General features: G+C 37.6%; 233 protein-coding genes, 5 tRNA genes and 2 pseudogenes. 131 read left to right on the top strand and 109 right to left on the bottom strand.

Features of this window, described 5'->3' with window-relative positions; all coding sequences use genetic code 11:
• The 5 genes and pseudogenes from ACFIJJ_RS01205 to ACFIJJ_RS01185 all read right to left on the bottom strand — a co-directional run.
• Positions 1 to 4,949: Vomp family autotransporter (locus ACFIJJ_RS01205; protein ID WP_375645697.1), on the bottom strand; the 4,949-nt coding region annotated here is incomplete at its 3' end.
• A gap of 383 nt (positions 4,950 to 5,332) precedes the next feature.
• A complete protein-coding gene (locus ACFIJJ_RS01200; protein WP_375645696.1) occupies positions 5,333 to 5,689 on the bottom strand; it encodes a hypothetical protein in 357 nt (118 codons plus the stop codon).
• A 329-nt stretch (positions 5,690 to 6,018) separates the two neighbouring features.
• Positions 6,019 to 6,276, bottom strand: a pseudogene (locus tag ACFIJJ_RS01195) (hypothetical protein); the annotation flags it as partial.
• Positions 6,277 to 6,676: 400 nt separating this feature from the next.
• On the bottom strand, positions 6,677 to 12,442 hold the full coding sequence (locus ACFIJJ_RS01190; protein ID WP_375645694.1) for a YadA-like family protein: 5,766 nt from the start codon (positions 12,440 to 12,442) through the stop codon (positions 6,677 to 6,679).
• 630 nt (positions 12,443 to 13,072) lie between these two features.
• Complete coding sequence (locus tag ACFIJJ_RS01185; RefSeq protein WP_375645693.1) at positions 13,073 to 19,159, bottom strand: Vomp family autotransporter; 6,087 nt, start codon at positions 19,157 to 19,159, stop codon at positions 13,073 to 13,075.
• Positions 19,160 to 20,445: 1,286 nt separating this feature from the next.
• On the opposite strand from ACFIJJ_RS01185, the gene ACFIJJ_RS01180 reads away from it, so the two are divergent.
• On the top strand, positions 20,446 to 20,715 hold the full coding sequence (locus tag ACFIJJ_RS01180; protein WP_375621941.1) for a hypothetical protein: 270 nt from the start codon (positions 20,446 to 20,448) through the stop codon (positions 20,713 to 20,715).
• Between the two features lie 319 nt (positions 20,716 to 21,034).
• Here the strand turns inward: ACFIJJ_RS01180 and ACFIJJ_RS01175 are convergent, their stop codons facing one another.
• Entirely contained in the window at positions 21,035 to 22,246 is a 1,212-nt protein-coding gene (locus tag ACFIJJ_RS01175; RefSeq protein ID WP_375645692.1) for an MFS transporter, read from the bottom strand.
• A gap of 1,884 nt (positions 22,247 to 24,130) precedes the next feature.
• On the opposite strand from ACFIJJ_RS01175, the gene ACFIJJ_RS01170 reads away from it, so the two are divergent.
• From ACFIJJ_RS01170 to ACFIJJ_RS01160, 3 genes are all read left to right on the top strand, one after another.
• Positions 24,131 to 25,321, top strand: coding sequence for a hypothetical protein (locus tag ACFIJJ_RS01170; protein ID WP_375645704.1), 1,191 nt, complete (start codon positions 24,131 to 24,133; stop codon positions 25,319 to 25,321).
• Entirely contained in the window at positions 25,318 to 26,523 is a 1,206-nt protein-coding gene (locus tag ACFIJJ_RS01165; RefSeq protein ID WP_375621943.1) for an ATP-grasp domain-containing protein, read from the top strand. Before ACFIJJ_RS01170 ends, ACFIJJ_RS01165 begins: the two co-directional genes overlap by 4 nt.
• 926 nt (positions 26,524 to 27,449) lie before the next feature.
• Positions 27,450 to 28,670 (top strand): MFS transporter, encoded by a 1,221-nt coding sequence (locus ACFIJJ_RS01160; RefSeq protein WP_375645690.1) that lies wholly within the window; start codon positions 27,450 to 27,452, stop codon positions 28,668 to 28,670.
• A gap of 474 nt (positions 28,671 to 29,144) precedes the next feature.
• Here ACFIJJ_RS01160 and ACFIJJ_RS01155 read toward each other — a convergent pair.
• Positions 29,145 to 29,234: transfer RNA gene (locus ACFIJJ_RS01155), tRNA-Ser, on the bottom strand.
• Positions 29,235 to 29,519: 285 nt separating this feature from the next.
• Here ACFIJJ_RS01155 and rplU point away from each other — a divergent pair.
• The 4 genes from rplU to ACFIJJ_RS01135 all read left to right on the top strand — a co-directional run bounded on the left by rplU (position 29,520) and on the right by ACFIJJ_RS01135 (position 35,956).
• Positions 29,520 to 29,996, top strand: a complete 477-nt coding sequence (rplU, locus tag ACFIJJ_RS01150) for a 50S ribosomal protein L21 (RefSeq protein ID WP_375645689.1) — start codon at positions 29,520 to 29,522, stop codon at positions 29,994 to 29,996.
• A gap of 12 nt (positions 29,997 to 30,008) precedes the next feature.
• Entirely contained in the window at positions 30,009 to 30,278 is a 270-nt protein-coding gene (gene rpmA / locus ACFIJJ_RS01145) for a 50S ribosomal protein L27 (protein ID WP_375621946.1), read from the top strand.
• A gap of 1,435 nt (positions 30,279 to 31,713) precedes the next feature.
• A complete protein-coding gene (gene ptsP, locus ACFIJJ_RS01140) occupies positions 31,714 to 34,245 on the top strand; it encodes a phosphoenolpyruvate--protein phosphotransferase (protein ID WP_375621947.1) in 2,532 nt (843 codons plus the stop codon).
• A 1,621-nt stretch (positions 34,246 to 35,866) separates the two neighbouring features.
• Positions 35,867 to 35,956: transfer RNA gene (locus tag ACFIJJ_RS01135), tRNA-Ser, on the top strand.
• Between the two features lie 341 nt (positions 35,957 to 36,297).
• Here the strand turns inward: ACFIJJ_RS01135 and pgi are convergent.
• The 3 genes from pgi to ACFIJJ_RS01120 all read right to left on the bottom strand — a co-directional run bounded on the left by pgi (position 36,298) and on the right by ACFIJJ_RS01120 (position 42,423).
• Complete coding sequence (gene pgi, locus ACFIJJ_RS01130) at positions 36,298 to 37,962, bottom strand: glucose-6-phosphate isomerase (RefSeq protein WP_375645688.1); 1,665 nt, start codon at positions 37,960 to 37,962, stop codon at positions 36,298 to 36,300.
• Between the two features lie 190 nt (positions 37,963 to 38,152).
• Positions 38,153 to 41,287 carry an efflux RND transporter permease subunit gene (locus ACFIJJ_RS01125; protein WP_375621949.1) on the bottom strand — a complete coding sequence of 1,045 codons (3,135 nt, stop codon included), beginning with the start codon at positions 41,285 to 41,287 and terminating at the stop codon, positions 38,153 to 38,155.
• On the bottom strand, positions 41,284 to 42,423 hold the full coding sequence (locus ACFIJJ_RS01120) for an efflux RND transporter periplasmic adaptor subunit (RefSeq protein WP_375645686.1): 1,140 nt from the start codon (positions 42,421 to 42,423) through the stop codon (positions 41,284 to 41,286). The genes ACFIJJ_RS01125 and ACFIJJ_RS01120 overlap by 4 nt, the downstream gene beginning before the upstream one ends.
• 367 nt (positions 42,424 to 42,790) lie before the next feature.
• On the opposite strand from ACFIJJ_RS01120, the gene ACFIJJ_RS01115 reads away from it, so the two are divergent.
• The 4 genes from ACFIJJ_RS01115 (at position 42,791) to ACFIJJ_RS01100 (ending at position 47,857) form a co-directional block, all read left to right on the top strand.
• Positions 42,791 to 42,867, top strand: a tRNA-Arg gene (locus ACFIJJ_RS01115).
• A gap of 718 nt (positions 42,868 to 43,585) precedes the next feature.
• A complete protein-coding gene (locus ACFIJJ_RS01110; protein ID WP_375621951.1) occupies positions 43,586 to 45,259 on the top strand; it encodes a formate--tetrahydrofolate ligase in 1,674 nt (557 codons plus the stop codon).
• 186 nt (positions 45,260 to 45,445) lie between these two features.
• Complete coding sequence (rpsU, locus tag ACFIJJ_RS01105; RefSeq protein ID WP_100128225.1) at positions 45,446 to 45,679, top strand: 30S ribosomal protein S21; 234 nt, start codon at positions 45,446 to 45,448, stop codon at positions 45,677 to 45,679.
• Between the two features lie 1,611 nt (positions 45,680 to 47,290).
• Positions 47,291 to 47,857: an SH3 domain-containing protein gene (locus ACFIJJ_RS01100; protein ID WP_375621952.1), complete on the top strand. Its 567-nt coding sequence runs from the start codon at positions 47,291 to 47,293 to the stop codon at positions 47,855 to 47,857.
• Positions 47,858 to 47,903: 46 nt separating this feature from the next.
• Here the strand turns inward: ACFIJJ_RS01100 and irrA are convergent, their stop codons facing one another.
• Entirely contained in the window at positions 47,904 to 48,416 is a 513-nt protein-coding gene (gene irrA / locus ACFIJJ_RS01095) for an iron response transcriptional regulator IrrA (RefSeq protein ID WP_375621953.1), read from the bottom strand.
• Positions 48,417 to 48,647: 231 nt separating this feature from the next.
• On the opposite strand from irrA, the gene fabA reads away from it, so the two are divergent.
• From fabA to fabI, 3 genes are read left to right on the top strand one after another with little or no spacing between them, the layout of a single operon-like run.
• Positions 48,648 to 49,157, top strand: a complete 510-nt coding sequence (gene fabA, locus ACFIJJ_RS01090) for a 3-hydroxyacyl-[acyl-carrier-protein] dehydratase FabA (RefSeq protein WP_273722474.1) — start codon at positions 48,648 to 48,650, stop codon at positions 49,155 to 49,157.
• A 57-nt stretch (positions 49,158 to 49,214) separates the two neighbouring features.
• Positions 49,215 to 50,435, top strand: a complete 1,221-nt coding sequence (fabB, locus tag ACFIJJ_RS01085) for a beta-ketoacyl-ACP synthase I (RefSeq protein WP_375612835.1) — start codon at positions 49,215 to 49,217, stop codon at positions 50,433 to 50,435.
• 47 nt (positions 50,436 to 50,482) lie between these two features.
• Entirely contained in the window at positions 50,483 to 51,301 is an 819-nt protein-coding gene (fabI, locus tag ACFIJJ_RS01080) for an enoyl-ACP reductase FabI (protein WP_375621954.1), read from the top strand.
• Positions 51,302 to 53,239: 1,938 nt separating this feature from the next.
• Here fabI and gpsA read toward each other — a convergent pair.
• From gpsA to acnA, 11 genes are all read right to left on the bottom strand, one after another.
• Positions 53,240 to 54,247, bottom strand: a complete 1,008-nt coding sequence (gene gpsA / locus ACFIJJ_RS01075) for an NAD(P)H-dependent glycerol-3-phosphate dehydrogenase (protein WP_375621955.1) — start codon at positions 54,245 to 54,247, stop codon at positions 53,240 to 53,242.
• A gap of 397 nt (positions 54,248 to 54,644) precedes the next feature.
• Positions 54,645 to 55,433, bottom strand: a complete 789-nt coding sequence (gene cyoD / locus ACFIJJ_RS01070) for a cytochrome o ubiquinol oxidase subunit IV (RefSeq protein ID WP_375645685.1) — start codon at positions 55,431 to 55,433, stop codon at positions 54,645 to 54,647.
• Positions 55,433 to 56,101 (bottom strand): cytochrome (ubi)quinol oxidase subunit III, encoded by a 669-nt coding sequence (locus ACFIJJ_RS01065; protein WP_375621957.1) that lies wholly within the window; start codon positions 56,099 to 56,101, stop codon positions 55,433 to 55,435. Before ACFIJJ_RS01065 ends, cyoD begins: the two co-directional genes overlap by 1 nt.
• Positions 56,098 to 58,116 carry a cytochrome o ubiquinol oxidase subunit I gene (cyoB, locus tag ACFIJJ_RS01060; RefSeq protein ID WP_375621958.1) on the bottom strand — a complete coding sequence of 673 codons (2,019 nt, stop codon included), beginning with the start codon at positions 58,114 to 58,116 and terminating at the stop codon, positions 56,098 to 56,100. The genes ACFIJJ_RS01065 and cyoB overlap by 4 nt, the downstream gene beginning before the upstream one ends.
• A gap of 75 nt (positions 58,117 to 58,191) precedes the next feature.
• The gene (gene cyoA, locus ACFIJJ_RS01055) at positions 58,192 to 59,163 is read right to left on the bottom strand and encodes a ubiquinol oxidase subunit II (protein WP_375645684.1); all 972 of its coding nucleotides are present in this window, start codon (positions 59,161 to 59,163) and stop codon (positions 58,192 to 58,194) included.
• Between the two features lie 130 nt (positions 59,164 to 59,293).
• Positions 59,294 to 59,746: a type II 3-dehydroquinate dehydratase gene (aroQ, locus tag ACFIJJ_RS01050; protein WP_375621959.1), complete on the bottom strand. Its 453-nt coding sequence runs from the start codon at positions 59,744 to 59,746 to the stop codon at positions 59,294 to 59,296.
• Between the two features lie 53 nt (positions 59,747 to 59,799).
• Positions 59,800 to 60,930, bottom strand: a complete 1,131-nt coding sequence (gene recF / locus ACFIJJ_RS01045; protein WP_375621960.1) for a DNA replication/repair protein RecF — start codon at positions 60,928 to 60,930, stop codon at positions 59,800 to 59,802.
• Between the two features lie 20 nt (positions 60,931 to 60,950).
• Positions 60,951 to 62,072: a DNA polymerase III subunit beta gene (gene dnaN, locus ACFIJJ_RS01040; protein WP_375621961.1), complete on the bottom strand. Its 1,122-nt coding sequence runs from the start codon at positions 62,070 to 62,072 to the stop codon at positions 60,951 to 60,953.
• A gap of 187 nt (positions 62,073 to 62,259) precedes the next feature.
• Positions 62,260 to 63,831 (bottom strand): chromosomal replication initiator protein DnaA, encoded by a 1,572-nt coding sequence (gene dnaA / locus ACFIJJ_RS01035; protein WP_375621962.1) that lies wholly within the window; start codon positions 63,829 to 63,831, stop codon positions 62,260 to 62,262.
• A 701-nt stretch (positions 63,832 to 64,532) separates the two neighbouring features.
• Positions 64,533 to 64,799, bottom strand: a complete 267-nt coding sequence (rpsT, locus tag ACFIJJ_RS01030) for a 30S ribosomal protein S20 (protein ID WP_273790272.1) — start codon at positions 64,797 to 64,799, stop codon at positions 64,533 to 64,535.
• 237 nt (positions 64,800 to 65,036) lie between these two features.
• On the bottom strand, positions 65,037 to 67,724 hold the full coding sequence (acnA, locus tag ACFIJJ_RS01025; protein ID WP_375645682.1) for an aconitate hydratase AcnA: 2,688 nt from the start codon (positions 67,722 to 67,724) through the stop codon (positions 65,037 to 65,039).
• A 297-nt stretch (positions 67,725 to 68,021) separates the two neighbouring features.
• Between acnA and ccmA the strand changes: the two genes are divergently transcribed.
• Genes ccmA through ACFIJJ_RS01000 form a run of 5 tightly spaced genes read left to right on the top strand, consistent with a single transcriptional unit; the run spans position 68,022 to position 70,943 of the window.
• Positions 68,022 to 68,633 (top strand): heme ABC exporter ATP-binding protein CcmA, encoded by a 612-nt coding sequence (gene ccmA / locus ACFIJJ_RS01020; RefSeq protein WP_375645681.1) that lies wholly within the window; start codon positions 68,022 to 68,024, stop codon positions 68,631 to 68,633.
• An 11-nt stretch (positions 68,634 to 68,644) separates the two neighbouring features.
• Positions 68,645 to 69,310, top strand: coding sequence for a heme exporter protein CcmB (gene ccmB / locus ACFIJJ_RS01015; protein WP_375621965.1), 666 nt, complete (start codon positions 68,645 to 68,647; stop codon positions 69,308 to 69,310).
• Positions 69,311 to 69,356: 46 nt separating this feature from the next.
• The gene (locus ACFIJJ_RS01010; protein ID WP_375621966.1) at positions 69,357 to 70,136 is read left to right on the top strand and encodes a heme ABC transporter permease; all 780 of its coding nucleotides are present in this window, start codon (positions 69,357 to 69,359) and stop codon (positions 70,134 to 70,136) included.
• The gene (locus ACFIJJ_RS01005) at positions 70,124 to 70,348 is read left to right on the top strand and encodes a hypothetical protein (RefSeq protein ID WP_375621967.1); all 225 of its coding nucleotides are present in this window, start codon (positions 70,124 to 70,126) and stop codon (positions 70,346 to 70,348) included. The genes ACFIJJ_RS01010 and ACFIJJ_RS01005 overlap by 13 nt, the downstream gene beginning before the upstream one ends.
• Before the next feature lies 1 nt (position 70,349).
• Positions 70,350 to 70,943, top strand: coding sequence for a DsbE family thiol:disulfide interchange protein (locus tag ACFIJJ_RS01000; protein WP_375645680.1), 594 nt, complete (start codon positions 70,350 to 70,352; stop codon positions 70,941 to 70,943).
• A gap of 290 nt (positions 70,944 to 71,233) precedes the next feature.
• Here ACFIJJ_RS01000 and ACFIJJ_RS00995 read toward each other — a convergent pair whose 3' ends face one another.
• Genes ACFIJJ_RS00995 through ACFIJJ_RS00985 form a run of 3 tightly spaced genes read right to left on the bottom strand, consistent with a single transcriptional unit; the run spans position 71,234 to position 74,397 of the window.
• Entirely contained in the window at positions 71,234 to 72,214 is a 981-nt protein-coding gene (locus ACFIJJ_RS00995; RefSeq protein ID WP_375645679.1) for an Hsp33 family molecular chaperone, read from the bottom strand.
• Positions 72,215 to 72,250: 36 nt separating this feature from the next.
• Entirely contained in the window at positions 72,251 to 73,186 is a 936-nt protein-coding gene (gene argF / locus ACFIJJ_RS00990) for an ornithine carbamoyltransferase (RefSeq protein WP_375621970.1), read from the bottom strand.
• Complete coding sequence (locus ACFIJJ_RS00985; protein ID WP_375621971.1) at positions 73,183 to 74,397, bottom strand: aspartate aminotransferase family protein; 1,215 nt, start codon at positions 74,395 to 74,397, stop codon at positions 73,183 to 73,185. Before ACFIJJ_RS00985 ends, argF begins: the two co-directional genes overlap by 4 nt.
• Positions 74,398 to 74,881: 484 nt before the next feature.
• Here ACFIJJ_RS00985 and ACFIJJ_RS00980 point away from each other — a divergent pair, with 484 nt between their 5' ends.
• Together ACFIJJ_RS00980 and ACFIJJ_RS00975 are read left to right on the top strand one after the other, a co-directional pair.
• Positions 74,882 to 75,418 carry a GcrA family cell cycle regulator gene (locus ACFIJJ_RS00980; RefSeq protein WP_375621972.1) on the top strand — a complete coding sequence of 179 codons (537 nt, stop codon included), beginning with the start codon at positions 74,882 to 74,884 and terminating at the stop codon, positions 75,416 to 75,418.
• Positions 75,419 to 75,960: 542 nt separating this feature from the next.
• On the top strand, positions 75,961 to 76,110 hold the full coding sequence (locus tag ACFIJJ_RS00975) for a hypothetical protein (protein ID WP_375621973.1): 150 nt from the start codon (positions 75,961 to 75,963) through the stop codon (positions 76,108 to 76,110).
• A 216-nt stretch (positions 76,111 to 76,326) separates the two neighbouring features.
• Here the strand turns inward: ACFIJJ_RS00975 and ACFIJJ_RS00970 are convergent, their stop codons facing one another.
• The gene (locus ACFIJJ_RS00970) at positions 76,327 to 76,917 is read right to left on the bottom strand and encodes a Smr/MutS family protein (RefSeq protein WP_375645677.1); all 591 of its coding nucleotides are present in this window, start codon (positions 76,915 to 76,917) and stop codon (positions 76,327 to 76,329) included.
• Positions 76,918 to 76,969: 52 nt separating this feature from the next.
• Entirely contained in the window at positions 76,970 to 77,662 is a 693-nt protein-coding gene (locus ACFIJJ_RS00965) for a Tim44/TimA family putative adaptor protein (RefSeq protein WP_375645676.1), read from the bottom strand.
• A gap of 167 nt (positions 77,663 to 77,829) precedes the next feature.
• On the opposite strand from ACFIJJ_RS00965, the gene ACFIJJ_RS00960 reads away from it, so the two are divergent.
• Together ACFIJJ_RS00960 and secB are read left to right on the top strand one after the other, a co-directional pair.
• A complete protein-coding gene (locus ACFIJJ_RS00960; RefSeq protein ID WP_375621976.1) occupies positions 77,830 to 78,324 on the top strand; it encodes an FxsA family protein in 495 nt (164 codons plus the stop codon).
• Between the two features lie 142 nt (positions 78,325 to 78,466).
• Positions 78,467 to 78,943 (top strand): protein-export chaperone SecB, encoded by a 477-nt coding sequence (secB, locus tag ACFIJJ_RS00955; RefSeq protein WP_375621977.1) that lies wholly within the window; start codon positions 78,467 to 78,469, stop codon positions 78,941 to 78,943.
• Between the two features lie 67 nt (positions 78,944 to 79,010).
• Here secB and ACFIJJ_RS00950 read toward each other — a convergent pair whose 3' ends face one another.
• Entirely contained in the window at positions 79,011 to 81,311 is a 2,301-nt protein-coding gene (locus ACFIJJ_RS00950; RefSeq protein WP_375621978.1) for an NADP-dependent malic enzyme, read from the bottom strand.
• A 191-nt stretch (positions 81,312 to 81,502) separates the two neighbouring features.
• Between ACFIJJ_RS00950 and mutS the strand changes: the two genes are divergently transcribed.
• Positions 81,503 to 84,247 carry a DNA mismatch repair protein MutS gene (mutS, locus tag ACFIJJ_RS00945; protein ID WP_375645675.1) on the top strand — a complete coding sequence of 915 codons (2,745 nt, stop codon included), beginning with the start codon at positions 81,503 to 81,505 and terminating at the stop codon, positions 84,245 to 84,247.
• 1,025 nt (positions 84,248 to 85,272) lie between these two features.
• Here the strand turns inward: mutS and ilvD are convergent.
• The 4 genes from ilvD to ACFIJJ_RS00925 form a co-directional block, all read right to left on the bottom strand.
• On the bottom strand, positions 85,273 to 87,111 hold the full coding sequence (gene ilvD, locus ACFIJJ_RS00940; protein WP_375645673.1) for a dihydroxy-acid dehydratase: 1,839 nt from the start codon (positions 87,109 to 87,111) through the stop codon (positions 85,273 to 85,275).
• A gap of 257 nt (positions 87,112 to 87,368) precedes the next feature.
• Positions 87,369 to 87,620 carry a hypothetical protein gene (locus ACFIJJ_RS00935; protein ID WP_375621981.1) on the bottom strand — a complete coding sequence of 84 codons (252 nt, stop codon included), beginning with the start codon at positions 87,618 to 87,620 and terminating at the stop codon, positions 87,369 to 87,371.
• Positions 87,621 to 88,107: 487 nt separating this feature from the next.
• Entirely contained in the window at positions 88,108 to 88,359 is a 252-nt protein-coding gene (locus ACFIJJ_RS00930) for a DUF1150 family protein (protein WP_375606172.1), read from the bottom strand.
• Between the two features lie 26 nt (positions 88,360 to 88,385).
• Positions 88,386 to 88,817 (bottom strand): Hsp20 family protein, encoded by a 432-nt coding sequence (locus ACFIJJ_RS00925; RefSeq protein ID WP_012754518.1) that lies wholly within the window; start codon positions 88,815 to 88,817, stop codon positions 88,386 to 88,388.
• A gap of 122 nt (positions 88,818 to 88,939) precedes the next feature.
• Here ACFIJJ_RS00925 and nth point away from each other — a divergent pair, with 122 nt between their 5' ends.
• From nth to ACFIJJ_RS00875, 10 genes are all read left to right on the top strand, one after another.
• Positions 88,940 to 89,680 (top strand): endonuclease III, encoded by a 741-nt coding sequence (nth, locus tag ACFIJJ_RS00920; protein ID WP_375645672.1) that lies wholly within the window; start codon positions 88,940 to 88,942, stop codon positions 89,678 to 89,680.
• A 154-nt stretch (positions 89,681 to 89,834) separates the two neighbouring features.
• Positions 89,835 to 90,038: a 50S ribosomal protein L35 gene (gene rpmI / locus ACFIJJ_RS00915; protein ID WP_375621984.1), complete on the top strand. Its 204-nt coding sequence runs from the start codon at positions 89,835 to 89,837 to the stop codon at positions 90,036 to 90,038.
• 33 nt (positions 90,039 to 90,071) lie between these two features.
• Positions 90,072 to 90,473, top strand: coding sequence for a 50S ribosomal protein L20 (gene rplT / locus ACFIJJ_RS00910; RefSeq protein ID WP_012754515.1), 402 nt, complete (start codon positions 90,072 to 90,074; stop codon positions 90,471 to 90,473).
• Positions 90,474 to 90,567: 94 nt separating this feature from the next.
• Entirely contained in the window at positions 90,568 to 91,650 is a 1,083-nt protein-coding gene (pheS, locus tag ACFIJJ_RS00905; RefSeq protein WP_375645671.1) for a phenylalanine--tRNA ligase subunit alpha, read from the top strand.
• 32 nt (positions 91,651 to 91,682) lie between these two features.
• Positions 91,683 to 94,097, top strand: a complete 2,415-nt coding sequence (pheT, locus tag ACFIJJ_RS00900; RefSeq protein ID WP_375621986.1) for a phenylalanine--tRNA ligase subunit beta — start codon at positions 91,683 to 91,685, stop codon at positions 94,095 to 94,097.
• 288 nt (positions 94,098 to 94,385) lie between these two features.
• A complete protein-coding gene (locus tag ACFIJJ_RS00895; RefSeq protein WP_375621987.1) occupies positions 94,386 to 95,294 on the top strand; it encodes a metal ABC transporter substrate-binding protein in 909 nt (302 codons plus the stop codon).
• Positions 95,291 to 96,121, top strand: a complete 831-nt coding sequence (locus ACFIJJ_RS00890) for a manganese/iron ABC transporter ATP-binding protein (protein WP_375621988.1) — start codon at positions 95,291 to 95,293, stop codon at positions 96,119 to 96,121. Before ACFIJJ_RS00895 ends, ACFIJJ_RS00890 begins: the two co-directional genes overlap by 4 nt.
• The gene (locus ACFIJJ_RS00885) at positions 96,118 to 96,984 is read left to right on the top strand and encodes a metal ABC transporter permease (protein ID WP_375621989.1); all 867 of its coding nucleotides are present in this window, start codon (positions 96,118 to 96,120) and stop codon (positions 96,982 to 96,984) included. Before ACFIJJ_RS00890 ends, ACFIJJ_RS00885 begins: the two co-directional genes overlap by 4 nt.
• Positions 96,981 to 97,886: a metal ABC transporter permease gene (locus ACFIJJ_RS00880; protein ID WP_375621990.1), complete on the top strand. Its 906-nt coding sequence runs from the start codon at positions 96,981 to 96,983 to the stop codon at positions 97,884 to 97,886. The genes ACFIJJ_RS00885 and ACFIJJ_RS00880 overlap by 4 nt, the downstream gene beginning before the upstream one ends.
• Positions 97,887 to 98,296: 410 nt before the next feature.
• The gene (locus ACFIJJ_RS00875) at positions 98,297 to 98,683 is read left to right on the top strand and encodes a YbaN family protein (protein ID WP_375621991.1); all 387 of its coding nucleotides are present in this window, start codon (positions 98,297 to 98,299) and stop codon (positions 98,681 to 98,683) included.
• A gap of 437 nt (positions 98,684 to 99,120) precedes the next feature.
• Here ACFIJJ_RS00875 and pncB read toward each other — a convergent pair whose 3' ends face one another.
• From pncB to aroA, 5 genes are all read right to left on the bottom strand, one after another.
• A complete protein-coding gene (gene pncB / locus ACFIJJ_RS00870) occupies positions 99,121 to 100,425 on the bottom strand; it encodes a nicotinate phosphoribosyltransferase (protein WP_375645669.1) in 1,305 nt (434 codons plus the stop codon).
• A gap of 133 nt (positions 100,426 to 100,558) precedes the next feature.
• Positions 100,559 to 109,129, bottom strand: coding sequence for a GH36-type glycosyl hydrolase domain-containing protein (locus ACFIJJ_RS00865; protein ID WP_375645668.1), 8,571 nt, complete (start codon positions 109,127 to 109,129; stop codon positions 100,559 to 100,561).
• 227 nt (positions 109,130 to 109,356) lie between these two features.
• The gene (gene rpsA, locus ACFIJJ_RS00860) at positions 109,357 to 111,057 is read right to left on the bottom strand and encodes a 30S ribosomal protein S1 (RefSeq protein WP_026500132.1); all 1,701 of its coding nucleotides are present in this window, start codon (positions 111,055 to 111,057) and stop codon (positions 109,357 to 109,359) included.
• A 131-nt stretch (positions 111,058 to 111,188) separates the two neighbouring features.
• Positions 111,189 to 111,836: a (d)CMP kinase gene (gene cmk / locus ACFIJJ_RS00855; RefSeq protein WP_375621994.1), complete on the bottom strand. Its 648-nt coding sequence runs from the start codon at positions 111,834 to 111,836 to the stop codon at positions 111,189 to 111,191.
• On the bottom strand, positions 111,833 to 113,161 hold the full coding sequence (aroA, locus tag ACFIJJ_RS00850) for a 3-phosphoshikimate 1-carboxyvinyltransferase (RefSeq protein WP_375645666.1): 1,329 nt from the start codon (positions 113,159 to 113,161) through the stop codon (positions 111,833 to 111,835). The genes cmk and aroA overlap by 4 nt, the downstream gene beginning before the upstream one ends.
• Before the next feature lie 187 nt (positions 113,162 to 113,348).
• Between aroA and ACFIJJ_RS00845 the strand changes: the two genes are divergently transcribed.
• Both ACFIJJ_RS00845 and ACFIJJ_RS00840 read left to right on the top strand, forming a co-directional pair.
• A complete protein-coding gene (locus ACFIJJ_RS00845) occupies positions 113,349 to 113,729 on the top strand; it encodes a TIGR02300 family protein (protein ID WP_375621996.1) in 381 nt (126 codons plus the stop codon).
• A 116-nt stretch (positions 113,730 to 113,845) separates the two neighbouring features.
• A tRNA-Ala gene (locus ACFIJJ_RS00840) sits at positions 113,846 to 113,921 on the top strand.
• A gap of 1,588 nt (positions 113,922 to 115,509) precedes the next feature.
• Here the strand turns inward: ACFIJJ_RS00840 and ACFIJJ_RS00835 are convergent.
• Positions 115,510 to 116,097, bottom strand: a complete 588-nt coding sequence (locus ACFIJJ_RS00835; RefSeq protein WP_375621997.1) for a hypothetical protein — start codon at positions 116,095 to 116,097, stop codon at positions 115,510 to 115,512.
• A 112-nt stretch (positions 116,098 to 116,209) separates the two neighbouring features.
• Positions 116,210 to 117,391, bottom strand: a complete 1,182-nt coding sequence (locus ACFIJJ_RS00830) for a DNA recombination protein RmuC (protein ID WP_375645665.1) — start codon at positions 117,389 to 117,391, stop codon at positions 116,210 to 116,212.
• Positions 117,392 to 117,481: 90 nt separating this feature from the next.
• On the opposite strand from ACFIJJ_RS00830, the gene def reads away from it, so the two are divergent.
• From def to truA, 3 genes are read left to right on the top strand one after another with little or no spacing between them, the layout of a single operon-like run.
• A complete protein-coding gene (gene def, locus ACFIJJ_RS00825) occupies positions 117,482 to 118,018 on the top strand; it encodes a peptide deformylase (RefSeq protein ID WP_375645664.1) in 537 nt (178 codons plus the stop codon).
• A complete protein-coding gene (gene fmt, locus ACFIJJ_RS00820; protein ID WP_375622000.1) occupies positions 118,018 to 118,947 on the top strand; it encodes a methionyl-tRNA formyltransferase in 930 nt (309 codons plus the stop codon). Before def ends, fmt begins: the two co-directional genes overlap by 1 nt.
• Position 118,948: 1 nt before the next feature.
• Positions 118,949 to 119,692, top strand: coding sequence for a tRNA pseudouridine(38-40) synthase TruA (gene truA, locus ACFIJJ_RS00815; protein ID WP_375622001.1), 744 nt, complete (start codon positions 118,949 to 118,951; stop codon positions 119,690 to 119,692).
• A 31-nt stretch (positions 119,693 to 119,723) separates the two neighbouring features.
• Here the strand turns inward: truA and ACFIJJ_RS00810 are convergent, their stop codons facing one another.
• A complete protein-coding gene (locus tag ACFIJJ_RS00810; RefSeq protein ID WP_375622002.1) occupies positions 119,724 to 120,587 on the bottom strand; it encodes an LOG family protein in 864 nt (287 codons plus the stop codon).
• A 106-nt stretch (positions 120,588 to 120,693) separates the two neighbouring features.
• Between ACFIJJ_RS00810 and dapD the strand changes: the two genes are divergently transcribed.
• The gene (dapD, locus tag ACFIJJ_RS00805) at positions 120,694 to 121,542 is read left to right on the top strand and encodes a 2,3,4,5-tetrahydropyridine-2,6-dicarboxylate N-succinyltransferase (RefSeq protein WP_375614320.1); all 849 of its coding nucleotides are present in this window, start codon (positions 120,694 to 120,696) and stop codon (positions 121,540 to 121,542) included.
• A 578-nt stretch (positions 121,543 to 122,120) separates the two neighbouring features.
• On the opposite strand, the gene lepA is transcribed toward dapD, so the two are convergent.
• The 5 genes from lepA to dnaK all read right to left on the bottom strand — a co-directional run bounded on the left by lepA (position 122,121) and on the right by dnaK (position 132,079).
• The gene (gene lepA, locus ACFIJJ_RS00800; protein WP_375645662.1) at positions 122,121 to 123,926 is read right to left on the bottom strand and encodes a translation elongation factor 4; all 1,806 of its coding nucleotides are present in this window, start codon (positions 123,924 to 123,926) and stop codon (positions 122,121 to 122,123) included.
• Positions 123,927 to 125,374: 1,448 nt separating this feature from the next.
• Positions 125,375 to 126,289, bottom strand: coding sequence for a DMT family transporter (locus ACFIJJ_RS00795; RefSeq protein ID WP_375622004.1), 915 nt, complete (start codon positions 126,287 to 126,289; stop codon positions 125,375 to 125,377).
• Between the two features lie 32 nt (positions 126,290 to 126,321).
• The gene (argB, locus tag ACFIJJ_RS00790) at positions 126,322 to 127,227 is read right to left on the bottom strand and encodes an acetylglutamate kinase (protein WP_375622005.1); all 906 of its coding nucleotides are present in this window, start codon (positions 127,225 to 127,227) and stop codon (positions 126,322 to 126,324) included.
• 1,658 nt (positions 127,228 to 128,885) lie between these two features.
• Positions 128,886 to 130,028 carry a molecular chaperone DnaJ gene (gene dnaJ / locus ACFIJJ_RS00785; RefSeq protein WP_375622006.1) on the bottom strand — a complete coding sequence of 381 codons (1,143 nt, stop codon included), beginning with the start codon at positions 130,026 to 130,028 and terminating at the stop codon, positions 128,886 to 128,888.
• A 158-nt stretch (positions 130,029 to 130,186) separates the two neighbouring features.
• Positions 130,187 to 132,079 carry a molecular chaperone DnaK gene (dnaK, locus tag ACFIJJ_RS00780; protein ID WP_375645661.1) on the bottom strand — a complete coding sequence of 631 codons (1,893 nt, stop codon included), beginning with the start codon at positions 132,077 to 132,079 and terminating at the stop codon, positions 130,187 to 130,189.
• Between the two features lie 969 nt (positions 132,080 to 133,048).
• On the opposite strand from dnaK, the gene ACFIJJ_RS00775 reads away from it, so the two are divergent.
• Positions 133,049 to 133,603 carry a copper chaperone PCu(A)C gene (locus tag ACFIJJ_RS00775; RefSeq protein WP_375622134.1) on the top strand — a complete coding sequence of 185 codons (555 nt, stop codon included), beginning with the start codon at positions 133,049 to 133,051 and terminating at the stop codon, positions 133,601 to 133,603.
• Positions 133,604 to 133,708: 105 nt separating this feature from the next.
• On the opposite strand, the gene lysM is transcribed toward ACFIJJ_RS00775, so the two are convergent.
• Positions 133,709 to 134,164, bottom strand: coding sequence for a peptidoglycan-binding protein LysM (gene lysM / locus ACFIJJ_RS00770; protein ID WP_375622008.1), 456 nt, complete (start codon positions 134,162 to 134,164; stop codon positions 133,709 to 133,711).
• Positions 134,165 to 134,550: 386 nt separating this feature from the next.
• Here lysM and ACFIJJ_RS00765 point away from each other — a divergent pair, with 386 nt between their 5' ends.
• The 6 genes from ACFIJJ_RS00765 to thpR all read left to right on the top strand — a co-directional run bounded on the left by ACFIJJ_RS00765 (position 134,551) and on the right by thpR (position 139,596).
• Positions 134,551 to 135,273: a response regulator transcription factor gene (locus tag ACFIJJ_RS00765; protein ID WP_375622009.1), complete on the top strand. Its 723-nt coding sequence runs from the start codon at positions 134,551 to 134,553 to the stop codon at positions 135,271 to 135,273.
• Between the two features lie 39 nt (positions 135,274 to 135,312).
• Positions 135,313 to 137,097 (top strand): stimulus-sensing domain-containing protein, encoded by a 1,785-nt coding sequence (locus ACFIJJ_RS00760; RefSeq protein WP_375622010.1) that lies wholly within the window; start codon positions 135,313 to 135,315, stop codon positions 137,095 to 137,097.
• A gap of 23 nt (positions 137,098 to 137,120) precedes the next feature.
• Positions 137,121 to 137,585 carry an HPr kinase/phosphatase C-terminal domain-containing protein gene (locus ACFIJJ_RS00755; RefSeq protein WP_273722417.1) on the top strand — a complete coding sequence of 155 codons (465 nt, stop codon included), beginning with the start codon at positions 137,121 to 137,123 and terminating at the stop codon, positions 137,583 to 137,585.
• A gap of 136 nt (positions 137,586 to 137,721) precedes the next feature.
• Positions 137,722 to 138,120 (top strand): PTS sugar transporter subunit IIA, encoded by a 399-nt coding sequence (locus ACFIJJ_RS00750; protein ID WP_273722416.1) that lies wholly within the window; start codon positions 137,722 to 137,724, stop codon positions 138,118 to 138,120.
• A 17-nt stretch (positions 138,121 to 138,137) separates the two neighbouring features.
• Positions 138,138 to 138,431, top strand: a complete 294-nt coding sequence (locus tag ACFIJJ_RS00745; protein ID WP_375622011.1) for an HPr family phosphocarrier protein — start codon at positions 138,138 to 138,140, stop codon at positions 138,429 to 138,431.
• Positions 138,432 to 139,056: 625 nt separating this feature from the next.
• Positions 139,057 to 139,596 carry an RNA 2',3'-cyclic phosphodiesterase gene (gene thpR / locus ACFIJJ_RS00740; protein ID WP_375622012.1) on the top strand — a complete coding sequence of 180 codons (540 nt, stop codon included), beginning with the start codon at positions 139,057 to 139,059 and terminating at the stop codon, positions 139,594 to 139,596.
• 106 nt (positions 139,597 to 139,702) lie between these two features.
• Here the strand turns inward: thpR and grpE are convergent, their stop codons facing one another.
• Entirely contained in the window at positions 139,703 to 140,365 is a 663-nt protein-coding gene (grpE, locus tag ACFIJJ_RS00735) for a nucleotide exchange factor GrpE (protein WP_375622013.1), read from the bottom strand.
• Positions 140,366 to 140,489: 124 nt separating this feature from the next.
• Entirely contained in the window at positions 140,490 to 141,560 is a 1,071-nt protein-coding gene (gene hrcA, locus ACFIJJ_RS00730) for a heat-inducible transcriptional repressor HrcA (RefSeq protein WP_375622014.1), read from the bottom strand.
• 359 nt (positions 141,561 to 141,919) lie between these two features.
• On the opposite strand from hrcA, the gene rdgB reads away from it, so the two are divergent.
• Both rdgB and hemW read left to right on the top strand, forming a co-directional pair.
• Entirely contained in the window at positions 141,920 to 142,567 is a 648-nt protein-coding gene (rdgB, locus tag ACFIJJ_RS00725) for an RdgB/HAM1 family non-canonical purine NTP pyrophosphatase (protein WP_375622015.1), read from the top strand.
• Positions 142,564 to 143,763, top strand: a complete 1,200-nt coding sequence (hemW, locus tag ACFIJJ_RS00720; RefSeq protein ID WP_375645660.1) for a radical SAM family heme chaperone HemW — start codon at positions 142,564 to 142,566, stop codon at positions 143,761 to 143,763. Before rdgB ends, hemW begins: the two co-directional genes overlap by 4 nt.
• Before the next feature lie 1,604 nt (positions 143,764 to 145,367).
• Here hemW and dapE read toward each other — a convergent pair.
• The 3 genes from dapE to ACFIJJ_RS00705 all read right to left on the bottom strand — a co-directional run bounded on the left by dapE (position 145,368) and on the right by ACFIJJ_RS00705 (position 148,321).
• Entirely contained in the window at positions 145,368 to 146,540 is a 1,173-nt protein-coding gene (dapE, locus tag ACFIJJ_RS00715) for a succinyl-diaminopimelate desuccinylase (protein ID WP_375645658.1), read from the bottom strand.
• 223 nt (positions 146,541 to 146,763) lie between these two features.
• A complete protein-coding gene (locus ACFIJJ_RS00710) occupies positions 146,764 to 147,510 on the bottom strand; it encodes a M48 family metallopeptidase (protein ID WP_375645657.1) in 747 nt (248 codons plus the stop codon).
• 31 nt (positions 147,511 to 147,541) lie between these two features.
• Entirely contained in the window at positions 147,542 to 148,321 is a 780-nt protein-coding gene (locus ACFIJJ_RS00705) for an alpha/beta hydrolase (RefSeq protein ID WP_375622019.1), read from the bottom strand.
• 196 nt (positions 148,322 to 148,517) lie between these two features.
• Here ACFIJJ_RS00705 and infC point away from each other — a divergent pair, with 196 nt between their 5' ends.
• Together infC and ACFIJJ_RS00695 are read left to right on the top strand one after the other, a co-directional pair.
• Positions 148,518 to 149,036, top strand: coding sequence for a translation initiation factor IF-3 (gene infC / locus ACFIJJ_RS00700; RefSeq protein ID WP_026500140.1), 519 nt, complete (start codon positions 148,518 to 148,520; stop codon positions 149,034 to 149,036).
• Between the two features lie 592 nt (positions 149,037 to 149,628).
• Positions 149,629 to 151,395 (top strand): ABC transporter ATP-binding protein, encoded by a 1,767-nt coding sequence (locus ACFIJJ_RS00695; protein WP_375645656.1) that lies wholly within the window; start codon positions 149,629 to 149,631, stop codon positions 151,393 to 151,395.
• Between the two features lie 1,325 nt (positions 151,396 to 152,720).
• Here the strand turns inward: ACFIJJ_RS00695 and ACFIJJ_RS00690 are convergent.
• Both ACFIJJ_RS00690 and ACFIJJ_RS00685 read right to left on the bottom strand, forming a co-directional pair.
• Positions 152,721 to 157,379: a translocation/assembly module TamB domain-containing protein gene (locus tag ACFIJJ_RS00690; RefSeq protein WP_375645654.1), complete on the bottom strand. Its 4,659-nt coding sequence runs from the start codon at positions 157,377 to 157,379 to the stop codon at positions 152,721 to 152,723.
• Entirely contained in the window at positions 157,379 to 159,343 is a 1,965-nt protein-coding gene (locus ACFIJJ_RS00685; RefSeq protein ID WP_375622022.1) for an autotransporter assembly complex family protein, read from the bottom strand. The genes ACFIJJ_RS00690 and ACFIJJ_RS00685 overlap by 1 nt, the downstream gene beginning before the upstream one ends.
• A gap of 408 nt (positions 159,344 to 159,751) precedes the next feature.
• Between ACFIJJ_RS00685 and ACFIJJ_RS00680 the strand changes: the two genes are divergently transcribed.
• On the top strand, positions 159,752 to 161,284 hold the full coding sequence (locus tag ACFIJJ_RS00680; protein WP_375645653.1) for a YifB family Mg chelatase-like AAA ATPase: 1,533 nt from the start codon (positions 159,752 to 159,754) through the stop codon (positions 161,282 to 161,284).
• A gap of 11 nt (positions 161,285 to 161,295) precedes the next feature.
• Here the strand turns inward: ACFIJJ_RS00680 and ACFIJJ_RS00675 are convergent, their stop codons facing one another.
• Positions 161,296 to 162,213, bottom strand: coding sequence for a transporter substrate-binding domain-containing protein (locus ACFIJJ_RS00675; protein WP_375622024.1), 918 nt, complete (start codon positions 162,211 to 162,213; stop codon positions 161,296 to 161,298).
• 898 nt (positions 162,214 to 163,111) lie between these two features.
• Between ACFIJJ_RS00675 and gyrB the strand changes: the two genes are divergently transcribed.
• From gyrB to tsaE, 11 genes are all read left to right on the top strand, one after another.
• Positions 163,112 to 165,544 (top strand): DNA topoisomerase (ATP-hydrolyzing) subunit B, encoded by a 2,433-nt coding sequence (gene gyrB, locus ACFIJJ_RS00670; RefSeq protein ID WP_375622025.1) that lies wholly within the window; start codon positions 163,112 to 163,114, stop codon positions 165,542 to 165,544.
• A 118-nt stretch (positions 165,545 to 165,662) separates the two neighbouring features.
• Entirely contained in the window at positions 165,663 to 166,445 is a 783-nt protein-coding gene (ubiE, locus tag ACFIJJ_RS00665) for a bifunctional demethylmenaquinone methyltransferase/2-methoxy-6-polyprenyl-1,4-benzoquinol methylase UbiE (protein WP_375622026.1), read from the top strand.
• 2 nt (positions 166,446 to 166,447) lie between these two features.
• Positions 166,448 to 168,034, top strand: coding sequence for a 2-polyprenylphenol 6-hydroxylase (ubiB, locus tag ACFIJJ_RS00660; RefSeq protein WP_375622027.1), 1,587 nt, complete (start codon positions 166,448 to 166,450; stop codon positions 168,032 to 168,034).
• 69 nt (positions 168,035 to 168,103) lie between these two features.
• Entirely contained in the window at positions 168,104 to 169,525 is a 1,422-nt protein-coding gene (gene coaBC, locus ACFIJJ_RS00655; protein WP_375645652.1) for a bifunctional phosphopantothenoylcysteine decarboxylase/phosphopantothenate--cysteine ligase CoaBC, read from the top strand.
• Positions 169,526 to 171,115: 1,590 nt separating this feature from the next.
• Complete coding sequence (locus ACFIJJ_RS00650; RefSeq protein WP_375622029.1) at positions 171,116 to 171,835, top strand: sulfate transporter family protein; 720 nt, start codon at positions 171,116 to 171,118, stop codon at positions 171,833 to 171,835.
• A 985-nt stretch (positions 171,836 to 172,820) separates the two neighbouring features.
• The gene (gene accD / locus ACFIJJ_RS00645; protein ID WP_375622030.1) at positions 172,821 to 173,741 is read left to right on the top strand and encodes an acetyl-CoA carboxylase, carboxyltransferase subunit beta; all 921 of its coding nucleotides are present in this window, start codon (positions 172,821 to 172,823) and stop codon (positions 173,739 to 173,741) included.
• 4 nt (positions 173,742 to 173,745) lie between these two features.
• Positions 173,746 to 175,065 (top strand): bifunctional folylpolyglutamate synthase/dihydrofolate synthase, encoded by a 1,320-nt coding sequence (locus tag ACFIJJ_RS00640; protein ID WP_375645651.1) that lies wholly within the window; start codon positions 173,746 to 173,748, stop codon positions 175,063 to 175,065.
• Between the two features lie 43 nt (positions 175,066 to 175,108).
• Complete coding sequence (locus ACFIJJ_RS00635) at positions 175,109 to 176,107, top strand: complex I NDUFA9 subunit family protein (protein ID WP_375645703.1); 999 nt, start codon at positions 175,109 to 175,111, stop codon at positions 176,105 to 176,107.
• Positions 176,108 to 176,820: 713 nt separating this feature from the next.
• Complete coding sequence (gene ahcY, locus ACFIJJ_RS00630) at positions 176,821 to 178,218, top strand: adenosylhomocysteinase (RefSeq protein ID WP_375645649.1); 1,398 nt, start codon at positions 176,821 to 176,823, stop codon at positions 178,216 to 178,218.
• Positions 178,219 to 178,252: 34 nt separating this feature from the next.
• On the top strand, positions 178,253 to 180,718 hold the full coding sequence (locus ACFIJJ_RS00625) for a PAS-domain containing protein (protein ID WP_375645648.1): 2,466 nt from the start codon (positions 178,253 to 178,255) through the stop codon (positions 180,716 to 180,718).
• A gap of 51 nt (positions 180,719 to 180,769) precedes the next feature.
• Positions 180,770 to 181,249, top strand: coding sequence for a tRNA (adenosine(37)-N6)-threonylcarbamoyltransferase complex ATPase subunit type 1 TsaE (gene tsaE / locus ACFIJJ_RS00620; RefSeq protein WP_375645647.1), 480 nt, complete (start codon positions 180,770 to 180,772; stop codon positions 181,247 to 181,249).
• Positions 181,250 to 181,959: 710 nt separating this feature from the next.
• Here the strand turns inward: tsaE and trxA are convergent.
• From trxA to ACFIJJ_RS00590, 6 genes are all read right to left on the bottom strand, one after another.
• A complete protein-coding gene (gene trxA / locus ACFIJJ_RS00615; RefSeq protein ID WP_375645645.1) occupies positions 181,960 to 182,283 on the bottom strand; it encodes a thioredoxin in 324 nt (107 codons plus the stop codon).
• 174 nt (positions 182,284 to 182,457) lie between these two features.
• Positions 182,458 to 185,934: a double-strand break repair helicase AddA gene (gene addA / locus ACFIJJ_RS00610; protein ID WP_375645644.1), complete on the bottom strand. Its 3,477-nt coding sequence runs from the start codon at positions 185,932 to 185,934 to the stop codon at positions 182,458 to 182,460.
• Positions 185,931 to 189,053: a double-strand break repair protein AddB gene (addB, locus tag ACFIJJ_RS00605; protein WP_375645643.1), complete on the bottom strand. Its 3,123-nt coding sequence runs from the start codon at positions 189,051 to 189,053 to the stop codon at positions 185,931 to 185,933. Before addB ends, addA begins: the two co-directional genes overlap by 4 nt.
• Before the next feature lie 385 nt (positions 189,054 to 189,438).
• Positions 189,439 to 191,013, bottom strand: a complete 1,575-nt coding sequence (locus ACFIJJ_RS00600) for a peptide chain release factor 3 (RefSeq protein WP_375622035.1) — start codon at positions 191,011 to 191,013, stop codon at positions 189,439 to 189,441.
• Positions 191,013 to 192,674 (bottom strand): lysine--tRNA ligase, encoded by a 1,662-nt coding sequence (locus ACFIJJ_RS00595; RefSeq protein WP_375645641.1) that lies wholly within the window; start codon positions 192,672 to 192,674, stop codon positions 191,013 to 191,015. The genes ACFIJJ_RS00600 and ACFIJJ_RS00595 overlap by 1 nt, the downstream gene beginning before the upstream one ends.
• A gap of 373 nt (positions 192,675 to 193,047) precedes the next feature.
• Positions 193,048 to 194,283, bottom strand: coding sequence for an argininosuccinate synthase (locus ACFIJJ_RS00590; RefSeq protein WP_375622037.1), 1,236 nt, complete (start codon positions 194,281 to 194,283; stop codon positions 193,048 to 193,050).
• A 171-nt stretch (positions 194,284 to 194,454) separates the two neighbouring features.
• Here ACFIJJ_RS00590 and ACFIJJ_RS00585 point away from each other — a divergent pair, with 171 nt between their 5' ends.
• The gene (locus ACFIJJ_RS00585; RefSeq protein WP_375645640.1) at positions 194,455 to 195,096 is read left to right on the top strand and encodes a LysE family translocator; all 642 of its coding nucleotides are present in this window, start codon (positions 194,455 to 194,457) and stop codon (positions 195,094 to 195,096) included.
• 786 nt (positions 195,097 to 195,882) lie between these two features.
• Here ACFIJJ_RS00585 and rlmN read toward each other — a convergent pair.
• From rlmN to lptC, 6 genes are all read right to left on the bottom strand, one after another.
• Positions 195,883 to 197,109 (bottom strand): 23S rRNA (adenine(2503)-C(2))-methyltransferase RlmN, encoded by a 1,227-nt coding sequence (rlmN, locus tag ACFIJJ_RS00580; RefSeq protein ID WP_375645639.1) that lies wholly within the window; start codon positions 197,107 to 197,109, stop codon positions 195,883 to 195,885.
• A gap of 42 nt (positions 197,110 to 197,151) precedes the next feature.
• Positions 197,152 to 197,655, bottom strand: a complete 504-nt coding sequence (locus tag ACFIJJ_RS00575; protein ID WP_375622040.1) for an invasion associated locus B family protein — start codon at positions 197,653 to 197,655, stop codon at positions 197,152 to 197,154.
• 1,840 nt (positions 197,656 to 199,495) lie between these two features.
• Entirely contained in the window at positions 199,496 to 199,960 is a 465-nt protein-coding gene (gene ptsN / locus ACFIJJ_RS00570; protein ID WP_375622041.1) for a PTS IIA-like nitrogen regulatory protein PtsN, read from the bottom strand.
• A gap of 915 nt (positions 199,961 to 200,875) precedes the next feature.
• Positions 200,876 to 201,670 (bottom strand): LPS export ABC transporter ATP-binding protein, encoded by a 795-nt coding sequence (lptB, locus tag ACFIJJ_RS00565; protein ID WP_375622042.1) that lies wholly within the window; start codon positions 201,668 to 201,670, stop codon positions 200,876 to 200,878.
• Between the two features lie 6 nt (positions 201,671 to 201,676).
• Positions 201,677 to 202,276: an LptA/OstA family protein gene (locus ACFIJJ_RS00560; RefSeq protein ID WP_375622043.1), complete on the bottom strand. Its 600-nt coding sequence runs from the start codon at positions 202,274 to 202,276 to the stop codon at positions 201,677 to 201,679.
• 71 nt (positions 202,277 to 202,347) lie between these two features.
• A complete protein-coding gene (gene lptC, locus ACFIJJ_RS00555; RefSeq protein WP_375645637.1) occupies positions 202,348 to 202,992 on the bottom strand; it encodes an LPS export ABC transporter periplasmic protein LptC in 645 nt (214 codons plus the stop codon).
• A 184-nt stretch (positions 202,993 to 203,176) separates the two neighbouring features.
• Between lptC and ihfB the strand changes: the two genes are divergently transcribed.
• The 7 genes from ihfB to ACFIJJ_RS00520 all read left to right on the top strand — a co-directional run bounded on the left by ihfB (position 203,177) and on the right by ACFIJJ_RS00520 (position 208,827).
• On the top strand, positions 203,177 to 203,455 hold the full coding sequence (ihfB, locus tag ACFIJJ_RS00550) for an integration host factor subunit beta (protein ID WP_273790186.1): 279 nt from the start codon (positions 203,177 to 203,179) through the stop codon (positions 203,453 to 203,455).
• 7 nt (positions 203,456 to 203,462) lie between these two features.
• On the top strand, positions 203,463 to 203,759 hold the full coding sequence (locus tag ACFIJJ_RS00545; RefSeq protein ID WP_375622045.1) for a LapA family protein: 297 nt from the start codon (positions 203,463 to 203,465) through the stop codon (positions 203,757 to 203,759).
• Positions 203,760 to 203,931: 172 nt separating this feature from the next.
• On the top strand, positions 203,932 to 204,864 hold the full coding sequence (locus tag ACFIJJ_RS00540) for a class I SAM-dependent methyltransferase (RefSeq protein WP_375622046.1): 933 nt from the start codon (positions 203,932 to 203,934) through the stop codon (positions 204,862 to 204,864).
• 2 nt (positions 204,865 to 204,866) lie between these two features.
• A complete protein-coding gene (locus ACFIJJ_RS00535; RefSeq protein ID WP_375622047.1) occupies positions 204,867 to 205,715 on the top strand; it encodes a TrmH family RNA methyltransferase in 849 nt (282 codons plus the stop codon).
• Positions 205,712 to 206,215, top strand: coding sequence for a signal peptidase II (gene lspA / locus ACFIJJ_RS00530; RefSeq protein ID WP_375645636.1), 504 nt, complete (start codon positions 205,712 to 205,714; stop codon positions 206,213 to 206,215). The genes ACFIJJ_RS00535 and lspA overlap by 4 nt, the downstream gene beginning before the upstream one ends.
• Positions 206,216 to 207,077: 862 nt before the next feature.
• Entirely contained in the window at positions 207,078 to 207,851 is a 774-nt protein-coding gene (locus ACFIJJ_RS00525) for a Bax inhibitor-1/YccA family protein (protein ID WP_375622049.1), read from the top strand.
• Between the two features lie 112 nt (positions 207,852 to 207,963).
• Positions 207,964 to 208,827: an endonuclease/exonuclease/phosphatase family protein gene (locus ACFIJJ_RS00520; protein ID WP_375622050.1), complete on the top strand. Its 864-nt coding sequence runs from the start codon at positions 207,964 to 207,966 to the stop codon at positions 208,825 to 208,827.
• Positions 208,828 to 208,832: 5 nt separating this feature from the next.
• Here the strand turns inward: ACFIJJ_RS00520 and polA are convergent, their stop codons facing one another.
• The 6 genes from polA to ACFIJJ_RS00490 all read right to left on the bottom strand — a co-directional run bounded on the left by polA (position 208,833) and on the right by ACFIJJ_RS00490 (position 215,632).
• The gene (polA, locus tag ACFIJJ_RS00515; protein ID WP_375645635.1) at positions 208,833 to 211,739 is read right to left on the bottom strand and encodes a DNA polymerase I; all 2,907 of its coding nucleotides are present in this window, start codon (positions 211,737 to 211,739) and stop codon (positions 208,833 to 208,835) included.
• A gap of 299 nt (positions 211,740 to 212,038) precedes the next feature.
• Positions 212,039 to 212,746, bottom strand: coding sequence for a DNA polymerase III subunit epsilon (dnaQ, locus tag ACFIJJ_RS00510; RefSeq protein WP_375622052.1), 708 nt, complete (start codon positions 212,744 to 212,746; stop codon positions 212,039 to 212,041).
• A 4-nt stretch (positions 212,747 to 212,750) separates the two neighbouring features.
• Complete coding sequence (gene coaE, locus ACFIJJ_RS00505) at positions 212,751 to 213,338, bottom strand: dephospho-CoA kinase (protein ID WP_375622053.1); 588 nt, start codon at positions 213,336 to 213,338, stop codon at positions 212,751 to 212,753.
• Positions 213,335 to 214,207: a shikimate dehydrogenase gene (locus tag ACFIJJ_RS00500; RefSeq protein WP_375645633.1), complete on the bottom strand. Its 873-nt coding sequence runs from the start codon at positions 214,205 to 214,207 to the stop codon at positions 213,335 to 213,337. The genes coaE and ACFIJJ_RS00500 overlap by 4 nt, the downstream gene beginning before the upstream one ends.
• Positions 214,200 to 214,796, bottom strand: coding sequence for a Maf family nucleotide pyrophosphatase (locus ACFIJJ_RS00495; protein WP_375622055.1), 597 nt, complete (start codon positions 214,794 to 214,796; stop codon positions 214,200 to 214,202). Before ACFIJJ_RS00495 ends, ACFIJJ_RS00500 begins: the two co-directional genes overlap by 8 nt.
• Positions 214,793 to 215,632, bottom strand: a complete 840-nt coding sequence (locus ACFIJJ_RS00490) for a pyruvate, water dikinase regulatory protein (protein ID WP_375622056.1) — start codon at positions 215,630 to 215,632, stop codon at positions 214,793 to 214,795. Before ACFIJJ_RS00490 ends, ACFIJJ_RS00495 begins: the two co-directional genes overlap by 4 nt.
• 551 nt (positions 215,633 to 216,183) lie before the next feature.
• Between ACFIJJ_RS00490 and rho the strand changes: the two genes are divergently transcribed.
• From rho to ACFIJJ_RS00460, 6 genes are all read left to right on the top strand, one after another.
• The gene (gene rho / locus ACFIJJ_RS00485) at positions 216,184 to 217,449 is read left to right on the top strand and encodes a transcription termination factor Rho (RefSeq protein WP_012232634.1); all 1,266 of its coding nucleotides are present in this window, start codon (positions 216,184 to 216,186) and stop codon (positions 217,447 to 217,449) included.
• A gap of 31 nt (positions 217,450 to 217,480) precedes the next feature.
• A complete protein-coding gene (mnmE, locus tag ACFIJJ_RS00480) occupies positions 217,481 to 218,788 on the top strand; it encodes a tRNA uridine-5-carboxymethylaminomethyl(34) synthesis GTPase MnmE (protein ID WP_375622057.1) in 1,308 nt (435 codons plus the stop codon).
• A 106-nt stretch (positions 218,789 to 218,894) separates the two neighbouring features.
• Positions 218,895 to 220,763 carry a tRNA uridine-5-carboxymethylaminomethyl(34) synthesis enzyme MnmG gene (gene mnmG, locus ACFIJJ_RS00475; protein WP_375645632.1) on the top strand — a complete coding sequence of 623 codons (1,869 nt, stop codon included), beginning with the start codon at positions 218,895 to 218,897 and terminating at the stop codon, positions 220,761 to 220,763.
• Positions 220,763 to 221,410: a 16S rRNA (guanine(527)-N(7))-methyltransferase RsmG gene (gene rsmG / locus ACFIJJ_RS00470; RefSeq protein ID WP_375622059.1), complete on the top strand. Its 648-nt coding sequence runs from the start codon at positions 220,763 to 220,765 to the stop codon at positions 221,408 to 221,410. Before mnmG ends, rsmG begins: the two co-directional genes overlap by 1 nt.
• A gap of 6 nt (positions 221,411 to 221,416) precedes the next feature.
• Entirely contained in the window at positions 221,417 to 222,214 is a 798-nt protein-coding gene (locus ACFIJJ_RS00465) for a ParA family protein (RefSeq protein WP_375622060.1), read from the top strand.
• Positions 222,215 to 222,253: 39 nt separating this feature from the next.
• Entirely contained in the window at positions 222,254 to 223,150 is an 897-nt protein-coding gene (locus tag ACFIJJ_RS00460) for a ParB/RepB/Spo0J family partition protein (protein WP_375622061.1), read from the top strand.
• A 23-nt stretch (positions 223,151 to 223,173) separates the two neighbouring features.
• Here the strand turns inward: ACFIJJ_RS00460 and ACFIJJ_RS00455 are convergent, their stop codons facing one another.
• The 7 genes from ACFIJJ_RS00455 to dapF all read right to left on the bottom strand — a co-directional run bounded on the left by ACFIJJ_RS00455 (position 223,174) and on the right by dapF (position 229,247).
• Complete coding sequence (locus ACFIJJ_RS00455) at positions 223,174 to 223,641, bottom strand: hypothetical protein (protein WP_375645631.1); 468 nt, start codon at positions 223,639 to 223,641, stop codon at positions 223,174 to 223,176.
• Positions 223,642 to 223,837: 196 nt separating this feature from the next.
• Positions 223,838 to 224,335, bottom strand: coding sequence for a hypothetical protein (locus ACFIJJ_RS00450; RefSeq protein ID WP_375622063.1), 498 nt, complete (start codon positions 224,333 to 224,335; stop codon positions 223,838 to 223,840).
• A gap of 2 nt (positions 224,336 to 224,337) precedes the next feature.
• Positions 224,338 to 225,099: a hydroxyacylglutathione hydrolase gene (gene gloB / locus ACFIJJ_RS00445; RefSeq protein ID WP_375645629.1), complete on the bottom strand. Its 762-nt coding sequence runs from the start codon at positions 225,097 to 225,099 to the stop codon at positions 224,338 to 224,340.
• Between the two features lie 62 nt (positions 225,100 to 225,161).
• Positions 225,162 to 225,848: a septation protein A gene (locus ACFIJJ_RS00440; protein ID WP_375622065.1), complete on the bottom strand. Its 687-nt coding sequence runs from the start codon at positions 225,846 to 225,848 to the stop codon at positions 225,162 to 225,164.
• Positions 225,845 to 227,098 carry a signal recognition particle-docking protein FtsY gene (gene ftsY / locus ACFIJJ_RS00435; RefSeq protein ID WP_375645628.1) on the bottom strand — a complete coding sequence of 418 codons (1,254 nt, stop codon included), beginning with the start codon at positions 227,096 to 227,098 and terminating at the stop codon, positions 225,845 to 225,847. Before ftsY ends, ACFIJJ_RS00440 begins: the two co-directional genes overlap by 4 nt.
• A gap of 14 nt (positions 227,099 to 227,112) precedes the next feature.
• The gene (mtaB, locus tag ACFIJJ_RS00430; protein ID WP_375622067.1) at positions 227,113 to 228,396 is read right to left on the bottom strand and encodes a tRNA (N(6)-L-threonylcarbamoyladenosine(37)-C(2))-methylthiotransferase MtaB; all 1,284 of its coding nucleotides are present in this window, start codon (positions 228,394 to 228,396) and stop codon (positions 227,113 to 227,115) included.
• Positions 228,396 to 229,247 (bottom strand): diaminopimelate epimerase, encoded by an 852-nt coding sequence (gene dapF / locus ACFIJJ_RS00425; protein WP_375645627.1) that lies wholly within the window; start codon positions 229,245 to 229,247, stop codon positions 228,396 to 228,398. Before dapF ends, mtaB begins: the two co-directional genes overlap by 1 nt.
• Positions 229,248 to 229,472: 225 nt before the next feature.
• On the opposite strand from dapF, the gene ACFIJJ_RS00420 reads away from it, so the two are divergent.
• The 8 genes from ACFIJJ_RS00420 to lpdA all read left to right on the top strand — a co-directional run bounded on the left by ACFIJJ_RS00420 (position 229,473) and on the right by lpdA (position 240,604).
• Positions 229,473 to 230,018, top strand: a complete 546-nt coding sequence (locus ACFIJJ_RS00420; RefSeq protein ID WP_375622069.1) for an AprI/Inh family metalloprotease inhibitor — start codon at positions 229,473 to 229,475, stop codon at positions 230,016 to 230,018.
• 97 nt (positions 230,019 to 230,115) lie between these two features.
• Complete coding sequence (gene zapE / locus ACFIJJ_RS00415; RefSeq protein ID WP_375645701.1) at positions 230,116 to 231,315, top strand: cell division protein ZapE; 1,200 nt, start codon at positions 230,116 to 230,118, stop codon at positions 231,313 to 231,315.
• Between the two features lie 288 nt (positions 231,316 to 231,603).
• Positions 231,604 to 232,566, top strand: a complete 963-nt coding sequence (gene mdh / locus ACFIJJ_RS00410; protein ID WP_375645626.1) for a malate dehydrogenase — start codon at positions 231,604 to 231,606, stop codon at positions 232,564 to 232,566.
• Positions 232,567 to 232,654: 88 nt separating this feature from the next.
• Positions 232,655 to 233,851, top strand: a complete 1,197-nt coding sequence (gene sucC / locus ACFIJJ_RS00405; RefSeq protein ID WP_375622072.1) for an ADP-forming succinate--CoA ligase subunit beta — start codon at positions 232,655 to 232,657, stop codon at positions 233,849 to 233,851.
• A 3-nt stretch (positions 233,852 to 233,854) separates the two neighbouring features.
• On the top strand, positions 233,855 to 234,757 hold the full coding sequence (gene sucD / locus ACFIJJ_RS00400) for a succinate--CoA ligase subunit alpha (RefSeq protein WP_375622073.1): 903 nt from the start codon (positions 233,855 to 233,857) through the stop codon (positions 234,755 to 234,757).
• Positions 234,758 to 234,922: 165 nt separating this feature from the next.
• On the top strand, positions 234,923 to 237,922 hold the full coding sequence (locus ACFIJJ_RS00395) for a 2-oxoglutarate dehydrogenase E1 component (protein ID WP_375622074.1): 3,000 nt from the start codon (positions 234,923 to 234,925) through the stop codon (positions 237,920 to 237,922).
• Positions 237,923 to 237,954: 32 nt separating this feature from the next.
• Positions 237,955 to 239,166: a 2-oxoglutarate dehydrogenase complex dihydrolipoyllysine-residue succinyltransferase gene (gene odhB, locus ACFIJJ_RS00390; protein ID WP_375645625.1), complete on the top strand. Its 1,212-nt coding sequence runs from the start codon at positions 237,955 to 237,957 to the stop codon at positions 239,164 to 239,166.
• Positions 239,167 to 239,197: 31 nt separating this feature from the next.
• Positions 239,198 to 240,604 carry a dihydrolipoyl dehydrogenase gene (gene lpdA, locus ACFIJJ_RS00385; protein ID WP_375645624.1) on the top strand — a complete coding sequence of 469 codons (1,407 nt, stop codon included), beginning with the start codon at positions 239,198 to 239,200 and terminating at the stop codon, positions 240,602 to 240,604.
• 1,143 nt (positions 240,605 to 241,747) lie between these two features.
• Here the strand turns inward: lpdA and ACFIJJ_RS00380 are convergent.
• A complete protein-coding gene (locus tag ACFIJJ_RS00380; protein ID WP_375645622.1) occupies positions 241,748 to 242,986 on the bottom strand; it encodes a saccharopine dehydrogenase NADP-binding domain-containing protein in 1,239 nt (412 codons plus the stop codon).
• A gap of 53 nt (positions 242,987 to 243,039) precedes the next feature.
• Complete coding sequence (locus tag ACFIJJ_RS00375; RefSeq protein WP_375645700.1) at positions 243,040 to 244,137, bottom strand: carboxynorspermidine decarboxylase; 1,098 nt, start codon at positions 244,135 to 244,137, stop codon at positions 243,040 to 243,042.
• 167 nt (positions 244,138 to 244,304) lie between these two features.
• Here ACFIJJ_RS00375 and ACFIJJ_RS00370 point away from each other — a divergent pair, with 167 nt between their 5' ends.
• From ACFIJJ_RS00370 to mnhG, 7 genes are all read left to right on the top strand, one after another.
• Positions 244,305 to 244,802: a BA14K family protein gene (locus ACFIJJ_RS00370; protein WP_375645621.1), complete on the top strand. Its 498-nt coding sequence runs from the start codon at positions 244,305 to 244,307 to the stop codon at positions 244,800 to 244,802.
• Between the two features lie 229 nt (positions 244,803 to 245,031).
• Positions 245,032 to 247,953: a monovalent cation/H+ antiporter subunit A gene (locus tag ACFIJJ_RS00365; RefSeq protein WP_375645620.1), complete on the top strand. Its 2,922-nt coding sequence runs from the start codon at positions 245,032 to 245,034 to the stop codon at positions 247,951 to 247,953.
• Positions 247,953 to 248,294 carry a Na+/H+ antiporter subunit C gene (locus ACFIJJ_RS00360; RefSeq protein ID WP_375645618.1) on the top strand — a complete coding sequence of 114 codons (342 nt, stop codon included), beginning with the start codon at positions 247,953 to 247,955 and terminating at the stop codon, positions 248,292 to 248,294. The genes ACFIJJ_RS00365 and ACFIJJ_RS00360 overlap by 1 nt, the downstream gene beginning before the upstream one ends.
• On the top strand, positions 248,294 to 249,916 hold the full coding sequence (locus ACFIJJ_RS00355) for a monovalent cation/H+ antiporter subunit D (RefSeq protein WP_375645617.1): 1,623 nt from the start codon (positions 248,294 to 248,296) through the stop codon (positions 249,914 to 249,916). The genes ACFIJJ_RS00360 and ACFIJJ_RS00355 overlap by 1 nt, the downstream gene beginning before the upstream one ends.
• Positions 249,913 to 250,398, top strand: coding sequence for a Na+/H+ antiporter subunit E (locus ACFIJJ_RS00350; protein ID WP_375612748.1), 486 nt, complete (start codon positions 249,913 to 249,915; stop codon positions 250,396 to 250,398). The genes ACFIJJ_RS00355 and ACFIJJ_RS00350 overlap by 4 nt, the downstream gene beginning before the upstream one ends.
• A complete protein-coding gene (locus ACFIJJ_RS00345; protein ID WP_375622081.1) occupies positions 250,395 to 250,676 on the top strand; it encodes a K+/H+ antiporter subunit F in 282 nt (93 codons plus the stop codon). The genes ACFIJJ_RS00350 and ACFIJJ_RS00345 overlap by 4 nt, the downstream gene beginning before the upstream one ends.
• Positions 250,673 to 251,083 (top strand): monovalent cation/H(+) antiporter subunit G, encoded by a 411-nt coding sequence (gene mnhG / locus ACFIJJ_RS00340; protein WP_375645616.1) that lies wholly within the window; start codon positions 250,673 to 250,675, stop codon positions 251,081 to 251,083. Before ACFIJJ_RS00345 ends, mnhG begins: the two co-directional genes overlap by 4 nt.
• A gap of 16 nt (positions 251,084 to 251,099) precedes the next feature.
• Here the strand turns inward: mnhG and ACFIJJ_RS00335 are convergent, their stop codons facing one another.
• The 4 genes from ACFIJJ_RS00335 to ACFIJJ_RS00320 form a co-directional block, all read right to left on the bottom strand.
• Positions 251,100 to 251,492 (bottom strand): MliC family protein, encoded by a 393-nt coding sequence (locus ACFIJJ_RS00335; RefSeq protein ID WP_375622083.1) that lies wholly within the window; start codon positions 251,490 to 251,492, stop codon positions 251,100 to 251,102.
• Between the two features lie 17 nt (positions 251,493 to 251,509).
• On the bottom strand, positions 251,510 to 251,905 hold the full coding sequence (locus ACFIJJ_RS00330) for an MliC family protein (RefSeq protein WP_375645615.1): 396 nt from the start codon (positions 251,903 to 251,905) through the stop codon (positions 251,510 to 251,512).
• A 415-nt stretch (positions 251,906 to 252,320) separates the two neighbouring features.
• Entirely contained in the window at positions 252,321 to 253,454 is a 1,134-nt protein-coding gene (gene aroB / locus ACFIJJ_RS00325; RefSeq protein ID WP_375645613.1) for a 3-dehydroquinate synthase, read from the bottom strand.
• Entirely contained in the window at positions 253,429 to 254,061 is a 633-nt protein-coding gene (locus ACFIJJ_RS00320; protein WP_375622136.1) for a shikimate kinase, read from the bottom strand. Before ACFIJJ_RS00320 ends, aroB begins: the two co-directional genes overlap by 26 nt.
• A 260-nt stretch (positions 254,062 to 254,321) precedes the next feature.
• On the opposite strand from ACFIJJ_RS00320, the gene ACFIJJ_RS00315 reads away from it, so the two are divergent.
• The 3 genes from ACFIJJ_RS00315 (at position 254,322) to ACFIJJ_RS00305 (ending at position 257,084) form a co-directional block, all read left to right on the top strand.
• Complete coding sequence (locus tag ACFIJJ_RS00315) at positions 254,322 to 255,260, top strand: site-specific tyrosine recombinase XerD (RefSeq protein ID WP_375622086.1); 939 nt, start codon at positions 254,322 to 254,324, stop codon at positions 255,258 to 255,260.
• A gap of 78 nt (positions 255,261 to 255,338) precedes the next feature.
• Positions 255,339 to 256,295: an acetyl-CoA carboxylase carboxyltransferase subunit alpha gene (locus ACFIJJ_RS00310; protein ID WP_375622137.1), complete on the top strand. Its 957-nt coding sequence runs from the start codon at positions 255,339 to 255,341 to the stop codon at positions 256,293 to 256,295.
• Positions 256,296 to 256,334: 39 nt separating this feature from the next.
• On the top strand, positions 256,335 to 257,084 hold the full coding sequence (locus ACFIJJ_RS00305) for a murein L,D-transpeptidase family protein (protein ID WP_273790140.1): 750 nt from the start codon (positions 256,335 to 256,337) through the stop codon (positions 257,082 to 257,084).
• 1,581 nt (positions 257,085 to 258,665) lie between these two features.
• Here the strand turns inward: ACFIJJ_RS00305 and ACFIJJ_RS00300 are convergent.
• The 3 genes from ACFIJJ_RS00300 to ACFIJJ_RS00290 all read right to left on the bottom strand — a co-directional run bounded on the left by ACFIJJ_RS00300 (position 258,666) and on the right by ACFIJJ_RS00290 (position 262,732).
• A complete protein-coding gene (locus ACFIJJ_RS00300; protein ID WP_375622087.1) occupies positions 258,666 to 259,727 on the bottom strand; it encodes a CobW family GTP-binding protein in 1,062 nt (353 codons plus the stop codon).
• Between the two features lie 406 nt (positions 259,728 to 260,133).
• Positions 260,134 to 261,231 carry a D-alanyl-D-alanine carboxypeptidase family protein gene (locus ACFIJJ_RS00295; protein ID WP_375645612.1) on the bottom strand — a complete coding sequence of 366 codons (1,098 nt, stop codon included), beginning with the start codon at positions 261,229 to 261,231 and terminating at the stop codon, positions 260,134 to 260,136.
• A 694-nt stretch (positions 261,232 to 261,925) separates the two neighbouring features.
• Positions 261,926 to 262,732, bottom strand: coding sequence for a lysophospholipid acyltransferase family protein (locus ACFIJJ_RS00290; protein WP_375645611.1), 807 nt, complete (start codon positions 262,730 to 262,732; stop codon positions 261,926 to 261,928).
• A gap of 129 nt (positions 262,733 to 262,861) precedes the next feature.
• Here ACFIJJ_RS00290 and thiD point away from each other — a divergent pair, with 129 nt between their 5' ends.
• Entirely contained in the window at positions 262,862 to 263,716 is an 855-nt protein-coding gene (thiD, locus tag ACFIJJ_RS00285) for a bifunctional hydroxymethylpyrimidine kinase/phosphomethylpyrimidine kinase (protein ID WP_375645610.1), read from the top strand.
• A gap of 1,704 nt (positions 263,717 to 265,420) precedes the next feature.
• On the opposite strand, the gene ACFIJJ_RS00280 is transcribed toward thiD, so the two are convergent.
• Positions 265,421 to 265,495, bottom strand: a tRNA-Gly gene (locus ACFIJJ_RS00280).
• 186 nt (positions 265,496 to 265,681) lie between these two features.
• On the opposite strand from ACFIJJ_RS00280, the gene ACFIJJ_RS00275 reads away from it, so the two are divergent.
• The 7 genes from ACFIJJ_RS00275 (at position 265,682) to ACFIJJ_RS00245 (ending at position 273,432) form a co-directional block, all read left to right on the top strand.
• Positions 265,682 to 266,659 (top strand): ABC transporter substrate-binding protein, encoded by a 978-nt coding sequence (locus ACFIJJ_RS00275; RefSeq protein ID WP_375622091.1) that lies wholly within the window; start codon positions 265,682 to 265,684, stop codon positions 266,657 to 266,659.
• Positions 266,660 to 266,722: 63 nt separating this feature from the next.
• Entirely contained in the window at positions 266,723 to 267,619 is an 897-nt protein-coding gene (locus ACFIJJ_RS00270) for an ABC transporter permease (RefSeq protein ID WP_375645608.1), read from the top strand.
• On the top strand, positions 267,612 to 268,406 hold the full coding sequence (locus ACFIJJ_RS00265) for an ABC transporter ATP-binding protein (protein WP_375622093.1): 795 nt from the start codon (positions 267,612 to 267,614) through the stop codon (positions 268,404 to 268,406). Before ACFIJJ_RS00270 ends, ACFIJJ_RS00265 begins: the two co-directional genes overlap by 8 nt.
• Before the next feature lie 4 nt (positions 268,407 to 268,410).
• A complete protein-coding gene (holA, locus tag ACFIJJ_RS00260) occupies positions 268,411 to 269,451 on the top strand; it encodes a DNA polymerase III subunit delta (RefSeq protein WP_375645607.1) in 1,041 nt (346 codons plus the stop codon).
• Positions 269,452 to 270,055: 604 nt separating this feature from the next.
• Complete coding sequence (locus ACFIJJ_RS00255) at positions 270,056 to 270,988, top strand: prephenate/arogenate dehydrogenase family protein (protein WP_375645606.1); 933 nt, start codon at positions 270,056 to 270,058, stop codon at positions 270,986 to 270,988.
• A 1,082-nt stretch (positions 270,989 to 272,070) separates the two neighbouring features.
• Positions 272,071 to 272,925: a YihY/virulence factor BrkB family protein gene (locus tag ACFIJJ_RS00250; RefSeq protein ID WP_375645604.1), complete on the top strand. Its 855-nt coding sequence runs from the start codon at positions 272,071 to 272,073 to the stop codon at positions 272,923 to 272,925.
• 30 nt (positions 272,926 to 272,955) lie between these two features.
• The gene (locus ACFIJJ_RS00245; protein WP_273790302.1) at positions 272,956 to 273,432 is read left to right on the top strand and encodes a YaiI/YqxD family protein; all 477 of its coding nucleotides are present in this window, start codon (positions 272,956 to 272,958) and stop codon (positions 273,430 to 273,432) included.
• A 2-nt stretch (positions 273,433 to 273,434) separates the two neighbouring features.
• Here ACFIJJ_RS00245 and ACFIJJ_RS00240 read toward each other — a convergent pair whose 3' ends face one another.
• On the bottom strand, positions 273,435 to 274,130 hold the full coding sequence (locus ACFIJJ_RS00240) for a TlpA disulfide reductase family protein (RefSeq protein ID WP_375622097.1): 696 nt from the start codon (positions 274,128 to 274,130) through the stop codon (positions 273,435 to 273,437).
• A gap of 32 nt (positions 274,131 to 274,162) precedes the next feature.
• Between ACFIJJ_RS00240 and argH the strand changes: the two genes are divergently transcribed.
• The 5 genes from argH (at position 274,163) to ACFIJJ_RS00215 (ending at position 280,632) form a co-directional block, all read left to right on the top strand.
• A complete protein-coding gene (argH, locus tag ACFIJJ_RS00235) occupies positions 274,163 to 275,563 on the top strand; it encodes an argininosuccinate lyase (RefSeq protein WP_375622098.1) in 1,401 nt (466 codons plus the stop codon).
• Positions 275,564 to 275,614: 51 nt separating this feature from the next.
• Positions 275,615 to 275,794, top strand: coding sequence for an LPS translocon maturation chaperone LptM (locus tag ACFIJJ_RS00230; protein WP_375622099.1), 180 nt, complete (start codon positions 275,615 to 275,617; stop codon positions 275,792 to 275,794).
• An 8-nt stretch (positions 275,795 to 275,802) separates the two neighbouring features.
• Positions 275,803 to 277,083 carry a diaminopimelate decarboxylase gene (gene lysA / locus ACFIJJ_RS00225; protein ID WP_375645603.1) on the top strand — a complete coding sequence of 427 codons (1,281 nt, stop codon included), beginning with the start codon at positions 275,803 to 275,805 and terminating at the stop codon, positions 277,081 to 277,083.
• Between the two features lie 126 nt (positions 277,084 to 277,209).
• The gene (locus tag ACFIJJ_RS00220; RefSeq protein ID WP_375645602.1) at positions 277,210 to 279,639 is read left to right on the top strand and encodes a TIGR02302 family protein; all 2,430 of its coding nucleotides are present in this window, start codon (positions 277,210 to 277,212) and stop codon (positions 279,637 to 279,639) included.
• A 222-nt stretch (positions 279,640 to 279,861) separates the two neighbouring features.
• The gene (locus ACFIJJ_RS00215) at positions 279,862 to 280,632 is read left to right on the top strand and encodes a class I SAM-dependent methyltransferase (protein ID WP_375622102.1); all 771 of its coding nucleotides are present in this window, start codon (positions 279,862 to 279,864) and stop codon (positions 280,630 to 280,632) included.
• Between the two features lie 903 nt (positions 280,633 to 281,535).
• Here the strand turns inward: ACFIJJ_RS00215 and ACFIJJ_RS00210 are convergent.
• The 3 genes from ACFIJJ_RS00210 to tsaD all read right to left on the bottom strand — a co-directional run bounded on the left by ACFIJJ_RS00210 (position 281,536) and on the right by tsaD (position 285,225).
• On the bottom strand, positions 281,536 to 282,216 hold the full coding sequence (locus tag ACFIJJ_RS00210) for a response regulator transcription factor (RefSeq protein ID WP_375622103.1): 681 nt from the start codon (positions 282,214 to 282,216) through the stop codon (positions 281,536 to 281,538).
• Between the two features lie 893 nt (positions 282,217 to 283,109).
• Positions 283,110 to 283,544, bottom strand: a complete 435-nt coding sequence (locus ACFIJJ_RS00205; RefSeq protein ID WP_375622104.1) for an EVE domain-containing protein — start codon at positions 283,542 to 283,544, stop codon at positions 283,110 to 283,112.
• A gap of 586 nt (positions 283,545 to 284,130) precedes the next feature.
• On the bottom strand, positions 284,131 to 285,225 hold the full coding sequence (gene tsaD, locus ACFIJJ_RS00200; protein WP_375622105.1) for a tRNA (adenosine(37)-N6)-threonylcarbamoyltransferase complex transferase subunit TsaD: 1,095 nt from the start codon (positions 285,223 to 285,225) through the stop codon (positions 284,131 to 284,133).
• 286 nt (positions 285,226 to 285,511) lie between these two features.
• Here tsaD and ACFIJJ_RS00195 point away from each other — a divergent pair, with 286 nt between their 5' ends.
• The 4 genes from ACFIJJ_RS00195 to ACFIJJ_RS00180 all read left to right on the top strand — a co-directional run bounded on the left by ACFIJJ_RS00195 (position 285,512) and on the right by ACFIJJ_RS00180 (position 290,941).
• Positions 285,512 to 286,696: a COG4223 family protein gene (locus ACFIJJ_RS00195; RefSeq protein ID WP_375622106.1), complete on the top strand. Its 1,185-nt coding sequence runs from the start codon at positions 285,512 to 285,514 to the stop codon at positions 286,694 to 286,696.
• An 11-nt stretch (positions 286,697 to 286,707) separates the two neighbouring features.
• Positions 286,708 to 288,267: a heme biosynthesis protein HemY gene (locus ACFIJJ_RS00190; RefSeq protein ID WP_375645600.1), complete on the top strand. Its 1,560-nt coding sequence runs from the start codon at positions 286,708 to 286,710 to the stop codon at positions 288,265 to 288,267.
• A 147-nt stretch (positions 288,268 to 288,414) separates the two neighbouring features.
• Positions 288,415 to 289,161, top strand: a complete 747-nt coding sequence (locus ACFIJJ_RS00185; protein ID WP_375622108.1) for a glutamine amidotransferase — start codon at positions 288,415 to 288,417, stop codon at positions 289,159 to 289,161.
• A 724-nt stretch (positions 289,162 to 289,885) separates the two neighbouring features.
• A complete protein-coding gene (locus tag ACFIJJ_RS00180; protein ID WP_375645699.1) occupies positions 289,886 to 290,941 on the top strand; it encodes a DUF2125 domain-containing protein in 1,056 nt (351 codons plus the stop codon).
• A gap of 1,307 nt (positions 290,942 to 292,248) precedes the next feature.
• Here the strand turns inward: ACFIJJ_RS00180 and ACFIJJ_RS00175 are convergent.
• The gene (locus ACFIJJ_RS00175; RefSeq protein ID WP_375645599.1) at positions 292,249 to 296,958 is read right to left on the bottom strand and encodes an NAD-glutamate dehydrogenase; all 4,710 of its coding nucleotides are present in this window, start codon (positions 296,956 to 296,958) and stop codon (positions 292,249 to 292,251) included.
• A gap of 276 nt (positions 296,959 to 297,234) precedes the next feature.
• Here ACFIJJ_RS00175 and ACFIJJ_RS00170 point away from each other — a divergent pair, with 276 nt between their 5' ends.
• The 4 genes from ACFIJJ_RS00170 to rpsP all read left to right on the top strand — a co-directional run bounded on the left by ACFIJJ_RS00170 (position 297,235) and on the right by rpsP (position 300,435).
• On the top strand, positions 297,235 to 297,891 hold the full coding sequence (locus tag ACFIJJ_RS00170) for a carbonic anhydrase (protein ID WP_375612226.1): 657 nt from the start codon (positions 297,235 to 297,237) through the stop codon (positions 297,889 to 297,891).
• A gap of 230 nt (positions 297,892 to 298,121) precedes the next feature.
• Positions 298,122 to 299,690: a signal recognition particle protein gene (gene ffh / locus ACFIJJ_RS00165; protein WP_375622139.1), complete on the top strand. Its 1,569-nt coding sequence runs from the start codon at positions 298,122 to 298,124 to the stop codon at positions 299,688 to 299,690.
• A gap of 24 nt (positions 299,691 to 299,714) precedes the next feature.
• Positions 299,715 to 300,044, top strand: coding sequence for a chorismate mutase (locus tag ACFIJJ_RS00160; RefSeq protein WP_375645698.1), 330 nt, complete (start codon positions 299,715 to 299,717; stop codon positions 300,042 to 300,044).
• 16 nt (positions 300,045 to 300,060) lie between these two features.
• Positions 300,061 to 300,435 carry a 30S ribosomal protein S16 gene (gene rpsP / locus ACFIJJ_RS00155; protein WP_375645598.1) on the top strand — a complete coding sequence of 125 codons (375 nt, stop codon included), beginning with the start codon at positions 300,061 to 300,063 and terminating at the stop codon, positions 300,433 to 300,435.
• A gap of 134 nt (positions 300,436 to 300,569) precedes the next feature.
• On the opposite strand, the gene ACFIJJ_RS00150 is transcribed toward rpsP, so the two are convergent.
• Positions 300,570 to 300,785 (bottom strand): DUF1674 domain-containing protein, encoded by a 216-nt coding sequence (locus tag ACFIJJ_RS00150; RefSeq protein ID WP_375612228.1) that lies wholly within the window; start codon positions 300,783 to 300,785, stop codon positions 300,570 to 300,572.
• A gap of 83 nt (positions 300,786 to 300,868) precedes the next feature.
• Here ACFIJJ_RS00150 and htpX point away from each other — a divergent pair, with 83 nt between their 5' ends.
• The 3 genes from htpX to ACFIJJ_RS00135 all read left to right on the top strand — a co-directional run bounded on the left by htpX (position 300,869) and on the right by ACFIJJ_RS00135 (position 305,110).
• Positions 300,869 to 301,915, top strand: coding sequence for a zinc metalloprotease HtpX (gene htpX, locus ACFIJJ_RS00145; protein ID WP_375622110.1), 1,047 nt, complete (start codon positions 300,869 to 300,871; stop codon positions 301,913 to 301,915).
• A gap of 47 nt (positions 301,916 to 301,962) precedes the next feature.
• Positions 301,963 to 303,327, top strand: coding sequence for an RsmB/NOP family class I SAM-dependent RNA methyltransferase (locus tag ACFIJJ_RS00140; protein ID WP_375645596.1), 1,365 nt, complete (start codon positions 301,963 to 301,965; stop codon positions 303,325 to 303,327).
• Positions 303,328 to 303,391: 64 nt separating this feature from the next.
• Positions 303,392 to 305,110, top strand: coding sequence for a heparinase II/III family protein (locus ACFIJJ_RS00135; protein WP_375645595.1), 1,719 nt, complete (start codon positions 303,392 to 303,394; stop codon positions 305,108 to 305,110).
• 967 nt (positions 305,111 to 306,077) lie between these two features.
• On the opposite strand, the gene ACFIJJ_RS00130 is transcribed toward ACFIJJ_RS00135, so the two are convergent.
• From ACFIJJ_RS00130 to ACFIJJ_RS00120, 3 genes are all read right to left on the bottom strand, one after another.
• Positions 306,078 to 306,230: a DUF1127 domain-containing protein gene (locus tag ACFIJJ_RS00130; protein WP_273790070.1), complete on the bottom strand. Its 153-nt coding sequence runs from the start codon at positions 306,228 to 306,230 to the stop codon at positions 306,078 to 306,080.
• 345 nt (positions 306,231 to 306,575) lie between these two features.
• Positions 306,576 to 308,195 (bottom strand): bifunctional phosphoribosylaminoimidazolecarboxamide formyltransferase/IMP cyclohydrolase, encoded by a 1,620-nt coding sequence (purH, locus tag ACFIJJ_RS00125; RefSeq protein WP_375645594.1) that lies wholly within the window; start codon positions 308,193 to 308,195, stop codon positions 306,576 to 306,578.
• Positions 308,196 to 308,814: 619 nt separating this feature from the next.
• Positions 308,815 to 309,597, bottom strand: coding sequence for an SURF1 family protein (locus tag ACFIJJ_RS00120; RefSeq protein ID WP_375645593.1), 783 nt, complete (start codon positions 309,595 to 309,597; stop codon positions 308,815 to 308,817).
• Positions 309,598 to 309,894: 297 nt separating this feature from the next.
• On the opposite strand from ACFIJJ_RS00120, the gene rpmB reads away from it, so the two are divergent.
• From rpmB to ACFIJJ_RS00105, 3 genes are all read left to right on the top strand, one after another.
• The gene (gene rpmB, locus ACFIJJ_RS00115; RefSeq protein ID WP_375622115.1) at positions 309,895 to 310,212 is read left to right on the top strand and encodes a 50S ribosomal protein L28; all 318 of its coding nucleotides are present in this window, start codon (positions 309,895 to 309,897) and stop codon (positions 310,210 to 310,212) included.
• 76 nt (positions 310,213 to 310,288) lie between these two features.
• A complete protein-coding gene (locus ACFIJJ_RS00110; RefSeq protein ID WP_375622116.1) occupies positions 310,289 to 310,972 on the top strand; it encodes a VUT family protein in 684 nt (227 codons plus the stop codon).
• Positions 310,973 to 311,123: 151 nt separating this feature from the next.
• Positions 311,124 to 311,345: a HaeIII family restriction endonuclease gene (locus ACFIJJ_RS00105; protein WP_375645591.1), complete on the top strand. Its 222-nt coding sequence runs from the start codon at positions 311,124 to 311,126 to the stop codon at positions 311,343 to 311,345.
• Positions 311,346 to 311,424: 79 nt separating this feature from the next.
• Here ACFIJJ_RS00105 and cobT read toward each other — a convergent pair whose 3' ends face one another.
• The 3 genes from cobT to ACFIJJ_RS00090 all read right to left on the bottom strand — a co-directional run bounded on the left by cobT (position 311,425) and on the right by ACFIJJ_RS00090 (position 315,138).
• Positions 311,425 to 313,320 (bottom strand): cobaltochelatase subunit CobT, encoded by a 1,896-nt coding sequence (cobT, locus tag ACFIJJ_RS00100; RefSeq protein ID WP_375645590.1) that lies wholly within the window; start codon positions 313,318 to 313,320, stop codon positions 311,425 to 311,427.
• 14 nt (positions 313,321 to 313,334) lie between these two features.
• Positions 313,335 to 314,315, bottom strand: coding sequence for a cobaltochelatase subunit CobS (gene cobS / locus ACFIJJ_RS00095; RefSeq protein WP_375608469.1), 981 nt, complete (start codon positions 314,313 to 314,315; stop codon positions 313,335 to 313,337).
• A 202-nt stretch (positions 314,316 to 314,517) separates the two neighbouring features.
• Complete coding sequence (locus ACFIJJ_RS00090) at positions 314,518 to 315,138, bottom strand: J domain-containing protein (RefSeq protein WP_375639821.1); 621 nt, start codon at positions 315,136 to 315,138, stop codon at positions 314,518 to 314,520.
• A 124-nt stretch (positions 315,139 to 315,262) separates the two neighbouring features.
• On the opposite strand from ACFIJJ_RS00090, the gene ACFIJJ_RS00085 reads away from it, so the two are divergent.
• Positions 315,263 to 315,535 (top strand): BolA family protein, encoded by a 273-nt coding sequence (locus ACFIJJ_RS00085; protein WP_375622119.1) that lies wholly within the window; start codon positions 315,263 to 315,265, stop codon positions 315,533 to 315,535.
• Positions 315,536 to 315,553: 18 nt separating this feature from the next.
• On the opposite strand, the gene ACFIJJ_RS00080 is transcribed toward ACFIJJ_RS00085, so the two are convergent.
• Positions 315,554 to 316,522 carry a tyrosine recombinase XerC gene (locus ACFIJJ_RS00080; protein ID WP_375645588.1) on the bottom strand — a complete coding sequence of 323 codons (969 nt, stop codon included), beginning with the start codon at positions 316,520 to 316,522 and terminating at the stop codon, positions 315,554 to 315,556.
• 3 nt (positions 316,523 to 316,525) lie between these two features.
• Positions 316,526 to 317,347: a SapC family protein gene (locus tag ACFIJJ_RS00075; protein ID WP_375622121.1), complete on the bottom strand. Its 822-nt coding sequence runs from the start codon at positions 317,345 to 317,347 to the stop codon at positions 316,526 to 316,528.
• A gap of 131 nt (positions 317,348 to 317,478) precedes the next feature.
• Here ACFIJJ_RS00075 and rimM point away from each other — a divergent pair, with 131 nt between their 5' ends.
• The 7 genes from rimM to ACFIJJ_RS00040 all read left to right on the top strand — a co-directional run bounded on the left by rimM (position 317,479) and on the right by ACFIJJ_RS00040 (position 323,596).
• Complete coding sequence (rimM, locus tag ACFIJJ_RS00070) at positions 317,479 to 318,036, top strand: ribosome maturation factor RimM (RefSeq protein ID WP_375622122.1); 558 nt, start codon at positions 317,479 to 317,481, stop codon at positions 318,034 to 318,036.
• 281 nt (positions 318,037 to 318,317) lie between these two features.
• Positions 318,318 to 319,016 (top strand): tRNA (guanosine(37)-N1)-methyltransferase TrmD, encoded by a 699-nt coding sequence (trmD, locus tag ACFIJJ_RS00065; protein WP_375622123.1) that lies wholly within the window; start codon positions 318,318 to 318,320, stop codon positions 319,014 to 319,016.
• A gap of 210 nt (positions 319,017 to 319,226) precedes the next feature.
• A complete protein-coding gene (gene rplS, locus ACFIJJ_RS00060; RefSeq protein ID WP_375645587.1) occupies positions 319,227 to 319,667 on the top strand; it encodes a 50S ribosomal protein L19 in 441 nt (146 codons plus the stop codon).
• Between the two features lie 477 nt (positions 319,668 to 320,144).
• Complete coding sequence (gene sdhC / locus ACFIJJ_RS00055) at positions 320,145 to 320,546, top strand: succinate dehydrogenase, cytochrome b556 subunit (protein ID WP_254492571.1); 402 nt, start codon at positions 320,145 to 320,147, stop codon at positions 320,544 to 320,546.
• A gap of 18 nt (positions 320,547 to 320,564) precedes the next feature.
• Entirely contained in the window at positions 320,565 to 320,951 is a 387-nt protein-coding gene (gene sdhD, locus ACFIJJ_RS00050; protein WP_273790057.1) for a succinate dehydrogenase, hydrophobic membrane anchor protein, read from the top strand.
• 6 nt (positions 320,952 to 320,957) lie between these two features.
• Positions 320,958 to 322,802, top strand: a complete 1,845-nt coding sequence (sdhA, locus tag ACFIJJ_RS00045; RefSeq protein WP_375622125.1) for a succinate dehydrogenase flavoprotein subunit — start codon at positions 320,958 to 320,960, stop codon at positions 322,800 to 322,802.
• A gap of 14 nt (positions 322,803 to 322,816) precedes the next feature.
• Entirely contained in the window at positions 322,817 to 323,596 is a 780-nt protein-coding gene (locus tag ACFIJJ_RS00040) for a succinate dehydrogenase iron-sulfur subunit (protein WP_273790055.1), read from the top strand.
• 1,397 nt (positions 323,597 to 324,993) lie between these two features.
• On the opposite strand, the pseudogene ACFIJJ_RS10280 reads toward ACFIJJ_RS00040, so the two are convergent.
• The 6 genes and pseudogenes from ACFIJJ_RS10280 to ACFIJJ_RS00005 all read right to left on the bottom strand — a co-directional run.
• A pseudogene (locus ACFIJJ_RS10280) lies at positions 324,994 to 325,690 on the bottom strand (integrase); the annotation flags it as partial.
• Positions 325,691 to 326,922: 1,232 nt separating this feature from the next.
• The gene (virB11, locus tag ACFIJJ_RS00025) at positions 326,923 to 327,984 is read right to left on the bottom strand and encodes a P-type DNA transfer ATPase VirB11 (RefSeq protein ID WP_375622128.1); all 1,062 of its coding nucleotides are present in this window, start codon (positions 327,982 to 327,984) and stop codon (positions 326,923 to 326,925) included.
• The gene (virB10, locus tag ACFIJJ_RS00020) at positions 327,959 to 329,116 is read right to left on the bottom strand and encodes a type IV secretion system protein VirB10 (protein ID WP_375645586.1); all 1,158 of its coding nucleotides are present in this window, start codon (positions 329,114 to 329,116) and stop codon (positions 327,959 to 327,961) included. Before virB10 ends, virB11 begins: the two co-directional genes overlap by 26 nt.
• A complete protein-coding gene (gene virB9, locus ACFIJJ_RS00015; protein ID WP_375606008.1) occupies positions 329,116 to 329,922 on the bottom strand; it encodes a P-type conjugative transfer protein VirB9 in 807 nt (268 codons plus the stop codon). Before virB9 ends, virB10 begins: the two co-directional genes overlap by 1 nt.
• 13 nt (positions 329,923 to 329,935) lie before the next feature.
• Positions 329,936 to 330,637, bottom strand: a complete 702-nt coding sequence (locus ACFIJJ_RS00010; protein ID WP_375645584.1) for a virB8 family protein — start codon at positions 330,635 to 330,637, stop codon at positions 329,936 to 329,938.
• Positions 330,634 to 330,777 carry a TrwH protein gene (locus ACFIJJ_RS00005; RefSeq protein WP_375622132.1) on the bottom strand — a complete coding sequence of 48 codons (144 nt, stop codon included), beginning with the start codon at positions 330,775 to 330,777 and terminating at the stop codon, positions 330,634 to 330,636. Before ACFIJJ_RS00005 ends, ACFIJJ_RS00010 begins: the two co-directional genes overlap by 4 nt.
• Positions 330,778 to 330,845 lie beyond the last annotated feature (68 nt).

The raw sequence follows: 330,845 nt of genomic DNA, 5'->3' as shown, positions 1-330,845 counted from the left end.
CCAGCACCAAGAGCAAATGCGGATTGTCCACGCCATGTGCCGCTACCAAATGAGACACTCAAAGATCCCGGCTCGTCAAAGTAACGTAGGTTGGATACTGCTAAACCAACGGCGGCTGCTTGCCTTGCCTCTTTGCGCACGCTCTTAATATCATAACTTAAAATATTAAACTTCATATCTGTATATCGGTCAGACCGATCAACAGCATCATCAATGGCATTAATAACAATATTATCCACCCGACTATCCGTATATTTTTTTGCATCATCGAGAACAATTTTCATCTGTTGTTGAGTGTAATCATGCAGTTGACCACCATTCACCGCTTCTTTCGAGTCCTTCTCAATACGGCCATCCGCAACATTATCAATTAAAACAGGTTCACTGGAATCTCCACCCTCTAAAGTGATCCTATTAGTTTTGTTTCCTTCTCCATCTTTATCATAGTTAACCGCACCATCTGCGACTGAAATTTCAATATCTTGTATATGTTGATGGATATTATCTACTCTGTTTTCAATTGTGTCTACCCTGTTTTCAACTTCTGTGACCTTCTTGTTCGTCTCCCATAGCTGTCCTCCATTTACAACTTCTTTTGAGCCTTTTTCAACTTTACCATCAGATACATTATCAATCTTGCTCGCTTTACCTTTATGACTAGCGTCATACATTCCTTTCTGTTCATTCCAATTTAAACCATTGGACGAGACATTGTTTTCAACATTTTGAATGCGGTCGTTTATCTTAGACATACTCTCACTTACGCCGTCAAAAGCACTGGCAACGTTATGATAATTCTTCTTTTCACCAGAGCTCCCGTCAGCCTTGAATTGTACTATCTTAAAAGTAGGAGCAGTCCATTCTCCATTATTATAGCCAGCGCCACCACCAAAATACGCAGCCAATTGGTTGCTCATAAGATAAAGTTGCGAACCATTTATAGCATCGGTTGAATTTTCAGTAATATCTCCATTGGCAAGAAACTTAATTTTGCTATTGGTTCTTCCCTCTCCATGCTGTGCTACAAATGCCTGCTCATCACCGTTCCACAACAAGGCGTCCCCTTTAACTTCTTGAGTAATATTCGTGATTTTTTCATTGACATCGTTTACCACATTCGTCAGATGCGTATTCACACTCTTCACATTTGCATCAAGACCTGTCAAAGCTGAGCCAACGTCATAATAGTTGGCTTTTGCCATCTGACCATCTGTATCAATAACAGATAAACTATATTTTGGTCCTTTAAAGGCACTATTCTTGAATGACGCACCACCACCAAAATAATTTGCTATATCTCCAGATATTTTATTAATTTGGTTCCCATTGATTGCATCATGCGATCCTTGCGCAATTATGCCATCTTTAACATTATGGAGAGCAACAGGGTCTTGGTTATCTACCCCACCTAAAGTTACGCTACCATAATTAATGGCACCGTTTTCTTTATCGTAGAGAACTGCAGCAGCTCTTGTGAGATTAATATCATTAGAAATCATCTCTATACTTTTATCAAGCTGGGCTTTGTTAACAGCTTCATCACTCCACTCTGCAGCTTTTACACCGGAAATTGTACGAGCATCACCAGATTCGTTTGCAACATTGATTTCTATACCACCTGTTGACTCACCAATGGTGATAGCACCTTCATTCTCTTCCTGCTTAACGAGGCTATTTTTTGTTGCATTCGTAATCTGATTTTGAATATTCGTGATAGAAGCATCAACAGCATTAAAAGTAGATTCAAAACCATTATGTGGCTTACCCTGAATAGTGTAAGTGGGAGCCTTACCGTTAGATACATCTGCACCACCACCAAAATATTGAGATGTATTTTGAGAAATTTTTGCTAGATTATTCGTAACAGTGGTAACATTCTGATTAGTAACAAAAAGTTGTGAACCATTTACCGCATCGGTTGAATTAGCAGAAATGTCTCCATTGGCAAGAAACTTAATTTTGCTATTGGTTCTTCCCTCTCCATGCTGTGCTACAAATGCCTGCTCATCACCGTTCCACAACAAGGCGTCCCCTTTAACTTCTTGAGTAATATTCGTGATTTTTTCATTGACATCGTTTACCACATTCGTCAGATGCGTATTCACACTCTTCACATTTGCATCAAGACCTGTCAAAGCTGAGCCAACGTCATAATAGTTGGCTTTTGCCATCTGACCATCTGTATCAATAACAGATAAACTATATTTTGGTCCTTTAAAGGCACTATTCTTGAATGACGCACCACCACCAAAATAATTTGCTATATCTCCAGATATTTTATTAATTTGGTTCCCATTGATTGCATCATGCGATCCTTGCGCAATTATGCCATCTTTAACATTATGGAGAGCAACAGGGTCTTGGTTATCTACCCCACCTAAAGTTACGCTACCATAATTAATGGCACCGTTTTCTTTATCGTAGAGAACTGCAGCAGCACTTGTGAGATTAATATCATTAGAAATCATCTCTATACTTTTATCAAGCTGGGCTTTGTTAACAGCGTCATTAGCATTTACAGCTGCCTTCACACCAGAAATCGTCCTATCGTTGCCTGCATTATTTGCAACATTGATTTCTATACCACCTGTTGCCTTACCTATGGTGATAGTACCTTCATTCTCTTCTTGTTTAACGAGGCTGTTTTTTGTCGCATTCGTAATCTGATTTTGTATATTCGTGATAGAAGTATCAACAGTACTAAAAGCAGATTCAAAATCATTATGTGGCTTACCCTGAATAGTGTAAGTGGGAGCCTTACCGTTAGATACGTCTGCACCACCACCAAAATACTTTGATATATTTTTAGCAATTGTTGTCAGATTATTTGTAACAGTGTTAACATTCTGATTAGTAACAAAGAGCTGCGAACCATTCACTGCATCGGTTGAATTTTCAGTAATATCTCCATTGGCAAGAAATTTAATTTTGCTATTTTCTTTGTCTGCTCCATGCTGTGCTACAAATGCCTGCTCATTATTACTCCACAACAGAGAATCTTTAGAGACACCATCAATTTTCTGAGTAAACTCATTAGCTACATGTGTTAAGCGGCTATTCACATTGTTGATATTGTCATCAAGCCCTGTCAAAGCTGTACCAACATTATTATGGTCCTTAGTTACTGCTGCACCATCTTCAGAAATGTGCGATAAATGATAGTGCGGACCAAACAAGATACCGTCGTGAAAGTCCGCATCACCACCAAAAATGACTGCTACATCTCGGGATATTTTTTCAATCTGGCTACCATTAATTGCATCATGCGATCCTTGCGCAATCATGCCATCTTTAACATTATGGAGAGCAACCGGTGCCGTAGTCTTATCACCACCCAAAGTCACGCTATTATAATTAATGGTGCCATCTGCATTTTTATCATAAAGAACCGCAAAGTTATTTGCTTCTTTAATGACCTTAATACTGTCCGTGATATCTGCAATTTCACCATCAAGTTGTTTTTTATTAACGGCTTCATCATCCTTAACTGCTTCTTTCACACCGGAAATTGCACGAGCATCACCTGATTTGTTTGCAATATTAATCTCTGTGCCTTCTATTTCCTTACCGATGATGATACGATTTGTCTCTTCTTCTCGCTTAACAAGGCTATTGCTTTTTATAGTGTCAACAACATCTGCAATCTGACCATCGAGCTGTTGTTTATTAACAGCGTCGTTATTGTTTACAGCAGCCTTCACACCGGAAATTATCCTATCTTCACCCGATTTGTTTGCAACATTGATTTCAGAACCACCTGTTTCTATACCAATGGTGATACGACCTTCTTCTCCACCATCTTGCTTAACAAGACTATTTGCTGCTATTTGATTTTTTATCTCTTGTAGCTGCGCAAAATTCACTGCATCATCAGGTTCTTCCCCAGCTGCCACTCCTGTAATCTGCTTATTGCCAGCATTAATACCATCCACAGTTATACCAGCCCCATTAGCAAACAGAATGCCATCATCACTTATAGAGCTTCTTCCAGCGGTAACTCGTTCCACTTTAATATTCTCAGCTAGATCAAATTTTACATTATTGTCTTCCTCACCTTTTATAATCGTAAGGTTGCCACTTGCCGCTGACAAATCTACAGTATCTTTTATACCAACGGCTTTAGCATTTTCACCCCCAACAGACAAACTCCAACCTTGGTCTACGTATTTTTGTAATGATTTTAACTGCGCAACATTCACAGCATCAGTATCATAAGTACCAGCTGCCACCCCTTCAAGCTGGCGCGTCATCTGATTTACATCATTACCAATAGTTGCTGGACCCGCATTACTTTTCCATACTTCATTCTCTAGCTTTGACGGGCTTTTAGTGAGAAAATCGAAACCGTAAGCACCCGGACCCGCCTTACTCGAAGAACCGTCCCCAAGAATAACCTTTCCATACGCCCGCGTTTCAGGCCCAGACCCTATAGCAACAGTTTCATCACCATCAGCCCTCACTCGTAAAGAATAAGCATTTACGAATGCATCTCTATTATCATCTTGGTTATTATATCCGGCATCTGTTGCGATATTACCTAGTCCTAAAGCGTGCGCTGTAGAGTCTATAGCTACACTTTTCCCCTTTTCCGTATATTTCTCTGGATCTAAAATAACAGCGCCACCCACTGTAAAGATATTTTGTGCATCTTTCCATACAAACCTTCCGTCGACTGTTAAAACATTTATGGCAGAATTATCCCCCCCCATACCACTTGTATAATTATTATAAGCAGAAAGAGTACTTTGCGGATAAACCACGGCAGCATTCTTCACATTTTCAAGAGATGCTTTTGTTAAATCGAGATTTGCTGAAAAAACAGGAGCAGCATTCGATAAAAACAAGGCAACCGCAGTTCCCAACGAAGCTACTTTAAACAATGATGATCGACGATGTGAGCGAGAAAAACTCAAATCACGCAGATTTTGTGTAGTATATAATTTTTTCATAATACCCCCTTCATAATAATAGATTAAAAACACAAAAAAGGTATGCTCTAGAACTCTAAAGCTTTCTTATTTTCTTTGCGTGTTCCTGCTTTTACAGCGTGTTTTAGGACATAAATAAAATTAAGACATAAACTGTTGTTTCTACAGTGTCTTTAGAGGGTAACTAGGGGCAGGTTCGTGAAAGTCAATTTGAGGAAGGTAAAAAAATACTTAATATTAGAATGGATTTCGTTTTTCTATCAAAGGTTTTGTGTCGTTTTTAGCTTTGATCTCTTTGAAAAAGGTATAATTTTTTGTGCCTATTAATCATCCGCTTAGGCATCAGTTTATTTTTCGTGAATAAGATTTTTTTATTTCATAAGAGGATTTATGAAAGCTTTTTACTAAAATGCCCCATCTATATCCTTACTAATAGTAATGTGTCTCGTTGCTGTATCCTGTTTTACAAAAATACTCACTGCTACTTGTTCTTTTATTCCCTTCAGTTGTGAAAAATTTACTGCATCAGTATTACTAGTTCCTTCTGCAATATTTGTTACTTTTTTACTTGCCGCATTAATACTACCGGTGGTTATTTGCAAACCATCAGTAATTACTAAGTCTGTTGCATCGACTGTTGTTTTCTCTCCTAATGTTATGCTTTTCAATGCTATATCATTCGCAAAACCAAATATGAGATTATTTTCATCGTCCTTATCTCTTTTAACCCTGAAGTTACTTCCTCCCGATGAAAAATTCATTGTACTATCTAGCACCCATATCTTTAGCTGCCTCACCAGAAATAGACAGTTTCCACCCTTTTTTTCTTATGACTTCTTCTAAATCTTGCAACTGTCTCAGGTTCACTGCATCGGCAGATTTGCTATCAGCTGCTACGCCTATAATTTGTCGCGTTATGTTCTTACTAGGAACACCAATACTTACTGAAACTTTCGTACTTTTCCATTGAGATTAGGTGTTTTTAGCCAGTCCTTGCAGAACAGACGTATCCCCAAAAACGCCAGCAGTCCTACCAGACACAGAGCTGTTCCCGATAGCCCCCCATCAACCATCACTTTAGAATAGGAACCTAAAGCGATACTTCCAACCCCTTTTGCTTTTGAATAGAAGCCCATAGAAATAGCTTCTTGAGCAAATGCTTATGTACGGAGTGACCAAGAGCAATCGAACCATATTCTAAAGCTTTAGAAACAGCTCCTACTACTGTTGAATAATCACTCTTCGAAAGAGTATAATCATTTTCCCCGTGTTCGCTCTTCTTATTATATTCACCACCTACTGCGACACTGCTTTTCTCTAAAGCATGAGCCATATTGCCTACAGCAACGCTCCATTATTTTTCCGTTTGCGCTCCACTACCCTAAAGCAATACTTGTGTTTGGAGTACGTTGCATATCTGTAGAGCGTTGCATTATAAAGCATACGTTTAAAACTATACGAAAATAAAAGCTAAAACTGTCTTCTTTTAATAAAGGGTATATTCGTATTTACATTGCTTGAAGCATTTTAATAAATCAAAATAATAGCAATCAATTTTTTGAATCTTTACCACTAAGCTCTTTTATTCTCAACAAAAGTTGTCATAGGCTTTTTATATTCGGATTTTATATAATTACGGGAGTTTTATACATTTAGAATAGCTTTAGAGAGTTCTGGAAGAAAGTAAAAAATTTGCCCTTTTCTTAAATAAGAAAAAGGCAAATCAATTTTATGGATTTAGTCGTTTATTAGTTGAGTATCACATTAACCCCTGTACTTATACCCCAGTGACCTCCAGAAGTGGTAATTGACAAGTTGGAACCAATATCACCGTTCTCTGAAGTATAACCTGCACCAAAAGCAAAAGCAGATTGACTACGCCATAAACCACTACCAAATGCGATTGTTAATTTTCCAGGAATATCACTATAGCGTAAACCAGCTACCGCTAAACCAACAGCTGCTGCTTGTCTTGCCTCTTTTCGAACATCCTCAACAGCATAACTTAATGTCGAAAACTTCATATCCGTATACGAATTAGCCCCACTAACTCCATCTTTTACAAGATGAGAAATTTGCTCATCCGTATACTTATTGGCACTTTCAAGCACAAAATCCATCTTATCTTTTAATTGACCACCATTAACCGCTTCTTTCGAATCTTTTTCAACCCTTCCATCGGCTACATTGTCTATTAATACTGGAGAACTGTCATCTCCACCAACTAATGTAACTTTATTGGTCTTTTTGCCCGTTTTTTTATCTTTATCGTATTGTACAGATCCCTCCGTAACTTTATTTTCAATATCCTTGACCTGATCTGTAATCATTTGCTGAGTTTCCCAAAGCTGTCCTCCATTCACAGCTTCTTTTGAATCTCTGTCTACCTTGCCATCCTCTACATTGATAATCTTACTTGGACTCTTAACACCCTGAGCATCAACATGAGATGCATCATAGCTTCCTTTTTCTTCATTCCAATTCAGACTATTCGAAGAGGTACCCTTTTCAACTTCTTTTATACGATCGTTGATAGTGCTCATGCTGTCATTAACAACATCAAATGCTTCAGAGACACTATTACGCTCCTCTTTATCACCTTTCGTACCATCCTTATTAAAGACCTGAACGGTGAATTTTGGTCCTTGCCAGTTTCCTTCCTTATCATAACCAGCTCCTCCACCAAAATATGAGGCAAATGTCTGTTGAAGAGTATAAATCTGACCACCATTAATCGCATCAGTCGAATCTTCTGATATCTTTCCTTTCGCAAGGAACGTGATCTTGCTGTTTTCCTTGTTACCTTCTTTCTCATGCTGTGCTACAAACGCACCTGCATCATCACTCCACAACAACGCATTTTGCTCAATGTTGTCTGAAATCTCATTATGAAGATTCTTGAAAACCTTATTTACACCGGCAAACGCGGCTGCAATGCTATCATAATCCTCCTCTACAAAGCTTCCATCTTCTTGGAAAGTCATTATCTTGAAACCTGGAAGCGCCCAGCCATCACCATCATATTTAGCATCACCACCAAAATACTTTGCTAGCGACTGATTCAGATCATAAATCTGTCCGCCATTAACCGCATCACTCGAGCCTGATACTATAGAGCCAGCCGCAAGTGATGTGATCTTGCTTGCTTTTCTGTCATCACCTTTCCCATGCAGAGCGACAAAAGCTTTGTCACCATCGCTCCAAGATAAAGAATCTTGTGCAACTCCCTCTGAGACCTCCTTAATGCGAGCGTTCACATTCTTGATATTCTCATCAAGCCCTTTAAAGGCAGAACCAACATCGGTATGCGGTTTATCTGTTACTTCACCACCTTTATCAATACTGGATAAATTATAAGTTGGCCCTTTAAAAGCACCATCCTTAAATTCAGCATCTCCACCCAACAATTTTGCTATATCCATTGAAAGAATGTGAACCTGTCCTCCATTGATAACATCCGTTGAGTTTTCCGCAATCGATCCGGCGGCTACATTATGGAGCGCAACAGGTGTAGCATCCTTCCCTTTCCCAAAAGTTACATTTGTATAATCAGTTTGATTATCTGTTGTTTTATCGTAAAGAACAACAGAAGAACTATCCGACAGAAGGGTATCAGAAAGATCCTTCAAACCTTTATCAAATTGTTCTTTGTTCACAGCTTCATTGGCTTTTTCTGCTGCCTTTACACCAGAAAGAGTTCGATCCTTACCACCCTTGTTTGCGATATTGATTTCACTACCTTCTACTCCTTTACCAATGTTGATAACATCTTCATTTTTCGTAACAAGCAAATTACTGATTACATCGCTGATCGCAGTTTGAACCTTTGTGAAAAGTTTACCCACACCTGAAAATGCATCTGATACATTCTTATAGCTTGATTCAGCTTCAGTGCCATCATCATTGATAATTTTTAGCTTAAAATCAGGAACTTTCAATTCCCCATCCTTATATTCAGCGTCATCAGAAAAATATTTTGCAACCTTATCGCCCAGTAAATAAAGTTGAGAACCATTTACGGCATCCATCGATTCTTTCGTAATATCTCCTACAGCAAGCGATGTGATTTTACTTGCCTTTCTGTCATCACCTTCCCCATGCTGGGCAACAAAAGCTTTGTCAGCATCGCTCCAAGATAAAGAATCTTGTGCAACTCCTTCTGAGACTTCCTTAATGCGAGCATTCACATTCTTGATATTGTCATCAAGTCCTTTAAAGGCAGAACCAACATCGGTATGCGGTTTATCTGTTACAACACCTTTTTCATCAATATTCGATAATTTATACTCTGGTACTTTAAAGTTTTTGCCATCAAAGGATACATCTCCACCTAAAATTTTTGATAAATCCTCAGTGATTGTATGAAGCTGATCGCCATTAATCGCATCACTCGAAGCTGATATTATAGAACCTGCGGCAAGCGATGTGATCTTGCTGTTTTCCTTTTCTCCATCTTTTTCCCCATGCTTGGCTACAAAGGATTGTTCTTTACCATCCCACAACAGAGCATCGCCTTGGACAGATTCTTTGATATTCGTGACTTTGTCATTAAAATCATTAACGATGTTCTGCACATTCTTATTCACAGTCTGGAAATTCTTATCAATTCCGTCAAAGGCTTCTGCTACATTATTGTAGGTTTTTTCTTCAACTTCAATTTCATTGCTCTCTGAGTTGAAAACTTTGAGTTTGAAGGTTGGTTTGTTCAATACGCCATTCTCATACGTAGCATCGCCGCCAAAATATTCTGCAACTTTGTTGCCCAGTGCATAAAGCTGGGAACCTGTTATAGTTTCGTGCGAATCTTTCTCTACCTTACCATCAGCGACATTAACAATCTTGCTCGCACCCTTCTCACCATGAGCAGCATTGTAGGCACCACCATCACCTACACTGCCATCCCAATTTAAACTATTCGAAGAGAGGTCATTTTCAAATTCCTTTATACGAGCATTCACATTCTTGATATTATCATCAAGTCCTTTAAAGGCAGAACCAACATCGGTATGAGATTTATCTGTTACTTCACCTTTTTTATCAATATTCGATAATTTATACCCTGGTACTTTAAAGTTTTTTCCATCAAAGGATACATCTCCACCTAAAATTCTTGATAAATCTCCAGTGATTGTATGAAGCTGACCACCATTAACGGCATCTGTCGAATTTGTGCTAAGATCTCCACCCGCAAGACCTGTTATTTTTTTACCTGCAGCATCAATACCATCCGCTATTACTTTGGGACCATTTTCAATGGTTAATCCCGTTTTATCTAAAGTGACGCCTTTTAATTTTACACTGTTCAATGTGACATCTTGTGCCAAATCAAATGTTATTTTTTTGTCTTTATTGTCTGTTGTATCACTATTTTTAATCTCAAAGTTTTTGCTTCCAGAAACCAAATTTAATATATCACCCGGCTGAAAGTTTGAAACAGCCTTATCATTAAGAGAAAGTGTCCACCCTTGTGCTACAAATTCTCTTAATTTTTTCAGCTGTGCAATGTTGACGGCATCAGTGTCTGCATAACCCGCTGCTACACCTGTAAGCTGTCGTGTTATCTTATTCGGAGTATCACCAACACTAAAAGCTCCTTGAGTGCTCTTCCATATCACACCATCATCCGTTGACTGGCTCCCTATGGAAGGATCATAGCCAACTGCGGACACTGAGTTACGAGAAACAGATTTATAACCCACAGCAACACCACCCTCAGGAAGTACTTGTACATTTGAACCTAATGCCATACTATTTTTAGCTGTTGCGGCTGAAAGTCCACCTAATGCAATACTATTTTCACCAGATGCATTTGCAAAACCACCTAATGCGATACTATTTTCACCAGATACATTTGCAGAACCACCTAATGCAATACCATTGTCGGCAGTTGCACTTGAAAGCTTACCTATAGCAATACTTTCTTGCCCACCTTTTCCCTCACTGGCAGCAATTGTAATGCTCTCCGTTTCGGCATGCCATTTAAAAACACTATCATCAGCGGCTTTTTTAATCTCATTGTGAAGATTTACATAAGACTTACCCACACCCTCAAAGGCTTTTGCTACATTTGGAAAACTTTCTTCTTCAATCTCACTCGTCTCAGGATTTAAAGTTTTAATTTTGAACTCTGGATTATCCCATTGACCATTCGTAAATTTAACACCACCGCCTAAATATCCAGCTATATGGGTAGCTACAACATTCAACTGACTACCATTTACCGCCTCTTGTGAATCTGCACTAAGATCACCAGATGTAACACCCGTTACCTTTTTATTTCCAGCATCAATACCACCGGTGGTTATTTTCGGACCATCAGTAACTACTAAGCCCGTGGCATCGAAGGTATTTGTACCTGCTTTTAAGCTTGTTAACGTAATGTCTTGAGCCAGATCAAATTTTACTTTATTGTCATCTTCGCCCTTTGTAATATTTAGGTTGCTACTTCCAGCAGAAAAATCTACCGCGCTATCCATAAGAACAGTTGTAGCATTTTTATCTCCAACAGAGAATTTCCAACCGTTTTGTCTTACAACTTGTTCTAAGTCCTGCAACTGTCTAAGGTTCACTGCATCGGTAACATTAGAACCAGCTGCTACGCCTGTAATTTGTCTGGTTATACCCTTACTATAATCACCAACACTAACTGAGCCCCGCGTACTTTTCCATTGCGCCTCAACGTTTGTTGCAGACCCCTGCAACAAAGAAGTGTAGCCAAGCTCACCAGCAGCCCTATCAGCTACAGAATCGCTTCCTAGAGCAACACCTTCCGCAACCGTCACATTAGAGCTAGCGCCTATAGCAATTCCCTGCGGCGCCTGCTCCTGTGCATATGCATTGTACCCCATAGCAATCGCTTCATTTGCATAACTATGTGCTTTACTACCGAAGGCTATTGAAAAATCACCTAATGAAGCTGTTCTCTCTTTTTCATCATAACTATCGGTTAGAGAAGAACCGATTGCAATGCTATTTTTAGTATTTCTACTACTACCGGCTAAAGCAGTTAAGCCGATTGCAATCCCTTGGTCAGCCTTCGTCTGCGCTACCTGCCCGTAAACAATAGCATCATGAGCTTCTCCCTGAGCTCGTTCACCATGGACAAGAGGATTACCCAAATTCTCATCCCTAGTTATCTGATCTCCCTTTACAACTCTTGGAGTTAAAGCTGCTCTTGTGATTTTTTTACTTCCAACATTCATATCAATTGAACGTATCGAATCGCTGGTTTCTGCCAAAACATTCACTATAGGACTATAATCGCTTACACCAGTAAGAGTTTTGGTTAAAAAATTTGCATAGTCATCAGCAACACTTACCTTGGATGTCAAAGCAACATTCAGCGCTGTTAAATAATTTTCCTGTGATGAACTAGAAGAATCCAAATCATTCGAAAAAACAGGGGAAATACTGGCTAAAAGTGCCGCTATTGAAGTCAAGGGTAGGACTTTAATAAAAGGAAAACGGGAAAATTTTAAATTGCTCCCTGTTAATTTTGTATATAATTTTTTCATAATGAACTCCCCAATGAAAGAAATAACTATAAACACAAAAAAGACACATTTAAACGCTATAGAGCCTTTTAAAGTTGTTTTTTCTAAATGTATTCAAAAATTTAGTACCTGACTGAAAAGATAAAGAAGTTGTTTTTAAGGTTAATGCGTTTTGCTCTTTTACATTTCCTAAGAAAGTAAATTTTTTTGTGGTGATTTGTTTTTTTAACTTTTAAGCTTATTGGTTGTTTTTTGCAAGGGATAGAGTTAATTTAGTATATTGTTTTATAACTTCTTCCAGTAAAATTGAAATACATTTGAATGTGTACTTTTATCTTAGTAGAAAACTTTTTAATAGATTTGTAGAGAGCAAAAGGGTTTTTTCTATCTGTAGAGTGCTACAGATTTTTCAGATTTAAAAATTAAAGAAGAAAATAATGAACTTATAATTTATGAAAAAACTTATTATCTTATTTTGAAATAAGAAGTTCATTTTGTTGAAAGTGTATAGGTTTTTTCTGTTTTTTAAACCTGTATTTGTCGTTATAGCGCTTATCAATTTATATATATAATTTTTACATACGTAACAACAATTCACCCCTGCCTCATGAGACAGGGGTGAAAAGGAATTTTTATGTATTTTGTTTATTATCAGTTCAATGTCATATTGAATCCCGCACCTACACCCCAATGACCTCCAGAAGTCGTTGCGGATATATTAGAGCGGTATTTTCCATTTTCTGAGGTGTAACCTGCACCAAAGGCAAATGCAGACTGACTACGCCATAAACCAGTACCAAATCCAACGCTTAATTTTCCAGGTGTATCATTGTAGCGTAAGTTAGACACCGCAAGACCAATAGCCGCTGCTTGTCTTGCCTCTTTTTTCACACTCTCAATACTGTAGTTTAAAACGTTAAACTTCATATCTGTATATTGTTTAGACTGATCAACAGCATCATCAATCGCATCAATCACAATATTATTAACCCGTTGATCTGTGTAGTGCTTGGATTCATCAAGAATAATCTTCATCTGTTCTTTAGTATAGTCATGGAGTTGACCACCATTTACAGCTTCTTTTGATCCCTTCTCAATTTTACCATCAGCTACATTATCAATCATAACAGGTTCACTAGGATCGCCACCCGCTAATGTGATTTTATTAGTCTTTTTGCCGTTTTCATCTCTGTCATAACGAACAGCGTCCTCAGCAATATCATTAACTTTGTTTTCAATATTGAAAACCGTTTCACCAATATCCGTAACCGTAGTGGAAATATTGTCGACTCTGTTGGTAAGATGCTTCACATCTTTTTCGACACCCGTGACACGTTCATTGGTTTTCCAAAGTTGCCCACCATTAACTGCATCTTTCGAGCCTTCTGCAATTTTACCATCAGCTACATTGATAATTTTATTTGGCTTGCCATCGCGACCAGCATCATAGGCTTTTTCTTTATCATTCCACTTTAAAGCATCTGAATCGACCTTGTTGATAACATCATTAATACGGTTATTTATGTTTACCATACCGCCATTAATGCCACCAAGTGCTTCAGCAACATTATTGTAGTTTTTCTCCTCCCCAACAGTACCATCGGCATTAAATTGAGAAATCTTGAAATTAGGAGCGTTCCATTTTCCATTATTATAGCCAGCACCACCACCAAAATACGCAGCCAATTGGTTGCTCATGAGATAAAGCTGGTTACCGGTAATGGCATCGGTTGAATTCGCAGCAATTCTGCCATCTTTAACATTAAGGAGAGCAACTGGTCCGACATTGTTCTTGCCACCCAAGGTCACGCTACCATAATTGATACTACCATCTTCATTTTTATCGTAGAGAACTGCTGCAGCACTTGCAAAATCAATATCTTTAGAAATTTTCTCTATGCTTTTATCAAGTTGGTCTTTGTTAACAGCTTCATCACCCTTCTCTGCTGCCTTAACACCAGAAATAGAACGCGCTACACCAGCATATCCTGCAATATTGATCTCAGTACCAGCGGTATCCTTACCAATAGTAATAACACCTGATGCACCTCCATCTTGCTTAACAAGACTATTTTTTACCACATCGGAAATCTTATTATCAATCTTATGGATAGAAATATTCACACCAGTAAACGCATCTGTAACATTATTATATGCCTTATCCTGAATAAGGAAGGTTGGCTCTACACCGTTCAGTACATCTGTACTGCCACCAAAATATTTCGATGTATTTTCAGCAACTTTTTTAAGATTGTCAGTAACAGTTGTAACCTTCTCATTCGTAGCAAAAAGCTGTGAACCATTTACAGCATCTGTGGATGTTCGAGAAATCGTTCCATCTTTCACACCAGAAAGAGTTCTTTCTTCACCACCTTTATTTACGAAGCTGATTTTAGTACCACCGGTTGCTTTACCCACAGTAATAAGACCATCTTCTCCCTCTTGCTGAACCAAACTATTTTCTGTGATATTAGAAATTTGATTGTGAATTGCGCTAAAAGTATTGTTCACACCTTCAAAAGCATCAGCAACATTCGAATAAGGCTGCTTAGAGGAAGTGCCATCAGCCTTGAATTGGATAACTTTGAAAGTGGGAGCATGCCAATTACCAGCGTCATCATACCCAGCACCACCACCAAAATATTTAGCAACATCATTTATTGCATAGAGCAAATGCTGATTAACATGCCTGATGTTCATATTAAGCCCTGACAAAGCCGATCCAACATCATTATGTTCCATCTGTTTTTCCTGGCCATGTTCATCAATAGTAGTTAAATTATATCTCGGTCCTCTAAAGACTCCATTCTCATAGCTAGCACCACCGCCAAAATAATTCGCAATCTTATCACCCATCTTATAAAGTTGAGAACCGTTTATTGCATCTGTTGAATCTCCTGAAATATCGCCATCCGCAAGGAACTTAATCTTACTATCTGTCTTCCGTCCATTTGGTCCATGTAGTGCAACAAATGCACTCTCAGAACTGCTCCACAATAAAGCATCTTTAGAGAGCCCCTGAATTTCCTCAGTAAAATTATTGACTACATGTGTTAAACGACTATTCACATTTTTGACATTCGCATCAAGCCCTGTCAAAGCATCACCAACATTTTCAAAGGTTTTCTGTTCTACGTTACCATCTGCAGACACTTTAGATAGATTATATCTAGGGCCTACAAAAGTACCATCCTGAAATGCTGCATCCCCACCAAAGAATTTTGCAACATCTCCAGATATCTTATTGACCTGACTACCATTTATCGCTTCTGTTGAATCTTCTGAAATCTTTCCATTTTTCACACCTGCAATGAGCCGCCCTCCATCAGTACCTGTAATATCAATTTTCGTACCGCCTTTTTCTTTACCAATGGTAATAAGCTTTTCGCCCTCATTCCACTTAACAAGACTATTTTCTGTTACCTTGTTAATCTGACTATAAATATCTGTGATAGAAGTATCAACAGCAGCGAAAGCATCCGTTACATTGTCGTGTTTTATATTCTGAACAGTAAAAGTTGGTTTGATACCATTAAGTATATCTGTCTCCTCACCACCAAAAAAATCCACTATATTAGTAATATAACTAAACAGCTGACGACCATTTATTGCTTCTGTTGAATCGGAACTGACTTTTCCAACTGCAACGCCAGAAATAATTCGCTCTCTGTTTTCATCGTTTGTAATATCGATTTCGATACCACCTTTTTCGGCACCAATAGTAATAAGCTTCTGATCTTCACGCCATTTAACAAGGCTATTATCTTCTATTTGATCTTTTATGTCATTCAGCTGTGAAACATTTACGGCATCATTCTCATTAGTACCCTTTTGCACTCCTGTAATTTTTGTATTAGCAGCAAAAATACCACCCTTCGTCATGTTTGGACCATTCTTGATCATGAAACCGGCATTACTCATTCTGCTATCCCCTGTTTCTACACGACCAACTTTAATATATTCGCTTAAATCAAACTTTACTTCATTGTTATCACCTCTGGTAATTTTTATATTTGTATTCTCACTCTCATTATCATCATCGTCCTTCTGCTTAACTGCAACAAACTTTACTGTACTTCCTGCCCCAACATCTGTAGCATTATCACCATCAACAGAAAGCTTCCAACCCGTTTTAATTCCCGCTGTAACATCTTTCAGCTGCTTAAAATTCACAGCATCGGTATCATCAGTTCCGTTAGCAACTTTTGTGATTTTTTTATTGTAAGCATCAATACCATCAACAGTTATGCTTGGTCCTCCATCAACAAACGTAAAGCCATCGTTGCTCATAATGCTGTTGCCTGTCGTAACACTCGTGAGCTTAAGAGTATCATTCAAAGAAAATGTAACTCTATTATTATTGTCTTTTGCAATTTTTATATTTTTGCTTCCATCATCACTCGCACCCGCAACAAGATCTACTGTACTCCCAGCTTTAACATCTGTAGCATTGTTCCCATCAACAGAAAGTTTCCAGCCATTTTCTGCAAGTGTTTTTACATCTTTCAGCTGTTTATAATTCACCGCATCTGTATCTTCTTCCCCCTTAGCTACTCCTGTAATTTTTTTATTACCAGCATTAATACCATTTAAAGTTATGCTTGGTCCATTACCATCAATAAACGTAAAGCCATCGTTGCTCATAATGCTGTTGCCTGTCGTAACACTCGTCAACTTAAGAGTATCACTCAAAGAAAATGTAACTTTATTACTGTCTTTTGCAATTTTTATATTTTTGCTTCCGTCTTCACCCACAGCCGCAATAAGGTCTACTGTACTCCCAGCTTTAACATCTGTAGCATCGTTACCATCAACAGAAAGCTTCCAGCCTCCTGCCTCTGATATCATTCCTTCTATTTTTTTAAGCTGTGAAAAATTGACAGCATCGGTATCTTCTTCCCCTGCCGCTACCCCTTTAATCGTTTTATTACCAGCATGAATGCCTTGAACAGTTATGCTCGGCCCCTCGCCATTGTTAAATCTAAAGCCAGCAGCATCCATAACGCTCTCTCCTGCTGTGACAGTCATTACATTAATATCATCAGACAAACCAAATTCTACAGTATTGTCACCGTTTTTGGTAATTTTGATATTCGGGTTACTTTCGCGACCAGCTGATTGCAAATTTACCACACCGTTTGGACCAATATGCGTAGCATCTGCACCATTAACAGAAAGTTGCCAACTTGTTTTGAAACCATCTTTTACTTCTTTCAGCTGTTTATAATTCACTGCCTCATCATCTGCAGTCGCATCTGCCACCTTTGTAATCTGTTTATTGCCAGCATCAATACCATCAATAGTCATCATTGGCCCACGATCAATAATAAAACCATCATCACTGATAGAGCTTTGGCCTGTGGTGACTTTTGTAAGTGTGAGAGTATCACTTAAAGTAAATTCAATTTTATGCTTAGTGCCTTCAGTGTTTTTTGCAATCTTTAAGTTGTTTTTTCCTTTGTCGTTTTTACTTTTCACTGAAAAATCTATTATACTTCCTGGATTCACGTCTGTAAGATCGGTATCGTTAGCAGAAAGTTTCCAGCCCCCTCCCCCTGCTATAACTTCTCTCATAGCTTTTAGCTGCGCCACGTTTACCGCATCGGTATCTTCTTTACCAGCAGCTACACCGGTAATTTGCCGTGTTAAAGTACCGTTGCCATCATTACCCTCAGCCCCTACTTCACCAATACTAAAAGCACCTGCTGTACTTTTCCATGCAAGACCGCTCTTTTGGTTCGAGACTGTACCTGTTGCAGGATCATAAGCCTCGACACCTTTTGCTCTTCTAGAAACAGAACCACCCCCTATAGCAACACCATCAGTCTGAAAGACCTGCGCGTTTACACCAATAGCAACCGCATCATCCTTCTCAGTGTAAGCATAGGTACCTATAGAAATCGAATTTTCACCTTTTGCTGTTACTTTTCTATTAGGATTAACCTCTTCAGTTCTGTCAGAGCGCCTCCCCCCTATTGCAATAGAACCTGAACCTAAAGCTTCAGCATCTGTACCTATAGCAATCGTATAACTCTTTTCTGCCTTCACCTTTGTACCTAAAGCAATACTATTTGTACCTAATGCAGTTGCAAGCCCTCCAATAGCAACTGAAGATTTCCCCGACGCCTCTGATCCCACGCCCATAGCAACACTTGCTATACCTCCTGCAAGCGCAGAAACACCAAAAGCTTGTGCACCACCAGCCTTTGTAGTTGCACCAGCACCAAATGCTGTTGAATAATTCCCCGTTGCAGAAGAACCACAACCGGTTGCAAAAGAATAAACACCAAAAGCCTCAGGCATTGCATTAAAGATACCACCAGTGGGTGTTCCCATATAACCATTAGTGCTATCACTTACTACCCCATCACCAACCCAAGTAACCTTTTCGGTGGTCGTACCATAAGGACTACGACCTCCAAAAACTTTCTCACCAACAAATCTCTCATATTGCTCCTCTGCAGTTATTCGACTATTATTACTGACCCCTTGTTGTTGTTTGCCGCCACGACCGATAACATTGTCTGCACCACAGAAATCATCATCACCTGCAAAAACAATACTGCCATGACTACCGTGTAGATACTCAACCTGCGGCATATTAGAGCTTTTAACCGTTTGTCCTGTTATCGCAAGGTTTGCTGCAAAAACAGGAGAAACACTCGATAAGAGTGTCGCCATTACCGTACTAAGAGAGACAACTTTAATTAAATTTGGTGTGGAATATTTTTTTTTCATAAGAACCTCCTCCAACAGAGTTCAACATCATCACAACGCGCGAAAACACACATGGCAAAACCCTTAGTTTGCGCACTTCAAAAACCAATAAATCAAGACAAAACTCTCCCCCTTACGATACCGCTATCTTTACGGCATCGCCCTAAATCTCTGCAACAACATCGAATCTAGAAAAGTCCCCAACCCTTTTAGCTAGAGGGATTCAAGCTAAAAAATCAATAAAAACACAAGACTTTGAAAATATACCATAATCTCCATTTAAAAATACTGCGATTTATCTCTTAACAAAATAGTTTCACTAAAGGGCAATTCTACTTTTCAAATAAAGCGCATCAGCAAAATGGCAAGAGTGTAAAAAATAATTTTTTATAAATTTGTAAAAATACTTCTCAATAAAATAGCAGTTCTTATAAACACAAATTTATGATTTTTTTAACTTATAGCACAATGTAATAGATAACGATTATCATGATAATCTCACTCTTTGTTGCGAGATAATCTGTTTCAATATATAATTGCATATCTTTGAAAGAAATCTTTCTTAATATAATGATGCACGCTCTATAAAAAGTTCCAACGTGCTCATCTTGTCCTCTTCATAAAAAGACAAAAGTGCTATAAATGATCTTTCGTTCTTCTCGCGTATATGTCTGTTACCCTTCTATAGGAACAAAACATCGTCATTGTATTTTCACTGTTGTATAAATTTTTTAAATATCACAAATCGAAAAGAAGCTGTTTTTTAGCTTTTCTCCCACATAAACCACTGTACTTGCACTGTTGTCAACATCTTTTCCCTCAACCAACAAACATTTCAGAAATGACACTATATTAGCTTCTTTTTTAATCAATTTGTTTGTTAAGCAAAATAATTGGTATTCTACAAAAAATGAGATTATCATTCGTTATTAAAAAGTTAGACGTTTACAAACCCTGTTTGCTTATTTTAATATATTAATGGCATTGATTTAGCTGTAATTGGCAATAGAGATTTTAAGGTGTTTTGTTTATCGTCAGAATAATCCTCCTCTACGCACATTAAAAGCCTTTTGGAAATGTATTTTATGCTATAAGTTCTATAGTAAACACATTGCCACCCATATTTACAATTGAGCGCTTCAAAATCTTGGAGTAATAAAATCTTTAATAGGCATTGATTTAAAAGCGCGTATTTTGCAGAAAATTGACAAAACCATGAGGTTCGTATACATGGCAATTTTAAGTGATGATAGTGGAGTGATACTTAAAAAAGCTGCATGGAAACCCGCAACGTTGAGGAATTAAGCATGACCTCTTTATGCGATAAAGAATTGTCTGACACACTGGTTGGTCTTTATGACGACTATCAACGCGGTTTCGACATTGGAGAAGAGCTTAAATTGTGCGTGGATTTGGCGTTATCTCTTGAATTGGAACTCAGTATTCATCGTTTAAGTGAAACAGATGCTGTTTTAAAAAAAGAGATTGTGCAAACCTTGCATCGTCGTAGAAATACCCATTCCAATGAAGATGAAATTGATACAATTTTTCATATGGATTTTGAAAAACGAAAATAATACAATACTCTCCCCATATGATACGATATTACCTCAGTGCTTTACTTTCTACTACGCTTAAACAAAAAACTTTCAAGAAGATTTAAAGTGTTACGTTTTCGCCTTCTTAACAATAGTGAGATGAATTAAAGAAACGCATCAATTCTTTTAGATCATTATCAAAAAATAGAGAGTATTCTCTATTATACATCAATTTATGCTTTGTTCATTAAGCACCAACTTTTACATTTTCTCAACTCTCCTTTAAAAGCAAAATATGAAATGTGCTGCAGCGTAAATGTTTATAAAATAGCGTATATTGACCACTCTTAAACGTAATTTATTGTTTTTCATGTTTATAAAACAGCACTATGAGTATTCCAACAAACGCAACAATGCTTTGAAAAAAATATATCGATTGAGGTGATATGCTACTGTTATCGCTTGCCATAATGAGGTAGACTCCGAGGATCAAGCATCCAGAGATACCATTAAAACTTGCCTGCAATCTTCCTTGGTATTCAGGATCACAAGAGAGTTGTGATAAAGAAATCGAAAGAGCCCAACTCGAAAGTCCAAATCCAATCATAAAGTAAACAGGAAAAACAACAAAATTGTGTGTATTAACAGATAGAATAGCGAGGCCAATAGCCATAAAAGCTAATAAAATGGCTAATGTTTTCCTGATAGATAAAACTTTACAAAGAAGTGGTGAAAAAAACGCACCTGTCAATACGCCCATAGAATAAAGCACCTCAAATATTGCAAAGATACTGCTATCTGCATGTAAAACCTCTTGTATATAAGGAACGAGAATAACAGGAATGGTCATCAAAAGAGTCATAATAATCATCTGGCTTATATAAGGTACAAAAAGAGCCGGATTCTGTTTAAAATAATGAAGGGATGCTGTATAATTTTCCCACCAATTTTGCTGGTTTTGATTTTTAGATCTTCGGTTTTTAGGTACCTTCATTGCAAAATTAAATAAACCAGCAAGGATAAAGAATATACCACCTATTAGAAGAGTTCCTTTTATTCCTGCATAGGCGAGTATCAATCCACTTAAGCCCATACCTACGATTGTGCCAAGTTCATAAACCATATCGATGGTCGCATTTGCATTGATGAGCTGTTCCTTCAGCACAATACTTTGAATTAAAGAAATAGCTGATGGCATATAAAAAGGGATAAAAATACCCAAAAGAGCAGATAAGACCATCAATTCAATTTCTATACCAAAATGCCAAAGCATTACCCAGCTTACGATTACCAAACCTCTCACAAGATTTGAAATAATAATCTGCGTTTTACGATTATATTTATCTGCCAATATGCCAAAAATAGGCGCAAAAATAATGCCAGGCGTCCAAAGAAAAAGCATCATCAACGCTACACCACGGATTGAGCCCGTCTGATTGTAAGCGAGCCATGACAATGTAATATAATTTAGTCCACTTCCAAATGTAGCAAATAAGCCGCTCAAAGTAAAATAGAGAAAAGTTCTATTTTCAAATAAAGCAATGCGTTCCTTCAAATTTGAAGTGAACATAAACTATCCTTTAAAATAAATACCAGTTGATATGCATCATACATCCTGTTTAAAAACATGCATTCTTACAATTTTCATTTTAGATCATTAAATTTAAGAAAACAAAATTTCTTTTTTGAGACTTTTACAATTTTCGCGCTGATGTATAATTAATTCTTCTATGAAAAAAACATTTATGCACAAAAACAAAATTAATATTTTATGTGCGTTTTATTCAGAAGCTACACCTTTATTATGTAAAACAATTTTACGGTATGGAAGCTTCACTCACATTATTGTCCTTATTATTCCGTGCACTAAAATATGCTCGAGTATATCCTTCCATGTCGTTCTTCTATCACCACACTTTGGCTCTAAAAGAATAAACACACTATTATCCTCACGATAAATATTGATAACTTTTCTACTCCCCTTCTCTAAATCTTTTAAAACAAACCCATTACAGTTAGTTTTCCAAATAATTTTTTTCAATAAAAGAGAGTTTTTCTTCGTATTTTAAGTTTAAACTATTCCTTTTCTGCAACCGCTCCAGTACTGTAGTGGGCGATAAATGAAGATAAAATATAATATGGGGTCTTGGAATAGATTGAATTTAATTTAACGACACTTTCAAAAGAAAGCTCTCGAGCATAAAAATAAGCAAGACTAGAATAAACAGATCAATCGCTAATTAATAAATTTTGCAATGAAGCTAAGGAAGGTTCAATAATTTCAAGCGTATGTTTGCGTCTATCTGTCTTGCTAAGAGTGCTAAAAGCAACGGATCAGTTGCTTTTCCATTATCTAAATATCTCTAATTTATGGATTATTTCTATACTAAGAACTGTGTTAAAAATTTGTATTATATGTTTTTCTGTTGAGTAATGACGAGAAATTTCTTTGAAGAACCATATGGAGTTATAAACTTTTTTTCAAGATACATTCTGTCTATATACTCTCCATAAGTTAAATTGTTTTTTGTCTAAAATCTTTTAATGTTCAATAAGGTGTTTTTTAACTCGTCTCTAAACAGAAAAACACAATACTCCCGCATTTGTATAACTTATTAACTTTATGATAAATGGCGATATATAGACTTAGTTTTAAGATAAGGTTATATTTTAGACAACTTAAAATGAGATTAAGTATTTGTAAAAAATATATTTTTTGTTCACACTCCATAACCTTCCATTTTCTAATGAATTCTAGTAGAATTTCTGAGGATTACTCCTATAGCGTCGTGTAAGCGTATAAAAATGAGTTCGATCTAGATATATTATTGCCCCTAAGGGCTGAGACTGGATGCCGCTCCATAGGAATTTAATGAAATCAACTCTATCTTTTCTCAAACCACTGCCCTCACTATAAGCATTTGATATCCAATCCCGTCAAAAAGCAGCAGAGCAATTCTCAGAAAACATCGCTGAGATATTGAAATATGTCTTGCAAAAGCGTTTGAATCAAATGTTTCACTATATCTTTCGGTATATTCATAAACTGAAACTAAGAATATTATAATAAGCCTTCAAATAACGAAGTTTATTGTCACAACAACATCTAACAACGGTCAAAAGAAAAACCTCAACCTTGAGTATAAACAAAATCAACTTGAAAGCGCAAAATATATCTCTAGGACATAGTTATATTCGTTATCTGGCTTTCCCCTTATTGGCAAGCCTCCCGCAACAGACGCAGTAAAAATACCAACCTCTATCGCTATTCATTCTCCTGAATAATAAGCTATCACTACCATAGACATCAGCGTTCAAATTTTCCCTACCAAAAAACTTGACGTGCCCAGTAATATGTGTGTGTATTTATTATTTGTAAACATGTATGCTGATTTATAATACTGTGTGTTTTTAAGAGATTCTGAAATGGGGGGATAATGTGCACAAACAACTGATGTTTCGGTTTTATGGGCTTGTTGTCCTGCTGTATCTTTCTGATATGGTTTTATTTTTAAGTAATCTGTGGAATGCTTATCGCATAACATCCTCATCGGTTTTCCTAGGCGTAACCATGGCCTTGGGAACTCTTATGCCCTATCTTTTGAAAAAAAGCGGACTTGTGCGCATTAAAGCCTCACTGCGGTTGGTCGATTTATACAAAAGGCGGATCATTATCTATAGCCTTCTTTTATTGATTGCTCTTTTCCATTACGCTGATTCCCCCTTTGGTTTTATTGCTGTCTCTATCTCTATCGGCTATCTCTCTTTGATTACCTTAAGCACACTCGAGACTTATAATACTAAACTAGCACTTAGTGGTTATATTAGCGCCCAAAAGGCTTCCCGCATTATGCAAACAGTGGTGCAAATTGGTGCATTTTTGGGAGCAGCACTGAGTGGTTATCTCTTAGAAGCGACCAGCCCTCGAGGGGCAGCAGCTGAAATCGGTTATAATGGTTTGATTGTGACACTTTGTGTGTTTGACATCATTATAAGCCTTATAGCCGGATATATTATCTTTTGCGATGAATATAACGCTACAGATACCACAGCACTTACAACTGGTAAGAAGCCAGCACCTACACCGCAAGCGGATGGGCTCTCCCGTGAGCTTAAACTTTTATGCGTCTGCATAGGACTTATTGGCTTTCATATTTGCGCTTATAATACGCTGGCAACTATTCTTTTTCAGAGTGTGAAAAATTTTGGTTCTGAATATTATGGGCTTTGCAGTGCGGTTGCAGGCGTGGGCGCTTTTTTGGCTGCTTTTATCAAAATCCCTCGTTTTGAATTTATTCTCCCAGCCCTTATGTTGAGCATGGCTGATCTTATTTTTAGCACCACACAATCGCCCTATTTGGCTGTGGTCTTTTGCTTTTTTATTGGCTTTTCAATGAATACCATGCGAATTAATGCCCGCAAACATACGATTGAAGCAACCAAAACAGAGGCTCAAGCAGAGCTGGTGGGAAGCTATAGCGGTATGCTTTATACTCTCTCCCAGTCGGCAGGTTATGTTATCCTTGGTCTTCTTACAAGCTCTGCCCTTATGGGACCTCAAGCAGCTGTTTATCTTCTACCCCTTATAGGGCTAATAATCTTTATTTATGTTCTTTTCCTTTTATCACAGCGGAACAAAGTATGAGAAAACCTATTCTTATTGTCGACCCTTTCTCCACTGGTGCCCTCTATGGCCCTGCTTTGAAAAAATTAGGCTATGCTTGTTATGGTGTTGTCTCTCAAGCAGCTCCTTTTTCACACTTTATGCTTTCTTATCAGGGAAAGGGCATGGCAGAAGCGAAGCTTCATAGTGTCGATGAGATAAAGAAACGCTTTCCTATCGGCACGATAGAGGCTGTAATAGCGGGTGCCGAAAGAGGTATCTATTGTGCAGAGCAATTGGCGGCTTATTATGGTTGTCTTGGGAATAACCCCTTGACTACCGATTGGCGACGGAAAAAAGCAGCGATGCAAAAACGTCTTTGTGAAAATGGTTTATCTTACATCCGATCAAAAATTCTTACAAAAAACGATTGTACTCTCGATGGTTTTGAAAGCCACAGCGGCTATGTGGTAAAGCCAAATGATTCTGCAGGGAGTGATGGTGTTTTGTTTTTCTCTAATCTTGAGGAAGTATTAACGTGGACCTCTGAAATCGACTGGAAGAAAAAAAATGTTTTTGGCGCACCTAACGAGGCCTATTTGCTCCAAGAAAGATTGGAGGGAGAGGAATACATCGTTGACGCCGTTGTAAAGGGAGAGGCTATAAAAATATGTAGTTTGTCACGATATAAAAAAGGTATTCATAATGGAAGTGCTTTTGTTTATGAATCGCTTGATGTGCTTGATGCTCAAGATCCCTCTTATGCCCCTCTTATCTCTTATGCAAAACAATGCATTCGCGCGCTGGGAATTGAATATGGACCTGCGCATATGGAAATCATGCAAACAGCTCGTGGTCCAGTGATGATTGAAGTAGGAGCCCGCCTCCACGGAGGAATTGCACCCACCTTGTTCACGCATTGCTATGAAGATGGTTTACTTGAAAGCTCCGTTAACCTTATTGCAGGCGTGTTTTCGCAAACACCAAGTCGCTTTAAGAAAAAAGGGCGTATTATCTTCCTTATCAACGAGATCGACAGTCATATTATAAAAGATGTTAATGTATGGCGGCAAAAGCTTCATTCTTGGGAAAATGTGGTTCATTTTATGCTCTTTTTTAAAGAAAACGAGCCCCTCCCCCTAACCATCGATTTAAATACCTGTCCAGCTATTATAGCAATTTGGGGACACAGTGATGATGAATTATCAGCTTTGGAGAGGATCATTCGTAGCAATTTCTTATAAAATACAGCAAGGGGGAGAAAAACATGGATTCAGAAGCGCAATCAATTGAAAATATAGACAAATATTAAAAATGGAAGCAAGTCATTTTTAAAGAATTCAATGCAACCATGAATAACAAAAACAGACCTTTTCCTTGTCTATTCGGGATAAATGAATACCCAAAAAACATGCTTAGATTTAGGCTCACAAAAAGTTGACCGCAAAAAGTACTATAGAAAACCTTATAAATTATTGCGATAACTATAAGAGCTTTGGAAAAAACATCTTTTATTACTTTCGAATCCCCCCATACAAAAAAGTTGAAGTTTATAGAGAGAATTTTGGGTCCATACTTAAAGATTTTCAAACGCTTGACAACAGAAAAGGCCCAAGTATATACTTCAAAATATGGATAGCCCTCTATGAAAATTCTGCTTTCATGGCGAACCTATATCCATAGTTTGCAATACACTATCTCATATAAACAGAATAAGTAGAAAAATTTCTATATTTATTTGACTTTCAAGCCCAGATGGTTTTTTCTCATTTGCTCAGTACAGAACAAAAAGAAAAAAATGTCTCCATTGTAGAAAAAAACTTGAACCTTTTGATATTATTATAAAATCCACCTTTTTATGGGAATATGACAATCCAAAGAATAAAGAATGGATGCAATATTTCTTACAGGATAATAGTACTGCCCCCCACCTTGCCCATATCTTACAATGGAGTACAATAATGACTAAGTTTCCTAGAATTAAACAAAAGTATATATAATGATTCTACAAAGTATAGAATTCATGCTGATAGATGCCTTGCAAAAATAAATACCTACAACGCATTTGAACTCAAATTTTATGAAAAACTCGAATTTAGTACTGAACCATATTCGACAATGGAGAAAATCATAAAATGGCTTGAATCCCTGTTTGAGAGAGAGAAAGTTATTGCGTAATTCTGTTTTTCTTATGATTGTGATTGGTTGTTTGACGAGTTTTTGTGCTAGTGGTGTATTATCTATTGGCCTTTCTTTGTTACAATTCCAAGATACAACGGGAGAAGCGTCTGCTACTTTAAATGTTGTTAATTTAATCGCAATTGGAATTGCTGGCTTATGTTTGGGAAACGTGTTGGCGCACTATCAAGGCTTTATAATTGGGTTTTATAGTCAAATTATTTGCGCTTGTTTATTATCTTTCTTATTATTTATGAACAATCCGGTGCTTATTTTATTTGTATTTTTTTTACTTTCTCTCTTGATGGGGGCAGATAACCCAAATAACAATAGTGCCTTGAATCAGCTGGTTCCCGCTCCCAAACAAAAAGCTGGAATTTTTGCATTTTACACTAGTTGCTGTCAGTTTTTTGTTATTATATCCCCATTGCTTATATATTTTATAATTGCGCATTTGGGGCACAAAATAGCCATAGCCTTTATTGTATTTATCTATCTTTTGAATGCCTGCTTATGGTTTCGTATAAAGTCTATACAACAACTAAACAGAGTAAAAGAGCTATTAAAAAAGCCATCTCAAAAAGCTTATGGAGTTGGTTTTAGATGCCTTTGGCGGATTTCTGCGTTGCGGTTTTTAACGATTAATCGTATTTTGAATAATTCTCTCTATACGGGGCCTATTGTTTTATTGCCACTTGTTCTTGCTTCTATAACATCAGATAATATAAAATTTACAGCTATTCAAAATTCTATTTTTTCTTTGTCAGCACTGGGTTTTGTGATCAATGGTCTTATCTCATCTTATTATTTACGGAAATTTCCATCTTTAATTCGTTTTTTTGTATGGGGAACACCGGCTTTTGCCGTGATCGCAATCTCTTTTGTTTTATATTTAAATTTTACTCAATATTCCCTTTATATTATGGGGTTTTTATTAGGTATTGGGCAATTTTATTTTAGGATATCGGGAATAACAATTGGACAAGCTATCACACCTAGTGAAAATTTAGCCGAGGTGATTTTGGCAGGCGATGCCAGTGTACGCATCATAACAGCTTTATTCTCTATTGTGCTTTTATATGCAGGAAAATTTTTTTCATTTTCTATATTATACGTCCTATGTGTATTTATAGGCTTTTGCGCCCCTTTATTTATTTTGCACGGACTATCTATTTACATACAAAGCTTAAAGATAAAAGAAAGCGCCGCATGAATGATATTCAATTATTATATTACGTCAGCCTTTTTTTGATTATCGTATAGATAAAAATGTTGTACAAATATTCATGACATTAATTTTCAATAAGCACATTGCGTGAGAAAAGCTGAGGTGTTCGTTACCTCTCATGTGGATAAAACGCATTTAGCCCGTTAATCAACGAAATTGCAAATAGCACTATGATCACCATTAATTCTAAAAGCTCTACCAGAAGTTAGTGATAATGGCAAAAATCCTTTAATGATATTTGAAGAGATCGTTTATGCTAGATCAGGTTATCTAAAGATCGAGAGAAGAGGAGCTTAGAAATTATAAAATTTATGGAAATTCAATAGTAATTTCTAAGTGTACATAATGACAGGCATAGCTCGGCGCGAACTAGTCAATTTCAAACAATAAAAAATCCTGCAAATGCTGAGCTTTTTAAACTATGTCATATCAAGCATATGAAAGTTCGTTTTAAATTAATGGCGGAGAGAGAGGGATTCGAACCCCCGATAGAGTTGCCCCTATGCCGCATTTCGAGTGCGGTGCTTTCAACCACTCAGCCATCTCTCCATAATAAAGCGAAACAAAAATCGGCACTATTTGAGTATATAAGGGGTAGATAACCTTCAATTGTTTTTGGTACAACCTTTTTTTCTTTTTTATGGGACTTTATTGACAGAGAATAGAAATTCCTTCATATATACAAAATATAAGCGTGGGGAAATCTGCGCATATTTGTGTTGAAGAAGGTTTTAACCTTCTTCAAGATCTATTACGACTGATAAAAAGCAGCCTATTTTCCCTTATTTTAAGGCAGAAATTAAATAAGAGCTGGAGTGAACGGAAGGATAAAAAATGTTCGCAGTCATTAAAACTGGTGGTAAGCAATACCGCATTGTTGCTAATCAAGTGGTAAAAGTTGAAAAAGTTAGTGGAAATGCGGGTGATGTTGTTGAATTCAATGACATATTAATGATTGGGCAAGAAGGTAATGCAGTTATTGGTACCCCAGTCGTTGCTGATGCATTGGTGACAGCTGAGATTTTAGAACAGACACGTGGGCGCAAGGTTATCGCATTTAAGAAGCGCCGTCGTCAAAATTCTAAACGCACGCGTGGCCATCGTCAAGAATTTACGAGGCTTCGTGTTTTAGAAATTTTAATGGGTGGTTCAAAACCTAAAAAAGCAGCTGCGAAACCGATAAAAGAAGAAGCAACTGCCCCAAAAGAAACAAAAGCAGCTGCTGTTGAGAAGACAGTTAAAAAAACGGCTGAAAAAAAGACTACGTCGCAGAAGAAAGCGTCTGTAGCGTCAAAGAGTAAGAAAGATTAAAGGAGAGCGTCTATGGCACATAAAAAAGCTGGTGGTTCCTCGCGTAATGGTCGCGATTCAGAATCGAAACGTCTAGGCGTTAAAAAATTTGGTGGTGAAACCGTTATTGCCGGAAATATTATTATTCGCCAGCGTGGTACACGTTGGCATCCTGGCAACAATGTCGGCATTGGAAAAGATCATACGCTTTTTGCATTATCAAATGGCAAGGTTTCTTTTCAACGCAAAGCGGGTAATCGTTCCTACGTTTCAGTCATTCCTATGGTGGAGGCAGTAGAGTAATCTGTAACACTCTCTAGCAATCAACAGGATTTCATTGAATTATAGTTGTGGTTTTATAAGTATTAAAAGGGAAAGATAGAGTCTCATCTTTCCCTTTTTGCGTTGGTACTATAATAAATGTAGAAGATATACGAAAAAGGTAGAATTGAGGAAATGGCTTTTCTCAATGAAGGAAAAAGTTTGTGCGATGTTATGTTAGTATTTAGTACTGAACATATTGATATTATGATAGAATTTGTTGATAAATTTCTGTATAATAATAGTGAGAGAGACTTTCTTTTTATGTATGAAGAAGTGTCTAGTGATTTCTTATAAGAGAAGCAGTTTGTTTTCAGAAAATTATGAGAAATTTAATGAGAGCATTCTTTATGTAATCATTTTGATAAAGATGGGGCTTTTTATCGGCATTGTGGTATTGATGAGTTGTCATACTGTTTTTAGGTGGTAGTGTGGATAGGTGGGACTATTCATTTAAAAAGACATAGGGATAAAAAATCCATAAGAAGGCAGCCAAAACTACTTTGAAAGTGACGTGCATTAAGGGGCTTTCGGTAAATCGAGAGTGAAATTATATTTTTAAGGAGGACGGTGTTTAAAGATATAAAAATAACCAACGTGCAATCAGCGCCCTTCAAGAATATTTTTTCTGATTTCACTATTATTGTGTATTGTTGAAAATAAATAAGCATAAGAGCTAGGGTTAAGGCAATAATTACTTTTCATTTTTGTACTTTATTTATCTCAGTTATCGAAATATCTAGAAAATAAGATGATTTGTAGAATTTTTCTTGATTTTAGTAGTTGGTGATGGTGCTTGGGGGATGTTCGTACTTTGCAAATGTGCGACAGAGGGCATTGTGTATTTTCGATATTGATTGAAGTAAAGGTGTAGCTTAAAATACATAAATATTATATATTGAGGGTTTGATATCATAAGATGGGCAGCACGGAATTTTAAAGATGGTAAGTTGCATGGAGCAATTTGTAATTATGTCATGAATTTATAAAGAGGGATAATAGGTTAAATAAACTTTGAGGAATCAATTAAAATATTAGCTGAAGTTACGGATGATTGGGAAGTATGCTTTCTTGTAAGAAGAATAATGAAAAGTTATGTTGAATAACTTAGGATAATGAGAGCATTTTGAAAACATAGTTTTTCAGGTGATTGGTGCTGTAAAAAACGGGGTTTTGTCTTTGTAAAGTAAAAGAGTAAGAGGCAGACTTACTTATGATGATTTTAAGCACTTCGCTAGGTAATAATATCCAATTGTTTTATCGGTTATATTGAGGTATCTAAGCACCTCACTTAGCTATATTCCGTAAAATATAAATAAAGCTGTGGTGGTATTTATAGATTGTATTTTGGGAAATGCAGCTTTGAAAAGGAATGTGTCAGAGATATTGGTGTTCAAATGTGAGGCAATTTGAATTCATGATGAGATATGAGAAAGCAGAAGCAATGAATGTAGATTTTGCTGATGGTGAAATCTTGTCTATAAGATCTGTACAACTTGCAGCTGCTTTTGATCATAAAAATGATGCAATTTATGCTGCTGCTGAATTGCTTGTGCAGGTTGGTGCAGTTGATAAGTGTTATCTGGCAAGCATGCTTGCACGTGAAGAAACAACCAATACTTGGCTTGGAAATGGTATAGCCATTCCTCATGGTATGGCTGAAAATCGTGATTTAATTATCAAGGATGCTGTTGCTGTTATACAGGTTCCTGCTGGTGTTGAGTGGCATGATGGAAAAAAAGCACATTTGGTTATTGCCATTGCAGCGTGTCCAGATCGCTATAGAGAAATTTGTAAGAAATTGACGTCTCTTTTATTTGATAAAAAACAGCTTGAAGTACTTGCAACAACTATGGACAAACAGCAAATTGTTACAACTTTGTTTGACCAAGATATGAAGATAGAAAAAACTTTTATTGGTGACCTTTCGGTGTGTCAGGAATGGACTTTAGATTATCCAAGTGGTCTTCATGCACGACCAGCTTCTCTTTGGGTTGATTTTGCAAAAAAGGCTCAAAATTCTATCAGAGTTCGCCATGGTCAATATACCGTTGAAATGAAAAATTTGGTTGGTTTATTGCAATTAGGAGCAAAAAACGGTGATGTTCTGATTTTTTCTACAGATGCTGCAGAAGGAACACAACTTCTCAATGATGCCATTGCTATTGCGAAAAAAGTGAGTATTAGTGAAAAATGTCTGATGAGAGCAATGGAATCTCAAACAAAGGCTTTTCATGGTTGGTATCCACGCTCTATGCAAAAAGGCATTTCTGGTGTTGGAGCGAGTTCAGGATTAGCATTTGGTAAGATTTTTGTTTTAAGGCAAAATGATATTTCCATAATAGATCAGCCAATTGATTTTGCAGCTGGTGCAGCATGTCTTGAAAATGCTCTTACAAAAACAAAACATAAAATGGCATCTGTGATTTCTGATATTACAGTGCGTATGGGAGCAGATTCTGCTGCGATTTTTTCTGCGCAAATGGTTTTGCTTGAAGATGAAAATTTAATAGCTCAAGCTTGTCGTTTTATAGCGGAAGGTCATGGTGTCGCTTGGTCTTGGGATAGAGCGGTTCGTCAATTTTCAGATATGTTTTTTAAGGTAGATAATCCTTTGTTAGCAGCACGTGCTGTTAATTTAGTTGATGTTGGTCGACGTGTTTTAGGTGAAATCAATCCATCCTATAAATCGTTCTTTTTAAATGATATTCCACATGGTGTAATTCTGGTTACAAATGACCTTTCTCCTTCTGATGTAGCACAACTTGATTGTACAAGGGTAAAAGGATTAGCAACAGCATGGGGAGGTCCATTATCTCATACAGCTATTTTGGCGCGTACTCTTGGTATTCCAATGGTGGTTGCTGCAGGTGATGATATTTTAGCGATTCAGTCTGATATTCAGGCTATTATTGATGGCGATAACGGATTTATTTACCTTGATCCTACGCTTGAAGACGTTGAAGATGCTCAAAGGCATATTGATACTGTTGCGCAAAAACGTGTCAGTGAAATAAGTGCGTGTAGATTACCAGCGCAAACGATAGATGGTCAAAGAATTCGTATCATGGCTAATGTCAACTACGCAAATCAGGTTCCTGTTGCGCTTGATTTGGGGGCTGAAGGTGTTGGACTCATGCGCACGGAATTTTTGTTTTTAGAGAATCCATATATTCCGGATGAAGAGCTACAATTTAATATATATCGGGCGATGATTACAGCTGTAGGAGATAAGCCATTAATTATTCGTGCGCTTGATATTGGTGGAGATAAACAGGTTACGCATTTACATTTATCTAAAGAGGACAATCCTTTTTTAGGTGTTCGAGGAACGCGGCTTTTGTTACGTCGACGTGATCTTTTGGTTCCTCAATTACGTGCTTTATATCGAGCAGCAAAAGAGGGCGGAGATCTATGGATTGTGTTTCCGATGGTCATGTCTGTTTCAGAGATTGTCGCTATAAAAAAGATTGCAGAGGAAATCCGCAACGATATTGATGCACCAAAATTAAAACTTGGTATTATGATCGAAGTTCCAGCAGCGGCTATTATGGCAGATGTATTAAGCGCCTATGTTGATTTTTTTTCAATTGGAACCAATGACCTAACACAGTATACAATGGCTGTTGATCGGCAAAATCCGTACCTTGTGTCTGAAGCTGATAGCCTTGATCCAGCAGTTTTGCGTATGATTTATCAGACTATTCAGGGAGCTGCACAACATAAGTGTTGGGTTAGTGTATGTGGTGGTATGGCTGGAGATCCTTTTGGTGCAATGATTTTGACTGGATTGGGAATTCATGAGCTTTCTATGATATCTTGCGATATTTCTCCAGTAAAGGCGTGTTTACAGACTCATAGTTTTGAAGATATGAAAATTTTAGCACAAAAAGCATTACAATGTGAAACTGCACGAGCTGTACGTGCTCTAAGCAAGGATATAAGGTGATAAAGAACATTAAGGGAAAAGAACGAGCTCATTTTGCACAGTAATCAGATCTTTAGTGCTGTAAAACATTATCCTTTAAGACGATTATTAACAACATATTAATTTATAATGGTAATTTATCGTTTTACATAATGAGAGCTCTAAATATCGTAAGGTTTGTTCGTTTTAAATTTCTCTATATTCAATTAATAAAAATTATTCTTTTATACATTACAAGGAGGAGTAATGTATGGATAAAAACACTTTAGGAAAGAATAAATGCCTTTTATGCATTCTCTTAAATAGCAGGGGATGTTGTAACATTAGGGGATAAATAGCGTGATCGTACTTGGCTTTTCCTTTTTATTTAAGAAAAGATGATGCTATCCAATAAATTTTATACCACTCATAGACACCGTATGAGGTAGATGTGACAAGCTTTAAGAGATGTTTTTTAACAAACGTGTGGATGAGAAAAAAATATATTTTTAGAGTATTCTGTTTTGTTATGAGACCATATCCCACTTAAAGAATGCGATAATCAAAAGTATGAAGTAATACGTACTCTCTTTTAAATAATGGAGACTACTTTAGATATTTTGAAAACTGTAAAGCTGAATTTAAAAATATATGGTAAAAATGAAAACAGGTTTGCATTTTTATGATTTTGTATTTGACCAAAATGAGACTATTTTTTCATTTCAGAAAATAAGATATATTCATACATATTAAATTAAAAATGCAAAGTTTTTTTGTCTGAATTTTATTTTCTTTAGTATCAACTAAATATAGAAGTGTGACATTGAATAGAGGATTTAGAGTAGAGCTTATTATGTAATCCTATGAAAGAGAAGACTGACACCATCACACTATTTTACAACTCTCAATGTTGCAAAAATTCGTGCTATTTAAAAAAATGCATAAGAGGCACTTATCCTCTCTTAAAATGTTCTTCCCCCACATATCATCCCTTCCTATGACGCATAAGCAAGTGATTTTAATTCATTCAATATGAAAGGGGGTCTGATGAGAAAAATTTACGATATTCGAGGTTTTTATGATGTGTAAACGATAATTTATCATTATAAGTCAATATATTATATATTGTCTTAAACATAAAAGTGATTAGCAGGTAGATCTCATTTCAAGAAAGAGTTGTTTGTAATCAAAGTTATAGTGATTAAGGACTTTCATCCTTGGAGACAAGAAGGAGGTTGAAAATGATTTTATTGAAATGAAATTTATTATCTGAATAAACAATTTTAATATTAGGGATATAAGAAGTTTATATCGTTATTATTCTATTTATTATTAGGGTAATCAATGGTGTGAAGCGAGAGGTATTTAATGATTTGGTTATGTAAAACCATGGATTGTATGCCAATTTTAAGAGAAGTATTTTTTTGTGAAGCAGAAAGTGCGTAAATGAGCATGAAAGTTTATAACTGGTGACAATTTTTTTATTCCCATTATTGTATTCTACAAACCTATCCACGAAAAAAGTTTTTTCTTAAAAAGAAGGGATGTGCTTGTTATTCAACAGATATAAGCTATTACTTTAATAAATGAATTTGTTTTTTGGGTTTTGAATGTGTAGTTTAGACTTGCACGTTATTTCTTTCTGGGTATAGTGCAAACTTCTGGAGAGGTGGCCGAGTGGTTGAAGGCGCACGCCTGGAACGCGTGTATATGGGAAACCATATCGAGGGTTCGAATCCCTCTCTCTCCGCCACAGTTTATAAAGCGATATTATTAAAACTGTCTTTAATCGTAGCTTGCCGGTTGTAGATTGCCAGCGGGTTTTGTATAATTTGACACTAGTTTTTGTACCAATTTATTTTTTTTCAAAGAGTTTTAAAGGTGTTCTCAAAGGGTCTTCAAAGACCACTCAAAGGTCTTTATCGTTTTGCGAATAAATTCTCATTTTTACAATTTTTACACTTTTTTGATTTTCTGTTATATAAATCTAATCCAGATAATAAGAGAACGCATAGTAAAATTAAAGAATTATCTCATATTTCTTTCTCATTCTACTTTTGCTTAGTTAGTACAAAAACTACTGTAAAATTATATTTATTTTGCACGTCTTGCCTGAATATGTGCCAGCAACCCTAATGTTGAACTATCACGATTATCCGCTTTACTTTCTCCACGAAGAATTGGTAGTAACTCGTTTGCTAATTCTTTACCAAGTTCAACACCCCATTGATCAAATGAATTAATATTCATTAAAATCCCTTCAACAAAAGTACGATGTTCATAAAGCGCAATAAGACGACCGAGTGCAAAAGGTGTTAATAAATCTTGAACCAGCGTAATACTGGGACGGTTTCCTTTAAAACTTCTATGAAGTGCTAAATGATCTGCCTCACCCTCATCAACTCCATTTTTTATCAAGATATGCCGAGCATCTTCAATACTACGCCCCTTCATCAATGCTTTTGATTGTGCCAAACCGTTTGCTAGCAACATCTCATACATAGAATGTAAATTTTTCTCATGCCCTTTTATAAACAAAATAAATTCTACAGGAATAATATCTGTTCCTTGATGCAGAAGCTGAAAAAAAGCATGTTGACTATTTGTTCCTGAAGCCCCCCAAACAATTGGACCACTTGAAAAACTTAATGGTTTTCCATCCAGCGAGACTTGCTTACCATTTGATTCCATATCAAGCTGTTGTAAATAAGCTGGAAAATGTATTAAACGCTGTGCATAAGGAATAATCGAACGTGATGAATAACCACAAATAACACGGTGCCAAAACCCTAAAAGAGCAAATCGAATAGGAATATTTTTATGCAAAGGCGCTATTTTAAAATGTTGGTCCATCTGCAAGGCGCCTTTCAGAAATTGGCGAAAATTCTGCCCTCCTATTGCTAACATAACAATAAGACCGATAGCTGACCAAATTGAATAACGCCCTCCAACCCAATCCCAAAATTTAAAAACTCTTGTGGAATCTATGCCGAATTCTGCCACTTTATCAAGAGCACTTGAAACAGCAACAAAATGCGTACAAACGGCTTCTTCTCCTAAATGTGAACAAATCCACTGACGTGCAACTTGAGCATTTACCATTGTTTCAGCCGTTGTAAAAGTTTTAGAAGAAATGATAAACAGCGTTGTTGCTGGATTTAAAACAGAGAGAATATCAGAAATATGCGCACTGTCAGCATTAGAAACAAAATGACACTGTGGACCATCATGATAAGGTTTTAAGGCGTATGTGACCATTACAGGACCAAGATCAGAACCACCAATACCAATATTGACAATATCACTTATTCTCTCGCCACTGCTTCCCTTATAGCTGCCATCACGCACCTTTTCAGAAAATCTTTCCATATCTTCAAGGACGTCTTGAATATCACGAATAAGATTATGACCATCCAACATGAAAATTTCAGCAGCAGGTAAACGTAATGCAATATGAAGAACTGAGCGTTTTTCCGTTGTATTAATCGCCTTACCAGAAAACATTGCATCACGCCGGCCTAACACATCTGCTGCGACCGCTAAATCATCTAAAAGTTGCAATGTTTTAAATGTCACCCCACATTTTGAAAAATCGAAAAGAAGATCATCAAGTCTGAGGGAAAAATGGGAAAAACGCTGTTCATCTTCTACAAAATGCCGACGAATATCATAAACCCCATCCTTTGCGGCATGGTTTCTTAAAGCTTTTAATGTGGCTTCAAAAGCCTTTTCATTTCGAATCGAAAAGCTATCTCCCATAAGGTTATCCTATACAGTTATTGATAATGAAATCTATGCCCAAACAATAACAAAGCAGAAAGCATCTCCTTTATTGCTCGCTATTTTCACTGCTCACATAAAAATGAAGGAATATACAAAATATAAAGGATAAGATCCGAAAATGATATTTTTACAAGAATAAACTTTCAAATCTTTTCTATCATACACATCATTTAACTTGATTGAGTTCTTTTGTTAAACGTAAATCTTCTTCTGCTTTTGGTCTTATAAAACGCCCTAAAAAAAGATAAACAACCGGTGTAACATAAAGCGTAAAAATAGTTGCTAAACCTAAGCCACCAACAATAACCCAACCTAAAGCTATACGAGCTTCTGCGCCAGCACCTTTGGCCAAAACCAAAGGAATACCTCCTAAAATGGCACAAATCATTGTCATACAAACTGGACGAAGGCGAATGTTTGCTGCTTCTTCTACGGCTTCACGCACACTTCTTCCCTGATCGCGTAATTGATCTGCAAATTCAACAATGAGAATACCATTTTTTGCCATAACACCAATTAACAAAATTAATCCAATTTGGCTGTAAATATTAAGACTTACACCACTTAATAGCATAGCAATTACAGCACAACCAATCCCTAATGGGACAGTGGCCATGATAATGAATCCTGAAATAAAGCTTTCAAACTGAGCAGCCAAAATCAATAAAATAATCAAAAAAGCAATGCCAAAAACAATCATAAAATTGGAAGATGTTTCATTAAGCGTTTCGGCTTCCCCTAAGGGAACCAAGTAGGTCCCTTTTGATAACAAAGGAGAAGCAATTTTCTGTACAGTTTGGTAAGCTTCCCCTAAAGCGATATCTGGAGCAAGATTTGCGCTTAAAATAACAGCACTCATGCGTTTTTCCCGTTTTAATTGAGGAGCAATAGCTTTTTCATGTAAACGCGCAATAACCGATAAAGGAACATATCGATTGTCTTTGGTTTTTAAAAAAATATTTTCTAAATCGCTAGGACTCTTCATAGAATTTGTACGCGATATCAATTTAACATCGTAAGAATGATCATCCACGTTAATGGAACCAATCTTTTTACCATCCAACATTGTTTGTAATGTATCGCCCAAATTGGTGATATCAATCCCTAAATCGGAGGCTTTTTTTCGATTGATTTCAATAAAAAATTGCGGTTGTGTTGCATCAACAGTAAGACGTGGGCGAATAAAACGCGGATCATCTTGTAAAGTACTCACCAGCTTATCAGCAATAGGTTGTAATGTTGCATAATCATTGCCAAGAATTGCAAATTGTAATCCTTGCCCAGTTCCTCTCACACCCAAAGAATTTCCCTGCGCAGCAAATACAAAAACTGCGGGAAACTGTTTAACCTTTGCATTAACATCTTTCACGATTTCTTGCTGACTACGTAACCGTTTATCCCAAGATGAAAGCAATAAAATCAAAAAAGCAGTATTGGGTGAACCACCAGCACCCGCGATAGAGTAACTGTTAGCAATCTCCCCTGCATCACGTAATGGCTGTAGACTTGCTTCAATTTGCTCTATTTGCTCGTTCAAATATTGTGTTGAAATACCTTGTGGTCCATTAATAACCAAAAAGATCACAGCTCTGTCTTCTGCTGGCGTTAATTCCTGTTGTAGCTTCGTATAGCCTCCAACACAAAGACCCGCAAAAATAAGTGAAGCAAAAACAACAGCCCAAGGCTTTTCTAAACACTTATGCAAACTGTAAGTATATGCCTTATGAAAAAAAGTACCTAATTTATATAAAAAAGCAAAATGATGGGACTCTTCCTCTTTCTCCTCAATATGTTCTTTGAGAAAACGCGAAGCCAACATGGGACAAAGCGTTAAGGCAACAACTGAAGAAAGCAAAATAGAAATTGCCAAAACAAAACCAAATTCTCTAAAAAGACCTCCAACTTGCCCAGGAAGAAAGGAAATAGGAACAAACACAGCCACTAATGTCAGTGTTGTTGCTAAAACAGCAAAAAATACTTCACGTGTTCCTATCACCGCTGCTGCTCTGGAACCTAATCCCATGTTGCGCCACCGAACAATATTCTCAAGAACAACAATGGCATCATCCACAACAAGCCCTGTTGCTAAAACAAGTCCTAAAAATGTGAGAATATTCAATGAAAATCCTACAAGATAAATAGCTGCAATGGTACCAATCAAAGCAACAGGAAGAGATACAGCAGGTATCAGCGTTATACGAATGTCTCTGAGAAAAAGAAAAATGACCAAGATAACGCTCAAAATAGCAATGACCAACGCAACTTCAACCTCATGAAGAGCGCTTTTAATAAAAACTGCATCGTCATTAATAACGTCTATATGTACAGAAGAAGGAACAATACTTTTGAGATTATCAACAACGGCTCTTACACCTTCAGAAATATTAAGAGTGTTGGATTGTGCTTTACGCACGATACCTAATCCAATACCTGTCTTTCCATTAATACGAAGAATAACCGTTTCTATATCCGGCGATAAAGTAACATGCGCAACATCACCAAGATGCACATGAGGCTTTAAAACAACTTGTTCAAAAGATTCTGGTGTTGTTAAACGTGCAGTAGCACGCACAACTAAAGTTTGTTTAGAATTGCGTAATGATCCTACTGGCACATCCGTTGTCATATCAGCAAGAACACGTGAAATATCTGCTACAGTTAATCCATAACTTGCAAGTTTTGCTTGATCTATATCAATCTGAAAAATCTTTGTGCGAGCACTATCGACCTGTACATCACCAACACCATCAACAGCAGAAATTGCATCAACAATCTGATCGTTTACAATCGTGGTTAAATCATCAACACTCATTGTTGGTGACGTCACAACCAAATACATCATGGCAGCAGCATTCGAATCTGCTTTAATAATCAAAGGCGAATCCGCATCTTTCGGTAAAGAATAGGTAATACGGGAGAGAGCATCACGAATATCAGATGCTGCAACATTCAAATCAACACCAACATTAAAATTAATCTGTACACGGGAGCGCCCAAAAGAAGACGTTGAAGAAATCGTCTTAACACCTGAAACACGAGAAACGGCATCTTCTATAACTTTTGTAACTTCACGATCAATTGTTTCTGCCGACGCACCAGAAAACACCGTCACAACCGTCGTTACGGGAGTATCAACATCGGGTAATTCTCTTACATCAACATTTAACCATGCTGCAAATCCTGCAATGATGATCATAGCATTTAAAACAAAAGTAAAAACCGGTCTGCGAATAAATAAGGTAATGAGACCACCTTGCTCGGCCTGTGACATCGGCTGTTTTGTGCTCAATTCTTGGCTCATTGTATATCCGTTCCGTAAACTGCTGGTAATTGCTGTTGATGAGACTTTGGATCATCAATCGTTACTTTACTTCCTGGATAAAGCATTTGTACTCCTTGAATGACAACTTGATCACCATTTTCTAGAGGTGCTTTTACGAAAACTTGATCTGCTTTATGCTGAATAATTGATACGGGTATAGCCTCTACTTTCCCTTCTCTCACACGCCAAACGAATGACCCTTTACTATTCCATTGAACTGCAAGAGGATTAACGACAGGAAAAGAACCACCATGAAATTGCAAGGCAACAGAAAAAGACATACCAGACATGAGCGTATCTTTTTCATTATTGATTTCAACCTGAGCATGAAGTGTGCGACTTTCTGGATCAACGATATTATCAATCGCATAAATATGACCAACAAAAGATTTATCTGGCTGCGCGATTAACGTTGCCGTTACCTCATCTCCTTTATGGATGCGCGACACATATCGTTCAGGGGCCCATATATCGACCAAAATACGTTCTCTATTCTCAATACGGCCTATTACAGTATTAAGGGTCACGTTATTCCCCGCATCAACGGGCAAAATACCAACAACTCCAGGAATCGGTGCTCGAATTGTTCGCCGATCGAGATCTAATTCAGCATTACGCAAAACTAAATTTGCGTTATCCAACTCTAAGCGCGCCATAATTTCTTGAACTTCCGTTGCTGTATTGCTGGCGCGTAATTTAAGAATGCGCGAAAGCGTTAACGCATTGTTATCACGTTGCACTTTTGCTTTTGCAGCCGCTATTTCTTCTTTTTTAGAATCAAGCTTTGCAATCACATCATCGGCTTGTACTTTTGTACCCGCTGATACAAAAAGCTTATCAATAACACCTGAGGATAAAGGGGTAAGCTCGACTTCTGCAAGAGCTTTTCCACTCCCAAGAACGTTAAGTTGTTCATAAAGATCTTGAACTTTTACAAGATCAACGACCACATTTACCGGTGGCCTTCCCATTTTTTCATTTGAATCTTTATCCGATACTCTTGTTTTATCCACCATAGAAATGGGTTGGTCTGCACTCTTTTTTCCAGCCCAATAAGTAACCGTTAAAACAACGATTAAAAACACTAATGGAAAGCTCTTTTTTAATAACGCCATACATCCGCCCTTGCTGTGTCATGTTCATCTGAAATAGTTTTCAACAGTAATATCGGCGTTTTACACAAAAACCCAACAGCGGGTGTGTATATCTTACCCCCACCGCAAAAAACACATCTCATCTCTGCTTGACTATCTTTCATAGATTAAAACGTCAAGTTAACTATCGTTCATATTGCTTTGTATGGTCATGACAAAAAAATGTTCATATCAAAACCAACTGAAGCCATAATATCTTATATCCTTTTTTAAAATATATCATAAAAAAGAGAGATTTTTTTTATGACGACTCAAGTTTCACTTGCATTTCTTTAATGAAACGATTAGGAACCCTTTGTCTTAGACAATGTAAAAAATTGAAATGTATGCACCCGTAGCTCAGCTGGATAGAGCACCAGACTACGAATCTGGGGGTCAGGAGTTCGAATCTCTTCGGGTGCGCCATTATCAACAATATCTTCTTAATCAACAATATCTTCTTATAAAGCAAACTTTTTAAATTCTTTATTTTGTGATTTGTTTTTTTGTATTTTGTTATTTCATTCTGTTGTGAGTCTTTTTTGCTAGAATAAAATATTATGAGTCCTTCAATTCAGCTTTAAGGCGTTTTTATTAGCTAATAATCGTAGCGATTGCATGAGTAGCGTGTGTTGTTATTTTCTTTTTTCAATCTATGCGCTTATTTTTGATCTCTTCCGGATTATACTCTCTAATCAGTTAGGTAATTTTTTACGTGCTTATTCTAATTGTTCCATAACTAGATATTTCTGAATATTTTTATTCCTAGCAGTTCCATCTTAAAAGGGACTTCAGATGTGCCGCCATAAATTCCGGTGTACCACCATGTAAAACTTTTTTAATGTGTTATTGGAAAGAATAAATAAACTACTTCTCAAACGTACCACTATAAAACACTTATGGTATCCATTAATATCATCAGCATTTTGTTGCAAACCACAGCTTCTTTTCGCAATATTTTTAATTGAATTAAACGTATTTTTACTGCTTAAAAGCAAAGTTGATTCTTTAGCATTATCTCTTGCATGGCATATCATCAACTTCTATGATATCTTAATGTTTTCTGTTCTCTATGAATTTTTCTAATTAATCCATGAGGTACAGATCTCGAACATTAATAAAAGCTAAGTTAAAGAATTTTTCCATGCCTAAAACAGATATTGAAATTGCTCGCACTGCTAAAAAGCAACATATTGTTGAAATTGCACAAAAAATTGGTATCTCACATGAAAATCTCATTCCTTATGGCCATGATAAAGCTAAAATTTCTTCTGAATACATAAAATCGCTTAATAAAAATCCAGATGGTAAACTTATCCTTGTCACAGCTATCAATCCCACACCTGCTGGAGAAGGCAAAACAACAACAACAGTTGGACTCAGTGATGCTCTTAATCTTATTGGTAAAAAAACAATAGCTACCTTGAGAGAACCGTCTTTAGGTCCCTGTTTTGGTGTAAAAGGTGGTGCTGCTGGTGGTGGTTATGCGCAAGTCATTCCAATGGATGACCTTAATTTACATTTTACCGGTGATTTTCATGCTATTACAGCTGCTCATAATCTTCTTGCCGCAATGATAGATAATCATCTTTATTGGGGAAATACTCTAAACATTGATCCACGTCGCATTGTTTGGAAACGCGTGCTGGATATGAATGACCGTGCATTGCGCGATATTGTTATTTCATTGGGGGGCATAACAAATGGTTTTCCACGCCAAACAGGTTTTGATATTACTGTTGCATCAGAAATTATGGCGCTTCTTTGTCTCTCTGAAAATTTAGAAAACCTTACACAAAGACTCAAAAAAATTATTGTTGCTTATCGTTATGATAAAACGCCCATCACCGTTGCTGATCTCAATGCGGAAGGTGCAATGGCCGTTCTTCTTAAAGATGCTATACAGCCCAATCTCGTACAGACAATTGAAAATAATCCTGTTCTCGTTCATGGAGGACCTTTTGCCAACATTGCTCATGGTTGCAATTCAGTTATAGCAACAAAAACTGCTTTAAAACTTGCTGATTATGTTGTCACCGAAGCAGGGTTTGGAGCAGATCTGGGAGCAGAAAAGTTCTTCAATATTAAATGTAGGCAAGCAGGTATTGTACCAAATGCTACAGTGATCGTCGCAACTATTCGTGCATTAAAAATGAATGGTGGTCTGGATAAAAATAACCTGACAGAAGAAAATATTACCGCTTTAGAAAAAGGAGCAGCCAATCTTTTACGACACATAAAAAATATGAAGCACTACGGTATTCCTTGTGTTGTAGCTATCAATCATTTTGACAGCGATAGCGATGCTGAAATAAAAACATTACAAAAAATAGTTGCAACAACTGGACACAAAGCTATTATCTGTAAGCATTGGGAACAAGGTGGGAAAGGCGCTATAGAACTTGCACAAGAACTCGTTACCTTGATTGAAAAGCACGATTCTGATTTTAAAGTTCTCTATCAAGATGATATTCCCCTCGTTCAAAAAATTAATTGTATTATAACAAAGCTATACGGTGGGCGTGGCGCCATCATCTCTGCCCCTATTCTCAAACAACTTGAAACTTGGGAAAAAGAAGGTTTTGGCGCCTACCCTATTTGTATGGCAAAAACACCTTATTCTTTTTCTTCTGATCCCAAGCAATATGGTGCTCCTGTTGATTTTGAAATTCCTATACGAGAAGTTCGTCTCTGTGCGGGAGCCGGCTTTATTGTGGTCATTTGTGGAGATGTTATGACCATGCCGGGACTACCCCATTATCCCACGGCTGAAAAAATTCATCTTGACGAAAATGATCAAATACAAGGGCTTTCATAAATTTATAACCGTAAACTCTATCATTCATTATAAAAAGCATTTTATTGCAAAAAGAATAGAATTTTAAAAAGCGATATAGACAAATGTCTTATTTATATGATATAAGCAGTTGTCCTTTTGGATATGCCTTTAAAAGGACGTAGGTTTTTCCTATCATTTATGACTCTGAAAAAAGCAGGATAGATAGTGCAAGTACTCGTTCGTGATAATAATGTTGACCAAGCGCTCCGTGCGTTGAAAAAAAAGATGCAGCGTGAAGGTATCTTCCGTGAAATGAAAATGCGTAGTTATTATGAGAAGCCGTCTGAGAAGCGTGCTCGTGAAAAAGCTGAAGCTATTCGTCGTACACGTAAGCTTGCTCGTAAGCGTGCGCAAAGAGAAGGTTTTGTTAGTAACGGACGAGCTGTTGCGGTAAAGTAATACACTTTATGATATTATGTAACTGTATCAGCAATAGATAATAAGCTACTAGAAAATTTTATCTTTATAGGCGATTGTAATAAAGTGCTTATGTGTGGGCTTTGTGTACAATGTTATCTAATATGTTAGTTATTTGAATAATAATAAAGTTTCTATCATAGAGATGTTTTTTATTTCACTCTATATATTTTAAAAAATAGATAGCAAACTACACTTTAGATATTTAAGCGACTTTTTTCTATGTGAATTGAGTATGAGGTGTTTTATTATCATTTTTTGCTATAACTTTTTTCCTTCTGGATATCTCTTAAATAGCTTGCTTCTTATGTACAAGTTTCATGATGAATTTTGTCATTAAATATTCTACATCTTTCGATCATCCTAGGTCTGATTACAAAACAAAAATAACTATCGCAATATGCAATTGTGTGTAAGATATATGATATCAAATTCATAATCCTCTTTCCCTTCCGTTATGTAACAAAACGATATAATTCCATAACTTTTATATCTCTTGACTCTGTCTCTTCTAAAGGATGACGAATTTCAACCACTGCACTACAGATTTTTTCTTGATAAATTTCTTTTATCTATCACTTATGTAATTCCCCTTATAAATGTATCGAATAAGCCTTTCTATTTCATTCAACTTTCTTCTATACTGAGTTAGAGAAAAAGAAAATTGATAATAAACAGAGAAAACTCTGTTTTTTAATATGGATGAATGTGCCTTTTATTACCATTTTTGATGGAAATATTTTTAAAATTTAAATAACGAGTTAAAGTTTTTAATGCGGAGATTTGTTATTATAAGTAATCATTTTTCATATTAAGTAATAATTCTTAATAACATAAAATTTCTCAACACCTTCTCATATTGAATCAATGAAGATTATTTTCTTGTACATCATAAGCGGGATTCGTACGCAAATAGAATAAAAGCTATTTAAGAAAAAACAAAAAGGCTTCTTATGAACACCATAAATAATAGGAACTGCATAACATTGAAAGCTGGTAAATAGAACGATGAAGCCCGCTTATCTACTAATACGGATAAGCATTATCATGGCATAAGATTATAGCAAATTTTATAAAATGGATTATCACGAAAAAGTGTCCTGTTAGCCCTTCATATATCAATCTACTCTATAATGTTGCTCATATTTTTACGCTTAAATGTTTCATTCATCGTATTATTTGGTTCATTTGAAATTTCTTTTCAAGCTATACAATAACCCCTTCACTGAACAGTTTTTTGTTCATAATATGTATACCTATATTTTTATTTCGAAAAATAAACCCAGAAAAGAGATACAACACTTCAACCCTAATCTACTGCACAAAAATTGCTACGATCCAAATATACTTTACTATTTTATTACGTATGCATATAGCTCCATAAAAATCCAATTTTATTTACAGTTATTTTCTCATAAACAAGATATGCACTAAGAAATACAAGCTTTTGTTTTCCTTATTTTGATATTTTTGTAGCAATTTTCTAATCGTTTAGATCTCTTTAACGAGCAGTGTGTCATACTTTTTATCAGTTTCCAGTCTTATCTTTCAGATTTTAAATTTCCAATATATGATGAAATAAAGGAGTTCGGTGTGCAAAATTCTCGTTGGTTTCGCGTTTCAATACTCGCATCATGTATCTTAATAGCAACAGTCATTGTATTCGTTTCACCTCATTTGTTGCATGCACAAACATTTAATCAAAATTTAGGGCCCAGTGGTTTACCACTTCCGCGATTTGCTTCGATTAAACCCACCAGCGTTAATGTACGCGTCGGACCAGGAAGCAACTATTCTATCATTTTTACCTACAAAAAGAAGGGCTTACCTATTGAAATCATTCAAGAATATGATCAATGGCGCAAAATTCGTGATGCAGAAGGCGATGAGGGGTGGGTGTATCAATCGCTTTTATCGGGAAAGCGAACTGCTATAACTATTCCATGGCAAAAAGATAAAACTAAAAGACTAATGCTACGAAAAAATCCCACCGACAACGCAGAACTTGTGGCAGAAGTAGAACCTAATGTCATTGGTAATATCCGCCAATGTGATGGACAATGGTGCGAATTAAATATTAATAATACGCGCGGATGGCTTCAACAACCACAGTTATGGGGAATCTATCCTGATGAAAAAGTAAAAGTAAAAGGCTGGTGAATACTCAAACTCAACAAGTTTAATTTTTATTCCTCATTGAATATCCTCACTGCCTATCACAAGATCGATTTTTTGGTTTCAATCGCACGATTAAATCAACATGTGAAATTTCCATACCTTCTGGTGGCTTAGGCAAATTTCTAATAATGGGAGATTCTTCCAAATTGTAAGGAATATCAAGAATACGATTTTCACCTTCTATATAAAAATGGTAGTGATCAGAGGTATTGGTATCAAACCAAGTTTTTGAGCCTTCTACGGCAATAATCCGTAATAATCCCGCTTCCGTAAATTGATGAAGCGTATTATAAACCGTTGCTAAAGATACAGGTACACCTGCCCTCACCGCTTCCTCATAGAGCTCTTCAGCAGTAATATGACGATTTCCTTGAGAAAAAATCATATGTGCAAGTTCCAACCGCTGACGTGTTGGACGCAGACCATTTTGACGCAAACGTTTTTCTAACATAGAAATGGAATAATATTGCACAATTTTTCCACACTCTTTTGTGCACTGTTGCTCTTCATTCATATCTAAATTGTCTGCACTCACTGACATATTACAAACCCAAATATATTCCTGCTAAATAAGATCAAAATACAAAAAAATGGGAATAGTATGGTGTAATCTTGTATTCCATTTTTAAATAATTACCTATGTAGAATACATAAAAAAAGGCTTTTGTCATTAAAAATGATATAAAATCATTTCCCTCTCTTTAAAATTTGCTCTAAAAGTAGGTTGGGAAAAGCGCAGAAATAAAGATATATGGAAATAAATGGAGTAACAATGGCTGAACAAAAGTCTCGCTACACTTATGAAGAGCTTCTAAGCTGCGCTCGCGGCGAAATGTTTGGTAGAGGTAATGCGCAATTGCCAGCACCGCCAATGTTGATGATTCATCGAATCACTCAAATTAGTGAAACTGATGGTAAATACGATAAAGGAATGGTTCGCGCCGAATTTGACATTACACCAGACATGTGGTTCTTTAATTGTCACTTTATAGGCGATCCCGTCATGCCAGGATGTCTCGGACTGGATGGTATGTGGCAATTAACAGGTTTTTTTCTTGGTTGGCTAGGCGAACCAGGAAAAGGAAGAGCGATATCAACAGGTGAAGTAAAGTTATCAGGGATGGTAACTCCACAAACTAAAATTCTTGAATATGAAATAGATTTTAAGCGTATTCGACGTGGAAATTTAGTCTTAGGAATAGCTGATGGGTGGCTAAAAGCAGATGGAGAGACTATTTATAAGGCGAATGATTTACGCGTTGCTTTATTCAAAGAAGATTGAACGTTATTTCCGTCAGAAAGAACTTTTCACTATTCTATATGGAACGAGGAGGTATGAATGCGTCGAGTTGTTGTAACCGGAATGGGAATTGTCTCCGCGATTGGAAATAACCCTGGAGCTGTTTTAACCAGTTTACGCGAAGCAAAATCCGGAATTTCTTACGCACCTCAATATGCCGAATTAGGCTTTCGTAGTAGAGTTTATGGCAAACCTGATATTAATATAGAAGAACTCGTAGATCGACGTGCTCTACGTTTTCATGGGCGTGGAACAGCATGGAATCACATCGCTATGGATCAAGCAATTGCTGATGCGGGTCTAGAACCGCATGAAGTATCGAACGAACACACGGGTATTATTATGGGTTCTGGAGGTGCTTCAACACATTCAATCGTAGAAGCTGCTGACATTACACGCCAAAAAGGTCCAAAACGTGTTGGACCTTTTGTTGTCCCTAAAGCGATGAGTTCTACAGCATCTGCAACATTAGCAACTTTCTTTAAAATAAAGGGGATCAATTATTCAATCTCTTCAGCTTGTGCTACCTCCAATCATTGTATTGGTAATGCTTACGAAATGATTCAATATGGTAAACAGAAGCGCATCTTTGCCGGTGGCTGCGAAGATTTGGATTGGACACTCTCTGTTTTATTCGATGCCATGGGCGCTATGTCCAGCAGATATAATGACACCCCTCACAAAGCTTCACGCGCTTATGATGTTAATCGTGATGGTTTTGTCATTGCTGGAGGGGCTGGCGTTTTAGTCCTTGAAGATTTAGAACTTGCTAAAGCACGTGGTGCAAAAATCTACGGAGAAATCGTTGGATACGGTGCGACATCCGATGGACATGATATGGTTGCCCCATCAGGAGAGGGAGCGGAGCGGTGCATGCGCATGGCCCTTGCAACAGTCAATAATAAAATTGATTATATCAATCCCCATGCGACAGCAACTCCTGTTGGTGATCCTCCTGAGATAGAAGCTATCCGTCGTGTCTTTGGAGCAGGTGATCAATGCCCCCCTATTTCAGCTACCAAATCTCTAACAGGACATTCCTTGGGAGCAGCAGGTGTTCACGAAGCAATCTATACATTGTTAATGATGAATCATAATTTTATTTGTGAAAGTGCCCATATTGAAGAACTTGATCCAGCTTTTGCTGATATGCCTATCGTTCGTGAACGACGTGATCATCAACAACTGAATACCGTATTGTCAAATACTTTTGGCTTTGGCGGTACCAATGCAACGCTTGTTTTCCAACGTTATGTATAAACAAAAGTTCTTAGTAATTGAAAAAATACGGTCTTACGGAGAATAATATGAAAGGTTTGATGGAGGGCAAACGCGGCCTTATTATGGGAATTGCGAATGACCATTCAATTGCTTGGGGCGTTGCCTGTCAGCTCGCACAAGCAGGAGCTGAATTAGCGTTGACTTATCAAGGAAATGCTTTTGGAAAACGTGTTCATCCCCTAGCAGATAAACTGGGCTGCAAATTAGTGTTAGAGTGCGATGTTGAAAAAATTGAAGACGTTGACTACGTCTTTGAGCAACTTGAAAAAGAATGGAAAACAATTGATTTTATTGTCCATGCCATTGGTTTTTCAGATAAAAATCAGCTAAAAGGGCGTTACGTTGATGTTACAACACGTGAAAACTTTAAACGCACGATGGTGATTTCAGCTTATTCCTTTACTGAAATTGCCCAGCGCGCCGGTAAGCTTATGCCCAATGGAGGAACACTTCTAACTCTTACCTATGGTGCTTCACAGCAAGTCGTCCCTAATTATAACATCATGGGCGTTGCTAAGGCCGCTTTAGAAGCTATGGTACGTTATTTAGCAGCGGACTTTGGTCCTCAAAATATCCGCGTCAATGCAATTTCAGCTGGTCCTGTTAGAACCTTAGCAGGTAATGGTATTGCAGCTGCACGTGCAATATTTTCACATCAACGCCGTAATGCCCCATTACGTCGTACCGTAAATATTCATGAAATTGGAAAATCTGCTCTTTATCTACTCTCTGACTTATCATCAGGTGTTACAGGTGAAATCCATTATGTTGATTCAGGCTATAACATCATGTCTATGCCAATACTTGAAGAACTAAAAAAAAGTGACGATTCTCAAGAAGGATAATTTTTATTTCATTGCACTAAAAAATAAAATCAATCATGTGCATAGTGCTTTAATCGGGTATTGAGTACTTTCTCAGCTATATAACAGTGTATTGACTTATAATAATATGACGTAAGGCATGTGTACAAGTGTTTGTAAGAATAAGTGAATACAAAACCAGATGTACGATGCCTTGTTTCGCAAAATATTTTATAAAAAGCCGGAATATTTCTTCAATTCATGGTTAATAAAGTTTGTGTTTTATGACGTCATTTACCTTACTAAAGTATACGCTTTTGCCATTGCTTATAAATCAATATCCAACCCTCATGTCACCGCAGTTTGAAACAGAGATTAGAGAATTATTAAAATCCTTAGTTTCAGCTGTTGTGTAGCAAATTGAAAAAAATATTTCTACCGTTTGATTTATTCTTGAAACGCAAATACAATCTAATTTAGGAAGAATATGAAGGCGTAAAGAAATCAATCGTTAATTTTACTATTATTCTTTAATGAGATTTTACGATTTTAAAAGCATCTACATCAATGTTTTTTTAATAATGGAGATTACTCTTTACCTCACACTTTTATTTTACTCGTTCTTTAATGAAAGCGTTTCTCTGATATGTCAGGTAAAATAGAACACCCAAAAACACTATAGCTGTTGCTCCTTCATGCATTTTTTTAAAAGATATCTCTCAATGCACGCCATTCCATTTCACAATGGTACCTGTAAAACGTATAAAAAATCCCTGTGAAGTATATAAAATCCTTTTTTTATCACCATTTTAATGTTTATACAGATGACAAACTGACACCGTCATTTTACTTGCCATGTGTTGAAACAACACTTGACACTTGAGATGATTCATTAGAAGTATTTTTAATAATTTTTATCCATATACTAACCCGCTTGTGACAAGAAAACACATATTTTTTAATTAACTCAATACAAAAATAAAATAAATTATTCATATAAATCAATTTATTATCTTTATAATCACATTATTTTTTAGTTTAACTGACAGTCACAAACAAGTACAATAACATTTTCTCAATCTTAGACTTTCAAAGTTATAATTCCAAAAATCATTTCTTGCATATAAAAAACAGAATTGACATGTGAGAAAATAAAAGGCTTAAATATCTCTACTGAACAGCTTCAAGTGCCAAGAGCTGTTTCACAACATTTGGGGGGTAATGGTGCTCGTCTTCCTCCTTCATAAACGTAAAGATGGGGATGTGCACAATGGCTTTATCGTTATACTATTCACGGTCATCGTTGCGAAGTGGACTTGGGAGTTTTAAGAGAGAGGTCTCTTTAAAACAAGAACATGAATATACAACAGCAATCGTGTTTTTTTGGACGTTCTATTTTACCTGACACATCAGAGAAATGCTTTCATTAGAAAATGAGAAAATAAAGGTGTGAGATAATCTCTATTATTTAAAAGATATTGCTTTAGATAGCGTAAAACTGAATTTAAAAATGATTGTAGAAATGGGAACTGGTTTTCATCTTTAAAATTTCATCTTCTTCTCAAAATAGATTGTCTTCTTGTTTTAAAGAATTACAAAAACAGAGATACACAATATCCCTGCCCCGATATTCTTAGCTTATACGTTACATAAATAAGATGCTTCTATCTAATGAGTCTTGTATTATTCTGTTTGCAAATATCATTGTGAGATGAATTTAAGAGACAATAAAAATATCTTGTTCATTACATTACATAAACATGTGTAAGTGGAAACGATAATTTATCTTCAAAGAGATAGCTCTTAGACAAAAACCAAAACTTTTATATTTCAGCCATGTTTCATAAAGAATCGAATGATATGAATCTATAACTTGCTGGAATATGACTGTCTTATACAACCATCAATACAATCTATTTTATATGTCTATCATAGCATGTTTCTATTTTTTACGATTGGAATTATTAAAAAAACAGAACATCATTGTATTTCGTCCTTGAGGGTGCGGTTTAATAATGTGTTTGCCGCTTCAGTTATGTTTTTACCACAATAGAGAATTTGATAAATTTGTTCTACAATGGGCATTTCTACCCCAATACGCTGCGCCAACATATGTACTTCCTTGGTATTTAAATATCCTTCCACAACCTGACCAATTTGTTTTTCCGCTTCTTTTATATCTATTCCTTTACCAAGCAGTATTCCAAAACGGCGATTACGCGACTGATTATCAGTACACGTCAAAACCAGATCACCTAAGCCTGTCATTCCCATAAATGTAGAAAGTTCAGCACCCATAGCCCCCCCTAAACGACTGATTTCAGCTAATCCTCGTGTGATGAGAGCTATTCGGGCATTTGCCCCAAATCCCATGCCATCTGATATTCCCGCACCAATAGCAATAATATTTTTGACTGCTCCCCCTAATTGAACACCAATCATATCTGAGCTTTTATAAACTCTAAAACTTTTGTCACAATGAAAAAGTTGCTGCAATTCTTTACCAAATACATCATCAGACGCTGCTATCGTCATTGCAGTAGGCCAACCTATAGCCAGTTCTTTAGCAAAAGTGGGTCCAGAAAAAACAGCTAAAGGAATTTTTTCACCTAAAATCTCACGAGCAACTTCTTGTAAGAAACGTCCTGTACCATGTTCTAAACCCTTCGTTGCCCAAATAACACGTGAATGCTGATCCAAATAAGGTTGAACATTATACAAAACTTGATGAAATACATGACTTGGAACAGCAATTAATATATTGTGACTTGCTGTTATTGCAGTTTCAAGCGAAGCTTCAAGTAATAAATTTTCAGGAAATCGAATATCGGGTAAATATACTTGATTACAACGTTGTTCCTGTAATTCTTTGATATGTTGAGGATCATACCCCCAAAGTAAAACACTATGACCATTACGGGCAACAGCAATCGCTAATGCAGTACCAAAAGAACCAGCACCAATAACTGTCATTGCAACGGTTTTCATTAAATTTTCTGATTATTCTCTAAATTTTTGATTTCAATTGCATATTATTATTACAATAATTTTAATGCTATCTTTAATATAAATTCTTTAAATCTAAAAATATTACTGCTTCGTAGCTTTTTTATCTCACACAATATAAAAACTTGTTTCGCACATTCTCTTTCTTTGTAGTAAATTTTACAAACATCACTTTTTGTATATTCTACAAATAGCTATTTGTCTCAAAAATTAAAGCTTGACTAAATACCCCACGGACTTTCTCTTTTAAACTAAAAGTATATTCAAAATCATGATACTTATTCCACTGATATCTTGTACTTATCTCCTTTTTTATATCCTACGAATTTCTTCTACGAGCTGATACATACCGCATCAGCTCCATAGATATTTCTAACAACTACTTCACAGGAAACTGCGTATTTTGATCTTGCTCCATGGGCATTTCTGAACCAGGTGCTTGATCTACAGGAGTTTGCGTACTTAGACCCTGCCCCATGGGCATTTCTGAACCAGGTGCTTGATCTACAGGAGTTTGCGTACTTAGACCTTGCCCCATGGGCATTTCTGAACCAGGTGCTTGATCTACAGGAGTTTGCGTACTTAGACCCTGCCCCATGGGCATTTCTGAACCAGGTGCTTGATCTACAGGAGTTTGCGTACTTAGACCTTGCCCCATGGGCATTTCTGAACCAGGTGCTTGATCTACAGGAGTTTGCGTACTTGCACCTTGCTCCATCGAAACTTCTGAGCTCTGTATCTTTTCTGGCTGTTTTCTTACGGATATATCTTTGTTTGATAACTGCTCAGACACTGAAGAATCATCTCTACTTGATATTTCCGGTTCAATAACACGCCCTGAACCACCCATCATATTATAATTCAAATGAGAAATAGCCCACCAAGTTCCCCCAATAATAACAAAAACGCAAATAGCAGCAAACCACAACGCGCTTAAATTCCACTTGGCATCTGGACCAGAACTTAAATGTAAAAAGAAAACAATTTGTACGATAATCTGAATAATCGCCATCCCAATAAGATATGCAACCTTTGTACTAATTGCCCAACTTTCCATCATCCCATACATCACAGGAATAAAAGAACCCAAGGTGAAAAATACAGCCAGAATAAAACCAACCAAATAGGAACCAGTACTGGGACCATGTGTTTCATTTTGCATGCTCATCACAACGCTCCTAATAGATAAACCATGGTGAAAACACCAATCCATACAATATCAAGTAAATGCCAAAAAATGGAAAGACATGCTAAACGTGTTTTATTATCCTGATCCAAACCATTACGACGAAGATGAAAAAACATCACAACCATCCAAAGAAGACCAACAGTTACGTGAAGACCATGAGTGCCAACCAAAGCAAAAAATGCTGACCAATAAGCAGAGAGAATTTCCCGTCCAAAAAGCTGTAAACCTGTTGCAGGATCAATACCCGCATAAGCATTTGGATCGAAATAAAAGACCTCATTCAAAAGTTCATGAAATTCGTAAAGTTCCATACCAATGAAGCAACACCCCAATACAAAGGTAATAGCCATCCATAAACGCACACCACTGATGTTATTTTTATGTGCTTGTACCATTGCAAAGCCATAAGTGACGGATGAAAACAACAAGAAAGCAGTCTCAACCAAAACAAACTTTAAATCTATAAACTCATTGCCCGCTTTACCACCGCCATAAGAAGCAGAAAATACAGCAAAACTTGAAAATAGTGTCGAAAACAAGATTAAGTCTGAAAGAATATAGACCCAAAAACCAAACGTCATTACCGAGCTACTATCGTGGTGAAGTTCATCTATAGTACTCGCGTTATTCATTGTTACAGCACTCATACTGTCACTCCTTGTTCTTTAAGAACAGCCGTAAAGGCATCTTCAGTTTTTTGCACTTCTTCAGCTGGAATATAGTAACCATGATGATCACCTGTTAATGAATGACACACAAGCGTTGCAATAAAACCAACCAGTCCAACCGCAACAAGCCACCAAATATGCCAAACAAGCGCAAAACCAACAACTAATGAGAAGAAACCAGCAATAATTCCAGCCGATGTATTTGATGGCATATGAATTTTTGTAAATCCACTTGTCGGCCGTTGATAACCACTTTTCTTCATATTCCAATAAGCATCATCAGACTGTATCTTTGGAAGGAGGGCAAAATTATAGGAAGGAGGCGGTGAAGAGGTAAACCATTCAAGTGTACGTGCATCACCCCAAGAATCATTTAATGTTACCGGTAAGTGACCTTTATGCTTAATACCGTACCAAATCGCCAAAACAACCTGTAACACAAAACAAAGGATACCAAGTAAGATAATACAAGCACCTAATGCAGCAATAATAAACATCGGCTGCCAACTAGGTTCCATGTAATGCTGAAGACGACGAGTCGCCCCCATTAAACCAAGCGCATAAACAGGGAAAAAGGCAAGGTAAAAACCAATAAACCAACACCAAAAAGATGCAATACCTAGTATGCGATTTGGTTTATAACCAAAAACTTTTGGAAACCAAAATGCAATCCCCGCTAAATAAGCAAAAACCACACCTCCAATAATTGTATGGTGGAAATGTGCTATCAAAAAAAGCGAATTATGAAACTGCCAATCAGCAGGGACAATAGATAATAAAACACCAGTTAATCCACCACCAACAAATGTAAAGATCATGCCCATGCACCAAAGCATCGGAGGCTCAAAGCGAATTCGACCTTTATACATCGTAAGCAACCAATTAAAGACTTTTACACCTGTTGGAACTGCGATGATCATTGTCGCAATACCAAAGAAAGTATTCACAGCTTCACCGCCACCCATTGTGAAAAAATGATGTCCCCAAACAAGAAGCGAAAGAATCAAAATAACCAACATGGCCCATACCATCGAAGTATAACCAAAGAGGCGTTTTGAAGAAAACGTTGATACAACCTCGGAAACAATTCCAAAAGCAGGAACAACTAAAACATAAACCTCAGGATGACCAAAAATCCAAACATAGTTAATCCATACCATCGGATTTCCGCCACCAACATTAGAAAAGAAATTCATGTTCAAATAACGATCACATGCCAAGAGTGCAAATGCTACAGCCAAGACAGGGTAAATGACTAAAATAAGAACATTGCTGACAAAAGCACTCCAACAAAAAACAGGCATTCTCATCATTGTCATTCCAGGAGCACGCATTTTAATCATCGTTGCAATAAAATTTACTGATCCCATTGTTGTTGCAATACCAGAAAGCTGAAGGGACCATAAATAATAATCTACCCCTGTATCTGGACTCGTTTGCAATTCTGTAAAAGGTGGATACATCAGCCAACCACCACGACCAAAATTACCAACACCTAGGGATATGTTAATCAATATTGCCCCCGCAGCCGTAATCCAAAAACCTAGATTATTTGCAAAGGGAAAAGCAACATCACGCGCACCAATTTGAAGGGGTATAAGATAATTAAAAAGACCAAATAAAATAGGCGTGGCCATGAAAAAAATCATGATCGTACCATGCGCCGAAAAAATTTGATCAAAATGCTCAGGGGGCAAATAACCTGCTGTTTCACTCCCAAGAGCTAAAGCTTGATGCGTTCGCATCATAAGTGCGTCCGCAAAACCGCGAACAAGCATAATAATTCCAAGAACGATGTACATAATACCTATGCGTTTATGGTCAACCGTTGTAATCCAATTTCGCCATAGAATCCCCCACCACCCAAGTGCTGTTAAAGCAATAACAGCAATTAAACCAACCAAAACAATCGCAATACATGTATACAAAACGATCGGTTCATGTGCAAGCGCATGAAAAGCACCTGCCGTAGGATCTGTAAGTCTTCCAAACATTTCTCAACCCATTTCAAATGAAATTCAAGTTTAAAAGAAACCTTTGTTAAAAGGGCTCTTTACTTTATTGACTCTTTAAATAACATCAGGATCAAACACTGAACATAGTGCACCCCATAGCGTCTGAGCAGCAGCACGTTTCATTAAATCTTCATTACATACCGTCTTTTCATCGACACATCGATTAACAACACGATAATAAAGCCGCTTCTCAACAGGTGCAAAATAACGAACTTCAGCATCTTTTTCCTTCGCAGCAATATCACCCATACGAGGCGCAATAGAAAGTTGACGATAAGATGCACGATCAAGTACTCGACCATTAGCCCGAGCTTTTACGATCCAATCCTCAAAATCCTGCAAAGACACAGAATGCCACTTAAACCGCATACTCGAAAAACCATCACCACTGTAATTTGCTGAGGCTCCTTTGAATACTCCTTGCTCTTCAGCGACCAAATGCAACTTAGCATTCATCTGCGGCATAGCGTAAAGAACTGTACCCAATTTGGGAACCCAAAAAGCATTGACAGAATTCTCTGACGTTAATTGCAATAAAACTTGACGTCCTTCAGGCGCATAAATCTCATTAATCGATGCAACACCATATTCAGGATAAATAAAAAGCCATTTCCAATCAAGAGCAACAGCATTAATCTGTAATGGCTTTCCTTCACCCACAACTTCCACTGGAAGAGGATTTGTAGGTTCAAGCTTATAGGTATAATAAGCTGTTAATGAACCTAAAACCATTACAATTACAACTGGAATACCCCACATCAATGCTTCAATTTTATTTGAATGCGCCCAATCAGGAGAATAGTCCGCTTTCATATTCGATGCACGATATTTTATAGCTAAAAATACCACACTCACCATAACTGGGATGACAATACAAAGCATCACCACCACACAAACAACGATCAAAATGAGCTGTTGACGTGCAACATAACCTGATGGCTGTATAACATCAATTTTACAACCAGACAAAAGCAGTGCTCCCCCTAAAATCACAAGCATTTCTAATTGTCTAACAAAGCTTTTCACCTTTATTTACCCCCGTCATACGCACTAAAAATTGTCATAAATATATACCTCACATTGTACAGATTTGAAAATAATTATCAAGAGAATTCAATGCCTATATTACTCTTATTAAACGCCTACTCTTTATCTATCACAATTTAATTGTTTTGCTTAATTGTTTTGCAATATACTCAAGTGCAAACCAATATCCATCACCTCCACACCCAGTTATGACAGCGTCTACACCTGCAGATGTATAAGAATGGTGACGAAAAGCTTCACGCTGATAAATATGAGATAAATGAACTTCTACTTTCGGCCCTGAAAACATTTTTAGGGCATCAAGAAGTGCAACAGATGTATGACTGTAAGCCGCTGGATTAATGATCAATCCAGAACTTGCCTCTATTGCTTCTTGTATCCATGCTACTAATTGCCCTTCACAATTACTTTGATAAAAATTTATTATAATATCATTTTTTTTTGCCCATTCTCTGCAAAATTTTTCAATATCTTCTAGAGTTTCAGTTCCATAAATTTCTGGCTCACGTTGACCTAGAAAATTTAAATTAGGACCATTTAAAATCGTTATTATCTCTGACATAGCAAGCCTTTTCTTTTAGACCTATCACTTATAAAAAAATATTTAGCATGTTTTTACGGCAATAAAGCTCCATCCTTAATTTCAAAAAATTCTGCGCGTCCTTTTATGTCATCAAATAAAAGACGATCTGTACCTGTCATAAATGTTTGTACAGCTAAATCATCAAGAATATCAAATAAAGCAGCACGTCGATGCGAATCAAGATGGGCTGCCATTTCATCAAGAAGAAGAATGGGAGCTCTTTCCGACATCATACCTGTTAGACGTGCATGACACAAAATTAAACCTATCAGCAGCGCTTTTTGTTCACCTGTTGAACAAGATGTTGCTGCTCTATTTTTATCAGCATAAAAAATTTGCAAATCTGCACGATGTGGTCCTTCTAACGTCCGACCAGCAGCACGATCTATTGCGCGATTATGCCGTAATCGATCACAAAATTGTTCTTCAACTTCAGTTGCTGATATTTCACTAAGAGCTGTTTCCAAAAAACCATCAATTTGCAAAAAAGCTCGTGGAAAAGGTATCTGTGATGGCATTTGTGTAAACATGTCATTTAAAAGACGAATAACATCAACACGCGCCGCAGAAATAGCTATCGCCAGTTCTGCCATCTGCTTTTCTAAAGCATCAAACCAAGCACAATCTTCATTTCCATCTAAAAACAAACGATTACGTGCGCGCATAGCTCTATCATAATCGGCTATGCGGCGCCTATGTAAGGGATCAATCGCCAAAACCATACGATCCAAAAAACTACGGCGCTCAAGTGAAGGACCTGTAAAAAGACCATCCATAGACGGTGTTAGGACACTAATATGACAATAATCTGTTAGGCAATCACTCGACTCATTCACACCATTAATATGGACCTTTCGACTGTTATCGCTAACCTCGAAAGCTGTACCAATCTTTACTTCACCATAAAGAGCGCATTCAAGACGCGCAAATACAACAAATCCTCCACCACCATCTACAAAGCTAACGTCAGAATAAACAGCACGCCGCAAACCACGGCCAGGAGAAAGAAAAGATAATGCCTCTAAAAGATTCGTCTTACCAGCACCATTATGGCCAGTAAAAACCACATGCTGACCAGAAAAATGAATATTGAAAAAAGAATAATTGCGATAACGTAAAAGCTTCAGCTGCCTCACTGCCACTTTGTGCACATGACTGGCCATACATTGCAAAACAACCGCCCCTAAACGCGAATAGGCATCAGTACATAGAGCACATCCACATCATCATTATCACGAATCAGAGCGGGTGCTCCAGCCTCAGCCAACATAAAAACCATCTCATCGCTTGAAAGCTGCCCAGCAATATCCAAAAGATAACGTGAATTAAACCCTATCTCAAGCGGTTCAGATGCATAAGTTACTGATAATTGATCTTCTGCACTGCCCGAATCTGGGCTATTAACAACAAGCCTTAACTGTCCATGCTCAATCGTTAATTTAACTGCACGCCCCCGATCACTTGAAATCGTTGAAACACGATCAACGGCAGAAGAAAAGTCCTGCCTATTAACAATTAATTCTTTATCATTTCCAAGAGGGATAACACGTTGATAATCTGGAAATGTTCCATCAATTAATTTTGATGTAAAAATCACAGAGCCTATAGAAAAACGAATTTTTGTCTCTGAAAGCTCTATACATACATCGCTATCATTTTCTTCTGAAAGAAGTTTTTGCAATTCTCCTACAGCTTTACGGGGAACAATGACACCGGGCATTCCTTCAACTCCCGAAGGAGCTTCCATCTCAACTTGTGCCAAACGATGACCATCAGTTGCAACCAAACGCAATTTCAAAACACCATCATTAATAATATGGAAATAAATACCATTAAGATAATAACGGGTCTCTTCAGTAGAAATAGCAAATTGTGTACAATCAAGTAAATGTTTTAAGCCTGACGCCGATAAAGAAAAACGACAACCAAACTGCCCAGGAAGCGACTCTGGAAAATCTGCCTTCGGAAGACATTGAAGCTGAAAATGTGCACAACCCGAAACAACAGACATTGTACCTGCTTGATTCTCATCGACGGACAACACAACCTCATTGCTATCAGGAAGTTTTCGAATGATATCATAGAGCAAATGTGCTGGAACAGTTGTTGCTCCAGCTTGTTTAACATTAACTGCAAAAGATTCCGTAACCTCTAAATCAAGGTCTGTTGCTTTTAACTGCACACGGCCATTTTCTGCATCAATCAGCACATTCGATAAAATAGGAACAGTATTACGGCGCTCTACCACACGGTGAACCCGACCAAGAGACTTGAGAAATTGACTGCGATCAACTGTAATACGCATAAAAGCCCCGTATGATTTACTAAAAACTATAAGAATTCTTTAGAATTAAAGAATAGACCCTCTTTAAAGAATCGCCTGTTAAAGTCTATTAAACCTCTCTTAAAATGGCAAGTCACTCCTGCATAAGAAAAAATAAATCTTTTCATTAAATTCTTTAAAGTCTCTCCAAAGAAAGAAACGATAAACACTATACAGCCTGTTCTCCAATCAACCGCTTAAGCAATTCAAGTTCCTTAGCCAAGGTCTGATCACCACAAACCAAATCTTCAATTTTACGCACAGCGTGTAAAACTGTCGTATGATCACGCCCACCAAAACGACGCCCAATTTCTGGCAATGAGCGAGGAGTTAATACTTTTGCTAAATACATTGCAACTTGCCGTGGTTTCACAACCGTACGTGTTCGACGATTAGATAACAAGTCCTGTTTAGAAACATTATAATGGCGTGCTACCGTACGCTGAATTTCTTCAATCCGAATGCGCTTAGGTTCACCAGGACGTGTCAAATGACCTAATAACTCATCAATCCGCTCTAAAGATAAATCAGACTCAAAAGATTGACGAAACAAGAGCTGATTAAATGCACCTTCAATATCACGCCCAGACCCTAAAACCGTTTTCGCAATATATTCCAAGATATCATCAGAAATTGATACCATGCCATCATCTTGTTGTGCCACCTTCAACCGCTGGCGCAACATTTGCAAACGCATTTCATAATCTGGTGCTTCAATTTCAAGAGCTACCCCTCCCTGAAGACGAGAGCGAACGCGAAGATCAAGCGATTCTAATTCTGCTGGTGGACGATCTGCAGCGACAACAACCTGTTTTGCACTATCAAGCAACATATTAAGCAAATGGCAAAACTCGTGTTGTATCGACTTACCCTGCAAAAACTGCATATCATCAATAATCAAAAGGTCGATATCACGAAGCTGTTCTTTAAAAGAAAGAGCATCATTATCACGAATAGCTGTTGCAAAACGCCACATAAAATATTCAGCAGTTAAATAAATAACGCGCGCAGACGTTAAACGCTTCAATGCAGAAGCAGCAATCGCTTGAAGCAAATGTGTTTTTCCTAAGCCAACAGATGCGTGAATAAAAAGAGGATTAAAACGTAAAGCACTTTTATGCCCCTCCGCAATGGAACGCGCAGCTGCTAAAGCAACACGATTAGAAGCCCCCTCAACAAAACTTCCAAAAGTATAGCGAGAATCAAGCGGAGATCCAAAAACTCCCGTTTGAGAACTCTTAACTAAATGCTCTGCGCAACTTTCAATAAAAGATGAAGTCGCCTGCTCCTCTAGCACAACAGGAGGAACACTTCTTTTACAAACGACATCTCTTGAAACGCGTTCCATACCACGAACAATAACTTCAACACGGAGAATTGCTGAATTCTCTTGTTTCCATAAATGAGTCAAAAGAGAACCATAGTGATTATTAATCCATGAACGTAAAAAAGCAGTAGGAACAGAAAGCTTTACAAGAGTATGACTATATTCAGCAAGCTTCACGCGCCCAAACCAACTGGTATAAGCCTCAACACCAACCTGCACCTTCAATTGCGCCATAACACGTATAAAAGCCGCCGCACTTTCTTCCTCTGAAACAATAGAATGCCCTATAGGAGCATTTCTACAAACGTTCTCATCACTCTCCGTCATCCTATTCTTTATTATGTTCTCTGCCGACAGGATATTTACCGAAACCCTTTTAAAGGAACTAACTTTAGAGTTCAATTTATCCACCATCTTCCATCCTGATAAAAATAAAATTTTGTCCTGCCAAACAGCTAAAATAAATCTAGCGAAGGCAAAACGCCCTACCCCAAATAAGATTACTCACCCTCCCCTAGGATAGCCTCATCACAACCCCACTAACAAAGATGACCAATAAGATTTACTTGCACTCATGATATGACCTACCCTTCTAAAATGGTAAACATATCTATTAAGAAAACTAAAAAACTGTCAGAAAACCTCTCCAACACAAAAACTTCGAAAAGCCTAAATCAAAACATCTTGTATTCAACAAAATACAGAATAATGTGCTGATTGACCCCTTCATGCTTTTTAGTCTTCATAAGAACCATACAAAACAGCAGCGGTAAAATGCAAGAGGTCAAAATAAAATCAAAAAAACCGAAAAAAATGCTTATATCAATGAAGACTGAAAAAAATATTGATTCAATTCATTTTTTTTCTCTAAATTTACCAATAATTAAAGAATCTCATCAGATTTAAAAAAAAAAATAAAATGCTTGACAAAAAAGACTCTGTAAAAATCCACAAAGCTTGTGGATAACCATACTCCCCCCCCTATAAACTTTCTCTCCTTTTTCAAGGGGAGAATCATTATCGATTCTTATTTTCAATAGAAACTTTTTGAAACAATAAACAAAAAGCCAGCATCCATAAGGATACTGGCTTTTTTATCAATAAAGGAAAAAAGCTTAAACGCTGAGAGCCTTCAAACGTTTAGCTAAACGCGATACTTTCCTCGCAGCAGCATTTTTATGAAAAACCCCTTTAGAAACTGCACGCATAATTTCAGGCTCAAAATTCTTAAATGCAATCTCTGCAGACGCCTTATCGCCACCCGCTAAAGCATCATCAAACTTACGTATAAAAGTACGAACGCGTGAACGGCGGGCCTTATTAACCTGTGTGCGCGCCGCAACCTTGCGCACCGCTTTTCGAGCAGAAGGTGTATTCGCCATAAATATAATCTCTCTTTCAACACCTTGGTAAAATGAGTCTCAATAACAACTCTACCAATATAAATAAATCCAACCCAAGCAAAACTATAAAGCTGCCTATAACTGTGTGGTTTATAGCGCAATCCCAAAGCTAACGTCAATTAGATTTTCAAAGATAGTCATAAAAAAACGAAGCCAAACTCTTTGATCCGCAACTGTATAGCTTAATAATAGATATTTCTTAACAAACAAAAGAATTTAAACGGCTAACTTACGTAAGACATATTGCAAAATTCCACCATGATGCAAATAATCTAGCTCATCTTCAGTATCAACACGGCACAATAATGGAACGGTTTTTACCTTACCATCAGAAAAAGTAATTTTCGCTACAGTCTTTTGACGAGGTTTCAAGTTATGAATCCCTTCAATTGTTACCTTTTCATCTCCCTTTAAGCCTAAAGATTTCCAACTTAGCCCCTCTTCAAAGACAAAAGGGACAATACCCATACCAACAAGATTAGAGCGATGTATCCTTTCAAAAGATTGCACAATCACCGCTTTGACACCAAGAAGATTGGTCCCCTTGGCAGCCCAATCGCGTGATGATCCATTGCCATATTCAATACCAGCAAAAACAACGAGCGGAACACCTTCTTGTTTATACGCCATTGCTGCATCGTAAATGGTTTGTTCTACCGCTGACGGATAATGAACCGTATAACCTCCTTCTCGACCATTTTCCCCTAACATGAAATTACGAATGCGAATATTGGCAAAGGTCCCACGCACCATAACTTCATGATTCCCACGACGCGTTCCATACTGATTAAAATCAGCTACTTTAACACCATGATCCATTAAATATTTTCCGGCAGGAGAAGCTGCTTTAATAGAACCAGCAGGAGAAATATGATCCGTCGTGATTTTATCACCAAATAAACCTAAAATCCGTGCATCTCTAACATCTGGTAAGATATCAGGTGTTTTCTGCATAGCATCGAAATAAGGTGGATTGCGTACATAGGTGGATTGCTCATCCCAAGAATAGGTAGAACCCGTAGGAATCCGAACTTTTTGCCAATTTTCATCTCCCTTAAAGACATCTGCATACTTTTCGGCAAAAACCTTACGCGTGACATTTTTTTCGATAAACTCCTGTATTTCTTGAGAAGTTGGCCAAATATCTCTTAAGTAAATCGGTTGACCATCTGAATCTTCACCAAGAGGTTCCTTGGTTAAATCTTTACACACTGTCCCAATGAGCGCATGTGCAACAACTAACGGTGGTGAAGCTAAATAATTCGCTTGCACATCAGGGGAAACACGCCCTTCAAAATTACGATTTCCTGAAAGAACCGCAGATGCAATTATACCATTGTCATTAATCGTTTTGGAAATAGCTGGATGCAAAGGACCAGAATTCCCAATACATGTTGTGCATCCAAATCCTACTAAGTTAAATCCTAATGCATCTAAATCTTTTTGCAGACCCGAATTTTGAAGATAAGCTTCAACGACTTGTGAACCGGGTGCAAGAGAAGTTTTTACCCATGGTTTGCTCTTGAGACCCTTTGCCACAGCATTTCGTGCCAAAAGACCCGCTGCAATAAGAACACTTGGATTCGATGTATTCGTACACGACGTAATCGCAGCGATCACCACATCACCGTGACCAAGCGTATATTCTTCACCCTCGACCTGATAACGTTTATCTTGTCCAGAAGTCTTCTTATAGTCTTCGACCAATGCCTTCTCAAAACCCTGCCCAACATTTTCCAATGCAATACGTCCTTCAGGACGTTTAGGACCAGCCATAGAAGAGACAACGGTTCCCATATCTAATTCAATTGTATCACTAAAAATGGGATGAGCCACCATTTCATCATGCCACATCCCTTGTGCTTTGGTATAAGCTTCCACTAAGGCAATCCGATCTTCATCACGCCCTGTCATATTGAGATAACGCACTGTCTCCTTATCAATTGGGAAAAAACCACACGTTGCTCCATATTCAGGGGCCATATTTCCAATCGTTGCCCGATCAGCAAGCGTCATATGCTCTAAACCAGGACCAAAAAACTCAACAAATTTACCGACAACACCTTTTTGGCGTAACACTTGGGTCACCGTTAATACAAGATCGGTGGCGGTTACACCTTCTTTAAGTTTCCCTGTTAGACGAAAACCAATCACTTCAGGTAACAACATAGAAACAGGTTGGCCTAACATTGCCGCTTCTGCTTCAATACCACCAACACCCCAACCTAAAACACCCAAACCATTCACCATAGTCGTATGCGAATCAGTTCCCACACAGGTGTCAGGATAAACCGTCTCACACCCCTCTTCCTTCTTCGTCCACACGCATTGTGCTAAATATTCTAGGTTAACCTGATGACAAATCCCTGTTCCTGGAGGAACAACACGAAAATTTTGAAAAGCTTGCTGCCCCCATTTAAGAAAACGATAGCGCTCACCATTGCGTTCATATTCATGTTCAACGTTTTCCTTAAAAGCCATGGAATTGCCAAAAGCATCAACAATAACTGAGTGATCAATGACGAGATCAACGGGAATCAGAGGATTGATTTTTTCAGCGTTACCGCCAAGTTTAACCATAGCATCACGCATTGCAGAAAGATCAACAACTGCTGGAACACCTGTAAAATCCTGCATAAGAACACGTGCAGGACGGTAAGCAATTTCTGCCCCAGCGCTCCCTTTGTAGTTTAACCACTTAGCAACATTGAGGATATCCTCTTTTTTAACTGTGCGACCATCTTCAAATCGCAATAAATTTTCGAGAATAACTTTCATCGAAAACGGCAAACGAGAAACACCTTCAAGTCCGTTCTTCTCCGCTTCGATCAAGCTATAATAAGTATATTCTTTGTCACCAACATTTAATACTCTGCGACAATTAAAGCTATCAATTTGAGTCATGACTGTCCACCCTCATACTATAATCACCCAATTTCCAGGAATGAACAACACAAACTACGAGTCAAGGTCGCAGCTTGAGCGCAGACGCAATTACCTCCGCTATCCATTTCCCCCTCCACCCGCTCATAGGCAAATGCGGAAATCAGCGCCAGAAACCATTTTACACCAGATATTGATGTAAGGTACCCCTTATAGAACTATTTCTAGAACTATTCTAGGTACAATTGCATAAAAAATGTGTTTTTTATTCTATAATGCACTAAAGAATATGAAAATAAAAACAAAATAGGCAATCACATGGTGTTATCAGGCAAAGATCTAGCCGCTTACAGAAACGAGGAAATTCTGTTTCAAGGTCTTTCTTTTTGTTTATTTTCACAGCAACTTATGACAATCACCGGTCCTAATGGTATCGGAAAGTCTACATTACTCCGAATCATTGTCGGTCTTCTTGAAGCTGCTGAAGGTCATATAATCCTTAAAGACCATGATCAAATATACCCTGTTGCAACTGCCTGTCATTATCTTGGTCCTCAAAATGCTATGAAACCTCTCTTATCTGTCATTGATAATTTGCAATTTTGGGCAGATTTTTACGGTCAACATTTACATTTTGCGCATGACGCTCTTGCCGATATTGGTCTTTCTAACCTTGAACATTTACCTTTTAACGCTCTGTCAACTGGACAACAAAGACGCGCAGCTATTGCTCGCCTTTTGCTCTCCTATCGTCCTATTTGGATTTTAGATGAACCAATATCTGGGCTTGATAACCATGCTCAAAAACTCCTTGCTCGTATTTTCCAGCGTCATCTCAATCAAGGTGGTATGATTATCGCCGCGACTCATAGTTCCCTAGGTATTCCAGAAAACCATAAAATCGCTTTGGAAAAATTTTTACCTCTTTAAGAAAGAATAAAATGAAAGCACTGTTCTGGCGTGATCTTAAACTATTATTAGCACCACAAGCCTCTCCACTAACAGGACTATTGTTTTTCATCGCTGTTGTTATCATAACCCCCTTTGCCATTGGACCAGATCCCAAAACTCTTGCACAAATAGGACCAGGTATATTGTGGTTTGGAGCCCTTCTTGCAGGGCTCCTCAATCTGAACAAACTTTTCCAAATCGATCGCGATGATGGTAATCTCGACCAATTTATCCTTTCAGGACAAAGACAAAGTTTTACACTAATTGTCTTTACCAAATGTCTTGCCCATTGGGTAGGAACAATGCTTCCTCTTATTTTTGCTACACCTATTTTAGCCCTCATGCTCCATTTAGATGTAGTAATAACTTTTACAACAATACTTACCCTTTTATGCGGAACACCAGCCATTATTTTTATTGGCGCTATAGGAGCAGCACTGGCAACCTCATTGTTGCAAAGTACCCTTCTTATTTTCATCATTATCTTGCCATGGATCATTCCAATTATGATTTTTGGTGTTTCAGCTGCTACAGCTCCAACAAACCCAAATGCCTCTTTTCTCACATCCCTAGCTCTTCTTGGCGCTTTTTCACTTCTTTTGAGTCTTTTTAGCTCTTTTGTTGCTGCGATAACGCTTAAACTTTTATCAGAATAATAAAAGATGATTGCCGCATAGCAAAACTCTGCCTATTATGAATTTTATGAATGAAATAATGCGCACATATAAAATCAGGTCACTCCCTATAAGTTTTACCCGTTTCATGAAAATAAGCAAAATGATTTTGCCTTGGTTAGCCAGCATAACATTGTGTGTCCTTATCTTAGGGCTTATTCTTGTGATGCATTCCCCTGATGACTATCAACAAGGCATTACTGTTAAGATTATGTACCTTCATGTTCCCTTTGCGTGGTTGTCTACATTCTGCTATGTAACGATGAGTGCAGCGGCATTAGGAAATCTGATTTGGAAATATCATCTTGCTGATGTGGCACTTAAGTGTGGAGCGCCGATTGGGGCAATTTTTACCGCCTTAGCTCTCATGACAGGAGCACTTTGGGGGCGACCTACATGGGGAACATGGTGGGTCTGGGATGCACGATTAACATCAGTTTTAATTCTGCTTTTTATCTATCTTTCCATTATCCTGCTTGGACGAGCTTTCGATAACCCAATAAAAGCCGCGCGCGCTACTGCAATTCTTACACTTGTTGGATTTGTTAATATCCCTATTATTAAATTTTCCGTTAATTGGTGGAATACATTGCATCAACCAGCATCATTGTTACGCGCTGGAGGACCAACAATCGACAATGCTATGTTATGGCCCCTCATAACAATGCTCTTTTGTTTCATCTTTATGTTTATTACGCTCTATTTGATGGCTATGCGAAATGAAATCAATCATCGTTATATCCAAATACTTCAGATGAAAAAATCCCGTCGTGCACAACAACAGGACTCTTCATCATGCTCGACCTAAATGGCATCCAAAGCGGACTTTTAGGAAATCTATCTTTGAAAATTGATTTTTTCCTTGGAACCCTTAAACACGAGCAAATTGTTGTTTTAAGCTATACGCTCTCTGCAATATCCCTCTTATGTCTCATTGGATATATTCTTTACAAAGCTCTATGCCAAAAAAAAATTCTCAAACAGCTAAACCAAAAAGAGCTGTCTCAAAAAGAAAAATAGAATGAAAAACATCTCTCTAAAACTTAAAAAAAATATATCTTTGCCTGTTTTGTTTGTTCTTTTTGGACCATTTGTGCTTTTTCTTCTGCTCATGGTGTTTTTTTTCAATTTTATGGGTAAAAAACACCCTCAAGATCCTTCTCTCCTCCCAAATGCATTGGCTGAAAAACCTGCCCCCAATACTTATCTTCCCCTCCTTGATAAGGAAAGTTATCTCTATTCAAAACAGTTTAAAGGACGTGTCACATTGGTCAATTTTTGGGGTTCTTGGTGTTTACCCTGTCGCGAAGAGCATCCTCTTCTTATGAAAATTGCACAAGATAAACGTTTTGATCTAATTGGCATTAATTATAAAGATAACAAAGCAAACGCCCTGCGCTTTTTAAACAGTTTTGGTAATCCTTTTAAATTTATTGGCTTTGATGATTCAGGATATACAGCTATTGACTGGGGGGTGTATGGACCACCAGAAACCTTTCTCTTGAATAAAGAGAGTATTATTATTGCCAAACATGTTGGTCCCTTAACATGGCAAATTTATCAAAAAAAAATTCTCCCTAAAATTGAACAAGCGATCGTAACAGAAGACAAATAAAATATCGACATATTGATTTTAAATAATTTTTACCATTTTTATCTATTAAATGAAAACATCGAATACTATGAGATTTTTTTAAATTTCTTTATGTTGAATTAAAAAAATGTTTAAGAAAAGGCTAAAAATACTTTTTATGAATCATCTAAATATGAAAATAATTGGCATACATCGAAAAAAGCTAAAGAAAGAAATATTCTAGAGATTCATATTAGCTATGCTTAAACTTTTATGACGTGAATAAAATAAGCTTTTATTGCAATCATCATTACTTAATGAAAAATGTTTGATTATGTTTTTTCTTCCAAAAATTCTTGCGCTATAAAACGATACGTTTTTGAGCAAAATTCACATGTAACTGAAATATATTTATTTTGAACCATTTTATTGCGTTCATCAATAGGAAAGCCTTCTAGGATTCCTTTAATTTTTTCGCGTGAACAAGAACATTGATCAACAAGAGAAAAAGAATTAAAAACTCTAACACCTTGTTCATGAAAAAGACGAAACAATAACTGTTTACTACCAACTTGAGGATCCGTTAATTCTGCACTTTCAATCGTTTTCATGAGCATTTTGGCTTCTTGCCATTGGTTATCCAATTGGGTGTGGTTTTTTGTTTCTTCTCGCTTGTAATGAGACGATGCTTGGGGCAAAAGTTGGGTCAAAATACCTCCAGCGCGCCATCTTTTCTGCGGTTTTCCTTGTTGATCACGATTAATTAATATAGCAACAGCCAGACGGATATCGGTAGGAATTTGTTCTGATTGATCAAAATAAGTGCGAGAAGCTTCTTGTAAATTTGATCCATCTAATGCAACTATCCCTTGATAGGGTTGCATATGGGGACCTTGATCAATCGTGAAAGCTAAAGTGCCTTTTCCTAAAAGTGTTTCTGAAGAGGTTTGATCACTGTCTATTGCTTGTTTCAGCTGTTCTTTATCAAAACGAGCGTATCCACGTAAACTGGAAGGAGGCGAAAAATCGCACACCAACATATTAACCGGTCCATCGGAATGGGTTTGTAGAATAAATTTTCCCGTAAGCTTTAGAGAAGTTCCAAGCAGAACCGTTAAAAGTAAAGCTTCTGCCAGAAGATAAGAAACCGGTTCAGGATATTGATGTCTGTTAAGAATAGAATTTAAAGTTTCCCCAAGTTGTACGGTACGTCCACGGATATCAAGTTCTTCGACTTGAAAGGGAATAACATTATCATCTTCATGCAAGAAATTGTTGTTGAGAGAGGCTTCATCTTTAGCTTGTTTACTCATAGCTTTGCCTTTTTTATATAATTTGTTGTAGGGTGGCTATTTTGTAGAGAAAAACGCATCTTGTAAACACCAAGAAAGAATTGCTTTTTGAGCATGAAGACGATTTTCCGCCTCATCGAAAACAACAGAGTGCGGTCCATCAATCACAGAATCAACCACTTCTTCACCACGATGAGCAGGAAGACAATGCATAAAAAGAGCATCAGGTTTTGCTAATTTCATGAGAGATTCATTGACTTGATAAGGCTGAAAAATAGAACGACTGCGAGCACGAAATTCTTGTCCCATGGAGACCCATGTGTCGGTCATAATACAATCAGCATCTTGAGCTGCTTTTTGGGGATCATGGGTTAGCATAAGATGTGCTCCCCGCTCACGTGCCCAATGTATAAATTTTTCCTGTGGTTCACTGCCCTTTGGAGTAGCAATACGCAAATGAAAACCAAAAAGAGCTGCGGCTTCAATTAAGGAATGGAGCACATTATTACCATCCCCCATCCACGCAAATATTTTGCCAGCAATTGGCCCCCGATGCTCCTCATAGGTTAAGATATCTGCTAGAATTTGGCAAGGATGTGTATCATCTGTAAGGGCATTAATGACAGGAATTTGTGCATATTGTGCCAATTCGAGCATACGTTGGTGTTTCGTTGTTCGCAATATCACAATATCCACAAAACGGGATAAAACGCGCGCCGTATCAGCTATGGTTTCACTATGACCAAGTTGCATCTCTGAACCCGTGAGCATGATCGTATTTCCCCCCATCTGGCGCATACTGATATCGAATGAAATACGGGTTCGTGTGGATGGTTTTTCAAAAATCATCGCGAGTGTTTTACCTATAAAAGGTTTTGAACCTTTTCCTGCCTTAAAAGATGCTTTAAGAATTTTTGCATAATCAATTAGTGCGCGTGCCATTGCTGGCGTTAAAATGGATAAATCCGTGAAATGACGAAGAGCATTTGTCATATGTGTGATATTTGTCTTTCTTTATTTATTTGCGAAAGATAGGAAATTGCTTTTTCAATACGATGCAAACTTTCATCTATTTCTTCTTCCCTAATGATAAGAGGAGGCAATAAGCGCACAACATTGTTGTTGGCTGCAACGCTTAAGAGATATTCATTTTCCAAAGCATTAACGACAAGATTTGAAGGCACAACACATTGAATACCTAACATAAGCCCCATCCCCTGAACTGCGCAGATAATATCAGGATAGATATTGAGAATGTGCAAAAGCCCACTTTTTAGTTTATCACCCATGCGCTGAACATGGATGAGAAAACTTGGCTCTAATAAAATATCAAGAATACTATTTCCTACAGCCATTCCAAGCAAATTTCCTCCAAAGGTTGATCCATGCGTTCCAGGTATCATACTTTTTGCAACTTTATCCGTTGCAAGGCAAGCGCCCAATGGAAATCCACCTCCTAGTCCTTTTGCGAGGGTAAGAATATCAGGCGTGACATCACTCCATTCATAAGCAAAAAGCTTTCCTGTTCGTCCCATGCCCGTTTGCACTTCATCCAAAATCAACAACAGACCATTATCATCGCATATTTTACGCAAAAATCTTAAATATTCATGAGAAACCGTTCGTATTCCTCCTTCTCCTTGAATAGGTTCAATAAGAATAGCGGCGGTATTTTTATTAATAGCGTTACGCAAAGCGACTTCATCACAAAAAGGTACTTGAATAAATCCACCAGCTTTAGGTCCAAAGCCTTCAAGATACTTTTCATGCCCAGTCGCAGCAAGTGCTGCAAGTGTACGTCCATGAAATGCCCCTTCAAAAGTAATTATTTCAATGCGTGCTGAATGACCAGTAGCATAGTAATAATGACGTGCCGTTTTGAATGCGCACTCCAATGCTTCAGTGCCTGAATTGCAGAAAAAAACCTTATCCGCAAAACTATTTGCACAAAGCCGCGTGGCAAAAGATGCTTGTTCAGGAGATTGAAAAATATTAGAAACATGCCAAAGTTTTTCAGCTTGTATCTTGAGCGTATCAACCAATTTTGGATGTGAATATCCTAATGCATTAACAGCAATGCCAGATGTGAAATCAAGATAATGGTCTCCTTTATCGGAAATAAGCCATACACCATGCCCCTGTTCAAAATGCAAATTTCGTCTTGCGAAGCATTCATAAAGTGGTTGTATAGAGACAGCATCCATCATAATTTCCTTTATATTTTAACCTTTTCAATATATACAAAGCAATACTACAAATGAAACAGCATGGTACATTTCGTTACGGTGCTTTCAACATTTCATTACGATTAATGATTAGACCTATGGAATAGATCATTACACCAATTGAAAAAAAGTCAATAAAGCTTCTACAAATAAGCATTTTGAGAAAAAGCCTTAAACAAAAGTAAAAGTTTAGCCTATAATTGATTTGCAAGTTGGGGAAAACATTCTAAATAAACTCTTCAAGAGTTAAAGACTCTTGTCATAGAGTGAGTGCATATTGTAATTTACAATATAATAAGCAAGATGATGTGTTTTGATTTGTAAGTCCACAGGTTGGGTGATTTTCTTATGCTCGCTTAGAGTGTAAAGTTCTTTCATTCAGCGTAATGAAAACATTATTTAAACATTTGAAGATGCAACGGGGGAGAGCATCTTAGTGACGTAATCGGAATGGAGTACTGGTATGGGTTGGACATGTGAACGCGTTGAGCTTCTTAAAAAGCTTTGGAGTGAAGGGTTAAGTGCAAGTCAAATTGCTGCTCAATTAGGGGGGGTCAGCAGAAATGCAGTCATCGGCAAAGTACATCGATTAAAGTTACCAGGACGTGGTAAGACAGCACAAGGAAGCACACGTGTGCAAAAAACTCCCGTGGGAAGCAGCAGCCCGTCATCTCCACGTGTGCGTCGCAACACATCCACGGTATCGCCAATAAACACATCATCTGTAAGTATTGAAGAAACAGCTTTAAAGACAGAATTTATAGTGGAAGATGTAAAAGAAGTTGATATATCCACAAAATCCAATGTCGTTGTGCCTATATCACGTCAACTTAATCTTCTACAATTGAGTGAAAATACATGTAGATGGCCGGTTGGCGATCCATTATCAGCAGATTTTCATTTTTGTGGTGCCGATTCTGATGAAAATAGCCCCTATTGTGCCTTTCATGCTAAGCTAGCATTTCAACCAATATCTGAAAGACGTCGGATAAGAGTATAATACCCACGGTAGAATCTCATATTCTACGCCTTCTGCGCTTCGTTATTAAATTTCCGACTATCGGATTAGTATGAGAAAGAAATTTATGAAAACGGGGCTTTTAATATTTCTTCATAAACTATTCAACGAAACTGTATCTTTTGGTGCTACTGCGCAGCTATGTGTTGTAAAGTTATATTTCTGTTCATTTTCACGATTCTCTTTAATTTAGTTGTACTGCTGTTAACACTATCCATAGCAATATCTTTTGAATAAGACAGTTTCTCAATTTCTCATGTTTTTATTCTTCGTGTATTTAATAGAGTCATGCTATGGTTTATAAAAATAATTTATCGCTTTGCAACCTGAATGAGGTTCATCTATATCTCTCTCATTCTAAGTCTTCTTATATTGAATTAATCAAATTTTTTCGTTTGCACATCACAAACAAGATGAGAGCCGTGTAGAGTAAAAACACTTAAAGAAAAGCATGCCTTTATAAATGCTTTCAAGTGCCAAGGGCTTAAAGAATTGTCGCAACATTGGGAGATATGGAAAAGTGTATGATGATGCCAGCTTGCTCTTTTATTAAGCATAAAGATAGGCGTGCTTCATGGATTTATCATTATACCCTTCACGAATGCCGTCGCAAAATAGGATTGGGAGTGTTGAAAGATGTTTCTTTAAAACAAGCCTGTGAATATATGCAATGACAATGTCGTTCTGTTTTGCGTGAGGGATGTGTCCCCATTAAAGAACGCGATAAACAAAAGCGTGAAGTAATACGTAGAATATAAAATAATATCTTTATAATTTTTTATAAAAAATTATAAAGAAGAGAATATTGTATTCAAGGCTCTTACGAAATATACGAAAACAATAAATTATAAGTATGAATAAATATTAAACCTAGAACGACCACAATAACATCAATTTCCTTCTTCCGACACAAAACGGCGCAACCAAACATAAAGCGCACCTTCTCCGCCATGCTGACGCGCTGCTTGCTCAAACGCATGGACATAATATCGAAAAGCTGGTGTTGATAACCAATACGGAACAAATCTATATAAAGCTCCATCGCTCCCAACTGATCGGCCTTTTCCTGTAATCACAAGGACATAACGCAATCCTCTCTGCTGAGAAAATTGTAGAAATTTTTTTAAGAAAAAATAAGCTTCTTCCTGCATATAACCATGGAGATCAAGACGCGCCTCAAGAGGATAACGACCTTGAGAAATTTTATGATGTGCAACATGATCAAAGAAATGAATCTTATGCGCTTGTGTAACACCCTTCTTTTCTCTTTTAATCATTGTGGAGTGTTGTTGATTTTCACGAGACACTGGAGGATTTTGAGTTACGCGCTGTTTTTTATCATTAATATTTGCAATATTTTCTGAAACAGAAGAGGACATCTTACCATGAAGCGGTGTTGTCGTACGACAAACCATCTCCCATAAAAGGCGATCTTGTGAAGCCAATAAACCTCTTTTTTGTCTCCATTCATTTGAGGACATTTTCATTTCTCATAAATCATTGAGTGCTTATGGAAAAAACACCAAAAGTACTTTAATTTTCATCTTCTGTAGCAAAAAGCTTCCAGTTTGGATCTGACGATAAGCTATTGCGAACAAAAGTCCAAATATCCTTAATTTCTACAATAGCATCAGGATCACCATCTATACGCTCGCCCTGTTCATTATAAGTAACAGAAATCATCTCACTGACGATACGTATCGTTAAAAGTTCATCCTTTTCTTGTATTGCCGCCGCGACAAACTCGATCTTATTAATTCCAACGAAAGTGAACTCTATTCTTTCTTTATTTTTTTCTCGTTGCTCAATAGCCGTACAAAAACTCTCAAAAACATCCTGACAAAGCAAGCTTTTAAGTTGATTGCGATCACCTTTGGCAAAAGCTGTTACAATCATTTCATAAGCAATTTGTGCACCTTTTATAAAAAATTGAGGAGAAAAATGAGGATCAATTCTATGCAATTCCCGCAAATTTTTATTCAAAATACTTCCCTGTGGTGAAATTTTATCAATTTCACTAAAGTCGTCTTTTTGTGAATTTTTCTGATGAGGGAACGAAACAATATTATCAGCCGTTTCTGCTTCAACTTGTTTTTTAGAACGACGTGAATAAGGATCAAAGGGTGGTTTTTCAAACCCAATTCGTTTCCCTAATACATTACGGAGTTGCACAAAAATAACAACCATAACAACAAGAGCTATGACAAGTATAACGTCAAATTCCATAGGCGCTATCAATCTCCAAAGCTTAAGTCTCTAATAAACATTGCAGTCAATACCATTTATCAATAAATATGTAAAATAAGGAATCTTATCATTCAAATATTTTTATAGATTTAAACGGAGTGCTCTTAAGAATTTCTCCCCCTACTCATCCAGAAGGAAACTTTCATGTGATAAAACTTTATTCTATAAATCCTCGTTTTTTTGTTGTTATCTTTCTTTGCATTCTTTTAATCGAGATTGCTGGTTTTATCTTTGTTGGTCAAGAAATTGGTATTTTGGCAACTTTGAGTTTGGTTATTCTCACAACCATAGTTGGGGTTGTTTTATTGCGAATTCAAGGGATTAGCCTTTTAAAAAACATACAAAATGAACTTATTCAAGGACGCACATTAGAGAATAATATTATTAATGATGCTTTCATCCTGTTTAGTGCAATTTTACTTATTCTTCCCGGCTTTGTAAGTGATCTCTTGGGAATATTACTTCTTATTAAACCTATTCGCTCTGTTGTTTGGCATTTCTTTGCATCATTAAAAAACAAAATGAATCCCAATGCTAAAAGAAAAAATGACTCTGAAAAAATAATTGATCTTAAAGCAGAAGATTACACAATTCATGATACTACAGAATCTCCATGGCGCAAAAATGATGATAACCATTGAAATGCCTAAAAAATCTGTAACAAACTAAAAAAATATTCAAGATAAAGAGCGCATTTCTTGCAACCTTTTGCAAGGCGTGATAACCAATCTAGTCTTTAGATCTAAAATAAATATACATATTATAATGAGAGAGGTTCGTCGTATGGCCGAAGGTGAAATGAATAACAGTAGTGGAGAGCCGGTTTTTGCTGTATTAACTCAATATTTAAAAGATTTATCATTCGAAAACCCAGGGGCTCCTCGTTCATTGCGTGCACGTGAAAAATCACCACAAATTGATATCAATATTAACGTCAATGCTAACCCAATTGGTGATGATAATTATGATGTCGTTTTGTCTCTCTCCGTCAAAGCCAATGATGAAACTGAAACCTTATTTCATGTAGAACTGATTTACGGTGGTGTTTTTCACCTTAAAAACATTCCACAAGAACATGTTATGCCTCTGGTCTTTATTGAATGTCCCCGTCTTTTATTTCCATTTGCTCGCCAAATTATATCTGATGCTACTCAAAATGGTGGCTTTCCACCTTTGTGGATTGATCCTATTGATTTTGCAGCACTCTTCCAAAAGCGTCTTTCTGAAGAACAAAAAGACAATCAAATACAGCCTTCTTAAAAAATTTATTCTTTTGTTATCAAAAAGCCCCTTGATATATTATTGGTATATTAGGGGTTTTTTTCCTTTAGACGACTTTTGCGGCATGATAAGCCGCAAGCATTGCAATATTGACAACATCTGTATCGCTTCCACTAAACGGTACAATTTGGACAGATTTTTCCAATCCAATTAAAATAGGACCAATGATGGTTGCTTCACCAAGTTCTTGTAACATTTTGCTTGCAATGGAAGACGCATGATATCCAGGCATAACCAAAATGTTAGCGGGCTCCGTTAATCCCATAAATGGATATTGCTGCATCAATTTGGGATTGAGTGCCACATCAGCACTCATTTCTCCATCAAACTCAAAATCAACTTTGCGTTCATGCAAGATATTAATCGCATCCTGAACTTGCTGTGTCATCTGCCCGTTCATATAACCAAATGTAGAAAATGCTAAAAATGCTACCCGTGGTTGATATCCAAATCCTCGCACAAAAGAAGCTGCTTGTTCAGCTATATCCGCAAGTTCTTCAGCATTAGGATTTTCATAAACAGCTGTATCCGTAATAAACACAGTTCGTCCACGGCAAATAGCCATTGAAATACCAATCAATCGTTCTTTTGGTTTTTCATCAATTGCACGACGTATATCGATCAACGCTGTTTCATAATTGCATGTCACCCCTGTAACCATTGCATCAGCATCTCCTAGTGCCACCATACACGCAGCAAAATAATTGCGATCATTATTGATACGATGATGACAATCACGCAACAGCCAGCCTTGACGCTGCATCTTTTTATAAAGATAATTCGCATAAGCATCTGTACGGCAAGAAAGCTTAGCATTCATAATAGAAATACCTTCACGCTCCAGATCAATTCCAGCGATAACAGCCGCTTCTCTTACTTGATCTTCACGACCAACCAAAATCGCTTGTCCTAATTTTTGATGAACATAGGAAACAGCTGCCCGCATAACTTGCTCTTCTTCACCTTCTGCAAAGACAATTTGTTTTGGCACTTGACGAACATGGTTATAAACCTCACGCATTATAGAGGAAGTAGGATCACGTCTCGCATTCAAATCGCGCTCATAGGCCTCTAAATCATCTATGTTCTTTTGCGCAACACCGCTTTCCATTGCTGCTTTTGCTACCGCTATTGAAACAACCGTAAATAAACGCGGATCAAAAGGAACAGGGATGATATAATTAGGACCAAATTTTAATCGCTTTCCATGATAAGCTTCTGCAACGCTGTCAGGCACTTCTTCATGCGCTAAATTAGCAAGAGCCTTTGCCGCAGCAATCTTCATGTCTTCATTAATAACTCTTGCACGCACATCAAGCGCACCACGAAATATATAAGGAAAACAGAGAACATTATTAATCTGATTTGGATAATCGGAACGTCCTGTTGCGACAATGGCATCATGACGCACTTGCATAACCTCTTCCGGCGTAATTTCTGGATCGGGATTAGCCATAGCAAAAATGATGGGCTGGGGGGCCATGGATTTTACCATTTCAGGAGTAAGAGCACCTTTAGCAGAAACCCCAAAAAATATATCTGCACCTTCCATTGCTTCCATAAGCGTACGTTTATCTGTTTGAATAGCATGCGCAGATTTCCACTGATTCATTCCCTCTTTGCGACCTTTATAGACCACACCCTTTGTATCACATAATATGATATTTTCGGAACGAAAACCCATCGCTTTAATCAGTTCAATACAAGCAATCCCTGCAGAACCAGCACCATTACAGACTAACCGCGTATTTTGCATATCGCGCCCTGTTAAAGTCAAAGCGTTGAGAACACCAGCAGCAACAATAATTGCTGTACCATGTTGATCGTCGTGAAAAACAGGTATATTCATTACCTCGCGTAGGCGGCTTTCAATCATAAAGCACTCTGGCGCCTTAATGTCTTCAAGATTAATTCCACCAAAAGAAGGTTCTAAATGGCGCACCAAATTGATAAAACTTTCTGTATCGTTTATATCAATTTCTAAATCAATGGAATCAATATCCGCAAAACGCTTAAACAGCACTGCTTTTCCTTCCATGACCGGCTTAGAAGCAAGTGCACCTAAATTGCCTAACCCTAAAATAGCTGTACCATTTGAAATAACAGCAACAAGATTGCCTTTTGCTGTATAATCATAAGCTAGCGCTGGATTTTGAGCAATTGCCTTAACTGGAACCGCAACACCTGGTGAATAAGCAAGTGCTAAATCATGCTGTGTTGCCATAGACTTTGTTGGAACAATCTCAAGCTTTCCTGGTCGACCACGACTATGAAAATCTAGAGCTTCTCTTTCGCTCGCACTGTAAACCGTTTGAGATATTTTCTGATCCTGCTCGCTCTTTTTCATCTCACTCTATCTTCTCCAAAAACAGTGTCAATTTTGCATTGATAATGCGTATAATCATCCAATTTTTAAAATTTGATTCATATATCAAAAATCGCTATTCTTGCCTTAGCAAATCTAATGATGCGTTTCAATTTAGAGATAAATAAATAAAAGAGTAAAATTTTTACTTAAAGGGAACAGGCTACGTACAAATGGATAAAAAAAACAACTATAAAAATAATTTAATTCCACAGTCTGGCTCCTCATCTGCTCTCCCTCAAGAACGTCTTACTCCTATGATGGAGCAGTATATAGAAATTAAAGCCGTCAATCATGATTCCCTTCTCTTTTACCGAATGGGTGATTTCTATGAATTATTTTTTAATGATGCAATTGAAGCTGCTCAAGCTTTAGGAATCACACTCACAGCACGTGGAAAACATTTAGGACAAGATATTCCTATGTGTGGTGTTCCCGTTCATGCGGCAGATGATTATTTGCAAAAACTCATTGCTTGTGGTTATCGCGTTGCTGTTTGTGAACAAACAGAAGATCCTGCTGAAGCGAAAAAACGTGGCTCAAAATCTGTTGTTCGGCGTGATGTTGTTCGTCTTGTAACACCTGGAACAATAACAGAAGAAAAACTCCTTGATCCAACACGCGCAAATTATTTGATGACACTTTCCCGTATAAAAACCAGTGATGGAGAGGAGTTTGCTCTTTCTTGGATTGATATCTCAACAGGCATATTTCGTGTAACAGAAAGCCGCCAAGAAAAACTTTTGGCAGATATTATGCGTGTGGATCCAAAAGAAATCATTGTTGCTGATTCCTTTTTCCATGATAAATCTCACAAATCGCTTTTTAATGTTCTTGACCGTATTGTTTCACCTCAACCTGCTTGTCTCTTTGATGCACTCACCGCTGAACGCGATATTTGCAATTATTTTAAGCTCTCAACTCTTGAGGGGATTGCCGATTATTCACGCTGTGAACTCTCTGCAATTGTAGCGGCTATTCGTTATATCGAAAAAACACAAATCACACATCGTCCTCCTCTCATGCAACCTGAGCGCCAAAATGAAAGTGCGACTCTTTTTATTGATGCTGCAACCAGACTAAGCCTTGAACTTATTCGTACGACATCAGGTCAACGGGATGGAAGTTTATTAAAAGCTATTGATCGCACTGTAACAGGAGGAGGATCACGCCTTCTTATTGATCGCCTTATTGCTCCCCTCACCACTCCTTCAGCGATTGATACGCGTTTGGATTCTATCGATTTTTTTCTACGTAATCCTTCTCTTGCAGAAGCGATAAAGCTTATTTTAAAGGGGGGACCAGATATGCCTCGCGCCGTTTCACGTTTGGCTCTTGGACGAGGAGGCCCCCGTGATATGGCGACAATCCAGCGCGGTTTTGAAATTATTCGCGAATTGCATCAACTTCTTGATAATGAGCTTCTGCCTCAAGAAATAAGTGGTGTACAACAGGTATTTTCAAACTTACCCACTGCTTTATACTTTCATTTAGAACAAGCATTAGCTGATGATCTCCCACTCCTTAAACGTGATGGAGGATTTATTCGTTCCAATTATCATAAAGAGCTCGATGAAATGCGTGCTTTACGTGATGAATCTCGCCGTATCATTGCTGAACTTCAAGCGCAATATGCCCAAGAAACAGATATTAAGACGCTTAAAATAAAGCATAATAATATTCTAGGTTATTTCATTGAAGTAACCAGCACACAAGCATCTTCCCTTACAAATAATCCACAAGCTAAAGCACGTTTTATTCATCGGCAAACAATGGCAAACGCTATGCGTTTTACGACAACAGAGCTTGCTGACCTTGAAAGCCGCATTGCCCATGCTGCCAACCACGCATTGACACTTGAATTAGAGATCTTTGATATTCTTGTTCAAGAAATTACCGAACAAGTTGATTTTATTCGTAAAGCCTCTGAAGCACTTGCCATTTTAGATGTCTCTGTCGCTCTAGCGCATCTTGCTGAAGAACAAGGATATTGCCGCCCTAAAATTGATCATTCACTGACCTTTCATATTACAGCAGGACGCCATCCTGTCGTCGAGCAAGCACTCCGTAAACAAGCCGCAGAACCTTTTATTGCCAATAATTGTGATCTCTCTGTGAAAGAAAATCAGCAATATGCAGCAATCTGGCTTTTGACAGGGCCTAATATGGGAGGGAAATCAACTTTTTTGCGGCAAAATGCTCTTATTGCTATTATGGCGCAAATGGGGTCCTTCGTTCCAGCAACTTCAGCACATATTGGTGTCGTTGATCGCCTATTTAGTCGCGTTGGGGCTTCCGATGATCTTGCAAGGGGGCGCTCAACCTTTATGATGGAAATGGTTGAAACAGCAACGATTCTCAATCATGCTAGCCACCATTCCCTTGTTATTCTTGATGAAATAGGACGTGGAACATCAACCTTTGATGGACTTTCTATTGCTTGGGCTGCTGTTGAATATCTCCATGAAGTTAACCATTGTCGTGCTATTCTTGCTACCCATTTTCATGAAATGACTGCACTTACCGAAAAACTTGACAGACTGCATAATGTAACCATGAAAGTCAAAAACTGGGATGGTGATGTAGTTTTTCTTCATGAAATCACACCAGGAGCGGCTGACCGTTCCTATGGTGTACAAGTGGCAAAGCTTGCTGGACTTCCCCCAGCCGTTATTACACGAGCAACAGATGTACTCCATCAATTAGAACAAGGCGAAATGGCTGGAAAAGGACATAAACTCATTGATGATTTACCACTCTTTTCTCTTAAAGCAACATCTCCCGTCAATGAAGCAAAAAACAAACATTGTGTACTTCACGAAGCTTTAAAAAATATCCATCCCGATGAACTCTCTCCTAAACAAGCTTTAGAAGCAATTTACCACCTCAAACAGCTTGAAAAGAGTACCCCCCTATAGAAAACAAATGCTATTTTTTATTAAAAAGCTCTCTTAATAGGAGATAACGTAACCTTTTTTGCTATGCCACAGCACAAACAGTTATTTACCGTATTCCCATTGCTTTTCTACATAATCTATTTTGATAAGTGTAATTGCCTATAGGCAAAACCCTATGCATTATATTTCATATTGCCTTAGATTAATATTGGCTCTTATACAAAAATTGCTCAACATCGACTATTTTTACAAGATTGTCTTTTTTTGTAAAGATTGTCATGAAATCTCCTCCACCTTGCAAATACGCCATATTTAATGAATTATGCTTTTTCACGATCAATATTATTGTTATCATAGCAATATTTTTAGTTTAAAACTGTCAGTGTTGGAATACCACCCTTTGCATAATAAATTCATGAATAATGGATCTCGCATTTTCTTCAAATTTTAAATTATAAAGAGCTCTTTTACTGTTTTCATATGAAACATATAATTAGATATATCACAGCTGTACTTTATTTTCATAAACATCCTTCAACTCCTTCCCACACCTTAATGGATAAGAATTTTCATTCGAATCAAGTCTGCAAATAGTCCAGCTTCTAACGGATTTTCCTTGACTTCCTAATCATGTGCTTCTCTTAAACTCAAAGCTTTACAAACAAGTCTAAGAATATTCACCACACACTAAAAACACACTTAATATTTAAGGAAGATGCCGTATATCACAGTCCTAAATGACAGTGTTTTACGGTACAACAAGATAATGCTACCAGTACAATAAATATCTTCCATAAATATGAGAACAGGAAATTGTAATTTCGTATAAGATTGGAATATGATATGAAAAGTAATGATACTGTATCTATCTTACATAGCTGCTAAAATAAGCAATCCGCAGCTGCTTTTAGTTGTATTGATAGCTTTTTAATCATACTCATCCATGACTCGAAATATTCTGATAAGTTCATAAACTCATAAAATAATTAGCTCAGAATATCGTGCAAAAGATGCAAAAAATCAGAGTACTGTCTCTATTCAACTCATCAAATATTACGTACTGCACCTTTTGAAGCAGATGTAGTCATCGCTGCATAAGCTTTGAGAGCCTTTGAAACTTTACGCTGACGCTTCTCAATCGGTTGCCAAGCGCCTTTTCCTTTTGCTTCCATCTTAGCACGGCGCTGCTTCATCTCAACGTCATCCACCAACATATGAATTCTACGATTTGGAATATCAATTTCTATGATATCCCCTTCTTCCACTAACGCAATTTCTCCTCCTTCCGCAGCTTCTGGAGAAATATGTCCTATCGAAAGCCCTGAACTTCCTCCTGAAAAACGTCCATCCGTAACAAGTGCACAAACCTTGCCTAATCCTTTAGATTTGAGATAACTCGTTGGATAAAGCATTTCTTGCATTCCAGGTCCACCACGTGGACCTTCATAACGGATTAAAACAATTTCACCTGTTTTAATCTTATCAGTTAATATAGCTGAAACAGCTGAATCTTGGCTTTCAAAAATTCTTGCCGGACCTTTAAAAGTTAAAATTGATTGATCAACGCCTGCTGTTTTTACAATACAGCCATCTTTTGCAAGATTTCCATAAAGAACTGCCAATCCTCCATCTTGTGAATATGCATGTTCTCTATCGCGAATCACACCTTTTTCACGATCAAGATCAAGGGTCTCATAGCGACAAGATTGGCTAAAAGCTGTCTGTGTTGGAATACCGCCAGGAGCAGCACGATAAAATGCATGAACTGTTGGCTCATTAGTTTGCTTTACATCCCAATGGTAAAGAGCTTCTTTCATCGTTTTTGCATGAACCGTATAAGTTGATGTATCAATGAGTCCCGCCGCATCCAGTTCGCCTAAAAGCCCCATAATACCACCAGCGCGATGAACATCTTCCATATGTACATTCGCAACAGCAGGAGCAACCTTACATAAAACAGGAACACGACGTGAAAGATGATCAATATCCGTCATGGTAAAATCCACCTCACCTTCTTGCGCCGCGGCTAAAAGATGCAGTACTGTATTGGTTGATCCCCCCATGGCAATATCAACGGTCATTGCATTTTCAAAAGCCTTGCGTGAAGCAATAGAGCGCGGCAAAACTGTTTCATCATCTTTTTCATAATAACGTTTAACCAATGCTACAATCTGTTTTCCAGCTTCTTCAAAAAGCATCCGTCGATCTGCATGTGTTGCTAACATTGATCCATTTCCAGGAAGAGAAAGCCCCAATGCTTCCGTTAAGCAATTCATGGAATTGGCCGTAAACATTCCTGAACAAGAACCACATGTAGGACAAGCAGCCCGCTCCATTTCAGCAACTTCTTCTTCTGAATTTTGTTCTGAAGCTGCTGCGACCATGGCATCGACCAAATCAACCGTTAGATCTTGATCCTTCCATTTAATCTTACCTGCTTCCATAGGACCGCCAGAAACAAAGATTGTCGGAATATTCAACCGTAAAGCAGCCATTAACATACCAGGCGTAATTTTGTCACAATTAGAAATACAGACAAGTGCATCCGCACAATGTGCATTAACCATATACTCTACGGAATCAGCAATGATTTCACGTGAGGGCAAAGAATAGAGCATTCCATCGTGCCCCATCGCAATTCCATCATCTACAGCAATGGTATTAAATTCTTTCGCAACACCACCGGCAACAGCTATCTGTTGTGCGACTAATTGCCCAAGATCTTTTAAATGGACATGCCCTGGTACAAATTGTGTAAAAGAATTCGCAATCGCAATAATGGGTTTACCAAAATCAGTATCTTTCATCCCTGTTGCACGCCAAAGTCCGCGGGCTCCTGCCATATTACGCCCGTGGGTCGATATTCTTGAACGGTAAGAAGGCATTATTTTTTTCCCCTTAAATAATTCCATTTTGCTTGTTGTGCTGTAACTTCATTATAAAAACAAGAGCTTTAATATTCAAAAGAGCAAAATACCTCGTACTGAGGCATTTGAAGCACAAAATTAAAAGCTCTGCATAAACTTTTTCATAAAGCCTTTGTTTTTTTCTTACCTGTTAATCAACATCTAATCCCTGTGCAAGTCCACGTTTGAGACAAATATCAAAAATGCTTCAGTGTGGCACGAACTGTTCCAGATTTTTATATACCAGATTTTGTGGGTATATTACATCTATCTGTTTGCGTAATTTCTGGAACAAGAAGACAGTGTAATTTGGAAAGAACATAAAGGCGTAATGGTAAAAACCTATCATCTCCTGACAATTTAGCTTTACACCTTTCAAACGCATTCATAGAAATATCTTTTAAATAATGATGAGGCATTGTCTCATGTTTTTGTTTTTCACACTCTTCAATGGAGTTAGTCCCTTCAGGAAGAACAGAACGCCCCAAACAAATATACTTGTATTACTAATTCACGCATTCATTTTAAAGAAACATTTTTCAGTGCGCTCGGATCCATTTCACAACAGCGTCCATGAATAGTATAACAAACCCTGTGAATCATATAAATTTAAAGGCAGCATCTTCATCACTTATGAAGAAGCAAACAGACACCATCATGCATTTTACCCATCCCCAATATTACAAAGTCATTGACAATTAAGACAATTCACAAAAAGCATTTTTATTCCTTTCTTCAAGTGTTTTTATCCACATGACTCTCCTTGCTTATGACATTACAAACAAGTGATTTTAACTGTTTTAATATAAGAGGATTTAAAATGAGAGAATTTTACGATATTCGGGACTATCTCCCATTGTAAAAGCTTAATTATGAATATAAATCATATCTCATTATAACTATAACTCATATTATACCCTTTATGAGAACAACGGATAGAATTTATAAAGGAGTCCGTTTTTCTCGTAAGGGCATCTAGTGCAAAGTTACAATTTGTAGTTCATGCTCATTGGCTCCAGCAAGAGCGATAGAGCGTTCATCGGATAAAATAATAGGATAACCTGTTTCACCAAAGAGAGCCCATATGGTAATGCCTGGAGTCATTGGTGGAAGATCTGGAAAGTTTTTAGCCAAATCATCAGTACAAACTTTTTTTAAATAGGCAATCTGTCCCGCATCAGAGTAGGCTGTGTTCTGAAACGATAAGTTTTGTTTATGTTCTCCCATTTCACTATTCCTTTACGCCTTAACTTTTATGACTCACCACTACTGACTTTAATTGGAATCTGTTTTATTTCTTTTTTTAATTTTGGTTGATACAGATTAATTGATAAAAGACCATTTTTCAACTCGGCATTTGTAACATGCATCCCTTCCGCGAGAACAAAGGTTCGCTGGAATTGTCGCGCAGCTATACCGCGATATAAATATTGATGATTTTGGTTGTCTGTTTGTTTACCATGAATAACCAATTGATTATCATCGAGCAAAATATTAAGATGATTAATCTTAAATCCAGCAACAGCCAAAGTTATCCGGATATGATTTGCATCATCATTTTTATGCAAACGTTCAATATTATAGGCTGGGTAAGCCTCATCAGCTTTACCGATACGTTGCAATATTTTTTCTACGGTTTCAAACCCTAAAAGAAAGGGATTGGAGAAAGGCGTCACATGTGTCATTCATGAGTATCCTCTTTGAAAAGCGGCGTTACTTGACCAAACTCTATATAAAATGTTCGCTGCATTCCTCTCATATGGCGAGCGTAAATGATAACTTCAAGAGAGAAGATTAAGAGAGTTCAATGACTCAACGTACCATAAAATTATCAAAAGCGCGAAATTTATCTGGTACATTATATAACAAAGATGAAATTGCAGAAATATTTCGCCGTTTTTCTGTGCAACGCCCTACGCCTAAGAGTGATCTTATCTATACAAATATTTTTACGCTTTTGGTTGCCGTTGTACTTTCGGCTCAAGCAACAGATGTAAGCGTTAATAAAGCGACAAAAGAATTATTTCGCCTTGCTGATCAACCAGAAAAAATGGTTGCATTAGGGGAAGAAGAAATAGCAAATCATATCCGTTCAATTGGTCTTTGGCGAGCAAAAGCACGTAATGTTTATGCGCTTTGCAACTGTTTAATTAATCAATATGGCGGTCAAGTACCCGATACGCGTGAAGCACTCATGGCCCTTCCTGGAGTGGGGCGCAAAACGGCTAATGTGGTCTTGAATGTTGCTTTTGGTCAGCCTACATTGGCAGTAGATACACATATTTTTCGTTTAAGCAATCGTCTTGGTTTGGCGCCTGGAAAAACGCCAGAAATTGTTGAGAAAAAATTATTAAAGATTATACCGGTTCATTATATTCGCCATGCGCATCATTGGCTGATTTTACATGGTCGCTATATTTGTCAAGCCCGTAAACCACAATGTACGCAATGCATTATTGCCGATTTATGTAAAGCAGCCAGCAAAACAAATGCTATTCCGGCACCTTTGGTTGAGCTTCAAGGCAATGGAGCGCCCATTTTTTTGTAATACGGTCTTGCTATTTTGTGTATACTAGCTTATGAAACCATTTCTGAAACCGCCCGGCAGGGCATGCCGTGGCTGTTTAAATGCTTGTTCAAGCGTTGGTCCGCTTGAGTGAATAAAATGTTTGATTGAATCAATTAATGTATGGAGTAGCAAAATGCCCAAGATGAAGACCAAATCATCCGCTAAAAAGCGGTTTAAAATCACTGCGTCAGGCAAAATTAAAGTAGCAGCTGCTGGTAAGCGCCATGGCATGATTAAGCGTTCGAATAAATTTATTCGCGATGCACGTGGAACAATGGTTTTGTGTGAAAAAGATGCTAAAAAAGTCATTCAGCATTATTTGCCGAATGGTATTTAAACCTTACGCTTTTGATTTTGAGGAGATTATAATATGGCTCGTGTGAAAAGAGGTGTGACAGCACACGCTAAGCACAAAAAAGTTCTTAAACAGGCTGAAGGTTTTTACGGTCGTCGTAAAAATACCATTCGTGCAGCTAAAGCAGCGGTTGATCGTTCAAAGCAATACGCTTATCGTGATCGCAAAAATAGGAAACGTACTTTCCGTGCTTTGTGGATTCAGAGAATTAATGCAGCTGTTCGTGCAGAAGGTTTGACTTATGGACGTTTTATTGATGGCTTATCAAAAGCCGGTATTGAGGTTGATCGTAAGGTTCTTTCAGATATAGCAATCCATGAGGCAGAAGCATTTTCTGCTTTAGTTGCTTCGGCAAAAAAAGCTTTAGAATATTTAAAAGATACGACACCTAATGCTTTCGAAGGCGCTGTCAAATAAGCCAGTCGTGTTCTCTTAAAGCATTCATTTATTCGAGGTCCCGTGCTGGCTATTGCGAGTACGGGTTTTTCTTTATTAAAAAATAGGCAAAAATATGAATGATATTGAGCGTCTGGAACAAGAAATTTGTTTAGCCTTAGAGGCAGCAGGTGATGAACAAGCACTTGAAGAAGTGCGTATTGCAGCATTGGGTAAAAAAGGTAGTATCTCTGAAAAATTAAAAGAATTAGGAAAAATGGATGCTGGCGAACGCCATAAAGTTGGACCAGTTCTTAATGGATTAAAAAATCGTATTTTAGAATTATGGGCGCAAAAGCGTGATCTTCTGAAAAGACAAGCAATGGATGCTCGTCTTTCTCGTGAAACGGTCGATGTTACCTTGCCTGTTCGTTCTTCTCCTATAGAACGGGGGCGTATTCATCCTATTTCACAGGTGATTGAGGAAATCATTGCCATTTATACAACGTTGGGTTTTTCTCTTGCAGAAGGACCAGATATTGAAACAGACTATTATAATTTTACGGCATTGAATTTTCCTGAAGGGCATCCAGCGCGTGAAATGCATGATACCTTCTTTTTTAATGTTGATAATACAGGGAAGCGAAAATTATTGCGGACTCATACATCACCCGTGCAAATTCGCACACTGGAAAAACAACAAGCACCGATACGGATCATTATTCCTGGAAAAACTTACCGTATGGATTCGGATGCAACACATTCACCCATGTTCCATCAGGTCGAGGGTCTTGTCATTGATAAAACCTCCACCATTGCTCATATGATGTGGCTACATGAAACTTTTTGTAAAGAATTTTTTGAAGTTCCCTCTGTAAAAATGCGTTTTCGTCCCTCCTTTTTCCCTTTTACCGAACCATCTATGGAGGTAGATATTCAATGTGATCGTTCTGGTTCAGAAGTAAAGTTCGGAGAAGGACAGGATTGGTTGGAAATTTTAGGATGCGGAATGGTGCATCCCCAGGTGTTGAAAAATGTTGGTTTAGATCCAGATGAATATCAAGGTTTTGCATGGGGTATGGGCATTGATCGTATTGCCATGTTGAAATACGGTATGCCTGATTTGCGAGCTTTTTTTGATGCTGACCTGCGTTGGTTAGACCATTATGGCTTTCGTTGCTTTGATATGCCTGCTTTTTTTCCTAATAAAAATGTGTGATCTTAGTCATCGCTTTCATGTGAGGTTTTAAAATGAAGTTTACATTGTCGTGGTTAAAAGATCACTTAGAAACAAATGCATCTTTGAATGAAATTTGTGAAAAATTAACCGCTATCGGTCTTGAGGTTGATCACGTTGATGATCGGTCTTTTTTAAAAGGTTTTGTGATTGCAAAAGTTTTAACAGCAATAAAGCATCCTGATGCAGATAAACTTCAAATTTTATCAGTGGATACAGGAACTGCTACACCTGTTCAAGTTGTCTGTGGAGCACCAAATGCACGAGCAGGTCTTGTTGGTGTTCTAGCACTACCAGGCACTTATATTCCAGGACTTGATGTAACATTATCTGTAGGAAAAATCCGAGGTGTTGAAAGTTTTGGGATGATGTGTTCACAAGCAGAGCTTGAATTATCAAATGAACATGATGGGATTATTGAACTTCCAGAAGATAGTCCTATTGGAGGTTCATTTGCAGCTTATGCTGGTTTAGATGATCCGGTCATTGATATTGGTTTGACCCCTAATCGTTCCGATTGCACAGGTGTTCGTGGTATTGCACGTGATCTTGCCGCTACAGGAATCGGACAATTAAAAGAATTGTCTTTACCAAAATTTGATACTGCTTTTGAAATGCCTCTCGATGTTTCATTAGATTTTTCGCAAGATTCATCATTATGTTTAGGTTTTGCTTGGCGTGAAGTGCGCAATGTTCAAAATGGTGCATCACCACAGTGGATGCAACAACGTTTGAATGCAATTGGTTTGAGACCGATTAATGCGCTTGTTGACATGACCAATTACATCAGTTTTGACCTTGGTCGTCCACTCCATGTTTTTGATGCAGATAAAATTAAAGGTAATTTGTGTGTACGTTGCGCGCATGAGGGAGAGCAGCTTCAAGCACTGAACGGAAAAATCTATCATCTGGGCGTTCAGAATTGTGTCATTGCAGATGACGAGGGGGTTGTTTCGATTGCCGGTATCATGGGCGGTGAAAGAACAAGTTGTGATGAAAAAACACATCGCGTTATTATTGAATCGGCGCTTTGGGATGCTCAAAGCATTGCACAAACAGGGCGAACATTAGGTCTTATCAGTGATGCACGTTATCGATTTGAACGAGGTGTTGATCCGGCTTTTATAGAAACAGGACTTGAGATTGCAACAGAATTGGTCTTACGTCTTTGTGGTGGTGAAGTATCTAAAAAGAGGATCGTTGGCTATCAGCAACAAGAAATCAAACAGATCGCTTTTCCTTTTGCTGAAATTAAACGTTTAACAAATTTGGAAATAGAGCCTGAAAAAGTCATCTCTATTTTAACAAAACTTGGATTTTTCGTTGAAGGAAAAGGAGATGTCGTTACGGTAAAAGTACCATCATGGCGCCCTGATATTATGGGTAAAGCCGATTTGGTGGAAGAGGTTATGAGAATTTATGGGTTAGATAAAATTAAACCTATTCCTTTGGAAAACTTTGCAGAAAGAAAAGATCAAATTTTAACATGCGCACAAATTCGTTCACGTGCTACACGTTTGGCTCTAGTGCAACGTGGTATGAAAGAAGCGGTAACATGGTCTTTTATTTCTGAAAATCAAGCTCTTGCTTTTGGAGGAGGTCAAGAAGAGCTTAAATTAGTTAATCCTATTGCTGCTGATATGTCAGTAATGCGTCCTTCGCTTTTACCTGGTTTGATTATGGCAGCACAGAGAAATGCTGATCGTGGTTTTTCTGATCTTGCTTTGTTTGAAGTTTCTAACATTTATGAAGGCGATACCCCTGATAAACAACAGCGTGTTGTTAGCGGAATTCGTCGCGGAACAGAGCAATTTAAAGGGGCTGGGCGTTTTTGGAATGGAAATGCAACCGCAGTTGATGTTTTTGATGCTAAAGCAGATGCTTTAACTGTCTTAGAAGCATGTGATATGGATATTGGGAAAGTGCAGATTGAAGTTGGAGCACCGGATTGGTATCATCCTGGTCGTTCAGGTGTCATAAAACTTGGATCAAAGATTATTCTTGGTTTTTTTGGTGTTCTTCATCCTGCTACATTAGAAACGTTAGATGTCAGTGGCCCTTTATGCGGCTTTGAAATTTTTCTAGATCGAATTCCAGAACCAAAGAAAAAAACGACCAAAAGCCGTCCTCCTTTGAAACTCTCACCTTTTCAAATGGTACGACGTGATTTTGCCTTTATAGCGGATAAAACTGTTGCCTCTTCTCTTATTATTCGGGCGGCAAGTGGAGCCGATAAAAAACTTATTCATTCAGTGCAGGTTTTTGATATTTTTGAAGATTTAAGCTTTGGTGAAGATAAAAAATCTGTTGCAATTGAAGTAACTATTCAGCCCATAGAACGGACTCTAACAGATGAAGATTTAGAAAAGCTTGCCTCAAAGATCGTGGATAATGTTACCAAAATGACAGGTGCATATTTACGCTACTGAGTATTCTCATTTTTTATGAGATATTTTACATGAAGTAGGAGCATTTTTGCGTGCTCCCTTTTTGTTTGGCATTCAAGAGCTATAGAGCTTTTTGAAGACTCCTCCTTACCAAAGCAAGCTGCTTAAATCATCAATTTTTTCAATATGAAAAAATTGTTTTTAAACATCTTGAAAAGTTATTTTTTCTCTTAATCCTTCATTGCAAATGTAAAAGATAACTGCTATTGCTAAATGATAATGCAAATTATTTGCAATAAAAAGAAGGCATATAAAGGAAAGAGAGAATCAATGAACGTAAGAACGTTTTTCACCATAGTTTTTGGAAGTGTTATTTTTTTTACACCCAATTTTGCTTTGTGTGCTGGTAAATTTAAAGCTGTTACGACATTCACTATCATTGCTGATATGGCACGCAATGTAGCAGGTGATGCCGCTGATGTTGAATCCATTACAAAACCAGGTGCGGAAATTCATGAATACCAACCCACCCCACGCGATCTTATGCGTGCTCAGGGAGCTAACCTTGTATTGTGGAATGGTTTAGAGTTAGAGCTTTGGTTTGAAAAATTTTTTCAAAATATCAAGGATGTTCCAAGTGTTGTTGTTTCAAAAGGTATTGTCCCCATTAAAATTGGTGAGGGCCCCTTTAGTGGTAAACCCAATCCTCATGCGTGGATGTCACCGACCTCTGCTTTGATTTACGTTGATAATATTCGCGATGCTTTTGTAAAATATGATCCTGAACATGCTGAAATTTATAAACAAAATGCTGAAGTTTATAAACAGAAAATTCGTGCAACGATTGATCCAATTAGGGCTGAATTAGAAGCCGTACCGCAAGATAAGCGTTGGCTTGTGACCAGTGAGGGGGCTTTTAGCTATTTGGCACGTGATTTTGATCTAAAAGAACTTTATTTATGGCCCATCAATGCTGACCAACAAGGAACACCACAGCAAGTCAAGCATGTTATTGATATGGTTCGCAAATACAATATTCATGCAGTTTTTTCTGAAAGCACTATTTCCCCTGCGCCTGCTAAGCAGGTTGCCAGAGAAACAGGGGCTAAATACGGCGGTGTTCTTTATGTTGATTCTTTAAGTGAGAAAAATGGTGAGGTCCCCACTTATATTGATTTATTACGTGTCACGAGTGGGCGTATTAGCAATGCTTTAGTAGAGGGAGTAAAAAGCCAATGACGGAATGTGGAATATTTGCCCAAGGGGTAACGGTAACTTATCGTAATGGACATACAGCTTTACGCGAAGTGAATTTTGAAAGTCCAAAGGGTTCTATTACGGCATTGGTTGGTGTTAATGGATCCGGTAAGTCAACGTTATTTAAAGCGATTATGGGGTTTGTACGCCCCTCAAAGGGAAAAATTCGCATGTTTGATTTGCCCGTTGATGTGGCTTTGAAAAAAAATCTTATTGCTTATGTTCCTCAAAGTGAAGATGTTGATTGGAATTTTCCTGTCTTGGTTGAAGATGTTGTATTGATGGGGCGGTACGGTCATATGAATTTCTTTCGCTATGCCCGTACACAAGATTATGAAGCCGTTCGTATTGCCTTAGAACGCGTTGATATGCTGGCTTTTGCCAAGCGCCAAATTGGAGAACTTTCTGGTGGACAGAAAAAGCGTGTTTTCCTAGCGCGCGCTCTTGCGCAGAAAGCAAAAGCTATTTTATTAGATGAGCCATTTACAGGGGTTGACGTTACAACAGAAGATAAAATCATTGCTTTGTTACAAGATCTTCGTAAAGAAGGAGCAGTGATTTTGGTTTCAACTCACAATTTGGGTTCTGTTCGCGAATTTTGTGATCATACAGTTTTAATAAAAGGAACTGTTTTAGCTTCTGGATTAACAGAAAAAATCTTTACAAAGGAAAATCTGGAGAAAACTTTTGGAGGGTCTTTGCACCACCATATTTTTGATCTTCAAAGCACAAAAAAAAATGATGTTTTCATGGGAAGAAAGCAGTCTGCAGTTTGTGAAGATATTGAAAGAGTGGAGCACGTTGCATGACTTCTTGGTTGCTTGAGCCACTGAGCTATCAATATATGGTGAATGCAATGTGGGTTTCTGGGTTAGTTGGGTGTGTTTGTGCCTTTCTTTCGGCTTTTTTGATGTTAAAAGGTTGGTCATTGATTGGTGATGCACTTTCCCATTCGATTGTTCCTGGTGTAGCAGGAGCTTACCTTTTAGGGTTACCTTTTTCACTCGGCGCTTTTTTTTCTGGTGGTCTTGCAGCAGCAGCAATGCTCTTTTTTAACCACCGGACAAAGCTTAAAGAAGATACCATTATTGGGCTCATTTTTTCTTCCTTTTTTGCCTTTGGGTTGTTTCTCAAATCATTAAAACCAATGGCTGTTAATATTGATACGATTGTTTTGGGAAATATTTTAGCAGTTAGTTCAACAGATATTCTACAATTGGCTTTTATCGGCTTTGTTTCATTGCTTATATTGCTTTTGAAATGGAAAGATCTTCTTGTTTCGTTATTTGATGAAACGCATGCGCATGCCATTGGATTAAACGTAAAATTTTTAAAGATTCTCTTTTTCACATTGCTTGCCGCTTGTACCGTTGCTGCGATGCAAACCGTTGGAGCGTTCTTAGTCATTTGTCTTGTCGTAACGCCTGGAGCAACAGCCTATCTTTTAAGTGATCGTTTCGTAAATGTCTTGATTATTGCAGTTGTAATTGGAACATTCACAAGTGTCTTGGGTGTTTATGTAAGTTACTTTTTGAATGCACAAACAGGGGGGGTTGTAGTGCTTTTTCAAGCATCTTTATTTGTTTTGGCTTTTATTTTTGCTCCTAAACATGGGTTTATTGCTGCGCGCTTACGCATAAATGCGGCAAAAAAGGGTGTAATATTATCATGATTGATCAATTACTGCTTCCGTTTCAGTTTTCTTTTATGCTTAAGGGTATGCTTATTGTCATGATTCTTTCTATTCCCATGGCGATGCTTTCCTGTTTTCTTATTTTGAAAGGATGGGCGCTGTTAGGCGATGCTATTTCTCATGCAGTTTTTCCTGGTGTTGTTGTTGGTTATATGACAACACCATGGGTAATCGCATTTTTAACTTCTTTGCCATTTGCTTGGTTTCAGCATATGCGTCCAGAGAATATTACAATGACTTTGATTACTTGCGGTGCTTTTGTTGCGGGAATGGTGTGTGCATTATTAACAGGTTTTTTAGGGAGCAATAGCCGTATCAAACAGGATACAGTGATGGGTGTGGTCTTTTCTTCAATGTTTGGTTTGGGGCTTGTTTTAGCCACGTCTATTTATAGTAACTTAGATTTGAATCATATTCTATTTGGTAATCTCTTGGGTGTTAACTGGCTTGATATAACGCAGACCGCGATTATTTCTGCTATTGTCACTTTTATTTTAGCAGCAAAATGGCGCGACTTTATGCTGTATATTTTTGACACAGTTCAAGGACGTGCAATGGGGTTACCAATATCTCTACTCCACTATACTCTTCTAACGATGATTTCTCTTACAATTGTTGCAGCTTTGAAAGCTGTAGGTATCGTGCTCGTTATTTCTTTACTGATAGCACCAGGAGCAATTGCCTATCTTGTCACAAAGCGGTTTTCTTTTATGTTAATGATCGCGATACTTGTTGCAGCTTTTTCTGGTTTTTTAGGGATTTATCTCAGCTTATTTATCGGCTCTGATTCTGCTTCCACAATTGTGTTGATCTTGACGTTGATTTTTATGGCTATTTTCATGATGATTTTTTTTCGTCGAAGCACAGTTCAAGAGACTTGAAAGTGTTAAATTTCATGCATATCAGCCATGCATTTTTATATATTGTTTCTCACTTTTATTTTAATTAGAGTCTGGGGTGCTAGGTTATTTTTCCTCCTAATATCTAGCAGGTGAATGCAGTAAATTTTCTCCCCCCCCCAAGACTGCATTCTTAATTAAGAGGCTGCATTGATTTTTTCTGCAGCCTTTTTATTTTTTTGTTTTTCTAAAATCTCTCCTCTTTTCTTGAAATCATTTAAAATGATTATAATATTGTGTAAGCTATTCGGTATTTTCAAGGAACTTATAACAGAAAAGACGCTTACGCATGAAGGAGTAGAGCGTAATTGTGCACTCAGACATATAAACAGAAAAAAACAGATACAATGTTTTTGTATAGGGTTTTGCGTAGAGGAAAATAGTACGAGAGAATGAAAAAAGATTTCAAGATATCGCACCCTTTGCGTATCTGCTATTATATAGCAGGGTGGGCAATGGTTATATTAGGTATTATCGGTATCGTATTACCTATTATGCCAACTGTGCCTTTTTTATTGGTTGCCTCATGGTGTTTTACGCGTTCTTCTCCACGTTTTCATCAATGGTTGAATAATCATCGTATTTTTGGTCCCCCTATTAAACGATGGGAAGAGAAAAAAGCTATCTCTCCATTTGTTAAAATTTTTGCAGTGATGAGTATGACGGGGGGATTTTTATCCTTTTTTGTGATGATACATCCTCCTTTATGGATTTCTTTACTCGTTACAGTTATATTATTGTTGATTGCTATTTACATTGTAACGCGTCCATCTTCATAGGGATAGAAAAGGCGTTATGAGATACTCTTTTAAACTTTAACTTATTTATAAGAACTATTGAGAGAAGGAATTTTCTTTCAAGTTTTAAATATAACCTCTCCATATCCAAGATGCATATGAAACAAAATGTTCGTGCGCTTTCATTTAACATGCAAAATCATAGTAGCCATGCCATAAACAAAATTATTTATGACAAAGATATAAGGCATATAAACCTCCTTGGCATGTTAAATATTTTAATGCGTAGTGAATATTTTGAAATCCTATCTGTCGAGTCTTACGTCAGTAAATCGCATGTGTGGAAAGTCAAGCGGAATCGGTTAGACAAGCAGTCAAACTTTTTACAAACCAGCAAGGGCTAAAAACCCTCATCCTTAGAGAGATCAACTTTATAGAAAATATGATGAGTCAATATATCCGTTTTAAAAAGCTGGAAACTATATCTTTATAGGTCTAGAAACTCGGTTTTTATTACCGAAAAAATTAAGATAACGTTGTACTTCTTTTGAATCACCGATCGTTTTTTCAGGATTATCTGAAAGTTTCACGGCTGGTCGACCATTGGCATAGGTCACCTTACAAACAAGGGAAAGAGCGTCAAGAGTTTCGATTTCCTGAGGTGCACAGCCTGTAAAGTCATTGGTAAGATCCGTGCCCCATCCAAAACTCATGCGTACTCTATCATGGAAATGATGATAGGTTTTTTCAATTGTATTGACATCAAGAGCATCAGAAAAAATTAAAAGTTTTTTGCATGGATCTTTTCCTTTTTCTTTCCACCATTGAATAATACGTTCGCCACCTTCAATAGGGGGAGCACTATCGGGTCTAAAACCCGTCCAATCAGCGACCCAATCTGGTGCATTGCGTAAAAATGCTTCTGTACCAAAGGTATCAGGTAAAACAATGAGAAGATTTCCACCATAATAACGGTTCCAATCTTGCAAGACTTGATACGGAGCTCTGCGTAATTCATCATCGTTGTTGCTGAGAGCCGCAATAACCATAGGCAATTCGTGTGCATTGGTTCCAAGAGCTTCTAAATCCGTATCCATGGCAAGAAGAACATTAGAAGTTCCAGTAAAAGAATTGCCAATACCTTCTTTTAATGCTTCCACACACCAGCGCTGCCATAAAAAAGAATGGCGGCGCCTTGTCCCAAAGTCAGATATTTTAATATCAGGCAATTTTTTGAGACGTTCAACTTTACTCCACATTTTTGCTTTAGCACGCGCATAAAGTACATCAAGAGCAAAACGATCTAGTTTTCTGAGAGCAGCACGTGAACGTAATTCACTTATAATAGCAAGAGCTGGAATTTCCCACATAGAACTATGAGCCCACGAACCATAAAAATGAAGAATATACTGGCCATCTTTACGGGTGAGTTCGTATTCTGGGAGTTGAAAATTCTCAAGCCACTGAAGAAAATCCGGCTCAAAAATTTGTTTGCGTCCATAAAATGTATTACCAGCAAGCCAAATCATTTCTTTTTTTGTAAAGCGCAAACTAAGAGCATGATCAAGTTGAGAACGTAATTCACTCTCATCAATATCATCGGCAAGACGTATTGTTTTAGAGCGATTTATGAGGGAAAAAGTAACATTAACATTAGGATATAACCCCCAAATCATCTGCACCATTAGAAGTTTATAAAAATCCGTATCGAGAAGTGAACGAATAATGGGATCAAGTTTCCAAGTGTGATTGTAAACACGTCTAGCAATATCCGGATGATTCATAACCTTTTTCTTTCAGTTTCATAAAATCTAAAATATTATGCACCAACACGGCTAATATAGGCGGTGCAATATAACAACTCCACAGTTTTGGGAAAGAATAAAAAAGTTTGCTCTCTTTTTTCGTCTTTCATCTTTAAGATTTGACAATACGTATAATTTCATGCTGACCTGTTTTTTGTAACTTTATCCCTGTATGAACTTCGGTATATTCTTTGCTATTAACATAGAGCATATTTTTAGGTCCCCATTTTACTTTAATGCTATAAACGGCATCATAAAACTTCATTGTTGCTTCATATTTTGGCCAAATAGAGGGTAAATGTGGCTGCAAAAATAATAGGTCTCCCTGACGCTGTATTCCAAGAATAGCTTGTGTTGCGGCGCGATAAAACCAACCGGCTGAACCTGTATACCAAGTCCAACCGCCTTGACCACATCGTGGTTCAACAGCATAAATATCTGCAGCCATCACATAAGGTTCAACACGATAAATTTCAGGATCTTGTCCATGGGTAATTGGGTTTATCATAGAAAATAAAGCATAAGCTTTATCGTTTTGTTCCATTGCAGCCAACGCAAAAATACTCCAAATGGCACCATGCGTGTATTGACCACCATTTTCTCGAATGCCTGGAGGATAACCTTTTATATAACCAGGCTCGAGCGTACTTTTATCAAAAGGCGGCCAAAAAAGGCGAATGAGTCCGCTTTTTTTATCATAGAGCTGTTCCAGCATTGATGTCATTGCTTGTTTTTGACGTTCAGGCGATGACATTTGAGAAATGACAGCCCAAGATTGAGCAATGGTATCAATTTGGCATTCATCATTGATTTTAGAGCCAAGAGGTGTTCCATCATCAAAATAACCACGTCGATACCAAGCACCATCCCAACCGTTTTCCTCTAGGGATTTTGTTAAATGTTCAAGGTGTGTACTCCATATTTGCATATGGCTGTTATCACCACGTTTTTTGGCTAAAGGGATAAATGCTTGTAATGTGTACCCAAGAAACCATCCTAACCAAATGCTTTCACCTTTTCCTTCCACACCGACCAAATTCATGCCATCATTCCAATCCCCACCTAAAATAAGAGGGAGACCATGTGGTCCGCAGCGTTTAATGGCAAGGTCTAAAGCTAAAGCACAATGTTCATAAACTGTTGCAACCTTTGAGGATTGGATAGGTTGAAAATAAGCATCCTGTTGCCCACTTTTGAGAACATCACCTTCAATAAAAGGAATGAGCGTATCAAGAAAGGCATTATCGCCAGTGGTATTGACATAAAGAGCTGTTGCATATGCAAGCCAAACGATATCATCAGAAATGTATGTGCGAACACCAGCATTTGTGTCAGGCAACCACCAATGTTGCACATCCCCTTCAAGAAACTGGTGCGCTGCAGCATTTAACAATTGCTCATGTGCTAACTGTGGTTTCAACAATAACAAAGACAAGCTATCTTGTAACTGGTCACGAAAGCCAAATGCACCACTCGCTTGATAAAAGCCCGCACGTGCCATGATGCGGCATGCATAGATTTGATAGGGAAGCCAATGATTGACCATAAGATTAAAAGAAGAGTCAGGTGTTTTGACTTGAAAAGGAGAAACAAAATCACTCCATTGTTGTTTTTGTTTTGTGAGCAGAATTTCAAAATCACTTGCACGTGCTTGATTGAGTAATTTTTCAGCTTCTTGCCTATTTGCAGCACTGCCAAGATAGAAGATGATTTCTTTTGTTTGCCCTGGTTGAAGATCAATATCATAGGCAAATGCTGAACAAGGATCACATCCTGCTTCAATGGTATTTGAAAGAGCACCGGCTTTACGGATTGCATTTGGACGTGTTACGGTTCCCGTTGCACCAATAAATTCAGCGCGATTGGTCGTCGTGCTGGTTGGCATTTCGGATGCTGATAAAAATGTAACTTGTTGAGATTTCTCGATGTGATAGGGATTTTGAATAAAATATGCACCCCATCTGGCCTCATAAGAGGAAACAATAAAGGGGGCATATTTTGTACGGACATTTCCTAAAACCCATTCAACATAATTATAAAGGCGTAAACTGCGTGGTTTTTTCCCTTCATTCGTAAGAATAAGACGTGAAAAGCGAATAGGCTTTTCGGGATCAAGTGTATGGGTCAGCTCCAATGCGATTTCTGAATGTGTCGATTTAAAAGTTGAGAATCCAAACCCATGACAAGCCTCATAGACAATATTTTCATCACATTCAACAGTAGAAACAGGTGAAAAACGTTTTAAAGACTGGCGATCAACCAGATAAAGAGCTTCTCCTGGTCGGTTAGACGTTGGATCATTCGCCCAAGGAGTTAGTTGATAATCGCGGCTATTGTTAGCCCAAGTAAAAATTGCACCTTCAGCAGAGACATGAAAACCAAATCTGTGATTAGCAATAACATTAATCCACGGATGCGGTGTGGTGGTACGTCCACGAAGACGTATTACATAATGATTATGCTGATTAAAACCACCATAACTATTCCAATATCTGAGATCTTCTCCATTTGGGAGAAAAGAGGAGGGTTTTTGTTGGCTAATAAGACCAATAGAAGAAAAAAGATTCTGTTCAGTTTGTGTTGTAAATTGCTTTCCTTCGTTATATCTCGGCAAGTCTAATTGATTATAAGATTCTTGATAATTTTTACGAATTGTGAGATTAAAATCATTCTTATCAAGTCGTTTAAGTTGTTCAGATAAAGAACCATTTTGGGCATCAAGAACGATACGCGCTGATGCAAGAAGCGTTTTAAAACTCTGTTCACTCATTTGATCGCGTCGAAGCATGAAAATATGTTGGCGTTCATCTGCTTTTTGCGTGTGGTGATAATAAGATTCACAGACCCACTCAAGAGCGCGTTGTGTACTTTGTATATAGGAAAATGTTTGTTCATTAAGAATGACTAAATCAACAATGAGTCCACGCATATACCAATATTCGTGTGCTTTAAGGAGTTCGCGCAGTACAGCTATATTTCCCTCGTTATTTAACCTAAGAAGACAGAGTGGATTGTCTCCTGAGATAGACATGGGCCAAAGATCAGACTGTTTTCCTAGCGTTTTTGCTAATATTTCAGAAGGAAGACGCCACGTTCGTTCTGGATAGATAAGCGGTGTTGCATATTTTTGATAGATAATAGCTTCTTTAAGCTGGGTTCCACTCTGATACAGTGCGACTTGTGAGCGCGTCCATGCCATTGAAAGTTCTTTTTGAAACATATCAGGTTGTCGATAATGTTTAATATGATTATTTAACGCTTCTTTTGTATGTGCAGCAAAAGTCCAAAAAATAAGTTCTGCTTTGCCATGGGCTGGAATTTTTATACGGCATCGCAATGACATAACAGGGTCAAGAACACAACCTTGACTGTTATTGAAACGAGCATTTTGGTCAAATGCAGCAGGACGATGAATAGATCGCCCCCGCCCAATAAACAGAGAGCGATCTGTTTCAGCTTCTGTCTCTTGGAGAATATCTGTTGTACTAGAAACAAAATGGGCAACATAGATTTCAGGATCACTAGGCGAGCGTTTGCGCCTTTTGACAAAAATTGTTTTACCTTCTTCAGTAATTTCTGTCTCTATAAACATACGGGAAAAAACAGGATGAACTTGGTCTGTATCCATTGTGGCAAGTGCTAATTCACCATAAGAAGTCACTTCAATGAGTCGGTCTTTATTTGTCGTATTCATCAGTTGAATACGTCTACCTTCGCCACATCCTTCAGATGTAATAAGACATTCAAGTGTTGATTTAATACCATCAACCATTTTTGTATATTCAGCCTTTTCATCTGTAAAAATGCTGACAGCGTCTTCTTCAATAACACGTGTTGGCTCACCAGTAACAGACCACCACCGTCCACTATGCGTATCACGTAAGAAGAATAAAGTACCTTGTTGATCTTCTGTTGCATCAGGAATAAAGCGCGTAATCGCATAATCGTGCCAACGGCTGTAACCAGAACCATTCGCTGTTAACATGGTAGAATAAAAGCCATTAGACAAAAGTAAAGTTGCTCGTGGTTTGAGTAACGGGTTTGTAATAATGCGCAAAGGGGCTGCGTCAAATTCTTGAGACTTATTGCGCATACGATTAACAGCTTTGGTATGAATAATAGGAATGAGATGAGGCGCTCTTTCCTGTAAGAGCAATTGTGTTGCTTCAATAACGGGATCACGGTGAAAACGATCACGCATTCGCCCTTGAAAAATAACATTGTTAAGAGCAAGGATAGACATGCCATGATGGTGCGCATAATAATTGCGTACAATGGCGTATTTTTCCCCTGTTTTCACACGTGTTGGAGTAAAATCAACAGAGTCATAATAACCATATGTTCCTAAAGCTCCAAGATCACGGAGTCGTTTTAAATTAGCGACAGCGCAAGCAGGAGCATATTGTGCCGCTAGAAGGCTGGCATAGGGAGCAATGACAGCATTGCGTGAAAGACCACGTTGGAGTCCGAGGTTTGGAACACCAAAATGAGCGTATTGGTAATTCATTAAATGATCGCGAGCATTAAATGCGGCTTCTGAAATACCCCATGGCAATTCCCGTTTATGGGCATATTGTATTTGACAACGAATAATCAATCGATTTGTTTGATCTAGGAGAGACCCTAAAGGTTCATGCATTACGAGAGATGGCATAAGATATTCGAACATTGATCCAGACCATGATAGGAGCGCACCTTTTCCACCTATGGGGATGAGAAGTCGACCAAGACGAAACCAATGTTTAAGTTTTATATCTCCTTTTGCGATGGCAAAAAAGCTTGCAAGACGTGCTTCTGAAGCAAGTAGGTCATAACAATTTTCATCGAGTTTGTTTTCTTGCACACGATATCCAATGGATAAAAGGTGCCGTTTAGGCTGTTCTAAAAAGTCAAATTTCATATCAAAGGCTATTTGCCGTGCCGCTATAGCCAACCTGTTTAGTTTTTTACATAATTTTTCAGTATCACAATGAGCAGTCGCATCATGATGATGAGCGTTACAGGTGTCGATAAGGCATTTAGCCCAAGAAAGCGCACGAGCAGATTCTATCGTTTGAATTTTGTGGTCAAGTTCACCGACTAAGTGCACAATATCATGGGCTGCAAGTGAAAGATCCATGATGTGAGAAGGAATCGTATTTTCTTGTTCTATAAAAGTGAAGATAGAATCATGAAAACGAGTGATGTTTTCTTCGATTTTTTGGCGTAAAGAGCGTAAACTGGGTTGATGATCTGGAATTTCTCTGACCGTTTCTTCAAGAATAGCAAGAACATCCGATAAGCCTTCTCGATCACTTTGAAAAAAAACATGAGGTTTTTCAGCCCATTCATTTAAGGCAGAAGAGAGTGTTACCAAATGACCGGCAAGATTTCCTGAATCAACGGTTGATACATAAGTAGGCAAAAGAGGCCTGAGTGTATCCGTTTCATACCAATTATAGAGATGACCGCGGAACTTTTCCATTTTTGCAAGAGAGCGTAATGTACATTCAATACGGGTAATGGTCTCTTCAAAACCAATCCAACCAAAATCACGTGCAGCAATTATAGAAAGGAGATAAACCCCAATATTCGTAGGCGATGTACGTTGAGCAACAAGAGGTTCAGGATCTTCTTGAAAATTATCGGGAGGCAAATAGTTGTTTTGTTCGTTGACAAAGGTTGCATAATAAAGCCATGTCCGCCGTGCAATAGAACGGAGTTTTTTTTCATCTTTTGAAGAAAGATAAAGGCTATCTTGAAAAGTTGAAGGTTGACTCACAATCCAAGCAATGAAGGGTGAAAAAAACCATGCTATCCCAAAAGGTAAAGCAACCAAGCTTGCAAAACTATCAGAAAAAAGAGGGAGTGCTATAGTAAGAATACCAATAAGTGATGCTGGTGCCATTGTAAAAACATAGAAACGCAAACTATTGGGCATTGATTTTGTTGCAGCAGAAGTTTTCCATTCAAGAAGATGCTGTTTTGAAATCGTCATACGATAGAGTGTACGAATAATCGCATCGGTCATAAAATACGCCGAATGAGCAAGAAACGTCGTTTTAAGAAATATATCAGCGCTTGTAAGAGCAATTTTGTTCCAAATTAATTGAAAATGTCCACGCAAAGCATGATCTATATTGGATGAGACAAGCGTTTTTAATACACATAGAATGGGTGAAATGAAAGCGCTAAACAACAAGAATAATTGCCAGACGATTGCACTCTTTAATGGCAAAAGAGTCCATCCTACAAATGCTGCGATTAACCACATAAGTGGCGTAAGAGAACGACGTAAATTATCCTGCATTTTCCAACGCGTCACGGAACTTATTTGACGGTGGGAAAAAAGATAAGGCAAGAGCTGCCAATCACCGCGGATCCAACGATGATAACGCATAACATCAATATTATAAGTGGTTGGATAGTCTTCAATGACTTCTATGCTACTTACTAGAGCAGTACGAGCATATCCCCCTTCTAAGAGATCATGACTAAGAATAGTATTTTCTTTAATTTTGCCATCAAGTGCTTGTTCAAATGCATCAATATTATAAAGACCTTTACCAATAAAGGTACCTTCTCCTAAAAGATCTTGATAAGTATCAGAAACAGCAAAAACATAAGGATCAATGCCACGGTTGGTAGAAAAAACCCGTTGGAGAATTGATGTTTTTTTTCCTGTTGTAAGCGAAGGAATAATGCGCGGTTGCAAAATGCTATAGCCTTTTACAACCTTTCCACTTTGCGGATCAAAAACGGGATGATTGAGTGGATAGTTAAGCTTTCCAACAAGTTTTGTGACGCTCTCTGGAGTAAGACGTGTATCACAATCCAGCGTCATAACAAAACGGCAATCCATAGGAAGATGTGGATTGGGAGGATAAAAGCTTGTATTTTTATCGCCTCTTAAAAGCCGATTGAGTTCATGAAGTTTTCCCCGCTTTCGTTCCCATCCCATCCAACATTTTTCGCTTGTATTATAAAGGCGTCGGCGATGTAAAAGGAAAAAAAGAGGAAGTTCATCACGATGATAACGATTATTGAGTTTATCAATATTCTTTTGCGCATAGTGTAATAAATCAAGATCATCTTGTGTTTCTTTTAATGGAGCATCCACCCAATCTGTAATGAGTGCAAAATGAATGGCTCCTTTAGGATTAGAAAGATAGTGCACTTCAAGATTGTGCACTTGCTCATCAATATCATCGTGTGATGTCATTAAAGTAGGCACAACAACCATTGTCCGTGCATGTTCGGGAATACCTTCTTTATATTCATAACCAATGAGCTGTCTTGATGGGACAAACCACGAAACAACAGTATTAAATAAAGCAAAAGCAGCATCGATAGCAGGAAAAAGCGCCAATCCAGTAAAGCAAAAAGACATCCATTGTGTCATGCCAGATAGCTGTAAAAGGGCGTAAATTACCAGCAAAAGAGTGAGCGTCAGAAAAGAGACAGGCACAGCAATAACTCTCAATTTTGAGCAACAAGAAGTGCGTGTCCATTTTATGAAAAAAGGCGGGCTATATCCACAAGCCTTTTCAAATATGCCACGACCATCATCAACAAGGTACCACCCCACATAAGAATGATGAGGCATATCTTTAGAAGTGGAATTTGCCATTTCTACAACTTTATGTGCAACTTCCAGTTCACTAAGAGGCGAAAAGCGAGAAACTTTTTCAATGACTTGTCGATAAATATTGCGTGAGTGAGCATCAATTTCAGAAAAATCACTATTTTTACGCAAAATAGAATCGACACAACTCACTGTTTCAAACCATGCTGTCCAATCAACATCATCTATAGCTTTAAGAGCACGGATAATATTACCCATGGTCACACCATCTGCTGCTTGTCGGGTATGTTCATCGGCTGTTGCAATCTCTAAGCTACTGCTTTGGCTTTTCAATTGCTTTTCAAGCCAAGTTAATGCTACGGTTGAATCGACAGATGCACTGCGCAGGCGATAGAATAAATGTGCTGAAAAAGTTGAATCAACAGTAAATGGTTTATACTGCGTAAAAAGAGAGTGTAGATTTGTTTTATTTTCTACAAGAGAAATTTTATCAGCTACTTGACTAGCAAGATGGCGCATATGTCGCGCTTTTTCGATACGTACTGAAAGACGACGGACATTTTCAATGAGCAGCATTTGCATAACAGAAGGAAGAGCCCACAATTCACCAATTGTGAGCGCACAAACTTCTTGAAATCCGTTGGTCATAGCAGTGAGTGTCTCTTGTGAAAAGCTGCTATCGGTATGCGCAATATAAAGCCAAGTTAAAGCAAAAATTCGTGGTATTCCGGCTTTATGTGTAGAAAGAGGCAGTTGCTTTATGAAGGACTTGGGTAGATTACGACGCAGCTTTTGTATGGTTTTATCAATGGTGTAATGATTATCAATGAGCCATTGAGCAGACGGTGCGATGGTTTCATCATTTCGGGCAGCAAAATCACTGGTATGAAAAGCATGAAGAATAACTTTAGCATTTTCATTCAATCTCTTGCGAAAATCTCCTACTCCTTCATATTCAGGGAGTAAAATTTCTTTACCAGAAGCTATATCATGCCCTAAGTTATAAAGATCTTCCTGTACCTTATAAATTGCACGAAGAGGAAAATCCGTATTAATAAAATGATCTTTTTTCTCTTTTTGAGAAAAAAAGCACTTTATGAAAGGTCTTATGCACGTCATAGTGTTCCATTGTTATTCAATTACATTGTTTTTTATTTAAATTTTAAGCATTTTATCTGAATAGTGAACCGTTGTTAGACAAAAAACAAACTTTTTGTTTTTATTTGCAAGCATTTATAATTTTTGTTTCAATAATTTAAAAATAAGCAGACAATTTTTTTTAGAAAATAAAAAGGTCACTCCTAATGAGTGACCTTAATAATAACACCAACTTTAATGATTGATGATTAATCTTGTTCTTGTTTTTTCAAAGCTGCACCCAGAATATCACCAAGAGAAGCACCTGAATCTGTAGAACCATATTGTGCAACAGCTTCTTTTTCCTCTGCAATTTCTAAAGCTTTAATCGATACTGAAATTTTACGTGTTTTTTTATCAAATGCTGTGATGCGAGCATCAACCTTTTGCCCAATTGCGAAACGCTCAGGACGTTGCTCATCACGATCACGCGCAAGATCAGCACGCCGAATGGTTGTCTCAAGGTTGTGGTCAATCAATTTCACACCAATGTCATTGTCGTTAACAGCAATCACTTCGCATGTTACAACTGCACCTTTTCGCAATTCGCCGGAAGCAGCGGCTTCTCCAACTTTATCGCTGGAAAGCTGCTTAATTCCAAGAGAAATGCGCTCTTTTTCAATGTCAACATCAAGGACCACAGCTTTAACGATATCGCCTTTATTATAAGTATCAATAACTTGTTCACCAGGACGGTTCCAATCAAGATCAGACAAATGAACCATACCGTCAACATCGCCTTCAAGCCCAATAAACAGACCAAATTCTGTTTTATTTTTAACCTCTCCTTCAATTTGCGAATTGACAGGAAATTTATTGGCAAAAGCTTCCCATGGATTTTCAAATGTTTGTTTTAAGCCAAGAGAAATACGCCGTTTAGAAGGATCAATCTCAAGAACAACCACTTCTACTTCTTGTGATGTAGACAGAATTTTTCCAGGATGAACATTTTTCTTTGTCCAGCTCATTTCAGAAACATGGATCAGCCCTTCGATTCCTGGTTCAATTTCAACAAAACCACCGTAATCAGTAATGTTGGTAACAGCACCCGTAATTTTTTTACCAATCGGATACCGGACACTGATGCTTTCCCAAGGATCACTTTCAAGCTGCTTCATTCCAAGAGAAATACGGTGCGTATCTTGATTAATGCGAATAATCTGAACTTTAATCGTTTGGCCAATTGTGAGCACTTCAGATGGGTGATTAACACGCCGCCATGCCATATCTGTAACGTGCAAGAGACCATCAATCCCACCAAGATCAACAAAGGCACCATAATCTGTAATATTTTTCACCACACCTTCAACGATTTGGTTTTCTTCAAGATTTTGTACGATTTCTGAACGTTGCTCAGCGCGACTTTCTTCTAAAACAGTGCGGCGTGAAACCACAATATTGCCACGACGACGATCCATCTTCAAAATTTCAAAGGACTGTGAATTATGCATGAGGGGTGAAACATCACGAATGGGACGAATATCAACTTGGCTGCGAGGCAAGAAAGCAACGGCACCATCAAGATCGACTGTAAAACCACCTTTTACTTGGCTAAAGATTACCCCATCAACGCGCGCACCAGCATTGAATTTTTCCTCCAAACGGACCCAACTTTCTTCGCGCCGTGCTTTTTCACGCGATAAAACAGCTTCACCCATCGCATTTTCAATGCGTTCAATGTAAACCTCAACTTCATCGCCAACTTGCAAAGAACCATCTTTTGCTTTAGCTCCAAATTCTTTGAGAGGAATACGTCCTTCGACTTTAAGACCAGCATCAATAATGGCCATGTCTTTTTCGATTGCAATAACACGACCTTTAACAACAGATCCTTCATTAAGATCATTAGTTTGAAAAGATTCTGTTAAAAGGGCTTCAAAATCCGCTGTTGTGGGATTGTATTGTGACATAAGAACTCCTAATATATACCTTGTGTTATAAGGTATGAGCGCTAGGTTAGTGTTAACATAAGTAACTCCCTAGCCTTTTCCTTGAATAAAGGAAAGAAGTTAGCGCTAGGCTGGAAGTTACCTTAACGAATTTATCCAATTATATGCATTTTTATGATTGGATCAACAAAACTGCATGCAATTTCAAATGTTGCTTCTATACTCAATTCTGACGTATCAAGCAAGTGGGCGTTTTTTGCTGGTTTTAGTGGACTTTGTTTGCGCGTTATATCGCGACTGTCGCGCTGTTCAAGTTGAGCTAGGATTTCATGATAATTTGCTTGAACACCTTTTTTTAAAATCTCTTGGTAGCGGCGTTTGGCGCGTGTTTGAACATTGGCTAGAATATAAAACTTGATATCGGCATCAGGACAAACAATCGTTCCGATATCACGCCCATCAAGCACACAGCCAGGCAAAACTTTAGCAAAGTCGCGTTGTTTTTCGACAAGAACTTTGCGTACAGCAGGGTTAATTGCTATTTTTGAAGCCGCTTCACCAAGTTCATGAGAAGAAAGAAGAGAAGGATTTAAAGTATTAAAATCAAGTTCTTTAGCGTAAATAAGAGCATTATTTTCATCATCAAGAGCTAAATTTTGTTGTAAAAGCGCATGAGCAACTCCACGATAAGTAAGACCAGTATCGAGATGGCGAAGGCGATAATGCGCAGCAATTTTGCGTGCTAAGGTTCCCTTGCCTGAAGCTGCAGGTCCATCAATGGCGATAACAAAAGGCTTCAAACGATTTTTCCCCCAAGTTGTTTTATAAAAGGAATAAATTCTGGAAAGCTCGTAGCGATCATTCGTTTATCATCAATGGTAACAGGTTTTTCTGACACAAGCCCAAAAATGAGAAAACACATAGCAATTCGATGATCAAGATGTGTGCAGACATGTCCACCGCCCAAACCTTTGGTAGAACCGTTCCCATAAACAACAAGAAAATCTTGACCTTCTTCACAGTCTACGCAATTAATTTTTAATCCTTGAGCAACAGCAGACAATCGATCTGATTCTTTTACACGCAATTCTTCAATTCCTAGCATAACTGTTTTACCTTCTGCAAAGGCTGCTGCTACTGCCAAAGCAGGATATTCATCAATCATCGATGGAGCACGTTCTTTGGGCACCGTAACACCTTTAAGAACCGATGATTTTATCCGTAGATCGGCAACATCTTCTCCACCTGTTTGGCGTTGGTTCAAAAATTCAATTTGAGCACCCATTTCCCACAATGTTTCGATAAGTCCTATTCGAGAGTTATTTATCAAAACATTTTCAATGGTGATATCAGAGTCTTCTACAAGAAGGGCTGCGATAATTGGAAAAGCAGAAGAAGAAGGATCCCCCGGAATATGAATCGTTTGCCCAGTAAGATGGGGTTGACCATTAAGATGAATCAAACGCGCACCTTCGTTATCTTTTTCTATTTCAAGTTGCGCACCGAATGCTTTTAACATTTTTTCCGTATGATCTCGTGTCAGAACCGGTTCAATAACAGTTGTAATGCCGGCGGTATTGAGTCCAGCAAGCAGGACTGCTGATTTAATTTGGGAGGAAGCTATTGGAACACGGTAGCGAATCGGATTAGCCATTTTCGGTCCATAAAGTGTTAAAGGAAGGTGATCGTCGTGCGTTGCCTCAATTTCAACCCCCATGAGACGCAGAGGATCAAGAATACGTCCCATTGGACGTTTAGAGAGAGATGCATCACCAATAAAGGTTGTTTTCATATGATAGGGGCCAACCATTCCCATAACCAAACGAGCACCTGTTCCAGCGTTTCCAAAGTCTAAAGGTTTTTGTGCAGATAAGAGGCAACCATTCCCTGTTCCTCGTATGACCCAAACGTCATCTTTTTTAATAATACAGGCGCCCATAGCTTGCATAGCAGCAGCTGTATTGAGTACATCAGCGCTTTCAAGTAATCCGTGGATATATGTCTCACCACTTGCTAATCCTCCCAATATAAGAGAACGATGGGAGATTGATTTATCTCCTGGTATTTGAATTTTTCCAGAGAGATTACTCGACTTATAGGCCGTTATAGGGATTGCTTTTTGCATGGAAATTCTATTTAATTCTATCTAACTTTTATGAAATTATGCATCCTTTAGCACATGCTTTAAAGGACGTCATGAGAAAATCTATGCGGAGCAATGTATTTATCTTTGACAAAGGCATTATTTTTCGATTAAGCACCATAAAATTCATCTTTTAATGGAATAATAGTTAATCAAAGAGGCACGGCTTATGGCAAAACAAGAACTCGGAACTAAACGTGTTGATCCAGAAACAGGAAAAAAATTTTACGATCTAAATCGCGATCCTATTGTGTCACCTTATACAGGAATTTCTTATCCACGTTCTTATTTTGAGGTTGCGGCAGCTGAAGCAAACAACGAAGAAGAAGTTGATACTGAAGAGCTTGATACAGCACTTGAAAAATCTGCTTTTATGCTTCTTGAAGAAGTTGATGATGATTCTAAAGATGACGATCTTCCTGATTTGGAAGATGGTGATGTAGACCTCGGTGATGACGATGATACATTTTTATCTCATGATGATGACGATGAGGATGATGACGTTACTGATATTCTCGGAGGCGGTGTTTCTAATGATGATGATGCTTAAGAAAAATAACAGAAAGTATCTTTTCCATTAAATACAAATTCTTCTTGATCTTCAATTTTTCTCACTTTAAAAAGTTGGAATTGTATATTGTTCTTTTGGGAAAATTTGTTTTTATAGGGGCTATAGCTCAGCTGGGAGAGCGCTTGCATGGCATGCAAGAGGTCAGCGGTTCGATCCCGCTTAGCTCCACCAAAAGGATCAGTGATCAGCTCTTTTATCAAGAGCATCAGTTATAACGAGAATGTGAAATCAATTTAAAAGGTTTATATGCTCTGTAACCATTGTTCCAGTAGCACGTTCCTTGCTTTAATGCTACCATTATGCGTTTTTAATCATTTGTTGGATTGTAAAGTTTTACTTTACATAACAATGAAAAGAGATCATTTTTTATGCTTTACACAGAAATAAAAAAGGGGCTGTTTAACTGACACCTTATATTTTAAAGGACAATATTTAAATCCTTCTTCACCACAAAATCATAATCTGTTGATTATCGATATCCTTTTAAAGGTAAGAAGTACCTAAACAGAGATTTGGGAATAGAAGATTAAGATATATTTTCCAATTATTGCGAATCAGGACTCTTGTTGAATATTTTTAGTCTTATCAAATGTCTTACCAATTTTAAAAAATACTCCATTGAATAGCGTTCATCTGCTCAATACTGAAGTATGTTAATGATTAAACAACATATTGATTTATCATGATAAATTATTAATATATTAAATAATAACTCCGAACAGAGTAAACTTCTCTCATCATAAGCCTTCACATACATATTGAATTAATAAACTTTGTTTCCTTACACGTCTCAAACGAGGTTGAAGGTGTAGGAGAAAAGCGGTGCCATCATTATATTTTCAATCTCTCATGTTGCAAAAATTTTTATAAGAGGCATTTTTAGTCCTTTCTTGATGTTTTTATCCACATGCCAATTGCACTTTATGTACAAGCCAATGGTTTTTCTTGATTAAACATCAAGAGATTTAAAATGATAGAATCCTAAGCTATTTAAAACTCTTAATTCAATATGAATAAAGAAATATTATTGTTATAAAATAATGATTTGTAGTAAAAAACCGTTTAAGAAAAGAATAAAAATGCTTTTCATAAATATCCTCAAATGCAAGCGCTATCACAACACTGAAGGCTTGTTTGTTACTTCACAGATGCTATAGACAATTCCTGTCTTGAATATTTTTATGTGTAAAGTTGTATATACCTTATCATCCTATAAATGACAGTGTTTTACAACATGGAAAGATAACTTTTTTCAATTAAGCTGGACAGGCAAAATGAATGGATATACTTCATAATATTAATCTTTTGGAAGGCTGTACCCCCTTTTATACAAAGCAAAGTTTTTATGAAACGATGCTCTTTCGTTTAATGCATTTTTCGTTTTTTATATTGAATTTTTTACCTCTTTATAATGCTGAAATCGCATTTTTTGATTGCTATTTTAAACGCTTAATAAAAATAAAAAAGAGATTATCTTTTAAAAATTTCTGTCAACAATCTGTGGTATTTAGCCCAGCGCTAAATGGAAGATTGTTTCCATTGTAAATTCTTTGAACAAAGAGGATAACAATATCGAGAGTGTGCACAAATGTATTGTGTATTGTAAAAATTTTCTGTCGCTTGAGTTTACTCTATTCAATAACAATTTATTTTATTCGAAAACCGGAAAAACAAGACAGCCTTATCGCACCATAAGAAATTTTGCGCTCAAATGATTTTACCACATCAATTCCCTAATTGATATTTTCAAAAATCTTCCCTAACGCCACCCACATCTCTTTAATTGCCGTTCATAGAGCTTCGATATTCTCGCCATGCGCTGTGCTGCCTGTGACAGTGCAACAGTGACACGCCCCCCACTACGCGCATAAGCACTATGCCCCATATGATAATTTAAATAAAGGCTATATGCATCATCAAATCTCACACCATTGCGTTGAACACTTTGGCGATGGTACCAAGCAATAAAATCAGCAGAATCTGCAAAATTCGTACGCCATGCAAAAGATTTGCCTGTAGAGCGAAGATACATTGCCCATGTACTGTCAAGCGCTTGAGAATAACCATAGGCTGTTGATCGACGCTTCCATGGAATAAAACCAAGTAGTTTTTTGCGTGGAGGACGTGCATTGTGACGAAAGCTCGATTCCATCTTAATGGTTGCAAGAATAATAGGCATAGGAATCCCATAACGCATTTCTGCTCTTTGAGACGCCCTTCCCCAATTATCAAAAAAACCATTTTTTTGTGCTAAAATAGCACAAGCATTATTTGTGTGGGTGGGAGTGGTTGTTGCACAGCCCTCTAGCAGAAACACCAATGCCCCTAAAAACAAAAGGTGTCGCATATTCTCTATTCCTCTCGTTTAAGAAATAAAACAAGATAGAGATACTAAAAAATGATTACCAATCAATAAAGAGCGTGATCTAACTTGTGATATTTAAGAAGATTGTTTTGCGTTATTCCTCATCAACCAAACGCAATGTTTGTGACTGAGCGGATGTTGTCATTTTTGTTGGCTCAGAGTAATTTTCTTTTAATTCGAAAGTTTCAATGCGATTTGCCCGTTTCATAATTTTGGAGGATGATATTAAAATACCCTCTATATCTTCACCTGCTTTGTAAAAGTGCTTCTGTAATGCACGAACACGCATATCCATTCGTCCAAAATCTTCCATCAATTTTGCTACTTCTGATTGAATTAAATGCGCTTGTTCACGCATCCGCGCATCTTTCATAATGGTTTGTACCACTTGGACAGAGAGCATCAACAAAGACGGTGAAACAATAATTATATGGGCTCTATTGGCTTTTTGTACCAATGGCTCAAAATCTTCATAAATTGTTGCAAAAATCGATTCCGATGGCACAAAAAGAAAAGCCGTGTCATGGGTTTCTCCAGGAATCAAATATTTTTGTGCAATATCACGGATATGAACTTCCATATCGGTACGAAATTGGCGTTCTGCCTCTTGACGCTCTTGCGTTGATGCGGCTTTACGCATAGCATTCCAAGCCTCTAGAGGGAATTTAGCATCAACAACAAGAGAAGGTGCTTTATTGGGCATATGAATCAGACAATCTGGGCGCTTTCCGTTGGAAAGAACAGCCTGAAAAGCATAGGCATTTGCTGGTAAGGCATCAGCAATAATTGCTTCCATCCGCCCCTGACCAAAGGTACCACGTGTCTGCTTATTGCTTAAAATGGATTGCAACTGAACAACTTGTCCCGTAAGCGATTGAATATTATTTTGTGCCGCATCAATCACTGCTAAACGTTCTTGCAAACGATTCAAATTTTCATAAGTGGATTTAGTCTGCACCTGAAGTGTTTGACCTAAGCTTGTTGTCATTCCATTGAGTTGCTCACTGAGTGATTTATTCAGTTCAGCTTGCCGTTGACCAAAAATTTCCGCCATCGTTTGCATTCGCCCTTGCATTTCAGCTTGTGTTTTCAGCAAGGTAGCCATCTGCATTTGTGCCTCACGCGCACGTTCAGCAGTTTCTTGTTCCAAAAATGTTCTTTTTCGATGAGAATGTATCAGCATAAAAAATGCCAAACAGACAAGTGTAAATAAAAGTAAAACGATTAATTTAGAAAAAAACTCACCAGCGAATATAGAAAAAAACGAATCAAACATAAAGAGTAATATAACGCTCTTATGATAAAAAAATGCAAGAATCCGTTATTCAATATTGACCAATAAAAAACCATTGATTAATCTCTACTTATGCCAATGAGATCTTTAGTTACTTTACCTGATCCGATTTTACGGGAAGTGTCCAAACCCGTTGAGCGGGTTGATGCAGCTCTCCAAAAACTTGCGGATGATATGTTGGAGACCATGTATAATGCTAAGGGCGTTGGTCTTGCGGCTATTCAAATTGGTATACCACTACGTATGTTGGTTATAGATGTCTCTGGAAATTCTGAAGATGAGCAGAAAAAACCACTTGTTATTATCAACCCTGAAATTTTATGGCTTTCAGATGAGCGTAATATTTACAAAGAGGGTTGTCTTTCTATTCCTGACTATTTTGCAGAAGTGGAACGTCCTAAACGCCTTTGTGTTCGCTATCAAGATCGTGAAGGAAAGCAGATAGAAATTGAAGCAGATGATCTCTTGGCGACTTGCTTGCAGCATGAAATTGATCATTTAGATGGGCGCCTTTTTATTGATTACATTTCAAAGATCAAACGCGATATGGTGATACGGAAATTTAAAAAACGCGCAAAAGAAAAAAACATGCAGGAAGCAGTTTTGTAATGGCATTACGGTTAAGTTTTATGGGAACACCAGATTTTTCTGTTCCCATTTTGCATGCTTTATTGGATGCTGGTCATGATGTTGTTGCTGTTTATAGTCAACCTCCTCGTCCAGCAGGACGTCGGGGGCTGAAATTAATCCCCTCAGCTGTTCACACCGCAGCAGAAGAAAAATCTATTCCTATCTTTACGCCTCAAACACTTAAAACAGCCGAACAACAAGAGAAATTTGCAGCACTTTCTGTTGATGCTGCTATTGTGGTGGCTTATGGACTCCTTTTACCTAAAGCTATTCTCGAAGCACCGCGTTTTGGTTGTTTTAATGCCCACGCTTCACTCTTACCACGTTGGCGTGGTGCTGCGCCTATTCAACGAGCAATTATGGCTGGTGATAAAGAAACAGGTATCATGATCATGAAAATGGATGAAGGACTTGATACGGGGCCTATCGCTCTTTCTCGCTCCATCCCCATTACTGATAACACCACCACTGCTGAGCTTTCAAACAGACTTTCACATATTGGCGCAGAACTTATGGTAGAGACTTTATCAACTCTTGAAAAAGGACAACTTAAACTGACCCCACAATCAGAGGAAGGCATTACCTATGCGGCCAAAATTAGAAAAGAAGAGACCCGCATTGATTGGACAAAACCTGCAGAGTTTATTCATAGGCATATTCGCGCGCTCTCTCCCTCTCCTAGTTGCTGGTGCAATATGAATATCGGTGGACGAGAAGAACGTGTAAAAATTCTTGAAAGTCGCTTAACAACAGGTCCTTCTCTTGAAATTGGACGGATAGAACCAGATTCTTTGATTATCCATTGTGGGCAAGGACGGATAGAAATAACCTCTCTACAAAGATCTGGCGGTAAAATTCTTGAGTGCGCAACATTTTTGCGAGGCGCTCATATTTCTGCTGTTTTTTAAGATGCCACGTTTTAAACTCACTCTTGAATATGATGGTTCAAATTATGCTGGTTGGCAGCGTCAAGCAGAACTTCACACGATACAAGGAGCTCTTGAACAAGCGATTTTTTGCTTCAGTGGACAACAATTAACCATAACAACAGCAGGACGAACGGATGCAGGAGTACATGCTACGGGACAAGTTGCCCATGTTGATTTCATAAAAAACTGGCCCCCCCATACTGTGCGTGACGCGCTCAATGCTCTTTTACGTAAACAGGGAGAAGCGATTTCAATCTTAAACGTACAAAATGTCCCTGATGACTTTGATGCACGATTTTCCGCTGTAAAGCGCCATTATCTTTTTAAAATTCTCAATCGCCGCTCTCCACCAGCTCTAAATGCCAAACGCGTATGGTGGATACCAAAGCTTCTTAATGCTGAAGCCATGCATGAAGCTGCGCAAAAACTTGTCGGACAACATGATTTTACCACTTTCCGTTCAGCACATTGCCAAGCCCAAAGCCCTATTCGCACCCTTGAACGTCTCGATATTCAAAGAGAAGGTGAAGAAATTTTTCTTTATGCGCAAGCTCGTTCTTTTCTTCATCATCAAATCCGTTCATTTGCAGGAAGCCTCATGGAAGTGGGTATTGGACGTTGGACAGCTCAAGATCTTGAAGCAGCTCTTCACGCTAAAGATCGTAAACGTTGTGGTGTTGTTGCCCCCCCTTCAGGACTTTATTTAACCAAAGTGGAATATTAATTATCCTTCAAGAGTTAACGCCTCAAAACTGTTAAGGCAGCTTATAAAAAGAACGAATTTCTTCAAACGCTTCTGCTGCTGTATTGACAAATTTCATAAAATTAACATCACTGGGAGAGATCGTACCTTGTGCAGACAAATACTCAAAGTTGATAGCATTGCTCCAAAATTCTTTGCCAAACAATAAAATTGGTACCTGTTTCATACGCTCCGTCTGTATTAAAGTTAACGTTTCAAACAGTTCATCCAGAGTCCCAAATCCTCCAGGAAAAATGGCTAATGCTTTCGCCCGTAATAAAAAATGCATTTTTCGTATCCCCAAATAGTGAAAATTAAAACACAAATGCGGCGAAACATACGAATTAGGCTCTTGCTCATGTGGTAAAATAATATTCAAGCCAATTGTTGGAGCACCAACATCACAAGCACCACGATTTCCCGCCTCCATGATCCCTGGTCCGCCCCCTGTAATAACTACAAATTCACGATATTGTGTCGTAGCAGAATAGAGTGAGCACAAACGTGCAAACTCTCTTGCTTCATCGTAATAATATGACATAGCACGCAAATTTTTCTTTTGTGTTTCATTCTTTGCAGCCCACGCTGCTTGCCCAGGTTCAGGAATACGCGCACCACCAAACAAAACAACTGTTGATTGAATATTATATTCTTTAAGGGTTATTTCCGGCTTTAAAAATTCAAGACTAATACGTTGTGAGCGCAACTCTGGACGCATCATAAACTCTTGATCGATATAGGCTAAACGATAAGTAGACGAACGCACCTGTACTGAATTAGAGACTTTATGGATTTGTTGTAGCGTATCCTTCGCATGGAGAAGTGGTGTCCAGTTTTCTTGCTCCCTTTTTCTTTTTTCTTTACAGCCTTTTTTCATGCACCTGTCCTACTTCCTCATCGTTTTATTGACTGAAAACATTTCTTCGCGTAAGTCATAGAGAATAAATCTTGAAGCTTTCAACTTGTTTAACGGAACTATGTTCATGATCAATCTCACACAACTTGAAATCATTATCGAAAAAGCATTTGATGATCGTGATTCTATTGATACTACCACAAAAGGTGAAATTCGTGAGAGTGTCGAACACGCATTGAATCTTCTCGATAAAGGTGCAATTCGCGTCGCAGAACGACAAAAAAACGGACAATGGCATGTTCATCAATGGTTGAAAAAAGCTGTTTTGCTCTCTTTTCGGCTTAACCCTATGCAAATTATTGCCGGTGGTGTAAATGGAACACATTGGTGGGATAAAGTTCCTTCAAAATTCTCTGGTTGGCAAGAAGCAGATTTTAAAAGTGCTAATTTCCGTTCCGTTCCTGGAGCCATTGTGCGCCATTCTGCTTACATTGCACCAAACGTTATATTGATGCCATCCTTTGTCAATCTTGGTGCTTTTATTGATGAGGGCACAATGGTTGATACATGGACCACCGTTGGTTCTTGTGCACAAATTGGTAAACATGTCCATCTTTCTGGCGGTGTTGGTATTGGAGGTGTTTTAGAACCATTGCAAGCAAATCCAACCATCATTGAAGATCATTGCTTTATCGGTGCGCGCTCTGAAATTGTTGAAGGCTGTATTATCCGTGAAGGTGCTGTTTTGGGAATGGGAGTCTTTATTGGAAAATCAACAAAGATTATTGATCGTACAACAGGTGAAATTTTTATTGGTGAAGTACCAGCCTATTCAGTGGTTGTACCAGGTTCTCTCCCCGGAAAACCTTTACCAAATGGTGAAGCAGGCCCAAACCTTTATTGTGCTGTTATTGTAAAACGCGTTGATCAAAAAACACGAGAAAAAACATCTATTAATGATCTTTTACGTTCTTAGACACAAGATTAATGCATAATAATATTGCTTCGTTTTTTAACTTGAATAATAACCTCGAATACAAGGATTCTCTCATTTTAAATCCTTTCATAGTGAATCAATCACTATCATTTCCTTGCTCGTTACAAACACAGTTGGTGTGTGGGCAAAAAATACTTTAAGAAATAGAGTAAATACCTTTAATGAATTCTCTCAAGTGATAAGGACTGTCATAATATTTTGAGCTGAAAAAGAGTATAATGGGTGCGCTTTGCGCCTTTCTGACGCGTAAAGGCGGTAATGCCAAATGGATTTTATATCATTCACAGTGTATTTTACATTATATTTTGTTACAGTCCCCGTTGTGAAATGGAGTTTGATGTATTGAGAAATGTTTCTTTGAAACAAGTGCACAAATATGCAACACAAACGTATTTTGTTTAAAGCATTCTGTTTTACGTGAGCAACATGACACAATGAAAAACACTATACCCAAAAGTGTGAATATTGCGCAATTTCCATTAAAAAGCACTCTTGAACAACGGAACCAACCGACAAAAGCAAAACACAATCAATGAAGGAAAATACTCCTTTTTTCATTATTTGTTCATTTTGAGCGCTTGAATAAATGCCGATTGTGGAATTTCTACTTTTCCAAATTGGCGCATCCGCTTTTTGCCTTCTTTTTGCTTTTCCAAAAGTTTGCGCTTACGCGTAACATCACCCCCGTAACATTTCGCTGTTACATCTTTACGCAAAGCACGAATCGTTTCGCGCGCTATAACTTTACCACCAATAGCCGCTTGAACTGGAATCTGAAACATATGCTGAGGAATAAGATCTTTCAGTTTTTCGCACATTGAACGCCCGCGCTTTTCTGCAATCGTGCGGTGAACAAGCATCGATAATGCATCAATAGGCTCTCCATTCACCAAAATAGACATTTTAACTAAATCACCTTCTGCATAATCTGTCATTTGATAATCAAAAGAAGCATAACCCTTGGAGATTGATTTTAGCCGATCATAAAAATCAAAAACAACTTCATTCAGTGGTAAATCATACGTTACCATAGCACGGGTTCCAACATAGGATAACCCAACCTGTACCCCGCGCCGCTCTTGGCATAGCTCTAAAATTGACCCAAGATAATTATCAGGAGTCATGATTGTCGCCCGAATCCATGGTTCTTCTATGGAAGAAATTTTAACCACATCAGGCATATCCGCTGGATTATGTAACTCTTTAACAGAACCATCATTCATATTCATGCGATAAACAACTGAAGGTGCTGTCGCAATTAAATCCAAATTAAACTCACGCTCTAATCGCTCTTGAATAATTTCAAGATGCAGAAGTCCTAAAAAGCCACAGCGAAAACCAAACCCCAAAGCCGCAGATGTTTCCATTTCAAAAGAAAAACTCGCATCATTTAAGCGTAATTTGCCCATGGCTGCACGCAAATCATCAAAATCAGCAGCATCAATTGGAAAAAACCCACAAAAAACAACCGGTTGCGCAGGCTTAAAACCAGGTAAAGCATTTTCACAAGGACGGCGCTCTTCAGTAATCGTATCCCCAACCCGTGTATCTGCTACCTCTTTGATAGAAGCAGTGATAAAACCAATCTCGCCTGGTCCTAACTCATCAACCTGTACCATTTTAGGTGTAAAAACCCCAACGCGCTCAACTGGATATTTTGCACCTGTACCCATCATACGAATGGTTTGGCCTTTTTTTAAAATACCATCTATCACCCGTACCAAAACAATGACACCAAGATATGCATCATACCAGCTATCAACCAGCATTGCTTTCAAGGGATTTGCAACATCGCCTGTACGTGGAGGTGGTAATTGTGCAACAATTGCCTCCAAAACATCAGGAACACCCAAACCTGTTTTTGCTGATATTTCTACTGCTTGAGATGTATCAATGCCTATCACATCTTCAATTTGTTCTTTAACTCGCTCAGGTTCTGCTGCTGGAAGATCAACCTTATTGAGAACAACAACCAACTCATGGGAATTATCAATGGCTTGATAAACATTTGCTAACGTCTGCGCCTCTACACCCTGGCTTGCATCCACCACCAAAAGAGAGCCTTCACAAGCTGCCAGTGAACGCGAAACCTCATAAGCAAAATCCACATGACCAGGTGTATCCATAAGATTTAAAATATAGGTCTCACCATTCTTGGCTTTATAGCGTAAACGTACCGTTTGTGCTTTAATAGTAATTCCACGTTCACGCTCAATATCCATGGAATCGAGTACTTGTTCTTTCATCTCACGTGTATCAAGCCCACCTGTTATTTGAATCAAACGATCAGCTAAAGTGGATTTGCCGTGATCAATATGCGCCACGATGGAAAAATTACGAATATAATTACGATCTACTGTCATATAAGGCGATTTAGCAAAGAATAATACAAAACGCAAAGACCAATTATGCTCTAGCTCCTTACAAAAGAATATAAACCAAAAAAGCTTCTCAAAACACAACTTCTCATAGCCTAAACAATAAGGCTTTTGTTTGCGAAATTAAATACAAAAGGTCCTAAAATGATCTTTTCACATCTTGTTTGATGACTCATATGCTGTAATAAGCCAGTACCATCACATACTTTGCTAATCTCCAATATTGCGACGATCCTTTACACTTGAAAAAGTTTATCAGAGATATACTTTTCTTGCACAGTCTTTACCCACATGCCCCCCACTCATTCACTTGTGACGTGTAAGCAAGTGATTTGGATTGATTTAACATGAAAATGATTTGACGTGAGAAAGTTTTACAGTATTCAAGGTTCTAATTCAATGTAAATAATGCTATATTATCATTATAAATCAATGTATTATCATATTTATATGATAGGCGTATATATCACTTAGGATTGCAATAAAATTCGTAAGAAATGCTTTTTTATTTGTACGCAATAATCTGCTTTTTTAGCAATCTTATATAAAATAACATGAATATCGAGAGAGTTTCTTCTCAATTTTTAAAACTTTAGAAATATGCTCTATTGAGTGATGTTTTATATACTTTTTATACAACTCCTTCCTTCCTCCATTCAATATAAAACACACCAATCCTCTTCGATTCATTGGATAACGCATTGATTTATAATGATCGTTTATTGTTTTGCAATTTAAATTAAAGCTCTGAATATCGCGAGCTTCTCTCATTTTAAATCTTCTCATAATGAATCAATAAATTTTTTGCTCCCCCATTATAAAACAGAGCTAGTGTATGGATAAAAACGTTTAAGAAATGAGTAAAAATACCTCTCTCTTTCAAATGCCAAAAGCTATCGTAATATTGAGAACAGATAAAGAAAATGCTCGTGCCTTTTATTTTAAGTAAAATGATGATGCTCTGTGATTTTTCTATACTTCATGCAAACCGTCAATGAATATAATGTATATTGAGAAAATTATCTTTAAAAAAACGCTTTAATGTACAACGTTATGGGGATACTTTGGGCGTTCTATTTTGCGTGAGAAGCGTAACTCTATTAAAGGACAAAAGAAATAACGTGCGACAGTGCGTAATTTTCATTATTCAAAAACATTACCGTAGATGTTTTTGAAAGTTGTTAAAGCCGAATTTAAAGATGAGCGTTAATTTTTACCTTTATATCACCTCATGCTTTGGCTCAATGAAGGTTGTCTGCTCGGTTCAGAAATCAGACAAACAGATAGAAGCATACTATTTCTCCAATTTGGTATGCAAAAGCTGGAATAACTTATAGAACTTCTTAATCATCTGAATATTAAAAAAGCTCCAAAAATGAAAACTCTATAAGCAAAAAGCTCATGCAATAAAATCACAATAAAAAAATGTATAGCTAATCAATTTTTTTAATTGCTTTATTTTTTTTACGCCATTGTGAAGGTTGTAATTCAGCCACAATGATTCCAATCAGAATAAGCAAACCGCCCAATAAAGCTAAGGGAGATAAATGTTCTCCAGCCAAACGCCCAACAATACCAGCCCATACCGGTTCACCTGCGTAAATGAGTGTCGCACGCGTAGGGGAAATAGACTTTTGTGCCCAATTCATAGCTAATTGAATGATGGCACTCATTAATGCCAATCCTATACCAATATTAAACCAAACCCACGAAAATTCAGGAATGCTTTCTCCCATCAAAGGCATACAAGCAAATGAAAAAAAACCACTAAAAAATAACTGAATAATGGTCACACGCCGACTATCAACCTTGTTCGCAAAAATTCCGATGAGTATAACTTCTGCTGCAATCGCTAAAGCGCCTAACAAAGTTAAAATTTCGCCTTTTGAAAAATCAAAATTTCCCGGCTTTTGTCCTGAAATAAATACAAGCCCAATAAAAGCGAAAATAATGCCAATCCAACAAGCTAAACGGGGAGGTTTTTTAAAAGCAATCCATTGCAAAATTGGAACCATAGGTACATAAAGCGCTGTGATAAAAGCCGACTGACTACTAATAATCGTTTGAAGTCCAGCTGCTTGAAAAGCATAACCCAAAAACATGGCTAAACCAATCGCCATCCCAGCGAAAACTTCATAAACAGTTATCCCTTTTATAGAGCGCCAAAAAACTACCCCACATATAAGAGATGCAACAATAAAACGAAATCCAACAAAAAACAGAGGACCGCTATAGCGTACCGCAATGTGAATGACTAAAAATGTAATGCCCCACAATATTGTCGCAGTAAATATTGCCAATTCTGGCTTACTTAATAAAGGATATTTAAACTGTTTTAGACTCACCATGAAAAACTTTCTCTTCCAATTTTCCTCACAATTTATGAAACAATAAGCGTTCCAACTCCCTGTTCGGTAAACAGCTCTAGTAAAACAGAATGAGGAGTTTTACCATTTAAAATGACAACACCTTCCACGCCATTTTGAAGGGCTTTTATACAAGTCTCTACTTTTGGAATCATCCCTCCTGAAATTGTCCCATTTTTAATAAATTTCTCAGCTTCAGAAACTGTCAATTCTTTTAAAAGTTTACCCTGTTTATCCAAAACACCAGGAACATCAGTGAGAAATAAAAGGCGTTTAGCCTCTAATGCACCAGCAATAGCTCCAGCAAAAATATCAGCATTAATATTATAAGTTTTACCATCGCGTCCTGGAGCTACAGGAGCAAGAACCGGTATCATTTCAGAACATGCTAAAAGATCTAGCAATGTGCGGTCAACTTCAACAGGCTCACCAACAAACCCCAAATCTAAAACACGTTCAATATGCGAATCAGGATCAATAACAGTTTTATAAGCCTTTTCGGCAAAAACCATATTGCCATCCTTGCCGCATAATCCTATTGCCCATTCACCCTCAGCATTGATGAGAGCAACAATTTCTTTATTTATGGAACCCGCTAAAACCATTTCAACCACTTCAACGATCCGCTCATCGGTTACCCGTAATCCGTTTTCAAATCGTGATTCAATCCCCATTTTCATTAAAATTTTAGCAATTTGAGGCCCACCACCATGAACAACAACAGGATTAATCCCCGATTGCTTTAATAGAGCAATATCACGCGCAAATGCTCGTCCCAAAGCAGGATCACCCATAGCATGGCCGCCATATTTTACCACGACCGTTTCATTTTCATATTTTTGCATATAAGGTAAAGCAGACGATAAAAATGCTGCTTGTTTTTCCAAAACATCTACATCATCGTTTTTAGCATCATCCATCAATAGAGCCCTCCTCATCACTTTTTACCATCTCTTAATGAAATTTAGGAAAAGTGAAAACAATAAAACCAAGCTTTACTCTATCCATCCCCCTGAAAATCGTCAATTTTCTTTTAATTTACGAAGATGAAACACAAAAAACGTCCTTTAAAAATTGACAGCAAAAAATTAAACAAAATAGGCGTAAAAAAACGTCATTATTTTATGATCTTATATATAAAATTGAAAAGCAAATTTTTTAAGCTACGCTGTATATTTAACTCATTAGTTTATCCCTATGGATACTTAACAATGAATAAGAATATATACAACCATTGATTTTGTAAGATAAAAATAAAGTTTCTTATAATAATAAAATTAACATATTACCAAGCTAAGAAATCGCTCAACCACTTTATAGTTTATCTCAATAAACTATAACTTTGGTTTTAAAAATTTGACTTTTTTCAATCATTAAACATGAAAAAATATCAACTGAACGCTCCTTATGAAGAATCATAATAATTTATCTTTTTATATCGTAAAATCGAAAAAAGGCTTTGCAAAATTATCATATATTGTGATTTTATTGCGATAGCTCTTCAGAAGCATCTTTGTAAAAGCATTTAATTGTTTAGATTACTCTCTTCGTAAGATTTGATAAAATTTCTCATTTTCATGATCTGTCAATAATTTTTTCTTTCTGCATAGCGATACATACTTGAATTATTCAATGTTTTTTAGAATTTTTTAATTCTATTAATGTATTGTTTTAATTGTATTATTTTATGAAATATCACTCATCAATTTCAATAATATATCGTGCTATTTTCTAAGCATATTGTGCTATTTTTATTGTATTTATTTTTTCTTTTCTAAAGTACCTCCCCCTTTCTCACCACCAAATTTTTATCATGCCAATAAATTCAACTAGGTGAATCCCATGAAATCTGTTTCTCCAAAAGAGAGATGCATCAAGCATCTCAAGACATATTTTGTTATGTCTTCTTTAGTATTCAACATGCATTATCCTATTTCATAATTTCTTTGGAACAAAATAAATCTGATTATAGCGTTTTTTTTATCTGAAAGAAGTATTTTTGACATCAGAAATACAAAACTAAATCCGCATTTAAAAAGACATGATTACTGCTAAAAGCTGAGATGGGCATGTAAAAGCTATTCCGAATAAAATAACCCTTATTTTAAAGGAAGCAGTGATTAAAACTATGAAAAATGCCAAAAATAAAATCGGTTATAAGAAGTTGATACTTTATTTGAAATAAGATGGTTTGCCTAACAGCTTATTTAGCGTTTCTTGGCAAGCTTCTACCTATTTTACAGTTTTGTTATAGGGCCTTTAAAAAGAAATTTTGAGTAAAAAAATAAATACAAAAAATACTGAATGCATAAAGGCGTTTATCATGACACTAGCAATATTTATTATCAATCACTCAATTGCGTTCTTATATGGATAAGCCCTTTTTAAAATGTCATAGACATTCAAAAATAAGACTTATCCATAAAACACATGAAATATAAAAACTATCAGCAACAGGAGTTTATCCTAAATTAGCTGTCTCTCTCTTTTCTTTTTAAAGATTATGAGACAATAGAAAGCTTAATGAAAATAACTTTCCCACAGTTCTCTCTAATTATTTTGAGAATATTCACATATTTTAACCAGAAAGATTTTCAAAAAATTCTTTCATACGTGAAAAAAAACCATGTGATTGCGGTGAATTCTCATGATTTGAGAGCTTTTCAAATTTTTGCAACAATTCACGTTGTTCTTGCGTTAATTTCTGCGGTGTCTCAATCGTGATATGGATGTAAAGATCACCCCTTGCTTGCTGACGGCGCAACATGGGCATACCTTTGCCTTTAAGGCGGAATTGACATCCATTTTGTGTCCCTTCTGGAATCTTAACGCGTGCTTTAACACCATCAAGGTCAGAAACTTCAAACTCTCCTCCTAAAGCAGCTGTTACCATTGAAATAGGAACGCGACAGTGAAGATCTGCTCCTTCTCGCTGAAAAAACTCATGCGGTTTAATGGAAAGGAAAATATAAAGATCACCATTGGGACCACCACGAAGACCAGCATCACCCTCACCAGAAAGGCGAATACGCGTTCCATCTTCAATACCAGCTGGAACATTTACGCTCAATGAACGTTTTTTCTCTATACGCCGTGTTCCCTGACACTTGGGGCATGGATCCGTAATAGTTTCACCACGTCCATGACATGAAGGACATGTTCGCTCAATAGAAAAGAAACCTTGTGCTGCACGCACACGACCAGAGCCATGACATGTTCCACAAACTTGCGGCTTAGAGCCTTTTCTCGCCCCTGATCCTTCACAAACATCACACGTGACGGAACTGGGAATATTAATTTCTGCAGTTTTTCCTGAAAATGCCTCTTCTAAAGTCACTTCCATATTATAACTCAAATCTGCACCACGTTCGCGACTATCACCACGCTTACGGTGTGTCCCTCCCATAATCTCACCAAAAAAGTCTTCGAAAATATCCGCAAATCCACCACCAGCAGCAAAACCGCTAAAGGGATTTGCTCCCCCTTGACCACCACTATTTTCAAAGGCCGCATGGCCAAACCGGTCATAAGCAGCACGCTTCTGGGGGTCTTTAAGAACTTCATAGGCTTCGCCAATTTCTTTGAATTTTCGCTCTGCCTCTTTATCCCCCGCGTTTCGATCAGGATGATATTGCATTGCCAACTTACGAAAAGCAGATTTCAACTTTTTATCATCGCATTCACGAGTCACGCCAAGAATTTCATAATAGTCAACCTTCATCATGTATTCCTGATAGTTTTTCTGTCATCCATCTTTATGGATAATATTGCTTTTAATTTATATTTTTAGCAACAAAGTTGCAACTTATCTCAAATAATAAAGCCCAGCCTTATATTTCAAAGGCCGGGTTTATAAATTAATCAACACATATGCTGACACTATTTCTTCTTATCATTAACTTCTTCAAAATCAGCATCGACAACATCATCATTCTTTGTCTCTGTTTCAGTATCAGCGCTCGCTGCTTGTGAGGCTTCGTACATAGCCTGTCCAAGCTTCATACTGACTTCTGCTAATTTTTGCATCTTTGTTGTTACTTCTTCCGTATCACTTCCTTCAAGCGCAGATTTCAAATCAGATATTGCTGTTTCAATCTGTCCCTTTTCTTCAGCTGATACTTTATCGCCATATTCATTGAGCGATTTTTCAGTTGAATGAATAAGAGCCTCCGCTTGATTTCTAGCTTCAACACCTTCACGGCGTTTTTTATCCTCAGCCGCATGCTCTTCTGCATCCTTTACCATTTTTTCAATATCAGCATCACTTAAACCACCTGATGCCTGAATACGAATTTGATGCTCTTTCCCTGTTCCCTTATCTTTGGCCGAAACATTAACAATACCATTCGCATCGATATCAAAAGTAACTTCAATTTGAGGTATACCACGTGGTGCTGGAGGAATACCAACAAGATCAAATTGAGCCAATAACTTATTATCACTTGCCATTTCCCGTTCACCTTGGAAAACACGAATCGTCACAGCACTCTGATTATCATCAGCTGTCGAAAAAACTTGCGATTTTTTTGTTGGGATAGTGGTATTGCGCTCAATAAGGCGTGTGAAAACCCCACCCAAGGTTTCAATACCCAAAGATAAAGGCGTTACATCTAGCAACAACACGTCTTTTACATCGCCTTGCAATACACCTCCTTGGATGGCAGCACCCATTGCGACCACTTCATCAGGATTAACACCTTTGTGGGGATCCTTACCAAAGAAGCTCTGCACGACTTGCTGAATCTTGGGCATACGTGTCATACCACCTACTAAAACAACTTCGTCAATTTCACCAGCCTTTAATCCAGCATCTTTCAACGCAGCTTTACAAGGCTCGATGGTACGCTGCACTAAATCATCAACGAGAGATTCAAATTTTGCCCGAGTCAATTTCATTGTTAAGTGCTTGGGACCTGATTGATCTGCCGTGATAAATGGTAAATTGATTTCTGTTTGCTGTGACGAAGAAAGCTCAATCTTTGCTTTTTCTGCCGCTTCTTTTAAGCGCTGTAAAGCTAATTTATCATTTTTCAGATCAATTCCTTGCTCTTTTTTGAATTCATCTGCAAAATAACCAACTAGGCGCATATCAAAGTCTTCACCCCCTAAAAACGTATCCCCATTGGTTGATTTAACTTCAAAAACGCCATCTCCAATTTCAAGGACTGAAATATCAAATGTACCACCACCAAGGTCGTAAACAGCTATTGTCTTTCCGTCTTTTTTGTCCAAACCATAAGCTAAAGCAGCAGCAGTTGGCTCATTAATAATCCTTAAAACTTCAAGTCCAGCAATTTTACCCGCGTCTTTCGTAGCTTGACGTTGTGCATCATTAAAATAAGCAGGAACCGTAATAACCGCTTGTTCAACTTTTTCACCAAGATAAGATTCTGCTGTTTCCTTCATCTTTTGCAAAATCATAGCTGAAATTTGTGATGGAGAATATTTCTTACCCGCTTCTTCAACCCATGCATCACCATTGTCACCTTTAACAATTTTATAAGGAACAAGTGCTTTATCTTTTTCAACCATAGGGTCATCAAAACGGCGCCCTATCAAACGTTTAACTGCAAAAACTGTCCCTTCAGGATTTGTCACCGCCTGCCGTTTAGCAGGCTGCCCAACAAGCCGCTCCCCCCCATCAGTAAAGGCAACAACCGAAGGTGTTGTTCGCGCTCCTTCTGAGTTTTCAATAACTTTTGCGTTTTTGCCATCCATAACAGCCACACAAGAGTTCGTTGTCCCCAAATCAATACCAATTACTTTTGCCATATTATAATCTCCATTCAGCAAGCTACCTCAACCTTCATAAAGCATCTTTTTAAGATAGCTCCTCATAACACCTAAAGCCCGTATATTGCTTCAAGCAACATAAATAAATAATAAACTGCAAGTCGCAACAAGCCTTGCTGCCTCGTATATAAGAACAGGCTTTTATTGCTACAAGAGAATAATGAGAGAAACATCTCCAAAATAAAAAATTTATTTTAAAATAGGCACTCTAATGACCCATAAATACCATATTTATGAGAGACTTGAGATCATAATATATTTTTCTTGTAATTCTCAACAAATATATTTTTCTATAAAAATTAAAAAAATAAAAAGAGTGATTGCACTCTCGCTCTTGATCTTCTCATCATTGATAAAATCATACTTCCATAAAAGCTTTTTAAAAGGCGAATAATTTATATCACGAATATTATAAATTTTCCTTGGACTAACATAGTCATCATATCTAATGCTCACATCCGTAAAGGCATTATCTATCGATCTCCTTTCAAAAATTCTCTTTCTAACGGTCTCATTGTTTGCGGCTATTTGAAAGCTGTGCTTTAAACTCACCTAAAGCGTTTTTTCTTAACTGTATAATTTTGAACTTTAAAAATATATAAAAACGCCTCTGTATAAACGCTTTAAAACGCCAAAAGCTGTCATAATATTAAAATTGGTAAAGTGGTTGATGATTGTTTTGTATTATATCTTCATTAAGTAAAATAGTGATGCATCATAGATTTTATACCATTTACAAATACTATTTATGAGATGAACACGGAAGCATTGAGAGGTGTGTTGTCATTGTAAACCTTACTGTCTTCTTTTAAAATCCAAGAATTCTATGATTTTTATTCTCATATTCAAATCAATTTCATTTTAGCATTTCTTTCTTTTATTTTAAACAAAAGCTCTGCTAAAATAAAAAATATTCAAAGTGTGAATCTTATGAAGGAGGGTAAATCAATGATGATATCTATTATTAAGAAAATAACAAATCTCATCTTTAAGAATATAATACATACACAATATCCATACAATAAGGTTATCATAAATATCGTGTGTGCTCTTCTCTTTGCTGGTATAACCCTGCCTGCAAGTGCTCAGCAATATAAACTTGGCGACATAGAAATTCTCAATCCTTGGACACGCGAAACACCTAGAGGTATAAGAGTTGGTAGCGGTTATCTCTACATTATTAATCACAGTAATACCCCAGACCGTTTGGTTGCTATTTCCACAAACGGAGTAAAAACAACAGAGATACACTCTATGGCTGTCGTTAATGATATTATGAAAATGGAAAAAATGCACAATGGCATTGAAATTCCTGGAAATGGAGAAATCACGCTTAAGCCTGGCGGTGATCATATTATGTTTATGGGGATTTCAAAACCATTCAAGTTAGGTGATAAAATTAGCGCAAAATTGACATTTGAGAAAGCAGGAACCATTGATGTTGATTTCTCTGTAAACGCTATGAAAGCACCATCACCTTCTAAATCCTCTCTTGTTCACTAAGCTCCTTTTATTATAAATACACACTTTATAAGAAGCGTGAAATTTTTTTACGCTTCTTTATTTTTTGTTTAATGCCATCAGTAAAAAATTATCCCCTTTGATGAATTAACTATGGTCAATTTCAGGAATACGTAAAACTTGTCCAGGATAAATTTTATCGGGAGATTTTAGCATTGGCTTATTGGCTTCAAAAATAAATGTGTTTTTATTACCTTGCCCTTTTCCATAAACCTCTTCAGCAATCTTCCAAAGATTATCACCCGATTTAACCTCATAAAAGCGAGAAGTTTTTCTAGGCGTTGTATCTATGACCTTTAATTGATCAACATCTACAGAAGAGATACCTTGTGTATTGCCAACAACCAGCAGTGCTTTTTCAAGTGTTTCCCTGTCTGGAACTTCACCGCTTAAAATAGCTTTACCGTCTTCAACTTGAATATTTACTTTTTCTGTACCGAGTTGAAAATGATCAAATGCTCTTTTAAAATCCTTTTCTTTTGGTTCATGGTCCCCAATACCTAACTTTTCCCCTACAGTTTTAATAAAATTAAAAAATCCCATTACGACCTCCTTTCGTGTAGCAGAAACAAATTTTTGTGCATATATTGCCACATTCTTTTCTTTGCTCTTAAAACACATAGGCAGATTTTCTAAACTTCAACAATCAAAACTATACCTGTTCAATTATGGAACAAGGACAATAATAAACTTTGTAATAAACCTTGATAAAAAAAGCCTTTATGAAAATTTTCTCTCAAATGAAGGGATCTTAATCGACGTAGAAACATTATAAATTATGAAAGCAAAACAAGATTTTACAGTAATGACAAAAGGTTTTTTACTTTGCTACAATTTGTATCATATTTGTTTTGCAAAAAAAATATGAACTCCCATATAAATAAGTGTGGGTAATTTGCTACCACAGCAATAGAAAGGTCTAAGAAACCATGAAAGATACACCAACAATCACGCAAACGATTGTACTTGTTGATGATGATCGCAATATTTTGACATCTTTGTCTTTTGCGCTTGAGACAGAAGGATATCGGGTTGAAAGCTATACAGATGGAGCATCTGCACTCAAGGGTCTCACACTTCACCCTCCACACTTAGCTATTTTTGATATTAAAATGCCCAGAATGGATGGGATGGAACTCTTGCGTCGTTTGCGTCAAAAATCTGATCTTCCAGTTATTTTTCTTACCTCTAAAGATGATGAAATTGATGAATTATTTGGTCTCAAAATGGGAGCTGATGATTTTATTACGAAACCTTTCTCCCAACGTCTTCTTATTGAACGCGTGAAAGCTATTTTACGCCGTTCTAATGCACGTAACCAACCGCTTGCTACAGGAACTTCTTCCACCTCTTCTCTCAAACGTGGAGATCTTGTGATGGATCAAGAACGCCACACCTGTACATGGAAAGATAAACCTGTTATTTTAACCGTTACGGAATTTTTGATTCTGCAAACCTTAGCACAAAGACCAGGAGTTGTAAAAAGTCGTGATGCTTTAATGGATGCTGCTTATAGTGATCAAGTCTACGTAGATGATCGCACCATTGATAGTCACATTAAACGTCTGCGTAAAAAGTTTAAACAAGTGGATGATGATTTTGCAATGATTGAAACACTTTATGGTGTAGGTTATCGTTTCCACGAGGTATAAAACTATTTTGTCGCAAAAATTTGAACGGCAATCAAATCGATGACAGACAATTCTCAACTGGAAACTTTACAAAAAACAACCGTTAATGGTACATCCTCAACGCCATTTCTTATGTTTGCTCGTTTGCATCTTCGAACACAACGTCTCTTTAGACAATTGCTTTTTTCCAGCCTTACACGTCGCATTGTTATATTAAACATTGCTGCTCTTGCCGTTTTAGTTACAGGAATTTTATACCTTAACCAATTTCGCGATGGTTTAATTGAAGCAAAAATTAAAAGTTTATGTACCCAAGGAAAAATTATTGCTGGGGCTATTGCTGCTTCTGCAACAGTAGATACAAATTCTATCCTCATTGACCCCCAAAAACTCTTAGAGTTACAGACTGGTGAAAGCGTTACACCCGCCCCTCAATCAACCGATTCTTGGGATTTTCCTATTAACCCTGAGCAAGTTGCCCCTCTTTTACGGCGTCTTATTACACCTAAAACAACAAGAGCACGTATCTATGATCGTGATGCTACTCTCCTTCTTGATTCGCGCGTTCTTTATTCTAGTGGAGAAGTTTTTAGTTATGATTTACCCCCACTTAAAACAGAACAAAACATGTGGGATCGCCTTACTTCATGGTATTCAAGCGCATTTTATGGCAAAGGTATTGCTCTTGACAGAGAACAAACAAAAACCAGTGGTATTGCTTATCCAGAAGTGTACCGCGCATTAAACGGATCTCTTGCTACGGCTAAAAGACGCAACAGACAAGGGCAATTAATTGTTTCTGTTGCCGTTCCTGTTCAACGCTATCGCGCAGTGGTTGGAGCTCTTCTTCTTTCAACCACGGGTTCCGATATTGATAACATTGTAAAGGGAGAAAGACTGGTTATCTTTAAAGTTTTTGCCGTTGTAGGTAGCGTACTTTTGGTTCTTTCTCTCTTTTTGGCCCATACGATTGCCCATCCATTAAGTAAATTATCTGCCTCGGCTAATCGAGTGCGTAATGGCAATAATCAGCGTGTAGAAATTCCTGATTTTTCAATGCGTGAAGATGAAATTGGTCACCTTTCAACTTCTATTCGTGATATGACCAACGCCCTTTATATGCGTATTGAAGCCATTGAACGCTTTGCTGCGGATGTAAGCCACGAATTAAAAAATCCTCTCACCTCTCTACGCAGTGCTGTTGAAACGCTCCCTCTGGCTAAAAATGAAGAAGCACAAGAGAAATTGCTGGAAATCATTCAACATGATGTGCGCCGCCTTGATCGGTTGATTACAGATATTTCTGATGCATCGCGGCTCGATGCAGAGCTTGCACGAGAAACCGCAGAGATTGTTGATATGACACCGCTTTTGGAAAGTCTTGTTCATGCTGTTCAGGAAGTGTATCGTAATACGCAAACCATTGATATAAGCCTTAATATTGTCCCACGTCCTCATGGAAAAGCCTATCTTGTATTGGGACATGAACTCCGTTTAGGGCAAGTGATTTCAAATCTTCTTGAAAATGCGCGCTCTTTTATTCCTTGGAATCGTGGCAAAATTTGCATTACTATGAAAAGTCATGCTTCAACCCTTATTTTAACCATTGAAGATAATGGCCCAGGTATTCGTTCAGAAAATATTGAACGCATTTTTGAACGTTTTTACACAGATCGACCAAATGAAGATGCTTTTGGGCAAAACTCTGGACTTGGCCTTTCTATTAGTCGGCAAATCATCGAAGCTCATAATGGGACAATTACAGCCGAAAATATTATTGATCCTACACTTGGGAAGTGTAAAACTGGTGCACGTTTTACTATTATGCTTCCGCTTGCTAAATAAATCTTTTATCCAAAGTAAAAGACATGAAAACAAAATGTGAAATACTCCACGCAAATTGCCTTCAACTAGGCGGCAAGGGGCTGTTAATTATAGGTCCATCGGGTTCAGGAAAATCAACCCTCACCCTTTCTTTGCTTGACCGCGCTGAGTGGTCAAAACGTGAAGCGAAGCTTATCAGTGATGATTATACAATGTTGCGTGCGGAAAATGGAAAGCTTCACGGATACACTCCTGATAATTTAGAGGGCGGCATCGAGATTCGTGGCGTTGGTCTTTATATGATAGAATTTGAAAAGCACACAACTATCGATTGTGTTATTTTTCTCGGTCCGGAATATGAACGTTTTTCCACAAATAAAACTTTTCAATTTGAAAATTTGCACATTCCTCTTTTAAAACTTCCCTCTCTTCGTGAAGCCGATTGTACTGCCATTTGTCAAGCTATTGAAGCATTTTTGTTTAGAAAAATATGGCAAAAATCTGTCTAATTTTTTTCTAAAGATAAAAAAATCACAATTTTTGCCTTTTTTTTGCAAATTTTTCTTGGCAGCAAGATAAAGCCTTGTACAATGTCTTTCCCACCAACTATGGTTGGGTCTTATTAGTTAACAGGAGTTTGCGTAAATGATTGGACTCGTGCTTGTAACGCACGGTGAGCTGGCTGTCGAATTTTTACATGCCGTGGAACATGTTGTTGGAGTACAAGAAAAGTTCGCAACAATATGCGTTTATCCCGATGACGATATAGATCAGCGCCGAGGTGATATTATAGCCGCAGTAACCGATACAGATACGGATCATGGCGTCATCATATTAACAGATGTGTTCGGTGGAACACCATCAAATATAGCTATTCCTGCTATTGAAAAAGGACGCGTTGAAATGATTGCCGGTGTTAATTTGCCCATGCTTATTAAACTGATTTCTATTCGCAAATGTCCTGATATTTCATTATCAGACGCGTTAAGAATAGCACAAGAAGCAGGGCGTAAATATATTAATGTACCAAGTATGACTTTATAGCGGATAATAAAATACCAATGTTTTCCAAAGATACCCTCCCATGTATAAGTCGTCATTTCAATATCTGTAATAAACGTGGGTTGCATGCACGTGCTTCTGCAAAATTTGTACAAACTGTTGACAATTTTAATGTTACTGTTGAAGTTGAAAAGGATGGAAAAATTGTTGGCGGATCATCAATTATGGGACTTATGATGCTAGCGGCTTCATCCGGTTGCAACCTCACCATTCGTGTTTCAGGACCAGAAGCAACAGATGCTCTTAATGCTCTTGAAAAGCTCATCAATAACAACTTTGGAGAGGACAACTAGTGCTTTTTCATCATAAAAAAGGATGATGATTCTTAGAAAATAGGAACTTTCTATCATTATTTTGAATTTTAATTTCTCTTCCCGCTTTTATACCAATATTCATATCCATTATAGATTGACATAATTATCATAAATGTAAAAGCTTATAGTAATTTTGTTATGCAAGAATTTTTTTCTTTTCCTAACATTATTTGGCCCATTTGAATAGTTTTGCGTATTATGGCTATTTCCCAACTTAATCATATCATTAAACATTTACAAAAAAGAGAACTCTTCACCTTTGTATGAGAATATGCTTTATTTTAGGCTAAAGATAAATGTTAAAATAATTTCGCACATCAAAAATCTATCAATTTTTCTTATTTTCTGCTCACTTTGTAGCCTTTATAATACACAAGTAATCTTCCATTGCACATCATTGTGATATAGATCATGAAAATGCAATTCTTATCAATGTCATAACCATTTTCTTAAAACGAATAAGCTTTGTACTCTCATAATTATAGTAAGCATTTTTTAGACATTCTTTTTCTATACTATTGCCTTGTTTTCTGTGGTACGTGCCCCGCCCTTATTATCTATATTGCGCTTGGGATAGCATCTTTCATTATAAGGAGATAATATCATGGGTCGTCTATTTAGTGCTCTTCAGATTCCTCAACAAACAACAAAAGCCCTCGTATCATTGCAAAATGGCTTACCAAAAGCACAATGGATCAACCCGCAAAATTTTCATGTAACCTTATCTTTTTTTGGCGAAGTTGAAAGCTCCCTAGAAGATGAAATTATGCATACCTTTAACACTATAGAACTTCCTTCTTTTACGCTACAGATAAAGGGCTTTGAAGTTTTTAGTTCAGAAAATGCTCCCCATTCTCTTGTGGTTCGCATTGAACCTTGTGAAAAGCTTACTCTTTTACATGAAAAGATGCAATATATCCGGAATAAATTAGAGTTAAAGCCTGATGAAAGACTCTTTATTCCGCATATCACTCTTGCACGAATATTTGATATTAATCTTAAAGATCTTTCTTCTTATCTATCTTCTCGAGATGATTTTTCGCTCCCTCCTTTTGAAGTTGATCATTTTGTTTTATTGTTATCGGCCTCTCCCTTAAATAAGACTCCCTATATTGTAAAAGGAAGTTGGGCGCTTCAAAGATAAAAGGGTGTTTATAACACCCTTTAAAAACCCTTTAAGAAAAGACTTCATATATGTGTAATTGCAGGGAATGCTGCATTTTATGTTGGAGATTTATTATTGAAGTATTTTAAGCCGAATCAGCTTCAACAGAAGCTTCTTTTGCTCCTCCTTTAGCTACACCCACTATAGCTGGACGTAGCACCCTTTCCCCGATAATATAACCTGCCTGAACCACTTGTTGAACAGTATTATCTGGAACATCAGCATTGGGAATTTCAAACATCGCTTGATGAAAGTGAGGATCAAATTTTTGCCCCTCTGGATGAATTTTTTGCACCCCATGACGTTCCAATGCTGCCATCATGGCACGTTCAGTCATTTCAACGCCTTCTGCCAATGATTTCAAACCAGCATCACTCTCCCGTGCACCTTCTGGAATCGCTTCCAAAGCACGATTGAGATTGTCAGAAACCGATAACATATCCCGTGCAAAATTAGCAATGGAATAAGCTCTTGCATCCGCCACATCTCGCGCAGTACGACGTCGAAGATTTTCCATATCTGCAGCAAGACGTAAAAGCTGATCTTTCAGTTCTTTATTTTCATCCTGCAAAGATGCTAAAGGATCACTGATCTCATTGTTTTCTGTTTCAACGGCTTCGTGTTCCTCTGTTTTATGCGTTTTTAAAAATTCATCGGCTGCCTGTTTAAGTGTATTACGATCAGCTGGATTTTTTAAATTACAATTTTCAAATGAAGCGTCAGTAAATTTGTTTTTTTCATCAGACATAAAAATTTTATTCCTTCATAAGATTCGTTATTCTCGATATCGAAATTCTACAGACAAAAATCAAGGGGTAGCGATGTATATAATACAATGAGCTTTTATAGTACAAATACTTACTTGCATCGTTTTAACGCAATAACTGTGACACAAGTTGAGCTGTATAATCAACCATGGGCACAATCCTTGCATAATTAAGCCGTGTAGGACCAATAACACCTAAAGCACCAATGACTCTTTGTTGTGAATCTCGATAAGGTGCTACAACTAAAGAAGAACCAGAAAGAGAAAATAACTTATTTTCTGAACCAATAAAAATTCTAACCCCAGAACCTTCATCCGTTAAATCGAGAAGTTGTGCCATACTTTCACGCGTTTCAAGATCATCAAACAAATGGCGTAATCGTTCTAAATCTTCTTCTGCTTTCACATCTTCAAGTAAATTGCTACGCCCGCGAACAATGAGGTGTATTTTATGATCAGCACCTTCTCCTCCCCAGAGAGCTAATCCCGTTTCAACAAGATGATGCGATAAATCATCAAGCGCAGCCCGTGTTTCTGCGCATAAGCGGGTAATTTCCTCTTTAGCTTCATTCAATGTGCGCCCTTGGATATGGGCATTGAGAAAATTCGTTGCTTCCGTCAATTGTGCATGGGTAACCCCTTCTGGCAAATGAACAATACGATTTTCAACTTCACCTTGTTGAGTCACCAAAACGGCAAGAGCGTGCTCCCTATCAAGGCGCACAAATTCAATATGTTTCAATGTTCCTTCTTGTTTTGTTGCTAAAACAAGCCCTGCCCCACGTGAAAGATCTGAAAGAACTCGACTTGCTTGAACAAGAAAATGTTCAACCGATTGTGCATGACCAGACTCTTTGACTTGCATTTCAATATTTTCTCGCTCTTCGTTTGGCAAATCACCCGCTTCCATAAATGCATCAACAAAAAAGCGTAAACCTGATTGTGTCGGCATTCGACCCGCAGAAACATGTGGTGCATAAATCAAACCGAGATGTTCAAGATCACTCATCACATTGCGAATCGTCGCAGGCGATAATGTCTGTTGTAAAAGCCGCGAAAGATTACGTGACCCTACAGGTTCACCATCATTAAGATAAGCTTCAACAATATGGCGAAAAATATCACGCGAACGTTCATCAAGATATTTTAGTTCATTATCAATAGTTTTGTGCTTCATCACAATTGTTTCACTACTTTTAAAATCCTCATCTCTTATATAAGTTTTGCCAAGGTTTGGTCAAATAGTCTAAAGTAGTATAAAAACATATTATCCTATTGAGCTGTAAAATGCTACCTTTCAAAGTGATGCTTGATAAATTACGCAGGGATATTTTTTGTTAGAGTGTGTGAGAAATATAAGATAAGAGTTGATCTGTAAAGTGGTCTGCTGTAGGGACTTGTCAAGAGAATCTCGATTGATTAAAAACCGCTGTGAATAGACAATTCACCCTTTAGAGCAAGCAGAATGTGTATATGAGCATTTAAGTCGGTTTTTAGCACAAAAATAATTCCCCTTTCATTTTTGGAGAAATCTATATGAGAAGCATAGCAGATACAAAACTTGTCATTGCTACACATAACACCGGAAAATTGCATGAAATCACTACTTTAATTACACCTTTCGGTTTAATAATACAATCGGCAAAAGAACTGGGCTTGCCAGAACCAAAAGAAACGGGAAAAACATTTGAAGAAAATGCTTATATTAAAGCTTTTTCAGCAGCAAAAAAAACAGGACTTCCTGCCCTCTCTGATGATTCAGGCTTAGAAGTAGATGCATTGGAGGGTGCGCCAGGCGTTTATACCGCTGATTGGGCAATTCAAGCCGATGGTACACGTAATTTTCCAAAAGCTATGAAAAAAATAGAAAATGAACTCCAAAAAGTCGGAGCACGAGAAAAAAGCCAACGAAAATGCCGTTTTATATCCGTCATTTGCATTGCATGGCCTGATGCTCATGCAGATTACTTCCGTGGATGCGTTGAAGGAACGTTCATTTGGCCTCCACGGGGAGATAAAGGCTTTGGTTTTGATCCTATTTTTTTACCCGATGGATGTGAAAATACCTTTGGAGAAATGTCAACAGAGCAAAAACACAACTGGAAACGTAATGATATTCCCCCTCTTTCACATCGCGCACGTGCTTTCAAACTTTTGGCAGAAAACCTTTTAGCATTCTCATGAATGAACCTTTTGGCATTTACATTCATTGGCCCTTTTGTGCAGCTAAATGTCCTTATTGTGACTTTAATTCGCATGTTCGCATCCATGGTGTTGATCAACCACGTTTTGTCACCGCCTTTAAGCGCGAAATAGAAACACAATACCACAAAATAGGCCCACGCCATATTACAAGTATTTTTATTGGTGGAGGAACCCCCTCTCTTATGGAGCCACAAACTGTCGATGCCCTATTGCAAGCACTTGCAAAAAAATGGGTAGTCGATGATAAAGTTGAAATTACATTAGAAGCCAATCCATCCAGTGTGGAAGCAGAACGCTTTCGTGGATACCGTGCGGCAGGTGTTAATCGCTTATCTCTAGGAATACAAGCGCTCAATGATAAAGCATTGCGCAAACTTGGCCGACTCCATAATGTGGAACAAGCTCTTTGCGCCATTACTTTAGCGCGACAAATTTTTCCACGTTTATCCTTTGATCTCATTTATGCCCGCCCCGAACAAACTCTTGAACAATGGAAATCTGAAATTTCCCAAGCAATTGATTTGGCAGCAGACCATCTTTCTCTTTATCAATTGACGATCGAAGAAGGAACCGCCTTTAAACGCCTTCATGATGCAGGAAGACTTATCCTCCCCCCATCAGAGCTAGCCGCAGATCTATATCATCTTACCCAGGAAATAACAGCACTGCGTGGACTTCCTGCCTATGAAATCTCAAACCATGCAATGCCCGGTGCTGAATCAGCACATAATCTTCTTTATTGGCGTTATCACCAATATGCAGGCTTTGGTCCAGGAGCACATGGACGTTTCATTGAGAACGCACCAAATCATTCCTCTGCCTGTTCAAAAACATCATTATCACACCTTAAAAACCGTGAACGTTATGTCACAATAAATGAAAAGCATCCCGAACAGTGGCTTAATTTGGTAGAAACAACAGGACATGGCTGTATTGAAACAGAACAATTAACCCCTGAGCAACAGGCAAATGAAATGCTCCTTATGGGGTTACGCCTATGCGAAGGCTTAGAACTTATACGCTATGAAACCTTAAGTCCCAAACGCATCCCTATGGAAAAACTGATCGAGTTACAACACCAAGAATTGATAGAAATGGTCGATAACCAACGCTTAAAAGCAACAGCCAAAGGACGTATTGTTCTTGATCACATCATCAGCCAACTCGCAAACTAAATTTTCCATAACAACATATTGATTTTATGCCATAATTATCATTTTTTATAGCAAAAGCGAGACTGAAATATCGTAAGATTCCCTTATTTTAAATCTGTTTATAGGCAATTAATTACAATCATTTGCTTACACCTTAAAAATAGAGAAGCATGTGGATAAAAACTATAAAAAAGGAGTAAAAAGGCCTCTTATGAACACCCTTAAGTGCTAAAAGCTATTGCAATATTTTGAGCTAGAAAGTGTATGGTGCTCTAACTTTATTTTTCATAAACATAAAGATGGGGAGGCATTATAGATTTTATATTACAACATTCATAAGCACCGTAGTAGCACAAATGTGACAAACCTTGAGAAAATTTCTCTAAAACAAGTACGTGAATGCATAATACGATAATGTATTGTTTTTTATGAAATCGTGGCACCATTTAAAGAACCAGAGAAATAAGCATGAAACCATGCATCAATTTCTGATTATTTAAAAAGATATTACTCTAGATAATTTTGAAAACCGTAAAGCTGAATAAAAAAGAAAGTAAAAAAGCACGCTGATTTTCACCTTTATACCTTTATATTTTCCCTCAATCAGGTTGTGGTTGTATGTCTGTTTCAGAGATTACAAAAATAGATATACACAATGCTTTTATCCTATTCTGTTATATAAAAGCTGTTATCGCAAAAAATACTGAACCAATATTTATTTGAGATACGCGGCTGTATGATCGGTATTGGTTTATAGGCCACAGTAAAATCATGAGTTTTATTAAACAAATAATGCACTCAAATGGCAAATATACCAGATATGAATCGAGATTGCTTTGTTAGCGAGCGAAACGTCATTAATCCCATATGATCTTACTTGTATGCGTACATGCTTATGAGTGTCTATACGCGTCCTTTAAGGTTGTTTTATTAAAAAATTGAGAATAATACTAGGACAGTCTTTGATTAAAGAAATCAACGTGCTGCTACAAAAAACTCTGTGTATCTTTATCATAGCCAAGATTAAAGCTGATTAAATAAGCTCACCTTCTATCTCGTAATGATTTTGCAACGGAAGTTCTTGGGGACAAAAAAAGCAAGGTAAATATATGAAATAAAACAAACTTAAAGCGCTTTTCCTATAGTCTTTATTCTAAGAGAATCTAATTGAAATAAGAGGTACCTTTTGTGAGAGCGCAGAAACCATATTAAAACATGAGCTGTGAATGAGTGCATTTATGTTGTACGAACTTTTTACAATAGTAGCATGTTTTTGTGCGTCTTTATAGCTTCAACCTGTCACCACACAATGATGATATAATATTCATTGTTTTCCATATATGATTGCGTGTGACTTCCTTTCTACACTTTAAAGAACGAATATTTTCAATCCAATATGGTCTAAACAATTCTGCTTCTTCAAGCAGGTCTCTTTTGCCTTTTCAATTATGTAATTCACTTAACTAAAGACTCTACAGGCAAGAATCCCAACTTAAGAATATTCATCACTTACTCTAAGACTACTTAATATATTAAGTTTTACGAGTCTCGTATCACCACACCTTAAATGGCAATATCTTATAGCACAACAAGATAAAGGTATTTTTGAACCAGCAACCTTTTCTTTATGCAAAAAATTCAATAATAAAACGCTCATAAATAGTAGTAAGAGTTTCCACTGCATCAAGGGCAACACACTCATCTACCATATGCATCGTTTGCCCTGGTAAGCCAAATTCGACCACTGGGCAATAATCCTTAATAAATCGCGCATCTGAAGTACCACCAGAAGTGGAACATTCTGGTACACTCCCTGTTACACTTTTAATAGCATTAGATAAAATTTGAATGAGTTTATCATTTTTAGTCAAAAAAACATCTCCTAAACTTGGAATCCATTCAAGCTGATAAGAGGGATATTGATCGCTCTTGTTTTTTGATTGCACCAAAGCAAGACGCTTTTCAATTTCCTTCATCAGTGTTTCTTTTGTCCAAAGATCATTGTAACGTATATTAAAACGAACTGTTGTCTGCGCTGGAATAATATTGACTGCCAAATTACCAGTATCGATGGTTGTGAGCTCTAAATTACTGGGTTGAAAATTCTCTGTCCCTTTATCTAAAGCAGTTTGTGTCAATGCTTGAATAAGCTTACTTGCCAAAGGTAAGGGATTGGCAGCCCGCTCTGGAAAAGCAACATGACCTTGGCGACCCTTCACGGTAATGACACCAGAAATCGATCCGCGGCGACCAATTTTGATAATATCACCAACAGTCTTTACGCTTGTTGGTTCTCCCACAAGAGCCGCAGTCCATTTTTCGCCTTTTTTTTCTGCCCATTTGAGAAGTTTTACCGTACCATTAACAGCAGGCCCCTCTTCATCACCAGTAATTAAAAGGCTTACCCTTCCTTTAATGGGTCGTTTCTCAAGAACTCGCGCTAGAGCCGCAATAAAACAAGCGATTCCACCCTTCATATCAACAGCACCCCGCCCATATAATTTTCCCTGATCTATGACAGCTTCAAAAGGTGGATAAGTCCAATCTTCCAATGCGCCTGGCGGTACAACATCCGTATGACCCGCAAACATAAGATGGGGTCCTTCATTTCCCATTTTTGCATAAAGATTTTCAACATTATCTGTATTTTTATCCGTAAAAATAGGGCGCTCGACGTGAAATCCCATTTTGTTCAAAAATTGTTCCAAAGTTGATAAAGCCCCTGCTTCATGAGGTGTAACAGAAGGACAACGAATAAGTGCCTGTAATAGCTGAAGTGGATCTGTAAGAACAGACATAAAAAAACCTTCCCATTTTTTATAAGTCATCGGAACTTAGGGTTATTACGCTGAATTACAAAAAAGATAAAGCAAAACATTGAAGACACTCAGCAAACCAAGCAGGGGAAAACAATCGTGCTGAGAGCTTCAATGGCTTCCTCATTATGCATTGAGCAAGCACACACTCAACAAAACACTCAACAAAAAGTTCCGTTAAATATTGCCTTCATTTGAAAGTTTTTTACGCCTCTAAATTATATGAATCAAAATTAATGGCATGCAGTCTAGGAGCATTTTCTTTCAACCAAGCACGATATGTTTTACTATCAGGACATAGCTCTTCACAAAGAGCCCAAAATCTTGGTCCGTGATTCATTTCAACAAGATGAGCAACTTCATGGGCAACAACATACTCAACAACTTCTTTTGGTGCCATAATAAGGCGCCAAGAAAAAGAAAGACGCTTATCGATTGAACAAGAGCCCCAACGACTTCTCGTATCTTTATAACAAATGGATTTGACTTTACGCTCTACCTGATGAGCATAATGTGCCACCAAAGGCGTTATAATAAGTGCTGCTTGTTTTTTCAAAACGTCAGCAATGCGTCTTGGGAGGTATTCTAATTGACCATAAACAATAATTTCAGGCCCTTGCTCCGCATCTGCTGTAACAATTTCTGTTACCCCACGTCCCTCTCTATGCTTGATGGTATGAGAAACACCCAATAAGGGAATTGTCGCCCCCACTTTGAGATAAGCATTTTTATGAGAGATTTGTACATGAGCAAGACGTGCCTCAATCCAAGACCGATGTTTTTCAATAAAATTTTCAACCGCATAGAGATTTATTGCTGGTGGTGTTGTTACACAAATCTCCTGACTTCTGGCATCAATACGTAAGGTAAGACGGCGCGCATACTTATTTTCCCGCACCCGTACAGGTACAGAGCGATCAGAAAAAATAAAATGCTGTTTAGAAATGCTCATATATTTTTATCTTCATCAATAAATGTACCCCTTATTTTGCATTAATCTGATTAATCAAAGATCTCAATACTGTTTCAAGGCAATCTAAATCTTGTGGACGAGAAAAGCGATGATCTGCATCACGAACAAGTGTCAATGTTACATCATGGAGAGGTAAATGATCAAGTAAAGTCAATGTATGCTGATAGGGAATATCTTCATCTTCCATCCCTTGTAGAATATGGACTGGACACCCAACATCAATGCATCCTTTCATAACACAATTTTCGCGCCCATCTTCAATTAATGTTTTTGTAAAGGGCATTGGCTCTGTATCATCAACTGCAGGTCGTTCAATATAGCCTTTTTCCTCCAAAATCTTCCATTCTTCTGGTCCTAATTTTGGTTCCACCAATGTTTGTGTAAAATCAGGCGCTGGAGCAATCAATATCATGCCAGCAAGCTTCTTATTTTTCTGTGCTAGCATCATAGCAAGCCTTAGCGCAATCCACCCCCCCATAGAGGAACCAATCAAAATTTGTGGACCCTCACAATAGGTTTCAAAAGTCGCTAAACTTTCCTTAACCCAACGCGAAATTGTTCCTTGAAAAAAATCACCTTCAGATTCTCCATGTCCAGAATAATCAAAACGTAAACAAGACAAATCATTCTTCTGAGCAAACTGATCAACCAACGTTGCCTTACTTCCTAACATATCGGATTGATAGCCAGTAAGCCAAACCAAACCTGGAGATTGGCGCCCCTTGCGATAGCGTACTGCAAGTGCGGTGTTCTCAAACGAAAAAAACTGACAAGGAATATTTTGATCCATGATTCTTTATCCTCCATAAAACAATTTCTGTAAATTAAGAGAAAAACTTTTATAATCTAAATCATTCCAAAAAGTAATAAATCAAATAATGAAAATAACACGAATTATAGTTGTTTTTAGGTGCATAATTGTATATTAAATTAACTGTAGTTGAATCAAAATTTAAGGAGCATAAACCATTCGTAAACCGTTTAAAATGACACCTACCCAAAAAGACGGACCACGTTCAAATCAGGATATTCGGGTACCTCATGTTCAGCTTATCAATGATGAGGGACAACATCAGGGGGTTGTTGCGATACAAGAAGCTCTTGCTATGGCTGCAGATGCGGGACTTGATTTGGTTGAAATTGTACCAAATGCGGAGCCACCTGTATGTAAAATCATCGATTTGGGAAAATTAAAATATCAAACCCAAAAAAAAGCTGCTGAAACACGTAAGAAGCAAAAAGTCATCGAAATCAAAGAGATTAAGATGCGCCCAAATGTTGATGTCCATGATTATGGAGTCAAACTCAAGGCTGTTCATCGCTTTATTGATCATGGTGATAAAGTAAAGATTACTTTGCGTTTTCGTGGTCGTGAGATGGCTCACCAAGATCTTGGATTAAAGCTTCTTCAACGTGTGAAAGAAGATACAAGTGAAATTGCCAAAATCGAATTGGAGCCAAAGCTTGAAGGCCGGCAAATGATGATGGTGATAGCACCTAAATAGTTTTGCATTGGAATAATATTCGCATGCAATTCATCAAATGAGCGTATAGCTAAATTTAGAAGCACCACATGGAATTTGTTGTGGTGCTTTTAGGGGTTTTATAAGCGTGTATAAATCCTTTTAATAGTGCTTTCTCGATTTATAAGGAGAATTCGTTATTTTATATATTAAATGAGAGAACCCAAACATCTTAAGATCTTCTCGTTTCAAGCTCTTTCTATATGAATCCAACAAAATAATTCTGTTTGCACATCACAAACAGAGATAATGCATACATAAAATTATTAAAAAAAGCAGAAATGCCTTTTGTGAACCATTTCAAGTGCCAAAGGCTATTACAATATGGAAATTAGTAAATAATAATGATGGGACTCGCCCGTACTTTTTATTTAACTAAAGATAGTGATAAACAACACCTTTTCGTTCTACCTTTCACAGAGATTTTGCACTGTATTTCTTTACGCTCGCCGTCGTGAAATTGATGGATGAACCTTGAAAGAAAAGGCTATTTTTGTACAAAAGATTAATGGATTTTTTTAATTAAGAGTGCATCAATCTTGCATAAAACAACAAGAAAATATAGAAGCACTTTATGGACAAAAAACAAATTTCCTCTTTTGATAAACATCTTATTATCCGTCTTTTGCGAGAAAATTTTCATAAACATGCGCGTTGGTACAGTGCGGCTATTTTCTCAATGATCATCATTTCTGGTGCAACTGCAACGAGTGCATGGATGATGCGTGATGTTGTTAATCAGATTATTGATGCGCAAAATTTTCCTATGATCGTTTTAATTTCTAGCATCATTGCTTTTATCTTTATTCTCAAAGGAGTTGCAACTTTTTCCCAAACTTATTTTCTAAACAAAGCCGGAAATAGTATCATTGCTGAACAACAACGCAAAATTTTTGCCCGACTTATGGAACAAGGAGTCTCTTTTTATCATAATAACACTTCATCTGATCTTCTTGTTCGCGTAACCCACAATGCTACAGCTGTACGTAATATCATTGATACTATTATCACAACTTTTGTACGTGATTTGCTTTCCGTTAGTGGTTTGTTGCTTGTCATGTTTATTCAAAACTTTATATTAGTTTCCATTACTTTAATCATAGGACCACTAGCTTTTTTAGGCGTTCGAATGGCTTTAAAACGTGTTCGCCGCCTTATGGAAAAAGAGCTCCTTTCACTTGGTGAAATTATAAAAATCGTACAGGAAACTGCTGTTGGCATTCGAGTCATTAAGGCTTTTTCACTAGAAGAAGTCATGAAGAAAAGAATGGATAAAGCTATTTGTGATGTTGAAAAACAAACAAATAATATTGCAACACTCGAAGCTATTACAAATCCGATTATGGAAACACTCACAGGTGTTGCCATTGCTGGTATTATCTGTTTTTCCGGTTACCTTGCAACCCAACGCGCAGGTGTTCAAGGTGAATTTATGTCTTTTATTGTTGCTTTACTTTTAGCTTATGAGCCCGCAAAAAGACTAGCAAATGTACGTGTAAAAATTGAATCTGGATTGGTCAATATCCGCACGATGTTTGAAATACTCGACCATCCTCTTACAGTTATAGAACATAAAGAAGCTAAAGATCTGAATAAAACGCAAGGAGCTATTCGCTTCGAACACGTTTCTTTTGCATACACTGAGAACAAAATGGTATTGAAAGACATCAACCTAGAAATAGAAGCTGGAAAAATGACAGCATTGGTGGGACCATCAGGTTCGGGAAAGTCTACCTTTATTAACCTTATTATGCGACTCTATGATCCCACAAAAGGACGCATATTAATTAATGATCAAGACATCCGCTACACAACATTTCGCTCTCTGAGAAACCTGATGGCCTATGTAGGACAGGATACTTTTCTCTTTCAAGGAACTGTTAAATATAATATCGGGCTTGGAAAAGAAGGGGCTAGTGATGACGAAATTATCGAAGCAGCAAAAGCAGCAAATGCTCATGACTTTATTATGCGTTTGCCAAATGGTTATGATACACAGATAGGTGATAATGGCTGTAATCTTTCAGGGGGGCAAAAACAACGACTCGCTATCGCTAGAGCAATGATTCACGATAGTGAAATTCTGATTCTTGATGAAGCAACAAGTGCGCTCGATTCACACACCGAAGCACAAATTAATGAAGCCATTCACCACCTTACTAAAGGACGCACAACGATCATTATTGCTCATCGCCTTTCAACGATTGCTCGTGCTCATAAAATTGTGGTCATACAAAATGGACAACTGATTGAACAAGGTACTCAAAAAGAATTGCTCGCAAAAGAACATGGGTTTTATAAAAAACTTCATAATATCCAGTTCAAAAAACATACCCCCTAATTTCTAGATCCTTAAATAAGATTTGAAATAAAAAATGGATAGAAGGTAACACCCCATTTGTGGAACAGAAATGTTACCAAGGAAAAGTGTTACTTCAATCAAGGATTGGCAAAAAATTTACGGCTTATTAAGATATAAACTTTTTGAATTTAGATGAAAACTTCACCCGCTTATTTTATGAATGCCATTGATTTTAATAATGAAACTTGAGAACAAAAACCTTTATCCTTTACTTACACAAATTATAAAATATTCGTAAATATTGTGAATCCTAAAAGAAGGATAGCATCAAGTTTAAAAAAAATTGCTGTGGATTATGATAATGAATCTGGATCGATATCACTTTTTTCTGTATTGATAATTTTTTCTCCACACATCTTAAAGGACAAAGTTTCTTATCCCATCTGATCTGTAAACAGCCCAAATTCTTATCGAATTTGTTCTACCTGATAACGACTTATGTGATTTACTTATACAAGGCTCAACGAACAAACCCTATTCTAAATATTCACCTCGCGCTTTCAATGGCAATATATTGATTTATAAAAATAATTCATTTTTGCATGTTGAATGAGAGTCTAGAATAACGTAAGATCCTCTTATTCCCAACCTGTTTATATTGAATCAATCAAAACCACTTGCTTGCACATAACAAGCAGGATGAATGTATGGATAAAAACTGTACAAGAAAGGACTAAAAATGCCTCTAATGTATCATCTTAATGCAGAGGCTATAGCAACTACCAACGAGTTGGAAAATATAACGATGTGCCACCATAAGCGTAAAGATGGAGGGAGCAAATGGAGTTAGCGTTATACCATTCACGAGCGACAGCGTGAAATGAGCTTGGAAGCAATGAGAAATATTTCTTTAAAATAAGCGCGTGAATTTGCAACACAATGGTGTTCTGCTTTGAGGGCTTTCGTCATAAGAAAAGTGATCTCATTCAAGAATACAATAAACAAAAATGTGAAATAATAGGTCATTTTCATTATTATAAAAATATTGCTTCAACTGCTTTTGAAAATAAAATCTATACCCTATGAATTCTACATTATACTCTTCAGACAACAGCATGAAATGGAATTGAGAATGAGGTATTTCTCTAAAATAAATATATAGCAGCAAAATAACATACTATCTTTCGTGAAGATTTTGTCCCTTTAGAGAATCGCATAAACAAAAAATCGAATATTTCAGATAGTTCTCTTCACGCCTCAACAAAAAGCTTCTTCTTTTACAGGATTTCTAGTCTATGCCTCCTTCCTCAGATTTAGAAATGAGAGACAAAAAACGAAGAAATTGTTTTTTTAAAATTCAATCTTTAATAATCTCTTTCATAAAAGAGACCTATACTAGAATTTTGTTCATTTCCTATGGCACCTTTAGCTTTGAGATGACGCGAAATATCTAAATTAATTGTCCCTTTCGTCATTCCATCAGACCCTGCTTCAAAGCCCAAATAAATATTATTGTGTATGTAGCGTCCAATACGTAAGCCTGTATTCCCCTTCTCATTAACGATAACATCAAGATCATCAAGTCCAATTTTAGTTCGTAAAGTATTCAACAAAGATGTACTAGAACTACCTGCAAGATCAGCCGCTGCTGCTGCAAGTTGAGCAATCTGAAATGGTGATAATTCATTAAGAGAGCGTTTAAAAATCAAACGCGCCAAAATCTCATCCTGAGGCAAATTTGGTTGTGATGAAAAATTAATATCAAGATTATCAACCGTCCCACTTACAGTTACAGTGACGCGAATATCACCACTGTTATTGTTGGTTACAAAATAAACCGTAGGATTAAGATTACCACTAAAACTCGCTTGTCCTTGATCAAAATTAAGACGTTGCGACAGGATATCAAAACGTCCACGAATCATTCTAAATTCACCAACTGGATGCACATCATTCAATGGACCTGCTAGATTAATGCGTCCTCCCAGTTCTGCATCTAAGCCTTTTCCGCGTACAAAAAATTGATTGCGTGCTGTAATACGCATATTTGATAGCACGACAGATGAAGATTCTTGTGTAACTATACGGCTTTTGCTTTTGTTCGTATTCTTAACATCAGCACGTTCAAGTGTTGTTTGAATCGATTTAGTTAAATTCTTATTTCTAACATCAAGAAATTTTGCACTTTTAAAATGATCAGGAACAAAAACTTCAGCTTTTTCAACGATGATATCACCACCAAGAACAAGACTATTTAAAAAATGGCCTGTCATTGTCATCTCACCTGATAATGTTGCCAGAATCATAGAACCATCATTATAATTGGCATTATCAAGATGAAATAGCAAATCTGTCTCTAGACCATTAGAGATACGACCTGAAGCAGAAATTCCTCCCCCCTCAAACGAAGAAGCTGAAGCTTTTTCTATAAGGATATGATCACCTTTCAATTTGCCTTCAATTGTTATATTATTTAATCCTACATTTGTTTGTGAATCAAAAAAGCTACCGTCGCCTATAGAAATATTTCCTATCAATTGTGGCTTTGATAATGACCCATTAAGAGCTGTATCAATTCTTGCTGTACCCGTTATATGTGCACCACGCTTAGCTAATAAGAGATTAACAAAATCAAGAGGCATTATCCCTTTAACGTTTAATTTTGCCTCTGAACCATTAAGAGATACAGGCCCATGGATGGAAAGATCTAATCCTTTATCTCCAGTAGCTATCATATTTTCAATATGAAATGTCGATTTTTTATAAGAACCACGAGCATTTATATTGATTGACATCGGTCCTTTATGCGTCATAGCGGTTAAACTTTGACTAGAAAGCTCAAAATGAGCAGATGGATCCTTCATTGTTCCGCCAATATCAACTTTACCTATCACTGTCCCATCAAGCGCTTGTCCTGCAATAAAACCATTCGCCAAACGTGCAGATAAATTTTGCAAATTAATATGAAGATCAAGCGCATTTTTCTCTAGAGATACACGCCCCTGAGCTTGTGCTTGTACTCCTTCTCCTGTTAAATTTGCATTCAAAGTAAGATTTTGATCTACAGTGTTTCCCGTAGCAGAAAGAGAAAAAGGCATAATTTTTTTATCTTGAAAAGCAACGGTTGTCAGTCCCTCACCTTTTATATCGTAAGTTATATCAGGTTTTTTTAAATGACCACGAATCATAACCTGCCCTGTTACACTCCCTGCTGCACCAAGATCGGATTTCCACAAATTGACTAAAGTAGCAGGAAGGGCATTCATTGTAAGTTGTAAATTCAGGGTATCTTGAATATTTCCTGCTAAGATGATGTTGCCCCCATTTATTGCAATTCCTAATTCATTGATTGTCATTCCATCTTTATCAAAAGAGATTATAGATGGCTTCGGCAATGTTGCATGAAAAGTATGTTGTTTTAAGTCCACAGCTTCAATTTGCACTTCTCGTTTTATACTTTCTGGAAGTTCCTCAACCATTAAACGACCAGAAAGCCGTGCATTGAGAGTATCATGCAACATCGCCTGGACAGTAAAAACCGTTTGTCCATTATTCCTATCAGCGTGAGCATTTAAACGATTGACCATTACTAAAGGTGTTTGAATATGTTCTGCATTGATAACTCCTTCAAACTGAGTCATGCCAAAAGGATCGAATATGTCAGCATCTATTGCCAATTTTTTTATTTTATTCTTGGAAAAATTCAAATGGTTAACATGCGCCTTCACATTGGTTTTTTGTCTGCCATTTTGTTCATCAAAAATAAAATCTCCTTTTACTTTTCCACTACCATCCTGCAAAAATAACGCTGAAAGTACGGAAATATCATCGGCATCAATATGCAGCGCTCCTTTCAAAAAACCGCCAAGTTGTTGAGAAAGATCACCCGTTATTTTTGCACTTCCCCCCCTAATATCGATATTTTCAAGTTTTCGAATTTTATGAGAATCTTCAAAAGAGGCCGATAAATGCAAAGGTTTCTTAGCAAAAATCCCTTCACCCTTTACCACCCCCGTTAAAGAAGTAACTGATGCCGTATTATCTACAAATGCATCTATGTTAAATGTTGTGTTTTGAAGTTTCTTCCCCATGAAAAACGCTTCAGCCACATTAGCACGTGTATTGAGTCTTATATGGCGATTGCGCCCTCTCGCCGTACTTTGAATTGTAAGTGCACCACTTATCTTCGGATCTAATTTGGACAAATCAGATATTTGAGCAGATAATTCCATTTTAGCGCTTTCATCTGAAAAATAACCATTAGCCTTTATGTTTGTATATTGATTTTTCAAATTCCAATGACGTAAAGTGAAGCCCTTTGTATTTCGAGCAGCTCCACCTGAAAGAGTAGTATTTCCTTTGAATAAACGATCAAAAAACTGCATGCCTATTTTCATATCGTCAGCCATTCCTGATAATTGGAGATCAAAAATGCCACTCAATAAACTGATCGTTCCTTTGGCTTTAATATCTGCACTACCAGAAAGTGATTGTTTACTGAACACTTCCAAAGGAGTTAATGTTTGAGCTTTTAAACCGAGATCGCCTTTAAAAACAAAATTCTCCATTGTCCCTTTTAACCAAGAAGAAAAACCCTGAGCCGTAACACTCAGATCATGAATCAAAATTGGTTTGTTCGAAACAATATCCGTATCTAAATGCACATGAACCGCTTGGCTTAAATTTTCTACTAACGCTCCCTTAATCTTTTTAACCCCTTGAAGCGTCCCTTTAACCTGAACACCAACATGACGAGAAGCTGCATTATCAAGATTTTCGCTTACTCCTCCCATATCAAAAATTGCATCACGAATATAAATATTTTTATTGCTTAAATGACCTACAACCAACCGCCCATTCCAAGATTGTTGCCCTTCGCGACCATAGTCAATGTTCAAAGCAAGAGTATTCGCAGGTTTTGGCACTTCTGATATAGGTAAATGAATAGACTCCTTTTCGTTATCAAGAGCCATTTTGCCATCAACAAAAAGCCGTCGCAAGAATCCATCGGCGGCTATTTCAGCATTGGCTATAACATTCATTGCTTTGTTCTGAATAACCATCTGATCAAGGTGTGTCACACCTTCTTTTGTTCTTCTTGCCTTTGCTTTTAATGTTATATCAGATTCGAAGAGACTACGATATTGAACAGGTATTAAAGGGCTCAGTGTTCCCTCTAATTTCGTAGAAAAACTCTGTCCTTCTGGAACGCTTGCAAGAATAACATTACCATCTAAAATAGAATGATGATCGGATTCTAAAGAAAGTTTGATAACCAAATCATCAAAAGTACCATCACCTTTCACGACGAGACTTAATGCTGGACGTTGTTCAATGTTAAAAATATTCGCCAAAATACCATTTTGTGGTTCGTTAGCAGAAATATCAATTTTAGCTGTACGATTACTATCAGATATCTTGGTGAGAACAGAAAAAGAACCCAGTGTATCTAAACGATGCGCCGCTATATCGATATCAAAATTACCACTAGCCAAAGTGAATTTGCCTTTTAAGGACATATCAGCAGAAAAACCAAAAAGATTCTGTTCAAATGTCACATGTTGAGCTGTAAGTGTATTGATAGAAAGAGCAAGTGGCAATTTTGGTAAAGAGAACTTACCCGTCTCAAGGGAAGAAACAAAAGAAGAATTGCCTTGCGGTTTGCGTAAAAATGTAACCTGTTCTGCCGAAAGCTGGTTAATATCCATCCGCCCTCTCAGCAACGCTAGACGATTCCAATCCATTTTAGCATTGGTAATTTTAAGCCAAACCCCTTTTTTATCACTGACAGTAATAGTATCAATTGATGTTTGAGAAGACAGTATCCCTTGCATATTGTGTAAACGAACTTGACGATTAGGCGCTGAAAGCTTTCGTTCAATTAAAGAAACAAACCATGAGCGATCATCTGTTTTCATTTCGCTAGAGGGAAGAATGTCTCCTCTTTGCGCAAAAACAAAACCACCCACCCCAAAAAACAAAAATACAAAGAAGAAAGCTGATAAACGTACACCTTTTTTCATTAAAATGCTTGCCCTATACCCACATAAAAACCAATGCGAGGGTCACCCTTCTCTCTCTTTAAAGGAAAGGCTAAATCAACGCGTAAAGGACCAAGACCCGTCATATAACGACCTCCTATACCGGCTCCCCATTTAATTTTTTGAGAAAAATCAAAATTCGCCTTTTCCCCTACTAAACCTCCATCAAGAAAACCGACAAACCCTATTTTATCATTTAAAGAAACACGCAATTCTGCTGCCCCCTCAATAAGCGACCGTCCACCAACAACCGCATCATCTTCTGTTTTGATACCAATATTACGGTAAGCATAACCACGAACAGAGCCCCCACCACCAGCAAAAAAAAGCGTACTTGCGGGAACTTGTGCTGTATCATTCCCAAGAATTGTACCAAGCTTCGCCCGTGCAGCAACAACAAAACGACCCCCTTCATCCAACGCCCAATAAGAACGACCTTCTGCTGTTACTTTTGCAACAAAGTTGCTAAAACGCATCTCATAAAAAGGCTCAATGAAAACTTCACCATATAAACCTTTTGTTGCATTAAACTTACTATTACGACTATCGTAAATCAAACCGCTAGGGAAACCTATTGTTGTAAAATTACGGCTCCCAAAATAGATATCACGTGAATAACCATTTGAAACTTCTACAGCAGCCTGTCCCGATAGATTACCATTGAAAATATGCGTAATACCTAATTTTCCTTTGATGGCTTTTGTCGTATAATTTTCTAAAACATCTTGTTGTATTTTTAATTCTGACCTGAGATCTGTATCTGGCGTGAGTACACCGGGCTTTACAAATGTGCCACCGAAAAGATAATCAAAATTTTTAAAATTATATGATTGCTTTTTATTGCTACCAACACCACTTATTTTTGTTTCAATTTTAAGAGTCTCTGCATGACCAAAAAGATTGTTATGCATCCAATAAGTCTCAAAACCAGCACCGTCTAAAGTTGAATAGCTACCGCCTACACCAAAACGACGCGGTTTACGTTCTTGTACAACAAGCGTAAGCGGTAAACGTCCATCTAGATTAATAGTATCAGCCTCACGTATATTGATAGCACGAAAAACACCAAGGCGCGCAAGACGTTCATTTGCCTTAGCTAATGCATCGGAATCGTATATCTGTCCTGGTTTTAATCCGGTCATCCACGCGATATAAGCTGAATCTACACGTGGTTTCTTACTTATATTACGCACGCTTAAAGGACCATAATAAGCCTTTTGTCCAGGACTAACAACAATCCGTCCTTCAACACGCAACGCAGCATGGTCAGCCACGACTTCACTCTTCATAATTTCAGCTTTAGCATAACCTTGTTGACGCCATCCTTCTATCGCCCATTTTTCTGCTTTCAAAATGGTTTCAGATTTAGCAATAGCCCCAACTTTATAGCCCAATTCTTCAATTGTGGGCATTTTATGCGCTTTACGTTTTTCAAACGGAGCTACTTTATCAATATTGGCAATACTAAAAACATATTGTGGACCAGCATTAATTGTAATAACAATATTGGATTGTGCTGGAAGTTGAGTTACCGGACTTAAATCAGCGACTTCTAAGCCATTAATTTTAATACTAATAACACCACCATAGCGTCCATCAGCATAAAGAGCTGAAAGAATTGCTCGATAATCTGAACGCGCCTTCGCTAGCAAACCAGAAGAACTGGCAGATGCTTTCTCTTTATCAGCAACAAGAGAAGAAACAGATTTAACTATTTTTATACCTTCTAATGGTGCACCTGGCGGTGCAACAACATCAACTTTATAAAATTTCTCTGTACTTTTGGCATAATGTGAAGAAGAATTTGTTTTCTTTTGACCAAAAAGAGGGATGCCGAAAAAATCAAATGCAGCAAGTGGCTGTGGAAAAGTAAAAGTAAAACACAAACCTATAAATACACAGCGCACAGTCCCTGATTTTAACAAAATTCTTGTCTGGTATACCATAAAATCAGATACCTTATAATACACTTTGCATCTACTACGCTTTAAATAATATAAAAATAAGAAAGGTAAATATAATTACTTTGCACATTTTACACGTTTTATCACATCAAATAACACTCTGCGATACATAACGTTATCCTCCCCTTATATTTTCATAAAATTCTGTACTGTTGTATAACACGAACAGCCTCATTCTTTTTTTCTTAACATATTTATTTAGCTTATTATAAATGTTTTATTGCGTTCCATATCATCATGGTTAAATTTGTACAAATGACTTTCTATGGGAATGCTAAAAAACTGCCCACGTATATAGTTCTCTCTATAAAAAAAGCTATAGAGATGCTTCTTGATTTTTATAAATAGATATGATTGTCTCTACCAAGTCTAAAGGGGGAAAATAAATAAATGATCGCACGTATTACAACTGTTGCTTTTCGCGGTCTAGAAGCCATTCCTGTCGATGTACAGGTTATGATTTCGTCTGGTAAAATAGGAATGGCTATTGTTGGATTAGCCGATAAGGCAGTCGCAGAAAGCCGTGAACGTGTACAAGCAGCCCTCCACGCTTGTGGACTTTCTATGCCTACTAAACGAATTACGATTAATCTTGCACCAGCTGATTTGCCTAAAGAGGGATCGCATTACGATTTGCCGATCGCCGTAGGCTTAATGCTTGCTATGGGAATTCTCCCTCCCGAAGTAGCACAAGACTATATCATTTTAGGGGAATTATCGCTGGATGGTTCACTTACCGCTGTTAATGGTGTTTTACCAGCTGCCATGACAGCTTTATCACTCGATAAAGGACTGATTTGTCCCTTCCAATGTGGACCTGAAGCTGCTTGGGCAAATGCAGAAATAAATATTCTTGCCCCAGAGACTTTGCTCACTATAGTCAACCATTTCAAAGGAACCCAAATTCAAAAACGTCCACAACCGCGCCAATATACTATCGAAACTGAACTTCCAGATCTTTGCGAAATCAAAGGACAAAAAACAGCTAAACGTGCCTTAGAAGTTTGTGCTGCTGGACGCCATAACCTTTTGTTTGTAGGTCCCCCTGGTGCTGGAAAATCTATGCTAGCGCAACGCTTACCTTCCATTTTGCCACCTCTTGATAGCCGTGAGCTTTTAGATGTCTCTCTGATTGCTTCTATTACAGGAGAAACGGTTCATAATACCATTTCACTTCATTGCCCCTTTCGTTCCCCACATCATTCTGCTTCCATGGCCGCAATGATTGGTGGAGGACTTAAAGGACGACCAGGAGAGGTCTCCCTTGCTCATAATGGTGTGTTATTCCTTGATGAATTGCCTGAATTTTCTCCACAGGTTCTTGATTCTCTTCGTCAACCTTTAGAAAGTGGGGAGTCAGTTATCGCCCGCGCTAATCACCATATTAGCTATCCTGCCCGCTTCCAACTCATTGCCGCAATGAATCCTTGCCGTTGTGGTATGGCAGGCGAAAAAGACCATGTTTGCGCTAAAGGAATACGCTGTCAAATCGATTATCAGTCCCGTATTTCTGGTCCTCTGCTTGACCGAATTGATTTACGGATTGATGTCCCTGCTTTGACGGCTATGGACCTTATGCAACCAGAAAAATCAGAAAAAAGCTGCGATGTTGCCAAACGCGTCGCACGGTGCCGTACCATTCAAGCTAAACGTTTTTCAACAATGGGGTTTGATCATATTCGTACCAATGGCGATTGCCCTGCCAAAATTATAGAACAGATTGCCATTCCTGATAAAAGTGCGACCATACTCTTACGAGATGTGAGTGAAAAAATGCACCTCTCTGCACGCGCTTATCATCGCATTCTCAAAGTTGCACGCACAATTGCTGACCTTGACGGATCAGATACTCTTTCACGCTATCATCTCGCAGAAGCTATTTCCTATCGACTAGGCGCAGAAAGATTAACAGCCCTTAATTAAAAAACTATTCATCAATAAAAACTTATTGGAAAATAACGCAAATAAAGTTCTGTAAGTTTACCATCTTCTTCTAGTGATTTCAGCGCATAATTGAGTATATCAACCAATTTTTCATTTTTTTTTGCAACAGCAAGCTGCATTCCTTGTCCCAATAACTGTGGTGCCATATATGCCCCCCCAACAAAATGGCAACAATCAACAGATTTTTGTTTTTTGAACCATAACGATAAAGCAAATCCATCATCAAAAATAAGGTCAATTTTACGCTCTTGTAATGCTTTATAAAGCTCTTCTCTCTTTTTAAATCCTTGCCATTTGGCTTCAGGAAAATAATAATGAAAGAGCTGTTCGTGAACACTTTTTGACAAAACACCACTGGTTAAATGTATTAATTGATCGCTTATTGGCTCATCAAGATTTAAAAGTCGAGAAGCAACAAATCGCGCTGGAAAGCGCAAATATGACTTTGTAAAAACAAGATCTTGCTGAGTTTCATTTGTTTCTTTTAAACCCGCAATAATAACTTCTGCACCACCATTTTTCACATGCTCCACGAGCTCTTTCCAAGGAACAACTTCTACCTCACAAAGTTTCTCTAATTTTAATTTTGAGCAAATAGCACGCAATAAATCGATATTATAACCTGCAAGATGCCCCGTTTGATCAAGAAAATTAAAAGGAGGAAAATCAAAAGTTGTTACAAAACGCAAACGAACAATATCCGTTGTATCAGGTTGTACCAAATGTTCATGCGAATCAAAAAAAGAAGGTAAGTTTCCAACTATTTTAGCTTCTGCATAAGAGAAAAATAGAAAACCCCCTGCTACAAATAAAATACGAATAAAAATATTGTATAAATTATTGAGTAAAAAGTACCGTAAACGCAATTGAAGAAGTTGTTTTACATATATAGGTTTTCTTATTTTCAAAATCTCTCCCCCATTTTCAAAGCTAAGATGTAACTCTTCTCAGTTATTATCTAATGCACTTCACCAAAATATCTGGCGCTTAATCAATAAAATTCTTGCACTTTTCTAAAACTGTTAAAAATTTTCATATATTTTTTTAAAATACATTGAAAATGCTTCTTAAAAAAGTGCGTGAATAAGCCGCACAATGGTGTTTTATTTTGAATAAGAAATGTAACCTCCATGGACAGGAATAATGCAAACAAATATACACAATATTCTCACCTCAATTTAACATACAAAAAGTTAAAAAACTTAGAGAACGCGTAATATTAACTTCATTAAGATTGAAGATTGATTTATAAGTAAGAAAGTAAAAGCTTCGTTAGTGTAACATAAAGATGCACAACTAATTTTGAAATATTATGCATATGCAAAAATAAACAATAATATCACTCTTCACATAATTTTAAAATTTACGTTTAAAGTTTACGTAAAGCGTAATTGACCTCATCCTGAAATTTTAAAGGAAAAGGATTCGTACCAACGTTGTTCTGTAAACAGTCAGCTTCTCTCGATAAATTACGCTTTTAATTTCTTTAGTCTTCCCATTGTAATTCACTTAACTAAAGGCTTTCAAGCCCTGCCCTGAATATTTACCACGCACTGTAAAAATACTTAAATATATCAAACAGTTGCTTAATTGTCTTATATTATCACCCTAAATGACGATATTTTACTGTATAATGGTGTTATATCATTTCATCATTCTTTCCATTATATATCGACAGATATTGAATCTAGATCTGATATACGGTAAATGTTTAATGTGGTTATTCCATAAATAACTGATCAGAACATTGAGCTTTAAAAAAAGCGGATAAAATATTGTAAATTGAACACAGGAATGGACTAACTTATGAGTGATGAAATAACCTCACCAGCACAAAGCAATGACTATGATGCCGCGTCTATCAAAGTTCTCAAAGGTCTTGATGCTGTACGCAAACGTCCTGGTATGTATATCGGTGATACTGATGATGGATCGGGTTTACACCATATGGTCTATGAAGTTGTAGACAATGCTATCGATGAAGCTTTAGCAGGTCATGCTACTCTTGTAAACGTCACACTCCATGCTGATGGTTCTTGTTCTGTTCGTGATAATGGACGTGGAATTCCGACAGATATTCATCCAACAGAAGGTATTTCTGCCGCTGAAGTTATTATGACACAGCTTCATGCCGGCGGAAAATTTGATCAAAACTCTTATAAAGTTTCAGGTGGATTGCACGGTGTTGGTGTTTCTGTTGTGAATGCATTATCCGTTTGGCTTAAATTGCAAATCAAACGCAATGGTAAAGTTCATGCAATATCATTTACCCACGGGGTGGCTGATGCTCCATTAAAAGTTGTTGGCGATTGCGATCAAGAAAGTGGAACAGAAATCAGATTTTTACCAAGCTCTGAAACCTTTACTATGGTTGAATTTGATTTCGAAACTTTGGAGCGCCGTTTACGGGAATTGGCCTTTCTAAATTCTGGGGTTCATATTCTTCTTGTTGACGAGCGTCATGCTGATATTCAATCAGTTGAATTGCATTATGAAGGTGGATTAACGGAGTTTGTCAAATATATTGACCAATCAAAAAAAGCTCTCCTTGATAATCCCATTTATATTGCAAGTGAAAAGGATGGTATGAGCGTTGATGTTGCCCTATGGTGGAACGATTCCTATCATGAGAAGGTTTTGTGTTTTACCAATAATATTCCTCAGCGTGATGGTGGAACTCATTTGATAGGTTTTAGAAGTGCTCTTACACGCCAAATTAATGGCTATGCTGAATCTTCAGGTATTGCCAAAAAAGAAAAAGTGAACTTAACCGGTGATGACTGCCGTGAAGGATTAACAGCTATTCTTTCTGTCAAAGTTCCTGATCCGAAATTTTCTTCACAAACAAAGGACAAATTGGTTTCTTCTGAAGTGCGCCCTATTGTTGAAAATTTGGTCAATGAAGGGCTTTCGATATGGCTGGAAGAACATCCTAATGAAGCAAAGCTTCTCATTAGTAAAGTGGTGGAAGCTGCAACAGCACGTGAAGCAGCACGCAAAGCACGTGAACTCACAAGGCGAAAAGGAGCGCTTGATATCACTTCTCTACCAGGAAAGCTTGCCGATTGCCAAGAACGTGATCCTGCAAAATCAGAAATCTTTATTGTTGAGGGGGATTCAGCTGGGGGGTCAGCAAAAAGTGGGCGTTCTCGTCAAAATCAAGCAATTTTACCCCTCCGTGGTAAAATCCTCAATGTAGAACGAGCACGTTTCGACCGCATGCTCTCATCTGATATGATCGGAACACTTATTACAGCTCTTGGAACGTCTATCGGTAAAGATGAATTTTCACCGGATAAATTACGTTATCATAAGATTATTATCATGACAGATGCGGACGTTGATGGAGCCCATATTCGCACTCTTCTACTCACTTTCTTTTTTAGACAAATGCCTGAATTGATTGAACGTGGACATCTTTATATTGCTCAGCCTCCTCTTTATAAAGTATCGCGTGGAAAATCTTCCCAATATATTAAAAATGAAGCAGCGTTTGAAGAATTCTTGATCGATACTGGATTAGAAGAAACAGCGCTTGAGCTTTCAACGGGAGAAGTTCGTGCAGGGGCTGATTTGTATCAACTCGCGAAAGATGCTCGTATATTACGTCAGCTTTTAAATGGTCTTCATACCCGTTATGACCGCAATATTGTTGAGCAAGCAGCAATTGTTGGTGCTTTTAATCTTGAAGTCTTTGCAACACAAGAAAAAGCGCAAAAAATAGCAGATACTGTAGCACACCGCCTTAATCTGATTGCTGATGATATGGAACAAGGTTGGAGTGGACGATATACAGAAGATGGAAGTTTATGTTTTGAGCGTATTTTGCGTGGTGTTAAAGATGTTGTTACGCTTGATGTGGGACTTATAAATTCAACTGACGCACGTCAAATTGATCGCATTTCCCAAAATTTTCTCGACATATATCATCCTCCTGTTCTTTTACGTCGCAAAGATAAAACAGAGCATATTTTTGGTCCTATGAGCCTTTTAGAGAGCATTTTTACAAACGGTAAAAAAGGTGTTACTCTTCAACGTTATAAAGGTCTTGGGGAAATGAATGCTGAACAACTTTGGGAAACAACGCTTGATCCCAATGCACGTTCTCTTTTACAAGTAAAAATTAATGATGCAACCGATGCAGATTCACTCTTTTCTCGTCTCATGGGTGATGAAGTTGAACCTAGACGTATTTTTATTCAAGACAATGCCTTAAGCGTTGCCAATCTTGATATCTAAAGGTACTCTTCTGTTTTTGGCTGTGTAAATGTCGTAGTTTTATACGTTGTTTTTTCGTAGTTGAACATTCCCTCTCTATTTCATTTACGATAAAAGAAAAATAAGGAAGATCATATACATGGCAATTGAAACAGAACGTGTAGGAACTAAGGGTGGTATGGAGCACTCTTTTGGTTTTACAAGAGTAGATGAAACACAAAAACAATCCATGGTGGATGGTGTGTTTCATTCTGTCGCTGAAAATTATGACAAGATGAATGATATCTTATCCTTAGGGCTACACCGTGTGTGGAAAAACTCCATGATTGCTTGGCTTTCCCCACCAGCACTTTCTCATTGGAAAGTTCTTGATGTCGCTGGCGGTACAGGTGATATTGCTTTTCGTATTCTTAATGCTTCACGCCAAAAAGCCCATGCTACAGTGCTTGATATTAATGGCTCAATGCTCAGCGTTGGCAAAAAACGCGCACAAAAAAATGGTCTTGCCCCTCTGATTGATTTTGTTGAAGCCAATGCAGAAAATCTCCCCTTTGAAGATCAAAGCTTTGATGCTTACACGATTGCTTTTGGAATTCGCAATGTTCCTCATATTGATCAAGCTCTTAGAGAAGCTTTTCGTGTTTTAAAGCCCGGTGGACGTTTCTTATGTTTAGAATTTTCAAATGTCGAAATGCCTCTGTTGGATAAAATTTATGATCTTTGGTCTTTCCATGCTATCCCTAAGCTTGGTCAATTTATTGCAAATGATGGCGATGCTTATCGTTATTTGGTTGAATCTATCCGCAAATTTCCTAAGCAAGATGATTTTGCCCATATGATCAAGCATGCGGGGTTTTCGCGGATATCATACCGCAATCTCACCGGTGCGATTGCAGCGCTGCATTCAGGTTGGAAAATTTAAAAATGGTGCAAATTTCCCCTTACTTTCAATTGATGCGTGCAGGATGGGTTTTAACGCGTGAAGGTGTTTTAAGTGCTCTTCCTCATGATGATCTTCAAGGATTTCCAGCGCTATGTCATCGTATAGCGAGTGCATTAGCACGACGCAAAACAAAAAAGAAACAGCGATCTGAAAATATTTCGTATGCCATTAATAAGCTTGGACCCTCTTACATAAAACTTGGTCAATTTCTTGCAACAAGGCCTGATATTGTCGGCCGTGATATTGCGGAAGATTTATCACAACTACAAGATCGCGTCCAAACATTTTCTTGCACCGCCGCTATTGCTCAAATTGAAAGTTCTCTTGGTCGCTCTATTGATGATTTATTCATAAACTTTTATCCCCCTATTGCCGCCGCTTCTATTGCTCAAGTTCATCCAGCTGAATACAGTGATGAAACTGGCCATAAGAAAAAATGTGCTGTAAAAGTTATTCGTCCCAATATCAGAGCACGTTTTTCTAAAGATCTTAGAGGATTCTATCTCATTGCTCATTTACAAGAGCGCTATATCCCTGCCTCTCGAAGGCTTCGTCCTGTTTGTGTGGTGGATACTTTAGCACAAACAACACGGCTTGAAATGGATTTACGCCTAGAAGCAGCAGCTATATCTGAAATGGCTGAAAATATTCAACATGATACAGGCTTTCGGGTTCCACGTATTGACTGGGAACGGACAGGACGTAATGTCCTTACAATGGAATGGATTGATGGTATAAGAATATCCGAAATTTCCAAACTTAAAGAAGCTGGATTTGATTTGAAAGCGCTCGCTATTACGCTTATTCAATCTTTTCTTCGCCATACACTGCGCGATGGTTTTTTTCACGCCGATATGCATCCTGGTAATTTATTTGTAGATGAAAAAGGATGTATTGTTGCTGTTGATCTAGGCATTACAGGAAGGCTTGGCAAAAAAGAAAAGCATTTCCTTGCTGAAATTCTTTACGGCTTTATTACCCGCGATTACCATCGGGTTGCACGTGCCCATTTTGAGGCAGGTTATGTTCCTTCACACCATAATATTGAAAGCTTTGCACAAGCCAACCGCGCTATTGGCGAACCAATTCACGGACAATCAGCGCAAAGCATTTCCATGGCTAAATTGCTCACTTTATTGTTTGAAGTCACTGAATTGTTTGACATGCAAACGCGACCTGAACTTTTATTGCTGCAAAAAACGATGGTTGTCGTGGAAGGTGTTGCCCGCACATTAGATCCCACTTTTAATATGTGGAAAGCTTCTGAACCCGTTGTCAAAGAATGGATTAGTAAAAATTTAGGACCCGTAGGCGTTGCAAAAGACTTTAGTGAAGGAGCACAAGCTCTCCTTTCTCTGGCACGCAAAACACCACAATTGGTTCAAAATTTCCAACGGATAGAAGAAGATTTCAATCAAATGAGAAAAACAGGTTTTAATCTTTCTCCTGCTACCCTAAAACAACTTGCTGTGGAACAAAGTCGTAGAAACCGTTATGGTCGTTATAGTCTTTTCATCATTGCACTTTGTTGCGCTTTTCTTACTTTTTACTTTTTTCATCTTTTCTAATCTCCTTGATATGTTAAAAATATCAACAATGAAATCATTGCAATCATTTTTATTTCTTGGAGGTATTTTATGGCCAGTATTACCATTCGTAACCTGTCTCCTGAAACCAAAGAAGCTTTACGCGTACGCGCCGCGCAAAATGGTATTTCTATGGAAGAAGAAGTCCGACGCCTTTTAAGCAACCCCACTCCTCTCACCATACAACCCCTTTATGCTAGCGCTGTTGAATCGCAATCATTGAAATCAAAATCACTTCTTCTTATTATTGGTGGAAGTATTGCATCCTATAAAGCACTTGATTTGATTCGCCGCTTACAAGAACGTGGAGCACACTTAAAAGTCGTGATGACAAAAGCAGCGCAAAAATTTATTACGCCTTTAGCCGCTGAAGCTTTAAGCGGTGGTACTGTATATACTGATTTATTTTCACGCGAAGAAGAACACGATATCGGACATATCCGATTAGCACGTGATGCTGACCTGATTATTTTAGCTCCTGCTACAGCCAACCGTATTGCAAAAATAGTCAATGGCATAGGAGATGATCTGGCTGATTGCATTCTTTTAGCGGCACGCTGCCCACTCTTGATTGCACCCGCCATGAATCCGTCCATGTGGGTGCATCCAGCAACTATTCGTAATGTTGCACAATTGCATGCAGATGGCGTTCATATCATTGGACCAGAAATCGGAAATATGGCTGAACGTGACGAGATAGGATATGGACGTATGAGCGAACCTTTAACCATTGTCGCTGCCATAGAGAATCTTTTGAATGGGCATGAAAAACCTCTCTCTGACCGCCATTTCATCGTTACCTCTGGCCCTACCCATGAACCTATTGATCCAGTGCGTTATATTGCTAATCGGTCTTCAGGTAAACAAGGTCATGCCATCGCAACCGCTCTTGCACATTTGGGTGCAAAAGTAACACTTATTTGTGGACCTGTTAATCTTGCAGACCCACAAGAAGTAAAAACCATTCATGTTGAAACAGCACAACAGATGTTAAAAGCCGTTCAAACCGCATTGCCTGCTGATGGTGCCATTTTTGTTGCCGCTGTTTGTGACTGGCGCAGTCAAACGCAGTCTTTACACAAAATTAAAAAGGATGCTCATAAAACACCACCATCCCTTCATATGGTTGAAAATCCTGACATTTTAGCAACGATTGGACACGCTCCAAACCGTCCTTCATTGGTCATTGGTTTTGCTGCTGAAACATGTGATATCATTGCTAATGCGCAAAAGAAATGTGTTGAAAAAGGAGCTGATTTCATTCTTGCTAATGATATTTCTCTTCAACTAGATGGTACAAGTGTCATGGGTTCTGATACAAATCAAGTTTATCTCGTGAGTAGAGAAAAAGTTGAACAATGGCAACATATGAGTAAACAACACGTAGCGCAAAAATTAGCAAACGTGATTGTATCATTTTTTGCCCCCCAAACACCTACTCCTCATGAGGGAAATATACCACTTTGCAAATAATAACTCTTCAAACGCGTTGATATTAAAACACCTTATAAAATAGAACTGACAATAGGTATCTATCTCTATTAGTATATAATATTTTGATTTATAATGATAATCTAGCATTGTTCATATTAAATTAGAATCCCAAATATCGTAAGATTCTCTCATTTCAACTCTCTCTCATGTTGAAACAATAAAAATCATTTTCTTGCACGTTGCAAACAAGGACAACCGTATAAATACAAAACGTTTGAGAAAGGACTATCGCCCTATAATGAACCGTTTCAAAAGCTAAGACTTGTCGCAACATTGAGGGTAAGTATATGATGTGCCAGCATGCTCTTTTGTTAAGCATAAAGATAGTGGCTACCCCCTTAAGTTTTATAATCTTCATGGGAGCCTTATCCTTATACAATTCACGGGCACTGTTGCGAAATGGGGGTGACGAGCGTTGAGAGATGTTTCTTAAAAAAATCCCATCTTACCCTAACCTTCATAAAAAATAGAATCTTTGCACCCCTGTCTCTCCAGCTTATAAAAAACAAGCTGGAATCATCGTTTGCTATCCTTCAGTTTTAAGAAAGCTCTTGCATTGAGGAAAATTTATAAAAAGCATTTTTTTCTTAAATGTTTTTTATCTCTATATTTGTCCTATTTATGATGTGCAAATAAATGATTGTTTTGATTTTGACAGTGAAGATTTAATTTCCATATTGGTGATTCTTATTCAAATTAAAGATGATAAATTCTCTTCATAAATTAATGGTGTTATTATCTAAAAATTATTTGATACAGTGCACCACTTGTATGAAAAGTGCTTCAATGAATTCTTACTTTATTGCACTTATAGCTCTTAAAGTTCAAAATCTCATCATTTTTAAGCATCAGTGACATCTCTCTTTCTTTACTTCTTCTCAAAAAACTGCCTGTTATGAAATACTTATAGTTAATCGTTTGAAATTTTTTATTTTCCTATTGTGATATTACATGAATCATTCTGTTGCCTAAAATCAGAATATTTCCGTAACTAATACGTAAACTTTACCCTTATTCCATTAACCTCAATAGTATTTTAAATAGACGCGAAAACCAAGATGCGCCATGCCAAGCGATAAAAAAGTACAGATTAGGATATCGTGCAAAACAAATTAAGGATATAGATAAACGAAATTAGGCAGCGATACTGGATAAATGGAAGTAAAAAACTTCCCCCTCAATATCTCCTACTACCTTAATTTTTTTTATATACATTATGTAAACGCAATAAGCTAAACTCTGTACAAAGATATTTAAAAGTTCTTCTACAACAGCTGCTTCTTACATTTTTCTCGTTTTTTTAAACCTAAAATTTCTATTAATTGAAATTTTATTTTAAACGAAGAAGCCTTAGTTATTTTTTATTTTATCCATTCTATAAGAAGAATTTAGCCTGATTTTAATAATAATATAAAAGTGAAAAATTCTCTTTTTTTACAAAATAATATCGATGTATTTCTTTAGTGTTAGTGAAAATAGCTCTTATAATTCAAGAAAGAAAAAATTACACTGTACATTCTTTAAATATATTTCTTGTTTTTTTTGCTTCTTTCCTTAGTTTATTAATCTATGATTTTTACTGCTGCTTATCGTGCTTTACAACGTCTTCTGACCTCGCAATATCGTACTATGATACTGAAAGCATTAGGGGTTACTTTTTTCATTCTCACCATTTTATGGTTATGTGTGCACCAACTTTTTGTGTCTTACTTTTGGCCCTGGATTGCTCAATTTCTTCCTGGACTTCCTAGTTGGGCGGGATGGATTGGTTTTAGCATGCTTATCATCTTTAACCTTGGGTTGGCTCTTTTGTTGGCTTTTTTGATTGCACCCATCACAGCTATGATTGGTGGTTTTTTCATTGATTCTGCTGCTGAAATCATTGAAAAGGAGGATTATCCAAACGAGCCTATTGGACAAGCTTTGTCATTTAAGCGTTCTCTTATTATTTCCTTTAAATTTGTTATTTTAAGCCTTCTTGGGAATGGAATTGCTTTTATTTTATTCTTCATACCAGGTGTTAATTTGATTGCTTTTTATGTTATTAATGGTTATTTGCTTGGTCACGAATATTTCTTGTTTGCTGCTTACCGTTTTCGAACAGAGCAAAATGCGCGTGCTTTTTTACATACTCATTACACAACGGTTTTTGGTGCAGGATTATTGATAGCGCTTTTTGTTTCGATTCCAATTCTTAATTTAGCAACACCGCTTTTTGCAGCCGCCTTTATGACATATTTACATAAAATGCTTTCCCAAAAAACCATAGCACGCATTACACAAAAATAATGCTCCTTAACTTTAAGCGAATCAAACCTGCCAGTAAAAAAAGCATATGATAAAATTTTATGCTTTTCCTTTTATTAAGGCAACATATTGATCTATAACGATAATTTATTATTTTACAACATAAGTAAAAAACTAAATATTATGCGGTTTTCTCATTTTAATCCTATTCATATTGGATCAATTGAAATCGTTTATTAATATGTACAAGCAGAGTTGGTGTGTGGACAAAAGCACTTAAAAAAGTGTAAAATACTTTTCATGACCCCTCTTAAATGCAAGAATTATTGTCACATTGGAAACTGGCAAAGAGTAGGGTGATCGGTTTGTACCTTATATTTCAGTAAAAATGGAGAGCATAATGTATTTTATACCATTCATGGAGAGTATATACTCTTTATGAGCACCGTCATAAGAGTGTTTTGGGAATTATTGAAAGATATCTGTGTAAAACAAGCACATAGTAATATAATAGTATTTTGAGCGTATTCAATTTTAATTGTAAAAAGCGCGCGCTTTAAAGAGACCTTTTGAAAAAAATCTTGCTCTGATGTTAGCGTTTCGCTAATATAGCGTTATCATATCCATTATCTTTATGGATTATTTTAGCCTTGTTAGCGCCTTATATTATAAGGTTTCTTTTTTTTCAAAACTGTTGATACGAATGATTAATTGGATATTCATTTTTATTAAAAAATAAGGCGTTTGTTAACCATCGCAAGGAGTAAATTTTAATACCAAAGTAAAAAATAAAAACATGTAAGTTCTTAAAACTTATGAGAAATTTGTTATAGGGAATACTCTTTATGATACATATGATTGTTATGATATGGGGAAATTAAAAAATTAAAAAACAAGCTATACGCACACTAATAAAAGTATTAAATAGACTTCTTTGTTCAACCGGCAAAGCAAATGTGACTGCTTAAGTTCTATATTTTTTCAAATCATGCAAAAGATGTATAATATTTAAAGGAAGGCTATAAAGATGAACTGGATTACGAATTATGTTCGTCCTAAAATTAACTCTATATTGGGACGCCGTGAAATTCCAGAAAATCTATGGATTAAAGATCCTACCAGTGGTGAAATGATCTTCCATAAAGATCTGGAAGCCAATCAATTTGTGGCTCCCAATTCTGGCTATCATATGCGTATCAGTGCTAAAAATCGTCTCATGCATTTTTTTGATGATGGTGTTTATACAACTCTTGAAAATCCAAAAGTTGTAACAGACCCTTTAAAATTTCGTGACGAAAAACGCTATATTGACCGGTTAAAAGATTATCGTTCTAAACTTGGTGTTGATGACAATATTTTAAGTGCACGCGGCACGATTGAGGGTTTGCCAATTATTGTAACCGTTCAAGATTTCGCCTTTATGGGTGGATCACTCGGTATGGCTTCAGGAGAAGCTATTATCAAAGCTTTCGATACTGCTATTGCTGAAAGACGTCCGCTGGTTCTTTTTGCTGCTTCTGGTGGTGCACGCATGCAAGAAGGAACACTGTCATTGATGCAAATGCCCCGTACAACAGTAGCGATTGAAATGTTGAAAGAAGCAAAACTTCCCTATATTGTCGTGCTGACCAATCCAACCACCGGTGGTGTTACTGCTTCTTACGCCATGCTTGGTGATATTCACATTGCCGAACCTGGCGCTATGATTGGTTTTGCTGGTCCACGTGTGATTCAACAAACTATACGCGAAACTCTACCAGAAGGTTTTCAAAGTAGTGAATATCTGCTTGAACATGGTATGATTGATATGGTTGTATCGCGTTTAGAAATGAAAACAACCATTGCACGTCTTTTACGCTTGATGATGAAACGCCCTGCTGTTTTTCATCCTTCCGATCCATCCCCAACAGACTCTCAAACATCGCTTTCTACAACAAAAGCAGCTTAAATTCATGCAACAAAACCAAGTACAAAAGGTGGTAGATGGTTTACTGAAAAATTATCCGAAAAAATTTGATCTTTCTTTAGAGCGTATTGTTCACCTTTTAGAGCGTCTTGGTAATCCACATTTAAAACTTGCACCTGTTATTCACATCGCTGGAACAAATGGCAAAGGATCTGCCTCAGCAATTTGCCGTGCTCTTTTGGAAAATGCAGGCTACCGCGTTCATGTCTATAGCTCACCTCATCTCGTCAACTGGAATGAACGTTGCCGATTAGGTCAAAAAGGAAGTGGTCAATTTGTTACAGAGAGCCAATTGGCTGAAACAATCCGTGAAATTATAAAAGTAAATCATCAAGAACCAATTACTATTTTTGAAATTTTTACAGCCGCTGCCTTTATGCTGTTTAGTGTACATCCAGCTGATGTAGTCATTCTAGAAGTTGGATTGGGAGGACGTTTTGATGCTACCAATGTCGTTAACAAACCAGCTGTATCGCTTATTATGCCCATTGATTATGATCATGAGATCTTTCTTGGAAATACAATTGCTCAAATCGCTTTTCAAAAAGGAGGGATTATCAAACCAAACGTTCCTGTGGTTATCGGGAAGCAAAACTATCAAGAAACTCTTGCTACTTTAATACCCCTTGCCGATAAAAATAAAGCATCTTATTCTCTATGTGATCAAGATTATCAAAGCTATAAAGAACATGGACGTATGGTTTTTCAAAACAATCAAGGTCTCATGGATCTCCCCCTTCCTAACCTTATTGGAGACCACCAAATTGCCAATGCTGGTGCATCTCTTGAAGCAGTCTATCAAGCGGGTTTTCAACTTTCAGAACAAACCATAAAGGATGCTTTGAAAAATATTTATTGGCCCGCACGAATGCAACATCTTACTCATGGACATTTAGTTGATCAACTGTCTCCTAATATTGATTTATGGTTGGATGGAGGTCATAATCCTGCTGCAGGAAAAGTTATTGCAGCAGAACTTACACAATGGAGAAAAAAAACAGATCGTCCCATTATTATGATTGCTGGCATGCTTAATACCAAAGATGCTGTAGGTTATTTTCGTCCTTTAGCTAACCTTGTCGATAAAGTATATACGATACCGCTGCGTGACAATAATGCCAGTATCTCTCCAACAAACTTAGCTGAATCAGCCCAAAAAGTAGGAATCCTTGCTGCCCCAAAAGCGCACCTACAAGATGCTTTGCATAAGATGAAGGAGGAATATAAAGAAGCGATTGTTCTTATTGGTGGTTCTCTTTATCTTGCGGGCGATATTTTGCGTGACAATAAAACACCACCATGCTAAAAATTAGCCATTTTTAAAACTTTGAAAGATAGACTTTTTGATCATGCGACTTGATTGTGCACTTTATCAACATCCTAAACTCATTACTGTTTTTGGCGGATCTGGTTTTGTAGGACGGCATGTCGTTGAAACTTTGACTAAGCAGGGATATCGCGTTCGCATCGCTGTTCGTTGTCCACAAAAAGCTTATTACATGCTTCAAATAGGAGAAGTAGGACAAACCCAAATGCTTAAAACAGATATCAAGCATCGTGCTTCTGTTGCACGCGCATTGCTTGGAGCTGATGCAGCAGTGTTTTTGCCTGGTAGCTTAAAACAAGCAAATCAATCGAATTTTAAAAAAACACAAATTGATGGTGTTTACAATGTTGCTGAATTAACAGCAGAAACTGGTATTCCGCTCATCTATATGTCAACACTTGTGGCTAACGAGAATGCTTCATGTTTTTATGCACGTGTTAAGTTTATGGGTGAGCAAATCATTCATAACAAGCATCCTCAGGCAATTATTATCCGTCCATCCGTTATCTTTGGACCAGAGGATTGTTTCTTTAACACCTTAGCTGATTTGTCGCGTTTTTTACCAATTATGCCTCTTTTTGGAGGTGGACAAAGTAAATTGCAACCCGTGTATGTTGGTGACGTTGCTGAGTTTATCGCACGCGCTTTAAATGGACAGGTTACTTGGGGAAAAAATTATGATCTTGGTGGTCCCCAAATTATCACCTTCCAAAATGCTCTTGAAAATATACTCAAAATCATTCATCGTAAAAAAACACTCCTATCCATGCCTCTTTCTGCCGGTCTATTGATTGGAGGAATTTTAGGAACAATTGGTAAACTGCCTTTTGTACCAACACTTGTAACAGCCAATCAGATACGCTTTTTGCAAATAGATAACATAGTTTCTCAAGAAGCTATTGAAAATGGATGTACTTTAGAAGGGGTGGGAATTACTCCCAGAGCAATGTCTGCATTCTTGCCAAGTTATCTCTGGCGATTTCGTCCACATGGTCAATTTTCCCAAAACCTACTCGTTTAGAACAAATCCTTCCAAAACTGAGTTAATTATTTGATTTATAATTCATAGCGCGTTGTTAGCGGTTTTAAAATCAGAGTGTTCAATAGAGTGATGTTTATACATTTTTAATGCTCTGTTCAGTATCACAAAAAATGTTTAATCGTATATCTATAGGATTTTGATAAAATCGTTGAAAACAGGAGAAAAGTACTTCTTATAAACTGTCTTTATCCAAGAGCAGCTGCAACATTGGAATCCTAAAGAACCGATTCTGAATTGCCTATTCATAAATATGATAATCTATGGCTTTGCATTATATTATTTTGCTAAAAAGCTTAATAATGCAATTCAAAGTAACTCTTCCTTTTTTAACAACCGCATAAGTGAGTAGAATACGAGTATATACTTTCGATATTATCCCATAAAAAATCGATATAAAAACTGTGAAGCACATGCACCATTTTTATTATTTAAAAGGTATTCCCTCTGGAGATTTTTAAAAGCTTTAAAGTTACGTGAAAAGGATAGAATTTTGTTTATATAATAAGACTTATCATGAAGATCTCTTATTCTGTCAGTAACATCATTACTCAGATCCATAAATGCATATTTGTTGCACAAATTTATGGAGATTTTAAAAGGGCTTTTTCACATAAAGAAGTCCTCTTCTTGTCTTGCATTTTTTTTTAATTTCTCCTACCGTCTTGGAAAAACTTATTTTAAAGGAATAAAGAATGGCAGCTCAAGATTTTGTTGTCAAAGATATTGCTCTTGCCGCTTATGGTCGTAAAGAACTTGACATTGCTGAAACTGAAATGCCTGGTTTGATGGCTTGTCGCAAGGAGTTTTCCTCTAGTCAGCCTTTGCGTGGAGCGCGTATTTCTGGCTCATTGCACATGACAATTCAAACAGCCGTTTTAATTGAAACATTAAAAGCGATTGGCGCCGATATACGATGGAGCTCTAGCAATATTTTTTCTACACAAGACCATGCAGCAGCAGCTATCGCCGCAACTGGTATTCCTGTATTCGCAGTTAAGGGTGAAACATTGGAAGAATATTGGACTTATATAGATGCAATCTTCCAATGGCCAGATGGTCATCCTTCCAATCTTATTTTAGATGATGGCGCTGATGCCACAAACTATATTTTAATGGGAAGTCGTGCAGAACAAAATAAAGATATCCTCTCGCATCCAAAAACAGAAGAAGAAGAAATTTTTTTCAAACAAATACAAAAACGTATGGATGCAACACCAGGATTTTTTACACGACAATGCACAGCAATCAAAGGTGTAAGTGAAGAAACTACAACAGGTGTAAACCGTCTTTATCAATTACAAAAAGAAGGGCTTCTCCCTTTTCCTGCTATTAATGTCAATGACAGCGTCACTAAATCAAAGTTTGATAATAAATATGGATGTAAAGAATCATTGGTCGATGGTATTCGACGTGGAACAGACGTGATGATCGCTGGTAAAACTGCCATTGTCTGTGGTTATGGTGATGTAGGAAAAGGTTCAGCAGCATCCCTTTCTGGTGCTGGAGCTCGTGTTAAAGTAACAGAAATTGACCCTATCTGTGCTCTTCAAGCAGCGATGGATGGCTATGAAGTTGTTAATTTGGATGATGATGCTTCCAGTGCTGATATTATCATCACCACAACAGGCAATAAAGATGTTGTTCGTTTAGACCATATGCGACAAGTAAAGGATATGTGTATTCTTGGAAATATTGGTCATTTTGATAACGAAATCCAAGTCGCTGCCCTTAGAAATTTGCCATGGACAAATATTAAACCACAAGTTGATATGATCACTTTTCCCGATGGAAAACGCATTATTTTGCTTTCTGAAGGACGTTTGTTAAACCTCGGGAATGCGACTGGGCATCCTTCTTTTGTCATGTCAGCCTCGTTTACTAATCAAGTTTTAGCGCAAATTGAACTTTTTACCCGTTCAGAACACTATACAAATGAAGTCACTGTTTTGCCTAAACATCTTGATGAAAAGGTTGCACGTCTACATCTTGATCGGTTAGGAATAAAATTAAGTGTTTTATCAGAAGAACAAGCCGCTTATATTGGAGTCTCACCACAAGGACCTTATAAACCAAACCATTACCGTTACTAATACATTTCCTTGGATAAAAAAAGGGAAAGATGCCGTGTTCAGCTTTGGTGACTATAACCCCAAAGAAAAAGCTCAAAAAGAGATCCGAATCTATACGTATATATTTTGCCTTTTTTTCTTTTTTTCTCCAACATGCGCTGTTGCTCAGTCATTGGAAAGTTATTTACCATTTTCTTTCACTTTGCCCAATGGTCCATGGCTGCTTTTAGCGCTATGTGGGGGGATTTCTTGTGCTTCACTTCTCTCGTGTATGGCTGTTACCGTGCGTGCAAAAAAAGCAGCACAGAAACCTCTGAAGATAATTCAAGCAGATTTTTCTGAAAAACTTAAATATTATGAATGGCTTTTGGAAGAAACCGAACAATTCCTTCTCATTTGGGAAAATCCAACGACCTTACCCCGTGTAGTTGGTACCCTTTCCGCATTGCAAAAAATAGGAATTGATCAGCAAGATTTTCAGCGCTTTGAGCTTTGGGTTGAAGAAAATTCTCTGCGAGAACTTGACTATGCATTGACTCAACTCCGTTGTCAATGTCACCCTTTTGAACTTTCTATCACCACCACAAATAATGTGCTGCTACAAGTTACAGGGGTTATTGCAGGAACGGTCGCCATTGCTCGTTTTCAAGATATTTCAAAACAACAAAGTGAAAACGCTCGTTTACAGAAAGATATCGCCCGCCTTCTTACTGAACTGAGAATGCAGCGCAATCTTCTTGATCTTATTCAAGAACCCGTATGGATAAAAGATTGTGAAGGAAAAGTTTGTTTTATCAATCGCGCCTTTAGAGAGATGACAGATTTTCGTGAAGACAATGATGAAGTGGGGGATCTCTTCAATGAAAACACACAATGCAAAACAGGTAAAACAGAAACAATTTTTCAAGAACATGTTCATACAGTTATTAATGGAGAACGGCACCGTTTTCATCTCACACGGATTACAACGGCCGAGGGGATGGCAGCTTTTGCACGTGATGACAGCGCATATGAAAATCTTGCTCATGAATTAAAATATATTCTTAAAAGCCATTGTGAAACACTTGACCAAATCTCAACAGCTGTAGCCATTTTTGATACAAACCAAAAATTAAAATTTTGCAATCATGCTTTTAAAATTTTATGGCCGTTGGAGAGTTCCTTTTTAGAAAGTGAACCAAGCCATACTTTGTTTCTTGAACATTTGCGTGAAAAGGGGCTCATTGCTGAACACCCCGATTGGCGCGCGTGGAAAGAAGAACTCTTTAAAGCCTATCGGCAAACAGAATCAAACCAACAAATTTGGAATCTTCCAGATGGGCGTACGGTGCGTGTTGTCTCTAACCCTCATCCACAAGGAGGCGTCACTTGGCTTTACGAAAACCTTACTGAAAAAATTGATCTTGAACGCCGTTATAACACACTCATAAAAATACAAGGTGAAACACTTGATAAACTTTCCGAAGGCGTGGTTGTTTTTGGTACTGATGGACGCCTTCGTTTATCGAATCCTGCCTTGTCGAAATTGTGGTCGCTTCCTTACAATTTACTGGTAGAAGGAACCCATATTACACAGTTCCAAAGCCATTGTTCAACCTTAACATCGGGGCAAGAATGGGATGAGTTTACAAAATTCATTACCGGTTTTGCTGAAAAACGTGAAACATATTCGGGTCGTATAGATCTCAAAAATGATACGATTATTGACTATACTCTGGTCCCTCTTCCCGATGGGCAAACGATGCTTACTTTTGTGAATGTTACAGACACTGTTCATGTTGCACGTGCTCTTCAAGAAAAAAACGAAGCATTAGAAAGTGCTGATCGTTTGCGTAATGAATTTGTCCAACACGTTTCCTATGAATTGCGTACACCTCTCACCAATATTATTGGATTTTCTGATATTTTACGTGATCAAATTTTCGGTTCTATCAATGAACGTCAACAAGAATATCTCGGGCACATTCATTCAGAATCAGGAACTCTTTTAAATATTGTTAACGATATTCTTGATCTTGCCACCCTTGATGCAGGAATTATGGAGTTGGACATAAAATCGGTTAATATTGCCGATGCTATGATACAAGCAGTAGCACGTGTGGAAGATCGCCTTAATGGACGTCATATTACACTTTTACAACAAATTTCCCCTTCCTTAAACTCTATTTCTGCTGATGAAAAACGCTTGCATCAAATTTTTGTGAATGTCCTGAGTAATGCTATTAATTTCGCAACAGAAGCGAGTACTATTGAATTTTGCGTCGATGAAGAAGATGATAACATTGTCTTTAGCGTTCACAATGAGGGCTCTGACATTCCTGAAGACATTCTTGATCGTATTTTTAAACGTTTTTCTTCTCATTCACACCATGGTGGGCGTGCGGGAGCAGGTCTTGGCCTTTCCCTTGTGAAAAGTTTCGTTGAACTGCACGGTGGACATGTTGAAATTCTGACCGGTTCTGGAAAAGGAACAACCGTTAAATGTTTTTTCCCACTTCCCAAAGGAGATAAGATTTTTTAATTTTAGCCTTTATTATAATAAAAATTTTTCATCCATCTCATGGAACTCTTAATGAATTTTAGTTTTTTTCTTGAAAATGAAGAGGCCACAAAGCTTTTTGCACAAAATTTAGCTCTTTCTTTAAAGCCGGGAGATCTTGTAACGCTGCAAGGAGATCTTGGAACTGGAAAATCAACCATTGCACGCACAATCATCCAAACACTTGCAAACGATAACACTATGGATGTTCCAAGCCCTACTTTTACTCTTATGCAAAGCTATCAACTTCCACAGTTTGAAATTATTCATGCTGATCTTTATCGCCTTTCTATGGAAGAAGAAATTGATGAATTAGGGCTTTATGAAGCACACGAGAAAAACATTTTACTTGTCGAATGGCCAGAAAGAAGTGCAGCTCTTTTAGAGCTTTCCACTTTTGCACTTACCTTACAATATGAAATTCATGGGCGCCATGTAACAGTTAGATCAGCACAACATTCCATTGAACGTTTGCAACAGTCTTTTGCAATCCATACATTTAAAAAAACATAGATATAATCATGAGCATCATCATTTTTTAGTTGGTAATATCTCAGGATATACCTATGAAATTTGAGATAATGAACAACATAAAGAAGTCCCTTATAAATGCTGCAACCATGAAGATGAAACTCTGACTCTTTCATATAACAATGACATAAATTGCAAAGGACATCCGTTAATTTATAGGAATTCATCAATTTATTTTAGAGAATGTTTTTTGCCTTTCATATTTTTGTTTAAGGCTTCGAAAAAAGTTTTTTGATTCTAGAGAATAGTATAAGAAAATTTTAAATTGAAGTGGTAACCCTTTAGAAGAACATTCTATAACCTGTAGTGAATTGCTTTTTTCTTTCTGCTTAAAAATTGTGAGCTTCAGAAAAGTAATTTGCAAAGTTTGTGCTTAAAATTTTCTTATTGCTAGAGTGGTATTTGCTTTTTTATGTGTTGGCCCCCTATCTTGATAGCCTTATCCAAGAAGAAAGACCTTTATGAAATTATCATTCACCCAATATTTTTGACGCGCATATAAGGAAAGAATTGCCTATATTCTTCATACAAAGCAATTTTTTATAAAAAATGGTCAATTAAATCATGCATAACAGTGTGGATTCTTAAAATCATTTAAATTTTTGATTTAATTGAATTGCTATTATAGAATGTTTAAAAAAATCAAAAGGAGAGACTAAAATTTCTCTCCTTTATCGTTACTGAGTATGGCATCAACTAAGTCCATTTTTTATCCACTCAGAAAGACGTCCTTTAGGGGCAGCGCCAATCATATTCGATGAAACATTTCCATTTTTAAACATTAATAATGTAGGGATAGAGCGCACTCCATATTGGGTAGCAAGTTCCGGATTTTCATCAATATTCACTTTGGCAATTTTAACTTGATTTTGCATTTCTATTGAAATTTCATCCAAAATCGGTGCAATCATTTTGCAAGGACCACACCATTCTGCCCAAAAATCAACCACAACAGGGGTGGAAGAAGTTAGAACTTCACTTTCGAAGTTGTCCTTATCAACTTTTATACATGTCATTGAGTTATCCTTTATATTCATTTCTATACATTGGTATGATAACAATTCATATCAAGTTATTGCAAAGATAAATTATTAAGAGACTTTTCTACACCAAAGATTGTATAGGGTGTTTGTTTGAGTAATTTTATGAAAGTAAAAAAGCCTAAAGACGCTTTGAAGAGAAAAAGCAACTTATAAAGCAATTTCACCAAGAAATGCCTCAAGTTTTTCTGGAAGAAGTTTAAAAATTTTAGCTTCTTTACTGTAGATAAGCAGAGCTTGGACATCTTTATCGGGATGAATGGCTTGCAACAATTTTCGGTAAAGAGCCATTTGCAACCAATGATGGGAAGCAATAGCAGCTTCATTTTCTGGTGGAGTTCCGGTTTTAAAATCGGCAAAGATAATGCTGTTTTGCGTGATGTAGAGACGGTCAATTTGACCAGAGATTGCTTGTTCTTTTCCACGAATTTTTACAATACCCATTAAGGAAACCTCAGCACGTGAATGCTCAGAAAAAAGGGGTTTGAGATAAACATGATCTAATATTTTCCAAATATGGCAAAGAGCATCTTCTCTTTGGCTCTCATGCCAATGAGAGGCTTTGATATTGAGATAGTTTCGAGCATAATCTCGACGTTTTTGTGGGGGACAATCGGGTAAATATTGTAACAATCGATGAACGAGATTACCATATTCAATGGAAAAAGCTCTGTTTGTGTTCATGGCTCCTAAAACAGGTGAAGTGGTAAACTGTTTTGGATTTGAGAATAGCTCTGTATCAGCTTCAATGGAAAGGCTCGCCACTGACGGTTTTAACGGTTTTGGGAGCACCGGTTCTGCTGGGACTTTATGGGAGAAAAAGTCTGGTAGAGGTGGAAGTGTTTGGCATTCAACGGAAGAAATTTTTTGGTTTATAGAAGTAGAAGAAGGCGGTGTAATGCAATAACGCCAAGCTGCAATATCTTCCGCAGGACCTTTTATAGCTACCGCATGCGGTTCGAGAGCTCTCTTTACCAGTTGTAACCATGTATGAGATGGCGTTTTCTGATTTGTATACCCGCAAACAAACAAGCGATCTTCAGCGCGTGTCATTCCTACATAAAGAAGGCGCCTATACTCCTCTTCAGCACGCTCTTTTAAACGCAAAATTGCTTGTTTAGAAGGCATTGTATCGAATTCTGCATTAGGGCGCCAGATAAAAGCTTGTTGGTCACTCAAATATGCATTGTTCAAGGGAACTTCAAGCAAGTGAGGTGAATGCTGGGGATGCCAAATCGCACTACCGGGATCAACTAAAAATACAACAGCAGCCTCCAGTCCTTTTGCGGCGTGAACAGTCATGATGCGAATTTCTTCATGATTTTGGTCAAACTCACGTTTAATTTCTGGTTCACTGACACTTAATGTTTCCAAAAAAGCTTGTAATCCTGGTAACCCCGTTTTTTGAATCGCGAGTGTGTAGTCCATAAAAGCATCAAGCACATCATTGGCTTCCGAGCCTAAGCGCGCTAAAATTTTTTGTCGTCCCTTATCATCATTTAAGATATGACTATAGAATTCGAAGACTGGTATTTTATCCACTAAAGTACGATATTGACTCAAGCTTTCAAAAGTATCTTTAAAAGGAATATGCGACGATGCCTGTTCACAAAGGCTTTTCCAAAGAGAGCCTGTACGGTGAGCGGCAAGTTGATAAAGTTCCTCTTCGCTAAGCGCAAAGAGTGGACTTTTTAAAACACAAGCAAGAGACAAATCGTCTTGTGGTTGCAAAACAAAACGTCCGAGTGCCATTAAATCACGCACACTCATATGTTTTATAAGCTGTAAACGGTCTGCACCAGCGACGGGTATATTGCGTTGTTTAAGGGCACGAGAAAGCGCTAGGGCAAATTGATCACGCTTACGAACCAAAACCATAATATCACTAGCACGCAATAACCGCCCTTTTGCTGGAAGCATTTCTCCTTTGTGTAACCAGCCTGCAATTGTTTCAGCAACTTTTTCTGCCAAACGTACTGCTGGTATATCTAAATGATCAACAGTTACATGCCAATCATCAGGAAATTCGTCTTTTTCTTTAGAAATGGCATCCCATAAAATAACTTCACCTGGACTGTGAGTACGGATAGCTTCGTGTATGGTTTTTGTATTTTCTGCTGAAAGCCCTTTATAATTCTCTGGTGTTTCAAAGACAAGATCCACACTTTTAAGAACATCGGCTGTGGAGCGAAAAGAGTAATTCAATTGTATTTTTTCAAATTTCTGCTTTGCTTGTTGTGCTTTTTTTTGAATAATTTTGCCATTTGCAGCAAAATTTTCTGGTGCAGCGCCCTGAAAGGAATAAATAGACTGTTTTTCATCTCCAACAGCGAAAAGAGTACGTATATTGTCACGTTGACTATGACCTGTAAAAAATTCTTGCGCTAAAAGTTGAATAATTTTCCATTGATCAGGGTTCGTATCTTGTGCTTCATCAAGCAAAATATGATCAAGACCCTTATCAAGTTTATAGTGCACCCATTGGCTTGCACCTTCACGTTGCAACAAATGGAGTGTGCGCTCAATGAGATCATCAAAGTTTAAAAAACCATTGGCTTTTTTTAAATTTGCATAAATTTTGAGATAAAGGGCACAAAGCTGAAAAGCAGCCATATTGAGGGTGGCAACTTTTGCACAGTGATATTTTTCTAAAAGAACAGAAAGCTTGTTCTGTTTATCTTCAAGCATTTGTTGAATAAAAGGCCAAATTTCATCTGATTTTTTACGAGATAAATGTGAAAAACTACGTGGCTCACCTTTTGTTGTAAAATAAATATCAGAAACAATATCAATGATAGTTTCTTCATCACAAGCGGTTTCTAATTGGGGAAGTTTTTCAATGATACTCTTAGTGTTTTTATTCCCATGGGTTTCACAATGGTTAAGAGCATAAAGAGGAAGACGAGCAGTCTGTTGAATTTTTTCTAGTAATTGCTGATTTGTATCATCAGGTGCTAAATTAAACAGCGCCCGCAATTTTTCTTCTCCATTTTCAGACAGAAGAGAAGACAAAAAATCAGACAGTTTATGTTGCTTTTCAGCTGCTTCATACAGCAATTGGTTAAAAGTATGTTCACTGATAACCTTAAGCAGCTGTTTTAGAGCGGGTTGTATATCATGATGCTTTAAAAGTTGGCAGCGGGCTTCTTGTAGTAATTTCTTGCGGTTGATATCATCTATGAGTTCGAAATGTCCAGCAATATTGGCTTCTAGCATAAATTGATGCAAGAGAGATTCGCAAAATGCGTGAATAGTCTGTATTTTCAAACCACCAGGTGTTTCTAAAGCACGAGCAAAGAGTTGGCGCGCATAGGTTATTTTTGTTGCACTGATAGGTTTGTTTTCAAACTTCGATAAGATTTCTTTAAGCTGTGCATCATCGAGTTCATTCCAGCTGGAGAGTGTGCGAAAAATCCGCGATTGCATAACAGCGGCGGCGGCTCTCGTGTAAGTAAGGCATAAAATACGTGCTGGAGAAGTACCGTTTAAAAGCAAACGAATAACGCGTTCGGTTAGAACATGGGTTTTTCCAGATCCTGCATTTGCAGAAACCCATACATGTGTTTTTGGATGTGTTGCTGTTGCTTGTGCATCAAGGGCTGCTTCAGGAATAGAAAAAAGAGTCATGATTGATCTCCTTTATGAAATCCATTTGACCATTCCCATAAGCGTGCCAGATGATCATAGTCACTTTCATATTGTTTTAACATAGGGACTGCGTGTGAAAGATAGCCTTGTTGTGGATTTTGATAATACTCCATTAACGCGATAAGATGTTCCCACGCCCTTTCACCAAGATTAATAACATTTTGGTGATCTTTTTCCGCTTTTTCTGAAAAAATTAATTGAGGAGTAATCTTACCTTTTCCATTAAGAGGAATATAAAATAGTTTTGAGGGGGACAGATTTTGAAAATCTGTAAAAGCTCCTCTCATTAATAGAGCGGTTTCCAATGCTAATTGTGGAAATAATAATTCGCGAACCTGTTTTGATGAAGGGGGTGTACTCGTTTTAAAATCAAGTATTTCAACCGTTTTGTTTGGCAATATATCAATACGATCAGCACGTCCTGAAAGAGTTACACCTGTTGTACCTATGGGTATTTTTTGCGATTCCACTTCCGAATGTCGTATTCGGGGTTCTAGACTTTGTTCCCATTGCAGAATAAAGGGAGCAAGATTTTCAAATGTATTCCACCAGATTGTTTCAACATCAGCAGGCAAATTAAACTTATCAAATTCTTTACGTCCAATAGCGAGCAACACATCTAATGCATTTGCAGCATTTAGATTTTTTATTTGTGTGCAAAAATCTGCAAGAATAGCGTGATAAAGTGTTCCGCGTTCAGAAGCACCAGGGTCATGAATAAGGGCTTTAAGTGGTTTGAGCCTTAAGATTTTTTTAGCATAAATGGCATAAGGGTCATGGCGTAACGTTGTTATTTCGGTGATGGAAAAATGACGTGGACGCACTGCAATGGGTGGCACAGGGCAAGGGCGTGTTGCACAAGCAGACATGTCCGTATTGTCAAGCATCTCTGCCCAATGGCGTATCTTTTCACCTCGTGCACGGATTTGTTTCCAAACTTGTTGTCCTACGACAGTTTCTAAGCGTTGTAGCCAGCGTGAAGGGAGAGAAGGAACATGATCAACTCGTAGTGCTCGGCTCATCACCACTTTATCCATTCCCATCGCCCATTGAAAATCATGCGCGGAAAGACCAATACGCTGTTCTGGTGGTTCCAGAGTTAACATCATTTTCATCGGTCGCGATAAAAAAGCATCATTTCGGGTTGATATCGGCCATGATCCTTCATTAAGACCACCAATGACCACTGTATCAACCGTTTGCAAACGCGATTCCAAAGTACCCCAGATGAATAAACGTGGATGTCCTCCAGGCGAAGGTGCGACGGAACGGGTTGCTATTATGGCAGAAAACATAGCGGGCCATTCACAAAGATGAAATGTTAATCCCGATTGATCACTGACCAATTCACGCAAAAAATTTGATAAGGCTTGTCCTGCTTCATGTTGATAAAGATGTGCAAGAGAATTATCCTCATTGCGACCAAAATTTTCAAAAACCTCAACAGTTGCTATTGCAGCCTCATTGATGGTGCATTCTTTCTCTTGTTTCATAAGAGACGTTAAAGGCTCAACAGCTTTTTTTAAAAGATGACAAAAGAGACGTGCTTCTTCACATTTCTGCTGATCAAGGGTGTTATTTTCAGAACTATTATGAAAAGATGTTTCAATCCATTTTTCAAGAAATTGATCACATTCGCAAAGATTAATACGCCCTGTATTCCCTCGAAGAACAAAAAGTTCAAAATTTTCTGCCATTTCTCGTAAACGATGACGGTTTTGTTGAAGTGTTGTAAGGGGATGTTTAAGAAGAGAAAGAAAAGCAATAGGATCATCAGGTTGCAATACATTTTCTAAGATAAGCCGCAAAAGCGTTACAGGCAATGTTTGTGCAAGTGGTATACCACCTGAATCATTTGCTTTAATTCCAAATCGTTGTAATTCCGCAGAAACACGGCGTGCTAAATTACGGTCATTTGTAATAAGGGCTGCAGTTTTTTTGGGTTCTTCAATAGCTTTGCGTAAAGCAACAGCAATAGCAAGAGCTTCTTCACGTTCGTTTATAGCTTCAATAAATGACCAGTCTGCACAAAGAGTCTCATAATCATCACGGACAATTTGTACCCATTTATCTGTTGTAGAAGCTGGTCGGAGTGCTTCTGATAAAAGAGCCATGCGTCTTTTCTTTGTGCTACTCTGTTGGCCAATTTCGCAAACATGATGACGTTGACACTCCATGAGAGAAAGAAGTTTTTTTAAATGATATTGAGGATGGCTAAAAACATTTTCTGCAGGATCAAAAAAATCGCAAGCTGTTTTTTCTTTATTGCTTGTGCTTAATGCATTCCATTGTTCTTCATCCATATGAAGATCAAGACCTGGAAGAACAACAGCCCCTTTGGGCAGAGAAGCTATAACCTTTAAAAGATGAGAAACTGCGGGCATAGAACCTGACACACCAGCAGCAATGATAGGTTTATCAGGCTGCATGCATCGCAAAGTCTCTGCATGCATTGTGAGTACTTGATTACGCCATTCAGCGGGATTGCTTCGTTGCCTTTCGGTCAAGATTTGTGGCCAATTTTGCGTAACAATAGTCAGAAAGTCGAGCGTTATTTGCCACCATTCAGCAACCATGTCAGGTGCAATATCTTTAAGCTTCGACCAATCTGCTCCTTCTGTTTCAATTTCATCCATCAAATGCGCTAAATCCTGAGCAAGCCAAATTGCATCAGCACTATGAGCCGGAATAAGCACATCTTCTGTACCAAACATGGCACGCAGATGCGCAGGTAAATTTTCACGCCATGGGCGAATAAGGCGCGCTAAAAGCAGTAAGCGTTCACTTTTTCCAATGGGTGGATTCAGAGTGCTGGTATGATTTTCAACAAAAAGGAAACTGTCTTCATCGACATCTCCTAGAGCACGAATGGTTGGTAAGAAAGTTGATTGTGTATCGCTTCTTTCAACAAAGGCTAAACGTAAAGCGCGAGCAGCACGACGTGTCGGAACATAAATAAGGCTATCGGCAAGGGCAGTTTGAATGTCTCCATTGGGAGCGAAATTATCAATAAGGGTACCGGAGAGCAGTGCCTCAACAAAGTGAGGCAAAAAAGCCATTCCAGAAGATATAGAAAAGACACGTGGTTTATAAGTCATATGATCTCATATTGGGAATAACAAATTTCATCTTATTGATTATTTGCTTTATTTTGACTGTATACAATTTTCATACAAGAAAAAACTGAAAAGCTCTATTTATACAGGAGATTTTTAGCTGACATTCAAAATACTGAAATATATGACCTTGTCTTAAGCTATTGTGAAAAAATATATCAAAATTTTAAAAGACGTTACAATTACAAATATATTATAAATTATTGAATATTATAAATAAATTTACCGTATTCTTTATACAGTGCAATCTGAAAGTGTTCTTTACAGACTCCTTTTGTTTTCAGAAAAAATAACAATATTCAGATCCCCAACTCAATATGAAAAATCATTATCAACCAAATTGTTACATAAAAAATTCTTCTTTACATTAAAAGCTTACTTGATAATCTTTAAAAGTAGAAAATTTTATCTTAGGAGCTCTTTCTGCTTCATAATTTAATGAAAAATGGTTCTCCGCTAAAAAAACTGGATCACCTTCTAAATCATACGCAATAGCAGAGCGGTGATTGCTGAGAAACTTTTGCAACTCATCTTTGCTCTGCGCTGAAATCCAACGGCATAAATTAAAGCGTGCAGACTCAAAATTCACTGGCAAAGAATATTCTATTTTTAATCGCTCTTTTAAAACATCAATTTGCAAAGCACCAATAACACCAATGAGAGAAGGCGACCCATCATCAGGAATAAACAATTGCACAACCCCTTCTTCAGCCATTTGTTGCAAAGCTTCTTTGAGCTTTTTTGCTTTCATTGGATCGCCCAAACAAACACGACGCAAAATCTCTGGTGCAAAATTGGGTACCCCCTTAAAGAGGATATCTTCTCCTTCAGTCAAAGTATCGCCAATACGCAATGTTCCATGATTAGGAATCCCTACGATATCACCAGCATAGGCTTGATCAGCAATTTGGCGCGAACGCGCAAAGAAAAATTGTGGAGCCGAAAGTGTCATCGGTTTTCCTGTTCGGACCAACTTTGTTTTCATACCACGTTCAAGTGTTCCCGAACATACCCGAAAAAATGCAATACGATCACGATGATTAGGATCCATATTCGCTTGAATTTTAAAAACAAATCCCGTCATTTTAGGTTCAGTTGCTATGACATTGCGCTGATCTGCACTTTGATCACGAGGACTTTGACCAAAATCTATAAGCGCATTGATCAAATCACGAACACCAAAATTTCGTAAAGCTGAACCAAAATAAACCGGTGTCATATGACCTTCACGGAAAGCTTGAAGATCAAAATTCTTGCAAACACTTTGAGCAAGTTCTACCCCTTCAATAAAAGTGGAACGTTGATATTCAGGGAGTAAATGGACAACCTCTCTGGGATTTGAAACTATTTTCTGTGTTATCTCATCATCTTTTTGACGAAACCGATTATGATGAAGGTCATAGGTCCCGACAAAATCTTTACCCGACCCAATGGGCCATGTTATGGGGGCGGTATCAAGAGCAAGCTTTTCTTCAATTTCATCTAAAAGCTCTATAGGATCACGTGCCTCACGATCCATTTTATTGATAAAAGTAACAATAGGAATATCCCGCATCCGACACACTTCAAACAGTTTTAGTGTTCTAGGCTCAATCCCGCGGGCCCCATCCAATACCATGATAGCACTATCAACAGCTGTAAGCGTGCGATAAGTATCGTCTGCAAAATCTTCATGGCCTGGGGTATCTAGGAGATTAAAAATATGATTTTCATATTCAAACGTCATCACAGAAGTCACAACAGAAATACCACGATCACGCTCAATATTCATCCAGTCAGAACGGGTTTGAATACGATCTTTTTTGGCTTTTACTTCTCCTGCAAGTTGAATAGCACCACCAAACAATAAAAGCTTTTCCGTCAATGTTGTTTTCCCAGCATCTGGGTGAGCAATAATTGCAAATGTACGGCGTCGCTTTACTTCCTGCACTCTTCGTTCCATTATTCCTCCATAGGTCGTGCAAGTGTTTCAGCAATCAGTGCACGCATTTCATTAATCCCATAAAGCGCTATAAATGATCCCCATCGTGGACCTCGCTCTTGTCCAAGAAGGACTTCATACAACATTTGAAAAAAAACATTGGAAACACCAGGCCCACCTTCAGGGCTTTTTTTGCTATGATCTTGATAGCGTTCCGTTAACCGTGCAACATCAAGAAGCATATTTTGTAATATGTTGCCATCAACAGTTTCAGGTAAATGAGCTAATTTTTCATCAATTTGTGCTAATGTTGCTCGTTCGCTGTCATCTGGTATACGAAATTTTTTGTTTGGTTTAACAAAAACATCAAAATACTTAATGGCAAACTTCACCAATTGATCAAGTTCTGGATACGTTTGTGCATTTGCTCCTTTAGCGTAACGAGAAATAAAACCCCAAAGAACTTCTGCATTCTCCGCATTTGAAGCACTTACCAAATTCAAAAGCATCGCAAAGGATACAGGCAAATCAACCTGCGGTGGACAACCATTATGAATATGCCATACAGGATTACTAAGCCGTTCTTGCCAACTTTGACGACCATAAGCAGAAAGATGCGCATAATATTCATCCACAGCTTTAGGAATAACATCAAAATAAAGCCTTTTTGCTGTTTTGGGTTTTGAAAACATATAAAGCCCTAAACTCTCTGTTGGGGCATAAGTAAGCCATTCATCAATGGTTAAGCCATTTCCCTTGGATTTGGAAATTTTCTGCCCTTTCTCATCTAAAAAGAGCTCATAATTAAATCCTTCTGGAGGCTTTCCACCTAGTACTTTACAAATTTTAGAAGAAAGATTTGTGGAATCGATAAGATCTTTTCCTGCCATTTCATAATCAATGCCAAGCGCTGTCCAGCGCATTGCCCAATCAACCTTCCACTGACACTTAACTTTTCCCCCCGTAACCTCTGTTTCTATAGTTTCTCCTGTTTCAGGTTCAATATAAGTGACTGTCCCTTTTTCAACATTCCGCGCAATCATCGGCACCTGTAATACTTTTCCAGAAAAAGGGGAAATCGGTAAAAAGAGAGAATAGGTCGCCTGTCGCTCTTCACCCAATGTTGGTAAAATAATTGCCATCACCTTGTCATAACAAGCAAGGATTTTTAAAAGTGTTTCATCAAAACGACCGGAACTGTAATAATCCGTAGCACTTGCAAATTCATAATCAAAACCAAAACGATCAAGAAAAGCCCGTAAACGTGCATTATTTGCCGCCCCAAAAGAAGGATAATCATCTCCAAAAGGATCAGGTACACGGCTCAAAGGTTGACCAAGATAATGTTCCATCTTTTTGCGATCTGGTACATTTTCAGGAACCTTGCGCAAACCATCCATATCATCAGAAAAACAAAGCAATTTTGTTTTTATTTTATTCTCCGTGAGAATATGAAATGCATGACGCACCATGGTCGTACGTGCAACTTCTCCAAAAGTTCCAATATGCGGTAAACCAGAAGGTCCATAACCGGTCTCAAATATTACACTGTCTGGATAACCCGTCTTTTCATACCGTTTGATAATCTTACGTGCTTCTTCAAATGGCCAAGTTCTCGATTGAGCAGCCGCATCCTTTAATTCAGGCGTAAGGCTAAGGGCATCACACTGATTACGCATCATTATTTATCCTAAAAATTATAATCTTTCAAAGTAGGGTGTATGGTTCTTGAATTTATTCGTCAATAATAGCAAGCAAAAAGATGAAAATTTCTTTATACTCTTAAGTCACAATACAAAAACCGCCTTCGTTATAAACATATTTTGTTCTGATAAAAATCAAAAACATTCAATATTATAAAGCAAAATTGACTTGTTTTGATTATCGAAGCCTTCATTGCTATGATTATCATGGGTTTTGCTTATTATATTTATTAGCGCAAAAGATAAGCTTCTAGTATTGAACGAAAGAACTGTAAAAACCAACAGAAAAAATGCTTAAACTAGACATTTCATACAAAAGCATTGCCCCACATGATACTTATCAAAGTATTTTTTATTTCTTTTCTTTATCACCTTGATGACGCTTTGCTAATGTACGTAAACGTAGGGCATTTAATTTAATAAAACCAGTTGCATCTCTTTGATCATAAACACCTTGATCATCCTCAAAAGTTACCAATTCACTCGAATAAAGTGATTTTTTACTTTGGCGCCCTTCAACAATCACGTTCCCCTTATAGAGCTTTAACGTGACTTCACCTTCAACATGCTCTTGAGATAAATCAATCGCTGCCTGTAACATCTTACGTTCGGGAGAAAACCAAAAGCCATAATAAATGAGTTCTGCATAACGCGGCATCAATTCATCTTTCAAATGAGCGGCACCCCGATCTAGCGTTAAAGATTCTATAGCTCTGTGAGCCGTCAAAAGAATGGTCCCCCCTGGTGTTTCATAAATACCCCGCGATTTCATACCTACAAAACGATTTTCTACCAAATCCAACCGACCAATACCATTATCCCGCCCATAATGATTCAATTCTGCAAGTAAAGTTGCAGGAGATAAATTTTTTCCATTGATTGAGACAGCATCGCCTTTTTTAAAGCCAAGAGTGATGATGGTCGCTTGATCTGGAGCATCTTCCGGCGAAAGAGTACGCATATGGACATATTCAGGAGCAGGAAATGCCGGATCTTCTAAAATCTTTCCTTCTGATGAAGAATGTAATAAATTTGCATCCACTGAAAAAGGTGCTTCGCCTTGCTTATCCTTTTCTATAGGAATTTGATGCATACGCGCAAATTCAAACAGATCTGTCCGACTCTTAAAATCCCAATCACGCCATGGAGCAATAATCTTTATATCAGGATTAAGCGCATAAGCGGAAAGCTCAAAGCGTACCTGATCATTGCCTTTGCCCGTTGCTCCATGAGCAATTGCATCTGCCCCTGTTTCCTTAGCAATTTCAATAAGACGTTTTGAAATAAGTGGACGTGCAATTGATGTTCCTAAAAGATAAGTCCCTTCATAAACGGTATTGGCTCGAAACATCGGAAACACAAAATCACGCACAAATTCTTCGCGCAAATCTTCAATGTAGATTTCTTTAACACCTAGCATTTCAGCTTTACGACGAGCAAGTTCTAGCTCTTCCCCCTGCCCCAAATCTGCTGTAAAAGTTACAACTTCAACACCTAGCGCACTTTGTAACCATTTGAGAATAATTGACGTATCCAATCCACCTGAATAAGCCAAAACAACTTTTCTAATATTTTGCCACTTTTTCATTTTAACGTTCTATATGAGCTACTTTTTGTATTTCTACCCAAAAATCAAAACGATGCAAGAAATATAAAAATAAATTCTTTTTAAGCAACATTAAAAAGACGCAAAAAGCGTAAATAAAGGTGCCTCAAAGTATAAATAATGAACACTGCTTAAAAATAAAAGGAGATTTACGTGTCATTTCTACCGGAGTGGTCTATTGTTGTACAATTTGCTTTAGCATCGTTGATTTTAGCACTTATTCCAGGACCAGATATGATGCTTTCTGTAGGACGAACCATTACACAAAGCAAAAAAGCTGGAATTATGTGCGCCTTGGGTAGTGCAACAGGGTTTGCCATTCAGGTTACCGCTGTAGCACTTGGCTTATCAGCGCTTATTTTTGCTGCACCACATACTTTTGTTCTTCTGAAAATTGTTGGCGCCTTTTATCTTTTATGGTTTTCCTTTCAAGCGTTACGGAGAAATCCGACATTTTCCTTTGAACCAACATCTTCTAAATCTCAAAGCTCTAAACGTAACTATCTTGCTGGTATTGGAATTAATCTTCTCAATCCTAAAGTTATACTCTTTAACGCGACATTCTTACCACAATTTATCAATGCGAATGATCCTATGGCAACACAAAAGTTACTCTTCTTAGGACTCTCTTATATTCCTATTTCTTTCCCCATTACAATTGCAATCGTTTTTACAGCGCATAAACTTACCAAAATTCTCAAAAAAAAACCTCTTTATATTCGTATTCTCGACTGGCTTATCGCTGGTATTTTTACCAGCTTTGCCCTCCATCTCCTTATAGTTACAAAACATTGATTTATACGTGTAATGTATCGCTTTTAATTTAAATAAAACACAAATATTGTAAGATTCTCTCATTCTGGAACTGTTTATGTTGAATTAAACAACACCTTTCCCCTTAGTAATCACAAGCAAAGCTGGAATTTTCGTATGGACAAAAACTATCTAAGAAAAGAATAAAAATACCTCTTATGAACCATCTTAAGTGCCAAAAACTGTTACAATATTGGGAGCTGAAAAATAGAATGGTGCTACTAACTTACGCCTTTGTTAAACGTAAAGATGGGACAGTATATACATCTTCACAGAAGCTTTTATGTTATATTCCTCAGGCATTATCGTGATATGAGGAGTGCACTAAGAGATACTTAAAAAACATATCAATGGGCAACTCAATGGTATTTATATTTTAGATCCTCTGTTTTGCTTGTGAAGCATGATCTCATTAAAAAACGTCATAAACAAAAGCATGAGGCAATGCACAATTTCCACTCTTAAAAAATATTATCGTAGATGCTTTTAAAAATCATAAAACCGAATTAAAGAGTATGATAATTAGTTACGATCCTTAAGACTTTATGTTCCCTCTAAATTAGGCTTTCTCCTCTTTTCAGAGATTACAAAAACAGACTGTAAAGAATATCTTTCCCCCTATTTAACATATAAAAGCTGGAACTGTTCGTCTAGTACTTATCCATTTTAATCTCTATCTCACATATCCCATCGCATGAGGTTTGGATATTAAATTACAAATAAAAAAGCACAGGCTTTATATCACTATATCACTGAAAATAGCGTTAACTAATGACCAACGGCATCTTCAAATCGCAAACGTTCAGATTTCCGTAAGCGCTCTGAAGCCGATTTAAGCTGTCCACATGCCGCTAAAATATCGCGTCCACGCGGTATCCGAATAGGAGAAGCATAGCCCGCTTGATTAACGACATCGGCAAAACGCTCGATTTGCTCCCAATCAGAACACTGATAATTACTCCCTGGCCACGGATTAAAAGGGATTAAATTAATCTTAGCAGGAATCCCTTTCAATAACTGAATCAATCGCTTAGCATCATCTAAACTATCATTGATATCTTTTAGCATAACATATTCAAATGTGATTCGTTTTGCATTGGAAAGACCAGGATAATTACGGCAAGCATCCATTAGTAAAGCAAGCGGATATTTTTTATTAATGGGAACAAGCATATCCCTTAGTGTATCGTGTACTGCGTGGAGTGAAATCGCCAACATAACACCAATTTCTTCCCCAGTTCGGATAATTCCAGGAACCACTCCACTGGTCGAAAGCGTAATCCGACGTTTTGATAAAGAAAGCCCATCGCCATCAGAAGCAATTAATAAAGCTTTTTTTACAGCTTCAAAATTATAAAGAGGTTCCCCCATTCCCATCATAACAATATTGGTAATTTTGCGCCCTTCAACAGGAACAATTGCCCCATCAGGGGTATTCTTATCAGGAAAATCACCCAAACAATCACGTGCAACCAGTAGTTGTGCCAAAATCTCTTCTGCGGTCAGATTACGAACAAGCATCTGCGTTCCTGTATGGCAAAAAGAGCAGGTTAACGTACACCCTACTTGCGATGAAAGACATAAAGTACCACGCCCTTCTTCAGGGATATAAACTGTTTCAATTTCAACAGGTCTTCCAGCTCCACGTGCAGGAAAACGTAAAAGCCATTTACGTGTACCGTCTTTTGATATTTGTTCTCCAACAATTTCTGGGCGCGCAATGGAAAAATGGCACTTAAGTGTTTCTTGCATTGCTTTAGAAATATTCAGCATCTCATCAAAATTTGAAACGCCACGTACATAAAGCCAATGCCAAAGTTGACGGACACGCATACGCGTTTGATGCTCTGGTACACCAACTGTCTTTAAAGCTTGCGCCATTTCATCTTGCGACAAACCAATTAAAGAGAGCTTAGAACTCTCCTTCACGACCACATTATCTGTTTTTCGTGCAAAACATGAACCAACTGGTCTAAGGTCATAAGAAATGGCCATTGCTTTCCAATTCACATCACTATTTTAGAAGTTATCAAAACCTTAATGGCACTTTTGAGCTGCATTTAATGCAGCAGTGACCCCTTTTAAGGAATAAGTATAGGTGGTATGCGTTCCTCTTTTTGATATCGCTTGCACTGTCATATTGTTTCCAGCACGCATAGCAGAAACAAGCTGCTTTTCTAGCTCTGATGACGCCAACCAAGCTGAGGAATCCTTCGTGAAAAAATCAAAGTCCTTATTTCCAATGGTCACTGTCACTCTCGACCCTTCTTGAAGCGTATAACCAGCCATGAACTGCGGTTCAAACAAAACAGGTGAATGAGAACGCTTGGTAATTAAGAAAAAGTTATCACCATGATTAACCGTCGTTGGAAGAGCCTTCAAAGGTACCGATAACACATAGCAAATCGTATTTTTGGGCGATTTATAAGAATAGGCCCCCCATGCTTCAAATTGATTTAAACGATTTGGCGTTTGTGCATATGCGGCCCCAGCTGTAACCAGAACCATTACAGATGCAGCAATAACAGTCTTTTCAAACATCTTTATTTAGCTCTCTTCTTTAGTCTCTAACAAGATTTTCTTCACTGGAAAAGTTCAACAAAAACTTCTCAATACTCATGTATCACTGTTCTAATTCCTCCAATAAGCAAAATACCTTCACACCAATCAAAATAGATCTCTACGTTTCATTGTGACCTTTTAGGTGTTACCAAAATATAAACTTCTTATTCAATAACCCCATAAAAAAATAACATTTTCACTTTATGCTACTCATTTCGTTTTTGTAAAAAACGATTTCTTTAAGCAATAGGACTCCAAAACGAGATGAAAATACACCACCACTCCGTTAAGAAATAAACTATACTCTTTAATATCACAAGAAATCTGCTGCAAAATTTTGCAAACACACCCTGCACTCCCCAAAAATTTCACAGCCTTGCGAATATCACTTCTCGACTTCACATATTTAATGCATTTATGTTCGTAAATACCTCACCTTTTACCCATTATAGTGTATTCATACTTCGTATTCAACATCGTCCCCATATCGCCTTTTCATAATCTTCAAAATATCTTAAAAAAATAATAGACTATTATCACTACATTGGTCATGAAACATAAAGTACTTAGATTATGTCTCAACAACTACATGTCACTTTGTTTCTTTTGCTCCTATTAATTCTTCCTATATATTTCATCTCCAATTTTTAAGTTCTAAAGTGATTCTAGTCGCTTATAATAGCTTAAACATATTATTTTGAATGTATTAGACAATTCCTTTCTTTCTGTTACCAAAAACGTTTTAAGAATTTTTTGACAAGTCCCCTTATCTTATTTCTAAGTAATTCATAAAAAGAAATATAAACTTTTTTCTATAGCAGTTCTAACATTAGCGTTTTTTTAACAACATTTTAATCAATTAATGACACTTGAATAAATCTTCTTATGCACAAAAACTCTTTCATCCAACCTAAAGGTATAGTTTTCATTCTTACCGTACAAAATTATTTTTTAGTATGAGCTCTATATAACAGCTGACATCTAAATCATACTTAATCACACTTTGCCAGCTTCCAATATTGCTATAGCCCTTGGCACTTGAGACTGTTCATAAGAAGCATTTTTACTCATTTCTCATACAGTCTTATCCACACGGCTTTCCTCGATTGTAATCGTGTAAGTGAATGGTTTTGATTGATTCAACATAAATAGGTTCGGCATGAGGGAATCTTATGATATTCGGGGCTCTCATTCAACATGTAAAATATGTGAATTATCTTTATAAATCAAGATATTGATACACACAGGATACAGTATCCCTTATTTTCTACCTGAATCTTAATAATATTATCCCTAAATACTTAAAATTAATTTACAAAAAAATTCAATGCACGAATAAACTTTTCTATTGATGTCTTTCCCACCCTCAAAGAGCGAAGATTCTTAACCCAATCTGGTGTATAAAAAGTTTGGATTCTTGTTGAGCCGAGTTCCTCTTGCCTTCCCTCTCATGTGATTCACTTAACTAAAGGCTCTACAAATAAGTCCTGCTTAAGAATATTTACCACGCACTCTAAAAGCACTTAATATATTAAGAAGACTTACAGGTTTTATCTCACCACACCTCAAATGCTAATGTTTTTACAGTATAATAGGATAAAAAAATTCATGACCATAATAATTGGATGCTTTAATATACAAGAATAAGAAAGAACAAGCCCTTCGTTTTTGTTGCTCGCTCTTTAAAAAGAAGATTCACTTAGAAATGACTTTTAAAATCTCATGACGTAACCTTTTGTTATTAGTCTTAAGATGCAAATTATATTATTTCCTATGCTCTGTGGTGCATACATCGCAATTTATACGCTCATAATACCTTTTAAGCCGCATTTGATTCTGAAGTCTGAATCAATAAAGCATAAAGCGCATTGGCATTATGCGTATTGCGCAACTTTTGTACAACATCAGCATGACGCAAAACACGTGCAATCTGTGATAAAGCTTTTAAGTGATCTGCACCAGCATTTTCAGGTGCCAAAAGGAGAAAAACGAGATCTATAGGTTCGTCATCGAGAGCTTCAAAATCAACAGGACTTTCAAGACGCGCAAATATACCAACAATCCGATCAATATCAGGTAATTTCCCATGAGGAATCGCAATACCACCACCCAAACCCGTTGAACCAAGCTTCTCGCGTTGCAAAACAACATCAAAAATTACATGCTCACTAAGACCTGTCAGCTGTGACGCTTTTTCGGCTAAAATTTGTAGAACTTGTTTTTTCGAATTAGCCTTAAGAGCCGGAATGATCGCTTCCGGTGCTATTAACTCACTCAAATTCATACTTTAATTTTCCTCTTACACGCTCAAATGCTCATCAATAAACCTATAAACGGTATAGATATTTAATGTTCTTTCACTTTTCGCAACATCGCATATGCTGTTATTTTTCAATTTAGAACGGATGATAACTCAATACATGTCATATCACTTTTAACACAACGATAAATGGTATTTAGCTTCTCATTAACGGCATGAGAAAACAAAGAAATGAAGTTGCTCATAAAGTTAATTTCCTTACGACTCTAGACAAAGGTCATTATTCATAAATTTATTAAACTTGTCATAAGAATTGATGTATAATTCGCCATCAGAGTTTTTCTTTCTTTAAAAATGATCCCTTAAATTAAGATGAAAAGCATACTGAGCAAAATGGACCTTTATTTTGGAAATTACTGTATAGCTTGAATACCGCCTTATAACAAGAATATAAAGGTTTTTAGAGATTTAATGGTTATTTTAAAAGATTTATAGATTTAGCCTGATATCTGTAGCCAAGCTCCTATTTTTAAATAGGGCTATATAAACCAATAAAATACGACAACTCCTATTGAATAACCGCAATATATAACCGGTGATCCTATTAAAATACCTAAAACAGCATCATCGATATATTATTTGATTCGACAGAGAAAAATATGATAAATACCTCTTACCTTTCAATAACACACGCACTTATTGAGAGTTTCGTTTATCACTCATTATCACGTTAATCTAGTGATATATTTTCTATGATACGATCATGAGTAAGCTAAACTTATAAAACAACAAACTAACTCTTTAATGATGAAGCTTTTTTCACCACTCAATAAAAACATTCTAAGGTTATAGTCATAAAAGAAGTTTTGGCATAAATAAGGAGATTTTCAGTAATAATGTTTGGTTAAACTTAAATGGAAACTCGTGAAAGCTGTAAAATCAAAGAGAAAACTGATTTCCTAAATAAATTCTGCGTACATCAACGTTGTTGATAATATCATTAGGACAACCGTGAACTAACACCCGCCCTGTATGAATAATATAAGCGCGATCGACAAGCCCTAATGTCTCACGCACATTATGATCTGTTATTAAAACACCAATGCCACGCTTCGTTAAATGACGAATAAGTTGTTGAATATCGAAAATAGCGATAGGATCAATTCCTGCAAATGGTTCATCAAGTAACATAAAATGGGGACGAGAAGCTAAAGCACGCGCAATTTCAAGTCGCCGACGTTCACCTCCAGATAACGAAAGTGCAGACATTTTACGTAAATGATCAATTTTAAATTCATGTAAAAGGCTATCTAACTCTTCACGCTGTTTAAGGCGATCTTTTTCAACGACCTCTAAAACAGCTTTAATGTTATTTTCTACTGAAAGACCACGAAAAATAGACGCTTCCTGTGGAAGATATCCAATACCTAAACGCGCACGTCGATACATCGGAAGATGCGTAATATCAAATCCATCAATTGTAATGGATCCTCCATCAGATTTTATGAGCCCCGTAACCATATAAAAACAAGTTGTTTTACCTGCCCCATTGGGCCCTAAAATGCCAACGGCTTCTCCCGTACGAATACCAAAAGAAACACCATTAACAGTTCGTCTTCCTCGATAAACTTTAATCAAATTACTGGCAATCAAAGTCCCTTTTAAGGGATTTTTTGAAGATTCACTTTCAAGATTATACCTATCGGTCTGTTTTTCTCTTTTGATTCCAAACATGAAATCTTAATGGCCATTCTTTTGATTTTGTTTTAAAATAATAGAAACACGACCTTTTTTCTTAGGCGTCTCACAGCCTTCTAAAAAAGCCTTTCCGCTTTCCATATTTGCCGTTAGTTTGCACCCCGTTGCCACATTGTCACCATCAGTTAACACAACATGATTCCCTGTCAAACTCATCATTTTTGACTTTCCATCAAAAACGCCTTTATCACCCGTAGCAACTTGCGTAGCAATTTTTATATAAACTTTTCCTAAAGCTTCCATTTTTTGTATACTCGACGAACCAAATAAAGAAACAGATGATGCCTTTGTATCTTCCTTGTTTTTATCAATTTCTTTATATGCTTTATCGTAGTAAACAACTAATTCTGCCGTTCTTAAAAGACGTTCACCTTGCACCACTGAAACATCACCCTTAAAAAGCGCTATCCCTTCTTTATCACGTATTTCCAAAGAATCTGCATGAAGTTCTACCGGTTCTTTATCGCTAGATAGACTTATTCCAAAATGGGCCACTTCAGCATATCCTAAAACTGCTCCTCCTCCTAACATTCCCATGCTAAAAGCCAACATCACACCTATCCATCTTTTGTACGATTTCATTATTTCAATTCTTTTGTTTGTATATACGCATACTTTATAAATATCCTTTAAAGATTTGTATTGATATTGCGTTATTGCTTTTGAAGCACTAAATGCACACCACCATGGAAATACATGTTTTTTCCTTTTTCTCGAATTTGTAAGGCGTTTGCGGCAAGATGAAAACCGGCTTGCTGAATATTAACACGTTGATCTGTTTTTAACTGTCCCTCAGATAAGTTAATACTAGCTGACATAAATTGTACCATCATCCCATCATTCGTCGTAATGGTGAATGGCTTGTCCAACTGTAAAAAACCATTAATGTTATCGTAACCCCCCCCTTGTGCTGCGAGAAAAATCTGTCTTTGTTGGCCCATAAATGCTCTAGCTGTAATGTTTTGCAACCCAATCATTCCAGCGTGTGTATGGTCTTGAAATGCCTTTTCTGCTTTAAGCCAATAAGGTTCATGAGCACGCGTATACCCTTCTAATTTTGGATTAAGCATCGTCAAATTCATCACGCCACTTTCTCCATTATTCAAAGGCATAGAATCAGAAGTAACGGGAACTAAGAAAAACGTAAACCAGCAAAAAACCAGCGCTGAAATCAACGCTAAAAGAGGTAAAAAAATTTTTAATATGCTAATGCGACGCGAATGACGGGATGCTTTTTTTAAAACATCTCCAAAAGATGATTGCGTTGAAAAGGCTTTATAATGATTGTGTACGGACATACTCTCCTGATCTCTTAAATCCTCCGCATTTTTAATCTGTATACCCTTTATAGAAGGTATTTTCAAATTTTGTTTCTTGCAATTTGTTTTTTCTTGATTTTATTTTGCTTTTATCCGTTTATATATTGTAATATGCATGGAGTGCACAATTACAAAAATTTTTTTGTGTGAAAGTGAGGCTATTGTGGTAAAATCAGAGCTTGTGCAAATTATTGCTCGTCATAACCCGCATCTTTTTCAACGGGATGTGGAGAATATTGTAAACGCTATTTTTGAGGAAATTGCAACAGCACTTGCAAATGGCAATCGCGTTGAACTTCGTGGATTTGGAGCTTTTTCTGTAAAAAGCCGCTCAGCCCGTAATGGACGTAATCCACGAACAGGTGAAGCCGTTTCTGTTGAAGAAAAGTGGATTCCTTTTTTTAAAACTGGCAAGGATTTACGCGACCGTCTTAATCAGTGAGAAACTTATGATAATTAAACGTATTCTTCTAACAAGTATCAGTGTGATTCTCGCAGCGGTTTTGATTGTTTTTATCGTGGCTAATCGTCAAATGGTCCCGTTAACCCTTGATCCTTTTCGAGCAAATCCTGAAAGTTTTACTTATCATGCTCCCCTCTTTATATGGCTCTTTATTTTCTTTGGTTTTGGTGTTTTATTAGGAAATCTGATCAGTTGGTTTTCCTATCACAAATACAAAAAAGCTCTCAAAAAAAGTGAAGCTGAGATTGAAAAATTGAAAACATCTATCACAAATCTTGTGTAATGGTATTTAAATGAAATCTTTTATCTTTAGTATTTTATATTCAGTACAGAGTTAAAAGTGCTCTTTTTCTTTTTTATACATGTTTTAATTGACTTTAGCTTTTTTGCACTTTTACGAAACATTTAAGAGCTTTATAATATATTTTTATACCTCATATACCATGATACAAAACATGCCCGCACAATGCTTTCAATCCTCCCATAACAATAGATATCCGCAGGAAAAATTGCCCCTTATTTTAGAAACGGGTGTAAGCGAAAACTATGCTCTCATTGACTCTGGTCATGGACAAAAATTAGAACGTTATGGAGCTTACCGTATTATTCGACCAGAAGGTCAAGCACTATGGAAACCCGCTTTACCACAAAAACAATGGGCTGATGTTGATGCTATTTTCACAGGAAATCTTGATGAAGAAGGGGTTGGGCGTTGGCATTTTCCTAAAAAGCCACTTGATGAAACATGGGCTCTTGCTTGGAATGGATTGTCTTTTCTAGGCCGTTTTACTTCCTTTCGTCATGTAGGAGTTTTTCCTGAACAAGATGCCCATTGGCGCTCTATGGAAGAACAAATTGTTCAAGCCGAACGCCCTATAAAATTGTTGAATCTTTTTGGCTATACAGGTATTGCCTCTTTGATTGGAGCACGAGCGGGGGCGAATGTTACCCATGTTGATGCTTCTAAAAAAGCCATTGCGTGGGCAAAAGCTAATCAAGAAAGAGCAGGATTACCAGATCATTCTATTCGCTGGATTTGCGATGATGCTATGAAATTTGTCGAGCGTGAACTGCGTCGTAAGAAAAGCTATGATATGATCCTTCTTGATCCCCCTGCTTATGGGCGTGGACCCCATGGTGAAATTTGGCAACTGTTTGATCATTTACCAGCTATGATCACAAATTGTCGTAAACTTCTCTCTGATAAACCGCTCTCTGTTGTCCTTACAGCTTATTCTATTCGTGCTTCCTTCTTTGCACTTCATGCTTTAATGCGTGATGCATTTGTAAATCTTGGTGGTACAGTCGAATCAGGAGAACTCATTTTGCGTGAAGAAGTTGCAGGACGAGCTCTTTCTACTTCTCTTTTTAGCCGTTGGATTGCTTGAATATGTGTAGACCAAAAACTGGTAGAGTGAAAGAAATTACCTCTCTTAGCAACCCCATCATAAAAGATCTTAGAGCACTTAGCCAAAAGAAAAACCGTAATAGAGAAGGTCTTTTCATGGCAGAAGGATTGAAATTGGTCATTGATGCTCTCAATCTTGGCTGGACAATACAGACGCTTATTTTTTCTAAAAGTGAAATCGGTAATGCTACTATCGAAAATACTGCCGCACGTGCTGTAGCCAACGGTGGTTTTGTGATTAAAGCCTCACAAAAGGTTATGGAATCACTTACCAGACGCGATAATCCACAAACAGTTATTGGTATTTTCAAGCAAAAATGGCACTCTTTTGAAATGATAAAAGGGCAGATTAAAGATGTTTACATCGCGCTTGATCGTGTGCGTGATCCTGGAAACCTTGGTACCATTATTCGAACCGCTGATGCTGTAGGTGCTAAAGGTGTTATTTTAATTGGTGAAACAACAGACCCTTTCTCGCCTGAAACGGTCCGTGCAACCATGGGGTCAATTTTCTCTGTACCACTTTATCGTTTTGATGAAAATGCCTTTTTAAACTGGTCTTCTCACTTTAAAGGTATGATTGTTGGAACACACCTCAAAGGATCTCTGGATTATCGGACTCTTGATTTCAAAAATGGTCCTGTTATCCTTTTAATGGGAAATGAAAAACAGGGATTATCAGATATTCTTACAAGTCGGTGTGATAAACTTGCGCGTATTCCACAAAGTGGACGTGCTGACTCGCTTAATCTAGCAGTAGCAACAGCTGTTATGCTTTATGAAATACGTCGCCCTTATTTAACACTAGAACCATGCGAGGAAAAAATATGATCCGTAAATCACTCCCTTTTCTTCTCCTTGGCTTAGTTTTTACAATAGGACTTGACCAAGCTGTCAAGTACTGGGTTATGCACAATATGCCTTTAGGAACAGAAATCCCCTTCTTTCCTTTCCTTTCACTTTATCATGTACGAAATTCTGGCATTGCATTTTCGTTCTTTTCTTCCTTTTCTCACTGGGGAATCATTACCATCACAATCATTGTGATTATCTTCCTTTTATGGTTATGGAAAAATACTGAATATAATAAATCTTTTATGCGCTTTGGTCTTATCCTTATTATTGGGGGAGCAATAGGCAATCTTATTGATCGTATTCGCTTTCATCATGTCACTGATTATATCCTTTTTCATATTGATGATATCTTTCATTTTGCTATTTTCAACCTTGCAGATAGTTTTATCACTCTTGGTGTTATTACCATCCTTATTGAAGAATTGCGTACTTGGATGAAAACAAAACGTCATTCTAACCGCACATCTTCTCATTGATATTCTCATCACCTTAAAAACAAGGGATTCTTGATCATCACAAGCCTGATTACAAATTGATTCCTCTTAATCAATTCTTATTGCTCGTGATTTTACGTGTTTCTCTTCATGGGACTATACGATCTTACTGTCTTTTCAACTTTACATTTCTACACTTGCTCAATGCAAAAGAAATGGATTCAAATAGAAATTACCTTTTTTCATATTGAATAAAAGCCCTTAACAGCCTAAATCTCTTTTATTTGAAATCTGTTCATGTTGAATCCATAAAAACCATGTCTCTTGCAAGACACAAGCAAGTTAATAATATTGATTAATATAAACAGATTTGAAACCTGAGAATCTTGCAATATTCAGAGTATCATTTAGTACTCAAAAAGACAGTTTATTATTATATATCAATTAAATTATTATAAAAATCCAATTCAATAGCTCTTATAACCGTACAAAACAGATGCAATATTGGAAGTTGAAAAATAGTGCGATGATACTTGCCGCTCTTCTCATAAGCGCGAAAATAGTGGATATCTTATAAGGGATTGTATTACATAGTTTCTGTGAAAATAGAAAAGCCTTTAAGTATAGTCTTTTTATCTTGCAAAAATATGGCAAAAAATGGAAATATTTTTTATTAAAATGAACTATTTCCTTACCAATTTGTAAGGTTCCTTCTTCATATAAATCTCTTGTAATTTTTAAATAAATCTCCATAATAAGAGCATATATGCTGGAATTCTGTCAGTGATTCTTAAGGGTTTTTGTATTTGCCCAATTAAGGCTTATACCAAACTTATCTGTGTAATGACAGAGACACCTTTAAAGCCCTATACCTGACAGAACATATGCTAAAGGATTTTATATTATGGCTAATTTTAAAAATTTACGTTCGGCACCTGCTTCTCATGCCGATGCATCAATTGATCAGGGATTACGCGACTATATGTTGGGTGTCTACAATGCAATGGCCATTGGTTTGCTTATTACAGCTGCTGCCGCTTATGCAATTGTATCATTAGCAACGACAACAGATATGAGCCAAGCAGCAGCTCAAATCAATAGCAGTGTTTATCTAACACCATTTGGAGTAACATTTTATACATCGCCATTCTCTTATATTGTTATGTTTGCACCACTCATAGCAGTCTTATTTCTCAGTTTTAAAATTAATACATTGAGCACAAATGCTGCTCGTAGTCTCTTTTTTGGTTATGCTGCTCTGGTTGGTCTTTCACTGTCTTCAATCGTTTTGCGCTATACGACAGAAAGTGTTGTGCAAACCTTTGTCATTTCCGCCGCAACTTTTGGAGCTCTTTCACTTTATGGATACACAACAAAGCGTGACCTCACAGCAATCGGTTCATTCTTATTCATCGGATTGATCGGCTTGTTGCTTTCCATGATTGTGAACATTTTTCTTGGATCAAGCGCTTTGCAGTTTGCTATCTCTGTGATTGGTGTTTTTATCTTTGCTGGTTTAACAGCCTACGATACCCAGAGCATTAAGTTGATGTATTATGAAGGAGATGAGAGCGACACCAAAGGACGTAAAGTTATTATGGGCGCATTGAATCTTTATCTTGATTTCATCAATATGTTTGTCTTCTTGCTACAGTTTCTTGGCTCAAACCGTGATTGATTGCAAAAATCATAACTTAATTAAAGAACCTTGTTTCTAAAAGAGACAAGGTTCTTTTGTTTTTAGTGTAAGTCTTTACCCTTGGCCTCTTAGGGACTATTCTTTTCGTAAAATGACAAAAATACCTTATAAGCAAAAATTCCCTTGGTTTACCAGTTTTATCCAACAAAAACTCCACAGCTCCCTTTTTAAGGCAATTCACAGCCGCTCTCATCATCAATCAAACATCATCAATCAAAATAGTAATTATGATCTGACCGTTGCTTCCTATAATGTGCATAAATGTGTAGGTGTTGATAAAATTTTTAATCCTACAAGAATTGTCCGTGTTATTACTGAATTACAAGTTGATATCCTTGCTCTTCAAGAAGCAGATAAACGTTTTGGAGAACGCATTGGTTTGATTAATCTTCAGCTATTAAAAGCTGAAACCGGTTTGATTCCTGTACCTCTTAATACTATGTCACCTCATGGCCATGGTTGGCATGGGAATGCTCTTTTTTTGCGAAAGGGATATGTACGTGATACTTTACAAGTCACTCTTCCTAGTATTGAACCACGTGGGGCTGTAGTTGTAGAATTGGAAATGGAAGCAGGCCCTATTCGTATTATTGCGGCTCATTTTGGCTTATTACGTTACTCTCGTAAACAACAAACAAAAATGCTCCTTGAAATTTTCCAAAAACGCCCCCTTATGCCTACACTCCTCATTGGAGATTTTAATGAATGGCGGATGGGAAAAGGCTCATCTTTAAATCATTTTTCTCCCTATTTTGATAGCACTTTTGAAGTTGTACCAAGCTTTCCCTCTCGCTTTCCTTTTTTAGCCCTTGATCGCGTTTTTGCTTTTCCCCACCAATTGGTAACAAGTATTGAAAATCATCATTCACCGCTTGCACGCATTGCTTCAGATCATTTGCCTATCAAAGCCTATCTTAATCTTTCTAACTCAATCAACATTCTTAAAAATAAATGAAAAAATTAATGTGCCTCATCCCAATTTTGAGCCGTCATGACTTTCACTTCAAGCGGGACAGATAAAGATAGAACCGGTATTGTAGCATTTTCCATAACATTTTTAACAACAGTCATGGTTTTTTTACTTTCTTCTTCTGGTACTTCAAAAATCAGTTCATCATGAACTTGCAGCAACATTTTTGCTGATAGTTTTTCTTCTTTTAAAGCATCTTCCATATGTATCATAGCGCGGCGAATGATATCGGCCGCAGAACCTTGAATTGGAGCATTGATAGCTGCTCGCTCATTAAGAGAACGAATTTTTACATTCTTTGCTTTTATTTCTGGATAATGGATACGACGTCCAAAAATTGTTTCTACATAACCATTTTCACGTGCAAAGATTTTGGTTTTCTCCATATAATCTTTAATTCCTGGAAATCTTTCAAAATACAGTTGAATATAACGACCCGCTTCTTGGCGTGAAATTCCCAATTGATTGGCTAATCCAAAAGCTGAAATACCATAAATAATACCAAAATTAATCGCTTTTGCACGCCGTCGTATATCTGAATGCATTCCCTCTATTGCAACGCCAAACATTTGTGATGCCGTTATAGCGTGAATATCATGCCCTTTAGCAAAAGCTTCTTTTAATGCTTTTATATCCGCAATATGTGCAAGAATGCGCAATTCAATCTGACTATAATCAGCAGAAAGTAACACATGTCCTTTGGGAGCAATAAAAGCTGTTCGAATTTTACGTCCTTCAGCAGTTCGCACTGGAATATTTTGCAAATTTGGCTCTGATGATGATAACCGACCTGTTGATGTTATTGCCAAAGAATAATTCGTATGAACACGCCCTGTTTTTGGAAAAATATAAGAAGGCAAAGCGTCTGTATAGGTAGATTTTAGCTTTGCAAGTTGACGCCACTCAATAATTTTACGCGGTAAAATATGACCTTCAGCAGCCAACTCTTCTAAGGTTTGTGCAGAAGTTGACCATTGACCACCCTTGGTCTTAGCACCTCCGAGCAATCCCATTTTGCCAAAAAGGATATCACCTAATTGCTTTGGCGAAGCAAGATTAAACTTTTCATCAGCTTGTTTGTAAATTTCCTCTTCTAGAATCAAAGCGGCTTGCGCTAACTCTCCTGAAAGACGCAACAAAATCTGCCGATCAACAAGAATCCCTCGCTCTTCCATTCTTGCAAGAACTTCTATAAGTGGTCGATCAAGGCGCTCATAAATTTTTACCATTCCTTGAGCGACAAGTTGCGGTTTCAAAATTTGCCAAAGGCGTAGGGTTATATCGGCATCTTCCGCCGCATAAAGGGTTGCTTGTTTTAAATCTACTTGTGCAAAAGAAGTAATTTTTTTTCCTTTATGCGTTAAATCCTTATAGGCAATTGGTTTATGCTCAAGCCAACGTTCAGACAAATCATCCATATTATGAGTTAACATTCCAGCATCTAGAGCATATGACAAAAGCATGGTGTCGTCAAAAGAGCTTATCATAATGTCGTATTGCTTCATCACTAACCAATCATATTTTATATTATGACCAATTTTTAACAGTGCTGAATCCTCTAATAGCGGTTTTAAAAGTGCTAAAGCTTTTTGGGTCTCAATTTGCGAGGTAATGCGCCCGCCCCTCAAAAGATCTTCTTTTTCCTCAAAATGTTCAAGAGGTATATAAGCTGCCTTTCCCGGCTGTAATGCAAGTGAAAAACCAACAAGCTTTGCTTGCATCGGATCAAGAGACGTTGTTTCAGTATCAAAAGCAAAAAAACCCTGCTCTTGTGCTTGTGATAACCACTCTTTTAAAACTTCTTCATCAAGAATTGTTGTGTAAGTATCTCTTGTAATTTTTTGAGTCAGTGCTTGATCTTTACGCTTTTGTGCAAAAACTTGTGGAGAGTTTTCAGAAAAATTATGACGTGATATGTGTTCAATGTTTTTTATATCAGAATCATGCCCATCGCTTGTTTTTTCCCATTCAACATTTATATCAAGTGCATCAATAATAGCGGCATCGCATGTCGTTGCCTCTGCTACGCGACGCGTTAATGTTGAAAACTCCATCGCTTTCAAAAAAGCAATTAAACGTGGACCATCTTGTGGTTCCAAAATAAAATCATCTAAATCACTATCTATAGGAACATCTGTTTTAAGCCTAACAAGTTCACGAGAAATTTTAACTTGTTCTCTATAGGCTTGAATGTTTTCACGCCGTTTTGTTTGTTTAATTTCTGTTACGCGTTGCAATAAAAGATCAAGAGAACCAAATTCATTTAACAACTGAGCTGCAGTTTTGGGACCAATGCCCGGAATACCTGGTATATTATCCGTTGAATCTCCAATCAAAGCTTGTAAATCAATCATTTTTTCAGGTGCAACACCCCATTTTTCTATAACTTCTGAGATACCTATATGCTTGTCTTTCATTCCATCATACAAGGATACATGCGTATTTACGAGTTGCATAAGATCCTTATCAGAAGAGATAATGGTTGTTTTTGCCCCAACCTTTGTTGCCAATTTTGCATAGGTAGCAATTAAATCATCCGCTTCAAAGCCTTCCTTTTCAATACAAGGCAAATTAAAAGCCTTCGTTGCTTGGCGTATGAGCGCAAACTGAGGAATTAGATCTTCAGGAGGTTCAGCGCGATTCGCTTTATATTCAGGATAAATTTGTTTCCGAAAAGTATCAGATGAATAATCAAAAATAACAGCAAAATGTGTTGGAACAACACCCGTAGCTGTATTACGAGCATCACATAGTAATTTCCATAACATATTACAAAAACCAGCTACTGCTCCTACAGGAAGTCCATCCTTTTTACGTTTTAAAGGCGGCAAAGCATAATAAGCACGAAAAACATAGCCTGATCCGTCAACCAAAAAAAGATGATCTGTTGCTTTCATTACAATTTTTTCTCCATTTCAGCTAAAAAAACAAATTACCCTTATATATTTTTTCATTTTGCCTCTAAAAAGCCATTTTTTCTTTTCATAAGACATGAAGTCGTTGCACTTTATATTAAGTACCTAGAGCTTTTCTTTGCTGTTACAGGATTAATAGCTTTCATTTTGCTCCTCCTATGATAGCTGAGGTACGATGTAGCGACAGGGTCGTTGTGGTGTTCCCCTCCCCACAACGACCGTTTTTTTTGACATCGATATTCTTTAATTTCAATCGTGACTCTTTTAGATAAAAGATGATGTTATTCATGAATTTTGAAGTTATTCCACAGAGCTTTTTCACCCATCTTGTTGATAAAATCAGCGTGCAACTTTTTTTCTTGCATACTCAATCTTGAAGGTAAAGCCTGCGGGCGAATTTTAACGGTATAAGATGTATCTTTATCATTCTGGATATATTCATCAATACCCCTTCTGTTATCAAAACCCAATACACCTTGCTTTCCACCGATGAGCTCAATATAAACATCGGCTAGAATCTCTGCATCAAGCAAAGCACCATGAAGAACACGATGGCTGTTATCAATTCCAAAACGTTTGCATAAAATATCAAGAGAATTAGGACCCATAGGAAATTTACGCCGTGCCATAGCCAGTGTATCAAGAATATTATCAACACTGATAAGCGGTTTATTGACACGTTTTAATTCTGCATTAATAAAACCAATATCAAAACTCGCATTATGCGCAATCATTGTCGCGTCTTTGATAAATTCCAAAAATTCATCAACAATATCACTAAAACTTTTCTCGTTTTTCAAGCGTTCATTGGTTAATCCGTGAATTGCTACAACTTCATCAGGAATAATAACGCCTTCAGGGTTTAAATAAACATGAAATTGGCGTCCTGTGAGATAACGATCAACCATTTCTACACAACCAATTTCGATTATGCGATCTTTCTCTTTATCTAAACCTGTTGTTTCTGTATCAAAAATAATTTCCCGCATAACTTCAATTCTTTAGCAAATTTTTTAGCACATTTAAAACCTGTTGACGTGTATTCTCTAAATCTTTTCCTGTATCAATAACAAAATCAGCACGTTCTCGTTTTTTTTCATCTGGCATTTGTTGAGCATTGATAAAGGCAAATTTTTTCTCATTCATACCTTGGCGAATCATAACACGTTCTTTTTGTATTTCTGGTGGAGCTGAAACAACAATAACGCTATCTACACGACTTTCACCATTTTTTTCAAAAAGAAGTGGAATATCAAGAATAACTAATTTTTTCCCTTGTTCACGCGCTATATCAATAAATTCCCTTTCTTTTTCTTGCACCAAAGGATGAACTATTTTTTCTAATGTTTGTAATTTTTCCTTATCATCAATCAAAATTTCAGAAAGTTTCAAACGATTAACTTCACCGTTTTCAACAACACCAGGAAAAATACGCTCTATGAGTGACAAAGCTGGCTCACTTTTATAAAGCTGTTGTACTGCTTCATCAGCACTAAAAACAGAAATACCCGCTTGCTTAAAAAAATCAGCAACTGTTGATTTTCCCATAGCAATTGATCCCGTTAATCCTATGATCTTCATTCTCTTTTTTCACTCATATCCTCTAAAATAGCTGTCCTTAACGCTTTTGTTACCTGTGGTCTTATTCCAAACCACTGTTCAAATCCTATAACAGCCTGATGTAGAAGCATTCCAAGTCCATCAACCGTCTTGAGATCACAAGCTTTTGCCTGTTGTAAAAAAGGAGTTATCAATGGTGTATAAACAATATCTGTTACTAACGCCGTTTTTTTTGCTTTATGAAAATCACAAAAAAAAGAATCACTTTTTTCTTCCAAATTTTTTATGCCAATAGAGGTTGTATTAACAATCAAATCAGCTTGATGAAGTATTTCATGGATTTTATGCCAATCGTAAACTTTAATGATTTTTCCAAAATGCTGAGCTAAATTATCAGCGCGTTGTTTTGTACGGTTAATTAAATAAATCTGTTCAAATCCGCGTTTTTTTAAGGCATATAAGATAGCGCGCGCGGCACCACCTGCTCCAAAAACAAGAGCTGTTTCCCCTCCCCAATCAGATGCAAAATCATCAAGATTAGCGCTAAAACCATAGGCATCGCTATTCGTGGCACAAAGCTTATCTCCTTCATACCAAAGTGTATTAACAGCACCAATCATTGTTGCTATCTCATCTTTATAAGATGCTAAACGAAAAGCTTCCTGTTTATAAGGTAAAGTAACATTTCCTCCACAAAAGCCTATTTTTTGTAAAGACGCAATAAAATGACTGAACTGTCCAGATGTCACTTCTTGTGCAATATATTCTCCTTGTAAACCATATTGTTTAAGCCAAAAATTGTGAATTTTTGGCGATTTTGAATGATGAATTGGAGAACCAACAACAAAAGCACGCGGATAATTTGTTTTTTTTATTGTTAAGTCAACCATCAATAATTCCTAAGTGGCGCAGTTTTATGAGTAGAGGCAGTAAAGGTAAACCAACAATGGTAAAAAAATCTCCATCAATTTTTTCAAAGAGATGAATCCCTTCCCCTTCAATTTGATATACTCCCACGCTGTTTAGAACATCTTTTCCTACGCGTGCTAAATAACGTTCAATAAATTCTGACGAGAGCAAGCGGACGGACATATGTGCACTAAAAGCTTCAACCCAAATTTTTTGACCATTTTTAAATAAAGCTACCGCACTATGAAGAGAATGGGTTTTTCCTGATAACTCACATAAACGTTGATGTGCTTCTTTAATATTTGTTGCTTTATGAAAAACTTGACCTTCCAAATCAAGCACTTGATCACAACCAATAACGAAAGAATCAGGAAAACGGTCTGAAACATTTTTTGCTTTTGCACTCGCGAGAAAACAACAGAGTTCTTTAGGTGTTTTTTCTTTTGCTGTTTTTTCTACTTCTCTTTCATCAAAAGAAGCTCCTTCAATGGAAAAATTTAAACCTGCCTTTTTCAATAATTTTGCACGATAAAAACTAAGAGATGCTAATATTAAAGTATCTGCGTTCATGAGAATTTTCTCTCATTTCCTTCACGAAATCGTGATAATAGTTCAAATATTGCAGCAGCAGTTTCTTCAATAGAACGTCTTGTGACATCAATAATAGGCCAACCAAAACGTTCACAAATGCGTTTTGCATAGATTAATTCTTCAGCTATATTGATACGATTTGTATAATTATCAAGAGCAAAACCTTCTCCCAAATCTCTATTTTGGCGAATATGTGAGATTCTTTCTGCTGAAGCGATTAAGCCAATAATTAAAGAATTTTTTGCCTCTAAAAGAGATTCTGGCAAATCAATATTAGGAATAAGAGGAATATTAGCCGTTTTTATTCCGCGATTTGCTAAATAGATACTTGTTGGCGTTTTAGAGGTTCTTGAAATTCCTACAAGAATCACATCTGCTTCAGATAAGCTACTGGAAGACTGTCCATCATCATGTTCTATTGTAAAATCCAGTGCCTCAATACGACGAAAGTAATCTGCATTAAGATCATGTTGTGCACTAACACGTAAATGAGTTGGCATTCCGAGGTAAGACTGAAAAGCATTTAAAACAGGATGCAATATATCAATACAGGGAACTTTTATTTTTTTGCATCTTTTTTGAAGAAGAAGTTTAAGTTCTTCATCAATCATTGTGTAAAGAACAATACCTGGCTCTTGTTGTATTTCATCAAGAGCTTTTTGTAACTGTATTCTATTACGAATCATAGGATAGATATGCTCTGTTGCCTGACTCATTGCATACTGGGATGCTACAGCTCTTCCAACAGAGATTAATGTTTCTCCCGTTGCATCAGAAAGCATGTGTAAATGAAAGAATTTTTTTTCTTTTGTCACAAAAATTTTAACTCCTTGTTAAGACATGTGCATATATCTTCACCATTTTTTATAAAACTAAAATTTAGAAAATTTTTTTCTTTTTTATGCACAAATTAAATGCTTGTGATAATTTATCCCTCTTATAAAAAAAGAGGGGATAATATCTTTAAGATAGTGTTATTTTTATCCTTTTTTCATTTCCTTTTGTGGATAAAATTGAGCATAAATAATAATCCACACTAAACACAGTTATAAATAAGAAGAATCCTTTCTTTAATATAAATTTATTAATATAAATTTCTGTAAAAAATACTTTTGAATAGCATTTCATTAATGCTATAACTTTAACTTACATTTTTGTTATTAAAATAATTAAATACTATTTGGATTTTATATTTTTTCAAGTTTTTCATACAATTACTTAATATTACAGGAACAAATTTCATATAAATGGTACTTGCAGATTAAAAAAATTGAGTGTAGGATATTTTTTCTTAATAATATTTCACTCATAAATTTCCATAAATTCTTTAAAACAATCTTCTCCTTAATTACAAAGAGCATATTTCATGCAAAAAATGAAACTACAAGAACTTAAAAGCAAAAATCCCGTTGAGCTTGTTTCTTTTGCTGAAACATTAGAAGTTGAAAATGCCTCCCTTATGCGCAAACAAGAATTAATGTTTGCTATCTTGAAAAAACTTGCTCTACAAGACGTTGAAATTATAGGAGAAGGTGTTGTTGAAGTTTTACAAGATGGATTTGGATTTTTGAGATCTGCTGATGCTAATTATCTTCCTGGTCCTGATGATATTTATCTTTCACCTGCACAAATACAGTCGTTTTCTTTAAAGACAGGCGATACAATTGAAGGTCCTATACGCAGTCCAAAAGAGGGAGAACGTTATTTTGCTCTCCTTAAAATTAATACAATTAATTTCGAAAAACCTGAAAAGATTCGTTATAAAATCCACTTTGATAATCTTACTCCTCTTTATTCAAATGAACGTTTCCAAATGGAAATACAAGATCCTACAGAGAAAGATATGTCATCACGCGTGATTGATTTGATATCTCCATTGGGAAAAGGACAAAGAGGATTAATCGTTGCGCCACCTCGGACAGGAAAAACAGTTTTACTTCAAAATATTGCTCATTCTATTACTACTAATCATCCTGAATGTTATCTCATTGTTCTTTTAATTGATGAACGACCAGAAGAAGTTACTGATATGCAGCGTTCAGTAAAAGGAGAAGTGGTTTCTTCTACTTTTGATGAGCCTGCAATACGTCACGTACAAGTGGCAGAAATGGTCATTGAAAAAGCCAAACGTCTTGTTGAATATGGACGAGATGTTGTTATTCTTCTCGATTCTATTACACGTCTTGGGCGTGCATATAATACGGTTGTTCCTTCTTCAGGTAAAGTCTTGACAGGTGGTGTGGATGCTAATGCTCTCCAACGCCCAAAACGTTTTTTTGGTGCAGCACGTAATATTGAGGAAGGCGGATCTTTAACCATTATAGCAACGGCTTTGATTGATACAGGAAGCCGTATGGATGAGGTTATTTTTGAAGAATTTAAAGGAACAGGTAACTCAGAAATTGTTCTTGATCGTAAGGTTGCTGATAAGCGTATTTTCCCTGCTATGGACATTTTAAAGTCAGGAACACGTAAGGAAGAGCTTTTGGTAGCACGACAAGATTTGCATAAAATTTTTGTTCTTCGTCGTATTTTAGCACCTATGAATGTAACAGATGCAATTGAATTTTTGATTGATAAATTGAAGCAAACAAAAAATAATAGTGAGTTTTTTGATTCAATGAATACGTAGAGACATTAAAGTTTTTATTAGGATAAAACCTGTGGATACAATCTTTGCTGTTTCGAGTGGATTGTTACCTTCAGGGGTTGCAGTCATTCGGCTTTCTGGTCCTCATGTTGTGGATATAGTTAAAACGCTTTGTGGTTGTTTACCTAAAGCACGCTTTATGCATTATGGAAACCTTACTGCTCGTGATGGTAGTTTTTTAGATTCTGCTTTAACTGTTTTCTTTCCTGCTCCTCATAGTTTTACGGGAGAAGATTGTGCAGAATTCCATTTGCATGGAGGAAAAGCTGTTGTTAATCGTTTTTTCGATGAATTGTCGACATTTTCTGGATGCCGTATTGCAGAGGCAGGAGAATTTTCACGCCGTGCTTTTATGGAGGGAAAATTAGATCTTGTTCAGGCAGAAGGTCTTGCTGATTTAATAGAAGCGGAAACGGAAAGCCAGCGTCGTTTAGCTGTTATGGGTACAAGTGGACATTTAACGACGCTTTATCGTGATTGGCGCCATAAACTTATGAAGGTTCGTGCTTTTATTGAAGCAGAACTTGATTTTGTGGATGAAGCAGATGTTCCAAACGCAATATCTGATAAAGTTTGGAAAGATGTTAAAGATCTTTGTACTTCTCTTCGAGAACATATTATTGAAGGAGAGCGTGCGAGTATTTTACGTGATGGATTAAAAATTGTTATTGCTGGTGCTCCTAATTCTGGAAAATCAAGCATTATGAATCGTCTTTCAGGAAGATCTGTTGCTATTGTAACAGAAGAAGCAGGAACAACCCGTGATGCTTTAGAAATGAGACTTATTCTTGGTGGTTTACCTGTTTTTTTAACCGATACTGCTGGTTTTAGAAAAACAGAAAATAAAATAGAACAGATGGGAATAGAAGTTGCTAAGCAGCATGTTAGGGAAGCTGATTTGGTTATTTTGGTTTATGATATAGGAAATCCTGAGAAAGTTGATTTACCAGAAACATCGGCTGAAATATGGTGTGTTGGCAATAAACTTGATCTTTATGAAAAAAATGATCAACGTTGGTCTATACAATTTTCTGCATTAACTGGTTTAAATTTTGATTGTTTTATCAAAGAACTTGAATCATTTTGCCATCATCGTGCTTCTGAAGTTGGAAATCTTGTTCCAGCACGTAAAAGGCAACTTCAACTACTAAAGGAAGCTGTTAAAGAGATTGAACATTCTCTCAATTATCATTCTCTTGATCTCAGTTTACGTGCAGAACATCTCCGACGTGCAAGTGATTTTCTTGGAAAAATTACGGGAGATATTGATGTTGAAGATTTGCTTGATATTATTTTTTCAGAATTTTGTGTTGGTAAATAATGATTCACGTGAAACATTGATTATTTCATAGACAGATTATAAAGATTATGTAATTTATATCTTGTTTCACGTGAAACCTTAGAATATTTTCTACGGAATTAATTAAATGCAATCATATGATGTTGTTATTGTTGGTGGTGGTCATGCTGGCTGTGAAGCGGCTTCAGCTTCAGCACGTGTAGGAGCCAAAACAGCGCTTGTTACACATAAAATATCCGCATTGGGAACAATGTCATGTAATCCTGCTATTGGTGGTCTTGGAAAAGGGCATCTGGTTCGTGAAATAGATGCGTTGGATGGTCTCATGGGAAGGGCAGCAGATGCTGCTGGAATTCAGTTTAGACTCCTTAATAGACGTAAAGGACCGGCAGTAAGAGGACCACGGACACAGGCAGATAGACAACTCTATAAGGAAGCAATTCAAAAACTCTTAAAAGAACAAGAAAGTCTTACTCTTATTGAAGATGAAGTACTTGATTTGATTGTTAAAGATAATTGTGTATCTGGTGTTATTTTAAAAAAACAAGGAACAATTTTTTCTGGTGCTGTTGTTTTAACAACAGGTACGTTTTTAAATGGCTTTATTCATATTGGTAATAAAACATGGGCCGCTGGTCGTATGGGAGATCAGTCAAGTGTAAAACTTGCTGAACATTTGAAAAAATATCATATAAAACTTGGACGATTAAAAACAGGAACCCCTGCTCGTTTGAGTAAAAAAACAATTGCTTGGGAAGCTCTCCAAAAACAACAAGCAGATGAAAATCCCATACCCTTTTCTCTTTTAACAGAGAAAATTGAACAACCACAAATTGAATGTGCAATAACACGTACAAATGAGAAAACACATCAAATTATTCGCGATAATATTTATCGTTCTGCTTTATATTCTGGAAATATTGAAGGATTAGGACCACGTTATTGTCCTTCTGTTGAAGATAAAATTGTTAAATTTGGGGAACGTGATGGACATCAGATTTTTTTAGAACCAGAAGGATTAAATGATGATACCGTTTATCCGAATGGTCTTTCTACTTCTCTTCCTGAAGATGTGCAAATTTCTCTATTGAAAACCATTGAAGGATTAGAAAATGCTAAAGTTTTGCAACCTGGTTATGCTATTGAATATGATTTTGTTAATCCACAACAATTAACAAGAAGCTTAGAATTACGTTCTTTATCGGGTTTGTTTTTAGCGGGACAAATAAATGGCACAACAGGATATGAAGAAGCAGCTGCACAAGGTCTTTTGGCTGGATTGAATGCTGCGCGTAAAGTAGGTAAATTAGATGAAATACTTATAAGTCGTTCTACGGCTTATATTGGTGTTATGGTTGATGATTTGGTTTCACGTGGTGTTTGTGAACCTTATAGAATGTTTACATCACGTGCTGAATTTCGTTTATCTTTACGATCTGATAATGCTGATACGCGTTTAACACCTTTGGCACAAGAATGGGGTATTGTGAGTAAAGTACGTTGGGATTGTTATCGGGAAAAACAACAGCGACTTGATCAAGCACGATCAATGTGTCAAAATCTCTTTTTAACACCTAATGAAGCTTCTGCTCGTGGATTACATGTTAATCATGATGGGATTCGTCGTTCAGCTTATGATTTTCTTGCTTATCCTCATATGATTTTAGAGCGTCTTGCAGATTTTTGGCCACAATTACAAACAATTGATTCTAAAACAGCAGAATCTTTAGAAATTGAAGCGCAGTATGCGGTTTATTTAGATAAACAAGCACAAGATATTGCCTCTCTTCAGAGAGATGAACGTTTAGAAATTCCTTCTTCTCTTGATATTCAGGCAATTTCAGGTCTTTCAAATGAACTTAAATCAAAAATTCAAGAAATATCGCCGCGTTCAATTGCTGATGCACAAAAAATTGATGGTATGACACCCGCTGCTTTATCACTTATTATTACATATATTCAACGTCAACGACGTGAAAAGGCTAAAACAGCTTAATGGATTTTTCTACAGAACAAAAATATCAACAACTATTAAATATTATTCCTTCTGTTTCACGTGAAACGATGGAAAATTTGATTCAGTTTGAGTCTTTAATCATTCAATGGAATGCGCATATTAATTTAATATCTGCTGCGACAATACCAGATCTATGGACACGACATATTTTAGATTCAGCACAAATTTTTCCTTTGTATGCTCATTCTTTACATTGGTGTGATTTAGGATCAGGAGGAGGTTTTCCTGCAATTGTGATTGCTATTTTTCTGAAAGAAAAAAAAGCAGGGCATATTCATCTTGTTGAGAGTAATGGAAAAAAAGTTGCTTTTTTGCGAACAGTTATTGCTCAACTTAATCTTCCAGCAACAGTTTATCACGCTAGGATTGAAGATATATATCAAAAAATTCCTATATCTGATATTATAACGGCACGAGGATTAGCGCCACTCAATGTTCTTTTACAACTTATTTTTCCTTTATCAACAGAAAAAACCGTAGCTCTTTTGCAAAAAGGTCGGGATTACGCTACAGAAATAAAAAATGCCTCTGCCAATTGGCACTTTGATCTGTTAAAACATAAAAGTAAAGTTGATGAAAATTCTGTTATTTTGGAAATTTCTCATATTCGATCATATAGAGGGTAGAGCAAAATGAGCGAAACACGAATTATCGCTATTGCAAACCAAAAGGGTGGAGTCGGAAAAACAACCACAGCTATTAATCTTGCTACAGCTTTAGCGGCTATTGGTGAAAATGTCCTTATTATGGATGTTGATCCACAAGGTAATGCTAGTACAGGTTTAGGGATTGATCGTAATAACCGTCCTTTATCTTCTTATGATGTTTTGGTTTCAGGTGTTTCAATTACACAAGCCGCTTTAAAAACAGCCGTACCCAATCTTTATATAGTTCCCTCTACACTTGATCTCTTAGGTGTGGAAATGGAAATTTCTTCATCAAAAGATCGCATACAACGCTTACGTAAAGCTCTCTATGATGATCCGGAAATGGAAAAAAAATTCAATTATATTTTAATTGATTGTCCACCATCGCTTAATCTTCTTACTCTTAATGCTATGGGAGCTGCAGATTCTGTTTTAGTGCCTATGCAATGTGAATTTTTAGCGCTTGAAGGTTTAAGTCAATTACTTGAAACAGTAAAACAAGTGCGATCCGTACTTAATCCCTCTTTAGAAATTCAAGGTATCGTTCTAACAATGTATGATGGACGTAATAATCTTTCAAATCAAGTTGTTGAAGATGTACGCTCTTTTATGGGAGATAAAGTTTATCGTACTGTTATTCCACGAAATGTAAGAGTATCAGAAGCGCCTTCTTTTGGTAAACCTGTATTGCTTTACGATCTCAAATGTGCTGGTAGCCAAGCTTATTTACGTCTAGCATCTGAAATGATTCAACGTGAAAAACAAGCACGCGCTGCTGCTTAGAAATATAAAAAATAATCTAAAAATTCAAAGAGCAAAATTATGAATGATGATCTATCAAAAAAAAGACTAGGCCGTGGATTAGCAGCATTGATTGGAGATATCAATTTAAACAACAATTTTGCACGTTCACCAAGTTTTGATAAATTAACCGAATCCGGTAGCATTTCTGAACAGTTTATCCCTCTTGAATCTATTTCATGTAATCCTCATAATCCACGGCGTCATTTTACTGAAACAGAACTTGATAATTTGGCACAATCAATTCGTCAGCACGGTGTGGTTCAACCTGTTATTGTCAGACCTTTAAGAGATTATCCTCATCGGTTTGAATTGATCGCTGGTGAACGGCGTTGGCGTGCTGCACAACGTGCAAATTTAAGTCAATTACCTGTTATTGTTCGTGATGTAGATGATAAAACTGCTTTGGAATTGGCTATTATTGAAAATGTTCAGCGTGCAGATCTTAATCCTATCGAAGAAGCAAAGGGATATGAGATGCTTATAAATGAACACGGTTATACGCAAGTAGATTTAGCACAAGTTATAGGAAAAAGTCGTAGTCATGTTGCAAATACACTTCGTTTGTTAAAACTTCCAGAAAAGGTACAACAATTCTTAACTGATGGGCAACTTTCCGCAGGTCATGCACGTTGTCTTATAACCGTTGATAATCCACAAGATTTAGCTGAGAAAATTATTCGTGAAGGGCTTTCTGTACGTCAAACAGAAATACTTGCATATGAGCAAGCTAATCCTAAAACTAAAAAACGTACCAATATGGAGAAAGATGCTGAAACAAAATCTTTAGAAAAATTACTTGCAGATGTGATTGGAATGAAAGTTATTATTAGACATGGTAAAAAAGGTGGCGATTTAAAAATACATTACTCTTCATTAGAACAATTAGATGAAATTTGTCGACGTTTACAAAGTTAACAAATTGTTCTAAAAAGATTTTTTTAACAGTTATCTTTTAAAATTTTTATTATTCTATACATATGCTCTTTAGCAAATTCTATATTACTTGAAGGTAAAAAGTTTTTTTCATAAGTAGGATTTTCTTTATCAGTAAGTATATATAATGTCGCTTGAAGTGCGAAGTGAGCCACAACAAATTCTTTCGGTGTTATATTATTTTCTGTTAAAATATTTACAAGTTTTGGTTTACTAGAAATATAGGCAGTGTATTTTTCAATATTATCATTATAAGTGTTGAGATCACTTTTTGTATTTGTTTGTTCTGGTTCTGAATATAAATTTTTACATTCTGCTTTGATTTTTTCCAGCTTTAAAAGAAGATCTTCTGTTAAGGGATAATTTGCAATGAAAGGCGGTATAAAAGAAAGATCATCTATTTCTTGTTTTTTTTCTTGAGCGTATGATACAAAAGGAAAAATGCAGAAAAAGCACAATAGAATTTTAAACATGACTAAAAATTATCCTTTCTTTTTTGGATTTCAATAAATATTTTCTCGTCTATTATTCCTTATTGTTAGAAAAACATTTGTAAATATAATCGAAATAGAAACAATTATTAGGAATGATAAAAACACGGTGATTTTTTAATGCACGGACTTTTTTATTAGATTAATGGGATGATATTTTCTAACGTCTCATAACTGATTAGTTTCTCAAAATGAGTTCTTCACAGCTCTCTAAAAGAATTGTCGCTTTGTAAAAATGTTTTTTAACAAATTCAAGATTGTTTAGAAATATAGTATTTTTCTCAGTAGAATATTCCTTTTCAGGTACAAATATAAGAAGCGTTGATATTTCTTTAAGTGCTAAGGTTCCAGCAGCAAAATCTTTCGGTGTGATATTATTTTCTTTTAAAATATTCACAAGTTTTGGTTTACTAGAAATATAGGTAGTGTAGTTTTCAATACTAGAGTGGATACTAGAATCATAAGTGATAAGATGATTTTTTGTTTCTGGGAGTAAATTTTTGCATTCTTTTTCAATTTTTTCCAGCTTTAAAAGAAAATCTTCTGTTAAGGGATAATTTGCAATGAGAGATGGTATAAGAGAAGAATTATCTGTTTCATTTTCCTCTGCCTTTGTTTGTTGAATATGTATCACGAAAAGAAAAAGGAGGAACAAACGTAATACGAACTTAAGCATGGTTAAAAATTATCCTTTCTTCTTCGAACTTCAGAAAAAACTTCTTCATCTGTTTCTTCTTCCATTCCAAGGTTTCTTCGCAACACACTATCATCCCAGCGGAGAAAGGGATTGGTGGATTTTTCTTGCCCTAAAGTAACAGGTAAAGTCATAGCGTTTTTTGCACGTAGCAAAAAAACTTCCTCTATTCTTTGGTGGAGTTTTTTATTATGTGGGTCAATTGTTAGTGCGAAAAGAGCATTATTTTTTGTATATTCATGTCCACAATAGAGAAGTGTTTTATCAGGAAGTTTACGAAGTTTTTTTAAAGAATTCAGCATTTGTGCTGGTGTTCCTTCGAAAAGACGTCCACAGCCCAATGAAAAAAGTGTATCTCCAGCAAAGAGTAAACTCTTTTCAGGAAAATAGTAAGATAATGCGCCTAAAGTATGACCAGGTGTTGAAAGAGCTAAAAGCAGGTGTGTGCCAAAGAAAAAACTTTCATCAGGCTGAAGTGTTTGATCAAGATGATTGATTTTTTCTTTTTCTGCTTCTGGCCCGATAACCGTAGCGTTGTAAACTTGTTTTAATTCTGATAGGGCTTCTACATGGTCGTGATGATGATGGGTTACAAAAATAGTGTTAAGTGTCCAATTGTGGCGCTTTAAAGCATTGTGAATCGCTTTACTTTCAGGAGCATCTATTGCAGCTGTCATACCACTTTTTTCATCATGAACGAGTACACCGAAATTATCTTTTCGACAGATAAACTGTTCAATCAACATATTTTTTCTCCTGAACAGTGTTTAGCTATGAATCTATAAAATAATCGGTAGTGGTGAATTTTTTAAGAATCAGATTTGTCCTCTTCTGTAAAAAGTCCTTCTGAATGTTTTATAATGATAGGCATTTGGGTAAGCATGAAAAGGACTGTTATAGGCATGACACCAAATACTTTGAAATTAGTCCAGAAATTATCGCTAAAATTGCGCCAAATGATTTCATTCAAAATAGCAAGAAAAACGAAAAAAAACGCCCAACGATAGGTCAGTTTTTGCCAACCTAAATCATCAAGTTTTAAGGTAGAATCAAAAGCATAACGTAAAAGTGGTTTTTTAAAAAACATCCCACCAAAAAGTATAAAAGCAAATAAGATATTAATGATTGTTGGTTTCATTTTTATGAAAGTTTCATTATGAAGCCAGAGAGTTAAAAAGCCAAAAACTAAAACAAATATTCCCGAAATAAGAGGCATAATAGGAATTTGTCTTACAAGTATCCATGATAAGCTTAGAGAAATAATAATCGCTCCCATGAAAATAGCTGTTGCAGGGAAAATAGGTTTGTTAAAATTTTGAAAAAATCCAATGTTTTTTATTAACCATTCTCCTTTGTAATTGGCAAAAAAGAAGGCAACTAATGGACCCATTTCCAAGAAAAACTTAAATTTGGGTGAGAGAGAAACTTTCTTATTATTATTCATATTTTTTTCAGAATTATTGTGTGAATTAGGATTAGACAAAGGCTGTTTCATGCGTGTTTTCCTGCGATAGTTTCGGCAAAGTCAGAAGCAGAAAAGGGTTGAAGATCTTCAATATCTTCTCCTATGCCGATAAAATAAACGGGTAATTTATATTTTGCTGCGATAGCGACAAGAATTCCTCCTCGTGCAGTCCCATCTAGCTTTGTCATGACTAAACCATTAACACCAGCAATATCGCGGAAAATATCCACTTGGTTGAGTGCATTTTGTCCGGTTGTTGCATCAAGCGTTTGAAGGATTGTATGGGGTGCTTGGGGGGTGTGTTTTTTTAAAACACGAATAATTTTTGCCAACTCATCCATTAATTCAGATTTATTTTGTAAACGTCCTGCTGTATCAATAATTAATATATCACTGTTTGCTTTTTTTGCTTTCTCAAAAGCATCAAAAGCTAAACTTGCGGCATCTGCACCCAATTTTGTCGAAATGACAGGAGAACCGGTGCGCTCACCCCAAATATGCAGTTGCTCAATAGCAGCGGCTCGGAAAGTATCACCAGCTGCAAGCATAACTTTTAATCCCCCTGCTGTTAATTTGGCTGCAAGTTTTCCAATAGTTGTCGTTTTTCCAGTGCCATTTACACCTACCAGCAAAATAACATGAGGCTTATGGCTAAGATCAAGTTCTAATGGTATTGCAACAGGTTCTAGAACTTTTTTTATCTCATCAGCTACAATAGTATGAATGTCATTTGGAGAGAGGTCTTTTCCATAACGGCTGGAAGATAAAGTATTTGTGATGCGTGTTGCCGTCTCTACACCTATGTCAGCTTGGATAAGAATATCTTCGAGCTCTTGCAATGTATCTTCATCAAGTTTTCTTTTAACAAAGAGATCGCCAATTGATCCGCTTAAGCGTTGTGAAGAAAGGGATAGACCTTTTTTTAGGCGCCCAAACCACGCTACCTTTTTTTGTTCAACAGAAGGTTCAGATAAAATTTCTTCATTCTTTTTTTCACGGATGTTGTCTGTGACAATAATTTTACCAGAAAGGGGAATTTTATCAGAATGGGCTTCTAAAGATGAGGATTTTTCATCATATTTTGTAAGTATTGACTCTGGATTTTTTGTTTGTTCTTCTTTTTCTGTGTCTATAGAAACTTGGTTATTTTTTGTCTTTTCATTTTTGTCTTTATTTTCTTCTATTATATCGCTTTTATCAGGAATAGAAATCTGTTGTTCAATTTCTTGCTCTTGAGATTTGTTAAAAGAGAATATTTTTTTTATAAAAGATTTCGTCATAAGAATTTTCCTGCTCAAGCAGCGTTTAACTTTGGAGGGACAGCAATCAATTTATCGCCATCATGATCAACTATAAGGGCTTGAACAATTGTTCCTGCTTTTGCACCTTTAACTTGTACAAGAGTATAATCTTCTGTTCGTCCGATTTCATCTTTTTCAACGAGAATTGTTTGTAGACTGTTTTGTAAATGAGCAAGATGCTTTTGGTAAGCCATTTCACCTGCTTTACGCAATTTTTCAGCACGCATCTTAACTATTTTACGGTTTATTTGTGGCATACGTGCGGCAGGTGTTCCTTCTCTTGGACTAAAGGGGAAGACATGGAGATGGGTTAAATTACAATCTTTGATTAAAACAAGACTGTTTTGAAACATTTCTTCTGTTTCTGTAGGAAAACCAGCAATTAAGTCAGCACCATAAACCATTGTAGGACGTTTGGCACGCAATTCTTGGCAAAATTGAATGGCATGTTCGCGCAGATGACGCCGTTTCATCCGTTTTAAAATCATATTATCACCTGCTTGCAAAGATAAATGCAAATGGGGCATGATTCTTTTTTCATAAGCTAAAAGATTGATGAGTTCTTCGTCTGCTTCAATAGAGTCAATAGATGAGAGGCGTAAACGTGTTAAGTCAGGGACATGATGCAAAATTGCTGAAGTTAATTTTCCTAGAGTAGCTTTTCCAGGAAGATCGTGGCCATAACTTGTAAGGTCAACACCTGTAAGGACCACCTCTTGGATACCCCCACCTATAAGCTTTTTAATTTGTTCTATGACAGCACCCATGGGAACTGAACGAGATGGTCCTCGTCCATAAGGAATAATGCAAAATGTACAGCGATGATCACATCCGTTTTGTACTTGTACAAAAGCGCGGGTGCGCTCTTGCATTGCATTGACCATATGTGGAGCAATTTTTTGTACTTCCATAATGTCATTGATACGCACCTTTTCAGAATGATTAATACCAAAATCAGGAAGTTGACGATAAGAATGGGCGTGAAGTTTATCTTCGTTTCCTAAAACGAGATCCACTTCTGTCATTGAGGCAAAATTTTGTGCTTCTGTTTGGGCTGCACACCCTGTTACAATGATACGTGCACGGGGATTTTCACGTCGTGCTTTGCGGATAGCTTGTTTTGCTTGTCGTACAGCTTCGGCAGTGACAGCGCAGGTATTAAAAATAATCGCACCATCTTTGAGCTGCTCTAACCCTGAAGAAGTACTTTCTTTGCGAATGATTTCCGATTCGTAGCTATTGAGTCGACAACCAAAAGTTACAATTTCTATTGCCATCAGGAGTGATCCTTTTTGTAGTCCCCTGTTAAAGGGCTTAAAAAACCACTAAATTGATATTTTATTGGTCCTGTCATAATAATGTGATCGTCTTCTCGGTAAAAAATATTAAGTGTTCCCCTTGGTAAGTTTACATCGATATGGCGCTCTGTAAGACCACGTCGATAAGCAGCTACTGCACTTGCACAAGCAGCGCTCCCACATGCTTGTGTTAATCCAGCTCCTCTCTCCCATGTGCGTAAATTTAGACTTTTCTTTGACGTTATGCAAGCAATGGAAATATTGCACCGTTCAGGAAACAGGGGATCATGTTCAAGTTTTGGCCCATATTTTTCTAATGGAATATGTTCAATATCATTTTCAACAAAAAAGATAGCATGGAGATTGCCAATGGATATGAGACAAGCATCTTTTAGGGGACCAGCCGTAATTTCTACGTGATTGGTATCAACTATTTCACGTGAAACAGGCATCTCTTTTGCATTGAAGTTTGGGCATCCCATATCAACAGAAATGAGATTATCGGTTTGGTATTTCCCTTTAATAATTCCAGCGGGAGTTTCTAAATGAAATTTTTCACCAAAATTGTGATCTTTAAGCCATGCAATGACACAGCGGGTACCATTGCCACAAGCTTTAGCTATTGACCCGTCGGCATTCCATATTTCTATGCGGAAGTCGGCTTTTTTTTGGGTTGGTGTGTGGATAGCCATGATTTGATCAAAATGCATTTCAGGATCTGCTGATAAAGCAAGGATTGCTTGTGGTGTAAGAGCATGAGTGCTTTCACGCATATCAACAACAATAATTTGATTTCCAAGACCGTCCATTTTGCTAAATGGCGTTTTCATGAAACTTCTCTATTTCTAATGATTACTTATAAAAAAATATATGACTGAAAATATTATAAATTTCTAGTGTTTAATCAATATAAAAATGGGTACATAAATTATTTCGTTTAAAATAAGTAATTTTAACCTGTTTTTTTTAATTTGTTAATTTATCTTTGTAACCATAACAAATATTCACTTATTTTTTTTGTGAACTTATTTATTGTCATAGGAGAGAGTATAGATATGGCGTTTTCAAAAATTTCGTTTTTCGTTGCACTATCAACTGTAATGTTTTTAGGGGGATGTTCAACAACACGGTTTGACGGTAATGACGATGGTAACGCATTAGAAGTTTTTTATCCATCTCAACAAATGACAATATTGGAAGCGTCTGATCTCTCGTCTACTTCTTCTCCTATATCTGAAGATGCAAACGCTTCGATGTATGAAAAAGGAGATTCACAGAGCGATGGACGAATAGCTAGTCTCGAATTGCCAAGCAATGCCACTGATTTATTTCCTGCAAGTATTGCTGGGGTATGGAATCTTTCTATGGAAGGAAAAGTTTGCCGGATTGCAACGCCACAAACAAAGTTTGGACAAGGATACCGTGCTGGTCCTTTACACTGTCCAGGAATTGCTTCCCAAGTGAGGTCGTGGGCTGTTAAAGGAAAAAGATTATATTTTTATAATAAATCTGGACGTGTTATCCTTGCTCTTTATTCTTCAAAAGTTGATCATTTTGAGGGACGTACACTTGATGATCATCCCGTTATTTTAAGTCGTTAATCATTTTTGATCGTTTATGACAAAATAAACTAGACGGACAGATTCATGAAAAGTATTTGTATTTTTCATTGAGATCGGTTTGAAAAAGGTTTTTTGGATGATTCTCGTTTCAACACGTTATAAGGAGCTTGTCGATAAAGGAGAGGTTTGTTTCGATACCGCTCAATTAGCTATAACAGAAAATTTTGATCATTTATTAAAAAAAATTGCGGAACAAAATATCTCTCGTCCTTGGCCTTCTATATTTTGTTCTTTCTTTAATAGAATATTTAAAAGGAAAAAACGAAATATTTCTTGTGTTGTAAAACAAGGAGATGAAACAGGTTTTTTTCAGGGATTGTATATTTATGGTGAAGTAGGACGGGGCAAAACCATGCTGATGGATTTGTTCTTTTCTTGTTTGCCGAAAGGTCATAAAAAGCGTGCCCATTTTAATGATTTTATGGCTGATGTGCATGAGCGTATTAATTTTTATCGTCAATCATCTGGGTGTGCAAAATTTAAACAGGATAATCCTATTTTAGCTGTTGCTGAGGATCTAGCACGAGAAGCAAAGGTACTTTGTTTTGATGAGTTTAGTGTAACAGATATTGCTGATGCTATGGTGTTGGGGCGGCTTATTTCTGCATTGTTTGACAAAGGAATTTTCTTTATTGCCACCTCAAACGTGGCGCCGGATAACCTTTATTGTAACGGTTTAAATCTTGAACTCTTTTTACCTTTTATTCAGGTTTTAAAAGCATATGTTCGCGTTGTTAATCTTGATGCAAAAACAGATTATCGCCTTGAAAAATCAAATCTACAACAGGTGTATGTGTCGCCGTTGGGGGTTAAAGCAAATGAATATATGGATCAAGCATGGTCACTTGTATTACAAGGACATAAGGAGAGATCTGATGAGCTTTCTATAAAAGGGCGCTTTATTCCTATTCCGCGCTTTGGTGCAGGATGTGCACGTTTTGATTATGGGGATTTATGTGCAAAGCCTTTGGCCGCAGCTGAATATTTGTTATTAGGGGAGCGTTATCATACGATTTTTATTGATAATGTACCGGTCATGGATGATACATGTCGCAATGAAACAAAACGGTTTATTTTGCTTATTGATATTCTTTATGAGCGCCACATACGGTTGTTTATGTCGGCGGCGGCAGGGATAGGAGATTTGTATAAAGGGCATGCGCAGATTACGGAAACATTTGAATTTCAAAGAACACAATCACGTCTTTTCGAAATGCAAAGCTACGATTATTTAAAACTTTGGGAAGAACATTTTCTTTTGAAGAAGAAGCATTGATTATACTTTTACCTTTACGTAAACTGTAAAAACAATAACTTTTTGAAATTAAAGAAATATAATAATTCTGTTGTATTTTTTTTAAATTCACTTTATCGATACATCGTGATAATTTTCTAATAGTTGTTTCAGCGGAGGGTTGTTGTTTCTGTAAGGAGATAAATTTGTAAATTTCATTTCTTTACTCCTTTTTATGATATTGTTTGAATATGGTTGAAGTCAAAAATATTCAGTATACGGACGCTGATGGGTGTGCGCTGAATTATCTAAAAGTTAGGAAAAAATAAAATGGCACGAAAAAAAATAGCTCTCATTGGTTCAGGTATGATTGGTGGTACTTTAGCACATATTATTGGGCTTAAAGAGCTTGCTGATGTTATCTTATTTGATATTGCAGAAGGTGTACCTCAAGGTAAAGCTCTAGATATCGCCGAATCCTCACCTGTTGACGGTTTTGATATTAGTCTAAAAGGTGCTAATGCTTATGAAGCAATTGAAGGTGCTGATGTTGTTATTGTAACAGCAGGCGTTGCGCGAAAACCTGGTATGAGCCGTGATGAACTTTTGGGCATTAATTTAAAGGTTATGGAACAAGTTGGAGCTGGAATTAAAAAATACGCTTCTTCGGCGTTTGTTATTTGTATTACCAATCCCCTTGATGCGATGGTGTGGGCATTGCAGAAATTTTCAGGTCTTCCTACACATAAAGTGGTTGGTATGGCTGGTGTTCTTGATTCAGCGCGTTTTCGTCATTTCTTATCTGAGGAATTTAAGGTCTCTATTAAAGATGTGACAGCGTTTGTTTTAGGGGGTCACGGTGATACAATGGTTCCTCTCGTGCGTTATTCAACGGTTGGTGGTATTTCTTTGCCGGATCTTGTAAAGATGGGCTGGACAACATGGGAAAGAATTGATCAAATTATCCAGCGTACCCGTGATGGCGGTGCAGAAATTATTGGTTTGTTAAAAACAGGTTCTGCTTATTATGCACCAGCAGCTTCTGCTGTTTCTATGGCTGAGGCCTATCTAAAGGACACTAAGCGTGTTGTGCCTGTTGCAGCTTATCTTTCAGGAGAATATGGGGTTAATGATACCTACGTTGGTGTTCCTGTTGTACTTGGTGCAGGTGGTGTTGAAAGGGTCATTGAAATTGATCTTGATAAAGAAGAAAGAGGTGCTTTTGATCATTCAGTAAATGCGGTTAAAAAGCTTTGTGAAGCTTGTATTGCTCTTGTGCCTAGTCTCAAGTAAATTGAACAAGATTTAATTCATTAAATAAGTATTTAGAATATTAAAACTTTAGGATTAATAATGATCCATAAAAGAAAAGGACAAATGCATGAATATCCATGAGTATCAGGCCAAACGTCTGCTTCATGAATATGGAGCACCAATTGCAAATGGTGTCGCTGTTTATTCTGTAGAGCAAGCTGAAACATGGGCGGAAAAATTGCCCGGACCTCTCTATGTGGTTAAAAGTCAGATACACGCTGGTGGTCGTGGTAAGGGTAAGTTTAAAGAACTTGGTCCTGATGCAAAGGGTGGTGTTCGGCTTGCACAATCTGTTGAAGAAGTTGTTGCAAATGTTCAAGAAATGCTTGGAAAGACTTTGGTAACTAAACAAACTGGTCCAGAAGGTAAGCAGGTCAACCGCCTTTATATTGAAGACGGTGCCGATATTGAACGGGAGCTTTATCTTTCACTTTTGGTTGATCGTAGCGTTGGTCGAATTGCTTTTGTTGTTTCAACAGAAGGTGGAATGGATATTGAAACGGTTGCTGAAGAAACACCAGAAAAAATATTCACACTTCCCATTGATGCTGTAGAGGGTGTTACTTCCGCTGATTGTGCAAGACTTTGTGATGCGTTAAAACTACAAAGTAGTGCGCGAGAAGATGGTGAAAAGCTTTTTCCAATTCTCTATAAGGCATTTTGTGAAAAAGATATGAGCCTTTTAGAAATCAATCCGCTTATTGTGATGAAAGATGGTCACTTGCGTGTTCTTGATGCGAAAGTGTCTTTTGACAATAATGCTTTGTTTCGTCATCCAGATATTTTAGAATTGCGCGATCTTTCAGAAGAAGATCCAAAGGAAATAGAAGCATCAAAGCATGATCTTGCTTATGTTGCTCTTGAGGGTACGATTGGTTGCATGGTTAATGGTGCTGGGCTTGCTATGGCAACAATGGATATCATTAAGCTTTATGGAGCTGAGCCGGCAAATTTTTTGGATGTTGGTGGTGGGGCATCAAAAGAAAAGGTGACAGCAGCTTTTAAGATTATTACGGCCGATCCAAATGTTAAGGGCATTTTGGTTAACATTTTTGGTGGTATTATGCGTTGTGATGTTATTGCTGAAGGTGTGGTTGCTGCTGTTCGTGAGGTTGGTTTAAAAGTTCCCTTGGTTGTTCGTCTTGAAGGCACTAATGTTGATAAGGGTAAAGAAATTATCAATGAGAGTGGTTTGAATGTTATTCCTGCTGATGATTTAGATGATGCTGCCCAAAAAATTGTTGCAGCTGTGAAGGGAGCTTAAGCTATGTCAATTCTTGTGAATAAAAAGACAAAAGTTCTCGTTCAAGGGCTTACAGGAAAAACAGGAACATTTCATACAGAACAGGCGCTTGCTTATCATGGTACACAAATGGTTGGTGGCGTTAATCCTAAAAAGGGTGGAGAAACATGGGAAGGTTCAAAGGGCGAAACTCTTCCTATCTTTGCTAATGTTGCAGAAGCAAAAGAAAAAACAGGCGCGGATGCTTCCGTTATTTATGTTCCTCCTGCAGGGGCTGCGGCAGCTATTATAGAGGCTATTGAAGCTGAAGTTCGTTTAATTATCTGTATTACGGAAGGTATTCCCGTTATGGATATGGTTAAAGTGAAGGCGCGATTAGAAAACTCAAAGTCTCGTCTTATTGGTCCTAATTGCCCCGGTATTCTCACACCCAATGAATGTAAAATTGGTATTATGCCTGGTTCTATTTTTAGAAAAGGTTCTGTTGGAGTTGTCTCGAGGTCGGGAACTTTAACTTATGAAGCCGTTTTTCAAACGAGTCAGGAAGGTCTCGGACAAACAACTGCGATAGGGATTGGTGGTGATCCTGTTAAGGGTACTGAATTTATTGATGTGTTGGAAATGTTTTTAGCAGATGATGAAACCCAGTCTATTGTTATGATTGGTGAGATTGGTGGTTCTGCTGAAGAAGAAGCAGCACAGTTTTTGCAAGATGAAGCAAGAAAAGGTCGTAAAAAGCCAGTTGTTGGCTTTATTGCTGGCCGTACGGCTCCTCCAGGACGTACAATGGGACATGCTGGCGCTGTTATTTCTGGTGGTAAAGGTGGGGCAGAAGATAAAATTGCGGCAATGGAATCCGCCGGAATTCGGGTTTCTCCTTCACCATCACAGATAGGTAAGACTTTGATGTCAGTTTTAAAAGGCTAAAAGAAAATTTCACCTGAATAAGAATATGTTCTTATATTCAGGTGAAAAAAATTTGAATATAAAAAGGTAAAGCTTTTTTGAATGTTCGAACCCTCACTTGCTTTGTAAGCATTTAAAGGTCGAAAAGAGATATGAGGAGACGGAATAAATGTTCCGGAGAGGTATATGGCAAGGCAGGACGAGATAAATAGTCTTTTTGCACAGACGTCATTTCTTTATGGTGGGAATGCGGATTATATAGATCAACTTTATGCCCAGTATGAAAAAGATCCTACCAGTGTTGATTCACAGTGGCGTGCTTTTTTTGCAGGCCTTCATGATAACAAAGAAGATGTTCTCAAAAATGCTGAAGGAGCAACATGGCAACATGATCATTGGCCATTAAAGGCGGATGGCGAGTTGGTTTCTGCTCTTGATGGTGATTGGTCTTCTCTCGAAAAATATCTTGGTGATAAATTAAAAGAAAAAGCAGTAACGGGTGCTGCTCAAAAGGGAAGAATTTCCGGTGAACAAGATATTATTCGTGCAACACGTGATTCTGTTCATGCAATTATGATGATTCGTGCGTTTCGAGCACGGGGGCATCTCCATGCGCAGCTTGATCCTCTTAAATTGGCAGAAAAATTAGAGGATTATAAGGAACTTTCTCCAGAAGCTTATGGTTTTACTCCAGCTGATTATGAGCGTCCCATTTTTATTGATAATATTTTAGGGTTGGAATATGCAACTATTCCGCAAATGCTTGAGATTCTCAATCGTACCTATTGTTCAACAATCGGTGTGGAATATATGCATGTTTCTGATCCGGTTCAGAAAGCATGGCTTCAAGAACGCATTGAGGGGCGAGATAAGAAAATGGCTTTCACACAACAAGATAAGAAAGCTATCCTGAATAAGCTTATTCAGGCAGAAGGATTCGAACAGTTTTTAGACACTAAATATAAAGGTACGAAGCGTTTTGGACTCGATGGTGGTGAAGCGCTGATTCCTGCTCTTGAACAAATTATTAAATGTGGTAGTACTTTAGGGGTGCAAGAAGTTATTTTAGGAATGGCACATCGTGGTCGTTTAAATGTTCTTTCACAAGTTCTTGCCAAACCGCATAGAGCTATTTTTCATGAATTCAAAGGGGGATCTTATAAGCCTGATGATGTGGAGGGATCCGGTGATGTTAAATATCATTTGGGAACTACCGCTGATCTGAACTTTGATGGTAAAAAAGTTCACTTATCGCTGTTGGCTAATCCATCTCATCTTGAGATTGTTGATCCGGTTGTTATGGGGAAAGCACGTGCTAAACAAGATCAACTTGTAAGACCTACGCATACTGATTCACTCCCTTTAAGTGAGCGTTCAAAAGTGTTGCCATTGCTTATTCATGGTGATGCTGCTTTTGCAGGACAAGGTGTTATCCAAGAAACTTTTGGTCTTTCAGGTCTTAAAGGTTATCGTGTTGCAGGTTCACTTCATGTTATTATCAATAATCAGATTGGGTTTACAACATCTCCACATTTTTCACGTTCTTCGCCTTATCCATCAGATGTTGCAAAAATGATTGATGCACCAATTTTCCATGTGAATGGTGATGATCCTGAGGCTGTTGTTTTTGTTGCCAAAATAGCAACAGAGTTTCGTCAAATTTTCCATAAACCGGTGGTTATTGATATGTTTTGTTATCGCCGTTATGGACATAATGAAGGTGATGAACCTTCCTTTACACAGCCGCTTATGTATAAAGCAATTCGTAATCATAAAACAACTCTTCAACTCTATAGTGATCAATTGGTAGCAGAAGGAATGATTACTTCGGAAGAGATTGAGCAACAAAAAAAATTATGGCGCGATAAACTTGAAGGTGAACTTGAAGCAAGTGCTTCTTATAAACCTAATAAGGCTGATTGGCTTGATGGGAGCTGGACGGGACTCAAAGCTTTTAGTAGTTCTGATGAGCAGCATTCTAGAACAACCGGTGTTGAATTAAAAACTTTAAAGGAAATTGGTCAGAAACTTGTCGAAATTCCAGCAGATTTTCACGTTCACAAAACCATTCAACGTTTTTTAAATAATCGTGCTAAAATTTTTGAAACCGGTGAGGGGGTTGATTGGGCAACCGCTGAAGCTTTAGCTTTTGGTTCACTTTGTTTGGAAGGAGCGCCGGTTCGTCTTTCAGGTGAAGATGTTGAACGTGGAACTTTTTCACAACGTCATTCAGTTCTTTATGATCAAGAGAATGAAGCGCGTTATATTCCTTTGAATCATTTACAAAAAGGGCAAGCGCTTTATGACGTTGTTAATTCTATGCTTTCTGAAGAAGCTGTTCTTGGTTTTGAATATGGATATTCTCTTGCTGAACCACGAGGGTTAACACTTTGGGAAGCACAATTTGGTGATTTCTCTAATGGTGCACAGGTCATTTTTGATCAATTTATTTCATCCGCAGAGCGTAAGTGGCTTCGTATGTCTGGTCTTGTGTGTTTATTGCCTCATGGTTTTGAAGGGCAAGGGCCGGAGCATTCTTCTGCACGTTTAGAACGGTTTCTTCAACTTTGTGCGGAAGATAATATGCAGGTTGCTAATTGTACAACCCCTGCAAATTATTTTCATATTTTGCGTCGACAAATTAAGCGTGATTTCCGTAAGCCATTGATTTTGATGACACCGAAATCACTTTTACGTCATAAGCGAGCGGTTTCTCTTCTCAATGAAATGGGGCCAGAAACAAATTTCTGTCGTGTGTTGCTTGATGATGCAGAATGTCTCAAAGATTCTGTCATTAAGTTGCAAAAAGATAATAAAATTCGCCGTGTCGTTCTTTGTACTGGTAAGGTTTATTACGACCTTTATGAAGAACGTGAAAAAAAGGGTATTGATGATGTTTATCTCCTTCGTATTGAACAGCTTTATCCTTTCCCTGCAAAAGTTTTGGTGAATGTGTTATCGCGCTTTTTGCAGGCGGAAGTTTTTTGGTGCCAAGAGGAACCAAAAAACATGGGGGCTTGGTCATTTATTGAGCCTTATTTGGAATGGGTTTTGACGCATATTAATGCGCAATATTCACGTGCTCGTTATGCAGGACGTCCTGCGAGTGCGTCACCGGCCTCTGGGTTAATGGTGAAACACCTTGAACAACTGGCTGCGTTTCTTAAAGACGCGTTAGGTTCTTAATTTATTACTACTCTGATGTATGGAAAAATATTATGACTACTGAAATTCGTGTTCCTACTTTGGGCGAATCGGTTACCGAAGCAACGGTTGGCAAATGGTTTAAAAAACTTGGCGAAGCTGTCGCTATGGATGAGCCTTTGGTTGAATTAGAAACTGATAAGGTAACCGTTGAAGTTCCTTCTCCTGTTGCTGGGAAATTATCTGAAATCATTGCAAAAGAAGGCGATACGGTTGAAGTAAATGCTCTTTTAGGAGTGGTGAAAGCTGGAGAAGCTGGTGTCTCCCAATCATTTTCACCTTCTGCTACGCTTGTTCCAGCGGCTTCATCTGAATCGGAGAAGCCTGCTTTGAGCAGTGCAATGCCTCCTTCTCCTTCAGCAGCAAAATTGATGGCTGAAAATAATGTTGCAAAAAGCGATATTTCAGGTTCTGGAAAACGTGGACAAATTCTTAAAGAAGATGTTCTTGGTGGATTAAAACAAAGTACAAATGCCCCTACACCCTCTTCTTCTGCGACGAGTTCTTCGGCAATTCCTGTCCAAGAAACACGTGAAGAGCGGGTTCGTATGACGAAATTGCGTCAAACAATTGCTCGCCGTCTTAAAGATGCACAAAATGTAGCAGCGATGTTAACCACATTTAATGAGGTTGATATGTCAGCGGTGATGGATTTGCGCAAGCGTTATAAAGATCTTTTTGAAAAGAAACATGGTGTTAAACTTGGTTTTATGGGTTTTTTTACCAAGGCTGTTTGTCATGCATTAAAAGAACTTCCTGCTGTTAATGCCGAGATTGATGGGACAGATATTGTTTACAAAAACTATGTCAATGTTGGAATTGCTGTTGGAACGGATAAAGGGCTTGTTGTTCCAGTGGTGCGAGATGCAGATCAAATGTCATTGGCAGAGATTGAAAAAGAGATTGGTCGTTTGGGGCGTCTTGCGCGTGATGGAAAATTAGCCGTTTCTGATATGCAAGGTGGAACTTTTACCATTACCAATGGTGGTGTGTATGGATCGTTGATGTCAACACCGATTTTGAATGCACCACAATCTGGTATTTTGGGAATGCACGCGATTAAAGAGCGAGCAATGGTTGTTGAGGGCCAAGTTGTGATCCGCCCCATGATGTATTTAGCGCTTTCTTATGATCACCGTATTGTGGATGGGCAAGAGGCTGTAACTTTCCTTGTGCGTGTTAAGGAAAGCTTAGAAGATCCGGAACGCCTTGTTCTTGATTTGTAAAATACAGTTTTCAGGATGAAAGGAGAAACGGATGTCTTATGATGTGGCTGTGATCGGAGCGGGTCCAGGTGGTTATGTAGCAGCAATAAAGGCGGCGCAACTGGGACTTAAAGTAGCAATTATTGAAAAGCGTACAACATTAGGAGGAACATGTCTCAACGTTGGTTGTATTCCTTCTAAAGCGTTGTTGCATGCTTCAGAAGTGTTTTCTGAAACCCAGCATGGTTTTGAAACGCTTGGTATTTCTATTGGTAAATCTAAGCTTAATCTTGAACAAATGATGGTTCATAAGAAAGCTGTGGTGACAGCCAATACCAGTGGTGTTTCTTTTTTGATGAAAAAAAATAAAGTTGATACTTTTTTGGGGACAGCCAAAATTTTGAGTGCGGGTCATGTGGAAGTTGTTGCCAGAGATGGTAATAAACAAACAATTGAAACAAAAAATATTATTATTGCTACCGGTTCAGAGAGTTCAGGAATTCCAGGGGTGAATGTTGAAATTGATGAAAAGACTATTGTTTCTTCTACGGGAGCTCTTTCACTTGAAAAAGTACCAGCGCATATGATTGTAGTGGGTGCTGGTGTCATTGGTTCAGAACTTGGATCAGTTTGGAGCCGTTTGGGTGCTAAAGTGACCATTATTGAGTATCTTAATAAAGTTTTGGGCTCAATGGATGGTGAAGTTTCACGGCAATTTCAGAAATTAATGGAAAAACAGGGGATTGAATATAAAACGGGTGCAAAGGTGACAGCTGTTACACAATCTGGCTCAACTGCTCAGGTGAGCTTTGAATCTGTCAAAGGTGGTGAGGCTGAAACTTTAGAGGCTGATGTTGTGCTTATTGCTACTGGACGTTCTCCTTATACAGAGGGGCTTGGCTTACAAGAGGCTGGTGTTCAGTTAGATGAACGCGGATTTATTGCAATTGATGCCCATTGGCAGACGAATGTTCCAGGAATTTATGCAATTGGTGATGTCGTAAAAGGGCCAATGTTAGCACATAAAGCAGAGGAAGAAGGCATTGCTGTGGCAGAGATTTTGGCAGGTCAAAAAGGGCATGTTAATTTTGATGTTATTCCTAGTGTTGTTTATACACAGCCGGAAATTGCGAGTGTAGGAAGAACAGAAGAAGAGCTAAAAACTGCTGGTATTGAATATAATGTTGGCAAATTTCCTTTTATGGCCAATGGTCGTGCACGTGCAATGCAAAAGAGTGATGGGTTCGTTAAAATCCTTTCTGATAAAAAAACAGATAGGGTATTAGGAGGACATATTCTTGGATTTGGTGCTGGTGAAATGATCCATGAAATTGCAGTTTTAATGGAATTTGGTGGTTCATCAGAAGATCTGGGACGTTGTTGCCATGCACATCCTACCTTATCAGAAGCTGTGCGTGAGGCAGCTTTGGCAACATTTGCTAAACCACTTCATATTTAAAAAGCTTTTAAAAAGTACATTTTAAAAGGCACGGGGGGGGCAGAAAATATTAGTGAAGCATGCAACAAAAAAAGGAATATAACCAATAGTATTGGAATGTTCCATTTGTTGTATGCTTTTCGATAATTACTTTTTTAGATATCTGTTGTGCAGTTTTGATTGATTATCCTGTTGTGCACTATCGTTTAGAGCAGTGGTGTTTAGTCTATGTAAAGTTTTATATATGGGGTAGTTTTTATACTGTTATAAAATATTTAAGATAGGATTCTGAGCCTATCTGCGTGCTTTGTGTTAAGAAAACATCTCTTAAAATGCCCAAATCTACTTCGCAATAGTGCTCGTGAATGGTATAGCTGTAAAGGTTCTCTTGAAATATATGAAATTCATTCAAACTGTTATAAGACCTATTGTGCACCATCATCTTTATGTTTAGTAAAAGTACATGCTGACATTGATAATACACTTTTTCAGTTCTCAATATTGCTAAAGCTCTTTATTATTTGAGAGTTTTCATAAGAAAATTTTTATTCTGTTCTTTTATCATTTTACCTCACACGCTCGCTTTGTTTGTGATGTGCAGACAAAAGATTTTAATTGCTTCAATGTGAGAGAGTTTGTGATAAGAAAATCTTACAGTATTCAGCGTTATGAATCAAGTTGAAAACGATATTTTATTGTTATAAATCAATGTGTTGTATATGATGGTGAATTATATGAAGAGAGAAGCCAAGAGGAATTCACCCAAAGAAATTGAATTGTTTAATGATTGGTGTGGGTTAAGGATCTTTGTCATTTAAGACGAAGAGGGGAGGGATTGAATATTCTACAAAATACCGCTCTTATTTAAAAGAGCGGCATTTTTATATCTTTTGTTTATGACACTATCTTTTTGATGATAATGACAAGTCATACAGTGTGATTAAATTAGTTTTTTCTTCTCTGCTTTTCTTGATCATTGCTTGCTATGTCTTAAAAAGATGATATGTCTCTTCTTTAAGGTTGTTAAGAAATCGTAATGTTGCCAAAATATAACGAATAGCTAAATTTTTTTTGAAAACCATAATTACACGAGAATATTAAGTTTGTTTTCATTGGGCAGTTTTGTGATAACTTAAAAAATCAAGCATATGCTTTCTATAGGTATTAAAATTGTAATTTTTTATCCTCTTGTTGTTCTCTTATAAAAGTGGGAAGCCCCATATGATCAAGATATTTAAGGAAAGGGTGGGGTGGTAATTCTTCTACATTGACCATAGTTTTAACATCCCATTCGCCTGTGGCAATAAGAAGAGCTGTTGCGGCTGCTGGTACGCCAGCTGTATAGGAAATGCCTTGTGCCCCAGTTTCATGAAAAGCTTGTTTGTGATCGGCTATATTATAGATAAAAATTTCTCTCGAGTTTCCATCTTTTTCGCCTTTAATAAGATCTCCGATACAGGTTTTTCCTGTGTAGTCTGGGGCGAGAGAGGAAGGGTCAGGTAAGACGGCCTTTACGACTTTCAAGGGCACAACTTCTTGACCTTCTGCCGTTTTAATTGGTTGTTCGGATAAGAGTCCGAGATTTTTTAGAACCGTAAAAACAGTGATATAACGATCACTAAATCCCATCCAGAAACGGACATTCTCTACATCAAGATTTTTGGAAAGTGAATGAATTTCATCATGTCCTGTCATATAGGCTTTTTGTTTTCCCACAACGGGAAGATCCCATTCATGGCTGATTTCAAACATTTTATTGGAAGTCCATTTTTTATTTTGCCATGACCATACTTGTCCTGTAAATTCACGGAAGTTAATTTCTGGATCAAAATTTGTAGCAAACCAACGTCCATGATTTCCGGCATTAATATCGATAATATCAATATCTGTGATTTTATCAAAATAATCATCGCGCGCTAATGCCGCATAAGCATTCACTACACCTGGGTCAAAACCTGCTCCTAAAATAGCGGTTATACCAGCTTTTTCACATTCTTGACGCCGAGGCCATTCATAATTGCTATACCAAGGAGGTGTTTCACAAATTTTCAATGGGTCTTCATGAATTGCGGTATCGATATAAGCGCATTTGGTTTCAATACAAGCTGAAAGAACAGACATATTAAGAAAGGCAGAACCAACATTAATGACAATTTCACATTTGGTCTTTTGGATGAGCTTTATAGTTTCTTCTACATTCATGGCATTGAGCGAATGGCTTTTGAGAACACCTTGCTCTTTCATTGTGTTTTTTTCTTTAATAGAAGCAATGATGGCTTCACATTTTTTGAGTGTTCGTGAAGCAATATGAATTTCACCAAAAATATCATTGTTTTGAGCACATTTGTGTGCAACAACTTGTGCAACACCTCCAGCACCAATAATGAGAACATTTTTTTTCATTGTAGGTTCATCTCCTTTTTAATACTGTTGTATGACGTTTTTATGGTTGATCTTTATGAAAGGCTTTCCTGATAGTCGTTATAGCTGAATTGGCGTTGAAGTATTAATGTACCATCGCACTCTTTGAGAACAATAGCAGGCATTGTAACGCCATTAAACCAGTTTTTCTTGACCATTGTATAACCTGCTGCATCCTGAAAAGACAGTCTATCGCCTATTTTAAGAGGTTTTTGAAATTGAAATGTTCCAAAAATATCGCCGGCAAGACAAGATTTTCCACAAATCATAATTTCGTGTGGTCCTTGATTGGGTTCTAATTTAGCACTTTCACGATAAATGAGAAGATCAAGCATATGTGCTTCAATTGAGCTATCAACGATGGCTAGATTCTTTTCATTATACAATGTGTCAAGAACACTGACTTCTAATGTGGTGCTTTTAGTAATAGCAGCTTCTCCTGGTTCTAGAAAAAGAGTGACACCATGGGTTTTAGAAAATTGTTTTAAGCGTTTTGCGAAAGCTTCTAGAGGATAATTCTCAGCCGTAAAATGGATTCCGCCACCAAGGCTTATCCAGTCAACAGCAGAAAAAAGTTCTGCAAATTTTTCTTCCATATACCCAAGCATTTGGTTAAAAAGATTAAAGTCAGCATTTTCACAATTGTTATGGATCATCAATCCGTTGATAAGAGGCAGAACTTCTTTGATAGCGCTTTGGTTTGTTTCTCCTAAGCGGCTAAAAGGGCGAGAGGGGTTAGCAAGATCAAAATTTGATGCGCTGATTCCTGGATTTAACCTTAAACCTCTTTGAATGGTTTTTGTTGCATCAGAAAAGCGTTGAAGCTGTTGGATGGAATTAAAGATGATTTTATCTGCATAACCACAGGCTTCATCAATTTCATCATCTGCCCAAGCCACTGAATAAGCATGGGTTTCTTTGCCAAATTTTTCTCTTCCTAAACGCAGTTCATAAAGGGATGATGATGTGGTTCCATCCATGAACTCAGACATTAAATCAAAAACACTCCATGTGGCAAAACATTTCAAAGCAAGTAAAATTTTAGCTCCGGACATTTCCCGTAAACGAGAAATCGTTTGCATGTTTTTGATGAGTTTCGATTTGTCTATAAGATAATAGGGGGTTTTTATCATCATTTATTCATTCTTTTTTGAAGGATCTTATTGCCAAGATCAACGTTTAGTACAAAGAGTAACAGAATGTCTCAAGAAAAAAGAGTCTTAAGAAAAGAATCTTTTTCTGTCTAGCAAGAGAAAGGCTTTCTGTAATTACTATTGTTTATTATGTTGAGTTTTTTGTTATGAGTATGAAAAAAAAAATATCTTATGCTTTAGCTTTTGTATTTGTTAGCAGTTTTTTCATTATAACAACCACTCTTGTTAATTGGGGGCAAAATAGAAGTGATGCTAAAGCAAAACTGGTTATGCAGACTTCTGTTCAAGATAGTTCGGTGCCTTTGATTTTTACGGGGCGTAGAGAACTTAATGGTTTCAAAGGTTATCGTCATTATCGGCGTGGTTATCGTAAATACAGTGATAACTGGTGGTATCCTGAAGCGGCATTTGTTATATCTTCGCACTTAAGCACAAAAGGCGCATCATTAAAAGTTGTATCAGATACCAAAAGAGAGTTTTTAGCTTCTTCTTCAGAAAAATTGGAAAAAAAAGAGCCATGGATGTTTTTCCAGCATATTGAATCTTGCCGCGCGCGTTATCGCTCTTATAATAAAAAAGATAATAGTTTCCAGCCTTTTCATGGACCTCGTAAACAGTGTTTATCACGCTTTTTTAAAGGATAGAAATTAAATAAAATTTTAAATGCTTCTTGTCGTGGGCGTTATTGTTCTTACAATAAAGAGAAGACTTGTGTGGTGCGCAGTATTTTCATGCCAGCATTGTTTTTTTTAAAATTTTAAATGCTTTTAAGTTTTATTAAATCTTATTATCATTAAGTGTGGAATGGGGGGTGAGAATATAAGTTTTTGTTTTGTCGATGACAAAATATTAAGGCAAAATGGAGTTTAAAGAATGACAACACGGGAAGCAATGTTGGTATTGCTCGTTTTGCTTCCCTTTGGTGGAAGTGCTGTCATTGGCTTTTTTCGTTCGACAGCAAAAAATAATGAAGCCTGGTTTGCTGGGATTGTCGCGCTTTTCTGTCTTATTTTTACAATAATGCTTTATCCGGAAGTTCGCGGAAACCACATAGTGCGTTTAGATATTTCTTGGCTTCCAGAATGGGGAAGCGATTTGATTCTTCGTATAGATGGTTTGTCGTGGCTTTTTTGCTTGCTCATTACAGGGATTGGGCTGCTTGTTGTCATTTATTCACGTTATTACATGGATCCAGCGGATTCTGTACCTCGTTTTTTTTCCTTTTTTTTGGCCTTTATGGGATCAATGATAGGAATAGTTTTATCAGGTAATCTCGTCTTTTTGGTTGTTTTCTGGGAACTCACCAGTATTTTTTCTTTTTTGTTAATCGGCTATTGGTACCATAATGCAAGTGCGCGTGAGGGTGCGCGTATGGCTCTAACGATCACAGGTTTTGGCGGCTTTGCCCTTTTTATTGGAGTTTTATTGATTGGGTATACTGTTGGCAGTTTTGATTTGGATAAGGTGCTGCAGTCTGGAGATATGATCCGGTCAAGTTCTCTTTATAGTCCTATCCTTATTTGTATTTTATTGGGAGGGTTAACAAAAAGCGCGCAATTTCCCTTTCATTTTTGGCTACCTAACGCGATGGCTGCTCCAACTCCCGTATCGGCTTATTTGCATTCGGCAACAATGGTAAAAGCGGGATTGTTTTTGCTTGTTCGTTTATGGCCTGTGCTTTCTGGAACAGAATCTTGGTTTTGGCTGGTTGGCTTTTCAGGTCTCTCAACTCTTCTTCTAGGTGCCTATTTTTCCATGTTTCAGCAAGACTTGAAAGGACTGCTTGCTTACTCGACTATTAGTCATCTTGGATTAATTACAACACTTTTAAGTCTTGGTAGTCCACTTGCATGTGTTGCGGCGATCTTTCATATGGCCAATCATGCTACTTTTAAAGCTTCTTTATTTATGGCTGCTGGCATTATTGATCACGAGACGGGAACACGTGATATGCGTAAACTGTCAGGGCTTTATCGTTCTATGCCTATTACAGCGACTCTTGCTTTAGTTGCGAGTGCAGCGATGGCTGGGGTTCCTTTGTTGAATGGTTTTTTATCGAAAGAGATGTTTTTTGCTGAAGCTGTTGAAACGCATATGGAATCATGGCTCGATTGGATTGCGCCTTATGTGGCAACGCTAGCTAGTCTGTTTAGTGTGACCTATTCTATACGCTTTATTCACGGTGTTTTTTTAGGACCAAAGCCTGACAATTTACCCAAGACTCCCCATGAACCACCGCATTTTATGCGTTTACCAATGGAGCTTTTGGTGTTTATTTGTTTAGCGGTTGGTATTTTCCCTAATTTAACAATAGGACCTATTTTAGATAATGCGGTCGTGTCTGTTTTAGGACCAATGACAATTCCTTATAGTTTGGCTGTTTGGCATGGGTTTAACACTCCATTAGTGATGAGCTTTGTTGCATTATTAGGGGGCGGATTGCTCTATGCTGTTGGGCATCGTTATTTTTTATCCTGTGATGATGGGGCTCCTTTTTTCCGTCACTTAAAAGGACCGCGTATTTTTGAACGCATTCTCGTAATTATTTCTTGGAAATGGGCCCGTGCGGTGGAATCTGCTTTGTCAACACGCCGTTTGCAGATCCAATTGCATTGGATTTTTTGGGTCTGTTTTGCCTTTGTTGGTCTTTTACTTTGGTGCGATGGTTTCATTCCAGTGGGGACATTACCGCTTTTTCCACTTGATATTCCTTTTCTCGCTCTTTGGCTGGTTGGCGGATTATGTGCGCTTTTAGTTGCTTGGAGAGCAAAGTTTCATCGTCTTGCTTCACTTATGCTTTTAGGGGGAGCTGGTTTGATGACTTGTGCAACCTTTTTATGGCTTTCTGCTCCTGATTTAGCAATAACACAATTGGTTGTTGAGGTTGTTACAGTCGTTTTATTATTGCTTGGTTTACGGTGGTTGCCTAAACGTTTGCATGACCCTGGGCCAGCTGCTGTTCATTTTTGGGTTCGCTTGCGTCGTTTCCGTGATTTCATCATATCCCTTGTAGGAGGTGCTGGTGTAGCATGGCTTTCTTTTGCAGTGATGACACGTCCTCAAGGCACAACGATTTCTGATTTTTTTCTAACACATGCTTACTCAGATGCTGGTGGTCGCAATGTTGTGAATGTGTTATTGGTTGATTTCCGTGGTTTTGATACCATGGGAGAAATTGTGGTTTTGGGTGTTGTTTCCCTTACTGTTTTTGCCCTCTTACGACGTTTTCGTCCTGCGCCTGAGAGTATTGATGCGCCTTTTCAACAACGTATCCAGAAAGCCTTTGATATAGCACAGCCTAATCGAAATGTGGGAGATACAGTATTGAATTATTTAGCTGTTCCTGCTGTTATTATGGGTTGGCTCTTTCCGATTATTATCGCTTTTGCTATTTATTTATTCATGCGAGGGCATGATCTGCCAGGAGGTGGATTTGTCGGTGGTATTACTTTGGCAATAGGGTTTATTTTACAATATCTTGCACGCGATATTCGGTGGGTGGAAACGCATTTGAGAGTTTTACCTTTGCGTTGGATAGGCTTTGGCTTATTGTTGTCAGTCGTAACGGGGATGGGCTCTTGGTTTTTTGGATATCCTTTTTTAACATCCTTTTTTCGATATATTCATCTTCCGTTAATTGGAAAAGTTCCCATGGCATCTGCTTTTTTGTTTGATTTTGGTGTGCTTTCTCTTGTGTTAGGAGCAACTGTTCTCATTTTAATTGCACTTGCACACCAGTCAATTCGGAGTTACCGAATCGGTAAGAGACCTATTTTAAAAGAGAAGGAAAATTAATGGAAATTGTTCTTTCTTTGGGTATCGGTGTTTTTATCGGATCAGGTATTTGGCTTGTTTTGCGTCCACGTACTTTTCAAGTCATTCTTGGTTTGTCCTTGATCTCCTATGGGGTTAATCTTTTTATATTTTCAATGAGTAGACTGCGTAGTAATGCTGCTCCAATTGTTGATCCTACCACTGTTATTAATCCAGATAATTATATCGATCCTCTCCCACAAGCCTTGGTTTTAACTGCGATTGTGATTGGTTTTGCAACAACAGCTTTATTTTTAGTTATCTTGTTGGTGTCACGTGGTTTAACGGGTTCTGATCACGTTGATGGACGTGAGGTGCAGTAATGGAAGTAGGGGTGCATCATCTCCTTATTTTGCCTATTCTTTTGCCGTTAATCACTGGAGCACTTCTTCTTTTTTATGATGAACGTCGTGCAAAACTGAAATCATTCATCAGTCTTTCTTCTGCGGGAATGTTGGTCGTTACTGCCATTTTATTGATTATACGTACTCTTGAAATAGCACCGGCTTGCGATGTTTATCGACTTGGTAACTGGCCTTCTTCTTTTGGAATTGTTTTAGTCCTTGATCGCTTAAGCGCTATGATGCTTTTACTTTCCAGCTTGTTGCTGACTAGCGTGTTGGTTTTTGCGCGGGCTCATTGGTACAAAGCGGGTTCTCATTTTCAGTCACTGATGCAATTTTTTATGGTGGGGATAAATGGTGCTTTTTTGACCGGCGATTTATTTAATTTATTTGTGTTTTTTGAAGTTATGTTAACGGCTTCCTATGGGCTTGCTTTGCATGGTTCTGGTCAGACACGCGTGCGCGCAGGGTTGCATTATGTCGTGGTTAATCTTGTTGCTTCATTATTTTTTTTAGTTGGTATAGCGCTCATTTATGGAGTCGTTGGTACTCTTAATATGGCCGATTTGGCTGTTAAAATAAAATATATATCTTCTACAGATATTGTTTTGTTCGAAATAGGTATTGCATTTTTAGGTATTGCTTTTTTGCTTAAAGCGGGTATGTGGCCGCTTAATTTTTGGTTGGTGCCAACTTACAGTGCAGCAGCAGCGCCCGTTGGAGCTTCTTTTGCACTTTTGAGCAAGGTTGGTATTTATATTATTTTACGTTTAACGTTGCTATGGTTTGGTCCTGAAAGTGAATACTTTAACCATTTTGGTCATACGGTTTTGTTTTATGGTGGGCTTGCCACTATGATTGTTGGTTTTATTGGGGTATTGGCGAGCCAGGTTTTGGTGCGTTTGGCAGCTTATAGTGTCCTTGTCTCTTCTGGTACATTGTTGGCTGCGATAGGGATAGGCAATGCAGCACTGACAGCAGGCGCACTTTTTTATATTGTTTCTTCAACTTTAGCACTGGGAGCTTTTTTTCTTTTGGTAGAGTTGGTTGAACGCTGTCAAGATGTGGCTGCTAATGTTCTTGCTGTCACAATGGAGGTGTATGGTGACGATGAAGAGGAGGAAGAAGATGAAGTTGGCATCTATTTTCCGGTAACCTTGGCAATTCTTGGAGCTTGTTTTGGTATCTGTGCCATTTTGATTATTGGATTGCCGCCTTTTTCTGGTTTTGTTGCTAAATTTATGATGTTCATGGCAATTTTAAACCACAGTAGAGAGGATTTTTCTGCTTCTCTTCCGGTTTACCAAGATTGGCTTTTTGTAGTTTTTGTCACCCTCTCTGGTTTTGCGGCTTTGATTGCATTAACACGAACGGGTATCCGGACTTTTTGGGTTTCTCTTGAAGGGCGTATTCCCCGTGTACAAGTGATAGAATTTGCGCCTATTGCCGTTCTCCTTGCTTTGTGTTTTCTTATAACAATTGTAGCTAGTCCTGTTAGTCATTATATGTCTGAAACTGCTAAGACTTTGTATGAACCTCAAAACTATATTGGGAGCGTTTTAACGGATTTTTCTCTCGAAAATAGGGAGATAAGTAAATGAATCGTTTTTGTCCTTCCCCTTTTTTCAGTGGTGTCATTGTCCTTATGTGGCTTATTTTAAATGGTTTTAGTTTAGGGCAATTGCTTTTAGGGATTTTAACCGCTTTGTTTTGTGGTTGGATGATACGGCTTCTGGAGCCGGAGAAGGTTGTTATTAAAAGCTGGAGTGCGGTTTTTCGTCTCGTTTTTCGAGTATTTATAGATTCTATATTCTCAAATGTTTCGGTGGCTTGGTTTGTTTTAACAAAAAGGTCTCGAGAGCAGAAATCTGGTTTTATTGTAGTACCTCTTCTGCTTCATAATCGCACTGCTTTGGCTATTTTAGCATGCATCCTTTCAGCAACCCCTGGAACTGCTTGGGTTGCCTATAATAGTAAAAAGGGTGAACTTTTGCTTCATGTCTTAAATTTAAAAAATGGATATGATTACAAACAGTTGATCAAACAACGGTATGAGCAATTGCTTTTGGAGATTTTTTTATGAGTATGGTGATTCTTTATTGGGGGCTTTTCTTTTCACAGTTTTTTTTAAGTTTAGCGGTGATTTTCGCGCTGTTTCGGTTGATTCGTGGTCCACGGGCGCAGGACCGGATTGTGGGTTTGGATGCCCTTTATATAAGCACTATTCTTTTGTTTCTTACATTCGATATTCGTTCAGGAACAACCACTTATTTTGTCGCAGCTCTCATTATTGGGTTGTTGGGTTCTGTCTCGAGTATTGCTTTGGCGAAATTTCTCATGCGAGGGGAGATTATTGAATGAAAGATGATGTATCGCTTGTGGTTGCTATTGCTATCACAGTTTTCTTAATATTAGGGTCTGGATTGACATTGATCGCAACGATAGGTTTGGTGCGTTTTTCTAATTTTTATAAGCGTTTGCATATGCTTTCAGTCTGTACGAGTTGGGGCGTTGGTAGTATTCTTATTTCTTCATTTCTTTATTCAATATTTGTGGACCATTATTTTGTTTTTCATGAAGTGTTGCTGATGTTTTTTTTGTTTTTAACAGCACCGGTAGCTTCTATGTTGCTTTCACATACAGCAGCTTATCGGCATCATTCAGAAAAACAATCAGAAAAACCGCTGGCTCTTTTATTACACCAGACGGAGGAAAAACTACCCACGTCAGAAGGAACATCAAGAGATGGGAGCCAGCGCGGTTCTTGAAATGTAAGAATCTTCCTTATTCTGTGCTTTTTTCTTCTACACAGTGGATGGGCTTTTCTTCTTTTGGATCATTAATAAGATCGTAAAATATGGCTTCATTTTTAGTTATCCACCAAATGTATTGTCCACCCACATATTTTCCTCCAGAAGCGGAAATTACATTAGAACCAACGATGCGCTTACCGTTCCATTTTAAATCAACAAGCGCAATATTGCCAGCATTATAATAAGTTGCTTCAACATACTCTTTGCTTGTTCCCATATCGCATTGATAGGAGACGGTCTCTGTTGTTGGTTCTGGATCATCTGGTACTTCAATGACTAAAGAACTTGCTAATGCATTAATTGAACCGAGGAGGAGCACACTTAAAGTAATGAAAAATTGTTTAGTAAAAGAAATTTTTTTCATAATATTTCCCGTGTTATTTAAAATAATAATGTTGACTCATCTTTACAGAGGATAGGTTTTTTTTCTTCTGGATCCTTAGCCAAGTCATAAAGCGTGACTTCTTTGTTCTTCTCCCACCAGATATACTGAGCTCCTGCAAATTTTGCTCCTGTCGCAGCGATGACATTAGCAGCAATGACACGATCACCATTCCATTTGAAATCAACCAACGAAATATTGTCAGCATTAAGATAGACTGCCTCAACGCGCTCTTTACCTGCTCCAGTTTCACACTGATAGGTAATGATCTCTGTTTTGGGCTCTGGATTGTCTGGTACTTCAATGATTAAAGAACCAGCTAAGCTATTGTTTGAGCTGAAGAGTGATAAACTTAAAGCGGTGAAAAATCCTAAAATGTGCAAAGTTTTTTTCATGATGCTTCCCTATATTCCTAATATTGTGCACAAAGAATAATTTGACTGATACGATGGTGTCTACGGCAGGATTCGAACCTGCGACCCCAGGATTCATACCACTTCGATTTTCACCGCCAGCCTTATCGGCTGTTTGTGGTCTGGACTGTCTCTTCACCTTGAAGCTTTTGCTCTTTAGGTGCTGCCCGTTCAGTCTCTACACCTTTCTCTCATTTGAAGAGAGACTTGGCTCGGGATTGGCATATAGTCGCCCATGAAGCTTTCCCCGAATTTGAGCAGATTCACTTTGAGGATTTCTTCTCAAAGTGCCCAATTTCTTTAGGAATCCTGTGCTCTATCCTACTGAGCTACGCAGACATCATCATGTTAATCTTTAATAGAAGTATAAAAACGAATCAATTATATTCAATATGAATTAACGAATTTCTGTTAATTTTTGTTCCAAAAAGGATAAAACTGCATCTGGTGAAACATTTTTTGCAATAAATGATTGGCCAAGTCCGCGTGTTAAGATGAAAGTCAAATTGTTTTGCGAAACTTTTTTATCTTGGGCAATGAGAGTCATTAAAGTTTCAGCATCTGGTAGACACCCTGGGATATCCTTTAATTGTGTAGGTAATCCTATTGCTTTAAGGTGCGCTTCAATGCGTTGTGTAAGCGTGGGGCTTATTAAATTTAATTGAGCAGAGAATTGATGAGCTAGAATCATCCCAATTGCTACACTTTCGCCATGGATTAAACGGTTGGAGTCATAAGCGGTTGCTGTTTCAAGCATGTGTCCAAATGTATGGCCGAGATTTAAGAGTGCGCGCTCTCCTTTCTCATGTTCGTCACGTGCTACAATGGCAGCTTTAAATTGGCATGAGCGAACAATGGCTTCTGTTCGTATTGGGCCATTAGAGAAAATTTTTTGCCCATTTTTTTCAAGCCACTCAAAAAAGTCAGGTTGGTTAATGAGACCGTATTTTACTATTTCTGCGTAGCCAGCGCGAAATTCGCGCGGTGGCAGGGTATCAAGAAGACACGTGTCAGCAATAACGCATTGTGGTTGATAAAAGGCACCAATAAGATTTTTGCCATATTGGCTATTGATTCCCGTTTTTCCACCAACAGAAGAATCAATTTGTGCAAGAAGCGTTGTGGGCATTTGAATGAAGTTCATGCCACGGCGGATTATACTTGCCGCAAATCCTGCTAGATCACCAATGACACCACCGCCAAAAGCAATAACACAGTCGCCTCTTTCTAAACGCGCAGCAAGAATTTGATCGATGACAACTTGCAGGGTTGAAAATGATTTTGATTGTTCTCCTGCTTCTACAATAATAGGGACAGTATGAATTTTATTTTTTGTTAATTCTGCTTGCAATATCTCCAAATGAAGGGAAGCAACATTTGTATCTGTAACAAGTGCCAAGCGCGTTTGATGAGGATCTTTTTTGTTAAGAGCATGTTTAATTTGTGAAGCAGCTTGTGTAATAAGACCCGGACCAATGATGATATCGTAACAGTGTTTGTCCAGTTTAACAGTGACGGTTTTGGTTTGCATGCTGGTTATCCCTATTGTTAATTTCTGTGTATAGGTAGTGCTGTACGGATCGTATAACATTTTGTGCTACGGTATGACGGCTTTCTTTATGACTGTTAATTGTTAAGTTTGCCTTTGCATAGATAGGATAACGCTGTTCCATGAGTTTTTGCATGGTTTCTTTAGGATTGGCTGTTTGAAGCAGGGGACGTGTTGGGTGCTTTGAGACACGTTGCATGAGGATATCAAGATCGACTTTTAGCCATATGGATATACCATTTTTGTGAATGGCTTTTCGGATATTTTCATTTATGTAGGCACCACCACCTGTTGCTAAAACAAGGGGCCTTTTTTTCATGAGGTTTAGAATAACACGCTGTTCAAGAGAACGAAATTCGGATTCACCATAAATTTCAAAGAGTTCCGTGATTGTCATTTGTGCAGCTTTTTCAATTTCTTGGTCAGAATCATAAAAAGGTAAACGGAGCATGGTGGCGACGCGTTTTCCGATCACTGATTTGCCTGCCCCCATAAGACCAACAAGGACAAGTGCTCTTTTATCAAGGGACGATAAGAGCTGATTCTTTATTTGTGTTATGGGGACGCGTTTTGGTCGATTGCTTTTCATAACTTTATTTCGGCATTTATCCATCTTAAAGTCAATTCCTGTTAATCTTTGTAAGGCATAATACGAGATAGAATATTTTTGGATAGGTTATTGTCTTATGCCAACATTGACCAGATTTTTGATGATTCTTTTCATTTTGCTTTCTGTCCTTTTTATTATAATGGGTGCTCTTGTAGTTTGGGTTGAACCAGTAACTGTGGATATGTACATCGATGTTCCCTTGGATTCATGGAATCTTTCTACGGAAGCGAATCAATGAAATGAAAAGTGGTGCTGTGATAGATCATTTTCTTGAGATGATGAGTGCGGAGAGAGGAGCTTCACCTCATACGCTTGCGGCTTATCAGCATGATTTACAGTGGGCACAAGACGAATTATCTTCACACTCTGTCTCGCTTTTTTCAGCACAAAAAGAAGACTTAATTACTCTTTTGTCACTTATGCATACTTTTGGTTTTGCGGCATCATCGCAAGCGCGCCGTTTATCGACTTTGCGTCAGTTTTATCAATTTCTTTATGCTGAAGGGTTGAGAGCAGATGATCCCTCTCATGATATTGACGCACCTCGTCAGGGGCGTCCTTTGCCAAAAATCATGAGTGAAGATGCAGTGATAAAATTGCTTGATTTTGCGGAGTTAGAAGTCAATCAAGCAGACTATGGGTCCAAAGGGTATTTCCGTGCACTGCGTCTTCAGCTATTGATTGAAATGCTGTATGCAACGGGGTTACGCATCAGTGAATTGGTGAGTCTGCCGGTTCAGTCTGTTCGAAGGAAGGAGTACAGCGTTTTGGTTCGTGGTAAGGGCAAAAAAGAACGAATGGTGCTGTTATCAAAAAAAGCATGCCAAGTTCTTTCACAGTGGTTAAACTTGCGTGATCAGGGAAAGGATGCTACGAGTTCTTATCTTTTTCCTGCGCATTCCGAGACAGGATATATTGCTCGTCAAGTCGTTGCGCGGGAGTTGAAAAATCTCGCTAGAAGAGCAGGAATAGAAAGTGATAGCTTTTCTCCCCATGTGTTGCGTCATGCTTTTGCTAGTCATCTTTTGCAAAATGGTGCTGATTTGCGTGCTGTTCAACATTTGTTAGGTCATTCTGATATTGCTACCACTCAAATTTATACCCATGTGTTGGAAGAGGGACTTTATCGTTTAGTCAATGAGCATCACCCACTTGCCGATGAGCAAAAGGCTCGTTAAAGAAAAGGTGATGTTTTTGAAAAAGACTTTATAAAGCAAATTATAAGTGTATAAGTGACACTGAATGAGTTGACACAAATGTATAATTATCTTGATTTTGAAAAACCAGTTGCTGATCTTGACGGGAAAATTCTTGAATTAAAAAAAATTTCTCAGGAAAAAGGCAGTTTTGATATGAGCGATGAGATTGCTCGTCTTGAAACGCGTTCCCAAACAGCGTTGCGCGATATTTATAAAAAATTATCGCCGTGGCAAAAAACACAAGTCGCTCGTCATCCGGATCGTCCCCATTTTATGGACTATTCTAAACGCTTATTGAGTGACGTTACGCCTTTGGCCGGAGATCGTAAGTTTGCTGAAGATGAAGCTATTCAAGCGGGGTTTGCACGCTTTAAAGGTGAGGCTGTTGCTTATATCGGTCAAGAGAAAGGTTATGACACGCAAACACGTTTGCGCTATAATTTTGGTTCTGCACGTCCAGAAGGCTATCGTAAAGCTGTACGTATTATGGAAATGGCTGATCGTTTTGGTTTGCCACTTCTCACTTTTGTTGATACGGCAGGCGCTTATCCTGGGGTAAGTGCTGAAGAACGGGGGCAGGCAGAAGCAATTGCCCAATCAACAGCTACAACTTTGCGTTTGAAAGTTCCTGTCGTTTCTGTTGTTATTGGAGAAGGCGGTTCTGGAGGGGCGATAGCAATCGCGGCTGCCAACAAAGTTTATATGTTGGAGCACGCAATTTACTCTGTTATTTCACCAGAAGGAGCAGCTTCTATCTTATGGCGTGATCCAGCTCGTGCGAAAGATGCTGCAATGAATATGCGTATTACCGCTCAAGATTTGTATCGCTTAAAGATTATTGATGGCATTATTTCGGAACCTTTAGGGGGAGCACATCGTGGCAAAGAGATTGCCATTGATGCAACGGGTGATGTTATTTCAGAGGCTTTAAAAGCTATGGCTGGAAAAGATGGGGAAGCCCTTAAACAAGAGCGAAGGGAAAAATATCTTCAAATTGGTCGATCTCTAACATAGGTTATTTTTGTGAGGGGTGTTGGATTGGAGTTTTATTCGATGACATTTAGCAGATTCCTTGCTGTGTGCATGTTGTTTGTAATGGGAATATTGACGGCATGTGAAGGAAGATTACCAGCTTCTATTCGTGCTAAGGTTGAGCAGCCGTTGCCGCAAGAAATCCAGAATAGAATGGCTTTGTACGATATTGATCCTTATGCACCAATTGTAATGCGATTTTTCAAGGAAGAAAATCTTGCTGAAGTTTGGAAACAATCTCGTTCAGGACCTTTTATCTTGGTTGCTCGCTATGGCATTTGCAAATGGTCTGGTAAGCTTGGACCTAAATATAAAGAAGGGGATCTTCAGACACCAGAGGGTTTTTATACGATTAGCGCAAACCAAATGAATCCTTATTCAAAATATTATCTTTCTTTTAATATAGGATTTCCTAACCTTTATGATCAAGAAAATGGTCGCACAGGAAGCAATCTTATGGTGCATGGTTCTTGCTTTTCCGCAGGTTGTTATTCTATGAGTGATAAGAACATGGCTCAGATTTATGCGTTTGCACGGGATGCTTTTAAAGGAGGACAAAGAGAGTTTCAGTTACAGGCTTTTCCTTTCCGCATGACCGAGGATAATATGTCACGTCATAGCAAGGATCCTCATTATCAATTCTGGGTTATGCTTAAGAAAGGTTATGATTTTTTTGAAAAAAATCGTCAACCTCCAACTGTTGAGGTTTATGGAAAACGTTACGTTTTTAATCGCGATATTGATAAAACTTCAGTTTCTCGAATGCCGTGAGTGTTATTGTATTCTATTGCACTGTAACACTATCACTTAATAATGGCGATACAGGATATGCAAAAACTTTTCACATAAGGTGTTTAAGTGAGTAGTCAATATTTTAAAGCGCAGAGTTTTTTCATAGAGCCTTATGTAAGTAAATCAGATGAAGTGGGAAGCCAAGAGGAATTTTCTCAAAGAAGTTGGATTGTTTGCACATCGGTATTGGTATCAATCTTCGTTTTTAGTGAAGAGTAAGTTAACATGGAATGTGCCTCTCTTTTTATTTCTTTCAAAGAGTTTTATTCTTTTATGCTGTAAAATATTGTCTTGTCGTGCTGTTATATAAGATACATTCACATATTTTAAAATGCGATATTGCCTCTGTCTGATTTTGGTTTTTTTCTTAACAGGGATTTTGATTTCAATTAGCTTGAATAAATATAGAGTTGAGCAGAATATTTTAGAACCAAGAATTTGGCCAATCTGTCTGTGAAATGAATCACATGAAGTGGTTTGCAGATGAAGCGCATTTAGAGAGAAAACAATCTGTTTACAGATTGATGGATATTAAAAATTTTTATCATAACAATTTGATTTATAATGATAGTTTATAATTTTTCAGTTTGAATTAGGGACTAAATATCATAAGATCCTTTTATCTTAAAATTTGTTTATGGTGAATCAATCGAAACCACTTTTTGCACGCCATAAAATTGGATTGGCATGTGAATAAAACTCTTAAAGAAAGGAGTACAGATAGTTCTCATGAGTACTCTAAAGTGCCAAGTTTTTTCAAAACATTTTTAACTGGCAAAAGTATGAGGCGATCAGTTTACATATTTATAGAGTAAAGATGGAGAATGGGCCTTATACATTTCATGGAGAATTTTGTATTATATTATTTATGGGTAGCGTCTTGAAATAGGAATAATGCGTATTGAGAGACGGTGTTTTTAAACGAGTGCGTGAATTCGTGATACAATGGTATTCTATTTTATGTGAGGGCGACGATTTTACAGATAAGGGTAATATGTTAGCGCTGGAGTGTTTTAATAGATAGTCATTTTCCGGCATGTGATTTTGTAAGAGAGCTAAAAAGTTTCAATTGTGGTAGTCTATGGGGATTTTGCCGCTCAGTGAAAAGGTACGAATAATTTTATGAGAGGCATTATTGTGCAGAAAGCATTGTTAAAAATGTGTATTTTCTTATTTTTTATTCCATTATGTTAATAAACTTGAATAGAAATATTTATGAAAGTTTTTTATAAATTTATAACATATTGATTATAAAGATAATTTATTATTCCATTTGAATTAGAACCCTGAATACCGTAAGATTTTCTCATTTCAAAGTTGTTCCATGTTGAATCAATTAAAACCATTTGCTTGCACGTTACAAGCAGGGATAGCCGCGTGGGTAAAATTGTACAAGAAAGACTAAAATGCTTTTTACAAACCGTTTCAAGTGCCAAAAGCTTTTTGTTTCAACATCGGGAATTAGCAAAGTGTGTAATGATGTGCCCGTTTGCTCCTTTAAAAGCATAAAGATGGTGGTGCCAATGAATTTAATGTTATATCATTGAAGGGGAGAAAAAATTAAAATTTTATTCCTGGAATGACCAGAGGATTTTCTAAGAGAGCTGTTTTGTCTGCAGTATCTATTGCTGGTTTATTAAAAAAAGCATTGAGGAGTTTTTGTATAGCTTCTTTTTCAACACCATCGGCAATGATGACAAAACGTGTTTGTTTTATTCCTTTTGGCCATGCTGGTAATCTTATGGGAGGGTGAAAAAATGTTTGTACGCCGTGGAGTACAAGTGGGCGATAAGGGTCATCACGCAATGCGATAATGGCTTTAATACGTAATAATTTTGTACCATAACGCTCTTGTAGGAGATCTAAAAAAGCTTCAATTGTGGCGTAATCAACAGGACCCTCACAGTTTAGTGAAAAGGTACGAATGGTTTTATGGGGCGTATGATCATGCGGGGTAGTCGTAAGATTTTGTTTAAGTTTTGTATTTTCTACTCTTTCATCCCATAATGAGTTATTTATTAATAGATTTGAACAGAAATCTTCAGAATGGGCGTCAATGATTTGCGCTGTAGGATTCATTGTTTTAAGTGTGCTAAGGAGTGTATCTGAAAGCGTTTGTGGGTCTCTAAGATCTGTTTTGGTGAGAATAATTTTATCAGCAAATATTAATTGTTTATATATTTCAGGATAGCGCTCACATATGGAAAGTGGGCTTAATGTATCAAATGTTGCAAGAACAGCATTTATGGACAATGTTTGAATAAATAACGGGTGGCTTAAAAGTATTTGTAAAATAGGGGCGGGATCAGCCATCCCTGTGGTTTCAATGATAATATGATGGAGTTGTTTGATCTGTCCTGTCTGAACGCGATTTATTAAATCAATTAATGTGTCGATGAGATCACTGCGTAAATTGCAGCATAAGCAGCCATTGGCAAGCTCAATAATTCCTTCTGTTGCCTTTTCAACCAGAAGGTGGTCAATACTGATTTCGCCGAATTCATTGATGATAACAGCACATTCTGTTAAAAGAGGGTCTTGTAGCATACGGTTAAGCAAAGTTGTTTTGCCAGAGCCTAAAAAACCTGTAATAAGCGTGAGGGGGATGCGCTTTATTTTCATGTTAATCATCAATCATAGTTTTGTTTTTAAAAAATATATCTCAGTACGTTTAACCAATTTATAATGGTGTCCGTGAGGGATATAATGGTTACCCCCCATGAAATCCATTGTATCACTATCTTTACGCTTATAAAGGTAGATGTAGGTGGGTATATCATACACTTTTTAGCGTCAATGTTATGATAATTCGTGGTTCTTGAAAGGACTTATAGGAAGGATTTTTATTTTTTGTTTTAATTATTTTATCTACATGTTCATCCACTTTGTGGCGCGCAAGAGACTAGTTTTTATTGATTCAACAAATACAGATTTGAAATGAGAGAATCTTACAATACTTGTGGTTTTGACATAAGCTACAAAATAATTAATTATCATTATAAATCAAAGTATTATAATTAATTGTAGATTATGATTTATGGCTTTTTATAGAATGGTTTGCGTGCCTTTTATACGGAATATAGGGTTTTCTTAGTGGTTTTACTGTCATTTTAGGTGTTTGTGGCGTACGAATGAGGTGTACTGATAAAGGATGAGAAAAAGAAGGTGGAGCAGTGATAAAAGGTGAGGTGAGAATAATATTTCCTTGATCATCATATGAATTTGCATGCATTTTTATGGCTTCAGGTGTGCATGTTTGTTGTCTCATATTGTTGGCTTGTGTTATGTTGCTCCCATAAGGTTTTAATGTTGCTAGTGTTAATTGGGGGTTTCCTTGGTGCAAAAATCCTATTTCAAGAAGTTGTGCAGCTTTTTCTTCTCTTTCACTTATGTTGTTAGCACCCAGAATGACAGCAATAATTGTACGTTTATTGCGGGTGGCTGAGGCAACAAGATTAAAACCAGAGGCACAAATAAAGCCTGTTTTCATACCGTCTATCCCATAAAAACGGCCAATGAGGTTGTTTGAGTTATGTTGGATTTTTCGATTATTACCAAAATCAATGGCTGGAATAGAAAAATAATGAGAATATTGTGGAAATTCTCGACGTATTTGAACGGCTAAAAGAGCAATATCGCGTGCCGTAGAGTAGTTTTGAGGGTCTGGTAAACCACTTGCGTTCGCAAAATGGGTGCCAAACATGCCTAAACGTTTAGCTTCGCTATTCATTTTACGTACAAAAGCTTTTTGTGAACCAGCAACGGCTTCACTCATAGCAATGGCTAAGTCATTAGTAGATTTAACCATGGTAATACTTAAGGCTGTATCAAGTGTGAGTACAGAACCAGCTTTATAGCCTGAACGATATGAGGGAGCTTTTGCTGCGTATTCGCTGATAGTGATATGTTTTTTTGGTGAAATTTCCCCTCGGCTCATGGCACGAAAAATAACATAAGCAGTCATTAATTTTGTCAAGGAAGCAGGATACCAACGCTCAAAAGCTTGATTGTGTTTTAAGATATGCCCCGTTGTAACATCAACAGAAATAAAAGGCTGCGCTAGAGCAACAGCGCTGGATAAACTCAAAATCACAGAAAAAAATAAATTATAGAAGAGACGTTGCATTAATTTAAATCTAGTTCCCTCTTATTCGTTATTTAGAATTGTTTTAATGTAGCACACAAAGCTTTTAAGTCTAGGTTAGGGAGAAAAGATGGTTAATTGCTGTATCCGTTGTGTATGTGGGATAAAAACCAACACTCATTTTTATTTTCCCCTTGAATTTTGTTTGATGACTTAAGTATCTCAAGAAATACTTTTTAAATAATGAAGATTATACAAGATTTCAGGTTCTTGGGAGGATTGATGTTTCTTAGGAAGAAACGAAGCGGCATAATCATACATTTTTCTTGCTTTCCTGTTAGGATAGCCTTTGGCACTTGAGACGGTTCGTAAAAAGCATTTCAATCTTTTCTCGTATCGTTTTATTCACACGAGGTATCCCCGCTTGTAATGTGCAAGAAAATGATTCTAATTGATTCAACCTAAAATAGATTTGAAATGAGAGAGTCTTACGGTATTCAGGGTTCTCATTCAAGTTGAATAACGATAAAATATCCTTATAAATCAATGAGATGTATGTTATTTAAATGATTTTAAAGAGAGGAAGAATTCTTTTTCAAAAAAATTTACACATTGATCATTTCTTATCATGTACAAGTGTTTTACAATTTTAAATTAGAAAGTTTGAAGTATCTTTCTTATATTTTTGTTCCCTATACTCCGCTCAATATACAAAGTTATGCATTATTCTTATCAATCAGTGCATTGTTTCATGATGATTTAGTTTTTGAAGTTTCTGAACAGCGTATGGTGGCATAGGAGGAGGGGTAGGATCTTGAGCTGCTAAGAGAAGCAGTTCATCACACGCTTTTTCAGTTTTTTGGACAAGTTGATCTAGAAAATCACGTTTGCTTAAACCCGCTTCTATCGGGGGAAGAATACGGACACGAATTGTTCCGGGATAGCGGCGAAAATTACCGCGTGGCCAATATAAACCCGCATTGTGTGCAATAGGGACAACTTGAAGTCCTAATTCATTATAGAGCGCGACAATTCCTGACTTATAATCTGGTTCTTGACCGGGTTGTCGGCGTGTTCCTTCGGGAAAAATCAAGATTTGGCGCCCTTGTTTTACTTTCTCTTTTGCTTTTTGTATAATCATTTTTAAGGCTTTGATGGGTGTTGTGCGGTTAATGGGGATAATTTGCGTTTTTGCCATATACCAGCCAAACAATGGAATCCACATCAATTCACGTTTTAAAATGAGAGTGGGATCATCAAAATAAGGAACAAGACTGAAAGTTTCCCAAGCCGATTGATGCTTTGGAGCAATGATATAGGGTCCTTTGGGAAGATTTTCTAAACCTTCAATCTCATAACTTGTGCCTGCGATGTATTTTTGCAAAAAGAGTGTAACGCGTGCCCATGTTTTAGGGACAATCCATGCCTTTTTGCGGGGCATTAAAAAATAAACGGGAGCGTAAAGAATCATTTGTATGAAAGTTGTTGTATAAAAAGCGAACGTAAAAAGAATAGAACGAAGGATAAGCACTACATTTTCCATTTTATATCTATAAGAAGACTTCATATATAATATAATTCACATGAGAAAACATCTTCTTTATGTTTTCTCAAGCATCTATTTTTTCGGTAACTCATTTTCCGATATTTAAAAACAGAAGGAAAGAGGTTAATGGAATTACAAAAAGATAAACTTTTTATTCCACGGATTTTATCTATTGCGGGAACAGATCCTTCTGGTGGCGCTGGAATGCAGGCGGATTTGAAGGTTTTTTCAGCTATGAAAACTTATGGTATGAGTGTGGTTACAGCTGTTGTTGCACAAAATACTCAGGGTGTGCGTTCTTTTCAGGCATTAGATGCTTCTTTTGTTGCAGATCAAATTGATTCTGTTTTTGAGGATATCCATGTTGATGCCGTTAAAATTGGTATGGTTGCAAATGCTCAGATTGCACAGACTATTGCAGAACGTCTTGTTTATCATAAAGCACGCCTCATTGTTTTTGATCCGGTTATGGTTGCAAAAAGTGGTGATGTTCTTTTAAAGCCTGATGCAATTGAAATTATGCGTGATGTTCTTGTGCCGATGTCAACTTTGATCACGCCAAATTTGCCTGAAGCTGCATTGTTATTGGGATGTGAAGTGCAATGGTCTTTAGAGGCTATGTATCAATATGGTCCGCAACTTTTGGCGCTAGGGTGTCATGCCGTTCTGTTAAAAGGGGGACATTTGAATACGCTTACCAAAAGTAGTACAGAAAATTACGATTGTTCTAGTCCAGATCTTTATTGTGATTGTGAAAACCTTGTTATACTTGAAGCCTCTCGTCTTTCAACCACTCATGATCATGGGACAGGGTGTACCATTTCTGCTGCCATTGCAGCTCTGTTACCTACTCAACCTTTGGATTGCGCTGTTAAACAAGCAAAAGATTATTTGCATGGCGCTTTAACTGCCTCAGATGCTTTAAAAGTAGGGAAAGGGCGAGGGCCGCTTCATCATTTTTATGCATTATGGAAAGATTAATACAACGATTGATTGTGAAAAATCTTCACTCTATGAATTTGTTTCGTCATTATATGATGTTTTGGACTTATGACTGATAAATGTTAGCGTATTGTAGCTTAACAGTTATTTTGTATTAAGAAGGATAAGAAAAAATGTTATAATTTGCTTATTTTATATATTTTTTACGATTAATCTATCCTGTTTCAGAGGCAATTTTGAGTATAAAAAAGAGAGCAAGGAATTGTAAAATCAGGATTTGATAGCAAAAAGAGTAGAGGGAAAGACCTTTTACAAGGCGATATTAAAGCTGGCGGATCCACTATATTCGCTGTTTCTTATATTGGTGGCAAAACAGGATGAGCCAAAATTATTGAAGATATCTAACATTTACAAAGCTTTTTGTCGGCATGGGTAGGGTTTTCTAAATGGAAATTGATACTTTCTGATGGAATTATCAATGATCTTTCAGGTGATGTGGTGAATTTTTTCGGATATTATAACGTCATTATCCTCTTTTTATGGAACTGCTTTATGGAATCATTGGCGTTTCAGATGAGAAGTCGTGAGGAGCCTCAACATTTAATACAGCAAGATCTAGAAATTTTTACGGATTTAGAGCGGGCTTTAAGGTTTTTATATTTATAGTGATTAAGTTTTAGCGAGAAGATAGTCGATCGTACAATCGGAGTTTCAATAGACCTGTAGCGTGTGGTTTAATCTTTTCAAAATTGAATTTTCATTCTGTTGTTTAGCAGATGTTACCATTAAACATTTAAAATGGTCTGATTTTATTGTGCACTATGATGGTTTCAACACCTTATGTTACCTTATCTTGATTTGAAGTTACGTTCCTCATGTAAAATAGAATGCACTTATATTGTTAATTCACATGTTTATTTTAAAGAGATTTCTCTCAAGGTGTGTCACATCCATTTTATAATAACGTTCGTGAATGGTCTAAAGCCTCTATGAAGTGTATAAAGCTATTATGCTTCTCATTTTTACGTTTTTAAGGTGAAAGGGGTACCCCCTATACTATTTTAGCTCCCAATGTTGCGATAATCTTTGGTATTTCAGAGCGTTCAGAAGAAGAGTTTTTATTCCTTTCTTCAAGTGAATGTTATTGATGCCTCAATTTTTCCTGTTATGCGTGAGCAGATGATTGTGAGTGATTTTAATGTATAGAGATTTGAAATGAGATAATCCTATGATATTTGAGACGCTTGCTCAATATGAATAATGATAAATTATCTTTATGAATCAAATTATTGATTTATTTTTTTGTTGAAGACTATTCTGGATAAGAATTTGTTCAAGAAAGAGGATTATCAAATGATGTCCACGTTGTTTACACAAGTACAAGGGAACATTTCTTTGGTATTTCAAATGATGTGCCAGAAATCCCAAAAACTTAATTTACTCTAAAATAATAGGTGAAAACAGTTTATTTCGTTTGAAAATAATTACAATTAGCGTGAGAGATTTTTCATCATCAACTGTGATATAAAAAAAGAAACAATACGCATAAAGGACCTTTAAATGATCTTTGAAAGGTCTTTGAGGACCTTTTTAGAACCCCTTAAAAACTCTTTGAAAAAAATAAATTGGTACAAAACCTAGTGGCAAAATATACAAAACCTGCTGGTAAACTACATACATACAGCTACAACAACCGATGACAAGCTCTAACTCCACACAAGAACGAATAAATACAAAATTCAATGGAGCGGGCGATGGGATTCGAACCCACGACCCCAACCTTGGCAAGGTTGTGCTCTACCCCTGAGCTACACCCGCTTACCGATTCGATATATGTCTTGTCTGTATGGCGTAGGCTTCTACGAATTGCAACAAAAAAATATCATTTTAGTTTGATTTATTTTGTCCATGTTTCGATAAAATGAAATAAAGATTGATTTTAGAAAATTCTTCAGTCATAAATTATTCCTTTTTTAATTTTTACATGGAGAGGGGTGGAATATAATGTTGAAGAGAATAAATATATTAGGGATTATTATTGCAACTGTTTTTATGATGAACAGTGTTGTAAAAGCGGATGACCAAGTTAAACACATTAAAGTTGCACTCACACAAATTATGATCCATCCTGCTGCGGATGCTGTTCGTAAAGGTGTGGAAGATGTTCTTGCAGAAAATGGTTATAAGCAAGGTGAAAATTTTCAACTTACTTTTTTATCAGCACAGGGCAATATTTCAACAGCAACGCAAATTGCACGTAAATTTGTTGGTGATAAACCCGATGTTATTGTAGCTATTACTACGCCTTCAGCGCAAACAATGCTTGCAGCAACAAAACAAATTCCTATCGTCTTTGCGGCGATTTCTGATCCTATCGGAGCTAAAATAGTTTCTTCGCTTACCAAACCTAGCGGTAATGTAACAGGGAGTTCGGATCGTATAGATGTTGCAGAAAGTGTTAAACTTTTGCAAGAAGTAAAACCAGATTTGAAAAAAATTGGTTATCTTTATAATGCTTCCGAAGCAAATTCTGTTTCAACACTTAAAGTGTTAAAAGATGTAGCGAAAAAAGCTGGAATTGAAATCGTTCCTTCATCGGCACCAAAGCCTTCAGATGTTCAGGCAGCAACACGCGCTTTAATTGGTAAGGTCGATATTATTTTTATTCCTGCTGATAATACGATTTTATCTGTTTTAGAGGGCGCAATAAAGGTCACACAGGAAGCCAATATGCCTGTATTTACTGTTGATGCTAATACTATCGGGCGTGGGCCTTTTATGACGCAAGGTGTGAATTTCTATGATGTAGGGGTTGATGCTGGGAAATTGGTTGTGCGTATTCTAAAGGGTGAAAAGCCTGGTGATATTGATGTTGTGCAGGCGGCTAATAATGACATTCGAATTGATTTGAAAGCAGCCCAAAAAGCAGGGATTATTATTCCGCAGGCAGTTATTGACCGTGCGACAAAGGTGATTCAATAACTTTTATTAATAGGGTGTTGATACAATAAAAATACGTTAAGTTTTCATGGGGATTGTCTTTACATGAATATATTTGCGTTTTCTGGTGCTGTGGAATTAGGCCTTATTTATGCGTTTGTTGCTATAGGGGTTTATCTTTCATTTCGGGTTTTAGATTTTCCTGATTTAACAGTTGATGGATCGTTTCTTCTTGGTTCCTGTGTCTGTGGTGTTTTGATTCTCTTGGGTTTCAATGCATGGACAGCTATGGCATGCGCTTTTTGTGCAGGTATGGGGGCTGGTTTATTAACAGCTCTATTGAATTTGCGTTTTGGTATTTTGAATCTTTTAGCTTCTATTTTAACAATGTCAGCACTTTATACGGTTAATCTTCGTATTATGGGAATTATGGGAGGGTCTAATGTTAATTTAGCTCTTGCTGATACCGCGTTAACGCCCTTTTATAATATGTTTGGTTTATCTGATATTTTTGTGCGTCCTCTTTTCGTTGGTATTGTATTGCTGGTTATGGCGTTTTTGATTTGGCGCTTTTTGGAAAGTGAAATTGGTCTTGCTATGCGTGCAATGGGCGCTAATCCACGCATGGCGACGGCGCAAGGTGTTCATACATCAGCATTGATATACTTTGGAATGGGGCTGTCCAATGCGTGTGTGGCACTTGGTGGTTCTCTTTATATTCAAACTGCGATTGCAACAGATATTACCGGTGGAATTGGAACAATTGTTTTTGGGTTGGCAGCTGTGATTATCGGTGAAACTCTTTTTCGTACGCGCAATATTTTTTGGATTATAATCAGCTGTATTATGGGGTCTGTGCTTTATCGTGTGGCGGTGCAATTTGCATTTGAAGCAAATGGCATTGGTATTGATACGTCGACAGATCTTCAGTTGATTACTTCGCTGTTGGTTGTTTTAACCCTTATTGTGCCACGCTATTGGAGGAGGCATAAACGTGATTGAGTTGTTTCATGTTGGGGTTACATTTAAACCGCAAACGCCTTTGGAAAAACAGGCTTTAATTGATATTAACCTCAAAATTGAGCAGGGTAGTTTTGTTACGGTTATTGGTTCAAATGGTGCTGGTAAATCAACCTTGCTCAGTGTTTTAGCGGGTGCAACGCTTCCCTCAACAGGGAAAGTGGTTATTAATGGACAAAATGTTTCTAGGCAATCAGTCAGTGAACGCGCTGGAAAGATTGCTTGTGTTTTTCAAGATTCGTTAGAGGGAAGTTGTGGTTCTTTAACAATTGAAGAAAATTTGGCTCTTGCTGCTCTTCGAGGAAGTCGTCGTGGTTTGCGTGCGGCTTTAAATCATGAGAAACGGCAATTTTTTCGAGAGAAAATTGCTCAATTAGGCATTGGTCTTGAAGCATATATTCATAATCCTATGGATAGTTTATCAGGTGGGCAACGCCAAGCAGTTTGTCTTGTGATGGCAACATTGGCGCATGCGGATGTTTTATTGCTTGATGAACATACCTCAGCACTTGATCCTGGAATGGCTGATTTTGTGATGCGGTTGACTGAAAAAATCGTTGAAGAGAAAAAATTAACGACTATCATGGTGACCCATTCTATGCGTCAGGCTCTTGATTATGGAGATCGCACTTTGATGTTGCATGGTGGAAAAGTGATTTTGGATGTCTGTCATGAAGAGCGTAAGGGCTTGGATGTCAATGATTTAATTGGTATGTTTCAGAAAGTTCGCGGGGAAGTTCTTGATGAAGATGAACTGTTAATGGATTAATAATGTGGCTCAGAAAAAAGCACATGAAGTTGATCAGTTTCTAACGCGTTTTTCACGTGCTTTTCCTATTGTTCTCATTTATGGGACAGATCGTGGTCTTATTTGTGAGCGTGCACAATGTTTTGCTAAGCTTACACGGGTAGCTATAGAAGATCCATTTTCAACAATTCGTTTGGATGCTGCTGAAATTGATAAAGATCCTGCACGTTTGGAAAATGAAGCGCGTACGTTATCGCTTTTTGGGGGAGATCGTTTGATATGGATTTCTAATGCTGCTAACCAAAAAGGTTTTCTTGCTGCCTTAAAGCTTTTAATTGAAAAGCCGCCAGAAGCCTGTTTTATTCTCATTGAAGCAGGGGATTTAAAAAAAGGAACAGGGTTGCGCAATGCTGTTGAAACGGCATCAAAAGCAATGGCTTTACCTTGTTTTGCCGATGATATGCGTTCTCTTGACGGTTTGATTGATGAGGTTTTAGGGCAGTTTAAGAAGACTCTTTCTTTGGATGCACGTAGATGGTTGCATGAAAATTTAGGGGCGGATCGTCTTGTATCACGCGGTGAATTAGAAAAGCTTTGTCTTTACGCTGCAAATGTTCATATTACTCTTGAAGATGTGAAAGCTGTTGTAAGCGATGTCAGTGCTCTTTCTCAAGATGAAGTCGTTGATGCTCTTTTATTGGGCGATATATCAGGCTTTGAAGCGCATTTTAACCGACATGCAGCAGTGCATGGGGCACTTTTTTTAATTTTGAGTACAGCTCAAAGACATTTTCAGCAATTACAGCTATTGCGTTATCAGGTAGAGGTTGAAGGAAAATTGCCTTTTACGGTAGTTTCTCAAGCACGTCCCCCTATTTTTTTTCAACGGAAAAAAACCGTTGAACAAGCTTTAAAATATTGGAAGTTAGAACAGATTTCTTACGCAATGGAAAGAATTCAGAGTGCTGTTTTGGACAGCCGTAAAAATCCGCTTTTGGGTGAAGCTATCATTCGTCAAGTTTTGTTAGGACTTACAATTATTGCACGACGCCAGATGGCAGCTTAGTATTTTAAAAATATTATGATTTTTTATTTTGAATACAATACAGAGGCATTTTCAGCAATTAAAACTGTTGTATTATCAAGTAGAGGTTGAAGAAGCTGTATTTTTGAGAATGCGTTATTTTACGGTGTGTTCAATACTCGCAAAACTTGTGTTGATGTTATAGAATTTACCAATTGTACCAATCAATATAATGTATTGTGGTAATTTAGAAGGGTATCTGCTTACGCTTTTGATACGTTTTTTTGAGAGTAAATTAGTGAGATTAAAGTAACCTGATGAGATTTGTGTAAGGTTGTTATTGTCTTGATAAAGAATTTATGAGAATGCATTTTATTTTGTTTCAGTGGTGCGCTCTGGTCAGCAATGAAGTGAGTGTTTAGAGCTTAATGTTACATTTTTCGTCACTCATTTTTTTGTGTTTTTGTAAGTAAAATGATCTGTTGTCAGTTTGGCGCAGGTGGTGATTGGTAAACTGCGTTATTCTTTATTCCCTAGTTGTAGTTTTTTAATGTTTTGCGCATAACTCTTGAATAAACAGACAGGAAAATTATGATTTTTACGACTGTCTTTGTTGCCATTTGTAAAGAATCCTTAAAGGTGAAAGATGCTCCATATTCAATTTGAAAAAATAGCGCTCATTGGGATCGGTCTGATTGGATCTTCTTTGGCAAGGGTGATTAAAAAGAAAAATCTTTCAATTCAAATTTCTATTGCAACCCGTCGTCAAGAAACATTGGAAAGAGCGCGCGAATTAGAACTTGGAGATTTTTATACAACGGATAATGCAGAGGCTGTTGAAGGTGCAGATCTCGTTATTATTTCTGTTCCTGTTGGGGCAAGTGCAGAGGTGGCAAAAAACATTCATGATCATTTAAGGCAGGGGGCAATAGTGAGTGATGTTGGTTCTACAAAAGAGTTGGTTATTACAGAAATGGCGCCTTTATTGCCCAAAACGGTTCATTTTATTCCGGGGCATCCTATTGCTGGAACGGAATATTCGGGTCCGGATGCTGGTTTTGCTGATTTATTTATCAATCGCTGGTGTATTTTAACGCCTTTTGCGGATAGTGATGCGGCGGCTGTAGCACGATTGACAGCATTTTGGGAAGCTTGTGGTGCGCGTGTCGAAAAGATGGAGCCTAAGCATCATGATCTTGTTTTGGCAATTGTTTCGCATTTGCCGCATTTGATTGCCTATAATACTGTTGGGACAGCGAGTGATTTAGAAAAAGTAACAAATTCGGAAGTAATTGCTTATTCCGCTTCTGGTTTTCGTGATTTTACACGTTTGGCATCTTCTGATCCCGTTATGTGGCGAGATATTTGTTTGCATAATAAAGATGCTATTTTAGAGATGTTGAGTCGTTTTAATGAGGGGCTTGCTTTTTTAGAACAGGCAATTCGTTTAGGGGATGGTGAAACACTGTTTAATTTTTTTATGCGTACACGTGCTGTGCGCCGTAATATCATCGCAGCAGGGCAGGAAATTGATGCCCCTGACTTTGGGCGTCATAACATTTCTAAAGAGGGAATGTAAAATAAGAAATTTTTGAATTTTCGTTGTTTTGCTTATTCTTATCATATCTCTTGATTAGGATATTTGTTCTTTTAAATTGTGTGTTGTGTATGAAGATACGGCGTTATTCTCAATAGTTTGTACGATAAGTAAGTGCGCTTACCTTTGTTTTCTCATTTGTGCTCTAAAATGATTTTTGCATCCTCATGAGGGGCAGTTGTGGTTTTGGTTAGCTAATCGCATAAATTAAAACAAAACTCATAGAGATATGCTTTAAGTTTGATTTATTTCATATGGAAAAAGAAAGGAAGAATTTATTTTGGGAAAATAATGGGGAAACTGAATAGTTTTTTATATTTGAAAGTAAAGACATATAAAAAGTACCACTTTTCCTATTATCATACTGAGAATTATATTTCCATCAATTTGATTTTCATGAATATGACACAAGAGATTTGTGGGAGATTTATGCGGACGTCTGTAAGTAAATAAAAAGCTCGGTATATTACGGTTGTTATTGCGCAAATGTTTTTAAAAAGCAGAGGTAATTCTCCAATCTATAGCTGGTATATTTTTCGTTTTATGATGTTGTTTCCTGTCTATTAACATTCAAACCTTATGCAGTAACATGGTTGAGATAAATATTAAGATGATTCAGTGTGTTCGTTTTTTTAGCTTTTGTATGTCAGGTTGAGGAGAATCTTGCTTGTATCTGTTTGGTTTGTCTTTTGAAGCGGGAAAATAACTTCATTTGAGAACAATATAAAAGATATAAAGGTAAAAAATCATTTCCATTCCATCTATCTCCTTTTAATTAAGCTTTACAATGTGTAAAGTGCAAAAAAATTCATGGAAATATTTTTACCTCACATTTTGTTTTTTGCGTTCTTTGGTTAGGTTGCTCACGTAAAACAAAAGGCTTCAAACAGAATATAATTGATTAGTAAAATTTTTTGACTTGTTCTTTTAAGCTTTGGGACAGAGTGAGACTTGACCGCATGGATTATTGCCCTTTATACTAACAGGCGTTTGTTTAAAGTTTTGATGGTTTTTATAAAGCTTAGGATAACTGAAAAAAGGGTGTTACCAGAAAGTATTGAGGTTTGTTAAGAAATATCTTTTGGTATAGTTATCGTATTTTTGGTGATGCAATAAGTCATTATTGGCGTGATAATGGAAGTGCTTTTGCGAGCCATGTTGCGCTATCGGGGCTTTTAGCATTTTTCCCTTTTTTTATTTTCGGAACATCTTTTGCTCGTTTTCTAGGGGCTTTTACCTATACACCGCAAAAAATTAAAGCACTGGTGCAGTTATTGCCGGATGTCATTGCAGAGCCTTTATCCCAAGAAATTGTCAATGTTTTAACCATTCATCGAGGCGGTGTGTTGACGCTTTCTGTCATTGGAGCGGCTTATTTTGCTTCTAATGGGATAGAGGCTTTGCGTACGGCTTTAAATAAAGCTTACCGTGTTACTGATCGACGGAGTTTGTTGTTTTGTCGTTTTCAAAGTCTGTTTTTTGTAATCCTTGGAGCTGTTGGTCTTGTTGTGATTAGCTTTTTATTGATTCTGGCGCCTTTGTTGATCAAAATTATGCAAAATCATTCTTTTTTTATGACTGAATATATTGCTGTTATTCGTGTATGGCGTTATACAGTTGCAATCGTTATTTTGTTTATCAGTCTTTTGATTGTTCATAAATGGCTTCCAGCAGGGCGGCGGAAATTTATAGATATTTTACCAGGAATAGTGGTGACAATGTTTATATGGTTTATGGCTTCTATCGCTTTTGCGCAATATTTAACGATGTTTGATTATATTTCTACCTATGCAGGGTTGGCATCTATTATGGTTGCTATTATTTTTCTCTACATATTGAGTGCAATTTTTATTTTGGGAGGAGAAATAAACGCGGCGATAATGTTTTATCGCAAGGATTTGCAACATTCAGATGAATGAAAGAGCTTATTATTGCTTGAAAGCCAAGGTATGAATATCCCAATAAAGCCTGCTATCACTTTGTTGATTGATGCGGATGCTTGTCCTGTAAAAGATGAAGTTTATCGTGTGATGAATCGTTATCAGCTTAAGACATTTGTTGTGGCAAATCGTTCTTTGTCCCTTCCAGATGAAGCACTCATTGAAAGAGTGGTCGTTGCTGGTGAATTCAATGGTGCTGATGATTGGATTGTAGAACATGTGCATGAGGCAAGTATCGTTATTACCAGTGATATTCCTTTAGCAGCACGGGTTGTGCAAGCTGGGGGTTTTTGTCTTTCGCCAACGGGGCGTATTTTTGATGTAAATTCAATTGGTCAGGCTTTGGCGATGCGCAATTTGATGGAAGATTTGCGTGGACAGGGCAGTATAATAGGTGGTCCCCGTCCTTTTTCTCGTAAAGACCGTTCTGCTTTTTTGTCAGCACTGGATCTTGTTATACAACGTTTAAAAAGACGCGGTTATTAAAGTTATAGGGCTTCTTTAATGACTGCTTTTATAAGTGCTTTGGCATCGTCATTGGCCCATGGAGCTGCACCATTGAAAGAAGCAATGAGATATCCCTCTTTATCAATGAGCAATGTAATGGGGAGTCCTAAAGCGAGCCCCTGTTTTCTAACATTATTGAAAATATCCATTGTTTCATCGCGATAGTAAAGCAAATTATCTGAATGAATATTCTGTAAAAATTGCTGAATTTTTTCAGGAGAAGCAGTTTTATCGATATTAATAGCTATGACATCAAAGTTTTCTCCACCTAATTCACGTTTTAATTGCGCAAGTTCAGGCATTTCTGTGCGGCAAGGTGCACACCAAATAGCCCATAGATTGACCAGCATTGGTTTTCCAGTAAATTCGCTGAGTGTGTGCTCTTTTCCTAGAATATCCTTGAAAGAGAGTTTATTCATATCTGAGGGCGTATCAGCAAATCGTATGTGGCTAAAAAAGCCTTTTGCTGCTTTTCGTATCGCCATCATTTTTTCTGCTCGTGCTTTATTAGTATTTATTTCTTGTGCTTGTGCTGCTGAAATGAAATTGAAAAGAAAAAACTCTCTTTTGGTATCGTAGTTTATGGTTGCGTATAAACTCAATGCAATGATAAAGAATGCAAGGGAAAGTTGCCTTTTTTTATTGTTTTTTTTGCTGATGAAAATTTGAAAAATCATAATTTTGTCCTTTGGAGGGGTGTTTTCAGAATATGACAGATGAGAAGTTAAAGAACCAAATGTGGGGTGGTCGGTTTGCGGCAGGTCCTGCTGCAATTATGGAAGAAATTAATGCCTCTATTGATTTTGATCAAAAACTTTATCGACAAGATATTGAAGGTTCTCTTTCTCATGCGGCTATGTTAACGCAAACGAAAATCATTTCACAATCAGATTATGAAAAAATTGTTCATGGTTTGAAACTTATTCGCCAAGAAATTGAAGACGGTAAATTTGTTTTTTCACGAAAGCTTGAAGATATTCATATGAATATTGAAGCGCGGTTGAGCGAATTGATAGGTCCTGTAGCTGGGCGTTTGCATACGGCGCGTTCACGCAATGATCAAGTTGCTGTTGATTTTCGCTTGTGGGTACGTGAAGCAACGCAAAAGATAGCACAAGCTTTAAAAGGATTGATAGAGCAATTACTTATTCGCGCAGAACAACATGTTGATACCTTTATGCCAGGCTTTACGCATTTACAATTGGCTCAACCCATAACATTGGGTCATTATATGATGGCTTATGTTGAAATGTTTGGTCGAGATTTATCGCGGATGCGTGATGCTCTTGAGCGAATGAATGAATCGCCTTTAGGGGCGGCTGCTTTAGCGGGGACAGGCTTTCCAATTGACCGTTTTATGACAGCAAAAGCGCTAGGCTTTCGCGAACCTACACGCAATTCAATTGATAGTGTTTCAGATCGTGACTTTGCATTGGAATTTTTAAGCGCTGGCGCTCTTTGTGCAACACATCTTTCGCGATTGGCGGAAGAAATAATTCTTTGGTCAAGTGCACAGTTTTGTTTTATTCATTTATCAGATGCTTTTTCAACAGGGTCTTCCATTATGCCACAAAAGAGAAATCCTGATGCGGCAGAGTTAGTACGAGCGAAAGCAGGTCGATTGAATGGTGCGCTTATGGGATTGTTAACGGTGATGAAAGGATTACCGCTTGCTTATTCAAAGGATATGCAAGAAGATAAAGAATATGTGTTTGATGGGGCTTTGAGTTTGGAATTATCACTAGCAGCAATGACAGGGATGATTGCTGATTTGAAAGTGAATAAAAAAGCCATGAAACAAGCAGCAGATTTAGGATATGCAACAGCTACGGATTTTGCTGATTGGCTTGTACGTGAATTAGGGATTCCTTTTCGTGAAGCACATCATATAACGGGGCGTGCTGTAGCATTGGCAGAAAGAAAACAGTGTCGCCTTCAGGATTTATCATTAGATGAACTTCAAGCAATTTGTCCTGATATTAATGCGGCACTTTTTGATGTTTTGACCGTTGAAAAATCTGTTGAAAGTCGTAAAAGCTTTGGGGGAACAGCGCCTTCAGAGGTTCTTCGGCAAATTGCGTATTGGAAAAAGCGTCTCGTGAGCGCTTGAGTGATTGTATTTTAAAGGTAACAAAGAGATCGAGATGAGGAAAGAGGACAGATGAAAATTATATTAAAGGGGTTGATAATTGTCCTTTTTGGGGGCTTGGGTATCGTTGGGTGTGGGCGTAAAGGGTCATTAGAGTTACCTCCTTCAACAGGAGTGAATTCTTCACAAGGAACTTTTGTTTCTCAAGGTAAAACAGATAAACCTTTTATTCTTGATCGGTTAATACAATAGGAATTTTTATGCGTTTTTTTTCTTATCATCAGGGTGTGCTTCACGCTGAAGGTCTTTCTCTTTTGGAACTTGCGCGGGAAGTTGAAACACCTTTTTATTGTTATTCAGCTAGCGCAATCGTTGCACATTTTAAAGATTATCAGAATGCATTTCATGATATGCCGAGTTTAATTGCTTATGCGGTTAAAGCGAATTCCAATCAAGCAGTTTTACAACTTTTAGCTAACAATGGAGCGGGAGCTGATGTGGTCTCAGAAGGGGAATTACGGCGTGCACTTGCTGTTGGTATTCCTGCGCAGAATATTGTTTATTCTGGTGTTGGTAAAACAGTGAGAGAAATAGATTTTGCTCTTGCACAAGATATTTATTGTTTTAATGTTGAATCAGAGCCAGAACTTGAACAATTATCGGCGCGGGCTGCTGCGCTTTCAAAAACAGCTCGTATTTCTTTACGCATTAATCCTGATGTGGATGCTAAGACTCACAAAAAAATTACAACAGGTAAGTCTGAGAATAAATTTGGTATTCCACTGTCTTTGGCGGGTGATGCATATAAAAAAGCAGCTCAATTGCCTGGTCTTCATGTGTGTGGTGTTGATCTCCATATTGGCAGTCAAATTTGTGATTTAAAACCGTTTGAAGATGCATTTGTTATTGTTGCAGATTTTGTGCGTCAATTATGGAATAATGGTTATGCGATAACCCATATCGATATTGGGGGCGGGCTTGGTATTCCTTATGGTTATGAGAAGCATCCAGTACCTTCTCCTTTTGAGTATGCAGCACTGGTACAGAAACATATTGCGCCTTTAGGGATCAATATTATCTTAGAACCTGGGCGTAGTATTGTTGGTGAAGCCGGTGTGTTGGTAACATCGGTTGTGTATTTAAAAAAGGGGGAAGGACGAAATTTTGTTATTGTTGATGCGGCGATGAATGATTTCATGCGTCCAACGCTTTATGATGCGTGGCAAAATGTAATGCCAGTGAAAAAAACACCAGTAGATGCCCCTCTGATTAATGCTGATATTGTTGGTCCTATTTGTGAAACTGGTGATTATTTAGGCTTGGAACGTTCTTTACCAGTGTTAAAAGCGGGTGATGTTTTGATGGTAACAGGAGCAGGGGCTTATGGCGCAGTGATGGCAAGCACTTATAATAGTCGACTTTTGGTGCCGGAAGTTCTAGTTCAGGATACACGTTATGCAGTCATTCGTCCACGCCTTGATTATGCACAATTGATAGGCTGTGATCATATTCCAGATTGGATTGAGCCAAAATTAGATTGAGCATTATTAAATATTTTGGGTCTTATTTTTACTAAACTTTGATGAAACAATTTATTTTCTAGAAATTGTTTTGTATGGGGTTTATGATCTTAATGCACCACGATAAAAGGGGATAAATGCTTGTTTATGAAAAATAAAAACATCAAAGGTTTTGCAATGAAACTTTTGTGTGTGCGCATTTTGATGTGGGGGATCCTTTCATTTGAACGGATGTGGGTACGGTTGTTGCCATTTTTCCTCGTTCTTAGTCTCTTTTGTTCGTTTAGCTGGTTGGGACTTTTTGGCATTTTGGGCTATTGGTCACATTTGCTTTTACTTGGGGTTATACTTGTTTGTGCTGGGGCGAGTTTATTTTTTCTTATTCGTTTTCGGTTTCCCACAATGCGGGAAGTAAATTGCCGCCTTGAACGCGTCAATGATCTTAGACACCAGCCTTTGAATATTCAGACAGATCGTTTATGTTCTGAAAATGATGAAGATTTTAGTGCTGTTATTTGGCGTGAACATCAACGCCGAATGGCAAAGCAATTATACCATTTAAAAACTGGATTTATCTCTCTTAATAGTGCGGATTATGATCCTTTGGCTTTGAGGGCTTTGTGTGCTCTTCTTTTTGTGTGCGCTTTTAGTTTTTCTTTTGGTTCACAAGGGGGGCGTTTGGCTGATGCCTTTGATTTTCGTCCTGTCGTTGATGAAAAACTCATGCGGATTGATGCTTGGGTAACACCCCCTGCTTATACCGGTGTGGCACCGATTTATTTGACAAAAGATGAGAAAACACAACGAGAAATCCCTGAAGGGAGTAATGTTGTTGTGCGCGTTGTCAATGGGGCTGGCATTACAGTAAAAGCAAAGTCTGTAGAAGATGGGAGGGAAGTTTCGTTTTCAGAGAAAACGGAACAAACAACTTTGAATGATCCAATCGTTCATTTTGAAACACATTTAAAGCATTCAATAAATTTATTTGTATCATCACGTCGTAAAAAACAGCAATGGCATTTGCAGATAATTAAGGACACGCTTCCAACAATTCATTGGTTGGAAAAACCAGGGAGGATTTTAACGGGATCATTGGAGTTACGATATGTGGTGGATGATGATTATGGTGTGACAAAGGCTTTTGTTGAAATAGAGCCTTTTCTTCCTCAGAATAAAAGTGTTTCTTCTCTTTATAATGCTCCGGAAATAGAGCTTCTTCTTCCGCGTGGTGGAAAGGGGAAAATGCGGACGGTGCACGATGTATCAGCGCATCCATGGGCGGGTTCGCAAGTTAAAATTACTTTGGTGGCAGAAGATGGTGCGGGGCAGAAAGGGCGTAGCAAAACTTTTGTTATGATATTACCACAGCGTGTTTTTTCGAATCCTGTTGCACGCGCAGTGGTTGAATTGCGTCGTTTATTAGCGCTTGATGCTTCTGCGAGAGAGCGTGTATTGGATATGCTTTCTGCTTTGCTTGTGCGTCCAGAAAAGGGGCTGCAAAATGCATCGCATTTTATTGTTCTACAAAGTGCGTGGACAAGACTTTCTTTGGCACAAACAGACGAGGATTTGCGCGATGTGGTGGATTATTTATGGCAAATTGCTTTGGGTATTGAAGGCAATCAACTTGAATCCGTGCAAAAAAAGTTAAAACAAGCACAAGCTGCTTTACGTGATGCATTGCGTTACGGTGCTCCAGCGGCAGAAATTGAACGGCTTATGGCAGATTTACGTCAAGCTATGGATGAGTATATTCGTGCTTTGGCTGAAAAAACACCAGATAGTCAAGTTTCTAAAAATTCTAAAAGCTCAAAAAGTCCTAATCTTTCTGAAGCTACATTACAAGAAAAACTAAATTTAATTGAGGAAATGGCTAAAACGGGTTCTTCTTTAGCAGCTGAACAACTCTTGGCGGAAGTTGAACAGACGCTTGATCATTTGCAGGTGCAAAAAGGCAATCAAAATGAGGGAGAAAAAAGCCAATCTGCACAAATGAAAGAAAAGATGGACCAGCTTGGAGATTTAATGCGTCGTCAGCAAGAAATTCTCAATGAAACACATCAGTTAGAGATGGAACAAAAACGCGGAGAAAATGTACCGGAAACACAAAAAAAATCTTTAAAAAAACGTCAAGCTGAATTGCAGTCTGAATTATCAACATTGGAAAAAGAATTATCAGAACAAGGATTTGAAACAGGGGGCGCATTAAAAATGGCAGAAGAAAAAATGAATTCTGCGGAAAATGCTCTTGATAATGGAAATCATCAGGTATCTATACAAAATCAGTCTGATGCTTTGGAATCTTTGAGGCAAGGTGCACAAAATGTTTTGAAAAAAATGCGCGAAACACTCAAAGAAACGGGAGATGATCAAAATGCTGATTCTGGTCCTAAAGATCCGTTAGGACGTCCACTTTCTTCAAAAACAGATGAAAAACAAGAAGGTGAGGCACTACCACAAGAAAGTGATCAAATGCGTACGCGGCAGATTTTGGATGAAATTCGCAAACGTCTTGGTAAAGAGCATCTTCCAGAAGAAGAAAAAAACTATCTTGAAAGATTGCTTCATTTTAATTAACCAATGTTGGCTTTTTTCTTAATTGATGTCAAAAACAGTGTATGAAGAACCTCTATGGAGTTCATCTCTAAAAAAATGATTAAAGTGCTTGTAACGCAATAATCATCCTGCTGTACTGATTTTTTGATCATTTAAGTTTAAAATATGCAATATTGAAATGTTCGCTATTGCGGAAAAAGAGCAGAAGTCCATATAGGTTTGGTATATGAAAATCTGTAATGTTTGAAATTTGTTTCTACATGGTATGTTGAGTTGGATATCGTTACGCTGAAAGATTTTTATGCTTCTGCACTTGGGCTGCGTGTGCAAAAGACGTTGTGTGACCAATTGAATTTATGGTGGCCTGATCTTACCGATAAACGAATTATGGGGTTGGGTTATGCGCTTCCTTATCTTTCTGTATTGCGTGAACGTGCCCAACAATGTTTTGCTTTTATGCCTGCTGCTCAGGGTGCTTCGCCTTGGCCTTGTGCTGAGCAAGTTGCTACAGCGCTTGTTTTTGAAGAAGATTTGCCCCTTCCTGATGCGTCAGTTGACTGTATTTTATTGGTCCATGCATTAGAATATACAGAAAATTCATTTGAAACGTTGAATGAAATATGGCGTGTTTTAGCACCTAATGGCCACTTGATCGTTATTGTACCTAATCGCTCTGGTTTTTGGGCGCGCAATATTACTACGCCCTTTGGTTATGGCGAACCCTATAGTCGGCAACAGATTATTCGTTTGTTCGAAAAAACAAATTTTGTTTCTGGGCCAATACAAGAAATTGTACACTATATGCCCTCTACGGGGTATTTTTCGCGGTTGTTCTCATTTTTTTATGAGCCATTTGCTCGCTATCTTTTGCCTTATTTTGGTGGACTCTTAATGTGTCAAGCACAAAAACGTGTTTATCAGGGTTTGCTCGTACAGCGTCGTCAGTCGCGACGTATTTTTATTCCTGCTTTATCACCACAGACAAGAAATATTTTAATTTATAAAGATAATTAATCATTTTGTCATTGTCATAAGAACCGCAAATATAGAGGCATTCTCTTATTTCAATTTTTTGCATTTACAATTAAAAAATATTCCTTTGTACATTAATATGTGGAATTGGCATGTGAATAAAAAATCTCAAGTATCTATATACCGAACCATATTTCATGAATAGTGGAAACATTTTAAGAGAAAAAATGCTGGTATCTTCGTAAGCATAAAAATAGCAGAGTCCAAGGGATCTTACATAATATGGTTCATGGTGGTTAAAAACTGTACAAGGAAGGATTAAAATGCTTCTTATGAACCATCTCAAGTATCAAGGGCTCCTCTTGCAACATCGAGATCTAACAAAGTGTGTGATGGTGCCGGTTTGTTCTTTTATAAGCGTAAAGATGGTGGTGCTCTATGGCTTTATCGTTAGGATAAATATTTAGCGTTATATCATTAAATTATACCATCTCTTAAGAGAATATAAAATCATAAAGAATGGAGGAAAACTATAAAGATAAAAAACATCTCTCAATTTAGGCTAGTGAATGTGAGATAAAGCAGTGCGTGGAGCGGTGTTTCTGAAAAAATAATCATAAATAGCACTCATCTAAAGATGATAGTTATGATCAAGAATGTTGCTAAAAGATATCACGATTATTTATATGCGGAACATATTAAAAATTTTAAAAAGAACAAAAGCATGTGAAACAGAAGTTACAAAGTATATTGTGAGGTTTGAAAGCATTTTTGTTTCTGGTTCTCATGTTGGAATATTTCGTTTTTTATTCATAATGTTATATCTTTTGTCATAAGAGTAAGTTCTATGTAATAGCATTCGAATTATTATATGCGAAGTTTTTTTATCTCGTTTTTGTTTTCATTTAGGATATTAAAATTATTTTTGAAACAGTAAATCTCGAATTAAAGATTTAAACGATAACCATTTTGATCTGTCATGAGAATTTGTGCATTGGAGGGATCGTTTTCGATTTTTTGTCGCAAACGATAGATATGGGTTTCTAAAGTATGGGTGATAATATTTTCATTATATCCCCAAACTTGTTCTAACAATGTTTCACGGCTGACAATTTTATCATTGGCATGATAGAGACATTTAAGGATCGCTGCTTCTTTTTCTGTGAGACAGATTTTATTGTTGCATTGATCAAGAAGAAGTTTTTGTCTTAGTTTAAAAGTATAGGGACCAATATGAAAGGTTGCGTCTTCATTTTGTTCATATTGGCGCAACTGTGCTCGAATTCTCGCTAATAACACCGCAAAGCGAAAGGGTTTTGTTACATAATCATTGGCGCCTGTTTCAAGATCTAAAATATTATCACAGTCTGTATCATAATTTATTATCATGATAATGGGGGCACGAAATCCTTGGGTGCGTAATTGTTTAACGGCTTTGTAGCCATCAAGATCAGGAAGTTGAAATCCCAAAATAGTGAGATCAATATTTTCTTCTTGGATTATTCTCATTCCCGCTTCTGCTGTTTTTGCTTGGAAAATTTTAAACTCTTGATGCATTTGCAATTGTTCTACTAAAATGGGGCGTAGATCATCATCTTCAACGATTAAAAGAGTATAGTGGTTCATGTTTTTCCTTATAGGCATGTTGATGCACTGATTGGTATAGTTTCATGAAAAATGAGATTTCATGCAAGAAAAATTAAAAGAGAGCGCTTCTAAAAAATAAATTTTTATAATTTCTAATGGTTGCTTGCTGAAAAGAAGGTATTCCGTCTGTAGAGTATTTTACGTATTGGTTGGAAGCGTTTTTTATGTTCTAGAACGTGTTTTAGCCATTGAGTGTCATCATCTTTACGCTTTATGGAGAAACAAGGTGGCACTATCATTCACTTTGCTAGTTCGTGGGTGTTGCGGACAGTCCTTGGCACTTGAGACGATTCATAGGAGGAATTTTTAGTTCTTTCTTTCACGGTTTTTATCCATATGGGACTTTCTCCGCTTGTAATGTGCAAGCAAATAGCTTTTGATTGATTCAATATAAACAGGTTGGGAATGAGAGAATCCTGCGGTATGAGGCGCACTCGTCCAACATGCAAAACAATGAACACGCAATATGATGCGTTTTTTAAGCGTGAAGAGAATTGTGCAAAACCTAGCGCATATGCACTGTTTAGGAGAACTTCACGATCATTTTTATTATTTTTTATCCACGTTCAGTTTTGTTTTTTTGTTGCATTTGTGTGCGAAGGGGATTGAGTGTTATGTTCGTGGTGTTGCTTATTATAATCGTTGAGCAAGCTTTGCCTTTAGCAATGCCGAAAAGATGCATCATAAAGAGGCTTTTTGTGTAATTTGGAAGGAGACTGTATTGAGAAAGAGTGCAGGATAAAAAATGACAAAGAAAAATATCATATTTATGCATTTAGCATGAGAATACCTCAACAGAAGGATGTGTTGTGCTTATTCTTTTGCGCTATAAAGCATCTTTTTATATGAGTTAATGAATAAAAATTATTGTTTTAAGATAAAAGCATTTCCCTCTTAAGGTTGCCCATCAAACAGACTTCTTTCCATTCATCTTCTGTCACGGGTTGCACTGATAAGCGGCTGGTTTTGACCAACGCCATATTTGCTAGTTTGGGGTTGGCTTTAATTTGTTTTAATGAAACAGGTGTTGGCATGTCACAAAGTGCACGGATATCCACACATTCCCAGCGTGGATCAGAGCTTGTAGAATCAGGGTGTGCTTCAGCACATATTTCTACAATGCCCACAATTTCTAAACCTTTATTTGAGTGATAAAAAAAACCTTTATCACCATATTTCATGGCGCGCATATTATTACGGGCTTGATAATTGCGTACACCATCCCATTGTTCGCCATTAGCTCCTTTTTTCTTTTGCATCTCCCATGACCATTTATAGGGTTCAGATTTAAAAAGCCAATAAGCCATAAGTTCACCTTTTTCATAAATTGTTATGCATTTTTATAAGTATCTTTGTAATACCATCAACGATGATTTTTAAAATGGGGTAAAGAACGGCTATTATCTGTTTTTTCTTGTTTCAAAATAGAGAGACGCGCTCCATTAATATTTCATGTTGTATAAAGGTATTTTGCTCTTTTCTTATCTTTTCAGCTATGGTTTGAAATGCGGTCACTATAAGAGTTTTTGGGAAAAAATGAAGAAAATTGGTTCTAAAAAGCTTTAAGATTACAATGGCAATGAAACGAATGAATGGTCAAAGATGAAGAGGTCAACGAATGGCATTCATATTTATGCTTCGTGGGAGAGAGTAGATCTTATTATGCTGTAAAATACCGTCATTTGAAATGTAATGATATAAGGCAGTTTTTTGAAACATGAAGGTTTTCAGAATATGTGGTGAATATTTAGGTTTACGTGTTGAGCTTTGGGTTAAGTGAATTGTGTGTGTGGGAAGCAGGTGGAAGCTGCTCGATAGAGAATTCAGGCTATCTATAGACCGGATTGAGTAGAAATCTTCGTTCTTTAAGGTGTGTGTGGGACGTCAATTTTCTTATGCTTTTGTTCCACGGCGACCCATCCCGATCAAGGGGGGGGCTTTTTCATCTAATGGCCAGCGTGAGCGAGGGGCAATATCAAGAGGGCTTGTTTCTCCTCGTGCAAGCTTTTGTGCACCGGCAAAAGCAATCATTGCAGCATTATCGGTACACAAGGAAAGAGGAGGGGCTATAAATTCAAAACCATGTTGATGGGCAAGTTCTTGTAATGTAGAGCGAATGGCTTGGTTTGCGGCAACGCCGCCCGCAACAACCAAAGCAGGAGAACGTTTTTCTTGATTATGAGAGAGAGGATATTGGTGGGCAAAGTGTTGTAGAGCGAGGTGAACGCGATCACGTACTGTATCGGTTACGGCGGCTTGAAAACTTGCGGCAATGTCAGCAATATCATTTTCTGTAAGAGGAGCTATGGCTGTTGCGGCTTGTCGAACAGCAGTTTTGAGTCCTGAAAAAGAAAAATCTAATCGTTTTTCACCTTTTAAAGGACGTGGAAGAGGGATGCGATTTTTATCACCAAATAAAGCTGCTTTTTCAAGTGCTGGTCCACCAGGATAAGGAAGACCTAAAAGTTTTGCTGTTTTATCAAAGGCCTCTCCTAATGCATCATCAATAGTGGTTCCTAAACGTTGGTAGTTGCCTACTCCATGAACAAGGATTGTTTGTGTATGACCTCCTGAAACCAAAAGTAATAAATAAGGAAAGCTGACGTTGTGCGTTAACACAGCTGTTAAAGCATGTCCCTCTAAGTGATTTACCGCAATAAATGGTTTGCCAGTGGCAAGAGAGAGTGCTTTTGCGCTCATAACGCCTACCAACAATCCTCCTATCAAACCAGGTCCACTGGTGGCTGCAATGCCATCAATATCTTTTAATTTTGTGTTTGCTTCTGTTAGTGCTTGCAGAATTAAATGATCAAGAACTTCAACATGGGCACGAGCAGCAATTTCAGGAACAACACCGCCGTAAGGTGCATGGTGATCAATTTGACTCCAAACAACATTGGAAAGAATTCGGCTGTTTGATTCATTGTTATATTCAATGATAGCTGCTGCCGTTTCATCACAACTTGTTTCTATTCCCAGCAGACGCATTTTAAACAAAACCTTATATTGAAGCTTCTTTCCTGCGTGCGTACCATGAACAGAAAAAGATGCAAAGTATTTCTCTTAGAATTGATTTTTCTATTTCTTTGAATTTTATGATATCGTTGATTAAAAAATAAAGCTGTATTTTCGAGTATAAAATGCAAATGTTTTTTTAAAAACTTGTCTATTAAAGGCGATAATTGTAAATATTATTGAGAAAAGCTGCGTTTTTAAAACTTTTTTCATTTTATTACTTTATCATTAAAAAAAGTGTGCACGAAAAGTGACAGAGATGGTCGATTCTTCAAAACCAAAAGTTAAACCACATTATGCTGGTACGCGCCGTAAGAAACCAGTTATTGAACATGAAGCTGTTCCCCATGATTCAGAGGAAAAAAACCACAATTCTGTAGAATCTCATGCGCGAGAAAAACAGAATATGCAAGGTCAGGATAAAAGTATCTCTGGTACAACTTGGCTTTTCTTGTCCCTTTCTGGAATTTTGGGGGGATTCATTGCTTTGGGAATTTTTATGGGGCTTCAATGGGCTGGTTTCTTTCCTTCTCCTTTTGTGGGAAATTCTGCTGGGGGGGAAAAAGCTTTGCAGATTGCTGAAGCTGCAAAAAGTCAAGGTGAAGATACAAAGGAACAATTGAGGCGGGTCTTTCAAGAAATCGATGCGTTAAAAACAGAGTTTTCTTCTTTTTCATCACAACAGTTTAAAACAACGAAAAATGATGAACTATCGAAAGAAGAAAGCAAAAAAGCTTTTGCGATTTTAGAGGAAAAAGTAAAAGCTCTTGAAGAAATTGTACAAACCTTTATTAGAAAATCGAAAGATATAGAGACGGCTTTGTCTGTTGGGTTGAGCAATGCAAATGATCTTGCTGCGTTAAAACAACAGTTAGAAGCACTACAGGAAGAAATTGCTGTTAAAAATAGTGAAAAAAAAGAAATAAATACCGCGCTCTTTACTGCAATTAGTTCATTAAAAAATGCTGTAGAACGTGGTGGATCTTATAATAATGAATTAAAGCTGTTACAACAATTATCGCCTTCGATTAATGGACTTGATGTGTTGCAAAAAACAGCTACAGTGGGTCTTCCAAGCTCAGCACAACTTTCAGTTGATTTTGCTCATGTTGCCGATGCAATTGTTGGTACGCAAAATATTGTTGCATCAGATGCTGGTTTTTTTGACCGAATTTTAGCGTGGATAAAAGGGCTCATTGTTTCGCGACCGATTGGAAATGTTGAAGGGACAACGCTGGGGGCTATTGCGGCACGCATGGAAGTTGCCATTCAAGCTGGTGATTACGAAAAGGCTTTGAGCGAATGGCAATCATTGCCCCAAAGTGCAAAAGATGTTTCAAGGGATTTTATTAAGCAGCTTGAAAGACATATTGCTATTCAACAGTTGTTGCAGCAATTGTTATTGTCTGTGCACCAAGGATCTTTTAAAGCAACAAAGATGTAAATAGGCCCAAGATGATACGTGTTTTTATTTATATTTTTGTTGTTTGTATCCTCGGTTTAGCTTTCACGTGGGTAGCTAATCACAATGGTATTTTTGTTCTCACATTTTTGCATTTCAGATTTTCTGCTTCATTGCTTACAGTGTTAAGTGTGCTTATTTTATTTTTTGTAACGCTGGTGCTTTTATGGTGGTTATTGTCTTTCTTTTTTTCCATACCGAGTGCTCTTTCCAATTATTTTTATAAACGCCATCAAAAGCGTGGTTACGAAGCTCTTTCAAAGGGGATTCTCGCAACTTTTGCTGGTGATAGTATGGTTGCGCAAAAAATGGAAGCACGGGTTGCTAAATATCTTGCAGGAAAACAAGAGCCATTGGTAAAACTTTTACAAGCGCAAACCTTGTCTTTACAAAATAATTCTGTTCGCGCCATCGGTCTTTATGAAGAGATGAGAAAGGAAGATTCGACAAAACTGGTTGGACTTTATGGTTTGTTTCGTGAAGCGATGAAGAGTAAAGCTTATGAGGCAGCGCAACAATATGCCGAAGAGGCACTGACTTTATCGCCAGCACTTTTATGGGCGCATCAGGCGGTGCTTGATCGATTAAGTGCTGAGGGTAAATGGGATAAGGCACTTACTGTTTTTGAAAGAGCAAATAAAGCTCTCCCGCGTTCTGTTCGCGCGACTCCAGAGCGGCAGCATATACAGGTTTTACTACTAAGTGGGCAGGCACTTTCTTTGTTTGATACACATCCTGTACAAGCACGTGAAGCCATTTTGAAAGCCCATAAATTGGCGCCTGATTTTGTTCCAATAACAGTGATTGCTGCTGATATTCTTTATAAGTTAAATGAAACGCGTAAAGCGGATAAAATGATTATAGCGGCTTGGCAAAAGAATCCTCATCCTGACTTGGGAGCACTTTATCTGGAAAGAGAAGAAGGAGCTATTGGGCGATTGAAAAGGGCTAAGACACTTGCTGCTTATAATGAAGATGCATTTGAGTCGGCTTTCCTTATTGCTAAAGCAGCTTTGGATGCTGGTGAAACAGTATTAGCAAGAGAGCAGGCACAAAAAGCATTGCAGTATCATCCACGGGAAAGTGTTTATTTATTATTGGCAGATATTGAAGAGGCACAGGGAAACAATCAGGCTGCTGTACGTCAATGGCTTTCTTTAGCACTTCGTGCTGAACGTGATCCAGTATGGATGTGTGATGGGGCCATTTTTTCTTCTTGGTCAGCGGTTTCTCCAATCAGTGGACGTTTGGGCTGTTTTGAATGGAAGGCGCCTCCTTGTATGCCTTCTCTCACATTAGAGGCGGACAATATTGTGCCGAAAAAGCAAGACAAAGAGTATGTTATGGAAAAAAGTGATGATGTTGAAGATAAGAAGCTTGAAAAATTAACACCTATAGATGATTCTTTTTTGCATAATGCGCAGGTGGAGAAACAAGATATAAAAGAACAAGATGTAAATACATTCGGCCAAACTCACTTAAATGTTGATGATCCAGGGGTTAAAACAGAAGAAGAAACGTCTTTATCGAGGAAGAAATTTCGTTTATTTTAAATTGTGTTAATAGGGTAGTCTGAGCGTTTTGTCGGAAGAAATAATTAATGTAGGAGAAAAAATTATCGTTAATCTTGTTCAATCAAATTATTCTCTTATGCTTAAAAAATGAAGTTTTGCTTGATTGCAAAGGTAATTGGTTAAAAAATGTTTTTAAATCAGAGATGTCTTGGAAAAAAACCAAAAAATAACAAACCAAGGATTGCTGTTGTTATTCATCGGCACTCTACCTACACTGGTCGTTTGGGAAAATTTTTACAACAAAATGGTTTTGTTCTTGATATTTATCGTCCTATTTTTGGACAAAAACTCCCTGATACATTAGAACATTATGCCGGTGTTGTTATTTTAGGGGGACCGATGAGTGTGAATGACAGCGAAGCCTATATTGGTGACGAAATTGACTGGATTTCGTTGTCGCTAAAGGAAAATAAGCCTTTTTTGGGTATTTGTCTTGGAGCACAAATGTTAGCGCGAAATCTAGGGGCGCGCGTTGGTACAAGAAGTGATGGGACTGTTGAAGTCGGCTGGTATCCACTAGAAGCAACCCTACAAGGGAAGGAATTGATGAATTGGCCAGAGATGGTCTACCATTTCCATGATGAAGGTATTTATGATTTACCGAAAGAGGCAATGCTTTTGGCAACAGGGAATACATATCCTACACAAGCTTTTCGTTATGGAAGCAATGCATGGGGCTTGCAATTTCATGCTGAATTTACACGTGCTATGATGCGGCGTTTGGTCGTGCGTTCGGCACATAAATTGACTGAAAAAGGTGCTCAACCTGCTTGTGCACATTTGAAAGGTCGTTTAATCTATGATCGAGCTTTGAGCCAATGGTTTGAAAGCGCATTACACCAGATTTTTTGTACACCGCCCGTACTTGTGTGATTGTTGACAACGAATTGATTTATATAGGTAATTCACGGTTTTGTATATTGAATGAGAACCCCGAATATAGTAAGGTTTTTTCATTCCAAACCTGTGTATGTTGACTCAATAAAAACCTCTTGCTTATATGTCACAAGTAGGGCTGGCGTGTGGGAAAAACTATATAGGAAAAGACTAAAAATGCCTCTTATGAGCTGTCTTAAGTGCCAAGGGCTGCGCAACATTTGGGGGTTAGCCAAATTATAATGATAGTGCTGGTTTGCTCCTCCATAAGCGTAAAGATGGGGGGCTCAATGGCTTTATCGTTAAGAGACACTATTCATTATCATTTTTGTTGTGCTGTAAAACAGTATGGTTTAAGGCAGAGGTAGAAAATCTATGTAAAACTTTACACATGAGGTGTTTTTTGTTAAAGGGTGTAATGGGTTTTTTTAAGAAAATCTTGTTTGTTGAGCTTATGAGATACTATACTTTAGAACGATGTATAGGGACTTCTTGAAGTGATCAGAAGATAAAGCGCGCTAGATAAGGAGCTCGATTATTTACAGATTAGTGTGGGTGAGGAATCTTTATCCTTTTTAAGGTGAGAAAAAAGTTAAGAGATATAGAAAGTTTGAATATTGTCTAAATCCTTTCAAATACCATCATCACAAAAAAGTTTTTCTTTGAGTTATTTAATTTGGGGGTGCTTTTTTCTTGCTCTGATATTTATTTATAGCGCACTCTGGTTTTTTTTTCACGTAAAATAGAAGACTATGTTTCTGATATATTCGCAAAAATATCTTCCCATAATATAGTGGCGGTATGCGAGAATATGCGCAAGGATGGTTATCCTTTACATGTCGGTGTTGTTTGTGACAAGTTTCAATTTTCTTGGCCTTTACATGGGGTTTCTGTATCGACGGGGCGTTTAACAGCTGGTGCACCAATTTATGCACCTCATTTGGTCGAGTTTAATGTTCATGCTCCTGCATTAATTGTTTTTTCTGGAAAAACTTCCATAGTATCCAGTTGGCGCAATTTGCTGATTGAAACAGAACCTTATTGGAAAACGGGTAAGACATTGAAGTTTATAGCTGAAGGGCTTGAGGTTTCACCTTTTTCCTCTTCCCCTGAAGATCAAAAGCTTCAAGAAGCATTAGGAGCACAAACGACAGATAACAAAACGACACAAAAAAATGTTGAAAATCAAGTATCTTTGCAAAATACGCATAACGTGATTATTCAGCCATTAGAGCCAAAAGAAGCTTCCCAAAAAATAACGGCAGAATTTTTTCGACTTGATCTTAAACATGAAAAGAATGATTTATCGGGACATATAACTTTTGATGGTTTTGATGCTTCTCCCTTTTTAAAATCTTCTTTTGTTGATATTCCTAAAATTGATGGCAATTTGAAATGGATTTTAAATGATGCCTCTCTTCTGTTTGAAAATGAAGGAAAAAATTGGCAACAGCGATTGTATGGAAAAAGTGGACTTTTAAAGCAAGGTGAATTAGCTTTTCATACAGGTGGTGCAGTGCGTATTAGTGGACCTTTTTCTGTTGATGATGAAGGATATTTGACAGCAAAATTTGAACTTGTCCTTGTTCAGTCCATGAAGCTTCTTAACACTCTGCAGCATTTATTTCCCACGCAAACCAATAATCTTCAAGCGTTATTTTTTATTTTGGGTACCCTGCCTAAAAATGCGGACGGCGCTCCTGTTCTTTCCTTACTCATTGACAACGGGTGGGTAAAATTGGGATTTTTAAAACTTGGTCGTCTTGCTCCGCTTTAGGTGTTGTACCAAAGCCTTTTTTCATTTTTACTACCAAATTTCGATTTTTTCTGATTTTCATACTTTTTTACAATTTTAGAGTGTCAAAATCTATTTTAACAAAATGCGTATTTAATGGTAAAAAAAATAGCTATAAAAATAAAAAATTACCACCTACTCCTAACTCGTCCAACCTCTTTTCACTTAGTACAAAATCTTATATCAAACTACATATAGTAACAGTGTTTGTATAGAAAAGTGTCATTTTAAAGCATGCTGAATTGCCTTTTTATACAGGTGGTGTGGTGCTTGTTAGGAACCTTTGTCTTTATATATGGAATGAGCAGCATATTGCATATATCTGTTTGGGAGTAACCTCTTAAAACAAGTAAACAGACTAGCTGGAGAAAAATATGAAGTTGTAAAGAGAAAAATCAACATTCATCTTTACTGTCATTTTTTATTCGATTTTACGCATTTCAAAAGCAGTTACAGTTATATCTTTTAAATAATGGATTAAGCTTATCCTTTTATTTCTGATGTTTTTTAATGAAGCCATATGTCTTCCACGCAAAACAGAATATATTTGTATTGCATATTTACGCATTTATTAAAATAATATTTCTCAGTGCTTGCTATTTCACGATGTCGCCTATGAATGGTATAACGATAAAGCCATTAAGCACCACCATCTTTTCGGTTATGGACTAACAAGCTAGGGGGAATAACCATCATATTATATTTGCTAACTCCCAATCTTACTGTAGTTTTTAGCACTTGAGGCGGTTTATGAGGGGCATTTTTAGTCCTTTCTTTACTGTTTTTATTTATTCGGCTTTCGCATTTGCAATATGCAAGGGGAAATGGGGTTAATTGATTGAATATAAACAAATTTTAAATGAGACAAATTTAGAATATCGAATTATCAGTCATCATAAAAATGATAAAATTATAATTGTAAATCAATATATTATATTTTTATGATGAAGGATATTTGACAGTAAAATTTGAGTTTATTTTTAGTGCTCTGTCTAAAAATGCGGGATAGCGCTTCCGTTCTTTCCTTGCTGCTTCGTCATGGATGGATGGAACGGGGCAAAAGTTTAGCTGTTTTGTACTGCTTTTAAGTCTGAAAGTTTATGTTTTTAGGGTGAGAAATCAATCCTGCTGTTTTTTTGACATTGTTGCAAACAATTCTATTGTGATAAATAGCGAGATTTTTATTTTTGGTGTTATGTTTAAAATGCAAACTCCCGCTCTCTATTTTTGTTGGTTTGTTGTGGTGGTGGGATAGAACGGGAGATTGAATGGGGCGTTTTGTATTTGCTTTAGGTTTGAAAGCCAATATTTTGAAGTTGAGAAATCAATCCTGCTGCAAAAGTAAAACGAGAAATATTGAGATCATTTTCAATAAGGGCGCTAATGCGGTTTGTAATGTTGTGAATATGATCTTCTTCTGTTTTTTTCCAAGTGTCAAAAGGATCTTTTTTCTTTCCATAATTTTTGAGGATTTTCATAACGATTTGCCGAAAACTTTCAGAAACATTTTCTTTGGCTTGGCTTAAAGCCATACTATCATAATAATCTACTACAGGGATTATACGACTTGCTTCGTTAATGCGGTTTATACGAATGATTTGCGCAAGTGAAAAGTAGATCTCTGCAGTTTTAATAAGATCACTGTTGCTTTTTTTTGCAATTAAAGAAATATCACAGATTGTTGAAGCAGCTTCCAAAAGGGCTAATTGTTTCGCTAATGCTTTTGGTGCTCCCTCTTCGCTGTAGTGTAATGCTTTTTCTTCAATCTTTTGCTTAATATCGTTGCCGTGAGAATGCATAAGCTCTTTTTCAATAACGCTACGGGCTTGTTTTATTGTTTTTACAACTTCTTCTAATGGACGTGAGAGATCTATGTTGTGCAAACCCCAATTGGTTGTTTCAAAGAGCATTGGGGTCATTGTTGCGTAGAATTTATTTTGGACAAGACCGGGTATTTTATTATCAAGCTTATCAATTTGCTCAGACAATTGAGGAATTTCAAAACCATCGCGGATGGCAATGAAAACGCGAATAATATTTTCAGCTTTTTGTTCTGTTGCATCGTGTAATCGATTAACAAAAGTGGGGCCTCCACGATTTACAATATCGTTGGCAATCAGCGTTGCGATAATATTACGACGCAATTGATGGTTAATAACTTCCTTCTTAAAATTTTCTTGAATTTGGGTTGGAAAATAGTTCAGCAGGGCTGTATTGAAATAGTGATCATCAACAATGGGGCTATTAGCAATTTCTTCTTTTAAGGTCAATTTAGCATAGGCAAAAATAACGGCGAGTTCTGGGCGGAGAAGACCTTTGCCTTGGGTTGTTCTTTGCTGTAAAACTTGTTCATCAGGAAGCATTTCAACTCTGCGATCTAGAAGCTTTTTTTGTTCCAAGTCGTGCATAAAGCGTATTTGATAGGGCAAATCAGTAGTGCTCTGGTTTTCCGCCAAAGAAAGCGCAAGAGGTTGTAGATAATTATTACGCAAGACGAGTTGCTCGACTTGAGGTGTCATTTTTTTCAAGAGCTTATTGCGTTCTTCGCGGGTTAGTGTTTTGGCACGTAGTGCTGATGCAAGAACAATTTTGAGATTGACCTCAATATCAGAACAATTCACACCAGCAGAATTGTCAATGGCATCCGTATTGCATCGACCACCATTTAAGACATATTCAATCCGTCCACGTTGTGTAACACCAAGATTAGCTCCTTCACCAATAATTTTTGCACGCACTTGTTCTCCGGTAATGCGTATTGCATCATTTGCACGATCACCTACTTGGGCATCGTTTTCGGTTGTTGCGCGGATATAAGTACCAATGCCACCGAACCATAAAAGATCAACAGGGGCTTTGAGAAGAGCAGAGATAATTTCAAAGGGTGTTCCTGTTTGTTTTTCGAAACCAATGGCTTGTGCTGCTTCAGGTGAGAGAGTAATGGTTTTTTCTTTTCGTGAGAAGATACCACCGCCCTTTGATAATTTGCTTTGGTCGTAATCCTGCCAGCTTGAGCGAGGCAGTTTGAAGAGACGCGTACGCTCTGCATAGCTTTCGTCTATGTTCGGATCTGGATCAATAAAGATATCGCGGTGATCAAAAGCGGCAATCAATTTTGTTTGTTTGGAAAGCAGCATTCCATTGCCAAAGACATCACCAGACATATCGCCAACACCGACACAGGTGAAGGGCGTTGTTTGAATATCGTGATTAAATGACTCTCTAAAATGTCTTTTGACGGCTTCCCATGCACCTTTAGCTGTAATACCAATGTCTTTGTGGTCGTAACCTGCTGAGCCTCCAGAGGCAAAAGCATCATCGAGCCAAAAGTGGTTTGCTTGGCTGATGGCGTTGGCTGTATCAGAAAAAGTTGCTGTTCCTTTGTCTGCCGCAACAACAAAATAGGGGTCAGGGTCATCATGACAGATGACATTGTGGGGAGAACTTATTTTGCCGTTAATCAGATTGTCTGTAATGGAGAGCAAAGCTGTGATAAAGTCTGTATAAGCTTGTCGTGCTGCTTCTATGATGACAGCACGGTCATTTGTTTGGGGAAGCCGATGGGGATAGAATCCACCTTTTGCACCTGCAGGAACGATAACCGCATTTTTAACTTGTTGGGCTTTCACTAAGCTAAGCACTTCGGTGCGATAATCTAATGCACGGTCAGACCAACGAATGCCGCCACGAGCGATAGGTCCAAAACGCAAATGGACCCCTTCAACTTCTGGTCCATAAACAAAAATTTCTCGGTAAGGGCGCGGTTCAGGCAAACCTTCAATCTGGCGCGGATTTAATTTGGTGGCTAAAATACGCCGTGGATTTCCATCAGGAAGAGGCGTAAAGGCATTCGTTCGTAAACTTGCCTCGATAAGGTTACAATAACGGCGTAAAATCAGATCATCATCTAAACCAGAGACTTTCCGTAATTTTTCTTCAATGCGCTTTTGAATGACTTGTTGGTTTTTTTCCCGTTCTTTTTCTGTATGGCTTTGATGAAACTTTAAATGAAATAAAGCATAAAGATCTTGGGTAATGTCAGGATAAGCATTTAAAGTTTGGGCAACGCGATCTTGCGAATAAGGAATTCCAGTTTGTTGGAGATAGCGCCCATAATGGCGCAAAATAATAATTTCATGCCAATCAAGCTCAGCTGTTTGTGTGAGAGCATTAAAGCCGTCATTATCAGCATTTTGTGCCCAAATGGCTTCAAAGGTTTCGGCGTGTTTTTGCCCGTCTTTTTCAAAATCGATACAGCGCTGGAAAGTACTTTCTAGCTGCATATCATGAAGATACACAGAGCGCCCATTGCCATCTGGTAATTCAAGGGTTTGTTCAGCAATAACGCGAAACCCCATATTTTCAAGGAGTGGTACACGTTTGGAAAGGGCAAGAGCTTCATGGCGGTGAAAAAGCCGAAGAGAAATGTACTGTTTTTCTTTGTTTTGTGCGTGATAAAAGATCACGAAAAGGGGCTTTTCATCATGAAGACTTAGAATATGTCCGGCATCGTTAATAGCGTCTTCAGCTGAAAATAAATCACGATAGCTGTTGGGGAATTCACTGGCTAGACGTGTTTGTTGCTCTGTTATTTTCTGGGTAAGAGCGATGGCTTGAACCCTGTCTTCCCAACTTCGTGCTATCGAACGTACATGTTTTTCAAGTGTAGAGCGCTCGTAAAGGGGAACAGTTTCGTTTCCTTTGCGATGGATGATATAATAGACACGTATAAGGGTGCTTTCCAAAAAGAGCGGATAAGATTCAAAAAAGTTGCCTTTATAAAGCTCAACAAAATGTTCGCCAACTTTTTCACGCAGGCTGCTGCTATATTGGTCACGCGGTACGTAGACAAGGATAGAAACAAAGCGCCCAAAAGAATCAGTGTGGGCAAGAACCCGTAAACGTGGGCGCTCATCTAATTGTAGAATAAGCTTAGTATTTTCTGTCAATGTATCAACATCAGAGCGAAACATTTCATCTCTTGGATAGGTTTCTAAAGCACTGATGAGTGCTTTTCCTGAATAATCGGCGTGATTGTGTCCAAGACGTTGAATAATAGTTCGGGCTTTTTCTTTTAAGAAAGGAATTTGCAAAATAGAACGTGTATAAGCTGAGGAGGTAAAAAGCCCTACAATGCGTAATTCTCCACAGAGTTGTTTTTCTTTATCAAAAATTTTAAGACCAATATAATCGAGCCAAACAGAACGGTGAATTTTGGAACGGCTGTTCGCTTTTGTCACGATAAACAGATTATCGCTTTCCATGAAGGATAAAACTTCTTGAGGAGGTTCTTTCATACTTTTATCGTCAACAATATGAATAGAAGCATCCGTGAGTATACCAAGTTCAATATTACTCGCTGTAAAGGATTTTAGGGGTTTTTGGTCTTTGATGAAGTTGTAAGTGCGCATACCAAGGAAAATGAAATTATCGTCCATTAGCCAGTGAAGAAATTCAATAGCTTTTTCGCCTTCTTGTTTGTAGTGCGGGGGAAGACTTATTTGGTAGGCATGAATCTGCTTTTCAACTTCTTCAAGCATAGGTTTCCAGTCTTGTACAGCAGCATTAACCTGTTCAAGAACTAAGGTGAGTTCATTTTCAAGTTTTTGTATTTGCTGTTTGTTTAATGACTCGATGTGAATTTGCATCAGACTGATGCGTTTTCCAGAAGCACAATCAATAATGGGGTGTGCAATCAAATAGATATGGTTTTTGTGTTGATTAAAAACATTTAAAATAGAATCGAGAAGGAAGGGTTTGTTATCATTGACAAGCGTGATAACGGTTATAGGTCTGTTACTACGGGTTAAATTTTGCTCAAAGCAGATGGTGTTTTTTCCCGTTTGATGGAGATTAAAAGCTTTTACTGCGATGGCTGTGGCTTTTTGAAGTTCTTCATTTTCGTAATAAGTAATATCTTCTTTATCGGTTTGGGCAAAAAGGATTTGTTCTATTTTATCTTGGGTGTTTTTTGTTTCTGTTTTTTTTTGTTGCAACACATTCACTCTCCCTTTTTGCTCTTAAGGGGTCTTTTCTTCTCTTTTTAAAAGCAGACCATATATATTTTTTATATACTGTAACACCTTCTTTCTGAAGAAAATAGCTCTTTATTTGGAAAGAATGAGTTTGTTTTTGCTATTTTTTAGTAATAGTTTGTACGTTAAAGAAATATTTTGCGTCAAGGAAAGGGTATTTTTAGTATTTTTGTATGTTAATAGTTTGTTTTTTTAAATATACAAAATGAAAGTAAAAAAAGAAGTAAAAGTAAAAAGAGAATGGCGCATTTACCAGAAAGACTTTTAAGTGGTTACCAAAACTTTATAAACAATCATTTTTTATATAAAATAGCAGATTATCAGCAATTGGCGATTGAGGGGCAGAAACCTGAAGTTTTGGTCATTGCTTGTTGTGATTCGCGTGCAGTACCAGAAATGATTTTTGATGCTAAGCCAGGGGAAATTTTCACCCTGCGCAACGTGGCGAATGTGGTTCCTCCTTTTTCTCCTGATGACCAATATCACGCAACATCAGCAGCTCTTGAATATGCTGTGCAATTGCTTGAGGTGAGACATATTGTCGTTTTTGGTCATGCCCATTGTGGAGGCATTCGTACTGCTCTTAATGAGACATATAAATCTTTATTATCAAATGATTTTATCGGTCAATGGATCAGTCTCTTAGCACCAGCAGCAGAAATCGTTTTGAATAATAAGTCGCTGTCTTGGCCAGAAAAACAGACGGCATTAGAGCAGCTTTCTATTCGCCATTCGTTGAGAAATTTAGAGACGTTTCCGTGGATAAAGCTTCGCAAAGATCAAGGTTTTTTGACATTGCATGGGGTTTGGTTTGATATCTCTAGCGGAAAATTATGGAGCATGGAACAGGAAACAGGTTGTTTTATGCGTGTTGAAGTTGAAAGTTTTGAAGTATAGTATTTGTTGTTTTTATTTCTTCGTATAAAAAGATATTTTATGATAAAACTTGACAAAGCTGGGGTTTTATTGTTTGAAGGAGCAAGCTTTCAGTGACAAAATTAACTTGGAGCCACCGACTGAGACCCCAGTTTAAGGGTATAAAGAGATCTCAGAGGTCAACATCCGACGGCGCGATGCGTTCTCGGATGCTATTTTGGTTTGTTTGTTATGCAACAATGAGGTAAATGATGTTTGAATCCTTGCAAGAGCGACTTGGTTCTATCCTGTCTCATTTGACGGGACGTGGCGCTTTATCGGATCAGGATGTTGTAGAGGCGCTGCGTGAAATTCGTCGCGCTTTATTGGAAGCTGATGTTGCTCTTGATGTTGTGCGCTCTTTTACCGATAGAGTTCGTCAAAAAGCTGTTGGGGCCGAAATCGTTAAATCAATTAAACCAGGCCAAATGGTGGTTAAAATTGTTCATGATGAATTGGTTCATATTCTTGGAAATGAAAGCGTTCTGAGTGATTTAAATGCACCAGCTCCAGTTGTTATCATGATGACTGGTTTGCAAGGTTCCGGAAAAACAACTACAACAGCAAAGCTTGCAAAACGTTTTACTGATAAGCACAATAAAAAAGTTCTCATGGCGTCATTAGATACACGCCGTCCCGCTGCACAGGAGCAATTGCGCCAATTGGGAGAACAGGCGAAACTTGCAAGCTTGCCTATTATTGCGGGTCAGCTGCCCGTTGATATTGCATCACGTGCCGTGCAGGCTGCTAAATTGGGTGGTTATGACGTGCTTCTTCTTGACACAGCAGGACGTAATCATATTGATGAAGCTTTAATGCTCGAATTGGCTGAAATTAAAGCATGTTCCCTTCCTCATGAGATTATGTTGGTGGCTGATAGTTTGACGGGGCAAGATGCCGTTCATCTTGCTCGTTCTTTTGATGAGCGTGTCGGGATTACAGGGATTATTTTAACACGTATGGATAGTGATGGGCGTGGTGGCGCTGCTCTTTCTATGCGAGCTGTTACAGGTAAACCAATTAAAGCAATTGGAACTGGTGAAAAAATAGATGCTTTAGAAGAATTTCATCCCAGTCGTATTGCTGATCGTATTCTCGGAATGGGGGATATTGTTTCTTTGGTTGAAAAAGCTGCTGAAACAATGGATCATGAGAAAGCTGCTGCTTTTGCAAAAAAAATGCAAGCCGGAAAATTTGATCTGAATGATCTTGCAGAACAGTTGCAGAAAATGAAAAAACTGGGTGGAATGGGCGGTATTATGGGCATGTTGCCAGGAATGGGGAAGGTCAAAGAGCAGATTGCGGCTGCGGGGTTTGATGATCGTTTGTTTGATCGTCAATTGGCCATTATTTCATCTATGACACCGAAAGAGCGGGCGAATCCAGAGCTTTTAAAACATAGCCGCAAACAACGAATTGCTAAGGGGTCTGGTACGACAGCAGCTGATATTAATAAACTTTTGAAGATGTATCGCCAAATGGCTGATATGATGAAAGCCATGGGTGGTAAAGGAAAAAGTGGTTTTATGGGAAAAATGTTGGGAGGTCTTGGTTCCAAAATGGGTTTTGGTGGTATGGGAAACTTGGGGGGGGATTCTCCAGCTATGCCGGATTTGTCGGGATTGGATCCAAAGCAATTCTCAACGCTTCAAAAGCAAATTGAAAATGGTAATGGAGGGAATCTCTTGCCCGGACTTCCCAAGCGTGGACCTACATTTCCTGGTCTTTCCAATGGCATTGCCGATAGGGGAAAATTTCCTCAGCATCCTAAGAAAAAATAAGATGTAAAGAGGGAAAGGAATATGATGCAGGAAACAGTATTAAATGAATTGGCACATTTACGAGCATCCATTGATAATTTTGATGCAACCTTGATTCATATCTTAGCAGAGCGGTTTCGTTGTACGAAAGCTGTTGGGCGCTTAAAAGCGCGTTATGATTTGCCTAAAGTAGATCCTCTGCGTGAGCAATATCAGGTAGCGCGTTTGCGGCAATTGGCTATAGATAGTCATCTTGATCCTGATTTTGCTGAAAGATTTTTAAAATTTATTATTAAAGAAGTTGTGCGTCATCATGAAGTTATTGCTGAAGAGCAAAAAACAAAAAAAGTCAATTTAAACGAAAGCCAGAGCTGACAATAGGAGATAAAATATGGCATTGAAAATTCGTTTGTCCCGTGGAGGTTCAAAAAAACGTCCTTACTATCATATCGTCGTTGCAGATGTTCGTAGTCCGCGCGATGGGCGGTTTCTTGAACGTGTTGGTGCATGGGATCCAATGTTGCCTAAAGATGGACAGAGGGTGAAACTTAATGAAGAACGTATCCAATATTGGCTTGGGCAAGGGGCTCAACCAACAGATCGCGTTTTACGGTTTTTAGATGCAGCTGGCTTGAAAAAGCGTCCAACTCGTAATAATCCACATAAAGGTGAACCGGGTAAAAAAGCACAAGAACGTATAGCAGCAGCAAAGCAAGCGGCAGAAGAAGCAGCGGCAGCGGCTGAAGCAGAATCTGCTACAGCATAAGAAGCATGGTTGTTTAATCAACGTGTTTTTAAAAGCTTTAGAAAAATAAATATTATCCGTTTTTGTCTATCAAAAACGGATCTTCTTTAAAAAGCTGCTTGTTTAAATCGCTTGGTTTTTTTAAATCAATGGTTTTAAAAATCAATGGCACGGCCTTTAATTTCCCAATCTCCATAGCGGGAAGGGTCTTTGCCGCCGCGTCCACCATTTTCTAAAGGTTGTTCTTTTTTTGCTGCGTGTTTTCGTCTTTCTTCAGCTTCTTGGAGAGCGCGTTGTGCTGCGGGAGAAAGAGATTGCTGTTTAACGTCAGTTGCATTTTTTTTGCTTGTTTTCTCATCTTTTTTATTCATTTTACACCTATTCCATTGAAGAAGCAGAAAGAAAACACCATCATATAGTATTGATTGACTTTTATCATGGAGTTTTTTGAGTAATGAATATAATGCGTACAGCTATGCTTTTGGCTTTTTTAACTGCTCTCTTTATGGGAGTTGGTTATCTTGTTGGAGGGGGTGGTGGCATGGTCATTGCTCTTTTGATGGCAAGTGGTTTAAACTTTTTTTCTTATTGGAATTCAGATAAAATCGTTTTACGCATGTACGGGGCACGTGAAGTTGATCAGCATTCAGCACCAGTTTATTATAAGATTGTAAGCGATTTAGCACAAAGAGCTTCTCTTCCTCAACCAAAGGTTTATGTTATTGAAAATGCACAACCAAATGCTTTTGCAACGGGACGTAATCCGCAAAATGCAGCTGTTGCTGCAAGTACGGGGTTGTTAGAGCGGTTGAGTTCAGAGGAAATTGCCGGCGTTATGGCGCATGAGCTCGCACATATTGAGCATCGTGATACGTTAACAATGACTCTAACCGCAACGATTGCAGGGGCAATTTCAATGCTTGGTAATTTTGCTTTTTTTATGGGAGGACAGCGCAACTCTTCAGAAGATTCTCATGGGGCAGGGGCAATTGGAGGATTTATTGCTTTGCTCGTGGCACCTTTTGCTGCGATGCTGGTGCAAATGGCGATTAGCCGTACACGTGAATATGCTGCGGATCGGAGAGGGGCTGAAATATGTGGTAATCCTTTATGGTTGGCTTCGGCATTGCGTAAAATTGCTGATGGGGCGCATGGGGTATACAATGAAGAAGCAGAGCATAATCCAGCAACCGCGCATCTGTTTATTATTAATCCTTTGAGCGGTGAGGGAGCGGATAGTCTCTTTTCGACACATCCAGCAACTGCAAATCGTATTGCTGCTCTTTATCGGCAAGCAGAAGAGATGAAAGGGGCTCTTACCAAAAGTGTGGGATGGAATAAAGAAGACGCTATACATGAAAAAAGCAGCGGGATGAATTATGGAGATTTTCATAGTGGTCAGGCTCATGTATTAGGTGAACAAGAAAACAGTTCTTTTCAGCGTGTTACAAAACGTCCTTCTTGGCTTCGTTATGAAAATTCAAAAAGATCTCGTTCATAGAGTTATTGAGGGAGATTTTGAGAAAACTGTGATATAAAGGTGGTGTTTTGAAACACAAAAAAGCGGGGCATGTGTCTGAAAAAAATGTTCCAGGATTAGCTGTTCGACAGGTGTGTGTGCGTCTTTTAGGGGCGGTAATTGATAAGTACACGCCTCTTTCTGGTTTGACAGATAATGAACACGGACATCCACACTATTTAAAACTTTCACAACGAGATCGTTTGTTGTGTCGGGCTATTTTGACAGCTTCATTGCGTCATCGAGGGCAGATTATAGTGGCTCTCTCACGCTTTTTAGCGCGTCCTTTGCCTTCACAAGCACTTTCACTTCAGCATCTTTTGCATATCAGTGTCGCACAAATTCTTTATCTTGATATTCCCGATCATGCGGCTATTGATTTAGCTGTGCGTGTGGCGAAACTTGATCCTCGTATGCGCCGTTTTTCAGGGGTGGTGAATGCTCTTTTGCGCAATGTTGCACGTGAGGCAGAGCCTTTACGCCAACAAGTTCCTACCATTGAAGGTGTTCCAGTGTGGTTTGGACAGCTTTTAGTGTCAGCTTACGGAACAGAAAAGGCACATCAGATTATCGCAATTCAAAGTGTGGAACCTCCTCTCGATTTGACAGTGAAATCTGATAGTGGTGGATGGGCTGAAAGGCTTGGTGGTGTGGTATTGCCCAATGGTTCTGTTCGATTGAAGCGTCTGGAGTGTTCTGTTTCTGATTTACCAGGCTATCGTGAAGGGTCTTGGTGGGTCCAAGATTTTTCAGCAGCTTTGCCTGCTTGTTTACTTGGGAGTATTGAGGGTAAACGCGTTGCTGATCTTTGTGCGAGCCCTGGAGGAAAAACAGCACAATTGGCTTTGCAAGGGGCTGAGGTGACTGCAATTGAGCTTTCTGCTAACCGCATAAAGCGTTTAAAAGAAAATATGGAACGGCTTCATTTTTCAGTTCACATTTGGCAGGGCGATGTGAGAAATTTCTATCCCACACAGCTTTTTGATGCGGTTCTTCTTGATGCTCCTTGTTCTTCTACAGGAACAATCCGTCGTCATCCAGATATTTTATGGACGAAATCGAGAGATGATATCGTCAAGTTAGCAGCGTTGCAATATGATTTGCTTGTCGCAGCAATTTCTTTGGTAAAGGAGGGGGGACGGATTGTTTTTTCCAATTGTTCATTGGCAAGAGAAGAAGGTGAAGATCTTATTGAGAAAATTTTGTCGACACGCAATGACATTGTTTTAGATCCTATTTATCCAGAGGAAATGGGAGCACTGGAACATTTGCTTTGTGGGGGGATGTTACGGACAACGCCTGCGGATTTTTGTCATAAAAATTTTGATGCTGAGAAAACCGTATTTTTAGGAATGGATGGTTTTTTTGCTGCGCGCTTACGAAAAATTGCTTAATTAACGCTTCATTTACAAAAATGGTCGAAATTGTATTTGATTCAGCATAAATGGAGATGAAATTTTGGCGGTTGCGGTAAAAGCTCCTCAGGTAAAAGTGGCAGCCTGTATCGATACGATACAGAATGTTATGCGGCGTTTATGGGTTGGACCATTGTTTCGTTGGCGGTTTTCAGGGTTTCGTCCTCATAAAATTTTAGCGCATCCCATGGATTTGCATGTAGCTGATCCGATGATGGCGCATGAATTTTATCATGGTCGTTTTGCTTTTGCTGGTCACATTGTTCATTCTGGTGCTGTTTCGCCGTTTTCATTGGTCCCGCCAACGCTTGAATGGGAAGCGGCTCTACATGATTTTCATTGGTTGCGCCATATGGAGGCAGCAGGAAGTGATTTAGCTTCTGCACATGCACGCTCTCTTTTAGAAGATTGGTTTGACCATGCTGGCAAGAAGGTAAAAGGACTTGCTTGGAGTGGTCCTGTTGTGGCGCGGCGCTTGATTTCATGGATTTGTCATTCGAAAATGTTGTTAGAAGGGGCAAGTGAGCGGTTTGAAAAACGCTTTTTGCGTGCACTTGGTTTGCAATTTCGTTATTTGCGCGTAACAATTTGTAGTATGGAGCACAATGATCAGCGTTTACAAGCAGCAGTAGCTTTGACATTCGCATCTCTTGCTTTGCCTGTTTCTGCGGCAGTGAAAAAAAAGGTACAAACCACACTTATAGAGGAGCTTTCCCGTCAAATCCTAGTTGATGGTGGGCATATTTCCCGTAGTCCTGTTATTTTGCTGAATTTGTTATCGGATTTATTGTCGTTACGGCATCTTTTTATGCGTAGCAATGAAACAGCACCCCGTATTTTGATTGATTCTGTTGAGCGTATGTTGCCAGCTTTACGATTCTTTATCCATGAGGATCAAACGTTGGCTCATTTTAATGGGGTTGGTCCCCTTGTGTCGGAACGGTTATCATCGCTTTTGGAGCTTGATGAAACAGGAGGGCATCCTTTTAGTTATGCCCGTTATTCAGGATTTCAGCGCTTAAAAGCCAATCAAACAACAGTGCTTGCAGATACAGGAAAGTTTCCACCCCGCTCTGTAGCACAGCAGGCTTGTTCGGGGTGTTTGTCTTTTGAAATGTCCTCTCAAGGGCACCGTTTTATTATCAATACCGGTGTTAATCCTGATGGGCGGGAGGATTATCGACATTTAGGGCGTGTTACTGCAGCACATTCAACAGCTACGCTTAATGATTGTTCAGTGGGTGCTTTTTATCATAAAAAGAAAAATGGCGCGCCATTTTTGTTTGATGGACCAACAGATGTTCAAGTGCGCCGTATAGAGGATTCAGAAAAAACGGGTTTTATTGCGAGTCATAATGGTTATGTGCGACCCTTTAATCTTATTCATGAGCGTGGTCTTATTTTGGCGACAAATGGAGATACGATCGAAGGTTTTGATCGCTTTTTTATGCCCAATAAAGGGGGAAAGAGACACAAGAGTGTGCAAAATGAACAAGATCATGTTGCTGTTCGCTTTCATCTTCATCCACAAGTTGAAGTTAACTATGATGGCAAACGTGTGTGTTTAGCCGTAAAGAACGAGAAGAGCGAACAAGTATGGTATTTTATATCGCCTGACGCAGATATTTGTCTTGAAGATTCAATTGATTTTGCAGAATTAACAGGTCCACAACGGACACAACAGATTGTTTTATATTTTCGTCCTGCATTTCAGGAAAAAGTTCGTTGGCGTTTTATCCGTAAAGCGTTTGATAAAAATTAGAACATTGTTCCAACCCATAGTATATTGTGTTTTATCTTGCGTGTTGCAAAACATTATCGTTTATTGTGGTCATATTCTCAAAATTTGAAGATTATATCAATTTTATACATGAAGCATTTTGTTGGAGTATGGGTTGAATGTTTTTAGGCAAGGTTTGCTCATAGGATCTCATGAGGTGATGCTAAAAGGGATTGGCTTCAGAAAAAAGGTTTTTGAAAGATCATTGTTGACAGATGGGTACCAGTTAAGGATTTTGATCCTTTAAAGATATGGAGAGAAAATTAAGCCGTTGCTTATCTTCGATAAGTTCTTAAGTTGTGATGTTGGGATCAACATTTCTCTCTGAGAGAGTTGCATTACATAGGGTTACACTCCTCACGAAAAACAGAGCGCTATTGTATTGTATATTCACGGACTTATTTTAAAGAAAAATCCCTTAACGCTTCCAAGCCTATTTTGCGACGATGCCCGTGATGGGTATAACGGTAAATCCATTAAGCACCCCCCATCTTTATGCTTATGAAAGAGCAGTTCGGCACTATCACACTATTGATCAGTGCCCAATGTTTGTAACAGCTTTTGGCACTAGAGAGGGTTCATAAGCGGTATTTTTAGCTTTTTCTTAATAGTTTTTTATCCATACGGCTCTCCCCGCTTGTAACGTGCAGGCGAATGGTTTTGGTTAATTCAACATACATAGATTTGAAACGAGGGGGAGATTTGAAACGAGGGGGATTTTACGGTATTCAGGGTTCTAATTTAATATGAATAACGCTAAATTATTATTACAAATCAAAAGTTGTACATCATAGAAGCACTGAAAATTCGAGAAACAATACATAACAATGGCCGAGAAAAATAACTCTTCTGCTCTTTGTTATTATACTAAAAATAAAGTCATAATAACAAACCACAAAATGCGCGCTTTTTTATAGCAAAGCATTCTCTCAAATATCTCAAACAATTTTCATAAAGATTTACGCGAATAACGTCGTGCAATCGAATCAATATCACCTCGACAAATGCCAAGATCGCTGAGTTCATATGTTGAAAGACGACTTAACGCATTAACGGTTCGACGATAACGGCGCCAATTACTATAAAAACGTAGAATATTCATATCCTCTACTCAAACTTTTCATTACACTCTCTAGTTTAAGAATAGAGCATATTACTAAAAAGAGTTGTGTTATAATATCATAACAGGTATGCAATTACATAAAAAGTAATATCCCTTTAACATTTTCCTCATGTGAAAGGGCAACCATTAAAATGTTAATAAAAGCATCTTATCCCTAAACAATGGCTAAATTATGTGCATTTTCTGCGGTGATAAACTTTTTCACGTGTAGATTCTTTGGATTGAATAACTGCTTCCATTTCAACAGTTATCAATAGTTATACGATAATTATGAAAAATTCCTTGAAACATTTGTCTCATACGAAGAGGGAATCAGCAAAATTATTAATGTCGGAAGTGTCGTGTTCCTGTAAAAACCATCGCTAATCCCTGTGCATCCGCTGCGGCGATAACTTCTTCATCACGCATGGAGCCTCCTGGTTGAATAATTGCTGTTGCCCCTGCTTCAGCTGCTGCTAATAAACCATCTGCAAAAGGAAAAAATGCATCTGATGCAACAACAGATCCTTTTGTGAGAGTTTCTGTTAAGCCTGCTCTTTGCGCACTTTCTGCTGCTTTACTTGCAGCAATTTTTGCTGAATCGATGCGGCTCATTTGTCCAGCTCCAATTCCAACTGTTGCGCTATTTTTCGCGTAAACAATAGCATTTGATTTAACGTGTTTTGCTACACGAAAAGCAAATTGAAGATCACGCATTTCATCTTGAGTTGGTGCCCGCTTTGTCACTACTTGCAATTTAAGATCATCAACCACCACATTATCACGCGATTGCACTAAAATGCCTCCTGCAAGTGTTTTCGCAAGAAGTCCTCCACAACGTGGATCAGGGACACCACCTGTAATAAGCAAACGAAGATTTTTTTTCTGCGCAATGATTTCACGTGCTGCCATTGTTGCGTCAGGCGCAATAATCACTTCCGTGAAAATTTTAACAATCTCTTCTGCACATTCTTCATCAAGGGTTTGATTTAAAGCAACAATTCCACCAAATGCCGATACATTATCACACATAAGAGCTTTCAAATAAGCTTCTTTCAAATTTTCTCCTTCCGCAACACCACAAGGATTGGCATGTTTAATAAGAGCGACAGCAGCGGTTTTTTGCGGATCAAATTCTGCCACAAGCTCAAAGGCTGCATCTGTATCATTCAGATTGTTATAAGAAAGCGCTTTGCCTTGTAAAAGTTTTGCTGTTGCAATACCAAAACGTTTTTCATTATTGCGATAAAATGCTGCCTGTTGATGTGGATTTTCCCCATAGCGCATAACACTTTCAAGATGACCGGAAAAACTCTGCCATGATGGCATTTCAATTTTTAAATCCCGTGCAAACCACGATGCTATTGCCGTATCATAAGCAGCGGTGTGTGCATAAGCGCGCATTGCTAGCTGATGACGCATGGATAAGCTTAAACATCCATTATGCTGCTTTAATTCAGCTAGAATCGAATCATAATCTTTTATCGCTGTTACAACACCGGTATAAGCATAATTTTTTGCCGCGGCGCGAATCATCGCCGGTCCACCGATATCAATATTTTCAAGAATCGTTTGTCCATCAGCTCCCGATAGGATCGTCTCTTCAAAAGGGTAAAGATTCACCACCAAAAGATCAATTCCATAAATGCTGTTCTTTTCCATAGCTTCCCTATGGCTAGGATCTTCTCTTACTCCTAACAAAGCACCATGAATCAAAGGATGGAGTGTTTTTACACGTCCATCCATTATCTCAGGAAATCCAGTAACTTCAGCAACATCTTTTACGGGTAAACCAGCCGCTATGAGGGTTTTGGCTGTTCCTCCTGTTGAAATCAATTCAACATTGTAGGTAGCATGAAGAGCTTGTGCAAAAGCAACTACACCCGTTTTATCAGACACAGAAAGAAGAACACGACGAACCTGATGAAGATCAGGTATGGGAAAATTTTTTCCAACAACACCCATAATAGAAGCCTTAAAAATGAAAGAGTTAAAATTCTAGTAAAACAAGCTTATACATTTATAGCATAAGCCTTTAGCAAAATACACTGAAAGGATAAACTGTCTTTTTAGAATATAGAATACTCACCTTTTTCTATTATCCTGTAAAAACCTCTCATTTGAGGTGTGATGATAGGTATAAAAGTCTCATTGAGACATTAAATGTTTTTTTGTTGCTTATAACTCAACATCTCATTTTTATAGCAGTTGTGAAACAAAAAATGCTTCCGTATGTTCTCTGCTATATTAGCCTTTATACTAGATGAAGGCGAAAGTATTGCGTGTATCGATTGGAGTAATTTCTGAAATGGGAAATAATCTAATGAAGCAAGAATATAAAATTATAAAGACAAAAATGAGTGCCTATCTTTCCTATCATTTTTAAATTTAACTTTATGTTTTTCAAAAGCGTTTATGACAATTTTTTTAAGAGTGTCGCGTAAATCTTTTGTGAATGGTATAAAGCTCATTGTATGCCTACGATCTTTAATTTAACAAAGGCGCAAGTTGGTAGCTTTTGTTCTCTTTATCAGTTTTCAAGATTCTAAAAATTTTTGTTACTTGAGATGGAAAAGGTATTTTTTTAGTTTTTTTGCCGTAGCAGAAAAAGAAAACCTCCTAACACACCAGCAGCTAAAATAAACCACGTGATTGCATAAACGAGATGATTATTTCGAAAATGAATAATCGTAAGACCAACGACAGGAAGGTTTGCTTGTGGGGTTGTTTTTCTGGCATCAATGAAATAAGGAGCAACAGTGGACAAACCAAGTTTTTGTGCCATAGCGGGGAGATCGCGCGTATACCATAAATTTTTGTCAGGATTATTTTTACGCGGGAAAAATCCATTTTTTTCACTCATGCGTAATAAACCTATAATCGTTGTTTGTTCTGTGTCCGTGGTAGAATTTTGCTGAGATGAAGCATTTTTATGTAATTGCTCTGAGTGTTGAAAATTGTTACGCTCATCCATAGGGATAAAACCACGGTTGATAAAGATCAGTGTATTATCAGCAGTTTGTAAAGGAGTCAAAACCCAATAGCCTGTAGTATTTTGAGCGGCAGCAGTGACTAAAATATTTTTATCTGTTAAAAATTTTCCTGTGATAACAACAGGTTGATATTCATTTTTTTCAAAAGTAATATCTGACCATTGATTTTTTAGGGGAGCTTTTATGGGGGGCAAATGAATGCGCTGATTGGCACTGGTGATAAGATTTGTTTTCCAGTTTAACCGTTGTACTTGCCATATACCTAATGCACTGAAGAGAAGAAAAAAACAAATACATAAAGTCCCAAACAAAAAAGAAGAAAAACAGCAAGAATTTCCCTGAAGCTTTGTCATGGGGGGCTCTTTTTTGCTCATGATTTATGCTTCCTTTCGGGACAATAGGCTTTTATTCTAACATGGTATATATTTAAAAAAAACATTTTGTACGCTTTTTGGCGGAATTTGCACGTCTTATTGAGGAAAAAGATGAAAAATGAGCCAACAAGAGATGAAAAAGGTTTTATAAAAGACTTGACCTTTTGTTGTCGACCCCCTATTAGAAAGAAACTTCCCAATGATGCCCGTTCAAGGTTGCATTGTGCGTGTTTTGCGTTCATTGTGTCCTTTGGGTATGGGGATTTGAAAGTTTCTTAGAGTTTAAGGGTGAGGTTTATGTCTCGTGCATGTGAATTGACAGGGAAGACGGTTTTGTATGGTAATAATGTTAGCCATGCAAATAATAAGACTCGGCGTCGTTTTTTACCAAATCTTTGCAATGTGACATTGATTTCAGAGGTGTTACAGCAAAGTTATCGCTTGCGCATTTCAGCAAGTGCATTGCGTTCTGTTGAGCACCGCGGTGGTCTTGATGGTTTTTTGATTAAAGCAGACGATAAAGAGTTGTCACAACGTGCGCGTTTGTTAAAACGCCAAATCGTTAAGAAAAAAGCTGAGCAAGAAGGTGAGCAGAAGGCTGAGCAGGCAGCGTAATTTTCAGCGTTATTGTTTTTGGCTTTTTTCTTTTTGATCGCGCTGTTTTATTGGTTCCATATCCCAGGTTAAAAAAATGTCTTCAAGCGGTCCTTTATTAGAACAGCAAAAGAAAAGGTATGTTGTTTTTTCTATTTTTGCAATGTGCTTTGCTGTCACAGCTTCTAATATTTTAGTTCAATATCCTGTCTATTGGTTTGATTTGAATGAGCTGTTGACTTATGGGGCTTTTACTTATCCATTTGCTTTTCTAATCAATGATTTGACCAATCGCTTTTATGGGCCATCTGCGGCGCGGCGTGTGGTTTATGCTGGTTTTTTTGCGGGTGTCTTTGTTTCTTGGATATTGGCGACACCACGACTTGCTCTTGCTTCTAGTTTTGCATTTTTATTTGGGCAACTCCTTGATATTGTTGTTTTTACTCCTTTGCGACGTAAAACATGGTGGAAAGCACCTTTAGCAGCAGCGTTGGTTGGTTCGGCTTTGGATACAGTGTTGTTTTTTTCTCTTGCTTTTTCTAGCTTTTTTGCCGTTCTTGATAAGATAACAGGCTATGCTGATAGTTCACTGGTGGAGAGTACTGTTTTGGGAGGGATAGGCATGCCAGTTTGGCTCTCACTTGCTTTTGGTGATTTTTCGGTAAAAATTATTATGAGTCTGTTGATGTTGATTCCTTATGGAACAATTCTTAACATCGTAAAGCTTCCTCTTTATCAAAGTCATTCAAAGGATAATTCTTCTTTTGTTTGTAATAAATAATGATTTTTATCTTTTTGTTTTACTGAAGGTGAAAGTCTAGGCATTATATTTTCTGTGAGAGCAGCATTTTAGAGCTATGTCTAGTGGAGATATTTTTCTATATACGTATATTTAAATATAATGAAATAACACAAGATCGATACAAAAACGGGTGATTATTCAGTCTTTTAATTTGAAGGGTACTCTGGGATATGGTTGTAAATGGAAAGTTCTAAGCAAAATTTTATCCGTTGCAATAAAACCGGAAAGTAAAAACAAACTCATTATAATTTTTGAAGATGGTTGGAGCATTTCTTTTAGAATTCATAATGCATCCAGTAAAGTAGAAGCTTCCTTAAAGTTCGATATTCAATTTGTGGGATTATCTTCTTAGGTTGTTAGCCATCAAATTCCGATGGTTTAATGATAGAAATAATTTTTTAAAATGTAATCGTTGCTGATTCAAGGCAAGTTTATTTCTTATGAATATAAGTCCTTTTATCACTAAAAAGTATTTCTAATTGTTTTGTTATGGCATCGGCAAGTTCTTCAGCATTCATAATTGTTACAGCACGTTGATAATAACGTGTGACGTCATGACCAATTCCAATGGCAATAAGTTCGATAGGAGAATGTGTTTGGATTTCTTGAATCACTGCGCGTAAATGTTTTTCTAGATAATTGCTGGAATTGACCGATAGTGTCGAATCGTCAACAGGGGCACCATCAGAAATGACCATAAGAATGCGACGTTGTTCACGCCGTGATAAAAGGCGTTGATGAGCCCAAATCAGAGCTTCTCCGTCGATATTTTCTTTTAATAATCCTTCTTGCATCATCAAGCCTAAATTGCGTCGTGCGCGACGCCATGGGGTATCAGCACTTTTATAGATGATATGGCATAAATCATTGAGGCGTCCAGGATGATGAGTTTTATGTTGTGCGAGCCATTTTTCGCGTGACTTTCCCCCTTTCCAAGTTTTAGTGGTAAAACCTAAAATTTCAACTTTGACACCACAACGCTCAAGAGTTTGTGCCAAAATGTCCGTGCAACTTGCTGCAACGCTAATGGGGCGTCCGCGCATTGAGCCAGAATTATCAATGAGAAGTGAAACAACTGTGTCCCGAAATTGGGTGTTGCTTTCCATTTTAAAAGAAAGGGGTTGTGTTGGATCAATAATAAGACGTGGAAGCCGTGCTGTATCAAGATATCCTTCTTCAAGGTCAAAGTTCCAGTTGCGATTTTGTTGCGCCATCAAGCGGCGCTGGAGACGGTTTGCTAAACGTCCAACAATGTTTTGGAGATGATTGATTTGCTTATCAAGATAACGGCGTAAGTGATCTAACTCGTTTTCAGAACAAAAATCTGTTGCTTCCAAAATTTCATCAAATTGACGGGTGAAGATTTTATAATTGCCAAGTCTTTCCATTTGTTCCGAATCAGAAAAAAGGTGTTTGGGTCTGCTCGGCTTTTCTTGCCAAGGTCCATTTTTTTGTTCGCCGTCAGCTTGATCATTGTTGTTTGAGTGTGTCGCTTGTGTTTTTCCGTCATCTTGCACATCACTTTCTTGTTCAGTGCTGGTTTTTTCTTCACTTTGAGCGCGTTTTTTGTTTTTACTTTCTTCTTCTGCTTGGTCTTGAGGTTCACATTCGTTTTTTAATTTTTTATTGTTTTCACTGTTAGAAGCTTCAGCTTGTTGCACTGTCATTTTGAGTGTAACAAGCATTTGGCGAACAATCTGTGCAAAAGCTTGTTGGTTGTAAATATGATGTGGGAGTTCATTGAGTTCTGCTGCTGCTTTTTGTTCGAGTTCTTGACGCCACAGTTCTAAGACAGGACCCGCTTCTCTTGGAGCTGTGCGCTTTGTTATTTTTTCACGCAATAAAAGTGCAATCGCTTCTTGGATGGGGGCTTCACTTTGGTTGCTAATCTTATGATAATGGGCTCTTTTGTATTTATCGGCGAGCATGATATCAAGATTTTTTGCAAGCCCCTCCATGGCTAAAGTACCAATTGCTTCAACACGTGTTTGTTCTAGGGCATCAAAGACAGCACGTGCTTCTGATTCTAGTGGAGAAAATTGCATGTGAATGCGGTTGTCATGCCATGCTTTGCGCAGAGCCATGGAATCACCTAATCCGCGGGTAATGGTGATGTCTTTATTCGTTGCGTATTGAGGTAATTCTGGTAAACGCGCGCAACTTTCGCTTAAAGATGGTCGGTTATGACTAAAGGAAACTTCAAGGTCGTTTGTGCCTGCAATCGCACGCATACAGGTGGAAAGTGCTTTTTTAAAAGCTTCAGTATTAAGAGTGTTGTTGGAAGAATCTTTTGCCGGATTTTTGTTGTCGCCAATATCGGTAGCCATGAGTGACAGATTCCTTAAGGCGAAACACCATGAATGAGTGATTCGGGAAGCTCTTGTCCAAAGGCGCGTTGATAAAATTCTGCAACAGTGGCACGTTCGAGTTCATCACATTTATTGAGAAAGGTTAATCGGAAGGCAAAGCCGACATCTTGAAAAATTGTTGTATTTTCTGCCCAAGTAATGACGGTACGTGGACTCATGACAGTTGAAAGATCTCCATTGATAAAAGATTGGCGTACCATATCAGCAACATGAACCATTTGTGAAATTATCTTTTTTCCTTCAGTCGTTTGAAAGGATTTGACCTTTGAACAAATGATATTAACCTCTTTATCATGGGGTAAATAATTGAGTATTGTAACAATAGACCAGCGGTCCATTTGAGCTTGATTAATTTGTTGGGTACCATGATAGAGACCAGTTGTATCACCAAGACCAATGGTGTTTGCCGTTGCAAAAAGACGAAACGCTGGATGGGGAGAGATGACACGGCTTTGATCAAGTAAGCTTAGTTTTCCAGAGGTTTCAAGAACGCGTTGGATAACAAACATAACATCGGGACGCCCCGCATCATATTCGTCGAAAACAAGAGCAATATTATTTTGATAAGCCCATGGCAAAATGCCCTCTTTAAATTCAGTGATTTGTAAACCATCTTTTAAAACGATAGCATCTTTTCCTACAAGATCGATACGACTTACATGACTATCGAGATTAATGCGAAGACAAGGCCAGTTAAGACGTGCAGCAACTTGTTCAATATGCGTTGATTTCCCTGTACCGTGATAGCCAGAAACCATTACACGGCGGTTAAAGGTAAAACCTGCGAGAATCGCTAAAGTTGTTTGCTGATCAAAAAGATAATCAGGATCGATATCAGGGACATGGGGACTTTTTGTGCTAAAAGCAGGGACTTTCAGATCTGTTTCAATATGAAATAGATCGCGAGCACAAAGTGTAATATCGGGCAAATTTTCAACGGTAAGATTTGTCATTATGTTTCTGGAAGGGAGAGGACGCTATTTATTCATTAGAAACGATACAAGAGTTAAAGTATTTATGCAATGCTCTATAATGAGAGCCTTAGATATTGAAGAAAGATTTTTTTACGTATTCTATAATGTTTTGCAAAAAAAGTAACATTTTGCGCAAATAATGATGGTCTAAATGAAAATAGACTCATATAAGCGCATGTTTTCAGCACAAACCAGACTTTTTTAGCAAATTGTAAGCATGTAAAACATCACGAAAGCGCTCTTCTGAAGCACGATTACCACCATTGGAATCAGGATGGTGCTTTTTTACCAACTCTTTATATTTCATTTTGATGTCTTCTGCTGAAGCGTTTGCCTGTAGTCCCAGTGTATCAAAAGCTTTTGCTTCTAAGGGCTTTAATTTTCGTGAGAACTTATTGCTTGAATGCTGCCCAGTAAAAAGCGTGAAGGGATCGCGCATGCGATTTTGATAGGCAGCTGTGCCAGAGCGAATCTTTGCATAATTCGCGGCTGTTTTTTTCGATGTACCATTGCTCAGATCTGTAGGCCATGTCGGACGATGTCCTGTGAGAGCATCCTTTTGAAATTTTGCGATATCTTTATTGCTAAGACCAGAGAAGTAATTAAAATTTTTATTATAGGCGCGTACGTGTTCAATACAAAAATATAAATATTGTCCTTCGTGATTTCGACCTGCTGGTGCTTTATGGGCCCCTGTTTTTTCACAACCTTCCCACTGACACTGTTGTGCTTCTGGCTCAGCTTTTTGTTTTTTATTTGAGCTTATGCGAATTGAATCGAATAATTTAGATGTTATTGTCATATTATTGGTTTATGCAAAATTGATTAATTTTACAAGAATTGACTTTTGAAAAATTTGTTTTCACACTTATTCTATTATGAAAAAGGTGTATTTTTGCACGTTCATTTTGTTTGAGGAATGAAAAATGTTTATAGAAACAATAATCCAGAGAAAGCTTCAGGATGCTTTTCATCCGCAAAAGCTTGAAGTGATTAACGAAAGTCATCTTCATGAGGGGCATTCTCATAATGAACATGCTTTTGATGGTAAAGGAGAAACACATTTTCGAGTGAAAATTTTATCTTCTTCTTTTTCCAATATGACACGCGTAGAAATACATCGAGCGATTTATAAAGTTTTACAAGAAGAGTTAGCTACTTGTGTCCATGCTTTGGCACTTGAGGTTGAAACACTCTAATTTTTTGATGAGACACTTTTAGGAACGGGGATGGGCCTTTTGATAAATTTTTAACAAATGGTCTGTATCGACATGGGTATAGATTTGTGTGGTGGAAAGGCTAGCGTGCCCAAGAAGTTCTTGAATCGTGCGCAAATCTCCCCCCCGTGATAAAAGATGGGTGGCAAAAGAATGGCGCAGTGTATGGGGCGTTGCAGTTTCTGGTAAACCAAGGCTTGCTCGTAAGTTGCGTACAGCTTTCTGAATAATGGCGGGCTGTAGGGAACCGCCTCGTGCCCCGCGAAATATGGGTTGGTTATCCACTAAAGGATATGGGCAACAATTGAGATAATTTTGTACAGCTTCGTAAACAATTTTGATGAGGGGAACAAGGCGTGTTTTTCCCCCTTTTCCTGTTATAAATAAACTTGTTTTTTCAGGATCAGAAAATTGTTCTGGTGTGAGGCTTAAGGCTTCTGATATTCGCATTCCACAGCCATAAAGAAGCATAAGGACAGCAGCATTACGAGCGCTAATCCAAGGTTCATTTTCTAGCTGGTTTTCTTGTTTGACTATGTGAAGTGCTGATTTTATCGCTAAAGGTTTTGGGAGCAATTTGGGGTGTTTGGGGCTTCGGATAAGTTGAGCCGCGGGAACATTGACGATTCCTTCACGTGATAAGTATTTGAAAAAAGAACGGATGCCTGCCACCCCTCGGCTTAAAGAGCGCGCACTTACATTGTTTGTACGCCGATAAGCAAGATAAGCACGCAAGTCACTGATGCGTAAATGAGAAAGATCTGTAAGGGTTGGTGTATGGCTTAAGTGTTGACAGAGAAAAGACAAAAATTGCCGCGTATCACGTTCATAGGCTTGCACTGTTTGTGCTGACATACGACGTGTTTGGGTAAGACACTCTAACCAATTTTTCCTTGCGTTTAAAACTGCATGATCTGCTGGAATGAGAGGAATATTTTCACCTTTTCTCTTGTCGTTTTTGATAGGCATTATCTAGTTGAGGGTTTCTTTCTTTTTAGATTTTTCATCGTTAGAATGATCATTCTTGTTTTGGGGTTGCTCTTCACGATTGATAAGTTGCTTTTCACCTTTGAGAGAGAGTATTTTTAAAAGATTGTGCGTTGACATCAAATGCGCAAAAATTAATCCTAAAAAGCCATTTTTATGAAGTTTGGCAAGTTGGCTTGCTGATAATTTATTCAATTTTTCTTCATCAACAACCCAAAAATGTTCCAATTGCGCTGAGAGACCTTTATCGTTTTTCACATTGATGGATTTTTGGCTTAGAAGATCCATTTCTACAAGAGCATCAATAAACTCAGAGGTTTTCTCCATAGCAATTTTAAAACTTTCAAGAAAGCGAATACGTTCTTCCATAAAAGGAGAAATAGAGCCGTCAGAATTAAAAAGTTCTGTTCCTGCAACTTCATTAAACATACCTGACTGTTGATCAAAGCAAACAGAAAGTTCTTTTTCATTGCTAATTTGTGCCAAAACAAAAGGATAGCGACGGACAAAAGCGGGAACATAAGTATTGTTTTTCCAACTTTTATCAGAAGTGATATAGTCATTTTCGTCATTAGAAAGACCGACAAGAGCTGCGGATGTGTAGTGCCGTTTTTTTTGTTCATCTTCGGCGCACATAAATAAAATAGGATAGTCTAGTGCTGCTTGAAAATATTCAGTACTTGCTAAAGGAACCCAGTGCGTATCTTTGGCAAAAGACATATCACTTGGAGGGGCAAATTTTAGATTTTTATGGGAAATTTTGTTGATTGGTGTGATATCTTTGTAAAATAGCATAATATTTGCCATAAGACTTTCTCCTTTATTAATTTGTTTTTGTTACCAAGAAAGGTCTTTTAGAAGATTGTCTCATATGGCAACAAGATTGAATAGAAAACTATAAGATTGAAGGGTTCATTTTTGAGAGATAATATTTTTGCATGAAGTATAATAAAGAAAAGCTTAAAAATAAAGTCTATCTTGCCATTATTGGTATGCCTCATGGTATAAAGGGTGGTGTTTTTGTTAAAATTCTAAGTGCTGAGCCACAGCGTTTCAAGTCTTACAGCACTCTTTATGATGATATGGGGCGTTCTTATGAAATTGTAACTCTTCGCATACAAAAAAATAAGGCGATTGTACGTTTTAAAGGGGTAGAAAATCGTAATGCGGCTGAGTCTTTAAAAGGTATTCGCCTTTATGTGACGCGTGATCAATTAATTGACGATTTGATGGAGGATGAGTTTTATCAGGTCGATTTAATAGGCTTGTGTGTTCAAGATTGTGGTGGAAAAACCTTAGGTGAAGTGTGTGGTTTTTTTAATTTCGGGGCTGGTGATTTGCTTGAAATACGTTTGAATACGGGCAAAAGAGCGCTCATTCCCTTTAGTAAGGCGGCGGTACCAGAAATTTGTATGGATTCTGGTTTTCTTGTTGTTGATCCCATGGCAGCTGGTTTAATTGATGGGGGAGACAGTGATAAAAAGGAAATAGCTTGAATCTAAAAAAATAAAAAGTGGAAAATGTTAAGAATGCAAGTGATCCAAAATGGAATACTGGTGTTTTGATATTCTAAATATTGCTTGGATTTTTAGAGGGGGAGAGTAAAGATCTTTATTTTAAAGCGCGAGTATTGAAGAGAGGGATAGTATTGAATATGGCATAAGATAGCAGATGGAGGAGATTTAGATTAACGCTATAGCGTTATAAGGTCTGCTTTGTGCTATTTTTACTATAAGAGTCTGTTTAAGAATAAGAAAATGAGGATGAAAAAATAAAAATGAAGTTTCAGGCGCGCGTTTTAACTCTTTATCCTGAAATGTTTCCTGGTTTTTTAGGGTATTCTTTAGCTGGGCAAGCTTTAGAGCGCGGAATTTGGTCACTAGAGACAGTGCAGATTAGGGATTTTGCGTTGGATAAACACCATAGCGTTGATGATACACCAGCTGGTGGGGGGGCTGGTATGGTGATGCGGGCGGATGTATTGGCGGCTGCACTTGATAGTTATCCAGAGGATTCGCCAAGATTGTTGATGAGTCCACGTGGGCGCCCTTTTGACCAAGCTTATGCGCATAGCTTGGCTCGTGATACGGGTGTAACGTTGGTTTGTGGACGTTTTGAAGGGGTTGATGAGCGAGTCATAGAAGCACGAGAATTAGAAGAAGTCTCTATTGGTGATTATATTCTTTCAGGGGGTGAAACAGCTGCATTGGTTATCTTAGATGCTATCATACGTCTTCTGCCTGGAGTGATGGGGAATGCCGCTTCTGCAAAGTGTGAAAGTTTTGAAAATGGCTTGCTGGAACATCCGCAATATACACGCCCTTCTCTTTTCGAAGGGCGGGGTATTCCGCCTGTATTGCTCTCAGGTCATCACAAAGCGATCGCAGATTGGCGTCAAAGCCAAGCCGAATTGTTAACACGTCAACGTCGCCCTGATCTTTATGCGCGTTATGATAAAAATCATCAGAAAACTTGATTCATATGATAAGGTGGTGTATTGCATGGCTCTCTTTTTAGAGAGTTTTTTATAAAAGGTTTTCTGGTAGTTCCAAAATTAAAATGAAGGAATGGTGTATTCGCTCCTGTGTAAGACATAGCCTAAAGAGCTCCTTATTCTTAATAAAGGCTTTTTTGGTAAGAGTTGAGCGCTCTGACTGTTCGATAAAGAACATGAAGGATAAAAGAAATGAATATTATCGCACAACTTGAAGCTGAACAATGTGCAAAAATTGAAGAAAAGCGCCAATTTCCAGCATTTAAGCCAGGAGATACAGTCCGGGTCATGGTGCGTGTGACGGAGGGTACGCGGACGCGTGTTCAGGCTTATGAAGGTGTTTGTATTGCACGTTCAGGCGGTGGGTTGAATGAGACCTTTACTGTACGCAAGATTTCTTATGGTGAAGGGGTGGAACGGGTGTTTCCTGTTTATTCTCCTTTGATTGAAGGTGTTGAGCTGGTGCGCCGTGGTAAAGTGCGCCGTGCAAAACTCTATTATCTTCGTGGTTTGAGAGGTAAAGCTGCGCGTATCGCTGAAAAGAGAGATTATCGGAAAAAAGCTGAAAAGGTTGTTGAGAAAGTAGAAGCAGCATCTGTCAGCACAGATGTTGAAGCGCAAGTTGCTGAGTAAAGATTATATCGGCTAAACTTTATGCAAAAGCGGCTTTTATGCCGCTTATTTGTGTCTTTCGTGATTCGTTTTGTCTTTTAAAAGGCTTGGAGGGGATATAAAAATGTTTAATCTATCAATTTTTTCCTCTTTATTATTCTTAATCATGGGTGCAATTTAAGAGACCATTGTATATATCGTGGATACTCAAAAGGATAAGTTTAATCTGAAAAAATGCCTGTTTATATTTGAGAAAAGATGTTAGGCCTTTGACGTGAAGATAAAATTGTATTAGATTAAAGCAAGTTTTGCGGATCATATCCGTGGAGTAATCGGTTTTTTTTATGCGTGACCTTTAATCCGTTATTTGAGACAACCGACCTGTAGTATCGGTATCTTGAGATGCCAAACAAGTGAAAACGAGAGAATATATTTAGTCGTTTTGCGCGAACTTTCTCGTTCATTGCGGTTGCAGTAAAAACCAGGTCAGGATATTTTATGACAGAGACAACTAGGATAAAAGAGCGCCCTCGTTCCCCTCATATAAGTATTTATCGTTGGACAATTACTATGGCTATGTCCATTGCACACCGCATTACAGGTATGGCACTTTATGTTGGAACGGTTTTTCTTGCTGTTTGGTTAATTGCTATTGCGTGTGGGGAGGAGGCATTCAGAACGGTTCACGAGATTTATAGTTCTTGGTTTGGATTGTGTATTTTGTTTCTTTATACTTTGGCAGGGGTTCATCACATGGTTGGTGGTGTTCGCCACATTGTTTGGGATCTGAAACCTTGCCTTTTGGCAAAAGAAAAGGCAACAGTCACTGCTTGGGCGACAGTGTTTATTTCTCTTATTGTTACTTTTGCGATTTGGATTATTGGATATACCGTTGTTTAGCTGGGGGTGAAAAGAGATATGAAAAAAGATTTTCGAACGGAACTTGGTAAAGTACGGGGGCGTGGCAGTGCTCATGAAGGAACAGAGCATTTTTGGTTAGAACGTTTGACAGGGTTTATCAATCTACCACTTTTGATATTTTTTATTGTTCTTATTCTTTCGCTTGTGGGAAAGGACTATAGCATTGTGCGTGCACGGCTTGCACATCCTATTGTTGCTATTTTGATGGGATTGATGACTTTTTCGGTCCTTTATTATATGAAACTTGGTATGCAGGTGGTGATTGAAGATTATATTCCACGTGAAGGTTTCCGGATATTCTTTTTGACGTTAAATATTTTATTTTGTTTTCTCATAGGTGGTATCATTATTTTTTCTCTTTTGAAAATTGCATTAGGGGGTTAAACAAATATGGCGGGTACAGGATCATCTCTGGGCGCTAAAGCAGGTAACGCCCCTTATCGCACTGTAGATCATAAATTTGATGTTGTTGTTGTTGGGGCAGGTGGTGCAGGATTACGTGCAACATTGGGTATGGCGGAACAAGGATTAAAGACAGCTTGTATTACGAAGGTTTTTCCAACGCGCTCACACACGGTTGCAGCACAAGGGGGAATTGCTGCATCGCTTTCAAATATGGGACCTGATAATTGGCAGTGGCATTTATATGATACCGTGAAAGGTTCTGATTGGTTGGGTGATACCGATGCAATGGAATATTTGGTGCGTAATGCTCCTGCTGCTGTGTATGAATTAGAACATTATGGCGTTCCTTTTTCGCGGACGCAAGAAGGCAAAATTTATCAGCGTCCTTTTGGTGGACATACGACACAATTTGGTGAAGGTCCACCTGTTCAGCGTACTTGCGCAGCAGCTGATCGTACAGGACATGCTATTTTGCATACGCTTTATGGACAAAGCTTAAAGCATAATGCGCAATTTTTTATTGAATATTTTGCACTCGATCTCATCATGACGGATGGGGTTTGTACGGGGGTTGTGGCATGGAATCTCGATGATGGTACAATACATCGTTTTTCTGCCAAAATGGTTGTTCTTGCAACCGGTGGTTATGGACGCGCTTATTTTTCCGCGACATCGGCGCATACCTGTACGGGTGATGGTGGTGGAATGATCGCACGTGCTGGATTGCCTCTTCAGGATATGGAGTTTGTGCAATTCCATCCTACAGGGATTTACGGTTCTGGCTGCTTAATTACAGAAGGAGCCCGTGGTGAAGGAGGCTATTTAATCAATTCTGAAGGTGAACGCTTTATGGAGCGCTATGCACCTTCTTTTAAGGATTTGGCTTCACGTGACTTGGTTTCGCGTTGTATCACACTTGAAATTCGTGAAGGGCGTGGTGTTGGACCTAAGAAGGACCATATTCATTTGGTTCTCAACCATATTGATCCTGCAATCTTGCACGAACGTTTACCAGGAATTTCGGAATCAGCACGGATTTTTGCAGGTGTGGATGTAACAAAAGAGCCTATCCCCATCTTGCCAACGGTTCATTATAATATGGGTGGGATTCCTACCAATTACTACGGGGAAGTTCTCAATCCAACGGCTGATTCGCCTGATCGTATTCAACCAGGGCTGATGGCGGTAGGAGAAGCAGGATGTGCTTCTGTTCATGGGGCTAATCGCTTGGGGTCAAATTCATTAATTGATCTTGTGGTGTTTGGTCGTGCTGCTGCCATTCGCGCGGGGGAAGTTATTGATCGGAATGCAGAAATTCCACCCCTTAATGAAGAAGCTGTTGACGAAATTATAGCGCGTTTTGATCGTTTACGTTTTGCACAAGGAGCGATACCAACAGCTCTATTGCGTGAAAAAATGCAACGCACGATGCAAGAAGATGCGGCTGTATTTCGTACAGAAGATTCTTTGAAACAAGGATGTCAGCGGATGAATAAAATCTGGGGGGAATTGTCAGACCTCAAAGTCACAGATCGTTCTCTGATATGGAATTCTGATTTGGTTGAAACATTAGAGCTTGAAAATCTCATGGCGAATGCAATCATGACTGTTCATTCTGCTGAAGCCCGTTTAGAAAGCCGTGGCGCTCATGCTCGTGAAGATTATCCAGAGCGTGATGATAAAAACTGGCGTAAACATACGCTTTCACATTTGTCAAAAGAGGGTAAGGTGACATTATCATATCGACCTGTCCATGTGGACCCATTAACATCTGAAGCTGATGGTGGGATTGATTTAAAGCGCATTGCACCTAAAAAACGGGTTTATTAAGGGGAGAATGAAATATGGTACAAATTAAGCTTCCCAAAAATTCTCAAGTAAAACCGGGAAAGGTTTGGCCTAAACCTGAAGGTGCTACAAAGCTGACGGAATTTCACGTGTATCGTTGGTCGCCTGATGATGAGGAAAATCCTCATCTAGATACTTATTATGTGGATCGTTCTGCTTGTGGTCCTATGATTCTTGATGGGCTTTTGTTTATTAAAAACCATATTGATCCAACTTTGACACTTCGTCGATCATGCCGTGAAGGCATCTGTGGTTCATGTGCGATGAATATTGATGGAACCAATACATTGGCTTGTACCAAAGGTATGGATGATGTAAAACACCCCATTAAAGTCTATCCTTTGCCGTCCATGCCAGTTGTTAAAGATTTGGTTCCTGACTTGAATCGCTTTTATGCGCAACACCGAGTTATTGAGCCTTGGTTACAAACAGTTTCTCCTGAACCTGCAAAAGAATGGTTACAAAGTCACTCCGATCGCCAAAAAATCGATGGCCTTTATGAGTGTATTTTGTGTGCGTGTTGTCAGACTTCATGTCCAAGTTATTGGTGGAACGGTGATCGTTATTTGGGTCCTGCTGTTTTGCTTCAAGCTTATCGCTGGATTGCGGATTCACGTGATGAAATGTGTGGTGAACGTCTTGATAATTTAGAAGATCCTTTCCGCCTTTATCGTTGCCATACGATTATGAATTGTGCGCAAACTTGTCCAAAGGGATTAAATCCAGCGAAAGCGATTGCTGAAATTAAAAAACTCATGGTTGAACGCCGCCTTTGAAAATTGACTGATTGAGGAAAATAAAGTGCAAGGGAGAGAATTGTGCGTGCTTTTAGAAATTAAAACTCTAAAAGCACAGTGGTTGCTTATGAGGGATCAGTAGCTATAATAGTCTAAAAAATGAAGTACCCCTTATAGAAGAAATCCTTGCAATGGCTGAGATTAAGGAAATTGATGGCTGAGTGTTGTCTTCGAAAATTGACCAATTGATGAACAGTAAAGTGAAAAACAGAAAATTGCGCGTGTTTTTTGTGCCTCTTGAGGTTTAATCTTTAAAAGTCTATTGGCTTCCATGAGGTGGTCAACATCGTTGTTATTGCCTTTAAAAATACAGTAGTCTTTCAGATAAAATAAAGACTTCAAGAAAAATAACATTCTCTATAAAAATAATAAAACCAATATGCCATGTGTTTTTATTTTCATTAAATTAGTATCAAAATTCGAATTTTAATGCATAATTTAATTAAGCATTTTTTATAAAAATGATTACCCTGCTTTAAATAGAGCACAAAAAATAAATTCTGATGCAAATATTAATAACGCATGTAAGTATTCAAATAAAATACAAAGTAGTGACCATTATGACAGTTCGTAATTTTACAATACATTTATTATAATATTACAATATCAGAAATATTGTTGATATTCAGGGATTGGGAGTTTTTAATAATATCATTATATATATCTAAAGATCATATTTTATTTTAAGAATTGGTTTGTTAATCGCATAAAAAAACAAAATTTATAATTCTTAAAGAAGAGTGTAAAATCTTTATGGATTATAGCGATAGATTATACAATTAAGAATACAAAAATTTAAAATTGTTATAACATCATCAGTTTAAATTCATTTAAGAGCCATAAAAGGCTTAAAATATCAAATTTATAGGTTTTTCTAGAAATTTAGAAATCGGTAGTAGGGATTTTAATGTATTGTGAATATGGAATAAGCGCTGTTTATAGGTTGGTTTGAGTTGAATGAATTCAATTATCAAAGAAAATGTGTTTTATTTTGATGAACTTCGTAGATGCTGATTTTATATGTTCTTATCTATGAAAATAGAGATTTTTAGGTTTAATTCCTTTTTTTATATTACTGAATTTCATTTTTGTTTGCATGTATTGCTGAAGCAATTTGTTTAGGCAGTAAAAGTGCTTTTTTATTTTTCAGTATAGAGATATTTCTTAACATGAAAGAGAGGTTTACAAATATTAATGGTGTAATCAGTTATTGTTTGGGGAGGTGTTCTATTGTGCTGTAAAATACCCTTATTTGAACAGTAGTGATTAAAGTGGTTAAAAGGTGGAGCATGTTTAGGCAAGGAGGCAGATTGTTTACAGATTGGTGCGGGGTAAGAAGCTTCGTCCTTTGAGGTGGTGAGAGGTAGAAATCCTGTTAGCCAATTAAGTAAATTAGAGCGAAATCCATGCGGGTAGGTATTAAGCCCAGCCTGTTGCAATATATTGAGCCATACAATTTGCAGCGAGCGTATCACGACGGGTTGCAGAAAAAAAGAAATCATTGTGAGACAGTAGATGCGCTTGAGATGCGCGTGTTTCAAAATTTCTAATATCTCTATTGACTAAAGGGACACGAAATTCTGTTGTAGAATCACACCTTCCTTTCATATTTTCAAGCCAAGAATTGTCCATATATCCCCTTCAATCTGATTGTCACGAATTGATGCAAGGAATGGTACAAACCTTTGTAAGAATAAGCAGATGCAAAGCCAGTTGTATCATTATTGTTGCTTTGCAGAGTGTTTGATAAAAATCTGGAACATTTCTCCAATTCATTGTCGGTTTATTAATGACTTTATGGCGTTGTTTTTCTAAAAGAGCTTTTGCTGTTGCAGCTTTTACTTATCAGATGGGAGTTAAGAGTATTAGGTATCTCTTTTGGCGTAATATTTGAAATCGGTATACAGCCTCCTAATTTGAGGAGAATATGAAGCTGTAAAGATGCAAACCAGTTTTCATTTTTGCCGTCATTTTTTGTTCAGTTTTATGACGTTCAAGAGCATCTAGAGTAATGTCTTTTAAATAATAGAGATTACGCATTGCTTCACGCTTTTGTTTCTCTCGTTCTTTAATGAGATCAAAACCTTTATGTAAAACAGAACGTCCCGAACCAAATACAACTTGGCTTGTCAATTTATGCGCTTGTTTTAAAGAAGCATCTCTTTAATGTACCTAAGTTCATTTTGCAACAGTGTTTGTGGATGGTATAATGGTAAAGTTCCGATGAATAATATAAAATTTATAGAGTATCCCTATTTTTACACTTCATAAAAGAGCAAGTTGGGCGCTATTAGATACTTTGCCCGCTCCCAATGTTGTGACAATTTTTGGCATTTGGGATGGTTTATAAGAGGCATTGTTAGTGCTTTTTAGTACAGTTTCATCTATACGGCTTTATTTACTTGTAATGTGCAAGAGATATGGTTTTGGTTAATAAACAGCTTTGAAATGAGAGAATCCTACGGTACTAAGATCTTTTATCCAACATGTAAAATAATGAACACTCTTTATAAATCAATGTGACGTGGCTTAAGAAGACTGATTGTAGATCTGTGCTTTTAGGAATTTTTGCTTTTTGAGGTGCAGAAAAGAGAGCAGGAATATTCAGAGTAGCGCTTATTTGTATATTTTATGGGCATCGTTCTTTAGGGTGGGGATATGCACCACGTTTATGGTTAGCAAGGCTTGCTTAAGGGAAATTTGATTGTTTACGAACAACCGGAGGTTAAGAATCTTTCTTCGTCCGAAGAAGACGTCGATATGCCACTATACTTTGTTATTACCAAATAGAATGTGGTTTATGGATGCTAAATCGAAATGATAATTTATTTCGTATGAGGTTTTCCGTATTTGGAGATTGTTTGGTTAAAAAACATCTTTATTAATCATTTGAAAATAGCGCTTAGAATTTTTAAACGATAAGTTTTGGTCTTGATGACGATAATTATTTGTGGTGATCGAAACTACCTATTTTACGAAGCTTTCATTGATAGGCGAATCAAATTTTTTTCTTTTCTTTTGTTTAAATATTTATTTTGCAGCTATTTTTCTTTTTTGCATCAAAGATACTTTTTCAAAAGGTAAATGGAAAGAATGATCAAAGGCAAGAGAATAGAGAGAGCCTTATGTATAATTTGGTTTTCTCGTAGAGTTGTTGTCTATTAACTTTTTTCTTTTTTTCTTCATGAAGAGTGTAGAAAATCCATTGGAGAAGCAAAGAGAATAGGAAAAGTAAAATAAATAGCCGTAACAATTAGTTACGGCTATTTTTGTTTGCTTCATATTACCGAGAGAGGAAGCTCCCTTTAAGCGATTTTTGATTTAGCAAAAATCGGGTCGTAAAAGACTTCAGAGAGTTTTCTATCTTTAAAGAACAACACTACGTCAACTGTTGTATAGAGAACAATTTTTATCATTTCTAACTCGAGTTGCCGGCCAACTTCTGATCTTTTAATCAAGGTGGCACATCGTTCAAATGTCTGCAAAGCGCTGTTGGCATGCGTTGTTGTAATCGATCCGGGATGACCTGTGTTGAGCGAATTGAGATATTCCCATGCTTCATTGCCTCGCAATTCAGCGAGAAAAATTCGGTCGGGCGACTGACGCATACACGCATCTAGGCATTCTTCAGCTGAAACACGGCCTACATTGTTACCATAAATCATATGTACATGATTGGGATGATTGGGTAGAAAAAGCTCGTGAACATCTTCAATTGTGATAATACGCTCCTCTACAGGGACCTTTTCAATTAAAGAGCGGGCAAATGTTGTTTTACCAGATCCTGTCTTGCCTGCAATGATAATGTTGCGTTTGTGAAGGACGCATTCTTCCAAAAATTCAAGAATTTTTCCCTCACGTTTACTTTGTAAGAGTTGAACTTCAAATGGTTCCAACCGTGTGAAGTCTTGCCTCGATAACAAGTTATTGGCTTCTTTTGCTGAAGGCTTATTAAAACTTACATCAGAAAAATCATCAAATGCCCCTTCTTCTTTGAGTTCTTCTAACGTCTTAACTATAAGAGAATGTTTACGAATTACAAAGGAAAGAGCACCATCAACAACAGCTGGTGTTTGTATAATTGTACCACGTTGTCCACCAGGCAAGAGTACATAATTAATACTTCTGGGAGCCATACCGTTATAAACGATAATAGCTGTAATAAGCGTTTGCAAAAAAGTGGTTGTTAACTCTGGTACGCTATGTACTTGCCAACCCTTAAAGCTTTTTGTCCATACTTCACAGGGGCGGCAAATCGATAATTCAGTGATCGTGGGATCTTCTAAAAAACAATCAAGCGGTTGCAGAAGCTGAAAAACTGCTTGATCTTTCTGTACCGGGTTAACGTGTGACGAGACTGTAGACATTGCTGAAATCCAGATCACGAGCAACAAAAATATTTACTCGTTCGCCTTGGTTTTTGTAAAGTGTTGGTGTGATATTGATGGAATTTTGAAGAACATCGATTGCTATAGATTCAGCATTTGGAGCACCTTTATTTTGTGAATTCTCTTTATCTTCTTTGTTGCTTTTATTAACTTTTCCTCTTACCCATTCTCCTAAATCACCGATAATGCTTACCATAATTGCACTACCAAATCTTTCCCAAAAATGTCTGTCAACCCAGCCACCAATACCTGCTTCACCCAGAGGACCTGTGCCTGGTGAATCAAGATTGACAACAACACCAGAAGGCGTTTCGATGCGTAACCATTGCACAAACACGCGCGTTTGTCCTTGTTGTATGCCACTTTGGTAAAAACCAACGACTTTAGAACCACGGTCAAGCAAAACAACACGTCCACTTGTGGAATAAATATCGCGTGTTAAATGACACGTCGTCATTCCGGGTTGCGATGTAATGATCTTTGTTTCTAACGTACAATCTATTTGCGTTCCTTGTGTAATCAAAAAGTCACGGTTACGAAGTTGCATCGCATGTGATTGACCTAAACGCACGGGCTGAAGGTTATCAAATAATACGCCATTACCTCTATCATTATTCGATGCTTTATTACTTGTATCTGTAGATCCTTCGCTACCACCGTTGTTAAGACTAGAACTGAGCATACGTTTGCGTGCTAATTCTTCAGAATCTTGGAGCATATGTGGAGGAATGGCTGTTTGAAGAAGTTTACTCAAGGCCGGTGGAATATCCAAGTTTGAATCTTCTATTTGTGTTGATTTCTCTGCTTCTTCTACAATCTTTGGCTCTTCTATAGTCCGAGGGACATAGTTTGGTATAATTTGCTGTACTATTTGTTGTGGTTTTTCTTCCTCAACTTCCACGGTATTACGCATTTTAAAAGCTTTCCAAGTCAAGGCAATCGGTATCGCTACTATGACAATAAGCCCTACCACTAACAATGCACGGGTACCTGGAATTATCGGACGACGTTCAGAACCTAGTTCCGACCCTCCATAGGCACCTTCAATATGTTTTTGCTCGACGTTGTCCAGTTTTGTACCTTTTCCCTCTCCTTCCTTATTGTCAAACATCATTTTCCTCCTTTATTGATACGATAAACCACCGAAGATACTGTCCCTGTTGTGTTTGGTACGCCATTGGGGTCATAGGCTTCATTAAAAACAGCTAAAGCGCGTTTACCAAGCCGTATGAGCCATTTAGGATTGACCTTATGAACGGCGATAATATCATTAGAACTGCCGATAACGGTGCGTGGTATTAAGCTTTCATTTCCTTCAGCATCTACGACATAAATCGATGGCATATCCATGTTAGCGGGAAATTTGAAATAAGTAATACGCCCATTGTCCCAAGCATTTATCGGAGCAATATCTTGGTGACCGCTCATGGTATAACTGAGATTATAGCCGTTGACGCTTTGGTGAAAACCACGTTCAATCGCAAGGCGTCGATTGTTTTCTTCTGACTTTTCATCGTTTGAATCGGGATAATGGAAAGCCAATTCATAAGTTGATCCCGCACGGTCATTCCGAAACTGTAGTCGGAATTTGTAACTCCGTTTGTCAGTTACAACGATGAGATTGGTATTGGCAAGTTCTGCTTTTGGTTTAATAAAAATATGCCGCCCTTTATGAGCAAAGGCATAGGCTTCAGAATCGCCAAAGGCATGAGTGATATACTGTTCACCTTCTTCAAGAATAATATGTGTTGCCACACCAAGAACTGTTTCAATTTGAACCACATCAGCTTCGTTATATGTTATATAGCGAATGCGGTGATCATATTGTGAATTTGATGGACTTTTGAGCGCCTGCACAGGTACCGTATAAAGAGAAGAAAACGAAGACAATAGAACAACGAACGCAAGTTTTTTCATAACAATCAATTCCTTAATCATTCAACAGTATTTCTGGGTCAGAACGGTAACTTGTTATTTGAAAACCAAGGGGGTTAAGCAATCGATCAGATGATTTCATGGGTGCACCGACATAGGTGTAACCAATTGTTGCAATCTGGTGCTGTTTTGGTCCAGTAGCAGCACCGTTGCTGTCAAGTTGCTGAGTCGTAAAACGTACAGTTGCTTGACCGATTCCATTAGGCTGGATTGATCGTACTTTAACTGTGATACGTGCTTTGTTGGAAAGCACTTTGTCCCGTGCATTTTCTCCATCATAGATTTTATAATATTCTTGTTGAACAGATGCCGCACTTAAAAGTGCTGTTGTGTCATAGTTCAGTTGAATGGTATCGTAGTCGTAAGTTTCGCGGTTAAGCACATATTGGTTTAGCCAATATCTATCTACAACTTCACCATAGCTTTCTTCGTGTTCACGCATGATTGAGATAACATCAACTGCACCCGTCGTATTATCAACGCGCAATACTAAGGGAGTTGGAGCTGGTTGAGAAAATCCAACAACTCCACATATCATACCGAATAAGCCAAAAAGACCCACAGTACTCGCTACACGCCACGCCGTTCTGCGCGACCTTATAAATTCATTGATAAGATCCCGTTCTAAGCCACGGCTTTCTTCATAATAACTTCTAAGTTGTTCGGCTTTCACTGGTTTTGCTTGTTTTGTTTTCATCTGTCTCCTCGCTTAATTTCGGCAGGGATTGTTTTATTAATAGGCACCCGGTTCCTATCATTTGGCTGTTTTAGCTTTGGTGCTAATGCACAAGCCGATAAAAGGTTTACAATCAAAGTTACAAGAATGATCGACTTCATTTTAATATGACTCTTTTTACAGTTATATGCATCCTAATATTTATTGTCATTATTATTATTTTGAACAT

Origin of the sequence: Bartonella sp. TT29SHDZB (assembly GCF_042193395.1) — a bacterium.
In the GTDB taxonomy this organism is placed as follows: domain Bacteria; phylum Pseudomonadota; class Alphaproteobacteria; order Rhizobiales; family Rhizobiaceae; genus Bartonella.
Note: the sequence above shows the minus strand (reverse complement) of the source record. Positions and strands in the feature narration are given on the sequence as shown.

What these genes read in the sequence shown, in the direction of transcription:
- truA (WP_375622001.1), top strand. Translation starts at nt 118,949, where the DNA reads ATGCCACGTTTTAAACTCACTCTTGAATATGATGGTTCAAATTATGCT.
- cobT (WP_375645590.1), bottom strand. Translation starts at nt 313,320, where the DNA reads ATGGCTACCGATATTGGCGACAACAAAAATCCGGCAAAAGATTCTTCC.
- ACFIJJ_RS00890 (WP_375621988.1), top strand. Translation starts at nt 95,291, where the DNA reads ATGACGGAATGTGGAATATTTGCCCAAGGGGTAACGGTAACTTATCGT.
- ACFIJJ_RS00875 (WP_375621991.1), top strand. Translation starts at nt 98,297, where the DNA reads ATGAAAAAAGATTTCAAGATATCGCACCCTTTGCGTATCTGCTATTAT.
- ACFIJJ_RS00465 (WP_375622060.1), top strand. Translation starts at nt 221,417, where the DNA reads ATGAGCGAAACACGAATTATCGCTATTGCAAACCAAAAGGGTGGAGTC.
- ACFIJJ_RS00520 (WP_375622050.1), top strand. Translation starts at nt 207,964, where the DNA reads ATGACAAAAATACCTTATAAGCAAAAATTCCCTTGGTTTACCAGTTTT.
- pncB (WP_375645669.1), bottom strand. Translation starts at nt 100,425, where the DNA reads ATGAATCATCCGGATATTGCTAGACGTGTTTACAATCACACTTGGAAA.
- rimM (WP_375622122.1), top strand. Translation starts at nt 317,479, where the DNA reads ATGAAGTATAATAAAGAAAAGCTTAAAAATAAAGTCTATCTTGCCATT.
- ACFIJJ_RS00600 (WP_375622035.1), bottom strand. Translation starts at nt 191,013, where the DNA reads ATGGAACGAAGAGTGCAGGAAGTAAAGCGACGCCGTACATTTGCAATT.
- rpsT (WP_273790272.1), bottom strand. Translation starts at nt 64,799, where the DNA reads ATGGCGAATACACCTTCTGCTCGAAAAGCGGTGCGCAAGGTTGCGGCG.
- ptsP (WP_375621947.1), top strand. Translation starts at nt 31,714, where the DNA reads ATGATGAGATATGAGAAAGCAGAAGCAATGAATGTAGATTTTGCTGAT.
- accD (WP_375622030.1), top strand. Translation starts at nt 172,821, where the DNA reads ATGAACTGGATTACGAATTATGTTCGTCCTAAAATTAACTCTATATTG.
- ACFIJJ_RS00995 (WP_375645679.1), bottom strand. Translation starts at nt 72,214, where the DNA reads ATGAGTAAACAAGCTAAAGATGAAGCCTCTCTCAACAACAATTTCTTG.
- ACFIJJ_RS01170 (WP_375645704.1), top strand. Translation starts at nt 24,131, where the DNA reads ATGTTTCGGTTTTATGGGCTTGTTGTCCTGCTGTATCTTTCTGATATG.
- ACFIJJ_RS00575 (WP_375622040.1), bottom strand. Translation starts at nt 197,655, where the DNA reads ATGTTTGAAAAGACTGTTATTGCTGCATCTGTAATGGTTCTGGTTACA.
- ACFIJJ_RS00360 (WP_375645618.1), top strand. Translation starts at nt 247,953, where the DNA reads ATGGAAATTGTTCTTTCTTTGGGTATCGGTGTTTTTATCGGATCAGGT.
- argH (WP_375622098.1), top strand. Translation starts at nt 274,163, where the DNA reads ATGACAGATGAGAAGTTAAAGAACCAAATGTGGGGTGGTCGGTTTGCG.
- ACFIJJ_RS00170 (WP_375612226.1), top strand. Translation starts at nt 297,235, where the DNA reads ATGGCGCATTTACCAGAAAGACTTTTAAGTGGTTACCAAAACTTTATA.
- ACFIJJ_RS00300 (WP_375622087.1), bottom strand. Translation starts at nt 259,727, where the DNA reads ATGAAAATAAAGCGCATCCCCCTCACGCTTATTACAGGTTTTTTAGGC.
- ACFIJJ_RS00930 (WP_375606172.1), bottom strand. Translation starts at nt 88,359, where the DNA reads ATGGGAGAACATAAACAAAACTTATCGTTTCAGAACACAGCCTACTCT.
- rpmA (WP_375621946.1), top strand. Translation starts at nt 30,009, where the DNA reads ATGGCACATAAAAAAGCTGGTGGTTCCTCGCGTAATGGTCGCGATTCA.
- ACFIJJ_RS00245 (WP_273790302.1), top strand. Translation starts at nt 272,956, where the DNA reads ATGAATATCCCAATAAAGCCTGCTATCACTTTGTTGATTGATGCGGAT.
- fabI (WP_375621954.1), top strand. Translation starts at nt 50,483, where the DNA reads ATGAAAGGTTTGATGGAGGGCAAACGCGGCCTTATTATGGGAATTGCG.
- ACFIJJ_RS00240 (WP_375622097.1), bottom strand. Translation starts at nt 274,130, where the DNA reads ATGATTTTTCAAATTTTCATCAGCAAAAAAAACAATAAAAAAAGGCAA.
- htpX (WP_375622110.1), top strand. Translation starts at nt 300,869, where the DNA reads ATGAATATAATGCGTACAGCTATGCTTTTGGCTTTTTTAACTGCTCTC.
- ACFIJJ_RS00985 (WP_375621971.1), bottom strand. Translation starts at nt 74,397, where the DNA reads ATGGATGCTGTCTCTATACAACCACTTTATGAATGCTTCGCAAGACGA.
- def (WP_375645664.1), top strand. Translation starts at nt 117,482, where the DNA reads ATGCCAATGAGATCTTTAGTTACTTTACCTGATCCGATTTTACGGGAA.
- ACFIJJ_RS00775 (WP_375622134.1), top strand. Translation starts at nt 133,049, where the DNA reads ATGATGATATCTATTATTAAGAAAATAACAAATCTCATCTTTAAGAAT.
- rho (WP_012232634.1), top strand. Translation starts at nt 216,184, where the DNA reads ATGCAAAAAATGAAACTACAAGAACTTAAAAGCAAAAATCCCGTTGAG.
- ACFIJJ_RS00275 (WP_375622091.1), top strand. Translation starts at nt 265,682, where the DNA reads ATGTTGAAGAGAATAAATATATTAGGGATTATTATTGCAACTGTTTTT.
- ACFIJJ_RS00160 (WP_375645698.1), top strand. Translation starts at nt 299,715, where the DNA reads ATGCAGGAAACAGTATTAAATGAATTGGCACATTTACGAGCATCCATT.
- ACFIJJ_RS00150 (WP_375612228.1), bottom strand. Translation starts at nt 300,785, where the DNA reads ATGAATAAAAAAGATGAGAAAACAAGCAAAAAAAATGCAACTGACGTT.
- ccmA (WP_375645681.1), top strand. Translation starts at nt 68,022, where the DNA reads ATGGTGTTATCAGGCAAAGATCTAGCCGCTTACAGAAACGAGGAAATT.
- ACFIJJ_RS00455 (WP_375645631.1), bottom strand. Translation starts at nt 223,641, where the DNA reads ATGTTTAAAATTCTATTGTGCTTTTTCTGCATTTTTCCTTTTGTATCA.
- ACFIJJ_RS00535 (WP_375622047.1), top strand. Translation starts at nt 204,867, where the DNA reads ATGTGTAGACCAAAAACTGGTAGAGTGAAAGAAATTACCTCTCTTAGC.
- rlmN (WP_375645639.1), bottom strand. Translation starts at nt 197,109, where the DNA reads ATGGCCATTTCTTATGACCTTAGACCAGTTGGTTCATGTTTTGCACGA.
- ACFIJJ_RS00835 (WP_375621997.1), bottom strand. Translation starts at nt 116,097, where the DNA reads ATGCGACACCTTTTGTTTTTAGGGGCATTGGTGTTTCTGCTAGAGGGC.
- dnaA (WP_375621962.1), bottom strand. Translation starts at nt 63,831, where the DNA reads ATGGTGGATAAATTGAACTCTAAAGTTAGTTCCTTTAAAAGGGTTTCG.
- ACFIJJ_RS00495 (WP_375622055.1), bottom strand. Translation starts at nt 214,796, where the DNA reads ATGAACGCAGATACTTTAATATTAGCATCTCTTAGTTTTTATCGTGCA.
- trxA (WP_375645645.1), bottom strand. Translation starts at nt 182,283, where the DNA reads ATGACATGTATAAAAGTTGATAAGGACAACTTCGAAAGTGAAGTTCTA.
- addB (WP_375645643.1), bottom strand. Translation starts at nt 189,053, where the DNA reads ATGACTTATAAACCACGTGTCTTTTCTATATCTTCTGGAATGGCTTTT.
- dapF (WP_375645627.1), bottom strand. Translation starts at nt 229,247, where the DNA reads ATGAAAACGCCATTTAGCAAAATGGACGGTCTTGGAAATCAAATTATT.
- ACFIJJ_RS00205 (WP_375622104.1), bottom strand. Translation starts at nt 283,544, where the DNA reads ATGGCTTATTGGCTTTTTAAATCTGAACCCTATAAATGGTCATGGGAG.
- pheS (WP_375645671.1), top strand. Translation starts at nt 90,568, where the DNA reads ATGAATGATATTGAGCGTCTGGAACAAGAAATTTGTTTAGCCTTAGAG.
- ACFIJJ_RS00110 (WP_375622116.1), top strand. Translation starts at nt 310,289, where the DNA reads ATGTCTTCAAGCGGTCCTTTATTAGAACAGCAAAAGAAAAGGTATGTT.
- fabA (WP_273722474.1), top strand. Translation starts at nt 48,648, where the DNA reads ATGGCTGAACAAAAGTCTCGCTACACTTATGAAGAGCTTCTAAGCTGC.
- ACFIJJ_RS01180 (WP_375621941.1), top strand. Translation starts at nt 20,446, where the DNA reads ATGACCTCTTTATGCGATAAAGAATTGTCTGACACACTGGTTGGTCTT.
- ACFIJJ_RS00760 (WP_375622010.1), top strand. Translation starts at nt 135,313, where the DNA reads ATGACAGACAATTCTCAACTGGAAACTTTACAAAAAACAACCGTTAAT.
- hrcA (WP_375622014.1), bottom strand. Translation starts at nt 141,560, where the DNA reads ATGAAGCACAAAACTATTGATAATGAACTAAAATATCTTGATGAACGT.
- virB10 (WP_375645586.1), bottom strand. Translation starts at nt 329,116, where the DNA reads ATGTTTGACAATAAGGAAGGAGAGGGAAAAGGTACAAAACTGGACAAC.
- ACFIJJ_RS00330 (WP_375645615.1), bottom strand. Translation starts at nt 251,905, where the DNA reads ATGAAAAAAACTTTGCACATTTTAGGATTTTTCACCGCTTTAAGTTTA.
- zapE (WP_375645701.1), top strand. Translation starts at nt 230,116, where the DNA reads ATGATTCTCGTTTCAACACGTTATAAGGAGCTTGTCGATAAAGGAGAG.
- rsmG (WP_375622059.1), top strand. Translation starts at nt 220,763, where the DNA reads ATGGATTTTTCTACAGAACAAAAATATCAACAACTATTAAATATTATT.
- ACFIJJ_RS01000 (WP_375645680.1), top strand. Translation starts at nt 70,350, where the DNA reads ATGAAAAACATCTCTCTAAAACTTAAAAAAAATATATCTTTGCCTGTT.
- dnaN (WP_375621961.1), bottom strand. Translation starts at nt 62,072, where the DNA reads ATGCGTATTACAGTTGATCGCAGTCAATTTCTCAAGTCTCTTGGTCGG.
- ACFIJJ_RS00595 (WP_375645641.1), bottom strand. Translation starts at nt 192,674, where the DNA reads ATGATGCGTAATCAGTGTGATGCCCTTAGCCTTACGCCTGAATTAAAG.
- ACFIJJ_RS00590 (WP_375622037.1), bottom strand. Translation starts at nt 194,283, where the DNA reads ATGAAAAAGTGGCAAAATATTAGAAAAGTTGTTTTGGCTTATTCAGGT.
- mdh (WP_375645626.1), top strand. Translation starts at nt 231,604, where the DNA reads ATGGCACGAAAAAAAATAGCTCTCATTGGTTCAGGTATGATTGGTGGT.
- ACFIJJ_RS00695 (WP_375645656.1), top strand. Translation starts at nt 149,629, where the DNA reads ATGGACAAAAAACAAATTTCCTCTTTTGATAAACATCTTATTATCCGT.
- ubiE (WP_375622026.1), top strand. Translation starts at nt 165,663, where the DNA reads ATGGCAATTGAAACAGAACGTGTAGGAACTAAGGGTGGTATGGAGCAC.
- aroQ (WP_375621959.1), bottom strand. Translation starts at nt 59,746, where the DNA reads ATGTCAGAGATAATAACGATTTTAAATGGTCCTAATTTAAATTTTCTA.
- dnaQ (WP_375622052.1), bottom strand. Translation starts at nt 212,746, where the DNA reads ATGCGGGAAATTATTTTTGATACAGAAACAACAGGTTTAGATAAAGAG.
- ACFIJJ_RS00350 (WP_375612748.1), top strand. Translation starts at nt 249,913, where the DNA reads ATGAATCGTTTTTGTCCTTCCCCTTTTTTCAGTGGTGTCATTGTCCTT.
- aroA (WP_375645666.1), bottom strand. Translation starts at nt 113,161, where the DNA reads ATGCAAAAAGCAATCCCTATAACGGCCTATAAGTCGAGTAATCTCTCT.
- gyrB (WP_375622025.1), top strand. Translation starts at nt 163,112, where the DNA reads ATGAGTGATGAAATAACCTCACCAGCACAAAGCAATGACTATGATGCC.
- lepA (WP_375645662.1), bottom strand. Translation starts at nt 123,926, where the DNA reads ATGACAGTAGATCGTAATTATATTCGTAATTTTTCCATCGTGGCGCAT.
- ACFIJJ_RS00075 (WP_375622121.1), bottom strand. Translation starts at nt 317,347, where the DNA reads ATGGCAAATATTATGCTATTTTACAAAGATATCACACCAATCAACAAA.
- ftsY (WP_375645628.1), bottom strand. Translation starts at nt 227,098, where the DNA reads ATGACGAAATCTTTTATAAAAAAAATATTCTCTTTTAACAAATCTCAA.
- ACFIJJ_RS00980 (WP_375621972.1), top strand. Translation starts at nt 74,882, where the DNA reads ATGGGTTGGACATGTGAACGCGTTGAGCTTCTTAAAAAGCTTTGGAGT.
- dnaK (WP_375645661.1), bottom strand. Translation starts at nt 132,079, where the DNA reads ATGGCAAAAGTAATTGGTATTGATTTGGGGACAACGAACTCTTGTGTG.
- rdgB (WP_375622015.1), top strand. Translation starts at nt 141,920, where the DNA reads ATGAGAAGCATAGCAGATACAAAACTTGTCATTGCTACACATAACACC.
- ACFIJJ_RS00755 (WP_273722417.1), top strand. Translation starts at nt 137,121, where the DNA reads ATGAAAACAAAATGTGAAATACTCCACGCAAATTGCCTTCAACTAGGC.
- ACFIJJ_RS00305 (WP_273790140.1), top strand. Translation starts at nt 256,335, where the DNA reads ATGACATTTAGCAGATTCCTTGCTGTGTGCATGTTGTTTGTAATGGGA.
- ACFIJJ_RS01010 (WP_375621966.1), top strand. Translation starts at nt 69,357, where the DNA reads ATGAATGAAATAATGCGCACATATAAAATCAGGTCACTCCCTATAAGT.
- ACFIJJ_RS01185 (WP_375645693.1), bottom strand. Translation starts at nt 19,159, where the DNA reads ATGAAAAAAAAATATTCCACACCAAATTTAATTAAAGTTGTCTCTCTT.
- thpR (WP_375622012.1), top strand. Translation starts at nt 139,057, where the DNA reads ATGGGTCGTCTATTTAGTGCTCTTCAGATTCCTCAACAAACAACAAAA.
- ACFIJJ_RS01125 (WP_375621949.1), bottom strand. Translation starts at nt 41,287, where the DNA reads ATGAGCCAAGAATTGAGCACAAAACAGCCGATGTCACAGGCCGAGCAA.
- ACFIJJ_RS00185 (WP_375622108.1), top strand. Translation starts at nt 288,415, where the DNA reads ATGTTTTTAAATCAGAGATGTCTTGGAAAAAAACCAAAAAATAACAAA.
- ACFIJJ_RS00540 (WP_375622046.1), top strand. Translation starts at nt 203,932, where the DNA reads ATGCCCGCACAATGCTTTCAATCCTCCCATAACAATAGATATCCGCAG.
- ACFIJJ_RS01065 (WP_375621957.1), bottom strand. Translation starts at nt 56,101, where the DNA reads ATGAGTGCTGTAACAATGAATAACGCGAGTACTATAGATGAACTTCAC.
- lpdA (WP_375645624.1), top strand. Translation starts at nt 239,198, where the DNA reads ATGTCTTATGATGTGGCTGTGATCGGAGCGGGTCCAGGTGGTTATGTA.
- ACFIJJ_RS00880 (WP_375621990.1), top strand. Translation starts at nt 96,981, where the DNA reads ATGATTGATCAATTACTGCTTCCGTTTCAGTTTTCTTTTATGCTTAAG.
- cyoB (WP_375621958.1), bottom strand. Translation starts at nt 58,116, where the DNA reads ATGTTTGGAAGACTTACAGATCCTACGGCAGGTGCTTTTCATGCGCTT.
- lptC (WP_375645637.1), bottom strand. Translation starts at nt 202,992, where the DNA reads ATGTCCGTACACAATCATTATAAAGCCTTTTCAACGCAATCATCTTTT.
- thiD (WP_375645610.1), top strand. Translation starts at nt 262,862, where the DNA reads ATGGAATTACAAAAAGATAAACTTTTTATTCCACGGATTTTATCTATT.
- virB11 (WP_375622128.1), bottom strand. Translation starts at nt 327,984, where the DNA reads ATGTCTACAGTCTCGTCACACGTTAACCCGGTACAGAAAGATCAAGCA.
- ACFIJJ_RS00765 (WP_375622009.1), top strand. Translation starts at nt 134,551, where the DNA reads ATGAAAGATACACCAACAATCACGCAAACGATTGTACTTGTTGATGAT.
- dnaJ (WP_375622006.1), bottom strand. Translation starts at nt 130,028, where the DNA reads ATGAAGGTTGACTATTATGAAATTCTTGGCGTGACTCGTGAATGCGAT.
- acnA (WP_375645682.1), bottom strand. Translation starts at nt 67,724, where the DNA reads ATGACTCAAATTGATAGCTTTAATTGTCGCAGAGTATTAAATGTTGGT.
- rpmI (WP_375621984.1), top strand. Translation starts at nt 89,835, where the DNA reads ATGCCCAAGATGAAGACCAAATCATCCGCTAAAAAGCGGTTTAAAATC.
- ACFIJJ_RS00345 (WP_375622081.1), top strand. Translation starts at nt 250,395, where the DNA reads ATGAGTATGGTGATTCTTTATTGGGGGCTTTTCTTTTCACAGTTTTTT.
- rplT (WP_012754515.1), top strand. Translation starts at nt 90,072, where the DNA reads ATGGCTCGTGTGAAAAGAGGTGTGACAGCACACGCTAAGCACAAAAAA.
- ACFIJJ_RS00040 (WP_273790055.1), top strand. Translation starts at nt 322,817, where the DNA reads ATGGTACAAATTAAGCTTCCCAAAAATTCTCAAGTAAAACCGGGAAAG.
- irrA (WP_375621953.1), bottom strand. Translation starts at nt 48,416, where the DNA reads ATGTCAGTGAGTGCAGACAATTTAGATATGAATGAAGAGCAACAGTGC.
- ACFIJJ_RS00255 (WP_375645606.1), top strand. Translation starts at nt 270,056, where the DNA reads ATGCTCCATATTCAATTTGAAAAAATAGCGCTCATTGGGATCGGTCTG.
- ACFIJJ_RS00395 (WP_375622074.1), top strand. Translation starts at nt 234,923, where the DNA reads ATGGCAAGGCAGGACGAGATAAATAGTCTTTTTGCACAGACGTCATTT.
- ACFIJJ_RS00080 (WP_375645588.1), bottom strand. Translation starts at nt 316,522, where the DNA reads ATGCCTATCAAAAACGACAAGAGAAAAGGTGAAAATATTCCTCTCATT.
- ptsN (WP_375622041.1), bottom strand. Translation starts at nt 199,960, where the DNA reads ATGAATTTGAGTGAGTTAATAGCACCGGAAGCGATCATTCCGGCTCTT.
- ACFIJJ_RS00710 (WP_375645657.1), bottom strand. Translation starts at nt 147,510, where the DNA reads ATGAGCATTTCTAAACAGCATTTTATTTTTTCTGATCGCTCTGTACCT.
- ACFIJJ_RS00310 (WP_375622137.1), top strand. Translation starts at nt 255,339, where the DNA reads ATGTATAATTATCTTGATTTTGAAAAACCAGTTGCTGATCTTGACGGG.
- ACFIJJ_RS00545 (WP_375622045.1), top strand. Translation starts at nt 203,463, where the DNA reads ATGATAATTAAACGTATTCTTCTAACAAGTATCAGTGTGATTCTCGCA.
- ACFIJJ_RS00865 (WP_375645668.1), bottom strand. Translation starts at nt 109,129, where the DNA reads ATGACGTGCATAAGACCTTTCATAAAGTGCTTTTTTTCTCAAAAAGAG.
- lysA (WP_375645603.1), top strand. Translation starts at nt 275,803, where the DNA reads ATGCGTTTTTTTTCTTATCATCAGGGTGTGCTTCACGCTGAAGGTCTT.
- ACFIJJ_RS01190 (WP_375645694.1), bottom strand. Translation starts at nt 12,442, where the DNA reads ATGAAAAAATTATATACAAAATTAACAGGGAGCAATTTAAAATTTTCC.
- ACFIJJ_RS00680 (WP_375645653.1), top strand. Translation starts at nt 159,752, where the DNA reads ATGATCGCACGTATTACAACTGTTGCTTTTCGCGGTCTAGAAGCCATT.
- ACFIJJ_RS00795 (WP_375622004.1), bottom strand. Translation starts at nt 126,289, where the DNA reads ATGGTGAGTCTAAAACAGTTTAAATATCCTTTATTAAGTAAGCCAGAA.
- argB (WP_375622005.1), bottom strand. Translation starts at nt 127,227, where the DNA reads ATGGATGATGCTAAAAACGATGATGTAGATGTTTTGGAAAAACAAGCA.
- gpsA (WP_375621955.1), bottom strand. Translation starts at nt 54,247, where the DNA reads ATGAAAACCGTTGCAATGACAGTTATTGGTGCTGGTTCTTTTGGTACT.
- lspA (WP_375645636.1), top strand. Translation starts at nt 205,712, where the DNA reads ATGATCCGTAAATCACTCCCTTTTCTTCTCCTTGGCTTAGTTTTTACA.
- ACFIJJ_RS00320 (WP_375622136.1), bottom strand. Translation starts at nt 254,061, where the DNA reads ATGAAAAGCAATCGACCAAAACGCGTCCCCATAACACAAATAAAGAAT.
- ACFIJJ_RS00005 (WP_375622132.1), bottom strand. Translation starts at nt 330,777, where the DNA reads ATGAAGTCGATCATTCTTGTAACTTTGATTGTAAACCTTTTATCGGCT.
- ACFIJJ_RS00500 (WP_375645633.1), bottom strand. Translation starts at nt 214,207, where the DNA reads ATGGTTGACTTAACAATAAAAAAAACAAATTATCCGCGTGCTTTTGTT.
- addA (WP_375645644.1), bottom strand. Translation starts at nt 185,934, where the DNA reads ATGACTCTTTTTTCTATTCCTGAAGCAGCCCTTGATGCACAAGCAACA.
- ACFIJJ_RS01110 (WP_375621951.1), top strand. Translation starts at nt 43,586, where the DNA reads ATGCCTAAAACAGATATTGAAATTGCTCGCACTGCTAAAAAGCAACAT.
- sdhD (WP_273790057.1), top strand. Translation starts at nt 320,565, where the DNA reads ATGAAAAAAGATTTTCGAACGGAACTTGGTAAAGTACGGGGGCGTGGC.
- dapE (WP_375645658.1), bottom strand. Translation starts at nt 146,540, where the DNA reads ATGTCTGTTCTTACAGATCCACTTCAGCTATTACAGGCACTTATTCGT.
- ACFIJJ_RS00640 (WP_375645651.1), top strand. Translation starts at nt 173,746, where the DNA reads ATGCAACAAAACCAAGTACAAAAGGTGGTAGATGGTTTACTGAAAAAT.
- polA (WP_375645635.1), bottom strand. Translation starts at nt 211,739, where the DNA reads ATGAAAGCAACAGATCATCTTTTTTTGGTTGACGGATCAGGCTATGTT.
- ACFIJJ_RS00190 (WP_375645600.1), top strand. Translation starts at nt 286,708, where the DNA reads ATGATACGTGTTTTTATTTATATTTTTGTTGTTTGTATCCTCGGTTTA.
- ACFIJJ_RS00220 (WP_375645602.1), top strand. Translation starts at nt 277,210, where the DNA reads ATGAAAAATAAAAACATCAAAGGTTTTGCAATGAAACTTTTGTGTGTG.
- gloB (WP_375645629.1), bottom strand. Translation starts at nt 225,099, where the DNA reads ATGTTGATTGAACAGTTTATCTGTCGAAAAGATAATTTCGGTGTACTC.
- ACFIJJ_RS00130 (WP_273790070.1), bottom strand. Translation starts at nt 306,230, where the DNA reads ATGAATATTCTACGTTTTTATAGTAATTGGCGCCGTTATCGTCGAACC.
- rpsP (WP_375645598.1), top strand. Translation starts at nt 300,061, where the DNA reads ATGGCATTGAAAATTCGTTTGTCCCGTGGAGGTTCAAAAAAACGTCCT.
- ACFIJJ_RS00965 (WP_375645676.1), bottom strand. Translation starts at nt 77,662, where the DNA reads ATGGAATTTGACGTTATACTTGTCATAGCTCTTGTTGTTATGGTTGTT.
- ACFIJJ_RS00970 (WP_375645677.1), bottom strand. Translation starts at nt 76,917, where the DNA reads ATGTCCTCAAATGAATGGAGACAAAAAAGAGGTTTATTGGCTTCACAA.
- lysM (WP_375622008.1), bottom strand. Translation starts at nt 134,164, where the DNA reads ATGGGATTTTTTAATTTTATTAAAACTGTAGGGGAAAAGTTAGGTATT.
- infC (WP_026500140.1), top strand. Translation starts at nt 148,518, where the DNA reads ATGACACCTACCCAAAAAGACGGACCACGTTCAAATCAGGATATTCGG.
- ACFIJJ_RS00120 (WP_375645593.1), bottom strand. Translation starts at nt 309,597, where the DNA reads ATGAGCAAAAAAGAGCCCCCCATGACAAAGCTTCAGGGAAATTCTTGC.
- ACFIJJ_RS00690 (WP_375645654.1), bottom strand. Translation starts at nt 157,379, where the DNA reads ATGAAAAAAGGTGTACGTTTATCAGCTTTCTTCTTTGTATTTTTGTTT.
- virB9 (WP_375606008.1), bottom strand. Translation starts at nt 329,922, where the DNA reads ATGAAAAAACTTGCGTTCGTTGTTCTATTGTCTTCGTTTTCTTCTCTT.
- ACFIJJ_RS00525 (WP_375622049.1), top strand. Translation starts at nt 207,078, where the DNA reads ATGGCTAATTTTAAAAATTTACGTTCGGCACCTGCTTCTCATGCCGAT.
- ACFIJJ_RS00085 (WP_375622119.1), top strand. Translation starts at nt 315,263, where the DNA reads ATGTTTATAGAAACAATAATCCAGAGAAAGCTTCAGGATGCTTTTCAT.
- mnhG (WP_375645616.1), top strand. Translation starts at nt 250,673, where the DNA reads ATGAAAGATGATGTATCGCTTGTGGTTGCTATTGCTATCACAGTTTTC.
- ACFIJJ_RS00685 (WP_375622022.1), bottom strand. Translation starts at nt 159,343, where the DNA reads ATGGTATACCAGACAAGAATTTTGTTAAAATCAGGGACTGTGCGCTGT.
- ffh (WP_375622139.1), top strand. Translation starts at nt 298,122, where the DNA reads ATGTTTGAATCCTTGCAAGAGCGACTTGGTTCTATCCTGTCTCATTTG.
- ACFIJJ_RS00420 (WP_375622069.1), top strand. Translation starts at nt 229,473, where the DNA reads ATGGCGTTTTCAAAAATTTCGTTTTTCGTTGCACTATCAACTGTAATG.
- ACFIJJ_RS00830 (WP_375645665.1), bottom strand. Translation starts at nt 117,391, where the DNA reads ATGTTTGATTCGTTTTTTTCTATATTCGCTGGTGAGTTTTTTTCTAAA.
- sucD (WP_375622073.1), top strand. Translation starts at nt 233,855, where the DNA reads ATGTCAATTCTTGTGAATAAAAAGACAAAAGTTCTCGTTCAAGGGCTT.
- mnmG (WP_375645632.1), top strand. Translation starts at nt 218,895, where the DNA reads ATGCAATCATATGATGTTGTTATTGTTGGTGGTGGTCATGCTGGCTGT.
- rpsA (WP_026500132.1), bottom strand. Translation starts at nt 111,057, where the DNA reads ATGTCACAATACAATCCCACAACAGCGGATTTTGAAGCCCTTTTAACA.
- tsaD (WP_375622105.1), bottom strand. Translation starts at nt 285,225, where the DNA reads ATGCGTCTGCTGGGAATAGAAACAAGTTGTGATGAAACGGCAGCAGCT.
- ccmB (WP_375621965.1), top strand. Translation starts at nt 68,645, where the DNA reads ATGAAAGCACTGTTCTGGCGTGATCTTAAACTATTATTAGCACCACAA.
- lptB (WP_375622042.1), bottom strand. Translation starts at nt 201,670, where the DNA reads ATGTTTGGAATCAAAAGAGAAAAACAGACCGATAGGTATAATCTTGAA.
- nth (WP_375645672.1), top strand. Translation starts at nt 88,940, where the DNA reads ATGACTCAACGTACCATAAAATTATCAAAAGCGCGAAATTTATCTGGT.
- ACFIJJ_RS00295 (WP_375645612.1), bottom strand. Translation starts at nt 261,231, where the DNA reads ATGCAACGTCTCTTCTATAATTTATTTTTTTCTGTGATTTTGAGTTTA.
- sdhA (WP_375622125.1), top strand. Translation starts at nt 320,958, where the DNA reads ATGGCGGGTACAGGATCATCTCTGGGCGCTAAAGCAGGTAACGCCCCT.
- ACFIJJ_RS00810 (WP_375622002.1), bottom strand. Translation starts at nt 120,587, where the DNA reads ATGAAAAAAGGCTGTAAAGAAAAAAGAAAAAGGGAGCAAGAAAACTGG.
- aroB (WP_375645613.1), bottom strand. Translation starts at nt 253,454, where the DNA reads ATGCAAACCAAAACCGTCACTGTTAAACTGGACAAACACTGTTACGAT.
- grpE (WP_375622013.1), bottom strand. Translation starts at nt 140,365, where the DNA reads ATGTCTGATGAAAAAAACAAATTTACTGACGCTTCATTTGAAAATTGT.
- odhB (WP_375645625.1), top strand. Translation starts at nt 237,955, where the DNA reads ATGACTACTGAAATTCGTGTTCCTACTTTGGGCGAATCGGTTACCGAA.
- ACFIJJ_RS01005 (WP_375621967.1), top strand. Translation starts at nt 70,124, where the DNA reads ATGCTCGACCTAAATGGCATCCAAAGCGGACTTTTAGGAAATCTATCT.
- ACFIJJ_RS00270 (WP_375645608.1), top strand. Translation starts at nt 266,723, where the DNA reads ATGAATATATTTGCGTTTTCTGGTGCTGTGGAATTAGGCCTTATTTAT.
- mutS (WP_375645675.1), top strand. Translation starts at nt 81,503, where the DNA reads ATGGATAAAAAAAACAACTATAAAAATAATTTAATTCCACAGTCTGGC.
- ACFIJJ_RS01165 (WP_375621943.1), top strand. Translation starts at nt 25,318, where the DNA reads ATGAGAAAACCTATTCTTATTGTCGACCCTTTCTCCACTGGTGCCCTC.
- pgi (WP_375645688.1), bottom strand. Translation starts at nt 37,962, where the DNA reads ATGGGAGATAGCTTTTCGATTCGAAATGAAAAGGCTTTTGAAGCCACA.
- tsaE (WP_375645647.1), top strand. Translation starts at nt 180,770, where the DNA reads ATGAATTTTAGTTTTTTTCTTGAAAATGAAGAGGCCACAAAGCTTTTT.
- ACFIJJ_RS00460 (WP_375622061.1), top strand. Translation starts at nt 222,254, where the DNA reads ATGAATGATGATCTATCAAAAAAAAGACTAGGCCGTGGATTAGCAGCA.
- recF (WP_375621960.1), bottom strand. Translation starts at nt 60,930, where the DNA reads ATGGCCAGTCATGTGCACAAAGTGGCAGTGAGGCAGCTGAAGCTTTTA.
- ACFIJJ_RS00230 (WP_375622099.1), top strand. Translation starts at nt 275,615, where the DNA reads ATGAAAATTATATTAAAGGGGTTGATAATTGTCCTTTTTGGGGGCTTG.
- ACFIJJ_RS00745 (WP_375622011.1), top strand. Translation starts at nt 138,138, where the DNA reads ATGTTTTCCAAAGATACCCTCCCATGTATAAGTCGTCATTTCAATATC.
- secB (WP_375621977.1), top strand. Translation starts at nt 78,467, where the DNA reads ATGGCCGAAGGTGAAATGAATAACAGTAGTGGAGAGCCGGTTTTTGCT.
- ACFIJJ_RS00355 (WP_375645617.1), top strand. Translation starts at nt 248,294, where the DNA reads ATGGAAGTAGGGGTGCATCATCTCCTTATTTTGCCTATTCTTTTGCCG.
- ACFIJJ_RS01120 (WP_375645686.1), bottom strand. Translation starts at nt 42,423, where the DNA reads ATGGCGTTATTAAAAAAGAGCTTTCCATTAGTGTTTTTAATCGTTGTT.
- ACFIJJ_RS00440 (WP_375622065.1), bottom strand. Translation starts at nt 225,848, where the DNA reads ATGAAACAGCCTTTGTCTAATCCTAATTCACACAATAATTCTGAAAAA.
- pheT (WP_375621986.1), top strand. Translation starts at nt 91,683, where the DNA reads ATGAAGTTTACATTGTCGTGGTTAAAAGATCACTTAGAAACAAATGCA.
- ACFIJJ_RS00750 (WP_273722416.1), top strand. Translation starts at nt 137,722, where the DNA reads ATGATTGGACTCGTGCTTGTAACGCACGGTGAGCTGGCTGTCGAATTT.
- ACFIJJ_RS00090 (WP_375639821.1), bottom strand. Translation starts at nt 315,138, where the DNA reads ATGACAATAACATCTAAATTATTCGATTCAATTCGCATAAGCTCAAAT.
- ACFIJJ_RS00560 (WP_375622043.1), bottom strand. Translation starts at nt 202,276, where the DNA reads ATGAAATCGTACAAAAGATGGATAGGTGTGATGTTGGCTTTTAGCATG.
- argF (WP_375621970.1), bottom strand. Translation starts at nt 73,186, where the DNA reads ATGACAAATGCTCTTCGTCATTTCACGGATTTATCCATTTTAACGCCA.
- sdhC (WP_254492571.1), top strand. Translation starts at nt 320,145, where the DNA reads ATGACAGAGACAACTAGGATAAAAGAGCGCCCTCGTTCCCCTCATATA.
- cobS (WP_375608469.1), bottom strand. Translation starts at nt 314,315, where the DNA reads ATGACAAATCTTACCGTTGAAAATTTGCCCGATATTACACTTTGTGCT.
- hemW (WP_375645660.1), top strand. Translation starts at nt 142,564, where the DNA reads ATGAATGAACCTTTTGGCATTTACATTCATTGGCCCTTTTGTGCAGCT.
- coaBC (WP_375645652.1), top strand. Translation starts at nt 168,104, where the DNA reads ATGGCCAGTATTACCATTCGTAACCTGTCTCCTGAAACCAAAGAAGCT.
- ahcY (WP_375645649.1), top strand. Translation starts at nt 176,821, where the DNA reads ATGGCAGCTCAAGATTTTGTTGTCAAAGATATTGCTCTTGCCGCTTAT.
- ACFIJJ_RS00705 (WP_375622019.1), bottom strand. Translation starts at nt 148,321, where the DNA reads ATGGATCAAAATATTCCTTGTCAGTTTTTTTCGTTTGAGAACACCGCA.
- dapD (WP_375614320.1), top strand. Translation starts at nt 120,694, where the DNA reads ATGATCAATCTCACACAACTTGAAATCATTATCGAAAAAGCATTTGAT.
- fmt (WP_375622000.1), top strand. Translation starts at nt 118,018, where the DNA reads ATGGCATTACGGTTAAGTTTTATGGGAACACCAGATTTTTCTGTTCCC.
- ACFIJJ_RS00335 (WP_375622083.1), bottom strand. Translation starts at nt 251,492, where the DNA reads ATGAAAAAAATTTCTTTTACTAAACAATTTTTCATTACTTTAAGTGTG.
- ACFIJJ_RS00010 (WP_375645584.1), bottom strand. Translation starts at nt 330,637, where the DNA reads ATGAAAACAAAACAAGCAAAACCAGTGAAAGCCGAACAACTTAGAAGT.
- ACFIJJ_RS00375 (WP_375645700.1), bottom strand. Translation starts at nt 244,137, where the DNA reads ATGATAAAAACCCCCTATTATCTTATAGACAAATCGAAACTCATCAAA.
- ACFIJJ_RS00365 (WP_375645620.1), top strand. Translation starts at nt 245,032, where the DNA reads ATGACAACACGGGAAGCAATGTTGGTATTGCTCGTTTTGCTTCCCTTT.
- fabB (WP_375612835.1), top strand. Translation starts at nt 49,215, where the DNA reads ATGCGTCGAGTTGTTGTAACCGGAATGGGAATTGTCTCCGCGATTGGA.
- ACFIJJ_RS01200 (WP_375645696.1), bottom strand. Translation starts at nt 5,689, where the DNA reads ATGAATTTTTCATCGGGAGGAAGTAACTTCAGGGTTAAAAGAGATAAG.
- ACFIJJ_RS00925 (WP_012754518.1), bottom strand. Translation starts at nt 88,817, where the DNA reads ATGACACATGTGACGCCTTTCTCCAATCCCTTTCTTTTAGGGTTTGAA.
- rplS (WP_375645587.1), top strand. Translation starts at nt 319,227, where the DNA reads ATGAATATTATCGCACAACTTGAAGCTGAACAATGTGCAAAAATTGAA.
- ACFIJJ_RS01175 (WP_375645692.1), bottom strand. Translation starts at nt 22,246, where the DNA reads ATGTTCACTTCAAATTTGAAGGAACGCATTGCTTTATTTGAAAATAGA.
- ACFIJJ_RS00635 (WP_375645703.1), top strand. Translation starts at nt 175,109, where the DNA reads ATGCGACTTGATTGTGCACTTTATCAACATCCTAAACTCATTACTGTT.
- rpmB (WP_375622115.1), top strand. Translation starts at nt 309,895, where the DNA reads ATGTCTCGTGCATGTGAATTGACAGGGAAGACGGTTTTGTATGGTAAT.
- ACFIJJ_RS00895 (WP_375621987.1), top strand. Translation starts at nt 94,386, where the DNA reads ATGAACGTAAGAACGTTTTTCACCATAGTTTTTGGAAGTGTTATTTTT.
- trmD (WP_375622123.1), top strand. Translation starts at nt 318,318, where the DNA reads ATGAAGTTTCAGGCGCGCGTTTTAACTCTTTATCCTGAAATGTTTCCT.
- cyoD (WP_375645685.1), bottom strand. Translation starts at nt 55,433, where the DNA reads ATGAGCATGCAAAATGAAACACATGGTCCCAGTACTGGTTCCTATTTG.
- ACFIJJ_RS00885 (WP_375621989.1), top strand. Translation starts at nt 96,118, where the DNA reads ATGACTTCTTGGTTGCTTGAGCCACTGAGCTATCAATATATGGTGAAT.
- sucC (WP_375622072.1), top strand. Translation starts at nt 232,655, where the DNA reads ATGAATATCCATGAGTATCAGGCCAAACGTCTGCTTCATGAATATGGA.
- ACFIJJ_RS00315 (WP_375622086.1), top strand. Translation starts at nt 254,322, where the DNA reads ATGAAAAGTGGTGCTGTGATAGATCATTTTCTTGAGATGATGAGTGCG.
- ACFIJJ_RS00845 (WP_375621996.1), top strand. Translation starts at nt 113,349, where the DNA reads ATGGCAAAACAAGAACTCGGAACTAAACGTGTTGATCCAGAAACAGGA.
- ACFIJJ_RS00975 (WP_375621973.1), top strand. Translation starts at nt 75,961, where the DNA reads ATGATGATGCCAGCTTGCTCTTTTATTAAGCATAAAGATAGGCGTGCT.
- ilvD (WP_375645673.1), bottom strand. Translation starts at nt 87,111, where the DNA reads ATGCCTTCTTACCGTTCAAGAATATCGACCCACGGGCGTAATATGGCA.
- ACFIJJ_RS00950 (WP_375621978.1), bottom strand. Translation starts at nt 81,311, where the DNA reads ATGAAAAAGAGCGAGCAGGATCAGAAAATATCTCAAACGGTTTACAGT.
- ACFIJJ_RS00450 (WP_375622063.1), bottom strand. Translation starts at nt 224,335, where the DNA reads ATGCTTAAGTTCGTATTACGTTTGTTCCTCCTTTTTCTTTTCGTGATA.
- ACFIJJ_RS00210 (WP_375622103.1), bottom strand. Translation starts at nt 282,216, where the DNA reads ATGAACCACTATACTCTTTTAATCGTTGAAGATGATGATCTACGCCCC.
- mtaB (WP_375622067.1), bottom strand. Translation starts at nt 228,396, where the DNA reads ATGGCAATAGAAATTGTAACTTTTGGTTGTCGACTCAATAGCTACGAA.
- ACFIJJ_RS00370 (WP_375645621.1), top strand. Translation starts at nt 244,305, where the DNA reads ATGAGTATGAAAAAAAAAATATCTTATGCTTTAGCTTTTGTATTTGTT.
- ACFIJJ_RS00380 (WP_375645622.1), bottom strand. Translation starts at nt 242,986, where the DNA reads ATGAAAAAAAATGTTCTCATTATTGGTGCTGGAGGTGTTGCACAAGTT.
- purH (WP_375645594.1), bottom strand. Translation starts at nt 308,195, where the DNA reads ATGGGTGTTGTTGGAAAAAATTTTCCCATACCTGATCTTCATCAGGTT.
- ACFIJJ_RS00290 (WP_375645611.1), bottom strand. Translation starts at nt 262,732, where the DNA reads ATGGAAAATGTAGTGCTTATCCTTCGTTCTATTCTTTTTACGTTCGCT.
- coaE (WP_375622053.1), bottom strand. Translation starts at nt 213,338, where the DNA reads ATGAAGATCATAGGATTAACGGGATCAATTGCTATGGGAAAATCAACA.
- ACFIJJ_RS00650 (WP_375622029.1), top strand. Translation starts at nt 171,116, where the DNA reads ATGATTTTTACTGCTGCTTATCGTGCTTTACAACGTCTTCTGACCTCG.
- ubiB (WP_375622027.1), top strand. Translation starts at nt 166,448, where the DNA reads ATGGTGCAAATTTCCCCTTACTTTCAATTGATGCGTGCAGGATGGGTT.
- ACFIJJ_RS00195 (WP_375622106.1), top strand. Translation starts at nt 285,512, where the DNA reads ATGGTCGATTCTTCAAAACCAAAAGTTAAACCACATTATGCTGGTACG.
- rplU (WP_375645689.1), top strand. Translation starts at nt 29,520, where the DNA reads ATGTTCGCAGTCATTAAAACTGGTGGTAAGCAATACCGCATTGTTGCT.